The sequence below is a fragment of the Bacteroidota bacterium genome (assembly GCA_018816945.1).
Classification (GTDB): Bacteria; Bacteroidota; Bacteroidia; order Bacteroidales.
The window spans coordinates 173,015-513,254 of record JAHIVC010000099.1; the positions used below are offsets into that span (position 1 = coordinate 173,015).

Annotated in this window: 254 protein-coding genes, 3 tRNA genes and 1 pseudogene (1 of these 258 only partly in view); 130 read left to right on the top strand and 128 right to left on the bottom strand. The window is 35.5% G+C overall.

Annotation, left to right across the window (positions count from 1 at the left end; translation table 11 throughout):
- The 3 genes from KKG99_15070 to KKG99_15080 all read left to right on the top strand — a co-directional run.
- Positions 1-1,192 carry the 3' portion of a M3 family metallopeptidase gene (locus KKG99_15070; protein MBU1014319.1) on the top strand. Its footprint begins 842 nt before the window's first position, so the window shows 1,192 of its 2,034 coding nt (coding positions 843-2,034); its start codon lies beyond the left edge, outside the window; it ends in the stop codon at positions 1,190-1,192.
- A 131-nt stretch (positions 1,193-1,323) separates the two neighbouring features.
- Complete coding sequence (locus KKG99_15075; GenBank protein MBU1014320.1) at positions 1,324-1,941, top strand: DUF3575 domain-containing protein; 618 nt, start codon at positions 1,324-1,326, stop codon at positions 1,939-1,941.
- 194 nt (positions 1,942-2,135) lie between these two features.
- Positions 2,136-2,366: a hypothetical protein gene (locus tag KKG99_15080; protein MBU1014321.1), complete on the top strand. Its 231-nt coding sequence runs from the start codon at positions 2,136-2,138 to the stop codon at positions 2,364-2,366.
- Here the strand turns inward: KKG99_15080 and aspS are convergent.
- The 3 genes from aspS to KKG99_15095 form a co-directional block, all read right to left on the bottom strand.
- Entirely contained in the window at positions 2,363-4,111 is a 1,749-nt protein-coding gene (aspS, locus tag KKG99_15085; GenBank protein MBU1014322.1) for an aspartate--tRNA ligase, read from the bottom strand. The two genes, KKG99_15080 and aspS, sit on opposite strands and share 4 nt — an antisense overlap.
- A 450-nt stretch (positions 4,112-4,561) precedes the next feature.
- Positions 4,562-5,251, bottom strand: coding sequence for a hypothetical protein (locus KKG99_15090; protein ID MBU1014323.1), 690 nt, complete (start codon positions 5,249-5,251; stop codon positions 4,562-4,564).
- Positions 5,229-6,233: a radical SAM protein gene (locus tag KKG99_15095; GenBank protein ID MBU1014324.1), complete on the bottom strand. Its 1,005-nt coding sequence runs from the start codon at positions 6,231-6,233 to the stop codon at positions 5,229-5,231. Before KKG99_15095 ends, KKG99_15090 begins: the two co-directional genes overlap by 23 nt.
- Before the next feature lie 102 nt (positions 6,234-6,335).
- Between KKG99_15095 and KKG99_15100 the strand changes: the two genes are divergently transcribed.
- Genes KKG99_15100 through KKG99_15125 form a run of 6 tightly spaced genes read left to right on the top strand, consistent with a single transcriptional unit; the run spans position 6,336 to position 11,644 of the window.
- Entirely contained in the window at positions 6,336-6,968 is a 633-nt protein-coding gene (locus tag KKG99_15100; GenBank protein MBU1014325.1) for a hypothetical protein, read from the top strand.
- 6 nt (positions 6,969-6,974) lie between these two features.
- Positions 6,975-7,550 (top strand): hypothetical protein, encoded by a 576-nt coding sequence (locus tag KKG99_15105; GenBank protein MBU1014326.1) that lies wholly within the window; start codon positions 6,975-6,977, stop codon positions 7,548-7,550.
- Positions 7,547-8,383: a hypothetical protein gene (locus KKG99_15110; protein MBU1014327.1), complete on the top strand. Its 837-nt coding sequence runs from the start codon at positions 7,547-7,549 to the stop codon at positions 8,381-8,383. Before KKG99_15105 ends, KKG99_15110 begins: the two co-directional genes overlap by 4 nt.
- A 14-nt stretch (positions 8,384-8,397) precedes the next feature.
- The gene (locus KKG99_15115) at positions 8,398-11,007 is read left to right on the top strand and encodes a hypothetical protein (protein MBU1014328.1); all 2,610 of its coding nucleotides are present in this window, start codon (positions 8,398-8,400) and stop codon (positions 11,005-11,007) included.
- 6 nt (positions 11,008-11,013) lie between these two features.
- Positions 11,014-11,463, top strand: a complete 450-nt coding sequence (locus KKG99_15120; GenBank protein ID MBU1014329.1) for a GNAT family N-acetyltransferase — start codon at positions 11,014-11,016, stop codon at positions 11,461-11,463.
- 10 nt (positions 11,464-11,473) lie between these two features.
- Positions 11,474-11,644, top strand: a complete 171-nt coding sequence (locus KKG99_15125) for a hypothetical protein (GenBank protein ID MBU1014330.1) — start codon at positions 11,474-11,476, stop codon at positions 11,642-11,644.
- A gap of 1 nt (position 11,645) precedes the next feature.
- On the opposite strand, the gene KKG99_15130 is transcribed toward KKG99_15125, so the two are convergent.
- Positions 11,646-17,585, bottom strand: coding sequence for a hypothetical protein (locus KKG99_15130; GenBank protein ID MBU1014331.1), 5,940 nt, complete (start codon positions 17,583-17,585; stop codon positions 11,646-11,648).
- Between the two features lie 127 nt (positions 17,586-17,712).
- Entirely contained in the window at positions 17,713-21,207 is a 3,495-nt protein-coding gene (locus KKG99_15135; GenBank protein MBU1014332.1) for a class I tRNA ligase family protein, read from the bottom strand.
- A 217-nt stretch (positions 21,208-21,424) separates the two neighbouring features.
- Between KKG99_15135 and KKG99_15140 the strand changes: the two genes are divergently transcribed.
- From KKG99_15140 to ruvC, 7 genes are all read left to right on the top strand, one after another.
- Positions 21,425-22,303 carry a permease-like cell division protein FtsX gene (locus KKG99_15140; GenBank protein ID MBU1014333.1) on the top strand — a complete coding sequence of 293 codons (879 nt, stop codon included), beginning with the start codon at positions 21,425-21,427 and terminating at the stop codon, positions 22,301-22,303.
- 84 nt (positions 22,304-22,387) lie between these two features.
- A complete protein-coding gene (locus KKG99_15145; GenBank protein ID MBU1014334.1) occupies positions 22,388-22,672 on the top strand; it encodes a DUF3098 domain-containing protein in 285 nt (94 codons plus the stop codon).
- A gap of 46 nt (positions 22,673-22,718) precedes the next feature.
- Positions 22,719-23,504, top strand: a complete 786-nt coding sequence (locus tag KKG99_15150) for an undecaprenyl-diphosphate phosphatase (protein ID MBU1014335.1) — start codon at positions 22,719-22,721, stop codon at positions 23,502-23,504.
- A complete protein-coding gene (truB, locus tag KKG99_15155) occupies positions 23,501-24,229 on the top strand; it encodes a tRNA pseudouridine(55) synthase TruB (protein ID MBU1014336.1) in 729 nt (242 codons plus the stop codon). The genes KKG99_15150 and truB overlap by 4 nt, the downstream gene beginning before the upstream one ends.
- Positions 24,230-24,328: 99 nt before the next feature.
- Entirely contained in the window at positions 24,329-25,378 is a 1,050-nt protein-coding gene (gene queA, locus KKG99_15160) for a tRNA preQ1(34) S-adenosylmethionine ribosyltransferase-isomerase QueA (protein MBU1014337.1), read from the top strand.
- A 48-nt stretch (positions 25,379-25,426) separates the two neighbouring features.
- Positions 25,427-26,110, top strand: coding sequence for a 2-C-methyl-D-erythritol 4-phosphate cytidylyltransferase (locus KKG99_15165; GenBank protein ID MBU1014338.1), 684 nt, complete (start codon positions 25,427-25,429; stop codon positions 26,108-26,110).
- A gap of 56 nt (positions 26,111-26,166) precedes the next feature.
- Positions 26,167-26,721 carry a crossover junction endodeoxyribonuclease RuvC gene (ruvC, locus tag KKG99_15170; GenBank protein ID MBU1014339.1) on the top strand — a complete coding sequence of 185 codons (555 nt, stop codon included), beginning with the start codon at positions 26,167-26,169 and terminating at the stop codon, positions 26,719-26,721.
- A 149-nt stretch (positions 26,722-26,870) separates the two neighbouring features.
- Here the strand turns inward: ruvC and KKG99_15175 are convergent, their stop codons facing one another.
- Positions 26,871-28,046: a formimidoylglutamase gene (locus KKG99_15175; GenBank protein MBU1014340.1), complete on the bottom strand. Its 1,176-nt coding sequence runs from the start codon at positions 28,044-28,046 to the stop codon at positions 26,871-26,873.
- A gap of 143 nt (positions 28,047-28,189) precedes the next feature.
- Positions 28,190-30,514, bottom strand: coding sequence for a type I DNA topoisomerase (gene topA, locus KKG99_15180; protein ID MBU1014341.1), 2,325 nt, complete (start codon positions 30,512-30,514; stop codon positions 28,190-28,192).
- A gap of 195 nt (positions 30,515-30,709) precedes the next feature.
- Between topA and miaB the strand changes: the two genes are divergently transcribed.
- Positions 30,710-32,044 carry a tRNA (N6-isopentenyl adenosine(37)-C2)-methylthiotransferase MiaB gene (gene miaB, locus KKG99_15185; GenBank protein MBU1014342.1) on the top strand — a complete coding sequence of 445 codons (1,335 nt, stop codon included), beginning with the start codon at positions 30,710-30,712 and terminating at the stop codon, positions 32,042-32,044.
- A 124-nt stretch (positions 32,045-32,168) separates the two neighbouring features.
- Here the strand turns inward: miaB and KKG99_15190 are convergent, their stop codons facing one another.
- Positions 32,169-32,840: an inorganic pyrophosphatase gene (locus KKG99_15190; GenBank protein ID MBU1014343.1), complete on the bottom strand. Its 672-nt coding sequence runs from the start codon at positions 32,838-32,840 to the stop codon at positions 32,169-32,171.
- A 120-nt stretch (positions 32,841-32,960) separates the two neighbouring features.
- On the opposite strand from KKG99_15190, the gene KKG99_15195 reads away from it, so the two are divergent.
- The 6 genes from KKG99_15195 to KKG99_15220 all read left to right on the top strand — a co-directional run bounded on the left by KKG99_15195 (position 32,961) and on the right by KKG99_15220 (position 39,521).
- The gene (locus tag KKG99_15195) at positions 32,961-33,059 is read left to right on the top strand and encodes a four helix bundle protein (GenBank protein ID MBU1014344.1); all 99 of its coding nucleotides are present in this window, start codon (positions 32,961-32,963) and stop codon (positions 33,057-33,059) included.
- 173 nt (positions 33,060-33,232) lie between these two features.
- Complete coding sequence (cysD, locus tag KKG99_15200) at positions 33,233-34,141, top strand: sulfate adenylyltransferase subunit CysD (protein MBU1014345.1); 909 nt, start codon at positions 33,233-33,235, stop codon at positions 34,139-34,141.
- 53 nt (positions 34,142-34,194) lie between these two features.
- Complete coding sequence (locus KKG99_15205) at positions 34,195-34,560, top strand: four helix bundle protein (protein MBU1014346.1); 366 nt, start codon at positions 34,195-34,197, stop codon at positions 34,558-34,560.
- Positions 34,561-34,620: 60 nt separating this feature from the next.
- Positions 34,621-36,543, top strand: a complete 1,923-nt coding sequence (gene cysN, locus KKG99_15210) for a sulfate adenylyltransferase subunit CysN (protein ID MBU1014347.1) — start codon at positions 34,621-34,623, stop codon at positions 36,541-36,543.
- Between the two features lie 91 nt (positions 36,544-36,634).
- Positions 36,635-38,356, top strand: a complete 1,722-nt coding sequence (locus KKG99_15215; protein ID MBU1014348.1) for a C69 family dipeptidase — start codon at positions 36,635-36,637, stop codon at positions 38,354-38,356.
- A gap of 256 nt (positions 38,357-38,612) precedes the next feature.
- Positions 38,613-39,521, top strand: coding sequence for a hypothetical protein (locus KKG99_15220; GenBank protein MBU1014349.1), 909 nt, complete (start codon positions 38,613-38,615; stop codon positions 39,519-39,521).
- 82 nt (positions 39,522-39,603) lie between these two features.
- Here the strand turns inward: KKG99_15220 and KKG99_15225 are convergent, their stop codons facing one another.
- Positions 39,604-40,224, bottom strand: coding sequence for a ribonuclease H family protein (locus KKG99_15225; protein MBU1014350.1), 621 nt, complete (start codon positions 40,222-40,224; stop codon positions 39,604-39,606).
- 7 nt (positions 40,225-40,231) lie between these two features.
- Positions 40,232-41,158, bottom strand: a complete 927-nt coding sequence (locus tag KKG99_15230) for a bifunctional riboflavin kinase/FAD synthetase (protein MBU1014351.1) — start codon at positions 41,156-41,158, stop codon at positions 40,232-40,234.
- Between the two features lie 121 nt (positions 41,159-41,279).
- On the opposite strand from KKG99_15230, the gene KKG99_15235 reads away from it, so the two are divergent.
- Positions 41,280-43,913 (top strand): lamin tail domain-containing protein, encoded by a 2,634-nt coding sequence (locus tag KKG99_15235; protein ID MBU1014352.1) that lies wholly within the window; start codon positions 41,280-41,282, stop codon positions 43,911-43,913.
- On the opposite strand, the gene KKG99_15240 is transcribed toward KKG99_15235, so the two are convergent.
- Positions 43,910-44,599, bottom strand: coding sequence for a ComF family protein (locus KKG99_15240; protein MBU1014353.1), 690 nt, complete (start codon positions 44,597-44,599; stop codon positions 43,910-43,912). The genes KKG99_15235 and KKG99_15240 overlap by 4 nt on opposite strands.
- Before the next feature lie 76 nt (positions 44,600-44,675).
- On the opposite strand from KKG99_15240, the gene KKG99_15245 reads away from it, so the two are divergent.
- Positions 44,676-46,400, top strand: coding sequence for an ABC transporter ATP-binding protein (locus KKG99_15245; protein MBU1014354.1), 1,725 nt, complete (start codon positions 44,676-44,678; stop codon positions 46,398-46,400).
- Between the two features lie 231 nt (positions 46,401-46,631).
- Here KKG99_15245 and KKG99_15250 read toward each other — a convergent pair whose 3' ends face one another.
- The 6 genes from KKG99_15250 to KKG99_15275 form a co-directional block, all read right to left on the bottom strand.
- A complete protein-coding gene (locus KKG99_15250) occupies positions 46,632-47,285 on the bottom strand; it encodes a hypothetical protein (GenBank protein MBU1014355.1) in 654 nt (217 codons plus the stop codon).
- A complete protein-coding gene (locus KKG99_15255; GenBank protein MBU1014356.1) occupies positions 47,282-47,572 on the bottom strand; it encodes a hypothetical protein in 291 nt (96 codons plus the stop codon). The genes KKG99_15250 and KKG99_15255 overlap by 4 nt, the downstream gene beginning before the upstream one ends.
- Positions 47,573-47,609: 37 nt before the next feature.
- Complete coding sequence (locus KKG99_15260) at positions 47,610-47,795, bottom strand: hypothetical protein (protein ID MBU1014357.1); 186 nt, start codon at positions 47,793-47,795, stop codon at positions 47,610-47,612.
- A gap of 66 nt (positions 47,796-47,861) precedes the next feature.
- Positions 47,862-49,010 carry an acyltransferase family protein gene (locus tag KKG99_15265; GenBank protein MBU1014358.1) on the bottom strand — a complete coding sequence of 383 codons (1,149 nt, stop codon included), beginning with the start codon at positions 49,008-49,010 and terminating at the stop codon, positions 47,862-47,864.
- Between the two features lie 2 nt (positions 49,011-49,012).
- Entirely contained in the window at positions 49,013-50,143 is a 1,131-nt protein-coding gene (locus KKG99_15270; protein ID MBU1014359.1) for a hypothetical protein, read from the bottom strand.
- A gap of 126 nt (positions 50,144-50,269) precedes the next feature.
- Positions 50,270-51,418 carry an AraC family transcriptional regulator gene (locus KKG99_15275; protein ID MBU1014360.1) on the bottom strand — a complete coding sequence of 383 codons (1,149 nt, stop codon included), beginning with the start codon at positions 51,416-51,418 and terminating at the stop codon, positions 50,270-50,272.
- Positions 51,419-51,883: 465 nt separating this feature from the next.
- On the opposite strand from KKG99_15275, the gene rnr reads away from it, so the two are divergent.
- The 15 genes from rnr to KKG99_15350 all read left to right on the top strand — a co-directional run bounded on the left by rnr (position 51,884) and on the right by KKG99_15350 (position 71,773).
- Positions 51,884-54,046 carry a ribonuclease R gene (rnr, locus tag KKG99_15280; protein ID MBU1014361.1) on the top strand — a complete coding sequence of 721 codons (2,163 nt, stop codon included), beginning with the start codon at positions 51,884-51,886 and terminating at the stop codon, positions 54,044-54,046.
- Positions 54,047-54,354: 308 nt separating this feature from the next.
- A complete protein-coding gene (locus tag KKG99_15285) occupies positions 54,355-55,344 on the top strand; it encodes a hypothetical protein (GenBank protein MBU1014362.1) in 990 nt (329 codons plus the stop codon).
- Between the two features lie 28 nt (positions 55,345-55,372).
- Positions 55,373-56,440 (top strand): phosphate ABC transporter substrate-binding protein PstS, encoded by a 1,068-nt coding sequence (gene pstS / locus KKG99_15290; protein ID MBU1014363.1) that lies wholly within the window; start codon positions 55,373-55,375, stop codon positions 56,438-56,440.
- 25 nt (positions 56,441-56,465) lie between these two features.
- Positions 56,466-57,317 (top strand): phosphate ABC transporter permease subunit PstC, encoded by an 852-nt coding sequence (pstC, locus tag KKG99_15295; GenBank protein MBU1014364.1) that lies wholly within the window; start codon positions 56,466-56,468, stop codon positions 57,315-57,317.
- Between the two features lies 1 nt (position 57,318).
- Positions 57,319-58,218: a phosphate ABC transporter permease PstA gene (pstA, locus tag KKG99_15300; GenBank protein ID MBU1014365.1), complete on the top strand. Its 900-nt coding sequence runs from the start codon at positions 57,319-57,321 to the stop codon at positions 58,216-58,218.
- Positions 58,218-59,000, top strand: coding sequence for a phosphate ABC transporter ATP-binding protein (pstB, locus tag KKG99_15305; protein MBU1014366.1), 783 nt, complete (start codon positions 58,218-58,220; stop codon positions 58,998-59,000). The genes pstA and pstB overlap by 1 nt, the downstream gene beginning before the upstream one ends.
- Before the next feature lie 13 nt (positions 59,001-59,013).
- On the top strand, positions 59,014-59,712 hold the full coding sequence (locus tag KKG99_15310; GenBank protein MBU1014367.1) for a phosphate uptake regulator PhoU: 699 nt from the start codon (positions 59,014-59,016) through the stop codon (positions 59,710-59,712).
- Between the two features lie 24 nt (positions 59,713-59,736).
- Positions 59,737-60,426 (top strand): response regulator transcription factor, encoded by a 690-nt coding sequence (locus KKG99_15315; protein MBU1014368.1) that lies wholly within the window; start codon positions 59,737-59,739, stop codon positions 60,424-60,426.
- Between the two features lie 59 nt (positions 60,427-60,485).
- Positions 60,486-62,267: a two-component sensor histidine kinase gene (locus KKG99_15320; GenBank protein ID MBU1014369.1), complete on the top strand. Its 1,782-nt coding sequence runs from the start codon at positions 60,486-60,488 to the stop codon at positions 62,265-62,267.
- A gap of 348 nt (positions 62,268-62,615) precedes the next feature.
- Entirely contained in the window at positions 62,616-64,106 is a 1,491-nt protein-coding gene (locus tag KKG99_15325; protein MBU1014370.1) for a hypothetical protein, read from the top strand.
- A 92-nt stretch (positions 64,107-64,198) separates the two neighbouring features.
- Positions 64,199-67,090, top strand: coding sequence for a TonB-dependent receptor (locus KKG99_15330; GenBank protein MBU1014371.1), 2,892 nt, complete (start codon positions 64,199-64,201; stop codon positions 67,088-67,090).
- Positions 67,091-67,169: 79 nt separating this feature from the next.
- Complete coding sequence (locus KKG99_15335) at positions 67,170-67,652, top strand: toxin-antitoxin system YwqK family antitoxin (GenBank protein ID MBU1014372.1); 483 nt, start codon at positions 67,170-67,172, stop codon at positions 67,650-67,652.
- A 76-nt stretch (positions 67,653-67,728) separates the two neighbouring features.
- On the top strand, positions 67,729-68,076 hold the full coding sequence (locus KKG99_15340) for a carboxypeptidase-like regulatory domain-containing protein (GenBank protein ID MBU1014373.1): 348 nt from the start codon (positions 67,729-67,731) through the stop codon (positions 68,074-68,076).
- Between the two features lie 258 nt (positions 68,077-68,334).
- Complete coding sequence (locus tag KKG99_15345; protein MBU1014374.1) at positions 68,335-69,921, top strand: M28 family peptidase; 1,587 nt, start codon at positions 68,335-68,337, stop codon at positions 69,919-69,921.
- 334 nt (positions 69,922-70,255) lie between these two features.
- Positions 70,256-71,773 carry a glycine--tRNA ligase gene (locus KKG99_15350; GenBank protein MBU1014375.1) on the top strand — a complete coding sequence of 506 codons (1,518 nt, stop codon included), beginning with the start codon at positions 70,256-70,258 and terminating at the stop codon, positions 71,771-71,773.
- Positions 71,774-71,998: 225 nt separating this feature from the next.
- Here the strand turns inward: KKG99_15350 and pth are convergent, their stop codons facing one another.
- The 3 genes from pth to KKG99_15365 form a co-directional block, all read right to left on the bottom strand.
- Entirely contained in the window at positions 71,999-72,562 is a 564-nt protein-coding gene (pth, locus tag KKG99_15355) for an aminoacyl-tRNA hydrolase (GenBank protein ID MBU1014376.1), read from the bottom strand.
- Between the two features lie 72 nt (positions 72,563-72,634).
- The gene (locus KKG99_15360; protein ID MBU1014377.1) at positions 72,635-73,255 is read right to left on the bottom strand and encodes a 50S ribosomal protein L25/general stress protein Ctc; all 621 of its coding nucleotides are present in this window, start codon (positions 73,253-73,255) and stop codon (positions 72,635-72,637) included.
- A 20-nt stretch (positions 73,256-73,275) separates the two neighbouring features.
- A complete protein-coding gene (locus KKG99_15365) occupies positions 73,276-74,199 on the bottom strand; it encodes a ribose-phosphate pyrophosphokinase (protein ID MBU1014378.1) in 924 nt (307 codons plus the stop codon).
- A 171-nt stretch (positions 74,200-74,370) separates the two neighbouring features.
- On the opposite strand from KKG99_15365, the gene KKG99_15370 reads away from it, so the two are divergent.
- A tRNA-Leu gene (locus KKG99_15370) sits at positions 74,371-74,454 on the top strand.
- A gap of 322 nt (positions 74,455-74,776) precedes the next feature.
- Here KKG99_15370 and KKG99_15375 read toward each other — a convergent pair.
- The 16 genes from KKG99_15375 to KKG99_15450 all read right to left on the bottom strand — a co-directional run bounded on the left by KKG99_15375 (position 74,777) and on the right by KKG99_15450 (position 101,092).
- Positions 74,777-76,444: a hypothetical protein gene (locus KKG99_15375; GenBank protein ID MBU1014379.1), complete on the bottom strand. Its 1,668-nt coding sequence runs from the start codon at positions 76,442-76,444 to the stop codon at positions 74,777-74,779.
- A gap of 9 nt (positions 76,445-76,453) precedes the next feature.
- Positions 76,454-77,335 (bottom strand): ABC transporter ATP-binding protein, encoded by an 882-nt coding sequence (locus KKG99_15380; GenBank protein MBU1014380.1) that lies wholly within the window; start codon positions 77,333-77,335, stop codon positions 76,454-76,456.
- Between the two features lie 104 nt (positions 77,336-77,439).
- Positions 77,440-78,597, bottom strand: a complete 1,158-nt coding sequence (locus KKG99_15385) for a methyltransferase domain-containing protein (protein MBU1014381.1) — start codon at positions 78,595-78,597, stop codon at positions 77,440-77,442.
- Between the two features lie 30 nt (positions 78,598-78,627).
- Entirely contained in the window at positions 78,628-80,799 is a 2,172-nt protein-coding gene (locus KKG99_15390) for a carbohydrate binding family 9 domain-containing protein (GenBank protein ID MBU1014382.1), read from the bottom strand.
- Between the two features lie 50 nt (positions 80,800-80,849).
- Positions 80,850-82,214, bottom strand: coding sequence for a beta-lactamase family protein (locus KKG99_15395; protein MBU1014383.1), 1,365 nt, complete (start codon positions 82,212-82,214; stop codon positions 80,850-80,852).
- A 17-nt stretch (positions 82,215-82,231) separates the two neighbouring features.
- Positions 82,232-83,215 (bottom strand): hypothetical protein, encoded by a 984-nt coding sequence (locus KKG99_15400; GenBank protein ID MBU1014384.1) that lies wholly within the window; start codon positions 83,213-83,215, stop codon positions 82,232-82,234.
- Between the two features lie 237 nt (positions 83,216-83,452).
- Positions 83,453-84,232 carry a hypothetical protein gene (locus KKG99_15405; protein ID MBU1014385.1) on the bottom strand — a complete coding sequence of 260 codons (780 nt, stop codon included), beginning with the start codon at positions 84,230-84,232 and terminating at the stop codon, positions 83,453-83,455.
- A gap of 44 nt (positions 84,233-84,276) precedes the next feature.
- On the bottom strand, positions 84,277-85,794 hold the full coding sequence (locus KKG99_15410; GenBank protein ID MBU1014386.1) for a serine hydrolase: 1,518 nt from the start codon (positions 85,792-85,794) through the stop codon (positions 84,277-84,279).
- 15 nt (positions 85,795-85,809) lie between these two features.
- Positions 85,810-86,763, bottom strand: a complete 954-nt coding sequence (locus KKG99_15415; protein ID MBU1014387.1) for a hypothetical protein — start codon at positions 86,761-86,763, stop codon at positions 85,810-85,812.
- A 44-nt stretch (positions 86,764-86,807) separates the two neighbouring features.
- Positions 86,808-88,715 (bottom strand): beta-lactamase family protein, encoded by a 1,908-nt coding sequence (locus KKG99_15420; GenBank protein ID MBU1014388.1) that lies wholly within the window; start codon positions 88,713-88,715, stop codon positions 86,808-86,810.
- A gap of 179 nt (positions 88,716-88,894) precedes the next feature.
- Positions 88,895-90,610: a gamma-glutamyltransferase gene (gene ggt, locus KKG99_15425; GenBank protein ID MBU1014389.1), complete on the bottom strand. Its 1,716-nt coding sequence runs from the start codon at positions 90,608-90,610 to the stop codon at positions 88,895-88,897.
- Positions 90,611-90,636: 26 nt separating this feature from the next.
- Positions 90,637-92,256 (bottom strand): S41 family peptidase, encoded by a 1,620-nt coding sequence (locus KKG99_15430; GenBank protein MBU1014390.1) that lies wholly within the window; start codon positions 92,254-92,256, stop codon positions 90,637-90,639.
- Between the two features lie 14 nt (positions 92,257-92,270).
- Entirely contained in the window at positions 92,271-94,619 is a 2,349-nt protein-coding gene (locus tag KKG99_15435) for an ABC transporter permease (GenBank protein MBU1014391.1), read from the bottom strand.
- 35 nt (positions 94,620-94,654) lie between these two features.
- Positions 94,655-96,592: an oligoendopeptidase F family protein gene (locus KKG99_15440; protein MBU1014392.1), complete on the bottom strand. Its 1,938-nt coding sequence runs from the start codon at positions 96,590-96,592 to the stop codon at positions 94,655-94,657.
- Positions 96,593-96,630: 38 nt separating this feature from the next.
- Complete coding sequence (locus tag KKG99_15445) at positions 96,631-98,553, bottom strand: hypothetical protein (protein MBU1014393.1); 1,923 nt, start codon at positions 98,551-98,553, stop codon at positions 96,631-96,633.
- Between the two features lie 106 nt (positions 98,554-98,659).
- Complete coding sequence (locus KKG99_15450) at positions 98,660-101,092, bottom strand: TonB-dependent receptor (GenBank protein ID MBU1014394.1); 2,433 nt, start codon at positions 101,090-101,092, stop codon at positions 98,660-98,662.
- 327 nt (positions 101,093-101,419) lie between these two features.
- Here KKG99_15450 and KKG99_15455 point away from each other — a divergent pair, with 327 nt between their 5' ends.
- From KKG99_15455 to KKG99_15480, 6 genes are all read left to right on the top strand, one after another.
- Positions 101,420-102,445, top strand: coding sequence for a histidine kinase (locus tag KKG99_15455; protein ID MBU1014395.1), 1,026 nt, complete (start codon positions 101,420-101,422; stop codon positions 102,443-102,445).
- A gap of 65 nt (positions 102,446-102,510) precedes the next feature.
- Complete coding sequence (locus KKG99_15460) at positions 102,511-103,215, top strand: LytTR family DNA-binding domain-containing protein (GenBank protein MBU1014396.1); 705 nt, start codon at positions 102,511-102,513, stop codon at positions 103,213-103,215.
- Positions 103,216-103,418: 203 nt separating this feature from the next.
- Positions 103,419-103,658 (top strand): hypothetical protein, encoded by a 240-nt coding sequence (locus KKG99_15465; GenBank protein MBU1014397.1) that lies wholly within the window; start codon positions 103,419-103,421, stop codon positions 103,656-103,658.
- 374 nt (positions 103,659-104,032) lie between these two features.
- Positions 104,033-105,652, top strand: coding sequence for a S41 family peptidase (locus tag KKG99_15470; protein MBU1014398.1), 1,620 nt, complete (start codon positions 104,033-104,035; stop codon positions 105,650-105,652).
- A 30-nt stretch (positions 105,653-105,682) separates the two neighbouring features.
- Positions 105,683-106,258, top strand: coding sequence for a superoxide dismutase (locus KKG99_15475; protein ID MBU1014399.1), 576 nt, complete (start codon positions 105,683-105,685; stop codon positions 106,256-106,258).
- Positions 106,259-106,550: 292 nt separating this feature from the next.
- Positions 106,551-107,087, top strand: coding sequence for a polymer-forming cytoskeletal protein (locus KKG99_15480; protein ID MBU1014400.1), 537 nt, complete (start codon positions 106,551-106,553; stop codon positions 107,085-107,087).
- Between the two features lie 30 nt (positions 107,088-107,117).
- Here KKG99_15480 and glmS read toward each other — a convergent pair whose 3' ends face one another.
- The 4 genes from glmS to KKG99_15500 form a co-directional block, all read right to left on the bottom strand.
- A complete protein-coding gene (gene glmS, locus KKG99_15485) occupies positions 107,118-108,956 on the bottom strand; it encodes a glutamine--fructose-6-phosphate transaminase (isomerizing) (protein ID MBU1014401.1) in 1,839 nt (612 codons plus the stop codon).
- 73 nt (positions 108,957-109,029) lie between these two features.
- On the bottom strand, positions 109,030-110,391 hold the full coding sequence (locus KKG99_15490) for a DUF4270 domain-containing protein (GenBank protein ID MBU1014402.1): 1,362 nt from the start codon (positions 110,389-110,391) through the stop codon (positions 109,030-109,032).
- Between the two features lie 41 nt (positions 110,392-110,432).
- Entirely contained in the window at positions 110,433-111,242 is an 810-nt protein-coding gene (locus KKG99_15495) for a glycogen/starch synthase (protein ID MBU1014403.1), read from the bottom strand.
- A 151-nt stretch (positions 111,243-111,393) separates the two neighbouring features.
- A complete protein-coding gene (locus tag KKG99_15500) occupies positions 111,394-112,305 on the bottom strand; it encodes a proline dehydrogenase family protein (GenBank protein ID MBU1014404.1) in 912 nt (303 codons plus the stop codon).
- Positions 112,306-112,589: 284 nt separating this feature from the next.
- Between KKG99_15500 and KKG99_15505 the strand changes: the two genes are divergently transcribed.
- From KKG99_15505 to plsX, 4 genes are all read left to right on the top strand, one after another.
- A complete protein-coding gene (locus KKG99_15505; protein ID MBU1014405.1) occupies positions 112,590-115,820 on the top strand; it encodes an FAD-dependent oxidoreductase in 3,231 nt (1,076 codons plus the stop codon).
- A gap of 129 nt (positions 115,821-115,949) precedes the next feature.
- Positions 115,950-116,471, top strand: a complete 522-nt coding sequence (locus KKG99_15510) for a DUF177 domain-containing protein (GenBank protein ID MBU1014406.1) — start codon at positions 115,950-115,952, stop codon at positions 116,469-116,471.
- Positions 116,472-116,492: 21 nt separating this feature from the next.
- Positions 116,493-116,678, top strand: coding sequence for a 50S ribosomal protein L32 (rpmF, locus tag KKG99_15515; GenBank protein MBU1014407.1), 186 nt, complete (start codon positions 116,493-116,495; stop codon positions 116,676-116,678).
- A gap of 38 nt (positions 116,679-116,716) precedes the next feature.
- Entirely contained in the window at positions 116,717-117,658 is a 942-nt protein-coding gene (gene plsX / locus KKG99_15520; GenBank protein MBU1014408.1) for a phosphate acyltransferase PlsX, read from the top strand.
- Positions 117,659-117,946: 288 nt separating this feature from the next.
- Here plsX and atpC read toward each other — a convergent pair whose 3' ends face one another.
- From atpC to ileS, 5 genes are all read right to left on the bottom strand, one after another.
- Entirely contained in the window at positions 117,947-118,183 is a 237-nt protein-coding gene (gene atpC / locus KKG99_15525; protein MBU1014409.1) for an ATP synthase F1 subunit epsilon, read from the bottom strand.
- Between the two features lie 5 nt (positions 118,184-118,188).
- A complete protein-coding gene (gene atpD / locus KKG99_15530; protein MBU1014410.1) occupies positions 118,189-119,700 on the bottom strand; it encodes a F0F1 ATP synthase subunit beta in 1,512 nt (503 codons plus the stop codon).
- 70 nt (positions 119,701-119,770) lie between these two features.
- Positions 119,771-120,421 (bottom strand): lipoprotein signal peptidase, encoded by a 651-nt coding sequence (locus KKG99_15535; protein MBU1014411.1) that lies wholly within the window; start codon positions 120,419-120,421, stop codon positions 119,771-119,773.
- Between the two features lie 71 nt (positions 120,422-120,492).
- The gene (locus KKG99_15540; protein ID MBU1014412.1) at positions 120,493-120,897 is read right to left on the bottom strand and encodes a TraR/DksA family transcriptional regulator; all 405 of its coding nucleotides are present in this window, start codon (positions 120,895-120,897) and stop codon (positions 120,493-120,495) included.
- Between the two features lie 39 nt (positions 120,898-120,936).
- Positions 120,937-124,296: an isoleucine--tRNA ligase gene (gene ileS, locus KKG99_15545; GenBank protein ID MBU1014413.1), complete on the bottom strand. Its 3,360-nt coding sequence runs from the start codon at positions 124,294-124,296 to the stop codon at positions 120,937-120,939.
- 256 nt (positions 124,297-124,552) lie between these two features.
- Between ileS and KKG99_15550 the strand changes: the two genes are divergently transcribed.
- Positions 124,553-124,951 carry a hypothetical protein gene (locus KKG99_15550; GenBank protein MBU1014414.1) on the top strand — a complete coding sequence of 133 codons (399 nt, stop codon included), beginning with the start codon at positions 124,553-124,555 and terminating at the stop codon, positions 124,949-124,951.
- A 48-nt stretch (positions 124,952-124,999) separates the two neighbouring features.
- Here KKG99_15550 and ggt (KKG99_15555) read toward each other — a convergent pair whose 3' ends face one another.
- Together ggt (KKG99_15555) and KKG99_15560 are read right to left on the bottom strand one after the other, a co-directional pair.
- Positions 125,000-126,688, bottom strand: a complete 1,689-nt coding sequence (gene ggt / locus KKG99_15555; GenBank protein ID MBU1014415.1) for a gamma-glutamyltransferase — start codon at positions 126,686-126,688, stop codon at positions 125,000-125,002.
- Positions 126,689-126,697: 9 nt separating this feature from the next.
- The gene (locus KKG99_15560; protein MBU1014416.1) at positions 126,698-128,038 is read right to left on the bottom strand and encodes an amidohydrolase; all 1,341 of its coding nucleotides are present in this window, start codon (positions 128,036-128,038) and stop codon (positions 126,698-126,700) included.
- Positions 128,039-128,237: 199 nt separating this feature from the next.
- Between KKG99_15560 and dnaG the strand changes: the two genes are divergently transcribed.
- The 3 genes from dnaG to KKG99_15575 all read left to right on the top strand — a co-directional run bounded on the left by dnaG (position 128,238) and on the right by KKG99_15575 (position 132,252).
- A complete protein-coding gene (dnaG, locus tag KKG99_15565; protein ID MBU1014417.1) occupies positions 128,238-130,184 on the top strand; it encodes a DNA primase in 1,947 nt (648 codons plus the stop codon).
- A gap of 866 nt (positions 130,185-131,050) precedes the next feature.
- A complete protein-coding gene (locus KKG99_15570) occupies positions 131,051-131,980 on the top strand; it encodes a hypothetical protein (GenBank protein MBU1014418.1) in 930 nt (309 codons plus the stop codon).
- Between the two features lie 56 nt (positions 131,981-132,036).
- Positions 132,037-132,252, top strand: coding sequence for a DUF2892 domain-containing protein (locus KKG99_15575; protein ID MBU1014419.1), 216 nt, complete (start codon positions 132,037-132,039; stop codon positions 132,250-132,252).
- Here the strand turns inward: KKG99_15575 and KKG99_15580 are convergent.
- From KKG99_15580 to KKG99_15595, 4 genes are all read right to left on the bottom strand, one after another.
- Positions 132,249-132,695, bottom strand: a complete 447-nt coding sequence (locus tag KKG99_15580; protein ID MBU1014420.1) for a nucleoside deaminase — start codon at positions 132,693-132,695, stop codon at positions 132,249-132,251. The genes KKG99_15575 and KKG99_15580 overlap by 4 nt on opposite strands.
- A gap of 37 nt (positions 132,696-132,732) precedes the next feature.
- Positions 132,733-135,483, bottom strand: a complete 2,751-nt coding sequence (locus KKG99_15585) for a T9SS type A sorting domain-containing protein (GenBank protein MBU1014421.1) — start codon at positions 135,481-135,483, stop codon at positions 132,733-132,735.
- A gap of 71 nt (positions 135,484-135,554) precedes the next feature.
- The gene (locus KKG99_15590) at positions 135,555-136,274 is read right to left on the bottom strand and encodes an outer membrane lipoprotein-sorting protein (GenBank protein ID MBU1014422.1); all 720 of its coding nucleotides are present in this window, start codon (positions 136,272-136,274) and stop codon (positions 135,555-135,557) included.
- A gap of 144 nt (positions 136,275-136,418) precedes the next feature.
- Positions 136,419-136,491, bottom strand: a tRNA-Phe gene (locus KKG99_15595).
- A 119-nt stretch (positions 136,492-136,610) separates the two neighbouring features.
- Here KKG99_15595 and KKG99_15600 point away from each other — a divergent pair.
- The 6 genes from KKG99_15600 (at position 136,611) to KKG99_15625 (ending at position 144,178) form a co-directional block, all read left to right on the top strand.
- Positions 136,611-137,342 carry a type III pantothenate kinase gene (locus KKG99_15600; protein ID MBU1014423.1) on the top strand — a complete coding sequence of 244 codons (732 nt, stop codon included), beginning with the start codon at positions 136,611-136,613 and terminating at the stop codon, positions 137,340-137,342.
- Complete coding sequence (locus tag KKG99_15605; GenBank protein ID MBU1014424.1) at positions 137,326-138,609, top strand: hypothetical protein; 1,284 nt, start codon at positions 137,326-137,328, stop codon at positions 138,607-138,609. Before KKG99_15600 ends, KKG99_15605 begins: the two co-directional genes overlap by 17 nt.
- Positions 138,610-138,627: 18 nt before the next feature.
- Entirely contained in the window at positions 138,628-139,980 is a 1,353-nt protein-coding gene (locus KKG99_15610; GenBank protein MBU1014425.1) for a hypothetical protein, read from the top strand.
- 6 nt (positions 139,981-139,986) lie between these two features.
- Positions 139,987-140,562 carry an LPS export ABC transporter periplasmic protein LptC gene (gene lptC, locus KKG99_15615; protein ID MBU1014426.1) on the top strand — a complete coding sequence of 192 codons (576 nt, stop codon included), beginning with the start codon at positions 139,987-139,989 and terminating at the stop codon, positions 140,560-140,562.
- Between the two features lie 26 nt (positions 140,563-140,588).
- The gene (locus KKG99_15620; GenBank protein MBU1014427.1) at positions 140,589-141,863 is read left to right on the top strand and encodes a hemolysin family protein; all 1,275 of its coding nucleotides are present in this window, start codon (positions 140,589-140,591) and stop codon (positions 141,861-141,863) included.
- A gap of 203 nt (positions 141,864-142,066) precedes the next feature.
- Positions 142,067-144,178, top strand: a complete 2,112-nt coding sequence (locus KKG99_15625) for a SurA N-terminal domain-containing protein (GenBank protein MBU1014428.1) — start codon at positions 142,067-142,069, stop codon at positions 144,176-144,178.
- A 48-nt stretch (positions 144,179-144,226) separates the two neighbouring features.
- Here KKG99_15625 and rodA read toward each other — a convergent pair whose 3' ends face one another.
- Entirely contained in the window at positions 144,227-145,426 is a 1,200-nt protein-coding gene (gene rodA / locus KKG99_15630; GenBank protein MBU1014429.1) for a rod shape-determining protein RodA, read from the bottom strand.
- A gap of 56 nt (positions 145,427-145,482) precedes the next feature.
- Positions 145,483-147,297: a penicillin-binding protein 2 gene (gene mrdA, locus KKG99_15635; protein ID MBU1014430.1), complete on the bottom strand. Its 1,815-nt coding sequence runs from the start codon at positions 147,295-147,297 to the stop codon at positions 145,483-145,485.
- Positions 147,298-147,434: 137 nt separating this feature from the next.
- On the opposite strand from mrdA, the gene KKG99_15640 reads away from it, so the two are divergent.
- The gene (locus KKG99_15640) at positions 147,435-148,427 is read left to right on the top strand and encodes an acyl transferase (protein MBU1014431.1); all 993 of its coding nucleotides are present in this window, start codon (positions 147,435-147,437) and stop codon (positions 148,425-148,427) included.
- Between the two features lie 4 nt (positions 148,428-148,431).
- Here KKG99_15640 and KKG99_15645 read toward each other — a convergent pair whose 3' ends face one another.
- The 3 genes from KKG99_15645 to KKG99_15655 all read right to left on the bottom strand — a co-directional run bounded on the left by KKG99_15645 (position 148,432) and on the right by KKG99_15655 (position 150,769).
- Positions 148,432-148,869 carry an NUDIX hydrolase gene (locus tag KKG99_15645; GenBank protein MBU1014432.1) on the bottom strand — a complete coding sequence of 146 codons (438 nt, stop codon included), beginning with the start codon at positions 148,867-148,869 and terminating at the stop codon, positions 148,432-148,434.
- A 405-nt stretch (positions 148,870-149,274) separates the two neighbouring features.
- Positions 149,275-149,955: a 16S rRNA (cytidine(1402)-2'-O)-methyltransferase gene (rsmI, locus tag KKG99_15650; GenBank protein ID MBU1014433.1), complete on the bottom strand. Its 681-nt coding sequence runs from the start codon at positions 149,953-149,955 to the stop codon at positions 149,275-149,277.
- 19 nt (positions 149,956-149,974) lie between these two features.
- The gene (locus KKG99_15655) at positions 149,975-150,769 is read right to left on the bottom strand and encodes a hypothetical protein (GenBank protein ID MBU1014434.1); all 795 of its coding nucleotides are present in this window, start codon (positions 150,767-150,769) and stop codon (positions 149,975-149,977) included.
- Positions 150,770-150,895: 126 nt separating this feature from the next.
- Here KKG99_15655 and KKG99_15660 point away from each other — a divergent pair, with 126 nt between their 5' ends.
- The 3 genes from KKG99_15660 (at position 150,896) to pheS (ending at position 153,251) form a co-directional block, all read left to right on the top strand.
- A complete protein-coding gene (locus tag KKG99_15660; protein ID MBU1014435.1) occupies positions 150,896-151,474 on the top strand; it encodes a thymidine kinase in 579 nt (192 codons plus the stop codon).
- A gap of 102 nt (positions 151,475-151,576) precedes the next feature.
- Positions 151,577-152,221 carry a peptidylprolyl isomerase gene (locus KKG99_15665; protein MBU1014436.1) on the top strand — a complete coding sequence of 215 codons (645 nt, stop codon included), beginning with the start codon at positions 151,577-151,579 and terminating at the stop codon, positions 152,219-152,221.
- A 7-nt stretch (positions 152,222-152,228) separates the two neighbouring features.
- Positions 152,229-153,251, top strand: a complete 1,023-nt coding sequence (pheS, locus tag KKG99_15670) for a phenylalanine--tRNA ligase subunit alpha (GenBank protein MBU1014437.1) — start codon at positions 152,229-152,231, stop codon at positions 153,249-153,251.
- An 11-nt stretch (positions 153,252-153,262) separates the two neighbouring features.
- On the opposite strand, the gene KKG99_15675 is transcribed toward pheS, so the two are convergent.
- The 4 genes from KKG99_15675 to KKG99_15690 form a co-directional block, all read right to left on the bottom strand.
- Complete coding sequence (locus KKG99_15675) at positions 153,263-153,730, bottom strand: IPExxxVDY family protein (GenBank protein ID MBU1014438.1); 468 nt, start codon at positions 153,728-153,730, stop codon at positions 153,263-153,265.
- Between the two features lie 63 nt (positions 153,731-153,793).
- Entirely contained in the window at positions 153,794-154,519 is a 726-nt protein-coding gene (rnc, locus tag KKG99_15680) for a ribonuclease III (protein ID MBU1014439.1), read from the bottom strand.
- 6 nt (positions 154,520-154,525) lie between these two features.
- The gene (gene fabF / locus KKG99_15685; GenBank protein MBU1014440.1) at positions 154,526-155,779 is read right to left on the bottom strand and encodes a beta-ketoacyl-ACP synthase II; all 1,254 of its coding nucleotides are present in this window, start codon (positions 155,777-155,779) and stop codon (positions 154,526-154,528) included.
- A gap of 13 nt (positions 155,780-155,792) precedes the next feature.
- Positions 155,793-156,029: an acyl carrier protein gene (locus tag KKG99_15690; GenBank protein MBU1014441.1), complete on the bottom strand. Its 237-nt coding sequence runs from the start codon at positions 156,027-156,029 to the stop codon at positions 155,793-155,795.
- Between the two features lie 209 nt (positions 156,030-156,238).
- Here KKG99_15690 and purN point away from each other — a divergent pair, with 209 nt between their 5' ends.
- Entirely contained in the window at positions 156,239-156,799 is a 561-nt protein-coding gene (purN, locus tag KKG99_15695) for a phosphoribosylglycinamide formyltransferase (protein ID MBU1014442.1), read from the top strand.
- 18 nt (positions 156,800-156,817) lie between these two features.
- Here purN and KKG99_15700 read toward each other — a convergent pair whose 3' ends face one another.
- Positions 156,818-157,363 carry a nitroreductase family protein gene (locus KKG99_15700; protein ID MBU1014443.1) on the bottom strand — a complete coding sequence of 182 codons (546 nt, stop codon included), beginning with the start codon at positions 157,361-157,363 and terminating at the stop codon, positions 156,818-156,820.
- A gap of 81 nt (positions 157,364-157,444) precedes the next feature.
- Positions 157,445-158,782 carry a glucose-6-phosphate isomerase gene (locus KKG99_15705; GenBank protein MBU1014444.1) on the bottom strand — a complete coding sequence of 446 codons (1,338 nt, stop codon included), beginning with the start codon at positions 158,780-158,782 and terminating at the stop codon, positions 157,445-157,447.
- A gap of 290 nt (positions 158,783-159,072) precedes the next feature.
- On the opposite strand from KKG99_15705, the gene KKG99_15710 reads away from it, so the two are divergent.
- Both KKG99_15710 and KKG99_15715 read left to right on the top strand, forming a co-directional pair.
- Positions 159,073-160,503 carry a HAMP domain-containing histidine kinase gene (locus KKG99_15710; protein MBU1014445.1) on the top strand — a complete coding sequence of 477 codons (1,431 nt, stop codon included), beginning with the start codon at positions 159,073-159,075 and terminating at the stop codon, positions 160,501-160,503.
- Positions 160,504-160,506: 3 nt separating this feature from the next.
- A complete protein-coding gene (locus KKG99_15715; GenBank protein MBU1014446.1) occupies positions 160,507-161,199 on the top strand; it encodes a response regulator transcription factor in 693 nt (230 codons plus the stop codon).
- On the opposite strand, the gene KKG99_15720 is transcribed toward KKG99_15715, so the two are convergent.
- On the bottom strand, positions 161,196-162,386 hold the full coding sequence (locus KKG99_15720) for a beta-lactamase family protein (protein MBU1014447.1): 1,191 nt from the start codon (positions 162,384-162,386) through the stop codon (positions 161,196-161,198). The two genes, KKG99_15715 and KKG99_15720, sit on opposite strands and share 4 nt — an antisense overlap.
- Before the next feature lie 98 nt (positions 162,387-162,484).
- Positions 162,485-162,868, bottom strand: coding sequence for a DUF302 domain-containing protein (locus KKG99_15725; GenBank protein ID MBU1014448.1), 384 nt, complete (start codon positions 162,866-162,868; stop codon positions 162,485-162,487).
- Between the two features lie 574 nt (positions 162,869-163,442).
- Between KKG99_15725 and KKG99_15730 the strand changes: the two genes are divergently transcribed.
- The 3 genes from KKG99_15730 to tsaB all read left to right on the top strand — a co-directional run bounded on the left by KKG99_15730 (position 163,443) and on the right by tsaB (position 167,090).
- Positions 163,443-164,840, top strand: a complete 1,398-nt coding sequence (locus KKG99_15730) for a TolC family protein (protein ID MBU1014449.1) — start codon at positions 163,443-163,445, stop codon at positions 164,838-164,840.
- A 142-nt stretch (positions 164,841-164,982) separates the two neighbouring features.
- A complete protein-coding gene (locus tag KKG99_15735; protein MBU1014450.1) occupies positions 164,983-166,338 on the top strand; it encodes an efflux RND transporter periplasmic adaptor subunit in 1,356 nt (451 codons plus the stop codon).
- Positions 166,339-166,394: 56 nt separating this feature from the next.
- The gene (gene tsaB / locus KKG99_15740; protein ID MBU1014451.1) at positions 166,395-167,090 is read left to right on the top strand and encodes a tRNA (adenosine(37)-N6)-threonylcarbamoyltransferase complex dimerization subunit type 1 TsaB; all 696 of its coding nucleotides are present in this window, start codon (positions 166,395-166,397) and stop codon (positions 167,088-167,090) included.
- A 40-nt stretch (positions 167,091-167,130) separates the two neighbouring features.
- Here tsaB and KKG99_15745 read toward each other — a convergent pair whose 3' ends face one another.
- Together KKG99_15745 and KKG99_15750 are read right to left on the bottom strand one after the other, a co-directional pair.
- Positions 167,131-167,781 (bottom strand): hypothetical protein, encoded by a 651-nt coding sequence (locus KKG99_15745; GenBank protein MBU1014452.1) that lies wholly within the window; start codon positions 167,779-167,781, stop codon positions 167,131-167,133.
- A gap of 95 nt (positions 167,782-167,876) precedes the next feature.
- The gene (locus KKG99_15750) at positions 167,877-168,236 is read right to left on the bottom strand and encodes a heavy-metal-associated domain-containing protein (GenBank protein ID MBU1014453.1); all 360 of its coding nucleotides are present in this window, start codon (positions 168,234-168,236) and stop codon (positions 167,877-167,879) included.
- An 89-nt stretch (positions 168,237-168,325) separates the two neighbouring features.
- Here KKG99_15750 and KKG99_15755 point away from each other — a divergent pair.
- A tRNA-Thr gene (locus tag KKG99_15755) sits at positions 168,326-168,398 on the top strand.
- Between the two features lie 32 nt (positions 168,399-168,430).
- Here KKG99_15755 and KKG99_15760 read toward each other — a convergent pair.
- From KKG99_15760 to KKG99_15795, 8 genes are all read right to left on the bottom strand, one after another.
- Positions 168,431-170,257, bottom strand: a complete 1,827-nt coding sequence (locus KKG99_15760) for an efflux RND transporter periplasmic adaptor subunit (GenBank protein MBU1014454.1) — start codon at positions 170,255-170,257, stop codon at positions 168,431-168,433.
- A gap of 5 nt (positions 170,258-170,262) precedes the next feature.
- On the bottom strand, positions 170,263-171,705 hold the full coding sequence (locus KKG99_15765) for a TolC family protein (protein MBU1014455.1): 1,443 nt from the start codon (positions 171,703-171,705) through the stop codon (positions 170,263-170,265).
- A 4-nt stretch (positions 171,706-171,709) separates the two neighbouring features.
- The gene (locus KKG99_15770; GenBank protein MBU1014456.1) at positions 171,710-175,528 is read right to left on the bottom strand and encodes an efflux RND transporter permease subunit; all 3,819 of its coding nucleotides are present in this window, start codon (positions 175,526-175,528) and stop codon (positions 171,710-171,712) included.
- Positions 175,529-175,625: 97 nt separating this feature from the next.
- Positions 175,626-176,000 carry a hypothetical protein gene (locus KKG99_15775; protein MBU1014457.1) on the bottom strand — a complete coding sequence of 125 codons (375 nt, stop codon included), beginning with the start codon at positions 175,998-176,000 and terminating at the stop codon, positions 175,626-175,628.
- Positions 176,001-176,085: 85 nt separating this feature from the next.
- The gene (locus tag KKG99_15780) at positions 176,086-177,279 is read right to left on the bottom strand and encodes a TolC family protein (GenBank protein ID MBU1014458.1); all 1,194 of its coding nucleotides are present in this window, start codon (positions 177,277-177,279) and stop codon (positions 176,086-176,088) included.
- Positions 177,266-180,361, bottom strand: coding sequence for a CusA/CzcA family heavy metal efflux RND transporter (locus KKG99_15785; GenBank protein MBU1014459.1), 3,096 nt, complete (start codon positions 180,359-180,361; stop codon positions 177,266-177,268). The genes KKG99_15780 and KKG99_15785 overlap by 14 nt, the downstream gene beginning before the upstream one ends.
- 37 nt (positions 180,362-180,398) lie before the next feature.
- Positions 180,399-181,910 (bottom strand): efflux RND transporter periplasmic adaptor subunit, encoded by a 1,512-nt coding sequence (locus KKG99_15790; protein MBU1014460.1) that lies wholly within the window; start codon positions 181,908-181,910, stop codon positions 180,399-180,401.
- Between the two features lie 76 nt (positions 181,911-181,986).
- Positions 181,987-182,376, bottom strand: coding sequence for a hypothetical protein (locus tag KKG99_15795; protein MBU1014461.1), 390 nt, complete (start codon positions 182,374-182,376; stop codon positions 181,987-181,989).
- Positions 182,377-182,579: 203 nt separating this feature from the next.
- Between KKG99_15795 and KKG99_15800 the strand changes: the two genes are divergently transcribed.
- The 11 genes and pseudogenes from KKG99_15800 (at position 182,580) to KKG99_15850 (ending at position 192,811) form a co-directional block, all read left to right on the top strand.
- A complete protein-coding gene (locus KKG99_15800; GenBank protein MBU1014462.1) occupies positions 182,580-183,347 on the top strand; it encodes an enoyl-CoA hydratase/isomerase family protein in 768 nt (255 codons plus the stop codon).
- Positions 183,348-183,567: 220 nt separating this feature from the next.
- Complete coding sequence (locus KKG99_15805; GenBank protein ID MBU1014463.1) at positions 183,568-184,908, top strand: 3-hydroxyacyl-CoA dehydrogenase family protein; 1,341 nt, start codon at positions 183,568-183,570, stop codon at positions 184,906-184,908.
- Positions 184,909-185,097: 189 nt separating this feature from the next.
- Positions 185,098-185,477, top strand: a pseudogene (locus KKG99_15810) (four helix bundle protein).
- Between the two features lie 117 nt (positions 185,478-185,594).
- Positions 185,595-186,842, top strand: a complete 1,248-nt coding sequence (locus KKG99_15815; GenBank protein ID MBU1014464.1) for a 3-ketoacyl-CoA thiolase — start codon at positions 185,595-185,597, stop codon at positions 186,840-186,842.
- Positions 186,843-187,059: 217 nt separating this feature from the next.
- Positions 187,060-187,710, top strand: a complete 651-nt coding sequence (gene elbB / locus KKG99_15820; GenBank protein ID MBU1014465.1) for an isoprenoid biosynthesis glyoxalase ElbB — start codon at positions 187,060-187,062, stop codon at positions 187,708-187,710.
- Between the two features lie 152 nt (positions 187,711-187,862).
- Positions 187,863-188,807 (top strand): nitronate monooxygenase, encoded by a 945-nt coding sequence (locus KKG99_15825; protein ID MBU1014466.1) that lies wholly within the window; start codon positions 187,863-187,865, stop codon positions 188,805-188,807.
- Positions 188,808-188,889: 82 nt separating this feature from the next.
- On the top strand, positions 188,890-190,032 hold the full coding sequence (locus tag KKG99_15830) for an acyl-CoA dehydrogenase family protein (protein ID MBU1014467.1): 1,143 nt from the start codon (positions 188,890-188,892) through the stop codon (positions 190,030-190,032).
- A 63-nt stretch (positions 190,033-190,095) separates the two neighbouring features.
- Positions 190,096-190,473 carry a four helix bundle protein gene (locus tag KKG99_15835; GenBank protein MBU1014468.1) on the top strand — a complete coding sequence of 126 codons (378 nt, stop codon included), beginning with the start codon at positions 190,096-190,098 and terminating at the stop codon, positions 190,471-190,473.
- A gap of 118 nt (positions 190,474-190,591) precedes the next feature.
- The gene (locus KKG99_15840) at positions 190,592-191,335 is read left to right on the top strand and encodes an electron transfer flavoprotein subunit beta/FixA family protein (protein MBU1014469.1); all 744 of its coding nucleotides are present in this window, start codon (positions 190,592-190,594) and stop codon (positions 191,333-191,335) included.
- 58 nt (positions 191,336-191,393) lie between these two features.
- A complete protein-coding gene (locus KKG99_15845; protein ID MBU1014470.1) occupies positions 191,394-191,741 on the top strand; it encodes a four helix bundle protein in 348 nt (115 codons plus the stop codon).
- Positions 191,742-191,839: 98 nt separating this feature from the next.
- Complete coding sequence (locus tag KKG99_15850; protein ID MBU1014471.1) at positions 191,840-192,811, top strand: electron transfer flavoprotein subunit alpha/FixB family protein; 972 nt, start codon at positions 191,840-191,842, stop codon at positions 192,809-192,811.
- Between the two features lie 36 nt (positions 192,812-192,847).
- Here the strand turns inward: KKG99_15850 and KKG99_15855 are convergent, their stop codons facing one another.
- The 10 genes from KKG99_15855 to KKG99_15900 all read right to left on the bottom strand — a co-directional run bounded on the left by KKG99_15855 (position 192,848) and on the right by KKG99_15900 (position 202,454).
- Positions 192,848-194,665 carry a (Fe-S)-binding protein gene (locus tag KKG99_15855; GenBank protein ID MBU1014472.1) on the bottom strand — a complete coding sequence of 606 codons (1,818 nt, stop codon included), beginning with the start codon at positions 194,663-194,665 and terminating at the stop codon, positions 192,848-192,850.
- Positions 194,666-194,671: 6 nt separating this feature from the next.
- Positions 194,672-195,034: a 4Fe-4S dicluster domain-containing protein gene (locus KKG99_15860; protein ID MBU1014473.1), complete on the bottom strand. Its 363-nt coding sequence runs from the start codon at positions 195,032-195,034 to the stop codon at positions 194,672-194,674.
- Positions 195,034-196,062, bottom strand: coding sequence for an FAD-dependent oxidoreductase (locus KKG99_15865; protein MBU1014474.1), 1,029 nt, complete (start codon positions 196,060-196,062; stop codon positions 195,034-195,036). The genes KKG99_15860 and KKG99_15865 overlap by 1 nt, the downstream gene beginning before the upstream one ends.
- Positions 196,063-196,066: 4 nt before the next feature.
- A complete protein-coding gene (locus KKG99_15870; protein MBU1014475.1) occupies positions 196,067-197,158 on the bottom strand; it encodes a heterodisulfide reductase subunit B in 1,092 nt (363 codons plus the stop codon).
- A complete protein-coding gene (locus KKG99_15875; protein ID MBU1014476.1) occupies positions 197,145-197,864 on the bottom strand; it encodes a 4Fe-4S dicluster domain-containing protein in 720 nt (239 codons plus the stop codon). Before KKG99_15875 ends, KKG99_15870 begins: the two co-directional genes overlap by 14 nt.
- 282 nt (positions 197,865-198,146) lie before the next feature.
- The gene (locus KKG99_15880) at positions 198,147-198,782 is read right to left on the bottom strand and encodes a response regulator transcription factor (protein MBU1014477.1); all 636 of its coding nucleotides are present in this window, start codon (positions 198,780-198,782) and stop codon (positions 198,147-198,149) included.
- Positions 198,769-199,725, bottom strand: coding sequence for a sensor histidine kinase (locus KKG99_15885; GenBank protein MBU1014478.1), 957 nt, complete (start codon positions 199,723-199,725; stop codon positions 198,769-198,771). The genes KKG99_15880 and KKG99_15885 overlap by 14 nt, the downstream gene beginning before the upstream one ends.
- 59 nt (positions 199,726-199,784) lie before the next feature.
- Positions 199,785-200,591 (bottom strand): (Fe-S)-binding protein, encoded by an 807-nt coding sequence (locus KKG99_15890; protein MBU1014479.1) that lies wholly within the window; start codon positions 200,589-200,591, stop codon positions 199,785-199,787.
- 129 nt (positions 200,592-200,720) lie between these two features.
- On the bottom strand, positions 200,721-201,089 hold the full coding sequence (locus tag KKG99_15895) for a four helix bundle protein (GenBank protein ID MBU1014480.1): 369 nt from the start codon (positions 201,087-201,089) through the stop codon (positions 200,721-200,723).
- 57 nt (positions 201,090-201,146) lie between these two features.
- A complete protein-coding gene (locus KKG99_15900) occupies positions 201,147-202,454 on the bottom strand; it encodes a (Fe-S)-binding protein (GenBank protein ID MBU1014481.1) in 1,308 nt (435 codons plus the stop codon).
- A gap of 439 nt (positions 202,455-202,893) precedes the next feature.
- Here KKG99_15900 and KKG99_15905 point away from each other — a divergent pair, with 439 nt between their 5' ends.
- The 3 genes from KKG99_15905 to tnpA all read left to right on the top strand — a co-directional run bounded on the left by KKG99_15905 (position 202,894) and on the right by tnpA (position 207,902).
- Positions 202,894-206,265, top strand: coding sequence for a methylmalonyl-CoA mutase family protein (locus tag KKG99_15905; GenBank protein ID MBU1014482.1), 3,372 nt, complete (start codon positions 202,894-202,896; stop codon positions 206,263-206,265).
- Positions 206,266-206,304: 39 nt separating this feature from the next.
- Positions 206,305-207,381, top strand: coding sequence for a butyrate kinase (buk, locus tag KKG99_15910; protein MBU1014483.1), 1,077 nt, complete (start codon positions 206,305-206,307; stop codon positions 207,379-207,381).
- Positions 207,382-207,458: 77 nt separating this feature from the next.
- Positions 207,459-207,902 carry an IS200/IS605 family transposase gene (tnpA, locus tag KKG99_15915; protein MBU1014484.1) on the top strand — a complete coding sequence of 148 codons (444 nt, stop codon included), beginning with the start codon at positions 207,459-207,461 and terminating at the stop codon, positions 207,900-207,902.
- Positions 207,903-207,927: 25 nt separating this feature from the next.
- Here tnpA and KKG99_15920 read toward each other — a convergent pair whose 3' ends face one another.
- The 5 genes from KKG99_15920 to KKG99_15940 form a co-directional block, all read right to left on the bottom strand.
- A complete protein-coding gene (locus KKG99_15920) occupies positions 207,928-209,865 on the bottom strand; it encodes an acetoacetate--CoA ligase (GenBank protein ID MBU1014485.1) in 1,938 nt (645 codons plus the stop codon).
- Positions 209,866-209,991: 126 nt separating this feature from the next.
- Positions 209,992-211,137 (bottom strand): acyl-CoA dehydrogenase family protein, encoded by a 1,146-nt coding sequence (locus KKG99_15925; GenBank protein MBU1014486.1) that lies wholly within the window; start codon positions 211,135-211,137, stop codon positions 209,992-209,994.
- Between the two features lie 230 nt (positions 211,138-211,367).
- The gene (locus KKG99_15930) at positions 211,368-213,548 is read right to left on the bottom strand and encodes an oxaloacetate decarboxylase (GenBank protein MBU1014487.1); all 2,181 of its coding nucleotides are present in this window, start codon (positions 213,546-213,548) and stop codon (positions 211,368-211,370) included.
- Positions 213,549-213,567: 19 nt separating this feature from the next.
- Positions 213,568-214,356: an enoyl-CoA hydratase/isomerase family protein gene (locus KKG99_15935; protein ID MBU1014488.1), complete on the bottom strand. Its 789-nt coding sequence runs from the start codon at positions 214,354-214,356 to the stop codon at positions 213,568-213,570.
- Positions 214,357-214,455: 99 nt separating this feature from the next.
- Positions 214,456-216,063: a methylcrotonoyl-CoA carboxylase gene (locus KKG99_15940; GenBank protein MBU1014489.1), complete on the bottom strand. Its 1,608-nt coding sequence runs from the start codon at positions 216,061-216,063 to the stop codon at positions 214,456-214,458.
- Positions 216,064-216,324: 261 nt separating this feature from the next.
- Between KKG99_15940 and KKG99_15945 the strand changes: the two genes are divergently transcribed.
- Together KKG99_15945 and KKG99_15950 are read left to right on the top strand one after the other, a co-directional pair.
- Positions 216,325-217,335: a pyruvate carboxyltransferase gene (locus KKG99_15945; GenBank protein ID MBU1014490.1), complete on the top strand. Its 1,011-nt coding sequence runs from the start codon at positions 216,325-216,327 to the stop codon at positions 217,333-217,335.
- A 71-nt stretch (positions 217,336-217,406) separates the two neighbouring features.
- Positions 217,407-218,252, top strand: coding sequence for a hydroxymethylglutaryl-CoA lyase (locus KKG99_15950; protein MBU1014491.1), 846 nt, complete (start codon positions 217,407-217,409; stop codon positions 218,250-218,252).
- Between the two features lie 111 nt (positions 218,253-218,363).
- Here KKG99_15950 and KKG99_15955 read toward each other — a convergent pair whose 3' ends face one another.
- From KKG99_15955 to KKG99_15965, 3 genes are all read right to left on the bottom strand, one after another.
- Complete coding sequence (locus KKG99_15955; GenBank protein MBU1014492.1) at positions 218,364-219,209, bottom strand: MBL fold metallo-hydrolase; 846 nt, start codon at positions 219,207-219,209, stop codon at positions 218,364-218,366.
- Positions 219,210-219,213: 4 nt separating this feature from the next.
- Positions 219,214-220,329: an ROK family protein gene (locus KKG99_15960; GenBank protein ID MBU1014493.1), complete on the bottom strand. Its 1,116-nt coding sequence runs from the start codon at positions 220,327-220,329 to the stop codon at positions 219,214-219,216.
- A 117-nt stretch (positions 220,330-220,446) separates the two neighbouring features.
- Entirely contained in the window at positions 220,447-221,046 is a 600-nt protein-coding gene (locus KKG99_15965; protein MBU1014494.1) for a hypothetical protein, read from the bottom strand.
- Between the two features lie 327 nt (positions 221,047-221,373).
- On the opposite strand from KKG99_15965, the gene KKG99_15970 reads away from it, so the two are divergent.
- Both KKG99_15970 and KKG99_15975 read left to right on the top strand, forming a co-directional pair.
- Entirely contained in the window at positions 221,374-222,081 is a 708-nt protein-coding gene (locus KKG99_15970; GenBank protein MBU1014495.1) for a TonB-dependent receptor plug domain-containing protein, read from the top strand.
- 60 nt (positions 222,082-222,141) lie between these two features.
- Positions 222,142-222,849: a TonB-dependent receptor plug domain-containing protein gene (locus KKG99_15975; GenBank protein MBU1014496.1), complete on the top strand. Its 708-nt coding sequence runs from the start codon at positions 222,142-222,144 to the stop codon at positions 222,847-222,849.
- A gap of 51 nt (positions 222,850-222,900) precedes the next feature.
- Here the strand turns inward: KKG99_15975 and polA are convergent, their stop codons facing one another.
- Positions 222,901-225,696 carry a DNA polymerase I gene (polA, locus tag KKG99_15980; protein ID MBU1014497.1) on the bottom strand — a complete coding sequence of 932 codons (2,796 nt, stop codon included), beginning with the start codon at positions 225,694-225,696 and terminating at the stop codon, positions 222,901-222,903.
- Positions 225,697-225,931: 235 nt separating this feature from the next.
- Between polA and KKG99_15985 the strand changes: the two genes are divergently transcribed.
- On the top strand, positions 225,932-227,263 hold the full coding sequence (locus KKG99_15985) for a PhoH family protein (protein MBU1014498.1): 1,332 nt from the start codon (positions 225,932-225,934) through the stop codon (positions 227,261-227,263).
- A 10-nt stretch (positions 227,264-227,273) separates the two neighbouring features.
- Here KKG99_15985 and KKG99_15990 read toward each other — a convergent pair whose 3' ends face one another.
- The 4 genes from KKG99_15990 to KKG99_16005 all read right to left on the bottom strand — a co-directional run bounded on the left by KKG99_15990 (position 227,274) and on the right by KKG99_16005 (position 231,702).
- Positions 227,274-228,260, bottom strand: a complete 987-nt coding sequence (locus KKG99_15990; protein MBU1014499.1) for a M28 family peptidase — start codon at positions 228,258-228,260, stop codon at positions 227,274-227,276.
- Between the two features lie 107 nt (positions 228,261-228,367).
- On the bottom strand, positions 228,368-228,973 hold the full coding sequence (locus KKG99_15995) for a nitroreductase family protein (GenBank protein MBU1014500.1): 606 nt from the start codon (positions 228,971-228,973) through the stop codon (positions 228,368-228,370).
- A 4-nt stretch (positions 228,974-228,977) separates the two neighbouring features.
- Positions 228,978-230,333 carry a GHKL domain-containing protein gene (locus KKG99_16000; GenBank protein MBU1014501.1) on the bottom strand — a complete coding sequence of 452 codons (1,356 nt, stop codon included), beginning with the start codon at positions 230,331-230,333 and terminating at the stop codon, positions 228,978-228,980.
- A complete protein-coding gene (locus KKG99_16005) occupies positions 230,323-231,702 on the bottom strand; it encodes a sigma-54 dependent transcriptional regulator (protein ID MBU1014502.1) in 1,380 nt (459 codons plus the stop codon). The genes KKG99_16000 and KKG99_16005 overlap by 11 nt, the downstream gene beginning before the upstream one ends.
- A gap of 203 nt (positions 231,703-231,905) precedes the next feature.
- Here KKG99_16005 and KKG99_16010 point away from each other — a divergent pair, with 203 nt between their 5' ends.
- From KKG99_16010 to KKG99_16060, 11 genes are all read left to right on the top strand, one after another.
- A complete protein-coding gene (locus tag KKG99_16010; GenBank protein ID MBU1014503.1) occupies positions 231,906-233,156 on the top strand; it encodes an HlyD family efflux transporter periplasmic adaptor subunit in 1,251 nt (416 codons plus the stop codon).
- Positions 233,157-233,210: 54 nt separating this feature from the next.
- Entirely contained in the window at positions 233,211-233,900 is a 690-nt protein-coding gene (locus KKG99_16015) for an ABC transporter ATP-binding protein (GenBank protein ID MBU1014504.1), read from the top strand.
- A 232-nt stretch (positions 233,901-234,132) separates the two neighbouring features.
- Positions 234,133-234,396, top strand: a complete 264-nt coding sequence (locus tag KKG99_16020; protein MBU1014505.1) for a hypothetical protein — start codon at positions 234,133-234,135, stop codon at positions 234,394-234,396.
- Between the two features lie 48 nt (positions 234,397-234,444).
- Positions 234,445-234,897 (top strand): nuclear transport factor 2 family protein, encoded by a 453-nt coding sequence (locus tag KKG99_16025; protein ID MBU1014506.1) that lies wholly within the window; start codon positions 234,445-234,447, stop codon positions 234,895-234,897.
- 89 nt (positions 234,898-234,986) lie between these two features.
- Positions 234,987-237,431 (top strand): ABC transporter permease, encoded by a 2,445-nt coding sequence (locus KKG99_16030; GenBank protein ID MBU1014507.1) that lies wholly within the window; start codon positions 234,987-234,989, stop codon positions 237,429-237,431.
- Between the two features lie 284 nt (positions 237,432-237,715).
- Positions 237,716-238,492: a hypothetical protein gene (locus KKG99_16035; GenBank protein MBU1014508.1), complete on the top strand. Its 777-nt coding sequence runs from the start codon at positions 237,716-237,718 to the stop codon at positions 238,490-238,492.
- 47 nt (positions 238,493-238,539) lie between these two features.
- Complete coding sequence (locus tag KKG99_16040) at positions 238,540-239,142, top strand: hypothetical protein (protein MBU1014509.1); 603 nt, start codon at positions 238,540-238,542, stop codon at positions 239,140-239,142.
- Between the two features lie 24 nt (positions 239,143-239,166).
- A complete protein-coding gene (locus tag KKG99_16045; GenBank protein MBU1014510.1) occupies positions 239,167-240,075 on the top strand; it encodes an ATP-binding cassette domain-containing protein in 909 nt (302 codons plus the stop codon).
- Positions 240,068-241,381 carry an ABC transporter permease gene (locus KKG99_16050; protein ID MBU1014511.1) on the top strand — a complete coding sequence of 438 codons (1,314 nt, stop codon included), beginning with the start codon at positions 240,068-240,070 and terminating at the stop codon, positions 241,379-241,381. Before KKG99_16045 ends, KKG99_16050 begins: the two co-directional genes overlap by 8 nt.
- A 357-nt stretch (positions 241,382-241,738) precedes the next feature.
- Positions 241,739-242,821 carry a hypothetical protein gene (locus KKG99_16055; protein MBU1014512.1) on the top strand — a complete coding sequence of 361 codons (1,083 nt, stop codon included), beginning with the start codon at positions 241,739-241,741 and terminating at the stop codon, positions 242,819-242,821.
- A gap of 692 nt (positions 242,822-243,513) precedes the next feature.
- Positions 243,514-245,982, top strand: a complete 2,469-nt coding sequence (locus KKG99_16060) for an ABC transporter permease (GenBank protein MBU1014513.1) — start codon at positions 243,514-243,516, stop codon at positions 245,980-245,982.
- A 15-nt stretch (positions 245,983-245,997) separates the two neighbouring features.
- On the opposite strand, the gene KKG99_16065 is transcribed toward KKG99_16060, so the two are convergent.
- Together KKG99_16065 and KKG99_16070 are read right to left on the bottom strand one after the other, a co-directional pair.
- Entirely contained in the window at positions 245,998-247,350 is a 1,353-nt protein-coding gene (locus KKG99_16065; protein MBU1014514.1) for a hypothetical protein, read from the bottom strand.
- Complete coding sequence (locus KKG99_16070; protein ID MBU1014515.1) at positions 247,340-248,704, bottom strand: sigma-54 dependent transcriptional regulator; 1,365 nt, start codon at positions 248,702-248,704, stop codon at positions 247,340-247,342. The genes KKG99_16065 and KKG99_16070 overlap by 11 nt, the downstream gene beginning before the upstream one ends.
- A 212-nt stretch (positions 248,705-248,916) precedes the next feature.
- Here KKG99_16070 and KKG99_16075 point away from each other — a divergent pair, with 212 nt between their 5' ends.
- From KKG99_16075 to KKG99_16085, 3 genes are all read left to right on the top strand, one after another.
- Positions 248,917-251,286, top strand: coding sequence for an ABC transporter permease (locus KKG99_16075; protein ID MBU1014516.1), 2,370 nt, complete (start codon positions 248,917-248,919; stop codon positions 251,284-251,286).
- 29 nt (positions 251,287-251,315) lie between these two features.
- Positions 251,316-253,706 carry an ABC transporter permease gene (locus tag KKG99_16080; GenBank protein MBU1014517.1) on the top strand — a complete coding sequence of 797 codons (2,391 nt, stop codon included), beginning with the start codon at positions 251,316-251,318 and terminating at the stop codon, positions 253,704-253,706.
- Positions 253,707-253,878: 172 nt separating this feature from the next.
- The gene (locus KKG99_16085; protein ID MBU1014518.1) at positions 253,879-256,281 is read left to right on the top strand and encodes an ABC transporter permease; all 2,403 of its coding nucleotides are present in this window, start codon (positions 253,879-253,881) and stop codon (positions 256,279-256,281) included.
- Between the two features lie 132 nt (positions 256,282-256,413).
- Here the strand turns inward: KKG99_16085 and KKG99_16090 are convergent, their stop codons facing one another.
- The gene (locus KKG99_16090) at positions 256,414-258,843 is read right to left on the bottom strand and encodes an ABC transporter permease (GenBank protein ID MBU1014519.1); all 2,430 of its coding nucleotides are present in this window, start codon (positions 258,841-258,843) and stop codon (positions 256,414-256,416) included.
- 174 nt (positions 258,844-259,017) lie between these two features.
- Here KKG99_16090 and KKG99_16095 point away from each other — a divergent pair, with 174 nt between their 5' ends.
- Together KKG99_16095 and KKG99_16100 are read left to right on the top strand one after the other, a co-directional pair.
- Complete coding sequence (locus tag KKG99_16095; protein MBU1014520.1) at positions 259,018-260,403, top strand: sigma-54 dependent transcriptional regulator; 1,386 nt, start codon at positions 259,018-259,020, stop codon at positions 260,401-260,403.
- A complete protein-coding gene (locus tag KKG99_16100) occupies positions 260,400-261,773 on the top strand; it encodes a HAMP domain-containing histidine kinase (protein ID MBU1014521.1) in 1,374 nt (457 codons plus the stop codon). Before KKG99_16095 ends, KKG99_16100 begins: the two co-directional genes overlap by 4 nt.
- 58 nt (positions 261,774-261,831) lie before the next feature.
- On the opposite strand, the gene KKG99_16105 is transcribed toward KKG99_16100, so the two are convergent.
- Both KKG99_16105 and KKG99_16110 read right to left on the bottom strand, forming a co-directional pair.
- Positions 261,832-263,181, bottom strand: coding sequence for an ATP-binding protein (locus tag KKG99_16105; protein MBU1014522.1), 1,350 nt, complete (start codon positions 263,179-263,181; stop codon positions 261,832-261,834).
- Positions 263,171-264,544 (bottom strand): sigma-54 dependent transcriptional regulator, encoded by a 1,374-nt coding sequence (locus KKG99_16110; protein ID MBU1014523.1) that lies wholly within the window; start codon positions 264,542-264,544, stop codon positions 263,171-263,173. The genes KKG99_16105 and KKG99_16110 overlap by 11 nt, the downstream gene beginning before the upstream one ends.
- 186 nt (positions 264,545-264,730) lie before the next feature.
- Between KKG99_16110 and KKG99_16115 the strand changes: the two genes are divergently transcribed.
- Both KKG99_16115 and KKG99_16120 read left to right on the top strand, forming a co-directional pair.
- Positions 264,731-267,049 (top strand): ABC transporter permease, encoded by a 2,319-nt coding sequence (locus KKG99_16115; GenBank protein ID MBU1014524.1) that lies wholly within the window; start codon positions 264,731-264,733, stop codon positions 267,047-267,049.
- Between the two features lie 86 nt (positions 267,050-267,135).
- Complete coding sequence (locus KKG99_16120; protein MBU1014525.1) at positions 267,136-269,457, top strand: ABC transporter permease; 2,322 nt, start codon at positions 267,136-267,138, stop codon at positions 269,455-269,457.
- Here the strand turns inward: KKG99_16120 and KKG99_16125 are convergent, their stop codons facing one another.
- Both KKG99_16125 and KKG99_16130 read right to left on the bottom strand, forming a co-directional pair.
- The gene (locus tag KKG99_16125; GenBank protein MBU1014526.1) at positions 269,458-270,813 is read right to left on the bottom strand and encodes a GHKL domain-containing protein; all 1,356 of its coding nucleotides are present in this window, start codon (positions 270,811-270,813) and stop codon (positions 269,458-269,460) included.
- Positions 270,800-272,194 carry a sigma-54 dependent transcriptional regulator gene (locus tag KKG99_16130; GenBank protein ID MBU1014527.1) on the bottom strand — a complete coding sequence of 465 codons (1,395 nt, stop codon included), beginning with the start codon at positions 272,192-272,194 and terminating at the stop codon, positions 270,800-270,802. The genes KKG99_16125 and KKG99_16130 overlap by 14 nt, the downstream gene beginning before the upstream one ends.
- Before the next feature lie 224 nt (positions 272,195-272,418).
- Here KKG99_16130 and KKG99_16135 point away from each other — a divergent pair, with 224 nt between their 5' ends.
- Positions 272,419-274,839: an ABC transporter permease gene (locus tag KKG99_16135; protein ID MBU1014528.1), complete on the top strand. Its 2,421-nt coding sequence runs from the start codon at positions 272,419-272,421 to the stop codon at positions 274,837-274,839.
- Positions 274,840-274,881: 42 nt separating this feature from the next.
- Positions 274,882-275,703, top strand: coding sequence for a hypothetical protein (locus KKG99_16140; protein ID MBU1014529.1), 822 nt, complete (start codon positions 274,882-274,884; stop codon positions 275,701-275,703).
- 61 nt (positions 275,704-275,764) lie between these two features.
- On the opposite strand, the gene KKG99_16145 is transcribed toward KKG99_16140, so the two are convergent.
- Together KKG99_16145 and KKG99_16150 are read right to left on the bottom strand one after the other, a co-directional pair.
- Entirely contained in the window at positions 275,765-277,117 is a 1,353-nt protein-coding gene (locus tag KKG99_16145; protein ID MBU1014530.1) for an ATP-binding protein, read from the bottom strand.
- On the bottom strand, positions 277,107-278,462 hold the full coding sequence (locus KKG99_16150) for a sigma-54 dependent transcriptional regulator (GenBank protein ID MBU1014531.1): 1,356 nt from the start codon (positions 278,460-278,462) through the stop codon (positions 277,107-277,109). Before KKG99_16150 ends, KKG99_16145 begins: the two co-directional genes overlap by 11 nt.
- A gap of 210 nt (positions 278,463-278,672) precedes the next feature.
- On the opposite strand from KKG99_16150, the gene KKG99_16155 reads away from it, so the two are divergent.
- From KKG99_16155 to KKG99_16175, 5 genes are all read left to right on the top strand, one after another.
- The gene (locus KKG99_16155) at positions 278,673-281,078 is read left to right on the top strand and encodes an ABC transporter permease (protein MBU1014532.1); all 2,406 of its coding nucleotides are present in this window, start codon (positions 278,673-278,675) and stop codon (positions 281,076-281,078) included.
- Positions 281,079-281,088: 10 nt separating this feature from the next.
- Positions 281,089-282,285, top strand: coding sequence for a carboxypeptidase-like regulatory domain-containing protein (locus KKG99_16160; protein MBU1014533.1), 1,197 nt, complete (start codon positions 281,089-281,091; stop codon positions 282,283-282,285).
- 379 nt (positions 282,286-282,664) lie between these two features.
- Positions 282,665-283,747: an efflux RND transporter periplasmic adaptor subunit gene (locus KKG99_16165; GenBank protein ID MBU1014534.1), complete on the top strand. Its 1,083-nt coding sequence runs from the start codon at positions 282,665-282,667 to the stop codon at positions 283,745-283,747.
- Positions 283,748-283,751: 4 nt separating this feature from the next.
- Positions 283,752-286,799, top strand: coding sequence for an efflux RND transporter permease subunit (locus KKG99_16170; GenBank protein MBU1014535.1), 3,048 nt, complete (start codon positions 283,752-283,754; stop codon positions 286,797-286,799).
- Entirely contained in the window at positions 286,780-288,096 is a 1,317-nt protein-coding gene (locus KKG99_16175; GenBank protein MBU1014536.1) for a TolC family protein, read from the top strand. The genes KKG99_16170 and KKG99_16175 overlap by 20 nt, the downstream gene beginning before the upstream one ends.
- A 172-nt stretch (positions 288,097-288,268) precedes the next feature.
- Here KKG99_16175 and KKG99_16180 read toward each other — a convergent pair whose 3' ends face one another.
- From KKG99_16180 to KKG99_16190, 3 genes are read right to left on the bottom strand one after another with little or no spacing between them, the layout of a single operon-like run.
- On the bottom strand, positions 288,269-290,842 hold the full coding sequence (locus tag KKG99_16180) for a hypothetical protein (GenBank protein MBU1014537.1): 2,574 nt from the start codon (positions 290,840-290,842) through the stop codon (positions 288,269-288,271).
- A gap of 35 nt (positions 290,843-290,877) precedes the next feature.
- Entirely contained in the window at positions 290,878-292,215 is a 1,338-nt protein-coding gene (locus tag KKG99_16185; protein ID MBU1014538.1) for a PAS domain-containing protein, read from the bottom strand.
- Positions 292,205-293,575: a sigma-54 dependent transcriptional regulator gene (locus KKG99_16190; GenBank protein MBU1014539.1), complete on the bottom strand. Its 1,371-nt coding sequence runs from the start codon at positions 293,573-293,575 to the stop codon at positions 292,205-292,207. The genes KKG99_16185 and KKG99_16190 overlap by 11 nt, the downstream gene beginning before the upstream one ends.
- Positions 293,576-293,766: 191 nt before the next feature.
- Here KKG99_16190 and KKG99_16195 point away from each other — a divergent pair, with 191 nt between their 5' ends.
- Positions 293,767-296,163, top strand: coding sequence for an ABC transporter permease (locus tag KKG99_16195; GenBank protein MBU1014540.1), 2,397 nt, complete (start codon positions 293,767-293,769; stop codon positions 296,161-296,163).
- Here KKG99_16195 and KKG99_16200 read toward each other — a convergent pair.
- The gene (locus KKG99_16200) at positions 296,160-297,509 is read right to left on the bottom strand and encodes a GHKL domain-containing protein (protein ID MBU1014541.1); all 1,350 of its coding nucleotides are present in this window, start codon (positions 297,507-297,509) and stop codon (positions 296,160-296,162) included. The genes KKG99_16195 and KKG99_16200 overlap by 4 nt on opposite strands.
- A complete protein-coding gene (locus KKG99_16205; GenBank protein ID MBU1014542.1) occupies positions 297,499-298,872 on the bottom strand; it encodes a sigma-54 dependent transcriptional regulator in 1,374 nt (457 codons plus the stop codon). The genes KKG99_16200 and KKG99_16205 overlap by 11 nt, the downstream gene beginning before the upstream one ends.
- A gap of 187 nt (positions 298,873-299,059) precedes the next feature.
- Between KKG99_16205 and KKG99_16210 the strand changes: the two genes are divergently transcribed.
- The 4 genes from KKG99_16210 (at position 299,060) to KKG99_16225 (ending at position 304,705) form a co-directional block, all read left to right on the top strand.
- Positions 299,060-301,402, top strand: a complete 2,343-nt coding sequence (locus tag KKG99_16210; protein MBU1014543.1) for an ABC transporter permease — start codon at positions 299,060-299,062, stop codon at positions 301,400-301,402.
- A gap of 33 nt (positions 301,403-301,435) precedes the next feature.
- A complete protein-coding gene (locus KKG99_16215) occupies positions 301,436-303,823 on the top strand; it encodes an ABC transporter permease (GenBank protein ID MBU1014544.1) in 2,388 nt (795 codons plus the stop codon).
- 143 nt (positions 303,824-303,966) lie between these two features.
- Complete coding sequence (locus KKG99_16220; GenBank protein ID MBU1014545.1) at positions 303,967-304,416, top strand: nuclear transport factor 2 family protein; 450 nt, start codon at positions 303,967-303,969, stop codon at positions 304,414-304,416.
- 19 nt (positions 304,417-304,435) lie between these two features.
- Positions 304,436-304,705, top strand: coding sequence for a TfoX/Sxy family protein (locus tag KKG99_16225; protein ID MBU1014546.1), 270 nt, complete (start codon positions 304,436-304,438; stop codon positions 304,703-304,705).
- A 130-nt stretch (positions 304,706-304,835) separates the two neighbouring features.
- On the opposite strand, the gene lnt is transcribed toward KKG99_16225, so the two are convergent.
- The 6 genes from lnt to KKG99_16255 form a co-directional block, all read right to left on the bottom strand.
- Positions 304,836-306,464 (bottom strand): apolipoprotein N-acyltransferase, encoded by a 1,629-nt coding sequence (gene lnt / locus KKG99_16230; GenBank protein ID MBU1014547.1) that lies wholly within the window; start codon positions 306,462-306,464, stop codon positions 304,836-304,838.
- Positions 306,465-306,588: 124 nt separating this feature from the next.
- Positions 306,589-309,684 (bottom strand): N-6 DNA methylase, encoded by a 3,096-nt coding sequence (locus tag KKG99_16235; GenBank protein ID MBU1014548.1) that lies wholly within the window; start codon positions 309,682-309,684, stop codon positions 306,589-306,591.
- A gap of 314 nt (positions 309,685-309,998) precedes the next feature.
- Positions 309,999-311,192 carry a GTPase HflX gene (hflX, locus tag KKG99_16240; protein MBU1014549.1) on the bottom strand — a complete coding sequence of 398 codons (1,194 nt, stop codon included), beginning with the start codon at positions 311,190-311,192 and terminating at the stop codon, positions 309,999-310,001.
- A gap of 2 nt (positions 311,193-311,194) precedes the next feature.
- Positions 311,195-312,190, bottom strand: a complete 996-nt coding sequence (gene trpS, locus KKG99_16245) for a tryptophan--tRNA ligase (protein ID MBU1014550.1) — start codon at positions 312,188-312,190, stop codon at positions 311,195-311,197.
- 67 nt (positions 312,191-312,257) lie between these two features.
- On the bottom strand, positions 312,258-313,811 hold the full coding sequence (locus KKG99_16250; protein ID MBU1014551.1) for an Rne/Rng family ribonuclease: 1,554 nt from the start codon (positions 313,809-313,811) through the stop codon (positions 312,258-312,260).
- A gap of 238 nt (positions 313,812-314,049) precedes the next feature.
- A complete protein-coding gene (locus KKG99_16255; protein MBU1014552.1) occupies positions 314,050-314,334 on the bottom strand; it encodes an integration host factor subunit beta in 285 nt (94 codons plus the stop codon).
- Positions 314,335-314,465: 131 nt separating this feature from the next.
- On the opposite strand from KKG99_16255, the gene mutY reads away from it, so the two are divergent.
- The 5 genes from mutY to KKG99_16280 all read left to right on the top strand — a co-directional run bounded on the left by mutY (position 314,466) and on the right by KKG99_16280 (position 319,245).
- Complete coding sequence (gene mutY, locus KKG99_16260; GenBank protein ID MBU1014553.1) at positions 314,466-315,536, top strand: A/G-specific adenine glycosylase; 1,071 nt, start codon at positions 314,466-314,468, stop codon at positions 315,534-315,536.
- A gap of 108 nt (positions 315,537-315,644) precedes the next feature.
- Positions 315,645-316,058 (top strand): single-stranded DNA-binding protein, encoded by a 414-nt coding sequence (gene ssb / locus KKG99_16265; protein ID MBU1014554.1) that lies wholly within the window; start codon positions 315,645-315,647, stop codon positions 316,056-316,058.
- Positions 316,059-316,284: 226 nt separating this feature from the next.
- Complete coding sequence (gene gldE / locus KKG99_16270; GenBank protein MBU1014555.1) at positions 316,285-317,586, top strand: gliding motility-associated protein GldE; 1,302 nt, start codon at positions 316,285-316,287, stop codon at positions 317,584-317,586.
- A gap of 5 nt (positions 317,587-317,591) precedes the next feature.
- Entirely contained in the window at positions 317,592-318,200 is a 609-nt protein-coding gene (gene gldD / locus KKG99_16275) for a gliding motility lipoprotein GldD (protein ID MBU1014556.1), read from the top strand.
- A 136-nt stretch (positions 318,201-318,336) separates the two neighbouring features.
- Positions 318,337-319,245, top strand: a complete 909-nt coding sequence (locus KKG99_16280; GenBank protein ID MBU1014557.1) for a magnesium transporter CorA family protein — start codon at positions 318,337-318,339, stop codon at positions 319,243-319,245.
- 1 nt (position 319,246) lies between these two features.
- Here the strand turns inward: KKG99_16280 and KKG99_16285 are convergent, their stop codons facing one another.
- On the bottom strand, positions 319,247-320,344 hold the full coding sequence (locus KKG99_16285) for a bifunctional 3-deoxy-7-phosphoheptulonate synthase/chorismate mutase type II (GenBank protein MBU1014558.1): 1,098 nt from the start codon (positions 320,342-320,344) through the stop codon (positions 319,247-319,249).
- Between the two features lie 99 nt (positions 320,345-320,443).
- Between KKG99_16285 and asnS the strand changes: the two genes are divergently transcribed.
- From asnS to KKG99_16300, 3 genes are all read left to right on the top strand, one after another.
- Positions 320,444-321,883 (top strand): asparagine--tRNA ligase, encoded by a 1,440-nt coding sequence (gene asnS, locus KKG99_16290; protein ID MBU1014559.1) that lies wholly within the window; start codon positions 320,444-320,446, stop codon positions 321,881-321,883.
- Positions 321,884-322,064: 181 nt separating this feature from the next.
- Entirely contained in the window at positions 322,065-323,537 is a 1,473-nt protein-coding gene (gene rpoN, locus KKG99_16295) for an RNA polymerase factor sigma-54 (protein ID MBU1014560.1), read from the top strand.
- Between the two features lie 20 nt (positions 323,538-323,557).
- Positions 323,558-324,169 (top strand): hypothetical protein, encoded by a 612-nt coding sequence (locus tag KKG99_16300; GenBank protein MBU1014561.1) that lies wholly within the window; start codon positions 323,558-323,560, stop codon positions 324,167-324,169.
- A gap of 137 nt (positions 324,170-324,306) precedes the next feature.
- Here KKG99_16300 and KKG99_16305 read toward each other — a convergent pair whose 3' ends face one another.
- Complete coding sequence (locus KKG99_16305) at positions 324,307-324,975, bottom strand: PorT family protein (protein ID MBU1014562.1); 669 nt, start codon at positions 324,973-324,975, stop codon at positions 324,307-324,309.
- A gap of 653 nt (positions 324,976-325,628) precedes the next feature.
- Here KKG99_16305 and KKG99_16310 point away from each other — a divergent pair.
- Entirely contained in the window at positions 325,629-325,715 is an 87-nt protein-coding gene (locus KKG99_16310) for a hypothetical protein (GenBank protein MBU1014563.1), read from the top strand.
- Positions 325,716-326,327: 612 nt separating this feature from the next.
- On the opposite strand, the gene KKG99_16315 is transcribed toward KKG99_16310, so the two are convergent.
- From KKG99_16315 to KKG99_16355, 9 genes are all read right to left on the bottom strand, one after another.
- Positions 326,328-326,741, bottom strand: a complete 414-nt coding sequence (locus tag KKG99_16315; protein MBU1014564.1) for a response regulator — start codon at positions 326,739-326,741, stop codon at positions 326,328-326,330.
- 758 nt (positions 326,742-327,499) lie between these two features.
- Positions 327,500-328,537: a virulence RhuM family protein gene (locus tag KKG99_16320; protein ID MBU1014565.1), complete on the bottom strand. Its 1,038-nt coding sequence runs from the start codon at positions 328,535-328,537 to the stop codon at positions 327,500-327,502.
- Between the two features lie 2 nt (positions 328,538-328,539).
- Positions 328,540-332,403 carry an Eco57I restriction-modification methylase domain-containing protein gene (locus KKG99_16325; GenBank protein ID MBU1014566.1) on the bottom strand — a complete coding sequence of 1,288 codons (3,864 nt, stop codon included), beginning with the start codon at positions 332,401-332,403 and terminating at the stop codon, positions 328,540-328,542.
- A gap of 260 nt (positions 332,404-332,663) precedes the next feature.
- Positions 332,664-333,323 (bottom strand): hypothetical protein, encoded by a 660-nt coding sequence (locus KKG99_16330; GenBank protein ID MBU1014567.1) that lies wholly within the window; start codon positions 333,321-333,323, stop codon positions 332,664-332,666.
- A gap of 218 nt (positions 333,324-333,541) precedes the next feature.
- A complete protein-coding gene (locus KKG99_16335) occupies positions 333,542-334,471 on the bottom strand; it encodes a DUF1848 domain-containing protein (GenBank protein MBU1014568.1) in 930 nt (309 codons plus the stop codon).
- Positions 334,468-335,313, bottom strand: a complete 846-nt coding sequence (locus tag KKG99_16340; GenBank protein ID MBU1014569.1) for a hypothetical protein — start codon at positions 335,311-335,313, stop codon at positions 334,468-334,470. The genes KKG99_16335 and KKG99_16340 overlap by 4 nt, the downstream gene beginning before the upstream one ends.
- 720 nt (positions 335,314-336,033) lie before the next feature.
- Positions 336,034-336,987, bottom strand: a complete 954-nt coding sequence (locus KKG99_16345) for a hypothetical protein (GenBank protein MBU1014570.1) — start codon at positions 336,985-336,987, stop codon at positions 336,034-336,036.
- An 886-nt stretch (positions 336,988-337,873) separates the two neighbouring features.
- The gene (locus tag KKG99_16350) at positions 337,874-338,986 is read right to left on the bottom strand and encodes an MBL fold metallo-hydrolase (GenBank protein ID MBU1014571.1); all 1,113 of its coding nucleotides are present in this window, start codon (positions 338,984-338,986) and stop codon (positions 337,874-337,876) included.
- 237 nt (positions 338,987-339,223) lie between these two features.
- Positions 339,224-340,195, bottom strand: a complete 972-nt coding sequence (locus tag KKG99_16355; protein ID MBU1014572.1) for a DDE-type integrase/transposase/recombinase — start codon at positions 340,193-340,195, stop codon at positions 339,224-339,226.
- Between the last annotated feature and the right edge of the window lie 45 nt (positions 340,196-340,240).

The following is a 340,240-nucleotide window of genomic DNA, read 5'->3' on the forward strand; positions in this document are numbered from 1 at the left end:
ATATGTTTTGGAAGAACGAATGGCGCAAACCCCCGAAAAAGTAAATGATTTTATTCAGGATTTGCACAAATACTCCCGACCGGTTGCCGATAAAGAATATGCAGAAGTTGAAAAACTTGCGCGAAAAGAAGGCTTTCACGATGCTGTTGAAAGATGGGACTGGGCTTATTATACCGAAAAATTAAAAGCCGAAAAATATGGTTTTAATGAAGAAGAGGTAAAGCCTTATTTTCAGCTTGAAAAAGTTCAGGATGGCGTTTTTGAATTGGCTAAACGATTGTATGGCCTGAGTTTTAAAGAAAATAGGGCCGTTCAGGTTTACCATCAGGATGTGAGTGCTTATGAGGTTTATGATGAAGACGGTTCGTTTTTATCCGTTCTGTATCTCGATTTCTTTCCCAGAGAAGGCAAAAGACACGGGGCTTGGAGCAGCGATTACCGTCCACAAAGCAATGTGAATGGAAACCCTATCAGGCCGATTATTACCGTGGTTTGTAATTTTACCAAGCCTACCAAAAGCAAACCATCTTTGCTGAATTTCAGGGAAGTTGAAACTTTTTTGCATGAATTCGGTCACGCGCTGCATGGAATGCTATCAAACACAAGCTATCCAAGCTTATCGGGCACCAATGTTTTTTGGGACTTTGTGGAGCTTCCTTCACAAATGATGGAAAACTGGGCCTCCCAAAAAGAATGGCTCGATTTATTTGCCGTGCACTATAAAACAGGTGAGAAAATACCTGACGACCTCATCCAAAAACTGATCAAATCCAAAAACTTTTTGGCCGGTTATGCAAGCGATCGACAAATAAGCCTTGGAATGACCGATATGGCCTGGCATACAATTACCGAACCTGTAAATGCCAAGGTTTACGACTTTGAAAAAAATGCGATGAGTGATACTGAACTATTTCCAAAAATTGAAGAAACCTGCACAAGTACTGCTTTTTCGCATATTTTTGGTGGGGGTTATGCAGCCGGATATTACAGTTACAAATGGGCCGAAGTGCTGGATGCCGATGCCTTTGCTGCATTTAAAGAAAAGGGAATTTTTGACAAGGCAACCGCAACCTCTTTTCGTAAAAACATTTTGGAAAAAGGTGGAACCCAACACCCCATGGAATTGTATATTAATTTCCGTGGACACGAGCCAATGGTTGATGCCTTATTGGAGCGGAGTGGGTTGAAGTGAGCAGGCACATCGAGTGATAGGAAGTCATACGGTAGACATACGATAGACATACAGTAGTATTACAATTGTTGAAAATACTAAATAAAACTAATCTATCTTTAGCACATCTTCAAATCAATTAATAAAACAAAATGAAACATGTAAAAACACCATTAAAAATTATAGCAATCTTAATTTTCAGCACACTTTTTTGCTGCAAATTAATTGCTCAGGAAAAAAAAGAGTCCGGTTCAAAAACCAGAGAATTTAAACATGCATTAAATATATGTCCCATTGCCCCGGCTTTCGGGATTTATGCGTTGAACTACGAATATTTATTCAGCCCTAAAAATGGGATTCTAGCTCGTCTTGAATACGAGGACGTTCCTAAAGCTTATACTGATGCCAACATCGAATCCAGTGGAATGGCCTATTCACTCAATTACCGTAGGCATTTTTCCGGTCAAATGGAATCATTATTTTTGGGTGCTTATGCCAGATTCAAAACCTACGAAGGCAATGGAGAAATCGATTCTGAAAAATTTGATTTTACTTTACCTTCTTTCACCATTGGTTTGAATGCCGGAAAAAGATGGGTTTGGAACAGTGGATTTAACATCACACTATCAGCCGGATATGGTTTATCTATCGACAAACGTAATACCACACCAAACAGTATTGCTATCAACTCTGCACTCGATCAACTTGAAAAGGAATATGATTTTATGTCGCCTCTTTATGGTGAGCTTTCAATCGGGTTCGCATTTTAACATTCGATAGACATGCAGTTGTAATACAATTGTTAAAAAATTTTGTTATTCCGGCAATAATAGGAATAAATAAGTCATATCGAGCTTCCGCCGCAGTGGCAGTGGTTCATACTCAGCAGAAGCGTAGTCTTTATTAAACACATTTAGTTTTTCTAGATATAATAAATTCATATCTTTGTAAAAACAAAGTAAAAATGCGTCACATCAATACTTCATACCTGTCAAACGACGAATGCTGGGGAATCCAGATTAACGGATTGCTGCATTGCCAAAACTGCAAATGGACCGGAATCAGTGCCTGCGAAGGAAAAAACATCGTAAAGACCCATCGGAATTCGAAAGGATATAAAATTGAAGACCTGGGTTTAAATATGAACGATTATGATCCGGCTTTTGATAAGTCAAAAATCAAATCAACAATTTAGTCTTTAATTAATTTCAGGCTTAATTCATCCAATTGCACCTGTGAAATCTGAGAAGGTGAATCAATCATCTGGTCGCGACCGGCATTGTTTTTCGGGAAAGCGATATAATCGCGAATGGAATCGGAACCACCAAACAAAGCAACCCAACGATCGAAACCAAAGGCTACCCCTCCGTGAGGCGGAGCTCCAAATTCAAAAGCATTCATTAAAAAGCCAAACTGTGCCTGCGCATCTTCATCGGTAAAACCGAGTATTTTGAACATTTTCTTTTGCAAATCTTTGTTGAAAATCCGGATGGAACCCCCTCCGATTTCAACCCCATTGATGACCATATCGTAAGCATTGGCCCTTACTTTTCCCGGATCGGTTGAAAGTAGTTCAATATCTTCTTTCTTTGGCGAAGTAAAGGGGTGGTGCATGGCGTGAAATCTGCCGCTTTCTTCGTTCCATTCCAATAATGGAAAATCGACCACCCAAAGTGGTTTAAAATTATTCGGGTCTTTTAAACCCAATTGATTAGCCATTTCAATTCGAAGTTCGCCCAATTGTTTTTGAACCCTTTCGGTTTCACCCGATAAAACCAGTAATAAATCACCTGCTTTGGCATTCATTTTTTCAGCCCATAACTTAAGTGCAGCCTCATCAAAAAACTTATCGACCGATGATTTGAAAGTGCCATCTTCATTGCATTTTACATAAACAAGACCTTTGGCACCTATTTGAGGTTTTTTAACAAAATCGGTCAAGGCATCCAGTTGTTTACGGGTATATTCAGCACATCCTTCAGCACAAATCCCAACCACCAATTCCGCATCGTCAAAAACCTGAAATCCTTTATTTTTTGCAACATCATTCAATTCTATAAATTTCATTTCGAAACGCAAATCGGGTTTGTCGATTCCGTAATTTTTCATGGCATCGGCATAGGTCATTCGTGGAAATTCGGCCACCTCAATACCTTTAATTTCCTTAAATAAATGACGGGCTAAACCTTCAAAAGTGTTCAAAATATCTTCCTGCTCTACAAATGCCATTTCGCAATCAATCTGGGTAAACTCAGGCTGGCGATCGGCGCGTAAATCTTCGTCCCTGAAACATTTTACCAACTGATAATACCGATCGTAACCGGCTACCATCAGTAATTGTTTAAAGGTTTGCGGTGATTGGGGCAAAGCATAAAACTGATTTTTATTCATTCGTGAAGGCACCACAAAATCGCGTGCTCCTTCGGGGGTAGATTTGATAAGGTAAGGGGTTTCAATTTCTAGAAATCGTTGCGAATCCATGTATTTTCGCGTTTCAATCGACATGCGATGGCGCAATTCTAAATTTCGTCGAAGCGGATTTCGTCGAAGGTCCAGATATCGATATTTCATGCGAAGTTCATCTCCTCCGTCCGATTCGTCTTCGATGGTGAATGGTGGGGTTTTCGACTCGTTTAAAATTTTGAAATCAGTAACGGCAACTTCAATTTCGCCGGTTAGCATTTTCAAATTTTTATTGCTTCGTTCCTCGACAATACCCATTGCCTGAATTACAAACTCACGTCCCAGTTTCCTGGCTTTCATGCATAACTCTTTATCCGTTTCAAGGTTAAAAACCAATTGGGTAATGCCATATCGATCCCTTAAATCAATGAAAGTCATTCCTCCCAAATCCCTTGATTTTTGAACCCATCCGCTTAATGTGGTTTTTTCGCCCACATTTTTCATGTTTAATTTTCCGCAAGTGTGTGTACGCAACATATGATTTTTCTTAATTTTTTATTAACACCAGTATAGCCTATTCAGCAGGACAAAACAATTAATAAATTGTCACATCGAGCCATCCGTTGAGCTTGTCGAAACGAGGCGAGATGTCTGAATGACAAAATGAAACAAGATTTTGAAATATTTCGACAAGCTCCTCAATTTGACTTAAATTCTCTGCGAAATTACAAAAAATACCAAGTTAAATTTATCGCAACAATTTGAGATTGTTAAATCTCGATAATAAAAACACAAACAGTCACATCGAGCGAAGTCGAGATGTTGAATATCAACACAGTTCCCGACATTTATCCGCCTTTGGCGGAAGCTCGAACTGACTGCTGAGTTAATGTCTTTTCAATCCCGATTTTCGGGAGAGAAATCTCTCACTCATAGAAAATTGAGATCTCTCAGTCGCTATGCTTCTTCGAGATGACAGATTAAGCTTTAAAGAAACAGTACGCTTCCTCCATCGAATAAGGGTCCATCATAAAATTCCACAACTTCATAACCCCAGGCATCTATTTGATCTCGTAATTGATCCCCCGCCGGATAATGGTTCACGCTTCCCAGTAAAAATAATTGATTGCCCAATATACCGGCACATCCCCCAATAAAACCATTTTTAAAACCGGGCAAAATAATTCCGTCAGGATTGGAATAAAAAACTTCAAGACTACGTTTTTTCAACGCCTTTTCTATTCCTTTATCAGAAGTTATAAATCGATCGTTTTTGAGCGCAATCAAATTACAACGGGTATAGGCTTGTTCAACATGAATTTGATCCAAACCCATCGCCAAATCCTTTACCGCAAAATCGGTATATTTTAAATTATGTATTAGAAATTGGGAGGTAGAAACGATATTATAGATGGATGATTCGGGATATTTTTGACCGACAGTTTGTTCACCAAGATGATAGGAGATTCCATGTTTTTTCAATTCATCCCTAAACTTTTGAGGAAGGTTAGGAGCCACAATTATGTCATTATTCAGAATGCTAAAAAAAATATCAGGATGGCCTGAAATGGCATCATAGGTTATTTTATCTGTTTCCAATTCAAGCAAATCTCCAAAATCAGACAGTTTTATTTTTGCTTCCTTCGGTATCTTTTTATCGATGATAATCAAGCTCATAATCTCTGTTTGCCAAGTTATTATTAATGCCAAATTTCACACTATTAAATTTTCTCGAAAGCATTTTTTTGTTGCTAGCATAATATCCTACGGCATAATTCAATTCCTTAGGATTTACCGTAATTGTGATTGAATCTGTTCCGGATTTAATGTCCGACAATTTTTTTCTCCAGATTTCGGTCAGTACCAATTCCCTAAAAGATGGATGAAACGGACCGGCTACTAAATCTGATCCATCAAGTAATCCTTCGGATGGATGCAACCCGATTCTTAAAACCTTCACTTCCGATTGTTCAAATATTTCATAAATATCTGCCGTCCAATCAACCGCTTCTTTCATTGTCAAAGGTTTATAGCTTCCCTGATGGTACATTTCTTCAAGCTTGGTGTTTTTAATCACGAGCGTTGGATAAATCCGTGTATTTTCAGCACCTGCTTCAATAATTTTCCTGGCAGTTAAAATTGCTTTTTGTTTTGTATCTCCGGGCAATCCGATCATCATCTGTAATCCTAAATTTATCTCATATTCACGAATTAGCTTTGCCGCATTTAAGGTATCGACAACGGTATGACCTCGTTTTGATTTTCTTAAAACCTCATCGTCCATTGATTGGGCACCCAGTTCAATTGTTCCTACCCTGTATTGTTTAAGCAATTGAAGCACCTCATGATTGATATAATCGGGTCGCGTTGAACATCGAATATTTTGGATCACACCCGAATCTAAATAAGCTTGTACCAATTTTAAATATTTCTCTTGTTCGGGTTTTGGGATTCCGGTAAAATTTCCACCAAAAAATCCGAGTTCAATATGAGCTTGTTTTGGGATTGTATTTAAATGTGCCAAGATGATTTGAATTACTTCATCCTCATTTGGAATACCTGATTTCCCTGAAATCTTTCGTTGATCGCAATACAAACACTGAAATGGACAAGCCAATTCGGGTATGAAAATTGGTATGGTATAATTTTTATTTGGCATATACCTTTTAGAAGATAAATTTTATCTATTTTTGATCAGTTTTGTTGGCGTTTTGTTACCTAACAAAATAAGGGTTTTATTCAACATCTAACACTAAATCACATGAGAAAACAAACTTTCAACACTGGTATTATTATTTTATCATTGTTTGCGCTTCTTTTCGCAGGAACCAGCTGTAAAAGTAAGCAAAAACTAGCCGCCGAGAAAGCCGCAATAGCTTATGCTCAAAAAGTAGATCAGGCTAAAAAAGATCTATTGGAAATCATCAATGATGATGGATCAATGACCATAGAACAAAAAGAAAATCGACTGAATGTCATTAAAGGGTTGAACCTTGATGATCAGGAAGTTCGGGATCTAATCATTAGAGCCGAAGATGTTTTAGCTAAACTTCGCAAAGAAAAAGAAACAAAAGTTGTGGTCGAAACGGAAGAGCAGAAACTAGCTTCGCTCAAAAATGCGGTCCTATCAAATTTCAGATCAGTTGCAAGTGCCGGTACACTGACAGTAGCAAACAATAATATTTCGAACGCATTAAAATTGTTTGCTTCTGAAGATATTCCTGTTTTAATTATTATCAGTCAGGAAAACGGCATGAAAGACTATGACCGTCCTACTACCATTATCAAATATCTTGAATATTTAAAAGATGTGAAGAACTTTGATGTTGGTATAGAAAGTATTGTTTTGGACAACAACAGAAAAATAACTGAAATTGAATTAATTAAAAAATAACGCGCCATGTCAAAATTAAAAATATTATTATTCGCGGTTTTCTGCTTTGCCTTTGCTGCAAACACCTTTTCGCAGAATGAAATCAGCCCTGAAAGAAAACGTGCCATTGATAGTTTGGCACTAGAAAAAATCAGAGATTTAAGTAAATATATTTCAATAGTAGGGAGCAAAGAAACCCCATTTTCTGAAGCAAACAGGGTAATTGAAAGAACACTTGAATTATTTGCCGATGATGCACAAATTGGTGTTTCATCATTGTATAAACCTGAAGTTAAATACTACGGGGTTCGTACATACTTAGAGCATTTGATGGCTTTGAACTATGATAAAATTACCATTAGCTGGTACAACATTCAATACATCAGCGACCTGGAGTTACAACCTGATGGCAGATATGTTGGTGTAATTACCATTTATCAACGATTTGAAGGCGAATCAAGTGATGGCTTGTCGTACAAAGACACAACCAAAAAAGACATTACCGTATATGTTCAACGAAAACAAACACAAATAGGCGGGAAATTGATCGGTTTTTGGGATGTAATGTTAGGGGATGTGAGAGTAACCGAAACTGTAAAATGAAATTAATAACTGTTTGTCTTGTATTTATCCTATTCATCAGCTTGAGCGCTCAATCACAAACAATTGACAAATTTGTTGATGATGAAAGCATGTTGTATGCGCATACCAAACAGGTAAATCAGTTTTTTAGGAGATTTAACGGAGAAGAGGATCGCTATGGCGAACGACTCTCCGTTAATGATCCCATTTTCCAGAATAGCCAATTCAGAAAAGAGTTTATAAATCTTTTATTTGATAATGAAAGTGTCATTATTCCCAAGTCTTTAAAAGATGAATTTATCGGTGATGTTAGCAATGCCGAACATCCAAATTTTTTAAGCTTTCACGGGGGTAAATGGTTCGCTCAGGTTAAAACGGTATTTATATACAAAGGCACCGAAAAAGAATGTACCTTATTTTTGAAGCTTCAAAAGGAAAAAGTGGGCTCAAAATGGGTAATAACGAATGTATTATTTGAACCTTTTACCTCTTACTTTATCAACGCTGATAGTATCAGTGAATCACAACGGAAGTTTTTGCACCCTTTAAGTCATGAACTCGATTTCATGAATTTAATAAAAGTTTTTAAACAGGATCAAATCATTGAACAATTTGCCGAAGAAGGGTATAGTCCTGACTATTTAAGTTTGTTCATTTACGAATTCAGAAAAGGGAGCCTGCAATTCAAAAGCATTAAAGAGGTAAAATTTCATATATTTCAGATCAATAATTGGTATTTTGAGCTATTAGAATTTAACCGAAAGGGTAATAATTCAGGCTGGTTAATTTCCAATCTTCTTAAAATATCGGAGGCAGATAAAGAAATATTGAAAAAGTTTATTTACCACAATTAATTTCCAAAATACGAATGATAAAAAAGGCTTTCTTTTTAATTATTTTATTGACAGGCATCGATTCGATCGTTAATGCACAAGAGAAAATTTATGCCCAACGCGATATTGAAATTTATCAAAAAGAAGCCACACAACTGGTTAATTATTTTGAATACACGCTTAACCTGATTGGGAACCCGAGTACTTTAGCCAAAGAAAAAGACATCATCATTAATCAAAGTTATTTGAAAATTTTCAAAAACGAATTTGTTCAGATCGAAGATGATTTAGATGAATACAGAACCGTACCTACCAATAAAAATGTACAAGCCTATTTAAAAGATATTGATTTCTTTTTTACAAATGCCGAAATCATTTTTACCATTCAGGATGTTGGTTATTTTTTAACTGAGGACAACCAACTTTACTTCAAATTTCAAATTAACCGAAATTTGATTGGTAAGCTGATTAATGGTGACTCAATTAATACGAATAAGATTCGGTTTATAGAAATTAATGTAGATGATGCACACAAAGATTTAAAAATTGCCAGTGTTTATACCACCAAACTAAATGAAGAAGAAGAATTGAGAAATTGGTGGAATTCGATACCCATGAATTGGAAAACAATTTTAGGAGAAGATCATCTCATTAATGACTTTATTTTTTTACATCAAATTATTTCGTTTACCGACTCCACCTACGTGTTTAATGCAGATAGTATCAGAAAGTTTAAAATTGATACTTTATTGGTGAGGGGTAAAGATACTTTATCAAAACCTCGTTTCGACAGTATCCCCATAACCTATCTTAAAACTGTAAAATTTAACCCGGAAACACTTTATAAGCAACTAAGGAACATTGTTTCGTTGAGCGAAATTAATATTGCAAATAATCAACAAATTGAAAATTTAAATGCCTTGGATAAACTTTCTAATCTGAGACGATTAGATATTTCAAATACAAGGATTAATGATCTAAGTCCGATCAGAAACTTGACCAAATTAGAATCTTTAATTTGTGAAGGTACACAAATAGAATCTCTCGTACATCTTAGGTATCTTTCTAACTTAAGGGTTTTAAATCTAAATAACACCCCGGTTCATGACTTAAAACCGCTTCAAAGTATCGATAAACTTGAACAGTTATACTTAAATTATACGAAAATTGACAGTCTCGATCCGTTATTCCAATTAAAACATTTGATGGATTTAAGGTTTTCAAATACTGCAATATCTGATCTAAAACCCTTAAATCAAATTGTAACGCTGGAAGTTTTGCATTTTAATTCTACTGCTGTTAACTCTGTTGAACCCTTAACAAATCTGGATAATTTGCGGATCTTGGTAATGGATAATACTCGTATCGATCAATTGGATCCGCTAAAAAACCTTAAAAACCTGAAGCAGATTTTTTGCGACAACGCCATGATTTCTCCTGCTGCCGCTAATCAGTTTATGAAAACCAACCCTCAGGTTTTGGTTGTTTTCCAATCGGCCGAATTAAAAGCCTGGTGGGAAAGCCTGAATGCAATTTGGAAAGGGATCTTCAGGAAATACCATTATCTGGATGAAAAACCAACCAATGCCCAACTTCAGGAATTAATTAAACTTAAAATTATTGATATCAGCAAGCGACCTGAAATACTAAACTTAGGGCCGCTAAAAAAATTCATTTATCTTGAACATCTGAATTGTTCGCATACATCAATAAGCGATCTCGATCCCATTTCAGATCTTGTCGATATTAAATATCTTGATTTTTCAAACAGCAATATTGTTTCGATCATTCCTTTAATGAACCTTTCGAAACTTGAATCATTATATTTTTATAATACTTCGGTTAATGATTTAACCCCACTCAATAGCCTTAATTTTTTGCAGCAAATTAATTTTGAACATACTCAGGTAAAGAATTTAACACCTTTGACTGATTTGACGAATTTAAAAATTGTTTATGCTGATTCTTCAAAAGTTGAGATAGAAGATTATTTAAATTTTAATCCTACGAATGAGGATGTACTTGTGGTTTTTCAAACAAATTATTTAATGAATTGGTGGGAAACATTAGCCAATAGCTGGAAAGAAGTCTTTACTAAAAAAATAAATTTAACCGAAGGGTTTACAAAGGAAACCTTGCATCAAATTGCCTCGATTAAATCTTTGGATATAAGTAATAACATAAGATTAAAAACACTCGAACCCCTTAAAAATCTTCATGTATTAAAGGAACTCATTTTTTCGGGTACGCAAATGTCGGATCTTGGGCCATTGGAAAACCTAAGACGATTAACCAGAATTGAATGTGGAAATAATCCAATCAGCAATCTTGGCCCAATCATGAACCTTCCCAAACTTAGTTATCTTGATATCTCAAATATTCCAATTCGTGATTTTGAACAGGTGCAATTTATGACCAGCCTCGAAACGCTCATTTGCCCCGGTACCCAAATAAAGAGTCTCAAATATCTTGAATATCTTATAAGCCTCAAAATACTTGAGTGCTATAATACAAATATTAAGAATTTAACTGCCATTGAAAACCTGAATTTGGAATTATTAAAATGTTATAATACTGGCTTAAACCAAAAACGGGTATTGAAATTTAAAGAGAGTCACCCAAATACCGAAGTTGTTTTTTATTAAATCGTAATGGAACAAATTTCCGGCAATATTTTAATTCGTAATTTCGAATTATCAGATTATGACACTTTGATCGGGTTATGGACCGCAGCAGATCTTCCTTTTAAATCAAAAGGGCGCGACACCAAACAAAACATCCGGAAAGAGCTACAGAGAGGCTGTGCTTCCATCTTAATTGCTGAGCTAAACAATATAGCCATCGGTACTGTTTTTGCAACGCAAGACGGTCGCAAGGGTTGGATTAACCGATTGGCAGTTATCCCCGAATTCCGCAAACAAGGTATTGGTAAAATGCTGGTTGAAAAGGCTGAATCCATTCTGATCGAAAAAGGAATTGGAATCATTGCCTGTTTAATTGAAGATTACAATAAAACCTCATTGGCAACATTCCAAAAACTGGGTTATAATGAGTTTAAAGGAATACACTATTTAACAAAAAGAATTCACCCCGATATTTAAATGGATAAGGATGGCTTCCCGACTTTTTCGGGACGCCATCCTTTTTTGGGATTGGTATCTTAGGCTTTTCGGGATGGAGTCCTCATTCGAGGAAGCCATCCCACCTCGACGAAAAGAATTCACCACGATATTTAATAATCCAGGGGTGACACCCCAAATTTTCGGGACGCCATCCCAATAATTTACTCGATAATTACCCTTATTCCTTCCGAATGACTTGAAAATTCAGGAGCATATAAACATTGAATGGTGCTGATCCCATTTGAAAAAGTTCCTTTTTGGGTAACATACATTTCGTTCTCGATAATATAAGATCCGGCCTTCAGTAAATCAAAAAAATAATTGGTTGCCAAATCACTTATTTTTTTATAATAGCCCACGCCATCTTCAAATTTATATCCAGATAAAACCTGAACGGGCTCGAATGCAAGTGCGCGCATATCATTGATGTGAACAAATTCCATATCACGGTCAAGCTCAATTATCATTCTGGAAACAATTTTATCTCCAATTTTTATTTTACGATCAGCAATCGGAATCAAAATATTTCCGCTCTTGGTTGTTTCTTTTAAAAATAATTTCTTTTCAATATTTAAAATCCCTTTTGATGAGTAAATCTGATCAAGCTGGTCGAAATACTGCCAATGCATAGCACCCCACGCCATTTGAGTATTTAAATTTTTCAGATGAACATTGCCCATATTTGCTTTTATTTCATTGCCCTGCCAAGCGCGAACCGAAAAACCTGTTCCGGCTTCCACGTTTTGTGGCTCAATATTTTTATTGGCAAATTTTACCTGAACCGGGATTTGACTTGAAAGCAAATTGGCACTTCCGGTAAGCAATGCATTTACCGCATCGACTGAGGCCCTTGGGTTGCTCCACATCCGCGTTTGCTTTTGTTTGAGCAACCATTTTTTTAATCCGGCAACAAATGTCTTGTTATTTCCTATTTCCGAAAAAACCTCTATCAAAAAAGCCTGGGTTTCAACAGGTGCCTGATACCAATAAAATCCATCCATATCCGGCCAATAAATTCCCAATTCCTCATTCTGAACGGCTCTTTCTTTCAAAGATGCAAGAATGAGTTCGGCGGTTTCAGTATCGCCATATCTGAATAAAGTAAGTGCAATCATGCCTTGCATATATTCCGATCGCTCCATCCAAAATTTTTGTTCTTCGGTAAAGTAATAAGCAATCGCACTTTTAAATTTCGCATCCTCCTCCGTAAAATCACTTAAATAACTAAGCAAAAATAAATGCTGAATTTGAATATTACTTAAATGGATATTTGCAAACCGAAGCTTGTTATTATTTTTTAAATATTGATAGTCGTCAACCAATTGCCTGTTCAAATATTGAATTGCATCCTTCATTGGTTGTTCAATTTCTGTAAGTGTATTTTTATCAAAAACCTTTCTGGCACGAAGCCGAACCAAACCAGATACAATTTGTTGGGTAATGTACCTGCTTCCATACATTCCTTTAAACCACGACCATGATCCGTCGGCAAGTTGATTTTTTAACAACTCCGATAAATTATCTCTTAATTGCTGGCTAATCTGATTATCGTCAAAAAATAAACCTAATTTTTTTCTTTGTTCCGATTCATTTCTAGCATCCATTAACCATGGGGTTTCCTCCAATAAAACCGATTTTAATTCCGGATTTTTTTCAAGCTGAGAATTTAAAGCACTTGAATTTCCTGCTTTCCAGGCTTTAAATACCGGCCTGATTTGTGGCTGCGATTTTAACAGATGAGCGGCCATGGTATTCGCGTAAAAACGATTATACAAGGAAATCGCATCTTCACTGTTACCCTCGGCAATGTAAGGTAAAGCCAAAACTGCATACCAGGCAGGATTGGTCGTCATTTCAAATTTTAATTGATGATGAACCAAAGCCTTGTTATCGGCCGATGCAACAAGATTTTCAAAAACAATTTTCTTTTCTTCTTTCGGATTTAAATGGATGGGCAAACTTTCAGTGACCAAAATCTTATCCGACAGAATGGGAATGATTCTTTCCTCTCCATCACTGAAATTTTCGGAAGTAGCAGTAAGTCGATAAACTACCGCATTGATGCCATTTGGAATTACTAATTTCCACTGCTTATCAAGCGACGAATTTGCATTTATTTTAAAACTCTTCTCAACTTCATCGGTAATGATGCCAATGACGGGCTTCATATTGCTTGCATCAAAAAACTTCAGGCTGGCTTTGCCTTGAATCACTTTTTCGGACAAATTGATAATTTGGGAACTGAAATAAAGGGTATCACCCGAACGTAAAAAACGCGGCAGATTGGGTTTAATCATCAGTTTTTTCTGTGTGATGATGTTTTGTTCCAATGCAGCAATCCGCAAATTTTTTGTATGGCCAATGACCATGAATTTCCAGCGGGTAAGCGATTCCGGGCTCGTAAATTTAATGATGGCATTGCCGGCTTCATCTGTTTTTAAACTTGGGTAAAAGAAGGCTGTTTCACTGAAATTTGTTCTGATTTTTATTTCTTCCTCAGGGATATTTTCAACTACTGAAAAAACCTGGGCATCCGTCTCTTGTTCCGTCATTACACCAGCAGTTTTACCTGCCATCGATTTAAGAATACGATTTCCAGAATAGGAGTTATTTATAAAATCCCATTTAAGCTGGGGTGTAGATTCACTCCATTGTGAAAAATATCCGGGTCGATAGAAATTATATTGATTTCGCCCACCATAAATATCAAATCCAAAAGAAGTATTCCAGGTGATTTGATTATATGAATAATTGGGCAGGGTAAATTGCCATTGATGCAATTTAATTTTATCCAATGAGGCATCCATCATGCTTACCAATAATTCGGTGATGGGTTTTTCTTTTCCGATGATTTTAATCTTCCATTCTTCCTTTGATCCGGGCAGAATAATGGGCCGGAAAGTTTCCAATTTTAGCTTAAGTTCTTTTACCGGATCAACAATTGTAACATGCTCATTGTGTTCATAAATTTCATTATCACTCACGAATATGAGGTTAATGTTAAAATCTTTTCCGTTCATTTTTGTAAGTGGAATTCTAATTCTTTTTTGTGCTTTGTCTAGTTGCAACCATTGGCTCTGTATGACTTTATTATCTTGCTGTAATTCGTATAAGACGGATAAGTTTTTCATTGCTGAACCAATCACAAAACCCAAACTATCTTTAATCCCTGCGATATTTTTATCCAGAACAAACCAATTAATTTCGGGATAAGGAACTCCGGCTGATTTTGGATCATAGAGTACAAAATATTTTTCATGCACAACCTCCACATCAAATTGATCTTCTGTTTTTATAATGAGTTTATAAATTCCAACCGACCAATTTGCAATATCCGGAAGATTAATGCCTGAAACTTCTGTGGTATTTAGTTCTGCCTGAAAAGCCTGATAATCTATACCAAGGTTTTCAAAATTTTTCTCATCATCAAATTGCTCATGCTCAAAGTAAGTATAAAAGGTTTCCACATCGGTAAGAAAACGATCCGGACGTCGCCAATTTCTTTTTTTAAAAGCATTTACCGGATTTTTTAATTTGTAGATACTTGCCACATAGTTTACGGATTGAGGGACATCATTTAAGTCAGTTGCTACGATAGGAATCATTTTAATGTTCCGCTGGTTAACCTTTTCCGGCAAATCAGGTTTGATAATGAGGTTAGCATACCCTAATCGAATGCTGGTAATCGCCGATTGAGTTTCACCAACAATATCAGTTGACTCAACCTCTATCGTAAAATTAAAAAATTGCGCTGCTAATTCTTGTGAATCTTCCGCTGATTGAGCAAAGAACTTAATCCGAAAACGTCCGTTTTCATCGGTTTTTAATTCGCCATAATTGATTTGCTGTTTAGGTGAATAATAAAAATTACTGCGGCTAAAATACATCTGATAATTACTTCGTTTAACTTTAAATTTCAGCTGTGCCTCGGAAATTGGGTAGCGAGAAAAAGAATTAACCTGACCACTTATAATTACTGTATCATTTAATCTGAATTGGGTTTTAAGCGTATCAAAAACGATTTCAAAATTCGGTCGCTTGTATTCTTCAACTGTAATATTAGTGCTTCCGTTTTCATTACTGATTAAAAAATTCCCGCCTAAATTGTTCATTGGAATAATCAAAGAACCATTAAACGAGCCAAATTCGTTCGACAATAGTTTTAGTGATTTTAACAGTTTATGGTTGCCATCAAAAAATTCAACTTTGGTATTTTGATTAGGTACCACTTCAAACCGGCCATTTTTCTTTTGGTAAACGATTCCCTTAAAATAAATGGTTTGCCCCGGGCGATAAATACTTCGATCTGTAAAAAAATTTGTATTTAGTTCAATTCGTTCATTTAAAGAAATGGCATTTCGGCTATAAATCCCGCTCTTGATTAAAGTATCTTTTTTGTGCGTAAAAATAAATCGTAAGTCTTTCGATTTGGGAAGATCCAATAATCGAACATATCCATTTTTCCCTGAGACCAGAATTTTTTCAGATTTCCACTGGTAATCTTTTTTGGCCTGATTATAAACTGAGGATTGAACCTCCAGCTTAACGTCACTTAAAGGTTTGCCGCTTTTACGATTCAACACAAAAACATCCATGTTTCCGCTTGCATCTTCACGGTTAATAAAGCTAATTCCGGAAGCTAAAAAATAATTTAACTGAACAGGTGATAAAGAATCGAAAGTGATACTTGATGAAGCAAGCAGGGCATAATATCCTTTGGGTACATCATGAATCCGTATCTGAACATTGTGTGATTGAAAATCTCCTTCATTTGACAATTCCACTTTCCATTCATCAAAAATCGGTTGAATTAACAAATCCTTAATTTTTTGTTCATCTGAAAAACGGTTTATATTTTCATTTTTTAAATAAACGATCGGAATTAATTTAAAATAAATACGATCCAGATTTGTATAGTTTAGGGATGATAAAATGGGTTGATCAGGCAACTCAACCGACTTGATCGTTAACTCAAATTGTGGTTTTTTAATTGTTTCGATAAGCTCCATGCATGCTTTGGCCGCTCCTGTATTTGGGTACTTTTGGACTGCGATTTGCGCGTATTCCAAACCCTTCTTAATTTCCCATTGGTATTTACTTCGCTGGTAGTGGTCATAATTATTTCCACGATTTATGTAAGTTTGGGCAAGCTCATAATAAACCTGTGACACACTTTGATTGGATTCATATTTTTTGGTCAAATTCAGTAACGTTTCAATATACTTCTGATCAAATTTTTCGGTCGGTAAAAAAGCTGTTTTTGCATATTTTATTCTTTGCAAATCAACATAAATCAATGCTTCGGTATCTTGGTATTTCGAATGGATGCCAATCAATGATTGGTATTCCTGAAGTGCCGACAGCCTTAAATCTTCGTCTTGCTGATTAAATTTAAGAGCCAAAAAAATATTCGCAGGAGCTAAAAACCTTTCTTTTTCATTAGCTGATAAAGACCCGGAAATGTTTAATGATTCAGCTCCTAACTCAGCATAGCATTTAATGGCCCTAAAAGCCAGGATATCGTAAAGTGATGGTGAATATTCCCGATTCAATGAGTCTTTAACAAAAAAAACCTCATCTGCAAAATAATATTGGTTTAACGAATCAACACTTTGAAGTGAAGCACGAAAATGAGTTCTTATTTTTTTATAAAAATCATCCTTGCTCCAGTTTTGAATATTCGTGGTCGTGTCTGATTTGATGGAGGTTCTTTGGTTTATTTTCCAACGATTTTTTTGATAATATTGGTAATGTACTCCCGCAATCACCGAGTTAATGATTTGCCTGTGAGGCGTTTTGCTGCCTCTTAATTCTTGCTGAAGTTCACCCAAAAAATCTACCGGAATATCCAGCTCCAATGCTTGATTAGCTTTATAAAACAATGCACGAATAAAATTGGTGAGGTCGGGCTGTGTAGTTTTTGAGATTTGGTAAATCCTGTTAATTTCCAATTTGGCTGATTTATTCAATCCATTATTAATCAATGAGTCAACCAACAACCAATCATTCTTAGTTACGAATTTGGATTCAAAATTTTGAGCCTGCAAAGTGCAATGCATACCCATTATTATAATGAATGCTAAGATTAGTCGCGTTTTCATCAACCTCATTTAAAAGAATAAATTTACAAAAATCATTCCTTATGTGGAACTTAAACAAAGGTATCTGCTTTTGATGTATCAAAATGAAATATCAAAAAATATGTGCCAAATTAACCGAAAGGTGCAATCAGATTACGATGTTCACAATTTTCTTTGGAACAACAATAACTTTTTGGGGTGATTTGCCTTCAAGCCATTTTTGAGCTTCATCTGAATTGAGTACGGTTTTTTCAACATCTTCTTTCGACATATCGATGGGAAGCGAAATTTTAAAACGCATTTTTCCGTTAAAAGAAACCGGATAAATTACAGCATCTTCTTTTATATATTCTTCTCTCAATTTAGGAAAAGTGGCGTATGTTACGGTTTCATTATGTCCCAGTAATGACCATAATTCTTCCGCCACATGAGGTGCATAGGAAGAAATAAGTACCGTCAGTGGATCCAGGATTGCCCGTTTGTTGCATTTCAGATCGGTTAATTCGTTCACGCAAATCATTAAAGTACTTACAACCGTATTAAATGAATAACGCTCAATATCGTCCTGTGCTCTTTTGATTGTTTTATGTAAAACTTTAAGTTCGTCTTTGCTTGGCAGCTCTTCAGATACCACAAAACGATTTTCTGCATCATGATATAATCGCCACAATTTTTTCATAAACCTAAAAACACCCTCAATGCCTTTAATATCCCAGGGTTTGTGGTATTCCAAAGGTCCCAAAAACATTTCGTAAAGCCGTAAAGTATCAGCTCCATATTTTTCGATCAGGTCATCAGGGTTTTGAACATTATGCTTGGATTTCGACATTTTTTCTACCTCATGACCACAAATAAATTTACCATCCTCCAAAATAAATTCTGAATCAGCAAACTCCGGTCTCCATTGTTTAAAAGCTTCGGTATCCAAAACATCATTATCCACTAAACTGATATCAACATGGATCGGAGTTGAGAACAATTCGCGGTCTTGTACTCCTTTTGAAATAAATATGGGCTTCAGTTCCCTAATTTCATGACGATTAAAAATGATCCCTTTTTTTACTTCTTTAATGGCTTTTTGGGTTTCATCAATAAAGGCTTTTGTATTTTCAATGATATCAGCGATAGGAAGTAGCAATAATTTCTTCCCTTTTTCTTTGACATATTTTTCGTAGTAACTTTCAAGCTTTGGCTGACTTTTAATTTCAATAATTAAATTGGCCTCTTCAACAAAGAAATCAAAATTACGGTGTCCGTCGCGATATTCGCGAACCACCCCTTTTTCCATTCCGTTTTTCTTGAAGAATTCCCACAATAAGTGTTCTGCATATTTTTCGTGATTTACCCGAAACACAAAACTTGAGCGACCCTGAATTTTCCCTTGGTTAATCAGCTTTTTAAACGGTTCGTCTTTTTTAACCATTCCGATATCAAAGAGGAATTTATTCCAGAAACGTGAATAAAGTAAGTGCCCAACCGCATGCTCATCTCCTCCTATATATAGATCAACATCCTGCCAGTATTCATTGGCCTCCTTCGAGAAATATTCATTCTCATTTTTCGGATCCATGTACCGTAAATAATAAGCGCTTGAACCTGCAAAACCGGGCATGGTGTTGATTTCGATGGGATAACCTTCTTTAGTTACCCAGTTTTTTGCTCTGGCCAATGGTGGTTCTCCGCTTTCAGTTGGTAAATATTTATCTACATCAGGAAGCAGTAGCGGCAATTGATCTTCATTCATTACATAAGGAATGCCGTCCTTGTAGTAAACAGGAAAAGGCTCGCCCCAATAACGCTGGCGGCTAAAAATAGCATCGCGTAAACGATAATTTACCGTTCCAAATCCAACTTCCAATTCATTAATTTTTGCAATCGCTGCCTGAATTGCTTCTTTTACCTCCATGCCATCCAAAAATTCGGAATTCATCATTTTGCCTTCTTTGGCATCATACGATTCTTCCGAAATATCACCGCCTGAAACTACCGGAATAATAGGTAAATTGAAATGTTTAGCGAAAGAATAATCCCTGCTGTCGTGCGCGGGAACGGCCATAATAGCCCCAGATCCGTAACCGGCAAGCACATAATCAGCAACCCAAATTTGGATTTCTTTTCCGTTCAAAGGATTAATTCCATAAGCTCCTGTAAATTCTCCACTAATATTTTTAACCTCCGATTGCCGTTCGCGCTCCGAGCGGTTTTTCGCCCATGTGACATATTTATCGATGGCTTCTTTTCTATCGGGAGTTGTAATTTTGTCAACTAATTCATGTTCAGGTGCAAGTACCATATAGGTTGCGCCAAATATGGTATCCGGCCGGGTTGTAAAAACATCGATCACCTCTCCTAAATCCTCCCCAATGGGGAGGACTTTATTGTCCAAATAACTTTTAATTTCATTAATTACCTTTTCGGGATTGGCAACTACTTCTTCATTTTTAAAGCGGATTACTGAATAACCATAGGTATTTAATATTTCTGTTCTCTCTGCATCTTGTTCTAACTGCCTTTCATGAATTTTCCCATCAATTTCAATGACAACTTTTTTCCTCAAGCAAACAAAATCAGCAATAAAACGATTGATAACATGTTGCCTTCGTATTTTATGCCCAAGTTGTTTTGCCCGAACACGTTCCCAAATTATTGATTCTGCTTCGGTCGGTTTTTTTCTGGCTTCTTTAACTTTTTCTTCTAAAAGTGACCACATCTGCCCATCCGAGGTCATATAACCCGGTCTTGCTCCCTCTCCTCTGGAGAGGGCTGGGGAGAGGCGAAAGTAAATAGTTGCACCCTGAGACCGACCAATCCAGTTACGCTGCATTTCTTTAATCGAATCCGACCAGTCAATTTTATCAAGTCCGTCAAGCAATCGTTGGGCATAGGCTGTAATCCGCAACGACCATTGTTTCATCAGCTTTCTTTCAACCGGATGACCTCCTCTTTCAGACAGTCCTTCTTTTACTTCATCATTAGCCAGTACAGTTCCCAATTCAGGGCACCAGTTAACCATGGTATTGGACAAATAAGCCAACCGATAGTGCATTAACAATTCCCGTTGTGCTTTTTCATCCATTGCATTCCAATCTTCAGCACTAAAAATTACCTCCTGATCAGTGGCCGCATTTATATTTTTATTTCCTTCTTTCTTAAATTTAGAAATCAATTGATCAACTGATTCTGACTTGTCATTATCTTTATTGTACCATGAATTGAAAAGCTGAATAAAGGTCCATTGTGTCCATTTATAATAACCGGGATCACAAGTGCGAACTTCCCGGTCCCAATCAAATGAAAAACCAATTTTATCGAGTTGCTCACGATAACGATCAATATTTTTAACCGTTGTTATTTCAGGATGTGTTCCGGTTTGAATGGCATATTGTTCGGCAGGCAAACCATAGGCATCATACCCCATCGGATGTAATACATTATGGCCCTTTTGGCGCATATACCTGGCATAAATATCAGAAGCAATATAACCCAAGGGATGACCAACGTGAAGACCTGCACCGGAAGGATACGGAAACATATCCAGTACATAAAATTTGGGTCTTGAATGATCTATTTCAGCCTTAAACGTTTTGTTTTCGCTCCAATATTTTTGCCATTTAGGCTCTATTTCATTAAAATTATAATCCATGCCTCACTCCTATATTTCCTGTTTAGTATTGTAATTTCAGGCTGCGAAGTTAGAAAAAAGATGGAAAACTATTAATAAAGAGTTTGGGCTAATGTTCACAATTTTAAAATTTTATCTTCTCATGAAGTGTTTCAATCCCAAACATTCTTGTTAAGAATCTACATCTCCATTCAATTGTTGATTAAAATGATTATTTTAGCTTTAACTATATTTTGCAATGGCAAGGAAAGAAGATAAATATAATAAACGAAGACTTCAAACATCTTATTTAACGTCCATCGTAAGTACGACGCTTGTTTTGTTGATGTTAGGTGTTCTGGGTTTAATTGTGTTGCATGCACAAAAACTATCTAATCACGTGAAAGAAAATATAGGGATCAGGGTTATCATGAAAGATGACTCAAGAGAAGCCGCAATTTTACAACTTCAAAAATACTTGGATGCCACTTCATATACAAAATCTACCGAATACATCACCAAAGAAAAAGCTGCTGAGGAATTAAAAGCAGAACTGGGAGAAGATTTCATTGACTTTTTGGGTTTTAACCCGTTACCCTCCTCAATTGATCTAAGATTAAAAGCAGACTATGCGAATATTGCAAGTATCGGGGCTATTGAAAAAGAATTGCTGGAAAATAAAAATGTGAAAGAGGTTTATTATCAGAAATCTTTGGTGCAGGCAATCAATCAGAATGTTCAAAAAATCGGTATTTTGTTGTTGGGATTCAGTTTATTATTGTTGGTTATTGCTATCGCACTTATAAACAATACCATTCGGCTATCGGTTTATTCCAAACGATTCATCATAAAAAGCATGTTGCTTGTTGGAGCTACGGAGTCATTTATCCGCAGGCCCTTTTTAATAAAAGGAGCTGTTCAAGGGATTTATAGTGCAATCATTGCCCTAATATTGATCAGTGTTATTCTTTACTTTGCCCAACTTGAACTACCGGAATTAATAGACTTTCAGGACACAAACCTTTTTATAAGCCTGATTGTTTTGGTTGTAGTTTCAGGAATCATGATTACCTGGCTTTCAACTTACGCAGCACTTCGTAAATTCCTGAATATGAAAACAGATGACTTGTATTATTAAAAAAAGTTAATTCTTTTTTCATCTCGAAAAATACTGTTACTTTTGAAAAGAAAATTCATAATAATGATAACAAAACACAAATCCATGCAAAAGCAAGCCAAATCAAAACCAACTCATGTTGCCCCAAATAAACAAACAACCGATGATGAATTGGTAACCTTTGCATTTAGCCGACAAAATTATCGATTACTTATTATTGGTGTTGTTTTAATCGCCCTTGGCTTTATTTTCATGATTGGAGGTGGTACAGATGATCCTAATATTTTTAATTATAAAATTTTCAACTTTCAACGCTTAACCTTAGCACCCATTTTAATCCTTGCGGGATTTATCGTTGAAATTTTTGCGATCATGAAACGATCCAAATAATTAAAATCATTATTTTCATAATTCTTCCTCTTAAAAAATTCAAAAAGTGAATTGGTTTGAAGCATTAATTCTTGGTATCATTCAGGGTTTGACAGAATTTTTACCCGTTAGCAGCAGCGGGCATTTAGAACTTGGCAAGGCCCTATTGGGTATTAATGCCGAACGAAGTTTGATTTTCACGGTAATCGTTCATGGGGCCACCGTTTTAAGCACTATCGTCATTTTTTACAGAGATATTTTACAATTGCTAAAGGGCATATTCCGGTTTAAATGGAATGAAGAAACCCAGTATTTTTTTAAAATTATTATTTCGATGATCCCGGTGGTAATTCTGGGATTATTTTTCATGGAAGAAGTTGAAGGCTTTTTTACCGGAAATATTCGCTTTGTAGGCTTCATGTTAATTTTAACATCGATACTGTTAGCATTTACATATTTGAAAAAATCGAACAAACGAACAATAAATTTTTGGGATTCGTTCATTATTGGAATTGCTCAAGCCATAGCTGTTATTCCCGGAATTTCCCGTTCCGGTGCAACAATTGCAACAGGAATACTCCTTGGTAATCGCAAAGAAATAATTGCAAAATTTTCATTTTTAATGGTTTTAATTCCCATTATTGGAGCCAATGCCAAAGATTTATTTTCAAATGAGATGGCTTCCGAATCATCTATTGGTGCAATCCCTTTGTTTATTGGCTTCATGGCCGCTTTCATTACTGGAGCCCTGGCCTGCAAGTGGATGATTAAAATGGTAAGTAAAGGCAATTTAATTTATTTTTCAATCTACTGCTTTGTAATAGGCGTTTTGGCTATTATCTTCGCGGCATGATCGAAGAAATCAAAAAGCAGTCTTTTAATTTTCAGGAAGGAGAAGTATTACTATTTAACAAGCCCTTTGAATGGACCTCTTTTAACCTTGTAAATAGTATCCGTCATCTGTTAAGGCACCATACAGGGATTAAAAAGATTAAAGTCGGGCATGCAGGAACGCTGGATCCACTGGCCACAGGATTACTGATTATATGTACCGGAAAATTCACCAAAAAAATAGATGAATATCAAGGACTGGAAAAAGAATATAGCGGAACTTTCACACTCGGTAAAACTACTCCATCTTTTGATCTGGAAACCGAAATCAATCAAATATTTCCAACAAATCATATTTCAGATTCGTTAATTAAGGTAACTGCAAAAACTTTTATTGGCGAAATTGAGCAAACCCCTCCTGTATTTTCGGCTATTAAAATTGATGGAAAACGAGCTTATTTGTATGCCCGTAAAAAGGAAGAGGTGGTAATCAAATCTAAAATTGTAAAAATCAGTGAATTTGAAATAACAGCAATTGAAATGCCAGTCATTTATTTCCGGATTGTTTGTAGTAAAGGTACTTACATCAGATCACTGGCAAATGATTTTGGCATTAAGATTGAAAGTGGGGCCTACCTTAGCTCCTTAACCCGAACCCGAATTGGTAATTTTAAACTTGAAGATAGCCTTGAAATTAATGATTTTAAAGAAACGTTAATAAAGCTTAAAAATCACCCTGTTTCTTGACAAAACCCCTGTAATTTACTATTTTAGAATGAGGCGCACTTGACTTTGCCTTTTAAATAGCCTACTTTTGCGACCTTTTACTAATACATCTATAAGCACATGAAATTATCTCAATTTAAGTATAATCTACCACCAGAACTGATTGCAAGCCACCCATCCGAAAATAGAGATGAATCAAGATTAATGGTATTAAACCGAAAGAAACAAACCATTGAACATCGAACATTTAAAGATATCCTGGACTATTTTAATGATGGTGACGTTTTTGTTCTTAACAATACCAAAGTATTTCCGGCTCGCTTATATGGCGAAAAAGAAAAAACAGGTGCTAAAATAGAAGTATTTCTACTTAGGGAATTAAACTCCGAGACCCGTCTTTGGGATGTTTTAGTTGATCCGGCGCGTAAAATAAGAATAGGGAACAAACTATATTTCGGAGAAGATGAATCTCTTGTAGCCGAAGTCATTGACAATACAACTTCCCGGGGAAGAACACTCAGGTTTTTATTCGATGGTTCCTATGAAGAATTTAAACAAACTATTTATTCTTTAGGTAAAACTCCTTTACCAAAAATTCATAAAAGAGAAAGTAATCAGATAGATCAGGAACGTTATCAGACAATCTACGCAAAACACGAAGGTGCTGTTGCAGCCCCTACTGCCGGTCTTCACTTTAGCAGGGAATTAATGAAGCGATTAGAGCTGATAGGGGTTTCTTTCGCCGAAGTTACCTTACATGCCGGTTTGGGTAATTTCAGAAATATTGAAGTTGAGGATTTGACCAAGCATAAAATGGACTCAGAGGAAATGAATATTCTTGAAAAAAATTGCAATATTATCAATCTGGCCAAGGAAAACAAAAAAAATGTGTGTGCTGTTGGCACCACTACAATGAAAGCACTTGAATCTTCAGTTTCTATTGCCGGATTTGTGAAACCATATGAAGGATGGACCAATAAATTTATCTTTCCGCCTTACGAGTGTACAGTGGCGAACAGCATGATCAGTAATTTTCATTTACCCCAATCATCAATGATGATGATGGTATCGGCATTTGCCGGTTTCGATTTTTTGAAAAAAGCGTATAAAGAAGCTGTTGATAAGAAGTATAAATTTTTCACCTATGGTGATGCCATGTTAATCCTCTAATAAAAACACCCAATCCCCATAAGCATATGGTGATTTCCTTTTTACTGCATGAGAGAAGCAAGAACCGTAATTATTGTAGCTGGCGGATCAGGACTAAGAATGAAAGACCAGATTCCGAAGCAATTCCTATTGCTTAAAGGCAAACCCATTTTGATGTATAGCCTTGAAATTTTTAAAAAATTTGATCCTGAAATTAACATCATTGTAGTATTGCCGGAATCGCAAATAAAACGTTGGGTGAAGCTATGTTCTGAATTCAAGCTTCAGATAAATCATGAGGTAGTTATTGGAGGAGATACACGGTTCTACTCAGTAAAAAACGGTTTACAGGATATTAAAGATGATGGTTTGGTTGCAATTCACGATGGCGTTCGACCACTTGTTAGCTTACAAACCATACAAAATGCTTTTGAAACGGCCAAATCATTTGGAAATGCAGTTCCGGTTATTGAAGTTAACGAATCTGTTCGCGAACTTACAGAACGCGGGAACCAGATTGTAGATCGTCAAAAATTAAGGTTGATTCAAACACCACAGGTTTTTCAGGTATCTGAAATCAAAAAAGCCTACGATTTGTCATATCAAAGCAGTTTCACTGATGATGCAAGTGTTTATGAGATGATTGAAGAACCTATTTATCTTACCGAAGGAAACTGGGAAAATATCAAAATTACACGCCCTGTTGATTTAATAATTGCAGAATCCATATTAAATGCCAGCCAAACTGAATAATATTTCATTAAATGTTTTATTACATTTGATCTTTTAACCAGGTTAATTATAATATTTTGAAATCAGAACGCATTATTATCGGAATTGATCCGGGAACCAATATTTTAGGTTATGGTATTATTTTATGCACCGGCAATAAAATGAGTTTGATTGAAATGGGTGTATTAAAACTGGGAAATCATGCTAATCATGCCTTAAAACTAAAATCGATCTTTGAAGAATTGTCTGTGTTAATAGATCAACATCATCCGGATGAAATGGCTATAGAAGCTCCTTTTTTTGGTAAGAATGTGCAATCAATGTTAAAATTAGGGAGGGCTCAGGGGGTTGCAATGGCTGCCGGTTTGGCTAAGGGGCTCCCTATTTTCGAGTATTCGCCAAAAAAAATCAAACAATCAATTACCGGTAAGGGCAATGCCTCAAAAGAACAGGTAGCTGCGATGTTGCAAAATATATTACATATCAAAGAAACACCAAAATACCTGGATGCAACGGATGCTCTGGCTGCTGCAGTTTGTCATTATTTTCAAAGAGAAAATTCAGGAGGAGCAGAATCATATTCTGGATGGAAAAGTTTTATCGCCAAAAATCCGAAAAGAGCAATTCGTTAATTTGAAAATTTGAAGATGTGCTAATAATAAATTAAAACGTATTGCAACAATTGTATTCCCATTGTATATCAACTGTATTACTACTGAATAACATATGATTAGAAGGGATTTGAACAAACATCTATTTCCCAAATTCAATCAATAAGCATCTACATCAACTTCTGATAAGCTTGCCACCAGCGGTCCGGAATGTCATTATCGCAGGCAATCTGATAATCATGGTAAGAACAAGGAATCATATGATGCCGTTTGAATTTTACCTTGTTCTGGGATCGGATAGGCACTTCCATCCACCAACGATCACTTTTTTTGCTTTTGTAAAAAACCAAATCATCCTTCTCTCCTGCAATAGCTACGTGATATTTTACAAATTGTCGTTTATCTTTATGCGGAAATTCATCTTTTCTGTTATAAAATCCATCCACAAAATACCAAATCATTTGAGCTACCAAATGTGCAGTCTGACCATGATTATCAAACTCCGGATTCATTTCGTAGAAACCAATTGAAGTTAATTTATCGCTCATTCCGGCATATCTAGCAATCTGACAAGCTTCTTCACCATAAAATCCGTTTGGTGCTACATTTTTATTTCCGGGGGCATCTGAATGCCGAATAGCAGAAATATCAAAACTGACCAAATCTGCATTACGAACAATGGGTTCCACTTCATCAATTTTTGATCTTACAAACCCAAGACGATAGGCATCAAAGAACAAATTTTTCATCAACTCAATAGCATCCTGATCGACAAAATAAGTTTGATAACCTATGTTTGAGAAATTAAAAAGATAATTGGGCTGATGCAAAATAATTTTACTCAGATAAGATTGTGAGCTCATTTCCTGTTCTGTTTTCCCCAAATCGAAAATCGGATCAATTGCCACAATATTTATAATCTGACCCAAATCCTCGTAAGCCTGATAATTGGCATAGGTTAAATCCTGGCCCCCACCAATAATTACCGGTACTATGTTTTGTTTCAATAATTCTTTAACAACACTGCTCAAAGCAAAGTAAGTGTCTTCAATGGTATGCCCACTTTTTATATTGCCCAAATCAACCAATCTGGTTTTATAGGCTCCTTCATATAATTGATAAAAATATTTTCTAATCTGGTCTGGAGCTGCTGCACAGCCTTTATTTCCAACGGTATTACGATCTTCCAGCACCCCAATGATGGCTATATCAAAATCTTTTAATTCGGGGAAACTTCGGTTTTTTATATAAGCATTTACCACATCTCCAAGGCGTCTTCGACTGGCTTTATCGGCAAATTCGTAACCTGATAAATCGATGGGGTTTAAATATAGATCGATGTCCATAACGTAGATTTAGATATTCGATATTTTATAATTAATAAAAATACAGTAGATATACGCTTGACATACAATCGTAATACTATTGTTGATAATTATGAATAAAAATAATCTTTCATTGGCACATCAACAAATTAGCTAATCAAATTTTATTTTTTCTTTCTAACAAATTTCTTTTTAGGAGCATTTTTAGGATCTTCTGAAATTTTGATACAATCTTCAAGTGTTAATTCTTCCGGGATTACTCCTTTGGGAATTTTGAAGTTTTGTTTCTTAATTGAAATATAGGGCCCGTATCTCCCTACAAGTACCTTTACATCCTTATTTTCTTTGAACTCCTTAATGACACTTTCACGAACTTTCTGTTTTTTTAGCTCAATAATTTCAATGGCACGTTCAAGATCAATACTTACCGGATCGTCAGTTTTATCAAGTGAATAGAATAATTTTTCATGCGTAATATAAGGACCAAATCTTCCAATTGCAGCTTTAACTTCTGCTCCTTGATATTCGCCAAGTAATCTTGGAAATTTGAAAAGTTCCAAAACTTCTTCAATGGTTATATCATCTATACTTTGATCCTTTTTTAACCCTGCAAACTTAGGTTTCTCTTCACTTTCAGATTCTCCTATCTGCGCCATAGCGCCGTAACGCCCAATTTTAACATAAATATTTTGACCACTTACAGGATCAATTCCTAATAGTTTTTCTCCACTAAATTTTTTCGAGTTTTCCTGAGTGTTTTCAATTTTTGAATGGAAGGGGCCATAGAAATCGCTGATCATGCTATTCCAGACTTTTTTTCCGGCTGCAATTTCATCAAATTCCAATTCAACACTGGCTGTAAAATTAAAATCCATTATGTCTTCAAAATATTGCATTAAGAATTGGGTAACCAAAATTCCGATATCCGTCGGGAACAGTTTTGATTTTTCGAAACCTGTATTTTCTTTTTTTACAACTGCTTTAATTTCGCCACTCTTCAGTTGTATGCAATTATATTTACGTTCTACTCCTTCACGATCCTCCCTAACAACATATTCTCTTTTTTGGATGGTTGAAATGGTTGGTGCATAGGTAGATGGCCTGCCAATTCCAAGCTCTTCCATTTTTCTTACCAAAGAAGCCTCGGTATATCTTGCCGGATGTTGCGTAAATCGTTCTTCACCATTAATTTCTTTGTACTTTAACTTATCTCCGGTTTTTAATGGAGGTAAAACGTCTTCATGCTCTTGTCCATTTTCATCATCTGTTGATTCCATATAGAGTTTCAAGAATCCATCAAACTTGATAACTTCACCTTTAGCAACAAATTTTTCATTGTGATTAGAGATTTCAATATCTACATTGGTTTTTTCAAAAACGGCATCACTCATTTGTGAAGCAACCGTTCTTTTCCAAATCAAATCATATAATCGCTTCTGCGATGAATCACCATCAATACCTGATTGATTCAAATAAGTGGGTCGAATGGCTTCGTGTGCTTCCTGCGCTCCTTTTGATTTGGTTTTGTATTGTCGGATTTTTACATACTCTTCTCCATAAAGCTTGGTAATTTCATCCTTAGCCATGGCAATTGCCATCCCAGATAAATTTACCGAGTCGGTTCTCATATAAGTAATCCTCCCCGATTCGTAAAGTTGCTGAGCAACACGCATGGTATTGGCAACCGAAAAACCAAGTTTACGACTTGCTTCCTGTTGTAAAGTAGAAGTCGTAAATGGTGGAGCGGGCGATTTTTTACCCGGTTTCTTCTCTACCGATTTTACGGTAAAGAATGCATCCTTGCATTTTTCTAAAAACTTGGCAACTTCTTCTTTGCTCTCAAATCTTTTAGGGACTTCGGCACTAAATTGTATTGTTTTATCTTTAATCAATACTTCAAAAATGCCAATTACCCGATAATTGGATGTGACTACAAAATTTTTAATCTCTTCCTCGCGATCAACAATCAATCTTACGGCTACCGATTGAACCCGGCCGGCCGATAAGGATGGTTTTACTTTTTTCCAAAGTAGTGGTGACAACTCAAACCCAACCAAGCGGTCAAGTACCCTTCGCGCCTGTTGAGCATCGACAAGATGTTTATCAATTTTTCGCGGATTTTGAATGGCTTCAGTGATGGCAGTTTTTGTAATTTCGTGAAAAACAATCCGCTGTGTTTTTTTATCTTCAAGATTCAGTGCATTGAATAAATGCCAAGAAATGGCCTCTCCTTCGCGGTCCTCATCTGATGCAAGCCAAACCATTTCAGCTTCTTTCGCTAATTTCTTTAATTCTGTAACTATCTTCTTCTTATCCGAAGAAATTTCATAACTTGGAATAAATCCATTCTCAATATCTACCCCAAGATTCTTCTTTGCTAAATCCATAACATGCCCAAAACTCGACTTTACAAGAAATTCTTTTCCTAAAAATCCTTCAATCGTTTTGGCCTTTGCCGGTGATTCAACAATAACTAAATTTTTCGCCATCTTCCTTCTTATCTGATAATGATTTATATAAATTGTGTTGCAAAAGTAAGACAAATAAAAACTTCAAACCCTAATAGTATGTTGTAAAAATAAATTTAGAGTTCTGATTTCCATAGATATTTTAATTATTTTTGCACTTCTTAATACATACTAAATACTTGATTATAAATAAAATCAACTAAGTGGGAGAGTTTAATGATCGACAATAATACAAAAAAAATTTATATAGAAACTTATGGTTGCCAAATGAATTTTTCGGATAGCGAAATCGTTGGCTCCATAATGACCGATCATAATTATGCAACAACTGATAAAATTGAATTGGCTGATATTATCCTAATCAATACTTGCTCAATACGCGACAACGCTGAACAAAGGGTTAGAAAAAGAATTACCGTTTTAGCTAAATTAAAGAAAAAACAGCCAAATCTAAAAATTGGCATCATTGGTTGCATGGCCGAAAGATTAAAATCACAGCTATTGGAAGAAGAAAAAGATGTTGATATCATTGCCGGTCCTGATGCTTATCGTGATTTACCTCAACTGATGGATTCTGTTGAAAACGGACAAAAGGCAATCAATGTTTTGTTATCTTCCGAAGAAACTTATGGCGATATTCGCCCTGTTCGTTTAGATCCAAATAAAATTTCTGCATTTATTTCGATTATGCGTGGCTGCCAAAACTTTTGCTCTTATTGTGTAGTGCCGTTTACCCGCGGAAAAGAAAGAAGCCGGAATCCGGAAACCATCATCAATGAAGCCAGGGAATTATTTGAACTTGGATATCGTGAAGTTACACTGCTTGGTCAAAACGTTAATTCTTATAACTGGGATGAAAACGGTCAAATGAGTTTCCCCGACTTACTTCAAAAAATTGCAGAAATTAATCCTTTACTTCGAGTTCGGTTTGCCACCTCACACCCTAAAGATATTTCGGATGAGCTGATCCAAACCATAGCAAAGTATCCGAATATTTGTAATAATATTCACTTACCTGTTCAATCGGGTAGCAGTCGAATATTGAAATTGATGAACCGGAAATATGACCGTGAATGGTATTTGGATCGGATTGCCAGTATTAAAAAACACATTCCTGATTGCGGTTTGTCAACTGATATGATCAGTGGCTTTTGCAGCGAAACTGAAGAAGATCATCAACAAACCCTTTCGTTAATGGAGGCAGTTGGTTATGATTATGCCTTCATGTTTAAATATTCCGAACGACCCGATACGCTTGCAGCAAAAAAATTCAAGGATGATGTTCCTGAAGAGGTGAAAAGCAGGCGTTTGGCCGAAATAATTGACCTTCAACGCAAATTATCACATCAAAGTAACAAAAAAGATCTTGGTTTAACCTTTGAGGTATTGGTAGAAGGGTTTTCAAAAAAATCAGAGGAACAATTATCCGGTCGCAATAGTCAGAACAAGATGGTTGTTTTTCCGAAAATGAACTACAAAAAGGGTGATTACGTTCAGGTTAAAATTGATCGTTGTACTGCCGCAACCTTAATTGGAGAAGCAATATTGTGAGTTGTGTAATTTGAATTTAAGTGAATATCCAGAACAATCGTATTACAATGTATTATTATTGTATAACAATTGAATACTACTGATTTGCCAATTCAGATATAAATCTGACTATGTTAACTCTATTCTAAACATCCAACAATGCTGTCGTCAGGTTATCAAATTTATGATGATAATCTTCCATCGATCTTCGGATAATTTCATGGGCTTCATCAATTCCAAAAGTGTGCGTTATTTCAACATCTCTTGGGTTGCCAGGCAAATCCTTATAGGTTAAAAAATAATGTTTAAGCCGATCGAGTACCAACGAAGGACAATCCGTAATGTCCTTGTAATTTCCATAAACCGCATCATTATTTAGTACGGCAATAATTTTATCATCCGATTCATTTCCGTCAATCATTCGAAACCCACCAATGGGCCTGGCCATTACAAGAATATCTCCATGTACGATTTGTTTTTCGGTAAGTACACAAATATCAATCGGATCATCATCTCCTTTAATATTTTTTCTACCGGTTTTTTCCATACAAAAATCTGCAGTGCGCATTGAGCTAAAGGTCTGTGGAATAAATCCATAAAGTGCAGGCACTGTATTTGAGTATTTTTGTGGACGATCAATCATCAAATACCCGGTTTTTTTATCAACCTCATATTTAACGGTGTCAGTTGTCACCATTTCGATAAAACAGGTTAAAACCTCAGGTGCATCCTTTCCAATATCTACCCCATGCCATGGGTGCGATTTATACCTCAACCCCATTAATCTTCCGATTGGATCCATCAATTTGTTCGACATTTTTTTTGTTTTAAATATTATGGTGCAAAATTACGTATTTATTATCTGTAAACTACAATGATGCTTGATTAGAAAAAGGAAGAATAATTGGCTTTCAAATCAAAATTGAATAGACATGCAATGGCCTTTGGAAGAAATTCCTTCAGAGACAAAAATAAATTTTATACAATTGCCAGAGGATCAATTTTTGAAACTCAAAGCCACTTATTTTATGGCTAAAAAGCAAGTTGTTTTCAGGAAAATTACGTTCTAAAATGTATTAATTCCTATAACCAATTAATCTTTGACATTAACAAGATTATGAAATCTCTTTCTCAACCTTCCTTAACCTCATCCTCAATCATTATCTTTTCACTACATTTGCACTTCAAAATAAAGCCTAAAACAATACAATGAACAGTTATAATTTAACCAACCTACGTCAACTCGAGGCAGAATCAATTCACATTATCCGTGAAGTGGCAGCCGAATTTGAGAACCCTGTAATGCTTTATTCTATAGGTAAAGACTCTTCAGTAATGGTTCGCCTTGCTGAAAAAGCTTTTGCACCGGGTAAAGTACCATTTCCGTTAATGCATATCGATTCCAAATGGAAGTTCAGGGAAATGGTTGAGTTTCGAGATAAATATGCTAAAGAAAAAGGTTGGGATTTGATTGTTCACTACAATAAAGAAGGATTTGAAACAGGGGTGGGGCCATTCACCCATGGGAGTAAAGTTCATACCGATATAATGAAGACTCAGGCCTTATTGGCCGGGCTTGATAAATATGGTTTCGACGCTGCTTTTGGTGGTGCTCGTCGCGATGAAGAAAAATCAAGAGCTAAAGAGCGGATTTATTCTTTTCGCGATCGTTTTCACCAATGGGACCCCAAAAACCAACGTCCTGAATTATGGAATGTTTATAATGCCAAAGTACATAAAGGTGAATCGATTAGGGTGTTCCCAATTTCAAACTGGACCGAATTGGATATCTGGCAATACATCCGTTTGGAAAATATCCCAATTGTTCCATTGTATTTTGCAAAAGAAAGGCCTATTGTTGAATATAACGGAGCAATGATTCTGGTTGATGACGATAGAATGCCAAAAGAATTGGCTGAAAAAGCAAAAATGCGCACGGTTCGATTTAGAACTCTGGGTTGCTATCCATTAACCGGTGCTGTAAAATCAGACGCAGATACCATTGAAAAAATTGTGGAAGAGATGATGACTACCACTGTATCAGAGCGAACAACACGGGTCATCGATTTTGATCAGGAAGGAAGCATGGAGCAGAAAAAGAGGGAGGGATATTTCTAGTTACCCTGCCTGCGGCAGGCAGGTGGTTACTTGTTTCTCGTTAGTTAAAAGACATGGGAAGTTATAAAGAACTTGAAATATATGATTTAGCTTTCAAATTGGCCATTGAGGTTCATACCTTAAGTTTAGAATTGCCATCTTTTGAAAAGTATGAACAAGGAAGTCAAATAAGAAGATCTTCAAAAAGCATCAAAGATCAGATTGCTGAAGGTTATGGAAGAAAGAAATATAAAGCTGATTTTATTAAATTTTTAACTTATGCTCAAGCTTCGTGTGATGAATGTTCGTGCCAAATTGAAATGATAATTCAACTATACCCCGAAAATGAAAAATGGGCTGAATTATATAAAGAATTTGATCTTCTAGGCAAAAAGATCAATCGTTTTATTCAATATGTCGAACAAAACTGGAAAACCTAACGAGTAACCAGAATCTAGCAACCAGCAACATTTTATTTAAAGAACCGAATTTAGAAAATAATGACAAACTCTGTAAACATCGACATAAAAGCATTCCTCGATCAGGATGAGAAAAAGGATCAATTAAGACTATTAACAGCAGGTTCTGTTGATGATGGTAAATCAACCCTTATTGGTCGTTTATTATTCGACAGTAAGAAAATTTATGATGATCAGCTTTCAGCCTTGGAACGCGATAGTAAGCGTATGGGTCATGCCGGTGGCGATATTGATTATGCTTTATTATTGGATGGATTGAAAGCCGAGCGCGAACAGGGAATTACAATTGATGTTGCCTATCGTTATTTTTCAACCAATAAACGAAAATTTATTATCGCCGATACACCAGGGCACGAACAGTATACCCGAAATATGGTTACGGGTGCTTCTACTGCCAATTTAGCTATTCTATTGGTTGACGCACGCACAGGAGTAATTACACAAACCAAACGCCACACTTATATTGTTTCCCTTTTAGGCATAAATCACATTGTGGTTGCAATTAATAAAATGGATTTGGTTGAATACAGTCAGGAGAAATATGATGAAATCTGTGCCAGCTATAAAAATTTCATTACCGGATTAAATATTCCTGATATCAATTTTATTCCAATCTCGGCTCTGAAAGGCGATAATGTGGTCGATAAATCTCACAACATGGATTGGTATCATGGAAAATGTATGCTTGAGTTTTTAGAGACCGTTCATGTTGGAAGCGACCGCAACTTCGAAGATTTGCGATTTCCGGTACAATTTGTAAACCGCCCAAGTTTGGATTTCCGGGGATTTTCAACCACCATAGCATCAGGAGTAATCAAAAAAGGAGACACCATTAAAGCATTGCCTTCTGGTCAAACTTCTGTGGTAACAAACATTTTTGGAACAGCCGGAGAGCAGGAAGAAGCATTTCCTCCGCAAGCGATAACCATTACCCTGGCCGATGAAATTGATATTTCAAGAGGCGAGATGATTGTTCATCCTGATAATATGCCACGTACCGAACGTCATTTTGAAGCCATGCTTGTTTGGATGGACGAGAAACCGATGAATCCAAATACCCAGTTTTACATAAAACATACAACCAATACAACCAAAGCCAGATTCGATCAGATTAAATACAAGGTAGATGTAAACACCATGGAAAAATCTGAAATCGGTCATTTGGAATTAAACGAAATCGGAAGGGTTGTTCTTACTACCGTAAAACCTTTATTTTTTGATCCGTATAAAAAAAATCGTGAAACGGGCTCCTTCATTTTAATTGATCCCATAAGCCATAACACCTGTGCCGTAGGAATGATCATTGATAAATTACATGATAAAGATTTGCCGTCTCGAATCACTGATCGCGAAAAAGAAATGATTATCAAGGGCCAGGCTTTAATTTCTATAGAAGAAAGACAACAAAAACTCAACCAAAAAGCTGCCACACTCTGGATTACAGGCTTACATGGCTCAGGCAAAAATAACCTTGCCTATAAACTCGAACATAAATTATTTGAGCAAGGAGCTTCGGCAGTATTAATGGACGGAAGTACTGTCAGATCAGGCTTATCAAAAGAACTTGACTATTCTCCTGCTGATCGTGCCGAACATTTGCGTCGTGTTGCTGAAGTTTGTAAAATTTTAAATGATCAGGGAATTATTGTAATCTGTTCGTTCATCTCCCCAAAAGAAATTATTCGCCAACAAATTGCTGATATTATCGGCAAAGAAAAATTCCATCTAATTTATATGGATGCAGATCTCGATTTTTGCAAAAATCATAAACCTGAATTTTATAAAAAAGTAGAAGAGGGAATGCTCTTGCACGTTCCCGGGATTAATGAACCATTTGAAATTCCGGAAAATGCAAATCTAGCGCTTGATCCGGAGGAAGAAGAAAGCAATGTACAGGAAATTCAAAATTATTTGAAAGAAAAGAAAATATTCCCGTTGGGATAACAACAACGGAAAAAGAAGCTGTCTGTTGGCTTTTTACTATATTTGTATCCATCCTAAAAAATGATGAGTGTTAACTTAAATGAATATGTATATGAAAAAGATTTTTTTTGTTTTTAGTTTGGTTTTGGCTTTAACAATCCATACCACTACCAATGCTTGTACCAATTATTTAATTACAAAAGGGGCCTCTGTTGATGGATCAACCATGATTTCTTATGCAGCGGATTCACATGTTCTCTATGGTGAATTATATCATTGGCAAGCAGCCACCTGGCCAGAGGGAAGCATGTTGGATATTTACGAATGGGATACCGGTAAATATCTTGGCAAAATAAAACAAGCCAAACAAACCTATAATGTAGTAGGTAACATGAACGAATTCCAGGTAGCCATAGGCGAAACAACTTATGGCGGCCGATCTGAATTGGCTAGCCAAACAGGTGCGATCATGGATTATGGAAGTTTGATTTATATCGCTCTTCAACGTTCAAAAACTGCTCGTGAAGCGATCAAAATTATTGCTGATTTAATGGACGAATATGGATATGCCAGTAGCGGAGAATCTTTTTCGGTAGCTGATAAAAATGAAGTTTGGATCATGGAATTGATCGGTAAGGGTGAAGGCGAAAAAGGTGCTGTTTGGGTTGCCATGCGTATTCCCGACGGATATGTATCCGGTCATGCCAATCATGCCCGAATTACCACTTTCCAGTACCAAAAAGAAAATAAATGGAACGACCCAAATGCAATTATTTTCAATGCTAAAGATGTAGTTTCATTTGCAAAGCGTAAAAACTTTTATATTGGAGAAGATAAAGATTTTAATTTTTCAGAAGTATATGCACCGGTTGATTTTAGCGGAGCCCGTTTTTGCGAAATCCGTGTATGGAGTATGTTTAACAAGGTTGCTGATGGAATGGATAAATACTGGGATTATGCTAAAGGGATGGTTGAAAACCCAAAAGCCCACAAAGAAGGTGAACCTTTTGTAAAAGAAAATTTTGCTTCAAATCGTATGCCTTTATGGATCAAACCAAAAGCCAAAGTTTCGGTTCATGATATGATGATGTTTATGCGCGATCATTTAGAAGGAACCGAATTAGACATGAGTCTTGATGTCGGAGCAGGTCCTTTTAATGTACCCTACAGATGGAGACCCATGACTTGGGAAGTTGACGGAATTGCGTATTGTAATGAAAGAGCCACAGCTACTCAGCAAACCGGATTTTCTTTTATTTCACAATCCCGATCGTGGTTACCTGACGAAGTCGGAGGAATCATTTGGTTTGGTGTTGACGATGCAGCCAGCTCAGTTTATATTCCTATGTACTCAAGTATTACTAACGTACCTGAAACTTTTGCCGTTGGCAATGGTGCAATGATGGAATGGTCTGATAATTCAGCATTTTGGGTATTTAATCAAGTAACCAACTTAGCATATACGCGTTACAAAAATATACATCCTGAAGTTGCCGATGCACAGCTTGCTTATGAGATGGAATTTATAAAAAACACCCCTGCTATTGATGCCGGAGCATTAGAATTATTAAAGACAGATAAAAATGCAGCGGTTGCATTCTTAACCAATTACTCCGTAAACCAAGGTGATCGTGTAACTTATGGATGGAAGAAATTATATCAATATCTTTTCATGAGATATATGGACGGGAACATAAAAACCGATAGGCCTGTTCCCCCTGGATATAAATACTATACGCCGAAGGTTGAACAACCCGGTTATGGTGAAGAATATTATAAAAAAGTAGTGGAAGGAACCGGAGATAAATTAAAAGTAATAGGTAGTGGTCATTAATAAAACAGTACTTAAAATATCAAAAAAGGAGCTAAAAAATTGGCTCCTTTTTTAATTTCTAATAAACGATTTATCAGCGATAATCCGTTTAAATGGATTGTTGATGGGTATTTTATCTGCTTTGAATGGTAAAAATTCCATTTTTTTATTATATTTGCCTTTCACACATATTTATTTCAAAATATTTTATTAATATTCATAAAATATTTATAAGAACCCAAATTAAACTAATTATATAAATTGAAAAACAATAATTATGAGTCCACAAACTGAAAATCAAAAAGGCGGAATGGTGTTTAAAGTATTGACCATCGTTTTTGCTGTTGCCATTGCCGCATTAATCTTCTGGTCGTTGAGTACCAAAAAAGAATTAAACGGTCTTTTGGTAGAAAAAGAAAACCTAAGGTTAGAACTTAAGGCTGAGCTTGATCAACTTATGACACAACACAATCAGTTAAAAGCTGAAAATGAAACCCTTTCCGCAACTTTAAGCGAAAAAGATCTTCTTATTCAGGAGAATGCCAAACAAATTGAAGAGGGATTAAAATACAAATGGAGTTATTTTAACATCAAAAAACAGCTTACTGCTCTTCAGGAAGTTGCCAAAGGTTATGAGGCAAAAATTGAAGATTTAAAGTTACAGAATCAAAATTTGATCGATGAAAATACTGAGGTGAAAGGTCAATTAGGAGCAGAGCAACAAAAAACTTCGGAATTAACAGTAATCAAAAATCAACTTACCGAAAAAGTAGAGATCGCAACCATTCATAAAACCTATGAGGTTTCAGCAATTGGTATCAGGGCTAAATCAAGCGGAAAAGAGGTTATAACTGATAAATCGAAAAGAGTAGATAAAATCAAAGTTTGTTTTACACTTGCTGAAAATGCACTTATACAAGCAGGCAATTGTGATATTTATATTCGTATCGCTCAGCCTGATAATGCTATTTTAACTCCAGATATGGGTGATGCATATGCATTTGATTATAATGGTGAAAAACTACAATATTCGATCAAGACCGTTGTAAATTACGAAAATCAAACAACCGATGTTTGTTGTTATTGGAACAAAGTTGATGAACAAGAACTTGCTACCGGAACTTATCAGGTTGATATTTACCATGGAAATTCAGTGATCGGCCATGGTTCATTAATGCTGAAATAAGAAATGTAATTTAATTTTAAAAAGGCCGTGAAATTTCACGGCCTTTTTATTTATTATTATGATTTGTAATAAAACTATTTAATTATTTTCTTCCAAAATCAGCTGGAATTTCGCCCCAGGAATCAGTTTCCCATTTTAATATGGGGTTTGGATATTCATTATTAATCAACCATAAAATGCCGCGATCAACCATTTCAAATAATGGTTCTGTGATGGCATTTCTTTCAAGGTTTGTTTTTATTTTTTTATCCCTTACCCATTTCATGGCAGTCACCGAATCGGTGTAAATCGGAATATCAAGATTTCTCTTTTTTAAAAATGCTAACCCATGAACAATAGCCAAAAATTCACCCAGGTTAACTGTTCCTTCTTCAAATGGTCCGAGATGGAATAATAATTTTCCGGTTGCAGTTTCAACACCTTGGTATTCTAATTTTCCAGGATTGCCACTACATGCGGCATCTACCGAAATCGTATTCATCAAAGGTTTTTTCAAAGTCTTTTTTGATTTTGTACCGGCATTGGCTTTGCCGATGTATAAGCCGGGTTTGCTTGCAAAAGCCCTTATGGCATTGGTTTCACTTTCGAAGGATTTATATAGTGCACCTGTGAAATTTTCTATTTGCATCTTACAATCGTCCCAATGCTCATAAACACCGGGGTTTTTGCCTTTCCACACCACATAATACTTTTTTTTTGGCATTATGTTTTTATTTTAAAATCTTTAAAACAGTAATCTTATCTAACTGAAGTTGATTTCTAAGCCCGGCAAGATTTTCAAATTTTACCTCATCCCTAATTCTATCAATAAAAAAGATAGTGATGCTTTCGTCATAAATTTCCTTGTCAAAATCAAAAATATTTACTTCAATGGTCAGCTCGCTATGCATAACAGTAGGCCTCAAGCCAATGTTTCCCATTCCTTTGTAAATTTTTCCATCATGAGCCACCTTACATGCATACACGCCATTAGCCGTTACCAGTTTGTACTCATCCTCCAATTCAATATTTGCTGTAGGAAATCCAATGGTTCGACCAATTTTTTGCCCACGAACAACCTTACCTGTAATTGAATATTCGTATCCGAGTAATGTGTTCGCAATTTTAATTTTCCCTTCATTGAGTGCTCTACGGATTTTTGTTGAGCTGATGGCAATATTCTCTACATTTTGTGCAGCGAGTTTTTCAACTACAAATCCATGTTTATGACCCAAATCATAAAGTGTCGAAAAATCACCAAGACGATTTTTCCCGAAATGATGGTCGTAACCAATAATTAACTTTTTGGTTTTAATTTTATCAACAAGATATTCTTTGATAAATGTCGCTGAGTTTAATCTGGAAAAATCACGGGTAAAATTAACAATGATTAAATGATCAACTCCTGCAAGTTCAAGCAGTTCTACTTTTCGTTTTTGGGTATTTATAAACTTAAGATCTTTACTATCGGAATGCAAAACCAGTCGGGGATGGGGATAAAACGTAATTACAACTGTTTCACCATCATATTTTTCCGCGTTAACCCTCATCAACTCGAAGATTTTTTGATGTCCAAGATGCACCCCATCAAATGTTCCAATTGTAACTATTGGATTTTTAACATCCTTGAATTCATCAATATGATTATATATTTTCACGCCAGTTAAATTCCATTAAATCAACACTCTTTTCACAAAAAAATCTCTTCAAAAGATTGATTTTTTTTGGCAAAAATACTATATTTAACCTGTTAATTGAGAAAATCATTTAATTTTTATTATGGCAAACACAATAAGGACGAGCCTTAAAAGGCTATTCCTTCTATTTACAGTGATTTGCTCCCCGCTTTTTATTTTTGCTCAAATTTCCGAAGATTTCTCTGACGGAGATTTTATGTATAATCCGGAATGGTTTGGCGATATTAACCGATTTATTATTAATGAAAATGGCAGATTGCAGCTTAAAGCAATTGAGGCTGGCTCTGCTGTACTTTATACCAAGAATGCTTGTTCGGTAAATTGTGAATGGCAATTTTATATACGCCTGTCCTTTAGTCCATCAGCAAATAATAATGCCCGGGTTTATCTGGCAGCCGATAATGCAGATTTACGCGGGGATTTGAACGGATATTTCTTGCAATTTGGAGAAGCTGGTTCTGGTGATGCTATAGAACTTTTCCGACAAAACGGGCAAAATCTGACGTCCATTTGCAGGGGTACAGAATCAAAAATCGCAACTTCATTTGAAATGCGAATCAAGGTACAGCACCTACACAATGGCAATTGGAACATTTATTCCGATTTATTAAAAGGCGAAGGTTTTGTTCTTGAAACATCAGGATTTGACAGCAAAACAATTACGTCTAATTATTTTGGAATTTTATGCACCTATACCAATAGTAATTCCGAAAAATTTTATTTTGACGATATCCTTATAGTTTCATTAAATGACCCGGCTCCGATTGACAGTATTCCTCCTCAAATACTAAATTTCAATTGTAATACAAATACAGAACTTGAGCTTACTTTTTCTGAACACATTTCTGAAGAAAGTGGTTTTAATACTTTTAATTATCTTGTTAACAATGAAGCTGGAAATCCGGAAACTATTGAATTATCCGAAAATAATACGAAAACCACCCTTCATTTCACCCATCCTTTTGAAAATGGTAAAATGCATACACTCTCCATAAAGAATATTTCCGATACTTCATATAACCAGATGAAAGATACCATTTTAAACTTTTTATTTTTTGAAGCGTCGGCGCTTGATATTGTGATTAACGAAATATTGGACGATCCTGCTCCTTCTGTTGAGTTGCCCGAATTTGAATACATTGAACTTTTTAACACGACCGCTTTCGAAATTGATCTTAATGGATGGATGCTTCAAATCAATGATAAAACCCAAAAATTTGAGAATTGTATTTTACCTCCTCATGGCTATCTCATCCTCTGTAACCATTCAGCGAAAGGAGTACTTTCTGATTTTGGACCGGTTTATTCTTTTTCGAGTTTTTTATTACCAAATGCAGGATCAAAACTTTCACTTATAAACCATAAAGGCTTGTTCATTTGTTCATTCAACTACAATAAAACCGATTTTAAGAATGATGAAAAGGAAAACGGAGGATGGTCAATAGAACAAAAAGATTATAGCAGCACATGCCTGGGAGTTGACAATTGGGCTTATTCAAGTAATACTTTGGGGGGAAGTCCCGGAGGTCAAAATTCAATTTCAGAAAATTATAAACCTAAACCGGAAATTATCTCGTTCGAAGTTATAAATGATACCACCCTTCAGCTGATTTTCGCAAACACCATGGATACCGAATCCATCGAAAATCCTCTTAATTTTAAAATTATTGAAAGCGGTAAAACCCCGGTTCGGAGTAAGATAGAGGATCTGAACCATAAATTAATTGTGCTTATTTTTTCTGAAAGATTTTCAAAAAATAATTTTTACACTTTAGAAATATCATCCCGTTTACAAAATTGTCTTGGTTTAAATTTAGCAAATGATCATTTTTTCACCTTTGGGATTCCTGATGAAATTGAAATTAATGACATTGTTATCAATGAAATATTGTACCAGCATTTGAATAATGGTGAAGAATACATTGAAATTTATAACCGTTCCGAAAAAATATTGAATATCGCTGATTTGGAAATTTGCTTAATCAAAGAAAAATCATTCCCACAACCTGCAGATACGACCTGCAAGGGGGTTTTGGATCATTCACGACTAATAAATCCTTCAACTTATTTAGTACTTACACGATCACCCGAAAAGGTGCTTGAACAATATGATACCCCTAACCCCGAAAATTTTATTACAGTAGCCGAAATGCCAAGGCTAGTTAATGATGGTGGAACAATAGGAATCATAAATCAAAAGGGCGTTTATTTAGATCGGGTTGCATACGATGAAGAAATGCATTCTCCCATGTTAAATTATACCGAAGGAGTTTCTCTTGAAAAAATTCATTTTAACCTTTCCGGGCTTGAGAAATCCAATTGGCATTCTGCATCATTTGCTGTTGGCTTTGGAACCCCGGCTTATCAAAATTCCCAATTCTTATCTTTAGAAAATGCCGAAACACCCATTACTGTTTCGCCCCATGTTTTCACCCCCGATAATGATGGCCGTGACGATTTGCTTAAAATTGAATATCAGTTGGAAAAGGCCGGTTACACTGCCAATGTGATTATTTTCAGTGCAGAAGGCATTAAAGTAAAGCAGCTCGTTAACAATGAATTATTAGGAACTCAAGGCGCCTTTTTTTGGAACGGCACTGATGAAAATTCGGAAAAAATGCCACGTGGAATTTATATTGTATTTGTTGAACTTTTTGATTTGAACGGAAATATTAAACATTATAAACAAACTGCTGTGTTGGGTGAAAGATTTTAAATTGCAGCAAAAGCCAATGCGGCAACATTAAGCTTTACATTTTCTATTTGCAACAAATGTTGGGAAGCCGCTTCGATGGTGGCACCGGTTGTAATTACATCATCAACCAATAAAATATGTTTGTTTGCAAGAGCTGTGGAATTTGGAGCTTCAAAAATATCCTTCACATTTTCCCATCTTTTATATTTACTTTTTTTTGTTTGGGTTTCCGAAAATTTGATCCTGCTCAACAGATCACTTCTTACCGGAATATCAAGAACATTAGAAATTCCATTGGCAAATACTTCACTTTGATTGAACCCTCGTTTTTTTAATTTTAAAGGGTGCAATGGAATGGGGATAAGGTAATCAATTGATTTTATCCAATCTGTCTGCATGAGTTCATTGGCATAAAGCTCCCCCAGAAAAAACCCAATTTCCTTTTTGTTTTTATATTTAAACTCATGGATAAGTCGTTGCACCATTCCGCCCTTGCTAAACCTTAAAAAGGTGGCTGCATGGGATATGTTGACCCTACCGAAAAACAGTTCCTGTACCGGGTTGTTTGCATCTAAATGATAATTGGTTTTTGGTAGTTTATAAAAACAGACCGTACACAATATTTTTTCTCCCACGAGTAATGCGTTTCCACATATAGGGCATACTTCAGGGTAAAGTAATGACAGAAAATCTGTAAAAAATTTCATCGTTTGTTTTTCATTTATACCATCATTTTAAAAAAGTACAGGATTAAAAACCTATTTTTGAATAACAATTTCAATTATGTCAACAAATCCCTTGCTTCGCATCGAAAAATTATTGGTTTCATTTCAAATGAAAGGTGGCGACATTGAAGCCGTTTCCAATATTTCATTCCATCTTAATCAGGGCGAAACTTTAGGAATTGTTGGAGAATCGGGATCCGGAAAATCGGTCACAGCTTTGTCGATAATGAAACTGATTGCTTGTCCACCAGGTAAATTTTCTTCCGGAAGAATTATTTTTCATGATAATGATAGCGATCTGGATTTACTTGGATTAACAGAGCATGAACTACAGAAATACCGCGGAAACAGAATTGGCATGATATTTCAGGAACCCATGACGTCTTTAAATCCGGTTTACAGTTGTGGAACACAGATCTCGGAAGCATTGATTATTCACAAAAACTTAAATAAAAAAGAAGCAAAAAAACGAACGCTTGAACTTTTTAAAGAAGTTAAACTTCCCCGACCGGAAAGCATTTACGACGCTTATCCGCATCAAATTTCAGGCGGTCAAAAACAGCGGGTCATGATTGCCATGGCCATTTCATGCAATCCGGATATTCTGATTGCCGATGAGCCAACAACCGCACTTGATGTAACGGTTCAGAAATCAATATTGGATTTGTTAAAATCACTTCAGCAAAAATATGGGATGAGCATTATTTTCATCACGCACGATTTGGGTGTTGTTGCTGAAATTGCTGATCGGGTTTTGGTCATGTATCGTGGAAAAATTGTCGAAGAGGGAAAGGTTAAAGATTTGTTTACAAATCCCCAGCATCCTTACACTCGAGGTTTGATTGCGTGCCGCCCGCCCACCGATATTAAACTAAAGCGCCTTCCTACTATTGCAGATTTTGTTGATTCAGATCAGGATCAAACGATTGATCAATTTATCGCGAAGCTCAGGTTGCAAGAAAAATCGGAAGTCAAAAAATCAGATTTAGAAAATCCGGTATTGGAAATTGTTAACCTAAAAACATACTTCCCTCTGAATGGTAGCTTTTTTGGAAAAGCAAAATCGTGGGTAAAGGCTGTAGATGATGTAAGTTTTAAGGTTTATCCGGGAGAAACTTTGGGACTGGTTGGTGAATCGGGCTGTGGAAAAACAAGTTTGGGAAGAACCATTCTTCATTTAACTCAGGCATCTGCAGGAAATGTAATTTTTAATGGACAAGATTTAAATAAAATGAATGCGGAGCAGTTGCGCACCATTCGCAAGAAAATGCAAATTATTTTTCAGGATCCTTATTCATCTTTGAACCCACGCAAGATGGTTGGGGAGGCAATCATGGAGCCGATGAAGGTTCATTCAATATTTCCGAACGAAAAGGATCGTAAAGAAAAAGCAATGAATTTGCTGGAGAAAACCGGGCTCAGCAATGATTATTTTTATCGTTATCCGCACGAATTATCAGGAGGTCAGCGTCAACGAATTTGTATTGCACGCGCCCTGAGTCTAAATCCTGAATTTATTATTTGCGACGAATCGGTTTCCGCATTGGATGTTTCCATTCAGGCACAAATATTAAATCTGTTAAACGATTTAAAACATGATTTCAATTTGACTTATATTTTTATTTCGCATGATTTGTCGGTTGTTAAATACATGTCGGATCGAATGGCCGTGATGAAAGATGGAAAAATACTGGAAATTGACACGACCGATCGAATTTACAATCATCCCCAAACCGAATACACCCAAAAATTAATAGATGCTATTCCGAAAGCAAAGTTTTAAAATATTGGTGAGTTATAAGTTATGAGTATAAGAAAGTCTATTGTCTTGTGTCCAGTTCTAAATAACGGCTGGGGGTTGGTAAAGTGCAGGAGTTTGAAACGATTTCTTATACCACGCTACGAGGCTACAAAAAAGCGAGAAAGATTCCTAATCCGCTAGAAACCTGCATTTTATTAACCCCTTGTTGCCAGCTGGTGTTCTGTTCATTTAATTGTATCTCAGCAAATTAATTTATTTAAATTTTTCATCTACGATTGATTTTAGTATTCCATCGTCAAGCTGTTGCGTGTATCCTTTTTCTTTAAGCAACGTATAACCAAACTTTTGATAGAAACCTATTACATCAGGAAGTATGTTAACGTATAAACTTGACAAGTGTCTTACTTTTCTGAGTCTTGTGAACTCCAAATCGTTTATTGTTAATTCAATGATTGAATTATCAGCATCTTCAATGAGTTTTTGTACAGAATAAATATCAGCAAGAGATTTCTGAGTCTCAAAATTAAGTTTGCTTACTAAACCTGAATTCGTTATAGTTTTGTAGGCAGTTGAGCGAAGCATTGGTAATTGAATACCTTGCCATCCTTCTATTTGGAAACCGTGAAGTTCTTCAAAAGAATCCGGATTATGATTTGCAATACTATCAATCTGCTGTGATATTTTGTAATGATAGTTGAAAGTATGTACAATTCTATCGTGGTTGTAACTTAATTCAAGGGCTATGCTTTGAAGGGCTATTTCAACTTCCTTTTCAGACTTACTGTTCTCCCGAATTTCTGTTAACCAAAAAGCAAGAAATACACTTGCAAAAACAATAACACCTTGTATCAAATGATTCAAAATACTTTCCTTTATCTGGATTGTAGGAATTTTTAGTTTTTTCATAATTCTTTGATTAATCTGAGTTTATGTGGACTTGTTTTGGGAACTCTTTCGATCAGTTTCCGTGCTTCAAGGTCGAGTTTAACTGTAACCATATACCAAACAACTTTACCATCAAAGTTAGCCGAAAGCTCTTTTACTGCAAGGTCGGTTAATTCATCAAAACCTATTTCCGAATGTTCTTTTAGCTTTGAAAGGATGAAGGTTTTGATTACTTCATATCTTCTTAAAAGAATGTTGACCCCTTGTTTACAGCTTGGGTGCAAGGTCATTATTTTTGCCTCATTCATACAGTTCTCACTTTAAATGAGTATTTACTAATTATTATTAGAACTTCTTTTTTTCCTTTGCTGCTATTCCAATAGGTAATCCAATTGCTACACCAATGGGAATTGACCAAATCCAAATAGAGTTGTCTTTTGTAGCAAGTTGCACTACTATTGAAATCAATGCTGCAACGATAGCACCCATTGCCATTCCAGTTGCCGGGTTTAATTTTAACTTATTCTTCATTGATATTACTTTTAAATTTGACATTACTTAGCTGTCGCAAGTTGATTTATTATTTTTTCAAACTCTTTATGGGATTGCTCCCTTTCGTTTCATTCCAAAGAAAAATCTCATCATATTATTTCTCCGTATGATTTGGTACAGGCCAATGCTAACAAGAAAGGATATAGTAAGAATAATAAGAAATTTATCCAGAATTGATAAATCCCATTGAACCACAAAATATCCAAAAATCACAATAACGGTTTGGTGCAGGATGTAAAAAGGTAAAATCCCCTGATTGAGGTCGTTCAAATAGCGATGATTAAAATCCAGAAATTTCTTTCCAAGTCCTATAAATGCAAATACCCAACTGATGCTGTTCAGGTTTTTCAAAATGATTGAGAAAAAGTAATTCAATGTATATTCTGGTATTGAAATATTGTCAAGAAAAGTTTTATTGATTAAATACAAACTCCAACAAGTGATGGCTATCAATAGAAATTTATAAGTATTATTTTCAATGAATAAAATGATTTTCTGATTGATTTGCATAAGAAACCCAAAAAGGAAATAGAGTGAAAATGTTGCGAAATCTGCCCAGTTCAGATATTGAGGAAATACAGGTCGCAAAAGAAACTCAAGTAATACAAACGGTATTATGATATACCAAAAAGTATAAAATGACCGGAATAATTTATTGGATTGTTCACACACCTTATTTTGGTATCTAAGTATAAGTTTGAATAGCGGGAGAAACAAAATTGTTTGAACAAATAAATACACTAAATACCAGATGTGGTATCCTAAATATCCAGTCCATATTAGGTTCCACCCAAAATTTTCATTTATTAAACCATTTGGCAATTGTGTTAGAAATAGAAGATAATTGCCTTCAAATCCTGATTGTTGAATAGCTTCAAGAAATTTTTGAGGTGGAATCAATATAAAAACACCAAAAATATAAGGGATGACCAGCCGCTTTATTCTTCCATTTAAAAAATTTTCCCTGTTGGATTTCATTGCGAAATAAGTACCTGCACCTGAAACAAGGAAAATAATATACATTCGCCAACTATGCATAAACTCTATGATATAGTTAATCGAAATGCTTGTTTCAGCGTTTTTCAAATGCCACGGATAAGTATCGAACAGGCGAAATGAGTGGAAAACAAATAACAGACCGAAGGCTATAACTCTTAGCCAGTCAATATAATACATACGTTGATTAGAGCTCATATCTAATTGCTGGTTTGAGTTTCAAAATACTTTGAGATAGACGGAAGCATATGTTCTTTCATCCTGATGTGGAGCTTGTCTGTGTGCCCACCATCAAACCATAGAGTTTTAACCTTTATTTGGTTTTTTTCCAGTAAGTTAGAAACATACTTTGTCCCATCAGTTATCCAGCCATCATTTAACCCACAGTCCAGAATGATGTTTATTTTCTTTAGATTGGAATGATGTTCTTTTATTTTTTCTTCCCATCCACCAAAGCCATTAATCCAACATTTAAACTGTTTGTCATCTATGTTAGTTTCTGTAACCGATGTATCCGGTAAATTAAAAAATGGCGGGGTCTCTAATTCAGAATCCGGACAAAAAGCACTACCATAAGCGAGCAAAAAACCTTTAAGATAACCTTCATATGGTCCATATCTCAAATTAGCAGTAAGATATTTATACCGTTCAATCTCATTTAATTCGGGCTCATTAAAGTATTTGTTTATTGCTTGCTGCATTTCTGAAAGGTTCTGATATGAAGTTAAAAATCTGCTATTGAGAATACCATTTACATCAAATAGACCTGGGCTTAATGAATATACCATACCAAATATATCAGGATGTTTCATTGCTATATGTAAAGCACCAAAGCCCCCCATTGAATTACCTGCAATAGCACGCGAATTGGGTGAAGGATTTGTTTTGTATTTCTTGTCTATGTATTGAACTATATCATAAGCAATATAGTCTTCCCAATTCCCATTGATTGATGAATTAACATAAAAGCTACCGCCTAAAAAGGTATTGTCGTCAACTAATACTATAATCATTTCATTTATCAATTGTCGTTCAATTAAAGAATCTACCGCTTTTTGCAGTTCAAACCCACTGTACTCGCCAAATAGAAACTCGTTAATTGGGCTTGTAAAGCCGGGTAAATAATAAACAACAGGGTAGCTTTTATTTGAGCTGGCATAATTTGGGGGCAAATAAACAGCAATATTTTGAAGAGTGTCTACGCTCAACTTATTATTATTCAGCGAAAATGCGTTAATAGTTTCAATGGATAAGTGGCTTTGACCAAAGCTTTTTTCTGATGTTAATACCATCAAAAAAAGTGATACGAGAAAAAAAAGTTTTGTCTTCATCCGATTTTTTTAAAGTTTCGGACAAAACTACATTTTCATGTTGGGATAAATGCCCGAAAGTGTAAGTTCGGACTACAAGTATTGTTTTAAGAAAATATTGAGATGTCTGATTAGGTAAGATTGGACTCAGCCGGGCAAGTCAAAATCCGATTTCTTGAATTCAGTTGGCGTTTTACCGGTGAGTTGTTTGAACACGCTGTTAAAGGTTGATTTTGAATTAAATCCGCACTCGAAGGCTATTCCAAGCATAGAATAATGAGAATACTTCGGGTCAGCCAACAAACTTTTCACTTCATTAATCCTGTATTCATTAATAAACTCGTAAAAATTTTTATTAAACTTTTGATTAATTATTTGGGAAAGATTATTGGGTGTAGTTTCAAGTTTGTTCGCCAATTCTTTTAAAGTCAGGTTTTCATTTAAATATGGCTTTTCGTCCTCCATATATTCGGTCAGCCGCTTTATAAGTTTTTCTTTTTCAATATCTTTTAAAGATGATGTTGCATATTTGGGTTTAGTAGTTAGAGTAGTTTCAATTTGTGAAATTGGATTTTCATTTGACAATATAGGTTTTTGTTTAATACCATAATAACCTAAAAAATAAATTATTACGGTAAGAGTGATGTACATTAAATAGTCCCCGTCTTCATAAGAGATAAAATTTAAAAAATCACTTAACAAGCCCATCAATACAGACACGAATGAAACAAATACCATACAAATCAAAACTATTTTTAACCAATGCAAGTCTATGTTTTTTGTGTTCGAGTAGTTTTGTTTGATTTGTTTAAGGTGTTTCTTCAATAAAAGAAGGGAAACTATAGAATAAAAAGGAATAGAAAAATTAATAAAGAATTCGGCAATGTAAATGAAACCGGAAGTCTCCCCCTGTGTTTCTTTTTCGTAATAAATTAACTTCTCTTGCGGGCTTAAAAAATAAAAGTCATAAATTAAAAAAGTGGATACGAATAAAAACGGTATTGCGTGAAGGAAAAAATTTCGAAACGAAATCGCATTATTTTCATTTACCAATGATTTTGTATAAAAAAACAAAATGGGGCCTATTATTATTGGGAAAGTATAAGTAAGTCCTAGCAAATATGGGTATTCAAATATGATCTTTCTTTGAAATAAATAATGTTCAATCAACACAAAACCAATTAAGCTGAAGAACAGTAAAAGTAATTTTGGAGGAAGTCTGTTTTTCCCTCTATCTAGAAGTAAAACCCCAAAGAAGAAAGCCTGAACAGCACCAAGTAAAAATATTATATCCATAATTTTAGGTATTCAATTTTATTGCTGTTAGTCATCTGAAGTTGTCAATGCTTTCTCGTTACACTTGCTGCCAACACTGTTATATATTCACCTTTCTTCCACAATAACATTCAAATTTGCATGTATTGTTTCGCTTTTGTGTCCTTATATATTTCATCGATTAATAAAAATCGATTTAATCTTCAATCAACCGGTTGTATCTTTTACATAAAGAATTTCTGGTCTAAATGTAACTAAAAAATTGATGCTGGTCCGAAAGCAAAGGTTTAAAAAACATTAGTTGCTTGATGCTGGTTGCTTGTTCCTCGTTGAACAAAAATATAATCCTTTATGATGCTCTTTTAATACCCTTATAAACTATTGATTATCAAAACATTTTCACTCATCACTGATAATTTATCACTTATAATTTTAATCTCACTGGCTACATTGTCTTATCTTTATTTAAAATTTCACTATAAACCTATGGTCAAGTCAACCGATAAAAATAAAAAGTTAAAAGGAAAGAGCACCTTCATTGCAAGCATAATGAGTGTTTTTGGTAAAAATCCTTATCGTCCGTTTAATTACAAACAAATTTCAGCCCAGCTTGGCATAAAAGATAAAGCTTCAAAAGATTTGGTGGCAGCCATATTAAAAGAAATGGCCGCCGGCAAAGATATTGTTGAAACGAAACTCGGAAAATATAAATTAAACCCGGAAGCCTTAAAAACACTGGGGCATTCAAGTTCATATATCACCGGAATTGTGGACATGAAAAATACAGGCAAGGCTTATATTTTGCCTGACGAAGGTGGTGATGACATTTTTATTTCTGCCAATAACACTTTCAGGGCCATGGATGGAGATCACGTGAAAGTTATGATGTTTCCACAACGAAAAGGCAGAAAAATTGAAGGTCAGATTGTTGAGGTTTTAAAACGGGTAAAGGAAAACTATGTTGGCGTGCTTGAGGTTTCAGAAAATTTTGCTTTTCTTGTTCCCGACAATGCTAATGTTCCGGTTCATATTTTCATTCCAAAATCGCAAATAAAAGGTGCGAAAAATGGCGAAAAAGTCATTGTAAGACTTACTGAATGGCCCGAGCATTCAAAAAATCCATTCGGTGAAGTAACACAGGTGCTTGGAATGCCGGGTAACAATGATGTTGAAATGCAATCCATTTTAGCGGAATTTGATTTTCCGCTCTCCTTTCCAAAGCATGTTGAAAAAGCCGCCGATGAGATTTCTAAAATCATTCCAAAAGAAGAGATTGCTAAAAGAAGGGATTTCAGGAATAGCACAACTTTTACCATCGATCCCCTTGATGCCAAAGATTTTGATGATGCACTTTCTATACAAAAAATAGCTTCCGGAAATTGGGAAGTTGGGGTTCATATTGCCGATGTTTCTCATTATGTTGAACAAAATTCAACCATCGATAAAGAAGCGCTTAACAGAGGTACTTCTATTTACCTGGTTGATCGCGTAATTCCAATGTTACCGGAAGTATTATCAAATGAACTGTGTTCACTCAGGCCAAATGAAGATAAATTATGTTTTTCGGCCGTTTTTGAAATGGATGACCATGCCAATATTTTAACCCAATGGTTTGGCAAGACCATTATTAATTCCGATCGCAGATTTACTTATGAGGAGGTTCAGGAAATCATAGAATCCAATGCCGGTGAGTTTCTTCAGGAAATTAATACGCTGAACCGATTGGCAAAAATATTAAGAGACAAACGATTTAAGAATGGTTCAATTAATTTCCACTCCGAAGATATCAGGTTTAATCTGGACGAAAACGGTAAACCCCTAAGCGTTTATGTGAAGGAACAAAAAGATTCGAATCGGCTGATCGAAGATTTTATGCTGTTGGCCAATAAAAAAGTTGCCGAATTTATTGGAAAAACCAAATCTAAAAAAGAAGCTAAGACCTTTATTTATCGTATTCACGACGAACCCAACCCTGAAAAACTGAATACTTTTATTCAATTCATCACAAAATTGGGCTATTCGCTTAATATAAATACACGTGGAAAATTGGCTGATTCATTTAATGAATTATTTGAAAAAATTCATGGTAAAGGCGAGGAAAATATGATTGAAACCATCGCCATCCGTACCATGTCGAAAGCCGAATATTCAACACATAATATTGGGCATTATGGTTTGGCCTTTTCACATTATTCGCATTTCACCTCTCCTATTCGTCGATATCCCGATTTAATCACCCATCGTATTTTGCATTGGTATTTAAATGGACATAAATCTGTAAATCAAAATGAATATGAAAAAATCTGTCAGCAAGCATCTGAATTGGAACGCAGGGCCGAAAAAGCTGAAAGGGAATCGATCAAATACAAACAGGCCGAATACATGCTTGAACATATTGGGAAAAGGTTTAGTGGCTTGATTTCCGGGGTCAGTAAATGGGGGCTTTTTGTGCAAATTGAAGAAAACAAATGCGAAGGAATGGTAAGGCTGCGCGACATGAAAGACGATTTTTATTATCTGGATGAAGACAATTATCAGGTGATAGGGCAACGCTCAGGCGATAAGTATAAATTGGGCGACCGGGTTTATATTTTTGTTAAAAAAATAGATTTGTCCAAAAAGCAAGTGGACTTCGAATTGGTTAATTAACCTCAGTTTGATCTAAGCATTTCTCATGAAACTGGTACAGTATGTCAGAAATTTAGCCTTTTGAGTTAATAAGACGTTAGATATTAGAAGTTAGACTATGAATTAAAAACTTCTTTTTTTCTAATATCTAACATCTAACGTCTTATATCTTAATGTATTAAAACAAAGAATTTTTTAGTTCCGACTTACTCTAATTGACTCAAATAAAAGTAATTGTATTGTTGTAACAATTCCTTAACATTTTTGTAATTCCTGATTAATAACATTTATTGAATCTTTGCACATTATTCATTAAGCAGGATATATATATGAAAAAATTAATTTTAACAGTAATTGTTATTGCTATGTTTATAGGCGCAGTGAGTGCGCAATCTAAAGATGCTGGCGGAGAGTTTAAATCTTTCGGCAAGCCATTTGTTAAAATCTTCACCAATTATCACAGTAGTTTCTCAGATGGAGAAAATGCAAATGTGTTCGAAATTACGCGTGCATATTTTGGTTATGAATATAATTTTAGTAAAGAGTTTTCGGGTAAATTAACGCTTGATGTCGGAAATCCCGGAACCGGATCATTACAACAAACAATTTTCTTAAAAACAGCTTATTTACAATACAAGAAAGACAAAATTTCAGTGGGACTTGGCTTGTTGGGCTTGGTTCAGTTTAAAGAACAAGAAGAAGTTTGGGGATACCGTTATATTTATAAATCCTTTCAGGATGAACATAAATACAATTCAAGTGCCGACTTGGGTATGATTGTAGCCTACGATTTTTCCGATCAATTCAGCATGGATTTTTCTTTAACCAACGGTGAGGGTTATAAAATCATAGTTGTTGACTCTTTACTAAGAACAGGATTCGGCGCAACCATAAAGCCGGTCAAAGACCTTGTGTTCCGTGCCTATTACGATTTTATTAAAAAGCAAGGTGTATCTCAACAGTCAATCGCTTTATTTGCAGGATATACAGGAAAAAATCTGAGTTTGGGAACAGAGTATAACCGTTTTTTAAATGCTAAAAATGCTACTGATAAAAACCTGAATGGTTATTCGTTTTACGGCACTTTTACCTCAAAAAATAAATCAAAAATCTTTGCCCGTTTTGATTTACTTAACTCGAACGAAATATCGGGCAATAACTGGAATTTGAACAAAGACGGGTCATTAATCATCTTAGGATATGAATTTTCGCCTGTTAAAGGGGTGAAAATTGCACCCAATTATCAGGGATGGAATCCAAAAGACGATTCTAAAAAAATGACTTCCGCTTTTTACCTGAATTTAGAAATTAAACTATAGGATCAATTAAAAACTTAAATCAAAAAGGATGAAAAACATTTTATTATTAATCGTGGCCGTTGTAATTTTTGCATCATGCAACAATACACAACAAAAAAATGGAAAATCACAAAGCTCAGAAAAAGTAAGTGTAACTGCTGCCGGGGCAACTTTCCCTTTACCTTTCTATAATATGGTATTTAAAAAATATTCCGATGAAAGCGGAACCCTGCTTACTTATGGTGGAATTGGTTCGGGTGGCGGAATCAGAAGTTTAAAAGACAAAGTTGTTGATTTTGGTGCAACCGATGCCTTTTTATCTGATCAGGAGGCTACTGAATTACCTGCCGAAATCATACATATCCCAACTTGTATCGGTGCTGTTGTAATTGCTTATAACCTTCCGGGTGTTGAGAACCTGAAACTTTCGGATAAACTTCTTGAAGGAATATTTATGGGCCAAATAACCAATTGGAATGATGCACAAATTGCAGCCCTGAATCCAGGTATCAGTTTCCCTAATTTAGATATCACTTTTGTCCAACGATCTGATGGAAGCGGAACAACTTATATTTTCAGCGACTATATGAGTAAGGTTAGTAAAGTATGGGAAGAACAAGTTGGTCGTGGTAAATCGTTGAAATGGCCTGTAGGCATTGGTGCCAAAGGAAATCCTGGAGTTGCCGGAACGATAGCTCAAACTGCCGGATCTATTGGTTATATCGGTTCTGAGTTTGCCTTCGCCCAAAAAATTGCAATAGCAGAAGTTCAAAACAGTTCCGGAAATTTCATCATGCCAACACTTGAAACAATCAGTGCATCGGCACAAGGTGAAATTCCTACAGATACCAGAGTGATGTTAACAAATTCTTCCGATCCGAATGCTTATCCAATCAGTGGATTTACCTGGTTAATTCTTTATAAAGAACAATCTTATAATAACAGATCGTTGAAACAAGCCGAAGAAACACTTAAATTTATAAGCTGGATCATAGAAGAGAAATCTCAGGCAATTGCTCAACAGGTTCATTACGCACCATTACCAGACAAAGCAATTGAGCAGGCCAAAAAAATTCTTGCATCCGTAACTTATGATGGTAAAACTTTAATCAAATAATTAAAAAAGGATTGGGCAACATCTAATGAATAATGAAAAAATAACAAAAGGCATCCTTTTTATTGCTTCTTTAATCATTATTTTAATATCGGCAGGAATGGTCCTATCACTTGTTAGGGGAGCCATTCCTGTTTTTAAAGAATTCGGCCTTGGTTTCATCGTTTCTGATGAATGGAACCCTTCTGAAGGGCGCGAGGTTTATGGAGCCCTACCATTTATAGCAGGTACTTTAATTACCTCTGTTCTGGCCCTAATTATTAGTTTGCCACTCGCTTTTTCAACTTCCCTGTTCATTGGCGAATATTATCGAAACAAACCCATCTCAAAAATAATTGGAACCATGGTAGATTTACTTGCCGGAATTCCATCCATTGTTTATGGTTTGTGGGGATTTTACGTATTGCGACCTTTTATTGTTCAATTGGGATTAAGCCCACAGGGCTTTGGGATTTTTACTTCCGGGCTTATTCTCGCAATCATGATTATCCCTTATGCGACTTCAATTACAACCGAAATTATTCAAATGGTTCCGAACGACCTTAAAGAAGCAGCCTACTCTTTAGGTGCTACCAGGCTTGAGGTGCTTTTTAATGTAATTATCCCATCGGCTCGTTCAGGAATAGTTGCCAGTTATATTCTTGCTTTTGGAAGAGCGCTGGGCGAAACAATGGCTGTAACCATGCTAATTGGAAATTCCAACAACATTCCCGGTGGATTGTTTGATACCGGAAATACCATGGCCAGTGTTATTGCCAATCAGTTTGGTGAAGCTGACGGACTTAAGTTAAGTGCTTTGATTGCAATAGGCCTACTATTATTTGTATTGACCGGCATTATAAACGGAGCAGGTAAGTTAATCATTAAAAAATTTGCTTAAGATGAACTTATCGCTAACATATAAATTTAAAGATAACAACGACGGAGGTTATCGTGCCTCAAAGAACAAAGTTTTTCAAGGACTTGTTATCTTTTTTGCCCTTATTACGATTTCCCCAATTATTCTGATCATCTACACCCTTGTTGTTAAAGGAATTGGACAAATAAATTTAAGTTTTTTCACCGAAATTGCCCCAAACACCTTTGATGCGATGACTGCTGTTAACAATGGTAAAATCATACCGGGTGGAATTTTAAATGGCATTGCAGGTACAGTATTTATGGTTTTGATGGCTAGCATCATCGCAATTCCGGTTGGAATACTCATAGGCTTGTTTTTATATGAAAACCCGGGAAAATTTTATGCAAATATTGTTCGTGATATCGCGGATATCTTACAAGGTGTTCCATCAATCGTTTTAGGTTTAATCTCATATATCTGGATTGTCAAAAATGTAACTATGGGTTATTCAGCATTAGCCGGAAGTGTTGCACTTGCAATCATGATGTTACCCTTAATTTTACGTTCGACCGAGGAGACTTTAAAAATGATCCCGAAAAGCCTGAAAGAAGCCGGAGCTGCATTAGGAGTTCCTTATTATAAAATTATTTTACGGGTTTTAATCCCAACAGGGTTTAGCGGTTTATTGACCGGGATTTTATTGGCTATTTCAAGGGTTGTTGGCGAAACCGCTCCCCTAATGTTAACGGCACTTGGATCTTCAGTCGTTAATTTTCATATTGACAAACCAACCAATGCTGTTCCATTATTAATTTGGGAATTTTATAATAATCCGAACATGGTTAATTTAATTTGGAGTTCATCCTTATTTCTGATGGCCTTTATATTAACTTTAAATTTGATTTCTAAACGAATCGCATCAAAAAGAGGAGCTTTCTAATGACAATATCAAACCTAAATATTAAAGAACCTGTTTTAAGTATACACGATTTATCGATTGCATACGAAGAAGACAAGTATGCTGTAAAAGATGTAAGTGCTGATATTAAAAAAGATTCAATTACAGCCATTATGGGCCCTTCGGGTTGTGGAAAAAGTACGCTTCTTCGTGCCTTAAATCGAATGCACGATTTATATCCAAACATTATCACAAAAGGTAAAATTGAATTAAACGGGGTTGATATTGCAGAAATGTCAAACATTAACCTGCGACGAAAAGTAGGAATGGTTTTTCAGCACCCAAATCCATTTCCAACCATGAGCATTTACGATAATGTAATTGCCGGATATAAACTGAACGGGATTCGCCAGAGTAAAACTGAACGGGATGAAATTGTTGAAAAATCATTGGTTGATGTTTCTCTTTGGAACGAGGTAAAGGATTCGTTACAGAAAAAAGGTACATTTTTATCGGGTGGACAACAACAACGACTGTGCATTGCACGGGCACTTGCATTTCAGCCCGATGTAATCTTACTCGATGAACCTACCTCAGCCTTAGATCCAATTGCCACAGCTAAAATTGAAGAGTTATTGCTGGAGCTTAAAAATAAATACTCCATTGTCTTGGTTACGCACAACATGGCTCAGGCAGCGCGAATTTCTAACCAATCAATGTTTATGTATCTTGGCGAATTGGTTGAATATGGTAAAACCAAAGCCATGTTTACTAACCCAAGCGACAAAAGAACAGAAGAATATTTAACCGGAAAATTCGGATAAAAACCCAAATCTCATGAACCCAAAAAAAGAACTTGCCATCAAAAAAATAGTCGATGACTTTGAAAGTCTTTCAAACCTGGTATTACTTCAGTTGAACAATCTTGAAAAGATTATTGATGATTTTTCTGTAGAAAACGCAAACTTAAAAGAAAAAACACTTGAAAAAAACGAGGCTAAACTCGATCAATTCGAAGTTAAAATAAGTGAACACATTATTAATGCCATCGTACTTTATCAGCCAATGGCATCTGATTTAAGAAGTCTTTTTGCGATTTACCGGATGACGCTTAATCTTGAGCGAATTGGTGATATGGTGATCAATATTATTCACTATATGCAACAAATTAACAATCCGGCTTTGTTTCAGAAAAATTCAGTGCTCATTAAAAATATGCTGATCATGAGTACGAATATGGTCACTAAAGCATTGTTATCATTCACAAATAATGATAAATCGTATGCCATTTGGACCATTAAAAATGATGAGGTAATTGATGAGCTAAATCATAAGCTGATGAAAAATGCCATTAAGCAAGATTACTTAAGTGACGAAACGCGAGATTTATTATTAAATTTCATCAACCTAAAAGGCATTATTTCAGATATCGAAAGAATTGCCGATCATGCGACCAATATTGCCGAAGCATCAATTTATGCTTCTGAGGGCACGGATATCAGGCATAAGGGAATTGAAAACCTTGATGAACTTTAAAATTTCTGATTAATCAAATAAATAATGAGCGACAAAAAAAATAAAATACTGATTGTTGACGACGAGGAAGATTTGTGTGAAATCATTCAGTTCAACCTCAATGGAGAAGGCTATGATACCGATGTAGCCAATTCGGCTGAAGCGGTACTAAAAATGGATCTTGGTCAATATAAATTGATTCTTTTGGATGTGATGATGGGGCAAATATCAGGGTTTAAATTAGCCGATATCATGAGAAAGGAGCTAAAATTAAGCACGCCAATTATATTTATTACTGCTAAGACAACCGAAAATGATTTGCTGACCGGATTTAGTTTAGGTGCTGATGATTACATCACCAAACCCTTTTCAATTAAAGAACTTACAGCAAGAGTCAAAGCAGTTTTAACTCGTTCAAAAACCCAGGATTATCAACCTGATCAGGTTTTAAAAATTGAAGATGTTGAATTAAATTTTAACAAAAAGGAGCTTATCATCAAAGGACAAACAATTAGTTTAACCCGTAAAGAATTTGAGATATTGAATTTATTAATGTCTAATACCGATCGTATTTTTAGTCGTGAAGAAATATTAAGAACAGTGTGGGAGGATGACATTATTGTAACTGATCGAACAGTTGACGTACACATTTCCAGACTTCGAAAAAAGATGAACAAACACGGCGAATATCTAAAAAACAAAGCCGGTTACGGTTACTGTTTTGATTACAGCTAAAACATAATTTGATAAAAATGAAACGTCAATCTGATCATTGATAAATAAAAAATAAATAGATGAAAATAAAGTTGACTTTTAAACGAAGATTATTCCTATACCTTTTTATTGTATTGGTTGGTTTTACTACACTTGTGCTTGTATTTCAATCTCAAAGGGAAAGTGAATTCAGGCGAAGCCAACTCGAAAATACCCTGGATAATATTACCGTTACAACCAATAAATATTTACAGAAATATAATATTCTAAATTCGGGTGAATTTTCAAGCCTAAACACCTTAATGGAAATCCTTCCACAATCCTCAATACGAATTACTATTATTGACGCAAAGGGAATTGTTCTTTTTGATAGTGAAGTTAATGACGTAACGTTATTGGAAAATCATTTGCGCAGGCCTGAAATCCAAGAATCAATCGGAGCCGATTTTGGTGCCAATATCAGAAGATCTTCTAGCACTCACGAAACATATTATTACTACGCAAAATTCTACGGTAAGTATTTTATCCGTACGGCTGTTTTGTACGATATAAGTATTATTAGTTACCTCAAATCAGAACGTTTATTTTGGGTTTTCATTATTGGGTTATTTTTTATAATATGGGCTGTGTTAACTGCTGTCACAAATAAATTCGGTAAAACTATCGACCGCCTCAAAGACTTTGTAATCCGATTGCACAATCATGAAATCATATCAAAAGAATCTGATTTTCCGGATGATGAATTGGGGGTTATTAGCCGTCAGATTGTAGAAATTTACGAAGAACTGAAAACAGCCAAAGATGAAATTACGCTTGAAAAAGAAAAGTTATTCAACCATCTGTATGCCCTGAATGAGGGAGTTGCGTTTTTCTCTTCTGAGAAAAAGAAAATATTGACCAATAATTATTTTATTCAATTTCTGAATATTATTTCCGACAAATCAAGTATATCGGCAGAAAAAATATTTGAGGCTGAAGAATTTCAACCCATTTTAGATTTTATTAACGAATACCTAAAGGCCGATCGTTATATTTCAAGGGAACAGTTGCCGCAAAAAGATCACAGTCTGACTAAAAATGGCCGGTATTTCGACATTAAATGCATCATTTTCCCCGATAAAAGTTTTGAAATTATCATTATTGATACCACACGGTTTGCCAAGCGTCAGCTGATGAAGCAACAAATGACCTCAAATATTGCACACGAACTTAAAACACCTGTTGCAGCGGTTATGGGTTATTTAGAAACCCTGCAAAACAATAAACTCGATAAAGAAAAACAAACCCATTTTATTGATAAAGCTTATGCCCAGGCATATCGTTTAAAAGATTTAATTGATGATATTCAGGTATTAAACCAGATTGAAGAAGCCAGTGGTAAATTTAAATTTGAATCTTTAAATGTAAAAGAAATTATTGATGAGGTTGTTGAAAATTTAAAAGACAGGCTCGAAGAAAATAGGATCAATTTAAATTGCAGCATTGGCAACGAAGTTATTGTAAATGGAAATCATTCTTTATTACTCTCCATTTTTTATAATCTGATTGATAACTCTTTAAAATATGCCGGCCAAAATATTTCGATAAATATTTCTGTATATTCTGAAGATAAAAATTATTATTATTTCTCACTTAGCGATACCGGGCAAGGTATCCCGGAGGAACATTTAAACCGGATTTTTGAACGATTTTACAGGATTGATTCGGGGCGTTCGCGAAAGACCGGAGGAACGGGTTTGGGTCTGGCAATAGTCAAAAATGCCATTCATCTGCATCAGGGCGACATCTCAGCCAGAAATGCCAAAGATGGCGGGCTTGAGTTTCTTTTTACTTTAACTAAATATGCAGAATCGCACTTCTAAGATAATTTGAATACGTCGGTTATGTGAATAATTTTCATCTTCCTAACCTGTTGTGCGAAGTTTCTGAATTTATCTGCCGTAGGCATGACTTCGCACAAATTAAATTGTAGTTTTTAACTATAAAATCATTTCAATTCTTATCCAAATAAATGGTATAAAAACCCAAGGCAGGCCCCGGAGAATTAAACCAAACCCCTCTCATCCGCCGAAGCGAACAGCCAAGGCTGATAAAAAACACACAGGTTAACATCTTTGTAATAATTATATAATGCTGCCTTAATCTCTGCTTAACTACTTAACTGCAATTTTGCTGAAAATTTAAAACTAAACGCAAAATTGAAAAACAAAATGAAAAAAAATTTAATAATTCTATCAGTCGTAATTTTTAGCAGCTTTATGCTTTTAACTTCATGTAAAAAGGATGAGGTTCTTCCCGATGCACCTATCGTTAATGCTCCAGCTACAGCTATCGACGTTGATGCAAATCAAACTGTTGCCGTTACTTTTAATGTTATTGTTCCCGGTGGATTTTCTTCGGCTTCGGTAAGCGCATTAAATGGAACAGTGGCTATTTCAACTAAACCCGAAGTAAATGCTACAACCGGTAATGTTATTGTTTCATTTACAGCAGGTAATACAGCAGGCGCTGCTTCGGTAACCTTAACCGTAACCGATAAAAACCAAAAAACAGATGATGCAACCGCTGTGTTATCAGTTGCTGAAGAGCAGATGATAATTACTGTAACTTCAAACATTACAGCCAACACTATCTGGGAATCAGGAAAAGTTTACATTCTTGCCTCGCGTATTGCCGTAATTGATGGGGCAACGCTTACTATCCAAGAAGGGGTTGTAGTTAAAGGACAGGCCGGAACAGGTGCAAATGCCACTGCATTGGTAGTAGCCCGTGGCGGTAAACTTATGGCTAATGGTACAGCTCAGAAACCCATTATTTTTACATCGGTTGCCGATGAAATTATGCCAGGTCAGGTTGCGAGCCCTAATCTCGATCCTCAACTTAGTGGATTATGGGGCGGTTTAATTGTTTTAGGGAAAGCAAGAATTTCAGGAAGCGCCGAAGCAATTCAAATTGAAGGTATTCCACCTTCAGACCAGAACGGTTTGTACGGTGGAACAAACGATGCTGATAATTCAGGTGTTATTAAATATATATCTATCCGTCACGGTGGCGCCAACATTGGCGAAGGAAATGAAATTAATGGCTTAACTCTTGGCGGTGTTGGCTCAGGAACTATTATTGAAAATGTTGAAGTTATCGCTAACCAGGATGATGGTATCGAATGGTTTGGCGGCACAGTATCAGTTAAAAATGCAGTGGTTTGGAATTCAGGCGACGATGCATTTGATACAGACCAGTCGTGGGCAGGAACATTGGATAATTTTGTTGGTATTTCTGGCTCTGCTACCGACCACGCCCTTGAAATTGACGGCCCCGAAGGCTCCTATTTAGCAGCACATACGCTTAAAAACGGAACAATTAAAGGTCACCCTGCTACAGAACTCGGTGATTTCAGAGATGGCGCAAGGGGTACATTTTCAAATATATATTTCTTTGGATTCCCGAATCCTGCTGATGCTGGTAGGGGCGACTTATCTCTTTCTGGCGATAAAACTTTAACAAGTTTTGCTGAAGGTAACCTTGTTTTCAGTAATCTTCAGGTTACTTTGCCAGCAGGGGTAGCTTTAAATACAGTTTTCAGAAATGGTACCGATGTTCATGCAACTTCTGTTGCGTTGGGTGCAAATACAGTTGGCGCCGATTTAACAAAATTTACTGGTTGGTCATGGGCAGCCGTTTCCGGTGCTTTGAATTTCTAATATATTGCTGAGAAAGTTAAAACTCAATACCGAACTCACAGGTAATTTTTACCTGTGGGTTTTTAATTTATACTATTGAAATAAAATAAATTATGCAAATAAATAAATTGTTGTTGATCATCCCATTATTATTGTTTACAAATTTGTTAATTGGCCAGAATGGTTTTATCAGGGGTTCTGTTTTTGATGGAAAAACAGGAGAATCGTTGCCCGGTGTAAATATTTCTGTTGAAGGAACAGGAAACGGTACAACTACCGATTTGGATGGTAAGTTTAATTTTGGGGTCGTCCCGGGAACCTATCGATTAAGAATTTCTTATATTTCTTACGAAACAATTAGTATTAGTGATGTTGTTGTAAAAGCCAATGAAGCTGCTTTGTTTGAAAACCTTAAATTAAACGAAGTTGCGGTTCAGTTAGGTGAAACGGTCATCACTGCTGCAGCTATTCGAAATACAGAGTCGGCCCTGCTTACCATGAAACAAAAATCTGCGAATGTGATTGACGGTATTTCTTCATCAGCCTTAAAAAGGACTGGTGATTCGGATGCTGCTTCATCAATGAAGCGCATAACTGGCGTTTCGGTTGAAGGAGGAAAATATGTTTTTGTTCGAGGTTTGGGCGATCGTTATACAAAAACGATTCTTAACGGCCTCGATATTCCGGGCCTCGATCCCGACAGGAATACCCTGCAAATGGACATATTCCCTACAGGTATTATCGATAATCTGGTGGTGAATAAATCATTTAGTGCCGATTTGCCTGCCGACTTTACCGGGGGTGTAATCAATATTAACATTAAAGCATTCCCCGAAACTAAACAGGCCAATATTTCCTTGGGATTGGGATACAATAAAAACTCTCATTTTAATCCTGATTTTTTGACTTATAAGGGTGGAAAAACAGACTGGCTGGGTTTTGACGACGGGATGCGTAAAATACCTACTACAAACGATATTCCCCTATTCTCGGAAGTGGTTGGCAGCCCGAACGGGGAAAGAGGCCTCAGGTACAGGGAAATTCTTCGTTCGTTTAATCCAACTTTAGCTGCTTCAAAACAAACCAGTTTTATGGATTACAGTTTTGGGGCTTCTTTCGGCAACCAGTTCCAGGTCGGTAAATATACAATGGGATATATTTTTTCAGTATCATATAAAAGCAGTTCCGATTTTTTTAAAAACGCTGAATATGGAAGGTATGGAATGTCATCTGATGCCGATATAACTGAATTGGAAGTACGCGAAAAACAAGAGGGCGATTATGGAGTTAAAAACTTACTGTTAAGCGGACTGGCGGGTTTTGCAATAAAATCTCAAAAGTCAAAATACAGAATTAACTTGCTTCACTTACAGAGCGGTGAATCGCAGGCAGGTATTTTCGATTATACGAACTCCGATCAGGGGGCTGAATTTTCAGGTTTTCAGCACAACCTCGAGTACAGCCAGCGTGCACTTTCTAATTTGTTAATTGATGGCAAACATAATTTGGTTTCAAGTGGATGGGATTTTGAATGGAAGATTTCGCCAACCATTTCAACGATAAAAGATCCCGATATCCGGTATACCCGGTATGAAGATCGCAGCGGTAATTATTCCATTGGTACGGAAGTGGGTTTTCCTGAAAGAATCTGGCGCGATTTGGATGAAATTAGCCTTGCAGGGGTTTTGCATATAACAAAAGATTTTAAATTTTTACAAGAAAATGCAAAACTGAAATTTGGTGGCGCTTATACTTATAAAGATCGTGATTTTGTTATTCAAAACTTTGCAATTAACATCCGAAACATCCCGTTAACCGGCGATCCGAATGAAATTTTCCGCGAAGATAATCTGTGGCCTTATAATGGGTCAATTAGCAGGGGAACGGCTTACGAAGTGCCGTTTATCCCGGTAAATCCAAATCAGTATAATGCAAACCTGAATAATATTGCCGGTTATGTGTCGTTCGATTTTAACCCGTTAAAAAAACTGAAAGCAATTGCAGGTGTCAGGGTTGAAAAATATGAAATGTATTACACCGGTCAGGATCAGTTAGGCACGAAAGTTCTTGACAATGAAAATGTTCTTGATAATTTTAATTTTTTCCCGACATTAAATTTGATATATAAGCTTAACGAAAGCCAGAATCTGCGTTTATCTTTTTCCAAAACAATTGCGCGGCCTTCATTCAAGGAATTGTCGTATGCCGAAATTTTCGACCCCATTAGCGGGCGTACTTTTATTGGCGGTTTGTTCCGCGATGCCAACGATGTTTCCGGCATAGAGTATTGGGATGGAAATTTAACCAGCACAGATATACTGAATTATGATTTTCGCTGGGAAATTTTTCAGAAAAACGGTCAAACTATTTCGGCAAGTTTATTCTACAAATTATTTGACAGGCCTATCGAGATGGTGCAATATGCAACCCAATCCGGCTCCTACCAACCCCGAAATGTTGGCGATGGACAAATAATCGGCGCTGAGATTGAATTACGTCAGAATCTGCATTTATTCGGGGAAGCTTTCCGGAATTTCAGCTTAAATATGAATTTCACTTATACAAAATCAAAAATTGAATTAAGCTCAACTGAATATACTTCGCGGGTTTATCATGCCCGAACCGGACAGAAAATTGAAAAATACCGCGACATGGCAGGTCAGGCACCATTTATTATTAATGCTGGCTTTGCATATAGTGGAGGCGAAAATGGCTTTTGGAAAAGCCTTGAGGCCGGATTATATTATAATGTTCAGGGCGAAACCATACAGTATGTTGGCATTGCTGATCGACCCGATATTTATTTGGTTCCCTTTCACAGTTTGAATTTTAATGCCAACAAAAATTTTGGTAAAAATCAGCATTTTCAAATTAGCTTAAAAATTGAAAATTTGCTAAACAATATTAAAGAATCGGTTTATAAATCTTTTAATGCAGCGGACCAGTTTTATTCAAGAATCGATCCCGGAACTATTTATCAAGTTAAATTGAGTTATTCATTTTAAAGTAATGTTATATGAATGATAGATTATACTATGATTATAAACCAAAAAAAATAATATTTTACTAATAAACAATAACAGAATGAAAATAAAATATAATCCCCAATTAATAATAGCATCCATTTTAACTTTTGTGGTAATTGCTGTTAACGCTCAAAATATCCAAATTAAAGATGGCCTTTATTATAAAATGGGAATGCTTTATACCGGAATTCATGTTGAACATTATGATAATAAACAACCAAAGGCACAGTATAAAATTAAAAATGGAACCCTGGATGGATTAACTGTTTTCTATTATGAAAGTGGTGCAAAAAAAGAACAAAGCTCATATAAAGAGGGTAAAAAAGATGGCATTTGGATCAACTGGAGTGAAAAAGGATCTAAAATTGCTGAGGCACATTATGTGGGTGATAAAAAGCATGGAGCGTGGTTCATTTGGGATGAGAAAGGCAATCTTTTGTATGAGATGCATTATCGTATGGGTGAAAAAACAGGAATTTGGAAAATGTACGATGCCTCGGGTAAATTAATTAATGAAAGAACTTATCAGGGCATAAATTAACATTATTGTAACAGCATGGTAATATTAACTCAACCACTTTATGGTTTCTTTGCTTTGAATTTAAACAACAAACAAAATGAAAAAAATTCTGATCTCTGCCGTTTTAGTTATTGTTACAATTATTGCTTTTACAGCAAATAACACAAAAGAAACCAATACAGATACAGCAAATACTAGTGTTACGCTAAGTGGAAAAGTTATTGATTTGGTTTCCGGCGAAGCCCTTACGGGTGTAGGAATCGAAATTGAAGGTTCAAACAAAAAAGTTTATTCTGACTTTGACGGGAACTATACCATTTCAAACCTAAAACCAGGCGAGTACAATGTTATTGCTTCTTATATTTCATATAACAAAAGTTATATCGAGAAAATTAATGTGAAGAGCAATGAAGCCTTAAACATTAAATTACAAACTTCAAATTAAAATACTGCCTATCGGCTTTATTTATATATCCTGCTTAATCAGAAGAATAGCGAGCTAATGAAATAGTTCGCTATTTTTTATTCTTTTATTTTTTGATGAATATTACTGATGCGTTAAAAAACATTTAAATTTCTAAAAGCCTTATCTATTTTTATTTCATGTTCATAGAGTCTGCTTATTCTTTGGTCTGTATTCTGCAAAATCTGAGCAATTGATCTGAATAATCATTATTTTTATATGCAAATCAATAATTTTATTATGATGAAAACGACCATTAAATTTCTATCCGCAATCTTTGTTTTTTTTGTACTCATTCCTTCAACAACGGCGCAAGGTCGTCGACAGGGCCCGGAATTGACTGATGAACAGAAATTATTAAATATTATGCATACCATAAAAAGCCAAACCTTATATAATTATATCGACACTTTAGCGAGTGATGAGTTTGAAGGACGGCTATCCGGACATATTGGGTATGACAAATCAGCCGACTGGGTAATTAAAAAGTTCAAAGAATGGAACATTAAACCTTTGGGTGAAAATGGAACTTATCTGCAAAAATTCCCTCACCCATATTCTGATGTTTTTCCGGGATGCTATGTTCGCCTGAACATTGATCATAAAGGAGAAAATGTCGTTAAAGATTATATCTATGTGGATGATTTTATCCCTGGATCTACCTCTGGAAATGGTGAAATAACAGCTGAAGCAATCTATGTAGGTTATGGAATTACAGCTCCCGAATTAGGTTATGACGATTATAAAGGCATGGATGTAAAAGGGAAGATAGTTGTAATGGAAAGTGAAGCCCCGGTAGGTACTTCCGATAAAGATTTTCTGAAATGGCGTGATTATACCTTCCACCATTATAAACTTTTAAATGCTGTAAAGCATGGTGCAGCCGGATTATTATATAATTATGGCCCGATTTCAAATCCGAATAATGCCTATGTAGAGGGGTTTATTTATTCACATATCGGGGATAACATCATGACTGATATTTTTGCCGGAACCGGTAAAAAACCTGAGGATCTTAAAAAAGAAATAGGGGAAAAACTCAAACCTCAGTCATTTAAAACAGGAAAAATATTCAGCATTAAAAATAATACGCTTTACCATCCGGAAGGGGTCACAGCGAATGTGATTGCTTATATCGAAGGGTCTGACCCGGTGCTTAAAAATGAATTTATTATGGTTGGTGGTCACCTCGATTTCATGGGTAAAAACTGGGAAATTATGCCTGGTGCAGGCGATAATGCTGCTGCTGTTGCCGTTACTTTAGGACTAGCAGAAGCAATGTCGAAACTTGAAACAAAAATGAAACGGTCGGTTGTTTTTTTTGTTATTGCTGCCGAAGAGGCTGCATTAAAAGGAGTTCAGTATTTCCTAAAAAATCCAACTACAAATTCATTAAATAATATCGTTGGCTTTATAAACCTTGAAGGTGTTGGGATTGGCCATAGTATATCTTGTGGATTCGCTGGCAATTATCCTGACTTCTTTTCATATTTAGAGGGAAACAATAATAAATACATACACAGATATATCACGGGAGCTTATTCGACCAACTTGGCCCGACCAAGACAAGATGCAGTTTTTTTCGATTGGTACGGAATTCCGGTGCTCTCTCTTGGTACGTTTGGAAATGCGGGAGGAGCCGGTACTTATCGTTATCATACTCCTTATGATAATATTACTAATATTACGCCGGAAGTCACAGAAGATATTACTCAATTATTGTTTATGTCAATCTATCAAATGGCTAATGCAGACAAACTTGATTTCAAGCGTGGAGAAATGAAACCTCAATTTATCAATAAGGATCCAAATATTTTGCCTGATTAAACTCAAATTTGCTCTTTAACAAAAATCCTCGGCTTACTAGTCGAGGATTTTTTATTTTATCCAATTGATAAGCAATTGTAATACATGGAAATACGATTGTTTAAGTTGGTTTTTAACAATGAAACCATGAAACACATTAACACTTAAACACCCCAACACAATTGCAAATGCAGTCGTCATTCGATTGTCATACAATAGTAATACATTGTAATACATGGAAATACGATTGTTAAAGTTGGCTTTTAACAATAAAACCATGAATCAATCGAACAATGAAACACTTTAACATATCATTGACTAATTATCAAATCAACTAATTGATTATTTTTGCAGCATGGCAAACGAAGAACTTTTTAAAAAAATCATTGCCCATGCGAAGGAGTATGGCTTTGTTTTTCAGTCAAGCGAAATTTATGATGGACTTAGTGCGGTATATGATTACGGTCAAAACGGAGCTGAGTTAAAGAAAAATATTAAAGATTATTGGTGGAAGTCGATGGTTCAATACCATGAAAATATTGTGGGAATTGATTCTGCTATTTTTATGCATCCTACCATTTGGAAAGCATCGGGACATGTGGATGCTTTTAGTGACCCGATGATCGATAATAAAGATTCAAAAAAGCGTTATCGCGCAGATGTTTTAGTTGAAGATTTTATTGCAAAGATTGAATCCAAAATTGAAAAAGAAGTTGATAAAGCTGCTTCCAGATTTGGAGAATCTTTTGATAAGACTCAATTTTTAGCAACCAATCAAAGGGTGTTGGATAATCAGCTCAAAATCGATGATATCAAAAACCGCTTGTATCCTGCGATGGATGCCAATGATTTTGCAGGCATTAAAAAATTGATCGAGGATTTAGAAATTGCATGCCCCTTATCAGGATCGAGGAACTGGACCGAGGTTCGACAATTTAACCTGATGTTTTCTACCCAAATAGGCTCATTAAGTGAAGAAGCCAATCAAATTTATTTACGTCCGGAAACTGCACAAGGCATATTTGTGAATTATCTGAACGTTCAAAAAACCGGACGGATGAAAATCCCATTTGGAATTGCCCAAATAGGTAAAGCTTTTAGAAATGAAATTGTTGCCCGTCAGTTCATTTTCCGTATGCGCGAATTTGAACAAATGGAAATGCAATTTTTTGTAAAACCAGGTGAAGAAATGAAATGGTACGAATACTGGAAGGAAGCAAGGATGAAATGGCATCTTTCATTAGGTATCCCTGCCGAAAACTATCGTTTTCACAATCATGAAAAACTGGCACATTATGCCAATGCTGCTGCCGATATCGAATTCAATTTTCCTTTTGGATTTAAAGAGTTGGAAGGGATTCATTCGAGAACCGATTTCGATTTGGGGGCCCATCAGGAATTTTCGGGTAAAAAACTACAGTATTTTGATCCAGAATTAAATGAAAGTTATGTTCCTTATGTAGTTGAAACCTCGATAGGTCTTGACCGAACTTTTTTGGCCATTTTAAGTCATGCTTATACTGAGGAAAAATTGGAAGACGGATCGGAGAGGGTTGTTATGAAAATACCCCCGGTTTTAGCCCCGATCAAAGCTGCTATATTGCCTTTAATGAAAAAAGATGGTTTGCCCGAAAAAGCGCGTGAAATCATGGATACCTTAAAGTTTGATTATATGTGTCAGTATGAGGAAAAAGATGCCATAGGACGTCGCTACCGTCGTTATGATGCCATCGGAACGCCTTATTGTATTACGATCGATCATCAAACTTTGGTGGATCAAACGGTAACCATTCGTGAACGGGATAGTATGAAGCAGGAACGAATTCCAATTGAAAATATATCGGGGATTATTGCAGAAAAGTTAAGAAATTAAAGATAGATCTAGAAAATAGGGATGGCTTCCTAAAAGAGGAAGCCATCCCTATAAGAATTTCTTCAATAATAGATAAAAAAATTAAAGGAATTTAATCTTATTTAGCTCAGGGTAAAGAAAGGAAAGCGACTTTATAGGTCGCTTTTTACTTATATTTTAGGACTATGGGAGCCAGAGCTTAAGTCAAAATCTTAACATTACATCTCTACTTCGCTCGATATGACTTTATTTTTTATTATATTTTGTCATCGTAAGGCCAATTCCAATACTTACAAAACTTTTAATAATATCAGTTGCAACTTTGATACGTGGGATAAGGATATCCTCTTCGGTTTTGGTCCATCTTCCAAGTACATAATCAGATTGAAAGCCTTGAGCAAAGTCATTACCAATGCCAACTCGGAGCCTAGGAAATTCAGTAGTTCCCAAATGTTCAATAATACTCGTTAATCCGTTGTGGCTTCCGTCGCCACCTTTGCTTTTTAATCGTAAACCTCCAACCGGGAGTGCTATATCATCTAAAATGCTTAGCGAATTCTCAATTGGAATGTTCTCTTGTGTTAACCAATATTTAACTGCTTTACCGCTTAAGTTCATATAAGTTGCAGGTTTCGCCAAAATAAGTACTCTTCCCCTATATTTCATCTTTGCAATAGAAGCGAGTCGTCCGGGTTCAAATTTAACACCAGCCTCCTGAGCTAAAGCATCCAATACTATAAATCCAATATTATGACGGGTATTTTGATACTCATCACCAATATTTCCTAATCCTGTAATTAAATATTTCATTATTAACAAAAAAATATGGGTGTAAAGTTAGAAAATAACCTTACACCCATTCTTAATGAGTTTTATAAAATGCTATTCTTCTGATTTTCCCTCGGTTGATTTGCTTTCTTCAGTTGATTCTTCTTCATCAGCAGCTTCAGCAACAGCTGCAGCACGGGCGGCAAATACTCCAACAATAATCGAATTTGGATTATCAAGGAAAGTTATTTTATCGTTTTTAACATCAGAAACAAGTATTGAGTCTCCGATTTTTAATTTAGAAATATCAATTACCAATTGATCTGGTAAATCTTCGAGCAAAGCTTTTATCTTAATTTTCCTAATTTTCTTCACAAGTTTCCCTCCGGTAATTACACCGGGTGCAGTACCTTCTAAAGCAACCGGAACAGCAATAGTTACTTGTTTGCCAGGTTGAATTTCCAAGAAATCGGCATGTAAAATATTATCATGTACAGGATGATATTGTATATCCTGAAGAACTGCGGTGTAATTTTTATCACCAATCGTTATTTCAACGATATAAACATGTGGTGTAAAGATGATTCCTTTAAAGTTTGTTTCATCAGTAAAGAACTGAATTTGTTCTTTTCCGCCATAAATAACACAGGGAACTTTTCCTTCTTTTCTGTGTTTTTTAGCATCTTTTTTCCCTACGCTCTCTCTTAGAGAACCGCTCAATGATACTGTTTTCATAATTTGTTTGTTTTAATTTATTAGAATTTGAATAATGAACTTATCGACTCTTTATTCTCCAGTCGTTTAATTACTTCTGCAAAAAGATCGGCGGTCGAAAGCACCGTAAATTTTTCGTGGTTTTTCTTAATCGGTATGGTATCGGTAAATACAATCTCGCTGAACGGAGAGTTTACCAATCTGTCAAACGCTTTTTTTGAGAAAACCGGGTGTGTACAAAACGCGCGTACACTTGAAGCACCATTTTCCATCATTAATTCGGCTGCCTTGGTTATGGTGCCTGCTGTATCAATTATATCATCAACTAAAACGATATCTTTTCCATTAACATCTCCAATCAAAGCCATCTTTGCAATTTCATTTGGTTTTGCTCTTGTTTTATAACAAATCACAAAATCTGTCCCTAAAATTTTTGCATAAGCGGCTGCCCTTCTGGTTCCGCCTGTATCAGGAGAAGCCATAGTAAGATTGGGCAAATTCAAACTTTTCAAATACTTAACAAAAATGCTTGAGGCAAATAAATGATCAACCGGAACATCAAAAAATCCTTGAATTTGATCTGCATGTAAATCGATGGTAATTATACGACTAACACCGGCAGCAGTTAATAAATTGGCAACCAATTTAGCTCCAATTGCTACACGCGGTTTATCTTTTCGATCTTGTCGGGCAAAACCAAAATAAGGAATTACGGCTACTATACTTTTGGCAGAAGCTCTTCGGGCTGCATCAACCATCAATAATAATTCAAAAAGATTTTCCATCGGAGGCTGAGTAGACTGAACAATATATACGTCTAAACCCCTAATGTTGTCTTCGAAGGAAGGCTGAAATTCGCCGTCTGCAAAAACAGTTATAGAAGAGTTTCCGAGTTTTGTTCCGTAACTTTTTGCTATTTGTTCGCTTAGGTATTTTGAATTTCTTCCTGAGAATATAACACTCATGATGCTTGCTTATTGTTAAATGGATGAGTAAGTTTCGGCTGCAAAATTATGATATAAAATCTTCTCCTGCAAAATAATCGCGTACTATCTCAAAAACTTAAAATATTTTCTGGGGATAATATGTTTTTTTGAGTATTTTTGCACTTTCAGAGACGTCCTGATTTCATTTATGCCCGGGTGGCGGAATTGGTAGACGCGATGGTCTCAAACACCATTGAGGTAACACTCGTGCCGGTTCGATCCCGGCCCCGGGTACAGAAACGGAAAAGACAGATTTTTTATCAGTTTTTTCCGTTTTTTTCTTGCGTAATTCATTAGTATCCTGAAATATCCAATCAAGCACTTTGGAGCTTTATTGGCAAATTTACCTATAACCTGTGCAGCATGAGTTCCCTCATTGGTTCTTTTTGTAATTTTATCGTTCTCTACTTCAGGGGTTACAAGATAGAAAACCATCATTAATTTATTATCCGAGTTTGAAAGATCAAGCGGATTTTCGTCTGAGTGGATATATGTGTTTATTTCTAAACTAAAGTCTAAAGTTTGGTTTAAGATAATACAATAATGAATTTAATAATTACACAATTAGTTGATTTTGTCTTCTGAAATAAGCCAAATAAAAAAGCATTATTGAAATACATAAATAGAGAATAGTTATCCCTTTAAAATTGAATCCATCACCTCGTTCTATAATGCTGCGAAAAGGCAATCCTATCAAAGGCCCAATAATCCATAGTATGATATAAACAATGTCAAAAACTACAGATTTTTTACTCAATACGACCAAGCATATGGACAGTGATGGAATGAAAGTAGCACTAATTAACCATGCATATAAACTATTCCAATCTGCTTCAAAAATAAAGCGTAGCCCTGCTCCCGAACCAGTAATCATCGAAATTACTATTCCTACACCATATAATGCAATAAGTTGGCGAGTTGAAATTGCGCTTATCGAAAAAATTATTTTTTCTGTATGATATTTAACTTCTTTGTTGCCAAGACCTGACCAAATGGATATTGGCCAAAGCCAACATAAGGGGAGAACCTGCCTTACAAGTTCTTCCTTACTTACAATAAAAGAAGAAATGAATAATATAAATGTCACCATAAACCACCACCATCTTTGCTCTTTTGATATTAAGTATAGTTCAATGAACATTATTCTTAATATACTTTTAATAGAAGCCCACCACCTTATTCTATTTGGGTATTGTTTTAGGTTATTGGGGGTATGGATAAAATTTATTACTGTCGGTTTTAATTTTGTTTTTATTTCAATGGGATTATATGAGGGTTCTCTTTGCGCATCCTTAAATAATGTTGATTTTGCCTTCTTCTTTCTATCTTTATTAATATAATGGGATGGATCGAACCTATCGAAAGGAACTGCAGCACAAAATACCATCAAAATTGATATCCCAATCCAGAGTATTCTTTCAAAAAACATATTTAATGTCCATTTTATTCCTGTCCATTCGAAAACACTTATTTCTTGCTCACCCTTTGGAACAAATAGATCGCTTACTCCATTTTGAATTTCACCATGTTGTGTCATCAATTGATCACGAATACTAATAACAATTCTCGACAAACCGAAAACATCATTTTGCGGTTCAATATCAACCGATGTTCCAAATAATCGACCTATAAAAATCAATATAGCCGAAATCCAAATAGCAAAATATAGAACATTACCAAAACTTTGACGCAAAAACGGAATACTTTCAAAAAAAATGGCCAGAGCAGACACAATTGCCAATGTTGGAAAGCTAATTAACCATAAGTATGCAATTAATTCAATTAACTGATAACTGGAGCTTTCAGCTCGCAATAGTTGCATTAAAAATGCAATGATTGTTAAAATGAACAAAATGATTGAGAAAAACGTCAGATTACTTATGAATTTACCCATCAAATAAGTTGGCTTAGTGATAGGGTTTGATGCGATAATCAAACCAAAATGTGTTTCATAATCCGATATAATAGAACCCTTAATAAAATAGAACCCGAACAGTGAGAAGATGGTCGATGATAATATTCCATAAATTACACCAATCCATGCCGAGTTATAATATCCCCTGCAACTATTAATAACAAATGCTTCATATCCTGCATCAGCAGAAGGAACCATAAAGTAACCAAACATAATGGTAACAAAGATTAACACAAAGAAACTATTTTGACGTGTTCGTTGGAGCAGATCGACGCGAATTAAATGAGAAAGTATGTTTATCGTTACCATAATTAATTTTTATTTAGAAAAATTATTTGATAAAGAAATATGATAAAGGTATGCATCTTCCAAATTTGGGGAGGTTTGCTGTGTATTTATTGCAGGAGGCACATCAGAAATAACCCTGATCAGTATACCCTCACTTCTTCTTATTATACCAGAAACGATGTGTTTCTTTTGAAAAGTCAATAATTCATCGCTTTTAATTGTTAGCATCCATACTTTACCTTCCGCTTTCTGAATCAACACTTCTGGAGATTCATGACAAAGCAATTCCCCTTTTTTAATTATTGCAATATTATTAGCCGTCGCCTCTACATCTGAAACAATATGGGTGGATAAGATCACTATTCTACTTCCAGATAAATCGGAAAGTAAATTTCTAAATCGGATACGCTCTTCAGGATCAAGCCCTGCAGTTGGTTCATCAACGATCAATAGTTTTGGATCATTAAGGAGTGCCTGAGCAATTCCAATACGTTGTTTCATTCCCTGAGAATAACTTCCAAGGAGACGTTTTGATACATCAACTAAATTTACCAGTTCAAGTAGTTCTCCAATCCTTTTTTTTGTATGGTTGCGATTCATCCCCTTAAGTATGGAAATATATTTAAGGAATTCAATTGCATTAAGATTTGGATAAATACCGAAATATTGAGGTAAATATCCCAGTTCTTTTCTTAAGTCATTAGGATAAAGGCTAATATCTTTATCATTCCAAAAAACTGCACCTTCAGTAGGCTTTGTTATCGTAGCCAAAATATTCATCAAGGTAGATTTACCTGCCCCATTTGGTCCTAAGAGTCCTAATATCCCATTTTCGAGGTTAAGCGAAAAATTTTTCGCACCCCAAATATTGTTCTTATATAGTTTGCTTACATTGTTTATTTCCAGTCTCATATGTTTTTTAATCATTTTTTAAGCCGATGAATTCATAGGTAATATTTGAAGTTGGTAAATTTCAAATCCCTCAATAGTTTATCATGATTGGATAATAACCTGTTTTAATCTTTTATATAAACAAGTACATTCCACGAAGGTTTTTGATAAAGAAGGAAACTAAAACTAGCATCTATTGCACATTGATTTATGATATCTCTTGTTAAACCTGAGTTTGAATGATAACTATCAACAAAAGCAATTTTTCCACCTTTTTTTAAATATTTATAGGCATTTTTTAACCATTCGTTTTTTTTCTCAAACTCATGAAACCCATGATAAATAACTATTAAATCCAATTCTTTTTTTGGAAAACAGGGATCGATTTCAGTCCCCTTAACTGTTATAATATTATCTAAAATATTCAACTCTTTTTGAAAGTCCTTAGAATATTTGGTTAAAATATTAAGATTCTCTTCAGATATGTCATTAGCATAAATAATTCCATTCAATCCTATCCTTTCTGATAAGTGAAATGTAAAATATCCTTCCCCTGCACCAGCTTCACCAATAAACATTCCGGGTTTTATTTCCAATAAGTTCATGATAATGTTTGGTCTTTCAAGTGAGTCCCTTTCTGCTCGACTTTGAAGATAGAAGTCCTTAGTTATTGACGGTTTTTTTTGATTATTAACTAAAATATTTAAATGTTGGTCAGGATTTCTATTTCTGGTGTCGTTAGAAATATTATTAAAATATTTTGCAAATTCATCTTTCATATTCTGTGGTGGATCAACCCCCGGTCGCAAAGCTTCATTTACAATAGATATAATATACCATCTGCCATTTTGTTTTATCAAATGAAAACAATCAATACCTAATTGGGGTGGGTAGTTAAGGGTTGGAATAGTTACAGCATAGATAACATAGCAGGTAGCAATATCACCCATTATTTCGTAACTGTCGATTATTTTTTCTTCCTTAATTCCAGTCTCTTTAAGGTTTTGTTCTTCCATATCCTTCAACCACAGAGCTACAAAACCATCCCGGTCAACCAATGTCATTTCAGTTGGACTGGTACGCAATATAATATTAGCCTGAGGATGAAATAGATTTTTAATTTTCTCCCAGTCTGGCGGATTCCCTCCATCAAAGGACATTAATGTGTAAGCAGTTGTTATCAGCTCCTGGGGAGTCAGGTATTCAGTGTTCTGAGAATTTAGATTCATTGTCAGGACCATAAACAAGCTTATGGTTAGCCCTATCTGCCTTGCTATTTTCATGTTGTAATTTAATTAAATTTTTAATTCCTCTTATCTCCTATACAGATAGGAGATTTTCATAAAAAACCCTCTTTGCTGTTCCACCGGATTAATCCTTGAGCTAAAGAAAGGTTCAGTTGGTTCTTCCTGTCTGAAGATATTGCCGTAGCCCATAAAGAATACTGTACCGGGAATATAGGTAAAGGATACCAGGTAATCAGAAAGAAGGGTTTTCCGGTAGCTATTGTACTCTTCGATAGCTCTTAGAAATAAATATTTATTAATCTGATAAGTTATCTGAACGCGCCCAATCTGATAATTATAAAGGGGAGAATTATCGTTCTCATTTTTGAAGTCTGCTAGGATATGGCTTAATGTAATACTCAGTTTTGGGACAGGGGTTAAAGCAATATTACTAGTCAACCTATTACTTACACCCCCATAAGGGTCTGATGAATAATAAATTGCATGGGTTCTACGATAAAGTATTCCGGCTGAAAGCCATGTTCCTATTCTGCTAGATAACAAAGCATGATAACCGCTGGTATTAAAGGTCTGACCAAGATAGACCTCATTTGACAATGAGTATTTTATCTTGAAAACTGTGGAGTTTCCAAGATAGAATTGAACTGAAGCATGATTAAAGGTTTCCCACAGATTGTAGAATTTATCATAAGTGGCTGATGCTAGGGCCTCAAAATCAATTCTCTTCATGAAACTTGAGTCGAAATACACTTTGGGCCTGATCAATGCGCTAACCTGGCTAACTCCCGTTCTGTTATAATAACCAGAAGCCACATTAAAGTCTTTGGCAATATCCCGTTGGGTGAGGAAAAAGTCAAGATTTCTCTTCAAATTAATGTAAGTAAATCCGAAGGTATGACCTGATTGATTCTTATTGGTATTATTGGATACCTCATTTGAAGTGGTATGAGTGTTATAAGCATTGTACTCCAGAAAAGAAGACTTGCCAATTTTCGTCTTTCCATCAATTCCGTAGGCATGGTTATTAATATCCTTGTCTAATCGCCCGGAATATAAAAGTCCCAGAAAATTTTCACCCTGGTAATTAAATTTATATCTCAAAATCGGAACCTGGGCAAAGGTTTTACTTTCTTCAAGGGTCTCCCCCAATTCGTCAATGGCATAAAGAACAGCTAATGTGTTCTTTTTATTAATACTACCCGACAATTTCAAACCAGCAATTGGATTTGCAATGGTCCTTGTGTAAATCATGTAATGCAACGGATCCACTACCGAGGTGCTTGTTGATGCAACCAGAAATTGATCATTTCCCTCAAGAAAAAAAGGTCTTTTCTCCTGGAAAAACAATTGTGATCTCAGGTTTATATCAACCTTACCTGCGTCTGCTTCAATCTGACTAAAATCAGGGTTTATCGCAGCATCCAATATTAATGAAGAAGTTAAGCCATATTTCAGGTTAACACCCGGTGATAATTGATTTAAATCGTTCTTTAAAACTCCTTCTGATGATCTTGATTGATGGAATGAATAAGTCAGTGTAGGTAATGCCTCAAACAGTTTATAGGATTTAATATCCGGGAATTGAATCTTGGCTAATTGGTTTAAAAAGGCCCCACCCTGCTGAGGATCAAAAGAGGGATAGGTAACGTGAGTGGATATCTTACTTGAGCGGCGCTCTAGTAAGAAGCCCATAGTGACCGGTGATTTCTCAGAATATCTCAGACTTTTGAAAGGAATTTGTATTTCAACCGTATAACCATTCTCATTGAGTTTACCTGCACTGTACCAAACAAGGTCAACCCCAATATCTTCGCTGGTAGTTGATGAAAAAGAATCATATTGAATCCCTCTTGGATTGACCACAAAGCTCATCATACCCTGAAGATCATTTTTTGAATTAAGCCCAATGCATACCCAATCATCATTCACAATCTTATCCCTTGCAGACATGGTTGCAATGATCTTTTCTGGTTCTGACTCATGACAGATGAATGCGCAATAAATGTTCTCTGCATCATAAGCTATATAGGCAATGGTTGAATCATTTAGCTTTTTACCAAAATCAGGAAGATATGAAGTAAAATCAGTAAAACCGGTTAACTTAGACCATATTGGTTCATCCAGAACTCCATCGATGGTAATTTTTTCGTCCACTTTTCTCGGTTTTACTGAATTAGTAGCGTTTAATGTGACGTTATTCAAAATAATAATGAAAAGGATTATAAATTTTATTTTCATTTTGTAGGATTATTAGATAATGGTATAAAAGATTTGATTATGTTCTAACTCTATTTTTTCCAGTACTCTACTGGAGGGATTCTGTTCTTTATTTCAACTCTATAAATATTACCTTTTTTATCACGCAGAAATTTGAAGGTAATAAACGATTGATCAAACTGAAATTTATCCTTGGCAACAGGAATTAATTTGATTTTATCACCATTGTTTCTTTTATAAATAAGTTGTTCACTTTCAATTATTATATTTCTGTTCTCGTTTTGAGAGTTGAGATACTCACCCTTATATTCAAGCAAGTTAGTTGGTTTATATGTTGGTTTCCATTGATAAGGCTTGCCAATTATCAGTGCAGCAATTTTAACTGATAAATCAGAAGGGGAATCGTAATCGCGGTTGGTCAGGATAACAACAAAAACATCCTCGTTAGGCAGATAAATTGCATTTGAACGGTATCCATTTATGCTTCCCGCATGTTCGTATGCAATACTTCCATTTACATCGGAGATATTCCAGCCAAGTCCATACCCCGTGCCTGTACCATCATTGAGTTTAAATTCGGTTCTGGCAATTTCAAGTGATTTTGGGTTTATAAGGATATTCCTTTTTAGTGCCTCATTCCATTTAAGCAGATCACCAGCAGTTGTAATAATAGACCCACTTGAGAAACGTTGAGAAATGCTTACATACTCCGCATTAATCATCTCTCCATTAACTGCCTGATAGGGATATGCCCTATTCTTTATAACTTTCTGATTATTTCCATAATATGTATTTGACATTTCGGTAGGCTTAAAGAGTTTTTCCTTTAAATAGTTTGGATAGGACATTCCTGAAACAATTTCAATTATCTTTCCTGCAAGGGTGTATCCCGAATTGCAATAACTCCATTTTGTACCTGGAGCGAACTCCATAGGTTGATTTTTAAATTCATTAATCAATTCATCCACCGAAAAATCTATTCTTTCCTTGTTGGCATTCCAGCCATCTATATCTCCAAAGCTCTTGATTCCAGACGTATGGCTCAATAAATGCCTTACAGAAATAGAATGTCCGTGAGTGGGGTAGTCTTTAATGAATTTGGTGATATCATCATCGAGTGACAATTTTCCCTGCTCAACTAGCTGTAAAATGGCTACTGCAGTAAATTGTTTAGTTATTGATCCTATACCCAAAATCATATTGGTATCCATAGGAACATTCAATTCCAGGTTGGCCATACCAAAGGCTTTTTGGTAGATTACCTTCCCTTTTAAAGCAACAAGGATGACACAACCAGGGTCGGTTGATTTATATTGTTCAACTATCAGCTTTTCAAACTTTGTCTTTAATATATTAGAGTCATCATTTTGCGCAGATATATTTAATTCACATAAAAACAATATCAATAGAATGTTAAAATATGTTGTTATTTTCATATTAGATAGATTAAGTTTTATTTTAATTCGTTAATTATTTTAGCATCAACCCAATAGATGTCACTAAAGTAATTTTGTGGAGAGTTATTAAACCGTTTGAAATCTGAGTAATCCTGTGGATTCTCAGGAATAGTACTCAACGGTGTTCTTCTTGAGCCGGTAAAGAACATGTATTTCCCATCCGGACTTAGCATCGGGCTATATTCACTTCCCATCGAATTAATTTTATCGCCCATATTCCTTGCTTTAGTCCAATATCCATCGGGTTTTCTAAAACTGATATACAAATCATCCCCTCCAAAACCATTGGGTCGGCTTGATGCAAATATTATAAAGCTTTCGTCAGGAGAAACATAAGGGTCAAACTCCCGAAACTCTGAATTAATGGAACTATCAAGCTTTTCGGCAGTAGAATATTCACCTTTTACAAGTTTTGACCTGTAAATATTGTTTGTTCCCTGACCTTCCCTTTGGCTTGAAAAATATAAATTTCCATTCTTGGTAACCATAGGGAAATAGTCCTCGCTTTCGGAGTTAATAAGTTTACCCAAATAAACCGGATTACCCCATGTGTTGCCTTTTCTATCTACCATCCAAAAATCGTTATCCTTTTTTGGCTCGGTAGTTCCCGGCAATGGTCTTCTGGAAGAAAAGAATAGTTTCGTTCCATCGGAAGAGATATTGATATCAATATCCCCAAATCTGCTTGCAAAAGGTAAGAGTTCTGGTTTACCCCAAATACCATTTCTCATTTTCATTTGGAATATTGAAGCGCCAGTGGGTTTTCGTAAACAAAAATATAATTCAGAACCATCAGGTGAGAATACAGAGTTAAGCTCGTCGAGTCCGGTTGATACAATACCAGGGGCAAATAGTTCAGGTACATCACCTGGCAACTTTTGTCCGAGGTATAAACCTGTTGGCCTTGAAACGCCATTTTGTTGTGCGAATAGAGTTCCACACGCTATTATAAGTATCGCTGAAAATACAATCTTTTTCATGACAAGTCCTCCATTTTAAAGTTCTTTCATTCTAATATTATCAATTATCTTAGCATTAACCCAATAGATATCACCATTGTCGTTTACCCTTCGGTGAAAAAAGAAGCACTTCCCATTGGGAGAAACACTTTCTGGAAGCTTGATTTTCGTGGTATTAATATCAAGTCCTGTATTCTTTAGATTTGTCCATGAACCATCGGCATATTAATATTACATAAATGACGTTATTTCATCTATTTAATGTTTTCTATAGCCAACAATCAGCGCATAGATTGAAATGAACAACATTGGTAAATGCATTATTCCACCCCACCATGCTTGAGAGAAGTTAATGCCCCAAGTAAAAAAAATATTGTATGATGCAAAGAGCAACCCAAAAATTCCTGACACTCGCATGATAAACAAGTTAATATGCGGATAAAATAATGATTGCAATGTAATATACACAGGGAGCATCATACATAATGCTAATCCTCCTGCCGATGAGAAGATCAATAGTGGATCTAAATGTGGTAAACCGTGTCGTTCAGGCAACCAGAATGCAAATAAAGATGCTGGAATCAAAAAGTAATGCATTGGCTGGAAGGAGATTTTTGAATAACCATTTTTCTTACTATAGATTTCACTAAACCATGCAAATGAAATTATGCCTATCATAACAAACCCTCCTGTATTGAAAACAGTTCCATAATTTGGATGATTAAACCCAATAAGTTGCACCGTATAGAAAAGCAGGTAATGAAACCCTACAAACAGGGAGAATGCCGTTCTGGCTTTGTTCCTGATCAAAAATAAAACAACAACCATCAGGATAAAAGCAAGCTTAACAGGCAAATACAGGAAGTTAAGTTTAGATACAAGTGCGTAATTGGTTGTTGCTTGATCCAATGCCATAAACTCATCAAGAGACCAATTTGCTGTTGAAACCGGAGGCAAAAATTGGATTAGTACAACTACCGCAAAAAACCACCACATAGAGGATAGGCTGGTCAACTTTTCATTAGAATTTGTTTTCATACATTTTTCATTGAAATTCTTTTTATATATATTTTAAATTGTATTTATTTTACTTTGTGTTTTGCAATTATGTTCCATGCATTTGATGCATTTCCATAGTTTGGATCAAGTTCGAGAGCCTTTTCATAGCATTCAATCGCAGATTTATTATTCTTTATTAGGAGAAATGCTTCTCCAAGACTATCAAAAGCATTCGCAGACTTAGGGTATCGTTTAACAATAAGTTTAAAAACCTCTATGGCATCATTCAGACGTTTCAATTCAATTAATTCATAGCCAATATTATTGAGTTGAGACTCATAAAACATAACCTGACTATTATTAGTTAAATTCATGAATTCATCTGGTATATCAGCAATTTTACTTTCAGCTAAAAGTTTTCTTAATGCCAGATCACCAAATATTCTTGGATTCTCCATTTTTTTATCGGTAATAATCTCAAAAATCTTATCGTAGATTTTATATGTTTCTGATCCATTATTGCTCAGAATAATAATTGTAATCCCATTGTCAGGGTTTTTTATATAAAGATTTGATATGCCAGGCAGATGACCGGAATGCCATACGATTTTACCTATACTTGAATTTCTTATACGCCAACCATAACCATAAGATTGACCCTTAAGCTCAATCTCGATTGTATCGCCATTCGCCAGTAATCCCGGGGTATAAAGTTCTTGTAATGTATTTAATGATACTATTTTCCCTGAATTTAAGGCATCATCATATTTTAATAAATCTTCGGTTGTGGAAAGAATGTTTCCATCCCCAACAATACCATCAAGGTATTTCAGGTAATCAAACTCCTCAAAATTCTCTGGTAATAGATAGCCTTTTTGACTCATTGAAATGATATATCCCTTTGCAATTTCTGCGTTTTCTTCGTTACTACGATTATCGCCCTTAACCCAAGTACTATTCATTGCTAAAGGCGTAAAGATTCTATTAGCCATAAATTCTTGATAAGTATTACCTGAAACTTTTTCAATTATTAATGCCAATAGAACATAGCCTGTATTTGAGTATTTCCAACTCTCGCCTGTTTTGAAATCGAGTTCAATTTTCTCTTCTTGCAGTATTTTCAAAACATCTTTATTGGTGGCAACTTTGGATTTATCCCAATGGTCCTCCATGAAATTATAAAAATCAGGAATTCCCGAAGTGTGGTTCAATAGATGCTTAATTGTAATACCCTGGTAAGGTAATTCTGGGAAAAATTTGGACATTTCATCAGAATAATCCAGTTTTCCTTCTTCTTTGAGCATAGCAATAGCAAGTGCTGTAAACTGTTTTGTAATTGATGCAAGGTCGAAAACCGATTGAGATGTAAGTTTTTTTTGACTTATAAAATTTGCATACCCAAACTCTGAACTGTACAGTACTTTTCCATTCTTTGCAACTAAAACATTCCCGTTGAATGCATAATTTTCAGATAAGGATTCAAAAAAGGAATCTATTCGCTGAGATATTTTCTCATTGTTTTCAACCCTTGGATTGCAAGAAATTATTGTAATTAGTATGAGAATTACATAAATTATGTTGTTTAGTCTATTTTGCTTCATTTCTATTAATACTATCTATTTTAAAATCGTTTTCATATCAATACAAAATATATTAAACCGCCCATTATCGAAGTGCAAAGCTTTTTTCTGTATTTCATCAAAAGAGTGATTTGGGCTTCGGTCATTTAGGTTCAAACTTCTGTTGCTTGCAAAGAACAGGTACTTTCCATCAGGGCTTAATGAGGGTGACATTTCAGTGAATTGAGAGTTGACCCCATTACCTAGATTTTTGGCTTTAGTCCATGTTCCATCTAACTTACTAAACGAAATATATAAATCGCCTTGTCCCTTATCGTCTGGCCAGCCATGTGAGGTATAAATCAGAAAGCTTTCATCAGGAGCTACAACGGCATTGTACTCGCCAACTTTTGTATTTATTGAATCCGAAAGCAGTTCGGGTTCAAGGTACTTTCCATCCTGAAACCTGGATTTCATGATTTTCATGCTGGCAGAAGTAAAATAAAGTGTTTGATTATTTGTAACAGAAGGATAAAACTCATTATTCTTAGTATTTATAGGAGCACCTATATTAACAGGGTTTCCCCATCCTGTAGCAGTTTTTTCGACATACCAGATGTCGTAGTCTTTCTCTTTGCCGGAATTATCCACAGGCCGGTTTGAACAGAAATACAATCGCTTCCCATCAGGCGAAAACATAGGTTCGCAATCATCGAATTTACCTGAAAAAGGCGCAATCTGTGGTTTACCCCATTTTCCATTTTTATCCTTTTTGATCTGGACAATGGTAAAATGGGGTTCTTCAAGGATGCAATAGAAAATCTCGCTTGAATCGGGTGAAAGTGCCAGATCCCGATCATTTAACCCAGAGGATATTAGGTTGGGACAATAAATCATCGCTGAATCAGCTATATTTAAAGCCCCAATATAAAAATCTACAATTTTTGTATTATCAGTTTTACAGGAGGCAAACAAAATACAGATTAATAATAAGTTAATGATGATTTTCATATTCGTTGACTTTTAATTACATATGATTAATAAAAAACCAGATATCAATAAGCCCAAAGCCTTAACCCAACAATTTCGTAGTAATAAAAGAAAATGGATAAACCAAGCAATGTAAAAGAAACTGTTAGAAGGTATATTTTTTCCATTTTATTTTTAAACCCCGTCCTTTTGGATAAATCGTAGGACCAAATGCTGATTAACGAAAACAATGGAAAAAGCAAGGAGAAAGCAAATACCAGGATACTGGTTAAGGAAACTTTTCCGGCATGAATGGCATCGCCAAACCAGACAGAAAGGGCATATAAACAAATGAAAAAGCTTAAAACACCCAGCAAAGGCCATAGGCGCCCCCAAACAGAAAATTCCTGTTTTGATTTACCAAGTAATTTTCTTACCAGTTTTTTAACTGGCCAGACAATGCTAAACACTATAAATGAAAGAAAGATGATTATACTTAGAAATAAAAAAATCCTGTGAAATGCCGGGATCCATGCTGAACCTTTATAATAAAAAAGCTTACCGGAGATAGTTAACATCATTTTTCCATCTGAATCTTCGAAAAAATAAACGGATTCGAAATTTTCAGTTGACATTCGGTATGCATTGCCGTCCACATGGATAAGAGCAATTTTATTGCCTTGAAATTCAGTAATATATAAAGAATCTTCCTCAAATGTTATGGTTTGGCCTCCTAAAAAATAATTCGGAAACCTGTCGAGGCTGATGCCATAATTTGCCTGGGTATAATATCCGGTTAGTTCGTTATTGTTTAATCTTTTTATGGAATAAATGGATGAATCCTTCTGAATACTCTTGTCAGAATCTAAATACGAAGCAACAGCACTGACCAATTTCCAGAAATAATCAGAGTTTTGGTTAATCAGGACAATAAAACCGATTCCCGATTCCGGATTGATGAGGAATATAGAATTAAAATTAGGTAATCCGCCTCCGTGACCATAGAATTTTTGACCATCTACAAAGAAAGAACTGAAACCAGAACCATATCCTTGCTTAAACCCTTCTTTTGCCGGAATGGAAGAGGAAGGATAGCGCATTTGTACTAAAGTTGCAGAATCAATGATACTTCCCTGATCAAATTGGCCATTATTTAAAATCATCTGGACAAATTTTGCCAAATCGGATATGTCAGAATTGATTCCTCCCGAAGGCCTCATCATTACCGGCGTATATGGCACAGGTTTACCATCATTGGTATATCCTTGGGCAAAGCTTGTTTTGTCAAATGCTGTTCTGTAATAGGTTGTTGAATTGGCACCTGTTTTATCCAGTATATTTTGCCGGATGTATTCTTCAAACTTCATTCCTGTTGCTTTTTCAATAACAAGCGCCAGCAATGAATAAGCATCATTCGAATAAGAAGTGAATTCACCAGACTTCCAACGTACATTTCTGGATTTGGGGTTTACAGAAAAAATCTCATTCAATGTGGGAATATTGTCTTCATTTGTAAGATAGCCTTCGTTAAAATGTACATCATCAATACCTGATGTATGCTCCAATAAATGGATAATCCTAACCGGAAATTCACTTTCCCATTTATTTTTTATTTCTATATCAGGAATGTATTTTTTTACAGGATCGTCAAGGCTTATTTTGGTATCTTTTACCAATTGCATGATAGCAATGGCAAGATAGGTTTTTGAAATCGAACCTAAGCTGAAAATGGTTTTGTTGTTTACAGGGATTTTTTTAGCAATATCAGCATAGCCATAAGTGTTTATCCATATGTTGTCTTTTTGGATGATGGCAATGGCAGCGCCTGGAATTTCATATTTTTTAAGTATTTCAGCGATATCCTTATTAAATATAGTTGTATCAGTCAGTCTGAATACAGCAGGTTCAATTTTTTGGCTATATGAATTAATTGTTAGCAAAAGGCATAGAAGCGTCGTGATGATTTGACTTATTTTTTTTTCTATTATTTTCATAATCAGCATATTAGTTTTGTAATGCAAGAGATATGAAATGGCATTCAGTTTTCCTATTTTTGATTCACTACTTCTTTTGCCCAGAGTATCTCTGCATTAGGATCAAATTTTAATTCTTTAAATTTCTGATAGGTCAAAGGGTAATCAGGAGTAAAGCATATCTTCATTTTTAAATATTTTTAGAAACCTAAAGCACTGCCATCTAAACTTCTTGGATCACAAGCACCGTAAATAATTTTTAATTCCTGATCGATCCAGATACCCATTGCTGGGCCAAATCTCAGATCTTTATATGGCAATACTATATGCCCCATTTTCTTTAGTAGTTCTTGAGAATCAGAAGATGTTGTAAACCATTGCATGATAATCTGATTTGGAATCCATCCATGAAAAATTCTTGGTGCGGCAATGGCTTCGGCAATATTCATCTGAAAATCTATTAGATTTGATATAACCTGAACATTAGTAGTTATAATTGTTGGTCCACCCGGACTACCAAGTACAGCTATCAGTTTGCCATTCTTAGCCAGAATTGTTGGAGTCATGCTGGAAAGGGGTCTTTTCCCTGGTTCAATCCAGTTAGGTTTTGTCCCAATATTTGCCGTTCTTAATTTTAGGTTAGGTGCATAATTGAAATCGCCCATATTATTATTAAATACAACACCAGTTCCTTCAGGTACAAAATAAGAACCGAAATCACCTCCTAGTGAATAAGTAACAGATACTCCATTCCCTTCAGCGTCAGCAACTGAGAAGTGAGTGGTTTCCAAGGATTCATTAGCTTTCCAAAGTTCAAGTGTATCACTAGTTGATGCTCTTAAAGTATCAATTCTACTTGCAATCTCTTGTGCATATTCTTTAGATGTCAGCTCATTGATTGGAATATTCGTATTAAAATCTGGATCCCCAAGGTATAGCGATCTATCACGAAATGCCTGTTTAAAGGCTTCTGCCAAAATATGTATATGTTTTGCTGAATTATGAGCATAATCTTTCAGGTTAAAATTTTCAAGAATATTTAACGTTTCAAGCTCAGTTATTCCTCCAGAACATGGAAGCGACATACCATAAAAATCAAAGCCTCTGTATGTACCTTTAACAGGTTCCCTTTCAATTGCCTGATAATTGTTAAAATCTTTTTCGGTAACTACTCCGCCATATTCCTGAATGCCCTTAACTATTAACTTTGTTATACTGCTATTGTAGAAACCGTCTTTCCCTTTCTTTTGAATTTCTTTTAGAGTTTTTGCCATGTCAGGCTGTTTCCATATTTCACCAACTTCATAGATAGAACCATCCTTCTTCAGAAAGAATGCTTTTGAGGAAGGAAACATTTCAAAATACTTTTTGCATTCTTCCATCTCTTTATGCAATGCAATTCCTACGGGAAAACCATTTTCTGCCAAATCAATTGCCGGTTGCAATAACTCCTTCCAGCTGATTTTTCCATATTTTTTATGCGCTAACTCTAGCCCAGCTACAGTTCCAGGTATCCCGATAGACTTTGGACTATCAAGAATATCTAGGTTTTCCATTCCTGAACTCCTCATCTTACGACTTTTGAGATCAATGAACATATCCATCTGTGAGTTTGCAGGTGCTTTTACTCTAAAATCAATAGATGTAACTGTTCCATCACTTTTATGAATCAACATAAAGCCATCGCCACCAATATTCCCACAAGAAGGATAAGTAACAGCCATTGCGAAAGCTGTTGCTACAGCTGCATCGATTGCATTACCCCCATTTTGTAAAACGGATAGACCGACTTTCGTAGCTATATCATTTGTACTTACAACCATCCCTTTTTTTGACTCCTTTGGAAAGTATGATTGAGAAAATGATGGATAGGTAAGCGCTAGATTAAGGAATAACACTAATATTTTTGTTTTCATGATTTTTGCATTTTAATGAATAATTTCTATTGGTTTTTTCTTGTATTAATTATCTCCAATCCCAAATGAATTTCAGCATTTGGATCATGGTTCAAGTCTTTATACTTCTGTTCAGTTAGTGGAAAATCAGGAATAAAACAGTTGCCACGCTCAACATCATCAGGATAAGTAATATTTTGTTTAAAAGACACAAAACCTTTAATTCCACTTTGTTTCAAGTTAAACATTAAAACATCACCAAAGTTATTTGGAGCCTGACCTGATGGTGTTCCAACAACTTTTGCCCCCACTGAATATAATCCGGTCAATAAATTCAACCCCGAACTATAGGTAAAAGGTGAGCTTAGAACGATTACACTTGATAGTTTGCAGTATTGAATATGGAATTTTTTAGAGTTATATACTTTCCAAAAGGTTGGCATACCTTTAAAAATCTCATCATAATTGTAAACATGACCTTTTCCCAGATAAAAATTCTCATTTCGGAAATCATATACAGAGCCGCTATTATTAATACTATCCTTTAGACCATTATCATATTGTGAAAAGTACAATTCTGAATATTTCTTTATTGAATATCCATTATCTAATTTGTTTAAAGCATTGTTTCCATATAAAAGGTAAATGAGTAATTCTCTCATAATTGAATTGCCACCTGTATTATCACGTAAATCAATAATTAGATTTTTAGTGTTGGCTTTTTTCATTTCTTCGATCAGGTTAACAAATACTTCGGTAGCAGAAGGAATTCCTTCAAGTATTTTATTCCAATCGTCTGGCACTGGAGTAGAATTGTAGTTTTGATATACACTTGCAGCCATTTGGTCAATACCATTATATGAGCGGGCTTTTAAATCTTCAAACCCTTCACGATATTTACTCATATCCTTAATAACAAGTAGTGCTGTTTGCTTTTTGTCATCCAGAAAAGAGTATGCAAAATCAGCTTTATCGGTAGAAGGAAGAGTATATTTTGATGGTTGAGTAATTATTTCTGAAGCCTGATGGGGAATGCTTATTTCAATGTTTTCAATATTGCCATCGCCATTTTTGAAGGATATTTTTAAGGGCGTATTACTTTCCCATTCAGGGATCAACTTGTTTAAGCCATCTTTTTTCCCAAAAGAAAGGTACTGCATAAAAATTAGCTTTGTATAGTAGTTTTCGGCTCCTCTGATATTTCCCTGACGGTTAACTAATTCTTCAAAAGGAATATTTTCGATAGAAATAAGCTTGGCACCCAAAAGTGATTCGAGTTTTTTATCGGGAATGGACTGAACAAAAAGCGACTTTTCGACCGTTTTGAACTTGAATGGTAATCCAGACTCCTGTCCTGGTTGTTGATTTGGCAATAATCCCGTATGGCTATCACCTATACTTGCAATGAATGGCAAAATAAGGGAATAAAACTCGCTCTTAGTCAACCCCTCTAAAGGTAAAGAGTTAACAATGTTTTGATATCTTCGATGAAAAGCAATTTTACCACCACCCGAAAGATAAGGATCAGGATGACTCGCTTCAATAATAGTTAATAGTTGACCAAGGTCTTTTCTTAATGAGTCAGCAGGAATAATTTCGTTTTGAGCAAAAACTGAGCTTATAGTACCGAGAGTTAAAAAAATAGTAATACTAATTATCTTTTTCATTGTATAATTGTTTTTTAAATTTGTCGCAGACTCTCTATTGGATTTAAATTTGCCGTTTTCCATGTTTGATAACTTATTGTTAAAAATGCTAATAGTAGTGTTGCCAATGCAACCAAAGGGAAAATCAAAAAATTAATATCCGTTCGAAAAGCAAAATTATGAAGCCACTTATCACAATAATACCATGCAAATGGCCATGCAATAATATTTGCAATGAGTACCCATTGGAGAAATGATGAAGTAAATACAACGATTATACTGCTGATATTTGCACCCAAAACTTTCCGTATTCCAATTTCCTTTGTTCTTTGTTGTGCCGAAAATGTTGCAAGGCTGAATAATCCAATAACTGTTATTATTACAATAAGTATTGAAAATATGTTAACCAATTTGCCCATCCTATATTCTGCAACATACTGTTTTTGTAAATTATTACTTACAAAATCGAATTCGAATGGTGAATCCGGAGCAAAGTCTTTCCATGTTTTCTCAATATATTTAATAGATTCGCTAATATTATCTGGATTAATGCGTATTAAAAGAGTCCAGTACCAATCGGGCCACATTATGAACATCAATGGTTCTATATCACTTGTTAGCGGTTTTGTGTTGAAATCTTTAACTATTCCTATGATTTTGCCAGGAGATGAATAAAGCTCAAATCGCTGTCCGATAGGTTCTTTAAAACCCATAAGTTTTATTGCTTTCTCATTAAAAATATAATTGACAGTGTCGGTCTTGAATTCGTTGGAGAAACTCCTCCCAGCAACAAGTTCTAAATCAAACGTGTTAATAAAATCAGCATCGATCGAATTAAAATAGAAATGACCAGATGTTTCTTCCAGTTTTCCCTCCCAATCCAACCCATTCATTTTATTATTAATATGAGATGGCAGTTCAGAACAACGACTAACATTGATTATTGACGGGTTAGAAAGTAGTGCTTCCTTAAACACTTCAAAACCTTTATTAATGCCTTTATCTAATGGTAAATAAAGCAAGTTTTCTTTATTAAAACCCAATTCTTTATTCTGAATAAACTTTAATTGAGAATAAATAATCCCTGTCGAAATCAGAAGTGATGATGCTATGGTAAACTGCACGATAACTAAGATTTTACGCAAAGTGAATTTGCTTTTCCCGGATGTTGTAGCTCCACGAAAAACGGATGTTGGTTTAAACGAAGATGCGTAAAAAGCTGGATATGCACCCGATATCAATGTTATAATTACAATTAGTCCGATAACTCCAAGCACATTAATAATATCCCAAAAATTTACTATGATATCTTTCCCTGTTATTTGTATAAATGATGGCAATAAAATTTCAATCATTAATAATGCCAATACCATCGCAATAACCGATTGTATAAATGCTTCAATCAAAAACTGTAGAATCAGTTCACTTTTCGAAGCACCAACCACTTTTTTCAGTCCAACTTCGCGCATTCTTCTGGCAGCAATGGCTGTTGCTAAATTGGTATAATTAATGCAGGCAATTACCAGAATAAATATAGCGATGATACTAAAAATCAGTACATACTGTATTCCTGTTCGTTTACCTTCTGGGCTGTAAAGATGTTCTTGGGATAGGGCTTGCAAAAGTATGGAGTCTTCTTCGCTTTCATCATTCATGTTTTTGTTGAGAAGTGAAGTTAATTTTGAATTTATAGCTTCAATGTCTATCGATGTCTTTGTCAATATATATGTTTCAAACATGTGAGAATTCCAACTGATTCCTCTTTCATCATTCTTGAACAATGGAGTGATGGGTAATACAATATTGAAATCCATTAACGTATTGCTTGGTAAATCATCAATAATACCTGTAACAGTGTAGTGATTTGTTGGCCCAACATTGATGTCAATCGATTGTCCAATTGGATTTGTATTTCCAAAAAACTTCCTAGCAATCTCTTTAGTAAGTACTACTGAATTGGGATTACTAAGCACATTTTCGGCAATTCCTTCAATGAATTTATATTGAAATACCTTAAAAAAATTACTGTCAGCAGCCAGTATTTTATTCTCACGGAATTTTATTTCGCCTTTTGCTACTACTGCTCTTTTGGGGTATGTACGGACAAATGCTTCAACCTCTGCAATTTCCTGTTCAATTGCCGGACCAAATAAGTAGGGCAAAGATTTGGTAGTAGTGGTGCCATATCCAATCTTGTTTAATTTATTCAAGATATAGATCCGTTTTACATTGGGATTAAAATTTTCATAGCTTATCTCGTTTTTTACCCAGAACATAATTAATACAAAGCTGGTCAATCCAATACTTAAGCCAATTATATTTACAACTGTAAATATTTTATTCTTTACAGCAATTCTAAGTGAGCTTTTTAATATTGTTATCATTTTAGATGTCTAAATTATATTTCTACTAAGATTAACTAGATTTTGTAACCATTCTTAAGCTCAAGTTCCAATAAATCAACCAAGCCCTTTAGATACTCTATTGCATCCTTATAGGGTTTTTGGGTTGTCATATCTACTCCAGCTAACTTCAATAAATTAATAGGATAATCCTTGCCACCTGCTTTTAACAAATCCAAATATTTACTTATTAAGATTTGTTTCTTTGTTTCATCTGGCTCATTTGAGATATTTTTAAAAATACTTAAGGCAGCCGAATAGCTTGTTGCATACTGGAACAGATAGAAATACTTATTGTACAAATGTTGAGTTCGGAACCAGCCATATTTTTCATTGCCATCACGGTATAAAATATCTCCATAATACGTTTCCTCGATTGTATCAAACATGTTCGAGAGTGACTCTATATTAACTGGCATATCATTTTCAACCATTTTATATGCCTTGTACTCAAATTCTGATAATTGTGCAATTCGAAAAAACTTGCTAAAAAAAGTGTTAATCTCCTGGTTTATTAAATCAATTCGCTCCTCAGGGGATTCTGCATTTTTTATCAGGTAATCAACTAGTGCTAACTCATTAACAATAGATGCAACTTCAGCTATAAAAACTGGGTAATCCTTTGATGCCAATGGTTGGTTCAAATTTGATAAGGTTGCATGCATTGCGTGACCTGTTTCATGAGCCAGAGTAAAAACATTTGCCCTGGTTTCATTAAAATTTAAAAGTAAATATGATTGAACTTCTGGTACACGCATATGAAAAGCACCATTACGTTTGCCTGGGTAAGGATAAACATCAACATTACCAGGTCTTAAAAAGGCATCAACCATTTTACCATAGTCCTCACCAAAAACACTAAGAGCATTCTTTGTAATTTCCAGCGCTTGTTCGTATGAGTAGAATTTTCTGAATTGAGTAAGACCAAGGTTTAAATCTGTTTTATAGAGTGTATCTAAACTCAACGCACTTTTTCGAAGTTGAAAGTATTTTTGGATTGCAGGAATTGCTTGTGGAGCGGTTTCTAAAAAAGTTGAATAAACTGATGTTGGAATACTATCAGTATCAAGCACATAATCAAGACATGATGGATAGCCATAAATCTGTGCAGTTGCCCATCGTGATTTAAGAATACCCGTATAAATTTCAGCAAAAGTATTTTTATTTTTAATATAGGTATTAAAGTTACTGTCACCTATTAATTTCCTGTCATTTTGGTTTGTACTTGTATTTAGAAATCGTTCCACCGATGGAGAATTACAAAGAATTTCTTCACCGGTTGATATTCTCACCTTTTCGAATTGAATATCTGCAACAGAAAGGGAGTTATAAATATTTTGATTTGATGATAAAGCACTACTCAGTATTGACATAAGTTTTTGTTGATCCTCAGGTAAGATATGTTCTCGTTGCCTGAAAAAATCAGATAAATAATGATGGTATGGTTTAAGTCCTGAATATTTTTGTGTCCATTCAAGCAATTTATTCTTATCCAATGTTGCAAGTTCTGGATCGATCCATGCAACATTTTGCTCTACTTTAGTAATGATATTTGAAAAATATTGCATTTTAGCTGAATATTCAGAGCTTCGAGCATCTATTGCCTGCCATAAACCTACATAACAGTATAGTTTTGTTGCTTTATTCGACATATTAAATTTTGCATCTAAAAGCTTCTGAAGGATTTCGGGTTTATTAGCACCAGATTCATTTATTGCACGGTGTTTCTTAGAATCATCAGAACTTAAAATCCCTTTGTATTTTTGTATTTCAGTAACATCTTGTTGAAGTTCCGTCAGATCGGCTTCCCATGCCTCCCATGTCGAATAGATTTTGGTTAAATCCCATTGATATTCTTTTGGAACCTCAATGCGCTGTTTATATTGCTTCTGTTGTGAATAAACGTTTATGCACAGAAGGAATAGAAGGCTGATAGTTATTGATTTTGGTTTCATCTCTTTTTATTTAAATTATTTATTACTGATTATATGCTTTACTGGATTGGCAATTCATTTCTATACCATCTCCTGAAGTTATATTCTTGTTCTTTTGTCATTGAATCACTTACTGAAATCTTATACCTATAAGTTGATGGTGCATATTCAACACTAATTGGTAAAAAAGTTTCCATGCCTTCGCGAATAATAGGTAATTCAACAACACTGCCTTTTTTCACATAGTTTCCAACACTATCCCTAAAAGGTGTTCTGCAATCTTCTCCAAAAACATCATACAAAATTTTATCACCCTTTTTAAAGACACTTCCAGGATTTACCTTTTCAATATTATAGACCCTGACCCTTTCTACCAACATTTCAACTCCGTAGCCACCATCAAGAGTGCTAACAGGCATATCCTCAGTTATTTTTTCATGAAAATCAAGGCCTAACGATGCGAAAGCTGATTTGAAGTCGAAATTATCTTTCCCACTAATATATTTTTCGAAGAAATATTTTAGCTCTGGATGAACAATATTGGAAAATTCATTAAAGATTTCATCCTCTTTAAATGCTTTGTTTTTGAATTTCTTGCTAAGAATAAAGATTACATCGGCAAGATTTTTTTGTCCGTTAGTCAACCTCATGATTTCAAAATCGAGGAACATAGCTGTGATGGTACCTTTGTTGTAAACTTGTGAGTATTGCTCACTCCATGGATCTTCTAAAATTTTGGTACTCCAGTTCGTAAAACTGATATCAACCGGAAATTTATTCATTATGAGCATTTTAATACGCATCACATCGTTTAGGAGCTCATCAAGTCCTATTAACCCGGTTTGTAATTTAGTGTGCCAAGAGAGGTAATCGGTTACTCCTTCATAAAGCCAGAGATGTTCCGACATTTTCGGTTCCTGAAAATCAAAATTTGCAACTAATTCACTCTTCAGGTTTAATGGAGTAAAAATATGAAGAAGTTCATGGGTGCAAGTTCTTTGCATAAAGTAGAGATAGGATTCAGGCCTGCCGGCATCTGCATAAAAATAGAATGATGATGAACCATGTTCCAATGCTCCAACATGTATTTTCGACATCTTCATTTTTTGAAAAATATTAAGTGAGCTACTGCCATAGATTCCATCCTTAAAATGAGTCAAATCCTTTAAGTATATAATCAGGGAATATTTTTTTAAAGGCAGTTCTTCTCCATAGTATTTTCTAACTGATTCTAAATAAGGTTTTATCCCGTTTTTAATAATATCAGAAGAAGATTTTCCTGTTTCGGAATAAATACCAATCTGGATAAGCGTTTTGTCCAATAAGAAACTTGTCGTGTCTGGTTTTGAAAATAATACTGGGCAATCGATTAATTCTTGGTAGCTTTCTGATGAAAAACTTTGCAAATTTTTCGTGTTTTCAGATTCTGATAAACTTGTAACCCCATAAAAATCATCAGGTTTATTAAATGAAAGATTGAACCTAGCTTCTTTATATCCTTCAAAATAGCCAAAAACTGCACTTGTATTAAATGCAAATACCTTATCTTTTGCAAAAATTGAACCGGATGATGGTGGAATCTTTTTTCCTTTTCTACCATTATAGGTTGAGCTAACTTGATATGTAATCCTGTACAATGAATTTGCATCCTGAATATTAAAGCAATTGTCATCAACCTTTTTAACGTTTAGTTCATCTCCATCAACATCAAATGCTTTAAAATGTTTGATAAACCTGCCAAAATCAACCCGATCGTAATTACCAGGAATAATTGCGGGAAAGTAGAAATTAATAGTCTCATTACTAATTTTAGGACAAATCAGTTCAACAGATATTTGATTATTATCTGCTTGTAAAAGATCTATGGAGTAACCATATACATTTGAATCATCACTTCGTTCTTTGTTATTCTTATTTATCGTGGTGTTACACGACATTATCAAGAAAACAAGACAGATTTTTAGAATATAATATTTTTTCATAAATCATACATTTATTAAAGAGTCTTTACAATTAAACTTCATTTCAATAATCCGATTCAGGTATTAGATGTTTAAAATTGAAGCGTAATGATCCATTTTTATGGTTTTAGAATTTTTCATTGATTACATTTTGCTGAATCCTATTATTTCTTTTAAAATTGTTTATTTTATAACTGATATTTAAAGTAATGATGTTATTTTCAGGCATGTAAGCAAAACGATTAATGAAATTGCTCCCATTTTCGTCCATTTTAATTTTGCCCGATTCAAACAAATTACGTGCTTGCAATACAAGGGTAAGATTTTTCTTTAACAGCTCCTGTTTAACGGAAGCGGTTACCAAATAAAATGGATCTATATCGCCCTGTTGCATTACCGCTTTTCCGTAGTATTCTGCATTTAACTGAAACAGGGTAGTTTTTGAAATAGCGCAACTTGAATTGAGTCGGATCGTAAAGCTGAAAGCACTGTAATTTGCATTAAAATCCTCAATCCTCCCTTTCGATAACATATAGAACAAATCGACTGATGGATAAAGTTTTAATGTTTTAAATAATTTAAAGCTTGAAGAAAATTCAGACCCGGCAAATCTATTCAGGTTCATGTTACCATAAGTCATAACGTGTCCGCCATTTGAATCGAGTAATGTGATTTGCGTGAGTGCATTTTTTGTATAACGATAATAGCTGTTAATGGATAAAGTAAATGGTTTGAATATTTTAGTGATATTGAATTCGTAGGAATCTGTAATATCAGGTACGAGGTCTGGATTTCCGATATTCATCAGTTTTGAACTTCGGCTTGATGGGAATGGATTCAGCCAAAAATCAGTCGGCCTTTGTATCCGTCTTGAATAACTGGCTTGCAATTGAAGTTTTTCACTAACTTGTCTTGATAAATGAAATGTTGGGAATAGATGCAATTTTTGATATGTATAATCGATGTTACTCGTTTGTTGCTCCAGTATCCTATCGGTTATTTCACTTCGTAAACCAAGCTGGTACTCTGTTTGATCAGCTTTACCCATAATCATTAAGAACGCTCCATAAATTTGTTGGTTGAAAACCAGATTATTGGAAAACTCCTGATTAATCTTCCAATTATTTTGTAAATAATCATAGTTTTCGAAATCAAGAGATACGTTTCTTTTGTTTCGGCTTATCAATAAGCCACTTTCAAAACCTAACCTCTCATTAATTTCAAACGAATAATCGGTCTTTAATTCATAAATAAACCTTTCATAGTTATTTGAAGATTTAAGGATTTCAGGTTCAGCATCAATTTGAAAATAATCCTGATCTGTATCAAAATCTTTCGATAGCTGATCAAAACCGCTATTGAGGTAGGTATATGAGAAATCTAAACTAATTTCATTTCCTTTTTCCTTGAACTTATGAACGAACAATATTGCAGGGTTAATAAAATATCCATCTACATCGTATGTTTCATTATTTGCAAAATAAGATACCAGCCCATCTGTGGCAGTCCATTGCTTGTTATAAACCGATTTATTTTTGTGGAAATTGCTTGTTCCAATCGTGTTAATAAATGACAGATTATTTTTAGAGTTGAATTCATAATCCAAGCCTAATTTTAAATTTGAGGAAGGACGAATTCCTGTTTGATCTACAACTTCATCATTAAAATAAGAAGTATTATTCAGTAGATAATTTCTTTTGATATCAAAATATTGATTGTTTACATTCTCCCTGATGTCGGCTCCTAGAAAAATATTAATCTTTTCCTTCTTCAGATTAAAAAGAAAGTCGCCTGAATAACTCTCGTTGCTTGAATAAGAAGTATTCACAATTCCTGATAAGCCCTTTAATATTTGTTTTTTTGTAACAATATTTATTATACCCGCTACTCCTTCGGCATTGAATTTAGCTGATGGGTTGGTGATTATTTCGATTGTTTCAATTGAATTGGCTGGTATCTGTCTTAAGGCCTCTGATCCCTGAAAAGGACTTTGTCGGCCATCAAGCAGTACCAGGAAATTGGTGCTGTTCCTTAACAGAACTTCACCGTCAATGTTGGTTTTTACAAAAGCATTGTTTTGCAAGATGTCAATCGCAGTCCCACCCACTGAACTTAAATTTTTTGAGACATAAATCACCTTTTTATCAATTTTCTGCTCAACAGTTTTCTGTTCTGATTGAATTGAAACTTCATTTAACTCAAAAATTTCCTCTTCTAGTTTTATTGATGGGATATCAATCACTTTGTTTTGGATGGTTACGATTAAGTTATCCACCCTATGCTTTTTATATCCAACAAATTGGATGATGAGATAAAAATTGCCGTATGGTACATTAGAAAGTGTGTACTTCCCAGATGAATTTGTAATAGTACCGGAAACGAAAGATGAGTCAGAAGCCTTAAATATTGCAATGTTTGCGTATTCAATAGGGAAATTGGCTCTGGAATCTATAACTAAGCCGTTAATTTTACCGCCATTGATCTCATTTAAAGTAATTGAATAGGATACCAAGGTCAGTCCAAACACAAAAAATAGAATTGTATTTAATCGTATTCTCATTTCTAAAATATTTATTTTTATCAAAACAATCTTTATTTAATAAGTTTTACAAATCAAATCAACCAAATGGTAAATACAATCAACCATTTAGTGTTATTGTAGTTTGTAACTCAATTATTTTTATTGTTGAATAAATAGATTATCAATGATGTGCGGATAATTTTTAGGTAGATTTAGAAAAAAATTAATAATCCTTTTTTGATTGGAATTAAATAAAATGGATTAGGTTTACCGGAAATACAAATTCGTTTAACAAAGATGTAGATTAGTAGATTCTGATTTATAAAGTTTTAAAAAAAACAATAGTTTTGTTATAAAATTTTATCAATGACAATACGGAAACTCAGGCTTTTTGCTCCAGCATTCTTTTGGATCTTCCAGATCCTAGTACATATTATAAGAAATATCTATGTTATTGTATCTGACTCGTTTTCGATTATATTTTCTAATATTATTATTATCTATCCTCTCGATGCTGTTACATTTTCGGTGTTTTACTATTATTTTGCCCCGCTTTTTTTTAAGAAGAAGAATATTCAAGTCAACATTATTTTTAGTATTGCTTATATTTTTCTGTATGGCTTTGTATGGGTTATGGTTTACTATTTTTGGCAAACACATGATCACAATGAGTTAAAATCTTTATACTTTTCAAGTTTTGGGCATAGTTTGAATTATTGCTTTTTGGGTGTATTGATGAGGTTAGGCATCGAATGGTTTGAAAAAAGGGAAACCCAAAAAGAACTTGAAAAGCAAAACATTAAAACCGAATTGGCTTTATTACGGGCACAAATCAATCCCCATTTCTTATTTAACACTTTAAATAATATCAACTCTTTTGCTACTCAAAATTCGGAGAAAACCTCATATGCTATCATCAAATTGTCCGAAATAATGAGATACATGCTTTATGAAGCAAACGGAGAAAAGGTGCTTTTAGATAAGGAATTGCAGTACATTTATAATTTTCTGGAATTACATAAGCTCAGGTATAAGCATAACTCATTCGTGCAATTTTCAGTCAGTGGTACTACTTCAAACATTTTTATTCCACCCATGATTTTCATTCCGTTTATTGAAAATGCCTTCAAACATGGGAAAAAGGGACCCAAGGACGTAATTGAAATAAACATTAGTGTTAGGAATAAAGAAATTGACTTTAATTGCCAGAACAATAAAAGGCAGCTCAGTGAGAGTGAGAAAAAATTGGATAAAGGTATTGGAATACAAAATATTAAACGAAGGCTTGAATATTTGTATCCCCAAGGTTTTGTGTTAGATCTTTTGGAAACCGACACAACATATTCCGTTCATCTTAAAATAAAAAATTATGAATCAAGTGTTTTCATTTAACGCTAAAAAGGATGAAAATCTTAAATACGAGTTACTCCCGTCACATTTATTAAGACTATTTACAGATGAAAATTAACTGTATTGTTATCGATGATGAATTACCAGCCATTCAGCAAATGGAAGAGTACATTAAGAGAATTCCATTTTTGAATCTGATGCAGTGTTTTGATAATGCAATTGAACCAATTAATTTTATAAAGAAGAATCAGGTTGACTTGATTTTTCTTGATATTGAGATGGAGGGTTTCTCTGGCCTGCAATTTATAAAGTCTATACAAAACAAACCCAAAATCATTCTAACTACCGCATACGATGCCTATGCGTTGGATGCATACAATCTGAACGTGTCGGATTATTTGCTGAAACCCATTTCATTTGAACGGTTTATTCAGTCATTGGATAAGATTTTTGAATATTTTTCAACCATTAAATCGATCACTACCGACGAAAAAGTTTATAAACGCGATTATTTTTTTGTAAAAACCGAGTTCAGGATGCAACGTGTTGATTTCAATGATATATTATTCATTGAGGGCATGAAAGAATACTTGCGTATTCATACTGCTGAGGAAAGAATAATGACATTACAAAACTTTGTAAGTATAATAGAATTGTTGCCTTCCGATAATTTCATTCGGGTTCATAAATCATATATTGTTGCTGTGAATAAAATTAAATCTATTGAAAGAAATAGGATTTATATTGGTGATCAAATCATTCCTATCAGTGCATCCTATAAGGATCAATTTTTCATGTTCTTAAAGAGATGAGTTTATTTTGGGAGAGCGGAAAGTAAGTTGAAAAAACGAAAAAAGATCAAAAACAAAACTTTATTTGCAAGAAAAAAAGGTAGATATATCTAAAAAATATACCAAAAATTTTTCTTTGAGAAACGGGATTATACCCAATTAATCATCCACCTATAAATCACTGTAATAAGGAGGGATTCAGCGAAATTCTGGCCGGGGAGCTCATGGCCAGGGCGAATGAAGAATGGTTCCCGGGAAAAATCAAAACTTATACTACACAACATTGTAAATCGTCAGCAAAAAGTTTAACTTGGTTTCAAACCTCATGGTTCACGCACGGATTGGCACTAGAAAAGGGGTTGAACTTTATCGACTTGAATGATCGGAATCAACAACTTATTAATCGGACAAATGAAGGTGTTTCTAAATTCAACCTTGGTGACGGATTAAAGCAGGTCGCATAAATCAATTAGACGCAAAGAGACTCATTATGCATTAAATGATTTGAACCCGATCCGTTACGTCGAAAATTTTCTCAATAAGGTCATCATTGAAAAAAAAGATATACCTTTGGTAGGTGCTACTTACACAATGTTTTATTGAAGGGAAGCTTACAAGTACGCCATATCAAATCTAAATCTTTCAGGAAAGGTTCGGAGAAAATTTCAGATAGGGGTACGGTTCAAAAGCGCTCTCTTTATATAAAGTAGGGCGCTTTTTTGCTATACTATTATTTTCTTTTGAAATGAGCCTGAAAACTATTGAAATATTTTTTCGTATGAAAAAATAATGGATTTCATCCTGGTTCCATAAGATTAACATTAAAATTTTTTTATTGATGAAAATTAATTATAAAAATGCTTCCGTATATCTGCCAATTGCCTTTGCCATAGTTTTAATTATTGGGATTTTTGTTGGAAAGAACATTAATTCCGGGCTCACGCTTGATCAGGCTTTAATGCCATCAAACACAAATAACCCGTATAATAAGTTGGCTGATATTATCAATTATATTGAGAAGGATTATGTAGATCCGATTGATCGTGAAAAATTGACTTCTAAGGCAGTTATGTCTATCATAGAAGAACTCGACCCTCACACTTCTTATATAAGTCAGGAAGAATTTAATGCTGTTAATGACCCACTTTTGGGTTCTTTCGATGGAATCGGAGTACAATTTAATGTTATTGAGGATACCATTGCCATTGTTCAGGTAATTCCAGGAGGTCCTTCAGAAAAATCGGGAATAATAGCGGGAGACAGAATCACAATGGTTAATGATTCGTTAATAGCAGGCGTTGGTATTACAAACAATGGTGCCATTAGATTATTAAAAGGTCATCGGGGTACGAATGTTAAAGTGAGTGTTTTCCGAAGAGGATTTCCCGAGCTCATAAATTTCGATATCATCCGAAATATTATTCCTACTTATAGCCTTGATGTGGCTTACATGATCAATGATTCGGTTGGTTATATGAAGCTGAACACTTTTTCTGCCACAACCTATGCAGAGTTTAGTGAAGCTGGTAAAAAACTTAAGCAGCAAGGCGTAAAAAATATTATTTTAGATTTGCGAGGAAATACAGGGGGCTATGTAAGGCCAGCCGTTCAAATTGCTGATGACTTTTTGGCCGATGGTAAACTAATTGTTTATACAAAAGGGAACAATCGTCCCAAGAGCTCAGTTTACTCGAAATCAAATGGCTTGTTTGAAACTGTAAACGTAATCGTTTTAATCGACGAAGCATCTGCATCGGCAAGTGAAATTTTAGCAGGGGCAATTCAGGATAATGATCGGGGCACCATCATTGGTAGACGATCATTTGGTAAGGGATTGGTACAGGAACAACTTAATTTCCCTGACGGTTCCGGATTAAGAATGACCATAGCCCGTTATTATACACCTACAGGCAGATCGATTCAGCGGGCTTATGGCGATGGTTTTGACGAATATTATAATGAATTTTATCATCGTTATACCAATGGTGAATTACTAAGTGCCGATAGTATCAAATTTGCCGATTCACTGATGTATAAAACTCCCGGTGGAAAAATTGTATATGGCGGAGGTGGTATCATGCCCGATCTCTTTGTTCCAATAGAAATGTCAAATCCGATTTTTTATAATGTTGTCATAAACAGAGGACTTGCTTATCAATTTGCCTTTAATTATACAGATACGCACAGGGAAAAATTGAGTAAATACAAAAAGCCCATCGACTTTATTGATTCGTTTGAATTCACAGATGAAATGTATGATGAATTTGTTGCTTTTGCTATTTCGAACGGAGCCGATAATAATGAAGCAGAGATTAATAAGTCGGCAATAAAATTAAAATCATTGATTAAAGCCTATATTGGAAGAAATATATTGGATAATGATGCTTTTTATCCAATTTTTAATAAAAATGATGTGGTAGTCATTAAAGCTCAAAATTATTTAACTTCGAAAAAGTAAACCTGATATATTAACCTAAAACAAAACATCATGAACTTTGAACTTCCATTATTACCTTTTTCAATGGATGCCTTGGAACCATTTATTTCAAAGCAAACACTTGATTTCCATCATGGAAAACACCACCTCACCTATGTGAATAATTTGAATAAATTGATTGTAGGAACAAAGTTTGAAAAATTAAGTTTAGAAGAAATTATCTTAACAGCCGATGGTGGGATTTTCAATAATGCCGCTCAGGTTTGGAATCACACTTTTTACTGGAATTGTATGTCTCCAAAAGGAGGGGGTGAACCTACCGGAAAATTGCTCGAAGCTATAAAAAACGAATTTGGATCTTTTGAAGAATTCAAAGAAAAGTTTTCGGTTGCGGCTACTACCTTATTTGGATCAGGTTGGGCCTGGCTCGTGAAAAACAAGGAAAATAAACTTCAGATCATTCAAACCTCAAATGCAAATAATCCAATGACTCAAGGATTCATATCTTTGTTGACTTGCGATGTTTGGGAACATGCATATTATTTGGATAAACAAAACCGTCGACCGGCATATGTGGAAGACTTTTGGAAGCTTGTTGATTGGAAAGCAGTAACTAAAAGATTTTAATAAAAATAATTCCCCGAAGCTCTGCTTCGGGGTTTCCGTATATTCTCCCCTGAATAGGGGACCTGCCGTCAGGCAAGTATCCCATAGCTCTGCGACAGGGATAGTCAATATTAAGAATTTTTTTATTCCTTATAAATGTTCAAAAAATCAAATTAAAGCTCCCATTTTATAAAGCTTTTAATTTTAACGCAGTTTTAATCCACCTTAAATTTCTATTTCTTATTAGGTTTTAACTTGTATAGATTGATAATTTTCATTAAAATTGTATGAAACTTATTAATCATGTAACAAAATGAAACCAGGCGAAAACCAAAATCCAATTTTAATTCCTGAAGAAAGTATTATTGAGGGATTTATTAAGACCAAAAAATCATTCAGAATAGAAAGTAATTTCTATGGTACATTATTGTCTACAGAGAAGGTAATCATTGATGAAACCTCCAAAGTAGTAGGAGATATTGTTTGTTCAGAGCTGCTTATAAGTGGTAGTTTCGAAGGTAATATATTTTGTACCGGTAAATTTAGCGTTGTTGGAAGTTCTAAAATTAAGGGACAAGTTTATACGAAACTATTCCAAAATGAGGAGAATTGTGATTTGAACTGTTTTATCCAAATACCCAACAATGCAGTAATCAACGCAATTCAGGATATCTTGATAAATGTTGATGCTTCAACAAAACTTTCTACAGATGCGAATCTAAAGAAAATCATTCAATTATTTAAGGAGAATGTTTATACTGCAACCGACGAATCAAAAAAAATAAAGAAAGATTCTCCGGTTGAAAAGGAAGTAAAAGATTCGGATCCAATTGCTCCAAAGCAAGTTTAAAATAAACTTTAACCGTTTTAGTTAATTCGCTTATTCCACCGTTACTGATTTCGCAAGATTTCGTGGTTGGTCAACATTACAACCTCGCATGACCGCTATATGATACGAAAGTAATTGTAAGGGTATTATTGCTAACAAGGGCACCAATAATTCATCGCATTCCGGAATTTCAATCACAATATCAGATATTTTTTTAACTTGAGTGTCACCCTCTGTAACTATAGAGATGACTAGTCCTTGTCGGGCTTTTACCTCCATAATATTACTTTGCACCTTTTCATAGGTCCCTCTGTTGGTTGCAATAAAAACGACGGGCATATGCTGATCAATGAGTGCTATCGGGCCATGTTTCATTTCAGCCGCAGGATATCCTTCAGCGTGTATATAAGAAATCTCTTTAAGCTTAAGTGCCCCTTCAAGTGCTACCGGGAAATTGTAACCTCGACCTAAATATAAAAAGTTACGGACATCTTTAAACCTTTTTGCGATCTCAATAATTTGCGAATTAGAATTGAGCAGTTTTTCTACCTTTTCAGGAATTGCATCCAGTTCGAATAAAAGATTCTGTAATCTTGATTGTGCAATTGTTCCCTTTTTATTTGCAACCATTAATGCCATCAAAATTAATACAGTGACCTGAGCCGTAAATGCTTTTGTTGAGGCAACTCCTATTTCGGGTCCGGCATGTGTAAACGATCCGGCATGGGTTTCTCGAGCAATAGTTGAGCCAACTACATTACAAATCCCTAAAATAGTAGCTCCTTTTGATTTAGCCAATTGTATAGCTGCAAGGGTATCGGCTGTTTCGCCGGATTGTGAAATGGCAATTACAATATCATCTTCGTAAATCACCGGATTACGATATCTAAATTCAGAAGCATACTCAACTTCAACAGGTATTCTGGCGAGGTCTTCAAATAAATATTCACCAACCATTCCTGCATGCCATGAAGTTCCGCAAGCAACAATTATTATACGTTTTGCATTAGCGAGTTTTTGCTCATAATCCTTAATTCCACCGAGAGATACAATGCCTTTATCAAGGCTTAATCTTCCTCTAAAACTGTCTCGTATCGATCGGGGCTGTTCATAAATTTCTTTAAGCATAAAATGCTCGAAACCACCCTTTTCAATAGCACTCAAATTCATTTCCAGCCTTTGGATATAGGGTGTTTGGATTTTATTCTTAATTGTCTTTATCTCGAGTTTTTTCTTGTATCTGATTAATGCAATTTCTTCTTCTTCAAGATAAACGACATTTCTTGTATATTCAATAATTGGTGAAGCGTCGGAAGCAATATAATAATCATCATCCCCTATCCCGATTACTAGTGGGCTACCCTTTCGTGCTGCTACCAGCATATTCGGCTCAGTTTTGGATATCAGAACGATGGCGTATGCGCCAATTACCTGGTTTAAAGCGATACGTGTTGCTTCATACAGATTAACATTTTCATTTTTCTGAATATCTTCAATTAAGTATACCAGCACTTCTGTATCTGTGTCGCTTTGGAATATATAACCGCGATTAAGCAATTCTGCCTTTAATGAATTGTAATTTTCAATAATCCCATTATGAATGATGGCAATTTCTTTGCTTTCCGAATAATGCGGATGAGCGTTCTGGTCGTTTGGTTCGCCATGTGTAGCCCATCTGGTGTGAGCAATCCCAATATTGCCATTGGTGTTTTTGCCAGAGATTAAAGCCTCAAGATCGGCAACTTTACCTTTAGTTTTATATACACGAAGACCACCATTTAATAATGCAATACCTGCACTATCATAACCCCGATATTCAAGTCGTTTTAACCCCTTCATTAAAATTGGGTAGGCTTCTTTTTTTCCTATATATCCAACGATTCCACACATAGTAATAACTAAACTTTAGAATTTTAAAAAATCAAAAACATAAGAAAACTTATACATAAAGAAGCTTATTAGCCTACTCTATAATTGTATATGTAATCATTAATTTTAGTCTGTCAGAATAGGGAGTTGGTAAGGCTGGGTTTGTTCCATTTATGATAAACTGACCTCCGCCGGTTGCATTCCCATAAACTTTCAGATATATCCCATTATCATTTGCATCTGTATTAATTAACTTATGGATATATCTGGCGATTTGGAATTTGTATTCATTTTTGACAGAATCATAAAAACCGCCAAAATAAGCGTCGCCCTCTACCATGTCAATAATTCCCTGAGTGGTTGTGCCATCATGATTAATCTGGTCAAGAGTCAAGCGGTCAGGAGGTTTATTTCCATTATTATCTTCAATGCCCTTTATTGTCAACTCCGCGCTATTGATTGCAATATTTCCGATCGATTTTAGATTTTTAATAAACGGGAATGTTATTTTAGTCCGCACGCCACCCAATGCCTGAACATAAATGAGTTCTTCTCCTAAACTTGTATTCCCATCCAATACTTGTGCCTTAAATTCCGGAGAAGCATCCTGATAATTATTGTGATCAAAGTTGTTAAAATGATAAGTAGAATCGTAGAAATTCATTGAATAAATTTTTCCGGTTGCAGAATCATTACTATAATATGCTGTAAGCTTTGTAAAAGAAGAAGAAAGATCAATATATATAATCGATCCACCGGTATTTACCGGTTCAGAAATGATACAAAGCCCATTAATATAGTCAATGAATCTTTCATTGTTTTGCAAAATGTCAACAGGTGTTGATATAAGTTTTGTCCCGAATGCATTGCCTAGTTCCAATAAATCAATACTGATGTGTGGATTATAAGTTGTTGTATCACTTGTGCCATATTGATATATTGGAGTATTGGGTTGTGGTTGAAAAGTTATTCGTCCAATTTCAATTGGTTTATATAAAAGTTTGTCGAATGAATAATAATAATGGGTACTATCGGTAACTAACTTTTCATTTAATTCATAAACCTTTAAAGTTTGATAGGTGTTAGTATCTCCATAATAACCGCTATAAGCAAGCGATAGAATAAGTGAGTCGACTACCGGGTTAGGTCCAAAATTAAAACTGTCTATCCCAGATTTTAATCGTAATTGGGTATAGTAGTTTGCAGTAGTTTGTCCAAAAACCGGATCCATCATACTGCCCAACAAAATTCTGGAATAATTATAAGTAATCAGTGAATCATGAACTTCTGAAAAAGCAACAAGAGTGGCAGTATCAGTTGACTCAACTTCTAAATTGGCTGTTGGGCGAACTTCTAATCCAATTAATTGGGCTTTTTTAGTACAGGAGGTTAAATAAATTCCAAACGACAACACTACAAGCATGGAAATATTCCACGCACCATTCAATATTTTCAAGTTAAGCTCTTTTTAAGTTAATAATTCTTTTTTTAAGAAGATTACTCTTCCATAATTTTATCATAAAATCGGTTGTATGCGTCAATATAGGTTTCTTCAGGGTGATACTCAAGAAATGGTTTTCCTGATTCCTTTAAATAAGCTTCAGCTTCCGCATTTATTTTTTCACTACCTATAATTAGGGCATCTGAATAATCAACAGCTGCTTTCATCAAGTTCACGTAATTTCCACTTTTGTAATGTTTCAAGTCATCATCACTAATGCCTTCCAATTTTATTTTTTTTGCAAAATTTTTATTTAAATTTTCTGAGAAATCGTCATTATATATTGAGCAAATTACTTTAGAATCGGAAAAGAGTGGGTTATCTTTGAAAGCTTTCTTTAGATATAGAGGTGTTAAACTTCCAATCCAGCCATGGCAGTGAATAATGTCGGGCGCCCAACCAAGTTTTTTTACTGTTTCTAAAACTCCTCGTGAAAAGAAAATGGCCCTTTCATCATTATCCTCATAAAACTTATTGTTTTTATTGGCAATGGTAAATTTTCGTTGAAAGTAATCTTCGTTGTCGATAAAGTATATTTGCATACGGGCTTGCTGAATTGAAGCAACTTTAATAATTAATGGATGATCGGCGTCATCAATTATTAAGTTCATTCCCGAAAGTCGAATTACTTCATGCAGTTGATTTCGACGTTCGTTAATTAATCCATAGCGAGGCATAAATGTTCTAATCTCCTTTCCTCTTTCCTGAATCCCCTGAGGTAAATATCTGCATATTTTTCCCATGGGTGTTTCCTTTAGGTACGGAGTAATCTCTTGAGCAATGAATAGAACTCTTGCTTTTTGCATAACCATTGATTTTTGAAAATGCAAAATTACGAATAATTTGCTAATTATTCAATGAATAGAGATTGGAGTTGCACGTTAAATTAAAAGAAAATGCCTAACTCTCAATTCATTAAAGCAATTTACTTTAACTTATTTTAACACTAATAACATCTTATCCCCTAAAAAACAAGGCCTTAATGATGAGAAAAGCCATTTTAGGGTTCTCTTTTAATCGACGGGTTGAATATGCAAACCAATCTTTACCATAAGGAATATAAACCCTCATGGTATGTTTGTTTTCAACAATTGATGACCTTAATTCCGGAGTAACCCCATACAACATCTGAAATTCATACATGTGTTTGGGTACATTATACTTATTAATCAGTTTAAATGCACCTTCAACCAATGGCTTATCATGGGTAGCGATAGCTGGATAAATTTTATTTTGAAACATGTATTCCAAATCCTCCATATAATGCTGATTAATTTCTTCATATTTTTTATAAGCTATTTCTGCCGGTTCAACATATATACCTTTGCATAAACGATAATTAATTGGCGTTTCATTTGAATTTAAATCCTGAAGGCTTCTGATATCGTTTAGTGTACGCTTCAGGTAAGCCTGAAAAACTAAACCAACATTTTTCGGAAATTCAGTTTTAATTTTCCTGAAAAGATCTAATTCTAAATCAACGCATTGCGAGTCTTCCATGTCGATCCTGACAAAATTATTATATTTTGCTGCCCGTTCCACAATTCTTCGGATATAGGTATAACATGCATCGGCATCAATCAACAATCCAAACATGGTTGGCTTAAGTGAATAATTTCCATCAATATTGTGATCCTGAACAGTGTCGATAATATTGAGATATGTTTCAGTATTTTCAATGGCCTGATCGATGGTTGTAATAAATTCACCCAACAGATCAATCGTTACTTTAACCCCTTGAGCGTTTAAATCTTTTGAAACTTGAATGGCCTCTTCAATTGTTGTTCCGGCGATATAACGTTTTGAAAATAGCCAAACAAAATTTTTAGGCATATAAGGCAAAATTCTTGAAATCAGTTTATTGATCATATCTTAGCTTTTTAGTAGTCTTTAATCAGCCTTCGCGTTCCGCTTCGGCAGACGAGAAGGGGTGTTTTAATTCCTCGGAGCTTGCTCCGAAAGAAAGGGTTCAGGGCTTACCCTGGGGTTTAAGGCCATTTATCTTTAAATCCAATGCAAAAATAACCTTTCTTATTTTGATTAAGTAAAAATTAACCCTTTTTTTCTCCACAATTATCAATAATAATACAGAAGGATTACCTTTGTCTGTTAAATTTTTCACAGTTGTTTTATATTGTTTAATATTCATTCTTATGTATAAAATAGATAAACATCCGATTATAGATGTTAAAGCATGCGAATCAGTAAAATTCTTATTAGAAGGAAAAGAAATTATAGGTGAAAAGGGTTTTACCATTGCGGCTGCTCTTCATCAGGCCGGGTATCCGGTGCATAGCCATAGTTTGCAAAACCGTGAGCGAAGCCTTGAGTGCGGAATCGGAAAATGTGGTGCATGTGAAATGTTAGTTGATGGACAAATTAAACGTATATGTATTACAAAGGTTGATCATGTTAAAGAAGTCAGAGAAATTCCTAAAGATTTTCAACCATTTCAAACAACTGTTCAAAATAAAGAGGCGGTAAAAGTATATAAAACCAGTGTGGTTATAATCGGAGCGGGTCCGGCCGGATTAGCTGCTCGTGAAGAATTGAACAAATATGATATCGAAAATATCGTAATCGATAATAATGATAAAATTGGCGGTCAATTTTTAATGCAAACACATCAATTTTTCTTCTTTGAAAAAGAAAAGAAATTCGGAGGCATGCGGGGTTTTGAAATCGCGGAGACCTTAGCAGGTGAAAAACTGGATGGTATTTTTCTGGATTCAACGGTTTGGGATATCTTGGAAGGCAAGAGGGTTGCAGTGAAAAACATAAGTACAGATGAAATTTATTATGTTGATGCGGAACATTTGGTGATTGCTACAGGAGCTGTTCCTTTTATGCCAACGTTTGAAAACGATGATTTACCGGGTGTTTACACAGCGGCTGTTGTTCAAAAAATGATGAATAGCGAATTGACATTATTGGGTAAAAACGTACTGACTGTTGGAGCCGGTAATATCGGATATTTGACATCCTACCAGCTAATGCAAGCTGGTGCTCGTGTTAAGGCCATTATTGAAGCACAACCCAACGAAGGTGGATTTCCTGTTCAGGCAAATCGTGTTCGTCGTTTAGGGATACCGGTCATGTTATCAAAAATATTAATTAAAGCTATTCCGAATGAAGATCATACCGGCATTAAAGGGGCCGTGGTGGCCGATTGTGAAAACTTTACTCCAATTCCGGGAACAGAACAAATCATCGATGGGATTGATGCAATAAATATTTGCACGGGTTTGGTTTCTGATGATCAATTGTTAATCAAAGGAAATGAAATTTTTGGAAGGGACTGTCACGGTGCAGGTGATGCAATTCGAATTGGGGAAGGCACCAGTGCTGTATTACGAGGGAAACAAGTCGCTTTTGAAATCCTTCAGGCAATGAACATCCGTTTCAATTACGATGAATATTTAAGCTTATCAAAAGAATATATTGACTCACAACAGCACCCGATCAGAATCACTGAAAAACCCTATTTCCCAACGGATGAAAGACTTGAAGAAAAACCCTTTGTTTTGATCGATTGCCTGTATGGATTTGCATGTAATCCCTGCGAATTTGCATGCCCCCATGGTGCAATTACAAAAACTTCAACAAGTACCACGCCTCAGCTCGACTTTGATAAATGCATTGGTTGCATGCAATGTGTTTATCAATGTCCCGGATTGGCAATTTTTGGATATAACCTGAAAAAAGACTGGCTCTTTCTTCCAATTGAGTATGAAGCAACTGAAGGTGAAGAAGTATTTTTGGTAAATAACAATGGTGAAAAATTGGGTGAGGGCAAAATCGAAAAAATATTAAAGAAGCCGAATAAAACCAATATAGCCAGGGTAAAATCGAACAATTTAAGAGGAAAAGAACTTACCGAAGTTCGCGGTTTTATCGTAATGGATAATTATCCTGAAAAGGTAATTACGAAAGAATCGGAAGCTGTTGAATCTGAAACCTATGTTTGTCACTGTGATGATGTAACCCTGGAAGAAATACTTAATGTTATCGGCGACCGTAAATTTATTTCCGTTGATGAAATTAAACATACCACGCGTTTGGGAATGGGTGCTTGTCGAGGTAAACGTTGTATTCCGCGTTTAAAACAAAGTATTCGCAAATATGGGATTACGATCGTAGGAGATGCAACACCACGCGGACCCTTATCAAACCAGGTAACTTTAGGTGATCTTTATCCAAGTAATCAAAAAGAAAAAGTGCTTGTTTGTGATCATAAAAAAGAAGTAAAAAAAGTAATAGTTGAAGCATTGGTTGCCGGAGGAGGAATAGGTGGAAGTGCTTTATTCCGTTACTTGGCAGAAAATGGCAAAAAACCGGTTTTGATCAATTATGGCAGGGGAGCATCCTGGAGGAATATTGCAGGTGGACGGCCTAATTTTAGTGTTCCAGAATTGTCAGATATCGCAGTTCATAACCTTGAAATTTTCAAAGAATTACAAAGAATTAAAAATGTAGATTTTCTTCCTATCGATTATGTGACCTTTGCTCATGATGAAGCTATGTACAAAGCCCTTGTAGCATCAATGGCCTGGTCGGATGGTGAAATGATCGAGCCTAAAGATTTTTCAAAAAGGATATCTCCTTATATAAATCCTAAATTGGATAAATATAAATCTGCTTTAATTACGCATAATTGTTGGCAGGCCACTCCGGGGCGGGTAGTGGACCTCATTCGCCAAATCGGTATAAAAAATGGAGGCGAGGTTAAGGAAGATTGCAAATTAATCAATATTGAAAAAACAGGCAATACCTTTAAAGTTTTGGTACAGGATCATGACAAAACCTATATTGAATTTGAAACAGAGGTCTTCATTAATGCACTGGGGCCTGATGGTGATAAGTTTGCCAAACAATTGGGCATTGCAACCGGAATTTATCCGGTAAAACACCAGGCGTTTATTACGCGTCGATTACCAATGATGGGAAACAATAATATTCCACTACCAATGATTATTGACCGCAGAAACTATAAAGGATTTACAGCTGTTTATGGTCAGCAATTAGCCGAAACAGGTCAAATTATCGGCTGTGCATCTCCGGGTATCGAAGCCATGGAAACAGATAAGGATGTTAAATTCAATTCTAAAGAATTTATCGAAATAGTGTCCGAGGTATTTACAGATTGGATTCCCGAATTGTCATCCGTTGGATTTCAGGCCATTTGGGCCGGTTATTATGTTGAACCACGCATGGTGATCGACCCTGAACTTGGTTTATTTATTGGATTACGTGGACAAGGTTTTATGCTTGGTCAGCATTTAGCTAAAATATACGTTGAGAAACTTTTAGGAAAAGCAGTTCCTGCTTATTTTGATCGACTGAAATTAAATGAAGATGGATTATTGGAAAAAGCATTTAAGTAGAATTATCATACAATGCATTGTTTTACAGGATGTATTATCTAACACACTTAATTTAAGTTAGCATTTAATATATTTGTTATTAACAATTTTAATATATAATTTTGCAGGCCGAAATAAAAAAGGCTTGATGTGAGTTACTTAAAGGATTTTATTATTCCTTTTGAAGGATTGGGCATCGGAAATCATGAGTTTGTTTTCGATGTAAATCAGTTGTTCTTTGAAGAAATAGCGTATTCAGAATTTAAAAATGGTGCTGTAAGGGTTAAACTTGACTTAGAGAAGCAGGATAATATGCTTATTCTACTATTTAATATTAGTGGCGTGGTTAAGGTATTATGTGATCGTTGTGCTGAGGAATTTAATTATCCAATTCAGGGCGATCAACAATTACTGGTTCAATTTGGTGATCAATTTGTTGAAGAAAGCGAAGATTTGATAATCATTCCGAGAGGTGATTATGAAATTAATCTCGCACCTTATATTTATGAATACATTTGTTTATTGCTTCCAATACAAAGAATACATCCTGATGATAAATCAGGAAAATCAATGTGTAATGCTGAAATGTTGAAAAAATTAAATGAATTATCCTTCAATATAAAGCAAGATGATCCCAGATGGGATGTTTTGAAAAAACTAAAGAAAAATTAACAGCTTAAAATAATATTTAAAATGGCACATCCAAAACGTAAGATTTCAAAAACCAGAAGAGATAAAAGAAGAACTCATTATAAAGCTGTAGCTCCTACTATTGCTATTTGTTCTAATTGTGGTACCTCTGTATTATATCATCGTGTTTGTTCAGCTTGTGGTTATTACAAGGGTAAATTAGCTATTGAAAAAGCCGGAGTAGAATAATATTTATTTTCATTCAATTATTCCATAAAAATTATTAGATGAGAATAGGATTAGATGTAATGGGTGGTGATTTTGCTCCAAAGGCTACTATTGCCGGAGCCGTCATGGCTAAGACGGAGCTTGGTACATCTGACCAGATTGTTTTGATTGGTGATGAGAAAAAAATCTATCAACAGCTTAAAGAAGAAAATACAGATCCTAAAGATTTTCATATTATACATGCTGCTGAAGAGATTACAATGGGTGAGCATCCATTAAAAGCGTTTAAAACAAAACCAAATTCAAGCATAAATATAGGTTTCGGTCTTTTAAAAGCAAAAGAAATTGATGCTTTTTCAGGAGCAGGAAATAGTGGTGCAATGGTGGTGGGTGCAACCTATGCGCTTAAGCCGATTACTGGCGTAATTCGTCCATGTGGTGCTGCTATTCTTCCAAAGCAAAATGGCGGAATTACCATTCTTTTGGATATTGGAACTAATCCGGATCCTAAACCGGATGTGATGTATCAGTTTGGTATCTTGGGTTCAATTTATGCCGAGTTTGTTTATGGCGTAAAGAATCCAAAGATTGGTTTGCTGAATATAGGCGAAGAAGAAGAAAAAGGAAACTTATTATCCCAATCAGCTCATCAATTGATGAAGGATACCAATGATTTCAATTTTATTGGAAATGTTGAAGGTCGCGATTTGTTAAATGATAAGGCTGATGTTATTGTCTGTGATGGGTTTACCGGAAATGTAGTGCTAAAACAGTTGGAATCAATGTATCGCGTTTTATTGAAACGTGGGTTAATTGATGATTATACAAAAAGATTTAATTACGAAAATACTGGCGGAAGCCCTATTCTAGGGATCAATTCTTCCGTAGTTATGGGTCATGGTATTTCCAGCCCGATTGCAATCAAAAACATGTTACTGCTTTCAAAGGATATCTCCTATTCTGATTTATATGAAAAAATAGCTCAGACATTGAATAAATAATATCAACTAATTTTTGTCTTCGTTAAATAATAATTATCATTATGAGGCTTAGGGCTGCTCCAATGTGCAGGGTTGTGGCCCCAAACCTTAAAACCAAAAACATATAAATTCCGTGGCAAAAAACATAAATTATCAACACAGGGATGGAAAGACGGCGTTTATATTGTCCGCGCTATAGTTATGATGAAATGGTAAGTGGAAAATTTGTTGTAAAAAAATGAGCTTAATTTTAAACAAAAAAGACAAGCTTTTCCGGCTTGTCTTTTTTATATATTTGCTGATTAAAATTTATTCAGCCAGTATTAGGATTTTATTCTTTAACACTTCAACTACCCCACCTTTAATTTCAAAAAATTCAATCTGATCTTTATCATTTTTGATTTTAACTTTTCCTTTTTTTAGCACAGAAATCAATGGGGCGTGATTGTTCAAAATCTCAAATAAGCCATCAATTCCGGGTAACTGAACCAAAGAGGCAGTTCCTGAAAATATGATCCTATCGGGGGTTATAATTTCAATGATCATAGCGATTAATTCTTACTGTCGGCAATTAATTTTTTACCTTTTTCAATAGCCTCTTCAATGGTTCCCACCATATTAAATGCAGCTTCGGGATATTCATCAACTTCACCGTCCATGATCATATTAAACCCTTTAATGGTATCTTCAATCGAAACAACCACTCCGGGCACTCCGGTAAATTGTTCTGCCACATGGAATGGTTGGGATAAAAATCGCTGAACACGACGTGCACGGTGAACAACCAACTTATCTTCTTCCGAAAGTTCATCCATACCTAAAATGGCAATGATATCCTGTAATTCTTTATAACGTTGCAGGGTTTCAATTACGCGCTGTGCCGTATTGTAATGCTCTTCACCAACTACATCGGGAGATAAAATACGAGAAGTTGAATCCAGTGGATCAACAGCCGGATAAATTCCAAGTTCCGATATTTTACGGCTTAATACAGTAGTTGCATCAAGGTGGGCAAAAGTTGTAGCAGGAGCGGGGTCGGTTAAATCGTCAGCAGGCACGTAAACGGCCTGAACGGAAGTAATAGATCCTCGTTTGGTTGAAGTAATCCTTTCTTGCATGATCCCCATCTCGGTAGCTAAGGTAGGCTGGTAACCTACAGCCGAAGGCATACGGCCGAGTAAAGCCGATACTTCAGATCCTGCCTGGGTAAAACGGAAAATATTATCAATGAAAAATAAAATATCACGACCACCTGATTTTTCATCACCATCGCGATAATATTCAGCAAGGGTTAATCCTGAAAGGGCAACTCTGGCACGGGCTCCCGGAGGTTCGTTCATCTGTCCGAAAACCATCGTTAACAAAGATTTTTTCAGTTCATCTTTATCGACTTTTGAAAGGTCCCATCCGCCTTCTTCCATGCTTTTTTTGAATTCGTCACCGTATTTTACAAGTCCCGATTCGATCATCTCGCGCAACAAGTCATTCCCTTCACGTGTTCGTTCACCCACACCTGCAAACACAGAAAATCCCGAATATTGTTTAGCGATGTTATTAATGAGTTCCTGAATAACAACAGTTTTACCAACACCAGCTCCACCAAACAAACCAATTTTACCACCTTTTGAATAAGGCTCGATCAAATCAATAACTTTGATTCCGGTATATAAAATTTCCTGTTGGGTAGTAAGATTTTCGAATTTTGGAGGATCATTGTGTATGGGGTAGGTACGCTCTTTTGAAACGGCACCAAGTCCATCAATGGGTTCGCCAATCACATTAAAAACCCGTCCATTAATTTTATCACCAATGGGCATTGAAATCGGGATCCCTGTTGCAATGACTTCCATTCCACGACTTAAACCATCAGTTGAATCCATGGCAACGGTTCTAATTGTATTTTCTCCGGTATCTTGTTGGGCTTCTAAAACAATGATATTTCCATCTTTGTTTGTTACTTCAAGCGCATCGTAAATATTGGGCAAAGTATCATCTTGATCGAAGGTAACATCGATAACAGGTCCTATAATCTGAGATATTCTACCTACACTTTTTTTCTCCATTATTCGTATTTAAAAAATTTGGGTCAAAGATAGAAATTTAATTTGTTAAGATTAGATAAACAAGAATTCTTTATGGGTTTATCGCTTGATTTTCTTCTATTTCCCCTTCAATAGGTTTGACTTTCTTTGCAAAAACATTTCGTTGAAACAGAATCAAGCTTAATACTCCAATTGTAATGGCTGAATCGGCAATATTAAATACGGGCCTGAAAAAAATGAAATCTTTTCCTCCTAAATAAGGAACCCAGTCGGGATAAAAGGTATGAATAACAGGGAAGTAAAGCATGTCAACAACTTTTCCGTGTAAAAAACTTGAATAACCTCCTCCTTCGGGCATAAATGCTGCCACGTTATAATAGGTACTCTCCGAAAAAATTACACCATAAAAAACACTGTCGAGGATATTTCCAAGTGCACCTGTTAAAATCAATGAAATACTGGCGATGAGTCCAAAACCGGCTTTTTTATTGATCAGATGTTTTATATACCACCCAAGGGCTCCAACTGCAATAATTCGGAAAACGGTTAGAATGACTTTGCCGGTTTCTCCTGCAAACTCCATCCCAAAAGCCATTCCATTGTTCTCAATAAAATGTATAATAAACCAATTACCCAACACCTTAATTTCTTCACCTATGTGCATATGGGTTTTTATCCAAATTTTAAAAATCTGATCAATGATGATAATCGGTATGATAATGAATAACGCTTTTTTCAAAATATTTCTTAATTAAAAAGAAAAGAAGTAACCAATACAAGCCTGATTACTTCTTTTCCTGTATTCACAAAATTTTAGTTGTTTTGATTGAGTTTTGCATCCATGCTTAAAGTGGCGTGAGGAACACTCCTAAGCCTTTCTTTTGCAATTAATTTTCCGGTAACCCTGCATATTCCATAAGTTTTATTTTCGATACGGATGAGTGCATTTTCAAGATTGTTGATGAATTTTTCCTGACGACCTGCCATTCGGCTGTTTTCTTCTTTTGACAATACATTATGACCTTCTTCCAATACTTTGAATACGGGAGAGGTATCATTGGTGCCATTCTCGTTCTTGTTAGTATAAGCTTCCGTAAGCAACTCGAAATCTTTTCTTGCTTTTACCAGTTTTGCCAAAATCAAATCCTTGAATTCCTCTAATTCCTCATCAGAATATCTGGTTTTCTTTACGTCGTCCTTTGCTGCTTGCTTTTCCATGGTTTCTATTTTTAAAATGAACTGGGCCATCTCTTTTTGTCAGATTATTTTAACAATTTGTAATTGAGCCTGAATATCGTCTGTAAGTTCGATAGTTATTGCTTTTTCGTTGTTAAGCTGATCAACAAAAGTGAGAGATTCTGCCAGCGTTTCAGAACAAATATATGAATTATTATGAATAATTGCTTTATCAATTTCATTGTTTTTTACCAGCTCGATTTTAATGCGATCAGTAACCTCAAACTTCTGATCTTTTCGATAGTTTTGGATGCGATTTATGAACTCTCTGGCAATCCCTTCTTCTTTAAGTTGGGGGGTGATAGAAATATCTAAAGCCACTGTTAAGCTATCTAGATTCGTGACAACCCAACCCGGGATATCTTCTGTTAATATCTCTACATCAGTAAGTTCAAGCTCAATCTGCTGACCATCAATATTAAGTTCGTATTTTTTATCATTCTCAATTCTGGTGATGTCATTTTGTGTCAATTGATTTACTGCATCTGCAATTTGTTTCATCATTTTACCAAATTTCGGGCCCAGGGTTTTAAAATTGGGCTTTATCTTTTTAACGAGTATTCCTGAAACATCAGTGAGATATTCAATTGCTTTTACATTTATTTCCGATAAAATAAGTTGTTCAACGGCTTCAATCTGATTTTTGAAATTATCATTTAGAACCGGAATCATAATTTTATTCAGCGGTTGTCGCACACGGATGTTTGTTTTTTTTCGCAAGGAAAGCGCCATTGAAGATATTTTTTGCGCCAATTGCATGCGTTCTTCCAGATCCTTGTCTATCAGTTGTTCATCAACCAAAATATAATCTGTTATATGAACTGATTTTGTTTTCACTTTTCCTGTAACTTCATTTAAATCGTTGAAAAGCCTGTCCATGTAAAATGGCGCAATAGGAGAAGCAATCTGAGCGATGGTTTCCAAACAGGTATAAAGCGTTTGATAAGCTGAAATTTTATCTTCTGTGTATGTGCCTTTCCAGAATCTTCTTCGGCAAAGTCGCACATACCAGTTACTTAAATGTTCGTCAACAAACTCCTGAATGGCACGACCCGCTTTTGTTGGCTCATAGTCATTATAGGCTTCATCAACATTTTTAACTAAAGTGTTTAGTTCGGAAAGTATCCAACGATCGATTTCCGGTCTTTCATTCACTGGTATTGGGTCTTCTTTAAAAGAAAAACCATCAATATTTGCATAGAGTGCGAAGAAGGAATAGGTATTGTAAAGGGTGCCGAAAAACTTTCGGGTAACTTCACTAATTCCATCCAGATCGAACTTCAAATTATCCCATGGTTGGGCATTTGTAATCATATACCAACGTAAAGCATCAGCACCGTACTTTTCAATAGTTTCAAAAGGTTCGACCGTATTGTTCAAACGCTTCGACATTTTATTGCCGTTTTTGTCAAGAACAAGCCCGTTCGATACACAGGTTTTAAAAGAAACCGAATCGAACAACATCACCGAAATTGCATGGAGGGTAAAAAACCATCCACGGGTTTGATCTACACCTTCCGCAATAAAATCGGCCGGAAAACTTGATTCAAATTCTTCAATATTGTCGAATGGAAAATGAAACTGGGCATAAGGCATTGCTCCAGAATCAAACCAAACATCAATCAAATCGGGTTCACGAAACATTTTTTGTCCGGACTTGGAAACCAGAAAAATTTCATCAACATACGGACGGTGAAAATCAAAAGTTTGATAATTTTCGTCCGAAAGATTATCGGGATCAAAATTAGCCAATGGACTTTCGGTCATGAATCCTGCTTGAATTGATTTTTCAATTTCGGCTTTTAATTCTCTGGCCGAACCAATGCAAATTTGCTCTGAGAGATCTTCTGTGCTCCAGATTGGCAAAGCAACTCCCCAAAATCGTGAGCGCGATAAATTCCAATCAACCAAATTCTCAAGCCAGTTACCAAATCGGCCACTACCTGTTGATTTAGGTTTCCAATTAATGGTATTGTTCAACTCAATCATCCGATCTTTAAAATCAGTGGTTTTTATAAACCATGAATCTAAAGGATAATAAAGGATGGGTTTATCGGTTCTCCAGCAATGAGGATAGGAGTGTTCGTATTTCTCGGTCTTAAAAGCTTTGTTCTCCTGTTTAAGTTTAACGATGATATCGATATCCACATTGTCTTTTTTATCTGGATCGATTTTTGAATCATATTCGTTCTTAACATATCGTCCGGCAAACTCACCCATCTCTTCAGTAAATTTACCTTGTTTGTTAACCAATGTAAGCGACCCAATTCCGTTTTCATGGGCAATCTTAAAGTCATCAGCACCAAAACTGGGTGCAATGTGAACGATTCCGGTTCCGTCTTCAGTGGTAACGAAATTGCCGTTCAAAACTTTGAAAGCATCTCCATCTATGGGCTGGGCGTAGGGTAATAATTGCTCGTAGTTAATGCCTTTAAGTTGTTTTCCGGTAAATTCTTCTCCTAATTCAAAAGGAATATTTTTTTGACCATTTTCATATTCGCTGAGCTTCAGTTCTGCACTTTTCTCAGGAAAAAATTTCCCTACCAGATCTTTTGCAAGGATTACTGTAATTGGCTCGAAGGTATATGGATTATAGGTTTTTACTTTAACGTAATTAATTTTGGGACCAACAGCCAGAGCTGTGTTTGATGGAAGCGTCCATGGAGTAGTTGTCCATGCAATAAAAAATAAATCGCCATGAGTATCATTGAACAAAAAAGCCGATTTTTTATCGTTCTTAACTTTGAACTGGGCTGTTACCGTATTGTCTTTCACCATTCGGTAACAACCGGGCATATTCAATTCGTGTGAACTTAATCCGGTTCCGGCAGCAGGTGAATACGGCTGAATGGAATAGCCTTTATATAGCAATCCCCTTTTGTGGAGTTTACTTAAAAGGTTCCAAACCGATTCAATGTATTTATTGTCGAAAGTAATGTAAGGATTGTCAAGATCGACCCAATATCCCATCCGTTTGGTCAAATCGTCCCACTTATCTTTATATTTCATGACCTCCTTGCGACAGGCTTTATTATAATCTTCAACTGAAATTGATTTACCGATGTCTTCTTTCGTAATTCCGAGGGTTTTTTCAGTGGCAATTTCGATGGGTAAACCATGCGTATCCCAACCGGCTTTACGTTTAACGTAAAATCCTTTTAAGGTTTTATATCGGCAGAAAATATCTTTAATGGCACGTGCCATCACGTGATGAATTCCGGGCAATCCGTTGGCAGAAGGTGGACCTTCATAAAACACGAAAGATTTTTTCCCTTCCCTGTTCTTCAAACTGGCTTCAAAAATGGCCTGATCTTTCCAATACTTTTCAACCTCAGTTCCGACCTGTGATAAGTTAAGTTTTTCGTATTCCCGGTATTTCATATTTAATAATTGATTAAACGATCTTTAATCGAACTTTTGTGAGTTAAAGATTAGTAGTGATTTTATGTAAATTAATAAGTGGGTGCAAAGGTAAAAAAAAATGTAAATAATTTAGCCAAAGGTTTTTAATACTAATGAAATTGATCTTTATACAGATGACACAGGTTGATTAATATCTCAATGTCTTAAAGTGAAGCAACCATACTACTATTAAAATCATCTTAAAGAATAAAATTAAAACCCTAATTGGATTAATATGAAACTAAAATTTAAAAAAATAAATTGGCTGTTAATCGTTTTAATTATTACCCTATCAGCAGGAGGAGGATGTAATAATAAAGAACTAAATATCGAATGTGGAGCCGAAGATCCAATAAAAAACCTTCCATGGTTAGCTGCATTAAAAGACAATCTTAATTCTAACACATCAATTTCAGTTGCTGAGGTTGAATTGTATGTTCAAATGAATGGTCAAAATAATATATATTTCTTTTATATAAGCCAAAGTATTCAGGATGCCTTTGATTTGCCGGCTGGTTTTATTTATAATTGCAAGGGTGAAATCCTTTATTCTTGTGGAGGTAATCAGCCCACCGATTCCTGTCAAGATTTCTTTGCAAGCGCAATCTTTGTTAAATCCTTATGGAAAAAATAATATCAATCAACCCTGCGATGGTTTTAAACCATCGCAGGGTTGGGTTAATTAATATCCTGCTGCCTGCCCGTCTTTACGCGATTCGGAAGCACCGAAATAAACTTTATTTTTTGCATCCCACATAATAGCCTGATAACCTCCGTAACCACCTAAATCCCATTGGATTTTATGGCCCTTCATCAGGAGTTTTTGAAGTTCTTCCCATCGGATTCCGCTTTCGAGCAATAAAACACCTCCATTGGTCATTTTTTCGCCTGTTGGTTCCGATGAGCCTTCATGTTGTATACGTGGGGCATCACCCGCTTCCTGTAGATTCATGCCAAAATCAATCAGGTTTACCACGATTTGGGCATGGCCCTGAGGTTGCATGGCACCACCCATCAAACCGAAACTAATCCATGGTTTTCCATCTTTGGTTATAAAAGCGGGAATGATGGTATGAAAAGGTCGTTTACCGGGTTCGTAAACATTGGCATGGCCTTCTTCCAGTGAGAACATTTCACCCCGGTCCTGCAAAATAAAACCTAAACCCGGAGGGCAAATACCTGAGCCCATTCCGCGATAATTACTTTGGATTAATGATACCATATTGCCAAATTCGTCGGCAACGGTCATGTAAATCGTGTTTCCTATCTCTAGCTCTCCTGCATTATATGCTTTGGCAGCGATATTAGCGTTGAAGAGTTTGAGCCTTTCTTTTGCATATTCTTTCGTCAGCAATTTTTCAATTGGTATCTTGTTAAAATCGGGATCGGCATAAAATTTGGCACGATCTTCAAAAGCAAGTTTTTTAATTTCAGTAAAGAGATGGATGTATTCGGCAGTACCGAAACCCATGGCAGCAATGTCATACTGTTCAAGCATATTCAGCATTTGAAGAGCTGCAGTACCTTGTCCGTTAGGAGGCAGTTCCCAAACATCATAACCACGATAATTAACCGAGAGGGGTTCAACCCATTCAGAATAATGTGAGGCCATGTCTTCATAAGATAAAAAGCCCCCTTGTTCTTTCATAAATTTGTCAATGGTACGGGCAATGCTTCCTTTATAAAATTCGTCCCTGCCTTTATTGGCAATCAATTCGAGGGTATTTGCCAATGCCGGATTTTTGAAAATTTCTCCTTTTTTAGGTGCCGCTCCATTCGGCATATAAACATCGGCAACGTTTGGAAATTTTTTTAAATTCCGTGTTCCGGTTTCCATGTAATAAGCAATAAGTTCGGTAACAGGGAACCCTTTTTTAGCATATGTAATTGCAGGTTGTAATATTTCTTTCATGGGCATGGTCCCAAATTTTTTGTTCATTTCAAACCATCCATCAACTGCCCCGGGAACAGAAACCGGTAAAACTCCGTGAGGGGGAATTGATTTGTAAGCATTCTTTTTAAAATACTCCAAAGTAAGCGATTTTGGGGATCTTCCACTTCCATTTAAACCATAGAGTTTTTGATCTTTAGCCGACCAAATAATGGCAAAAATATCGCCACCAACCCCATTTCCTGTAGGTTCAACCAAGCCTAAAACTGCATTTGCAGCAATAGCAGCATCTATGGCATTGCCGCCTTTTTTTAAGATATCGAGGGCAACTTGTGTGGCAAGCGGTTGACTTGTTGCTGCCATTCCATGCTGAGCTATAATTTCGGAACGGGTTGCAAAATCACGGCCAGTGATCCGATCCTGCGATAATACCGGAACTGCCAATAGTACTATAAAAGAGATGACCAGTAAGTTTTTCATTTTTAAGTTTTATTTATTGTTGAATAGGTTGATAACAGATCTGCTCATGGCTGCAACACCAGTCCTGAAAGTTGGTTCAAAGTCAGGTTTGTAAGCCGAATTATGAAGCCCCGGAAGTGATTTGCCATTATTTTGAGAATCATTATATTGTTGGCGGTTAACACTTCCCAGCCAAAATAGGGCAATGGGTATTTTTTCTTCAGTCCGTCCATATTTACCAAAATCTTCACCAACGGTGGCAGGATTAACTTGATAAACATTTTCTTCACCAAGAATTTCCTGCATGGATTTAACAGTACTTAAAACTAATTCAGGATTGTTTGCAACCGGTGGAGTAAATTCTTTTTTTATCTCAACCTTGGGCCATTTATCTTCAGGAAGACCTGCCGATATTGCAATCCCCTTAGGGATTCGGTTGATTGCTTCGCATATTTCAGCATATACTTCATCGGTAAAAAACCGGATTGTAAGCTGCATTTTTACTTCATCAGGGATGATATTATGCTTACTGCCCCCATGAATTGAGCCAACTGTAACAACTGCAGGATTGAATGGATTAATTTCCCTGCTTACGACAGTCTGTAAGGCTAATATTGTTCGAGCTGCCAATACAATCGGATCAACAGTTGTGTGTGGCAAGGCACCATGGCCTCCTACTCCAAAGATGGTTAAATCTACAGAGTTAACCCCGGCGAATATAGGTCCGGGAAAATAACCAATTTCACCGGCAGGAATTTCTGCACTTACATGATAACTAAAAGCATAATCTGGTTTAGGAAATTTTTTGAACAAGCCATCATTAATCATCGCAATACTTCCAATACTACCTTCTTCAGCAGGTTGTGCAATTGCTAATATGGTACCTTTCCATTCATCTTTAAGTTTTACCAGGGTTGCAAGGGCACCTAACCAGGTTGACATGTGCATATCATGGCCGCAGGCGTGCATCACAGGTGATTCAATACCTTCAGAATTATTCATCACTACTGAACTTGCATAGGGCAAACCTGTATTTTCTTTGATGGGCAGGGCATCCATATCTGTTCGAAGCATGATGGTTTTGCCTTCACCGTTTTTAAAAACCCCGACAACTCCATTTCCGCCAAAATTTGTGGTGACCTCAAACCCCAATTGCTTAAGTTGATAAGCCATTTTTTCGGCAGTTTTAAACTCCATTAATGAAAGTTCAGGATTTTGATGTAAATCGATATAAAGTTCATTGATCTTTTGAACTTGTGCTTCAACTGCTTTGAAAATTTTCTTATTCAACTCAAGGGATTTTGTTTGAGATTGGATCAAAATATTGGCTGAAAAAAGGAGAAATACTGTAATTATAATTGATCGTATCATTTTATGATTTGTTAGTTTAGTCAAAGATACACATATAGGTTTGCTAATATAAAAAGTTTTTATATCAGATCGGAATTTGCATATTAACAAATCGACAAGAAGTCAGATTCATTATAATAAAATAGCTTTTTAGGGTGTGTTTTAAACTTGTAACAAGTTGCATTTTTATTAATTTAGCCAATATATAAAGTTGAATTGATTGATAAAACCAGAAACCATACAAGAGATTTTTGAAACTGCCAAAATTGATGAAGTTGTTGGTGATTTTGTTTCGTTGAAACGCAGGGGAATAAACCTTATCGGACTTTGCCCGTTTCATAATGAAAAAACACCCTCGTTTACTGTTTCTCCTGCCAAGGGAATTTATAAATGTTTTGGTTGTGGTAAGGGTGGAAATGCAGTCAATTTCATCATGGATCATGAGCATTATACTTACCCTGAGGCTTTAAAATATCTGGCTCATAAGTATAATGTCGAAATTGATGAGGAAGAGCGAACACCTGAAATGCTTCAACAGCATAGCTCGATGGAGGGCTTATTTCATGTTTCGGCCTTCGCCCAGAAATATTTTTCGGAAACACTTAATAATACAGAGGAAGGCAAAGCAATTGGGCTGTCCTACTTTTTGGAACGGGATTTTACGGAAGAAACCATCCTTAAATTTCAGTTGGGTTATTGTTTGGATAAATTCGATGATTTTTCAAAAACTGCTTTAAAAGAGGGATACAAAAAAGAACAACTGATCAAGTCGGGTTTAAGCATTGAAAATGATCAAAATATTTTTGACCGCTTTAAAGCGAGGGTAATTTTCCCAATTCATAATTTAACAGGCAGGGTTGTTGGTTTTGGCGGGCGAATTTTAAGCAGTGAAAAAAGCAAGGCGAAATATATAAATTCGCCCGAATCGGATATTTACAATAAGAGCAAGGTTTTGTATGGGATTTTTTATGCAAAAAATGCCATTTTAAAGAATGATGATTGCTTGTTGGTTGAAGGCTATACCGATGTAATTTCACTGCATCAGGCCGGGATTGAAAATGTGGTTGCTTCATCGGGAACTTCGCTTACGATCGATCAGATTAAACTCATCAAGAGATTCACTCCCAACATCACGATTTTATATGATGGAGATGCCGCAGGTTTAAAAGCTTCTTTCCGGGGGATCGACATGATTTTGGAAGCTGGCATGAACGTAAAGATTGTCCTTTTCCCGGATGGAGAAGATCCGGATTCTTACGCTAGAAATCATTCGAGGGACGATGTTAAAGATTTTATTAAAAAAAATGCTGCTGATTTTATTTCATTAAAGACCAATTTATTGGTCAGGGAATCGGATAAGGATCCTTTAAAAAAGGCCGCTTTAATTAAAGAAATTGTCCAAACGATTGCCCTGATCCCTGATGGGATTTACCGCTCGGTTTATTTAAAAGAGTGCAGCTCGATCATGGATATTGCCGAACAAACATTGGTAAACGAGCTGAATAAACTGCTTCGTAAAAAATTTAAAGATCAAAATAAAGAAGAATCTTCTGAAGAGATTCCGCAATATGCGGTTCCTGATCTGAAGGAAAAATACGAGGTTGAGCGATTTGATACACTTACTCACGAACGCGAGATTATCCGATTATTGCTTACTTATGCCGATCAGGAAATAATTTTTGACGATATTGATGAAAATGATCGAAAAATTGAGGTCCCGATCAAGATTGCCGAATATGTAATCCACGATTTAAAATCGGATGAAATTGGCTTTCATGATGCAGAATTGCAGTTAATTTTTAATGAGTTCGATCGAGCGCTTGAAAATGGCACCATTTTATCGAGCGAATTTTTCACGCAAAATCCGGATGCAAAGCTATCAAAACTGGCCATTGATTTAATGGCAACACCTTATGAACTAAGTGATAATTGGTTGCGAAAACGAATCCCGGTTAAGCACGAAAGTGATAATTTGATTAAGCTTATTACCTCCTGTGTTTTATCATTTAAGGCTAAAAAAATTGATCAGATGATTTTGGATAATCAGAAGGAACTCAATGAAGTTGTTGACCCAACTGAATTTATGTTGCGACAGCAAAAACATATGAGTTTAAAAACCATCAGTATTGAAATTAACAAAGAATTGAGCCGGATTATAACAAAGTAAATTAGTGAGACTATGATTTTGAATTCAAAATCATTAGCCGAAATTCTGCCAGATGTTATACCCACCGAAGGAGGGCAGGCTGGAATCCCGAGAACGTGCATTAAGCAGCAGTCGAAATGTAATTGAGGGATCAGAGGGTTATAATTAACTTGCCTAATAGCAGTCAGGTTCCCGGCATTTTGATGCGGATTATAAAAATAAATTCCATTAAGACATTAGAAATTAGACGTTAGAAAAAGTCCTCCTTTGTCTAACGTCTAAAATCTAAGATCTAAAATCTTGAAGATCCCGATATGCTTCGCAATCGGGATTTGTTCGCCTTGATTATTTTACTTCGTAATACTCGTAAAATAATAGGCTTACAAAAACACAACGGGAACCCATTCTCGCCGAATGAATTCCCGCTCACGCCCTTTGTACCGTAGCACTCCGTTTGTGCCAAGTTACCGTTATTTTGACTAGCTTTTTTTGGTTTCACCCCGAAGGGATTTTCCGTTTGCCCGGTGTTTTCGAATTAGTCCACCTTTCGGTTCAACTTCATCGTGTTCACCCCAGATCTCAAAACTTGCTTCAAATCCAACTTACCTTGCGGTTCGTCTTTTTTCAAGTGTGAGTGCCTGATTTGTTCCTTGCGGTACTTTCAATCCACTCTTCGTTTTTCGATTGGCCTTTTATCGCTCACTTGGTGATTCAAATATAGTATCAAGACGAGGGCGATACCAACTTTTTTAATCTCTTCTTATTCACAATTCATGCACAATGGTTATTAACAAATGTTAATAAAGTGTGTTGTTTATTTTTGTCAGATTTAGCTCAAATTATTATTTTTCTGCAACTATCTTTGCAATACTTAAAAAAAGAGAAATATGGCTACAAAAATAAAAGAACTCGAATTTAAAAAGATACTTGAAATGCTTAATGAATTCGATTCTGATTCGGTTTATGAGGAAGTGAATATTCTTCCGAATAGTGAAGATTTAAGGGCACAGGTTGAGAAATATGTAGATACAAAATCGATTAATAAACGCTCGGTATTTGGGATTGATATTTATCGGTATGGTATGTATAATCATCTGGAACAAACCCTCATTCCGCCTGTATTTAAAATTTTGTTCAATAAAGCCATTAAATTGAGCCTTGAAAACAATCAATTCGTATTTCAGAAATACACAAAGGAAAGTATTGAAAATGCATTTATAAGTACAGGAGATGGAGGCTTCGTAATTTTTGACAATCCGCTTCATGCCTTATTTTTTGCAATCAATTTTGAAATGCTGGTGAGGGCGTATAACTCATACCACTTATATCCAAAGTTGCGCGACATAACCGGGAGCATCAGTTTAAGGTACGCGATCACAACCGATACCATACATTCATTTGATCATAATTTTTACGGAACCGCCATCATAAATAATTCACGGATACTTGAAAAAGATTCATTAAACCGCTGTTTAATTGATCAGGATACCTATAATTGGTTTTTGATCAATATCGATGGAATTGAAAACCTTCAGGTATTGACCATTAGGGAGATTGCGAATATTTACGAATTTCAAGATTACGACCGAACATTTTTGAGTGGTGAAAATGAAATCATGAATACGCGGGTAAGTCGTTATTCGGGGATCATCAATTCAGATATTTCTAAAATCGGACAGATAAAGTCAAAAGAAATGAATTTGAATATTTATAATCTTCACCTGCAAGTTACCATGAAAGCATCATCATCGGCGAAAAGCAAAAGTCAAAGAACGATCACGATCAGTATCGGAAACTTAAATACCTCCGGTATCTAATATTTTGAGATTGATGTTTTAACAACTATATTTGGCTTACACTAAATAAAAATGTCATGAAAAAAAATGTTGGATTAATTGATAAAATTATCAGAATCGTAATCGCAATTATCATTGCATATTTGCTTTATGCGAAAATAATTGTTGGTACCTTGGCGATTGTTCTGGCCGTATTCGGAATTATTATGATCGTTACCTCAATTTTTGGATTCTGTGCACTTTATGTTTTATTTGGGATTAAAACCTGTCCGGCTAAAACAAATAAGGATTAGCGCTTTTTCTGAAAAAACAGACTTAAAAGATTTGAGCATTCAGCCTCTAAAATACCTGATGAAACTTTGGTTTTAGGGTGTAATAGAGGCTGTTTAATTGTTGTGAATCCTCTTTTGGGATCGGAAGCGCCGTATTTGATTTGTGAGATTTGTGCCCAAAGTGAAGCTCCGGCGCACATGTAACATGGTTCGAGCGTAACGTATAAAGTGCATTGATCAAGATATTTGCCTCCCAACGTATTTGTGGCTGAAGTAAAAGCCTGCATTTCTGCATGCGCAGTTACATCATTTAATGTTTCGGTTAAATTATGAGCGCGGGCAATAATCCGATCATTAAAAACGATGATTGCACCAACAGGAACTTCATCTTTTTCAAAAGCAATTTGGGCTTCTTTCAAAGCTTCTTTCATAAAGTATTCATCAGAAAAAATATGAATGCCCATAATTTGTTTTAAAATATAAACCCTTGAGGAGGGGTTTTTACTGATGAATTATTTTTTTTGAAATGAGTTTATCATCAATAAGCAGATTGATAATCAATACCCCTTTTGGGAATGATGTTAAATCAATAGATTTGGTGTAAACCCCATTTATATCAAATTTTTCTTCTGAAAAAACCATTCGGCCTGCAGGATCATAAATCATAAGCTTGAGTTTCTTGGCCTTAGAAATTTCAAAAGAAACATTTATGACATCATTAGCTGGATTTGGATAAACTTTGAACGTTTTGTCAGTAGTATTTGAATCATCAATTCCAACCTGTGATATCGCAGTATAAGCCAGCCCCCTTCCATGGGTTGCGGCTAAAATAGTCTGATCAGAATTTCTAATCTGAAGCATGTCAACCCTTACTTTGGCTAATCCATTGTCCAGCGGAACCCATTCGGGATTCTGTTGCATTAGCTGATCTGTTGCCCAAACACCGACTTCTGTTGCGAGAAAAGCTTTATTCGCATTGTAGGGATGGTATAGGGCCCATCTGATTGGCATGTCAGGCAAGTTGCCTTCTTTTTCGTTCCAACTTTGGCCACCATTATAGGTTTGCCATACCGATGATACGCCGTAGTTTGAAAATGTCACCAACAAAGTGTCTTCCGATTTTCCGATAGCAATACACGAAATATTTGCTGTTGGGAAATTAGTACTCCCAATTTCGGTAGTGACTGGAATATTTTGTGCATTTTTAATCTTGAACAATCTTCCTGATTGAGTTCCTGCAAACAGGGTTGTTGTATTGGTTGGCGAATGTTCTGACACTGCAATATGTGAAAATGGGACATTCACGTCAGAAGTTACTGTAATCATAGTTTCGGAAGGGGCACTTGGAATACCCGTAATCTTGAGTAATTTATTCGGGTTGTTACCAAGAAAGGTAATTGCATTGGCATAAAGAATATTTAAACGGTCGTCATAATCAGAAGGATTAATGAATGTTCCTGAACCGTAATTAACACTCGCAGTTCCAACGCGAGTCAAATTATTAAAAAACAGATAGCGGTTATAATAAATTGAAGTTATTAATATTTCAGGCTCATTCTGATCAATAAAACAAAAGGCACCGTCGCCCCCATCAATCATTGCATTGTTTGAAATAGGGCTTCCGGCATATCTCACCGTGCCATTGTCCTGCAAACCACCAACAAAAATATTGGTTCCTGCCCTGGGGTCCATTGCGCAGGAATAGAATTGCAAAGAGTTGTAATTGTTATTCTTTGGCGAAAAATCAGGTTGGTTTTGGGTGGCATTGGCCGTATAAAATATGCCTCCATCGGTGGCAACGATCATCTGGTTCGAACTTTTGTTCAGGAACATGATTTTATGAATATCTGCATGTATATAACGACCACCTAAATTTGAGTACATTCCGGTCCAATCGGATACCCTAACCCAACTTGAACCTCCATTTGTCGACTTATAGGTATCAAGACCGCCAATAAAAATGGTATTGGCATCATTTGGATCAACTGCTGCTGCAAGTGCGTGCCATCCGATAGTAGCCCAGTAATAACTACCCCCAACGGGCATATTAACACTGTTCCATGATTGTCCTTTATTAACCGATTTTATGATGTGCCTTCCTTCTGAATGTTTGAATCCATTTTCAGGGTTAATAAAAGCGACATCCAGCAATGCATAAACAGTATCTGGTTTTGAAGGTGCACTTGCCAGGATAACCCTTCCCGGAATATTATATTTGGTGGTCGAATTTCTGATAATGTTGGCATATTCATCATAGATGGTCCATGATCCAAGAGTACCTGCATCAGAGTATAAGATGGTTCCTCCACCATTATCCTCCAAATTGCGCATGCTTCCTATATAAATTCTACCGTTTGAGGCAATTTCAATATCAGCAGGGGTATAAGGCTTATTGTTTCCAACGATATTGGGCAGTACCTGCGTCCAGCTAACACCATTGTTCTCTGAACGATAAAGACCATCAGAGGGAAGGCTTTCATGGTTTAGTCCATGATAAACCCCTGAAGTTACACAGGCATAAATTACACTTGATCCGTTCTCAAGCCTTATTTCAAGATCAGTAATGTATTTAAATTTATCGGTTGAAGGGATTTGTGCCCAGCTTAATCCACCATCAGTAGTTTTCCATATTCCGGCTCCAACACCCGATGATTCGCGATAAATGGTAAATGCGGTTTGAGCCTCACCTGTGCCAACATAAAAAACATTTGGATTCTGAGGATCGGAAATGATGCAACTAACAACCAAATTGCCCCAAAATTCATCAACGGGGCGCCAGAGCGAATTATCACTTTTAAAATTATCATTTACCCAAAGCCCGCCGGTTACTGATCCTGTCCATGCTTTGTCCCCACTAATCACGTTTGGATCTATCATAAAAGCACGAGTACGGCCGGCCATATTTGAAGTAACTTCTTTCCATTCAATGTCGGAACCAAAAGCATTTGAACTTTTTAGTTTACTGATTGATTCGGTATTAAGATAAGCTGTTTTGAGCCTTTCAACAGGAACCCGTTTTAAATCGGGATCAAGGGTCATATAATAATTCTGGATGGCTGCCAAATCAGGTCTGGTCGGCTTCGGGAGATCTTTTAACTCCTCTTCGCTCATTTGCGGGATTTTCTGATATTCGGCCAAAAGAAATTGTTCATATTCATCCCTGGGATTCTTGTCATTTGGAATGTTTAAAATTAAAAAGGAACCAATGATCGTTAAAAATAAAATTATTGGTATTCTGAATGTTTTTATCATAAGGTCAAAAATAGGTAATGTTTAGTAATGCCTGATAAAATGAGAGTTTAAAATATATGACTGGTAAATGTTTATTTTTTAGGTCGATTAAAAATATTATTGTCAATCTTTTTATCATATTCAACATGATCAATTTTAATCTGTGCAGATGTCTGTCCATTTGATTTTGTTTCAATACTAAAAGCCACGGCTGTTCCTTCAATCATTTTATAATTACTTAAAAATGTTTCGGTTAAAGCATCGGTGCCCATCATAGTAGGAAGGATGGCCTCCGTTTTTATAATCAAATTTGAATCTACCCCAATAAAAATTTTTACTACATCGTCGTCCTGGTATGTTGCCTTGATCTTAAATGCGTCAGCACCATTAACTTTTTCAATCCCTGCATATTCAAGAATTATGCCTTTTGCCTCATAATTGTATAAAGCACCATCAAAGTCTGCTTCTTTTTTCATGACCTTCAATTGGTTGACAGGAATATCTTGTGGGTCAACTGAGCCGGTCCAAGGTGCGATCATCCATCCATCAATCCCATTATATGCCTGAACAAATTTTTGACCCATTATATCAGCCTCCAGATAAAATTTATCCGGTCGTGTGTTTATTCGTTTAAAACTAAATTCAGAACCCATTTGAAAAATAGTACCAGTTATGGTCATTGTTTTGATTTGATTTATTTTAGTCCGACCATTGCTTTTATAATAATTATCAAGGATCTCCTTTAAATCCTGTGCTTGCAACGTACTCACTAAAAAGCCAACGATGACAATAATTATATATAATTTTTTCATTTGTGGTGTAATTTAAAAAGCATAAGAATTTATTGGTTCATTAACCGGTTTCAAAAAATAAACATAAATATATAGATAAATGATCTATGGTTGCACGAAAAATAGAAAAAGCCTGCGCTAATTTAGTACAGGCTTTAATTTGAGTGGTACCACCTGGATTTGAACCAGGGACACACGGATTTTCAGTCCGTTGCTCTACCAACTGAGCTATGGTACCTTCCTCTTTGGTGGCGCAAATTTACGAAGTTTTTTTAAAATCAGAAATTTTTTTTAAAAAACGACTGATTTTTGCTGCAGATACGTATTTTTGCATACTTATCTTATTGATTCACACGAATGAAGTTAATTATTGATTTTGGTAATACTTTTATAAAAATTGCAGTTTTTAGGCAAGATATTATTGTTAAACAATTTCAGTATAAAAACTTAATTGTTAGCGATATAAGTGCAATTGTCGATATTTATCCCCAAATTAGGGCTGTAATAGTTTCAGCGGTTATCAATTATCCTGAAGAGATAAAACAATTTTTAATTGAAAGATTTGATTTTATTGAGCTTGGGGTCAATACACCAATCCCAATCGTAAATAAATATAAAAGTCCCGAAACACTTGGGAAAGACCGATTAGCTGCAGTAGTTGCTGCCGCAGAGCTTTATCCCAATAAAAATGTTTTGGTTATCGATGCCGGAACATGTATAACTTATGATTTAATTAATGAGAAAAGGGAATATTATGGTGGATCAATCAGCCCTGGAATAAACATGCGATTAAAAGCGATGCATGAGTTTACAGGCAATCTTCCCTATATTGAAGCTAAAAAAGTTGACTTTCTGATAGGGTCTAATACTGAAGAATCAATCTTATCTGGAGTTTATAACGGATTAATCAACGAAATTGACGGAATAATAGGGTCTTATAAAGAAAATTATGAAAATTTAACAGTTATTTTAGGGGGTGGGGACTATATTTATTTTGATAAAAGACTAAAAAATAACATCTTTGCACTCCCAAATATTGTTATGATTGGGCTAAATGTAATACTAAAATTTAATGATAGTAAAAAATAGCGGTTTTCGAAGTCTGTTAATTGGGTTGGCATTATTGTTTCCTATTACATTGTTAGCGCAAACTAGAACAACTTCCCCTTATTCAATTTATGGGTTAGGCGAAATTAATAATACTTTCAATGTAAAGAGCCTTTCGATGGGAGGGATTAGTTATTCTATTTACGACAATGGTTCCATTAATTTTTCGAATCCTGCATCTTATGCAGCTTTCGACACACTCTCTTTTCTCTTTGATGCCGGATTGTTAGCTAATAATGTTTCGCTTAAAAATGCAAGTACCTCTGAGAAAACAAGTTATGCATCATTAAGTTATGTGTCATTGGGATTCTCCATCAACAGATGGTGGAAAACTAGTATTGGACTTGTACCATTCAGTAATGTTGGTTACAATTATGGCTATGTCGAAAATATTAATCAAATTGGAAATGTGAGGTTCTATGATGAAGGCAGTGGGGGCATAAATCAATTATATTGGGGACATGCTTTTAAGATTGGTAAGCATCTATCAGTTGGTGTTAATATGGGCTATTATTTTGGAAGTATAGACAAAGAAAGATCTGTTAGTTTTGTCGACTCGGTAAATTTCTTATCTACAAATATCCTTAACACAGTTTCAATTAATGATTTTTATTTAAACTATGGGATTAATTATCATACAAAAATAAATGATTTTGACATTAATGTTGGGATGGTTTATAGCAATAAATCAGAATTAAAGGCAAATAAGGATGAATTTACAAGGACATTTGTCCCTGCCCATACTGATGTGAAAGAATACAGAGACACCATTTCTTATATTCAGGATGCTCAAGGAGCAATTGTAATACCTAAGAATATTGGTTTTGGCATAATGATCTCAGAAAAAAATAAATGGAAAATCGGAGCCGAATTTCAAAAACAATATTGGAAAGATTTTAAATCATTTAATGTTTCCGATTCTTTGAGTAACTCTATAAGGTTGGGACTTGGTATGGAAATCATACCTAATTATAATAGCGTAAATTCATACTTTAAAAGAGTAAGTTATCGCTTCGGTTTTAAGTTTGAACAAACTCCATTATCCATTAATAATACCCGCATCAATGATTTTGGCATAAGTTTTGGAATAGGGTTACCATTAAGAAATTCAAGATCAACGGTTAATTTAGGAATGGAATATGGGCAACGTGGAACGGTAAAAAATAATTTAATACAGGAAAAATATTTTAAATTTTCAATTGGAATTACAATGCACCAGAGATGGTTTACCAAGCCCAGATATAATTAACAATAAATAATTACAATTATGAAAACTAAACTTATATTCATTTTCTTATTAGGGGGGTTAGTTTTAAGTCCTAATATAAATGTTATTGGACAAGATGAATCAAAATTTGGAGACAAACCTGATGACTGTAGAATGAACATTTCACTTTATCAGGAATTTTTCAGGCAATGGAAGGAATCTGATTATAAAAGCGAGGTTATAAAAGATGCAATAAGGCCATGGAGATGGGTGTTTTTAAATTGTCCGGCCGCACTGGAATCAACATATGTTAATGGCATTAGGATAATGACTTATCTTATTAATAAGGAAAAAAATGAAGCGATGAGAGAAAAGTATATTGATACTTTGTTCATGGTTTATGATAAAAGAATTGAATTCTTTGGCAAAGAAGGTAGTGTTTTAGCTTATAAAGGGAATGATTATTATAAGTACAGAACTCAAAATTTTGTTGAGGCCAATGCTATCTTTAAACGATCAATGGAATTACAAGGCAATGAAACACAAGGTGCCGTATTGAGTTATTATTTCCGTACTACGGCAAAGATGGTTTCTGAGGAGGTTGTTGAAAAATCTACAATTATTGATGCTTATGATAACGTTAGCGCCATCATTGATTTTAATTTAAAAAAGTATGAGAAGGATGCAAGAAGATTGGAAGAATGGAAGAATATCAAAGGTAATATTGAAGCTGAATTTGAGCCATTTGCCACTTGTGATGATCTTATTGCCATTTATCAAACAAAGTTTGATGCCAATAAAAATGATCTTGAACTTTTGAAAAAAATTACCGACATTCTTGATAAAAAAAGATGTAACGAATCACAACTATTTTTTGATGCGTCTGTTCAATTATATAAACTTGAACCATCGCCGGCTTCAGCATATTTAATTGGTAAAATGTATTTAAAATCTGAAAATATTAATGAAGCGTTAAGATATTTAACCGAAGCCACAGCATTGCAAGATACAGATGATTTAGCATTGATTTATTTTTATATGGCTAGATGTAATCAGTCGCTTAATAAATATGCCGAAGCTCGAAAAAATGCACTTAAGGCGATCGATTACAAACCAAATTATGGAGAAGCTTATATTTTAATTGGTGATCTGTATGGTATGACAGCAAAAGATTGTGGAGATAATGAATTAACTTCAAGAGTTGGATATTGGGCTGCAGTTGATAAATATGAAAAGGCTAAGCAGGTTGATCCTGAATTGGCAGAAATTGCTAATGATAGAATTAGAAAATATGCTATTCATTTTCCAACAACTGAAACGATCTTTTTCTATAATTACCAAGAAGGAGATATGTATAAAATTGAGTGCTGGATTAATGAAACAACCAAAATAAGAGGAGCTAAAACAAATTAAAATTCATTGAAAATCATTAAATTAAGTAATTTATTGATCGTTAAAAGCATTGTTTTGCTGATTGGCATTACAATGCTTTCTTCGTGTAAAAACGACATTAGGGAAGTAACTGCACTCAATGCTGGGGATTCTATTCCTGACCTGACTGCAAAAAATTTTGTGTACCTCAGAAGTGACGCTGGTCGCATTGTTGCAAAACTCCAAAGCCCTAGAATGACCCAATTTATGGGAGAGAATTCCCATATGGAATTCCCCGATGGATTCAAAATAGAATTCTATAACAGATTAATGCAGGTTGAATCTGTCCTGACAGCAGATTACGGAATTCAATATGACAAAAGAAAGTTAATTATAGCGCGGAAAAATGTTGTAGTAATCGATTTAATCGCAAATAGGCAATTGGAGGCCGAAGAATTGGTTTGGGATCAACGAAGAAAAAAAATCTATTCAGAATCGAAAATAAAAATTACTACTCCCACTCAAATATTGTTTGGGGCAGGTTTCGAATCGGATGAAAATTTTAGGGGCTATGAAGTTTTTAAAGGAAGCGGTGACTTTGAAATTGATGAGGGAATAAAATAAAAAGATTTCTTATAATTATTTATTAAATGGACAACTGGACGATCGTTATAATAACTATAATCTTTTCTGGATTTTTCTCCGGTATTGAGATTGCTTATTTAAGTTCAAACCGTTTAAAAATAGAATTGGATAAAAGCAAAGGTCTTTATAATGCCCGCATCATTGCTTCATTTGCTACCAAACCATCAAAGTTTATCGGAACCCTTTTGCTTGGGAATAATATAGCTCTTGTCCTATATGGCATTGCCATGGCAAATATTCTAACTCCTTGGTTCATTAAAATCTACATACAGCCATTTAACACTAAATTTTTTATCCTTATAAGCCAAACTATAATCGCCACCTTAATTATACTTGTAACTGCCGAATTTCTGCCAAAGATACTTTTTCGAATCAGGCCAAATGCGATCCTAAAATTCTTCGCTGTACCTGTAAAGGTTATTTATGTCATTCTGTATCCTTTTGTTTTTATCTTTATTGGCTTTTCTGAGTTTGTTTTACGTAAACTTTTTCGTGTAGTTTTTAATACTGAAGACTATAGCTTTAGCCCTATTGACTTAGGTGATTATGTTAAGGAATTTGCCCAAGGTGAAAATGATGAAAATGAGATTTCACAAGAGATTCAAATTTTCCAAAATGCAATTGATTTTCAAAATATAAAACTCAGGGAATGTATGAGCCCCCGAACAGAAATCATTGCCCTGGATGAAAGCGACACTGTTGAACTATTGCGTTCACGATTTATCCAAACTGGTCACTCAAAAGTTTTAATCTATCGCGAAAATATCGACAATATTATTGGATATACCCACTCCTATGATATGTTTAAAAAACCAGCTACTATTCGTGAAATTTTGCGATCAATAATTATCGTTCCTGAAACCATGCTGGCAAATAAAGTTCTCTCAATGATGTTGATTGAAAATCAAAGTGTTGCAGTAGTGGTTGATGAGTATGGTGGCACTTCCGGAATGATAACCATAGAAGATATAATTGAAGAAATTTTTGGTGAAATTGAAGACGAACACGATATCGAAGATCTTATAGAAAAACAGATACAATCTGATGAATTCCTGTTTTCGGGCAGGTTAGAAATTGATTATTTAAATGAAAAATATAATTTATCTATTCCAACTTCTGACGAGTATGAAACCCTTGCAGGATATATTTTACATCATTATGAAAACATACCATTGATTAATGAAAGCATGAAGATTAATAATTTTCATTTCAAAATTGTTCAGGCCGAAAAAAACCGGATCGAACTGGTTTATTTAAAAATTAGCAATCCTGATGTCTAAATTGTTGATATATCGTGGAAAATTTTAAATCAAAAAATTTACCTATTGCCTAAATAATTCCTATTAAAATTTCATTTTAGCAGAAAATACAAGCTAAGTATTTGTATTTGTGTGTTTTATTACAAACAGCTTTGTGATGTATTTTTTTTTAAATATGAACTTTCTGTTGTACATTTGCAAACTCTAAAAAAAAGTTTAATAAGATGGCAGTAATTGGTAAAATTAGGAAGCACTCAGGATTATTGGTAATTGTTATTGGAGTTGCATTAGCAGCTTTTGTTTTAGGCGATCTATCAAAAACCAGAACAAGTAATACAAACACCATTGGTGAGATTAATGGCGAAAAAATTTCTTATCGCGAATTTAATAATAGGCTCGATCAGAACCTCGAATACGAAAAGCAACGCTTAGGTAAGCAAAGCCTTGACGCAAATGAAAATTTCAACGTAAGGCAGATGACCTGGAATCAGTTTTTGAATGATGTAATTATGGGCGAAGAGTATGCAAAAATTGGCCTTGACGTATCTTCAGATGAATTATTTGAACTTGTTCAAGGAGCAAATCCTCACCGTTTTATTTTACAGTATTTTGGCAATCCAAATACAGGTGAATTTGATCGAAATATTGTTTTAAATTTCTTGCAAAACATAGATAATCTGGAACCTGCTGCAACAACACAATGGTTGCAAATTGAAAAAGCGATCAAAAGCGATCAACTCACACAAAAATTTATAAACCTTGTAAAAAAAGGATATTATGTTCCTGCTGAAATTGCCAATTTTGAATTTAAGGCTCAGAATGAAAAAGTTAAAATTGAGTTGATTTCAACTTCATATTTTGAAATTTCAGACAGTCTTGTAAGCGTAACTGAAAAAGAAATCGAGAAATACTATTCTGAGCATCTTGCCGATTATCAGCAACAAGAAGAACAACGAGATATTGATTATGTAATGTTTGAGGTTAAACCTTCAGTTGAAGATCGTGTTAATACAACCAATCAGGTGAATACTATTTTTCAAGAGTTTAAAAATACTACCAATGTAATGACCTTTGTTAATTCTGTTTCTGATCGTCGTTATGATAGTAACTATTATAAAAAAGAAGAATTACCTGTTCAATTAGCAGAGACTTTGTTCAATGTAGAAGTTGGAACTTTTGCCGGGCCATACCTTGATAATGACGTATACTATATGGCTAAATTGATGGATTCGCAAGTCAGGGCCGATTCATTGAGTGCCACCCATGTGCTTATATCCTATATCGGGGCTCAATACGCCGGTCCTGAAATCACTCGAACACGTGAACAAGCAAAAGCATTAGCAGATAGTATTTATAATGTTGTAAAAGCGAATAAAAATAAAATTAATGAGATCGCTAAAGCAATATCTGATGATCCTTCGGCCAAAGAAAATGATGGTGACACAGGATGGTTTCCTGATATGGGAATGATTTCCTCATTTAATAATGCAATAATGGATAACGCATTGAACGATATTGTGATCTCAGAAACTCCATTTGGCTATCATGTGATAAGGGTAATGGGTAAGAAGGGTTTTAATCAAAAAGTAAGGGTTGCTGTTATTGAGAGAGCGATTGAAGCAAGCGGAAAAACTTATCAGGATACTTATACTGAAGCAAGTAAATTTGCTGCTTTAGCCACAACTCCAGAAGCATTTGAAAATTCGATTATTGAGCAAGGGCTTAATAAACGCAGTGTTCCGGGATTGCGTAAAATGAGTAATTATATAGCCGGAATTGAAAATCCCAGAAGTATTATCCAGTGGGCTTTTAATACAGAAACTACTAAAGAAATCATTTCACCTATTTTTGATTTAGATGGGAAATATGTGGTTGCTCATATAAGTGGGCTTCATCCAAAAGGAGATATGGCTTTAGAAGAGGTACGTGAATTAGTAAGATCTCAACTTATTAAAGATAAGAAATATGAATACTTTTTAAGTAGAGTAAACGGGAAAACCGATCTGAATCAAATTGCGTCCGAATTAGGAAAAATTCCGCAGGAAATAGAATTGAATTTTGCTTCCCCAAATGTTGAAATATATGGAAGAGAGCCAAGATTAGTCGGTAAAGTTTTCTCGATGCAACTTGGAGAAAATTCATCATTGTTTAAAGGGAATAATGGAGTGTATGCTTTCAGTGTTATTGAAACTACTCCAGCTCCTGAAACTGCATTGCTCGATTTTTATAGAAATCAATTAGTAATGATGTTGGAAAGCAGATTAGCAAACAACTCCCTTTTTCAGGCATTAGAAACCAATGCAAAAATTGAAGATAGCAGATATTTGTTTTACTAATAAAAAATATTAAATAAAAAAAGGTGGCAATTTTATTGTCACCTTTTTTTATAGGTTTTCAAGCCGTGATGCATCTTGCCTGATAAAGATAAACAGGAGTATTGTAAATGCCCATAGGGATGACCCACCGTAACTCAGGAAAGGTAATGGGATTCCTATAATCGGTGCAAGCCCAATGGTCATTCCGATATTCACTACAAAATGAAAAAATAAAATAGAGGCGACCCCATAACCATAAATCCTACTGAAAGCCGAGCGCTGTCGCTCGGCAAGAATTATTAACCTTATAATTAACCAAATAAATAAGCTTACTAAAACAGCACTTCCGAATAAACCCCACTCTTCTCCAACTGTGCAAAAAATAAAATCGGTACTTTGCTCAGGAACAAAATTAAATTTGGTTTGGGTACCTTTTAAAAATCCTTTACCAAAAAACCCGCCACTTCCTATTGCAATTTTTGATTGATTAACATTGTACCCGGCCCCTTTCGGGTCAGATTCCTTTCCTATTAAAACATTAATCCTCTTTTTTTGATGTGGTTCTAGAATATTGTCAAATGCATAGTCGACACTTAGAATATAAGTTGAGCCAACCAGAAGTATTAACAAAACAGCCAAGATACTTCTTTTGCTCTTTCTGATTCTTAAATAGAACAAAATGAGAATCCCGGAAAGAATAGCGATGACAATATATGCATGCAATAGTAGTGTAGTGATGAACAAAATTACAGCAAAGGCTCCAAAAATTAAAAATTTGGATGAAAGCCCTTCCCTGTAAAGTACAATTATTAAGGAGCTAAAAACCAAAGCTGAACCTGTTTCGGGTTGCAGTAATATAAGGATTGCAGGAATTGAGATAATCAGTCCCACTTTAAACAAACTGTTAAATCGTCGAAGATTTACATTTTGACCACTCAGAAATTTAGCAAGAACCAAAGCACAGGTAAATTTTGCAAATTCTGATGGCTGAAGTCCAAATCCTCCAATTTGGAACCACGATCTTGATCCTGATATTTTTGTTCCAATGACCAGCACGGCCAATAATAAAATAATCCCAATTACATACAATAAGTATGAAAAAGCTGAAAACAACTTTGCATCGATGAGTAAAATTGCAAAGGCAATAATAAAAGCAGCCGCAATCCAAAGCAATTGTTTACCATAACGTTGTGAAAGATCAAATATACCGCGATGTGCTTCATCATAAATAGCCGAATAAATACTCAACCATCCAATCAGTACCAGCATTAAGTAAAGAAATACAGTTATCCAATCAATATTTAAAAAGGTTCCTGTTCTTGCTCTCAACGTTTGTTTTTTATTAAAACTGTGTTTAACATTTTTTCTTCGGTTGCAGTATGCTTTACGGTTCCATTCAAGTACTTTTCAATCATTAAGCTTGCAATAGGTGCTGCCCAGGTTGCTCCAAAACCACTATTTTCAACTACGACAGAAATTGCAATTTTGGGATTATCGCGAGGCGCAAAAGCAACAAATACGGCATGGTTTTCACCAAATGGATTTTCTGAGGTCCCGGTCTTGCCGCACATTTGTAAACTATCAATACGAAACCATCTGGCTGTTCCGCTTTCACCCGCGTAAACCAGGGCCATTCCTTCAATAACGGTTTCGTAATGTTCTCTTGGAATCTTGTTACGGATAGGTTCATTAAATGCGGTATTGGGATTCCCATCGATGGAGGTGACAAAATGCGGGGGTAAATAATAACCCCGGTTTGCAATAAGCGCAACTTGGTTTGCCAATTGTAAAGGTGTTATTTCAATCTCACCTTGGCCAATCGATAATGATCTTATCGTAATAGCCTTCCAACCATTTTTACCATAATATTTATCGAAATATGAAAAATCGGGCAAGTTGCCATTTTTTTGTCCTATGATATCAGACGTCAGTTTTTGCCCGACTCCAAAATCACTCATTTGGCTGCGCCAATTTTCATAAGCTTGCTGAATTGTTGCATACTTCCCTTGTTCAACGATAGATTTAAAAACCTTATAAAAATATGGGTTGCACGACTGTTCTATAGCATGATTCAGGTCGAGTGGAGAGTAATGATTGTGGCTGCAAACAATCGGTGAGGAATGAACTCCCTGACAGGTATATCGCGTACCCGAATTTAACACACCGTCGTTCAATCCTATTAGCGCATTTAATAGTTTGAAGGTTGAACCAGGAGGATACTGAGCCATAATTGCCCTGTTAAAAAGAGGTTCTAAACTATCACTACTTAGTTTTTTAAAATTAGAACTTCTAATTCGCCCAATTAATAAATTAGGATCATAGGCAGGACTGGATACCATACTCAAGATTTCACCCGTTGATGGTTCAATGGCCACGATACTGCCTTTTTTGCCATTCATCAAAAGCTCTCCATAAGCTTGCAATTCGGCATCAATAGAAATTTGCAAATTCTTACCCGTGTTCGACATGGTATCGTATCGGCCTTCTAAATATGCCCCTTTTTCTCGATTGAAAACATCAACCAATCTATATTTAATGCCCTTTTCTCCCCGGAGTTCTGTTTCATAAAATTTTTCAATTCCATTTTTCCCAATATAATCACCCGAATTATAGTAAGGGTTATTGCTTACTTCATTTTGTGTTACTTCACCAATATATCCTAAAATATGAGCGGCAATAGGTCTGGGATATTTTCTTAAAGTTCTGGACTGAACAAAAAACCCAGGAAATTTATACAATCGTTCTTCAAGATAACCAAAATCTTCTTTGGAGATTTGTTCAAGAAAAATCGATGGTTTGACTTTGGAATAGCTTTTAGCTTTGTAAAGCAACTCAAGAAAGGTGTTATTATCGATCTTCAATAACTTACATAATTCTGCCGTATCAATATCGATAACCAAATTTGGCGTTACAAAAAGGTCATAAGAAGCTTCATTGTACACCAACAATTCTCCGTTTCTGTCCTTGATCAGCCCCCTTGCAGGATAGATGGTGATCTTTCTCAAAACATTATTTTCCGCTGAAAGCTTATATCTATCATCTATCACCTGAAGAAAAAATAATCGGGCAATATAAATAACCCCAATTATTACGACGATCGTAATGATAACTGTTTTCCTATGAGCGTAAGATTTTGTCATACAGATAGATCAATTTGTATAGATTTAAATTGTTATAGTGCTTTCAGAAATGATGTTATGGATACAATTATTACCACATTTTTAGATCAATAAAGTTATAAATTTATATCAATACTATTGATTAATTTTGTGTGAAGATGGGAGAAATAAATTCATATACTGGTAATATTTTTAATATTCATAAAGAAAGAGAATTTGAAGATCTGGCACTGAAAATTTTCAAATATCAATTTCAAAATAACAAAGTTTATAAATTGTACATTAAAACTTTGGGTTTGGATAATACTAAAATCAGGAAAATAAAAGATATCCCGTTTCTCCCTATTGATTTTTTCAAAACACACAAAGTAGTCGGTTCGACCCAAATACCTGAACAAATATTTACAAGTAGTGGAACTGGCGGTGCTTTGCAAAGCAAACATTTTGTTACTGATATTAAGGTTTATATTCGATCGTTCTTAAAAGGATTCTCGCACCATTATGGAGAGGTAAGTAATTATTGTATTCTGGCTTTATTGCCCTCATATCTCGAACGAGAAGGATCATCTTTGGTGTTTATGGTAAATGAACTCATTAAGCAAAGCAATCATGTTGAAAGCGGATTTTTTTTAGATAATCATGCCGAACTTGTGGAGATGCTAAATTCGAAAAATCTTAAAAACAAAAATGTTCTGCTGATGGGAGTGAGCTATGCACTACTCGACTTAGTTGAAAATTTTAGCGTAAGGCATCCAAATTTAATAGTGATGGAAACCGGAGGAATGAAAGGTCGACGTAAGGAACTCATCAGAGAAGAACTACATGAAATTCTTAAAAAAGTATTTGGGATTAATTCCATACATTCTGAATATGGTATGACGGAATTGTTGTCTCAGGCATATTCTTCCGGCGAAGGCATTTTTACCACTCCACCATGGATGAAAATATTAATACGCGATCCTAATGATCCATTTCAACTACTGGAAAATGGTCAATCCGGAGGCATTAATGTAATCGATTTAGCAAATATTAATTCGTGTTCATTTATCATGACACAAGATCTAGGCAGGATGACAAATGATAATACGTTTGAAGTTTTAGGAAGGTTTGATGCGAGTGATATTAGAGGATGTAATTTGTTGGTAGATTAGTGTTTTATTTTTTAAGATTGGGAATCATTTGAAATGCCACATTTAAGATATGGTTATGATCAAATGCTAACTCTGGCAACTGAGAAATTTCAAACCAAGCTGCATTTTTTGCGTCATCTCCGGCTTCAACTTCCGCTTGTTCATGATGGGTTCCCCAAAATATAATTGAAATTGTTCTGCCGCGGGGATCTCTTCCGGGTTTACCAAAGGTTTGCAGTTGAAAAAGCTCAATATTTTTTAAGCCGGTTTCCTCTTCAAGTTCACGATACGCTGCTTCTATCAAATCTTCATCCATCTCAACAAATCCACCCGGTAAGGCCCAACTGTCTTTAAAGGGGTCGTATTTACGTTGAATCAGCAAAATCTGAAGCTCAGGCTTTTTTCTGAATATCAGGCAATCAACTGTAACCGCAGGACGGGGATAATCGTAAGTATAACTCATTACATTTCAAATTGAAGTATAAATATACTAAAAAACCTCCCATTTCTGGGAGGTTTTAATGCACCAAATATTTAACTAACATGAAATTGCAATCACAAAACCAATATAGATTTTGTGAAATCCTTTTTAATTATGGTCAACATAACCATCTTTGAGTCTGAATTATAAAGAACCTCGATAATATTTAATTAAAGACGACTCCAGTAAAAAGTAAAGGTTGACGCTTATAGTAATGCTAAATGTATGCCAAACTTTTATATACTTGAAAATCAGCAAATATGTCTTTGAAAAATTTTCGAGATGTGTTCGTTTCTTTTGTACGGTTGTACAAGAGCGTACACGAATTTACAAATAACAAAGGAAATTTTAGGTTATTATAAGCAATTCCTATTAATCTATATAAAATTACTTCGACTTGGTTTTACCATCGAGGATAATTACAATTTCACCTTTAATGGCTTTATTCTTAAAATGGGTATATACTTCTTTGATGGTTCCCCGAGCATTTTCTTCGAAAACTTTTGTTAACTCTCTCGATACGCAAATTTTTCTGTCCGCTCCGAAAACCTCCATAAATTGCTCCAGTGTTTTTAATAGTCGATGAGGTGATTCGTAAAAAATCATTGTATAGCTTTGATCAGCCAATTGTTCAAGTTTTGTTTTTCGCCCTTTTTTTACAGGTAAAAATCCTTCAAAAACAAATCGATCAGAGGACAATCCGGATTGCACCAATGCAGGAACAAAAGCTGTCGCACCCGGTAAACATTCAACTTCAACACCTGCCTCTATGCATGCTCTAACCAAATAAAATCCGGGATCGGAAATCCCGGGGGTACCTGCATCGGATATAAGTGCAATGGTATCGCCATTTAATAATTGTTCGACTATGGCTGCGGTAGCCTGATGTTCATTGAACTGATGATGTGAACGAAGTCGGTTGCTGATTTGGTGATGCTTTAATAAAATCCCTGATTTTCTGGTATCCTCTGCCAAAATAAAATCTGCTTCTTTTAATATCCTTATGGCTCGCAGACTTATATCTTCAAGATTTCCAATAGGACTGGGTACGAGATAAAGTTTTGACATGGGTTCTTTTTGGATTAATCTAGCTGATTGAATATTTGCGGTTTACAATTGTTTTTAATTTGATGACAACCTCATCTTTTTCATCCCAACCAAATTGTTCCTTAAATTGATTAAAAGTCGAAATTGCTCCATGATAATTGTTTGCCAAATTTAGCTTGTCAATTGATTGATTATAAATTTTTAAGTCTCCTGCAAATAATTCGTTAATAAATAAAAATTTTTCATTGATCCCGATCGCTGCTTTTATGTCGCTTATTTTATTTTGCTGAATTCGATCAGCAAGTCTGGGGTCTTGACCTTCACTTAGCTTATCTGCAAGGTTCTTCTTTGCTTCCGAAAATAAATCTGAGTTGGGATGAATAAAAACTTCTTTTTCATTTTGGCTTTCTGTTTTACGATTTAATGAAAAACTAACAACAGGCATTTCATGATCATCTTTGATTGCTGGTTCCAGTTTAGGTTTGATTATAGGGTCGGTATTTTGAACAATATCCGGTTTAGGAGGTTCTGGCTCAGATTGTTTTATTTCTACAATAGGTTCATGCTCCTTTATTTGTGTAACAATTGTATCCTCCTTTACCGATTTGATTACCTTTTCAGGATTCGTTTGTCCTGATTTTGAAATATCTTCCTCTAAATGTTTGATCTGATCGAGGATATGGATTGTTTCATATAGTTTTAACACATTTTTTTTGAGCAAATCAATGTATAGCTGAGGAATTTCACCTTTTTGTGTTTTTAACATCTCTGCTTGTTCGTTGATTAGGTCTAGCAGTTCAATCATCGCATTTTTAGAGGTATCGAATTTATTCATCCCTTAAATATTAAAATTGATATAAACATTGCAAAAATAAGCCCGAAAAAATATTAATTTAGCAAGTATTCGAATATTAATTAATTGATCTGATAAAGATAAAAAAAGTAAAACTGTTTACATTAAATGTTTCTAGAAAAAACAGCAAATCCAAAAAAACGAACAGGTTGGATTGAAGTAATTTGTGGTTCAATGTTTTCGGGTAAAACCGAAGAATTAATCCGTCGATTAAATCGGGCAAAGATTGCCAAACAAAGAGTTGAAATATTCAAACCTGAGGTAGATAAACGATACGACGAAAAAAATGTTGTATCGCATGATGCCAATGCAGTACAATGTACGCCGGTTCAAACGGCTGCCCAAATATTATTGTACGATATTGATGTCGATGTAGTCGCAATTGATGAGGCTCAGTTTTTTGATATGGAATTGGTGAACGTAGCTAATGTGCTGGCCGACCGTGGTTTCAGGGTAATCGTAGCCGGACTTGATATGGATTTCAGAGGAGTTCCGTTTGGTCCTATTCCCGGCTTGATGGCAACGGCCGAATACGTTACAAAGGTGCATGCTATTTGTATGACTTGTGGCAATTTGGCCCAATATTCTCATCGTACCATTAAAAATGAAAGTCTGGTAGTTTTGGGAGAAAAAGAAAGTTACGAACCATTATGCCGAAGTTGTTTTCTGAAAGTTCAAAAGGTCTAAACAATCCTAAAAAATCAACTTTTCTTAAATTCCCGCAATTTTATTAATATTGCAACTGATTTCTTTTATAAAACTTAGTAATATAAATTAATTTATACACAGATGAAAAATCCGGCAACCCTTTTATTAATCATTTCAGCACTGATAATGATTTCGTGTGGCGCACCTAAAAAAACTTCAAACGAAAACACCCTTGTTAAGATTAGTACAGAATACGGTGATATTACATTGAAACTATATGATGAAACCCCCAAACATCGTGATAATTTTATTAAGTTGATTCAAGAAGGTTGGTATGAAGGATCCACTTTTCATCGTGTGATCAGTCAATTTATGATTCAGGGTGGCGGAAGTGCAAAAGGCGAAGATGACCCGGGTTATAAAGTTGATGCGGAAATTCTACCAAAATTCTTCCATAAAAAAGGAGTATTGGCGGCTGCTCGTCAGGGTGATAATGTAAATCCTGAACGTGCCTCATCAAGCAGTCAGTTTTATATCGTACAAGGAAAAAAATTTACTGATGATGATTTTGCAGCTGTCGAGGCCAGAACCGGAATGCCCGTTCCTGAAGAACACAGAGAAGTTTATAGAACCATTGGCGGAACTCCTCATTTGGATGGTGCCTATACTGTTTTTGGTGAAGTTACAGAAGGCCTGGATGTAGTGGATAAAATTGCTGCTGTGGAAACCGGACGTGGCGACAAACCGGTTAAAGATGTTAAAATGAGCATCAAAATAATAAGATAAGATTTTAATGAAGGATAAAATAATACAATTACTGGACGAGATTTCTGTCTTTACTACTGAGAGTAAAGAAGAGTTGGATCAGTTTAGAATTAAATATTTGAGTAAAAAAGGCTTGATCCCTTCGTTGTTCGGCGATTTTAAAAACGTAGAGCCTGAGCTTCGTAAAGAAATTGGTCAGGCATTGAATGATCTTAAAAATCAGGCTCAGAATAAATTAAGCTCACTCACAGAAATATTGGATAATAATATACAGGAATCAAGTGGGGATTTGGATTTAAGCCTTCCGGTTAATTTTGAAGAATTGGGTGCCCGTCATCCACTTTCGATTGTTCGGAATAAAATTATTGAAATCTTTGCACGACTTGGTTATAATGTATCTGAGGGACCGGAAATTGAAGATGATTTTCACAATTTTACGGCTTTAAATTTCCCGGCCGATCATCCGGCACGTGATATGCAGGATACTTTCTTTATTGAGAAAGATCCCGACATTGCCCTAAGAACGCATACTTCATCGGTTCAGGTGCGTGTAATGCAAAGTCAAAAACCACCTATCCGGACAATTTCACCCGGCAGGGTTTTTCGAAATGAAGCCATTTCTGCCCGGGCACATTGCATTTTCCATCAGGTCGAAGGCTTGTACATCAATAAAAATGTATCGTTTGCCGATCTGAAGCAAACTTTGCTTTATTTTGCCCGCGAGTTTTTTGGTGAGCATACCCAAATCCGTTTACGACCATCTTATTTCCCGTTTACCGAACCCTCTGCCGAAATGGATATTTCGTGTAATATTTGTGGAGGCAAGGGATGTAATATTTGTAAACATTCGGGTTGGGTCGAAATTCTGGGATGCGGAATGGTTGATCCGAACGTATTGGAAAACTGTGGAATCGACAGCAAGGAATATACCGGATTTGCCTTTGGAATGGGCATCGAACGTATTGCCATGCTTAAATATCAGATCAACGATATCCGCTTATTTTTCGAAAATGATAAGAGGTTTTTGAAGCAGTTTGATAGCGCAATCTAGTCTGAACACCATTAAGGATTTTTCTTTATATTCTTATTTTCAATAAACTGAAGTTCCAACTCGGCTAGTAATTGGTGGATGTTTTTCACTTTTGACAAATCCAGTTCGTACGCTGTAAGTACATTTGGAATTGTTTTTATCTCCTGAATCAATTCTTTTTTTCTGTTTTTTGGAAATTCGTTTTCTATCAATAGAAAATAATCGATGGATCCAATGTTTGGAATCAGTTTCCCGTCAGAATGGTGATTTGAGATCAAGCAATAATTGTTTTGTGTTTCAAGGCATTGATAAAAGAAAACCGAATAGTTTAAATCGGCTTTGTCATGGCCCTCCTGAATAAAATCATCAATTCTGCTTAAATGTAAATGAAGTTTCTTGTTTAAAAAAAAAGTCAGGCGGTAATCCTTTAAATGGCAAGAAATCCCTATCAACGTATATTCGGATGAAAAATCGATTTTAAAGGTTAGTTTTTTTGCCATTTTAAAACTCTTTGACGATAAATATAAGAAAATAGCAGCAGATAAGAAAGGTTGATGAAATAGTTAATTTGACTGAAGCTTACTAAATGCTTTTTCGGAGGCAATTTGTTCGGCTCCTTTAATTGAAAAATCCTGGCCGCTTTCAATCACTTCACCTTCAATTAATATTCTGACCAGAAATTGTTTCTTGAAGCCTTCACCAATTTCCTCAACCACTTTAAAGTCGACCGATTTTTTTTCTTTTTGTCCCCATTCAACCAATTTGCTTTTATAGTTCACAATTTGGGTTTCGAGTTCATCCAAATTCAAATGAATATTAATAATGCGGTTAATGATAATTTTTCGGGTAAATTTATATCCTTTATCTAAATATAAAGCTCCGATAAATGCTTCAAAAGCATCTCCGTTCATCGATTTGCAAATAGTTTTTGTATCGATGGCAGAATTAATAAGTTTGGTAAGACCTAATTTTTTTGACAAATTATTTAGTTGCGATCTGCTAACGATTTTTGAACGCATTTCTGTTAAAAAGCCTTCATCTTTATAAGGGAATTTTTTAAAAAGCAGGTCGGCAACAACAGCCCCAAGTATGGCATCTCCTAAGTATTCAAGGCGCTCGTTACTTACCCGAACACCGTTTGAAAGTTCTTTTGCAACTGATTTGTGCCTAAAAGCCAATAAATATAAAGAAATATTATGAGGATAATACCCAAAAACATTCCTTAAACTGAGGAACAATTTTCTGTTGTCGGAAAAATAATGTAGTATATACTTATAAAAAATCAAAATGAAAGATTATCTCACGAATTTTTTGAAGATAATGGAAGCATTATGTCCACCAAAACCAAATGTATTGCTTAAAGCCACATTAATCACTCTTTTCTGAGCCTTGTGAAATGTAAAGTTTAATTTATTGTCAATTTCAGGATCGTCAGTAAAATGGTTGATCGTTGGTGGTACAATATCATTTTGAACCGCAAGTATAGTAGCAATAGCTTCAACAGCACCAGCTGCACCCAATAAGTGCCCTGTCATTGATTTTGTAGAGTTGATATTGATTTTGTATGCATGCTCACCAAATAGGCCAACGATAGCTTTTGGTTCAGCGATGTCACCAACAGGAGTTGAAGTACCATGTGTGTTGATATGATCAATATCGGTAAGCTTTAAACCTGCATCTTCGATGGCATTTTTCATGCAATTTTTTGCACCCAACCCATCCGGATGAGGGGCGGTCATGTGATGTGCATCGGCTGAAAGGCCGCAACCGGCTACTTCAGCATATATTTTTGCGCCTCTTTTTAAGGCATGTTCTAATTCTTCGAAAATAAGGGCGCATCCACCTTCACCTAATACAAAACCATCACGGTCTTTATCAAATGGACGGGATGCGGTTTTTGGATCATCATTACGTATTGAAATTGCATGTAGGGCATTAAAACCACCAACACCTCCTTCGGTTATAGCTGCTTCGGATCCACCGGTAATAAAAACATCAGCTTTTCCTAATCGAATCAAGTTGAATGCATCAGTTAAAGCATTTGCAGATGAAGCGCAAGCAGAAACAGTTGCAAAATTTGGTCCCCTGAAACCATATTTAATTGAAATATGGCCTGAAGCAATATCAGCAATCATTTTTGGAATAAAAAATGGATTGAAACGCGGAGTTCCATCTCCTTTGGCAAAATCAGAAATTTCATCTTGAAATGTTTGAATTCCGCCAATACCCGAAGCCCAAATAACACCAACTCGATCCAAATCAATTTTTTCCAAATCAAAACCTGCATCAGCAATAGCCTGATCGGCAGAAACAAGGGCAAATTGTGAATAACGATCATGCTTTCTTGCTTCTTTGCGATCCATGTAGTTTGTGATGTCAAAATTTTTAACTTCACAAGCAATCTGGGTCTTAAATTTTGATGAGTCAAATTGCGTAATTGGGCCGGCACCACTAACTCCATTAACCAATCCATCCCATAATTCAGGAATTGAATTGCCAATTGGAGTTAGGGCTCCAAGACCTGTAACTACTACACGTTTTAATTCCATGTAATTCGTTTGTTTATTTTACGTTTGCTTCAATGTAAGAAATAGCATCACCTACAGTACCAATTTTTTCAGCTTGGTCATCCGGAATTGCCATGTTGAATTCTTTTTCGAATTCCATGATCAACTCAACAGTATCAAGTGAATCAGCTCCAAGATCATTTGTGAAGCTTGCTTCTGGAGTTACTTCACTCTCGTCAACACCTAGTTTATCAACGATAATCGCTATTACTTTTGATTTAGTATCAGACATATCTTTATTATTTTGGTTAAACAGTGTGCAAAGAAATAAAATCTATCATTTAAAAGCAAAGAAAATCTGATATATTTAACTTTACTTTTTCATAATGAGCGGATTAACAAATATTTGCAAAGTAAGCTATTTTTTAAGATATCATGCTATAATTGGTAAAATAAATAATAAATTTGAACGCCATTAGTAATTAGTACTTGTACAAAAATATGAAAAAAATTGCCATTTTTGCCTCGGGCAACGGATCAAATGCTCAAAATATATCGGATTACTTTGCAGATAATGAGAATATTAAGATCTCGTTGATTTTATCAAACTGCAAGGATTCCTATGTGCTGGAAAGGGCTAAAAAATTAAAAATTCCCGCAGTTTATTTTGATAAAAAGGACTTTTACCTTTCCGAAAATGTGTTAAATAAATTGCAGTCATTTCAAATTGATTTCATTGTTTTAGCTGGATTTTTATGGTTTATCCCTCAAAATCTGATTCAAAACTTCCCAAATCGCATCATAAATATCCACCCGGCTTTGTTACCTAAACACGGGGGCAAAGGAATGTATGGCACGAAAGTACATGAGTCGGTAAAAGAATCGGGTGATACCGAAACAGGTATTACCATTCATTTTGTAAATGATAAATATGATGATGGGAAGATTATTTTTCAAGCTAAGGTGAAAGTTGAACCAAATGATTCGCCAGAAGATATAGCCAATAAAATTCACAAACTTGAATATGAGCATTTCCCCAAGGTAATCGAAGGATTACTTTAATGGCAAGATTTAAGAAGCTTAGTATTGGTTGAACTTACTCATTTCCTCCATTGGCTTTCTGACTTTTGTTCTCAGCTTATAATCGTCAGGAGCATAACCCACACTAATTAATAAAGCCAAATCTTTTTCTTTTGGAATTTTTAATAGGGTTTTAATGGCCTTCTCGTTGTACCATCCAATCATACAAGTGCCCAATCCTTCTTCTTCTGCCTGAAGGCAAAAATGTTCGGCAGCCATTCCCAAATCCATTAATTTCCAGCTGCGGTTTTTTAATCGACCGCCAATTCTGTTAACTAAGGGTGGTTTTTCAAGGGTGATGGCAATAAGAACAGGTGACTCAAGTGTGAATTTGTTGAAATTAACCAAGGTAGAAAAGGTCTCTCTGGCAATTTTGTCCTTCAAATCTGGCTCGTCAATTACTATAAATTTCCAGGGTTGAGAGTTAGATGCAGAAGGTGATAAACGGGCGGCTTCAAGGCAACGAAGAAGCTTCTCTTTATCAACAGGTTTATCCGTATATTTTCTTACGCTTTGACGATGATTTATTAATTCTAAAAAATCCATTCTAATAATTTTATATCATTTTTGTAATAACTTAATTTCTTATCCACTCCTAAACACTTTAACACGCCATTACCGTTTTAATTATATCCTTTTTCTGATCGTTTCAGTTTCTTTTTCAAACCCCTTTTTCCCCAGCAAAGCAAACATATTTGATTTATAGGCTTCAACCCCGGGTTGGTCAAATGGATTTACTTTTAATAAATAGCCACTTAAAGCACAAGCAAACTCAAAGAAAAAAACCAACTGCCCCAGAACAAACTCGGAAATTTCAGGAACCCGGATTTGAATATTTGGAACCCCGCCATCAACATGGGCAAGGGTTGTACCGATTTCTGCCATGTGATTAACTGATGAAATTCTTTTCCCACTGATATAATTTAGCTTATCCAAATCTTCATCATTCTTTGGGATTTTAAGTTCCTTATTGCTGTTTTCAATAGAAATTACGGTCTCAAAAAGATTTCGGATTCCTTCCTGAATATATTGCCCCATCGAATGCAGATCGGTTGTGAAACCTACTCCGGCCGGGAATATTCCTTTGTTTTCTTTGCCTTCACTTTCACCATATAATTGTTTCCACCATTCTGTAAAATAGAACAAACGTGGCTCATAATTGACCATGATCTCGTTTGTAAACCCATTTTGATAAAGGAGATTTCTGATAATGGCATATTGGGTGGCCGGATTTGAATCAAAAGAAGTGCTTTTGGTTAAAAGTTCTTTTTTCATCGATTTAGCACCATTTATGAAAGCCCTTATATCATAACCAGCAACCGCTATGGGGAGCAAACCAACCGGTGTAAGAACCGAATAACGTCCACCTACATCATCAGGAATGTCATAAGTTTTATACCCTTCAATATTTGCTAATTCTTTTAAAGCACCGCGATTACTATCGGTGATGGCAAATATTCTCTTTACCGCCTCTTCACGTCCATATTTCTTTTCAAGATGCTCTTTTAATAATCTGAATGCGATGGCAGGTTCTGTGGTTGTTCCCGATTTTGAAATGACGGCGAGAGAATAATCTTTTTTGTTTAAAATCTCGATTAAATCACACAGGTAGTCTTCACTGATATTTTGCCCTGCATACAAAATGAGCGGCGATTTTTTTTCATCCTGAAGTTGTACAAAATGATGGCTTAAAGCATCAATGATTGCACGGGCTCCCAAGTAGGACCCTCCAATCCCAATCACGACAAATATTTCGGAATTTAAATTGATTTTTTTAGCAATAAGTTGAATATCCTCAATCAATTCGGTACTTATTTGATCGGGCAAATCAATCCAGCCAAGGAAATCATTACCTTTCCCTGTTTTAGATAATAATTCTTTATAAGCGATTTCGATTTCGGATGAATATTCGTTAATATGATCTTGATCAAAAATATTCAGGACATTTTTAAGTTCAATTTTCATGATGATGGATCTTGTTTTTTACAAATGTAAGGATAATGTCAACATTTGTAATTCAGAAAATGGCATAAAAAAACAGCCCCCGAAGAAGCTGTTTTTTTCTATGAAACAAAAACCAAATTTATATTATTAACCTTTTAATTACATAACTACGATACCATGAAATTAAATCGTTCGAAATAACATTACAAAGATATATCGTATTTTTGGGCTCAATTGTTAATGAACTTTAACAAACGTTAAAAAATGTTAAAGGACTGTAAATCATTGAGATCAAAGCATACATTTGCAGCATGAACAAAAAGCTGATTATTTTTATTATTTTTTTAATGTCGGTGGCATTACTTGGGTTAATGAGTATCCAGGTTTATTGGATCAGGAATGCCGTGATCGTAAAAGAAGCAGGATTTGTACAAAGTGTAAACGAAGCCATTTCAAATGTTGTTTTAAGGCTCGAAAAAATTGAAAAAGTTAAAAATTTTCAGAATCCATTACTTCGAAATTCGAGTAGATTATCGTTGAATAAATATTTTGATTCTATTAACAAACAATTTATTGACGATATGTCAAAGATTACATCACTGCGCGAATATGAGTCCTTTAATCAAAAATCGATCGCAACACAACGTGAGTTCGGAAGTTTGTATCGTCACCAAAAGAAACAGCCGATTGAAGAAAGAATTAATGAGCCTCTTTTGGATTCGTTGATCAAGTTTGAACTTACAAAGTATGGAATTAATACACAATATGAATATGGAGTGTATAGCCCGGCCCGTCTTAATATGCTAATCCAGAAAACGGGAATGTATCCAACAGAGCTATTGAGTGAAGAAAGCTTCCAGTTTGCACTTTTCCCAAGCGATATCCAAGGAAACCCGGATTTCCTAATGTTATATTTCCCAAATGAACAACGCTTTTTGATCAGTAAAATGTGGTTATTATTACTTCTCTCAGCTGTACTGATGCTAATAATAATTTTATCATTTTATACTTCTATCAGCACCATTTTTAAGCAAAAAAGGCTTTCGGTAATGAAGAATGATTTTATTAATAACATGACCCACGAATTTAAAACCCCAATTTCTACCATAGCGCTTGTGTGCGAAGCATTAAAGGATAAGGATATCCAAAAAACAGAAGAGATTTATGATAATTATATTGGGATCATTAATGATGAGAATACACGGCTTAAAGTAATGGCCGAAAAAATATTGCAAACAGCCATTATTGAAAAGGGAAAACTTCACCTGAAAAAAGAATGGGTAGATATTCATGAGATAATACTTGAAGATGTTAGGAAAATCATGATTCAGGTCGAAAAAAAAGGAGGCAAAATCTATACTGATTTAAAAGCTGAGAATGTAAAACTTAAAGTTGACCCTTTACATATTACGAATGTGATATTAAATTTGCTTGATAATGCCATTAAATATACTATTGAAGAACCTGAGATATTAATCTCAACAACTGAAATGGATTCTGGCATAAAAATTAGCATTCAGGATAACGGTATTGGAATAGGTAAGGCAAATCAACGAAAAATATTTGATAAGCTTTATAGGGTTCCAACGGGTAATGTTCATAACTTTAAGGGCTTTGGATTAGGGTTAAGTTATGTTAAAGCGGTCATTGACAAGCATGGAGGTAGTATTAAACTAACAAGCGAGCTAAAAAGAGGATCTACCTTCCAGGTCTTTTTACCTTATAGCGATCAAAATAATTAATACATGGAACAACAAAAAGTATTATTAGCAGAGGATGATAAAAACTTAGGTACAATCTTGCAATCGTATTTAATTGCAAAGGGCTATCCAACCGATTTATGCGTAGACGGTGAAGAAGCTTTTATCCATTTTAAAAAAAACGAGTATAGTATCTGTATTTTGGATGTAATGATGCCAATAAAGGATGGTTTCACACTCGCAAAAGATATTCGCAATATCGACAAAGAAATTCCAATATTATTTCTGACGGCAAAAACTTTGCAAGAGGATAAGCTCAAAGGATTTGAATTGGGTGCCGACGATTATATCAGTAAACCCTTTAGCATGGAAGAATTACTCATGCGAATGAAGGCTATCTTAAGAAGGTCGGGCCAGAATGAAAACTTATCAAAAAATAATATTTATAAGTTGGGGAAATTCACGTTTGACTATAATAGACAGCTTTTGGTAATTGGAGAGGATGATCAAAAATTGACCTCTAAAGAAGCTGAGCTACTAAAACTATTAGGCGAAAATTTAAATCAGGTACTCGACAGAAGTGAGGCGTTAAATAAGATTTGGTATGACGACAGTTATTTTAATGCCCGAAGCATGGACGTATATGTTACCAAGCTTAGAAAGTATTTAAAGGCAGATCCAAACGTAGAACTTTTAAACGTACATGGTGTTGGATTTAAACTGGTAATTAATAGTTAGTTTGAACCGTTGAGCAAACTAAATTCACCGAATTCAAAATCTTCTTTATCTAGAATATCCCATAATTCTTTTGATCCGGAACCTTTCTCACGGTTGCATAATACAATAATCGATTTCTGCTGACGCATATCGCGGATATAATATGTCCGGAATCCTTTCCACCAACCAAAATGGTAAACTGTATTTTCTCTACCATCCTTTATCCTCCATCCAAATCCATAATTATCTTTTCGTTTCTTTGACTTGGGGCTTCCTGGCATAAATGCCATTTGTAGGGTGCTGTCGCCTAAAAGTTTGTTCAGATATAAGGCTTGATCAAACTTAAACATGTCCTCTATGGTGGTATAAACTCCTTTATCACCCATTACACCGTTTAAATACTCATTCCTTAGCTTTCTGGCACCTCTTCCAGTGCCACGGTAACTTGGTACTCCTACTGAAATATAATCCGAAACCTTGCTTTCGCCATTCATATTATAGACAAAGCTGCTGTTCATTCCAATAGGGTCAAAAATCTTTTCTTTTATAAATTGATCAAAATTTTTATGGCTGATACGCTCCACAACATTTGCCAGCATTGCGTAATTAGCGTTACAATAATGAAACCCATTGTTAGGTAAAAAATAGGGTTTTGGTTTATGTTCGATATACAATTTTAACATATCGTCGTTTGTAAGCGGGATTTCTTTGTTTTTCCATTGATCTTGTGCAAGAGTCATGTAGCGGGATAATCCCGATCGGTGATTCAGAAGTAATCGGATGGTTATTCCTTCATAAGGAAATTCGGGAATATATTCTCTAACGTCTGAATCAAGCTCCAGTAAATCATCTTCAACCAGCATTAAAATAGCTGTTGCGGTAAACATTTTAGATACAGATGCTAACTGGAATGCAGATGTTGTAGTAAGCTTTGTTTTTTTTACAATATCAGCAAACCCAAAAGCTTCTTTATAAACAAGCTTGCCTTTTACTGAATAAAGCACAGCCCCAGCGAATCCTTGCTTTTTATTCAATTGATCAAAAATTCCATGTAACCATTCGGCTTTTTGATCAATGGCTTTTTGATCTAAATCAATAAATATTGTATCGGGTATTTCCGGAATTTTTGGTGTTTCCGCCACTTGACTCTGACAAGCAAATAGTCCAGACAGTACAAGAATTATATAAGAAATAGTTTTAATATTCATTTGCGGATTTTTGCATCGGCAAAGTTATCAGAATCGGTAAACACAAAAACTGAAAACAGAAAATTTAACAGTTTTTAACCAAAATTAAGATACTGGGTTTATAATTTTTCGAAAACCTCCTTAAAATGCATGTTTACTTCTTCAGCAATTTGAAGTAATTCCTTATTTCCCAGCTGCCCCATCATTGAATAGGGATCAATAGCACATACTTCTACCCCCAAATCTTGTTCGATTACGATAACATTGCAGGGTAGAAGCACTCCAAGTTTATCCTCTAAAGATAGAGCTTTATAAGCCGAATGCGGATTGCATGCACCCAAAATAGTATATCTTTTAAAATCCACATCAATTTTTTTCTTTAAGGTTTCTTTAATATCAATTGTATTTAAAACCCCAAAGCCATGTTCTTTTAGTAAGGTGGTCACTCGTTCTATTGCTTCCTCAAAAGTGTAATTAACTGTTTTAGTGAGATAGTATTTCATCATAATATAATTATTTTTTTGTGGATGATGCCCGCCTGAAAGAATATATTCGGGCAGGAAACACCCATGTTTTTGATTTTATTATCATTATGTTTGTGTTTTACAAAACATGGGTGTTTCATAAAGTTTTATTTTATGCAAAATTAATTATTTTTTTATAATCATTTTTGTTACAAGACCTATCATTTTGAGTGATAAAAAATTTAGAATCTTAGATAAAACGATCCAATCTTATGATTTTAGCTGTCAATGGATAATATTCCGGGTTATTATTTTCATTTAAAATGAATTTGATATTAAAATAAAAACAAACTCATTTGGTTTTGATTTCATGAAAGACAAATTATTTCTTTCAGATTTTAATAAAGGCTATAATTAATTTGTTGTAATTCTGATAATTAATCACTTAATATAAAATTGTTTATGTTCAAATCCGTACAACCACTGTAACTATATGAACACTCTTTGCGTCAAATGTTTCAAAGGCCGGAATTAATAATATGATACTCACACAATTAAAATTGTGGCATATTTTTAGTTACTTTTGTTCACCAATTAATAAAACAAAAAGGAAATGAGACAATTTAATGCATTGAAGCGGATTAATGGAAACATGAAATATGTAATGATGGCTATACTTATTGTTGCAATAAGTGGAACAATTTATTCGCAAAAAGTATGGACATTAAAAGATTGCATAGAGTATGCTTTGGAAAACAACATTCAAATTAAGAAAAGTGAGTTGACTGCTGATGTTAATAAGGCCTCTTTTTTGCAATCAAAATTAAATTTGATCCCTTCAATTAATGGATCAACAAGTTATACATTTGGTAGTGGTCGTACAGATAATGGTGAATTCCAATATGTAAACACAAATACAAAAAGTGCTTCTTTCGGTATTTCTTCTGGTGTTACGCTTTTTGATGGTTTCCAAAAATATAATACCATTAAACAGAATCAATTTAATTATTTAGCAAGCAAATATGATTCGGATAAAATGCGTGATGATATTTCCTTAATGCTTGCCCAAAATTATCTGAATGTATTATTCAGCATGGAATTAGTTGAGAAATCACAAGCTCAAATTGATGTAACCACACAGCAAATCAGAAACACTCAAAAGCTTGTTGATGCCGGTACATTGCCCAAAGGTAGTTTGTTGGAGATCCAGTCTCAATTTGCATCCGAAGAAGTAACATTGATCAATGCACAAAATCGGCTTAACTTAGCTTATCTTGATTTATTGCAACTTTTAGAGTTACCCGCAACCGATAACTTTATTATTCAAAAACCGGATCTTTCAGTAGGCAATGAAATGAAAATTTTACCCGCTGAACAGATTTATGGCATTTCAGTAACACGACTTCCTCAAATAAAGAGTGCTGAATTACGTTATAAAAGTGCCAGTAAAGGAGTCGCTATCGCAAGAGGTGCCCGAAGCTTTGAAATAGCAGCATATGCAGGATGGAGAACAAACTATTATGATCAAATCCACCTTTACGATCGTACAACAAGCCCACCTCTGGACTTGGGGATAAAACCATTCAAAGATCAATACAAAGACAACCAAAGCAAGTATCTTCAATTTTCATTAAGTATTCCTGTTTTTAATGGATATGCTGTTTCAACAAATATTTCACGAGCAAAAATATCGGAAAAAAATGCTGAATATGATTTGCAACTTTCAAAAAATACGGTACGAAAAAATATAGAACAAGCCTATTCAGATGCACTTGCTGCCTATAAAACTTATAATGCAAGTATGAAATCAGTGGCCTCCTTCAACGAAGCTTTTAAATACATGGAACAGAAATTTAATGTGGGCCTTGAAAATTCATTAAATTATAATATGTCAAAAATGCAACTTTCAAAAGCGCAATCTGATTTACTGTCGGCAAAATACGATTACATCTTTAAATCAAAAATATTAGATTTTTACATGGGCAACCCACTTGTACTTGATGAAAATTAGGATTGTTTAAAGAACTTCATCAAATATATTTTTAAAAGCCCTCCAACAGAGGGCTTTTCTTTTAAATAATTCCATTACCATGTAATTTATTTTGTAATTTTATGCACTATTATAATTCACGATCATTTTAAACATTTTTTTAATGAAACAAAAAAAGTCAAATACCAAAAGATATCTCATTTGGATTGGGATTCCATTGGTAATTATTTTAATTGTATTTGCGGTTAACAAAAAGAAAACAACTGGTGAAACCAAAGTTAGCACAGAACTCGTTACCAAGAGAACAATCATTGAAACCGTTTCCGCAAATGGAAAAATTCAACCTGAAATTGATGTTAAAATCAGTCCTTATATTTCCGGTGAGGTTGTAGAACTTTATGTGAAAGAAGGTGATGAAGTAAAAGAAGGCAAATTGTTGGCAAAGATTGATCCCGAAATATATATTTCAAGTTACGAAAGAGCAGAAGCAGCTCTAAATACGCAAAAGGCAAATCAAGCAAACGCAAAAGCAAGGTTGGCCCAGGTTCAGGCACAATTTGTAAATGCTGAACTTTCGTACAACCGAAATAAAACTTTGTTCGATCAAAATGTAGTATCAAAAGCTGATATAGATGCTGCTGTTGCGGCTTTTAAAGTGGCAGAAGCTGAGGTTGAAGCAGCCAAGGAGAGTTTGAAAGCAGCAGAATTTTCTGTAGGAAGTACTGTGGCTTCTCTAAAAGAAGCGAAAGAAAACCTGAATAGAACAAGTATTTATGCCCCTAACGATGGTACTGTTTCAAAATTAAATGTTCAAAAAGGGGAACGTGTAACAGGTGCTTCACAGTTTTCTTCCGGAACTGAAATTATGCGGGTTGCAAATTTGCAAAATATGGAAGTGAAAGTTGAGGTAAACGAAAATGACATTGTTAGGGTTAGTTTATTTGATACTTGCCTGATAGAAGTTGACGCTTACTTAAACAAAAAATTTAAAGGAATCGTAACTGAAATAGCGACTTCGGCTAACGTAACCGGAGTTAGTGCAGATCAGGTTACCAACTTTCAGGTTAAAATTCGAATCTTAAGAGAATCTTATACTGAATATACAACTGAGAATAATCCAAATTATTCGCCATTTCGACCCGGAATGTCGGCAACAGTTGATATTCAAACAGAAACAGCTTTTGAGATACTTACTTTACCAATTCAGGCTGTAACTACCCGTTCTGATTCATCAGGTAATTTAAAAGTGGCTAGAACTGTTGAAAATAAAGACGAACCTGAAGTGAAAGTTGAAGAGGAAGTTATTGAATATGTATTCATGTATACTCCGGAAGGAATTGCCAAAATGATTAAGGTGATAACCGGCATCCAAAACAATACTTATATTCAAATTTTAGAAGGCTTGAAAGAAGGAGATGAAATTATTGTGGCTCCTTATCGTGCAGTATCTAAAAAATTAAAAGATGGGGATGTTGTGAGAAAAGTTCCCAAAGAAGAATTATTTTTAACTACCGAATAGTAAGTAAATAATTTTATACTTGAGACGCAGTGATGCGTCTCTTCTTTTTTCTGAAAATGGCTAAATTATTATTTCTGGAAACCGCGACACAAATTTGTTCGGTTGCACTTGCCGAAGATGGTGTTTTACTTTCAATAAAAGAAAGTGATTCAACAAACTCGCATTCTTCCCTTCTGACCAATTTTATTCAAAATGTTGTCAGTGATGCGAAAATTAAATTGCAAGATTTGGATGCCATTGTTATTAGCAAAGGACCCGGTTCCTATACCGGTTTGCGCATTGGCGTTTCTGCTGCCAAAGGATTATGCTACTCGTTGGATAAACCATTAATTGCAGTTAATACGCTTCAAAGTATGGCAATGGGCATGAAAAAAAATGAAAATGACTCAAAAGCGATTTTTTGCCCGATGATCGATGCCCGAAGAATGGAAGTTTATACCGCACTGTTTGACAATCAGAATAATGAACTGGAACCTACCTCCGCTAAAATTATTGATGAGTCGTCATTTATTGATTTATTAAAAGATCACACCGTTTATTTTGGGGGCGATGGAGCTGAAAAATGTAAAAGTGTTTTATCAAAAAACCAGAATGCTAAGTTCATGGATGAGTTTCGCATTTCAGCAAAAGATATGATTAAAATTGCTTTTCAGAAATTTAATGCCGGACAATTTGTTGATGTAGCCTATTTTGAACCCTATTATTTAAAAGATTTTATTGCCGGAATTCCTAAGGTTAAAGGGTTGAAATAAAACAAAGAAGGCAATAATTTCAATTATTGCCTTCTTTGTTTTATTGATTATGACAGTGATCGTCACAGCAACAACTTAACGAATTACTTTTTGCTTTTCTAAAGGCTTCCCTACCTTCCTTAAATGCAAACCATGCTACACCCAGAGAACCTGCAATATCAATGTATCCAACACTTGTCAGCTCATATAAAAGACTTGAAGCTAGTAGGATAAACGATAGATAAAAACAGGTTTTGGTACAATTGGCATCAGCAATGATGGCATCTGAATTAAGGGCTTTTCCAACACTTAGCTTGGAGGCCATCAAAAAATACATTGTGATAATTGAAATTGAAGAAACGATAATACCTACAAGTGTTGTATCCGGTTTAGTATTATTTAAAATGTTCAATGCACTTCCCACAATCAATCCTGCGGTCAATAAATAAAAAGCAAATCCTGTTATTTTCAATGCTTGTCGTTCAAAATGGTCACGATTATTTACATCTGAATATTTCATCCTTAAAATAAGATGAAGAATTCCAATTCCGGAGATTACCTCCACAAAACTATCTATCCCAAAACCAAGCAAAGCCAAGGTTTCATCTTCCATGCCATAATAAATGGAAACAAGGCCCTCAATTATATTGTAAGCAATGGTAATAATTGCAAGAATGAGTGCGGTTCTTATTAATTTGGATTTTTGTGTCATTAGACTTAGTATTTTTAAATTCGTATAGCAAGCATGAACGATTGATCCGAGCATACTTTATATAAAGCAAATAGTTAGTATGTGCTTCGAGCTTACTATTTAATATTCTTTTTTTCAGCTACCGGGCGATCATATAAACAACAACCGGGAAGTTTTTCGTAAACTTTATCATCGGCTTTGTATTTATCTGTATCGTGACCAACTTTTGCAATAGCCTTTTGAATTTCCGGCAAATTGGTTTTGCCGGTATCAAATGATACTTTGGCCATTTTGTTTGTTTTGTCCCATTCGGCCATGCTCACTCCCTCAATTGCTTTTGCTGCTTTTTCAATACGGGTTTTGCACATACCGCAATTTCCATAAACCTTAAATTCTTCTGTTTTTGAATCTTGAGCCGATGCTGTAATGCCAATAAATAGCATGATGCTTAGTAGTAAATTAATTTTAGTTTTCATTTTCGAGTTTTTTTAGTGGATAATTGTTTTGTTTATTGTTCTTTTCTTATTCCGGTAATTAAAAATATGATATTTTTGCAGCATTAAATGCCTCTTTAGCTCAGTTGGTAGAGCAGCTCATTCGTAATGAGCAGGTCGTGGGTTCAAGTCCCATGAGAGGCTCAAAATTTTTCGGGTGCAATTTAATCATTTGTTTATTCCGATTTAATAACTTCTTTAGTTTCTCCACATCTGAGCATCATATCTCCAAAATAAGGATTATTGATTTCTTCGTCGGCACTTAACCAAAAAGCACCTTTATTGTCGAATGCCATTGGGCAAAATTGAACATAAATTGTATTTTTATTCTTCAGCACAAATCCAAAGCTTTTTATTGCGATGGTCAGATGATCTGAAACAAGCTCAAAGTGGCTTCGTTTCATTTCAATTCCCTGCATCGAAATAATACCTTTAAGGTTTTCCTCAATGGATTTCATTTCCTTCATCCAAAGATTATGAGAATCGCCTTTTAAAAGCGACATTTCAACTTTTCCAAGTTGCTCTAAGGTCAATTTCGCAGAAGCGACCGCAAGTTTTTCATCCGTGGCAACAAAGGCATCTTTCAATGTAAGATAGGACTCAACTACTTCACCTAATTGAGATTTAAAACCGGAAGGTACATTCATCGGTTTCGGATTCATATCCATTTTTGGCTTGGATTGCTCAGTTTGCTTCTCACTATCGGCATTCATTTTCGACATATCATGAGGGATTGAACCAATCCCGCCTGTTGGATTCATCATGCTGGTTTTACCGGCCAATTGTGCAGCTGCATCAATACTGAAAGTTCCATTGGTTACAATTTCTTCACCTTCCGTCAATCCTTCAAGTACAACATAAGTATTCTTCATTGCAGCACCTAAGGTTATTTCCCGTAATTTAAAAGAGGCATGTTCTGTTTCCGGTATTTTCACATAAACGACTGAACGTGTTCCAGTCCATAAAACTGCTGTTTGTGGAATTGTGAGTTGATCAGCATTTTCTTTTAAGGTGGAATGAATGATCCCGTTAATAAACATTTCGGGTTTTAACAGCATCTCAGAATTATTCATTTCAATTCTTATACCGGCAGTTCGGGTTGTTGCATTAATGATTGGATCGATAAAGGTTATTTTCCCGGTAAAAGTTTTTCCGGGAATTGCCTGGCTCGTGAATTCTACATTTTGGTCCATCGAAATCCAATTCAGGTCTGATTCATAAGCATCGAATATGCCCCATACCTTCGATAAATCAACCACATCGAACAATACGGCTCCTTTGTTAATATAATCACCTTCATTTACCTTCCGGCTAACTACAATTCCTGAAGTGTTAGCAAAAATTTCAAAAGTGGATGATACATTCCCCGATTGTTCAATTTCGTTGATTTGATCCTTTGAAAGTTTCCAGTTGCGCAATTTTTCTCGCGCTGCTTCAACTAAAGCCGGATATTTGTCCTTTAATGAAAGTGCTTCAATCAACTCTTTTTGTGCAGTTACCAATTCGGGAGAATAAATTCTGGCGATTAACTGACCTTTCTTTACCTGTTCTCCGGTTACATTTATCAGTAGTTTTTCGATACGGCCGGGCACATGAGCAGTTTGCGACTGTTTTAAACGTTCATCAACTTGTATTTTGCCATATAGAAGAACCTCTTTAGAGGCTTGTCCGCGGCTCACAATAGATGTTTGAACTTCGGCCAATTTCATAGCCGATTCACTCATTTCAATGGCTTGATCATCAATTTCAACATTTGAACTTTTTAATGGAATTAAATCCATGCCACAGATTGGACAATCACCAGATTTATCCATTCTTATTTGAGGATGCATGGCGCAAGTCCAGATGGTTTTTTCAGCATCTGAATGTTCATGTGTTGTAGATTCTGTTGAAATTTGATTGGGTTCGGAATGATGGAAAAACAACCATCCAAGCAGTAAACCAGCAATTAAAAGCAAACCGGCTTTAAAATATGTATTTGAAAAAAACTTTATTGGTTTCATATCTCTTATCTTTTTATGGAATTCATTAATTTTTCAGCTAGTGCCACAGACATATTGTAATCTGTTATTGCTTCTATGTGTTTAAATCCAAAGTCCAAAACCTTGTATTGCATTCGAAGTACTTCTTCATAATTGGTCCCGGATGTTGCAAATCCGGCAAGGAGCAAATCGGTGGTTTTCTGGGCTAATTCTTCTTGCTGTTGGTAAAGCGTCACACGTCTTTTGGCATCGTCAAGGTTTTGTACAAAACTTCGGTATTGAACCATCAAATTGTTTTTTAAACCAATGGTTTGCTGTTTAACTGCTTCCTGCATCAATATCGCTTCGTTTTGCATGGCATTGTATTTCTTTCGGTAGATGGGAATTGAAACAGAAAGCATCGGCATTAACATATCGGTGCCGTTCATCATAAAAGTATTCCCATCCCTTTTTTGGTTCAGCATGTAATTAAGTCCTACCCCAAGCATGGGCAATCCCATTTTTTTGGCTTTTTGCCCCATAAGTTCATAAGATACAGCTTCATTTCCAAGCATGGCCAGCATTGGATTATTGTTAAGAATACTGTCGACAATAGCTAATTTTTCTGTTGGCAATTGCTGAATGCTTAACGAATCATTTATTTGAATCCGGGTTTTTAAATCACTGTTGAGTAGTGCGTTGAAAATGTTTTCGGTTGTGAGTCGTTGGTCCTTCATCAGTAGCAATTTGTTTTGCTGTTCCAGGATTTCCATCTTAACGCGAAGTACATTTTGTAATCCGCTTTGCTGACCTCCCATTCCTTCCGGCATTGAACTATTTGACATACTGGTTGCAGTAAGCGGAGCTGATGTCATCTGATTCGTTTTCATGCCACCCATGTCATTTGCTCCGGAATTCATGTTTTCTGTTGAGGTTGTATTCATTGATCCTGATCCTGTTGTTCCGGAAGAACTACCGTCTGAGGTTGGTGCTTGAAATTTAATCATTGCCAGTTTTTCAAGCGATTCGAGTAATTGAATGTTTTCTTCAACCAGCGCGATTTCACGGTCGAGTTTAATTAATTGATACCAGTTTGTTTTAACGCGATAAAACAATTCGGCTTTGGCCGCATTAAACAATTGAAATTTTGCTTTTGCCATTTCAGAAGCCTCGTCTTTAGCAGTTTTGAGTGTACCAAACCAGGGGAACATTTGCATTACCTGAATATTTGCCACCTGACTTCCGCCTAGTATTGCCATTGGTTTTGTAAAAACCCCAAATGAAGATTGCGGATCGGGCAAAGAACCAACCTGGGGTACTTTTTCAAGCGATGCTAAATATTGGTTAAATGTTGCCTTTAATTCAGGGTTGTTTTGTGCAGCCATTTCCAAATAACCATCCAGCGAAATATTCTCGGTTTCCTGTGCAAATCCAGTTTTAAGAACTATTAAAAGGATGATTATAACGATGTATGTTTTTATTTTTTCCATGACTCTAATTTTCAATGGTTAATGCTTTTGTTTCATTTTTTTTGACTTCCCCTTCACGCCAAAAACACTGAAGGATCGGAACCACAAATATGGTCATCAGTTGGATGACCATACCGCCAAAAGTTGGGATTGCCATTGGAATCATGATATCAGCACCTTTCCCGGTCGATGAGAGTACAGGTAAAAGGGCGATAATTGTAACAGCCGAGGTCATCATTGCAGGCCGGACCCTTTTATGCCCGGCGAAGATTACCGCGTCCCTGACTTCCTGCACTGTCTTTGGATGACGCTCTTCAAACACCTGATGGATGTAGGTTCCCATCAAAACGCCATCGTCGGTGGCAATGCCAAAAAGGGCGATAAACCCGACCCACACTGCAACACTCAGGTTGATAGTGTGTATCTGGAAAAGGTGGCGCATTTCAACTCCGGAGACTGAAAAATTCAGGAACCATGGTTGGCTGTATAGCCAAAGCATAATAAAACCTCCGGCAAAGGCCACAAACACTCCCGAAAAATGGATCGACGAGGCAGTAAATGTTTTAAACTGAAAATAGAGCAACAGAAATACCGCGATCAAACTAATTGGAATTACAATGGCCAGACGTTTGGTCGCTCTGATCTGATTTTCGTAATTTCCAGCAAAAGCATAGCTTACGCCAGACTGCAAAACCAATTCGCCCGATGCGATTTTCTCTTTCAGAAATTTCTGCGCATCCTCTACCACATCTACTTCAGCGCGTCCTTCAATCTTGTCGAATATCACATAACCGTTTAGAAAGGTGTTTTCGCTTCGTATCATTTGTGGCCCACGGGTGTAGGTAATGTCGGCAAGTTCGCCAAGTGGCACCTGAACGCCTGTCATAGATGGGACTAGAATTTTTTTGATCTCTTCGGGGCTTGAACGCAATTCGCGGGCATAACGCACCCTGATCTGGAACCGTTCACGGCCTTCAACCGAAGTGGTCAAAGCCATACCGCCAACGGCAACCTGCAAAATCTCCTGAACATCCTGAACCGTCATTCCGTAGCGGGCAATGGCAGGCCGATTGAGATTTATTTCGATGTACGGAGCGCCCACAGCACGGTCGTAAAAAACAGAAGGAGCTTTGATCGATGGAACTTCCTTTAACATAGTTTCCAGTTCGATGCCCGCTTTCTCGATGGTCTCTAAGTCAGGCCCATAAACTTTGAGTCCCATGGGTGCCCGCATTCCTGTCGAAAGCATAACCAGTCGTGTTTGAATGGGCTGCAACCGAGGAGCGGAAGTCAGTCCCGGAATGTTGGTTACCTTAATAATTTCATTCCAGATATCGTCGGGTGATTTAATTTCTGGTCGCCATTGCCTGAAGTTATCGCCATTTTTATCAGGTACAAGTTGCTCTCTGCTCATTTTCCGATACCCATCCCGTTCGCGGTTATAAGTCGATCCATCTTGAAGCAGAAAATTATCATCGTGGTCAATTTTAAACGCCATGCGGTGTCCGTTTTCATCCAGAATATATTCAGGCAAATAGTTGATTGTATTTTCAAACATCTGCACTGGCGCCGGATCCAAGGCCGAATTGATGCGTCCCCATTTTCCGACGGCAATCTCTACTTCAGGAATTGCTGACAATCGTTTGTCGAGTATTTCAACATACTCTTGATTCATTTCAATACCGGCATGTGGCATACTGGTAGGCATCAGTAAAAAGGAGCCTTCGTCCAATGCAGGCATAAATTCCTTTCCCAATCCGGGGAATGTTTTGTCGAAACTTTGCCAGGCAGAGGTTTTCTGAATTCCTTCGGGCATAAAACCAAAAACACGGTGTGCGCCTTGCCAGGCCAATATTCCAAAAAGGATGGTGATGATGGGTAAAGCCATAAATGTCCATTTGTTGCTCAAAGCCCATTTCAAGATTGGTACGTAGAAATACACGATCAGCGAAAGAATCAGCAGAACCAGTGTAATGGCAAGCCCGACAAACAAATAATTGGAGAAGTTGCTGTTATGCGCCCCCAGCGGCAGCCATCCAATAGCCAGATAATATATTGCGAACAAAAGGGTTATGGCAATATTGATTAGGTTGGTGAAATTCTTGCGATTTTCGGGCCAGCGAAGAGCCATCAGGTTATTGAACCCAATAGCAGTGAGCGCCAGTGCGGGCCAGATTCCCCAAATGACAAAAATCAGCACACCTGCAACAATCAGTATCCAGTTAAAAACCTTTCGGGTTCGTTTTGTATCTAACCGGAAGTTGAAAAGATAGTAAGCCAACGTGGGCAACACAATCATTCCCAATAGATAGGAGGCCAGCAACGCGAAAGTTTTGGTAAAAGCCAATGGAGTGAAAAGTTTTCCTTCGGCACCTTCCATAACAAAAACCGGAAGAAAACTCACAACCGTAGTAGCTAGTGCAACCGTAACTGCGCCACGGACTTCCGAAGTCGCTTCATAAATCACCTGAACAAGGCGTTTCCCCCTGGAATTTTCGTTTTCAGGCATCTCCAGATGCCGGATGATATTTTCCACATCCACAATCCCAATATCGACCATTACCCCAATGGCGATGGCAATACCCGAGAGGGCAACTATGTTGGCATCCACACCCATCCATTTCATCGCAATGAAGGTCATCAGCACTCCAACCGGCAATAGGAGCGAAACAATGATTGATGCCCTGAGATTAATGATCAATACAATAATGACGATGATGGAGATAAGGATTTCATGCGATAGCGAAGATTCGAGGGTTCCGATGGTCTCCATAATTAACCCTGTGCGGTCATAAAAAGGAACAACTGTAACCTTTGAAATGGTTCCATCATCCAATGTTTTGGATGGAAGACCCGGTTCAATTTCAGCGATTTTCCTTTTAACATTATTGATGACCTCCATGGGATTTGAACCATAACGTGCAACAACCACCGCGCCAACGGCTTCAACTCCGTCCTTATCCAAACCACCACGACGGGGAGCCGGCCCAAAACTGACTTTCGCAACATCGCGAATTCGAACCGGCACATTATTGCGAACCGTAACCACCGCTTCTTTCAAATCATCTAGGCTTTTCACATAACCCAAACCACGAATGACGTATTCCACTTTGTTCAACTCAATAGTTTCTGCACCAATATCTAAATTGCTTTTGCTTACAGCCTGCATCACGTCCATTACAGAAACACCAAAAGCTTTAAGTGCATTGGGATCGACATCTACCTGATATTCTTTTACATAACCACCTATGCTTGCTACTTCTGAAACTCCATTTGCCGATGAGAGGGAATATTTCACATAAAAGTCCTGAATAGTACGGAGCTCTTGAGGATCCCAACCACCAGTGGGTTTACCCGTTTTGGGGTCACGGCCTTCAAGCGTGTACCAGAAAACTTGTCCCAAAGCCGTCGCATCAGGGCCTAAAGTAGGTTGAACACTTTGTGGCAATGTACCGGACGGCAAGGAATTGAGTTTTTCAAGAATCCGCGAACGGCTCCAATAGAATTCAACATCATCATCAAAGATCAGATAAATGAAGGACATCCCAAACATGGAAGTACTGCGGATGGTTTTCACACCCGGAATACCCAGTAATGAGCTACTAAGTGGGTAAGTTATTTGATCTTCGATGTCTTTTGGAGAACGGCCCATCCATTCAGTGGCAACAATCTGCTGGTTGTCGCCAATATCGGGAATGGCATCCACCGGAATCGGATCGCGGGGCAGGGAGCCCGTATGCCAGTTAAAGGGGGCATACACCGTTCCGAGTAGGATGAAAACGACCAATAGCATCATCGAAATCATCCTGTGTTCCAGAAAATATTTGATTATTTTATTAAGCATATTGTATGAGGTTTAATTTGAAAAATGTAAGTTACATCAATACAAAAACAACAGACTAGGTAAATTGCCTAGTTGTTAGTTATTGTTAAACCAAATGCTATAAACGGAAAGATTGTATTTGAGCCAAAAAGACTGACAAGTCGGGTGGCCCAAGATCATTTTTAAAAATGGAAACTAAAGAGATTACTTTGTTCGAGTTAATAATGATAAACTCATTAAGGAATAATTGAATGTCAAATGAAAAAGCATGATCTAAATCCATTGACTGAATTACGGTCATATCATCCTTTAACTGGAATAGTTCACTCTCATTTGAGCAACAACCCTCGCTTATATCACAACATGATTTTGGAGTTGAATTGATTGCAATATCAACCATATTGCCACTACAATAATGCTTTGTAATGGTAAACCCGGTTGTTGTAATGAGGAACAAACCAGCTATCAATAGGCTAATGTAGCGTTTCATCATCGAACTTCAATTTCGGCAAAGGTATTGTTAATAAGGCGAAAGTGTTAATTTTTAACAGAAGTTTAACACTTTCGCTTTAAGTATTTTACAATAGTTTCAATAGTTCAAATTTGTTTAATTGACTCAGAAGTAGTTGGTAATCTTTTTCGATATCCAGTAAATTGTCCTTTAGTTCGTACAAGGTTTTCAACTCAAGAAAATACTCGGTTGTTGAAATTTCACCTTCTTCCAGTGCCTTTTCGATATTTTTCAGATAATTAAGTTTATTCCATAATCCCTGAAATTTTGAGAGTCGTTCACTTGCTGAAATGTAATCATCATAAATGGATTTAATATGATAGTAATGCTCATTCTCGTGCTGCACGATATTGCTTTTCATATGATCCATATTGATTTTACTAACGGACACTTTATTTTTATTTTGCCACAAAGGAACCGACATTCCAAGGATAACCCCTGAGAATTTATCTAAGGTGCTTTTTTCTAATTTATAACCTACTTCAAATTCGGGTAAAGAGCCGATCCTGGTAAGTTTTATGTTCAATTCAGCAATTTTGATCTCTAATTCGATCAGCTTATTAAGCGGATCAACTGATTCGACATGCTCAAATAAAGTGTTTAATGACTCTGGGATAGGTTGTTCGGGATAATCAGCTATATTTAATTGAATAGCTTGACCACCATTTAGTTCAACTAAATGATCTTCTTTTTTCTGGAGAAGATTTGAAATATCCATATACTCATTCTGGATTATCATTTCGCTAATTAATGCTTTATCTAGTTCAAATTGAGTGGTATAACCATTTTGAAGCTTGGTTCGAATATTATTAACTAATTTCATGGCATAATTTGCCCTTATCTTGCTCTCTTCTTTTTTTCTCTTCAGGTAGATGATTTCTATGCAAGCCATTTTAGCCTCTAATAAAATATCGATAGAAAATAATTTTCGGCTATCTTCAGTTTTTTCAATTTCCAAATTCGAAATGGTATTTTTATAAGCATAGCTGCTTGGAAAATCAAATGATTGGAATACTTCAAACTCTTCCCCATAACCGGTTTTATTATTTTGATCCCATAAATGTGAATATGATATGGTAGGATTATTCAGGGTCAGGCCTGTTTTAGCCTCAATATTCAACTTATTTAAATAAGTATTGTTAGCCCGAATACTTTTATTGTTCAACAAAACCGAATGAAGCACTTCATCCATATTTTGTGCAAAAACTGAACCGCAAATGATCAGTGCAAGGAATATATTTAAAATTTTAATTTTCTTCATGTTTGTGTTTTTTTAGCATACGATGAAAAACCAAGGGTATGACATACAAATTTAGCAAAGTTGAGCTTAATAATCCACCCAGAATAACAATTGCCATTGGACTTTGAATTTCGTTACCGGGGCGGTCTCCGTTAAAAGCCAATGGAACCAGTGCCAATGAAGCAGTTAAGGCAGTCATTAAGATAGGGTTTAACCGATCCAATGAACCTTCCAAAATGACTGTTGTTCTGTCCTTTATCGATTTTTCAAGGGCAATATAACGCGAAACTAATAGAATCCCATTTCGGGTGGCAATTCCAAACAGGGTTATAAAACCGATGATAGATGGAATACTAATTACCCCTGAAAATAACCAAACAGCAAATACACCACCAATAATTGCGAGCGGTAAATTAAGCAAAACAACTCCGGCAATTTTTGTGCTTTTGAATTCCTGGTAAAGGATCAAAAAAATGATGAAAATAGCACCAATGGTAGTTAAGTACAAGATACGGGCTGCACTGGCTGCACTTTCGAACTGACCACCATATTCAACATGGTAGCCTTTTGGTAATTTTACAGCTGCTTCGATATGAGAACGAATATCATCAGCTACACTTCCTAAATCGCGACCGGCAACATTTGCCGAAATCACTATTTTTCGTTGGATATTTTCACGACTTATACTATTGGGGCCGGATCCTGAAATAACATCTGCGAGTTGCATTAAAGGCACTTTATAACCTTGGGCAACATCAATTTTTGCCGATTTTATGGCTTCCATTTTATTTCGGTAAACATCATCGTAACGTAATACCAAATCAAATTTTTGTTCGGCAATAAATACATCCGAAATTTTTTCTCCTCCAATAGCAAAATTCACGAACGTGTTAAATTCCTGTAAACTAACTCCGTATTTGGCTAGCATTTCACGGCGTGGACGGATTTTGATTTGGGGGGTTTCAACTTGTTGTTCAACAAATAAATCAACTACACCTTCCACATCTTCAATCGCTTTTTTTATTTCCTGGGCCTTCATGTACATGCTTTGTAAATCTTGGCCGAAAAGCTTAATTGCAATATTTGAGCGGGTTCCTGATAGCATATGATCAATTCGATGGGTAATGGGTTGACCTACCTCAACAATTATTCCCGGAATACCTGATAATTCGTGTCTCACTTCCTCTAAGAATTCATCTTTCGAGCGATCAGTCAAAAGATAAGGCACTTCTAGTTCGGAAACATTGACACCAAACGAATGCTCGGCTTGTTCTGCCCTGCCGGTTTTACGCGAAGTGGTAATAATTTCAGGTATTTGCAATAAAATCTTTTCGGCATGTCGGCCGATTTCATCCGATTCAGCCAAGGATACGCCCGGATATGTTGCCAGATTGATCGTCAGCGATCCTTCATTGAATGGTGGTAAAAAGGTTTTACCGAATGATAGCAGCAAAATGATTGATGCAATTAGTAAAACTGTGGTCAAAGCAAGTACAAGTGAATTAAACTGAAGTGCCTTTTTAAGGGTAGTTTTATATAATGCCTTCAGATTTCTTACCAACCAGTTATCACTTTGAAATTTGCTTAATGATCGCTTATCTGTCAACAATAAACTACATAAAACCGGAGTAAGTGTGAGTGCTACTACTAAAGATGCAAAAAGTGAAACGATAAAGGTAATTCCCAGAGGTCGAAGCATTCGTCCTTCCATCCCATCTAAAAAGAACAATGGGATAAATGCAACAATAATAATGAATGTAGCATTCAAAATGGAAGCTCGTATTTCCAAAGAAGCCTTATAAACTACTTTAAGTTTGTTCTTTTGTTTTTCAATCGGTTTAAGAGCGTTTTCCTTTAGTCGTTTAAATACATTTTCAACGTCGATGATGGCATCATCCACAATCGAACCAATCGCGATTGCCATTCCTCCAAGGCTCATAGTGTTAATCGTAAGCCCCATTAATTTTAGTGTCAGGGCAGCAATGATCAACGAAATGGGGATAGCGATAATGGTAATCATTGTTGTTCTGGCATTCATCAGGAAAACAAGAAGAATGATCACGACTAAAAATGCACCTTCGAATAGAGCTACCTGCACATTCTTCACGGCATTATTAATGAAGTTCGCTTGTTCAAAGATGTTCTCATTAACTTGAACAGAGGCTGGTAATTCAGTTTTTAATTCGTTTAATGTCAGGGATAAAACATCCGTAAGTTTTAGGGTATTTATTTTAGGCTGTTTACTTAGTGTAACTACAACAGCACTTTTCCCTTCATATGATCCTTTTCCAATAGCTGGAGCAGCTCCGATGGCAACTATAGCAACATCGCTAATTTTAACCGAAGCACCATTGATAAATTTCACAACGGTATTTCCGATTTCGACAGGGTCATTTGATCGAACCAGGCCCCTAATCAAATATCGATTGGAATATTCATCAACAAAACTTCCTGATGAATTTTGATTCAGTTGGTCGCAGCTTTCAACTAATTCGGTTAAGCTTACTCCATAATATTCCATTTTATCGGGATTTGCCAAAATTTGATATTCTTTGGTATCCCCACCAATGATGGTAACCTGTGAAATGCCGGGTACTGAAAGTAGGCGTGGCCTAAACTTCCAATCCGCCAAAGTCCGTAGTTCCATTTCACTGATTGAATCAGAGGTCAAACTAAAAATCATTACCTCACCGAGTAATGAAGTTTGCGGTGCAAGTATTGGTTTTTCAACACTTTGTGGCAATGTTTCGATGATGGTAGCAAGCCGTTCATTGATGGTTTGCCTGGCTTGGTAAATATCTGTATCCCAGTCAAATTCGGCCCAAACAATTGAAAATCCCATCGATGAAGATGAACGAAGTCGGCGTAAATTATTGGAACCATTGATGGCTGTTTCGATCGGAAAAGTAACCATTCTTTCCAATTCTTCCGGGGCCATATCATGGGCCTCTGTCATGATAACAACCGTTGGTGCATTCAGGTCGGGGAAAATATCAATTTCCAGCGATTTCCAAACATATGCACCCGAAACCAGAACAATCATTGCTGTTGCCAGAATGATTAGCCTGTTTTTAAGTGAAAAATCTATTATTTTATTTATCATTATTCAATTTCTTAAATGTCAAATTAATTAATCATTCTTAGTGAACATGCCCATGCGATGGGAGTTCTCCGGCCAGAGAGGCCAGTTTAATCCGATAGGCTCCCATGGTCACCACCCTTTCGCCAGCTTCTATCCCTTCCAATACAATCACGTTTATGCCATTGTTGTTCCCTATTATTACATCACGGCTCGTATATCCTTCCCCATCTACCTGAACATATACATGAAAATGACCTTCACTCTCGATTAAGGCTGAAATAGGAATACTCAATACTTCCTGATTTAATTTTGATTCCAGATATATTTCGGCGAACAAACCCGGTGCTAAACTCCCAGGATTATCGATTTCGAAGAAAACAGGCAGGTATGCGTTATCAGCAGATGGTGTAATTGAATATGAAAGTACCTTTCCGTTTAATTTTGTGGTCGAATAAACCTCATTTGAAAAAGTAGTTTTAAAATTTGCCGAAATAATTTTACTAGCTTCTTCAAACCGGTTTTGAGGTAAATTGGCTTTTAGGATTAATTTGTCAGTGAAAATAATCCGGCCCAGTTGCTGACCTTCATCTACAAAATCTCCAGCTTTGATCATTAATTCAGAAATTATTCCCGATTGTGCAGCCTTAATCACCTGGCTGCCATTTGAAAAATTCTTACCAATGGATTCAAAATTTAGCTTCGCATTATCAAAATCAAGCTTTACTTGCAAGTAATCTTTTTCAGAAATGATATTTTCCTTAACTAGTTTTTCAGCTCTTTCTAAATCAGATTTTGCTTTTTCATAGGTTACTTTTTCAGAATGGTATTTTGTATTCAAATTATTGAATGTTAATTGACCTGCATCAACTGTAAATAAAATATCGCCTTTCTTAACCTTTTGGCCAGGCATTAGATTTTGAGCAAATTGAATTACCCCCTCTGTGGGTGCGATTATGGAAGTAACATTTTTTGGCAATGTTTCTATTTGCCCGGAAACCGGAATAATGTTACTGAATGGTTGTGCCTGCAGTTCGACAGTACTGAATTCAATTTCCCATACTTGTTCTTTAATGAAAATGATCTCATCCCCTTCGTGTTTTTCGGCATTGGCGGCAAAAGCTGTTTCAGCTTCTTCATCACTGCCATAAACTAAAAACTCACCTATATTAAAGCTACCGCTTAATTCTTGTCCTTGGTAACTAATTGTTAAAGTTACTTTTTCAATAAATTCTGCAACAAATTTGGCTTGATAAATACCCGGGCTGGATGGAGTTTCAATTATAGTATTAAAATTTGTCTGAGCTCCTTTGATAATTATATTAACTTGTCCGTTTACAATAGGTTTATAGGTATGTAGATTTGTGAGGTGGATCAAAAAACGGCTGCCATGCCCTTTTGTAAAAGCATCTATTTCAGCAAATAATTCGAGATCGGGCGTAAATAAAGTATATGATTTTGAAACATGGGTATGAGCCACAGCCGTCTGCTTATCTTCTTCTGCATTATTTTTACAGCCAGAAAAAGTTAAGTTAGCCATTAATAGGATTAAAATAAATCTTGATAGTTTCATAATTTAAGTAATTAGAAATAAATAATAAATGTTCAGTCAAACTGAAAAACTAGAAATTAAAGAGGAAAATTTGGGGCTAGGCAATAGGAGGTGCCCGAAGGCCATGCGTCTGAATGTTAATTCCAGCCAGAACTTTAAAGTCGGTTAAAATCGGATATTCTATTATGATTTCTTCAGATTGAACAATTGTAAATGCCTCCTGAAATACAATATTTATTGATAGAACAGGCTCTTTAAAAAAGTATCCACGATAATGGTACTCTTTTGAAAGTTTGTCACAAAGAAAACAATCAGAATCTAATTCATTATTGTGATTTGAGACTGTGCTATGACAAGAGCAAACAAGGTTATTATGAGTAAAGCTGATATCAAATGATGATTTAAAGTTCTTATCATGATGGTGGTGAGGAATAAATCCATGGCCGAGATACAATACAAAAATAAGTAACTGAAAATACCTTATCATTTTATGCTTAGGTTGTTTGCTGCGCATTACTCATTTATAATTTGGCTAAGATATAAAAATTTTCAGGCCGTTTTTTTTAGATCAATTATAAATTGGCTTCAAACCTAGTTGTTAGATATTTAACAAATACCTGTTCAAAATGATACTTGATAAATATAAAATTATTATTTTTGAATGGTACACATCTATCAATTAATTTCTCTATGAATTATAAAAACTTACAAGTTGAAATAACAGAAGGAATTGGCTTGGTTACCATCTATCGACCGGAAGCATTGAATGCGTTAAACACAAATTTCTTTTATGAAATGGATCACTTCTTAAGTGAGGTTTCATTGAATAAAAGCATTCAGGTATTAATAATTACAGGAAGTGGAAAAGCTTTCGTGGCCGGTGCAGATATTGCGGAAATGGTTGATAAAACTCCTGCTGAAGGTACTAAGTTTTCACGATTGGGCCAAAATACGTTTAGAAGTCTGGAGAAATTACAAATCCCTGTCATAGGTGCCATTAATGGATTTGCGCTGGGTGGTGGATTAGAATTGGCCATGGCTTGCGATTTTCGCATTGCCAGTTCGAAAGCTAAATTTGGTCAGCCTGAAGTAAATTTAGGAATGATCCCGGGATATGCCGGAACCCAGCGATTACCCCGCTTGGTTGGATTAGCTGATGCTTTGTATTTATTGATGACTGCAGAAATGATAGGAGCTGAAGAAGCCCTTCGGATTGGGTTAGTGCAAAAAGTAGTTGAACCCGAAGAGTTGATGAATGAGGTTCTTAAAATTGCAAAATTGATCCAAACAAAAGGACCTGACGCAATTAAAAAAGTAAAGTATGTTGCAAGAACCGGGATGTTGATGGATTTTGATAAAGCCAATGAACTTGAGGCCGAATATTTTGGAACCCAATTTAAAGCAGAAGGAGAAGAAGGAATGAGGGCTTTTTTGGAAAAAAGGAAACCGAATTGGTAATTGACGATAGTTATACAATGGTTATACAATAGCAATTCAGTTGTAATGCAATAGTAATACAATTGTTTAACATAACAGTAAATGTAATAGCTACAGTATTACAGCGCAACGCAGTGAAGCGTATTACAATTTATAACAGCAAAGCGTATAACGAACAATTTGAAAGAATTAGAAATAGATAAAATGAAACAACTAACCTAATAATTAAAATATAGATTCTATGAATTACGACGAAAGATTAAGAAATGTAACAGTTTTGGGTGCTGCAGGTAAGATGGGAAGTGGAATTCTTCTGCTGACCGCTGTCGAGATGGCCGATCTCAGTTTAAAACCTGAGAACAAAGGAATTCCCTACTGTCTCAATGCCATGGATCTCTCTCAGGAAGGTCTGGCAGGACTTTTACGTTATCTGAAAACCCAGGTAACAAAAATTGCCGAGAAAAAAATTGTTTGGCTGCGTAAAATGTATGCCAATCGTGCAGACTTGATCGAAAACGAAGAAATTTTAAATCAATACGTTTTTGACGTATTGAGCATTGTTCGGCCTGTTACAAAAGTTGAGGTTGCTTACGAATCAAATTTGATTTTTGAAGCGGTGAGCGAAAATAAAGATTTAAAAATCAAAATTTTTAGCCAAATCGATCAGAATAACCCAAACAAACCCTGGTATTTTACCAATACCTCTTCGGTACCTATCAATCTTATCAATGATGGTGCAAATCTGAGCGGACGGGTTTTAGGGTTCCATTTTTATAATCCTCCGGCTGTTCAAAAATTGGTAGAGTTGATTTTACCGAAAAATCCTGTTTCAGGAATGGAAGCTTTTGCTAAAGATTATGCACAAAAACTGGGCAAAATTATTGTCCCTTCAAATGATTTCGCCGGATTTATCGGCAACGGCCATTTCATGCGTGATTCATTATATGCAATAACAGAAATGGAGCGACTTTCAAAAGAAATGTCGTTTGTTGAAGCTGTTTATACCGTAAACAAAGTGGCTCAGGATTATTTGGTACGTCCGATGGGGATTTTCCAATTGATCGATTATGTAGGGATTGATGTGGTTCAGTTTATAATGAACGTGATGAACCCATTCCTTAAAAATGAAGATTTGCATAGCGATTTATTGGATAAAATGATTGATTTAGCTGTAAGAGGTGGTCAAAATTCCGATGGGTCGCAGAAAGATGGATTTTTGAAATATGAGAAAGGGAAACCGGTTGCGATATATAATCCCGACAAAAAAAATTACATAAATATTAGTGAATTTCAGGAAAAATGTGATGCAAAATTAGGCAAATATCCTGATCCGACTGTTAGCTGGAAATCAACCATCAGAAGAAAAGATAAAGATCAGATATTCTCCGAATTTTTTACAACCATGAAATCAATGCCTGATTTGGGAGCTAAACTTGCGCTGAACTATGGAAAACGTTCGAATGAAATAGGACGTCAATTAGTTAGCTCAGGTGTTGCAAATAACGAAGCGGATGTAAACACGGTCATGCTAACCGGATTTTTCCATGCTTACGGACCGATTAATGATTATTTTGTTTTTTAGACAGTAGAAATACAATTGAAATACTTGGTAATACGATGGAAATACTATTGTAAAATAATTTTAAAATGGATCTATATCAGACAAGCAGTGACTTCAACAAGGTATTACAGCGAAGCGTATTACTATTGTATTACAATCTCAAAACAATAACGTTTTCATAAAATAAAACATTGACAATAATACCTTGTGATGGAACTGGAAGAATTAAATATTTATCGAATTGCAATAGAATTGGGTGAAGAAGTATTTTCTATTGTAGATGAATGGGACTATTTTTCAAAGAAAACCATAGGAATTCAGTTGGTAAGATCAGTTGATTCAATCTCAGCAAACATAGCGGAAGGTTATGGCAGATTTCATTATAAGGTTATGGCAGATTTCATTATAAAGATGTAAATAATTTTAGTTTTTTTGCGAGAGGATCTCTATTTGAAACCAAAACTTGGTTAACAAAGGCGAATTATCGAGGTCTTATTGATGATCAAAAGTTCAATGAATTTGAAAATACCATTAAAGACTTTAGTGTAAAGCTTAACAATTACATAAAATCAATAAAAAGCAAAACATAGAACAACGTATTACGTGAGCGCAGCGAACATATCACTATGTATTACAAAGTTTAGCTCAAGTAATGTCCATGAATGTCTAATTATCAAAGAGAAAAAAAGAACTATAAAAATAACACCATGAAAAAATTAAGAAAAAAAGTATACATAACTGCCGGATTTAATACCGTTTCGATGGGTACGGGCCGTAGTGAATTCAATCCCAAAAAAGAACGCCCGGGTTTGGAATATTATATTGAAACCGCAGGTAAAGGAACTATAGCTCAAATTAACGATGCAGCAAATATTGATGAAGGCGTTATCGGAAATTTTATGGCTGCCCGATTTAATAAACAAGCAAATCTCCCTGGTTTTATTCCTACCATCGACGAAAAATTACAATGGAAACCTGCAATTAGTGTTGAAGGTGCCTGTGGTTCGGGTGGACTAGCATTACTTACAGGGCTTAAATCGGTATTGGCCGAAACAGCCGATTCCGTTTTAGTATTGGGTGTTGAAGTTCAAAATACAATGAAGGCCCTTTATGGCGCCGATGTCTTGGCAGGTGCGGGTTGGTACAAAAAACGAAAAGAAGGACATGCCTTTTTCTTTCCCGGACAATTTAGTAATCGGGCCGGAGCTTATTATGAAAAATATGGAAAAGAATACGCGCGCGAAGGAATGAAAAGATGGTATGTGAATGCCATGGAAAATGCGCGTTTATGTGAAACTGCTCAGGAATATGAGAATAAAGCCACTGATTTGTATAGTTTGTACGACAAATTCAAATTAAATGGTGAAACCTTTGTTGACAATCTAACGGTATTGGATTGTTCAAAAGTATCGGATGGAGCATCAGCACTAATCATGGCTTCAAAAGAAGGTTTAGCAAAACTTGGCATTGATAAAAAGGACGCTATTGAAATTGTAGGTTGGGCGCAAGTAATTCGAAATATTACCAATGAACCACCAGATTATACCGAGGTTACTGCAATTAAAAAAGCAGCTAAACAAGCTTTAGATTCAGCTGGTTTAACAATTAATGATTTAGCAACTGTTGAAACGCATGATTGTTTCTCCATTGCCGGAATTTTGGGTGTCGAAGCCCTTGGCTTAGCTGAACCGGGTAAAGGTGCAAAATTTGTAGCCGATGGCCATACTGCCCGCAATGGTAAAATCCCTATAAATACTACTGGTGGACTGATAGGCTGGGGCCATCCAACAGGTGCAACAGGCGTTCATCAAGCAGTAACAATCTGGGAACAACTGACAGGGAAAGCAGGTGCGGCACAAATACAAATACATCCTGAACGCCCTTACGGAATGACCATTAACATGGGCGGTGATGATGTAACTGTTATCGCAATGGTTTATAAAAAAGCAGAATAAATTCAATTTGATAACTTGCCTGCCGAAGTGCAGGTTTGAAAATTTGCTAATTTGAAAATGGATTGAAAATTCACCTTTAGCTTTTCACAAAATTATTTTTGCATTTCCTGAATTTTCAGAAGTAAAAATCGATAAGTATTGCTTTTGGTCATCTTTTCATATCAAATATTTTATTTAACTTAGTTTTTCTAAAATAGAAATTTAAAGATATTGAAATATGAAAAAATTCGCAGTTGTTTTATCCGGATGTGGGGTGTTTGATGGGGCTGAAATTCATGAAGCAACCCTCACAATGTTAGCCATCAAAAAGCTGGGTGCCGACTATCAATGCTTTGCCCCCGATTTTGATCAACATCATGTGATCAATCATTATAACGGCAAAGAAATGAAAGAAAGCCGCAATGTGCTGGTTGAATCTGCCAGAATAGCACGTGGGAAAATTAAATCATTGGATGAATTTGTGGAAAAGGAATTTGATGCACTTATTTTTCCCGGTGGATTTGGAGTGGCCAAAAACCTTACGAACATAGCATTTAAAGGAGCATCTGCTGAGGTTGACGAAGAAGTGGAAAGGGCTGTAAAAGAGATGTTGGCTGCAAAAAAACCAATTGGGGCACTCTGTATTTCTCCAACCATGATTGCAAAAATTATTGGTGATGTGAAAGTAACAATTGGCCAGGATGAAGGAACAGCGCAGGTTATCGAGGAGATGGGCGGAACCCATATTAAGACCGATCATGGAGATGTGGTTGTGGATGATGAAAAACTTGTTTTTACCTCTCCTTGTTATATGTTGGATGCCGATATTACCCAAATTTGGGATGGGGCTTATAATACCGTTGAGGCAATGATGCAGTTTATGGAATGAAATAAAATTGAACATTGAGCATAGTCGAAATATTCAATTTTTAAAATGTGACTTCGACTTGGTTCGATTAAACTCACCAAAAGTCGCTCAATGTCCGGATAAGATAAAAGGAGACTGAGCTAAGCTGAAGTATTCACGGACAAATAAAACCCATGAACAAAATAACCAAACTTTTTAACATCAAGTACCCCATCATTCAGGGTGGAATGATTTGGTGCAGTGGCTGGGAACTGGCTTCGGCAGTAAGTAATGAAGGCGGATTGGGACTGATTGGTTCGGGTTCAATGTATCCTGAGGTATTGAGAGATCATATCCGAAAATGTAAAAAAGCAACCGACAAACCATTCGGAGTAAATATTCCGCTTCTATATCCGCAAACCGACGATCACCTCAAAATCATTTTGGAGGAAGGGGTTAAAATTGTGTTTACATCTGCCGGGAACCCTAAAAAACATACTTCATTATTGAAAGAAAATGGGGTTATTGTTGTTCACGTGGTAGCTAATGAGAAATTTGCCTTAAAATGCGTTGAAGCCGGTGTAGATGCGATCGTTGCCGAAGGTTTTGAAGCGGGTGGTCATAATGGATTTGAAGAAACAACAACCATGGCACTCATTCCTCAACTTAGAAAAGTGATAGATATTCCTTTAATTGCCGCAGGTGGAATAGGTAGCGGCAGAAGCATGCTTGCAGCTATGGCATTAGGTGCAGATGGGGTGCAAATTGGAAGTCTTTTTGCCGCTTCGATTGAATCTTCCGCTCATGTAAATTTTAAGCAACAAGTATTAAAAGCATCCGATGGAGATACTAAACTTACCTTAAAACAATTGGTTCCGGTACGTCTCATTCGGAATAAATTTTTAAATGAAGTGGAAGAAGCAGAAAAAAGAGGGGCTTCGAAAGAAGAATTATTGGAATTGCTCGGTAGGGGCAGGGCAAAAAAAGGAATGTTTGAAGGGGATATTGAAGAAGGGGAAATGGAAATTGGTCAGGTTTCATCCATAATTCATGAGATACTTCCGGTAAAAAAAATCATAAAAAATCTCATCACAGAATTCAATAAAGCAAAAACACAGATAATCCAAATTGATCTTTAATTGATCAAAATGTTTTGTATTTTTGAACCTTGAGTTGTTAACTCATTAACAAATAGAGTAACCTAATTAACCAATAAAAATTATGGATTTCAATCTTACCGAAGAGCAATTAATGATACAACAAGCAGCCCGCGATTATGCTGAAAGGGAATTACTGCAAGATGTTTTGGAACGTGATGCTAAAGCCGAGTTCCCGGTCCAGCATATAAAAAACCTTGCAGAATTAGGATTCATGGGCATGATGGTTGATCCTAAATATGATGGAGGTGGGATGGATGCCATTTCTTATGCACTTGCCATCGAAGAAATTTCAAAAATCGACGCGGCTACTGCTGTGGTTATTTCGGTGCATAATTCTTTGGCCTGTTATGGAATTGAAAAATTTGGCACAGAATTTCAAAAAGAGAAATATTTAAGGGATATGGCCAAAGGAGTAAAAATTGGTGCTTTTCTATTATCCGAACCTGAGGCAGGATCTGACGCATCCATGCAACATACCCTAGCTGAAGACAAAGGCGATCATTATTTGATTAATGGTACTAAAAACTGGATATCGACCGCAAAACATGCTTCGGTATATGTTTTAATAGCGCAAACAAATCCCGAGAAAAAACATCATGGCATCAATGCTTTCATTGTTGATAGTAATTCTCCAGGCATCAGTCTTGGCCAGCATGAAGACAAAATGGGCATGCGAAGTTCCGATACTTATTCAGTCATGTTCAATGATGTGAAAGTACCTAAGGAAAACCGAATTGGAGAGAACGGTTTTGGGTTTAAATTCGCCATGCAATCTTTGGAATCAGGCAGGATTGGAATTGCAGCTCAGGCTACAGGTATTGCTACCGGGGCATTTGAGCGGGCACTCGCCTATGCCAAAGAGCGTAAGGCTTTCGGGAAAGTGATCGGAATGCATCAGGTCATCGGGTTTAAATTATCTGACATGGCCGTAAAAACCGAAGCTGCCCGATTTTTTGTTCATAAAGCGGCCTGGTTAAAAGATACGCACCAACCCTTTGGGGTTGCCAGTGCTAAGGCAAAACAATATGCTGCCGATATTGCCATGGAAGTTACTACAGAAGCAGTTCAGATATTTGGAGGTTACGGATATGTAAAAGAGTATCACGTAGAGAGATTAATGCGAGAAGCAAAACTTACCCAAATTTATGAGGGTACCTCTGAAATACAAAAAATGATTATTACCAGATCACTACTTAGAGATTAGTATGCTCAGTGGTTTGATTGTTTCATTGTTACACTGTTTCATTGTTGTATTAATAAACATGTTGTGGATATGAAATACATTCAGTTAAATGATATTGATGCTTACAAGATATCTTTTAATCTCAGTAACAAGGTTTGGAATATAGTTCTTCATTGGGATTTTTTTGCAAAAGACACTATCGGAAAGCAATTTGTCAGATCAATCGATTCAATTTCTGCTAATTTAGCTGTAGGATTTGGTAGGTATTCTAAGAAAGATAAAATAAAATTTTATAGGATTAGCTACGGATCACTCAAAGAATCAATTGATTGGAATGAAAAATCAAAGGTTAGAAAACTTCTGACCGAAGAAGAGTATCATCAGATTTACAATAGTTTAAATGAACTTCCAAAATATATTAACCAATTAATCAATTATACTGAAGAAAAAATAAAAATCTAAATTTTATCTTAATCATTGAAACAATGTAACCATGAAACAATGGGTCACTTAATTTTTAAATTATTTTATCTTTGCCACTTATTACTTTAACAGAAATTACTAATTAATAAATTGAAATATGAGAATTTTGATCTGCTTAAGCAATGTTCCGGATACTACGACTAAGGTAAAATTTAGCGGGGACAATACTGCTTTCGACAAAACCGGGGTTCAATGGATTATCAATCCATGGGATGAGCTTGCTTTAACCAGGGCTCTTGAACTAAAAGAAACTTCAGGAGGAGCCATAAGCTCTATAAGCATTGCTACAGTTGGAAGAAGCGAAGTTGAACCAACCATGCGAAAAGCTCTGGCAATTGGCGCTGACGATGCAATTCGGATTGATGCCGATCCAACTGATGCTTATTATGTAGCTGCTCAATTAGCTGAGATTGCCAAAGATTTTGACATCATCATGGCAGGTATTGAAGCCAGTGATTATAATGGTTCGGTAGTTGGCGGTATGCTTTCTGAATTTTTAAACATCCCCTCAATCTCATCGGTATCTCAGTTGAATATTGATGGTGGAGCTGTTTCCCTCGTTCGTGAGATTGATGGCGGTTCAGAAGTAATGAAAACGACTACTCCGTTTGTAGCCATCGTTCAAAAAGGAATAGCCAAAGAACCCAGAATCCCTGCGATGCGTGGTATCATGATGGCACGGACAAAACCTTTAAAAGTTATACCTGCCGTTGTGGTAGAATCCTTGACCGAATTCGTTTCTTATGTACTACCAGCTCCAAAAGCCAAGTGTAAAATGGTGGATGCAGAGAATGTGAAGGAATTGGTTGATTTATTGAAGAACGAAGCCAAAGCTATTTAATTTGAAAACCTGCTTGCAGCAGGCAAGTGTGTTAATCTGAAGATTTGAAAATGCTTGGATGAGAAATGACAAAGAAAATATAATCGTTGATTTGACCTTTAAGTTTGCTTTAGGAGTTATAGAATTTTCTGAATTATTACTTGAGAATAAAAACTATATCATATCAAAACAAATTCTTAAATCCGGAACTTCAATAGGGGCATTGGTAAGAGAAGCGCAAAATGCTGAGAGTAAGGCAGACTTTATTCATAAAATGAAGATTGCAGCCAAGGAGGCAGATGAAACAATGTATTGGTTAGAACTTTGTAAATTTTCTAAAAATTATCCAAATGGCAATTTATTGATTGAAGATTTGACCAGTATAATAAAAGTGCTTTCAAAAATTATTGGAACATCAAAAAGATGATTTTACAATTATCAAATTTTCAAATCTGCTAATTTTCAAATTTATTTATAAATATGAACTGAGAAGATAAAGTATTCAAATAAATAAATATAGAAAAGATGTCAATATTAGTATATACAGAAAACTGGGATGGGAAATTCAAAAAATTAAGTTTTGAATTGGTATCCTATGCAAATGAAATTGCCAAACAAATGAATACCAAAGTGGTTGCAGTTTCAATCGGAAAAGTGGAAGATTCCGAATTAAAAAATTTAGGTTCTTATGGTGCCGGCAAAATAATTAGTGTTAAAAACGAAAAACTGGCTGTCCTTGCTAATCAGCCTTTTGCAAAAGTAATTGCTGAAATAGCCCGGAAAGAAGCTACCGATGTTATCATCTTGTCTCATAATATCACCGGAAAAGCTATTGCACCAAGAGTTTCGGTAAAATTGAAAGCCGGATTAGTTTCAGGTGTTATTGAAGTGCCTTCAAATTATAGTCCTTTTACCGTAAAGAAAAAAGCTTTTACGGGCAAAGCCTTTGCAAATGTAGTTGTTAAATCGAATGTGAAAATCCTTACCCTTGCTCAAAATTCATTTGGGGTGGTTGAAGATGCTAAAGATGCAGAGATTGAAGTTTTTGAACCGGCTTTGGATTCTTCAGAATTTAAAACAGAGCGATTAGAAATTAATAAAGTAACAGGCAAGGTATTATTGGGTGATGCTGATATCGTCGTTTCAGGAGGAAGAGGAATGAAATCCCCAGAAAACTGGGCCCCACTGGAAGAGTTAGCCGGATTATTAGGTGCAGCAACAGCTTGTTCAAGGCCCGTTTCGGATGAAGGATGGCGTCCTCATGGTGAACATGTTGGACAAACAGGTAAAATGATTGCTCCAAATTTGTATTTCGCATTAGGAATTTCAGGAGCTATTCAGCATTTAGGAGGCGTTAGTTCTTCAAAAGTAATCGTAGCGGTGAATACCGATAAGGATGCTCCTATTTTTGAAGCAGCTGATTATGGAATTATCGGGGATGTGCAAAAAGTATTGCCTCAACTGATTACCGCGGTTAAGGCTGCAAAAGCAGAATAAAAAGAATTATGAGTGATGAGTTATATGTTAATTCAACTAATAACTCATAACTTCTTCTAATTGTTTAACACATTTACGTTTCGGTGTTTTTGCAATCATTGATTCCGCCACGATTTCAGCAATATCTTTAACAGGAATACCTGCTGATTTTGCAAACGTTTTTTTACAGAGCGGACAAGAAGTTGCCAGCACATCTGGATTATATATCAGCAATGAAGAAAGGGCATCTTCTCTGATCAAATCCACTTGTTTAGTTCCCAATTTGAAGTTTGCCAAACTATTTCCACAGCAGGGAGCATTTTTACCTTCATCGGCAGACGATACTAAGGTCGCTGCTTTTTCTATAATTTGGCGTGGTGCTTCATAAATACCGCTTCCTCTGCCTAATTCACAAGGATCATGATAGGCAACTCTATCAGGCTTAACAATCAGTTTGATTCTGTTTTGATCAATCAAGTGCCATAAATAGGTTGTATGATGCAGAACTTCTATCTCTAAATCATAATCTTCCTTAAAAACTTTATAACAAATGGGGCAGGATGTAACCAAATATTTTGCTCCTGAATTTTGAATAATTTCACGATTGTAGTCCATTAATTTTTTTGCTGAAGCACATTCTCCTGCAAGCATTAGCGGTCGACCACAACATACGCCCCCATCTTTGTCCATGAAGAGATAATCCACATGAGCGGTTTCAAAAATCTCAACCATGGAGTTTTTGATTCCCGGAGTAAGATGGGTCATACATCCGGCGAAGTATAATACTTCTGCATTTACCGGAATATGTTTGGGTAAGAATTCAAAATCGGAGTGATCGAGGCTTAATTTGTTTCTTTGTGTTAATCTCAGGTTCTTCAAATTGATGTCCACCGGACAAACTTCCTCGCACTTGCCACATTGCAGGCAGTTCATAGCCAATTCTGGGCTTACTTCTTTATTTCTAAGAGACTGAAGGAAATAAACAGCCGATGAACCTCCTTCTCCGGCAACATTTAGTTGGCATTGGTCGATACAAATTCCACATCTTGGGCAGGAACTTACTTCAATTTCTGAAAAACTATTGAATTCTTTATCGGTTTTAATTCCGTAATTTTTTAAAAAGATGAGCAACATTTCTGTTGGAATATGCATGTACCTTGAAAACGGAAGTGCAATAAAAAAAATACCCAAGGATAGGCTGTAGGCCCACCAGGCCGGATACATTAATTGTTGTACAGGCAGAAAAGTTGCAAGCAGCTCACCTAAGCTTCCGGTCAAAAAATGCCCGGAATCAAAAACTCCGCTTGTAATACTTTCTGCCAGTAATCGAAGTGGAAATATGCACCATAAGGAAGCCAATGCAAATTTATCCCCGATTTTAAGTTTCGTTGTCTTTTTCAGGCCAAAAAACTTTGATTTGAAGCGTTTAAAGATGGCTAGAAATAATCCGGAAAGGATAAAAAGAAGCAGAAAATCCATCAAAAAAGTATAGGTTTTTGAATAGAAAAAAGGAGGATGAAAAGGTTCGAAATATTTAAAAAAGATGGCAAAATATAAGGGATTGAAAAAATCGTGACTGAAAGATAAGGTTCCCAATTTTCCAAAAACAATTAATAAAAACCAGCCAAAGGCCAAACTCATGTGCATATAACCCAATACCGGATTCACTTTTAAAACCTTTCGGTGCAGCAGGCTCTCCATAAAGATTTCTTTGATAGAAGCCAATGTTTTTTTGGTAAAAAATCCTTTCTTTATTTTGCTTTTATCAACTTCACTCAAACGAATGATCCAAAGCGAAAATTTGATGATGAGGACACCAAAAATAAAATACAATCCGACTATAAACGGTAATACGAAGGGATCAAATTGTTTCATTTCTTTTTAGATTTCAGTATCAAGTATCAAGATCTTGGATTGGTTTTCATAAATCCACCGTTTGATCCTGAATATAACATTTCGGGTGTTTACTCCTCTGGGGCAAACCAATTTACATTTTCCGCAAAGCATACATTTTGAAATTTCCTGTTCAATATTTGTAAGTTCACCTCTTGAGATAAGCAGATGTAGTTTCCTGAAGTTGAAATTTGTAAAATTCCCACTACTGCACGTCGCAGTGCATCCTCCACAACCAATACAAAGCTGAATTGAAGGCTCATTGTTTTTAAGATAATAATAAAGTGTTTTGTCATTTTTATCATAATCTATCAAACGTCCGGTTGATATTGTATATCCAAATTTCTCCATCAATTCTTGTGTTTTAAAAATTGATCAACTTCCAGCGCAGCTGCCCTTGCATGGCTGATGGTATCCGAGATATTCATAGGCCCTCCCGAAGTTCCTGCGATAAAAATACCATCTTCGTTTGTAAGATTTGATTGGAAATGGGAGTCCTTTCCCATGATGAATCCATTTTTTTCGAAATTCAAACCCAATTTTTCTCCCAGATTGTTTGTTCCTTTTGAGGGAAGCATACCGATAAGTAATACCAACAAATCCACATTCATTTTTAAGGGGCGACCGGATAAGGTATCTTCCACCTTTATCTGAATGGAGCTATCAATATTTTCAGCTGCTTCAGATACCCTTCCCCTGATATATTTAATACCATATGCTTCCTGTGATTCGCGATACATTTCTTCATAATTTAACCCAAACATTCGCATATCCATATAGTAGCAAATGATTTCTGCTTCGGGATATAACATTCGCAATTCTATGGCTTGTTTTACTGCTGTTACACAGCAAACTTTCGAACAATGGTTGTTATTGCATTTTTCATCCCTCGATCCAACACAGTGCACAAATCCTATGCGTTTTGGTGTTTTTCCTAAAGGATTTAAATGATTGTCCGATTTGAATATTTCTTCTAATTCGACCGAGGTGATTACATTCTTATAAATTCCGTAACCATATTCTTCTTTCAAGCGGGCGTCGAACAAATCGAATCCGCTTGCAAGCACGATGGCATCTACTTCATACATGCCACTTTGATGGTCAAGAAGCCCAATACGTTTAGCTTTTAGATCTATATCAATAATTTCGGCCGATGTTTTTACAGCAACTTTTGAATTCTGCATTTTAGTTTTTAAATGATCTAAAACCTCTGATCCGGGCCTTCGGTCAGGGAATAGTTGAAACCAATCCCGCACATGACCGCCCAGTTCTTTTTCCTTTTCTAATAAAACAACCGAATGACCCAAATAGTCAAGTTGGGATGCAACCTCCATACCAGCAATTCCTCCACCGACTACTGCTACTTTTTTTTGTGCCATGATATTATGATTTACAGTTTGAATATGCCGGAATTGCTAATAAATCAGGAATCTTAGGTTGACCGATATCATCACCATCCTTAGTTTTGTATTTAGCAAATTCATCATATTGAATCCCTATTTTATCCATTAATAATTCGGATTGTACCTGATGCATCTGCAAACCTAAATCCCAAGGATTATAACCCATAAGTAATCCGGTTAACTCTTCGTAGGTAAGAACCGGGATGCCGATATTTTCTTTCCCATAGGTTTTGCCTTCCATTTCGGCGATGGTATATTGCCATTTATCCATGAACATGGTGCAACCAGGGCAATTACAAATAATCAGATCGGGCTTAAAGGCTTCCATCGATTCAAATTTCTTTTTTGTATTGGCCACTGAATAACCCCTGTTGGCTTGAACCAGATATTGCCGAAACCCGAAACCACAGCAATGCCTTCGTTCAGGATAATCTACAACTTTGCCTCCCCACGCTCTAATCATTCCCGATAGTACTTGTGGGAATTCGGCACCTCCAACTCCGTAAGCAGGGAACATTTTTGAATAATGACAACCAACATGTTCAACTACATGAAGCGGTTCGTTGGTAAATTGATTGACCAGGCTGAATTTATTAAGGTTGGCAATTTCGTTTCGGAATTTATAAATAATATCGGAACAATGCGTAATCGTTTTTGGCTTTTCAAATTCCCGTCCGGTTGCCTTCTTTAAGTCTTTCCTCACTTTTTGCTCAATTTCAGGAAAATGTTTCCAGGTTTCCAAAATTTCTTCATAAATCCCAAAGGAGGTTACACAGGAAATAACCATATGTTTGTAACCGGCTTCAGTCATCAAGGCAAAATGCCGGGCAACAACGGTCATGATGGTATTGAAGGGAACAACATCCGCATGATAGCCAATGCCTGTGCAAGTTGTATGCCGGGGGTCTTCAAAAATATCTTTCCCTAAATGTTTTTGCAAAAGCTTCATGAAAAAAATTTCTGAACCCGGAAAAAAATTTTGACGAATACAGCTTCTAACAAAGAAATAATGATCGTCAGGAATCTCTTTTTGGTATTCTTTCCAAATTATTGTTTTATTAACTTTGTTCATCACGATAATGTTTTCCACTATTGAACGTGTAAGTATGATAGAAATAATCGTTCTTTATGCCTTCACCGATTGGAATATTCATTTCTTTGGCTTTTTGTACTGAGTATTTTTCAATACAGTCGAATAAATATTGCCCCCCAGTTTGTATAAATATTTGCTTGAGTTCGTTTAATGATTCCTCGGAAGTATTTCTTAATACGCCTCCTCCATCTTTTTTGTAGCTTGCCCCAAATCGCTCATACACATCTGGGGCATGTTGATGAATCCATTCCCAGACAGGCCCTTGCTCAGGGTGTAATTCTGGGATTACTGCATCGGGATATATGCAGTAGCCATATTTGAGAATATTATCGCCTACGGTGCGTTTAACTGCAAATTGTTGGCGGCCTTTTTCGGAATCGGTAAAACATCCTAGTTTTTGTGATAAATACCGAAGTGACATGATGATTGAGCCTGGAACATTTCCACGTGGGCAACGGGTTTTACACGACATGCATTGTCCGCAATACCAAATAGTTTCACCGCATAATAGTGATTCGATTTTTTCTTCATCCCTGCTTTGAATTATGTCAACAATGATGCGCGGATCATAATTGTAAAATTCTGCAGCCGGACAAATTGCAGTGCAAACCCCGCAATTCATGCAGGAATTGAATCCCTCCACAAATCGAACATCTTCTTGAAGTTGCTCAAATAATGTTGGCATATCTTCTAATTATTTTAAAAGGCCAAATTAAAGACCAAGTACTTGTTAAACAACCTATAAAAAGCTTATTCGGGAGGGAGTATAAATACTTAGTGGCCTAGATCAAACATGTTCACTTACATGGAATTTTATAACTTTTTGTTTGATAAGATGTTAGACATTAGAAGCTAGATCTTAGGTAAAAAATGTTAAAATTCTAACGTCTAACATCTAATATCTAAGATCTTGAATGAAGTAATTAGCCCAATCTAAGTGCAATTAGCACAAAGAGTTATGATTAAATTAGAGTTTAACCAAATCCCATTTGAGCGCATAAACCACAAGGCAGGCGGTATTGCGGCAATTGGTTTTATCAAGGATGTTTGCACGATGCTTGTCAACGGTTCTTTTGCTTAAAAAGAGTTTATCCGCTATTTCCTGATTCGATTCTCCCCGACATATAAGGGTAAGGATTTCTGTTTCCCGTTCACTTAAAGTTTCATCATTTTTATTTAACTCCGGTCCGTTTTTAATGAGTTTATAAAGAATTTCCTGAGAGAAATAATTTCCACCGTTTGCTACAATTCTTATAGCTTCTCTAACCTCGTTAATGGTGGAATCTTTAATTAAAAATCCTTTAACACCTGCATTGATCATTTTGAAATAATATTCTTCTTCGCTGTACATCGAAAGTGCGATGATTTTTAAATCAGGCTTTTTTTCCAAAGATCGGATAGTTGCTTCAACCCCGTCAATTTCAGGCATATTGATATCCATTAATACGATGTCAGGATCAATTTTATCAATCATATCGAGAAAAACTTTCCCGTTCGAAGCTTCATAAACATGATCGATTTCTTCCAAATCACTCAGCAAGGTAATCAATCCGCTGCGGAATAAGGCGTGATCATCGACGATGATAATATTAATTTTTTGCATAAAGTTTCAAGTATATTTTTACATCCACCCCCGAATTTGGCTGACTTTCAAAAATTAGCTGACCATTGATCGAACGAATTCTTGATTGAATATTGGCATAGCCTCTTCCTTCGGTTTTGATTAAAACGTCGTTGATGTCGAACCCTTTGCCATCGTCGGTATAATGAATATTTAATTGTTGGCTTTCTTTGAACAAATCAATCTTTATGTTTTTTGAGGATGCGTGTTTAATCGTATTATTAATTAGTTCACAGATAACCCTGTATAAAACTACTTCCACATTAAAATCAAGGCGTTCCTCATTAATGTTTGAGTCGATCTTTATTCTGATGCCTTTGGAAATATTTACTTTATCGACAAAAGATTTAAGGGCGCTGATTAATCCAAAATTATCAAGGATATGGGGGCTTAAATGGTTTGATATTTCTTTGATAGAAGTGATGGCTTCTCCGGCAACCAAATTCATATTGTCGACAATCTTTTTGTTTTTTGCTTCTTGTTTGGTTTGTGAAAGGGCAGAAGCCAACATTTTTATTGAAGAAAGCAGGGGGCCTAACCCATCGTGTAAATCTTTGGCAAAACTTCGCCTTTCTTTTTCTTCGGTAAGGATAATTGTTTCTAATACTTTTTGCTCTGATTCTTTTCTGAGTTCGTCAATATGTTTGAGAAAATCAAATATTTTACGAATGTAAAATACCCCTACCAATAAAAATATTGAAATAAAAATTCCTAACCAATGGGCAAAAGTTACTTCTGGCAAGGTGGTGTTTTTTTGTATGAATGGGATCAACTCGATCAGCCTTCTTATGGCCATCAAAAACAGGGCAATGGAAATAAGTATCCAGGAGATGTTGAACTTGGTCTTTTTAATTAATGGAACAGCCATAAGGGCAGCCGAAAACTGCAATACGATTGAAAGTATCAGGGCTATTTTGATAAACATAACCCAAAATTAACGAAAATATGGATGGATTTAAATGTTTTTCCTTAAGAAGAAAAGTATCATAACCCCAACGACAGCGAAACCAATTCCGCAATATCCAGGTTCTTCATTTCTTCTTCTTTGTTTTTGTATTTGATGCCATCGGTCATCATTACCATACAGAACGGGCAAGCGGTTGCCACGATATCGGCCTTGGTTTCAATGGCATCTTCAATGCGTTCGATAAAAACTTCTTTGTCACCTTTTTCGGCTTCTTTAAACATTTGTCCGCCCCCGGCTCCACAGCATAAAGCAACGCTTTTACATCTTGCCATCTCAACATTTTGAACAGGCAAGGCTTTTAAAATTTCACGTGGAGCTTCATACTCATCATTGGCACGACCTAAATAACAAGGATCGTGGAAAGTAACTTTTTGGCCTTTAAAAGTATCGTTAAATTTAAAATTGCCTTGTTTGGCTTGCTCGGCCAAAAATTGAGAATGATGAATCACCTCATAATTTCCACCAAAATCAGGATATTCATTCTTAAAAGTATTGTAATCGTGAGGGTCGCAGGTGATGATTTTCTTTACTCCGTAGCCATTTAAAATTTCGATATTCGTCATGGCCTGCATCTGAAAAAGCATTTCATTTCCGGCTCTTCGCGCGATATCGCCACTGTCTGATTCTTCTACTCCCAGAACAGCATAATCGATTTTCAAGTGGTTCAGAATTTTCACAAATTCACGACTTACTTTTTTATATCTATCGTCGAAAGCACCGGCTGATCCTACCCAAAACAAGTATTCAGGTTTTTTGCCATGTGCGGCCAAATCTGCCATAACGGGGACATCAATTTTAATTTTGCTGTTGTCTGGAGTATCCATTGTTTTGCGTGTTAAAGTGTTTGCGTGTTAATGTTTTTGCGTGTTAATGTGTTTATGTTATTGTACTCATTGTTTGGAATATGGATTAAATTCGACGTTAACACCCAACACTTAAACACGTTAAAACAATCATTTCTTCTTTTCTAAGTACCTTAATAACCCCAATGTGAGACTTTTCACTTTATCACATTCTTCACGGAGTTTATTAATTTCAAATTTTTCTAATAAATTTAAGTCTTCCAAAATATAGGTCATGCTTTTTACCTCTGAAGCTGAGCTTTGAGCATAATCGAGAAAACGAATAAAATCTTTTTTATTATATCTTGCAAATCCTTCAGCGATATTATTCATGGTAGAAAGGGCAGCACTTTTAAACTGTTTTTTGGTGTCGAAATCGCTTTTTAAGGTTTCAGTGTTAGATAATTGGAATACATGTTTTGTTAACTGTCTAGCAGCTTGCCAACATTCCAAATCCTCAAATTGATCAATTTTTGTCATGATTTTCAATCTATCTTGAACACACAAACACGCGAACACTTTAACACGTAAAAAAGTTTAAACCTTATTAACATATATATCCTCTGCCCATTTCATCCGGTCTTGTGGTGAAAACTGCCAGGGAGCCCCATTGTTCTCAATATTTGTGAAAATAGCATTTAATTCGGCAGGAGCAGCGGCATTTTCTAAAGCAAGATATCGACGCATTTCCAAAATGATAGATAATGGCTCAATATTTACAGGGCATTCGATTGCACATGCATTACAAGTGGTACAAGCCCATAACTCCTCAGGTTGAATAAAATCGAATAATGTTTTCTTATCAATAGTATCATTTTTGGTTTTTCTTACCGATTCAAGCATGTCGCGCACATCCATCATGATTTTTCGTGGGGAAAGCAATTTCCCGGTAATATTTGCGGGGCATCTTGATGTACAACGTCCACATTCAGTGCATGAATAGGCGTCCATAAGGTTTTTCCAGGTAAGATCTTCGATGTTTTTTGCACCAAAAACAACCTTTCCGGCATTTTCTTCTTCTTGTGGTTCAAACGATCCGTCCAACATCAATTTAATTTCTTTTGTTACCGAAGGCATATCGGCCATTTTGCCTTTGGGTTCCAATCGTGTGTAATAAACATTAGGGAAGGCCAGAAAAACATGAAAATGTTTTGAATAAGGAATGTAATTCAAGAACATCAAAACCCCGATAATATGAAACCACCAACCAAATCGTTCCAGAAAAATTAAAGTGTTTGTTGGCAATCCTTCAAAAAGAGGGATAAATAAACCGCTTAATGGAAAATCCCCGACATTTACATAGTGATCAATAAGACGTTCTTGCAAAATACTATCACATGCATTCATCATAAAAATTGAAGACATCAAAAAAACTTCTGTTATTAAAATAATATTTGCATCAGAACGTGGCCATAAGGTCATCTCTTTATTCCAAAACCTTTTAACTTTTAAAATGTTACGCCGGATCAGAAAAACAATACATACTAATATTACGGATAAGGCAAATAATTCAAATACGGTTATTAAAATAGGATATAAATTTCCTATAAACGCGAAAACCCGATGAGAGCCCCAAATTCCGTCAATAAGTATTTCTAACATTTCTATGTTAACAATTATAAAGCCGAAATAAACAAAAATGTGCAAAATACCTACAATCGGACGAGATAACATTTTGGATTGTAGAATAGTAACTAAAAACATCAATCTCCATCTTTTTTGTTTTTGGTCGGATAAATCCAATTTTTTCCCTCGATTTATATTTCCGGAGATAGTTTTTACATTTTTGTAGAAAAACAGAATTGCAGCAAATAACAGGAGAATAAATATAATATTTGGGATCATGGGCATTAGTATTTATGCTATTGAATAATATCGAATATTTCTTATCGCTATTGGATTAAAAATTACAAAATTATCAAATTTAAAATGTTAAAAAAAATATTTTGTTTTTAAGACATTATAATCTGAAAATAGGACTATTATCCATAGAGTTTTTAATACTTGAAACTAAAATTTCAAAAACAGCCTGCCCTGTTGAAAACAGGAAAATGAATTGAAATTTGCAAGTTTGAAGTTCGAATGCCGGAATGCAAGTTTAGGAAGGATTGTAACGAATAAAATAAAAAATTCCATTTTAATACCTCGCTGTTTGCCTTTGCATTTTCCTCTAAGAATCAAAAATAAATCCCTTCACTTAAAAGCCTTTCAAAGTGCCCTAAAGTGTTAAAAAATTGAAAGGAATCCGTATATTTGTTCAACCTAATAAATTAAAATTCAAACTATGTTGAAAAATGAGGTTTATAAACCTGTAAATCATATCCGCATTGTTACTGCTGCTTCTTTATACGACGGACATGATGTTGCCATTAATGTAATGCGAAGGATTATCCAGTCGAGTGGAGCAGAGGTTATCCATTTGGGGCATAATCGATCGGTTCTTGAAATTGTGGAATGTGCGATTCAGGAGGATGTTCAGGCCATTGCCATTACATCATATCAGGGAGGGCATCTTGAATTTTTTAAATACATGTTTGATTTACTGAAAGAACGCTCCTCAATTCACATAAAAATATTCGGTGGTGGAGGGGGGGTTATACTTCCAGAGGAAATTGAAGCATTGCATACTTATGGGATTACCCGTATCTATTCTCCCGATGATGGACGTAACATGGGGTTGCAAGGGATGATAAATGATTTGTTGAAACAATCCGATTTTGCAGCAGGCAAAGGTGTGAGAGCCAACTTAAAAAGTCTGGCTGAAAAAGATCCTAAAACAATTGCACAACTTATTTCGGCTGCAGAAAATAATCCAGAAGAAGTAGAAGTTACCCTTAAAAAGATACGGGAAATTGCCGCTAAAAATAAAGCTCCGGTATTAGGTATTACCGGAACAGGTGGTGCCGGAAAATCTTCTTTGGTTGATGAGATTGTGCGCAGATTTTTAACTGATTTGCCCGATAAAACCATTGCCATTATTTCGGTCGATCCCTCAAAGAGAAAGACCGGTGGAGCATTGCTAGGTGATCGGATAAGGATGAATTCAATCTTTAGTCCAAGGGTTTATATGCGTTCACTGGCAACCCGCCAGTCAAATTTGGCCATGTCGAAATATGTGAAAGATGCCGAAAGTATTGTACAAGCTGCTAAGTATGACATGGTAATATTAGAAACTTCGGGTATCGGACAATCGGATACGGAAATCATCGATCACAGCGATCTTTCACTTTATGTGATGACTCCGGAATATGGCGCGGCAACACAACTTGAAAAAATCGACATGCTCGATTTCGCGGATATTATTGCCTTAAATAAATTTGATAAAAGAGGCGCACTGGATGCATTACGGGACGTGAAGAAACAATATGCCCGTAACCATAATTTGTGGCATGAAGAGGTAGATAAAATGCCGGTTTACGGCACAATTGCCTCTCAATTTAATGATCCCGGGGTTAATCAATTGTATCAGGCTATCATTGCAAAAATCAAAGAGAAAACAGGGGTTGATTATCATTCAAAGATGCATCCGGAAAATGAAATGTCGGAAAAAGTTTTTATCATTCCGCCCAATCGCACCCGTTATTTATCTGAAATATCCGAAACGGTTAGAAAATATAATACATGGACTGAAAATCAAGCTACTACTGCCCAACGAATGTATGTGATTCGAAGAGCAATTGAAGAACTCGATCCCGAAAAGAATAAAATGAGTATTTCTGAATTGGAAAATATTTACAGAAAAATTGAAATAGATCTCGACGGCCATAATAAGCAATTAATTGAGGGATGGGGCGAAAAGAAAAAAGCATTTTATGAGCCTTTTTATACCTATAAAGTCAGAAATAAGATCATTAAAGTTGAGACTTCGACCGAATCATTATCCCATCTTAAAATTCCAAAAATTTCACTACCTAAATACGAAGGTTGGGGCGATGTATTGAAATGGATTCTAAAGGAAAATATTCCGGGTGAGTTTCCATTTGCAGCCGGAGTGTTCCCGTTTAAACGTCAGGGTGAAGATCCAACCCGCATGTTTGCAGGCGAAGGTGGTCCAGAACGTACCAATCGTCGGTTTCATTACGTGTCATTGGGAATGCCGGCAAAAAGGCTTTCTACCGCTTTTGACTCTGTTACACTTTATGGTGAAGATCCCGACCGAAGACCTGATATTTATGGAAAGATAGGGAATTCAGGTGTTTCGATTTGCTGTCTGGATGATGCAAAAAAATTGTATTCAGGCTTTCACCTGACGGATGAAATGACTTCGGTTTCGATGACAATTAATGGTCCGGCACCTTCTATGGTTGGGTACTTCATGAATGCAGCCATCGATCAGGAATGCGAAATTTACATCAAAGAGCAAGGCATTGAAGCTGAAATTGAAGCAAAAATTGCTAAGTTGTACAAAGAACGTGGTACGAAACGTCCTAAATATCAGGGCAAGTTACCCAAAGGAAATGACGGATTGGGATTGATGCTTTTGGGAGTGACCGGAGATCAGGTTTTGCCGAAAGAAATTTATGAAAAAATTAAAGCAGATACCCTTTGCAAGGTTAGGGGAACAATACAGGCCGATATTTTAAAAGAAGATCAAGCACAAAATACCTGTATTTATTCTACTGATTTTTCACTCCGATTGATGGGAGATGTGCAGGAATACTTCATTAATCATAAGGTCCAGAATTTTTACTCAGTCTCGATTTCAGGTTATCATATCGCGGAAGCAGGAGCAAATCCAATATCTCAATTGGCTTTCACTTTAGCTAATGGTTTTACATATGTTGAATATTATGCTTCACGAGGAATGAAAATCGATCATTTTGCTCCAAACTTATCTTTCTTCTTTTCTAACGGACTTGATCCTGAATATTCCGTTTTGGGAAGGGTAGCAAGGTTAATCTGGGCTAAAGCCATGAAGTTAAAATATGGTGCAAACGATCGTTCTCAAAAATTGAAATATCATATTCAAACCTCAGGCCGATCATTGCATGCTCAGGAAATTGACTTTAATGATATTCGCACAACACTGCAGGCGCTTTACGCCATTTACGATAATTGCAATTCTTTACATACCAATGCTTATGATGAAGCCATCACCACGCCAACAGAGGAATCGGTAAGACGAGCGATGGCTATTCAGTTAATCATTAACCATGAATTGGGCCTGGCAACAAATCAAAATCCATTGCAAGGTTCGTTTATTATTGAGGAATTAACCGATTTGGTTGAAGAAGCAGTGATGCTTGAATTCGACCGGATCAACGAAAGAGGCGGAGTATTGGGAGCAATGGAGACCATGTATCAGCGCAGTAAAATACAGGAAGAATCATTGTATTACGAAACCCTAAAGCATAATGGCAAATTGCCGATTATGGGGGTAAATACTTTCTTATCCTCAAAAGGTTCACCAACAATCACTCCCGGAGAAGTTATTCGTGCGACTCCTGAAGAAAAGGAATATCAGATTAAAATGCTGGAACAACTCCATAAAACATATGTTCAAGAATCGAAAACAAATCTTCAGGAATTAAGATTGGCTGCGGTTCGAAACAAAAATGTTTTCGAACAATTAATGGAAGCCAGTAAGTATTGTTCAATAGGACAAATTACCGGAGCTTTGTTTGAAGTAGGTGGACAATATCGAAGAAATATGTAAATTTAACATCTTTAAATTACCTGATAAAAAACATAAATTATGTACTCAAAAAAAATCCTGGTTATCTATCCTGAAGAAAAATCAACATACATTGCTGTTTATTATGGATCAGAAATGACATTCCTTAAAAATATTAAGCACACAGATGTTGAACTGGATGCTTTTAAGGAAATAAAAGATCAACTCACATTCAGGAAAAAAGCCATTTTAGATGTGTTGATTGAGAACGATATTGATATCAAAAAAGTTAATTTGTTAATGTCGAGATCGGGAATGATGAAGCCTGTTAAATCAGGGATTTATGAAATCAACGAATTGATGATTAAAGATTTGGTCGAAGGCAGCAAAAGTGAGCATCATATCAATTTAGGTGGATTGGTTTCGAAAGAGATTGCTGACGATTTAGGCATCAAAGCATACATGGCTGATCCTGTTGTTGTGGATGAATTTGATGAAGTAGCTCGTGTGAGCGGACATCCGCTGATTGAAAGGAAATCCCGATTTCATGCATTGAGCCATAAACATTTTGCACGTAAATATGCCAAATCTATCAGCAAACAATATGAAGATTTAAATCTTATTGTGGTTTATGTAGGAACCAAAGGAATTTCAATTGGTGCACATAAAAAAGGGAAGGTGATTGATGTAAATCAATCGTATGATGGAGATGGCCCTTTTGGAGTTACAAGGGCAGGATCTTTGCCAACAGGTGATTTGATCCGTTTGTGTTTCAGTAGGAAATATAATGAAAGCGAAATGCTTGACTTGGTTCAACGAGGAGGAGGATATGCTGCATATCTTGGAACTTCTAATTTATCTGAAATAGATCAGCGACTCATGTCGGGCGACGATACCGCCATATTTATTTCTTATGCATGTGCCTATCAGGTTGCCAAAGAAATTGGTGGAATGTACGCGGTGTTGGATGCAAAAGTAGATGCCATTATTTTAAGCGGGAATATCTTTAATAGTGAACGCTTTCTTGAAAATGTAACCCGAAGGGTTGGCAAAATTGCTCCCATTGCTTTGTATCCAAGCAAAAATGATTTTGAAGCCATTGCCATGAATGGATTACGATTGCTGAAAGAAGAAATCGTGGCTCAAGAGTATAAGTAACATCTCTATCCCCCAAAACCATAACTTAAGTTATGGTTTTGGGGACATAAATAATACTCCCCATAAATTTAATTTGAATGTCACATTCACTTGTTAAAATATGGGTACATGCAATCCTCGGTGTTAAATATCGTGAGAATCTCATCAATCCCAAATCGGAGAAATTAATTTACAAGATTTTATCAAGAGAGGTTTCCAAAACTGGTTGTAAGTTATTTGCCATTGGTGGAACTGAAAATCATGTTCATATTTTGATAATGCTCAAATCAACGGTTAGTATCAGCAATGTAATGAAACAAGTTAAAGGTGCAAGTAGCCGAATGATTTCAAGATTAAAGTTATGCCCACAAGAATTTTATTGGCAAATCGGATATGGTGCTTTTTCTGTTTCCGAGAAAAATGTGAAAGGTGTTATCAGGTATATCAAAAATCAAAAAATTCATCATCAGCAAGTTAGCCTGCATGATGAACTAAAATCTATTAGGGCTGGCCAGCATTCGCACTCAAAAACAATAAATTAATTTATGGTTTTTGGCAAATGGATTCTTACAATCGATCTTTAAAATATTCCAAGCTCTCAGGATTAGCCAAAGCATCTTTATTTTTAACCTCTTGACCATGTGCAATTTTTTTAACGGCAACTTCAACTTTTTTACCATTGATGGTGTAAGGAACATCTTTGGTTTCCAAAATCAGGGCCGGAACATGACGTGGGCTGCAATTCTTCCGGATTTGATTTTTTATTTTCTGTTTTAATTCTTCTGTTAGTGATTGTCCAATGGACAGCTTTACAAAAAGCACAACTTCTTCATCATTTTCAAGTTGATGACCGATTACAACCGAATCGGCAATTTCATCCATATTCTCAACCACACGGTAAATTTCGGCAGTTCCTATTCGTACACCACCCGGATTTAAAGTTGCATCTGATCGACCATGCATTTGAATACCACCGTTTTCGGTAATGAGAATATAATCGCCATGATGCCAAATATTGGGATAAGTTGCAAAATAAGCATCGTGATATTTTTCACCATTCGGATCGTTCCAAAAATAAACCGGCATTGAGGGGAAAGCTATTTTGCAAACTAGTTCCCCTTTTTCTCCAATTAAGCTTGTACCCGCTTCGTTGATGCAATCCACATCCATTCCAAGACCCTTGCATTGAATATCGCCACGATAAACCGGCAATAATGGATTTCCTAAAACAAAACAAGAAACAATATCCGTACCTCCGGCAATAGAAGAAAGCTGGACATCCTTTTTCCAATCACGATAAACATATTCGAAGCTTTCTTCAGAAAGGGGCGAACCAGTTGAAAGAATCGCCTTAAGCTTAGGAAAATCGGAGATAGTATTTGGAACAACTTCTTCCGATTCGAGCATGGCAATGTATTTTGCACTGGTACCAAAAATTGTGATGTCAAGTTCATCAGCCATTTTAAGCAGTGCATCAGCTTGGGGATAAAACGGATTGCCATCATAACAAACGATGGTTGCTCCAACCGCCAGCGAACTTACAAACCAGTTCCACATCATCCAACCACAGGTTGTGTAATAAAAATGTACATCATTTTCTGTTAAATCGCAGTGCAATTTTAATTCTTTTAAATGTTGAATGAGCGTTCCACCTGCCGAATGAACGATGCTTTTTGGTAAACCGGTAGTACCCGAAGAATACATGATATACAATGGGTGATCGAAATCGAGTTGTTCGAAAACGAGTTTTTCAGCCGTTGGTTCTGTAAGTTCTTCGTAAGTAATCGCATTGCTAAATTTTCCTTTGTCAACCGTATGAGTATAATTCACCAAAACCACTTTTTTAACAGAGGGTAATTGATCCAAAATCTGCAAAAGTTTTTCTTGGGAATCAAATTGTTTTCCCTTAAAAAAGTAACCATCTGCTGCAAAAATTACCTTGGGTTCAATCTGACTGAACCGATCTAAAACTCCTTTAATCCCAAAATCGGGAGACGAGGACGACCATATGGCACCAATGGCTGAAGTCGCCAACATGGCAATAATACTTTCAGGCATATTGGGCATAAATCCGGCGATACGATCTCCTTTCTTTACTCCAAGTTTTTTTAAACCTGCCACCGTTTTCCTGACTTCTTCGTATAATTCCTTGTAGGATAGTTGTCTTTTTATTTCTGATTCGCCCCGAAAAATAATGGCCGTTTTATCATCTCTTCTCTGCAAAAGATTTTCAGCATAATTGAGTTTTGCATCGGTAAACCATTTGGCCCCTGGCATTTTTTGGGGATCATCAACAACCGAAGTATATTTTTCTGAATGAATGATGTTTGAATAATTCCAGAATTCTTCCCAAAAATCAGCCGGGTTTTCAACACTCCACTGATGCAAATGCGCATAACTATTTTCAGCTAAATGATATTTATCGCGGATCAAATTTAGAAATTCCTGCATTTGGGATGCAGAAGCTTTTTCAGGGTTGGGTTGCCAAAGTTTTGTATTATTCATTTTAGTCTAGAATTAAGCACATAAGGGTTGCTCAAAAATGAATTTGAAGATTTGAAAATGTGCTAATTTGAAAATGACTCGTTCTCCTCAAATATTATCAAATTTTCAAATTGAATAATTTTCAAATTAACAACCTATATAGCGTGAAATCACCAATCGCTGAATTTCCGATGTTCCTTCGCCAATTTGCAATAATCGTTGATCGCGGAAAAATCGTTCAATCGCGTAATCTTTCATAAGGCCGTAACCACCATGCAATTGAAGTGCTTCGTCGGCAACTTGTTTCGCAATTTCCGAGCAATACAATTTCGACATGGCCGCCTCTTTAGCAAAGGGTTTATTTTCATCTTTCAGCCAACATGCTTTGTAAAGCAGGTTACGCGCCAGCTCAATTTTTAGCGCCATATCGGCCAATTTAAAGGCATTCACCTGAAATTTGGAGATGGGTTTGCCAAATTGTTTGCGTTCGTTAGCATAATTTAAACCCAGTTCAAAGGCTCCTTGTGCCAATCCAAGGCCCATGGCGGCAATTGATAGCCGGCCATTATCAAGGGTGCTTAGCATGATTTTGGAACCTTGCCCCACTTCTCCTAAAAGATTTCCTTCCGGAACTTTGCAATCCTCAAAATACAGTTCGGCTGTGTCGGAAGCCCGCCACATCATTTTGCCATGCATGGTATTGCGCTTAAAGCCGGGAGTATCTTTGTCGACAATAATACAGGTGAATTCAGGTATACCATTTTTCACATCACTTACTGCCTGAACAGTTGAACCAACTGAAATTTCAGAAGACCCGTTGGTGATGAAAATTTTTGAACCATCAATTATCCATTGACCATTCTCTAGTCGTGCTTTGGTTTTAGTTCCCCTCGAGTCGGATCCGGCTGAAGCTTCGGTCAAACCGAAACCCCAAAGCGCTTCACCAGTGCAAAGAGGGGGAAGGTATTTTAGTTTTTGTTCTTCAGTGCCGTAATAATACAGAGGCCCGATTCCTAGGGAATTGTGGGCAGCAAGAGTGGCAGCTTGTGAGCTGTCGACCCTGGCTAATTCTTCAACGGCAATGATGTAAGATAAAGTGTCAAGTCCCTGTCCACCGTATTTCTCGGGCAGGCACATTCCAAATAGGCCTAATTCTCCCATCTTTTGTGTCAGGTCAAGGGAAAACTCTGCTTTTTCGTCTAATTCCTGGGCAATTGGTTTAATTTCTAATTCAGCGAAGTCGCGGACCGCTTCGCGGATCATTTTTTGTTCCTCACTTAAATCGAAATTCATAGTTATTTAATTTGAAGATTTGAAAATATGTTAATTTGAAAATGATTAGATTGTTTTAGAAATTGAATTATTTTAAAAGCACCTGTCTGGCTGTAACTAATTATCTGCCAAATTTATAACACAATTGGTAATTTTATTGAACTTTCAAATTAGCACATTTCCAAATAGACACATTAAGGTTATCACATCTTAATTACCAAATTTTCAAATTATCTAATTTTCAAATTGTGTTATTCAATTTCTACCAATACTGCACCTGCATCTACCATATCATCGAGTAAAACAATTACTTTTGAAATTTTACCATCTCTTTTGATCGATATATTATTTTCCATTTTCATGGCATCAATCACTATAACTACGTCATCTTTCTTCACTACATCACCCGGTTTAACCATGATTTTAAATATCCGGCCCGGAATTGGAGAAACAATAACGTTTTCTTCATTTACAGTAGTATCTTCAACAGTAGAAGTATGTTCAGTGTCTAATAAATCATTTCGTCTGATTAAAAAGTCACCGCCATTAATGCTAACTTTGATCATTTCATCATCGGCCTTCGTGAAACTTGCAAAATAAGTATTATTGCCAATTTTAAAATCAACTTCATTTTGATTCATATAAATCAATTGGCAATCATATCCAACTTCATCGAAGATAAATTGATAATTGTCATCTTTCGATTTATTAATTTCAATTTCATGATCTGCACCCTGAAAATTAATTTGTAGTGACATTAGGTTTCTCCAATATCCTATCGCATTCCAAACATCATGCTTTGGATCCAAATAAGATTTGTCGCTTGCTTCTTTGTTTAAGGAATGGAGCAAATATGCCAGTATTGCCACTTGGTTTTCAACTGCACCTTTGGTGTAATTATTCCTGTTTGGAGATTGATCTTCTTTCACAGCTACTGAAGTTTTAGGGGTTGTTGAAGTTGTTGGAGCAGGCGTACGTTTTTTCGCTATTTCTTCTTCAAAACGTTTTTTAGCCAGTCCGGATTTATAATCGCGATATTGTGTTTCGTGCATTGCAAATTCAAAAAGTTCTTCATCATCAGGGCCGGTATCCCAGCCATTCTCCAGCATTTCTTTTCGGAATTTATCCAATTCATCCGGATACGCATCTTGTGGGACTCCTGTATAGAATTCCCTGTTTTGTTTTTTTGCTAAAGCAAGAAGTTCGGGTGCCAAAGGACCGGGTAATTTACCGGCTTTGCCCAAAATCATATTCCAGGTATTTTCATCAATAATAGAATAACGCTCTTCTCCTTTTGATAATTGAACCAGATTCAAGAGGGCTACATTTTTTACATATTGACTGAAAGGGGTTACCAATGGTGGATATCCAAGTTTTGGCCAAACATAAGCAACCTCATCAAAAAGTCTAATCAGCAATTCATCCTGATTAATCTGATCTTTTCCATTCGCTTTTAACGAGTAATTGATACCATCATGAACGCCTTTTAAATCGGCCATTAAGCTGCCCATCATACCACCGGGTAATCCTGATCCTACCATTAAGGATGAAAGGAGCATGTTTTTTGGATCTATAAAATATCCAAGGAAATCGTCCATGAAACTTTGGGTAAGTGCCCTTGCTTCCATATAAGCTTTCATGTTGATTTCCGGAACATCAAATCCGGCATCTTTTAACATTGCCTGTATGGTAATAACGTCAGGGTGTATCATTCCCCAACTTAATGGTTCCATGGCCACATCAATATAATCTGCTCCTGCTCTTGCAACTTCAAGCATTGAAGCTACTGAAAAACCCGGACCGGAATGACCATGATATTGAATTGCAATGTGTGGATGTTTCTTTTTGATTCTGCTAACTAATTCACCAAGGCTTGCCGGACGACCAATACCAGCCATATCTTTCAAGCAAATTTCATCAGCACCGTACTCAATTACCCGGTCGGCTAATTCGGCATAATAATCTACAGTATGTATGGCGGAATGTGTAATACTTAAGGCAGCCTGTGAAATCATTCCGGCTTCTTTCGCATATTTAACGGAGAGTTCCAGATTTCTATGATCATTTAATCCGCAGAAAGAACGGGAAATATCAGTTCCCTGAGCTTTCTTCACTTTATACATCAATCGTCTCACATCGGCAGGTACCGGGAACATACGAATACCGTTCAATGCACGTTCAAGCATGTGGGTTTGTATTCCTACATCATTAAAAGGTTGGGTCCATTCACGAACTGCTGTATTTGGGTTCTCTCCATATAATAAGTTAACCTGCTCAAAAGCACCACCATTGGTTTCAACTCTTGCAAAACATCCCATATCGATTATAACAGGTGCAATTTTCTTTAATTGATCAATCCTTGGAACATATTTTCCGGAAGATTGCCACATATCTCGGTAAACCAGGCTGAATTTAATTTGTCTCTTCTTCATTCTTAATTCGTTATAAAATTTATTTGACCCAATTAGGCTTTCTCTTTTCAAGAAAAGAAGCCATTCCCTCTTGTCCTTCTTTGGAAGCTCTTAATTCGGCTATTAGTTTAGCGCTGTAATCAATAGCACTTTCAAAATCGTATTTATTACTGATGTTATAAATTAATTCTTTACAAGCAGTAATCGCGTTAGGGCCACTACTTAATAAGAATTGAACCATTTTATTGGCATTTTCTTCAATCTCACTTTCAGGTTGAGCCGAATTTGCCAACTGATATTGTGCTGCTTCAATTCCTGTAAAACGTCTTCCACTCAACATTAAATCCCTGGCTCTGAATTCGCCAATCCGTTTAAGAACGTATAGTGAAATTGTTGCAGGGGCAATGCCTAATTTAACTTCAGAGAATGCGAATTTTGCATCCTCTGTACAAAATACAAAATCGCATGCTGCCAGTAAACCATTGGCACCACCAATAGCAGCACCCTGCACTAGAGCAATGGTGGGTTTTTTGCACGTATAGATTGTATTAAAGCATTTGGCCAGTTTTAAGCTGTCTTCATAATTTTCTTTGAAGCCAAATTCAGCAATACCCTTCATATAATTGAGGTCAGCACCGGCACAAAATGATTTTCCCCTACCTTTTAAAAGTAGTACCCGAACTTCCGGATCATCATTTAACAATTCGAAACAATCAATAATTTCCGATATCATTTCAGCATTCAATGCATTATGTTTATCAGGCCTGTTTAGCCATATAGTGCCAACTTGTTCCTGAAGCTCGAATTCGATATTATTAAAAGATTTCATCCGCAGATTTTTTTATTTAAATTGGTCGGATGGAACTCGCATGGGATATTTCCATCTTCGGGTGTATAAAAAGAACATGCTCGTTTCATCTGTTTTGATTTACATTCTGAAAACGCCAAATTTCTGATCGTCAAATGGCTTATTTAAAGACATGGAGATTCCCATTGCCAAAACTTTTCGGGTATCAACAGGATCAATGATCCCATCATCCCATAAACGAGCCGTGCTATAGTATGCTGAACCTTCATGGTCGTATTTTTCGATAATACTATTTCGAAGTTCATCAATTTCTTCTTGTGGCATTGTTTTACCCTTGGCTTCGTATTGATCCTTTTTAACGGTTATCAATACATTTGCAGCTTGTCGTCCACCCATTACCGAAATTTTGGCATTTGGCCACATAAATAAAAGGTTGGGGCTGTATGCACGACCAGCCATTCCATAATTGCCTGCTCCGAAGGAACCTCCAAATATTACCGTGAATTTAGGAACATTTGCATTTGCAACGGCATGTACCAGTTTTGCACCATCCTTGGCAATTCCTTTTCTTTCATAATCTTTACCAACAATAAATCCGGTAATGTTTTGAAGAAAAACCAATGGTATTTTACGGGCACAACACAATTCAATAAAATGCGCTCCTTTAAGTGCTGATTCGTTAAATAGGATTCCTTTATTGGCAATAATACCAACCGGATAACCCATGATTTTCGCAAAACCGGTAACTAAAGAGGTACCGTATTTTGCTTTGAATTCGTGAAACTTACTTCCATCAACCATGCGCATGATGATTTCCAATGGATCTACCATTTTTCGTAAATCAATAGGTGCAATGCCATAAAGTTCTTTTGGATCGTAAAGAGGTTCTTCAATCGGACTTAGATCAAGCTTTTGTTTGTCTTTTTTATCCAGATTTTGGAAAATATTTCGGCAAATTTGAATGGCATGAACATCATCGTCGGCCATGTGATCGGCAACACCCGAGTGGGTTGTATGAACTTCTGCTCCGCCTAATTCTTCGGGAGTTACCACTTCGCCGGTAGCAGCTTTCACCAATGGGGGTCCACCGAGGAAAATCGTACCTTGATTCTTGACAATAATTGTTTCATCGCTCATCGCAGGAACGTAAGCTCCTCCGGCTGTACATGAACCCATTACAATGGCAATTTGAGGGATGCCTTGTGCCGACATTTTTGCCTGGTTATAGAAAAAGCGTCCAAAATGTTCTTTGTCTGGAAATACGTTTGCTTGCTCAGGTAAAAATACCCCACCTGAATCTACCATATAAACACAGGGAAGCTGGCTGTCCATTGCAATTTCCTGAGCCCTTAAATGTTTCTTGATACCTTCTTTGACATAAGTACCCCCTTTAACAGTGGCATCATTCGCAATGATAACAGTTTCGCGACCATTAATTACACCAATACCGGTAATGATACCGGCAGATGGATGGCCATCGTCATACATTTTAAAAGCAGCCAGGGCAGAAAGTTCAAGAAATGGGGTATTGGGATCTATTAACTTGTCAATACGTTCTCTGGCTAATAATTTTCCACGCTCTTTATGTTTCTTAACTGTAGAGTCGCCACCACCTTTCTTAACCTGTTTATGGATCGCTTTGTATTCGCTAAGGAGCTTTAAAAAATCTTCTTTGTTTTTCTTAAACTCATCAGAGCTTGTGTCAATTTTAGTTTCTAGCTTAAACACGTTTCAATTTTTTCGTTTGACTATATTTTCACTTCCAGGTATTGTATTTGTCAATTTTTTTGTATTTTTACTCGAGTTGTTAGCGGATTAACAACTCTTTTTATACAAGATGCAAGTATAGTGAAAATTTTATTCAATTGAAAATAATCAGAAATCATACATATTAGTAAATATAGAAACATAATGTGTTCACAAAGGAAAAAATTACGCAGACATTAGCAAATGCAACGGATCAAATTATAAAACTTTAAAAATATTATTATGAATTACCCCAAAAAAGTAACAATCGGTGATATAACAGTTAGGGATGGATTTCAACATGAAGAAATATTTATTCCAACTGAAGCAAAACTATGGGTTCTGGAACAATTAATGTTGGCCGGATTTAAGCATGTTGAAGCTACCAATCTTGGAAATCCGCATGGGATGCCTCAATTTAAAGATTCAGACACCCTATTGAAGTTGCTCTATAAAAGTAAAAAAGTTGCCCACCTCATTGATAAGGTTTCTGTAACCGCTATAACAATTAGGGAAAAAGCAATAGAACGCGCAATTCAAGCAAAAAAAGAGGGTTGGGGCCCTGATCGCGTTTTGGTCATGGTTTCAACAAGTGAATCACATCAACGTCAAAATTCCGGACTTAGCATTGAAGAATATTTTAAAATGTGCGAAGAATGGATTCCGAAAGCGCATGATGCAGGGATTAAGGTAAACGGAACCGTTAGTACCATTTGGGGTTGCCCTATTGAAGGTCCGACCGAAATGTCGAAAGCTATTGATTTTACCAAACGCTGGTTGGATATTGGAGCCAATGATGTTGAGCATGCCGATCATGATGGTTCCGCATCTCCCGACAGGGTTTACAGATATTATTCGATGCTGTTGGATGCCATACCGAATCCTGAAAAACATATCGTTCATTTTCATCAAACAAGAGGTTGGGGATTGGCAAATGTATTGGCTGCACTTCAGGCCGGGATGACAAATTATGAAGCAACCATGGGAGGAATTGGCGGTCAGCCTGCGAATTTTGTAAGTGGAGTTCCGGTATCGGGTACCGGCAAATATTATTATAAGGACCCTTCAATAGTTGGTTTAGTTTCGATGGAAGACATGGTAGTTATGATGGATGAAATGGGTATTGATACTGGTTTGGATGTGGATAAAGTACTTGAAATAGGTAGGATGGTTGAAAGAATTTGTGGAAGGCCATTGCGTTCGGAAGCTATTAAAAATGGAAGGATTCCAAAGGAACTCTCGGGAAGAAAATAAATTAGATTTACAATTAAAAGAAGGTGTTTCTCAGTATCTGAGCAAACACCTTTTTTGTTTAGCTTTGATTGATGATTAAAATAATCGAAACAGCAAGAGATGGATTTCAGGGGTTGAAACCCTTTATTCCGACAGCAAAAAAAATTGAATATATCAATGCTTTGCTAAAGGTTGGATTTGATGCCATTGATGTTGGATCTTTCGTTTCTGAAAAAGCAGTTCCTCAAATGACAGATACTGCTCAAGTGATCAGAAATTTGGATTTGTCAAGTACCAAGTCAAAAATTATGGTTTTGGTGGGGAATGAAAAAGGAGCCATAACAGCCGCTGGTTTCGAACAAATTGATCAGTTAATTTATCCATTTTCAATTTCAGAAACTTTCCTTAAAAAGAATATTAATGCAGATTTTAAGAAAGCAGAAAACGATTTGGACGAAATTGTAAATAATTGCAATAAGCATCATAAAGAATTGGTAGTTTATTTGACCATGGGTTTTGGAAACCCATATGGTGATCTTTGGAGTTTGGAAATTATTCACCAATGGATTGAGAGATTAATTGCGAAGGGAGTTAAAATAATCCCTTTGTCGGATATTACCGGAGAATCAACCCCTCAAAAGATCAAAGAAGTTTATACCTCAATTATTCCGGCCTATCCCGATATTGAATTTGGATTTCATTTACATAGCAGTAAAGATACTTGGTTTGAGAAAGTAGATGCCGCTTATAATTCCGGTGTCGAGCGATTTGATACGGTTATTGGCGGAATAGGCGGTTGTCCGATGACGGGTTATGAACTACTTTCAAACCTGAATACCACCAATTTATATTCTTATTTCGAGGATAAAAATATCGAAACCCAGATAGATAAAGATCAATTTGAGTTTTGTGTCAAGATGATCAAAAGCTTATTTTAATGTGAGTTTGATATAAGAAAACATTAAAATACAGTCTCCTATTTCATAAGCGTTTTTATAAATTAAGATATAAGACGTTAGACTTTAAATATTAGACAAAAATTCATAAATTTAGTTGGCTACCAATTTATTTAATGTAAAGGTTTCTTTAACCTTCACTCCTTTTTCTGTCATTTCGATAGAGCAACATTCATGATATAAATCATGCTCAAAAAACAGAATGACATCTTCTTCCAAAGCTTCTTTAAAAAAGCGTTCACGATCTTCAAGAGTAATTAAAGGTTTGGTATCGTAAGCCATAATCCAGGGCATTGGGATATGGGCTGTAGAAGGGAAGAGATCGGCAGTGTAAGCAATGGTTTTATCCCCAAATTTTATATGTGGAATAATTTGACCCTGTGTATGTCCATTAAATATTTTGGCATAGATATTTGGTATTATTTCACCTTCTTTTTCTACAATATTTAATTGTCCGCTTTCTTTTATCGGTAGTATATTTTCTTTTAAGAAAGATGCTTTTTCCCTTCGATTTGGATTTGTTGCCCACTCATACTGTTCTTTGCTGACCCAATATTTTGCATTCTTGAAAGCAGGAACCAACTTACCTTTTTCATCGTATTTGATACTTCCGCCACAATGATCAAAATGAAGGTGGGTAAGCAGCATATCCGTGACATCATCAGTGGTGTAACCGTATTTATTTAAGGAAGTTTCAAGTGTTGCTTCGCCATTTAAATAATAATGTTTCAGGAAATTTTCGTCTTGTTTATCGCCAATTCCATTATCAATTAAAATAACATGTTCTCCGTCATCAATTAGCAAACAACGCATGGCCCAATTGCAAAGATTATTTTCATCGGCAGGATAAAGTTTGTTCCACATTACCTTCGGAACCACACCAAACATGGCTCCTCCATCCAATTTTAAATTTCCGGTTTCAATAGCGTATAATTTCATCTATTTATTTTTTTATATTTTTAACTAATTGATTCAAGGCAAATGCATATGCTCCTATTGAAGTTGCTTTTGAGGTTCCTAATTTACTGATTCCAACGCCAATTTTTTTAATGGGGTCATAAATTTGTTCTTGTTTAGAGAAAGGTACTTTAATTTTTATTTCTGAATTTTCTAGAAATGCTTTCAGTTCTTCGGTAGATTCAAGATTAAATGCCCGTACTTCCATTCTGCTTAAACGATTAGAACTTAGGGTTATAAAATTGGAATTCATTTCATCAACCAATGATTGAATAAAGAGCGAATGAGCCCCAGATAAGCCACCACCTATTACTATTAAACCATCAATCAAACTGGTGGCACTTGCTAAGGTATCACCTGCTACAACTGCTAATTCATGAAAAGCTTTTAAGGCTGCTTTTTGATTCCCATCAGATTGACCCATTCCAATTTTACATATGAGATCCGGTTCCGGAACCTGATGTATGGGTAAACCGGATTCTCTGGCATAAACCCGCTTAATCCCTCTGATTGTTAGGCTATCTTCTGCACTTGTTTCAGGATAAAGTTTATTCCGAAAGCGGTTTATTTCAGCACTTGCCGAGTTATCACCACAAAACAGAATCTCATTATGAACGATCCCTGCACCGTATCCTGTTCCCAATGTTACTCCCAATAAATTATTAAATTTTCTAAAACTTCCTTGTTGCTTAAAAATGGAATTAATTTCTGGAAGCAGGCCAACCATCGACTCTCCCAATGCAAATAAATCGCCGTCATTATTAATATACACAGGAAGTTTGAATTCATTTTCAAGCATTGCCTTCAGTGCAATCCCACCTCTGAATTCAGGAATATTTTGAAGGTCACCAATAATACCATTCTTGTAATCGGCAGGCCCCGGAAAACTGAAACTTATTGCAACAGCTTGATGTTTTGTGTTTTCGTTTAGTTGTTGAAATCCATCAATCATTGTTACTAAAATTTCTTTAAGTTTCAAACCCTTAATTTGCCTACTGATAGGTTGACCAAGTCCTTTTCCGGATTGAATTGCAGAAAAAACAAAATTTGTACCTCCGGCATCAAGGGTAAGCACAATTCTTTCATCTTTGAAATAATCCATATGTTTTTTTAAATGAGACCTTAAAATTAGAAATAATTTAATAAAAAGACCTGCCAAAAATTGGCAGGTCCGTTGGATGTGTTATATATATAGAAGTACGCCCTTTTATTTAAGGACTTACTGTTGAGCATGTGTTCTTTTTTCTACTTTACGATACGTTGCCTTCATGCTAAAATATTCGTTCTCAGTTAAAACTACTTTCATGTCATCTGTCGAACTAATGATTTTATAGTTTGAATTTAGGGATTTAGATTTTAGATCAAGAAAAATATCAGGTCCGTAAGGGTTACATTCAAGTACAAAGTAGTTATCCAATCCGTCCATTCCATCATAAAATCGCGATCCAGGTTCCCCATAATTAATCCATATTTCGTAGTCAACTTCCCAGGCATATTCAACCCAGCCATTTCTTGTTCCAACCATACCATCATAATAGAGGGTATAAATACCCGGGCGAATTCGGTAGTAGTCATCCCAATAAAAATTTGAAGGTATTGCATTGGTACCTGGATCAATATAATCAGGTTCTGAGTCAGTCCAGCTTAGTGCAATAAAAGCTTTACCATCAAATCCGTCGTAACCCCAATACTCTTTTTGACATGAACTAAGAAAAAGCAGTAAAACCCCGGCAATAATTATTTTATATCCAGAGAGAAAATTCATTGATTCACTTTCTTGGATTTTTTCATTTAGTTTTGAAAATATTGTCCTTTTCATCACTTTTGTATTTAGATTAACAATTCCGCTTCCAATCAGAGTTATCCAAACAGCGTGCCAATTTTAAATATAATTAAATTAAATGTTTGGTATAGATTTTGGATAATTATGAAAAAAAATCAATTTATTTTGACAATACTTAGAAATTGACATTTAATTATGTAATTTTAATATTCTGATTTACAGATAAATCATATTATTAACGATCAAATCATTATTTATAGGTAGGGTTGAGTTTCAGTAAATCATCATTAATAAAGTTAGTAAAAAGTCAAAAAAAATAATTCATTTTAAATAAAGTAACAATCTCACCAAAACAATTAGAAAATGAAATTAAAAACAATCGTTATAATAGCTTTGTCACTATTGGTAGTTGAAGTATCTTTTGCTCAAACTAAAAAGCAGAAAAAAATTACCCTTAGTGGGTATGTTACTGATGGCAATAAAAAACCTTTATCAGGAGTGACAATTATTGTCGATGGAGTTACACTTAATAAGTCCACCAATTCGAAAGGATTTTATAAAATTAATGTTAAGCCCGAAATAAAAACTTTGATGGTCTACACGATGTTAAACGGTGGATTGGAAGTTGAATTTACCGGAAGGACAAAAATAAATTTTATATTGGAGCCAAATACATCAAATGAAGGAAAGTATATACCAAAAGATCAACTGGTTGACCTAGGGTATGGAAATGCACTAAAGAGCAACCTAGCATCTAGTTACGGGGTAATAGATGGCGAGAAATCGGACGATTTTAATTATAAAAACATATTTGATATGATTCAAGGTCAGGTTCCCGGTGTAGTTGTAAGTGGAAGTTCTGTTCTTATTAGGGGAACAAATTCAATTAATGGGGGTACGCAGCCACTTTTTGTCGTAGATGGTTCTGCGACCTATTCTATTGAGTATATCAATCCAAGGGATGTAAAATCAATCTCTATTATCAAAGGTCCTGCAACTGCAATCTATGGCGTTAAGGGTGCAAACGGAGTAATCCTGATAACAACCAAGAGCGGATCGATTAAAAAATAGCACTCAATGTTAAAAGGGAAAATGAATAATAGTTTTTACCATATAAATAATTAGAAAAAAATGAAATTAAAAACAATCGTTATAATAGCTTTGTCACTATTGGTAGTTGAAGTATCTTTTGCTCAAGAAAAAAAGAAGACAAAAAAAATATTAGTAAGTGGTTATGTAACCGATGTGTATGAAATGCCTCTTGAAGGGGTTTCAATTATTGTGGATGATGCGATATCTGATGTAATGACCAATAAAAAAGGGTTTTATAAAATAAAAGTACAGCCGGATACAAAAACTATAATGGCATATTCGTTCAATCATGGTGGTATCGAGGTGAATTTTACCGGAAGAACTAAAATTAATTTTATTTTATTAGCTGATTCGACAAATTCCAACTATGTTAGTTCAGAGGAAGGTAAAATGCTCGATTATGGATATGGTAAGGTTAGTAAGAAGCACAGTACTTCGAGTATAGCTAATGTTGAAGATAATGTGATAAAAGATAACACGTATACTGATATCTATGAAATGATAAAGGGTAAGGTTGCTGGTGTTGCCGTTACCGGAAAACAAATAACGATCAGAGGGATTTCTTCATTAACTGCCCAAGGAAATCCATTATTTGTTGTGAATGGGATGGAGACAAACTCTATCGATCATATTAATCCAAGAGATGTACAATCAATTTCTGTACTTAAAGGACCTTCTGCAGCCATATATGGCTCAAGAGGGAGTATGGGTGTAATCATTATTAATTTGAGAAGCGGTAATAAATAAGACTTTAAATACTCAAATCTAATTTTCAAATTGGGCTATTTAATTCTTTCGTTAATGTGCCTCTAGCCAGTTATTGCCTGTGTTTATATCAACAACAATTGGTACTTCCATTTTTATGGCGTTTTTCATACTGTTTTCCACAATTTTTTGTACGATCTGCAATTCCGATTTCAAAGTATCAAAAACCAACTCATCATGTACTTGAAGGATCATTTTTGATTGAAGTTTTTGTTTCTCGAATTCTTCATAAATGCGAATCATGGCAATCTTGATCATGTCTGCAGATGAACCCTGTATAGGGGCATTGATGGCATTTCTTTCTGCAAACCCTCTAACTATGGCGTTATTTGAATTAATATCATTCAAATACCTGCGACGGCCCATAATGGTTTCAACATAACCTTTTTCACGAGCCGACTTTATGGTAGATTCCATGTAATTTTTCACACCTTTATATTGCTTAAAATACTGGTCGATTATCTCAGCGGCTTCTTTTCGTGGAATTGATAATCGTTCAGATAAGCCAAAGGCAGAAATACCGTAAATAATACCAAAGTTGACCATTTTCGCATTTCTGCGCATATCTTTTGTAACTTCATCAAGACCAACACCATAAACCTTTGATGCGGTTGCCGTATGAATGTCGATCCCATCCTTGAATGCTGCAATCATTTGTTGATCTTTGCTTAATTCTGCAATAATTCTCAATTCGATTTGCGAATAATCTGCAGCAAATAGAATATGGTTTTCGTCTCTCGGGATAAAAGTTCTCCGAATTTCCCGGCCTTTTTCTGTGCGGATAGGAATATTTTGAAGATTTGGATTTTGTGAACTTAATCTTCCGGTTGACGCCACCGTTTGCATATAAGAAGTGTGGATACGTCCATCACGAGGATTTACCAATTCGGGTAAAGTATCAACATACGTTGATTTTAATTTGGTCAAAGTGCGAAAATCCAATATTTCAGAAATAATGGGATGCTTATTTACTAATTTCTGTAAAATATCTTCTCCTGTAGAATATTGCTTGGTCTTGGTTTTTTTGGCGTTATCAATTATTTTTAAACGGTCAAATAAAATTTCGCCCAACTGTTTTGGAGATGCAATATTAAATTCTTGTCCTGCATGACCATAAATCCGATCTCTGATTTTCAGTAATTCTTCATGCAACTCTTTAGAGTAAGTATTCAGGACCTCAAAATCAAGTCTGACACCTTCTGTTTCCATCGAAACCAGGACCGGAATGAGAGGCCCTTCAATTTTTTCATATAATTCAAGCGTACCTGATTCTTTTAACTTTGGTCTGAATAATTTTGATAGTTGCAGCGTAATATCTGCGTCTTCGCAAGCATAATCAACCAATTGAGAAAGCTTATACTGCTGAACCTGCCTCATGTTAAGCTGATGTCCTCGTTTTTTTTCGGTGATTTCATCATAACTTATGGGCCTATATTTCAAATAAGTTTCTGCCAGATAATCCATCCCGTGACGTAAATCAGGTTCAAGTAAATAGTGTGCAATCATTGTGTCAAATAGCGGACCTTTCACTTCAATCTCATACCATTTTAAAATCGTAATATCGTATTTGATATTTTGTCCGACTTTCTCAATTTTTTCATTTTCAAAGAGAGCCTTAAATTCAGAGAGAATCCGCAGACATTCATTATAATTTTCAGGTAATGGTACATAAAATGCCTTGCTAATTTCAAAGGCAAATGATAAGCCGACAATTTCTGCGTTATTCGCATCCTTATCGGTAGTTTCGGTATCAAAACAAAATGAAGATTTTGAACTTAATGCTTCAATTAACTCTTTACGTGCTGCTGAAGAATCAACCAGAGTATAAGAGTGGGCTACCGTTGAAATATTGCTTTTGTCAGGAATTAATCTTTCATTTTCGGGTAATTCGCTGAACAAATCCGCATAAGTATTATTGTCTTGCTTCACCACAACGCTAGGTTGAGCTGGTTGATCCGTGAAAAATCTTTGGGCCAACTGACGAAATTCAAGTTCAGCAAATAATTGTTTAAGGACAGGAATATCCGGTTCATTGATCTCTAACAGGTTTTCATCAAAATCGACCGGAACATCCAAGATGATCGTTGCCAGTTGTTTTGACATAATCGCTTGTTCACTGAAAGCTTCCAAATTTTCTTTTAGTTTTCCCTTCAGTTGATGTGTTTTTTTTAATAGATTTTCCAAGCTGTCAAATTCACCAATAAGTTTTGAAGCCGTTTTTTCACCAACCCCGGGAACCCCCGGAATATTATCTGAAGCATCTCCCCAAAGTCCGAGAATATCAATGAATTGTTCAGGCCGTTTTAAACCATATTTCTCACAAATCTCTTTTACTCCAACAATCTCTGGTTTATTACCTAATCGGGCAGGCTTATACATCAAAATGTTTTCTGAAATCAATTGTCCGAAATCCTTGTCAGGAGTCATCATGTAAGTAATATAGCCTTTTTTTTCAGCTTTTTTCGCAAGGGTTCCTATGATATCATCAGCTTCGTATCCATCCAGAGCGATTAAAGGAATATTTAGTGCTTTTATTAATCGAATAATATAAGGGATCGCCAGGGATATATCTTCAGGCATTGCTTCACGATTTGCTTTGTAAGCAGCAAATTCAATGTGTCGAACTGTGGGTGCTTTTGAATCAATGGCAACCCCTATATGACTGGGATTTTCACTCTTTAAAACCTCAATCAGGGTATTGGCAAAACCAAGAATTGCAGAGGTATTTAATCCTTTTGAGTTGATCCGGGGGTTTTTATTAAGTGCAAAATAAGCACGGTAAATCAATGCCATTGCGTCAAGTAAGAAAAGTTTTTTTGGTTCGGCCATCGTCAAAAATTTGTGTTATTCTTTTGTTCAAAATTATTAGGATCGTTCAGAATGAATAATGTGGATGAGCACCTATAAATCAGTAATTCCCAATTATGCAAATATACTTAAAAGATCAGGATTTTAGATCATAAATGCTTTCCGGATATTTTTTGATTTGTTATTAATTTGTGGCTCATCCATTATTTTTAAGCATTTTTATGGTTAACTTTACCCGTATACAATACCTAAAATTATGGCAAAGAGGAAGCAAAAGAAGATATTTGTGCTCGACACTTCAGTTATATTGTATAATCATGGTGCCCTGCATAGTTTTGATGATAATGATGTAGCCATTCCTATAACAGTGCTTGAAGAGCTCGATAATTTCAAGAAAGGCAACGAAATCAAAAATTTTGAAGCTCGTGAATTTATTCGTATCATGGATCGCTTATCAGGTAAAATTACACTGCAGAATTGGATTCCCTTAGATGGAAAAGGAAAAGGAAATTTTAAGGTTGTGATGAATGAAAAAAGTGAATTGGATGCTGTCAAGATTTTTGGCGAAAATAAACCCGACCATCGAATCTTAAATGCTGCAATCGTTCTGGCTAACGAAAATCCGGATAAGAAAGTGATTTTAGTGACCAAGGATATAAACCTGAGGCTTAAGGCCAAATCTTTAAGCATTCCTGCCGAAGATTTTGAAACTGGCAAGGTGAAAGACGTTGATTCATTATATTCAGGAAAATCGGTTATTGAGGATGTTGATAAAGCTGTGATTGATAAACTTTATATAGAAGGAAGTTGCACCCTGGCTGATATTGGAGAAAAAGCTTGCCATCCAAATCATTATTTTATTTTAAAAAATAACCGAACATCTGCGCTTGGTTTTTTTAATCCTGTGACTAAATTGGTTGAGCGGGTTGAAAAAAGACAGGCGTATAAAATTTCACCCCGAAATGCCGAACAGGTTTTTGCGATCCATGCCATTATGAATCCTGATGTAAAACTGGTAACGCTTCAAGGTGTGGCCGGTACTGGTAAAACATTAATTGCGCTTGCAGGTGCCCTTGATCAAAAACGTTCTTTTAAGCAGATTTATCTGGCCAGGCCAATCGTTCCGTTAAGCAATAAGGATATAGGCTATCTGCCGGGAAATATTAAAGAAAAAATCAATCCATACATGGAACCCCTCTGGGACAATCTAAAATTCATCCAGAATCAGTACAGTGAAAGTGATAAGGAATTCAAGGTGATTACCAATGCGATAGATTCGGAAAAACTGGTGATTACACCACTTGCCTATATCCGGGGTAGAAGTATTTCGAATGTTTGTTTTATCGTTGATGAGGCACAGAACCTGACACCTCACGAAGTGAAGACCATTATTACACGGGCTGGTGAGAATACCAAAATTATTTTCACGGGAGATGTATATCAAATTGATACTCCTTATCTTGATTCTCAAAGTAATGGATTATCATATTTGATCGATAAAATTAAACACCATGAAATATACGCTCATGTTCGTTTAGAGAAAGGAGAACGTTCGGAACTGGCAAATCTGGCGAATGAACTTTTGTAGGAATCAGATACTACTTTTCTTCAAAAATAACGGTCATCACGGTACGCCCTACCACTCCTAAACTTATCGGGTCTATTACAGAGAGATCATCCCCTATGGTATGCCAGTGTTCAAAAAATCCTGTGGAACTGTTATCATCATAATCGATAATATTGATGGTTGGAATATTCAAGTATTTGTTAATTGGCACATGGTCATCGAGAATTGAACCACCGGAAATAGATTTAAAATAATCGGCATAGCCCAGTTTTGCTGCTGTTTTCCATACCATATCCATAATGCCAGGTGCATAATGCATTGAGGTAGATTCTTTTGCGAAAATCGGATCAGTGGCACCAACCATATCTAACAAAATCCCAAATCTGGCAGTATAATTAATCTGATGTGGATTTTTTGACCAATATTGAGAACCCAATGCCCAACTATCGTTATTCCCATAACTACCTGAATCTTCAATATCAAACAAAACAATATCGATCCCAGCCGAAGTATAATGCTGACCTAAGTGACGAGCAATTTCTAATAATACGCCAACTCCGCTGGCCCCATCATTAGCCCCTTGTATTGGCTTATTATGATTAGAGGGATCAGGATCTTGATCGGCATTTGGACGAGAATCCCAATGAGCACATAGCAAAATCCTGTTTTTCTTTTCAGGTTGAAAAGAAGCAATAATATTTTTGCCTTCAATAATATTCCCGTCAGGCAAGCGCGTTTTAAAATTTTGAATCTGAACTGCTGCACCAAATTGGTTCAGCGTAGTTTCGAGATAAGAAAGACAATTCGCATGAGCGGTTGAACCAGGAACCCTGGGTCCAAAAGATAATTGTTGCGCTACAAAAAAGTAAGCCGAATCAGCATTAAATGAAGGTATAAATATTTCTTTTTTTTCAATTGTTGCACTTACCTTTTTCTCAGATGGCCTGGAATTTCCGCAGGCTACACTAAATAGTAAAATAGTGATGGATATAGATGCTTTGAAATATGTTGTTTTCATGTGTTAATAATTTTGATTTTAATGGTCACATAGCTTTTCCCGATTTTTCGGAAGAATATCTATTATTAACATTCGTGATTAGTATGAACAGTATTAATATGGCTATATCATTTTGATTTATTGATTAAAGAAGCGGGTGCGCCAAAAACATCCTGAGATATAATTTCATTTATGGGTTTTCTTTCTCGTTCAGCCTTTTCGGAAACTTGCATTCTGGAAGGTAAAATTGACGGGTCACCTATATAACCCAGAGCAGTTATCGTTAATGGCTCAAAATTATTGGGTATTTGTAATAATTCGATGGCTTTTTCTTTGGAGAATCCAGCCATTTGATGTGCATAAATACCATCGCTCATTGCCTGAAAAGTGAGATGTGCAACAGCTTGTCCAACATCATATCGGAAAGATTGGTTTTCACTACCATCTTTTCCGGTTCTTTCACCACAATTAAGTATTAAAATCGGTGCGTGAATTGCCCATAGTTGATTAAATTCAACCATTGTTTCGAATATTTTCCGATAGGTTGCGTCATGTTTTTTGCCGATTATAAAATACCAAGGCTGAAGATTGCTGGCTGATGGCGACCATCGAGCCGCTTCAATCAGTTTTAAAAGTAAGTCGTCAGAAATCTTTTTTTCACAAAAAGCCCTTGGGCTCCATCTATTTGCTAAAAGATGATTTATTTCAATGCTGGTTTTAGCTGCTTTTGTCATCCCATTAAAAAATTAAGGTAAAAGTGGTCCCATCTTTTGGGGTTGATCGCACGGAGATTGCTCCCTTATGCAAGCTCATGATTTGTCGTGACAAACTTAATCCAATACCCGATCCGGTTTTTTTAGATGTAAAGAAAGGCATAAATATTTTATCCAGTATATCGGGTTTGATACCGCTGCCGTTATCCGAAATTTCTATTAAAACCCTGCCCGAATCATTCTTATAAGCCATAATGAATATTTGAGGGTTTTGAATTTCGCTTACGGCATCAATTGCATTTAGCATCAAATTTATGATTACCTGGTCAATTAAATCAGGATCGGCGGTAATTTTCAAATCATTCGGCATAACCTTAGAAGTACACTGGATTTTATGATTATCCATTTTTGGCTTCATCAGTTCAGAAGAGCGTTCGAATAATTCCTTTACTTCAAAGTATCGGAAATTTGGTTTTGGGATACGTGTAAGGTTTCGGTATATTTCAACAAAATTTAAAAGCCCCTGACTTCTTTTTTGTATTGTTTTTAATGCACTGCCAATTCCATCCATATCTTCCTGGTCAAGCTCTTTTAATCTCAGATCAGCTTCCGGATCAACAAACATCATTTCTTGTACCGTTGATGCCAGAGATGAAATGGGTGTAATTGAATTCATGATTTCATGCGTGAGTACCCTGATTAGTTTTTGCCACGATTCAATTTCTTTTTCTTCTAATTCAGCGTGAATATTTTGCAGGGCAATTAAAGTGTATTCTTCGCCACGCATGCGAAATTCAGTAGCATAAACCGACAATTGTAAAAGCTCATCCTTAATAAATAACTTGATTAAGGTATTATCGCCGGCTTTCATTTTGTAAAGCATTTCCGGCAAATCTTTTTTTATCAGTTTTAAATCGTCAATGTACCGAAGATTTGATATTTTAAATAATCGTTTCCCAGCCGTATTTATGATGTCAACTTTCCCATCTCTGGTGAAAGAAATAATCCCTATGCTTACATGCTGAACAACTGTTTGAAGGTAATTAAAATGCTCTTCTTTTTCGGCACGGTAACGTTTAAATTCATTTATGATTTGATTAAACTCATTATTCAATCCTTCAAAACTTTTGCCCATTCCTTTATCAGAGAATGAAGTTGCAAAATCGGCATGCCTGATGCTTTCGAGGAATTTCCCAAGTTTTTTGTTTGTGTTTTCAACAAAGCGAATGGCACTTATTACTTGTACAATAATTAATGCGCCAACAATTAAAAGGCTGATTAAATACTTTTCAAATTCAGCCAGATAAACTAACAGAAAAATAGATAAAGTGAGTAAAATAATCCTGGCAATAACCAGAAAACGAAATCTATTATAAACCATATTTTTCGATTCTACGATACAAAGAAGCCCTTGTTAGTCCGAGTTCTTTTGCCGCTTTGCTTATATTACCCCCATGTTTGTCAATCACCTTTCTGATAAGCATTTTCTCTGTTTCCTCAAGATTCATGTTTGATGGAAGATTGTCCAAATTGTTATCTGAATCATTTTGAGAAATAAAGAAATCATGAGGCTCAAGTAAATCGGATTCACTCATAATAACGGCTCTTTCTACAGCATGTTGCAGCTCCCGTATATTTCCGGGCCATGTGTGTTTTTCAAGTCGCTTTGCAGTACTTGAGTTCAACCGTTTTTTGCTTATTTTGTATTTTTTGCAATAAATATCCAAGAAGTGATCGACCAACAATGAAATATCTTCAACTCTTTCGCGCAAGGAGGGTATTTGAATTTCCACGGTATTGATCCTGTATAACAAATCCTGACGAAATTTATTTTCGTTCACCATTTGGTACAACGGCATATTAGTAGCACAAATTAAACGAACATCAATTGGTATTTCCTTGTTGGTTCCTAATCTGACTACTTTTCTGTTTTGGAGTACACTTAATAATTTTGATTGTAAACTGAATGTAAGATTCCCGATTTCATCCAAAAAAATGGTCCCTTTATTCGCAGCCTCAAAGCGTCCGGCTCGATCTTCTTTTGCATCGGTAAAGGCCCCTTTTTTAAATCCGAATAATTCGCTTTCGAATAGGCTTTCGGTAATTGCCCCCAAATCAACACTTATAAAAACCTGATCTTTCCGGTTCGATGCCCTGTGAATTGCTCTGGCGATTAATTCTTTGCCGGTACCATTTTCACCTAATATCAAAATATTGGCATCAGTAACAGCGACCTTTTGAACCGTATTTAAAACCTTTTGCATCGATTCCGATTCTCCAATCAAATCTCTATATGCATGGTTTGTGTCAGCAATTAAAACTTTTTGTTTTGATCTTAAATCCTCAAGCTCAACTTTTGATTTTTTTAATTGTAAGGTGGTAGTTATAGTTGCCAAAAGTTTTTTATTTTCCCAGGGTTTTAATAAGAAATTTGTAGCACCTTCCTTAATTCCCTGAACGGCTAATTCAATATCTCCGTATCCGGTAATTAAAATTACAATTGAAGTTGGATCTATTTCTAAAATCTTATTCATCCAATGAAATCCTTCTTTTCCGCTAGTTGCGTCGGGTGAAAAATTCATATCCAGAAGGATTAATTCATAACTCTCATTCTTCAGTAAATCAGGAATATTTGCAGGATTGGCTTCCGTGTGTACAATATTGATATGTTGTTTAAGAAATAACTTGGCAGCTAAAAGCACATCCTGATCATCATCTACAATTAAAACTTTGGCGTCTAATTTCTCCATAATCTAAAGGCAAAAAATTGAATGAATTTAAAGATTATGGTAAAGGTATAAATTCTGTTCGTATTTGTACAAAAAAATGAACGATATCGAACAATATATACTATTACGACATTTGACACATGCTGTAATTGTCAGAAAAATAGCGCATTATAATTAGTGGCATGCATTTAGTTAAATAGTGTTAAAATATTAATTTTTAAGAAATGGACAGAGCAATTGAAAAGAAAACATGGACGCCTAAAAGAATCGCAAGCATTATTGCAATAGCAGCATTTTTATTTTTTATTTTTTATTTGTTATTCCTTAGGGATAAGTCGAGTAAACTTTATGTTGATAAAAATACCTTAACAATTGCACCTGTTTTAGCAGATAAATTTTTAGAGTTTATTCCAATTGATGGGGTTGTGTTCCCAAAAAACACAAATTATATTGATGTTGCAGAGGGTGGAGTTGTTGAAGAAAAATTTGTTGAGGATGGAGCCATGCTTAAGGCGGGGGATACCATCGTTAAGTTGATGAATTCGCAAATGGAATTGAGCAATATGGAGCAGGAAACCAGAATGCTAGCCGAAATCAATAATTTATCAAACACTAAACTGGCTCTTGAACAAAATAACTTTTACCGACAAAAGGAAATCGTAACACTCGAATATACCATTGATAAAACTAAGATTGATTTTGAACGAAAGCAAGGTTTATTTAATGAAAAAGTGATATCTCCAAAAGAATTTGAAGATGCTGAACGGGAATATAATTTTACCATGAAACAGCTAATGATTTCTCTCGAACTTCAACGTTTGGATTCAATTTCAGGAGCTAATCAAACCCGATCGATCAATACATCACTTAGTAGGATGCAGCAAAATATCCAATTGCTGAGAAAAAAAATGGAAAATGCATTTATTAAAGCACCTGCTTCAGGAAAACTCTCTTCATTTAATGTAGAAATAGGTGAAACAAAGAGACCTGGTGATCGCCTTGGACAAATCGATATGCAGGATGGGTTTAAGTTAAAAGCTAATATTGACGAAAGATATATTTCACGTGTTTATGAAGGACAAGGTGCAGAATTCGATTTCAATGGGGTAAATTATCCACTCGAAATATTTAAAATTTATACAGATGTAACTAATGGCTCATTTCAGGTTGATATGCATTTTGTAAATGGCTATCCTGAAAGTATTAAACGCGGCCAAACCATTCAATTACGCTTAAAGTTTAGTGGCGAATCAGATGCAATTATCATTAAACGTGGAAGTTTCTTCCAGGAAACCGGAGGCAATTGGATTTATGTTGTTGATCCAACAGGAAGTTTTGCTATAAAACGATCTATCAGATTAAACAGACAAAATACCAATTATTATGAGGTAATGGAAGGATTGCAACCTGGTGAAAATGTGATTGTATCTTCATACGATTCATTTGGTAGTAAGGACAAACTAATTTTCAGATAAAATCTTTTATATCTTTAGAAAAGCAAATAATATTATTATATAAAACCATATATCATGTTAAAAACAACTAATCTATCAAAAGTGTTTCGAACCGACGAGGTTGAAACAACTGCATTAAACAATGTATCCTTCGAAATTAAAAAGGGTGAATTCGTTGCAATTATGGGTCCTTCCGGATGCGGAAAATCAACATTATTAAACATCCTTGGATTATTAGACAATCCAACTGGTGGAGAATATTTTTTCCTCGACAATGAAGTGGCTAAACACAGTGAAAAACAACGTGCCAAACTTAGGAAGAATAATATTGGCTTTGTTTTTCAAAACTTCAACCTTATCGACGAACTCAATGTTTTCGAAAATGTTGAACTTCCTTTAATTTATTTGGGATACAGTGCAAGTGAAAGAAAAAAACGTGTAGATGAAGTTTTGGAGCAAATGCAAATCATTCATCGTAAAAAACATTTTCCACTTCAATTGTCGGGCGGACAGCAACAAAGAGTTGCAGTTGCCAGAGCTGTGGTAGCTAAACCAAGTTTAATTTTAGCGGATGAGCCTACAGGTAACCTTGATTCAGCACATGGCGAAGAGGTTATGAATTTACTCGAAGGCTTGAATCAAACCGGTACAACCATAATCATGGTTACCCACTCGCAACGTGATTCTGAATATGCTCAAAGGGTTATCAGGTTATTCGACGGCCAGATAATTAATGAGAATATCAAAAGTGCTGCAGCAGTTTAAAAACAATTGGAAACAATTTCTATTTGTTTAGAAATGCATTCGTGCTGGTAAATAAATAGTGTATTTATTATCGAAAATGCTTCTTTCCTTGTGTTTTGTGCTTCTGATAGGTTTAGCACAACATACACATTGAAAGAAGTGTTTTTTGTTATTGAAAATATTAAACCAACTTTTTTATCGTGTGAAATTGGATTGAATAATTATTTAATTATTAACGCTAAAAATTATTGTTATGAGAGAAGTAGTTGTATTAATACCGGATATCGACAGAGAACAAAATGTCGAAATAGACGTACGGATCAATGGCCGTAAAAAAACCATGGAATATCGTGTTGAATTATTGGATTGGGAAGGAAATAATGTTCCACCTGAAGATAAGGTTCAGGTTCTTCGTCATAAAATTGCAGCTTATGACAAAGATTGGGAATTGGTTGAAATTGGTGCTCCAACAGATCAAAACATTCCACTTATGTTCAGAAAAAAAGCTGACAAATAAAAATTGTTTGTACATTCAAATTAAATCATCTAACTAAAATTTTATACCATGAGAAAATTATCAACGACCATAATTTGTGCCTTCATTCTGATCTCCGGATTTTCGCAAACCGAATTAATTGTGGAAAAAGACAATATTAAAAAACTGATATTATCTGCTTATATCGACGGGATTCATAATAAAGGGGATATTGCCCAAACTGAAAAAGGATTTCATCCGGGTTTCGATCTGTTGATCCTTCAAAATAACAAACTTGAAAAACTACCAATTTATAATTGGATTGAAAGTTCGAAAGAAAGAAAGACAAAGAATCCAATTCCTTTTACTGATGATGAAATGACGAAATGTGAATTTTTGGATATTGATATCTCCGGGACCGCCGCTGTTGCAAAAATTAAATTATCAAAAGGCGGCAAAGATATTTTTATTGATTACTTGTCGCTTTATAAATTTAATGAGGGTTGGAAAATCGTCGGTAAAATTTATTATCGTTTGCCATAGTCATAGTTTTATAGAGGTACCGCCACATTTGTATCATTAAAAGTAGGGCGGTATTTCACTATTAAGTTATGCTATCAATAAGGCTTCTTATGGTAAAAAATTTGATTAACATCAGTATCAGGTATTTCTTAAAAAATCAGGGTTATTCTTCGATTAATGTTTTTGGCCTCGGGCTGGGATTGGCTACCTGTATTCTGATTTTCTTATTCCTGCAGGATGAGTTATCGTATGATAAATTCCATGAGAATGCATCAAACATTTATAGAGTTGAGACTCATATTGTGGGACAGGGAGAAGATTCACATTGGGCCGCTTCGACGGGCAATCTCATTCCTTTTATTCAGGAGAACTACCCTGAAGTTCAAGCAGCATGTAAATTGAATTTCAGCTTCAATCAGGATGTACTGTCATATGGAGATTTATCTTTCAGAGAAGAAAATATGGTGTGGGCCGATTCCACATTTTTTGATGTTTTTTCCTTTGAAATCATAAAAGGGAATAAAATAGATGCACTCTCCGGTCCCGCCAAACTGGTATTTACCGAATCAACTGCAAAAAAATACTTTGGGAATGATGATCCCATCGGTAAAATTATCAAGTTGTACGACAGAAGCTTTCAGGTAACAGCAGTAATTAAGGATGTTCCGTCAAATTCGCATTTCCATTTCAACATAATCGTTGCAATGGATGACCGAAGAAGAGGTGATAACAGAGTTGATCGCTCAATGGCCAATGCGTTTTACTCCTATGTCCGTGTTAAGGACGAGGAGACAATGCTAAGTTTCAAAGAAAAATTGGATCAACGCATTTGGGAAATTTTAGGTTATACTGTTTCCGGCGATAGCACAAATATACCGGAGGGTACAGATGCTGAATTCATCCTTCAATCCATTACCGATATTCATTTAAACGGGCACGCTGAAAAAGAGATTAAAGCCAATGGGGATAAGCAATATGTAATTAGTTTTTCAATCATTGCCTTGTTCGTTTTAACCATTGCATGCATAAACTATATGAACCTGGCAACTGCCCGATCAGCCAAAAGGGGTCGAGAAGTGGGAGTAAGAAAAGTGTTGGGTGCAAATAGATCAAATATTTTCCGACAATTTATGGGCGAGTCGTATGTAATGAGCCTGCTTGCCTTAATGATCGCTATTGTAATTGTCGAAATTGTCTTGCCGGGCTTTAATGTAATAACTGGAAAAACACTTACTTTATCCGTTTTGGCAAACCTCCCATTATTAGGTTCAATCATCGTAATATTCTTATTTGTTGGATTTATTTCAGGATCATATCCGTCACTATTTCTTTCTAATTTTAATCCATTGGTAGTTTTAAAATCAAATACCATTAGTGGGCATAGCAAAACAGCTCTTTTTCTAAGAAGAGGTTTGGTAATTCTTCAATTTTCCATCTCAATTATACTCATTATTGGGGCACTCATTATTTATGCTCAAATTAAATACATTCAAAATAAAGATTTGGGTTTTGATAAAAAAGATATTGTTGTATTAAGATTAACGAATACCATTCGTGAAGAACAAATAAGCATCCTGAAAAATGAATTCAAGAGTATTCCAGAAATTGCCTCGGCAACTGGTACATCTGTTATTCCTGGCGATCGTGTTCATTTTCTGACAGTGAGATTACCGGATCAGGTTGATGAAAATATTCAAACCACAGACGAGGATGGCGGTGTTTTTACGATGCGTGTTTTGTTAGCGGATGAAGATGTGATAAATACTTTTGGAATTCAAATAAAAGAAGGTCGTGGTTTTTCTTCTGAATTTGGAACGGATTCAGATGCAGCATTTTTAATTAATGAAGCAGCGGTTGAATGGTTGGAACTTAAAGATCCGGTTGGAACTCGTTTCGAGTATTTGTATGCTTTACCGCAACCTAAAAAGGGCCAAATAATCGGGGTCATGAAAAACTTTCATTATGCCTCTCTGCATGCAGATGTTGAGCCGATAATGATACATATTTCTCCAATGCTTAAACAATATTTAAGTATCAAAGTTAATTCGAAAGATGTAAAAAATGTAATTGCTTTGATTGAGCAAAAATGGGTTTCTGTTTTCCCATCCATTCCTTTCGAATATTTTTTACTGGAATCATCTTACAATGAAATGTATAAGTCGGAAATCAATATGGGGCAGATCATTACCTATTTTACTTTTTTAGCCATATTAATTGCTTGCTTAGGATTATTTGGACTTGCTTCCTATATCATGGAACAACGAACAAAGGAAATTGGAATCCGCAAAACTTTGGGTGCATCCATGTCTTCCATAATCAGGGCATTATCAAAAGAGTTCATAATACTTGTTGCCATATCTAATATCATTGCGTTTGTGCCGGCTTATATTTTAATGAGAAATTGGTTGAATAATTTTTATTACAGAATTGATATCAGTATTTGGGTGTTCATCGTTACAGCGATATTATCAATTACAATTGCTTTGATTACCATTGGCTCTCAAGCCTTGATCGCAGCACGTGAAAATCCGGTAAAGAGTTTGAAATATGAATAATGAATATTAATTGGATTCAGATATAAATGTATTGGCCCCGAAAGGTTTATGGGAAAAAAAAGGGAAAATTAACATATTTGATGCGGACTAAAGCACTGAAAATCGCACTTCGATGGCACTTAACTATACCATGTGCCAGCAAAAGTACCATTTTTTAAAGATATCTTCGAAATCACTTGGATTTTATATTTTAATAGTTGTATTTTTGTAAACTTCAAAATAAATGAAGTATATAAAATATTAATTATCATGAGTTATCAATCAAAAATAAGAATATCGATTGGATGGCTTACCCAATTGGAGTATTAACCTCGTACATAATTGCACTTGTAGAAATTGTCATAAGAGAATATTTAATAAAAAAGGGATATGAGATTATCATAACTCCATATTTTGCAATATCGCTTGTTGGATTATTTTTTATTGTACTGGGGGTTATTCAGTGGTTCAGGTACAATAATTGGATATACCCAATTCTGGGAATATTAATGGGGATTACTACATTCTTTGCTTCATTTAGTTTCTCAGATCACTCTGCCATATCCAAAGTTATTTATTTAGTATGTTCTATTGTCACTATACTCTTTGTTGTAATAAACTGGCAATCCTTTTACTGCCACGAACGATTTGAAATCAATTCGCGTAGGTTGTTTAGACTTGCCTCTGAAAGGATATATCAAACGAGCGAAGGGTTTACTGAACGCCTTTATTCTGCCGGAAAGGTAGATTGTAGCAAAGATGAATTGCTAGGTTTTGCAAGGATTCTGCATAGCTATTATGTTGTCCGTCCTTTCTATTATGAGAATTATATTACTCTTGCATTTTCGATGAATACTAGCATTTTGGCTATCAAAGAGGCTTTGGATGTTAGTCATATCATTCTCGATTATAATGGAAGTATCAGGGTAAAGATTTCTGAAAAAGATTATAGAGATTATAAAGAGCGGTTGAGCTTTGATCAGCTATGTTCATCAATGGCCAATGTTTTTATAAGATTTCTTGATTATTATCAAAAAGGACTTGAATCGCGGATAGTAACAGAATTAAAATCGGCAAAATAACTCCATAGAGTTAATCTTACAATGAACTTCAGATTTAATTTCGAATAATGAATTTCAAACAAGCAGCAATACTGGGTTCCTATATTTCAAAGGATTATGCCGAAGATCTCTTCCGGCTTCTTACAACTTATAAAAGCATTTCTGCATCTGAGGCGGCATCACGGCTTAATCTTCATATTAAAACCATTCAGGATTTTCTGGAGGATATGCATAAACTAGAGATACTCGATAAGGAAGAGGTTTATGAAGGGAAGAGGCCCTATTTCAGGTATTGGTTAAAGGTAAAGCGAATTTCGATGGATATCGATTTGACACCACTCTATCAGGACGAAGACTCTTCTGATTCGAGAATTAGTCTGAAAATCAGGGAGAAAAAGAATGCAAAGGTAAAATTTACAACATCCAGAAGTAACGATTATTTAAGCAATATTGTAATATGGGTAGGTGAAGGTCGCGATCGCAAAGAGAGAAAGATTAATCTTTCAATCCCGCAGGGTAAATTCTTATTCCATCTCCCTTTCCCTAGTGCAGATTATATAAGTATTAAGGAAATTATGAATAAAGCAGGTGTTGATGCGTTAAATATCCATGAAATACTTGATATTGTAGATGTTATGTTGAAATTTGGGGTAATCGAAAGTAATATATAATTATTCAATAAAAACGGTTGAATTATGAATGTCATAGAGTTGAATCATATCACGAAAAGCTTTGGTAAGCACGTTGCTGTAAATGATCTTTCCCTTGACGTGCCAGAGGGTAGCATTTACGGATTCATTGGCCCAAACGGATCGGGGAAGACAACCACCATTAGGATGATAATGAATATTTTCTACCCTGATAGCGGAATAATCAAAGTCTTTAATGGTGAACAAGCAGGAAATCTTTTGAATAGGATTGGCTACCTTCCAGAAGAGAGAGGTTTATACAAAAAAATGAAGGTGAAAGAGCTGATCTGTTTTTACGGAGAGTTGAAACATGTATCCAATCCTTCGCGTGAAGCTGATTATTGGCTCGAAAAATTCGACCTGTCGAATTGGGCAAAGAAAAAGGTTGAGACCCTAAGTAAGGGTATGAGCCAGAAGGTTCAATTCATCATTACAATAATCAATAAGCCCGAGATTATTATCCTCGATGAGCCGTTCAGCGGGCTGGATCCAGTAAATGCAGAAATTATCAAAGAGGTAATCCTTGATCTTAGAGCCAAAGGATCAACCATTGTTTTCAGTACTCACGATATGTCAGTAGCAGAAAAGATGTGTGATTTTATTTTTATGATCTATAAAGGAAAAAAGGTTCTTGATGGTACCCTTGAATCAATACAAAAGCAGTTTGGTCGGGATACTATAAGAATTCAAATGGAAGGAGGAGTTTCTATGCTTAATGGGATTTCTGGAATAGAAAGAATAAATGATTTTGGACAGATTCAAGAACTTCGGATGCTACTAGGAGCCGATTCACAACAAATCCTATCAGACATTATCTCAAAAACAAGGGTGACAAAATTTGAAATTGCCTCACCCTCATTAAATGATATTTTTATCCGAATTGCCAGACCTGAAAAAAATGGAAGTTATGAATAAATCATTTGTAATAGCAAAGCGCGAATATCGTGCAGCGGTCAGAACTAAAGCATTTCTGATCTCTCTTCTTCTTCTCCCGGTTTTTATGGGAGGGGGTTTAATTGTACTAACGCTGTTTAAGGACAAGATCGATCTCACGGATAAGAAGGTAGTAGTTCTGGACTACTCTGGTTTGATGGGGGATCATATTATAAAAACAGCAGAGAGCTGGAATAAAAACAATATTTACAATGATAAAAAAGAACAAATTTCACCACTGTATTTCATCGAGATTGTTCAACCTGATACAGTAAACTCATTACAACAGAAGTTGGATTTAAGCAATAGGATACGCCATAAGGAAATTCATGCATTTTTGCAGATTGGGGTTGACGTAGTACATCCTCATTATGGGGAGGAGCAATCAAGGATATTCTACTTTGCTGAGAATTCTGCGGTTGATAATGTCAGAGAGTGGCTTAGTAATGTTATTAACAATAAGATACGCGAAATGAGGGTTGTTGAACTTGGGGTGGACCCGAAAAAGATTAATGACCTATTCTACCGGGTTGGTGCAGAGAGTATGGGCCTCTTAAAGGTTGATAGCAAATCAGGTCAGGTAATTGATGCCAAAGAGGTAAACGAGATGCAGGCAATTCTTATTCCCTATTTCCTAATTTTTCTGATGTTCATGATGCTGATGATGTCAGCAGTTCCACTTCTCTCTTCTGTTATGGAGGAGAAAAGTGAAAGGGTTGCAGAGGTGTTGTTGGGTTCAGTCACACCGTGGCAGTTTATGATGGGAAAAATCATTGGAGGCCTAGGTGTTTCGCTTACCACTTCTACAATCTACGTTTTAGGGGCAGTTATTACACTAAGAAAAATGGGAATGAACGATATAATCCCATATGAGGTATTGCCTTGGTTCTTTGCTTACATGTTACTCAATATTATAATGGTAGGCTCTATCATGGCGGCACTTGGGGCTTCCTGTAACGACTCAAAGGATGCTCAGGCGATCCAGTTTCCAGCAATGCTTCCAATAATTCTACCACTATTCTTTATGATGCCGATAATTATGGATCCTCTGGGTAAATTAGCCACTGGTTTATCGCTTTTCCCACTATGGACTCCAATGATTATGCTTTTACGACAGTCAACTTCTGTGACCATTCCCACTTGGCAACCAATAGTAGGTTTGATAGGAGTTGTACTATTCACATTCTTTTGCGTATGGGCAGGTGCTCGTATTTTTCGGTCAGCCATTATTCTTCAAGGTAAACGGCCTAAAATAGGCACTTTGTTTAGGTATATTATTAAGGGCTAATAGTACAGTTTGAAGTATTAGTTTATAGTCCCGAGAGACAGGTCGATATTGCTATTACAATACAAAATTATATAAATCAACTGGGCCGATAGACTGGAATGGACAACCACGTCACACCGATATTTTATAAGGGTGTTATGCTTTATAACCTTTAATACAAAAAAGATGAAGATAAATTTTTGCGCAACATTATATTATATAGGTTTTGCAATGATATTTGCAGCTTCCTTAAGATATATCCTTGATATGTTATCCTTTAAGAATATCAACTTTTGGAGTATTATTTTATGTATAGGACTAATATTTTTAAGTATTGGCATGAGAAATACAAATAAATGAACTGAAAAACAAGATAAAATGAAAAACTTCAAATTAAAAATAATCCTGATAATTTTAATTTTGGGATTAAGCAAAAATCTTTATTGCCAACATGAGGATAATCATTTAATTAATGGTGTTAAATATTATGCCATGTTGGATGGATACTGTGCCATGGCAGCCCTTCAAATGAATCTGGATTATTATGGATTTATCGTTGATCAATCATTATTACTGAATCTTGGATGGAATTATGGGTTTATGTATTTAAAAACACCTTACTACTCAATATCGTATCCTGATACTGACCCTGTTGAAGAAATTATTTTCGCATGTGACAAGATTGGATTTAATGCTACTGTTTTAGTACATAAATCTATTAAAGAAGCAAAAGAAACTTTATTAAACTATATTTCTCAGGATATACCGGTAATTATACAATGGATACCGCATACAGTTTTAGCTTATGGTTATAAAGACAGTGCAAACATTATAGTTTATAATGATCCAGGTAACATTAGAAATCAACTTATAGAAGACATTGATAGAACTCCATTTGGTAAAGGAGAAAAAGTATTAATGGCTATTTCTGATTGGGAGAAGATGCCTTATTTATGGGGGATGAGACAATATCAAATGGTAATAGTAGAATCAAAAGACAAAAATATTAATATAAACTGGAAAGAAATATGGAAAAGAAATGCCGAAAAAACTTTGGGTTTAATAAAGAATACATATCCAGCATATTATGGCATTGATGGCATAAGTAAAATGATCAAGGATTTAAAAATCAGTATAAATCAAGATATTTCAAAAAGTATCGAAATAGTAAAAAATTATGAAATGTGTTTTAGCCTCGGAACAGGATTTCGAAGAAACGCAGCTTCGTTTCTATCTGGACAAGCATCTATTCTGAATAACGATAATTTACGACTTGCTTCATTAGAGTTTTTAAAATCAGCACATTATTTCCGCCAGGGATATAATTTAATAAATTGGTTTAAAAAAAATTATGACCAAGCGAAGGGTGATCAAGCTTTAAATGAATTCTTAGAAATATTAGATAATATTGTTGAATGTGAAAGGAATGGTGCAAATTATCTATTAGAAGCTTCAAAGTAGAAACAGTCATCTATAATCAAACAGATACATAAATAAAAAGGTTACAAAGCATAACACAGTGTATACATCATTGCGGGTTTCAGAGCAATTTGCAAGTTCAGTGCTCGCTAGCAAAGGCAGTAACGGTGGATAGTGAAGTGTCCACGAATTCCCGCACGCTGCATACACTCACCGTTAGTAAGCTTATTAGGCTGGCTTCTGGATTTGTAAAGGCAGTAGACGGCGAAAAGGGATCTTGTTACGATGCATTTTATTACTTGGAGTGCGAGTAATCGAATGTTCTGGCCTTCTTCCGTATTTTTGCTTACACGGATGGAAGATTTGATTATCAATTTGAGAATCCAAATTTAAATTTATTATAATTTAGATCAAATTTGGTGGCTTGTTGTAAATACAGTTCAGTATCCGCAATTCACGTGGTTAGGGTTCAGGGTTGAACCGGTGATAATTCAAAAGGGTGCTTCAATTTAAGGGATGATTTAAATGATTTATATAAGTTTATACCGAAAATTTCTTTTTGTTAAAATATTCATATCGAATCGTTTGTGGCAGACAAGGAAAAAACTAATATATTTAGTGTATTAATATAGATTATAAATCGTCTTATATTTTATTTGCTAGTTTTTATTGAAATAATTTGTAACTAAAACTATAATTTGTACTCTAATAGATAATTGTAAAACCCTATAACCATGATTAAAAATTATTTTAAAAGTGCTTACCGGAATATCATCAGAAACAAATTTTATTCATTCATCAATATTCTGGGGCTGGCCATTGGATTTATGGCTACTATCATCATCTTATTGTATAACCAAAATGAGTTAAATTATGATAAGCACAATAAGAAATATGATCGGATTTATCGACTCGAATCGCATTTTACCATTGCCGGCAAAGATGATCTCTTTGCAGTAACCTCTGTTCCTTTAGGACTTGCGTTCAAGGTTGAATATCCGGAAGTAGAAGAGTTTGTTCGACTTTTCGGTGGTGATGGGATGTTGATAGAGATTGATGAGAATAAATATTATGAGGACCGCCTGTTCTGGGCTGATTCCACCATTTTCAATGTATTCACTCATGAGTTTATTTATGGTGATCCGATGAATGCATTGACCGAACCTAATACCTGTGTGATCAATGAAACCCTCGCGAAAAAATATTTTGGAAAAAATAACCCAATGGGAGAGGTAATTAAGGCAGTCAATGAAATACCCTTCAAAATTACTGGAGTCATCAAGGACCAGCCAGACAATACCCACTTAAAATACAATGGATTATTTTCGATTGTTACTTTATCTGAGCGAATAGGACGAGAACGATTTAATAGTTTTGATCCGGCTGCATTCTGGAATATTAATCCTTTTACATACATTCTTTTAAAAGAAAATTCTTCAATGGAATCTATATCGGAGAAATCGCCCCTGTTTTATGAAAAATATATGAAGTCGGTTGGCGATCAAATCAATGCCAACTTTGTTCCAATGGCCACTCCTTTAGCCGACATTCATCTAAATTCTAAATTGAAAGGTGATGAACCCACGGGAAATAAAGCTTATGTATTGATTTTTACCATCGTTGCATTGTTTATCCTTGTTATTGCAGGGATAAACTATATGAATATGGCAACCGCCCGATCAACCAAACGTGCTAAAGAAGTAGGTTTGAGAAAAGTAATTGGTGCAGTTCGTTCACAACTCATGCGTCAATTCTTAAGTGAGTCTTTAATCCTGGCATTGATAGCTTTTTTAATATCACTCCTAGCCGTGGCTTTAATTTTACCGTCGTTTAATGAACTTGCCGGAAAAAATTTGGTTTTTGGAATTGAAACATCCGGCATAATCTTATGGACCTTACTCATATCCATAGGTGTTGGCTTGTTATCAGGAAGTTATCCTTCATTTTATCTTTCAGCGTTTGCTCCAATTAAGGTTTTAAAAGGAAAAATAAATACCGGAAAATCGAAAGGTTCTCTAAGGAAAATCCTAGTGGTTTTTCAATTTATTATTTCTATTTCGATGATCGTCGGAACGCTTGTGGTTACTAAACAATTGAACTATATGCGTTCAAAAGATCTTGGATTTGCCAAGGATAATATACTTGTAACAACCATTCAGGCAGATACCAATTTACTTAAAAAAATGCCAACTTTTAGAGAAGAACTTTTGCAGAATCCGAATGTAAAAGATTTATCAACCTCAAATGGATATCCGGGTAATATTGGTGGCATTGTAGTAATGAAAGTCGAGCAAGACACAAAATTCGGAACATCTGATTCAACAGCTTCGAGTTCTGGAGGAAGTCAAATGGTTGAAGAAACCCTTAATTTTACAATGATTGATTATGATTTCTTAAATCTTTACGAGATCAAATTTAAGGAAGGCCGTAATTTCAGTCGTGAAATGGGAACTGACTTGCAGGAGGGAGTGATCATCAATGAGGCATGTGCCAAAGAACTCGGATGGACCGATAATCCACTTGGTAAAAAAATCGGCTTTGGACTTCAACTTGATGGAACCTTCACCCGAAGTACCAAAGTAATTGGGGTAGTCAAAGATTTTAATTATCGCTCATTGCATAATGCCGTTGAACCATTGGCATTATTTCTAACTGACCGGCCATTGAATGCCGTATCGATAAAAATTGGTCTGGAAAATCGCCAGCAAACGATTCAATTTATTGAGGATAAATGGAATGAGTTTGGAGCAATACACCCATTTGATTATAACTTCCTTAAAGATACCATGGATGATATGTATCAGGCAGAAGAAAAAATTGGTAAGGTGTTTACCATTGCATCATTACTTTCTGTATTCATTGCATTACTTGGCTTGCTGGGATTATCGTCTTTTATTGCTGAACAACGAACCAAAGAAATAGGAATTAGAAAAGTGGTTGGGGCTACATTGGAGTCGATACTAACCTTATTATTCAAAGAGTTTGTCATACTTATCTTAATTGCATTTGTGATTGCTTCGCCAATTGCCTGGTATTTGCTAAATAATTGGCTCGATTCAAATTTTGTTTACGCAACCAATATAGGGTTGTTAACTTTCCTTTTGGCAGGTTTTATTGCATTTGTTATTGGGATATTAACCATCAGTTTTCACATTTACAGGGCTGCAAGCTCAAATCCGGTTGATGCTCTTAAATACGAATAGTAATTTTAATTCAAATCAAAACTCTAGGGTGAAGGTACTTCCTTCGCCCTTTTTTGATTTTACGGAAATACTGCCATTATGCAGTCGCATAACCTGTCGGCAAAAATTAAGCCCGATTCCTGAGCCATGCTCTTTGGTTGTGAAGAGCGGGATAAAGATGTCGTTTAACAATGCATCATCAATCCCAATACCGTTGTCCGTAACCTCAATGACTGCTTTACCTTGATTGTTCAAATAAGCCTTCAAACTTATTTTTGGAGTGTTTTGTTGAAATAAGGCATCCATGGCATTTTTGATTAGATTGATCATCACCTGATTCATCAAACTTTCGTCCATGGTAATTTCAAGTAAAGCGGGTTCAGATAGAGAATCTATCTGAATTTCACATTTTTTTATGTCGTCCGAAAGTAATGAAATGGTTTTATCAAATAATTTTTGAACCTGATAACTTTCGAATTTTGGGATTGACAGTTTGGTCAAGGTTCGGTATTTTTGAATGAAATCAATCAAGCCCTGACTTCTTTCTTCGATCAGTTCGCTGCATGTCAAAGCATCTTCAATATTTTCCTGGCTAAGGGTTTCAACGGCTTTTATTTGTTTGTCATCCGAAAAATTTCTTCTGATCGAAGTTGTTAAAGTGGTGATAGGAGTAAGCGAATTCATCATCTCATGGGTCATCACACGGATCAGTTTTTGGTATGAAAGCAATTCGTTTTCTTCCAGTTCGGTTTTAATATCCTGAATTGATAATAGGGTTATTTTTTGTTTATTTGCCTTAATAATGGTTGATTTGAAGGAGTATTGATTAAGATAGTTTTTCAAATTAATTTTTAAAATTGATGGAATTCCGGTTTTAATGTTTTTAACTTCCTGATATAATCCTGACTGTATTTTTTCAAGATCACTCAATTTTAATAACGTTGAAATGCCTAAAAATTTGGCTGCGGCTTTATTAAAAATATAGACTTTACCATCCTGATCAAAAGAAATAATCCCAACGCCAATGTGTTCAACAGTGGTTTTAATAAACATCTCCTGCTCTTCTTTTTCAGCTTTAATTTGATGAACATCTTCAATAATTTGATTGAAATTTTTACTTAATCCCTTGAATATTTTTTCAATTTGATGGGTTGAAAAATGCAGACTGGTATCACCATATTTTAGATAAAAAAGAAATTTGGCTAAATCGCGATTTGTTTTACTCACGTAGCGATAAAGTTGCCAAATTTGAGCAAGGAGGATAAGAAACAGGAAAATAACAGTAAATAACCGCTTTTCCATGCCCCCAAAATAAACGATCATAAAGCTGTTCATGGAAATCAGTACAACCCGGATGAATGTGGAAATCAAGAAACGATTATAAATCATACTTTTTAATTTTTTTATAAAGGGTGGTTCGGGAAATCCCCATCTCTTTCGCTACGTTGCTTAAGTTGTTCCGGTGCTTTGCCAAGGCTTTAAACAATGCTTCTTTTTCAAATTCGTTGAGTTTAAAACTTTGTACTTCATCCTGCATTTCAGTATTTGTTTTAAAGAAAAAGTCTTCGGGAGTTAGTAGATTTGATTCGCTTAAAATAACAGCTTTTTCAATGCTGTGTTTAAGCTCTCTTACATTACCCGGCCAGTAATACTGGGTCAATTTGTCAATGGCATCCTGATTCAATTTTAACTGGGGTTTTTCATATTTTTCACGATATTTTTTCAGGAAAAATTCCGCAATCATAATAATGTCGTCTTTTCTTTTACGCAGTGGGGGGATGGTAATTTCGATGGTGTTTATCCTGAAATACAAATCTTCCCTAAATAACCCATCATTGATGAGTTGATCGACCGACTTATTGGTAGCAGTAATGAGACGGATATCCAGATCAATGGGTTTGTTAGAGCCCAGTTTGGTGATTTGTTTTTCCTGAATTGTCCTCAAAAGTTTTGCTTGCATCGAAGGCGGTAGATTGGCAATTTCATCCAAAAAGAGGGTTCCCCCATTGGCGGCTTCAATTTTTCCAATCCGGTCTTCCTTTGCATCGGTGAATGCCCCTTTTTTATATCCAAAAAGTTCGCTCTCGAATAAGGATTCGCTGATGGAGCCCACGTCAACAGCGATAAAAATTTCTTTTGCCCGTTTTGATTTAAGGTGAATTAGTCGGGCAAATAAATCCTTTCCTGTCCCGTTTTCTCCCAATAAAAGTACATTTGCATCAGTAGCTGCAACTTTTTCGATCATCGAAAAAACTTCAATCATTGCTTTTGATTTTCCAATAATCTGAAAATGATTGTTCGTAATATTTTCCTGAAAAACCTGATGTTTGTTCTTTAGCTTCGCGATCTCGTATTTTGAAGTTCTTAGTTTATATGCCGAGTGCAAAGTTGCAAGAAGTTTTTCGGCATCCCATGGTTTCTGCACAAAATCCGTAGCACCTTGCTTGATTGCCTTAACCGCCAATTCGATATCGCCGTAAGCAGTGATTAAAATAACAACCGCATCCGAATCAATATCCAAAATTTTTTTAAGCCAGAACAAACCTTCATTTCCCGTATTTATCCCTGTTTTAAAATTCATATCCAACAGTACAAGATCATAGGCGGTTTTCGCGAACATTTGTTTGATTTGTTCGGGATTACTAATGATATCAATTTGTTGATATTCCGATTTAAGCAGTAACTGAAGCGATTTAAGAATACTGATATTATCATCAACGATTAAGATACTTCCCTTTTTCATTTAGTGCTTATCTGTCATATAAAAGCTAAATTTATAAAAAGATTGCTTATATGTTATTAAAATGTCCATTTAGTGTACAAAAAGTGTTCATTTTGTGAACAATTAATTTATTTTAAACATCACTAAAAATTATAATCATCACAAAAACAACTAAATATGGATATGGCATACTGATTGCCAAGCTTAGGAAATTAACCTAAAATATCAATAAGATGTTTTTTAATTATATAAAAATAGCCATCAGGGCATTTGGGCGGAATAAACTCATTTCTATCATTAACCTTTTAGGCTTATCAATTGGGATTGCCATCTTTGCCATCAGTATTTTTTATGTTGATTATGAGTTTAACTATGAAAATTTTCAACCCAATAACGATCAGATTTATCGCATTTGCCTAAATAAAGAATTTGTGGGTTCTCCAAGTGCCCTTGGCAGGTTGATCTCAAGAGATTTTCCGGAAGTTGAATCTTTTGCAAGAATTGGTAGATCAAGTTGGTCGGAAAAAGTTACGATAAAAGCCAATGAAACTTTCTTCTATGAGTCCCGTTTCTTTTTTACTGATAGTACATTCTTTAAAACATTTGATTATCAATTGGTGCTTGGAGACAGGGAAAGTGTGCTGAACGAAGCTTTTTCGGTTGTTATCAACGAAAAGACTGCAATTAAATACTTTAATAAAATTGATGTACTTGGCAAAACCATCGAATTTAATGGGAAGACTTATGTAATTTCGGGTGTCGCAAAGGATGTTCCCCCTAATTCGCATTTTCATTTCGATCTCATCACCACTTTTCGTGGTACTGGAGATTATATGTACGCCGATTTAAAAAAATACTGGGGTTCAATAAATTATTTTACTTATGTTAAATTCAAGGAAAACGTATCAGTAAGAAATTTTCAGAATAAACTGATTGAATATGCTACCGAAGAATATAAAGATTACGCAGGAATTGAATTTTTCAGAAATTTATATTTTCAACCGATCAGGCTTGCCCATGTTGAAATTATCAGAGGAAACCTTGAAGCACCCGTGAATAAAAAATACCTGCTCATTTATATTTTTGTTGCCATCGTTATTTTGGTAGTTGCTTCCATAAATTACGTGAACCTATCCATCGCTGCTTCCCTTCGCAGGGCAAAAGAAGTTGGATTAAGAAAAGTTGTTGGTGCCGACCGGTATAAAATCCGTAATCAGTTTTTAAGTGAATCTGTCATGTTTACAGTCTTTTCATTAGCATTAAGTTTCGTTTTTATCGAATCATTTATTCCTTTGTTAAACCGATGGTTCGAACTTAACATTTTTATCGATTATCTGGATTGGAGATTTATTGTTTTTAGCATAATTATAATCATTTGGGTTGGCATAATATCCGGAAGCTATCCCGCCTTTGTGGTTTCAAGGTTGCAACCCATTAAGGTATTAAAATCCGGATTTGGGGGGAACAAGGCCAATACCACTTTCAGAAATGTTTTGATGGTTATTCAATTCGTAATTTCCATTTCTTTGATTGTTGGGGCATTTTTTATCACCCAGCAAATGAATTATGTGGATAACCTTGATTTAGGATATAACCGTCATGGGGTTGTGAATATACCGCTTCATGATGATCGCTTGAAAGAAAAAGGGGAGATTATCAAACAGGAGTTTGCTAAAAATTCTGAAATCATTGATTTATCGGCCAATTCCTTCAATATTACAGATCAACCATTTCACCAGACAGTTTATTATGAAAATGGAAATGAAGTAGAACAAGATATGACCTGGTATATTTTGGTTGACAAGGATTTTTTTAAAACTTATAAAATAAGGATTCTGCAAGGAAATACTTTTCCACAGGTCTCTTTTGAAAATCCAACAGCAGCATATGTGATAAATAAATCAGCAGCAGTTGCATATTTCGGTGATGGAAATCCGATTGGTAAACGACTGAGTATGCAAAGTGAAAAAAATATGGGTTACGTGGCAGGTGTGGTCGACGATTTTAATTTCAGGTCGCTGCATTATGCCGTAGAACCTTTGGTCTTTTCTATGGATCCTTATGGATATGATTATCTATCTCTTAGGATTGATCCGGAAAAAAGTGAACAAACTATGGATTTTATTGAAAGCAAATGGATGGAATTGTATCCGAATTACCCTTTCGAAATTCAGTATGTCGACAACGAATACAAAAAACTTTATAAGGCTGAATTCCAAACAGGATCATTAATACTAGTGTTTACGATGCTTTCAATATTGATTTCCTGTATGGGACTTTTCGGGATTAACAGTTTAATTACCAAATACCGGATTCGGGAAATTAGTGTGCGTAAGGTTTTTGGCGCAAGCGTAAGCCGCATAGTTTTGATATTATCGTCCAATATCGCGAAGCTGGTTTTAATTGCAAATATTATTGCCTGGCCTTTATCTTATTATACCATGGATAATTGGCTGAATAATTTTACCTATCGGATTCAAATGAATTGGTATATATTTATTTTGGCGGGTTTAATAACACTTATTATATCATTGTTAACAGTGAGTGCACAAGCTATCAAGGCTGCCAATACAAATCCATCAGAAACATTAAAATTTGAATAAAAACTACTAATTCAACTGAAATAAATACAATGTGGATCAATTATTTGAAAGTAATTGTTAGAACTTTAATCAGGAATAAATTCTTTTCACTGATCAATATCATTGGTTTATCTGTGGGGATAGCAGCCTTCGTGCTGATTATGATGTTTGTTGAGCATGAATTTGAATTTGACAAACATTTTAAAAATGCTAATCAAATATACCGGGTTACTTTGGATATGGAATGGGAACAAGCCCCCACCCAATTTACGGCACTGGCTCCCGGTCCAACAGCCATTCAACTGGCAAAAGATTACCCAGAAATCATTGCAGGTACCCGTTTTAGTACATCCGATCGAAGGATGTTCGAGGCAGTTGACGATCATTTAAATACTGTAGGACAGAAATTTTATGAGAACAATATTTTTATGGTTGATTCAAATTTCTTTAAAGTATTTAATATTCACGTTGTTGCTGGTGATAAAAACACAATGCTGACAGTTCCGAATTCAATTGTTTTATCGGAAAGTTTGGCCGAAAAATATTTTGGAATGATTGACGTGGTTGGACGAACTTTAAAAATGGATAATGAGCAGCATTTAACCATTACAGGGGTGATAAAGGATTTGCCAACTACCACCCATTTTAAAACAGACATTTTACTCACCACCAACGGCGATCCCAATTTCAATATCAATAATTGGCGGACATTTTTGTATTCATTTGTCAGGATTACAGAAAATGCCGATTTGAAAAATATCGATCAAAAACTGCTTGCTTTCAAGGAAAAATATTACGCTCCATGGAAAGAAACTTCAACTTTCCGCTTTCAAAAAATGCTCGATATTCACCTCAAAAACGACCGGATTTTTGATTATGCCCTGACTGGAGATTTTAAAAATGTATTGTTTTTAATTTCCATTGCTTTTTTGGTTCTGGTTATCGCTTGTATGAATTTTATGAATTTATCGACTGCCAGATCCATGCATCGATCAAAGGAAGTAGGGATCAGAAAGGTTGTTGGGGCAAGCCGTACAAATCTAATCGTGCAGTTTTTGGGCGAATCCATCATGGTATCTTTCATCTCCATGTTTATTGGCATTGTTTTGATTGAATCGATCATTCCCGAATTTCAAAAATTAATTAGTGCCAATTTATCGGTTAATTATTTAAAACATTTAATCAGTTTTATTGGATTGACCATAGTTGTTGGATTATTCTCAGGAATCTATCCTGCCTTTTTCACTTCTTCTTTTCAGCCCATGGTTGCTTTAAAAAATAAAACCGTTTTGGGAGGAACTAGCATTATCACCCGTAAAATATTGGTGATTTTCCAATTTGTGGTAATGGTGATTTTATTGAGTGGAGTAATGGTGATTTTTCAGCAAATGAAATATGTGAAAAACCGACCCTTGGGTTTTGATAAAGATCAAATTGTTTATACCTCTTTTAAAGATGAGATTCAGGGAGGACAAGCAAATTTATTGAAAGAGATGTTGCTTTCGAATCCAAATATCAAAACCGCTTTTCTTACCTCTCAACTTCCCGGTGAAACTCCTTTTGGAGATCATTTTTTGATTGAAGGAAATGAAAAGTCATTTCCGGCCCGAACAACAAGTATTGGCTACGAATACATACCAGGGCTTAAAATCGAAATTCTTACCGGAAGAAATTTTTCAAAAGAATTTGGAACTGATTCTTCTTCATGCATCATAAATGAAAGCGCCATGAAGAAATTCGGATGGAATATGGATGATGTGATTGGTAAAAAAATGAGCTGGAACTTTGCTTCCAGCTGGGATAACCAGATAAATGGTCGTGTGATTGGGGTTGTTAAAGATTATCATTTTAAATCATTGCATGAAGAAATTGAACCCATCATTTTAACATTCAATCCTTCACTTAATCGAATTGTTGCGGCAAAAGTCAACATGGAGAATATTGATCAAACCATCAGATTTATCGAAAAATCATTTAAAGAAATTAATCCGGCTTATCCTTTTGAGTATAGTTTCTTGTCCGACGATTTTGAGGTGCTTTACAAAAGGGAAGCACAATTCGAAAAAATATTCAGATATTTTGTTGTTCTGGCTATCATCATAGCAATTCTTGGTTTATTGGGCCTAACGGCATTTATGGCCGAAAAGAAGGTGAGGGAAATAGGCATCCGTAAAACTTATGGGGCTTCTATTTTAGGTATCATTAAATTATTTACCCGCGAATTTACCCTTTATGTAAGCATTGCAAATATTATCGGAATACCTATTGCCATCTTGATTATGAACCGATGGTTGAACAATTTTTATTACCGGATCAATATTACCTGGTGGCTATTTTTAATGGTTTTTATACTCAGTTTAATTATTGCCATTGGCACTGTTGCATTTCTTGCCTGGAAAGCAGCCCTTAAAAATCCAATTGAGGCTATTAAATATGAATGATCAGTTAAGCTGGTAGGTTCTTAAACAATAAGGTTAATTTTATCAACTTTTTTGTAATTTTTTAGTCGCTCAATCGTCATTATAAGTCTATTAACTTTCTTTAACATTCTTTTAACTAAGCAGTTAAAATAATTTTTTATTTTTAGTCTTCACAACCCCAAAATGATTTAAAATGATTCAAAATTATCTTAAAACCGCACTTCGATTATTGATCCGCCAAAAAAGCTATTCGATGATAAACATTGGTGGCCTGGCTATTGGTATGTCAGTCTGTATCCTTATCCTATCCTATGTTATTCATGAACTTAGCTTTGATAAATTTCATGAAAAGTCAGATCAAATTTATAGGGTTGGTTTGAATGCTACCGTTGGTGGGAATATAATGAACCTTGCTGTTACGAGTGCTCCAATGGGAGAAGCTTTACGTGAAGATTTTCCGGAAGTGATTGACAATACAAAGTTTGTTATCGCCAGTGGTCAGGAATTCGAAGTTGGAGAACGAAAATTTATTCAGGATGGAATTTTATATGCTGATTCTTCGTTTTTGGATATTTTTTCTTTTAAACTGATTCAAGGTAATCGAACAGAAGTTTTATTGAATCCCAGAAGCATCGTTTTAACGGAAACTGTCGCTAAAAAATTCTTCGGAGAAAACAAGGCTGTGGGAGAGGTCATTCGGATCGATAATGAAATTGCTTACACTGTTACCGGTGTATTGCAGGATATTCCTCCGAATTCTCAAATCCAGTTTCAACTAATTGTTAGTATGGACATCAGAGATCCCAGCTCCAGGTTATATGGATCAAATAGTTGGGGAAATATTATGATGTATTCCTATGTAATGTTGGATAAAAATGCAGATTATCTGAAATTACAGGAGAAATTTAATGATTTTAAAATAAGGCATACACAACAATTGGTTGATATGGGTGTGCATTTTGATCTTTTTTTACAACCATTAACCAGCATCCATTTATATTCAAATTTGGAAAGAGAAGGGGATAATAAAGGGGATATCACCTATGTTTATTTATTTTCAGCCATTGCCACATTTATTCTCTTCATTGCATGTATTAATTATATGAATCTGGCATCAGCCCGTTCATTTAAACGTGCCAAAGAAGTGGGAATGCGTAAAATTCATGGAGCCATCCGGTCTCAATTGATACGTCAATTTATAGGAGAATCTATCTTATTTAGCATAGTCGCTTTTGTGTTATCAATTATAATTGTTCAGATTACTTTGCCGATGTTCAATAATTTAGTCTATCAAAATGACAGTTCTTCGGATTTATTCAGTAATAAGCTGACAATTATTGGTGTTTTTGTGGCGATTACTTTTATTGTTGGTATTTTGGCAGGATCATATCCTGCCTTTTATATGTCATCCTTTTCGCCCATTGCTGCTTTAAAGGGTGAAAAAGTGAAAGGCAAGAAAAAATCATTATTGCGCAATATATTAGTAGTTATACAGTTTAGCATTGCCGTGACTCTAATAATTTGCACTTCGGTTATTTATAAGCAATTAAATTTTATGCAGAATAAAGATCTGGGGTTTAAAGGAGAGAATAGAATTATTATACCAATTAGGAGTGAATCATTGCGGAAAAAGAGTGAAGTTTTAAGAAATGAATTTATAGCATTATCTGATGTTGAAAAGGTCAGCATTACGAATGGTGCTCCTGGTATTGGGATGAGTGGCTCGGGGTATTATCCAGAAGGTGGTGATAATAATAATCCGGTTATTATTTATAATAGTACCATTGATGATCAGTTTGTTGAAACAATGGGAATGGAAATTGTTATTGGAAGGAATTTTTCTCATGAATTTGGCACTGATACATTAGCTGTATTAATTAATGAAGAGCTTGCAAAAAGATATAATTGGGATGATCCAATTGGTAAAAAATTATCAGTTAATGTTGGAGACAGTGTGCCACGGATTGATTTTAAAGTAGTTGGGGTGCTTAAGAGTTTTCATTTCCGTTCTTTGCTTACAAAAGTGGAACCCTTTGCATACCATTACCGACAATCAAATATGCAATATGTTTTGATAAAATTAAATGCTAAAAACAAAGAATCAGCTTTAAAAAAGGTTGAAGAAAAATGGGCCGAATTATCAAATAATGCCCCATTCGATTATTTATTTGTTGATGAAAATTTTAAAAAGAGTTATTTTTCCTATATCCGAATGGGAATACTGTTCACAGCTTTTACCTTGATTGCCATATTTATAGCATGTATCGGATTATTTGGTTTGGCATCATTCCTAACCGAGTTGCGAACAAAGGAAATTGGAATCCGCAAAGTAAATGGTGCGGGTGTAATGAAAATTTTGCAGTTGTTAAATACTGATTTTTTGAAATGGGTATGCATTGCTAATATTATTGCATGGCCTGTTGCTTGGTATTTTATGACTGAATGGCTGAAGAATTTTTCTTATCAAATAAGCTTAAGCTGGTATTATTTTGCTTTTGGTGCATTACTTTCAATAATGATTGCGCTGATTACAGTCAGCTATCAATCAATTAAATCGGCAACACAAAACCCGGTAGATTGTTTGAGATATGAATAGTGAAGTAAGGGATGGCTTCCCCAATTGGGGAAGCCATCCCTTAGGGTTGCTAACCTAAAAATTCAATGTAAAAGTTGTTTTATTTTTGGATTGACTGAACCGAGATGCTTCCTTTATGTTTTTCCGGAAATATCATTGGTATCTTAAACTATCCAACGGATTCGATCGCCCTGCTTTAACAGACTGATAGATTACAATCGTCAAACTGATGCCCATGGAAATAAAAAACGATAAAATAAATATCCAGGGCCTTAAGTCGATGTGATAAGCAAAGTTGTCAAGCCATTTGTCAAAGAGGTAATAGGCAATAGGCCAGGCAATAATATTTGCGAGAATCGTCAGATAAATGATTGATTTCACCAATAACAAAACAATATCTTTCATGGAAGCACCAAAGGTTTTCCTAATCCCGATTTCTTTAATCTTTTGCTCGGCCGTAAATGCGGAAAGTGCAAAAAGCCCCAAACAGGTGATGATGACCAGAATGATTGAAAAAATGCCAAATAAATTTGCCATGAATGCTTCAGCGCGATAAAGTTTATCGAATTCCACCTCTAAGAACTGATATTCAAACGGAATATTGGGGTCGGCCGAAAGTAAGGTTTTTTCAATATGATTGATCGCATTTGTTTTATTTTCAGGATTAATTTTTACATAGATAAAACGAAACATTCTTGGGTCATAGGATAATACCAAAGGACGGATTTCAGATTTCAGGGTCTGAAAGTGAAAATCTTTTATTATGCCGATGATATTGTGTTCTTTATCAAAAGATCCCCTATGAGGAACCACTTTCATACCGATTGGATTTTCGATATTCATTCTGCCCAAAGTAGATTCATTAATTATAATCTCTTTATGTCTCATTTTAACAGATGGAGATAGATCTTCACCCATGATTAGTTTTATTCCAAACGTTTTTAAGAAGTCATGTTCAATATGATTGAATCCAAAATCTCCCCCTCCATTAATAAATTTTTCATCAGCCCCCATCCACAAAAAGTTAGATGATGAGTATGCACCAGCACTCATGGCCGCAGTACTGGCCGTGACATTAACAATATCGGGGTTCTTTAATAACTCGGTTTTGATAAAATCAAATTTCTCAAGATATTTCCCGGATACATTTATAGTAACCGTATTTTTATAATCAAACCCCAGGTCTTTATTCCGGATAAATGAATATTGGCTGAAGATGATCACCGTCCCTATAATAAGTGCAACGGAAAACGTGAACTGGATAAGTACCAATATTTTTCTAAAAAGGTTCCCCCCTTGTTTGTTTCCGGACGCACCATAAAGGACTTTAATGGGACGGAAATTCGACAATAAAAGAGCCGGATAGCTCCCTGCCATAACACTGCTGGCCAAGGTGATCAAAATTAATACGCCCACTATTTTTATACTTCCAAAGCTGCTGAACGACAATGTTTCTCCGATCAACTGATTGCAAAATGGCAGAATGAGTTTTACAATGGCCAATGAAATCAGTAATGAGAGGATAGCCATTAACAGCGTTTCGAGATAAAATTGGATGATCAGGTTTTTTCGCAGTGCCCCAAATGTTTTTTTGATCCCGACCTCTTTGGCACGAATGGATGAACGGGCCGTTGTCAGGGTCATGAAATTGATACAGGAAACCAACAATAACAGGCCCGAAATAATCAGAAACATATTTACATTGCTTTTGTTCCCTTTTTTATTGGCCGCGCCTCCTATAATTTTATCGGACTCCAGATACATGTTTTTTAAGGGCATCAGGTGAATATAGTATTGCCAATTATTTTCAAATTCAGGTTGTCTGGCCTGAAGATAACCATATGCTTTTTGCCGGAAATTTTCAATATCCGTACCCTCTTTTAATAAAATATAGCTTTGAAAAAAATGAAGTCCCCAATTACCATTAATATCATAATTTCCATTTTCAGGCATGAAATCCGTTATTCGAATAAACGGGATGAGCGAAACAAACTGAAGGCTTGAATTTTCGGGAACATCCTTTAGTATGCCTGTTACCTTAAAGTTAAAGTTGTTGTCCACCTGAATTACTTTTCCCATGGGGTCTTCGTCCCCAAATATTTTTTTTGAAAAAGATGCTGTCAATACGATTGAATTTGGATCGAGCAAAGCGGTATTTGGGTCCCCTTCTAAAAAGGGGAACGAAAATATCTGAAAGAAATCAGTATCGGCAAATCCAAAAAATTCTTCTGAAAAAACGACGTCTTTATATTTAATCAGGTTGTTGTTACGCTCTCTTTGAATAAAGACCCGGAAACGTGCATATTTTTCAATTTCAGGAAGATCGGCTGCCATACTTGGAACCAAGGCTGGGGCTGTTCCAGAATTAATATTGTTTTTACGTGAGACTACCCATTCCTTGTAAAGCTGATAGGTACGGTCGTTTTTTTCGTGAATACGGTCGTAGCTTAATTGATTAAATACCCATAAAAGAATAATGATACTGATCGACATTCCCAATACCAGCCCGGCTACATTTATAAGGGAGGATAACTTTCTGCTTTTAATATTTATCCAAGCGGTTTTAAAATAATAGTTGACCATGATTTAAAGAATAAAATTTGATATATGATATTAGATTTATTATTTTCAAAATCAATGCCAGTACGTAATGCAATGAAATACAGATGTATAAGATTTTTTAGTTTTTGAAAGTGTAACAATTCAATACATTGAGAGTATCTATATCATACACTTCTATCATTTTTAAAAATGCAAATAAATTCAGGTAAAATAATATTGATAGATGATCATCAAAAAATTCTGGAATCTCTTCGGTTCCTGCTTAAATATCACTTCAGGGAGATCATCATGCTTTCGGGTCCTGAACAGATTTTCGGGGATGAAAAACTGAATGATGCAGATGTCATTATATTAGATATGAATTTTAAAGCCCAGGAGAAAAGCGGAAAAGACGGCTTATTCTGGCTTAAACGCATTTTACATAAATTTGAAGCAAAAGTTATTTGCCTGACCGCCTACGGGAGCATTTCCCTGACGGTTGAAGCCATGAAAATCGGGGCCACTGATTTTGTTACCAAGCCCTGGGAGAATGATAAGCTGGTAGCGACTATAAAATCGGCTTTAGCATTGAAAAAAGCACAGGATGAGGTGTCCCGGCTAAAAAGCAAGCAAATTCATTTATCTTCCGAGATCAATAAACAGAATTACCAGATCATAGGAAATTCACCCGCCATTCAAAAAATACTTCAATTGGCCCATAAGGTAGCCCCATCCGATGCCAATATTTTAATTACAGGTGAAAACGGAACGGGCAAGGATCTGATTGCCAGAGAAATTCATAGGTTGTCTCTCCGCAGGGAGGAGGCCTTTATAAGTATCGACATTGGCTCATTAAGCGAATCGTTGTTTGAAAGTGAATTTTTCGGACATATGAAAGGGGCTTTTACAGATGCCATAGCGAACCGGACCGGTAAATTTGAAGCAGCTTCGGGTGGAACCTTATTTTTGGATGAAATCGGAAATCTATCCATCACAATGCAACCTAAAATACTTTCGGCCTTACAAAAAAAAGCAATAACACCTGTAGGAAGCATTAAAGAAATTCCGGTAGATATCCGGATTATTTGTGCTACCAACAAGAACCTTCGTGAAATGATCGTTAACCATTTTTTTCGCGAAGACTTATTTTATCGGATGAATACTGTCGAAATCCATATCCCACCATTACGTGAGCGAAAAGAAGATATTCCGACGATAGCTAATTATTTTCTGAGGCTTTTTGGGGATAAATATGAAAAATTTCCCATCAGGTTTGATAAGATGGGTACAGATACTCTCATGAATTATGATTGGCCCGGAAATATTCGGGAATTGAAGCATACTATCGAACGGGCTGTAATATTGTGTGAATCAAATGTCTTATCATCTTCTGATTTTTCAAATCTGAACCAATTTAATGTCTCAAATAATAGCCAGCTAATTTCCCTGAATGAAGCTGAAAAAATGTTGATCAGCCGGGCAATGGACAGAAATGATAGAAATATTGCCGCAACATCACGCGAATTAAAAATTGGCCGCCAATCCTTATATCGTAAATTAAAGCGTTACCGGATTTATGTCCCCAATGAAAACAACGTATGATTCACCCAAAACTATATTTAAATATTATTATCCGGGTAGTGTTAATTTCCATTACGTCCATCATCACAAGTTTTATTTATACTGTTTATCAGGATTGGTATTTATTGCTGTTTTTTACAAGTATAGCGGCGATTCAAACATTATCCTTAATTAATTTCATAAAAAAAACCAATAAAACAATAGCCGACTTTTTTCTTTTTGCCAAAAACGGAGAAAAGAACATTCGTTCGTATAAATCAAAAAATCAAATATCTCATGCATTAATAAACTCGCTGGAGGAAATTTATGCAACCATACAAAATCTAAGGTTGGAAAGCGAAAAAAGAGAACAATATTTTGGCAAGGTATTCGAGATGATTACTACAGGGATTATGATAGTGGGGAAGAACGGCGATATTGAATTTCATAATAATGCCCTAAAAAAAATGATTAATAGAAAACAGATTCTCAATATTAATCAGTTTCGAAGGCTTTCTCCTGACTTTTATCATTCCCTTGATTCAATAAGGAACGGTCAAAAGAAAATTATTAAAATTTCATCAAATTCATCAATGAGCTTTTTGTTAAAAGCCAACAATTTTATTATAAATAATAGTCCGGTTCGTGTATTTACCCTGGATAATATCAAACAGGAGTTGGATGAAAGGGAACAGGAATCCTGGAGACGACTGGTAAAAATATTTAATCATGAAATTTCAAATTCGATGAGTCCGATTGTATCTACTAGTAGAGCAATATGTGATTTGTTAAAAGAGAATTTTTGTGAAAATCCTTACCCTTCGAAGGAGTTATCAAAAGAAATAATAGCTGATTTGATTCATGGGCTTGAAATGATAAATGAAATTGGTGCCGGTATCCATTATTTTGTCACCCAAGTAAAGAGTTTAGACTCCATTCCCGATCCCAAATGCAAGGATATTATGGTTAAGGATTTTATATTCAACTTGATCAATATGTCAGAAAAAAGTGGGTGGGAGCATATTCAAATTGAACAAAAATTAGAACCCGAAGAGGTTGCAATTTTCGCAGATAAAGAATTGATTTCACTGGTTTTCATTAATATTATCAAAAACTCTTGTGAAGCTCTTCAAACTACAAAACGCCCTAAGATCCTTATTAGCAACGAAGAAACAAGTGAATATTCAATCATTCATATAAGTGATAATGGATCAGGAATTTCTGAAAATGAATTGGAAGAAATTTTCGTTCCATTTTATACCACACGCAAATCAGGAACAGGAATAGGTTTAAGCCTGTCCAGACAAATCATGCATTTACACGGAGGTAAAATTGAAGTACAATCCAAACCATATCACGAAACAACTTTATCTCTGTTTTTCCCTAAAATTATTAAACTTCAGTTAAATTGATTATTTTATATTTTAGTCTTTTCTCATCTTCTATAAGAAATGTCGGAAAATTAATTGACTAGAATTTTAAAGTAAAGATTGTTTCTATTTGTGGTTGGGATCGAACAGAAATACTTCCTTCATGCAAATACATGATTTGACGCGAAAGGCTTAGTCCGATACCTGAACCATTTTCTTTGGTCGAGTAGAAGGGGATAAAGATTTTGTCCAGTTCACTTTCTGATATTCCATTACCATTGTCCTCTATATTAATCAGTAAATTTACTTCGCTCGATTTTTTAGCAGTAATCTTAATTTTCGGATTTGGACGATCAACAAGAGCCTCCAAAGAATTTTTTATGAGATTGATTAACATTTGCTCGATGAGCGATTCATCCGCAAAAAGGTCAAGATCGGGATCAATATGATATTCAAATTCAATTTGTTCGGACTTGAACCTTTCCTGATAAAATTTTTGAATTTTTTCAACGGTATGAACGATTTTAAATTTTGTCAGATTGAGTTTGGGGTTCTTGGTGACGTTTTTATAAACCTCTATAAAATCAACCAATCCTTTGCCTCTTTCTTCAATGATCTCGGTATTGATTGCGATGTCCTTAATAATTTCATCATCCAATTCAGATGCTTTTTTAATCACTCCATCCTGATAAATGTAGCGCCTGATCACCTTTGATAAGGAAGTAATGGGTGTGAGAGAGTTCATGATTTCATGATTCAAAACCTGAATTAATTTTTGCCAGGATTCCAATTCGTTATGATCAAGTTCACGGCGGATATTTTGAAAAGAGATAATATGGATGGTATTTGAACCAATTTGGATGAGGGTCCTTTTGATCGCCAGGTTTTGGATTTCAGCATTCAGACTTATTTTTACGACTTGGTTTTTCTCAGTTTTTAAATCAGTAATTGCCTGATGAAAGTCGGGACATTTTTCGAATAACGTATTCATGAATTTGCAGGCTTCGCAATGCAGGATATTTGATGCTTCAGGATTAAAAAGCTCAATTTTACCTTTGTCATCAAAAGCAATAATGCCAATTTTTACATGATTTACAATGGTATTAAGATAATGGGTTTTTTGTTCATTTTCAATGCGTATTTGTTGTAATTCTTTATTGATGTAATCAAATGAAAGATTAAGCCCTTTGAAGTTTTTCATTACATGCTCATCCTGATAATTTACGGCTGTATCTTTTGATTGAATCCTGAGAAAAAATGCGGCGAGGTTTCTGTTTGTTTTATTAATGTAGTTGATGAGTAAAATCGTTTGGGCCACAATTAGAACAAATGAGATGATGCTTGCCATGATTTTATCTTCTTGCCTTATCATGAAAGCAAATAAAACACCCATGATAACAATCAGTATCACCCGAAGGATGATGGAGACATAAAATCGGTTAAAGCCCATGTTTTTCAATTTTTAGATAGAGGGTGGTGCGAGAAATATTTAATTCCTGGGCGGCTTTGGTCAGGTTGCCCTGATGTTTGTCCAGTACTTTTTTAACAATGTATTTTTCAACATCAACAAGTTTGTTTGAAGAACCCAAATCCCAATTGTTGCTGGTTTTTATTTCAATCCGAAAGTCTTCCGGCCTAAGAATGTCGGATTCGGCAAGAATGACGGCTTTTTCGATGGTATGTTTTAACTCTCTCACATTTCCGGGCCAGGTATGGTTTAATAGTGAGTCAATTCCTGTACTGCTGATCTTAATTTCTCCTTTATTATATTTCTTGGAGTATCGCTTAAGGTAAAAATCAGCAATGATCAAAATGTCGTCACCTCTTTCACGTAGTGGGGGGATTTCAATTTTTATGGTATTAAGCCGATACAATAAGTCTTCCCTGAACAATTCCTGATTGGTTAGCAAAAAGGGATTTTTGTTAGTGGCTGAAATCAAGCGGATGTCAATCTTCACAGCCTTGTCCGAACCCACCGGGGTTACTTCCCTGCTTTGCAAAACCCGCAATAATTTTGATTGTAAATTCATCGAGAGGTTGGTAATTTCATCTAAAAACAAGGTCCCTCCGGAAGCCGCAACAAACCGGCCTGTTCTATCGCTTTGGGCATCGGTGAAAGCCCCTTTTTTGTGGCCGAACATTTCACTTTCAAATAAATTTTCATTAATGGAACCTAAATCAACACTTACGAATAATTCTTTTTTCCGACCTGATAGTTTGTGGATTTCCCTTGCAACCAATTCCTTCCCTGTGCCGTTTTCGCCCAATATCAAAATGTTTGCATCGGTAGCTGCCACTTTACGGATGGTTTTAAAAACTTCGGTCATTTTTGGTGATGATCCCAGAAAATCATTCTGAACATTCAAGGAATTTTCTATCAATACCTCTTGAAATCCCTTTAGTTTTTTAACTTTTCGTTCTGCATCACGCAGTTTAAGTGCAGCGTGTAAACTGGCAATCAGTTTGTCGATGTCCCAGGGTTTGGTAATAAAATCGTAAGCTCCTTCTTTGATCCCTTTCACTGCAATATCAACTTCACTGTAAGCTGTGATCAATATTACAAGAATATCGGGGTTACTTTCCCTAATTTTTCTTAACCAGTACAAACCTTCATTCCCTGAATTCACCCCAGCCTTAAAATTCATATCCAGCAAAACAAGATCCCAATCTTTTTCATTCAAAAGGTTTGGAATTAAATTGGGGTTGCGCACAGTTTCTATTTCCTTAAATTCGTACTTTAACGATTGCTTAAGCGTAAGCAAGATGCTTTCGTTATCGTCAACAATTAATATTTTTCCTTTGGTCGGATTCATTGAAAAACAACTTATTGAAAGGCAAATATATGAAAATTGTTCAGATGCCGAACGCTAATTGTCCAGACTCTGAACAGTTTTATAATAATTTATAAGTAAAAATAAGTTAAGTTATTGAAAAAGAATAATTAAACTATTTTGGCATTTACTTTGACTTAACTTATGCGAAGTCAAAATTTTTTAAAAATGATCAAATCTTATATCAAACTCGCCATTCGGAATTTTACGAGAAACCTGTCTTTCTCATTAATTAACCTGTTTGGATTGAGCATTGCCTTTGCTTTATTTATTCTGCTTTCTCTTTATATAAAAAGCGAGCTGACTACAGATAAGCATCTTCAAAATTCTGAAAATATTTATTGTCTATTTGAGAAAAACAGGAGCCATATTTTCGGTAACGGTTTGTTTGCCGAATTTGTGAATGAGCGCTATCCTGAAATAAAGCAGGTTTGCAGGTCCATTATTTTTGACGGGGAGTTTTATTTGGATGACGGGCATTATGTTTATTTTGATAAAGTAGGATTGGTAGATTCCACCTATTTTAAAATATTCAAAAATAAAGAACACTTGGGAAATTTGGATCATGCGCTGGATGGGCGAAATGGCATGGTGCTGACCGAAAGTTCGGCCAAAGCCTTGTTCCATAATGAAAATCCAATTGGCCGAAAAGTTAGATGGAACAATCAGTACGATTTTACAGTAAATGCAGTAATACCTGACCTACTTGAAAATTCTTTGTACCATGTTGATTGTTTTGTATCCATAAATTGTTTGCTGAATTTTTTTGTAGGAGCTCTCACAAATCCAAACGATTGGGGCATCAATACTTTTGTTGAACTTGAGCAAAACGCGGATATTCCATTACTTGAAGAGAAGCTAAGTAAAGATTTGTTGGCTGAGTTTGGACGGGATTCGAATTGGGGACTGATCCCTTATTCGGCTTTATACTTTAATCAAAAAGCTCAGGCACCTGAAGAGTTCAAAAGAGGAAACATGCAATTTGTGAAATTGTTTATCGGCATAGCGTTGTTTATCATTGTTATCGCCTGTATCAATTATGTCAACCTAACTACGGCTAAAGCGGGAAGCCGCGCAAGGGAAGTTGGCATTAGAAAAGTAGTGGGTGCCTATAAGCAAAAGCTGATCAAACAGTTTTTGACCGAATCAATTTTGCTAATTTTTATTTCGCTCATCATTGGCTTTTTATTGGCAGAACTTTCAATCGGAGAGTTTAATCGTTTGGCCGAGATAAATTTACAGGTAAAGGATTTTTATTTTTTCCCATTTAATATCTTTTTTGTGATGGGTGTGATATTGTTAGGTGTGATTTCAGGCTTGTATCCTGCATTGGCACTAACTTCATTTAAAACAGTCGAGGTAATTAAGGGAAAAGTATCAAAAAGCCGAAGTGGCATTATCGCGCGAAAAGCATTAATGGTTTTTCAGTTTGTAATTTCGTTGGTGATGATTGTGGGCACCATCGTCATTTACCGTCAGATTAATTATGTGAAGCAATTAAACCTTGGGTTTGACAAAGAAAATGTGATCCGTTTAAAAACGAAAGATGACGCTTATAAAAACGCACAAGATTTTAAACAGGAATTGCTCACAATACCGGGTGTTCAAAAAATAGCTTTTGCTAATGCTGTGCCAGGTAATATCTCCAACGGAATGTTTGCCCAAGTGGATGGCCAGGATATTAACATGCGCCATTTAAAGTGTGATCCGGCGTATTTCGATCTCTTGGGGTTTCAATTGGTAAGCGGGAGGCATTTTTCGAGCGAAGATGAAGCGGATAGGGCCGGAAAATATATCATGAATGAAGCTGCCACGAAAATCTATGGTTGGGAAGATCCTTATCAGATCAGACTTTGGGGTTTTAAACTTATTGGGATCGTTAAAGATTTTAATTTTCAAAGTTTACATCAGCCGATCGGGCCTTTGTTTATTACTTTTTTGGATACCATGAATGAAATCGTTATCCGTATTTCGGGAACAAACCAAACGGCAACGCTTGCCGAGATTGAAAAGGCATGGATGAAAAAATACCCCGAGGACCCATTTAAATTTGAGTTTGTCGATCAGGTTGTAGATCAACAATACAAATCCGAAGAACGCCTTGGCAAGATTGTGGGTTACTTTTCCATATTTGCATTGATTATTGCATGTATGGGTTTATTGGGAATGACCTCTTATATGATACAGCAACGACATCGTGAAATCGGAATCCGAAAAGTTCATGGCGGATCTGTTCAGCAAATTATCAATATGCTTTCTTTTGAGTTTGTGAAATGGGTAATTTTGGCCTTTGCAATATCTGTACCTGTCTCTTATTACCTGATGAAAATATGGCTTGCAAATAATTTCACTTATCAGGTCGATATTGATTGGTGGATTTATGTTCTTAGCGGTTTGGCTGTCGTTTTTGTATCATTAGTTACTGTTAGCATTCAATCTTATCGTGCAGCAATCATGAACCCTGTGGATAGTTTGAGGTACGAATAAAATTTAAGGGGTGACACCCTACAGGGTGTCACCCCTTAAGATTTGCTTTGACTTAGCTTATATGTGAAATCAAATTTTATTAAAAAATGATTAAATCTTATATCAAAATCGCTATCCGAAATTTTACGAGAAATATAACTTTCTCATTGATAAATCTTTTTGGACTGAGCATCGCTTTCGCCCTGTTCATCCTGCTTTCATTATACATTAGAAGCGAACTTACAACCGACAAACATATTGAGAATGTAGAAAATATCTATTGTTTGTATGAAAAAAACAAAAACCATATTTCAACCGCAGGTATGTTTGCTGAATATGTTAACGGCCGTTATCCTGAAATAAAACAGGTTTGCAGGAACTTTAAGTATGATGGGGAATTTTTTTTGAAAGACGGGAGTTTTGTATACTTTGACAGATTCATTACAGTCGATTCAAACTATTTTGAAATATTCAGGAACAAAGCCATACTAGGCAATCTTGAACATGCTTTGGATGGGAAAAACGGAATGGTACTGACCGAAACTGCCGCGAAAGCCTTGTTTGGTGATAAAAACCCAATAGGAAAAACGGTTAACTGGAACAACAATTATGATTTTGTAGTTAATGCCGTGATTCCGGATGTACCTGAAAATTCAAGTTACCATGCGGATTGTTACGTTTCGATCTTGTGCCTATTGGTTATTGACAAAGCAAAGCTTATCAGTCCCGGAGACTGGACCATAACAACCTTTGTAGAGGTCAATGAAAATGTGGATATCACAAAACTGGAAAAAAAGCTGAGTACAGATTTATTGGAACAGTTCAAACAGAATACCAATTGGGGCTTGCTTCCCTATTTGGATATTTACTTTAATCAACAAAAAGTCAATACCTATGGTTTCAGACATGGAAATAAACAATTTGTGCTGTTGTTTATTTGGATTGCGTTGTTTATCCTCGTCATTGCCTGCATCAATTATATAAATTTAACTACCGCCAAGACCGGAAGCCGGGCAAGAGAAGTTGGAATTCGTAAGGTTGTGGGCGCTTATAAGCAGAAGCTGATAAAACAGTTTCTTGCCGAATCCATCCTCCTGATCCTTTTTTCACTTGTTATTGGATTTTTATTGGCAGAATTTACAATTAATGAATTTAACCGATTGGCTGAAATAAATTTACACGTAAAGACTTTTTATGAATATCCATACAATATCGTGTTTATTTTAGGAGCAATTATTTTGGGAATAATTTCGGGCTTGTACCCTGCATTTGTTCTGACATCTTTTAAAACTGTCGAGGTGATAAAAGGAAAAGTAAATAAAAGTAAAGGTGGTGTAATTGCAAGAAAAGCACTCATGGTTTTCCAGTTTATTATATCATTGATTATGATTGTTGGTACCATTGTAATTTACCGTCAGATCAATTATGTAAAACAAATAAACCTTGGGTTTAACAAGGAACATGTGATCCATTTAAAAACCAATGATGCAGCCTATAAGAATGCACAGGACTTTAAAAACGAATTGCTGGCCATACTTGGAGTTGAAAAAGTTTCATTTTGTGCAGGTATTCCAGGGGATGTCACCAATGGGATCTATGATGAGATTGATGGCCAGGAAATCTATATGAAACATTTGTCTTGTGATGATGAATATCTGGATTTGATGGGCATGGAACTTGTCAGTGGCCGGAACTTTTCGGGTGTGGATGCATCTGATATAAGGAAAACCTATATGGTGAATGAAGCTGCAGTAAAAGCTTTTGGCTTGGAAAATCCATACGAGGTCAAATTTTTTGGTTTCTTAAAACTGATCGGGATTGTTAAAGATTTTAATTTTCAAAGCCTTCATCAACCGATTGCCCCATTATTTATTACCTTTTTGGATAACATGGAGGAAATAGTTATCCGTATTTCCGGCACAAATCAAACCGCCATAATTGATCAAATTGAAAAAGCCTGGATCAAAAAATATCCGAAAGACCCATTTTCTTTTAAGTTTGTTGATCAGGTTGTAGATCAACAATACAAATCCGAAGAACGCCTTGGCAAGATTGTGGGTTACTTTTCCATATTTGCATTGATTATTGCTTGTATGGGTTTATTGGGAATGACTTCTTATATGATACAGCAACGACATCGTGAAATCGGAATCCGAAAAGTTCATGGCGGATCTGTTCAACAAATTATCAATATGCTTTCTTTTGAGTTTGTGAAATGGGTCATCCTTGCTTTTCTATTATCCGTTCCGGTATCATATTATCTCATGAAAACGTGGTTAGCTAAAAACTTTACCTATCAGGTCGAGGTGGAATGGTGGATATTCATTGTAAGCGGAATTATAGTTGTTGTTATCTCACTCTTAACAGTTATTCTACAATCTTATCGGGCTGCTGTGATGAATCCGGTGGATAGTTTGAGATATGAATAATTAAAACATTAAAGTGAAAGTACTTCCTTTGTTTACAGTAGATTGAACAGAAATATTTCCATTATGCATCCGCATAATCTGGCGGGATAAACTCAATCCGATCCCACTGCCTTTTTCTTTGGTCGAGAAAAAAGGGATAAATATTTGATCAATGGTATCGGCCGGAATCCCCACTCCGTTATCCCGGATATCAATTTTAATTTGTGAGTCTGATTGATAGGCCTTTATTGTAATTTCTGGTTCTTTAACGATTTCGAGTGCCTGTATTGAATTTCTGACAATATTGAGCAGAACTTGTGAAAGCAATTTTGGATCGGCTTCTAAAATAAGATTTTCGGGCTGGGTTTCTGTCGAAAAGTTGATGAGGTTTTGTTGTAGCTCTTTATCCATGAAAGTGCTAAAGTCTGTTAAAAATTCATGGAGTTTTATTTTTTCGGGTTCGGGTTTTGGAAAATGTGTCAGGTTCCGGAAATTATTTGCAAAATTCAGTAAGCCCGAACTTTGTTCGTCAATGATGTGCAGGCCTTTTACCGTATCCTTAATAATTGCATCATTCAAATCCTTTGTTTTTTTTGCACTTTGTCGGTCTTCATGCGTTAAAAATTCTTTTAGTGTTTTGATGGATGAAGAAATCGGGCCGATGGAATTCATAATCTCATGATTTAAAACTCTAACCATTTTATACCAGGTTTCATATTCGTGCTTTTCGAGCTCAGTTTTAATATCTTTTACAGAGATTAGGATAAGATTCTCGTTTAAAAGTTTAAATTTTGTGGCTTGGATAGATAGTTGAGAGTAATTCCCATTGTGCTCAAAATTAACAAGTTCCTTTTTGAAAGGCTTAATAGTCTGAAATGTTTCAAATAAATGAGGGTAATTTGATTGTAAAAATTTACGACTAATTGATTGCTTGGCCTGAAGTAAGTTTCTTAATGCCGAATTGCTGAGTTTCACCTCTTTTTTTTCATTAAAAGCAATAAGCCCAAAATCGACATGCTCAACAACCTTTTTAAAAAAAGCTTCTTGTGCTTCATAACTGATTCGTTCGTCTGAAATTTTTACATTTAATTTTTCTAAAGAAGTTCTTAAATTATTATAGGATTTCCAATTTTGGATACTTTTGGGAAGCCAGGTAGTATCTTCATAATTGATTGAATCGAAAAAGATTGATAATTCGTTGTTTGTACTGTTTATTTTTCGAATAAGCAACCAGACTTGGATAAAAATCAATGCAATAAGATTTATATTAATTAGCAGATCTTTAACAATAAAGACAGAATATCCCAGAAGTATAGCCGTGAGGCTAATCAGGATTACCCGTATAATTATGTTTAAATAAAATTTATTCCTCAACATCGCCATCAAGATTTATTTTGTACTGTTTGATTTTACGATATAATGTTTGTCGGCCAATTTTTAGTTGGATGGCCGTTTTGCTTATATTTCCATTGTTCTTATGAAGGGTACTGGAAATGAGAATTTTTTCATTATCGGAAATGCTTTGTGGGTTTAAATTTGTATTCAGCTCATTTAAGTTCCTACTTTTTAGAAATAAGTCTTCCGGCCTGATAATTTCGGATTCACATAATATTATTGCCTTTTCAATGGTATGTTTTAATTCTCGGACATTGCCCGGCCATGGATATTGCTGTAATATTTCTATTGCTTCAGCATTAAATTTTATGCTATTTTTTTCATATTTGCGTTTGTACCGTTCCAGAAAATATTCGGCAAGTAAAGGAATATCCTCAATTCGTTCTCTGAGTGGAGGAATTATAAGTGTAATAGTATTTATTCGAAATTGTAAATCTTCTCTGAATAATTTTTCAGTCACCAGTTTTTCCAGGTCTTTATTTGTAGCACAGATTAAGCGGAAATCGACAGGGATTTGCTCATTGCTACCAACAGGGGTTACTTTTTTGTTTTGTAAAACATACAGGAGCTTTGATTGAAGTGAAACAGAAATATTCCCGATTTCGTCTAAAAAAAGAGTTCCGCCTGAAACGGTTTCAAATTTTCCAATACGATCTTCTTTGGCATCGGTGAATGATCCTTTTTTATGACCAAACAGTTCACTTTCGAAAATGGATTCATTCAGAGATCCAATGTCTACTTTTAAAAAATCATACTGTTTCTGTTTTGATCGTTTGTGGATTTCATAAGCCAGTACTTCTTTCCCTGTCCCGTTTTCTCCTTGAATAAGAATATTGACATCTGTTCCGGCCACTTTTTCAACTGTTTTAAATAAATGAGCAATTTGCTCGGATTTATATATAAATGAACTGTATTCGCTTTCTTTGCTTTCCTTTAAAACAATTTGCTTCTTTTTTAATGATTTTATTTCATCTCGTGATTTTTTTAACTCTAAAGCCGATTGAAGTGTCGCCAGTAATTTATGATTATCCCATGGTTTTAATACAAAATCGGTGGCTCCCTCCTTTATAACTTTAACAGCTAATTCAACGTCTCCATAAGCAGTGATTAGTATAATAACCATTGTAGGGTCTTCTTTCTGAATTTGTTTCATCCAAAAAATACCTTCATTACCGGTATTAATACTTGAAGTAAAATTCATGTCCAATAAAATAACATCAATGGGAACTGCCTTTATAAGCGCCAGGATTTGATCAGGCTTACTTAAGGTATAAACGCTTGTGAATTTGTACTTTAAAAATAACTCAAGCGAATTCAACACATTTTGGTTATCATCAACAATTAAGATATTTCCTTTGTTCATTATTTATACTTGATGTGATTATTTTTATTTGTTAAATATTAGGCTGGTTAAAAATAGTAAAATTTTAATTATTGACTGATAGTGATACAGTGCTGTATGATTATGGTACAATAAAGAAAATATTTTAATTGAATAAATAATATAATAGCTTGAAAAATAATCATATAAAAATTTGGTATAAATATTGACTACTTCAATATTATTCATTCAAAATACTCAGAACCATGTTTTATCATTATTTAAAAATAGCTTGTCGTTCCTTAATCAGAAATAGATATTTTACGGTTTTAAATATTATTGGCCTCTCAATGGGAGTTGCTGTTATCATTCTTATTCTGCTTTGGGTGCAGGATGAGTTAAGTTATGATAACTTTCATGAAAATCGCAAGGAGATATCCAGAATTTTAATGGCCAAAGATGATTTTGAGGGCCCAAGTATGATTTATCCACTGGCAGGTGTCATTAAAGAAGGCATTCCCGAAATATTGAATATCACACAGACTCGTTTTGTTGATCCCTTGTTAATAAACTATAACAACAAATCTTTTTACGAAAACAATGTTCTTGCAACGGATTCGGCTTTTCTTCAAATCTTTTCATTTCCATTACTGCATGGCAATATTAATGATGTATTAAAGGATCCCCAAAGTGTCGTTTTAACACAAGAAACTTCGGAAAAATATTTTGGGGATGAAGACCCGATGGGAAAGATATTAAAATTTGAAGGAAAATATAGTTTTAAAGTTACTGGGGTATTAAAAAATGTCCCTAAAAATTCACATCTGAAATTTAATATATTAGTTCCCCTGCAACCATTTATTGATGGGTCTTATGAAAATGTTGGTTATGGTACAGGCTGGGGTGATCCAAACTTTCAGGGATATATTTTATTGGGCAAGAATAGTAGCGATACGGTTGTTGCCAGAAAAATTACCCAGATCGCTCTAGAAAATAAAGCACCTCATGTTTATCGCTTGGGATATACCTTTAAAATCCAAAATCTTTCTCAAATTTATTTGTACCCAAAATCTTATTGGGATATTGCTAAAGGGGATATGAGAATGGTAATCATATTTTCATTGATTGCGGTTTTCATACTCATCATCGCCTGTTTTAATTTCATTAATCTTTCAACAGCTCTTGTTCATAAAAGGATGCGGTCGATTGGTTTCTATAAAATTATTGGGGCAAGCCGTTCACAATTAATTTTTCAATTATTGGGTGAATCATTTATCATCGCATTTCTCTCCCTGAATTTTGCTTTAATTATTGGCAGATTATTAATGCCAATTTTTAATGAAATTACGGGAAAGCAGCTTGAATTGAATATCGCAGATCCTCAATTGATAAGGTATATGCTTTTAATTTTACTTTTTACCGGTTTTGCAGCAGGCATTTACCCTTCTCTCATCCTTTCGCGTTTTAAACCTGTTGTTGCCCTTAAAGGTGAGTTTTCAAATTTAAAGAACTTAAAAGGAGGCCGTAAAGAGATATTACGAAAAACCTTGGTTGTGATGCAATTTATCATCTCTATTGCGTTAATTATTGGAACCATTGTTATTTATCGCCAATTCAATTATGCCATTTCCTCAAGCTGGAAATCCGGTAATGATTTTGTTATCCATCTTCCGGTGAAGGAAAATGCAGCCAGGGAATTTGATCAAATGAAATCTCGTTTACTTCAACACCCAAATATTGTATCTGTAGCCATGAAAGACTGTTTGCCTACAGAACTCAATAACAGTACGAGTGGTGTTTACTGGGATGGAAAGGGACCTGAACATGATAATGTGTGGATTGAAACTACGGCCGTTTCCTATGATTATTTTAAAACGGTTAATACTGATGTGGTTATGGGGCGAGACTTTTCTAAGGAATATGGAACAGACTCAATACATGGATTTATCATCGACGATGCTCTTATGAAAGTAACCGGCTACCATGATCCTATTGGACAAAATATAAAGTTGTATAGCTATCCCGGAAAAATAATCGGGGTGGTAAAAAATCAACTTTTTAAATCCATAAATAGTCCAAATAGACCAATGTTTTTTTATTTGATACCAAAAGGAATGGAAGCAGAAATGGCCTCCGATATATTGATCAGGGTAACTGGAATTGAACCTACTCATAAGGACAGCAATTTAAATCAATTGGTCGAATTTTTAGAAAAAGAATGGAAAGCGGTAAATAAAATAGCACCCTTTGAATATCATTTTCTGGACGAAACCATTAAGGCACAATATGCTAAAGAGCAGAACCTGGGGCGCTTGATCTCTTATTTTTCGGTTTTCACCATTTTTATTTCATGCCTGGGATTAATGGGCCTAGTGGCTGCAATCTCTCAATCCCGAACAAAAGAAATAGCCATTCGAAAAGTCAATGGTGCAAAAACCGAACAAATATTTTTTCTTTTATTAAAGGACTTTATGATATTGGTTTTTATAGCTACCGTTATAGCTTGTCCAATTGCATGGTATTTTATGAATGAATGGCTACAAAGTTACACTCTAAGGATTCAGTTGTCACCATGGATTTTTATATTTTCTTTTGGTATTCTTTCAATTATTTCGATTTTAACATTGGGAATTCAAACCTATCATGCGGCTTTACGAAATCCGGTTAAATCATTAAAGTATGAATAAATATTGCCAAGCATTAGAATTTCTATAATTTAAAAAAACAACATGGAAACAAAAAGAAAAATTAAGATGATTGGTATTTCAACACTATTTATTATTTCCGGTATTGCATTCGGACAAAACGATATCAAAACTAATAATACTTTGAGTGTTAATTCATCTTACCAGCACAATGATATTGATTTGGAAGGCAAGTGGCGGGCCGAGGGTCAATCGAAAATTATTTTGTCAGGCATTTTAAATACGAATATTGAACTTGGAAATTTATCATCAGAAGACCTTCGGGGCATGATCCGAACTTCTAAAAACGGGTTTAAAATTGAACGGGATGCCGGTATATTCTTCTTTGATAGAAAAAGCTCTGGCAGATTTTACTATCGCCCTAAAATGGAATATTTCAGTAAAATGAATGATTTAGGGTTTAAACTTTCAGCGAAAGAGGATAAGCCTTCAAGCTCATCTTTCTATCTCTATGCAGTTCACGATTTATCATACGAATATGCCATGAAATTGAAAGATGCAGGTTATGAAGGAATTTTATTAAATACACTACTCAAATTTCGTAGCACTGGAGTAAGTGTTGAATATATTAATGCAATGGCTGACGAAGGATTTAAAAATCTGTCTCCGGATGATTTAATTTTATTGAGCGTTCAAAAAATTCCAACTGAATATATTAGGTCTTTAGTCAGAATAGGTTATAAAAATCTTTCAATGGATGATTTAATTGTATTGCATGTTCAGAAAGTTCCAATCAATTTTATTAAAGATGTAATTGGTACCAGTAATTCACTCCCAACGGCTCACGAATTAACACTTATTTGGATGCATGGTAACAAGTCTTCTAAGTATAAACATCTTTTTTAAATAATTTTCTGTTAGAAGAAGCAGGAGATTTAAGCTAAGCGATTAAATCAATGTTTGATTTTTAAAATTTTAAAATGAATTGGGTTTGTTTCCCAGGGGTGGAATTAACTGAAATACTACCGTTATGCATCCGCATTATCTGGCGGGACAAACTTAAGCCTATTCCGGTTCCTTTTTCTTTGGTGGTATAAAAAGGAACAAAAATTTTGTCGATTTCATCTTTTGAAATGCCAATCCCATTGTCCTTAATTTGGATCAATACTTCATTTTTGTCAGTTCGATAGGCTTCAATAATGATCTGTCCATTATCAATTCCACTAAGCGCATCGATTGAATTTTTTATCAGATTTATAATCACCTGGGTGATTAGCTTTTCGTCCACCGTAAGGATTAATTCATTTGCTGAAATGGCTGAAATAAGTTTAATCCCTTTTAATTTTAGCTCCTCACTAAATAAAATATTGATGCTGTCAAAAAGTGCGCTTACCTCCACTTTTTCGAAAACCGGTAATGGGATTTTTGTAAGGTTTCGGTAAGATTCAACAAATTTTAACAATCCCTGATTACGCTTATCGATGGCATTCAGTCCTTCCAAAGCTTTTTCAATGGTTTCGGAGGAAAGCTGATCGATGGCTTTGGCTTTTTTATTGTAGGATAGTAGCCTGATGATGGTATTGGTCAGTGAATGGATGGGCGTAATCGAATTCATGATTTCATGCCTCATAACTTTAATCAGCTTTTGCCAGGCATCCAGTTCTTCATTTTCAAGTTCGGTACTAATGTTTTGAAAGGAATACAAACGCAAATGTTTCTCCTGGTTTTTAAAGCAACTACAACTGATGTTCAACATCAACATTTCCGAACCAACCTTTAACTTAAATAAACTTTGTTCATTATTTTTTAAACTATTGAGTTGTGCAACGAATTCCGGATATAGTTCCCGAAGCTGATTAATCGTTCTGATGTTTTCAATGTTTAATAACTCACGGGCAGCTTTATTCATCAGATCAATTTTTCCATGCTCATCAAACGAAATAATAGAGGTACCAATAATTTCGAGGGTTTGTAAGAAATACAGATGTTCTCCTTCCTTTTCAAGTTTTGAATCGGCGATTAACTGGATGATTTCATTATAAAGTTGGTTTAATTTTTCATTCGAGTCATTGGTATTTATTTTTTCGAAACGCTCCATCAATCCCTGGTTCTTGATTAGTTCCATGAAACGGGCAAATCGTCGATTGGCGTTTTTGATATAATTTGTCAGCCAAAAAATTTGCAGGATAAATAAGCCAAGAAAGGTAAATCTGGCTATTTGCAGATGTTCCTGATATAATGACCATGAAAACAATATACTAGTTAACCCAATCAAAATTATCCTGAAAACAATCCGAAAGTTGAATTGATTATAGACCATATTTTTTAAGTTTATTATACAAGGTTTTACGGCTGATCCCTAACTCATTAGCTGCCGAAGAATAATTACCTTTTGCTTTATTGATGGCTTTCAGGATGAGTTGTTTTTCGTTGTTTTCAAGATTTAATGAATCATTAGAACCTGAAAATTGTCCTGATAAAGCAGATTCATTGACATTAAAAACTTCAAGATCATTTAAAATTATCGCCTTTTCAATGAGGTGTTCAAATTCCCGAATATTCCCGGGCCATGAATATTTCTGCAAATTCTGGATATGCTTTTTTGTGTAATTTAATGAAGGCATCTTGTATTTTGACGAATATTTTTTCATGAACAAATCGAGCAAAGGTGGTATATCTTCAGTTCGCATCCGCAAAGGCGGGATTTCTATTTGGATGGTATTGATGCGATATAACAAATCTTCACGGAATTCAGAATTCCTGGCCATCTCGTACAAAGGCTTGTTTGTTGCAGTGATCAAACGAGTGTCAATGGGGATATTCCTGTTATCGCCAATTCGGGTCACTTGTTTGTTCTGAATTACCGATAACAATTTCGATTGTTGGTTTAAAGAAATATTCCCAATTTCATCTAAAAACAAAGTTCCTTCTGATGCGACCTCCATTCGGCCCGTCCGATCTTCTTTTGCGTCGGTAAAAGAACCTTTTTTATGTCCGAATAATTCGCTTTCGAACAATGATTCGCTTAATGAGGCTAAATCAACCTTAACAAATAATTCCTTCGACCGGTTCGAAATTTTATGAATTTCCCGCGCGATAAGCTCCTTGCCTGTGCCATTCTCACCCAGAATCAGAATGTTGGCATCGGTAGTTGCAACTTTTCGGATGGTCTCCCAAACGGTTTTCATCGCTGTTGATTCACCAAAAAATAAAGGTTGTTCATCAGCTACCGATTGAGAGATATGTGCTTGTTTTGCCTTCAGTTTTTGGATCTCCATGCGCGAACTGCGAAGTTTATATGCCGATAAAACCGTTGCCAAAAGCTTTTCATCAACCCAGGGTTTTTGGATGAAATCGGTGGCTCCTTCTTTGATGGCCCTTACCGATAATTCGATATCACCATAAGCTGTAATAAAGATGATGATGGCTTCTTTATCCATCTTTAAAATTTCACGCATCCAGAATATGCCTTCGTTTCCGGTACTTTTCCCGGTCGAAAAATTCATGTCGATGATAAATAAATCGAACGAATTTTGTTTTAGTAATGAAGGTATCAGATTTGGATTTTTTTCGGTCACAATATCAAACTGTTCTCCTAAAAAAAGTTTTAGGGCAAGCAGAATTTCTTCATTATCATCAACAATTAATATTTTTCCTTTTCTCATGTTCGCTCTAAAATATTCACAAATATAGGATTGATTTTTATAAATGAGTAAAAATTACCCTGAAAGTGTGAAAAAATTACCCATTTTAAAAAATGTATAACTTTGTATTAATCTCTATTTCAGCTTAATGTATGTTTGGCATGTCAATTGACAATAGCTACTCAAATAATTGTTAAATTCATGCATTGAGCTTGCTAAAAAAAAATAGCCATGATCAAGAACTACCTAAAAATAGCAATAAGAAACCTGAAGCGAAATATAACGATTTCAACCATAAATATTTTGGGTCTGACATTAGGGCTTTCCATAGCTTCATTAATCGGCTTATATGTCCAGAATGAATTGACGTATGACTCTTTTCATAAAGATGCCAAGTATATTTACCGGATTTACCAGGTAATGGAGTTTGGAAAATCCAGAGCAGAAGGTCCTGAGGTTAATGCACCTTTGGGCCCCTATATGGTTAATCATTATCCTAAAGTAATAAACCAAACACGCGTTTCAAGAAACAATAATTTTAAGTTAATAATAGGCGAAGGGTCTTTTGAAGAGAAGTATATTTATGCTGAACCCAGTTTCTTTGAGATCTTTTCTTATCATTTTATTTTTGGTGATTCAAAAACTGCCTTGGTTGATCCATTTTCATTAGTGCTGAGTAAAAAAATGGCTGAGAAATTGTATGGCAATATTAATCCTGTTGGTTCAGTGATAAAAGATGAAAATGGAAAATCATACAAAATTACAGGGGTAATAGAAAATGTGCCTGAAAATTCTCATCTGAAATTTGATATTATTAGTTCATTCGCCACTCAATACTCACTTAACGAAGGGAAAAACAATATTGATGGTTGGGGCTTATTAGATTATAAAACCTATTCAACATATATCAAATTAGCTAAAGATTTTTCGCCGGAAGAATTAAACGAAGGATTCGAAAATATTTCGAAAACTTATCTGTCAGACAATCCAATGTTTACCTTCAAATTCAGGCTTCATGAGTTGGAAAAGATCTATTTGTATTATGGTGGAGAAGGCAATAGGCCAAGGGTCATTCTCTTTAGTATTATTGGGTTTTTTGTGCTCATTATAGCTTGTATCAATTACATGAATTTAAATACGGCAGATGCACTTAAACGGCTCAAAGAAATAGGTATGAGAAAAGTCTTAGGTGCAAACCGTAAACAATTGATTAGGCAATTTTTGACTGAATCCATACTACTAAGTATTATCGCATTATTTTTAGCGCTGACATTAGCCGAAATTCTATTACCGATGTTTAATTCTGTATTACAAAAGAACCTGCAGTTTGCTTATGCTGGCAATTGGAAACTTACTGTTTCTTTCATATTAATGGCGATTGTAACAGGGGTTTTGGCAGGTTCTTATCCGGCATTTTATTTATCATCAATCAAACCGGCAAATGCATTAAAAGGAAAATTTGTGTTTGGATCGGGACATGCCTTTTTCAGGAATGCACTGGTCGTTTTTCAATTTGCAATCACAACTTTTCTGATCTGTTGTACCGGAATTATTTATATGCAAATCAGGCATACGAATAAAGCAGATTTAGGTTTTAACAAGGATAATATTATTACCCTCCGTTTATTTCCTAAAAACAACAATACTAATATTGTAAAACGAACAGATGACTTATATAATAGCGCTTTGCTAATTAAAAATGAACTATTACAATTCCCTGAAGTATCTGATGTGACTGTCGCATCAGGTTTTCCTTTTGGCTCATTGGGATATGATCGGTACAATTGCGATGACTTTGAAAAGCCAATGTTAGCAGCAACTTATTTTGTCGAAGCAAATTATGTGAGTTTGCTTGAATTTAAATTGATAAAAGGTCGGGACTTTTCAGATGAGGGCACTTTAGAAAATAACAGTGCTTTAATTAATGAAGCTTTTGTAAAAGAAGCAGGCTGGGTAGATCCTATCGGGAAGACATTTACACCAGGTAATGAAGCAACTAAAATATTCAGAGTGGTTGGTGTTGTTAAGGACTTTCATCAGAGACCATTTTATGATAAAATATTACCAACTTGTATAATTTATAATATTAACACAGATTATATAAATAACATTGGAATTAAAGTGAACGCCGGAAATATTCCTCAGATTCGGGAAAAAATAGAACAACTAGGCGATGAATTGAATCTTCCTTACAATGTTAATTTTTCCTTTATCGATCAAGATGTCAAAGATGAGTATGAAGAGGAATATCGTACAGGTAAAATGTTTACAAATTTTGCCATCCTTGCTATTATAATTGCCTCAATGGGGTTATACGGACTTGCTTTGTTTATCAGTCGCCAGAAGACAAAAGAAATTGGGGTAAGAAAAGTTTTTGGCGGAAGTGTAAGTGAAATTATTCTTATTCTTTCAAAAAATTTCATAAAACTTATTATTATTTCTGCAGCAATTAGTATTCCGGTGGCCTGGTATTATATGGATAAATGGTTACAATCATTCGTTTATCAGGTGGAAAATAGATGGATTGTATTTGTGTTGGCGACAATTTTATCCATTGTTATTGCCACCGCGACCATCTTTTATCAATCCTACAAAGCTGCTGCTGCTAATCCGGTCGATTCACTTAAGTATGAGTAATAATTTTGTTATGAAGCGGTTAATTTATGTGTTCTTTTTTTTGCCGGGAATTGTGTTTGGCCAACAAAATATAACAGGCATTGTTTCTGATGCTAAAACAAAACAAGCCATACCACTTGCAACCGTTTATATAAATGGAACAACTGTTGGAACGACTACGGATAACGAGGGGGGATTTTCAATTTCAGTTAAGAGCATCCCATGCCAGATCGTAATTAGTCATATTGGTTATGAGCCAAAAGTTTTATCTGTCGAAAATCTCAAGGAAACTCATAAAAAAGTTGAATTATTTCAAAGGTTAGTGCAGATGGATGAAGTAAATGTGAAAGGTAAAAACTTGAGAACAAAAAATATCAACGAATTTAAAATGTGGTTTTTGGGGTTTGATGATTGGGGTAAGAATGCCATATTGCTAAACGATGAGGTTCTTTCTTTTAGCAGGGATCGGAAAAAATGGGGGATGAAAATAATTCCTGAAATTCAGGATGGGAAAAGTATTTTTTTAAGTGACAAAAGCTGGGTTTCCGGCGATGTTGAGTGGGCCAAAGATAGCTCCGAAATATTTATGAATAGAGCAATCAATCTTAAAGCAAGTGCTAAGGAACCTTTAAAAGTTAATTTGCCACTTTTAGGTTATACATTGCAAATTGAGCTGGTTGATTTCATCGTTCAATATGCATCTGAAAGTGGAGGTCTTCAAACTTACTTTTTGGGCTATTATTATTTTATTCCCAATAAAACAGAACGAGAAAAGGACCTGAAAAAATTTGAGAAAAACAGGCAAAAAGCCTATTTTAATTCAAGTCAGCATTTTTGCAGATCACTTTACGACAAAAAACTAAAGGAAAATGGGTATCAGCTTTTTGAGCAACTTATTGATAGCACCTCAAAACAAAAATCATACAAGGAATTTATAATTGATGAATATCTGAATTATCCCGAAAAAGATGAACTGCAAATTAGGGGCTTGAATAATAAGCATTTTTATCTCTTTTACAATGGTAATTCAAAAGGAGAGCCAAAAGATTTAACTACCCAAAAACCGAATGTGCCGGTTCAATCGGAGATTTATTTTTTAAGCGATACCTGTAATATCAGTAGAAATGGGATCATTCCCAATAGCAATATTATTTTCGGAGGTGCCATTTCAGAAAAGAAAGTGGGATCAATGTTACCCGAAGATTACAAAATTGGAACATCGAAATAATGAATACTTAAACATAGTCTCTCTTCAAATTGATCTTATTCGAAAAACTTTCAAGTTAAATATTTGAAGGATCGTTGCATTGATTTACAACCATTTTAGATATAAACATGAATTCTCATCAATATATGCATCACAATTGATACTACAGAAGTCTTTATTCGTGGTTTATTTTACTCTGTACATCGAAATTATTGGTTTACAAGGATTTTAAGCTGATTATTTAACAGTTTCTTAAAAGTTTTCGACAAAATAATTGTCTAATTTTGTCATTATCTGGATGAAAGTGTATATATAAATGATGAGGATAGGAAGATTCGTTATCATGTAACTTGCATCAAAAGGTAAAACTGAATTATTTTATTTCAATTATATCACTTTTATGAATAAAAATGTTAAACGTGGATTAACAATCCTAATAGTAATATTAATAGTTGGGATTATTGTATACCCCAAAATAAAACCACTTTTAAATGCAAAAACTGGAGATTCAGGAAATCCTATGCGAGGTACTGGTCGACAGATACTGAACGTCAGTGGTTATTTGATAAAGCCCCAGCAACTGAGCGAACTGGTCAAAACGACAGGGACTTTGCGACCTGATGAAGAAGTCGATATGGCTTTCGAAACATCTGGTAAAATTGTTAGCCTCATGTTCACAGAAGGAACGAGAGTTAAAAAAGGTGATTTACTTGCGAAAATAAATGATAAGCCTTTACAGGCACAATTACAAAAATTGCAGGCGACCAAGAAACTAGTTGAAGCAAAAGAATTCAGGCAGCGAAGCTTGCTCGATAAAGATGCCATTAGCCAGGAAAGTTATGATCAGATTGTGACCGAACTCCAAACTATTTCAGCAGATATAAACCTAATCAATGCCCGAATTTCTGAAACTGAACTTCGAGCTCCATTTGACGGAATTATTGGTTTGCGTTATTTAAGCGAGGGAGCTTATGCGAATTCATCTACAAAAATTGCAAAGCTTATTAAAATTACTCCATTAAAAGTTGAATTTTCAATCCCTGGTAAATATGCTCAGGAAATAAAAATTGGTTATCCAATAACTTTCAAGGTAAACAACAATATTTATGATGCATCTGTTTATGCTGTTGATCCTAAAATTGATATTGAGACCAGAACACTGGTGCTCCGAGCGCTATATCCAAATAAAAATGAAGAACTTAAATCCGGAAACTTTGCTGAAATCACATTGCAGATGTCAAAAATTGAGGATGCAATTTCAATTCCTACTGAAGCCTTGATTCCTGAAATGGACGGTGAAAAAGTATTTGTTTACAGATCGGGAAAAGCAAAATCAATAAAAGTTGATATTGGGCTAAGAACGGCTGCGGAGATACAGATAACTAGTGGCCTCAAATTTGGCGATACTTTATTAACAACAGGAATACTGCAACTAAGAGAAAACCTCCCTATAGTTCTGGATACACTCTTGAATAAAAATTAAAACTATGAGTCTTTCATCAGTCAGTATAAAAAGACCCGTTCTAGCAACGGTAATGGCATTGGTAATTTTACTGTTCGGATTTGTCGGTTTGACCTATTTGGGTGTTCGTGAATTCCCAAGTGTTGATCCGGCGATTATATCGGTAAGTACCTCATACCCGGGAGCAAATTCGGATGTTATCGAAACTCAGATTACAGAACCACTTGAACAATCTATCAATGGAATACCCGGGGTTCGTTCACTTACTAGTTCAAGTAGCCAGGGAAATAGTAGAATAACGGTTGAGTTTGAACTATCCGTGGATATGGAAACTGCTGCTAACGATGTAAGGGATAAGGTTTCTCAGGCCATGAGAATGTTACCACGCGATTGTGATCCATCTACAGTATCCAAAGCAGATGCAGATTCAAGTCCGATCATGTTTATAACCGTTGGCAGCAAAAAGAGATCACTACTTGAGATTTCAGAAGTTGCAGAATTAACCCTGAAAGAACAACTTCAAACAATATCCGGGGTTTCCAGTGTAATGGTTTGGGGCCAGAAAAGATATGCCATGCGATTATGGCTCGATCCTGTTAAACTTGCCGGATATAAACTCACCCCTCTGGATGTAAGAAATGCAATCAATCGCGAAAATGTTGAATTGCCTTCCGGGTCCATTGAAGGTGATAATACACAGTTGACCATTCGCACCTTAGGATTAATGACTACACCCAAGGAATTTAACGATTTGATTATTAAACAATCAGGCGATCAGATTGTTCGTTTTCAAGATATAGGCCGTGCTGAATTAGGACCTGAGGATTTAAGAGGAATCCTTAAACGGGATGGCATTCCGATGGTTGGTTGTGCCATTGTACCCCAACCGGGTTCTAACCATATTGATATTGTTGATGAAGTATATCGTCGACTCGACTATATCAAAAAGGATTTAGCAGAAGATGTTGAAGTAAAAATCGGATTTGATAATACCCAATATATTCGCTCCTCAATAAAAGAGGTAAAAGACACTATTTATATTGCTTTCGTTCTGGTTGTTATTATTATTTATTTCTTTTTGCGTAGCTGGCGTGCAACCTTAATCCCGATTTTAGTAATTCCCGTTTCATTGATTGGATCTTTCTTCATCATGTATCTTGCAGGGTTTACAATAAATGTTTTAACTCTTCTTGCCATTGTTCTTGCAATTGGTATAGTTGTGGATGATGCCATCGTTGTGATGGAGAATATTTATGTAAAAGTTGAGGAAGGAATGAGCCCACTTGAGGCTGGTTTGCAAGGATCAAAAGAAATTCATTTTGCCATTATTGCAACCACCATTACCCTTATTTCAGTGTTTTTCCCGATTGTGTTTTTAGAAGGTTTAACCGGAAGGCTTTTTAGGGAATTTAGTATAGTGATGGCTGGTGCTATTGGGATTTCAGCCTTCCTTGCATTATCGCTTACCCCGATGGTATCAACAAAATTATTAAAAAGAGAGACTAAACATAGCTGGTTTTTCCGAAAAACAGAACGTTTCTTTGATAATCTTAATGCCGGATACAAAAGAAGCCTGAATAAATTTTTGGAAAGACGTTGGATTTCATTCTTAATTGTAGGTGCTTCCTTTGGTCTGATTATTTTTCTTTGGAAAGTTATTCCGGCTGAAATGGCTCCTCTTGAGGACCGTTCGCAGCTTTCAGTAAATACTTCTGCGTTTGAAGGCGCAACTTATGAATTCATGCTTGCATATACTGATGATATTGAGAAAGCAGTTATTGAGGAGGTTCCTGAGTTGGATGGAATTACCAATATGATTAGAGGTGGTGGTTCGGGGAATATTACGGTGATGTTGCCAAAACCGGATAAAAGAGAACGTTCTCAGCAAAAAATAGCAGAAGACTTGGCTGAGGTACTCAGAACAAAAACCAAGGCGAGAGCCTTTGTCAATCAACAATCTACTTTTGGTGGAAGACGTTCCGGACGACCAGTCCAGTATGTTCTTCAGGCAACATCAATTGAAAAACTGAGGGATATCATTCCTCCTTTTATGGCTAAAGTAATGGACAATCCAACTTTCCAACAAGGGGATGTTAATCTCAAGTTTACCAAGCCTGAATTGAGGATACACATCAATCGTGAAAAAGCAACATCTTTGGGCGTTTCTACTCAAAATATTGGGCAAACCCTTCAATTAGCATTAAGTGGTCAGCGATTTGGTTATTTCTTTATGAATGGGAAACAGTATCAGATATTGGGCGAACTTGAACGAAATGACCGAAACAAACCATTAGATCTCCAATCATTATATGTAAGAAATAATGCTGGCGATATGATCCAGTTTGATAATCTCGTTACTTTTTCTGAAGAAACGGCTCCTCCCCAACTCTATCGTTATAATCGATTTGTAGCCGCAACGATATCGACAGGTTTGGCTAAAGGAAAAACCATTAGTGAGGGTCTGGAAGAGATGGATAAAATTGCTGCTGAAGTGCTTGATGATACTTTCAGGACCGCTCTGGCCGGAGATTCGAAAGATTTTAGAGAGAGTTCGTCGAGTTTGATGTTTGCTTTCGTACTAGCGTTAATCTTAATATTCTTGGTTCTTGCTGCTCAATTTGAAAGTTTTAAAGATCCACTAATTGTGATGATGACTGTGCCATTAGCGCTTACAGGTGCCTTGATTTTTATGTGGTACTTCAATATAACCATGAATATTTTTAGCCAAATCGGGATTATCATGTTGATTGGTCTGGTTTCAAAAAATGGTATTCTAATTGTTGAGTTTGCCAACCAACGAAAACAAGCCGGGATGTCGAAGATAGAAGCTATCAAGTTTGCTTCTGCTTCACGTTTCAGGCCTATTTTGATGACCAGTATGGCTACGATATTAGGTATTGCTCCTCTGGCGCTTGGATTTGGTGAAGGAGCCCAAAGTCGTGTTGCAATGGGAACTGCTGTAATTGGTGGATTATTAATTTCTACTTTTTTAACGCTTTATGTAGTCCCGGCTATTTACACATTTATTTCTAGTGAAACAAAAAAGTCTAAAAATGAGATTAATCTATCTTAGTTTATTAATAATTTCGTCCTTTTCTGCGATTAATGCTCAAACTGTATATGGGCTAAAAGATTGCATTGGAATCGGGTTAGAAAGAAATTTTTCTTTACGTGTTGCCCGTAATAGCGAAACTATTACAAAAAATAATAATACAAGGGGGAATGCAGGCTATTTGCCAACATTGGATTTTAGCAGCAGATATAGTGGGACTCTCAACAATACAACTTCAAATCCGGTTGAAGGGGAACAAACAAAAACAAAGGGTATAAATAATACGACTACAAATGCTGCATTAGCTATGGGTTGGACTATTTTCGATGGGTTCAATGTTCAAACCACATATAAAAAGCTGGGTGAATTGGAACAACTCGGGGCTTTAAATACTCAAATGTCAGCAGAAAACTTGATTGCCAATATTATTTCTGGATATTATAATTATATCCAGCAGGTTCAGATGCTGAACAACATGAAGTACGCGATGGAACTTTCAAAAGAACGTTTAAGGATTGATGAGGAAAGATACCTTCTAGGTTCCAGTTCAAAACTACAGGTTTTGCAATCGCGTGTTTATTTAAATGCCGACAGTTCAAAACTTTCTAAACAATTTGAGATAGTAAGAACAGTCCAAATTGGATTAAACGAACTTATGGCCGTTGAGGATTTAGGCACTGAATTTATAACAAAAGATGCCTCTATTGAAGTAATACAACTGTTTATGTACGAAAAATTGTTAGAAGAAACTCTGATGCGCAATACCAGTCTTTTAATTGCATCGAAAAATAAGGTAGTTTCTGAATATGATTATAAGCTGATAGAATCAAGGTCATATCCATATCTGAATTTATCATCCGGATATAGTTATAATTTGAATACTTATTCAAATAGCACAAATAAGAATCAAATTACCAATGGTATGAATTATGGTTTGACACTTGGGTTGAATTTGTTTGATGGATTTAATCAGAGAAGAAGCTTGAATAACTCTTCGATAGAAATTCAAAATAAAGAATTGAAGTATGCAGAAGTTGAGCAGGGTGTAAAAGCTGATCTGATTAGTATTTACAATGCCTATATTAATAATCTGAGACTTATAAATTTAGAAGAGCAAAACGTTCAAACCGCTTCCGAGAATCTTGATATCGCATTGGAAAGTTATAAGCTTGGAAGTCTTTCAGGACTAGAGCTTCGTGAGGTTCAGAAGAGCCTTCTGGATGCTAAGGACAGATTATTTTCTATTCATTATCAGGCTAAACTTGCGGAGATCTCATTACAACTCATTTCTGGTAATATTATGGCTTATTACGAATAAGCCAGTTTTCTGATCGTATAAGGGACGCCATCCGCCAATTGGCGGATGGCGTCCCTTTTTTTCTGATCAATTTGGCATTTTGATACATCCCGCTAATGCATGATACTTAATTCCCAATTTATTTCACACCCTGAGTGTCCCGATTTTTATCGGGACATATCGAAGGGTGCTTTTAATTCCCTTTCCGAAACCCTATTTCATCTAAAATAATTATGGCTTTTGTGGTTTTATTGAAAATAAATTTGATCTGCTCCAGATTTTCAATTGAGATTTCTGGATTTTTTAATTTAAATAATTCCATCGGTATAGTAACAGTTTGCAATACTGGTTCGCTGGATTTGCCAAATTCCTTCTCAAATTTTTTGTACCTGGTATATACGATCTCAAGAGGAGGCATGATTGAAATAATTTCGGAAACCGGAATTGATGAAACATGGCCATCTGTATCTCTTAACTCAATCGTGAAATCGACAGGAATTTTAGCCTTGTCTTTTTCATCATCTTTCTTTTTATCCGTTTTCTTGTCATTTTTCTCATCCTTGTTTTTGTTCACATTTTTATTTTTGTCCTGGTTCTCATTGGTATTCTCATTCTCCTTTTCAGCTTCATCACTGTTGTTCTCATCATTGAACGACCAGTTTTCTTTTTCTTCGGCTGTATCCAAACTATCATGTTTAGGCACTTTTTCATCAAGCTGGGCAACAGAAAATATCATTGTTAAATCTGAACTCTTCAATATTTCGAGTTGAGCTGTTTTCGGTAATTTTAATGAATAAAAAGGATAAGTTTTGTTTGAATCGCAAGCATTTGGCTCTTGTATAGTATCCGTTTCAAGAACGATTGAGCTTGAATCAGAATTGATAGAATCCTTTTTAATTTCAGGGTTTTCCCAGCCCAGAAATACGGTTTTATTTTGACGAAGCCCGCTTCCTTTCCTGAAACCAAGATCTTTCTCTTTCCAAATCCTTAATTCTTCACCCAGAAGTCCGCCACCCTTCATGGTTGTTGTGGTTACATCGATGTCTTCATCATAGTCAGCAATAATCGTTGTTTCTGAATCCTCAAAACGATTAATGTAAAGCGTTTCAGGCAACCACTTTTCGGCATTGCGGTAATCTTTAAATATTGGGAGGTACGACTGATTTCCTTTTAAGGTCATTTCCAGAAAGGCACCCATGTAAACCTTGGCAATTTGCCTTTGTTGTTCTCCTTCTAGCAATGCTTTGGTGTTCAGGATCAATGCGCCTGGCATGCCACTATCATGATTTCCCCAAACGGTGTTGAATTGCCCGTGATTGGCCCGGTAGATGTAAATCGAAGTTTTGAATTTATAAGTCCCATCATCAAATTTTATTCTCTTAAATTGCTTGTCACCTGAAAAGGAAGAAACATCCGAATCATGAGATCCATGAAAGAGTAAATAGTTAATGTTTTTAAGTGGAGTAGGTTGATCTGATGGTTGATACTGTCCATCAACAGGTGCAATGGCAATAATTGATTTAATGTTAAAATTGAAATCGAATTTAACCTTCGCATCATCCGGATAATGAGATAAATTATTAAATGAGGCAGCAATAGCAACAGCTTCTCCACCTCTCGAATGTCCGATCAACGAAATATTATCCATATCAACCTTGTCATAGAAGGGATTTTCCGGATTTTTTACCCATTCTCTCCAAACCGATAAATGCTTCAGTAGAACCCAACCCCGTGCATCGCTTTCGGTTTTATAGTTTTGGGTCCAATCGCCATTTAAAAAGTTTTCATCCACCGAAACAAATATATAGCCCTTACTTGCTAAAAATTCGCCCAAATAGGCATAGCCCGGATCGGAATATTCGCGCATACTATGGTTCCCATGTACGATCAAAACCAAGGGGAATTTCCCTTCTGCATCCGGAAACCAGATCCTTCCGTTAATTGGGAATTTGGTTCGGTTGAACCCCCAGAATTTCAACCTAAGTTTATTAAATCGTCCACTCAATTTATTTACAAATGGTTTGGCATTTACACTTTCCGTAATGATTTGGGCCTCCTTTCCGAAAATATCCCGTCTATCTTTTCCGCTTCCATAACTGGTGGTTTTTACCTCATATTCTCCATTGAGTGAAGGATTGGCAACGTTTTGAAGTTCCCTTGACTGATATTTGTATTTATCAACTTTAATAAGACCTTTTTCGGTACCTGTTTTTCCGATCCAAATAATAAAAACAACAATGCTTGCAAAAGAAATAAGAAAAGCTACAAGGACAAACACTTTACTTAGTACTTTGATTTTTCTAAAACCGCCAAAGAAAAATGCATAAATTGAACCTCCCAAAAGGGCAAAAGACAAATACACCCATACAATGAATGGAAGTGCATTCACTGAAGATTCTGAAAAAAGTATCAGTGTAATAAATCCTGCGATAAATAAACCGCCATATTTTATTGGTATTTTTGATACAATTTTTAAAACGAACCTGATACCTAAAGTTAGAAGTGCCAGGCAAAGCGCACCAATTACAATTCCGATGGTAATGTCAAAAAGAATCCCTACACCTGATTTAAGGGTAATTGCAGCCAGATATCCCAGATAAACAATAATTGCGAAAAATATGGACGCGACTGCACCCTTTTGCGTGTTCAATGATGGTCCATTCTTGACCAGCCATTTTTGAAATTTTGTAAAAATTCGTTTAATAAAACTCCAAAATTTCTTAGCTATTTTCCTGATTTTTTTAAAAAGTTTACGAACGCTTTGCATATTGAGATTTTTTTAATTGCTATAAATTTAACGATTTAGAACTTAAGCGTGAATGTACTTCCAACATCTTTTTTTGATTCGACCGAAATGGAGCCTTTGTGCAATCGCATGATTTGGCGAGAAAAACTCAACCCAATCCCGCTTCCTTTTTCTTTAGTGGAGAAAAATGGGATAAAAATCTGGTCGATGATTTCATCATCAATTCCTTGTCCGTTATCGGTTACTGTGATGATGGTATTTTGTTCTTTAAGTTTAGCGCTTAAAATAATTTTGGCTGGTTCAGTTTTCGATGTAAAATATATGGAATTGTTGATCAGGTTAATAAGCACTTGTTCAATTAGTTTTTGATCGGCAAGAATTTTCAAATCATTTTCCACAAAAGCCTTGAATTGTATGTTTTTTTGATTGAATTCTTCTGCAAAAAGAGTTTCCATAGTTTCAAAAAGCTGACTGATTTTTAGTTCTTTAAATTGAGGAGCAGGAATTTGCATCGACGAGCGGTAATCTTCTACAAATGATGACAGGCCTTTACTTCGGCTTTGAATAACCTTCAGCCCTTGAAGTAAATCTTTGAAGTTTTCCTTCCCAAATCCTGAAGATTGATTCTTGTTTCTTTCAATATTATTGATTAACCCGGAAGAAAGTAAAGTAATAGGACTAACCGAATTTAAAATCTCATGTGTCATTACCCTAATCAATCCTTGCCAGGCTTCCATTTCGCCTTGTTCTATTTCATTCCGGATATCCTGGATGGACACAAGTATAATGGTTTTTTTATCGATTTTGAAATTTGTGGCATGAAAAGATAATTGCTTTAAATCGTGGCCAATTTTAAGTTTTATAAGTTCAGGCGTATTTGGCTTAAGCTTTTTTAAAGTTTCATCAAATCCGGATTTAATTTTATTTAATGCCTCGATGTTTATAAATACCGGAAGACCTAGCAATTCATTGGCAGCCTTGTTGCATAGATGGATATGACCATTTTCGTCAAAGGCAATAATTCCAACCCCAATGTGCTGGATGGTTGCCTGAAAAAATTGATATTCAGTTTCTTTTTCAGCCTTAATTTTACCAAAGGCATTAATTACCTCTTCGAAACTTTGATAAAGCTCGTTAAACGGACTTTTAGCATCTTTATTAAACTTTATCGTTGTATCGCTATATTTGATGGATTGAAGAAAACGGTTCAATTCACGATTGATTTTCTGAACGTATCTGATTAATAATATAATTTGAATAAACCATAATAGGATTAACGAATACCTTGTAATTAACATGTATTCCATCGAATAAGTCCAAACAAATAAACTGGTATTGAATCCGATCAAAACTACCTGTAGGATGATCGAAAAGTTAAAACGATTAAAGGTCATATTTTTTCATTTTATCGTAAAGAGTAGAGCGGTTAATACCAAGTTCTTTTGCCGTGAGGCTCATATTTCCTTTAAATTTTTGAATCGCTTTTAAAATTATTTGCTTTTCATTTTCAGCCAAATTCAGAGATTCAACATCCATGTTTTTAGAAGTTGTTTTCCCACTAAATGATAAATCGTTGGCCATAATCTGTTCCGCTTCTGTCATAATTACTGCCTTTTCAATGGTATGCTGAAGCTCTCTGATATTTCCGAACCAGGAATGTTTTTTCAATTTTTCAATGGCTGCTTTGCTGATCGAAATTGGTTTATTTTTATATTTCTGCGCATAGAGGTTTAGAAAATGGAGGGTCAAGTTTTCTATATCAGCGGAACGTTCGCGTAAAGGCGGAATCTCAATTTGAATGGTATTGATGCGATACAGCAAATCTTCGCGAAAGCTATTTTCGTCAAGCATTTTATAGAGGTCCTTGTTGGTGGCACAAATAAGACGGATATCAATCGGAATTGTTACAGATGATCCCACCCTTGTAATTTCCCGGTTTTGAATAACCGAAAGCAATTTGGATTGCAGATGAAGCGGTAAGTTACCGATTTCATCCAAAAACAAGGTCCCTCCGGATGCAATTTCAAATCTCCCCGTCCTGTCTTCATTTGCATCTGTAAACGCACCTTTTATATGTCCAAATAATTCTGATTCGAATAAACTTTCGCTAATAGCTCCCAAATCAATACTCACGAAAATCCCGTCTTTTCTTTTTGAAAGTTGATGAATTTCACGGGCGATTACTTCCTTGCCTGTGCCGTTTTCACCTAAAAGTAAAATGCTTGCTTCGGTTGCCGAAATTTTTTTAATGGTTTCGATTACTTTCAGCGTTGAGGGAGAGGACCCATGAATAAAATGAAACTTTTCTTGAATGCCTTCGGTCAGGTGCTTTTGTTTTGATTTTAACTGACTGATTTCCTGTTTTGATCTTCGCAATTTATAGGCTGCCATCACCGTGGATAGAATTTTCTTTTCATCCCAAGATTTTTGGATGAAATCAGCAGCACCTTCTTTTATGGCTTTTACCGCTAATTCAACATCGCTATATGCAGTAATGAAAACGATGCAGGCATTCGAATCAATTTTTAAGATTTCATTCATCCAGAAAAAGCCCTCGTTCCCAGAATTAATTCCAGCCGAAAAATTCATATCCAAAAGGATAATATCAAAATTATCTTTAACTAAAACAGGGATCAGATTTGGATTTTTTTCCGTTACAATTTTTGAAAAATGAGGAGCCAGAAAAACCTTCAGTGCCAATAACATTTCCTCATTGTCGTCAATAATTAAAATGTTCCCATGTTTATTCTCCATATTTAGATTTAAATTTACATGTTAAAGGTATAAAATAATCTGTCGGAAAAACAAACACAAGTGTTGGAATATCCAACAAAAAATATTGAGTTTATAAATGCAAATATCAGAAAGACAGCAACTAATGAATTTGGCATGGGTATTGGGTAGTTATTTTACAAATAAAATCAGACAAAAACAGAACACATATTATGATAAGTAACTATTTAAAAACCGCTTTTAGAAACTTGCTTCGTAATAAAGTATTTTCTTCAATTAATATTTTTGGACTTGCAATTGGCATGGCAGCGTGCTTGCTTATCATGCTTTGGATACAAAATGAATTGACCTTTGATATATTTCATAAAAGCAAGGATAAAATGTATCGCATCATGACTTATGGTAAAGATCAGGTTTCTTCTACAGTACCAGCGCCCCTGGGGATGCAGGTTGCCAAAACGATGCCCGAAATTGAAAAAGCTACCTTATTTGAGGGCATTAGTGATTTGATGTTTCAGTATGGCGATAAAGGCTTTTATCAGGATGGTGGCATTTTAGCAGATAGCTCATTTTTCAATTTTTTCGATTTTGAATTTATTGAAGGAAGTTCCAAGCACGTATTCTCAAGTGGCAATGAAATTGTAATTAATGAAGAGATTGCCCATAAATTGTTTGGGGATGAACAGGCACTGAACAAAGTTATTGAGATTGGGGGAGAGGAGCAAGTGAAAGTGGTAGGAGTTATTAAAAAAGTGCCTGATAATTCTTCGATCATTTTTAAATATATGGTTCCTTTTGATTACTCGAATTTGAATAGGGGTAGTTATAGCTGGGGCCGTTTTATGTTTGCTACTTTTATACAGTTAAATGAACAGGCCAATATTGATTCGGTTGCAGTTCGTTTAACAAGATTAGCTACCGAAGCAAAATGCCCCCAGGTATTGCAATATGGATTTGCATTTAAAATCCAGGAGTTTTCAAAAGTTCATTTAGATGGTTCGAGAGAGGGTGGCAACGATTGGTCTTATTACAATCTTACCGATCGTAAATATGTGATTGCATTTAGCGTGATAGCGCTGTTTATCCTCATCAATGCATGTTTTAATTATATTAACTTATCAACGGTTAGAAGCGAAAGAAGGTCGAAAGAAGTGGGTATTCGTAAAGTTATCGGTGCTCATTTTCAAAATCTGTTCAAGCAATTTATTGGTGAATCATTGTTGGTTAGTTTTATCTCAACGGTATTGGCTTTAATTTTACTTGAGTTAGCGCGATCAATTTTTAGTGATTTAACCAGCAAACTCCTGATCATTGAATACACTAGTTTTAATTTTATTGGAAGTGTTCTTTTTCTTTTCATTGTTACCGGACTATTTGCAGGCAGTTATCCGGCGCTAATGATGTCCTCATTTAGTCCGATGAGTATTTTACGAAAATCCTCAGCAAAAAGAGGATCCGGAGTGTTCCGAAATATACTTGTCATCATTCAGTTTTTTGTTGCTTCAGTCCTGATTATCGGATCGGTCATTATCATGAGGCAGTTGCATTTTATCGAGAAAAAAGATATTGGGTTTAGCCCCGAAAATATTGTGATTATCCCGATGAAAGAGAATCTTGCTAATAACTATAAGTTTATAAAGTCGAACCTTTTGCTGGATCCAAACATCGTTTCTGTTACAGCTTCCGATTATTTGTGGGCCACTAATGAGAATAGCTGTGCGGGCTGCTTTTCATGGGATGGTTTTGATTGGGATAACCCCATTAATTTCCATTTGCCTGAGGTCGATTTTGATTACTTCAAAACCCTCGGCATCAAGGTTTTGGAGGGAAGGGATTTTTCGAGCACTATTTCATCCGATTCTACCTTGGCATTTATGGTGAATGAAACAGCTGCAAAATTAATTGGGAAAGAAAGCCCGGTTGGAATGTCGGCAAAATTTGGATATTCTGCTGCCGGCCTTAAAAGTGTTCAGATTATTGGGGTATTTCCGGATTTTAATTATGGATCATTAGAAAGAAAAATTGAAGCCCAAGCGGTTAGGATACTAAGTAATCCGGAAGAAATTGGCCGAAATGGGGTGATGCTTGTTAGAATTAATGATGCTAATGTTGATGCCGCCATAAAAGTGCTTGAGAAAGAATGGAATGCAGTAAATCATCTGATCCCGTTTGAGTATCATTTTTTGACTCAAATTTATGATGAGCTCTATAAAAACGATCAGGATATGGCTCGATTGGTAATTTATTTTACCCTGTTTTCTATCCTCATAGCTTGCCTTGGAATACTTGGGATGACGATATTCGTTACCGAAAGAAAAACAAAAGAAATTGGAATTAGAAAAGTAAACGGAGCCAGCCTTAGTCAATTGATTTGGGCCATCATTGGGCGATTTATGATATGGATTACGATTGCATTTTTTATTGCGGTTCCGGTTAGTTACCTGCTTATGGAAGAAGTTTTAAAAAGATACTCGTATCGGATAAGCATCGGGATTCAGGATTATCTATTTGCAATTTTAATTGTGGTTTTGGTTAGTTTAAGCTCAAGTATTTATCAGGCTTACAAAGCAGCAACTTCAAATCCGGTTGATGCTTTGCAGGTTGATTAAAATGATAAGGTAAAGATTGTTTCAACATGAGGGGTGGATTTAACAGAAATATTCCCACCATGCATCCGCATAATTTGGCGTGAAAGGCTCAGCCCTATTCCTGAGCCTTTTTCTTTGGTTGTGAAAAATGGCACAAAAATATCATTTATAATATTTGAAGAAATCCCAACACCATTGTCTTTTACCTGAATGCAAACTTTTCCCATGGTGCTGAAAGCTGTTATTGAAAGCTGTGGTTTTTCAGTATTTTCGAGTGCCTGTATACTGTTTTTTGTCAGGTTGATCAGGATTTGATCTATCAGATTTGGATCGGCATTAATAGTTAAAGAATCTTCTGCTTTGAATTCATATGCAATATTGTTTTTGATCAATTCGGGTTTCCATAATTGTTCTGCATTCTGCAAAAGTTCATTCACATTTACAACTTCAATTTTCGGTTGTGGAATTTTGGTAAGTTTACGGTATTCGGTCACAAAATCAAATAAACCATCGCTTCGGTTTTGGATCGTTTTTACGCTTCGGATCACATCACGAATTTGTTCGGTGCTTAAATCTCCAATATTCACACTGTTTTCATCTTTGCCTAAAATCATCAAAATGGTTTCGGTAAGTGATGAAATTGGGGTTACAGAATTCATGATTTCATGATTTAAGATTCTGATTAGTCTTATCCATGCTTCAGCTTCCTTTTGTTCAATTTCGCCTTTAATATCCTGAAAGGAAATAATGGTGTGATTTTCTTCCAATAACACGCTGTTACTTACATTCAGCGATAGCTGTTTTTTGCTTTCTCCCAATTCAATTAGTTTCTTTCCACCGGAGATTAATTTATCTACTTCTGACGTAAAGGCAAAAATCTTGACTTCAAGCTGATTCCATCTCCTGGTCTTTTTAACTCCAAGTATATTCTCGGCAGCCGAATTCATCAAAATAAGCTCATTCTTTCCATTTAATGCAATTAACCCCACATTAATTTGTTCAACGATTAACGTCAAAAATTGAAGTTGTAATTCCTTTTCAATTTTGATTTCTTTAAAAGAGTCGATAATTTCGTTAAAAGCCTGATGTAAATCACCGATATATGATTTTTTATGTTGAGTTGAATAATAAACCGAAAAATCGGAATATTTGATCGACATCAGGAACTTAGCCAGTTCCCGATTGGTACGAGTAACGTAAATAATCAGATTTGAGACCAGAAAAACAAAAATACTTATCCCAACTGTAAAAGTAAAAACCAACTGGCTTCGTTCTAAAATAAAATAGAACACGGAGAGAAACCCAAGTACAATCAGAATACCAAATATCCTGATCACCACACCGAAAATAAATTTTTTAGAGACCATATTTTTCAAGTCTTCGGTAAAGTGCCGTACGGGCTATTCCCAAATCTTTGGCCGCCTTTGTTATATTACCTTTATTTTTACTAATTGCTTTTAAAATATGCCTCTTTTCCATTTCTTTCAAATTCAGGGTATCTTCTGTTTTCCCCTGAATTTTCGCATTTGAAAAGTCACTTGCGAAATCGTGAAAATTTAATTTAATCCCATCGCTCAATATTACTGCTCTTTCAATCAGATGCCCCAATTCACGTATGTTTCCGGGCCAACTGTATTTCGATAAAAGGTTGATGATGTTTTGAGAAACCTGAAGTTTTGGTTTGTTATATTTTTTGGTAAATTTTTTAAAAAAGAAGTTTAGCAAAAGGGGAATATCTCCGATACGTTCACGCAGTGGTGGAACGTTAATTTCAACAATATTTATTCGGTATAATAAATCTTCACGAAATTCGCCTTTTTGAACCATTTCATACAAAGGCATATTGGTAGCACAAATCAGCCGGAAATCAACCTGGATTTCCTTACCAGAGCCAATTCGATTTACTCTTCTGTTTTGCAATACGCTTAAAAGCTTAGCTTGTAAAGGAAGACTTAGATTGCCTATTTCATCCAAAAAAATTGTTCCATGATGAGCCAATTCGAAGCGGCCGGCTTTATCAACATGCGCATCAGTAAATGATCCCTTTATATGCCCGAAGAGTTCACTCTCAAAAAGATTTTCATGAATGGCCCCCAGATCTACCGGAATGAAAACTTCGTTTCTCCGATTAGATTGTTTATGAATTTCTCGGGCGATAAGTTCCTTACCTGTTCCGTTTTCTCCCAAAATTAAAACATCGGCTTCGGTGATTGCTACTTTTTCAATGAGAGTAAATACCTTTTGAATTGCCAATGAATTTCCAACAAATTCCTTAAAATGCTGATTGATTTCCGAGTCAAGTGTTTCATTTGTATTTCTAAGTTTTTCAACTTCAAGTTTGGATTTTCGCAGTTGAAGTGCTGCTAAAATGCATCCTAGCAATTTATCATTTTTCCATGGTTTTACCAGAAAGTCAAAAGAACCAATTTTCATTGCCTGAACGGCTATATCAACTCCACCATAAGCCGTAATAAAAACTACAACTGCTGCTGGATTGATTGAAAGAATTCGGTTCAGCCAATATATTCCTTCTTCTCCATCATTTTTCCCTTTCGTGAAATTCATGTCCAGCAAAATCACATCAAAATCAATAATTTCCATTAATTCGGGGATCTTATCCGGGCGTTGTTCCACCCGAACTTCTGTGAACAATTGTTTCAGGAAAATCTGGGCACTTACCAATACATCCAGATCATCATCAATAATTAATATGCTTGCTTCCGTTTTCAAAACCGATCAAATTTTGTTTTAACTTCCAACATCAAACTTCAAATGTACTAAAACCCGACATAAGTTGTACTAAAAACAGACACTTAATTTACATATTTCTTCTTTTACTAACATTGTAAATATCTGATAATAAACAAAAAAAAATTAGTGGCACAGGCTTTGAGTTACTAAAATAAACGATGATGTTATGGTTAGGAATTTATTAAAAATCACCATCCGGAATTTTAAACGCCAATTCGGGTTTTCGATGCTCAATATTCTTGGATTGACCATAGGAATGGCAAGTTTCATTATGATATACTTATGGATCTCCGATGAGTTGAGTTATGAAAGTGCCTATAGCAAAGCTGATCGGATTTATGTGGTTCATAAGGAATATCAGGTGGCTGGTCAGTCTCAATTTAACCCTTCAACTCCGGCCCCCTTGGCACCTCGATTAAAGAATGATTTTGCCGAAATTGAAAGTTCAATTCGAATCGCCAGAATGAGTGTAACCGTTGAGTATAAAGGTGAAACATATACTAATCAACGTTTATGTGCCTCAGATCCTGATTATATCAACCTGTTTGATTTAGAATTTATTAATGGCGATCGAAACAAAGTATTTGATGAGCCGCATGCTGTAATCATAGCTCAAAAAATTGCCGATCGCTATTTTAAGGGAGAAAATCCTTTGGGGAAAGTTTTGAAAATTAATGATCGAAAAAGCTTAACTGTTACCGGTGTTTATAAAGATCCTCCTGAAAAATCAACAATTAAGTACGAATTAGTTGGGCGTTTCGATTTTTTAATTGAAAATGGTGAGAACAGGGATGATTGGGGAAATCATCGATTTCGTACCATGATTTTAGTTAATTCTGAAGTCGATATGCAAGCCTTGGATCGAAAAATGAGTGATTTGATTCAGGCGCAAATTCCCGATGAAAAGATTGCAATAAAAACACTGGCATTGGATAAGTTAAGGCTTTATACTATTGATGGTAAGAATCAACGAATACAATACGTTCATTTATTCATGGCCATCGCCATCTTTATCATTTTCATAGCATGTATCAATTTTATGAATTTATCTACAGCCAAAGCTGCCAGAAGAAGCAAAGAAATTGGTTTAAGAAAAGTAGTTGGCAGCAGCCGGAATATGTTAATCCTTCAGTTTATTACAGAGTCGGTTTTATTTGCGGCAATATCTGCTTTGTTGGCCATGATGCTGGTTGAGTTGTTCAGGCCTGTATTTAACCAAATTACTGTTAAGCAGATCAGCATTGATTATCAAGACATCAGGGTCTATCTGAAATTAATAAGTCTGGTCTTATTTACCGGATTTTTATCAGGCAGTTATCCGGCTTTTTTTATGTCATCGTTTAAGCCTGTACTGGCCATAAAAAATGCAATTCATTTGGGTGTGAAAGGTATTCTTTTCAGAAAAATTTTGGTTATCATCCAATTTACGATTTCTATCTTTTTAATCATTTCTACGTTTTTTATCTTTTTTCAAATCAGGAGCATTCAGCAAAAGGATCTGGGATTTGACAAAAAAAATGTAATTGCATTCGATGCAGAAGGACGAATAAGTACAAATTATCAGGCATTTAAAAATGAATTATTGAGCAATAAGGGAATTGTAAATGTAACGAGGGCAACCCAATTACCCAACGATATTGAAAATATATTCAGGAATGTAACCTGGGAGGATATGCAGCAACCGGAGGGATCGACTTTTGGCGCAGGTACCATCGATTATGACTATTTCGAAACCATGAAAATGGATATTGTTGAAGGGCGAAGTTTTTCGAAAGAATATGGCAGAGATTCGGTAAATGTAATATTTAACCAAACAGCCATTAAACTGATGGGTTATGAAAACCCCATTGGCAGAAGTTTTTCCTTTGATGATACAAACCCCGGAAAAATAGTTGGAGTTGTGAAGGATTTTCATTCACGCCCTTTAACTGAGAAGATTGAACCTGTAATGTTCATTCTTTATCCTGCTTGGTGTAATTTAGTTTTTGTACGTCTGGAAGATAGTCATGTGGAAAAGGCCCTTAAACATATTGAGAAAATTTATAAAGATTTTGCACCGCAACATCCTTTTAATTATACCTTTTTGGATCAAAGCATCAAAGAGCAATATCAATCAGAACAAAATATTGGAAAACTTTCCGCAATTTTTTCCTTGATCGCAGTCATTATCTCTTGTTTGGGTTTATATGGGCTGGCGGCATATACCGCCGATCAGAAGAAAAAAGAAATAGGCATTAGAAAGGTGTTCGGGGCGGATATAATTGGTATCATCTATAAATTATCAACATCTTTTGCAATTTGGGTTATGATTGCTAATGTAATCGCATGGCCAATCGCTTGGCTAGTTATGGATAATTGGTTGCAAAATTTCGCCTATCGCATCGATTTGTATTGGTGGGTATTTGTTTTGTCGGGAATACTTGCTTTATTCATTGCTATTATAACCGTGGGTTTACAGGTTTATCGTGCAGCAATTTGTAATCCCATCGATTCAATTAAATATGAATAAGAAAATATTTAAAAATCTTTAAGATAACATAATATGTTCAAAAATAATTTAAAAATTGCCTTTCGTCTTTTTATGTATAATAAAGGCTATTCGCTTCTCAATATTTTTGGCTTATCCATTGGAATAGCGGTAAGCATTGTAGGGTTCTTATATGTTTTTAGCGAATTTAGTCATGACCGCTTCAATAAAAATGCGGACAGGATTCACAGGATTGCAGTAGAAGCTTTAATTGGAACAAGCGAAATACACATGGCACAAACCTCAGCGGCCTACGCAGATGCATTATATAATGACTTCCCTGAAATCGATAAGATAACCCGTATAAAAGATAATGAGTTTACCTTTGAATATCAGGATAAAAAATTTGTTGAAAATAATGTTTTTGTGGTGGACTCTACCTTTTTCGACATTTTTACGATTCCTGTTATACAAGGTAAAACATCAAATTTGTTGAATGAACCATATATGGCAGTACTAACAAAAAGTGCAGCAGAAAGATATTTTGGGGATAATAATCCTGTAAATCAGATAATACGGGAAGGGGAAACTAATTTTAAGGTTATTGCTGTTGTTGAGGATGTCCCTAAAAACTCGCACTTCCATTTTGATATTGCTGTTTCAATAGTCAGTTTTGACAGGTATTATGTTAATCCACATTGGTTTAATAACAATGTCAGGACGTATATTATGCTTCATAAGAATGTGGATTATAAAAAGGTTGAAGCAAGGTTTCCTGAATTTGTCAATAATTACTTATACAACGGTAGATATAGTGCTAATACCGCAAAAGGAAATAAATGGGAACTTTATCTGCAGCCCCTCACGTCCATTCACCTAAACTCTGACTTACGTGGCGAATTCGAAGCAAATGGCCGTAAAGAATATATCTATATTTTCTTAATAGTTACCGTTTTCATTTTGCTTATAGCTTGTATAAACTTTATTAATTTGTCGACGGCAAAAGCAACAAAGAGAGCCAAAGAAGTGGGGGTGTGTAAAGTTTTGGGGGCAGAAAAAAAACAACTGATCCGGCAATTTTTATTGGAGTCGGTGTTTTTTTCTTTTATTTCATTAATAATTGCCATGATGCTTGTTGAATTGTTCAAACCATTTTTGAATCAATTGATAAATAAATCCCTGATCATTGATTATACAGATCCAATATTTATCATGGTACTAATTGGCCTCATCCTTTTTACAGGTTTATTGGGTGGAGCTTATCCTGCTGTTGTTATGTCTTCATTCCGCCCCATTGTTGTATTAAAGGGCAACTCCCAAAGAGGGGGGAAATTCTTATGGTTAAGAAATGTTTTGGTCATTTTTCAATTTTTAATTTCGGTGGTTGTGATTATTGGCACATTGGTTATTTCTATCCAGCTTAATTTTATGCAAAACAAAAACTTGGGCTTTGATAAAGAAAAGGTGATTGTTATTAAAAATGTCAATACAATTGGAGGTTCAATCCAGGCAATAAAAAATGAAATCGAAAATCTTTCATTTGTCCAGCATGTTGCTTATTCCGACCGTTTGCCCGGAAGAACATTAGCTGGCAGGGGATTTAGGGTGGAAGGCGAAAAAGATGGGTTTGCCATAAATGCATTATTTACAGATGAAAATCTTGCTGATGTATTAAAGCTTAAACTCAGCAAGGGCAGGTTTTTTTCGAATGAGTATGGAACGGATACGATGGCCATCGTAATAAATAAAGAAACTGAAAAGTTGTTGGGTTTTGAAGATCCTTTGGGTAAGCGGCTTATTATGGAAGGCCCAACGTTATCTTATTTTCATATTATTGGTGTTGTTGAAAATTTCCATTATGAATCAAAACATCAGAAAATTCATCCGATGGCTTTTATGGCTATAGGTGCGCCCTTAAGTGAACGGGGTTATTATTTGTCTGTTCGCGTTGTTTCGGATAATTATACGAAAATGATTGCTGAATTATCTAACATTTGGGAAAATTATTCTCCGGGCGTTTCCATTGATTATACCTTTTTGGACGAGCAATATGATTCACTTTATAAAAATGAAATGCAAACGAAAAAGTTGTTTCTGGCATTTTCGTTCCTTACAATCTTTATAGCCTGTCTTGGTTTATTGGGTTTGGCATCGTACATGATCCAACAAAAGACCAGGGAAATAGGAATACGGAAAACATTTGGGGCCTCAGCAACCACCATCATCTGGTTGTTATCAAAAGGATTTGCAAAATGGATTATTATTGCCAATATAATTGCATGGCCATTGGCTTGGTATTTATTCGATAATTGGTTGAACAATTTTGCAGAGCGATGTCCGCTTTCTTGGTGGTATTTTGCATTGGCTACCATTATTTCATTATTAATAGCTTGGATTACGATTGCTTATCAAACTATTAAAGCATCAAAAGCAAACCCGATAGATGAATTAAGACATGAATAATCGCCTGTTCAAATCTGAACATTGATGTTCAGCCGTGTGCGCTATTGTCCAATCAAAAAACCACTTAATATTCAGATTATCAGTATTTGAACCCACATGGCATGATCTTGGATATTTATAATCAACCTAAAAATATTTATATCATGAAAAAGATAACCCTAATTTTCTTTGCACTAATGTTGGGTGTGATTATTTCAGCCAAGGCGCAAACAGCTACTGATACAACCGCAATTAAAGAAACCGTAATGAATTATATCGAAGGTTTCTATACTGCAGATGCTGCCCGTATGGAAAAAGCATTGTATTATGATTTAGCGAAAAGATATGTGACTCCTGAAAGAGATGGGAGAAACGGCGTGCAACATATGAGCGCCATGTTGCTTTATCAGGTTACTAAGATGCAAAAAGACAATACTGCTGAGCATGGCAAACTGAAATGTGATATTGTTATTAGTGAGATTTATGGACATGTTGCCATAGTGAGGGCAGAAACCGACTTTTTTACTTTTGTTGATTTTATACAATTGGGCAAAATAAACGGGGAGTGGAAAATTATAAATGTGATTTGGGAAAGAAAACCGATAAAAGAGTAATTCACTAAAATTTAATGATATGAAAAACTTATCTCAATTACCAAACATCGAAAAACCTTTGGAAGAAAAATTAATCCTGTTGGGTATTAACTCTCCAAGTGACCTTACTTATTTAGGAAGCAAAGAAGCTTACCTTCGTTTGAGATTGATTTTTCCGAATGATTCGCCTATCAACATTTTATATGCACTTGAAGGCGCAATTCGTGGAATTGGCTTGACCCAGCTAAGAGCAGATATCAAAGCTGATTTAAAAAGGTTCTATCGCTTATTCGTGAAACTCAATGTTTAAAAGCGAAGTGAATTGGACATTGAAAGTTGAACAGCTGCTTGCCGAAATGAAGTACAGGCAGGAATCCCGAAACGCTACGCTATCGGGATCAGTTCGATATGGCAATTTCAGTACACTTTCGTTTCTGAAATTACGATCTCACTGATTTAAGTGATTTTTTTCTGTTCTTCAATGCCATTGAAATAGTTATCAGTATAAAAAATGCAGTGATCAGTGAAGAAATCCTTGCCAGATAATCACCATTTTTTACGTAGAATGTTAACTCTTTATTCAGATTAATCTTTTGCCTGATCACAGCAGGTTCCCAATACGCTGTTTGCTGGCTCACATCCCCACGTTGATTTATAAATGCCGAAATACCTGTATTGGCCGAACGTGCTATCGATCTTCGGTTTTCAATCGCCCTGATTTTTGCATAAGCAAAATGTTGTCGGTGACCGGCAGTATTCCCCCACCAACCATCGTTGGTGATGATGAAAATAACCTGGGCACCATTCCTTACAAATTGTGAAGTAAACTCACCATAAATTGATTCGTAACAAATGGTAGTAGCAGTTTTAACGGAATCTTTAGTTACAAAATTTTTACGCAAATCGTCGGTGGCAAGGGTGCCGATTGTTCCTCCAAGGTCGATGGCAAATTTTTCGAGTGGTCGTAAAATGCGCCACGAAGGCATCATTTCAACTCCTGGCGTAAGTTTCGATTTATGATATAATTGATAATCTTCGGATGCATTTAAAAAAATGCCGGTATTAAATGCAAAATAGTAACCGCTGCCATTTGCAAATTTCCTTGCAGCCTGTTTTAATGTATCATTCCCGGTGACTAGTTTAAAGGTAGAAGCCCCGACAACCATATAGGTATCCGGATAATCCTGTAAATAACTTTTCAGCTTTCGGATAGTAGAATAATATTCCAGATTATGTTCGAAAATAAGTTCCTGATTTGCGGATTCGGGGAATACCATAAAATCTACAGCCGAATCCATTTTTGGCCCGGCTATCTTTAACATTCGATTGATTACAATATTCGGATCTAATCCGTATTGTTCACTATAAGGATCCAGGTTTGGCTGAACCACTAACACATCAATCGGATTTTCAGCTTCCGTATAATTACTGTAAATATTTAGTGAAATAATGATCGGTACAATAATGATCAATAAAATAGAAGCCAATTGAACATAGTTTTTTGTCTTCAACTCTTTATTCTCAATATAGTTGACCATAAATCGATAGATCAAAATATTGATTAAAAGAATCCAAAACGTACCTCCCAAAGCTCCAGTATATTCGTACCATTGTATCCACTTGTGCCAGTTGGCGAATCCATTTCCAAGGTTTAACCAGGGATAGGATAAATCCCAATCCAGATGAAAATATTCAAATGCCAACCAATAAAAAAGCAATAAAAAATGACCTTTGTGATATTTATAAAGTATCCGTCTGCTAAAATGATAAGCAGTAAACGGTATCGTCATAAAAAATGAATTCAGGAACAAAGCTCCGATGCCACCTGCCACGGTTGAATTCCAAATCCAGTAATTGGTTAAAAGATTCAGCACAAAAAACGCCAGATAGCTATATAATAAAACATTGTACCTGCTATAATCAGCTCTGTGTTTTGTGAAATAATCTTCTACATAAAGTAACGGTATAAAACCAATAAACAACAAAACAGGGAACCCGTTCAAGGGCCAGCCCAAGGCAATTATAATCCCTGATAAAATGGATAAGGAAAGGAGGTGGATTCTTTTCATGCAATGGAATATTTTATCCAAAGATAAATGTTTTCATTTGAAATTAGCCAATTCGTTGATGTGCTAATTTGAAGATTTGATGATGTGCAAAATTAGGATGGCTTCCCTGTTTAGGGATGCCATCCTAATTTGATTTTTTAATTAGGTGCTTTATAATTTCGTCGTAATGAACATCAATTTCCGCTTGCTTTTCAAAAGTTAATTTTATCGCCGTGCATATTTTAGCAAACTCGATGGTTTCGTTTAGGCCCAGTTCCTTATCTTTCGCATTTTTGATCCAGCGCTGCACAGGCTTATTTTTCCCTACTTCCCATTCCCAGGTTTCTTTGTTTATTCCCGTAAAATACTGGCTTTCGTTAATGTAAAGTTGTTCTTCGGCTTCCCTAAAATCAATTTCATCCACATTATTATTTCCTTTTCCGTTGAATTTAACAAGCGGTTTTGTAAGTTCTTTTGATGTTAAAAGATGCAGCTCAACCAATGATTTGCCAAGCCCCGAAAGCGTTGTAAAAAGATCGGTGTTCGAGGTGAACGGAATTTTTGGATAATCTATTTGAAGTTGCTCGGCAAAGCCCTCTCTGTATTTGGGGCAATATAATAAAGCGTAGATATAATAAAAAGCTGCTTCGGTTAAATCCTTTTTATCATATTGCTTTTCGATCAATTGCAGAAATTCAGGTTTAATATTGCTCTCTTTACTTGCCCCAAACAAATCCCCTTCTTCCTGATAAATCCAGATAGGAAATACCACACTACTTCCTCCTAGGAAATTTCTATCAGTGATATTATTTGAGATAAAACAACTTGAATATTTTTGATCAGTACTACTTTTCTTTAATACTAAAGCATAATTCCCTCTGTCTAAAAAATTTATCATAACCTTTCTTCTATCAAAATCAATAAATTCTTTATCGTAATAAATAAACTTTAAGGAAAAGGGTTTAAATGAATAATTCTTAATTAAATCAACATTGAATGTTTTAAATCTTAGAATTAAATCACTCACAGAAAAGTCTCTATTATCCTCAATTTGAAAAGCCTCTTTCTTTAGATCTATTGGTAAATTAGAATTTAAAAATGATTTAAGCCTATTAATTAATGATTGCTTTTTGTCATCAAGAACAAAATGATCTCTATGTGTGGTAACACCAGTTGAATTGATATTCATTATTTCATCCACTGCCCAAAAAGAATTATACAATTCAGCTTCATTAAAGGTTTTCTTTTCAAAGAAAAAATAATTGGGATCAATATTTAATTTTTCTAAGGTGGTGTTGGTGATATTATGCTGTTCCAAGAACTCATATTTGCTGTTCCGGTCGCCAAACAACTCGGCATAAAACAGGTCGGCAAATTCGTTGTCCTTTTTCTTTCCGGTTTTTATGGCAATTAAAATAGCCGTGCCAACCCTGATATCAAAAACATTTTGATCTTTACTGCCATCAGGTGCTTTTTCATACAATTTACCATGAAGGTTGTAAATATAAATTTTGTCGAACGATTCAAGCAGTTTTTTTCTCAGCCCTTTAAATGCCGAGGTGTTCAGGTAAGTATTTTTTGTAATCAATCCCATCACGCCCTTGCCTACCTGATCAATTTTCCAGTGGCAAAAGCGGATAAATTTAGCATAGTCGTCAGAAAGTAATTGTATGTTTTTTTCGTCCCTTACATCCTCCTTATATAAATCCATGATCCCTTTTATTTCATCTTTTCCTTTTTTGCCGTTCCCATCGATGAAATCAGATTTGTTGTACGAAGCGATGGAATAAGGGGGATTGCCCATGATCGCCAATATGGGTTGGTTTCTTTTAACAAGGGTGGCATTTTTGCTTTCTTCTGACAGGGATGCCATTCCGGGGATTCGCGTTTGTTCCAAATCCTCAATTTCCAAGGTATTGGTCAGGTATAATTTAAAACGGTCAGTGTCATTCATTTTATACCCGTATTCATCGAGGAGGAAAGACATTTTAAGATGTGCGATGGCGTAAGGAGCCATCATTAATTCAAATGCATAAAAGTTTTTGAGGATATGCTCTTTTATAAAGTTTGGCCTGAGGCCCTCACCATATTTTTGGGTAAAATCTTCAATGGCAAATTTCGCAGTTTGGGCCAGGAAAGTTAATGTACCTCCTGCCGGATCAAGAACTGTTACATCTGTATTTGCAAAGCCGTTTTCTTTACCAAAATCAATTTTCAATATTTCGTTTACAGAATGCACGATATAATCGACAACCGGCTGAGGGGTATAATATACGCCCCGCTGTTCTCTTGTTTTCGGGTCGTATTTGTTCAGGAAAGTTTCATAAAAATGAATGATCGGATCTTGTCCTTTTCCCCTTTTATAATAGTCCTGAAGTATTTTTGAAATGTCGGCAGCATTCAAAACAGCAGCAATATCATCAATGATAACCTCCATTTGTTGAGGAAGGCTTCCCAACGAAATAAATTGAAAAACATCTTTTAAAATACCTATTGTTGGAGGGATAAAATTATAGGCAAGTTTTCTATTAAAATTTCCTCCTGTACGGGTTCTTGCCGCAAATAAACCATAAGTAATTGTCTGAGCGTATAAATCGGCAAATTCATCCTTTGTCAACCCTGCAATTAGATATTTATGAAATGCTTCATAAAATCCCAATACCTGATTGCTATTGTTTTCTTCATCTTCTAATTCCTGATTGATAACTTCTTCTTTTAAAAACCTTGTACGCTTTGCCAACTCAATAGCAAGTGTTTCGGCTGAAAAAACTTTTGGTAAAGAGAAACTGAAAAATTTATCGAAAAGATTTAAAAAGGCTTGTTCGTTTTCAGCCGGTGGATGGGTTTTGAGTTTTTTGGCAATAAAAGGCCTTCCAATAAATGTCTTTTCAATTATTTTCCCATCTCGATAAAGTCGGAACTCGTAAAAGTCAGTTAGGATTACATTTGGGAAAGTACCACGATAACGCTTTAATTGTTCGCTTAATTCAATGCGATTCAGATCGGAACCCGGAATTTTAGCTTCAATATATCCTACAATATTTTGTTGTCCGTCCCAAATTCTAAAGTCTGGATTGCCTGCTTCCGTTTTTTTTGGCAGAATTGTGATATGTGTTTTATTCTTCCCGATTGTTTCGGAAAAAGTTTTTACAAGATTCGCAAGGTGGGGATAATAACTTTCTTCTCTTGCATCACCCTGAATAGTTGTGTTTGCTATGTCTTTTAAATATTGTTTTAGCATAAAGTCGTAATTTTTAATTTAAGCCAATACGAGTGCAAAAACATTTTTGCTGTCTCAGCCTATCAAATCGGGGAGACTTAAAGCTTTCATGTGGAAATTTACAAATTATTTTCTTTTGATAAATAAGATTTTAGGAATAATATAAACAGATAAGATTTCTCCGTTGTGAGAAGTCAGGAAACTACTAATAATTTAGATTCCTCTCTTCGTTCGGAATGACAATCATTTTCATTGCCACATTGGCTAAATGACATATTAAATCATTAGCACATCAGCAAATTAGCACACTTGCCTGCGGCAAGCAGGTCTTCAAATTAATATAGGAAGTTATTAAACGGAAACCGCTTTGCATGCATTTCCTTCACTTCTTTATAAATGAGTTCTTTGAATTCTGGATAGTTTTCTTTCTTGGTAGCAGAAATGAACAAACAAGGGGTGTTTATCTTTGCCATCCACGATTTCTGTAATTCTTCCAGATTAATATTTTCTTTAGTGGAAGGGGTCAAGTCATCATCTTCTTTTTCCACAAAAGTGAATGCATCGATCTTATTAAAGATAATCAGGGTTGGTTTATCAACGACCTGAATTTCGGCCAATGTTTGGTTTACGATGTGAATTTGTTCTTCAAAATCAGGGTGCGAAATATCCACGACATGAATCAGAATATCGGCTTCGCGCACTTCATCTAAAGTTGATTTAAACGATTCGACCAAACCATGAGGAAGTTTACGGATAAATCCAACGGTATCGGTAAGCAGAAATGGAAGGTTTTCGATTACAACTTTTCGAACAGTGGTGTCGAGCGTAGCAAATAATTTGTTTTCGGCAAAAACATCCGATTTGCTCAACAAATTCATGATGGTTGATTTGCCAACATTGGTATATCCAACCAAAGCAACTCTGACCAGATTTTCACGATTTTTACGCTGGGTGATTTTTTGCTTATCAATGGAGATCAGCCGTTCTTTTAACAAAGAAATTTTATCGCGTACTATCCGACGGTCGGTTTCAATTTCGGTTTCACCGGGGCCACGCATTCCAATCCCTCCACGCTGACGTTCAAGGTGTGTCCACATTCGGGTTAATCGAGGTAATAAATACTGGTATTGAGCCAGCTCAACTTGTGTGCGTGCATGCGAAGTACGTGCCCGTTTGGCGAAAATATCAAGTATTAAATTGGTGCGATCCAATATTTTGCACTTTAGTTCTTTTTCAATATTTCGGAGTTGAGAGGGGCTAAGTTCATCGTCAAAAACAGCTAAAGAAATTTCATTGGCTTCAATATATTCGGCTATTTCAGCCAATTTACCTGTTCCAACATAGGTTTTCGGATCCGGAAATTCTAAATTCTGAATGAAACGCTTATCGGGAATGCCTCCGGCAGTATCAATTAAAAAAGCCAGTTCTTCAAGGTATTCGCTCAACCTTTCATAACTGGTAACTTTGGTAGCAACACCAACCAGTATGGCCTTTTCAGGTTTTATTTCTGTGCTGAAACTCTTCTGCATATTTAAAAGTTCTTGAAACCAATGATCTCTCGAATTTCTTTGATCGTTTTTGCTGCGCTTTCGCGCGCTTTTCCGGCGCCCATTGTCGCTACTTTTTGCAGGTAAAGGTTATTTGACGAAAGTTCCTTTATCTTTTCATGGAAAGGGGCTGTAAATTTGATCATGTCCTCTGCCAATTGCTTTTTTAAATCGCCATACCTGATTTCACAATTATTATAGGCATTTTCGAAAAAAGTTATGGTATCAGCAGTAGAAACGATATTCATCAAAGAAAATAAATTTTGAATGGCATCAGTTTTTACCTGATTTGGTTTAGTTGGTCCACTATCCGTAACCGCTCGCATTACTTTTTTTCGAATCTCTTTCGGTTCGTCGGCAAAGAAAATTGCATTTCCTTCTCCTTCCGATTTTCCCATTTTACCGGAACCATTCAATCCCGGTATTTTAACCAAAGCTTCCCCAAAATTATAAGCAGTCGGGATGGGGAAATATTCAACATTGTACATGCGGTTGAACCTTCGGGCAAAGGTTCGCATCATTTCCAAATTTTGCTCCTGGTCCTTACCAACAGGCACTTTCGAGGCTTTATGAATGATTACATCGGCAGCCATTAAGGTTGGATAAGTTAATAATCCGGCATTTATGTTATCGGGCTGCTGTCTTACTTTTTCCTTGAAAGAAGTTACCCTTTCAAGTTCGCCAACATAGGCATTCATGTTTAAAAGTAAATACAATTCAATAACCTCGGGAACATCACTCTGGATATAGAGGGTCGACTTTTCAGGATCAAGCCCCAAAGCAAGGTACTCTACCAATACTTTCTTTACATTTCCGTGCAAATCGGCAGGGGTAGGGTGTGTGGTTAATGAATGATAATCGGCAATGAAGAAATAACAATTGTTTTCTTCCTGCATCCGTAAAAAATTTTTAACGGCACCAAAGTAATTTCCCAAATGTAAATTACCCGTAGGCCGTATTCCGCTCACTACTGTTTCCATGCTTGCAAAATTAAAAAAATTGCGATTGCAATAATTGAATATTAAAAGGAAATAATGTTAATCGGTTTTACATCTTAATTTCTTCGCCCTGATCATTAAAGAAATGATATTCTAAAAAGGAATAAGATGGCATTGGTTGCATCGAGATTCGTTTCTTATACTTCCAATTCCACTTTCTTTTGGTCGATATCAAACCTTTATTCAAATAGGCGTGTATGAAAGGATGTAAAGTAATCTTTAAGCTTTTTTCATTCTGATCGTGCAATAAGTATCGGATGTTATTTTCAATTTCATCAATAATGATGATACTCGGTTTGATTTCGCCACTACCAGCACAAACAGGGCATTTTTCAAGAATATCGATATTCATCTCAGGCCGAACTCTTTGACGGGTGATTTGAACCAATCCAAATTTACTGGGAGGTAAAATGGTATGCTTGGCATGATCTTTCTCCATCTCATCTTTGAGCTTTTGATATAAGGTGCGACGATTTTTGCCATCATGCAGATCAATAAAATCAATAACGATGATCCCGCCCATATCGCGTAATCTCAACTGACGGGCAATTTCTACTGCCGATTCCAGATTAACTTCAAGTGCATTTATTTCCTGACTGTTCTCTTTCTTGACCCGATGTCCGCTGTTCACATCAATAACATGAAGTGCTTCGGTATGTTCAATAATCAGGTAAACACCACTTTTAATGGTAACGGTTTTGCCAAACGAACTTTTAATTTGCTTGTCAATGCCCATTTGTTCGAAAATCGGCTTAGGCCCTTTGAAAAGCTTTACAATTTCGATTTTATCCGGAGCGATTGTACGGATATAACTCTTTATATCTTCGAAAAGGGTAGCATCGTTTATATAAATATTGTTGAAAGATTCGTTCATCAAATCCCTCAACAGTACAGAGGTACGATCAATTTCGCTGATAATTTTTTTAGGAGCCTTTGCCCCAACTATTTTTCTTGTCAGCAGGTCCCATTTTTCAACTAAATTCCGCAAGTCTGTATCTAATTCGGCAACCTTTTTATTCTCGGCAACGGTACGAATGATTACACCAAAGTTTTTTGGTTTAATACTTTGGATGAGTCGTTTTAACCGATTGCGCTCTTCTACACTCTTTATTTTTTGCGAAATCGAGATTCTGTTTGAGAAAGGAACCAAAACTAAAAAACGTCCTGCAAACGAAATTTCAGAAGAAATCCGGGGACCTTTTGTTGAAATCGGCTCTTTGGCTATTTGAATGAGTACCTGTTGGTTTGAAGCCAGTACTTGTGTGATTTTGCCTGTTTTTTCAATATCAGCTTCCAATTCCAACTGATCCATCCTTGGCAAATTCTCTGCAGTACTTGCCAAGCCGGCTTTGGTATATTTAATTAAACTTAGTACCTGAGGCCCTAAATCTAAATAATGTAAAAATGCATCTTTTTCGTATCCAACATCAACGAAAGCAGCGTTAAGCCCGGGCATGATTTTTTTGACCCTTCCCAAATATACATCTCCAACAGAATAATTATTATTATTCCTTTCTTTGTGCAATTCGACAAGGAATTTATCCTCCAACAACGCAATCTCAACCTCCGAAGAACTTGAATTAATTATTAATTCCTTATTCACTTTAAGAATATTTAAAATTTAGATCAATCAATGATAATATCAAAGATTGTTTAAGTGAGGAATAGCTTTTCAGGTGTAAATAATAATCACATGAGTCCGGTAAAACCCATGTGATTAGAAAAAATATTGGTCTATTTCTTTTTGTGTCGGTTTTTCCTTAAACGTTTTTTTCGTTTGTGGGTCGACATTTTATGTCTTTTTCTTTTTTTCCCGCTTGGCATAATAAATATTATTAGAATTATTTAACAATTGTTTTTACCTGATTAACAAATGTTTTTGCTGGTTTGAAAGAAGGAATATTATGCGCTGGGATAATAATAGTAGTATTCTTTGAAATATTTCGACCAGTTTTTTCAGCTCTTCTTTTAATTGTAAAGCTACCAAAACCTCTTAAGTAAACATTTTCGCCTTTTACCATTGAATCCTTAACTGCCTCCATAAAAGCTTCAACTGTTGCCTGAACTGCAACTTTTTCAATACCTGTTTTATTAGCAATTTCTGCTACGATTTCTGCTTTTGTCATGTCAAATTAGTTTTTAATGATTTGATATTAAATTTATTAATTCGGGCAGCAAAGATAAACTTTTTTTAAATTAATATAAAACTTTAATAAATATTTTATTTCTAATCTTCTCTATATAAATTTGTTCACTTATGACTACAAAGATAGGACAAGATTTAATAGCATGGTATAAAAAGAATAAAAGAGATCTTCCATGGAGAAATACCAACGATCCATATTTGATTTGGGTTTCTGAAATCATTTTGCAACAAACCCGTGTTGATCAAGGTTTGTCGTATTATTTAAGGTTTGTAGAGCGGTTTCCTTCGATCGAAGATTTAGCAAATGCCAGTGAGAATGAAGTATTAAAGTATTGGCAGGGTTTGGGTTATTATTCGAGAGCCAGAAATATGCATGCTTCTGCCAGGCAAATCTGTGAATTGTTTAAAGGGAAATTCCCTGTTAATTATGATCAAATTAAATCACTGAAAGGTGTGGGACCATATACTGCCGCTGCAATTGCTTCTATTGCTTTTAATCTGCCACACGCTGTTATTGATGGAAACGTGAACCGAGTAATTAGCAGGTTGTTCGGAATAGAAATACCCGTTAATACAAATAAAGGTCAGGAACTGGTAGAAGAAAAGTTAAATACAATTTTTGTGAGAAATGATCCTGCAAATTTTAATCAGGCCATCATGGAATTGGGGGCAATGATTTGTAAGCCTTCGTCACCTGAATGCAATAAGTGTGTCCTAAATATTAATTGTGTTGCTTTTCAACAAAATAGGGTTAATGAATTTCCTGTAAAAATCAAGCTTAAATCACCGAAACTGTTGTATCTGTTTTATTTTATCTTAAAATATCAAAACTATTCACAACAATTTGTTTATCTAAACAAGAGAGGGGAGAATGCAATTTGGAAAAATTTGTACGATTTTCCCGGATTACAATTTAATTTCAAAAGAGAAACGAACGAGGTCGTTACGGAATTTAAAAAAAAATATTTTCTGAAAAATTTTGCCCTGGATCCTGAAAAAATTATCGGCCCCATTAAACACCAACTGACACATAAAAGTATTAGGGCATTTTTTATAGAATTTAATATTGACAAGCATTCCGTAAATAATTTTAATGATGAATTAATTGCCGTTACAGTTGAAGAATTGCAAAAATATCCGGTTTCAAAGCTTATGGAGAACTATATTAAGGCACATTTATAACCGATATTTGGAACAATAAAATGCGACAAATTTCAAGATTGTGGATAAAAGATAAAATATAAAAGCGATATTTAATCGTAACTTTGTTTAACTAAAAAAATTTTAATCATGGCAGGAATTAATAAAGTTATTCTAATTGGAAATCTGGGCAAGGATCCGGAAACTTTTACTTTTGAAAATGGTGTAAAAAAGGTTAGTTTTTCATTAGCCACAACCGAGAGTTACAAAGACAAAGAAGGCAATAAGGTTGATCAAACCGAATGGCATAACGTTGTTGTTTGGAGAGGTTTAGCCGATGTTGCCGAGAAGTATTTATCAAAAGGGAATCAGGTTTATATTGAGGGAAAAATAAAAACCCGTGCCTGGGATGATAAAGATGGTGTTAAGAGATATACCACTGAAATCTACGCCGATAATATGACCATGCTCGGCGGTAAAAGGGATGATTCTCAAACGGAAAGGCCAACTCAAAAAGCTCCTGAAGTTGACATTCCCGAGCCCGAGGATGATTTGCCGTTCTAGGAAGCCAATTCCACGGAAATCAAATATTACCTTTACAAAGACTCTGTTTTAAACAACGAACCCTAAATGGCTTGTCAAGGCATTTAGGGTTTAGTTCTTTACTTGTTTTATGTCGCAAATTATACGAATTCATGCATTTTGCAGAGGTGTATTTTTTTATACCTTTGCTATCGTGTCAAAAGCGTAATTTGAGTTGGCATCAAAACTGGTTTTTTATTACATATTGATGATAATTCTTAGTTCACTCTTAAATCCATTCACGATAAACGCATTTATCAGTCTGTTGATAATGATTATTTTATTGTTTTTTTCAGCCATGATTTCCGGATCCGAAATCGCGTACTTTTCATTAGACCCGGCTCACATGAAAGAGCTTAAGCAAAGCAGTGGTGCCAAAGTTGATTTGGTTTTATCTTTATTGGATATGCCCAAACGACTTCTGGCTACAATTTTAATTGCCAATAATTTCGTTAATGTATCAATTGTAATACTATCAACCTATGTGGTGAGCCAGTTATTTAATTTAATTGACTATCCGGTTCTTGCCTTCATCATTCAAGCTGTAGTTATTACTACACTGATTTTGGTTTTTGGAGAAATAATGCCAAAGATTTTTGCAACGCAAAGATCGATTTGGTTTTGCTTTGCAATGGCAAAACCCTTAAAAAATTTGATTAGTATTTTTCACCCGCTTAGTACACTTTTAATAAAATCCACTTCGATTATTGACAGAAGAATTTCAGGCAAAGGACACCAATTATCAAGAAGCGAACTTTCGGATGCAATTGAAATAACTACCGACGATGATCAAGGAGATAAAGAGCGCAAAATCTTACATGGGATTGTTCGTTTCGGGGATATTGATGTAAAAGAAATTATGAAATCCCGAACAGATATAACTGCAGTTGATCGTCAAATAAAATTTGATGAATTGTTGATGATAATACTTGATTCAGGATATTCCAGATTACCCGTTTATAATTTATCTTTCGATAATATTGAAGGGATTTTATATATCAAGGATTTACTTCTTTATTTAGATGAACCCGCAAATTTTGAGTGGCAAAAACTTATAAAACCTGCATATTTCATTCCTGAGAACAAAAAAATCAACGATCTTTTAAAGGAATTTCAACTAAAAAAGGTCCATTTGGCAGTTGTGGTAGATGAATATGGAGGTACTTCGGGAATAGTGACATTGGAAGATGTTCTGGAGGAAATCGTAGGGGATATCAGCGATGAGTTTGATATATCTGAAGATGAGCCATCGTTTGATAAAATCGATGATCACACCTACCTTTTTGAAGGCAAAACAACACTGATTGATTTTTGTAGGATTATTGAGGAAGATGAAAATGTTTTTGATGAAGTTAAAGGGGACAATGATTCTTTGGCTGGCCTCATTCTAGAACTCACCGGTGAAATACCGATTGTTGATCAAAGTGTAAGGTTTAAAAAGTTTAATTTCATCGTTATTGATGTCGATCATAGAAGGATCAAGCAGATAAAAGTTATTATTGATAAATAGTGAACATGAAACAACCGATCCGAATTATTTTATACTTATTAGTTTTATCATTAACTGTCGTTGGGTTATTTTCATGTAGTTCAGATCAAATGCCTAAACCAAGAGGTTATTTCAGAATTGATCTTCCTAAAAAATCTTATCAGACCCTTGATAGTACATTTCCTTTTACCTTTGAGTATCCCAAATATGTTACGATAAAACCCGATTTACTTTCTCCTGATAAACCATATTGGATAAATCTTGACTTTCCACAATTTAACGGAAGCTTACATTTGAGCTATAAAATAGTGGACACAAATTTGGTTCAGTATGTCGAAGATACACATGCAATGGCTTATAAACATATTTCAAAAGCTTCAAGTATCGACAATCGGTTAATTTTTAATCAGTACGACAGTGTGTACGGTTTAATTTTTGAGATTAACGGTTTAAATGCAGCTTCACCGTATCAGTTTTTTGTAACAGATAGTATTCACCATTTTTTGAGGGGAGCCTTATATTTTAATGTTGAACCCAACAACGATTCACTTGCTCCGGTAATTAATTTTATTAAAGAAGATATTGAGCATTTGATTACCAGCTTTAAATGGAAAAGTATATCTGGTGTAAAATAAGAATACCTTGGATTATCCTTCCAATTTTTATTTTAACATTTAATTTTTAGAATTAATTTGTGTACTTTTGAGCTACAAAAAAACAATCACGGGAATGTAAAAATTTGTTTATCAATATCTTTAAAAAGGAGGGAAGATGATTGAAACCATCAAAATAGGCACATTAAAATGGCATCACATTCTTAATCCTACGGATGATAATCTGAAGTATTTAAAAGATAATTTCTATTTTCACCCCTTAGATATTGAAGACTGCAGAACCGGTAATCAACGATCTAAAATCGATATCTACGACGATTATTATTTCATGATTTTGCATTTTCCCACCTATGATAAAAATGGAACTTTTCTGCATACTAAAGAAGTAAAGATATTTTGGGGCGAAGACTATATTATTACTTTGGGTCAATCGCATTGGGTCGTTGACGATTTGTTTCAGGAGGCAAAAGCCAAAAAAGAACAAAATGAAGATATTGAAGTTGGAACTAGTGATGCCCTGTTGTATAAGGTACTTGAGAAATTGATGACCGAATCATTGATGATTATCCGAAGAGTTGGAAACGAACTCGATTATATCAGTCAGGAATTGTTTAGTAAAAAAGCCGAGAAAACTATCGGGCACATTTCGGTAACACGTAAAAATATCATTTTGTTAAATACAATTTTTAAACCTCAGTTAAGGGTTTTTCACAAGTTTGAAACAGGCTCTATTGAAGGATTTGCCGAAAATATGGAAGATTATTGGGGCAATATCCTCGATTATTATCAACGAATGTGGGATATGACCGAAGATTATGAAGAGTTGATTGATGGTCTTTCTAAAACTTTTGATTCGTTACAGGCTAACAAAATAAATGAAATCATGAAAGTGCTCACCATGGTTTCATCCATATTACTGCCACTTACATTTATCACCGGCCTGTATGGGATGAATCTTGGGTTGCCATTCCAAAATGAACCCAATTCTTTTTGGATTGTAATATTGGCTATGGCGATAATAGCCGTGACCATGATCTCATATTTCAAAAGAAGAAAGTGGATGTAGCCTATTTTTCAGGACTTTTATTCATAATTTCAGTTTGAATTCGGAGTGATTCGGCATGCATGAGTTCAAGCAACTTTTGTAAAAAATCCCTATCCAGATTATGTTTTAATCCCTTTTTAAGCCGATCTTCGATGATAAAGCTCCATCGTTTGAGTTGTAGAATGGTAATTTTATGCTCGTTTTTATACTGTCCGATTTCATCAACAATTTTTAGTCTTCTTCCTAAAATATCAAGCAGTTCATCATCGATTTCGTCTATCTGTTTACGGTAGCTGGTCAGTTTATTTTCAAATTCTTTTGTCCCGCTCATTTCCCTGATAACAAGCTTATCAAGTAATAGTTTCAGGTTTTTTGGTTCAACCTGTTGATCCGCATCCGAAAGTGCAGCCCAGGGTTTTATATGTGATTCAATCATCAAGCCATCCATTTCTAAATCCATGGCTTTTTGAGAAATGTCTAATAATAATTCCTTGTTTCCGCAAATATGACTCGGATCAACAATGATTGGTATATTAGGGACTAATCGTTTAAGTTCGATCGGGATTTCCCACATTGGTGGATTACGGTACTTCGATTGATTTAAAGAATAAAATCCGCGATGCACGGCTACAAGTTTTTTGATTCCTGCTTTATTAACCCTCTCAAGTGCACCCATCCATAAGGTTAAATCCGGATTAATCGGATTTTTGACCATAACAGGAATGTCTACGCCCTTCAGTGCTTCAGCAATTTCCTGTACAGAGAACGGATTAACAACTGTACGCGCGCCAATCCATAAAATATCGATTCCATGTGCCAGGCATTTTTCAATATGCGATGGTTTTGCGACTTCAACAGCAAGCTTTAAATTTGTTTCTTCCTTTACCCTTTGCAACCAAACAAGTCCTTTTGAACCAACGCCTTCAAAATAGTTGGGCCGTGTTCTGGGTTTCCATAATCCGGCCCTATATACTTTAACATTATTAATTTGCGCCAATTGTTTCGCAGTATTTATAACCTGTTCTTCGTTTTCGGCACTGCAAGGGCCGCTAATTACTAAGGGATGTTCCTTGCAATCGAGCCACTCATTAATTGGAATTATTTCTAAATTTGTTGCCATTACACCACAAAGGTATAAATAATCTAAAGTGTTTTTAAATCGAAATAATGCATTGATAATAGATGAAAATGTCGTTTTTTTGTATAAAATTTAAAGCAGATGAAAAGAACTAAAATCAACGAAGTATTAAAAAGTGACGCTTTTGGAACAAAGATAGTTGTAAAGGGATGGGTTAGAACCAAACGAATTAGTAAAAATGTTGCATTTATAGCATTAAACGATGGTTCTTGTTTGAGTAATTGTCAGATTGTTGTTGATTTTGAAAATTTAAATGCTGAGTTTATGTCACGAATAAGCACGGGTGCAGCGCTATCGGTTGAAGGGATCTTAAATAAATCGCAGGGTGCTGGTCAAAGTGTTGAAGTGAACGCACTCCATATTGATATTTTGGGTGAAGCCGATCCTGAAACTTATCCTTTACAACCAAAGAAACATTCACTTGAGTTTTTGCGCGAAAAGGCACATTTAAGATTTAGGACGAATACATTTGGAGCCATTACAAGAATTCGTCACGCAATGATTTTTGCCAACCATAAATTCTTTAACGATAAAGGCTATTTTAATATTCATGCCCCAATTATCACAGGTTCAGATGCTGAAGGTGCCGGTGAAATGTTCAAAGTAACAACACTTGATCTGAAAAATCTGCCCAAGAACGATGATGGAAGCATTAACTTCAAGGAAGATTTTTTCGGCAAGGCAACAAATCTTACAGTTTCCGGACAACTGGAAGCTGAGTTGGCTGCCTTGGCCATGTCTCAGGTTTATACTTTTGGCCCAACATTTAGGGCAGAAAATTCAAACACATCAAGGCATCTGGCCGAATTCTGGATGCTTGAACCTGAAGTCGCATTCCACGATATTCATGATAATATGGATTTGGCGGAGGAGCATCTAAAATATGTTGTGAAATATGCACTTGATCATTGCAATGAGGATCTCGTTTTTTTAAGTAATCGTTTAACCGAAGAAGAAAAGAACAAAAAAGAAGATGAGCGGTCGATGGAATTGCTTGAGAAATTAAAATTTGTGTTGGACAACGATTTTGAACGTGTTACTTATACCGAGGCGATTAATATCCTGAAAGATTCAAAACCCAATAAGAAAGGAAAATTTCAATACATTATCGACAAATGGGGCGTTGATTTGCAATCGGAACATGAGCGGTTTTTGGTTGAAAAGCATTTTAAAAAGCCTGTCATTTTAGTTGATTACCCAAAAGAGATCAAAGCTTTTTATATGAAGCAAAATGATGACGGAAAAACAGTACGGGCAATGGATGTTTTGTTTCCGCAAATTGGTGAGATTATAGGAGGTTCGCAACGGGAAGAAAACTTCGATAAATTATATGCCAGAATAAAAGAATTAAACATCCCGGAAGAAGAACTTTGGTGGTTTTTAGAAACCAGAAAATTTGGAACCGTTCCTCATAGCGGATATGGTCTTGGATTTGAAAGGCTCATGTTGTTTATTACCGGAATGGGCAATATTAGGGATGTTATTCCATTTCCGCGAACACCTCAAAATGCCGAATTTTAGTAATTATTGTTCTTTTAGCAATATAAAAGGAGTTAGTAACTATAAACTATCCTTTAATATTGAATAACAGTTTGGTTTTTATTGCTCTTAAGAGGTTTCATGATTTTGTTCATGAAATGAAGGATTTTTGTATCTTAGTAAATGATCAGCATAAGAGGGTCGGAAATAAAAATGATTTAAAATGTTAAATCAAAGACTGCAACAAAAGTTGCTTCAAAAATTATCACCACAACAAATTCTGTTAATGAAATTGTTGCAGATACCCTCTATTGCCTTAGAACAGCGTATAAAACAGGAAATTGAAGAAAATCCGGCTTTAGATGAGTCATCTGAAAGTGAAGAAGTTGATGAGTTAAGTGAGCGTGACGAAATCGCAGGTGAGGAGACAGAAGAATTTGAAGAGTATGACAGTAAGGATGACGAATTTGATTTAAACGATTATATTGATGATGATGAGACCCCCTCTTATCGTTTAAATGTGAATAATACTAGCAGTGATGATGAGCACAAAGAAGCCCCCTTTGTTTCTGACACAAGTTTTCATGATGTGCTATTTTCTCAGCTTGGTTATCGGAAATTAAATGAAACAGAATTTATCATTGCAAGTAATATCATCGGGAATTTAGATGATTCAGGATATTTGCAAAGAGATATCAATGCCATGGTTGATGATCTGGCATTTACTCAAAGTATCAGCACTTCTAAAGATGAAGTCTTAAAGATACTCAACATTATTCAGGAGTTCGATCCGGCAGGGGTCGGTGCACGCAGCCTGCAAGAGTGCTTACTAATTCAGTTAAGAAGAAAAGACGAGGAAGATAATCGATACATTAAATTGGCCATACAAATACTTGATCGCTATTTTATTGAATTTACAAAAAAGCATTACGAAAAGATTATCAAAAAAATAGATATTACAGAAGATGATTTAAAGGAAGTTATTGCAGAAATTTTAAAACTAAATCCTAAACCGGGAAATTCGATAAGCGAAACGACCAAATTAAATCATTATATTCTTCCCGATTTCATGATTTTCAATAATAATGGAATTCTTGAATTAAGTTTAAATAGCAGAAATGCTCCGGAATTAAGATTAAGCAGGTCTTATACGGATATGTTACAGGCCTACTCTGAAAGTAAAAAAACCAAACAGCAGAAGGATGCTTTCCTGTTCATCAAACAAAAAATTGATTCTGCAAAATGGTTTATTGACGCCATAAAACAACGACAGAATACCCTGTACGTTACGATGAGTGCCATAATGGAATATCAATACGAATATTTTCTGACTGGCGATGACACGCGTTTAAGACCTATGATTCTGAAAGACATCGCAGAAATCGTAAGTCTTGATATTAGTACGATCTCGCGTGTGGCTAATAGTAAATATGTTCAAACCCCATTCGGCACATTTTTGCTTAAAAGTTTCTTTTCTGAGTCGATGCAAAAAAATGATGGTGAAGAAGTTTCAACAAGGGAAATAAAAAGAATACTTACTGATTGTCTGGAGGCAGAAAACAAGAGTAAACCACTTACTGATGAACAATTAACAGGGATCCTAAAAGAAAAAGGTTATGCGATTGCAAGAAGAACTGTTGCTAAATACCGTGAGCAACTCAGCATTCCGGTGGCACGACTACGTAAAGAATTATAATCTGGAAAAACCACTAAAGAATGCAATCTAAAATCGCAAAAATTATATCCTATTTATTTCATCCGCTATTGATGCCAACTTATGCATTTTTAGCCCTATTCAGTATTAAAGCCTATTTTTCACTTATCATTCCGATTGAAGGAAAGATCAGGATATTACTCCTGATTTTTATTGTCACTTTCGTTTTCCCGGTAATGGTAATTTTGTTTTTTAGGAGTACGAACGTGATCAAATCACTTTATCAACTCAGCAGGTACGAACGAAAATTACCTTACGTCACAACAATTGCTTTTTATTTAATGGCATATTACTTATTGAAAAACGTGCAAATTTCGCCAATCTTTCACTACTTTACTTTTGGCGCTACGGTTTTAAGTATGGCTTTATTTGTTATTAACTTTTTTTGGAAAATAAGCGCTCATATGATTGCAATAGGAGGGATAAGCGGTATGTTGCTTGGATTGACGTTCACCGGAATTGTGGGTAATCCATATTTGGTCGTAATTTCTGTTTTTATTGCTGGAATAATTGGGTTTGCCCGTTTACAACTCAAAGCGAATACGCATGCTCAGGTCTACTCAGGATTTATATTGGGAGTACTTGGAATGATTTATCTGTCCCTATATTTCTAAAAAACAGTTACTTCAATTTTTAAAACCTTACTAATTCCTGTTTTATTGTTCAATCTATCTTTTCAGATAGGTTAAAACAATGATTTTTCAAGGTAAACGAGAAGTGTAGAATTTATACCTGAAAACTAGAAATTGAACTAAAATGGCATGAATGTGAATCCAATCGAGAATGGATGCATTTCAGGACCTCTTTCAAGTTGGAAAACCCTCGATAGTGAGTAATTAAAAACCAGATTGATTTTTTTGTATCCTGCTCTTAATGTTGAGGTCACAAATATTTTTTCGGTATGTAAAATATCTTTTTCCTTAATAGTTTCTTTTACTCCTGAACCATCAAGTCGTTCTCCTTTATACTTTGAATGATTATCAAGCCTGAACCCAATTTTAAACCCAATGGCTAACCTGAATTGTTTTGGAGTTTTATATCTAAGTTCAATGGGGAAATCAAGGTAAGTAAATGTCACTTTACTTCTATCATAATCAATCGTACTTGCTATGGTATCAAACGTAATAACATCAGCTAAAGCATCATGAATTACGGAGTTTGAGCTCAAGCTAATGGAAGAGATTCCAACACCACCTGCAACACTTAATGGACTTTTTTTGAGCATATGGTTATACATCCCATATACACTATAACCCATATTGAGCCCTTTTTGTTCCATCTTATCAGGCAATTTCATCCAAAAGTTGGAATAAACATCTAATCCAATATTAAAATTCTTATCGTAAAGATCATTTGCCTGTTGAGCGAAGGAAGTAATTCCGAAAAAAATAAAAGTGATAAGTATTGCAATCTTTCTCATAACCGTTTCAATTAAGGTGCAAATATAGTGTTTTTCAATAATTAATAGTAAAAACTGTAATTGAAGAATTAACGCAATTTACGCTGAATAATTTTGCGAATAAGTTAACTTAACTTTTATTAACAAAAAAAGGCTGCCCTAACCACAAGGCAGCCTTTATCCCATTAAACCAATCAATTAAAATCAAACCATTAACCAAATCTAAAAAACGAGTGAACCCTTAATTTTATTCAAAAAATCACTAAATATTTATTTCCTTATAATTGTTTTACTTAATTGTCAAACTCTTAAATGATGTTCTGTTATTAAATATGCTTGTTCAATTTGTTCCGATACTAAATTACAACAGGGGTTAGGCAAAGTAAATAGGTAGATTGCTTAATTTTCAGGTAGGTTTATTACCTAAAGTTTATGTGTTAAAAATGTATAAAGGTTAATAACAAAGAGCTAAATCATTTATTCTTAGTTTGATAATAAATTTAATCAGTAAGACTATGATTCTGATTCTCAAAATTATTTAGCCGAAATCCTGCCACACAAAGGCGGATAAATGTCTATAACTCTTTTACAACTCACCTCTCGCCTCGTTTCGGCGATGATCAACGTAAATCTCGAAGTGACCCCGCTAACGCGGGCATGAAGATGGAAGTACTTTGCGTGAAGCTGCCATCTCACATGGTTTGGTAAGCGATAAACAATTTACCGATTGGGTTGATCCGAAGAAGATGATTGGGAGGTAGATTAAAACCCTGGTGTATCGAAGCATTCGTTTGTCATTTTTGAAATTGGGCAGGCCTGAAAAAACGGCGGGCAAGCGCTGGGTTGTGTGCTGGGAGCATCGTTTTTTCATGTTTTTTGGTTTTATACTGAGCTTTTTGTCGAAGTATCAAAAAAAGAACATATAACATCTTTCTTCTGTTCTTTTGTCTTCCTGCCCTTCCGGCTGGGAGTGTGGAGAAGCAAAGAAAAGAACAGTTAAACATTCTTTATATGTTCTTTTGTCTTGCCACAAAAGAACCAAAAGATCAAAAGATTCCGATCCAAACCTTCCCCCTCGCCTAAGGCGAGGCCACTCCCTGACATCGCGGAATCTTGGGCCCACGCTTAATTAAAACAGCACCCTGAGTGATTTCGAAGAAATCTTACCGAAGGGTGCACAGGGCATTTCGGTACTTTTTGCATTCGCAAAAAACTCAATGCCCTTATTTATCGCACCCTGAGTGCGAAGCATATTGAAGGGTGCAAGCAAGGACGTTTCGATACTTTCCCGATTTCATCGGGAACACTCAACGTCCACCAAGGGCTGCACCCTGAGTGATCCCGAATTTTCGGGATCTTACCGAAGGGTGCTTTCAACTGTTTTCCAAACAATTAACAATGGCTTTTATGTATTCATCCCATTGCAAAGGTTTACGAAAGTATGCCTTTGCCCCTCGTATCATACAATTTTCGGCATAATGCGCTGCCGACTGCGTGCTTTGTACAATAATGGGCGTTAGCATTTCCTGCCTTAAGCTAAAAAGGTGTTCGTAATGCAAATGACCGTTAAAGTAAATTTCCGTAAGGATTAAATCGGGAGGGTTTTCCTGAACCAGCCAAAGGGCATGCCTGAGGCTTTTGGTATATTCAAGTTTTATTTTAAATTTTTTTAATTGAAAATGATGAAGCTCATAATTGATTTCATCGGGATCGATTAAAAGGATACGTTTGCCGAAGCAGGCCTGAGAAGCTTGCCCGGGCTTTTGCATCATGTGTGATTTTTGCATAGCTGTAAAAATTAATGATTACACAATGCATCCGCCAACAGGCAGATGCTGCTATGTTCCACATTGATTGGGGAGATCCTCTTTGTGTCATAGGCAAGGAGGATAAATAATTCTACTTCGCGGCACTTCGACTTAATTCGACTACCCTTCGACTTCGCTTCGGGCGGGCGCTCATAACGAGTCGCTCAGTGTACTGCTTCGTAGAATAAAAAAAAGCGTGGAACTTAGCCTACTCGTCTGAGAGGTACCGCCAGGCACCCACACCTACAAATAAGCAAGCCCACGCCTTGGCGTGAGCGTTTCTGCTTAATCTTGTAGGTCTTAGTTATTTCTGGCGGTTTTCTCAGACTAGATTATTAGCTAACGCTATATTTTATATGTCTTTATTTTATAATTCCGCCATAGGCGGATAAATTCTCATAGGTTTTGTTTTTGGTTTAAACAAAGATAAATGTTTTTATACAAGATGGGGGAGGAAAAATTGGAATGGCTAACGCGGGCCTGTATTAGCTTTTATTAAATAACTTCAGTTCGATCTAACTAAGCATTTCTCTTGAAACTGATTCAATATGTCTGAAATTTTAGCCTTTTGAGCTAATAAGACGTTAGAGTTATAAATTATGAGTTATGAATTATGAGTTATGATAAACCTACTAACTACTGTCTACTAACTACTATCTTGAATTGTCTTGAATCTTGTGTCTTGAATCTTGTCTTGAATCTTGAATCTAAAGTCTAATGTCTTACATCTTAATTTGTTATTTAATTTTTTCTTTATTTGATTCTTTCTTTTTATTTTTAATTTCCTGCTCTAATTTTTTTAATTCTTCCAAATCTTCTTTGTCCGCTTGTATTGCTTCGTACTCTTTTCGCCTCTGGTCAAATTGTGAGTAAGTTTCACTTACTTGTTTTTCCATTTCAACTTTACTTATCGAACCTGCGTTTGTTAATATTTTTTTGTCCTGAAAATCAAGGATTCTATCAACATTCTCACGCCAAAAATCAATTGTTATATCCATTCGGTTTTTGGCTCTTAATTCTGCACTTTCAAGAAAGATAACTACCAATCGGTTTAGTATGTCAATTTCAGGATGAGTCAGGTAGTTTTTTGCAATGAAAATATCTTGTTTCCTTACAATTGAACCTTTCCAAGATGTTAAGTTCATATTTGGTTTTTCGGCATTTGCTCGCTCAACAATTAATTCAGCAGCGGTTTTCCCGGTTACCGCAAAATGAAGTTTATTTTGTGTTTCTGCAAAAAACATTTGAGTTGATTTATCATCCGCATCATAATCACTACAAAGTGCAAACAAGTCTTTGATTTTTTGGTAAAAACGTTTTTCCGATGCACGTATATCTCGAATTTGTTCAAGCAATTCATCGAAATAGTCGGGCCTGCCATCTGGATTTTTCAGCCGTTCATTATCCATCACAAACCCTTTTACCATATATTCTTTCAGGTTTTTATTTGCCCAAATCCTGAATTGTGTGCCTCGTTTACTTCGAACCCGAAAACCGATTGCCAAAATCATGTCGAGCGAGTAGAAAGTAACGCTATATTCTTTGCCATCGGCGGCAGTTGTTAAGTAATCCTTAATAACTGAATTTTGCTCTAATTCTCCTTCTTTCAGTATGTTTGATATGTGCATGCTAATATTTGGAACAGAGGTGGCAAAAAGTTCGGCAAGCTGATTTTGGTTCATCCAAATATTGCCGTCTTTGGCGTATAAAGCTACCGATGCTTTTCCATCGGCAGTTTTATAAATGATTATATTTTGTTGGCTATTGTTGTCCATAATTACTTTGTCGAATTTTCTACAATGGCGATTTCTTCTGCTGTCAAACCGTAAAGTTGGTAAACCAATTGGTCGATTTGGTTTTCTAAATCCTTTGTTTCGGCTGAATTAGCAGATTGAATTTTTAAAACTAATTCTCTGATACCATAATATATTTCATTTTCCAATTTTGGAATTGGAAATGAATTCAAATATTGTGATGAGATTTTAAAAAAGCCACCTTGCTTAATCGGACATAAAGAAGTCATTAAAAAATGTGATACTTTTGAGTTGAGAATTCCCAAAATCACTTCACTCAATTGCTTATCATTAGGTTGAATTGCAAAAACTCGACCAACACTAAACATATAACCGATTTCATCTAAACAGTATGTATTTTTTGAAACAATATACCCGACTAAAATCTTTTTTTCATCAAAAATGTTTATCAAACCTTTTCGAGTATAGGAATACCAGACTCGACCCATTTCTTTGAAGGTTTTTCTGCTGTCCATTCTATTTTCGAGTTCACTTTTAAAATTTAGCAGATAATTGTAGCAGTTTGGAAAAGAAGTCTTAAATGATAGTTTTTCTATAATTTCGGTTGCATTATTATCTCCTAACCTGTATGGATAAATACATTTTTTAATCGGCTTCTGTAAGTTGTATTTTTTAGGCTCTTTGCCCATTATTACAGGCTTAATTATATCTTCTTCTAAATGGTGTTCTTCGATAGTTTTATGATCCACAAAAAAAGCTTTGTCAAAACCTGTGAAGCAGCCTGAATTTATGACCGCAATTGACCCAAGGTTTTGAAATGATTGAAGTTTATTCAGTAGATTATGATGTTTATTATTTTTTAGAACCCAATTTCCTTTGCCAAAATTTGCTTGGTTATAGGATTCATAACTTGACTCATTCAAACTGTCGATAATACTGGAAAGTGAATCAATCTTTTTGAACTCAGTATTTTCAGGTTTAGACTTATTGATGAAGAATATACCTGTATAAGTTATTGCTTCTTCAAAAATTGGCAAGTCGCCAAAGTCAACAATTCTTGAAACCTTATATTGAGTTAAGAACTGTCTCAGTCCCTGCCCATATTCAGAAGACAAGAAAAGCGTTGGATTTATGAAAGATAAACCGCTGTTTTCTTTTAGCAGAGAAATTGCCTTTTCAATAAAGAGTAAGTAAATATCAGCTTTTTGAAAGAATGATTTGTAATTGGATTTATAATAATCAATAATGTTATGCTCTAAATTTTGAACTCTTATATAAGGCGGATTCCCAATCACCGCGTCAAAGCCTACAAAATCACCATCATCATTCAATACTTCGGGAAACTCGAAACGCCATTCAAAAGCGTTTTCGTAAATTTTATTGTTTTTTATATCTTCAAGTTCAGTTTCCAGTTTTCGGGTTTCTTCGGTAAGTTTCGATACTTTTTTGTTCCATTCAGCCTTTTCCTTTTTGCTCATTTCAAAAAGTTGTTTCTGGTTGGTCATTTGGAACAGTTCGCCGTTAAGTTTATACAGCTTTTTAACTTTAGGGTCGTTTTGTGATATTTCACTGCGGAAATTGGTTTTGATTTCATTTATCAAGCGTTCCATTTCACGCTTTTGCTCCTTGCTTTGAGCGTTTCGGTATGTATCAACAGCTAAACGATAACTATCAATTGTCCATTTGCTTGCACTCTTTTTCAATGCTTGTTTTAAATCGGCATCAAGGGCAAAACGGCTTATTAAGGAATTTCCGCATTTTATATTGATGTCAATGTTCGGAAGCGTTTCAAGTTCCGTTTCATTTTTGTAATACGCATTTTTCAAAAGCTCAATCCATAAACGTAAACGGCAAATCTTAACAGAATTTGGGTTTATGTCAACACCAAACAAACAATTTTCAATAATAGTCTGCTTTTCGTGAAACAAGGCTTCCTGTATGCGCTGGCTTTCTTTGCGTTGCAGTGAGCCTGCCGAACTGTTTGTTGGGTTATATTCAAAAAGTTCCCCGTCTTCGTCGGTTACAATCAACTCATCGTTTACCACTTCAAAATGGTATTCTTTCAACCGTCTGCCTTCACGGTCCTGCAATATTTTTAAATCGCTTTTTATTGCAATCATTTCATTAAGGGCAGAAACCAAAAAGTGACCGGAACCAACGGCAGGGTCGCAAATCTTTAAGTCGTTGAATATTTTATTGGCTTCGTTCCGGTCTTCAATTTTATCGTAAAGCGTATCTATGTCAGTGCAATTCCAACCTTTGGTTTCGTTGAACTTTTGAACCACCGCTTTTCGGATGGTTTCACGGCACATATACATGGTTATAAAACCGGGAGTAAAGAACGAACCGTCTTTGTAGCCGTTTATTTTCTCGAAAATCAAACCAAGAACCGAAGCATTGATAAGGGTTTTATTATCTTCCTGTATTTCTTCGCTACCTTCGCTTGCAAAATCATAGGCATTTAAAAACTCAAACAAATATTCAAGCGGGTTAATATTTCCGCTCCGTTTTTTGCCTGTTGTATCTTTTAAAACGGTTTGCGAATAAATCGGGATCGTTTTATCGTTGCGTAAATTGCTGATAAAAATGGTTGAATGTTCTATTTCTGTTGGCTCAAATAGCGAACTGTTCAGGTAAGGAACTTTTGAAAACTTTGCTTTTACATCTTCGTTTCGCTCATTTTGCTTACGTGCAAGCACTTGAAAAAACAAGCTGTTTAAATCGTCATAATCCTTTATTTTATCGAAACTGAGAAATTCATATGATCCGCCTGCCGGACGGACAGGCTTGTCGCCCTTCCTGCCATTGCGGGACGAGTTATGATAAGTAACTAATTGAGCTTCTAATAATTTCAAAAACAGAATACGGTTTATCCATGTAATACTCAATTCAAGCCCAACATTGAAAAGCCGTTCTTGCAGGTTTGCCCCAAATTGACCTGGATTTTCAATCCTTGAAATTTTATCAAGACTATCCAACTGGATGATTGCATTTTCTAAAAATGATCCTGTGTTTCTTTCGCCCTCTTTGTTTCGCCCAATAATTTTTTTGTTTCCGTCTTTTGTTTCAATTAATCCGATGATGTGCAGCAACTCACCATAAAACCGTTTATCAAGGCTGTTGCTGTCGTTTATAAACGGCAGTTTCAGCAAATGTTCGGGAGAAAGTAATTTGAATAATGCAATGAGTTTATGATCGTCTTTTTTGTCATTATTTCGTAGTGGTTTTTCATACTCCCGAAAGTCGAAATAAGTAAACTCAATATTTTGCTTTATGTCAGAAATAAAAGGTTCGGCAATTTGTTTATAGAAGAACTCGGTTTTTGTGTCGGCCAATCTTCCACCTTCAAAATCATTGAATTGTTTTACAAGGTTTTTGTTTTGGGCAAACAATCGGTCAAAGAGCGTTGCATCAAATATGAACCATTCGTTGATATTGGTTGCAATCAGGTATTTTATTTCAATATTTTTAAGGGTAATCCGTTCCCGTAAGTAATACAAAACCAATTCCTGAAATGCTTTTACATTGATTTTAGAAAGCATTTGCTCCAGAGTATCTCCCGGAGCGAATGCTTTCAGCATTTCCGATTTGTTTGTGGGCTTTTTTGCTTCAATAATAACTCCGACTGTACTTGTTGCTTTGTTTCCGTTATGGATTACTAGGTCGTTCCGTCCTTTGGTATTTATAAAATGGTTTTGTTTGTAATAGGTGTCTTTTAAAAAATCGCTGACAAGATTTTTATGAAACTCTTCAGATTCAGCGTCATTGATTCTGTCGAATAATTGGGTAAGATTGGTTTTGAAACTTTCAATTTCAGTCCTGTTTGGCTTAACTTTTAAAAAGGCTTTGTTTAATGCCTTCCGGGGTTTCAAGATATGTAGTTCCATATTTAAAAATCAGTCAATGTGTTCGCTTATATACACAAATATACAATTATCCGTGGGTGAGTAGGCTGTTCATTTCATCGTTTTTTTTCTGTCTTTATTTAGCAAATTGTCCACTGTCTGGTTTTTCTTACACTTGGCAGTAACAATTAGCATTTGAAACGCTCATTTCAAATCGATTCTGTTTCAGGCTGTCAGGCCGTTTGTTTATTGTTTTACTGCTTAAATCTAACACTTACTGCGCTGTGTTTTATTATGAATTGTTATGTCTTGGCATTGTTTTGTTTAAATGCTTTTTCAAACATCACTTTCGTTATTGTGGCTTCTGTTTTTTGATTTTGTAATATAGTCTTCAAAAATGCTGTTGTATTTTCCCAATAATAATCAGCTGATTTATCTGTAATTAATTTGATTTTTGGATAAGTACTTACATTCAGCACTTTGTCGATCAGCTTTTTTTCAATTGCTAAAAAATTGTAAATATTCTCATATTTCCCTGAAATTTTAGTATCTCCATTTTCTTCATAATATGTAACTTTCAACTGAGTGCTGTGTACTAATAAGTTTCGAAGACTAAAAAGAGAAGTTACACCCTTCCAAATTTCGTTGTTAACTTCTTCTGATAAATCTAACCCGAACATAATTTTGTACAAAATTTGTAATTCGTTCCAACTTGATTTCTCAACTCGCTGAGTAAACTCATATTCAAGTCTACCTTTTAATGTTGGAGATTCATCTATAATTACAAGATTATCATTCAAGAATTGACTTATAAATCCTTCAATTATTGTAGCAGAATGGAGTATTATAGAAATGTTAAAGCTATCGACTAGTTTTAATTTTTCTTTCCTAGATTCTCTTAAGAATTCAATAAGTGGAGGCAATTCCCACCAAGTATTCGAAATGCTATTAGCTTCATTCATCTCAATTTATTTTGATTGGGCATAACGTTTTGTCTATGTGAAGTGTGGGTTTTCGAAGCACTTCACTTTCAATACTGCACTGAGCCAATTCGTTTAATCATATTTTTTTTACGCCAATCGTCAAAAACGATTTAGCAATGTTGCAGCGAAGAACTGCAGTTGGATTACCCGATGAACCCCGCATTACATATAGCTTTTGTTATGCACTGAGCTTTATATCATCCGAATAAAGTCTTTTCAACTACAGATATTATCTTTCTTTCTTTAATGAAATCTTTTTCTCCAACAGTACCATAAAGTAATGGCGAAGTAACAGAGTGGGATTTAACGTTTTCTGTAACCATGTTAGAATTAAAATTTGCGTAACAATAAAGACAACCGTGCTTACAGGTATTATAAGCTCCAATATCTATACTTTCAATACACCCACAAATATCTCTCTGATTTTTATCTTTAGTTACTTTTATTTTCTTTCCAAGAATTTTTTGTATTAACTCATTATCAATACATCTATTGTGACCAATACCAATTGAATCTAATTCGATGCTTTCTGCACAAGTTTCAAGAGCTAAATTGTATTTGCTTGCAATTTTCTTAAGTCCTTTTGAAAGCGATAATATTTCTTTTTCTTCAAGTTCTCTAATATTTGTTTCTTTAAGATTTCGCTCACATTTCTTATATAAATCAATAAAACTAATAACACATTTTTCTGTGAATGAGTAAATTAATTTTGCAATTGATTCAAAATATTTTAAATGGTATTCAGCTGAGTACTTCTCTGAGAATAAAATTGGGTCGTATCTCCAAATTATTTTTTCTTTACCAATGGTCTTTGAGAGTTTAATAAAAGTATCAATTAACTCCTTTTTTTGTGGCACACCAGTCTCTAAATCTGTCCCATATGAATTTATAGTATATTGAAAATAAAATTTGTATTGTTTTAATTCTGATAGTTTTTCAAGGAAAGGTTTTGGGTTTTTTGACCAGAATACGAAACAATCAACATGTTCTGGGAGCAATGATATTTTACTAATATGATGCTTATTGATTGGATTACGAACATAAACGAATCCTTCTTTTAAACGGTTAAAAAACCATTCTGAATAAAATGCTGGAATATCAGTTCTTCTACTTGAGCTTATAATCATTGAATCTCTTTTTTAATAACCATTTGTGAAGTACTTCCACATTCACGCCATGTTTCATATTTATCTCTAATTTCTTGTGGTATATCAACAATTAATTCATCGGTATTATGCCTTATCCCATTATGCTGATATCCTTTAAAACGATATCTTGTAGCATTATATACAAACCCTTCATTACGATTAAGATTGTTTAATAAAATGTCGAATTTATCTCTTACTCTATAATGATTTGTATCGTTAAAGATAATGAAAGAATTATTTGGCATTGTATTAATAATTACTTCGAGTTCATTAAAAAAATCATTAACATTTATATCTGCTTTTGGTAAGTGAGAAACTAAATAAGATAGTATCAAAATATTGGGAATAAAGTTCAATGTTGGATAATCTTCAAATACATTGGAGGTGTAAAACTCAACATTACGATTCGGGTCGTATTCTGCTGAATTTTGAATTGTATTATGAATTCCTTCCCAATTGGGATTTAAGTCAAAACCTTTATATGTGATGTGCGCTTGAGGTAAAATATTATTAATTCCAAACAATTCAGATGCTGGTCCACATCCAATTGATAAAATATTAAAGTACGCAAGTTGTCTTAATTCTGCATGTCTATTAAATAAATGAGATATTTCTGAGCTTTTAGAGTAAATATATTCACAGACATAATGATAAACTAAATTGATACAATCATAATCTCTGGTACTGTTAAATTGATGTATTGAATAAAAGCATCTTGAACACCTTCCCTCACAATTTTCATTTTGACAACCTACACATTGTTCCTCCGTGCGGGCGTAAGCATTATCGCTGTATGCGACTAATTCAGGAATAGTAATCATATGGATAGCTTTTATTTATGGTTTCTTCAAGCTTTGTGCATAACGGTTTTGCTATGGTTACGTGGCGCATTTTGCGGCAGCCTGCCTGCCATTTTTTGGCAGGCTTTCCTGTCCCCCGAGGGATAGGAAACAACACGAAAACCCTAAAGTTTTTTTACCTGTCTTAGCACCATGCACTATTAGCTGTTGTTGGGCACTGTAAATATTCATTCTGAGTCCTTTTTCAATAGTATGTAAACTCGATTCAATACCATTAATAATGTCAATATAAAATTGATTAGTAAAAAATAAGTAAATCCAATAAATACCTTCTTGACAATGAAGTCATATTGAAAACCAGGTATCTTAAAAGTGCATACTAGTAGACACATTATTATAATTAAAGAAAGTACTATTGAGTATGAAATATTAATGTGAATTTCTTTTACAAACCTTTTTTTAATTGTGCTATTTTCTTGATTTGCATCAGTTTTGATTTTGTCAATTTGACTATAAATGATTGCTAAAAGATTAAAGAGAAAACCTCCAAAGATTGCTATTGCAGCAATTAAATTACCAATGTAAGTTTTTATTGATACTCCTTGTAAAGTAAGTAGAATACCAATGCATACGGGAAAGAATATAAATAAAAGAAAATCTTTCCAGTAGATTCTGTCGTTTTTGGGATTTAGCCTTTTAAGAGTATTAAAATGATCCCTGACAATATTTAATATGTTAACTCTAGTGAACATCTGTTGGATTTATTTCAATGATATCTTGAACAAGTTCCTCTGCCTGTCTTAATAATGAATCTGTAGTCGGATTACCATTCTCATCGTATTCAAGTTGATTTGTCACATCAATATCAGGTTGAATTTTAGCTCGGTTAGCTACAAAAAAAGTTTTTCTTTTTCCATTAAGTTCAAGTTCAAATTCTACTTCATCGAATTCTTCGTCTATTCCATCTATCTCGATTCTTTCTCTATCTGGGTCATTAAATAACCTATCCACTAATGATCTGTATGTTTCTGGGAGGCTTGTTCCAGATAACATTGAGGTTTTTAAAATACCTGGTATTAAATTATGATTACCATCATTTGCAAAATATTCTTCAATTGTGGCAGGAATTGTTCTTTTAATTAAATCTACTCTTTTAAGTTTCCCATACTCAATCATCCTTCTGTAAACCCTGCCGTGAAGCAAATTATTTACATGAACTTTATAAATCTGGTATCCTTGCTCTTGCATAAACCGATTTATTGTTCTCCTAAAAATTGTTTTAATTCCATATTTTGATTTTCTCTGAAGTATTAGTGCGCCCGAGTTTCGACCTGATGGAATTTGTATATAGAAAAACAAATTTCTAAATGCAGCATGATTTTTCTCGACGTCTAATAAATTATCTTGTGTCACAAGGTCTCTAATCTGATATTCGTCACCACTTACACCAGATGAGAAATACCCATATATCCTTCTATTAGTAAGGTCCAAAGTAGGAGGTGACTCAAGAGTTAAGTGTAATGTTATGGTTTGACTTGAGTCTGATTCTGCCCTTATGTTCTGATAGATTGTATTTAAATAGTTTTCAAATATTCTTAGAAAGTCATCAGAACCATTAAATCTACTGAGAATTTGCTCGTTCTTGTCGTTGTCTAGAATTTTTAATAAGTAAGTAGATAGAAGTATTTTACTCATGTTTTTAAAATATTATTTATTGTGCACAACTTGTATATATGTATGTTTCTTGTACAATAACATCCATCTGTTGATGCATAGTACAGGTTTTATTGTATTTTATATTCCCTCGATTCATAAAAACCGGGTTTATTTTTCACTGTTTGGGGAGCTCGAAATTCTTTATCAACAAATAGGTTTCAAGGGCAGGAAAGAATTTCAAGGATTAAATATAGGAAATTAATTTGATAATTAGCCAATGTGAAGGTGTGCTGATGAAAAAATGTTCAAAAGCTCAGTAGTTCAGAGGTTCAAAGGTTCAGAGGCATAAAAGTTCAAAGGTTCAGAAGTTCAAATGCTTAACTGTTTGTATTCGGAGATGCCGAACTTTTGCTGAAAACCTTTTGAGTAATATAGAAACGGAACTTCTCTCATTCACAAATGGGACTTCTCAAAACTATAAATGAGAGAAGTCAAAATTAGGAATGGGAGAAGTCAAAAAAAAAATAAGACTTGAGTAATTTTTGCACCAACCCTGAGAGGGTTTGAAACTGATTTTAAAAAGGCTTTCAGAGATTAATAAAGAATGTCACATCGAGCGTAGTCGAGATGTGGCATGAATAAACAGTTCTCGACATTTTTTCGCCTTTGGCGAAAGCTCGAACTGACGAGGAACAAAAAGGACGACATTCCAATTTGGATGCCGTCTTTTTTTAATTCTGTTCTTTTGTATTTCTGCCCGTCCGTTCATGCGGGCCTGCGAATGCAGGAATCAGTTTAATGGGATTGTCAGTTCGAGCTCCTGTACTGAGCCAGCCGAAGTATGTCGAGAACTTCTTAGCCAGGTACCTCTCGACTCGTTTCGACGATACTCAACGAACGTCTCGATGTGACCCTTAAAGTTTTCTTATTCCATCCACCAATAATTAATTAAATTATTTTCAGAAAGAGAGACAATCTCATTCGGCCTTGGTGCCAGGGTTTGGAAAGATTTGTTTTCTGAAGCTTTCAAAAACCGTTCGATGGGCTCAATCCAGGTATGGGTACTTAGTTTAAATTTCCCCCAATGAATGGGTACTACAAATTTGGCATTCACATCCCCGGCTGCTTGTACCGATTGTTCCGGTAACATATGAATGGCTTCCCAGTCAAGATTATATTGTCCACATTCAATAAAAGCCAAATCGAAGGGCCCTAGTTTTTCACCTATTTCTTTAAAGCCGTTAAAATAGCCGGAATCTGCACTGAAAAACACTTTTTGATGCTTCCCTAAAATTGCCCATCCACCCCACAATGTTGAAAAACGATTCGTTAAACCTCTTCCGGTGAAATGACGGGCCGGGGTTAGAACCAGATTTAAATCATCGTTAATTGCAATAGGATTCCACAAATCCAAGTCAATAATATTTTTTGCCGGAACACCCCACTTTTCAAGATGGACGCGAACACCCAAGGGGACATAAAAACGCTTTACTTTATCTTTCAACTTACGAATCACCTTATAATCCAAATGATCATAATGATCGTGTGAGATCAAAACGGCATCGATCTCAGGTAAGTCTTCAACGGTCATGTGATGATCATAATCAAAACGTTTCGGGCCCAGCCATGAAAACATCGAAGCCCGTTTGCTGAAAACCGGATCAATAAGCAAATTTATTCCTTCAATTTGCAGCAAAACCGAAGAATGCCCGAACCAACTGAATTTAATTTCTGAATTATTTTTATTGAGCTCAAACTTCTTAGCATTAAACTTTTCGGTATGGATTGGTTGATTAGGTTTTCGGTCAATCCCTTTTTTGAAAAATTCTTTCATCGTGGCCCACTTTGGAGCTGTCATTACGGTGGCAACCGGATTTTTAAAACGCTTCCCATCAAAATTTGGAGAGTTTTTCAACACCATTTTGTATTCTTCACTTATCTGTCCTCCCTTGGCAGGATTAAATATATAGATAATCCATCCCGAAAGGATGATTATGATTATAATTGAGTAGATTATCATTCGTTTTCTTTTCTTCATTAATTTAACACTGTTCGATCTGGTTATTTCTTAGGAAACTATGTTCAACATATTTTATATTTAGCCGTTTTAGCTAATAAGACGTTAGAGTTATAAATTATGAGTTATGAATTATGAGTTATGAATTATGAGTTATGAATTATGAGTTATGAATTATGATAAACCTACTAACTACTGTCTACTAACTACTATCTTGAATCTTGTGTCTTGAATCCCTGCCTGCGGCCGTGTCATACTTCATAATTCGGGTAACAAATTAACGATTTTTTTCAGTTTATCTAAAGGGGTATTATAATTTAAAGCAGAATGCCTTCTTTGATAGTTATATCTGTACATAAATCCATTTAATTCCAACTCTAATTCTTGTTTATTAATTGTTTTGTTGATTGTCAATAAACATTCATTATTTAATATCCCCCAAAAGCGTTCTATCTTCCCATTTGTTTGTGGCCGATAAGGCTTTGTATATACGTGCCTCACTCCAAAAACATTTAGCATTGATTCAAAAAAATGTGTTTCTTTTGCCTTTTGTGAAGTAAAGGCGGTAAACTCTACTCCATTATCTGTCATTACTTTCTCAGGTATTACACCATGGCAATTAAACCATTTATAAGCCTTGAAGAACGCATCCGTTGCTTGTTGTGCAGTTTGTCTTTCTATTACTTTAACATAGCAAAGACGAGTACAGTCGTCTATAGCCCCAAACAAATAATATTTATTTCTGTCCATCATCATTGTTTTTGCCAGTGAATAGGTGTCGGCATGTAATAGTTCACCTGGATACTTTTTCTCATAGCGTTTAACAGCTTCTTTGCGTTTCTTGTTTAAGGGGTATCTTTTTAGTGTCCGGTAGATTGTTGAAACAGATGGATGTACATTAAATTTGCCTTCGATTAAATGATAAATCTCAAATTCATTTGCATTTAACCTTCTATGGATCTTAACAATGGTGCGTTCCTCTTCTTTAGAAAGAATTTTTAATTGACCGGGCCTTGGACCAGGTTTTCTTGGCAACAATGATTCTGGATCCTTACTGCTTTTACACCACCGTTCATAATACTTCCTGATGTCCTTACGATGAACAGAAAATACTTCACAAAGCTGGTCTACTGTTTTAAAATGCTTGCTTGTCTTACTCTTTATTTGCTCGTATTCTTTGATGACTAACAACCATTTATTGCTCATTAATTGTTGCTCTTTTTTTGTCATAGGTACAATTATAAGAATTGTTACCTAAATTGTGAAGAAATACAC

Excerpts from the sequence above, each read along its gene's own strand:
- KKG99_15705 (MBU1014444.1), bottom strand. The coding sequence starts at position 158,782 with ATGAAAATTGAACTTAAAAATGTCCTGAATATTTTTGATCAAGATCAT.
- asnS (MBU1014559.1), top strand. The coding sequence starts at position 320,444 with ATGAAAAGAACTAAAATCAACGAAGTATTAAAAAGTGACGCTTTTGGA.
- KKG99_16160 (MBU1014533.1), top strand. The coding sequence starts at position 281,089 with ATGAAGCGGTTAATTTATGTGTTCTTTTTTTTGCCGGGAATTGTGTTT.
- KKG99_15475 (MBU1014399.1), top strand. The coding sequence starts at position 105,683 with ATGAACTTTGAACTTCCATTATTACCTTTTTCAATGGATGCCTTGGAA.
- KKG99_15250 (MBU1014355.1), bottom strand. The coding sequence starts at position 47,285 with ATGAAAAAACTAAAAATTCCTACAATCCAGATAAAGGAAAGTATTTTG.
- mutY (MBU1014553.1), top strand. The coding sequence starts at position 314,466 with ATGACTACAAAGATAGGACAAGATTTAATAGCATGGTATAAAAAGAAT.
- KKG99_15990 (MBU1014499.1), bottom strand. The coding sequence starts at position 228,260 with ATGAAAACAACATATTTCAAAGCATCTATATCCATCACTATTTTACTA.
- KKG99_15380 (MBU1014380.1), bottom strand. The coding sequence starts at position 77,335 with ATGAGACTGGAAATAAACAATGTAAGCAAACTATATAAGAACAATATT.
- KKG99_15465 (MBU1014397.1), top strand. The coding sequence starts at position 103,419 with ATGGCCAGGGCGAATGAAGAATGGTTCCCGGGAAAAATCAAAACTTAT.
- KKG99_16120 (MBU1014525.1), top strand. The coding sequence starts at position 267,136 with ATGATTAAATCTTATATCAAAATCGCTATCCGAAATTTTACGAGAAAT.
- KKG99_16325 (MBU1014566.1), bottom strand. The coding sequence starts at position 332,403 with ATGGAACTACATATCTTGAAACCCCGGAAGGCATTAAACAAAGCCTTT.
- KKG99_15315 (MBU1014368.1), top strand. The coding sequence starts at position 59,737 with ATGAGCGACAAAAAAAATAAAATACTGATTGTTGACGACGAGGAAGAT.
- KKG99_16010 (MBU1014503.1), top strand. The coding sequence starts at position 231,906 with ATGGACAGAGCAATTGAAAAGAAAACATGGACGCCTAAAAGAATCGCA.
- KKG99_15955 (MBU1014492.1), bottom strand. The coding sequence starts at position 219,209 with ATGAAATTATACGCTATTGAAACCGGAAATTTAAAATTGGATGGAGGA.
- pheS (MBU1014437.1), top strand. The coding sequence starts at position 152,229 with ATGAAGGATAAAATAATACAATTACTGGACGAGATTTCTGTCTTTACT.
- KKG99_15625 (MBU1014428.1), top strand. The coding sequence starts at position 142,067 with ATGGCAGTAATTGGTAAAATTAGGAAGCACTCAGGATTATTGGTAATT.
- KKG99_15225 (MBU1014350.1), bottom strand. The coding sequence starts at position 40,224 with ATGCCAAAAAAAAAGTATTATGTGGTGTGGAAAGGCAAAAACCCCGGT.
- KKG99_16175 (MBU1014536.1), top strand. The coding sequence starts at position 286,780 with ATGAGATTAATCTATCTTAGTTTATTAATAATTTCGTCCTTTTCTGCG.
- KKG99_15610 (MBU1014425.1), top strand. The coding sequence starts at position 138,628 with ATGAAAACTAAACTTATATTCATTTTCTTATTAGGGGGGTTAGTTTTA.
- KKG99_16050 (MBU1014511.1), top strand. The coding sequence starts at position 240,068 with ATGAATAAATCATTTGTAATAGCAAAGCGCGAATATCGTGCAGCGGTC.
- KKG99_15345 (MBU1014374.1), top strand. The coding sequence starts at position 68,335 with ATGATGAAAACGACCATTAAATTTCTATCCGCAATCTTTGTTTTTTTT.
- KKG99_16285 (MBU1014558.1), bottom strand. The coding sequence starts at position 320,344 with ATGGCAACAAATTTAGAAATAATTCCAATTAATGAGTGGCTCGATTGC.
- rodA (MBU1014429.1), bottom strand. The coding sequence starts at position 145,426 with ATGCTGGTACTGATTGGATGGTTGAGTATTTATTCGGCTATTTATGAT.
- KKG99_15815 (MBU1014464.1), top strand. The coding sequence starts at position 185,595 with ATGAAAAAATTAAGAAAAAAAGTATACATAACTGCCGGATTTAATACC.
- KKG99_15950 (MBU1014491.1), top strand. The coding sequence starts at position 217,407 with ATGATTAAAATAATCGAAACAGCAAGAGATGGATTTCAGGGGTTGAAA.
- KKG99_15960 (MBU1014493.1), bottom strand. The coding sequence starts at position 220,329 with ATGGATTATTTCAAAGATGAAAGAATTGTGCTTACCCTTGATGCCGGA.
- KKG99_15350 (MBU1014375.1), top strand. The coding sequence starts at position 70,256 with ATGGCAAACGAAGAACTTTTTAAAAAAATCATTGCCCATGCGAAGGAG.
- KKG99_16345 (MBU1014570.1), bottom strand. The coding sequence starts at position 336,987 with ATGAGTAAAATACTTCTATCTACTTACTTATTAAAAATTCTAGACAAC.
- aspS (MBU1014322.1), bottom strand. The coding sequence starts at position 4,111 with ATGTTGCGTACACACACTTGCGGAAAATTAAACATGAAAAATGTGGGC.
- KKG99_15585 (MBU1014421.1), bottom strand. The coding sequence starts at position 135,483 with ATGATAAAAACATTCAGAATACCAATAATTTTATTTTTAACGATCATT.
- pth (MBU1014376.1), bottom strand. The coding sequence starts at position 72,562 with ATGAAATATTTAATTACAGGATTAGGAAATATTGGTGATGAGTATCAA.
- KKG99_15925 (MBU1014486.1), bottom strand. The coding sequence starts at position 211,137 with ATGAATTTCGATTTAAGTGAGGAACAAAAAATGATCCGCGAAGCGGTC.
- KKG99_15385 (MBU1014381.1), bottom strand. The coding sequence starts at position 78,597 with ATGAAAATAGCAAGGCAGATAGGGCTAACCATAAGCTTGTTTATGGTC.
- KKG99_16330 (MBU1014567.1), bottom strand. The coding sequence starts at position 333,323 with ATGAATGAAGCTAATAGCATTTCGAATACTTGGTGGGAATTGCCTCCA.
- tnpA (MBU1014484.1), top strand. The coding sequence starts at position 207,459 with ATGTCACATTCACTTGTTAAAATATGGGTACATGCAATCCTCGGTGTT.
- KKG99_16315 (MBU1014564.1), bottom strand. The coding sequence starts at position 326,741 with ATGCAAAAATCACACATGATGCAAAAGCCCGGGCAAGCTTCTCAGGCC.
- KKG99_15205 (MBU1014346.1), top strand. The coding sequence starts at position 34,195 with ATGGGAAGTTATAAAGAACTTGAAATATATGATTTAGCTTTCAAATTG.
- KKG99_15100 (MBU1014325.1), top strand. The coding sequence starts at position 6,336 with ATGAGAAAACAAACTTTCAACACTGGTATTATTATTTTATCATTGTTT.
- KKG99_16190 (MBU1014539.1), bottom strand. The coding sequence starts at position 293,575 with ATGGAGAATAAACATGGGAACATTTTAATTATTGACGACAATGAGGAA.
- KKG99_16015 (MBU1014504.1), top strand. The coding sequence starts at position 233,211 with ATGTTAAAAACAACTAATCTATCAAAAGTGTTTCGAACCGACGAGGTT.
- rpmF (MBU1014407.1), top strand. The coding sequence starts at position 116,493 with ATGGCACATCCAAAACGTAAGATTTCAAAAACCAGAAGAGATAAAAGA.
- KKG99_15790 (MBU1014460.1), bottom strand. The coding sequence starts at position 181,910 with ATGAAACTATCAAGATTTATTTTAATCCTATTAATGGCTAACTTAACT.
- KKG99_16125 (MBU1014526.1), bottom strand. The coding sequence starts at position 270,813 with ATGTTGAGGAATAAATTTTATTTAAACATAATTATACGGGTAATCCTG.
- KKG99_16040 (MBU1014509.1), top strand. The coding sequence starts at position 238,540 with ATGAATTTCAAACAAGCAGCAATACTGGGTTCCTATATTTCAAAGGAT.
- KKG99_15770 (MBU1014456.1), bottom strand. The coding sequence starts at position 175,528 with ATGCTTAATAAAATAATCAAATATTTTCTGGAACACAGGATGATTTCG.
- KKG99_15995 (MBU1014500.1), bottom strand. The coding sequence starts at position 228,973 with ATGACAAAAGCAGCTAAAACCAGCATTGAAATAAATCATCTTTTAGCA.
- KKG99_16355 (MBU1014572.1), bottom strand. The coding sequence starts at position 340,195 with ATGACAAAAAAAGAGCAACAATTAATGAGCAATAAATGGTTGTTAGTC.
- KKG99_15895 (MBU1014480.1), bottom strand. The coding sequence starts at position 201,089 with ATGACAAAAATTGATCAATTTGAGGATTTGGAATGTTGGCAAGCTGCT.
- KKG99_15920 (MBU1014485.1), bottom strand. The coding sequence starts at position 209,865 with ATGAATAATACAAAACTTTGGCAACCCAACCCTGAAAAAGCTTCTGCA.
- KKG99_15655 (MBU1014434.1), bottom strand. The coding sequence starts at position 150,769 with ATGAATAAATTCGATACCTCTAAAAATGCGATGATTGAACTGCTAGAC.
- KKG99_16335 (MBU1014568.1), bottom strand. The coding sequence starts at position 334,471 with ATGATTATAAGCTCAAGTAGAAGAACTGATATTCCAGCATTTTATTCA.
- KKG99_15095 (MBU1014324.1), bottom strand. The coding sequence starts at position 6,233 with ATGCCAAATAAAAATTATACCATACCAATTTTCATACCCGAATTGGCT.
- KKG99_15405 (MBU1014385.1), bottom strand. The coding sequence starts at position 84,232 with ATGAAAACAAATTCTAATGAAAAGTTGACCAGCCTATCCTCTATGTGG.
- KKG99_15420 (MBU1014388.1), bottom strand. The coding sequence starts at position 88,715 with ATGAAAATAATAGAAAAAAAAATAAGTCAAATCATCACGACGCTTCTA.
- pstC (MBU1014364.1), top strand. The coding sequence starts at position 56,466 with ATGAATAATGAAAAAATAACAAAAGGCATCCTTTTTATTGCTTCTTTA.
- KKG99_16115 (MBU1014524.1), top strand. The coding sequence starts at position 264,731 with ATGATCAAATCTTATATCAAACTCGCCATTCGGAATTTTACGAGAAAC.
- KKG99_16215 (MBU1014544.1), top strand. The coding sequence starts at position 301,436 with ATGTTCAAAAATAATTTAAAAATTGCCTTTCGTCTTTTTATGTATAAT.
- KKG99_15115 (MBU1014328.1), top strand. The coding sequence starts at position 8,398 with ATGATAAAAAAGGCTTTCTTTTTAATTATTTTATTGACAGGCATCGAT.
- KKG99_15735 (MBU1014450.1), top strand. The coding sequence starts at position 164,983 with ATGAAACAAAAAAAGTCAAATACCAAAAGATATCTCATTTGGATTGGG.
- KKG99_15800 (MBU1014462.1), top strand. The coding sequence starts at position 182,580 with ATGAATTATAAAAACTTACAAGTTGAAATAACAGAAGGAATTGGCTTG.
- KKG99_15495 (MBU1014403.1), bottom strand. The coding sequence starts at position 111,242 with ATGCAAAAAGCAAGAGTTCTATTCATTGCTCAAGAGATTACTCCGTAC.
- KKG99_15110 (MBU1014327.1), top strand. The coding sequence starts at position 7,547 with ATGAAATTAATAACTGTTTGTCTTGTATTTATCCTATTCATCAGCTTG.
- KKG99_16210 (MBU1014543.1), top strand. The coding sequence starts at position 299,060 with ATGGTTAGGAATTTATTAAAAATCACCATCCGGAATTTTAAACGCCAA.
- pstA (MBU1014365.1), top strand. The coding sequence starts at position 57,319 with ATGAACTTATCGCTAACATATAAATTTAAAGATAACAACGACGGAGGT.
- KKG99_15415 (MBU1014387.1), bottom strand. The coding sequence starts at position 86,763 with ATGAAAATCATCATTAACTTATTATTAATCTGTATTTTGTTTGCCTCC.
- KKG99_15480 (MBU1014400.1), top strand. The coding sequence starts at position 106,551 with ATGAAACCAGGCGAAAACCAAAATCCAATTTTAATTCCTGAAGAAAGT.
- KKG99_15105 (MBU1014326.1), top strand. The coding sequence starts at position 6,975 with ATGTCAAAATTAAAAATATTATTATTCGCGGTTTTCTGCTTTGCCTTT.
- KKG99_15715 (MBU1014446.1), top strand. The coding sequence starts at position 160,507 with ATGGAACAACAAAAAGTATTATTAGCAGAGGATGATAAAAACTTAGGT.
- KKG99_15620 (MBU1014427.1), top strand. The coding sequence starts at position 140,589 with ATGGACAACTGGACGATCGTTATAATAACTATAATCTTTTCTGGATTT.
- KKG99_15645 (MBU1014432.1), bottom strand. The coding sequence starts at position 148,869 with ATGAGTTATACTTACGATTATCCCCGTCCTGCGGTTACAGTTGATTGC.
- KKG99_15930 (MBU1014487.1), bottom strand. The coding sequence starts at position 213,548 with ATGAAGAAGAGACAAATTAAATTCAGCCTGGTTTACCGAGATATGTGG.
- KKG99_15935 (MBU1014488.1), bottom strand. The coding sequence starts at position 214,356 with ATGAAATCTTTTAATAATATCGAATTCGAGCTTCAGGAACAAGTTGGC.
- KKG99_15795 (MBU1014461.1), bottom strand. The coding sequence starts at position 182,376 with ATGATAAGGTATTTTCAGTTACTTATTTTTGTATTGTATCTCGGCCAT.
- KKG99_15360 (MBU1014377.1), bottom strand. The coding sequence starts at position 73,255 with ATGAAAACAGTATCATTGAGCGGTTCTCTAAGAGAGAGCGTAGGGAAA.
- KKG99_15135 (MBU1014332.1), bottom strand. The coding sequence starts at position 21,207 with ATGGATTATAATTTTAATGAAATAGAGCCTAAATGGCAAAAATATTGG.
- KKG99_15265 (MBU1014358.1), bottom strand. The coding sequence starts at position 49,010 with ATGAGCTCTAATCAACGTATGTATTATATTGACTGGCTAAGAGTTATA.
- KKG99_15270 (MBU1014359.1), bottom strand. The coding sequence starts at position 50,143 with ATGAAGACAAAACTTTTTTTTCTCGTATCACTTTTTTTGATGGTATTA.
- ggt (MBU1014415.1), bottom strand. The coding sequence starts at position 126,688 with ATGAAAAACTTACTGGTCATCTCTTTTATAGTACTATTGGCAGTTCCG.
- KKG99_16305 (MBU1014562.1), bottom strand. The coding sequence starts at position 324,975 with ATGAGAAAGATTGCAATACTTATCACTTTTATTTTTTTCGGAATTACT.
- KKG99_16130 (MBU1014527.1), bottom strand. The coding sequence starts at position 272,194 with ATGAACAAAGGAAATATCTTAATTGTTGATGATAACCAAAATGTGTTG.
- KKG99_15805 (MBU1014463.1), top strand. The coding sequence starts at position 183,568 with ATGAATTACGACGAAAGATTAAGAAATGTAACAGTTTTGGGTGCTGCA.
- tsaB (MBU1014451.1), top strand. The coding sequence starts at position 166,395 with ATGGCTAAATTATTATTTCTGGAAACCGCGACACAAATTTGTTCGGTT.
- KKG99_15400 (MBU1014384.1), bottom strand. The coding sequence starts at position 83,215 with ATGAAAAAGATTGTATTTTCAGCGATACTTATAATAGCGTGTGGAACT.
- KKG99_15440 (MBU1014392.1), bottom strand. The coding sequence starts at position 96,592 with ATGAAACCAAAATCAATAACTATCAGCCTTCTATTCCTTCTGTGCATA.
- KKG99_16030 (MBU1014507.1), top strand. The coding sequence starts at position 234,987 with ATGGTAAAAAATTTGATTAACATCAGTATCAGGTATTTCTTAAAAAAT.
- KKG99_15700 (MBU1014443.1), bottom strand. The coding sequence starts at position 157,363 with ATGGATTTTTTAGAATTAATAAATCATCGTCAAAGCGTAAGAAAATAT.
- polA (MBU1014497.1), bottom strand. The coding sequence starts at position 225,696 with ATGGCCGAACCAAAAAAACTTTTCTTACTTGACGCAATGGCATTGATT.
- KKG99_16235 (MBU1014548.1), bottom strand. The coding sequence starts at position 309,684 with ATGCTAAAACAATATTTAAAAGACATAGCAAACACAACTATTCAGGGT.
- KKG99_15090 (MBU1014323.1), bottom strand. The coding sequence starts at position 5,251 with ATGAGCTTGATTATCATCGATAAAAAGATACCGAAGGAAGCAAAAATA.
- KKG99_16280 (MBU1014557.1), top strand. The coding sequence starts at position 318,337 with ATGATTGAAACCATCAAAATAGGCACATTAAAATGGCATCACATTCTT.
- KKG99_16140 (MBU1014529.1), top strand. The coding sequence starts at position 274,882 with ATGGAAACAAAAAGAAAAATTAAGATGATTGGTATTTCAACACTATTT.
- buk (MBU1014483.1), top strand. The coding sequence starts at position 206,305 with ATGTACTCAAAAAAAATCCTGGTTATCTATCCTGAAGAAAAATCAACA.
- KKG99_16350 (MBU1014571.1), bottom strand. The coding sequence starts at position 338,986 with ATGAAGAAAAGAAAACGAATGATAATCTACTCAATTATAATCATAATC.
- KKG99_15830 (MBU1014467.1), top strand. The coding sequence starts at position 188,890 with ATGGATTTCAATCTTACCGAAGAGCAATTAATGATACAACAAGCAGCC.
- KKG99_15745 (MBU1014452.1), bottom strand. The coding sequence starts at position 167,781 with ATGACACAAAAATCCAAATTAATAAGAACCGCACTCATTCTTGCAATT.
- KKG99_15410 (MBU1014386.1), bottom strand. The coding sequence starts at position 85,794 with ATGAAGCAAAATAGACTAAACAACATAATTTATGTAATTCTCATACTA.
- KKG99_15970 (MBU1014495.1), top strand. The coding sequence starts at position 221,374 with ATGAAATTAAAAACAATCGTTATAATAGCTTTGTCACTATTGGTAGTT.
- plsX (MBU1014408.1), top strand. The coding sequence starts at position 116,717 with ATGAGAATAGGATTAGATGTAATGGGTGGTGATTTTGCTCCAAAGGCT.
- KKG99_15860 (MBU1014473.1), bottom strand. The coding sequence starts at position 195,034 with ATGGAGAAATTTGGATATACAATATCAACCGGACGTTTGATAGATTAT.
- KKG99_16165 (MBU1014534.1), top strand. The coding sequence starts at position 282,665 with ATGAATAAAAATGTTAAACGTGGATTAACAATCCTAATAGTAATATTA.
- KKG99_16090 (MBU1014519.1), bottom strand. The coding sequence starts at position 258,843 with ATGGTCAACTATTATTTTAAAACCGCTTGGATAAATATTAAAAGCAGA.
- KKG99_15075 (MBU1014320.1), top strand. The coding sequence starts at position 1,324 with ATGAAACATGTAAAAACACCATTAAAAATTATAGCAATCTTAATTTTC.
- KKG99_15310 (MBU1014367.1), top strand. The coding sequence starts at position 59,014 with ATGAACCCAAAAAAAGAACTTGCCATCAAAAAAATAGTCGATGACTTT.
- KKG99_15390 (MBU1014382.1), bottom strand. The coding sequence starts at position 80,799 with ATGAAAATAAAATTTATAATCCTTTTCATTATTATTTTGAATAACGTC.
- KKG99_16220 (MBU1014545.1), top strand. The coding sequence starts at position 303,967 with ATGAAAAAGATAACCCTAATTTTCTTTGCACTAATGTTGGGTGTGATT.
- KKG99_16110 (MBU1014523.1), bottom strand. The coding sequence starts at position 264,544 with ATGAATCCGACCAAAGGAAAAATATTAATTGTTGACGATAACGAAAGC.
- KKG99_15580 (MBU1014420.1), bottom strand. The coding sequence starts at position 132,695 with ATGGGCATTCATATTTTTTCTGATGAATACTTTATGAAAGAAGCTTTG.
- KKG99_16060 (MBU1014513.1), top strand. The coding sequence starts at position 243,514 with ATGATTAAAAATTATTTTAAAAGTGCTTACCGGAATATCATCAGAAAC.
- KKG99_15435 (MBU1014391.1), bottom strand. The coding sequence starts at position 94,619 with ATGATAACAATATTAAAAAGCTCACTTAGAATTGCTGTAAAGAATAAA.
- KKG99_15575 (MBU1014419.1), top strand. The coding sequence starts at position 132,037 with ATGAAAAAAAATGTTGGATTAATTGATAAAATTATCAGAATCGTAATC.
- KKG99_15890 (MBU1014479.1), bottom strand. The coding sequence starts at position 200,591 with ATGGATACTCCAGACAACAGCAAAATTAAAATTGATGTCCCCGTTATG.
- KKG99_15450 (MBU1014394.1), bottom strand. The coding sequence starts at position 101,092 with ATGAGAATACGATTAAATACAATTCTATTTTTTGTGTTTGGACTGACC.
- KKG99_15080 (MBU1014321.1), top strand. The coding sequence starts at position 2,136 with ATGCGTCACATCAATACTTCATACCTGTCAAACGACGAATGCTGGGGA.
- KKG99_15870 (MBU1014475.1), bottom strand. The coding sequence starts at position 197,158 with ATGAACAAAGTTAATAAAACAATAATTTGGAAAGAATACCAAAAAGAG.
- KKG99_16070 (MBU1014515.1), bottom strand. The coding sequence starts at position 248,704 with ATGAAAAAGGGAAGTATCTTAATCGTTGATGATAATATCAGTATTCTT.
- KKG99_15190 (MBU1014343.1), bottom strand. The coding sequence starts at position 32,840 with ATGTCGAACAAATTGATGGATCCAATCGGAAGATTAATGGGGTTGAGG.
- KKG99_15905 (MBU1014482.1), top strand. The coding sequence starts at position 202,894 with ATGTTGAAAAATGAGGTTTATAAACCTGTAAATCATATCCGCATTGTT.
- gldE (MBU1014555.1), top strand. The coding sequence starts at position 316,285 with ATGATAATTCTTAGTTCACTCTTAAATCCATTCACGATAAACGCATTT.
- KKG99_15330 (MBU1014371.1), top strand. The coding sequence starts at position 64,199 with ATGCAAATAAATAAATTGTTGTTGATCATCCCATTATTATTGTTTACA.
- KKG99_15640 (MBU1014431.1), top strand. The coding sequence starts at position 147,435 with ATGGGAGAAATAAATTCATATACTGGTAATATTTTTAATATTCATAAA.
- KKG99_15540 (MBU1014412.1), bottom strand. The coding sequence starts at position 120,897 with ATGGAAAAGCAAGCAGCAAAGGACGACGTAAAGAAAACCAGATATTCT.
- KKG99_16340 (MBU1014569.1), bottom strand. The coding sequence starts at position 335,313 with ATGATTACTATTCCTGAATTAGTCGCATACAGCGATAATGCTTACGCC.
- KKG99_15320 (MBU1014369.1), top strand. The coding sequence starts at position 60,486 with ATGAAAATAAAGTTGACTTTTAAACGAAGATTATTCCTATACCTTTTT.
- KKG99_16035 (MBU1014508.1), top strand. The coding sequence starts at position 237,716 with ATGGCTTACCCAATTGGAGTATTAACCTCGTACATAATTGCACTTGTA.
- KKG99_15470 (MBU1014398.1), top strand. The coding sequence starts at position 104,033 with ATGAAAATTAATTATAAAAATGCTTCCGTATATCTGCCAATTGCCTTT.
- KKG99_15175 (MBU1014340.1), bottom strand. The coding sequence starts at position 28,046 with ATGGACATCGATCTATATTTAAACCCCATCGATTTATCAGGTTACGAA.
- KKG99_15140 (MBU1014333.1), top strand. The coding sequence starts at position 21,425 with ATGGCAAGGAAAGAAGATAAATATAATAAACGAAGACTTCAAACATCT.
- KKG99_15255 (MBU1014356.1), bottom strand. The coding sequence starts at position 47,572 with ATGAATGAGGCAAAAATAATGACCTTGCACCCAAGCTGTAAACAAGGG.
- pstB (MBU1014366.1), top strand. The coding sequence starts at position 58,218 with ATGACAATATCAAACCTAAATATTAAAGAACCTGTTTTAAGTATACAC.
- KKG99_15240 (MBU1014353.1), bottom strand. The coding sequence starts at position 44,599 with ATGAAATTTTTTACAGATTTTCTGTCATTACTTTACCCTGAAGTATGC.
- KKG99_15675 (MBU1014438.1), bottom strand. The coding sequence starts at position 153,730 with ATGGCAAAAAAACTAACCTTTAAAATCGATTTTTCATCCGAATATACG.
- KKG99_15325 (MBU1014370.1), top strand. The coding sequence starts at position 62,616 with ATGAAAAAAAATTTAATAATTCTATCAGTCGTAATTTTTAGCAGCTTT.
- KKG99_16180 (MBU1014537.1), bottom strand. The coding sequence starts at position 290,842 with ATGCAAAGCGTTCGTAAACTTTTTAAAAAAATCAGGAAAATAGCTAAG.
- KKG99_15875 (MBU1014476.1), bottom strand. The coding sequence starts at position 197,864 with ATGCCAACATTATTTGAGCAACTTCAAGAAGATGTTCGATTTGTGGAG.
- glmS (MBU1014401.1), bottom strand. The coding sequence starts at position 108,956 with ATGTGTGGAATCGTTGGATATATAGGAAAAAAAGAAGCCTACCCAATT.
- KKG99_15845 (MBU1014470.1), top strand. The coding sequence starts at position 191,394 with ATGAGAAATGACAAAGAAAATATAATCGTTGATTTGACCTTTAAGTTT.
- rsmI (MBU1014433.1), bottom strand. The coding sequence starts at position 149,955 with ATGTCAAAACTTTATCTCGTACCCAGTCCTATTGGAAATCTTGAAGAT.
- atpD (MBU1014410.1), bottom strand. The coding sequence starts at position 119,700 with ATGGAGAAAAAAAGTGTAGGTAGAATATCTCAGATTATAGGACCTGTT.
- cysD (MBU1014345.1), top strand. The coding sequence starts at position 33,233 with ATGAACAGTTATAATTTAACCAACCTACGTCAACTCGAGGCAGAATCA.
- KKG99_15785 (MBU1014459.1), bottom strand. The coding sequence starts at position 180,361 with ATGATAAATAAAATAATAGATTTTTCACTTAAAAACAGGCTAATCATT.
- fabF (MBU1014440.1), bottom strand. The coding sequence starts at position 155,779 with ATGGAATTAAAACGTGTAGTAGTTACAGGTCTTGGAGCCCTAACTCCA.
- KKG99_16185 (MBU1014538.1), bottom strand. The coding sequence starts at position 292,215 with ATGACCTTTAATCGTTTTAACTTTTCGATCATCCTACAGGTAGTTTTG.
- pstS (MBU1014363.1), top strand. The coding sequence starts at position 55,373 with ATGAAAAACATTTTATTATTAATCGTGGCCGTTGTAATTTTTGCATCA.
- KKG99_15760 (MBU1014454.1), bottom strand. The coding sequence starts at position 170,257 with ATGAAACCAATAAAGTTTTTTTCAAATACATATTTTAAAGCCGGTTTG.
- KKG99_15195 (MBU1014344.1), top strand. The coding sequence starts at position 32,961 with ATGGCCTTTGGAAGAAATTCCTTCAGAGACAAAAATAAATTTTATACA.
- KKG99_15605 (MBU1014424.1), top strand. The coding sequence starts at position 137,326 with ATGATAGTAAAAAATAGCGGTTTTCGAAGTCTGTTAATTGGGTTGGCA.
- KKG99_15660 (MBU1014435.1), top strand. The coding sequence starts at position 150,896 with ATGTTTCTAGAAAAAACAGCAAATCCAAAAAAACGAACAGGTTGGATT.
- KKG99_16020 (MBU1014505.1), top strand. The coding sequence starts at position 234,133 with ATGAGAGAAGTAGTTGTATTAATACCGGATATCGACAGAGAACAAAAT.
- KKG99_16005 (MBU1014502.1), bottom strand. The coding sequence starts at position 231,702 with ATGGAGAAATTAGACGCCAAAGTTTTAATTGTAGATGATGATCAGGAT.
- KKG99_16000 (MBU1014501.1), bottom strand. The coding sequence starts at position 230,333 with ATGGTTTATAATAGATTTCGTTTTCTGGTTATTGCCAGGATTATTTTA.
- KKG99_15600 (MBU1014423.1), top strand. The coding sequence starts at position 136,611 with ATGAAGTTAATTATTGATTTTGGTAATACTTTTATAAAAATTGCAGTT.
- KKG99_16085 (MBU1014518.1), top strand. The coding sequence starts at position 253,879 with ATGATTCAAAATTATCTTAAAACCGCACTTCGATTATTGATCCGCCAA.
- KKG99_16105 (MBU1014522.1), bottom strand. The coding sequence starts at position 263,181 with ATGGGCTTTAACCGATTTTATGTCTCCATCATCCTTCGGGTGATACTG.
- KKG99_15550 (MBU1014414.1), top strand. The coding sequence starts at position 124,553 with ATGAAACTAAAATTTAAAAAAATAAATTGGCTGTTAATCGTTTTAATT.
- KKG99_15840 (MBU1014469.1), top strand. The coding sequence starts at position 190,592 with ATGAGAATTTTGATCTGCTTAAGCAATGTTCCGGATACTACGACTAAG.
- miaB (MBU1014342.1), top strand. The coding sequence starts at position 30,710 with ATGATCGACAATAATACAAAAAAAATTTATATAGAAACTTATGGTTGC.
- KKG99_16145 (MBU1014530.1), bottom strand. The coding sequence starts at position 277,117 with ATGGTCTATAATCAATTCAACTTTCGGATTGTTTTCAGGATAATTTTG.
- KKG99_15985 (MBU1014498.1), top strand. The coding sequence starts at position 225,932 with ATGGCAAAGAGGAAGCAAAAGAAGATATTTGTGCTCGACACTTCAGTT.
- KKG99_15765 (MBU1014455.1), bottom strand. The coding sequence starts at position 171,705 with ATGGAAAAAATAAAAACATACATCGTTATAATCATCCTTTTAATAGTT.
- KKG99_16195 (MBU1014540.1), top strand. The coding sequence starts at position 293,767 with ATGATAAGTAACTATTTAAAAACCGCTTTTAGAAACTTGCTTCGTAAT.
- KKG99_15885 (MBU1014478.1), bottom strand. The coding sequence starts at position 199,725 with ATGTTTATCAAAATAGCCCTGATACTTTCAATCGTATTGCAGTTTTCG.
- KKG99_16155 (MBU1014532.1), top strand. The coding sequence starts at position 278,673 with ATGATCAAGAACTACCTAAAAATAGCAATAAGAAACCTGAAGCGAAAT.
- KKG99_15710 (MBU1014445.1), top strand. The coding sequence starts at position 159,073 with ATGAACAAAAAGCTGATTATTTTTATTATTTTTTTAATGTCGGTGGCA.
- gldD (MBU1014556.1), top strand. The coding sequence starts at position 317,592 with ATGAAACAACCGATCCGAATTATTTTATACTTATTAGTTTTATCATTA.
- KKG99_15430 (MBU1014390.1), bottom strand. The coding sequence starts at position 92,256 with ATGAAAAAGATAATTAGTATTACTATTTTTTTAACTCTCGGTACTATA.
- KKG99_15245 (MBU1014354.1), top strand. The coding sequence starts at position 44,676 with ATGTCAACAAATCCCTTGCTTCGCATCGAAAAATTATTGGTTTCATTT.
- KKG99_15865 (MBU1014474.1), bottom strand. The coding sequence starts at position 196,062 with ATGGCACAAAAAAAAGTAGCAGTAGTCGGTGGAGGAATTGCTGGTATG.
- KKG99_15880 (MBU1014477.1), bottom strand. The coding sequence starts at position 198,782 with ATGCAAAAAATTAATATTATCATCGTCGATGATCACGCCTTATTCCGC.
- KKG99_15665 (MBU1014436.1), top strand. The coding sequence starts at position 151,577 with ATGAAAAATCCGGCAACCCTTTTATTAATCATTTCAGCACTGATAATG.
- KKG99_15570 (MBU1014418.1), top strand. The coding sequence starts at position 131,051 with ATGGCTACAAAAATAAAAGAACTCGAATTTAAAAAGATACTTGAAATG.
- KKG99_16150 (MBU1014531.1), bottom strand. The coding sequence starts at position 278,462 with ATGAGAAAAGGAAAAATATTAATTGTTGATGATAATGAAGAAATTCTG.
- KKG99_15975 (MBU1014496.1), top strand. The coding sequence starts at position 222,142 with ATGAAATTAAAAACAATCGTTATAATAGCTTTGTCACTATTGGTAGTT.
- KKG99_15825 (MBU1014466.1), top strand. The coding sequence starts at position 187,863 with ATGAACAAAATAACCAAACTTTTTAACATCAAGTACCCCATCATTCAG.
- KKG99_15780 (MBU1014458.1), bottom strand. The coding sequence starts at position 177,279 with ATGAAGAAAATTAAAATTTTAAATATATTCCTTGCACTGATCATTTGC.
- KKG99_15130 (MBU1014331.1), bottom strand. The coding sequence starts at position 17,585 with ATGAAAACGCGACTAATCTTAGCATTCATTATAATAATGGGTATGCAT.
- KKG99_15395 (MBU1014383.1), bottom strand. The coding sequence starts at position 82,214 with ATGAAAATAACAACATATTTTAACATTCTATTGATATTGTTTTTATGT.
- KKG99_16320 (MBU1014565.1), bottom strand. The coding sequence starts at position 328,537 with ATGGACAACAATAGCCAACAAAATATAATCATTTATAAAACTGCCGAT.
- KKG99_15375 (MBU1014379.1), bottom strand. The coding sequence starts at position 76,444 with ATGGTAACGATAAACATACTTTCTCATTTAATTCGCGTCGATCTGCTC.
- KKG99_16075 (MBU1014516.1), top strand. The coding sequence starts at position 248,917 with ATGTTTTTTAATTATATAAAAATAGCCATCAGGGCATTTGGGCGGAAT.
- ileS (MBU1014413.1), bottom strand. The coding sequence starts at position 124,296 with ATGAAATACCGGGAATACGAAAAACTTAACTTATCACAGGTCGGAACT.
- ssb (MBU1014554.1), top strand. The coding sequence starts at position 315,645 with ATGGCAGGAATTAATAAAGTTATTCTAATTGGAAATCTGGGCAAGGAT.
- KKG99_16255 (MBU1014552.1), bottom strand. The coding sequence starts at position 314,334 with ATGACAAAAGCAGAAATCGTAGCAGAAATTGCTAATAAAACAGGTATT.
- KKG99_15365 (MBU1014378.1), bottom strand. The coding sequence starts at position 74,199 with ATGAGTGTTATATTCTCAGGAAGAAATTCAAAATACCTAAGCGAACAA.
- topA (MBU1014341.1), bottom strand. The coding sequence starts at position 30,514 with ATGGCGAAAAATTTAGTTATTGTTGAATCACCGGCAAAGGCCAAAACG.
- KKG99_15775 (MBU1014457.1), bottom strand. The coding sequence starts at position 176,000 with ATGATGAAACGCTACATTAGCCTATTGATAGCTGGTTTGTTCCTCATT.
- KKG99_16080 (MBU1014517.1), top strand. The coding sequence starts at position 251,316 with ATGTGGATCAATTATTTGAAAGTAATTGTTAGAACTTTAATCAGGAAT.
- KKG99_15165 (MBU1014338.1), top strand. The coding sequence starts at position 25,427 with ATGAGAGAAGCAAGAACCGTAATTATTGTAGCTGGCGGATCAGGACTA.
- mrdA (MBU1014430.1), bottom strand. The coding sequence starts at position 147,297 with ATGACAAAATCTTACGCTCATAGGAAAACAGTTATCATTACGATCGTC.
- KKG99_15725 (MBU1014448.1), bottom strand. The coding sequence starts at position 162,868 with ATGAAATACTATCTCACTAAAACAGTTAATTACACTTTTGAGGAAGCA.
- KKG99_15590 (MBU1014422.1), bottom strand. The coding sequence starts at position 136,274 with ATGAAAAAATTATATATAATTATTGTCATCGTTGGCTTTTTAGTGAGT.
- KKG99_15850 (MBU1014471.1), top strand. The coding sequence starts at position 191,840 with ATGTCAATATTAGTATATACAGAAAACTGGGATGGGAAATTCAAAAAA.
- ggt (MBU1014389.1), bottom strand. The coding sequence starts at position 90,610 with ATGAAAACAAAAATATTAGTGTTATTCCTTAATCTAGCGCTTACCTAT.
- KKG99_15730 (MBU1014449.1), top strand. The coding sequence starts at position 163,443 with ATGAGACAATTTAATGCATTGAAGCGGATTAATGGAAACATGAAATAT.
- lnt (MBU1014547.1), bottom strand. The coding sequence starts at position 306,464 with ATGAAAAGAATCCACCTCCTTTCCTTATCCATTTTATCAGGGATTATA.
- KKG99_15750 (MBU1014453.1), bottom strand. The coding sequence starts at position 168,236 with ATGAAAACTAAAATTAATTTACTACTAAGCATCATGCTATTTATTGGC.
- purN (MBU1014442.1), top strand. The coding sequence starts at position 156,239 with ATGAAAAAAATTGCCATTTTTGCCTCGGGCAACGGATCAAATGCTCAA.
- KKG99_15120 (MBU1014329.1), top strand. The coding sequence starts at position 11,014 with ATGGAACAAATTTCCGGCAATATTTTAATTCGTAATTTCGAATTATCA.
- KKG99_15720 (MBU1014447.1), bottom strand. The coding sequence starts at position 162,386 with ATGAATATTAAAACTATTTCTTATATAATTCTTGTACTGTCTGGACTA.
- KKG99_15690 (MBU1014441.1), bottom strand. The coding sequence starts at position 156,029 with ATGTCTGATACTAAATCAAAAGTAATAGCGATTATCGTTGATAAACTA.
- KKG99_15945 (MBU1014490.1), top strand. The coding sequence starts at position 216,325 with ATGAATTACCCCAAAAAAGTAACAATCGGTGATATAACAGTTAGGGAT.
- KKG99_16200 (MBU1014541.1), bottom strand. The coding sequence starts at position 297,509 with ATGGTCTCTAAAAAATTTATTTTCGGTGTGGTGATCAGGATATTTGGT.
- KKG99_15235 (MBU1014352.1), top strand. The coding sequence starts at position 41,280 with ATGGCAAACACAATAAGGACGAGCCTTAAAAGGCTATTCCTTCTATTT.
- KKG99_15335 (MBU1014372.1), top strand. The coding sequence starts at position 67,170 with ATGAAAATAAAATATAATCCCCAATTAATAATAGCATCCATTTTAACT.
- KKG99_16065 (MBU1014514.1), bottom strand. The coding sequence starts at position 247,350 with ATGATTTATAATCGTTTCTTGATTTCCACATTCATCCGGGTTGTACTG.
- atpC (MBU1014409.1), bottom strand. The coding sequence starts at position 118,183 with ATGATCATTGAAATTATAACCCCCGATAGGATCATATTTTCAGGAACT.
- KKG99_15560 (MBU1014416.1), bottom strand. The coding sequence starts at position 128,038 with ATGATACGATCAATTATAATTACAGTATTTCTCCTTTTTTCAGCCAAT.
- KKG99_15220 (MBU1014349.1), top strand. The coding sequence starts at position 38,613 with ATGAGTCCACAAACTGAAAATCAAAAAGGCGGAATGGTGTTTAAAGTA.
- KKG99_16300 (MBU1014561.1), top strand. The coding sequence starts at position 323,558 with ATGCAATCTAAAATCGCAAAAATTATATCCTATTTATTTCATCCGCTA.
- KKG99_15125 (MBU1014330.1), top strand. The coding sequence starts at position 11,474 with ATGGCTTCCCGACTTTTTCGGGACGCCATCCTTTTTTGGGATTGGTAT.
- KKG99_15455 (MBU1014395.1), top strand. The coding sequence starts at position 101,420 with ATGACAATACGGAAACTCAGGCTTTTTGCTCCAGCATTCTTTTGGATC.
- KKG99_15445 (MBU1014393.1), bottom strand. The coding sequence starts at position 98,553 with ATGAAAAAATATTATATTCTAAAAATCTGTCTTGTTTTCTTGATAATG.
- KKG99_15460 (MBU1014396.1), top strand. The coding sequence starts at position 102,511 with ATGAAAATTAACTGTATTGTTATCGATGATGAATTACCAGCCATTCAG.
- KKG99_15340 (MBU1014373.1), top strand. The coding sequence starts at position 67,729 with ATGAAAAAAATTCTGATCTCTGCCGTTTTAGTTATTGTTACAATTATT.
- KKG99_16225 (MBU1014546.1), top strand. The coding sequence starts at position 304,436 with ATGAAAAACTTATCTCAATTACCAAACATCGAAAAACCTTTGGAAGAA.
- KKG99_15500 (MBU1014404.1), bottom strand. The coding sequence starts at position 112,305 with ATGATCAATAAACTGATTTCAAGAATTTTGCCTTATATGCCTAAAAAT.
- truB (MBU1014336.1), top strand. The coding sequence starts at position 23,501 with ATGATCGAAGAAATCAAAAAGCAGTCTTTTAATTTTCAGGAAGGAGAA.
- KKG99_15505 (MBU1014405.1), top strand. The coding sequence starts at position 112,590 with ATGTATAAAATAGATAAACATCCGATTATAGATGTTAAAGCATGCGAA.
- KKG99_16025 (MBU1014506.1), top strand. The coding sequence starts at position 234,445 with ATGAGAAAATTATCAACGACCATAATTTGTGCCTTCATTCTGATCTCC.
- cysN (MBU1014347.1), top strand. The coding sequence starts at position 34,621 with ATGACAAACTCTGTAAACATCGACATAAAAGCATTCCTCGATCAGGAT.
- KKG99_15260 (MBU1014357.1), bottom strand. The coding sequence starts at position 47,795 with ATGAAGAATAAGTTAAAATTAAACCCGGCAACTGGAATGGCAATGGGT.
- KKG99_16135 (MBU1014528.1), top strand. The coding sequence starts at position 272,419 with ATGTTTTATCATTATTTAAAAATAGCTTGTCGTTCCTTAATCAGAAAT.
- KKG99_16170 (MBU1014535.1), top strand. The coding sequence starts at position 283,752 with ATGAGTCTTTCATCAGTCAGTATAAAAAGACCCGTTCTAGCAACGGTA.
- KKG99_15855 (MBU1014472.1), bottom strand. The coding sequence starts at position 194,665 with ATGAAACAATTTGATCCCTTCGTATTACCGTTTATAGTCGGATTGTAT.
- KKG99_15275 (MBU1014360.1), bottom strand. The coding sequence starts at position 51,418 with ATGGATATAATATTTTTACTTGGTGCTGTTCAGGCTTTCTTCTTTGGG.
- KKG99_16100 (MBU1014521.1), top strand. The coding sequence starts at position 260,400 with ATGATTCACCCAAAACTATATTTAAATATTATTATCCGGGTAGTGTTA.
- rpoN (MBU1014560.1), top strand. The coding sequence starts at position 322,065 with ATGTTAAATCAAAGACTGCAACAAAAGTTGCTTCAAAAATTATCACCA.
- KKG99_15285 (MBU1014362.1), top strand. The coding sequence starts at position 54,355 with ATGAAAAAATTAATTTTAACAGTAATTGTTATTGCTATGTTTATAGGC.
- KKG99_15215 (MBU1014348.1), top strand. The coding sequence starts at position 36,635 with ATGAAAAAGATTTTTTTTGTTTTTAGTTTGGTTTTGGCTTTAACAATC.
- elbB (MBU1014465.1), top strand. The coding sequence starts at position 187,060 with ATGAAAAAATTCGCAGTTGTTTTATCCGGATGTGGGGTGTTTGATGGG.
- KKG99_16055 (MBU1014512.1), top strand. The coding sequence starts at position 241,739 with ATGAAAAACTTCAAATTAAAAATAATCCTGATAATTTTAATTTTGGGA.
- trpS (MBU1014550.1), bottom strand. The coding sequence starts at position 312,190 with ATGGAAACAGTAGTGAGCGGAATACGGCCTACGGGTAATTTACATTTG.
- queA (MBU1014337.1), top strand. The coding sequence starts at position 24,329 with ATGAAATTATCTCAATTTAAGTATAATCTACCACCAGAACTGATTGCA.
- KKG99_16045 (MBU1014510.1), top strand. The coding sequence starts at position 239,167 with ATGAATGTCATAGAGTTGAATCATATCACGAAAAGCTTTGGTAAGCAC.
- KKG99_15965 (MBU1014494.1), bottom strand. The coding sequence starts at position 221,046 with ATGAAAAGGACAATATTTTCAAAACTAAATGAAAAAATCCAAGAAAGT.
- rnr (MBU1014361.1), top strand. The coding sequence starts at position 51,884 with ATGGTCAAGTCAACCGATAAAAATAAAAAGTTAAAAGGAAAGAGCACC.
- hflX (MBU1014549.1), bottom strand. The coding sequence starts at position 311,192 with ATGCAGAAGAGTTTCAGCACAGAAATAAAACCTGAAAAGGCCATACTG.
- KKG99_15900 (MBU1014481.1), bottom strand. The coding sequence starts at position 202,454 with ATGATCCCAAATATTATATTTATTCTCCTGTTATTTGCTGCAATTCTG.
- KKG99_15145 (MBU1014334.1), top strand. The coding sequence starts at position 22,388 with ATGCAAAAGCAAGCCAAATCAAAACCAACTCATGTTGCCCCAAATAAA.